The sequence below is a fragment of the Marivita sp. S6314 genome (assembly GCF_023015985.1).
In the GTDB taxonomy this organism is placed as follows: Bacteria; Pseudomonadota; Alphaproteobacteria; order Rhodobacterales; family Rhodobacteraceae; genus Marivita.
The window spans coordinates 282615-737388 of record NZ_JALKAO010000003.1; the positions used below are offsets into that span (position 1 = coordinate 282615).

At 59.8% G+C, this 454774-nt stretch carries 443 protein-coding genes, 3 tRNA genes, 2 pseudogenes and 4 riboswitches (2 of these 452 only partly in view); of the genes and pseudogenes, 231 read left to right on the forward strand and 217 right to left on the reverse strand.

Annotation, left to right across the window (positions count from 1 at the left end):
* On the forward strand, positions 1 to 668 hold the 3' portion of the coding sequence (locus MWU54_RS09955; RefSeq protein WP_247082723.1) for an alpha/beta fold hydrolase. 175 nt of this gene lie to the left of the window's left edge; 668 of the gene's 843 nt are visible here — the last part of the coding sequence; its start codon lies beyond the left edge, outside the window; it ends in the stop codon at positions 666 to 668.
* Positions 669 to 703: 35 nt separating this feature from the next.
* On the opposite strand, the gene mdoH is transcribed toward MWU54_RS09955, so the two are convergent.
* The 15 genes from mdoH to rplS form a co-directional block, all read right to left on the reverse strand.
* Positions 704 to 2617, reverse strand: coding sequence for a glucans biosynthesis glucosyltransferase MdoH (gene mdoH / locus MWU54_RS09960; RefSeq protein WP_247082725.1), 1914 nt, complete (start codon positions 2615 to 2617; stop codon positions 704 to 706).
* Positions 2593 to 4113 carry a glucan biosynthesis protein G gene (locus tag MWU54_RS09965; RefSeq protein ID WP_247082727.1) on the reverse strand — a complete coding sequence of 507 codons (1521 nt, stop codon included), beginning with the start codon at positions 4111 to 4113 and terminating at the stop codon, positions 2593 to 2595. The genes mdoH and MWU54_RS09965 overlap by 25 nt, the downstream gene beginning before the upstream one ends.
* A gap of 3 nt (positions 4114 to 4116) precedes the next feature.
* Positions 4117 to 5319, reverse strand: a complete 1203-nt coding sequence (locus MWU54_RS09970; RefSeq protein ID WP_247082729.1) for an OpgC domain-containing protein — start codon at positions 5317 to 5319, stop codon at positions 4117 to 4119.
* Between the two features lie 16 nt (positions 5320 to 5335).
* On the reverse strand, positions 5336 to 6697 hold the full coding sequence (locus MWU54_RS09975) for a tetratricopeptide repeat protein (RefSeq protein WP_247082731.1): 1362 nt from the start codon (positions 6695 to 6697) through the stop codon (positions 5336 to 5338).
* A gap of 113 nt (positions 6698 to 6810) precedes the next feature.
* Complete coding sequence (locus tag MWU54_RS09980; RefSeq protein WP_247082733.1) at positions 6811 to 8043, reverse strand: CoA transferase; 1233 nt, start codon at positions 8041 to 8043, stop codon at positions 6811 to 6813.
* Positions 8027 to 9628 carry a thiamine pyrophosphate-binding protein gene (locus MWU54_RS09985; protein ID WP_247082735.1) on the reverse strand — a complete coding sequence of 534 codons (1602 nt, stop codon included), beginning with the start codon at positions 9626 to 9628 and terminating at the stop codon, positions 8027 to 8029. Before MWU54_RS09985 ends, MWU54_RS09980 begins: the two co-directional genes overlap by 17 nt.
* A gap of 109 nt (positions 9629 to 9737) precedes the next feature.
* Positions 9738 to 10094, reverse strand: coding sequence for a hypothetical protein (locus tag MWU54_RS09990; RefSeq protein ID WP_247082737.1), 357 nt, complete (start codon positions 10092 to 10094; stop codon positions 9738 to 9740).
* Positions 10095 to 10135: 41 nt separating this feature from the next.
* The gene (gene smc / locus MWU54_RS09995; RefSeq protein ID WP_247082739.1) at positions 10136 to 13591 is read right to left on the reverse strand and encodes a chromosome segregation protein SMC; all 3456 of its coding nucleotides are present in this window, start codon (positions 13589 to 13591) and stop codon (positions 10136 to 10138) included.
* A 76-nt stretch (positions 13592 to 13667) separates the two neighbouring features.
* Positions 13668 to 14471 (reverse strand): HpcH/HpaI aldolase/citrate lyase family protein, encoded by an 804-nt coding sequence (locus MWU54_RS10000; RefSeq protein ID WP_247082741.1) that lies wholly within the window; start codon positions 14469 to 14471, stop codon positions 13668 to 13670.
* Between the two features lie 51 nt (positions 14472 to 14522).
* Entirely contained in the window at positions 14523 to 14720 is a 198-nt protein-coding gene (locus MWU54_RS10005) for a hypothetical protein (RefSeq protein ID WP_247082743.1), read from the reverse strand.
* A gap of 55 nt (positions 14721 to 14775) precedes the next feature.
* Entirely contained in the window at positions 14776 to 15585 is an 810-nt protein-coding gene (locus MWU54_RS10010) for a division plane positioning ATPase MipZ (RefSeq protein WP_247082745.1), read from the reverse strand.
* Between the two features lie 114 nt (positions 15586 to 15699).
* Positions 15700 to 16449 (reverse strand): hypothetical protein, encoded by a 750-nt coding sequence (locus MWU54_RS10015; RefSeq protein WP_247082747.1) that lies wholly within the window; start codon positions 16447 to 16449, stop codon positions 15700 to 15702.
* A gap of 296 nt (positions 16450 to 16745) precedes the next feature.
* On the reverse strand, positions 16746 to 17051 hold the full coding sequence (locus MWU54_RS10020; protein WP_247082756.1) for a hypothetical protein: 306 nt from the start codon (positions 17049 to 17051) through the stop codon (positions 16746 to 16748).
* Between the two features lie 133 nt (positions 17052 to 17184).
* Positions 17185 to 17406 (reverse strand): 50S ribosomal protein L31, encoded by a 222-nt coding sequence (gene rpmE / locus MWU54_RS10025; protein WP_247082766.1) that lies wholly within the window; start codon positions 17404 to 17406, stop codon positions 17185 to 17187.
* An 11-nt stretch (positions 17407 to 17417) separates the two neighbouring features.
* Positions 17418 to 17801 (reverse strand): 50S ribosomal protein L19, encoded by a 384-nt coding sequence (gene rplS / locus MWU54_RS10030; RefSeq protein ID WP_247082768.1) that lies wholly within the window; start codon positions 17799 to 17801, stop codon positions 17418 to 17420.
* Between the two features lie 578 nt (positions 17802 to 18379).
* On the opposite strand from rplS, the gene MWU54_RS10035 reads away from it, so the two are divergent.
* On the forward strand, positions 18380 to 19171 hold the full coding sequence (locus MWU54_RS10035) for a prephenate dehydrogenase (RefSeq protein WP_247082770.1): 792 nt from the start codon (positions 18380 to 18382) through the stop codon (positions 19169 to 19171).
* Between the two features lie 77 nt (positions 19172 to 19248).
* On the opposite strand, the gene MWU54_RS10040 is transcribed toward MWU54_RS10035, so the two are convergent.
* Positions 19249 to 20754 carry a hypothetical protein gene (locus tag MWU54_RS10040; protein WP_247082772.1) on the reverse strand — a complete coding sequence of 502 codons (1506 nt, stop codon included), beginning with the start codon at positions 20752 to 20754 and terminating at the stop codon, positions 19249 to 19251.
* A 167-nt stretch (positions 20755 to 20921) separates the two neighbouring features.
* Positions 20922 to 22148: a winged helix-turn-helix domain-containing protein gene (locus MWU54_RS10045; protein WP_247082780.1), complete on the reverse strand. Its 1227-nt coding sequence runs from the start codon at positions 22146 to 22148 to the stop codon at positions 20922 to 20924.
* 118 nt (positions 22149 to 22266) lie between these two features.
* On the opposite strand from MWU54_RS10045, the gene MWU54_RS10050 reads away from it, so the two are divergent.
* The 3 genes and pseudogenes from MWU54_RS10050 (at position 22267) to MWU54_RS10060 (ending at position 24698) form a co-directional block, all read left to right on the forward strand.
* Positions 22267 to 22920: a hypothetical protein gene (locus tag MWU54_RS10050; RefSeq protein WP_247082782.1), complete on the forward strand. Its 654-nt coding sequence runs from the start codon at positions 22267 to 22269 to the stop codon at positions 22918 to 22920.
* Between the two features lie 584 nt (positions 22921 to 23504).
* Positions 23505 to 24284, forward strand: a pseudogene (locus MWU54_RS10055) (methyltransferase domain-containing protein); the annotation flags it as partial.
* Positions 24285 to 24314: 30 nt separating this feature from the next.
* A complete protein-coding gene (locus MWU54_RS10060) occupies positions 24315 to 24698 on the forward strand; it encodes a GFA family protein (RefSeq protein WP_247082786.1) in 384 nt (127 codons plus the stop codon).
* A 238-nt stretch (positions 24699 to 24936) separates the two neighbouring features.
* Here MWU54_RS10060 and MWU54_RS10065 read toward each other — a convergent pair whose 3' ends face one another.
* From MWU54_RS10065 to MWU54_RS10145, 17 genes are all read right to left on the reverse strand, one after another.
* The gene (locus MWU54_RS10065; protein WP_247082788.1) at positions 24937 to 25518 is read right to left on the reverse strand and encodes an ATP-dependent Clp protease proteolytic subunit; all 582 of its coding nucleotides are present in this window, start codon (positions 25516 to 25518) and stop codon (positions 24937 to 24939) included.
* Positions 25519 to 25589: 71 nt separating this feature from the next.
* The gene (locus MWU54_RS10070) at positions 25590 to 25898 is read right to left on the reverse strand and encodes an EthD family reductase (RefSeq protein ID WP_247082790.1); all 309 of its coding nucleotides are present in this window, start codon (positions 25896 to 25898) and stop codon (positions 25590 to 25592) included.
* Between the two features lie 60 nt (positions 25899 to 25958).
* Positions 25959 to 26786 carry a tRNA (guanosine(37)-N1)-methyltransferase TrmD gene (trmD, locus tag MWU54_RS10075; protein ID WP_247082792.1) on the reverse strand — a complete coding sequence of 276 codons (828 nt, stop codon included), beginning with the start codon at positions 26784 to 26786 and terminating at the stop codon, positions 25959 to 25961.
* A 57-nt stretch (positions 26787 to 26843) separates the two neighbouring features.
* Positions 26844 to 27302, reverse strand: coding sequence for a hypothetical protein (locus MWU54_RS10080; protein WP_247082794.1), 459 nt, complete (start codon positions 27300 to 27302; stop codon positions 26844 to 26846).
* Positions 27303 to 27502: 200 nt separating this feature from the next.
* On the reverse strand, positions 27503 to 28303 hold the full coding sequence (locus MWU54_RS10085; protein WP_247082796.1) for a hypothetical protein: 801 nt from the start codon (positions 28301 to 28303) through the stop codon (positions 27503 to 27505).
* Complete coding sequence (gene rimM / locus MWU54_RS10090; RefSeq protein ID WP_247082798.1) at positions 28300 to 28806, reverse strand: ribosome maturation factor RimM; 507 nt, start codon at positions 28804 to 28806, stop codon at positions 28300 to 28302. The genes MWU54_RS10085 and rimM overlap by 4 nt, the downstream gene beginning before the upstream one ends.
* A 74-nt stretch (positions 28807 to 28880) precedes the next feature.
* On the reverse strand, positions 28881 to 29702 hold the full coding sequence (locus tag MWU54_RS10095; RefSeq protein ID WP_247082800.1) for a MipA/OmpV family protein: 822 nt from the start codon (positions 29700 to 29702) through the stop codon (positions 28881 to 28883).
* 222 nt (positions 29703 to 29924) lie between these two features.
* Positions 29925 to 30314 carry a 30S ribosomal protein S16 gene (rpsP, locus tag MWU54_RS10100; RefSeq protein WP_247082802.1) on the reverse strand — a complete coding sequence of 130 codons (390 nt, stop codon included), beginning with the start codon at positions 30312 to 30314 and terminating at the stop codon, positions 29925 to 29927.
* A 40-nt stretch (positions 30315 to 30354) separates the two neighbouring features.
* Positions 30355 to 30651: a chorismate mutase gene (locus MWU54_RS10105; protein ID WP_247082804.1), complete on the reverse strand. Its 297-nt coding sequence runs from the start codon at positions 30649 to 30651 to the stop codon at positions 30355 to 30357.
* A gap of 1 nt (position 30652) precedes the next feature.
* Positions 30653 to 31255, reverse strand: coding sequence for a GNAT family N-acetyltransferase (locus MWU54_RS10110; protein WP_247082806.1), 603 nt, complete (start codon positions 31253 to 31255; stop codon positions 30653 to 30655).
* Positions 31255 to 31770: a GNAT family N-acetyltransferase gene (locus MWU54_RS10115; protein WP_247082808.1), complete on the reverse strand. Its 516-nt coding sequence runs from the start codon at positions 31768 to 31770 to the stop codon at positions 31255 to 31257. Before MWU54_RS10115 ends, MWU54_RS10110 begins: the two co-directional genes overlap by 1 nt.
* Complete coding sequence (locus MWU54_RS10120; protein ID WP_247082810.1) at positions 31767 to 32294, reverse strand: GNAT family N-acetyltransferase; 528 nt, start codon at positions 32292 to 32294, stop codon at positions 31767 to 31769. The genes MWU54_RS10115 and MWU54_RS10120 overlap by 4 nt, the downstream gene beginning before the upstream one ends.
* Positions 32295 to 32385: 91 nt before the next feature.
* Entirely contained in the window at positions 32386 to 32919 is a 534-nt protein-coding gene (locus MWU54_RS10125) for a GNAT family N-acetyltransferase (RefSeq protein WP_247082812.1), read from the reverse strand.
* Positions 32916 to 33422: a GNAT family N-acetyltransferase gene (locus MWU54_RS10130; protein WP_247082821.1), complete on the reverse strand. Its 507-nt coding sequence runs from the start codon at positions 33420 to 33422 to the stop codon at positions 32916 to 32918. Before MWU54_RS10130 ends, MWU54_RS10125 begins: the two co-directional genes overlap by 4 nt.
* A 62-nt stretch (positions 33423 to 33484) precedes the next feature.
* The gene (gene ffh / locus MWU54_RS10135; RefSeq protein WP_247082823.1) at positions 33485 to 34984 is read right to left on the reverse strand and encodes a signal recognition particle protein; all 1500 of its coding nucleotides are present in this window, start codon (positions 34982 to 34984) and stop codon (positions 33485 to 33487) included.
* Positions 34985 to 35202: 218 nt separating this feature from the next.
* Positions 35203 to 35694, reverse strand: coding sequence for a hypothetical protein (locus MWU54_RS10140; RefSeq protein ID WP_247082825.1), 492 nt, complete (start codon positions 35692 to 35694; stop codon positions 35203 to 35205).
* Positions 35695 to 35745: 51 nt separating this feature from the next.
* Positions 35746 to 36327 carry an NAD(P)H-dependent oxidoreductase gene (locus MWU54_RS10145; RefSeq protein WP_247082827.1) on the reverse strand — a complete coding sequence of 194 codons (582 nt, stop codon included), beginning with the start codon at positions 36325 to 36327 and terminating at the stop codon, positions 35746 to 35748.
* 117 nt (positions 36328 to 36444) lie between these two features.
* Here MWU54_RS10145 and MWU54_RS10150 point away from each other — a divergent pair, with 117 nt between their 5' ends.
* The gene (locus tag MWU54_RS10150) at positions 36445 to 37338 is read left to right on the forward strand and encodes a LysR family transcriptional regulator (RefSeq protein WP_247082829.1); all 894 of its coding nucleotides are present in this window, start codon (positions 36445 to 36447) and stop codon (positions 37336 to 37338) included.
* Complete coding sequence (locus MWU54_RS10155) at positions 37335 to 38246, forward strand: DMT family transporter (protein WP_247082831.1); 912 nt, start codon at positions 37335 to 37337, stop codon at positions 38244 to 38246. The genes MWU54_RS10150 and MWU54_RS10155 overlap by 4 nt, the downstream gene beginning before the upstream one ends.
* Here the strand turns inward: MWU54_RS10155 and MWU54_RS10160 are convergent.
* The gene (locus MWU54_RS10160) at positions 38235 to 39224 is read right to left on the reverse strand and encodes a TraB/GumN family protein (RefSeq protein WP_247082839.1); all 990 of its coding nucleotides are present in this window, start codon (positions 39222 to 39224) and stop codon (positions 38235 to 38237) included. The two genes, MWU54_RS10155 and MWU54_RS10160, sit on opposite strands and share 12 nt — an antisense overlap.
* 81 nt (positions 39225 to 39305) lie before the next feature.
* On the opposite strand from MWU54_RS10160, the gene MWU54_RS10165 reads away from it, so the two are divergent.
* Entirely contained in the window at positions 39306 to 39971 is a 666-nt protein-coding gene (locus tag MWU54_RS10165) for a DUF2161 family putative PD-(D/E)XK-type phosphodiesterase (protein WP_247082850.1), read from the forward strand.
* 28 nt (positions 39972 to 39999) lie between these two features.
* On the opposite strand, the gene MWU54_RS10170 is transcribed toward MWU54_RS10165, so the two are convergent.
* Positions 40000 to 42765, reverse strand: a complete 2766-nt coding sequence (locus MWU54_RS10170) for a VWA domain-containing protein (RefSeq protein ID WP_247082852.1) — start codon at positions 42763 to 42765, stop codon at positions 40000 to 40002.
* Between the two features lie 357 nt (positions 42766 to 43122).
* On the opposite strand from MWU54_RS10170, the gene MWU54_RS10175 reads away from it, so the two are divergent.
* The 7 genes from MWU54_RS10175 (at position 43123) to MWU54_RS10205 (ending at position 50067) form a co-directional block, all read left to right on the forward strand.
* Entirely contained in the window at positions 43123 to 43434 is a 312-nt protein-coding gene (locus MWU54_RS10175) for a co-chaperone GroES (protein ID WP_247082854.1), read from the forward strand.
* A gap of 55 nt (positions 43435 to 43489) precedes the next feature.
* Positions 43490 to 45133 carry a chaperonin GroEL gene (gene groL / locus MWU54_RS10180; protein WP_247082856.1) on the forward strand — a complete coding sequence of 548 codons (1644 nt, stop codon included), beginning with the start codon at positions 43490 to 43492 and terminating at the stop codon, positions 45131 to 45133.
* 79 nt (positions 45134 to 45212) lie between these two features.
* Positions 45213 to 46280 carry an ATP-binding protein gene (locus tag MWU54_RS10185; RefSeq protein WP_247082858.1) on the forward strand — a complete coding sequence of 356 codons (1068 nt, stop codon included), beginning with the start codon at positions 45213 to 45215 and terminating at the stop codon, positions 46278 to 46280.
* Positions 46281 to 46395: 115 nt separating this feature from the next.
* A complete protein-coding gene (locus MWU54_RS10190) occupies positions 46396 to 47241 on the forward strand; it encodes an alpha/beta hydrolase (protein WP_247082860.1) in 846 nt (281 codons plus the stop codon).
* A 14-nt stretch (positions 47242 to 47255) separates the two neighbouring features.
* Complete coding sequence (locus MWU54_RS10195; protein ID WP_247082868.1) at positions 47256 to 48110, forward strand: DMT family transporter; 855 nt, start codon at positions 47256 to 47258, stop codon at positions 48108 to 48110.
* A 39-nt stretch (positions 48111 to 48149) separates the two neighbouring features.
* Positions 48150 to 48929, forward strand: a complete 780-nt coding sequence (locus MWU54_RS10200) for an alpha/beta fold hydrolase (protein ID WP_247082870.1) — start codon at positions 48150 to 48152, stop codon at positions 48927 to 48929.
* Positions 48919 to 50067 (forward strand): alpha-D-ribose 1-methylphosphonate 5-triphosphate diphosphatase, encoded by a 1149-nt coding sequence (locus MWU54_RS10205; RefSeq protein WP_247082872.1) that lies wholly within the window; start codon positions 48919 to 48921, stop codon positions 50065 to 50067. Before MWU54_RS10200 ends, MWU54_RS10205 begins: the two co-directional genes overlap by 11 nt.
* 47 nt (positions 50068 to 50114) lie before the next feature.
* Here the strand turns inward: MWU54_RS10205 and MWU54_RS10210 are convergent, their stop codons facing one another.
* From MWU54_RS10210 to MWU54_RS10220, 3 genes are all read right to left on the reverse strand, one after another.
* Positions 50115 to 51185: a 5-(carboxyamino)imidazole ribonucleotide synthase gene (locus MWU54_RS10210; protein ID WP_247082874.1), complete on the reverse strand. Its 1071-nt coding sequence runs from the start codon at positions 51183 to 51185 to the stop codon at positions 50115 to 50117.
* A gap of 4 nt (positions 51186 to 51189) precedes the next feature.
* On the reverse strand, positions 51190 to 51684 hold the full coding sequence (gene purE / locus MWU54_RS10215) for a 5-(carboxyamino)imidazole ribonucleotide mutase (RefSeq protein ID WP_247082876.1): 495 nt from the start codon (positions 51682 to 51684) through the stop codon (positions 51190 to 51192).
* Between the two features lie 63 nt (positions 51685 to 51747).
* Positions 51748 to 51972 (reverse strand): DUF465 domain-containing protein, encoded by a 225-nt coding sequence (locus tag MWU54_RS10220; RefSeq protein ID WP_247082878.1) that lies wholly within the window; start codon positions 51970 to 51972, stop codon positions 51748 to 51750.
* Between the two features lie 161 nt (positions 51973 to 52133).
* Between MWU54_RS10220 and MWU54_RS10225 the strand changes: the two genes are divergently transcribed.
* Positions 52134 to 52547, forward strand: a complete 414-nt coding sequence (locus MWU54_RS10225; RefSeq protein WP_247082880.1) for an Hsp20 family protein — start codon at positions 52134 to 52136, stop codon at positions 52545 to 52547.
* Between the two features lie 3 nt (positions 52548 to 52550).
* Positions 52551 to 52778, forward strand: a complete 228-nt coding sequence (locus tag MWU54_RS10230) for a DUF1150 family protein (RefSeq protein WP_247082882.1) — start codon at positions 52551 to 52553, stop codon at positions 52776 to 52778.
* Between the two features lie 30 nt (positions 52779 to 52808).
* On the opposite strand, the gene MWU54_RS10235 is transcribed toward MWU54_RS10230, so the two are convergent.
* The 4 genes from MWU54_RS10235 to trxB all read right to left on the reverse strand — a co-directional run bounded on the left by MWU54_RS10235 (position 52809) and on the right by trxB (position 57688).
* Complete coding sequence (locus MWU54_RS10235; RefSeq protein WP_247082884.1) at positions 52809 to 53651, reverse strand: M23 family metallopeptidase; 843 nt, start codon at positions 53649 to 53651, stop codon at positions 52809 to 52811.
* Positions 53652 to 53699: 48 nt separating this feature from the next.
* On the reverse strand, positions 53700 to 54239 hold the full coding sequence (locus tag MWU54_RS10240) for a hypothetical protein (RefSeq protein WP_247082886.1): 540 nt from the start codon (positions 54237 to 54239) through the stop codon (positions 53700 to 53702).
* Positions 54240 to 54491: 252 nt separating this feature from the next.
* Positions 54492 to 56570 (reverse strand): bifunctional sulfate adenylyltransferase/adenylylsulfate kinase, encoded by a 2079-nt coding sequence (locus tag MWU54_RS10245; protein WP_348647639.1) that lies wholly within the window; start codon positions 56568 to 56570, stop codon positions 54492 to 54494.
* Positions 56571 to 56719: 149 nt separating this feature from the next.
* A complete protein-coding gene (gene trxB / locus MWU54_RS10250; RefSeq protein ID WP_247082890.1) occupies positions 56720 to 57688 on the reverse strand; it encodes a thioredoxin-disulfide reductase in 969 nt (322 codons plus the stop codon).
* 206 nt (positions 57689 to 57894) lie between these two features.
* Between trxB and MWU54_RS10255 the strand changes: the two genes are divergently transcribed.
* Positions 57895 to 58395: an Lrp/AsnC family transcriptional regulator gene (locus MWU54_RS10255; RefSeq protein ID WP_247082892.1), complete on the forward strand. Its 501-nt coding sequence runs from the start codon at positions 57895 to 57897 to the stop codon at positions 58393 to 58395.
* A gap of 3 nt (positions 58396 to 58398) precedes the next feature.
* On the opposite strand, the gene MWU54_RS10260 is transcribed toward MWU54_RS10255, so the two are convergent.
* From MWU54_RS10260 to lgt, 5 genes are all read right to left on the reverse strand, one after another.
* Entirely contained in the window at positions 58399 to 59178 is a 780-nt protein-coding gene (locus tag MWU54_RS10260; RefSeq protein WP_247082894.1) for a Hint domain-containing protein, read from the reverse strand.
* 237 nt (positions 59179 to 59415) lie between these two features.
* Positions 59416 to 59568 carry a hypothetical protein gene (locus tag MWU54_RS10265; RefSeq protein WP_247082896.1) on the reverse strand — a complete coding sequence of 51 codons (153 nt, stop codon included), beginning with the start codon at positions 59566 to 59568 and terminating at the stop codon, positions 59416 to 59418.
* A 144-nt stretch (positions 59569 to 59712) separates the two neighbouring features.
* On the reverse strand, positions 59713 to 60468 hold the full coding sequence (gene pgeF, locus MWU54_RS10270; RefSeq protein ID WP_247082898.1) for a peptidoglycan editing factor PgeF: 756 nt from the start codon (positions 60466 to 60468) through the stop codon (positions 59713 to 59715).
* Entirely contained in the window at positions 60458 to 61540 is a 1083-nt protein-coding gene (locus MWU54_RS10275) for an SAM-dependent methyltransferase (RefSeq protein WP_247082900.1), read from the reverse strand. Before MWU54_RS10275 ends, pgeF begins: the two co-directional genes overlap by 11 nt.
* The gene (gene lgt / locus MWU54_RS10280) at positions 61537 to 62421 is read right to left on the reverse strand and encodes a prolipoprotein diacylglyceryl transferase (RefSeq protein WP_247082902.1); all 885 of its coding nucleotides are present in this window, start codon (positions 62419 to 62421) and stop codon (positions 61537 to 61539) included. Before lgt ends, MWU54_RS10275 begins: the two co-directional genes overlap by 4 nt.
* 93 nt (positions 62422 to 62514) lie before the next feature.
* Here lgt and MWU54_RS10285 point away from each other — a divergent pair, with 93 nt between their 5' ends.
* Positions 62515 to 62760 carry an accessory factor UbiK family protein gene (locus MWU54_RS10285; RefSeq protein ID WP_247082904.1) on the forward strand — a complete coding sequence of 82 codons (246 nt, stop codon included), beginning with the start codon at positions 62515 to 62517 and terminating at the stop codon, positions 62758 to 62760.
* A 5-nt stretch (positions 62761 to 62765) separates the two neighbouring features.
* Here MWU54_RS10285 and MWU54_RS10290 read toward each other — a convergent pair whose 3' ends face one another.
* A complete protein-coding gene (locus tag MWU54_RS10290; protein WP_247082906.1) occupies positions 62766 to 64217 on the reverse strand; it encodes an aldo/keto reductase in 1452 nt (483 codons plus the stop codon).
* A 123-nt stretch (positions 64218 to 64340) separates the two neighbouring features.
* Here MWU54_RS10290 and MWU54_RS10295 point away from each other — a divergent pair, with 123 nt between their 5' ends.
* Genes MWU54_RS10295 through MWU54_RS10325 form a run of 7 tightly spaced genes read left to right on the forward strand, consistent with a single transcriptional unit; the run spans position 64341 to position 70413 of the window.
* Positions 64341 to 64715, forward strand: a complete 375-nt coding sequence (locus MWU54_RS10295) for a TIGR04076 family protein (protein ID WP_247082908.1) — start codon at positions 64341 to 64343, stop codon at positions 64713 to 64715.
* Positions 64712 to 65791 (forward strand): aldo/keto reductase, encoded by a 1080-nt coding sequence (locus MWU54_RS10300; RefSeq protein WP_247082910.1) that lies wholly within the window; start codon positions 64712 to 64714, stop codon positions 65789 to 65791. Before MWU54_RS10295 ends, MWU54_RS10300 begins: the two co-directional genes overlap by 4 nt.
* Positions 65784 to 66554, forward strand: a complete 771-nt coding sequence (locus MWU54_RS10305; protein WP_247082912.1) for an ABC transporter ATP-binding protein — start codon at positions 65784 to 65786, stop codon at positions 66552 to 66554. The genes MWU54_RS10300 and MWU54_RS10305 overlap by 8 nt, the downstream gene beginning before the upstream one ends.
* Positions 66551 to 67276, forward strand: coding sequence for an ABC transporter ATP-binding protein (locus tag MWU54_RS10310; RefSeq protein ID WP_247082914.1), 726 nt, complete (start codon positions 66551 to 66553; stop codon positions 67274 to 67276). Before MWU54_RS10305 ends, MWU54_RS10310 begins: the two co-directional genes overlap by 4 nt.
* Positions 67273 to 68187 carry a branched-chain amino acid ABC transporter permease gene (locus MWU54_RS10315; RefSeq protein ID WP_247082916.1) on the forward strand — a complete coding sequence of 305 codons (915 nt, stop codon included), beginning with the start codon at positions 67273 to 67275 and terminating at the stop codon, positions 68185 to 68187. Before MWU54_RS10310 ends, MWU54_RS10315 begins: the two co-directional genes overlap by 4 nt.
* Entirely contained in the window at positions 68184 to 69134 is a 951-nt protein-coding gene (locus MWU54_RS10320; RefSeq protein ID WP_247082918.1) for a branched-chain amino acid ABC transporter permease, read from the forward strand. Before MWU54_RS10315 ends, MWU54_RS10320 begins: the two co-directional genes overlap by 4 nt.
* Positions 69135 to 69150: 16 nt before the next feature.
* Complete coding sequence (locus MWU54_RS10325) at positions 69151 to 70413, forward strand: ABC transporter substrate-binding protein (RefSeq protein ID WP_247082919.1); 1263 nt, start codon at positions 69151 to 69153, stop codon at positions 70411 to 70413.
* A gap of 370 nt (positions 70414 to 70783) precedes the next feature.
* On the opposite strand, the gene MWU54_RS10330 is transcribed toward MWU54_RS10325, so the two are convergent.
* The 9 genes from MWU54_RS10330 to MWU54_RS10370 form a co-directional block, all read right to left on the reverse strand.
* Positions 70784 to 71176, reverse strand: coding sequence for a hypothetical protein (locus MWU54_RS10330; protein WP_247082921.1), 393 nt, complete (start codon positions 71174 to 71176; stop codon positions 70784 to 70786).
* Complete coding sequence (locus MWU54_RS10335; protein WP_247082923.1) at positions 71173 to 71571, reverse strand: helix-turn-helix domain-containing protein; 399 nt, start codon at positions 71569 to 71571, stop codon at positions 71173 to 71175. Before MWU54_RS10335 ends, MWU54_RS10330 begins: the two co-directional genes overlap by 4 nt.
* Positions 71572 to 71716: 145 nt before the next feature.
* The gene (locus tag MWU54_RS10340) at positions 71717 to 72643 is read right to left on the reverse strand and encodes a phage protease (RefSeq protein WP_247082925.1); all 927 of its coding nucleotides are present in this window, start codon (positions 72641 to 72643) and stop codon (positions 71717 to 71719) included.
* Position 72644: 1 nt separating this feature from the next.
* On the reverse strand, positions 72645 to 73076 hold the full coding sequence (locus MWU54_RS10345; protein WP_247082927.1) for an autotransporter adhesin family protein: 432 nt from the start codon (positions 73074 to 73076) through the stop codon (positions 72645 to 72647).
* Between the two features lie 22 nt (positions 73077 to 73098).
* On the reverse strand, positions 73099 to 73995 hold the full coding sequence (locus tag MWU54_RS10350; protein ID WP_247082929.1) for a Mu-like prophage major head subunit gpT family protein: 897 nt from the start codon (positions 73993 to 73995) through the stop codon (positions 73099 to 73101).
* Between the two features lie 320 nt (positions 73996 to 74315).
* The gene (locus tag MWU54_RS10355; RefSeq protein ID WP_247082937.1) at positions 74316 to 74726 is read right to left on the reverse strand and encodes a regulatory protein GemA; all 411 of its coding nucleotides are present in this window, start codon (positions 74724 to 74726) and stop codon (positions 74316 to 74318) included.
* Positions 74723 to 75031: a hypothetical protein gene (locus MWU54_RS10360; protein WP_247082939.1), complete on the reverse strand. Its 309-nt coding sequence runs from the start codon at positions 75029 to 75031 to the stop codon at positions 74723 to 74725. Before MWU54_RS10360 ends, MWU54_RS10355 begins: the two co-directional genes overlap by 4 nt.
* Positions 75031 to 75789, reverse strand: a complete 759-nt coding sequence (locus MWU54_RS10365) for an AAA family ATPase (protein ID WP_247082941.1) — start codon at positions 75787 to 75789, stop codon at positions 75031 to 75033. Before MWU54_RS10365 ends, MWU54_RS10360 begins: the two co-directional genes overlap by 1 nt.
* 41 nt (positions 75790 to 75830) lie before the next feature.
* Complete coding sequence (locus MWU54_RS10370; protein WP_247082942.1) at positions 75831 to 77903, reverse strand: transposase family protein; 2073 nt, start codon at positions 77901 to 77903, stop codon at positions 75831 to 75833.
* A gap of 266 nt (positions 77904 to 78169) precedes the next feature.
* Here MWU54_RS10370 and MWU54_RS10375 point away from each other — a divergent pair, with 266 nt between their 5' ends.
* From MWU54_RS10375 to MWU54_RS10395, 5 genes are all read left to right on the forward strand, one after another.
* On the forward strand, positions 78170 to 78685 hold the full coding sequence (locus MWU54_RS10375; RefSeq protein ID WP_247082944.1) for a helix-turn-helix domain-containing protein: 516 nt from the start codon (positions 78170 to 78172) through the stop codon (positions 78683 to 78685).
* Between the two features lie 445 nt (positions 78686 to 79130).
* A complete protein-coding gene (locus MWU54_RS10380) occupies positions 79131 to 79631 on the forward strand; it encodes a YbjN domain-containing protein (protein ID WP_247082946.1) in 501 nt (166 codons plus the stop codon).
* A 33-nt stretch (positions 79632 to 79664) separates the two neighbouring features.
* On the forward strand, positions 79665 to 80480 hold the full coding sequence (gene proC / locus MWU54_RS10385) for a pyrroline-5-carboxylate reductase (protein ID WP_247082954.1): 816 nt from the start codon (positions 79665 to 79667) through the stop codon (positions 80478 to 80480).
* On the forward strand, positions 80473 to 80811 hold the full coding sequence (locus MWU54_RS10390) for a tRNA-binding protein (RefSeq protein WP_247082956.1): 339 nt from the start codon (positions 80473 to 80475) through the stop codon (positions 80809 to 80811). The genes proC and MWU54_RS10390 overlap by 8 nt, the downstream gene beginning before the upstream one ends.
* Positions 80805 to 81758, forward strand: a complete 954-nt coding sequence (locus MWU54_RS10395; RefSeq protein ID WP_247082958.1) for a D-glycerate dehydrogenase — start codon at positions 80805 to 80807, stop codon at positions 81756 to 81758. Before MWU54_RS10390 ends, MWU54_RS10395 begins: the two co-directional genes overlap by 7 nt.
* Here MWU54_RS10395 and MWU54_RS10400 read toward each other — a convergent pair.
* A complete protein-coding gene (locus tag MWU54_RS10400) occupies positions 81755 to 82009 on the reverse strand; it encodes a hypothetical protein (protein ID WP_247082960.1) in 255 nt (84 codons plus the stop codon). The genes MWU54_RS10395 and MWU54_RS10400 overlap by 4 nt on opposite strands.
* A gap of 123 nt (positions 82010 to 82132) precedes the next feature.
* Between MWU54_RS10400 and MWU54_RS10405 the strand changes: the two genes are divergently transcribed.
* Complete coding sequence (locus MWU54_RS10405) at positions 82133 to 83251, forward strand: beta-ketoacyl-ACP synthase III (protein ID WP_247082962.1); 1119 nt, start codon at positions 82133 to 82135, stop codon at positions 83249 to 83251.
* Positions 83252 to 83312: 61 nt separating this feature from the next.
* Here MWU54_RS10405 and MWU54_RS10410 read toward each other — a convergent pair whose 3' ends face one another.
* The 3 genes from MWU54_RS10410 to MWU54_RS10420 form a co-directional block, all read right to left on the reverse strand.
* Positions 83313 to 83768, reverse strand: coding sequence for a PRC-barrel domain-containing protein (locus MWU54_RS10410; RefSeq protein ID WP_247082964.1), 456 nt, complete (start codon positions 83766 to 83768; stop codon positions 83313 to 83315).
* 130 nt (positions 83769 to 83898) lie between these two features.
* The gene (locus MWU54_RS10415; protein WP_247082966.1) at positions 83899 to 84567 is read right to left on the reverse strand and encodes a hypothetical protein; all 669 of its coding nucleotides are present in this window, start codon (positions 84565 to 84567) and stop codon (positions 83899 to 83901) included.
* Positions 84568 to 84569: 2 nt separating this feature from the next.
* Entirely contained in the window at positions 84570 to 85148 is a 579-nt protein-coding gene (locus MWU54_RS10420; RefSeq protein WP_247082967.1) for a thymidine kinase, read from the reverse strand.
* Between the two features lie 323 nt (positions 85149 to 85471).
* Here MWU54_RS10420 and MWU54_RS10425 point away from each other — a divergent pair, with 323 nt between their 5' ends.
* The 3 genes from MWU54_RS10425 to MWU54_RS10435 are packed head-to-tail and all read left to right on the forward strand — an operon-like array spanning position 85472 to position 86623.
* Positions 85472 to 85930 carry a hypothetical protein gene (locus MWU54_RS10425; RefSeq protein WP_247082969.1) on the forward strand — a complete coding sequence of 153 codons (459 nt, stop codon included), beginning with the start codon at positions 85472 to 85474 and terminating at the stop codon, positions 85928 to 85930.
* Positions 85917 to 86276 (forward strand): YigZ family protein, encoded by a 360-nt coding sequence (locus MWU54_RS10430; protein ID WP_247082971.1) that lies wholly within the window; start codon positions 85917 to 85919, stop codon positions 86274 to 86276. Before MWU54_RS10425 ends, MWU54_RS10430 begins: the two co-directional genes overlap by 14 nt.
* Positions 86276 to 86623, forward strand: a complete 348-nt coding sequence (locus tag MWU54_RS10435; protein WP_247082973.1) for a diacylglycerol kinase — start codon at positions 86276 to 86278, stop codon at positions 86621 to 86623. Before MWU54_RS10430 ends, MWU54_RS10435 begins: the two co-directional genes overlap by 1 nt.
* On the opposite strand, the gene MWU54_RS10440 is transcribed toward MWU54_RS10435, so the two are convergent.
* Both MWU54_RS10440 and rimO read right to left on the reverse strand, forming a co-directional pair.
* The gene (locus tag MWU54_RS10440; RefSeq protein WP_247082975.1) at positions 86607 to 86996 is read right to left on the reverse strand and encodes a DUF393 domain-containing protein; all 390 of its coding nucleotides are present in this window, start codon (positions 86994 to 86996) and stop codon (positions 86607 to 86609) included. The two genes, MWU54_RS10435 and MWU54_RS10440, sit on opposite strands and share 17 nt — an antisense overlap.
* A 139-nt stretch (positions 86997 to 87135) precedes the next feature.
* Positions 87136 to 88497, reverse strand: coding sequence for a 30S ribosomal protein S12 methylthiotransferase RimO (gene rimO, locus MWU54_RS10445; protein ID WP_247082989.1), 1362 nt, complete (start codon positions 88495 to 88497; stop codon positions 87136 to 87138).
* 187 nt (positions 88498 to 88684) lie between these two features.
* On the opposite strand from rimO, the gene MWU54_RS10450 reads away from it, so the two are divergent.
* Complete coding sequence (locus MWU54_RS10450; RefSeq protein WP_247082991.1) at positions 88685 to 90655, forward strand: alpha/beta fold hydrolase; 1971 nt, start codon at positions 88685 to 88687, stop codon at positions 90653 to 90655.
* A gap of 72 nt (positions 90656 to 90727) precedes the next feature.
* Here the strand turns inward: MWU54_RS10450 and MWU54_RS10455 are convergent, their stop codons facing one another.
* Positions 90728 to 91300: a GcrA family cell cycle regulator gene (locus MWU54_RS10455; protein ID WP_247082993.1), complete on the reverse strand. Its 573-nt coding sequence runs from the start codon at positions 91298 to 91300 to the stop codon at positions 90728 to 90730.
* 120 nt (positions 91301 to 91420) lie between these two features.
* Between MWU54_RS10455 and MWU54_RS10460 the strand changes: the two genes are divergently transcribed.
* A complete protein-coding gene (locus MWU54_RS10460; protein ID WP_247082995.1) occupies positions 91421 to 92230 on the forward strand; it encodes an ABC transporter permease in 810 nt (269 codons plus the stop codon).
* Here the strand turns inward: MWU54_RS10460 and MWU54_RS10465 are convergent.
* From MWU54_RS10465 to dapF, 5 genes are read right to left on the reverse strand one after another with little or no spacing between them, the layout of a single operon-like run.
* Positions 92178 to 93101, reverse strand: coding sequence for a DMT family transporter (locus MWU54_RS10465; RefSeq protein ID WP_247082997.1), 924 nt, complete (start codon positions 93099 to 93101; stop codon positions 92178 to 92180). The genes MWU54_RS10460 and MWU54_RS10465 overlap by 53 nt on opposite strands.
* A gap of 35 nt (positions 93102 to 93136) precedes the next feature.
* Entirely contained in the window at positions 93137 to 93832 is a 696-nt protein-coding gene (locus MWU54_RS10470) for a CDP-alcohol phosphatidyltransferase family protein (protein ID WP_247082999.1), read from the reverse strand.
* Between the two features lie 39 nt (positions 93833 to 93871).
* Positions 93872 to 94414: an AAA family ATPase gene (locus MWU54_RS10475; protein ID WP_247083001.1), complete on the reverse strand. Its 543-nt coding sequence runs from the start codon at positions 94412 to 94414 to the stop codon at positions 93872 to 93874.
* Positions 94411 to 95664, reverse strand: a complete 1254-nt coding sequence (mtaB, locus tag MWU54_RS10480; protein ID WP_247083010.1) for a tRNA (N(6)-L-threonylcarbamoyladenosine(37)-C(2))-methylthiotransferase MtaB — start codon at positions 95662 to 95664, stop codon at positions 94411 to 94413. The genes MWU54_RS10475 and mtaB overlap by 4 nt, the downstream gene beginning before the upstream one ends.
* Positions 95661 to 96500, reverse strand: coding sequence for a diaminopimelate epimerase (dapF, locus tag MWU54_RS10485; RefSeq protein ID WP_247083017.1), 840 nt, complete (start codon positions 96498 to 96500; stop codon positions 95661 to 95663). The genes mtaB and dapF overlap by 4 nt, the downstream gene beginning before the upstream one ends.
* 138 nt (positions 96501 to 96638) lie before the next feature.
* Here dapF and MWU54_RS10490 point away from each other — a divergent pair.
* From MWU54_RS10490 to MWU54_RS10530, 9 genes are all read left to right on the forward strand, one after another.
* Positions 96639 to 96714 (forward strand) — tRNA-Lys (locus MWU54_RS10490).
* Between the two features lie 156 nt (positions 96715 to 96870).
* Entirely contained in the window at positions 96871 to 98082 is a 1212-nt protein-coding gene (locus MWU54_RS10495) for an NnrS family protein (protein ID WP_247083019.1), read from the forward strand.
* A gap of 184 nt (positions 98083 to 98266) precedes the next feature.
* A complete protein-coding gene (locus tag MWU54_RS10500; RefSeq protein WP_247084007.1) occupies positions 98267 to 100399 on the forward strand; it encodes a NosR/NirI family protein in 2133 nt (710 codons plus the stop codon).
* A gap of 13 nt (positions 100400 to 100412) precedes the next feature.
* Positions 100413 to 102329: a TAT-dependent nitrous-oxide reductase gene (nosZ, locus tag MWU54_RS10505; RefSeq protein WP_247083021.1), complete on the forward strand. Its 1917-nt coding sequence runs from the start codon at positions 100413 to 100415 to the stop codon at positions 102327 to 102329.
* 3 nt (positions 102330 to 102332) lie between these two features.
* Positions 102333 to 103577, forward strand: coding sequence for a nitrous oxide reductase family maturation protein NosD (locus MWU54_RS10510; protein WP_247083023.1), 1245 nt, complete (start codon positions 102333 to 102335; stop codon positions 103575 to 103577).
* Positions 103567 to 104469 carry an ABC transporter ATP-binding protein gene (locus MWU54_RS10515; RefSeq protein WP_247083031.1) on the forward strand — a complete coding sequence of 301 codons (903 nt, stop codon included), beginning with the start codon at positions 103567 to 103569 and terminating at the stop codon, positions 104467 to 104469. The genes MWU54_RS10510 and MWU54_RS10515 overlap by 11 nt, the downstream gene beginning before the upstream one ends.
* Positions 104466 to 105293, forward strand: a complete 828-nt coding sequence (locus tag MWU54_RS10520) for an ABC transporter permease subunit (RefSeq protein ID WP_247083033.1) — start codon at positions 104466 to 104468, stop codon at positions 105291 to 105293. The genes MWU54_RS10515 and MWU54_RS10520 overlap by 4 nt, the downstream gene beginning before the upstream one ends.
* Complete coding sequence (locus MWU54_RS10525) at positions 105290 to 105808, forward strand: nitrous oxide reductase accessory protein NosL (RefSeq protein ID WP_247083035.1); 519 nt, start codon at positions 105290 to 105292, stop codon at positions 105806 to 105808. Before MWU54_RS10520 ends, MWU54_RS10525 begins: the two co-directional genes overlap by 4 nt.
* Positions 105805 to 106707, forward strand: coding sequence for an FAD:protein FMN transferase (locus MWU54_RS10530; protein WP_247083044.1), 903 nt, complete (start codon positions 105805 to 105807; stop codon positions 106705 to 106707). The genes MWU54_RS10525 and MWU54_RS10530 overlap by 4 nt, the downstream gene beginning before the upstream one ends.
* Here MWU54_RS10530 and MWU54_RS10535 read toward each other — a convergent pair.
* Positions 106704 to 107402, reverse strand: a complete 699-nt coding sequence (locus MWU54_RS10535; protein WP_247083046.1) for a Crp/Fnr family transcriptional regulator — start codon at positions 107400 to 107402, stop codon at positions 106704 to 106706. The genes MWU54_RS10530 and MWU54_RS10535 overlap by 4 nt on opposite strands.
* A 237-nt stretch (positions 107403 to 107639) precedes the next feature.
* Between MWU54_RS10535 and MWU54_RS10540 the strand changes: the two genes are divergently transcribed.
* Both MWU54_RS10540 and MWU54_RS10545 read left to right on the forward strand, forming a co-directional pair.
* Positions 107640 to 108341 (forward strand): Crp/Fnr family transcriptional regulator, encoded by a 702-nt coding sequence (locus MWU54_RS10540; protein WP_247083048.1) that lies wholly within the window; start codon positions 107640 to 107642, stop codon positions 108339 to 108341.
* Complete coding sequence (locus MWU54_RS10545; protein ID WP_247083049.1) at positions 108338 to 108925, forward strand: DUF4202 domain-containing protein; 588 nt, start codon at positions 108338 to 108340, stop codon at positions 108923 to 108925. Before MWU54_RS10540 ends, MWU54_RS10545 begins: the two co-directional genes overlap by 4 nt.
* Here the strand turns inward: MWU54_RS10545 and MWU54_RS10550 are convergent.
* From MWU54_RS10550 to MWU54_RS10585, 8 genes are all read right to left on the reverse strand, one after another.
* Complete coding sequence (locus tag MWU54_RS10550) at positions 108922 to 109173, reverse strand: cytochrome C oxidase subunit IV family protein (protein WP_247083051.1); 252 nt, start codon at positions 109171 to 109173, stop codon at positions 108922 to 108924. The two genes, MWU54_RS10545 and MWU54_RS10550, sit on opposite strands and share 4 nt — an antisense overlap.
* Complete coding sequence (locus tag MWU54_RS10555; protein ID WP_247083054.1) at positions 109170 to 109700, reverse strand: cytochrome c oxidase subunit 3; 531 nt, start codon at positions 109698 to 109700, stop codon at positions 109170 to 109172. The genes MWU54_RS10550 and MWU54_RS10555 overlap by 4 nt, the downstream gene beginning before the upstream one ends.
* Positions 109697 to 111601: a VWA domain-containing protein gene (locus MWU54_RS10560; protein WP_247083056.1), complete on the reverse strand. Its 1905-nt coding sequence runs from the start codon at positions 111599 to 111601 to the stop codon at positions 109697 to 109699. Before MWU54_RS10560 ends, MWU54_RS10555 begins: the two co-directional genes overlap by 4 nt.
* A 6-nt stretch (positions 111602 to 111607) precedes the next feature.
* The gene (locus MWU54_RS10565; protein WP_247083058.1) at positions 111608 to 112420 is read right to left on the reverse strand and encodes a CbbQ/NirQ/NorQ/GpvN family protein; all 813 of its coding nucleotides are present in this window, start codon (positions 112418 to 112420) and stop codon (positions 111608 to 111610) included.
* A complete protein-coding gene (locus tag MWU54_RS10570) occupies positions 112417 to 113787 on the reverse strand; it encodes a cbb3-type cytochrome c oxidase subunit I (protein ID WP_247083066.1) in 1371 nt (456 codons plus the stop codon). The genes MWU54_RS10565 and MWU54_RS10570 overlap by 4 nt, the downstream gene beginning before the upstream one ends.
* Positions 113788 to 113800: 13 nt before the next feature.
* A complete protein-coding gene (locus MWU54_RS10575; RefSeq protein WP_247083068.1) occupies positions 113801 to 114253 on the reverse strand; it encodes a cytochrome c in 453 nt (150 codons plus the stop codon).
* 80 nt (positions 114254 to 114333) lie between these two features.
* A complete protein-coding gene (locus tag MWU54_RS10580; RefSeq protein ID WP_247083070.1) occupies positions 114334 to 114711 on the reverse strand; it encodes a cytochrome c family protein in 378 nt (125 codons plus the stop codon).
* Between the two features lie 22 nt (positions 114712 to 114733).
* The gene (locus MWU54_RS10585; RefSeq protein ID WP_247083073.1) at positions 114734 to 116716 is read right to left on the reverse strand and encodes a NosR/NirI family protein; all 1983 of its coding nucleotides are present in this window, start codon (positions 116714 to 116716) and stop codon (positions 114734 to 114736) included.
* A gap of 116 nt (positions 116717 to 116832) precedes the next feature.
* Between MWU54_RS10585 and MWU54_RS10590 the strand changes: the two genes are divergently transcribed.
* From MWU54_RS10590 to hemA, 11 genes are all read left to right on the forward strand, one after another.
* Entirely contained in the window at positions 116833 to 118575 is a 1743-nt protein-coding gene (locus MWU54_RS10590) for a nitrite reductase (protein WP_247083075.1), read from the forward strand.
* A 94-nt stretch (positions 118576 to 118669) separates the two neighbouring features.
* Entirely contained in the window at positions 118670 to 119473 is an 804-nt protein-coding gene (gene cobA / locus MWU54_RS10595) for a uroporphyrinogen-III C-methyltransferase (RefSeq protein ID WP_247083077.1), read from the forward strand.
* Positions 119466 to 119780 (forward strand): cytochrome c, encoded by a 315-nt coding sequence (locus tag MWU54_RS10600; protein WP_247083079.1) that lies wholly within the window; start codon positions 119466 to 119468, stop codon positions 119778 to 119780. Before cobA ends, MWU54_RS10600 begins: the two co-directional genes overlap by 8 nt.
* Complete coding sequence (locus MWU54_RS10605; RefSeq protein ID WP_247083081.1) at positions 119777 to 120931, forward strand: cytochrome D1 domain-containing protein; 1155 nt, start codon at positions 119777 to 119779, stop codon at positions 120929 to 120931. The genes MWU54_RS10600 and MWU54_RS10605 overlap by 4 nt, the downstream gene beginning before the upstream one ends.
* Positions 120932 to 120941: 10 nt before the next feature.
* Positions 120942 to 121934 carry an Lrp/AsnC family transcriptional regulator gene (locus MWU54_RS10610; RefSeq protein WP_247084009.1) on the forward strand — a complete coding sequence of 331 codons (993 nt, stop codon included), beginning with the start codon at positions 120942 to 120944 and terminating at the stop codon, positions 121932 to 121934.
* Positions 121924 to 122373, forward strand: coding sequence for an AsnC family transcriptional regulator (locus MWU54_RS10615; RefSeq protein WP_247083082.1), 450 nt, complete (start codon positions 121924 to 121926; stop codon positions 122371 to 122373). The genes MWU54_RS10610 and MWU54_RS10615 overlap by 11 nt, the downstream gene beginning before the upstream one ends.
* Positions 122370 to 122861: an Lrp/AsnC family transcriptional regulator gene (locus MWU54_RS10620; RefSeq protein ID WP_247083084.1), complete on the forward strand. Its 492-nt coding sequence runs from the start codon at positions 122370 to 122372 to the stop codon at positions 122859 to 122861. The genes MWU54_RS10615 and MWU54_RS10620 overlap by 4 nt, the downstream gene beginning before the upstream one ends.
* Positions 122861 to 124072, forward strand: coding sequence for a heme d1 biosynthesis radical SAM protein NirJ (nirJ, locus tag MWU54_RS10625; RefSeq protein WP_247083086.1), 1212 nt, complete (start codon positions 122861 to 122863; stop codon positions 124070 to 124072). Before MWU54_RS10620 ends, nirJ begins: the two co-directional genes overlap by 1 nt.
* Positions 124047 to 125594 carry a nitrite reductase gene (locus MWU54_RS10630; RefSeq protein ID WP_281496055.1) on the forward strand — a complete coding sequence of 516 codons (1548 nt, stop codon included), beginning with the start codon at positions 124047 to 124049 and terminating at the stop codon, positions 125592 to 125594. The genes nirJ and MWU54_RS10630 overlap by 26 nt, the downstream gene beginning before the upstream one ends.
* 11 nt (positions 125595 to 125605) lie before the next feature.
* On the forward strand, positions 125606 to 125842 hold the full coding sequence (locus MWU54_RS10635) for a hypothetical protein (protein ID WP_247083088.1): 237 nt from the start codon (positions 125606 to 125608) through the stop codon (positions 125840 to 125842).
* A gap of 62 nt (positions 125843 to 125904) precedes the next feature.
* On the forward strand, positions 125905 to 127119 hold the full coding sequence (hemA, locus tag MWU54_RS10640) for a 5-aminolevulinate synthase (RefSeq protein ID WP_247083091.1): 1215 nt from the start codon (positions 125905 to 125907) through the stop codon (positions 127117 to 127119).
* 77 nt (positions 127120 to 127196) lie between these two features.
* On the opposite strand, the gene MWU54_RS10645 is transcribed toward hemA, so the two are convergent.
* From MWU54_RS10645 to MWU54_RS10660, 4 genes are all read right to left on the reverse strand, one after another.
* Positions 127197 to 130106 (reverse strand): DUF4214 domain-containing protein, encoded by a 2910-nt coding sequence (locus MWU54_RS10645; RefSeq protein WP_247083093.1) that lies wholly within the window; start codon positions 130104 to 130106, stop codon positions 127197 to 127199.
* A 178-nt stretch (positions 130107 to 130284) separates the two neighbouring features.
* Positions 130285 to 130707, reverse strand: a complete 423-nt coding sequence (locus MWU54_RS10650) for a universal stress protein (protein ID WP_247083095.1) — start codon at positions 130705 to 130707, stop codon at positions 130285 to 130287.
* Between the two features lie 8 nt (positions 130708 to 130715).
* Positions 130716 to 133334, reverse strand: coding sequence for a TRAP transporter permease (locus MWU54_RS10655; protein ID WP_247083097.1), 2619 nt, complete (start codon positions 133332 to 133334; stop codon positions 130716 to 130718).
* Positions 133335 to 133442: 108 nt separating this feature from the next.
* A complete protein-coding gene (locus MWU54_RS10660; protein WP_247083099.1) occupies positions 133443 to 134414 on the reverse strand; it encodes a TAXI family TRAP transporter solute-binding subunit in 972 nt (323 codons plus the stop codon).
* 305 nt (positions 134415 to 134719) lie between these two features.
* Between MWU54_RS10660 and MWU54_RS10665 the strand changes: the two genes are divergently transcribed.
* Together MWU54_RS10665 and MWU54_RS10670 are read left to right on the forward strand one after the other, a co-directional pair.
* Complete coding sequence (locus MWU54_RS10665; RefSeq protein ID WP_247083100.1) at positions 134720 to 136042, forward strand: aspartate aminotransferase family protein; 1323 nt, start codon at positions 134720 to 134722, stop codon at positions 136040 to 136042.
* A 168-nt stretch (positions 136043 to 136210) separates the two neighbouring features.
* The gene (locus MWU54_RS10670) at positions 136211 to 136681 is read left to right on the forward strand and encodes a DNA starvation/stationary phase protection protein (RefSeq protein WP_247083102.1); all 471 of its coding nucleotides are present in this window, start codon (positions 136211 to 136213) and stop codon (positions 136679 to 136681) included.
* 57 nt (positions 136682 to 136738) lie between these two features.
* On the opposite strand, the gene MWU54_RS10675 is transcribed toward MWU54_RS10670, so the two are convergent.
* The 4 genes from MWU54_RS10675 to MWU54_RS10690 are packed head-to-tail and all read right to left on the reverse strand — an operon-like array spanning position 136739 to position 137837.
* A complete protein-coding gene (locus MWU54_RS10675; protein ID WP_247083104.1) occupies positions 136739 to 136996 on the reverse strand; it encodes a DUF1289 domain-containing protein in 258 nt (85 codons plus the stop codon).
* A 45-nt stretch (positions 136997 to 137041) separates the two neighbouring features.
* Positions 137042 to 137515: a hypothetical protein gene (locus tag MWU54_RS10680; RefSeq protein WP_247083106.1), complete on the reverse strand. Its 474-nt coding sequence runs from the start codon at positions 137513 to 137515 to the stop codon at positions 137042 to 137044.
* 2 nt (positions 137516 to 137517) lie between these two features.
* Positions 137518 to 137694: a hemin uptake protein HemP gene (locus tag MWU54_RS10685; RefSeq protein ID WP_247083108.1), complete on the reverse strand. Its 177-nt coding sequence runs from the start codon at positions 137692 to 137694 to the stop codon at positions 137518 to 137520.
* On the reverse strand, positions 137691 to 137837 hold the full coding sequence (locus MWU54_RS10690; protein WP_247083110.1) for a hypothetical protein: 147 nt from the start codon (positions 137835 to 137837) through the stop codon (positions 137691 to 137693). The genes MWU54_RS10685 and MWU54_RS10690 overlap by 4 nt, the downstream gene beginning before the upstream one ends.
* 300 nt (positions 137838 to 138137) lie before the next feature.
* On the opposite strand from MWU54_RS10690, the gene cbiB reads away from it, so the two are divergent.
* The 5 genes from cbiB to cobU all read left to right on the forward strand — a co-directional run bounded on the left by cbiB (position 138138) and on the right by cobU (position 143345).
* Positions 138138 to 139082: an adenosylcobinamide-phosphate synthase CbiB gene (cbiB, locus tag MWU54_RS10695; protein ID WP_247083121.1), complete on the forward strand. Its 945-nt coding sequence runs from the start codon at positions 138138 to 138140 to the stop codon at positions 139080 to 139082.
* A 132-nt stretch (positions 139083 to 139214) separates the two neighbouring features.
* Positions 139215 to 139422, forward strand: a riboswitch (cobalamin riboswitch).
* Between the two features lie 129 nt (positions 139423 to 139551).
* Positions 139552 to 141384 carry a TonB-dependent receptor gene (locus tag MWU54_RS10700; protein ID WP_247083123.1) on the forward strand — a complete coding sequence of 611 codons (1833 nt, stop codon included), beginning with the start codon at positions 139552 to 139554 and terminating at the stop codon, positions 141382 to 141384.
* Positions 141385 to 141387: 3 nt separating this feature from the next.
* A complete protein-coding gene (locus MWU54_RS10705) occupies positions 141388 to 142212 on the forward strand; it encodes an ABC transporter substrate-binding protein (RefSeq protein WP_247083125.1) in 825 nt (274 codons plus the stop codon).
* On the forward strand, positions 142209 to 142832 hold the full coding sequence (gene cobO, locus MWU54_RS10710; RefSeq protein WP_247083127.1) for a cob(I)yrinic acid a,c-diamide adenosyltransferase: 624 nt from the start codon (positions 142209 to 142211) through the stop codon (positions 142830 to 142832). The genes MWU54_RS10705 and cobO overlap by 4 nt, the downstream gene beginning before the upstream one ends.
* Entirely contained in the window at positions 142833 to 143345 is a 513-nt protein-coding gene (gene cobU, locus MWU54_RS10715) for a bifunctional adenosylcobinamide kinase/adenosylcobinamide-phosphate guanylyltransferase (protein WP_247083129.1), read from the forward strand.
* 6 nt (positions 143346 to 143351) lie between these two features.
* Here cobU and MWU54_RS10720 read toward each other — a convergent pair whose 3' ends face one another.
* The gene (locus MWU54_RS10720) at positions 143352 to 144236 is read right to left on the reverse strand and encodes a LysR family transcriptional regulator (RefSeq protein WP_247083131.1); all 885 of its coding nucleotides are present in this window, start codon (positions 144234 to 144236) and stop codon (positions 143352 to 143354) included.
* A 209-nt stretch (positions 144237 to 144445) separates the two neighbouring features.
* Between MWU54_RS10720 and MWU54_RS10725 the strand changes: the two genes are divergently transcribed.
* The 4 genes from MWU54_RS10725 (at position 144446) to MWU54_RS10740 (ending at position 148876) form a co-directional block, all read left to right on the forward strand.
* Positions 144446 to 145411, forward strand: coding sequence for a glycine betaine ABC transporter substrate-binding protein (locus MWU54_RS10725; RefSeq protein ID WP_247083133.1), 966 nt, complete (start codon positions 144446 to 144448; stop codon positions 145409 to 145411).
* Positions 145412 to 145479: 68 nt separating this feature from the next.
* Positions 145480 to 146535, forward strand: coding sequence for a betaine/proline/choline family ABC transporter ATP-binding protein (locus MWU54_RS10730; protein ID WP_247083135.1), 1056 nt, complete (start codon positions 145480 to 145482; stop codon positions 146533 to 146535).
* Entirely contained in the window at positions 146532 to 148073 is a 1542-nt protein-coding gene (locus MWU54_RS10735; protein WP_247083137.1) for an ABC transporter permease subunit, read from the forward strand. Before MWU54_RS10730 ends, MWU54_RS10735 begins: the two co-directional genes overlap by 4 nt.
* The gene (locus MWU54_RS10740; RefSeq protein ID WP_247083139.1) at positions 148070 to 148876 is read left to right on the forward strand and encodes an alpha/beta hydrolase; all 807 of its coding nucleotides are present in this window, start codon (positions 148070 to 148072) and stop codon (positions 148874 to 148876) included. The genes MWU54_RS10735 and MWU54_RS10740 overlap by 4 nt, the downstream gene beginning before the upstream one ends.
* Before the next feature lie 10 nt (positions 148877 to 148886).
* Here MWU54_RS10740 and MWU54_RS10745 read toward each other — a convergent pair whose 3' ends face one another.
* Genes MWU54_RS10745 through hydA form a run of 4 tightly spaced genes read right to left on the reverse strand, consistent with a single transcriptional unit; the run spans position 148887 to position 152290 of the window.
* The gene (locus MWU54_RS10745; protein WP_247083141.1) at positions 148887 to 149804 is read right to left on the reverse strand and encodes a dihydrodipicolinate synthase family protein; all 918 of its coding nucleotides are present in this window, start codon (positions 149802 to 149804) and stop codon (positions 148887 to 148889) included.
* Positions 149797 to 150477, reverse strand: coding sequence for an aspartate/glutamate racemase family protein (locus tag MWU54_RS10750; protein ID WP_247083143.1), 681 nt, complete (start codon positions 150475 to 150477; stop codon positions 149797 to 149799). Before MWU54_RS10750 ends, MWU54_RS10745 begins: the two co-directional genes overlap by 8 nt.
* Positions 150474 to 150863 carry a VOC family protein gene (locus MWU54_RS10755; protein ID WP_247083145.1) on the reverse strand — a complete coding sequence of 130 codons (390 nt, stop codon included), beginning with the start codon at positions 150861 to 150863 and terminating at the stop codon, positions 150474 to 150476. Before MWU54_RS10755 ends, MWU54_RS10750 begins: the two co-directional genes overlap by 4 nt.
* A complete protein-coding gene (gene hydA, locus MWU54_RS10760) occupies positions 150860 to 152290 on the reverse strand; it encodes a dihydropyrimidinase (protein ID WP_247083147.1) in 1431 nt (476 codons plus the stop codon). Before hydA ends, MWU54_RS10755 begins: the two co-directional genes overlap by 4 nt.
* Before the next feature lie 193 nt (positions 152291 to 152483).
* Here hydA and iolB point away from each other — a divergent pair, with 193 nt between their 5' ends.
* Positions 152484 to 153290 (forward strand): 5-deoxy-glucuronate isomerase, encoded by an 807-nt coding sequence (iolB, locus tag MWU54_RS10765; RefSeq protein WP_247083149.1) that lies wholly within the window; start codon positions 152484 to 152486, stop codon positions 153288 to 153290.
* A gap of 89 nt (positions 153291 to 153379) precedes the next feature.
* Here iolB and katG read toward each other — a convergent pair whose 3' ends face one another.
* On the reverse strand, positions 153380 to 155557 hold the full coding sequence (gene katG / locus MWU54_RS10770; RefSeq protein ID WP_247083151.1) for a catalase/peroxidase HPI: 2178 nt from the start codon (positions 155555 to 155557) through the stop codon (positions 153380 to 153382).
* Between the two features lie 104 nt (positions 155558 to 155661).
* Between katG and MWU54_RS10775 the strand changes: the two genes are divergently transcribed.
* From MWU54_RS10775 to MWU54_RS10785, 3 genes are all read left to right on the forward strand, one after another.
* The gene (locus MWU54_RS10775; RefSeq protein WP_247083153.1) at positions 155662 to 156567 is read left to right on the forward strand and encodes a hydrogen peroxide-inducible genes activator; all 906 of its coding nucleotides are present in this window, start codon (positions 155662 to 155664) and stop codon (positions 156565 to 156567) included.
* 264 nt (positions 156568 to 156831) lie between these two features.
* Complete coding sequence (locus MWU54_RS10780; protein WP_247083154.1) at positions 156832 to 157203, forward strand: hypothetical protein; 372 nt, start codon at positions 156832 to 156834, stop codon at positions 157201 to 157203.
* 150 nt (positions 157204 to 157353) lie between these two features.
* Positions 157354 to 158982 carry an iron ABC transporter permease gene (locus MWU54_RS10785; RefSeq protein WP_247083156.1) on the forward strand — a complete coding sequence of 543 codons (1629 nt, stop codon included), beginning with the start codon at positions 157354 to 157356 and terminating at the stop codon, positions 158980 to 158982.
* 49 nt (positions 158983 to 159031) lie between these two features.
* Here MWU54_RS10785 and MWU54_RS10790 read toward each other — a convergent pair whose 3' ends face one another.
* From MWU54_RS10790 to MWU54_RS10810, 5 genes are all read right to left on the reverse strand, one after another.
* Complete coding sequence (locus MWU54_RS10790) at positions 159032 to 160057, reverse strand: extracellular solute-binding protein (protein WP_247083158.1); 1026 nt, start codon at positions 160055 to 160057, stop codon at positions 159032 to 159034.
* 160 nt (positions 160058 to 160217) lie between these two features.
* A complete protein-coding gene (locus tag MWU54_RS10795; RefSeq protein WP_247083160.1) occupies positions 160218 to 160595 on the reverse strand; it encodes a DUF3307 domain-containing protein in 378 nt (125 codons plus the stop codon).
* Positions 160592 to 161308: a cyclic nucleotide-binding domain-containing protein gene (locus tag MWU54_RS18840; RefSeq protein WP_247083162.1), complete on the reverse strand. Its 717-nt coding sequence runs from the start codon at positions 161306 to 161308 to the stop codon at positions 160592 to 160594. The genes MWU54_RS10795 and MWU54_RS18840 overlap by 4 nt, the downstream gene beginning before the upstream one ends.
* Before the next feature lie 109 nt (positions 161309 to 161417).
* Complete coding sequence (locus MWU54_RS10805; RefSeq protein ID WP_247083164.1) at positions 161418 to 164792, reverse strand: adenylate/guanylate cyclase domain-containing protein; 3375 nt, start codon at positions 164790 to 164792, stop codon at positions 161418 to 161420.
* Positions 164729 to 165817, reverse strand: a complete 1089-nt coding sequence (locus tag MWU54_RS10810) for an NAD(P)/FAD-dependent oxidoreductase (RefSeq protein WP_247083166.1) — start codon at positions 165815 to 165817, stop codon at positions 164729 to 164731. The genes MWU54_RS10805 and MWU54_RS10810 overlap by 64 nt, the downstream gene beginning before the upstream one ends.
* Before the next feature lie 109 nt (positions 165818 to 165926).
* Between MWU54_RS10810 and MWU54_RS10815 the strand changes: the two genes are divergently transcribed.
* Genes MWU54_RS10815 through MWU54_RS10825 form a run of 3 tightly spaced genes read left to right on the forward strand, consistent with a single transcriptional unit; the run spans position 165927 to position 172914 of the window.
* The gene (locus MWU54_RS10815; RefSeq protein WP_247083168.1) at positions 165927 to 169514 is read left to right on the forward strand and encodes a LodA/GoxA family CTQ-dependent oxidase; all 3588 of its coding nucleotides are present in this window, start codon (positions 165927 to 165929) and stop codon (positions 169512 to 169514) included.
* A 12-nt stretch (positions 169515 to 169526) separates the two neighbouring features.
* Positions 169527 to 171149, forward strand: coding sequence for an FAD-dependent oxidoreductase (locus MWU54_RS10820; RefSeq protein ID WP_247083170.1), 1623 nt, complete (start codon positions 169527 to 169529; stop codon positions 171147 to 171149).
* 25 nt (positions 171150 to 171174) lie between these two features.
* Positions 171175 to 172914, forward strand: a complete 1740-nt coding sequence (locus MWU54_RS10825) for a thiamine pyrophosphate-binding protein (protein WP_247083172.1) — start codon at positions 171175 to 171177, stop codon at positions 172912 to 172914.
* Here the strand turns inward: MWU54_RS10825 and MWU54_RS10830 are convergent, their stop codons facing one another.
* A complete protein-coding gene (locus tag MWU54_RS10830) occupies positions 172915 to 173367 on the reverse strand; it encodes a hypothetical protein (RefSeq protein WP_247083174.1) in 453 nt (150 codons plus the stop codon). It abuts the gene before it with no gap.
* A 253-nt stretch (positions 173368 to 173620) separates the two neighbouring features.
* Here MWU54_RS10830 and MWU54_RS10835 point away from each other — a divergent pair, with 253 nt between their 5' ends.
* Positions 173621 to 175765 carry a cyclic nucleotide-binding domain-containing protein gene (locus tag MWU54_RS10835; protein WP_247083176.1) on the forward strand — a complete coding sequence of 715 codons (2145 nt, stop codon included), beginning with the start codon at positions 173621 to 173623 and terminating at the stop codon, positions 175763 to 175765.
* 49 nt (positions 175766 to 175814) lie between these two features.
* Here the strand turns inward: MWU54_RS10835 and pepT are convergent, their stop codons facing one another.
* Complete coding sequence (gene pepT, locus MWU54_RS10840; protein ID WP_247084013.1) at positions 175815 to 177059, reverse strand: peptidase T; 1245 nt, start codon at positions 177057 to 177059, stop codon at positions 175815 to 175817.
* A 240-nt stretch (positions 177060 to 177299) separates the two neighbouring features.
* On the opposite strand from pepT, the gene MWU54_RS10845 reads away from it, so the two are divergent.
* The 5 genes from MWU54_RS10845 (at position 177300) to MWU54_RS10865 (ending at position 181774) form a co-directional block, all read left to right on the forward strand.
* Positions 177300 to 177947 (forward strand): cyclic nucleotide-binding domain-containing protein, encoded by a 648-nt coding sequence (locus tag MWU54_RS10845; protein WP_247083178.1) that lies wholly within the window; start codon positions 177300 to 177302, stop codon positions 177945 to 177947.
* 186 nt (positions 177948 to 178133) lie between these two features.
* Positions 178134 to 179033, forward strand: coding sequence for a metal ABC transporter substrate-binding protein (locus MWU54_RS10850; protein ID WP_247083180.1), 900 nt, complete (start codon positions 178134 to 178136; stop codon positions 179031 to 179033).
* 94 nt (positions 179034 to 179127) lie between these two features.
* A complete protein-coding gene (locus tag MWU54_RS10855; RefSeq protein ID WP_247083182.1) occupies positions 179128 to 180027 on the forward strand; it encodes a manganese/iron ABC transporter ATP-binding protein in 900 nt (299 codons plus the stop codon).
* Positions 180024 to 180926, forward strand: coding sequence for a metal ABC transporter permease (locus MWU54_RS10860; RefSeq protein ID WP_247083183.1), 903 nt, complete (start codon positions 180024 to 180026; stop codon positions 180924 to 180926). The genes MWU54_RS10855 and MWU54_RS10860 overlap by 4 nt, the downstream gene beginning before the upstream one ends.
* On the forward strand, positions 180926 to 181774 hold the full coding sequence (locus tag MWU54_RS10865; RefSeq protein WP_247084015.1) for a metal ABC transporter permease: 849 nt from the start codon (positions 180926 to 180928) through the stop codon (positions 181772 to 181774). Before MWU54_RS10860 ends, MWU54_RS10865 begins: the two co-directional genes overlap by 1 nt.
* A 39-nt stretch (positions 181775 to 181813) precedes the next feature.
* Here the strand turns inward: MWU54_RS10865 and MWU54_RS10870 are convergent, their stop codons facing one another.
* The 10 genes from MWU54_RS10870 to MWU54_RS10915 form a co-directional block, all read right to left on the reverse strand.
* Entirely contained in the window at positions 181814 to 183445 is a 1632-nt protein-coding gene (locus MWU54_RS10870) for an alpha-D-glucose phosphate-specific phosphoglucomutase (protein ID WP_247083185.1), read from the reverse strand.
* Positions 183442 to 185427, reverse strand: a complete 1986-nt coding sequence (gene malQ, locus MWU54_RS10875) for a 4-alpha-glucanotransferase (protein ID WP_247083187.1) — start codon at positions 185425 to 185427, stop codon at positions 183442 to 183444. The genes MWU54_RS10870 and malQ overlap by 4 nt, the downstream gene beginning before the upstream one ends.
* Complete coding sequence (glgX, locus tag MWU54_RS10880; RefSeq protein WP_247083189.1) at positions 185424 to 187532, reverse strand: glycogen debranching protein GlgX; 2109 nt, start codon at positions 187530 to 187532, stop codon at positions 185424 to 185426. Before glgX ends, malQ begins: the two co-directional genes overlap by 4 nt.
* Positions 187529 to 188965 (reverse strand): glycogen synthase GlgA, encoded by a 1437-nt coding sequence (glgA, locus tag MWU54_RS10885; RefSeq protein ID WP_247083191.1) that lies wholly within the window; start codon positions 188963 to 188965, stop codon positions 187529 to 187531. The genes glgX and glgA overlap by 4 nt, the downstream gene beginning before the upstream one ends.
* A 1-nt stretch (position 188966) precedes the next feature.
* Positions 188967 to 190226 carry a glucose-1-phosphate adenylyltransferase gene (glgC, locus tag MWU54_RS10890; protein WP_247083193.1) on the reverse strand — a complete coding sequence of 420 codons (1260 nt, stop codon included), beginning with the start codon at positions 190224 to 190226 and terminating at the stop codon, positions 188967 to 188969.
* A gap of 27 nt (positions 190227 to 190253) precedes the next feature.
* Entirely contained in the window at positions 190254 to 192458 is a 2205-nt protein-coding gene (gene glgB / locus MWU54_RS10895) for a 1,4-alpha-glucan branching protein GlgB (RefSeq protein ID WP_247083195.1), read from the reverse strand.
* Positions 192458 to 194836 carry a glycogen/starch/alpha-glucan phosphorylase gene (locus MWU54_RS10900; protein WP_247083197.1) on the reverse strand — a complete coding sequence of 793 codons (2379 nt, stop codon included), beginning with the start codon at positions 194834 to 194836 and terminating at the stop codon, positions 192458 to 192460. The genes glgB and MWU54_RS10900 overlap by 1 nt, the downstream gene beginning before the upstream one ends.
* A 167-nt stretch (positions 194837 to 195003) precedes the next feature.
* Positions 195004 to 195699, reverse strand: a complete 696-nt coding sequence (locus tag MWU54_RS10905) for a GNAT family protein (RefSeq protein WP_247084024.1) — start codon at positions 195697 to 195699, stop codon at positions 195004 to 195006.
* Between the two features lie 11 nt (positions 195700 to 195710).
* Positions 195711 to 197099, reverse strand: coding sequence for an aminotransferase class III-fold pyridoxal phosphate-dependent enzyme (locus tag MWU54_RS10910; protein WP_247083199.1), 1389 nt, complete (start codon positions 197097 to 197099; stop codon positions 195711 to 195713).
* 200 nt (positions 197100 to 197299) lie between these two features.
* On the reverse strand, positions 197300 to 198160 hold the full coding sequence (locus MWU54_RS10915; protein ID WP_247083201.1) for a zinc-ribbon domain-containing protein: 861 nt from the start codon (positions 198158 to 198160) through the stop codon (positions 197300 to 197302).
* 182 nt (positions 198161 to 198342) lie between these two features.
* On the opposite strand from MWU54_RS10915, the gene MWU54_RS10920 reads away from it, so the two are divergent.
* The 4 genes from MWU54_RS10920 to MWU54_RS10935 are packed head-to-tail and all read left to right on the forward strand — an operon-like array spanning position 198343 to position 201248.
* The gene (locus tag MWU54_RS10920; RefSeq protein WP_247083210.1) at positions 198343 to 199020 is read left to right on the forward strand and encodes an ATP-binding cassette domain-containing protein; all 678 of its coding nucleotides are present in this window, start codon (positions 198343 to 198345) and stop codon (positions 199018 to 199020) included.
* A gap of 26 nt (positions 199021 to 199046) precedes the next feature.
* Entirely contained in the window at positions 199047 to 199922 is an 876-nt protein-coding gene (locus MWU54_RS10925; RefSeq protein ID WP_247084026.1) for an FtsX-like permease family protein, read from the forward strand.
* Positions 199922 to 200656 carry a lysophospholipid acyltransferase family protein gene (locus tag MWU54_RS10930; protein ID WP_247083212.1) on the forward strand — a complete coding sequence of 245 codons (735 nt, stop codon included), beginning with the start codon at positions 199922 to 199924 and terminating at the stop codon, positions 200654 to 200656. Before MWU54_RS10925 ends, MWU54_RS10930 begins: the two co-directional genes overlap by 1 nt.
* The gene (locus MWU54_RS10935; protein WP_247083214.1) at positions 200643 to 201248 is read left to right on the forward strand and encodes a pyridoxamine 5'-phosphate oxidase family protein; all 606 of its coding nucleotides are present in this window, start codon (positions 200643 to 200645) and stop codon (positions 201246 to 201248) included. Before MWU54_RS10930 ends, MWU54_RS10935 begins: the two co-directional genes overlap by 14 nt.
* Here MWU54_RS10935 and MWU54_RS10940 read toward each other — a convergent pair whose 3' ends face one another.
* The 12 genes from MWU54_RS10940 to mdh form a co-directional block, all read right to left on the reverse strand.
* On the reverse strand, positions 201249 to 201620 hold the full coding sequence (locus MWU54_RS10940) for a VOC family protein (protein ID WP_247083216.1): 372 nt from the start codon (positions 201618 to 201620) through the stop codon (positions 201249 to 201251).
* 373 nt (positions 201621 to 201993) lie between these two features.
* Positions 201994 to 203388 (reverse strand): dihydrolipoyl dehydrogenase, encoded by a 1395-nt coding sequence (lpdA, locus tag MWU54_RS10945; protein WP_247083218.1) that lies wholly within the window; start codon positions 203386 to 203388, stop codon positions 201994 to 201996.
* Positions 203389 to 203476: 88 nt separating this feature from the next.
* Positions 203477 to 203866, reverse strand: a complete 390-nt coding sequence (locus tag MWU54_RS10950) for an MAPEG family protein (protein ID WP_247083220.1) — start codon at positions 203864 to 203866, stop codon at positions 203477 to 203479.
* Between the two features lie 26 nt (positions 203867 to 203892).
* A complete protein-coding gene (locus MWU54_RS10955; RefSeq protein WP_247083221.1) occupies positions 203893 to 204399 on the reverse strand; it encodes a hypothetical protein in 507 nt (168 codons plus the stop codon).
* A gap of 75 nt (positions 204400 to 204474) precedes the next feature.
* Positions 204475 to 205986, reverse strand: coding sequence for a 2-oxoglutarate dehydrogenase complex dihydrolipoyllysine-residue succinyltransferase (odhB, locus tag MWU54_RS10960; RefSeq protein WP_247083223.1), 1512 nt, complete (start codon positions 205984 to 205986; stop codon positions 204475 to 204477).
* Positions 205987 to 208956, reverse strand: coding sequence for a 2-oxoglutarate dehydrogenase E1 component (locus MWU54_RS10965; protein ID WP_247083225.1), 2970 nt, complete (start codon positions 208954 to 208956; stop codon positions 205987 to 205989).
* Positions 208953 to 209507, reverse strand: a complete 555-nt coding sequence (locus tag MWU54_RS10970; protein ID WP_247083227.1) for a DUF805 domain-containing protein — start codon at positions 209505 to 209507, stop codon at positions 208953 to 208955. Before MWU54_RS10970 ends, MWU54_RS10965 begins: the two co-directional genes overlap by 4 nt.
* Before the next feature lie 155 nt (positions 209508 to 209662).
* Positions 209663 to 210544, reverse strand: coding sequence for a succinate--CoA ligase subunit alpha (gene sucD / locus MWU54_RS10975; protein WP_247083229.1), 882 nt, complete (start codon positions 210542 to 210544; stop codon positions 209663 to 209665).
* A 12-nt stretch (positions 210545 to 210556) separates the two neighbouring features.
* Positions 210557 to 211042, reverse strand: a complete 486-nt coding sequence (locus MWU54_RS10980; RefSeq protein ID WP_247083231.1) for a hypothetical protein — start codon at positions 211040 to 211042, stop codon at positions 210557 to 210559.
* Positions 211043 to 211048: 6 nt separating this feature from the next.
* Positions 211049 to 212242, reverse strand: coding sequence for an ADP-forming succinate--CoA ligase subunit beta (gene sucC / locus MWU54_RS10985; RefSeq protein ID WP_247083233.1), 1194 nt, complete (start codon positions 212240 to 212242; stop codon positions 211049 to 211051).
* 273 nt (positions 212243 to 212515) lie between these two features.
* Positions 212516 to 214639, reverse strand: coding sequence for a hypothetical protein (locus MWU54_RS10990; RefSeq protein WP_247083234.1), 2124 nt, complete (start codon positions 214637 to 214639; stop codon positions 212516 to 212518).
* Between the two features lie 283 nt (positions 214640 to 214922).
* Positions 214923 to 215885: a malate dehydrogenase gene (gene mdh / locus MWU54_RS10995; protein ID WP_247083236.1), complete on the reverse strand. Its 963-nt coding sequence runs from the start codon at positions 215883 to 215885 to the stop codon at positions 214923 to 214925.
* Positions 215886 to 216032: 147 nt separating this feature from the next.
* Between mdh and MWU54_RS11000 the strand changes: the two genes are divergently transcribed.
* The gene (locus MWU54_RS11000) at positions 216033 to 216788 is read left to right on the forward strand and encodes a sulfite exporter TauE/SafE family protein (RefSeq protein ID WP_247083238.1); all 756 of its coding nucleotides are present in this window, start codon (positions 216033 to 216035) and stop codon (positions 216786 to 216788) included.
* Here MWU54_RS11000 and MWU54_RS11005 read toward each other — a convergent pair.
* Complete coding sequence (locus MWU54_RS11005) at positions 216785 to 217099, reverse strand: hypothetical protein (RefSeq protein WP_247083240.1); 315 nt, start codon at positions 217097 to 217099, stop codon at positions 216785 to 216787. The genes MWU54_RS11000 and MWU54_RS11005 overlap by 4 nt on opposite strands.
* A 190-nt stretch (positions 217100 to 217289) precedes the next feature.
* Between MWU54_RS11005 and MWU54_RS11010 the strand changes: the two genes are divergently transcribed.
* The 15 genes from MWU54_RS11010 (at position 217290) to MWU54_RS11080 (ending at position 228431) form a co-directional block, all read left to right on the forward strand.
* Positions 217290 to 218147, forward strand: a complete 858-nt coding sequence (locus tag MWU54_RS11010) for a CoA ester lyase (RefSeq protein WP_247083242.1) — start codon at positions 217290 to 217292, stop codon at positions 218145 to 218147.
* 3 nt (positions 218148 to 218150) lie between these two features.
* Positions 218151 to 218702, forward strand: coding sequence for an NnrU family protein (locus MWU54_RS11015; RefSeq protein ID WP_247083244.1), 552 nt, complete (start codon positions 218151 to 218153; stop codon positions 218700 to 218702).
* 4 nt (positions 218703 to 218706) lie between these two features.
* Complete coding sequence (locus tag MWU54_RS11020; RefSeq protein ID WP_247083246.1) at positions 218707 to 218910, forward strand: DUF1737 domain-containing protein; 204 nt, start codon at positions 218707 to 218709, stop codon at positions 218908 to 218910.
* A 39-nt stretch (positions 218911 to 218949) separates the two neighbouring features.
* Positions 218950 to 219981 carry a MaoC family dehydratase gene (locus MWU54_RS11025; RefSeq protein WP_247083248.1) on the forward strand — a complete coding sequence of 344 codons (1032 nt, stop codon included), beginning with the start codon at positions 218950 to 218952 and terminating at the stop codon, positions 219979 to 219981.
* Positions 219982 to 220007: 26 nt separating this feature from the next.
* Positions 220008 to 220697, forward strand: a complete 690-nt coding sequence (locus MWU54_RS11030; protein ID WP_247083250.1) for a DUF4344 domain-containing metallopeptidase — start codon at positions 220008 to 220010, stop codon at positions 220695 to 220697.
* A gap of 282 nt (positions 220698 to 220979) precedes the next feature.
* The gene (gene sdhC / locus MWU54_RS11035; protein WP_247083252.1) at positions 220980 to 221366 is read left to right on the forward strand and encodes a succinate dehydrogenase, cytochrome b556 subunit; all 387 of its coding nucleotides are present in this window, start codon (positions 220980 to 220982) and stop codon (positions 221364 to 221366) included.
* 10 nt (positions 221367 to 221376) lie between these two features.
* The gene (gene sdhD / locus MWU54_RS11040) at positions 221377 to 221748 is read left to right on the forward strand and encodes a succinate dehydrogenase, hydrophobic membrane anchor protein (protein WP_247083254.1); all 372 of its coding nucleotides are present in this window, start codon (positions 221377 to 221379) and stop codon (positions 221746 to 221748) included.
* Positions 221749 to 221769: 21 nt separating this feature from the next.
* Positions 221770 to 223575: a succinate dehydrogenase flavoprotein subunit gene (sdhA, locus tag MWU54_RS11045; RefSeq protein WP_247083256.1), complete on the forward strand. Its 1806-nt coding sequence runs from the start codon at positions 221770 to 221772 to the stop codon at positions 223573 to 223575.
* Positions 223575 to 223883, forward strand: coding sequence for a hypothetical protein (locus MWU54_RS11050; RefSeq protein WP_247083258.1), 309 nt, complete (start codon positions 223575 to 223577; stop codon positions 223881 to 223883). The genes sdhA and MWU54_RS11050 overlap by 1 nt, the downstream gene beginning before the upstream one ends.
* A 10-nt stretch (positions 223884 to 223893) precedes the next feature.
* Positions 223894 to 224673 carry a succinate dehydrogenase iron-sulfur subunit gene (locus MWU54_RS11055; protein ID WP_247083260.1) on the forward strand — a complete coding sequence of 260 codons (780 nt, stop codon included), beginning with the start codon at positions 223894 to 223896 and terminating at the stop codon, positions 224671 to 224673.
* Positions 224674 to 224706: 33 nt separating this feature from the next.
* Positions 224707 to 225390 (forward strand): divalent cation transporter, encoded by a 684-nt coding sequence (locus MWU54_RS11060; RefSeq protein ID WP_247083262.1) that lies wholly within the window; start codon positions 224707 to 224709, stop codon positions 225388 to 225390.
* A gap of 102 nt (positions 225391 to 225492) precedes the next feature.
* Positions 225493 to 225924, forward strand: coding sequence for a BLUF domain-containing protein (locus tag MWU54_RS11065; protein WP_247083264.1), 432 nt, complete (start codon positions 225493 to 225495; stop codon positions 225922 to 225924).
* Positions 225925 to 225943: 19 nt separating this feature from the next.
* Positions 225944 to 226141 (forward strand): hypothetical protein, encoded by a 198-nt coding sequence (locus MWU54_RS11070; protein ID WP_247083265.1) that lies wholly within the window; start codon positions 225944 to 225946, stop codon positions 226139 to 226141.
* Positions 226142 to 226320: 179 nt separating this feature from the next.
* The gene (locus tag MWU54_RS11075; RefSeq protein ID WP_247083267.1) at positions 226321 to 227490 is read left to right on the forward strand and encodes a type III PLP-dependent enzyme; all 1170 of its coding nucleotides are present in this window, start codon (positions 226321 to 226323) and stop codon (positions 227488 to 227490) included.
* A gap of 95 nt (positions 227491 to 227585) precedes the next feature.
* Positions 227586 to 228431, forward strand: coding sequence for a DUF1989 domain-containing protein (locus MWU54_RS11080; RefSeq protein WP_247083269.1), 846 nt, complete (start codon positions 227586 to 227588; stop codon positions 228429 to 228431).
* 3 nt (positions 228432 to 228434) lie between these two features.
* On the opposite strand, the gene MWU54_RS11085 is transcribed toward MWU54_RS11080, so the two are convergent.
* From MWU54_RS11085 to MWU54_RS11100, 4 genes are all read right to left on the reverse strand, one after another.
* Entirely contained in the window at positions 228435 to 229067 is a 633-nt protein-coding gene (locus MWU54_RS11085) for a hypothetical protein (RefSeq protein WP_247083277.1), read from the reverse strand.
* Positions 229068 to 229121: 54 nt separating this feature from the next.
* On the reverse strand, positions 229122 to 229826 hold the full coding sequence (gene deoD / locus MWU54_RS11090; RefSeq protein ID WP_247083299.1) for a purine-nucleoside phosphorylase: 705 nt from the start codon (positions 229824 to 229826) through the stop codon (positions 229122 to 229124).
* A gap of 1 nt (position 229827) precedes the next feature.
* Positions 229828 to 230142, reverse strand: a complete 315-nt coding sequence (locus MWU54_RS11095) for an H-NS histone family protein (RefSeq protein WP_247083301.1) — start codon at positions 230140 to 230142, stop codon at positions 229828 to 229830.
* 224 nt (positions 230143 to 230366) lie between these two features.
* Positions 230367 to 232343, reverse strand: coding sequence for a protein meaA (locus MWU54_RS11100; protein ID WP_247083303.1), 1977 nt, complete (start codon positions 232341 to 232343; stop codon positions 230367 to 230369).
* A 238-nt stretch (positions 232344 to 232581) separates the two neighbouring features.
* Between MWU54_RS11100 and MWU54_RS11105 the strand changes: the two genes are divergently transcribed.
* The 5 genes from MWU54_RS11105 to MWU54_RS11125 all read left to right on the forward strand — a co-directional run bounded on the left by MWU54_RS11105 (position 232582) and on the right by MWU54_RS11125 (position 238778).
* Positions 232582 to 233949, forward strand: coding sequence for a 1-acyl-sn-glycerol-3-phosphate acyltransferase (locus tag MWU54_RS11105; RefSeq protein ID WP_247083312.1), 1368 nt, complete (start codon positions 232582 to 232584; stop codon positions 233947 to 233949).
* A gap of 137 nt (positions 233950 to 234086) precedes the next feature.
* Positions 234087 to 235373 carry a crotonyl-CoA carboxylase/reductase gene (gene ccrA / locus MWU54_RS11110; RefSeq protein ID WP_247083320.1) on the forward strand — a complete coding sequence of 429 codons (1287 nt, stop codon included), beginning with the start codon at positions 234087 to 234089 and terminating at the stop codon, positions 235371 to 235373.
* Between the two features lie 373 nt (positions 235374 to 235746).
* On the forward strand, positions 235747 to 236457 hold the full coding sequence (locus tag MWU54_RS11115) for a LuxR family transcriptional regulator (RefSeq protein WP_247083322.1): 711 nt from the start codon (positions 235747 to 235749) through the stop codon (positions 236455 to 236457).
* Positions 236458 to 236568: 111 nt separating this feature from the next.
* Complete coding sequence (locus MWU54_RS11120; protein ID WP_247083324.1) at positions 236569 to 237207, forward strand: acyl-homoserine-lactone synthase; 639 nt, start codon at positions 236569 to 236571, stop codon at positions 237205 to 237207.
* Between the two features lie 38 nt (positions 237208 to 237245).
* The gene (locus tag MWU54_RS11125; RefSeq protein ID WP_247083327.1) at positions 237246 to 238778 is read left to right on the forward strand and encodes an AAA family ATPase; all 1533 of its coding nucleotides are present in this window, start codon (positions 237246 to 237248) and stop codon (positions 238776 to 238778) included.
* On the opposite strand, the gene MWU54_RS11130 is transcribed toward MWU54_RS11125, so the two are convergent.
* Positions 238775 to 239794, reverse strand: a complete 1020-nt coding sequence (locus MWU54_RS11130; protein WP_247083329.1) for an NADP-dependent oxidoreductase — start codon at positions 239792 to 239794, stop codon at positions 238775 to 238777. The genes MWU54_RS11125 and MWU54_RS11130 overlap by 4 nt on opposite strands.
* A gap of 96 nt (positions 239795 to 239890) precedes the next feature.
* On the opposite strand from MWU54_RS11130, the gene MWU54_RS11135 reads away from it, so the two are divergent.
* Both MWU54_RS11135 and MWU54_RS11140 read left to right on the forward strand, forming a co-directional pair.
* On the forward strand, positions 239891 to 241522 hold the full coding sequence (locus tag MWU54_RS11135) for a long-chain-fatty-acid--CoA ligase (RefSeq protein ID WP_247083331.1): 1632 nt from the start codon (positions 239891 to 239893) through the stop codon (positions 241520 to 241522).
* Between the two features lie 13 nt (positions 241523 to 241535).
* Positions 241536 to 241946 (forward strand): MaoC family dehydratase, encoded by a 411-nt coding sequence (locus MWU54_RS11140; protein WP_247083333.1) that lies wholly within the window; start codon positions 241536 to 241538, stop codon positions 241944 to 241946.
* Between the two features lie 169 nt (positions 241947 to 242115).
* On the opposite strand, the gene rpe is transcribed toward MWU54_RS11140, so the two are convergent.
* From rpe to MWU54_RS11175, 7 genes are read right to left on the reverse strand one after another with little or no spacing between them, the layout of a single operon-like run.
* Entirely contained in the window at positions 242116 to 242796 is a 681-nt protein-coding gene (gene rpe / locus MWU54_RS11145) for a ribulose-phosphate 3-epimerase (RefSeq protein ID WP_247083335.1), read from the reverse strand.
* A 24-nt stretch (positions 242797 to 242820) separates the two neighbouring features.
* Positions 242821 to 243756 (reverse strand): glyoxylate/hydroxypyruvate reductase A, encoded by a 936-nt coding sequence (locus MWU54_RS11150; RefSeq protein ID WP_247083337.1) that lies wholly within the window; start codon positions 243754 to 243756, stop codon positions 242821 to 242823.
* Positions 243757 to 243759: 3 nt separating this feature from the next.
* Positions 243760 to 244899: a rod shape-determining protein RodA gene (gene rodA / locus MWU54_RS11155; RefSeq protein ID WP_247083339.1), complete on the reverse strand. Its 1140-nt coding sequence runs from the start codon at positions 244897 to 244899 to the stop codon at positions 243760 to 243762.
* Positions 244896 to 246839, reverse strand: a complete 1944-nt coding sequence (gene mrdA / locus MWU54_RS11160) for a penicillin-binding protein 2 (protein WP_247083341.1) — start codon at positions 246837 to 246839, stop codon at positions 244896 to 244898. The genes rodA and mrdA overlap by 4 nt, the downstream gene beginning before the upstream one ends.
* Positions 246836 to 247372, reverse strand: a complete 537-nt coding sequence (locus MWU54_RS11165; RefSeq protein ID WP_247083343.1) for a rod shape-determining protein MreD — start codon at positions 247370 to 247372, stop codon at positions 246836 to 246838. Before MWU54_RS11165 ends, mrdA begins: the two co-directional genes overlap by 4 nt.
* Positions 247372 to 248283 carry a rod shape-determining protein MreC gene (gene mreC, locus MWU54_RS11170; RefSeq protein ID WP_247083345.1) on the reverse strand — a complete coding sequence of 304 codons (912 nt, stop codon included), beginning with the start codon at positions 248281 to 248283 and terminating at the stop codon, positions 247372 to 247374. The genes MWU54_RS11165 and mreC overlap by 1 nt, the downstream gene beginning before the upstream one ends.
* 29 nt (positions 248284 to 248312) lie before the next feature.
* Positions 248313 to 249359 (reverse strand): rod shape-determining protein, encoded by a 1047-nt coding sequence (locus MWU54_RS11175; protein ID WP_085634663.1) that lies wholly within the window; start codon positions 249357 to 249359, stop codon positions 248313 to 248315.
* Between the two features lie 381 nt (positions 249360 to 249740).
* Here MWU54_RS11175 and MWU54_RS11180 point away from each other — a divergent pair, with 381 nt between their 5' ends.
* Together MWU54_RS11180 and MWU54_RS11185 are read left to right on the forward strand one after the other, a co-directional pair.
* Positions 249741 to 250103, forward strand: coding sequence for a hypothetical protein (locus tag MWU54_RS11180; protein WP_247083347.1), 363 nt, complete (start codon positions 249741 to 249743; stop codon positions 250101 to 250103).
* A 111-nt stretch (positions 250104 to 250214) separates the two neighbouring features.
* Positions 250215 to 252713, forward strand: a complete 2499-nt coding sequence (locus tag MWU54_RS11185) for an FAD-dependent oxidoreductase (protein WP_247083349.1) — start codon at positions 250215 to 250217, stop codon at positions 252711 to 252713.
* A 113-nt stretch (positions 252714 to 252826) separates the two neighbouring features.
* Here MWU54_RS11185 and MWU54_RS11190 read toward each other — a convergent pair whose 3' ends face one another.
* From MWU54_RS11190 to MWU54_RS11200, 3 genes are all read right to left on the reverse strand, one after another.
* On the reverse strand, positions 252827 to 253162 hold the full coding sequence (locus tag MWU54_RS11190; protein WP_247083351.1) for a carboxymuconolactone decarboxylase family protein: 336 nt from the start codon (positions 253160 to 253162) through the stop codon (positions 252827 to 252829).
* Between the two features lie 161 nt (positions 253163 to 253323).
* Positions 253324 to 255012 (reverse strand): acyl-CoA dehydrogenase family protein, encoded by a 1689-nt coding sequence (locus tag MWU54_RS11195; RefSeq protein ID WP_247083353.1) that lies wholly within the window; start codon positions 255010 to 255012, stop codon positions 253324 to 253326.
* Between the two features lie 207 nt (positions 255013 to 255219).
* Positions 255220 to 256818 carry a phosphoenolpyruvate carboxykinase gene (locus MWU54_RS11200; protein ID WP_247083355.1) on the reverse strand — a complete coding sequence of 533 codons (1599 nt, stop codon included), beginning with the start codon at positions 256816 to 256818 and terminating at the stop codon, positions 255220 to 255222.
* Positions 256819 to 257158: 340 nt separating this feature from the next.
* On the opposite strand from MWU54_RS11200, the gene MWU54_RS11205 reads away from it, so the two are divergent.
* Genes MWU54_RS11205 through MWU54_RS11235 form a run of 7 tightly spaced genes read left to right on the forward strand, consistent with a single transcriptional unit; the run spans position 257159 to position 262599 of the window.
* Positions 257159 to 257863 (forward strand): response regulator transcription factor, encoded by a 705-nt coding sequence (locus MWU54_RS11205; RefSeq protein ID WP_247083363.1) that lies wholly within the window; start codon positions 257159 to 257161, stop codon positions 257861 to 257863.
* Between the two features lie 2 nt (positions 257864 to 257865).
* A complete protein-coding gene (locus tag MWU54_RS11210) occupies positions 257866 to 259581 on the forward strand; it encodes a sensor histidine kinase (RefSeq protein WP_247083365.1) in 1716 nt (571 codons plus the stop codon).
* A gap of 27 nt (positions 259582 to 259608) precedes the next feature.
* On the forward strand, positions 259609 to 260028 hold the full coding sequence (locus MWU54_RS11215) for an HPr kinase/phosphatase C-terminal domain-containing protein (protein ID WP_247083367.1): 420 nt from the start codon (positions 259609 to 259611) through the stop codon (positions 260026 to 260028).
* 17 nt (positions 260029 to 260045) lie between these two features.
* The gene (gene rapZ / locus MWU54_RS11220; RefSeq protein ID WP_247083369.1) at positions 260046 to 260972 is read left to right on the forward strand and encodes an RNase adapter RapZ; all 927 of its coding nucleotides are present in this window, start codon (positions 260046 to 260048) and stop codon (positions 260970 to 260972) included.
* Positions 260969 to 261370, forward strand: coding sequence for a PTS fructose transporter subunit IIA (locus MWU54_RS11225; protein ID WP_247083371.1), 402 nt, complete (start codon positions 260969 to 260971; stop codon positions 261368 to 261370). Before rapZ ends, MWU54_RS11225 begins: the two co-directional genes overlap by 4 nt.
* 26 nt (positions 261371 to 261396) lie before the next feature.
* The gene (locus MWU54_RS11230) at positions 261397 to 261675 is read left to right on the forward strand and encodes an HPr family phosphocarrier protein (protein ID WP_247083374.1); all 279 of its coding nucleotides are present in this window, start codon (positions 261397 to 261399) and stop codon (positions 261673 to 261675) included.
* Between the two features lie 48 nt (positions 261676 to 261723).
* Positions 261724 to 262599, forward strand: coding sequence for a lysophospholipid acyltransferase family protein (locus MWU54_RS11235; RefSeq protein WP_247083376.1), 876 nt, complete (start codon positions 261724 to 261726; stop codon positions 262597 to 262599).
* On the opposite strand, the gene MWU54_RS11240 is transcribed toward MWU54_RS11235, so the two are convergent.
* Entirely contained in the window at positions 262596 to 263471 is an 876-nt protein-coding gene (locus MWU54_RS11240; protein ID WP_247083378.1) for a 3-hydroxybutyryl-CoA dehydrogenase, read from the reverse strand. The two genes, MWU54_RS11235 and MWU54_RS11240, sit on opposite strands and share 4 nt — an antisense overlap.
* Before the next feature lie 149 nt (positions 263472 to 263620).
* On the opposite strand from MWU54_RS11240, the gene MWU54_RS11245 reads away from it, so the two are divergent.
* Entirely contained in the window at positions 263621 to 264436 is an 816-nt protein-coding gene (locus tag MWU54_RS11245) for a DUF6473 family protein (protein WP_247083380.1), read from the forward strand.
* Between the two features lie 52 nt (positions 264437 to 264488).
* Here MWU54_RS11245 and MWU54_RS11250 read toward each other — a convergent pair whose 3' ends face one another.
* The 6 genes from MWU54_RS11250 to MWU54_RS11275 form a co-directional block, all read right to left on the reverse strand.
* The gene (locus MWU54_RS11250; RefSeq protein WP_247083401.1) at positions 264489 to 265418 is read right to left on the reverse strand and encodes an FAD-binding protein; all 930 of its coding nucleotides are present in this window, start codon (positions 265416 to 265418) and stop codon (positions 264489 to 264491) included.
* Positions 265419 to 266177, reverse strand: coding sequence for an electron transfer flavoprotein subunit beta/FixA family protein (locus tag MWU54_RS11255; RefSeq protein WP_247083403.1), 759 nt, complete (start codon positions 266175 to 266177; stop codon positions 265419 to 265421). It lies immediately after the preceding gene.
* A 170-nt stretch (positions 266178 to 266347) separates the two neighbouring features.
* Positions 266348 to 266929 (reverse strand): M48 family metallopeptidase, encoded by a 582-nt coding sequence (locus MWU54_RS11260; protein ID WP_247083405.1) that lies wholly within the window; start codon positions 266927 to 266929, stop codon positions 266348 to 266350.
* A gap of 50 nt (positions 266930 to 266979) precedes the next feature.
* Complete coding sequence (locus MWU54_RS11265; RefSeq protein WP_247083415.1) at positions 266980 to 267462, reverse strand: hypothetical protein; 483 nt, start codon at positions 267460 to 267462, stop codon at positions 266980 to 266982.
* Positions 267459 to 268619 carry a DUF898 family protein gene (locus MWU54_RS11270; RefSeq protein WP_247083418.1) on the reverse strand — a complete coding sequence of 387 codons (1161 nt, stop codon included), beginning with the start codon at positions 268617 to 268619 and terminating at the stop codon, positions 267459 to 267461. Before MWU54_RS11270 ends, MWU54_RS11265 begins: the two co-directional genes overlap by 4 nt.
* A gap of 28 nt (positions 268620 to 268647) precedes the next feature.
* Positions 268648 to 270957, reverse strand: a complete 2310-nt coding sequence (locus MWU54_RS11275; RefSeq protein WP_247083420.1) for a DNA topoisomerase IV subunit A — start codon at positions 270955 to 270957, stop codon at positions 268648 to 268650.
* Positions 270958 to 271091: 134 nt separating this feature from the next.
* Between MWU54_RS11275 and MWU54_RS11280 the strand changes: the two genes are divergently transcribed.
* The 4 genes from MWU54_RS11280 to MWU54_RS11295 all read left to right on the forward strand — a co-directional run bounded on the left by MWU54_RS11280 (position 271092) and on the right by MWU54_RS11295 (position 273329).
* Positions 271092 to 271652, forward strand: coding sequence for an SH3 domain-containing protein (locus tag MWU54_RS11280; protein ID WP_247083429.1), 561 nt, complete (start codon positions 271092 to 271094; stop codon positions 271650 to 271652).
* 1 nt (position 271653) lies between these two features.
* Complete coding sequence (locus MWU54_RS11285; RefSeq protein ID WP_247083438.1) at positions 271654 to 272481, forward strand: SDR family NAD(P)-dependent oxidoreductase; 828 nt, start codon at positions 271654 to 271656, stop codon at positions 272479 to 272481.
* Positions 272482 to 272552: 71 nt separating this feature from the next.
* Positions 272553 to 272753, forward strand: coding sequence for a twin transmembrane helix small protein (locus MWU54_RS11290; RefSeq protein WP_247083440.1), 201 nt, complete (start codon positions 272553 to 272555; stop codon positions 272751 to 272753).
* A gap of 3 nt (positions 272754 to 272756) precedes the next feature.
* Complete coding sequence (locus MWU54_RS11295; protein WP_247083443.1) at positions 272757 to 273329, forward strand: cob(I)yrinic acid a,c-diamide adenosyltransferase; 573 nt, start codon at positions 272757 to 272759, stop codon at positions 273327 to 273329.
* A 97-nt stretch (positions 273330 to 273426) separates the two neighbouring features.
* Here MWU54_RS11295 and MWU54_RS11300 read toward each other — a convergent pair whose 3' ends face one another.
* A complete protein-coding gene (locus MWU54_RS11300) occupies positions 273427 to 273744 on the reverse strand; it encodes a DUF1244 domain-containing protein (RefSeq protein ID WP_247083445.1) in 318 nt (105 codons plus the stop codon).
* Positions 273745 to 273759: 15 nt separating this feature from the next.
* Positions 273760 to 274497: an N-formylglutamate amidohydrolase gene (locus MWU54_RS11305; RefSeq protein ID WP_247083447.1), complete on the reverse strand. Its 738-nt coding sequence runs from the start codon at positions 274495 to 274497 to the stop codon at positions 273760 to 273762.
* A 196-nt stretch (positions 274498 to 274693) separates the two neighbouring features.
* Here MWU54_RS11305 and pyk point away from each other — a divergent pair, with 196 nt between their 5' ends.
* The 4 genes from pyk to rplT all read left to right on the forward strand — a co-directional run bounded on the left by pyk (position 274694) and on the right by rplT (position 277098).
* Positions 274694 to 276139 carry a pyruvate kinase gene (gene pyk, locus MWU54_RS11310; RefSeq protein ID WP_247083449.1) on the forward strand — a complete coding sequence of 482 codons (1446 nt, stop codon included), beginning with the start codon at positions 274694 to 274696 and terminating at the stop codon, positions 276137 to 276139.
* A 36-nt stretch (positions 276140 to 276175) separates the two neighbouring features.
* On the forward strand, positions 276176 to 276397 hold the full coding sequence (locus MWU54_RS11315; protein WP_247083451.1) for a hypothetical protein: 222 nt from the start codon (positions 276176 to 276178) through the stop codon (positions 276395 to 276397).
* A 122-nt stretch (positions 276398 to 276519) separates the two neighbouring features.
* Positions 276520 to 276720 carry a 50S ribosomal protein L35 gene (rpmI, locus tag MWU54_RS11320; protein ID WP_247083454.1) on the forward strand — a complete coding sequence of 67 codons (201 nt, stop codon included), beginning with the start codon at positions 276520 to 276522 and terminating at the stop codon, positions 276718 to 276720.
* Between the two features lie 12 nt (positions 276721 to 276732).
* On the forward strand, positions 276733 to 277098 hold the full coding sequence (gene rplT / locus MWU54_RS11325) for a 50S ribosomal protein L20 (RefSeq protein ID WP_247083456.1): 366 nt from the start codon (positions 276733 to 276735) through the stop codon (positions 277096 to 277098).
* 129 nt (positions 277099 to 277227) lie between these two features.
* On the opposite strand, the gene MWU54_RS11330 is transcribed toward rplT, so the two are convergent.
* Positions 277228 to 278268: an OmpA family protein gene (locus MWU54_RS11330; protein WP_247083457.1), complete on the reverse strand. Its 1041-nt coding sequence runs from the start codon at positions 278266 to 278268 to the stop codon at positions 277228 to 277230.
* Positions 278269 to 278677: 409 nt separating this feature from the next.
* On the opposite strand from MWU54_RS11330, the gene pheS reads away from it, so the two are divergent.
* Positions 278678 to 279751, forward strand: a complete 1074-nt coding sequence (gene pheS / locus MWU54_RS11335; RefSeq protein WP_247083472.1) for a phenylalanine--tRNA ligase subunit alpha — start codon at positions 278678 to 278680, stop codon at positions 279749 to 279751.
* A 75-nt stretch (positions 279752 to 279826) separates the two neighbouring features.
* A complete protein-coding gene (gene pheT, locus MWU54_RS11340) occupies positions 279827 to 282223 on the forward strand; it encodes a phenylalanine--tRNA ligase subunit beta (protein ID WP_247083474.1) in 2397 nt (798 codons plus the stop codon).
* Positions 282224 to 282252: 29 nt separating this feature from the next.
* Here the strand turns inward: pheT and MWU54_RS11345 are convergent, their stop codons facing one another.
* Positions 282253 to 283146: a LysR family transcriptional regulator gene (locus tag MWU54_RS11345; protein ID WP_247083476.1), complete on the reverse strand. Its 894-nt coding sequence runs from the start codon at positions 283144 to 283146 to the stop codon at positions 282253 to 282255.
* A gap of 87 nt (positions 283147 to 283233) precedes the next feature.
* On the opposite strand from MWU54_RS11345, the gene MWU54_RS11350 reads away from it, so the two are divergent.
* The 4 genes from MWU54_RS11350 to MWU54_RS11365 all read left to right on the forward strand — a co-directional run bounded on the left by MWU54_RS11350 (position 283234) and on the right by MWU54_RS11365 (position 285711).
* Positions 283234 to 283866 carry a class I SAM-dependent methyltransferase gene (locus MWU54_RS11350; protein WP_247083478.1) on the forward strand — a complete coding sequence of 211 codons (633 nt, stop codon included), beginning with the start codon at positions 283234 to 283236 and terminating at the stop codon, positions 283864 to 283866.
* Positions 283867 to 283919: 53 nt separating this feature from the next.
* Positions 283920 to 284369 (forward strand): YtoQ family protein, encoded by a 450-nt coding sequence (locus tag MWU54_RS11355; RefSeq protein ID WP_247084028.1) that lies wholly within the window; start codon positions 283920 to 283922, stop codon positions 284367 to 284369.
* A gap of 161 nt (positions 284370 to 284530) precedes the next feature.
* Entirely contained in the window at positions 284531 to 284956 is a 426-nt protein-coding gene (mscL, locus tag MWU54_RS11360) for a large conductance mechanosensitive channel protein MscL (protein WP_247083481.1), read from the forward strand.
* A gap of 116 nt (positions 284957 to 285072) precedes the next feature.
* Positions 285073 to 285711: a glutathione S-transferase gene (locus tag MWU54_RS11365; RefSeq protein WP_247083490.1), complete on the forward strand. Its 639-nt coding sequence runs from the start codon at positions 285073 to 285075 to the stop codon at positions 285709 to 285711.
* A gap of 12 nt (positions 285712 to 285723) precedes the next feature.
* Here MWU54_RS11365 and ald read toward each other — a convergent pair whose 3' ends face one another.
* Positions 285724 to 286845 carry an alanine dehydrogenase gene (gene ald, locus MWU54_RS11370; protein WP_247083492.1) on the reverse strand — a complete coding sequence of 374 codons (1122 nt, stop codon included), beginning with the start codon at positions 286843 to 286845 and terminating at the stop codon, positions 285724 to 285726.
* 136 nt (positions 286846 to 286981) lie between these two features.
* On the opposite strand from ald, the gene MWU54_RS11375 reads away from it, so the two are divergent.
* From MWU54_RS11375 to MWU54_RS11385, 3 genes are all read left to right on the forward strand, one after another.
* Positions 286982 to 287440, forward strand: coding sequence for an Lrp/AsnC family transcriptional regulator (locus MWU54_RS11375; protein ID WP_247083494.1), 459 nt, complete (start codon positions 286982 to 286984; stop codon positions 287438 to 287440).
* Positions 287441 to 287477: 37 nt separating this feature from the next.
* Positions 287478 to 287870, forward strand: coding sequence for a VOC family protein (locus MWU54_RS11380; protein ID WP_247083496.1), 393 nt, complete (start codon positions 287478 to 287480; stop codon positions 287868 to 287870).
* A gap of 101 nt (positions 287871 to 287971) precedes the next feature.
* Positions 287972 to 288406: a peptidylprolyl isomerase gene (locus MWU54_RS11385; RefSeq protein ID WP_247083498.1), complete on the forward strand. Its 435-nt coding sequence runs from the start codon at positions 287972 to 287974 to the stop codon at positions 288404 to 288406.
* A gap of 60 nt (positions 288407 to 288466) precedes the next feature.
* Here the strand turns inward: MWU54_RS11385 and metG are convergent, their stop codons facing one another.
* The 3 genes from metG to MWU54_RS11400 form a co-directional block, all read right to left on the reverse strand.
* A complete protein-coding gene (gene metG / locus MWU54_RS11390; protein WP_247083500.1) occupies positions 288467 to 290185 on the reverse strand; it encodes a methionine--tRNA ligase in 1719 nt (572 codons plus the stop codon).
* A 70-nt stretch (positions 290186 to 290255) separates the two neighbouring features.
* Positions 290256 to 291476, reverse strand: a complete 1221-nt coding sequence (locus MWU54_RS11395) for an MFS transporter (RefSeq protein ID WP_247083502.1) — start codon at positions 291474 to 291476, stop codon at positions 290256 to 290258.
* A gap of 15 nt (positions 291477 to 291491) precedes the next feature.
* A complete protein-coding gene (locus MWU54_RS11400; RefSeq protein ID WP_247083505.1) occupies positions 291492 to 292163 on the reverse strand; it encodes a hypothetical protein in 672 nt (223 codons plus the stop codon).
* A 149-nt stretch (positions 292164 to 292312) separates the two neighbouring features.
* Between MWU54_RS11400 and modA the strand changes: the two genes are divergently transcribed.
* Genes modA through MWU54_RS11425 form a run of 5 tightly spaced genes read left to right on the forward strand, consistent with a single transcriptional unit; the run spans position 292313 to position 297089 of the window.
* On the forward strand, positions 292313 to 293074 hold the full coding sequence (gene modA / locus MWU54_RS11405) for a molybdate ABC transporter substrate-binding protein (RefSeq protein WP_247083508.1): 762 nt from the start codon (positions 292313 to 292315) through the stop codon (positions 293072 to 293074).
* Positions 293074 to 293769, forward strand: a complete 696-nt coding sequence (modB, locus tag MWU54_RS11410; protein ID WP_247084037.1) for a molybdate ABC transporter permease subunit — start codon at positions 293074 to 293076, stop codon at positions 293767 to 293769. Before modA ends, modB begins: the two co-directional genes overlap by 1 nt.
* The gene (gene modC / locus MWU54_RS11415; protein ID WP_247083510.1) at positions 293766 to 294863 is read left to right on the forward strand and encodes a molybdenum ABC transporter ATP-binding protein; all 1098 of its coding nucleotides are present in this window, start codon (positions 293766 to 293768) and stop codon (positions 294861 to 294863) included. The genes modB and modC overlap by 4 nt, the downstream gene beginning before the upstream one ends.
* Before the next feature lie 38 nt (positions 294864 to 294901).
* Positions 294902 to 295945, forward strand: coding sequence for an aldo/keto reductase (locus tag MWU54_RS11420; protein ID WP_247083513.1), 1044 nt, complete (start codon positions 294902 to 294904; stop codon positions 295943 to 295945).
* Positions 295946 to 295949: 4 nt separating this feature from the next.
* Complete coding sequence (locus MWU54_RS11425) at positions 295950 to 297089, forward strand: CaiB/BaiF CoA-transferase family protein (protein WP_247084039.1); 1140 nt, start codon at positions 295950 to 295952, stop codon at positions 297087 to 297089.
* Positions 297090 to 297096: 7 nt separating this feature from the next.
* Here the strand turns inward: MWU54_RS11425 and MWU54_RS11430 are convergent, their stop codons facing one another.
* Complete coding sequence (locus MWU54_RS11430; protein WP_247083515.1) at positions 297097 to 297960, reverse strand: helix-turn-helix transcriptional regulator; 864 nt, start codon at positions 297958 to 297960, stop codon at positions 297097 to 297099.
* A gap of 105 nt (positions 297961 to 298065) precedes the next feature.
* Here MWU54_RS11430 and MWU54_RS11435 point away from each other — a divergent pair, with 105 nt between their 5' ends.
* Together MWU54_RS11435 and MWU54_RS11440 are read left to right on the forward strand one after the other, a co-directional pair.
* A complete protein-coding gene (locus tag MWU54_RS11435) occupies positions 298066 to 298998 on the forward strand; it encodes a fatty acid desaturase (protein WP_247083518.1) in 933 nt (310 codons plus the stop codon).
* A 19-nt stretch (positions 298999 to 299017) separates the two neighbouring features.
* Positions 299018 to 299920, forward strand: a complete 903-nt coding sequence (locus MWU54_RS11440) for a DMT family transporter (RefSeq protein ID WP_247083537.1) — start codon at positions 299018 to 299020, stop codon at positions 299918 to 299920.
* On the opposite strand, the gene MWU54_RS11445 is transcribed toward MWU54_RS11440, so the two are convergent.
* Together MWU54_RS11445 and MWU54_RS11450 are read right to left on the reverse strand one after the other, a co-directional pair.
* On the reverse strand, positions 299917 to 300621 hold the full coding sequence (locus tag MWU54_RS11445) for an NUDIX hydrolase (protein ID WP_247083539.1): 705 nt from the start codon (positions 300619 to 300621) through the stop codon (positions 299917 to 299919). The two genes, MWU54_RS11440 and MWU54_RS11445, sit on opposite strands and share 4 nt — an antisense overlap.
* 27 nt (positions 300622 to 300648) lie before the next feature.
* Entirely contained in the window at positions 300649 to 301041 is a 393-nt protein-coding gene (locus MWU54_RS11450) for a DUF983 domain-containing protein (protein ID WP_247083541.1), read from the reverse strand.
* A gap of 235 nt (positions 301042 to 301276) precedes the next feature.
* Between MWU54_RS11450 and MWU54_RS11455 the strand changes: the two genes are divergently transcribed.
* From MWU54_RS11455 to MWU54_RS11470, 4 genes are all read left to right on the forward strand, one after another.
* A complete protein-coding gene (locus tag MWU54_RS11455) occupies positions 301277 to 301735 on the forward strand; it encodes an EF-hand domain-containing protein (RefSeq protein WP_247083543.1) in 459 nt (152 codons plus the stop codon).
* Positions 301736 to 301816: 81 nt separating this feature from the next.
* Positions 301817 to 302413, forward strand: coding sequence for a sigma-70 family RNA polymerase sigma factor (locus MWU54_RS11460; protein ID WP_247083545.1), 597 nt, complete (start codon positions 301817 to 301819; stop codon positions 302411 to 302413).
* Entirely contained in the window at positions 302391 to 302732 is a 342-nt protein-coding gene (locus MWU54_RS11465) for a hypothetical protein (RefSeq protein ID WP_247083547.1), read from the forward strand. The genes MWU54_RS11460 and MWU54_RS11465 overlap by 23 nt, the downstream gene beginning before the upstream one ends.
* 1 nt (position 302733) lies before the next feature.
* Entirely contained in the window at positions 302734 to 303225 is a 492-nt protein-coding gene (locus tag MWU54_RS11470) for a periplasmic heavy metal sensor (RefSeq protein WP_247083550.1), read from the forward strand.
* On the opposite strand, the gene MWU54_RS11475 is transcribed toward MWU54_RS11470, so the two are convergent.
* The gene (locus MWU54_RS11475) at positions 303226 to 304629 is read right to left on the reverse strand and encodes a diguanylate cyclase (protein ID WP_247083560.1); all 1404 of its coding nucleotides are present in this window, start codon (positions 304627 to 304629) and stop codon (positions 303226 to 303228) included.
* Positions 304630 to 304718: 89 nt separating this feature from the next.
* Here MWU54_RS11475 and MWU54_RS11480 point away from each other — a divergent pair, with 89 nt between their 5' ends.
* The 8 genes and pseudogenes from MWU54_RS11480 to MWU54_RS11515 all read left to right on the forward strand — a co-directional run bounded on the left by MWU54_RS11480 (position 304719) and on the right by MWU54_RS11515 (position 312411).
* On the forward strand, positions 304719 to 305003 hold the full coding sequence (locus MWU54_RS11480) for a DUF3572 domain-containing protein (RefSeq protein WP_247083562.1): 285 nt from the start codon (positions 304719 to 304721) through the stop codon (positions 305001 to 305003).
* Positions 305000 to 305710, forward strand: coding sequence for an HAD family hydrolase (locus tag MWU54_RS11485; RefSeq protein WP_247083564.1), 711 nt, complete (start codon positions 305000 to 305002; stop codon positions 305708 to 305710). The genes MWU54_RS11480 and MWU54_RS11485 overlap by 4 nt, the downstream gene beginning before the upstream one ends.
* Before the next feature lie 100 nt (positions 305711 to 305810).
* A complete protein-coding gene (locus MWU54_RS11490) occupies positions 305811 to 307370 on the forward strand; it encodes a trimethylamine methyltransferase family protein (RefSeq protein WP_247083567.1) in 1560 nt (519 codons plus the stop codon).
* Between the two features lie 68 nt (positions 307371 to 307438).
* On the forward strand, positions 307439 to 308038 hold the full coding sequence (locus MWU54_RS11495) for a heme NO-binding domain-containing protein (protein ID WP_247083571.1): 600 nt from the start codon (positions 307439 to 307441) through the stop codon (positions 308036 to 308038).
* A complete protein-coding gene (locus MWU54_RS11500) occupies positions 308035 to 309045 on the forward strand; it encodes a GGDEF domain-containing protein (protein ID WP_247083573.1) in 1011 nt (336 codons plus the stop codon). Before MWU54_RS11495 ends, MWU54_RS11500 begins: the two co-directional genes overlap by 4 nt.
* Before the next feature lie 20 nt (positions 309046 to 309065).
* Complete coding sequence (locus MWU54_RS11505) at positions 309066 to 310463, forward strand: mechanosensitive ion channel family protein (RefSeq protein ID WP_247083576.1); 1398 nt, start codon at positions 309066 to 309068, stop codon at positions 310461 to 310463.
* Positions 310464 to 310527: 64 nt separating this feature from the next.
* Positions 310528 to 310602: transfer RNA gene (locus MWU54_RS11510), tRNA-Gln, on the forward strand.
* A 632-nt stretch (positions 310603 to 311234) separates the two neighbouring features.
* A pseudogene (locus MWU54_RS11515) lies at positions 311235 to 312411 on the forward strand (IS3 family transposase).
* Between the two features lie 46 nt (positions 312412 to 312457).
* Here the strand turns inward: MWU54_RS11515 and MWU54_RS11520 are convergent.
* The 7 genes from MWU54_RS11520 to MWU54_RS11550 all read right to left on the reverse strand — a co-directional run bounded on the left by MWU54_RS11520 (position 312458) and on the right by MWU54_RS11550 (position 319794).
* The gene (locus MWU54_RS11520; protein WP_247083578.1) at positions 312458 to 313330 is read right to left on the reverse strand and encodes a ribokinase; all 873 of its coding nucleotides are present in this window, start codon (positions 313328 to 313330) and stop codon (positions 312458 to 312460) included.
* Positions 313327 to 314283 (reverse strand): nucleoside hydrolase, encoded by a 957-nt coding sequence (locus MWU54_RS11525; protein WP_247083580.1) that lies wholly within the window; start codon positions 314281 to 314283, stop codon positions 313327 to 313329. Before MWU54_RS11525 ends, MWU54_RS11520 begins: the two co-directional genes overlap by 4 nt.
* Positions 314276 to 315328 carry an ABC transporter ATP-binding protein gene (locus MWU54_RS11530; RefSeq protein WP_247083583.1) on the reverse strand — a complete coding sequence of 351 codons (1053 nt, stop codon included), beginning with the start codon at positions 315326 to 315328 and terminating at the stop codon, positions 314276 to 314278. Before MWU54_RS11530 ends, MWU54_RS11525 begins: the two co-directional genes overlap by 8 nt.
* A 52-nt stretch (positions 315329 to 315380) precedes the next feature.
* Positions 315381 to 317111, reverse strand: coding sequence for an ABC transporter permease subunit (locus tag MWU54_RS11535; RefSeq protein WP_247083585.1), 1731 nt, complete (start codon positions 317109 to 317111; stop codon positions 315381 to 315383).
* Positions 317112 to 317177: 66 nt separating this feature from the next.
* Positions 317178 to 318002: an extracellular solute-binding protein gene (locus MWU54_RS11540; RefSeq protein WP_247083587.1), complete on the reverse strand. Its 825-nt coding sequence runs from the start codon at positions 318000 to 318002 to the stop codon at positions 317178 to 317180.
* Entirely contained in the window at positions 317960 to 318244 is a 285-nt protein-coding gene (locus MWU54_RS11545) for a hypothetical protein (RefSeq protein ID WP_247083591.1), read from the reverse strand. The genes MWU54_RS11540 and MWU54_RS11545 overlap by 43 nt, the downstream gene beginning before the upstream one ends.
* Positions 318245 to 318498: 254 nt before the next feature.
* Complete coding sequence (locus MWU54_RS11550) at positions 318499 to 319794, reverse strand: NAD(P)/FAD-dependent oxidoreductase (RefSeq protein ID WP_247083593.1); 1296 nt, start codon at positions 319792 to 319794, stop codon at positions 318499 to 318501.
* Between the two features lie 248 nt (positions 319795 to 320042).
* Here MWU54_RS11550 and MWU54_RS11555 point away from each other — a divergent pair, with 248 nt between their 5' ends.
* The 10 genes from MWU54_RS11555 to MWU54_RS11600 all read left to right on the forward strand — a co-directional run bounded on the left by MWU54_RS11555 (position 320043) and on the right by MWU54_RS11600 (position 328078).
* Positions 320043 to 320459 carry a RidA family protein gene (locus MWU54_RS11555; RefSeq protein ID WP_247083595.1) on the forward strand — a complete coding sequence of 139 codons (417 nt, stop codon included), beginning with the start codon at positions 320043 to 320045 and terminating at the stop codon, positions 320457 to 320459.
* A complete protein-coding gene (locus MWU54_RS11560; RefSeq protein WP_247083596.1) occupies positions 320456 to 321130 on the forward strand; it encodes a DUF1028 domain-containing protein in 675 nt (224 codons plus the stop codon). Before MWU54_RS11555 ends, MWU54_RS11560 begins: the two co-directional genes overlap by 4 nt.
* Before the next feature lie 92 nt (positions 321131 to 321222).
* On the forward strand, positions 321223 to 322149 hold the full coding sequence (locus MWU54_RS11565; protein WP_247083599.1) for a LysR family transcriptional regulator: 927 nt from the start codon (positions 321223 to 321225) through the stop codon (positions 322147 to 322149).
* Positions 322150 to 322199: 50 nt separating this feature from the next.
* Entirely contained in the window at positions 322200 to 323351 is a 1152-nt protein-coding gene (argE, locus tag MWU54_RS11570) for an acetylornithine deacetylase (RefSeq protein ID WP_247083602.1), read from the forward strand.
* A 552-nt stretch (positions 323352 to 323903) separates the two neighbouring features.
* Positions 323904 to 324254, forward strand: coding sequence for a hypothetical protein (locus MWU54_RS11575; protein WP_247083604.1), 351 nt, complete (start codon positions 323904 to 323906; stop codon positions 324252 to 324254).
* A gap of 67 nt (positions 324255 to 324321) precedes the next feature.
* Positions 324322 to 325074, forward strand: coding sequence for a hypothetical protein (locus MWU54_RS11580; RefSeq protein WP_247083606.1), 753 nt, complete (start codon positions 324322 to 324324; stop codon positions 325072 to 325074).
* Between the two features lie 70 nt (positions 325075 to 325144).
* A complete protein-coding gene (locus tag MWU54_RS11585; protein ID WP_247083608.1) occupies positions 325145 to 326335 on the forward strand; it encodes a DUF1611 domain-containing protein in 1191 nt (396 codons plus the stop codon).
* A gap of 11 nt (positions 326336 to 326346) precedes the next feature.
* Positions 326347 to 327453: an alanine racemase gene (locus MWU54_RS11590; RefSeq protein WP_247083610.1), complete on the forward strand. Its 1107-nt coding sequence runs from the start codon at positions 326347 to 326349 to the stop codon at positions 327451 to 327453.
* A gap of 48 nt (positions 327454 to 327501) precedes the next feature.
* Positions 327502 to 327693 carry a hypothetical protein gene (locus tag MWU54_RS11595; protein WP_247083612.1) on the forward strand — a complete coding sequence of 64 codons (192 nt, stop codon included), beginning with the start codon at positions 327502 to 327504 and terminating at the stop codon, positions 327691 to 327693.
* Between the two features lie 103 nt (positions 327694 to 327796).
* On the forward strand, positions 327797 to 328078 hold the full coding sequence (locus tag MWU54_RS11600; protein ID WP_247083614.1) for a hypothetical protein: 282 nt from the start codon (positions 327797 to 327799) through the stop codon (positions 328076 to 328078).
* 154 nt (positions 328079 to 328232) lie between these two features.
* Here the strand turns inward: MWU54_RS11600 and MWU54_RS11605 are convergent, their stop codons facing one another.
* From MWU54_RS11605 to MWU54_RS11625, 5 genes are all read right to left on the reverse strand, one after another.
* Positions 328233 to 330665: an FAD-dependent oxidoreductase gene (locus MWU54_RS11605; protein ID WP_247083616.1), complete on the reverse strand. Its 2433-nt coding sequence runs from the start codon at positions 330663 to 330665 to the stop codon at positions 328233 to 328235.
* 9 nt (positions 330666 to 330674) lie between these two features.
* On the reverse strand, positions 330675 to 331550 hold the full coding sequence (locus MWU54_RS11610; RefSeq protein WP_247083618.1) for a choline kinase family protein: 876 nt from the start codon (positions 331548 to 331550) through the stop codon (positions 330675 to 330677).
* Entirely contained in the window at positions 331547 to 333538 is a 1992-nt protein-coding gene (locus MWU54_RS11615) for an ABC transporter permease subunit (protein ID WP_247083627.1), read from the reverse strand. The genes MWU54_RS11610 and MWU54_RS11615 overlap by 4 nt, the downstream gene beginning before the upstream one ends.
* Positions 333538 to 334551 (reverse strand): betaine/proline/choline family ABC transporter ATP-binding protein, encoded by a 1014-nt coding sequence (locus MWU54_RS11620; RefSeq protein ID WP_247083629.1) that lies wholly within the window; start codon positions 334549 to 334551, stop codon positions 333538 to 333540. Before MWU54_RS11620 ends, MWU54_RS11615 begins: the two co-directional genes overlap by 1 nt.
* A gap of 118 nt (positions 334552 to 334669) precedes the next feature.
* The gene (locus tag MWU54_RS11625) at positions 334670 to 335602 is read right to left on the reverse strand and encodes an ABC transporter substrate-binding protein (protein ID WP_247083631.1); all 933 of its coding nucleotides are present in this window, start codon (positions 335600 to 335602) and stop codon (positions 334670 to 334672) included.
* A gap of 199 nt (positions 335603 to 335801) precedes the next feature.
* On the opposite strand from MWU54_RS11625, the gene MWU54_RS11630 reads away from it, so the two are divergent.
* A complete protein-coding gene (locus tag MWU54_RS11630; RefSeq protein ID WP_247083634.1) occupies positions 335802 to 336572 on the forward strand; it encodes an inositol monophosphatase family protein in 771 nt (256 codons plus the stop codon).
* The gene (locus tag MWU54_RS11635; RefSeq protein ID WP_247083636.1) at positions 336569 to 337339 is read left to right on the forward strand and encodes a DeoR/GlpR family DNA-binding transcription regulator; all 771 of its coding nucleotides are present in this window, start codon (positions 336569 to 336571) and stop codon (positions 337337 to 337339) included. The genes MWU54_RS11630 and MWU54_RS11635 overlap by 4 nt, the downstream gene beginning before the upstream one ends.
* 55 nt (positions 337340 to 337394) lie before the next feature.
* On the opposite strand, the gene MWU54_RS11640 is transcribed toward MWU54_RS11635, so the two are convergent.
* Positions 337395 to 338396 carry an AraC family transcriptional regulator gene (locus MWU54_RS11640; protein ID WP_247083638.1) on the reverse strand — a complete coding sequence of 334 codons (1002 nt, stop codon included), beginning with the start codon at positions 338394 to 338396 and terminating at the stop codon, positions 337395 to 337397.
* A gap of 221 nt (positions 338397 to 338617) precedes the next feature.
* On the opposite strand from MWU54_RS11640, the gene MWU54_RS11645 reads away from it, so the two are divergent.
* The 4 genes from MWU54_RS11645 to MWU54_RS11660 all read left to right on the forward strand — a co-directional run bounded on the left by MWU54_RS11645 (position 338618) and on the right by MWU54_RS11660 (position 340692).
* Positions 338618 to 339118: a hypothetical protein gene (locus tag MWU54_RS11645; RefSeq protein WP_247083641.1), complete on the forward strand. Its 501-nt coding sequence runs from the start codon at positions 338618 to 338620 to the stop codon at positions 339116 to 339118.
* Positions 339119 to 339230: 112 nt separating this feature from the next.
* Positions 339231 to 339734 (forward strand): hypothetical protein, encoded by a 504-nt coding sequence (locus MWU54_RS11650; RefSeq protein ID WP_247083651.1) that lies wholly within the window; start codon positions 339231 to 339233, stop codon positions 339732 to 339734.
* Between the two features lie 5 nt (positions 339735 to 339739).
* Positions 339740 to 340267 carry a hypothetical protein gene (locus tag MWU54_RS11655; protein WP_247083653.1) on the forward strand — a complete coding sequence of 176 codons (528 nt, stop codon included), beginning with the start codon at positions 339740 to 339742 and terminating at the stop codon, positions 340265 to 340267.
* An 8-nt stretch (positions 340268 to 340275) separates the two neighbouring features.
* On the forward strand, positions 340276 to 340692 hold the full coding sequence (locus tag MWU54_RS11660) for a hypothetical protein (protein WP_247083655.1): 417 nt from the start codon (positions 340276 to 340278) through the stop codon (positions 340690 to 340692).
* A gap of 38 nt (positions 340693 to 340730) precedes the next feature.
* Here MWU54_RS11660 and MWU54_RS11665 read toward each other — a convergent pair whose 3' ends face one another.
* Both MWU54_RS11665 and MWU54_RS11670 read right to left on the reverse strand, forming a co-directional pair.
* Complete coding sequence (locus MWU54_RS11665; protein WP_247083657.1) at positions 340731 to 341378, reverse strand: hypothetical protein; 648 nt, start codon at positions 341376 to 341378, stop codon at positions 340731 to 340733.
* 24 nt (positions 341379 to 341402) lie between these two features.
* The gene (locus MWU54_RS11670; protein ID WP_247083661.1) at positions 341403 to 341717 is read right to left on the reverse strand and encodes a hypothetical protein; all 315 of its coding nucleotides are present in this window, start codon (positions 341715 to 341717) and stop codon (positions 341403 to 341405) included.
* Positions 341718 to 341984: 267 nt separating this feature from the next.
* Here MWU54_RS11670 and MWU54_RS11675 point away from each other — a divergent pair, with 267 nt between their 5' ends.
* The 4 genes from MWU54_RS11675 to MWU54_RS11690 all read left to right on the forward strand — a co-directional run bounded on the left by MWU54_RS11675 (position 341985) and on the right by MWU54_RS11690 (position 344082).
* Positions 341985 to 342245 (forward strand): hypothetical protein, encoded by a 261-nt coding sequence (locus MWU54_RS11675; protein ID WP_247083664.1) that lies wholly within the window; start codon positions 341985 to 341987, stop codon positions 342243 to 342245.
* 58 nt (positions 342246 to 342303) lie between these two features.
* A complete protein-coding gene (locus MWU54_RS11680; protein WP_247083667.1) occupies positions 342304 to 342978 on the forward strand; it encodes a hypothetical protein in 675 nt (224 codons plus the stop codon).
* Between the two features lie 85 nt (positions 342979 to 343063).
* Entirely contained in the window at positions 343064 to 343714 is a 651-nt protein-coding gene (locus MWU54_RS11685) for a hypothetical protein (protein WP_247083669.1), read from the forward strand.
* A gap of 89 nt (positions 343715 to 343803) precedes the next feature.
* Positions 343804 to 344082, forward strand: a complete 279-nt coding sequence (locus tag MWU54_RS11690) for a hypothetical protein (protein WP_247083672.1) — start codon at positions 343804 to 343806, stop codon at positions 344080 to 344082.
* 51 nt (positions 344083 to 344133) lie between these two features.
* Here the strand turns inward: MWU54_RS11690 and MWU54_RS11695 are convergent, their stop codons facing one another.
* The 4 genes from MWU54_RS11695 to MWU54_RS11710 all read right to left on the reverse strand — a co-directional run bounded on the left by MWU54_RS11695 (position 344134) and on the right by MWU54_RS11710 (position 349827).
* Positions 344134 to 344802, reverse strand: a complete 669-nt coding sequence (locus tag MWU54_RS11695; protein ID WP_247083684.1) for a L,D-transpeptidase — start codon at positions 344800 to 344802, stop codon at positions 344134 to 344136.
* Between the two features lie 221 nt (positions 344803 to 345023).
* Positions 345024 to 346913 carry an SLC13 family permease gene (locus MWU54_RS11700; protein WP_247083686.1) on the reverse strand — a complete coding sequence of 630 codons (1890 nt, stop codon included), beginning with the start codon at positions 346911 to 346913 and terminating at the stop codon, positions 345024 to 345026.
* Positions 346914 to 347127: 214 nt separating this feature from the next.
* Positions 347128 to 349362, reverse strand: a complete 2235-nt coding sequence (locus MWU54_RS11705; protein WP_247083693.1) for a molybdopterin cofactor-binding domain-containing protein — start codon at positions 349360 to 349362, stop codon at positions 347128 to 347130.
* A gap of 3 nt (positions 349363 to 349365) precedes the next feature.
* On the reverse strand, positions 349366 to 349827 hold the full coding sequence (locus tag MWU54_RS11710) for a (2Fe-2S)-binding protein (RefSeq protein ID WP_247083695.1): 462 nt from the start codon (positions 349825 to 349827) through the stop codon (positions 349366 to 349368).
* 652 nt (positions 349828 to 350479) lie between these two features.
* On the opposite strand from MWU54_RS11710, the gene MWU54_RS11715 reads away from it, so the two are divergent.
* The 4 genes from MWU54_RS11715 (at position 350480) to MWU54_RS11730 (ending at position 354057) form a co-directional block, all read left to right on the forward strand.
* A tRNA-Gly gene (locus MWU54_RS11715) sits at positions 350480 to 350553 on the forward strand.
* 135 nt (positions 350554 to 350688) lie between these two features.
* Positions 350689 to 352488, forward strand: coding sequence for an ABC transporter transmembrane domain-containing protein (locus tag MWU54_RS11720; RefSeq protein ID WP_247083697.1), 1800 nt, complete (start codon positions 350689 to 350691; stop codon positions 352486 to 352488).
* Positions 352489 to 352587: 99 nt separating this feature from the next.
* Positions 352588 to 353538 (forward strand): NAD(P)-dependent oxidoreductase, encoded by a 951-nt coding sequence (locus tag MWU54_RS11725; RefSeq protein WP_247083699.1) that lies wholly within the window; start codon positions 352588 to 352590, stop codon positions 353536 to 353538.
* 45 nt (positions 353539 to 353583) lie between these two features.
* Positions 353584 to 354057 carry a hypothetical protein gene (locus MWU54_RS11730; RefSeq protein ID WP_247083700.1) on the forward strand — a complete coding sequence of 158 codons (474 nt, stop codon included), beginning with the start codon at positions 353584 to 353586 and terminating at the stop codon, positions 354055 to 354057.
* Here the strand turns inward: MWU54_RS11730 and MWU54_RS11735 are convergent.
* From MWU54_RS11735 to MWU54_RS11745, 3 genes are read right to left on the reverse strand one after another with little or no spacing between them, the layout of a single operon-like run.
* Positions 354054 to 354674, reverse strand: coding sequence for a hypothetical protein (locus MWU54_RS11735; RefSeq protein WP_247083708.1), 621 nt, complete (start codon positions 354672 to 354674; stop codon positions 354054 to 354056). The genes MWU54_RS11730 and MWU54_RS11735 overlap by 4 nt on opposite strands.
* Entirely contained in the window at positions 354671 to 355201 is a 531-nt protein-coding gene (locus tag MWU54_RS11740; protein WP_247083717.1) for a TadE/TadG family type IV pilus assembly protein, read from the reverse strand. Before MWU54_RS11740 ends, MWU54_RS11735 begins: the two co-directional genes overlap by 4 nt.
* Positions 355202 to 355209: 8 nt before the next feature.
* The gene (locus tag MWU54_RS11745) at positions 355210 to 356874 is read right to left on the reverse strand and encodes a Tad domain-containing protein (RefSeq protein WP_247083719.1); all 1665 of its coding nucleotides are present in this window, start codon (positions 356872 to 356874) and stop codon (positions 355210 to 355212) included.
* A 298-nt stretch (positions 356875 to 357172) separates the two neighbouring features.
* Here MWU54_RS11745 and MWU54_RS11750 point away from each other — a divergent pair, with 298 nt between their 5' ends.
* The 9 genes from MWU54_RS11750 to ribD all read left to right on the forward strand — a co-directional run bounded on the left by MWU54_RS11750 (position 357173) and on the right by ribD (position 365958).
* Positions 357173 to 358609, forward strand: a complete 1437-nt coding sequence (locus MWU54_RS11750) for a Glu/Leu/Phe/Val dehydrogenase (RefSeq protein WP_247083721.1) — start codon at positions 357173 to 357175, stop codon at positions 358607 to 358609.
* Positions 358610 to 358680: 71 nt separating this feature from the next.
* Entirely contained in the window at positions 358681 to 358989 is a 309-nt protein-coding gene (locus MWU54_RS11755) for a hypothetical protein (RefSeq protein ID WP_247083723.1), read from the forward strand.
* 75 nt (positions 358990 to 359064) lie between these two features.
* Positions 359065 to 361011 carry a DNA primase gene (gene dnaG / locus MWU54_RS11760; protein ID WP_247083725.1) on the forward strand — a complete coding sequence of 649 codons (1947 nt, stop codon included), beginning with the start codon at positions 359065 to 359067 and terminating at the stop codon, positions 361009 to 361011.
* A 112-nt stretch (positions 361012 to 361123) separates the two neighbouring features.
* Complete coding sequence (rpoD, locus tag MWU54_RS11765) at positions 361124 to 363109, forward strand: RNA polymerase sigma factor RpoD (protein ID WP_247083727.1); 1986 nt, start codon at positions 361124 to 361126, stop codon at positions 363107 to 363109.
* Positions 363109 to 363384, forward strand: coding sequence for an HlyU family transcriptional regulator (locus tag MWU54_RS11770; RefSeq protein ID WP_247083729.1), 276 nt, complete (start codon positions 363109 to 363111; stop codon positions 363382 to 363384). The genes rpoD and MWU54_RS11770 overlap by 1 nt, the downstream gene beginning before the upstream one ends.
* 121 nt (positions 363385 to 363505) lie before the next feature.
* On the forward strand, positions 363506 to 363685 hold the full coding sequence (locus tag MWU54_RS11775) for a hypothetical protein (protein WP_247083731.1): 180 nt from the start codon (positions 363506 to 363508) through the stop codon (positions 363683 to 363685).
* 141 nt (positions 363686 to 363826) lie between these two features.
* Positions 363827 to 364231: a secondary thiamine-phosphate synthase enzyme YjbQ gene (locus MWU54_RS11780; RefSeq protein ID WP_247083733.1), complete on the forward strand. Its 405-nt coding sequence runs from the start codon at positions 363827 to 363829 to the stop codon at positions 364229 to 364231.
* A gap of 126 nt (positions 364232 to 364357) precedes the next feature.
* Positions 364358 to 364837, forward strand: a complete 480-nt coding sequence (gene nrdR, locus MWU54_RS11785; protein WP_247084049.1) for a transcriptional regulator NrdR — start codon at positions 364358 to 364360, stop codon at positions 364835 to 364837.
* Positions 364838 to 364845: 8 nt separating this feature from the next.
* The gene (ribD, locus tag MWU54_RS11790; protein ID WP_247084051.1) at positions 364846 to 365958 is read left to right on the forward strand and encodes a bifunctional diaminohydroxyphosphoribosylaminopyrimidine deaminase/5-amino-6-(5-phosphoribosylamino)uracil reductase RibD; all 1113 of its coding nucleotides are present in this window, start codon (positions 364846 to 364848) and stop codon (positions 365956 to 365958) included.
* On the opposite strand, the gene MWU54_RS11795 is transcribed toward ribD, so the two are convergent.
* The 3 genes from MWU54_RS11795 to MWU54_RS11805 form a co-directional block, all read right to left on the reverse strand.
* A complete protein-coding gene (locus MWU54_RS11795; protein WP_247083735.1) occupies positions 365934 to 367898 on the reverse strand; it encodes a capsular polysaccharide biosynthesis protein in 1965 nt (654 codons plus the stop codon). The genes ribD and MWU54_RS11795 overlap by 25 nt on opposite strands.
* A 68-nt stretch (positions 367899 to 367966) precedes the next feature.
* Positions 367967 to 369031, reverse strand: a complete 1065-nt coding sequence (locus tag MWU54_RS11800) for a polysaccharide biosynthesis/export family protein (RefSeq protein WP_247083737.1) — start codon at positions 369029 to 369031, stop codon at positions 367967 to 367969.
* 184 nt (positions 369032 to 369215) lie between these two features.
* The gene (locus MWU54_RS11805) at positions 369216 to 370514 is read right to left on the reverse strand and encodes a capsule biosynthesis protein CapA (protein ID WP_247083739.1); all 1299 of its coding nucleotides are present in this window, start codon (positions 370512 to 370514) and stop codon (positions 369216 to 369218) included.
* A 106-nt stretch (positions 370515 to 370620) separates the two neighbouring features.
* On the opposite strand from MWU54_RS11805, the gene MWU54_RS11810 reads away from it, so the two are divergent.
* A complete protein-coding gene (locus MWU54_RS11810) occupies positions 370621 to 371211 on the forward strand; it encodes a riboflavin synthase (RefSeq protein WP_247083741.1) in 591 nt (196 codons plus the stop codon).
* Between the two features lie 27 nt (positions 371212 to 371238).
* Here the strand turns inward: MWU54_RS11810 and MWU54_RS11815 are convergent, their stop codons facing one another.
* A complete protein-coding gene (locus MWU54_RS11815; RefSeq protein ID WP_247083743.1) occupies positions 371239 to 372393 on the reverse strand; it encodes an MFS transporter in 1155 nt (384 codons plus the stop codon).
* A 101-nt stretch (positions 372394 to 372494) separates the two neighbouring features.
* Here MWU54_RS11815 and MWU54_RS11820 point away from each other — a divergent pair, with 101 nt between their 5' ends.
* The gene (locus tag MWU54_RS11820) at positions 372495 to 374942 is read left to right on the forward strand and encodes a ligase-associated DNA damage response DEXH box helicase (RefSeq protein ID WP_247083745.1); all 2448 of its coding nucleotides are present in this window, start codon (positions 372495 to 372497) and stop codon (positions 374940 to 374942) included.
* Positions 374943 to 375014: 72 nt separating this feature from the next.
* On the opposite strand, the gene MWU54_RS11825 is transcribed toward MWU54_RS11820, so the two are convergent.
* From MWU54_RS11825 to glyA, 3 genes are all read right to left on the reverse strand, one after another.
* Positions 375015 to 376571, reverse strand: a complete 1557-nt coding sequence (locus tag MWU54_RS11825; protein WP_247083747.1) for a 2-isopropylmalate synthase — start codon at positions 376569 to 376571, stop codon at positions 375015 to 375017.
* Positions 376572 to 376582: 11 nt separating this feature from the next.
* The gene (locus MWU54_RS11830; RefSeq protein ID WP_247083749.1) at positions 376583 to 376939 is read right to left on the reverse strand and encodes a cupin domain-containing protein; all 357 of its coding nucleotides are present in this window, start codon (positions 376937 to 376939) and stop codon (positions 376583 to 376585) included.
* Between the two features lie 312 nt (positions 376940 to 377251).
* Entirely contained in the window at positions 377252 to 378547 is a 1296-nt protein-coding gene (glyA, locus tag MWU54_RS11835) for a serine hydroxymethyltransferase (protein ID WP_247083751.1), read from the reverse strand.
* A gap of 172 nt (positions 378548 to 378719) precedes the next feature.
* Here glyA and MWU54_RS11840 point away from each other — a divergent pair, with 172 nt between their 5' ends.
* Positions 378720 to 379481: an NAD kinase gene (locus MWU54_RS11840; protein WP_247083753.1), complete on the forward strand. Its 762-nt coding sequence runs from the start codon at positions 378720 to 378722 to the stop codon at positions 379479 to 379481.
* A 217-nt stretch (positions 379482 to 379698) separates the two neighbouring features.
* Complete coding sequence (locus MWU54_RS11845; protein WP_247083755.1) at positions 379699 to 380505, forward strand: trypsin-like peptidase domain-containing protein; 807 nt, start codon at positions 379699 to 379701, stop codon at positions 380503 to 380505.
* A gap of 12 nt (positions 380506 to 380517) precedes the next feature.
* On the opposite strand, the gene MWU54_RS11850 is transcribed toward MWU54_RS11845, so the two are convergent.
* Complete coding sequence (locus tag MWU54_RS11850; RefSeq protein WP_247083757.1) at positions 380518 to 381027, reverse strand: Lrp/AsnC family transcriptional regulator; 510 nt, start codon at positions 381025 to 381027, stop codon at positions 380518 to 380520.
* Positions 381028 to 381111: 84 nt separating this feature from the next.
* On the opposite strand from MWU54_RS11850, the gene hppD reads away from it, so the two are divergent.
* Positions 381112 to 382206 (forward strand): 4-hydroxyphenylpyruvate dioxygenase, encoded by a 1095-nt coding sequence (gene hppD, locus MWU54_RS11855; RefSeq protein WP_247083759.1) that lies wholly within the window; start codon positions 381112 to 381114, stop codon positions 382204 to 382206.
* Between the two features lie 140 nt (positions 382207 to 382346).
* Entirely contained in the window at positions 382347 to 383087 is a 741-nt protein-coding gene (locus tag MWU54_RS11860) for a hypothetical protein (RefSeq protein ID WP_247083761.1), read from the forward strand.
* A 20-nt stretch (positions 383088 to 383107) separates the two neighbouring features.
* On the opposite strand, the gene MWU54_RS11865 is transcribed toward MWU54_RS11860, so the two are convergent.
* Positions 383108 to 384505 carry a 2-isopropylmalate synthase gene (locus MWU54_RS11865; RefSeq protein ID WP_247083763.1) on the reverse strand — a complete coding sequence of 466 codons (1398 nt, stop codon included), beginning with the start codon at positions 384503 to 384505 and terminating at the stop codon, positions 383108 to 383110.
* 154 nt (positions 384506 to 384659) lie between these two features.
* Between MWU54_RS11865 and MWU54_RS11870 the strand changes: the two genes are divergently transcribed.
* Entirely contained in the window at positions 384660 to 386321 is a 1662-nt protein-coding gene (locus MWU54_RS11870) for an NAD+ synthase (protein ID WP_247083765.1), read from the forward strand.
* Between the two features lie 132 nt (positions 386322 to 386453).
* A complete protein-coding gene (locus tag MWU54_RS11875; RefSeq protein ID WP_247083767.1) occupies positions 386454 to 386849 on the forward strand; it encodes a DUF805 domain-containing protein in 396 nt (131 codons plus the stop codon).
* Between the two features lie 20 nt (positions 386850 to 386869).
* Here MWU54_RS11875 and MWU54_RS11880 read toward each other — a convergent pair whose 3' ends face one another.
* Complete coding sequence (locus tag MWU54_RS11880; protein ID WP_247083769.1) at positions 386870 to 387262, reverse strand: metallopeptidase family protein; 393 nt, start codon at positions 387260 to 387262, stop codon at positions 386870 to 386872.
* Between the two features lie 42 nt (positions 387263 to 387304).
* Positions 387305 to 388228: an MBL fold metallo-hydrolase gene (locus MWU54_RS11885; protein WP_247083771.1), complete on the reverse strand. Its 924-nt coding sequence runs from the start codon at positions 388226 to 388228 to the stop codon at positions 387305 to 387307.
* A 167-nt stretch (positions 388229 to 388395) separates the two neighbouring features.
* On the opposite strand from MWU54_RS11885, the gene gltX reads away from it, so the two are divergent.
* Positions 388396 to 389733: a glutamate--tRNA ligase gene (gene gltX, locus MWU54_RS11890; protein WP_247083773.1), complete on the forward strand. Its 1338-nt coding sequence runs from the start codon at positions 388396 to 388398 to the stop codon at positions 389731 to 389733.
* Here the strand turns inward: gltX and MWU54_RS11895 are convergent.
* Both MWU54_RS11895 and MWU54_RS11900 read right to left on the reverse strand, forming a co-directional pair.
* Entirely contained in the window at positions 389730 to 390977 is a 1248-nt protein-coding gene (locus tag MWU54_RS11895) for a DUF2254 domain-containing protein (RefSeq protein ID WP_247083775.1), read from the reverse strand. The two genes, gltX and MWU54_RS11895, sit on opposite strands and share 4 nt — an antisense overlap.
* A complete protein-coding gene (locus tag MWU54_RS11900; protein WP_247083777.1) occupies positions 390977 to 391552 on the reverse strand; it encodes a gamma-glutamylcyclotransferase family protein in 576 nt (191 codons plus the stop codon). The genes MWU54_RS11895 and MWU54_RS11900 overlap by 1 nt, the downstream gene beginning before the upstream one ends.
* 81 nt (positions 391553 to 391633) lie before the next feature.
* Between MWU54_RS11900 and MWU54_RS11905 the strand changes: the two genes are divergently transcribed.
* The 6 genes from MWU54_RS11905 to MWU54_RS11930 all read left to right on the forward strand — a co-directional run bounded on the left by MWU54_RS11905 (position 391634) and on the right by MWU54_RS11930 (position 399046).
* Positions 391634 to 392104 carry an Rrf2 family transcriptional regulator gene (locus tag MWU54_RS11905; protein WP_247084052.1) on the forward strand — a complete coding sequence of 157 codons (471 nt, stop codon included), beginning with the start codon at positions 391634 to 391636 and terminating at the stop codon, positions 392102 to 392104.
* A 38-nt stretch (positions 392105 to 392142) separates the two neighbouring features.
* Positions 392143 to 392229, forward strand: a riboswitch (glycine riboswitch).
* Between the two features lie 3 nt (positions 392230 to 392232).
* Positions 392233 to 392298: riboswitch (glycine riboswitch) on the forward strand.
* A gap of 87 nt (positions 392299 to 392385) precedes the next feature.
* Positions 392386 to 393510: a glycine cleavage system aminomethyltransferase GcvT gene (gene gcvT / locus MWU54_RS11910; RefSeq protein WP_247083779.1), complete on the forward strand. Its 1125-nt coding sequence runs from the start codon at positions 392386 to 392388 to the stop codon at positions 393508 to 393510.
* A gap of 18 nt (positions 393511 to 393528) precedes the next feature.
* On the forward strand, positions 393529 to 393888 hold the full coding sequence (gcvH, locus tag MWU54_RS11915) for a glycine cleavage system protein GcvH (protein ID WP_247083781.1): 360 nt from the start codon (positions 393529 to 393531) through the stop codon (positions 393886 to 393888).
* 104 nt (positions 393889 to 393992) lie between these two features.
* A complete protein-coding gene (gcvP, locus tag MWU54_RS11920) occupies positions 393993 to 396836 on the forward strand; it encodes an aminomethyl-transferring glycine dehydrogenase (RefSeq protein ID WP_247083783.1) in 2844 nt (947 codons plus the stop codon).
* 171 nt (positions 396837 to 397007) lie between these two features.
* Positions 397008 to 398237, forward strand: coding sequence for a beta-ketoacyl synthase N-terminal-like domain-containing protein (locus tag MWU54_RS11925; protein ID WP_247083785.1), 1230 nt, complete (start codon positions 397008 to 397010; stop codon positions 398235 to 398237).
* 17 nt (positions 398238 to 398254) lie between these two features.
* Positions 398255 to 399046, forward strand: coding sequence for an enoyl-ACP reductase (locus MWU54_RS11930; RefSeq protein WP_247083786.1), 792 nt, complete (start codon positions 398255 to 398257; stop codon positions 399044 to 399046).
* A gap of 79 nt (positions 399047 to 399125) precedes the next feature.
* On the opposite strand, the gene MWU54_RS11935 is transcribed toward MWU54_RS11930, so the two are convergent.
* Entirely contained in the window at positions 399126 to 399992 is an 867-nt protein-coding gene (locus tag MWU54_RS11935) for a glycosyltransferase family 2 protein (RefSeq protein ID WP_247083788.1), read from the reverse strand.
* Between the two features lie 113 nt (positions 399993 to 400105).
* Between MWU54_RS11935 and miaB the strand changes: the two genes are divergently transcribed.
* The 14 genes from miaB (at position 400106) to MWU54_RS12005 (ending at position 413994) form a co-directional block, all read left to right on the forward strand.
* Positions 400106 to 401428, forward strand: a complete 1323-nt coding sequence (gene miaB / locus MWU54_RS11940; protein ID WP_247083802.1) for a tRNA (N6-isopentenyl adenosine(37)-C2)-methylthiotransferase MiaB — start codon at positions 400106 to 400108, stop codon at positions 401426 to 401428.
* A 163-nt stretch (positions 401429 to 401591) separates the two neighbouring features.
* Positions 401592 to 402089 carry an OmpA family protein gene (locus tag MWU54_RS11945; protein WP_247083811.1) on the forward strand — a complete coding sequence of 166 codons (498 nt, stop codon included), beginning with the start codon at positions 401592 to 401594 and terminating at the stop codon, positions 402087 to 402089.
* Between the two features lie 14 nt (positions 402090 to 402103).
* A complete protein-coding gene (locus MWU54_RS11950; RefSeq protein ID WP_247083813.1) occupies positions 402104 to 402409 on the forward strand; it encodes a hypothetical protein in 306 nt (101 codons plus the stop codon).
* Positions 402410 to 402484: 75 nt separating this feature from the next.
* Complete coding sequence (locus MWU54_RS11955) at positions 402485 to 403462, forward strand: PhoH family protein (protein WP_247083815.1); 978 nt, start codon at positions 402485 to 402487, stop codon at positions 403460 to 403462.
* 63 nt (positions 403463 to 403525) lie between these two features.
* Positions 403526 to 404029: an rRNA maturation RNase YbeY gene (ybeY, locus tag MWU54_RS11960; protein ID WP_247083825.1), complete on the forward strand. Its 504-nt coding sequence runs from the start codon at positions 403526 to 403528 to the stop codon at positions 404027 to 404029.
* A 35-nt stretch (positions 404030 to 404064) separates the two neighbouring features.
* Entirely contained in the window at positions 404065 to 405003 is a 939-nt protein-coding gene (locus MWU54_RS11965) for a hemolysin family protein (protein ID WP_247083827.1), read from the forward strand.
* Between the two features lie 4 nt (positions 405004 to 405007).
* The gene (gene lnt / locus MWU54_RS11970; RefSeq protein WP_247083829.1) at positions 405008 to 406468 is read left to right on the forward strand and encodes an apolipoprotein N-acyltransferase; all 1461 of its coding nucleotides are present in this window, start codon (positions 405008 to 405010) and stop codon (positions 406466 to 406468) included.
* 33 nt (positions 406469 to 406501) lie between these two features.
* Positions 406502 to 406549: riboswitch (SAM-SAH riboswitch) on the forward strand.
* A gap of 3 nt (positions 406550 to 406552) precedes the next feature.
* A complete protein-coding gene (metK, locus tag MWU54_RS11975; protein ID WP_247083831.1) occupies positions 406553 to 407734 on the forward strand; it encodes a methionine adenosyltransferase in 1182 nt (393 codons plus the stop codon).
* Between the two features lie 72 nt (positions 407735 to 407806).
* Entirely contained in the window at positions 407807 to 408523 is a 717-nt protein-coding gene (locus MWU54_RS11980) for a tRNA (guanine(46)-N(7))-methyltransferase TrmB (protein WP_247083839.1), read from the forward strand.
* Positions 408520 to 409131: a (d)CMP kinase gene (gene cmk / locus MWU54_RS11985; protein WP_247083841.1), complete on the forward strand. Its 612-nt coding sequence runs from the start codon at positions 408520 to 408522 to the stop codon at positions 409129 to 409131. Before MWU54_RS11980 ends, cmk begins: the two co-directional genes overlap by 4 nt.
* Positions 409132 to 409171: 40 nt before the next feature.
* On the forward strand, positions 409172 to 410158 hold the full coding sequence (locus MWU54_RS11990) for an aldo/keto reductase (protein ID WP_247083844.1): 987 nt from the start codon (positions 409172 to 409174) through the stop codon (positions 410156 to 410158).
* Between the two features lie 232 nt (positions 410159 to 410390).
* Positions 410391 to 412100 (forward strand): 30S ribosomal protein S1, encoded by a 1710-nt coding sequence (rpsA, locus tag MWU54_RS11995; RefSeq protein WP_348647643.1) that lies wholly within the window; start codon positions 410391 to 410393, stop codon positions 412098 to 412100.
* A gap of 90 nt (positions 412101 to 412190) precedes the next feature.
* Complete coding sequence (locus tag MWU54_RS12000; RefSeq protein ID WP_348647644.1) at positions 412191 to 412766, forward strand: GNAT family N-acetyltransferase; 576 nt, start codon at positions 412191 to 412193, stop codon at positions 412764 to 412766.
* A gap of 163 nt (positions 412767 to 412929) precedes the next feature.
* Positions 412930 to 413994 carry a 3-carboxy-cis,cis-muconate cycloisomerase gene (locus MWU54_RS12005; protein WP_247083849.1) on the forward strand — a complete coding sequence of 355 codons (1065 nt, stop codon included), beginning with the start codon at positions 412930 to 412932 and terminating at the stop codon, positions 413992 to 413994.
* Positions 413995 to 414084: 90 nt separating this feature from the next.
* On the opposite strand, the gene MWU54_RS12010 is transcribed toward MWU54_RS12005, so the two are convergent.
* The 7 genes from MWU54_RS12010 to MWU54_RS12040 all read right to left on the reverse strand — a co-directional run bounded on the left by MWU54_RS12010 (position 414085) and on the right by MWU54_RS12040 (position 419732).
* Positions 414085 to 414921, reverse strand: coding sequence for a 3-keto-5-aminohexanoate cleavage protein (locus MWU54_RS12010; RefSeq protein WP_247083851.1), 837 nt, complete (start codon positions 414919 to 414921; stop codon positions 414085 to 414087).
* A gap of 6 nt (positions 414922 to 414927) precedes the next feature.
* Positions 414928 to 415545 (reverse strand): protocatechuate 3,4-dioxygenase subunit alpha, encoded by a 618-nt coding sequence (gene pcaG, locus MWU54_RS12015; protein WP_247083853.1) that lies wholly within the window; start codon positions 415543 to 415545, stop codon positions 414928 to 414930.
* The gene (gene pcaH, locus MWU54_RS12020) at positions 415545 to 416270 is read right to left on the reverse strand and encodes a protocatechuate 3,4-dioxygenase subunit beta (protein WP_247083855.1); all 726 of its coding nucleotides are present in this window, start codon (positions 416268 to 416270) and stop codon (positions 415545 to 415547) included. The genes pcaG and pcaH overlap by 1 nt, the downstream gene beginning before the upstream one ends.
* Positions 416267 to 416656, reverse strand: coding sequence for a 4-carboxymuconolactone decarboxylase (gene pcaC, locus MWU54_RS12025; RefSeq protein ID WP_247083856.1), 390 nt, complete (start codon positions 416654 to 416656; stop codon positions 416267 to 416269). Before pcaC ends, pcaH begins: the two co-directional genes overlap by 4 nt.
* A gap of 4 nt (positions 416657 to 416660) precedes the next feature.
* Positions 416661 to 417830 carry a 4-hydroxybenzoate 3-monooxygenase gene (gene pobA / locus MWU54_RS12030; RefSeq protein WP_247083858.1) on the reverse strand — a complete coding sequence of 390 codons (1170 nt, stop codon included), beginning with the start codon at positions 417828 to 417830 and terminating at the stop codon, positions 416661 to 416663.
* A gap of 67 nt (positions 417831 to 417897) precedes the next feature.
* Positions 417898 to 418740 (reverse strand): sugar phosphate isomerase/epimerase, encoded by an 843-nt coding sequence (locus MWU54_RS12035; RefSeq protein WP_247083860.1) that lies wholly within the window; start codon positions 418738 to 418740, stop codon positions 417898 to 417900.
* Complete coding sequence (locus MWU54_RS12040; RefSeq protein WP_247083862.1) at positions 418737 to 419732, reverse strand: fatty acid desaturase; 996 nt, start codon at positions 419730 to 419732, stop codon at positions 418737 to 418739. Before MWU54_RS12040 ends, MWU54_RS12035 begins: the two co-directional genes overlap by 4 nt.
* A gap of 193 nt (positions 419733 to 419925) precedes the next feature.
* Here MWU54_RS12040 and MWU54_RS12045 point away from each other — a divergent pair, with 193 nt between their 5' ends.
* On the forward strand, positions 419926 to 421056 hold the full coding sequence (locus MWU54_RS12045) for a lytic murein transglycosylase (protein ID WP_247084054.1): 1131 nt from the start codon (positions 419926 to 419928) through the stop codon (positions 421054 to 421056).
* Positions 421057 to 421059: 3 nt separating this feature from the next.
* Here MWU54_RS12045 and MWU54_RS12050 read toward each other — a convergent pair whose 3' ends face one another.
* From MWU54_RS12050 to xylB, 8 genes are all read right to left on the reverse strand, one after another.
* A complete protein-coding gene (locus tag MWU54_RS12050) occupies positions 421060 to 422565 on the reverse strand; it encodes a mannitol dehydrogenase family protein (RefSeq protein WP_247083864.1) in 1506 nt (501 codons plus the stop codon).
* A complete protein-coding gene (locus MWU54_RS12055; protein ID WP_247083866.1) occupies positions 422553 to 423326 on the reverse strand; it encodes an L-iditol 2-dehydrogenase in 774 nt (257 codons plus the stop codon). Before MWU54_RS12055 ends, MWU54_RS12050 begins: the two co-directional genes overlap by 13 nt.
* Entirely contained in the window at positions 423323 to 424327 is a 1005-nt protein-coding gene (locus MWU54_RS12060; RefSeq protein ID WP_247083868.1) for an ABC transporter ATP-binding protein, read from the reverse strand. The genes MWU54_RS12055 and MWU54_RS12060 overlap by 4 nt, the downstream gene beginning before the upstream one ends.
* Before the next feature lie 12 nt (positions 424328 to 424339).
* On the reverse strand, positions 424340 to 425170 hold the full coding sequence (locus tag MWU54_RS12065; protein WP_247083870.1) for a carbohydrate ABC transporter permease: 831 nt from the start codon (positions 425168 to 425170) through the stop codon (positions 424340 to 424342).
* Between the two features lie 2 nt (positions 425171 to 425172).
* Positions 425173 to 426039 carry a sugar ABC transporter permease gene (locus MWU54_RS12070; protein WP_247083872.1) on the reverse strand — a complete coding sequence of 289 codons (867 nt, stop codon included), beginning with the start codon at positions 426037 to 426039 and terminating at the stop codon, positions 425173 to 425175.
* A gap of 129 nt (positions 426040 to 426168) precedes the next feature.
* Positions 426169 to 427470 carry a sugar ABC transporter substrate-binding protein gene (locus MWU54_RS12075; protein WP_247083874.1) on the reverse strand — a complete coding sequence of 434 codons (1302 nt, stop codon included), beginning with the start codon at positions 427468 to 427470 and terminating at the stop codon, positions 426169 to 426171.
* Between the two features lie 94 nt (positions 427471 to 427564).
* Entirely contained in the window at positions 427565 to 428596 is a 1032-nt protein-coding gene (locus MWU54_RS12080) for a LacI family DNA-binding transcriptional regulator (RefSeq protein WP_247083885.1), read from the reverse strand.
* Between the two features lie 60 nt (positions 428597 to 428656).
* Positions 428657 to 430102, reverse strand: coding sequence for a xylulokinase (gene xylB / locus MWU54_RS12085; RefSeq protein ID WP_247083893.1), 1446 nt, complete (start codon positions 430100 to 430102; stop codon positions 428657 to 428659).
* A 263-nt stretch (positions 430103 to 430365) separates the two neighbouring features.
* Here xylB and MWU54_RS12090 point away from each other — a divergent pair, with 263 nt between their 5' ends.
* The 3 genes from MWU54_RS12090 to MWU54_RS12100 all read left to right on the forward strand — a co-directional run bounded on the left by MWU54_RS12090 (position 430366) and on the right by MWU54_RS12100 (position 432211).
* Positions 430366 to 430824, forward strand: a complete 459-nt coding sequence (locus MWU54_RS12090; RefSeq protein ID WP_247083895.1) for a hypothetical protein — start codon at positions 430366 to 430368, stop codon at positions 430822 to 430824.
* A gap of 83 nt (positions 430825 to 430907) precedes the next feature.
* Complete coding sequence (locus MWU54_RS12095; RefSeq protein ID WP_247083897.1) at positions 430908 to 431576, forward strand: NnrU family protein; 669 nt, start codon at positions 430908 to 430910, stop codon at positions 431574 to 431576.
* A 212-nt stretch (positions 431577 to 431788) separates the two neighbouring features.
* The gene (locus MWU54_RS12100; RefSeq protein ID WP_247083899.1) at positions 431789 to 432211 is read left to right on the forward strand and encodes an NUDIX domain-containing protein; all 423 of its coding nucleotides are present in this window, start codon (positions 431789 to 431791) and stop codon (positions 432209 to 432211) included.
* Between the two features lie 14 nt (positions 432212 to 432225).
* Here MWU54_RS12100 and MWU54_RS12105 read toward each other — a convergent pair whose 3' ends face one another.
* Positions 432226 to 433479, reverse strand: a complete 1254-nt coding sequence (locus MWU54_RS12105; RefSeq protein ID WP_247083900.1) for a cytochrome c peroxidase — start codon at positions 433477 to 433479, stop codon at positions 432226 to 432228.
* A 36-nt stretch (positions 433480 to 433515) separates the two neighbouring features.
* On the opposite strand from MWU54_RS12105, the gene MWU54_RS12110 reads away from it, so the two are divergent.
* Both MWU54_RS12110 and MWU54_RS12115 read left to right on the forward strand, forming a co-directional pair.
* Positions 433516 to 433992 (forward strand): tetratricopeptide repeat protein, encoded by a 477-nt coding sequence (locus tag MWU54_RS12110; RefSeq protein ID WP_247083902.1) that lies wholly within the window; start codon positions 433516 to 433518, stop codon positions 433990 to 433992.
* A gap of 175 nt (positions 433993 to 434167) precedes the next feature.
* Entirely contained in the window at positions 434168 to 435826 is a 1659-nt protein-coding gene (locus MWU54_RS12115; RefSeq protein WP_247083904.1) for an AIPR family protein, read from the forward strand.
* 739 nt (positions 435827 to 436565) lie between these two features.
* On the opposite strand, the gene dctP is transcribed toward MWU54_RS12115, so the two are convergent.
* The 6 genes from dctP to MWU54_RS12145 form a co-directional block, all read right to left on the reverse strand.
* Positions 436566 to 437624 (reverse strand): TRAP transporter substrate-binding protein DctP, encoded by a 1059-nt coding sequence (gene dctP / locus MWU54_RS12120; protein WP_247083906.1) that lies wholly within the window; start codon positions 437622 to 437624, stop codon positions 436566 to 436568.
* A gap of 59 nt (positions 437625 to 437683) precedes the next feature.
* Positions 437684 to 438973 carry a TRAP transporter large permease gene (locus tag MWU54_RS12125; RefSeq protein ID WP_247083908.1) on the reverse strand — a complete coding sequence of 430 codons (1290 nt, stop codon included), beginning with the start codon at positions 438971 to 438973 and terminating at the stop codon, positions 437684 to 437686.
* A 4-nt stretch (positions 438974 to 438977) separates the two neighbouring features.
* Complete coding sequence (locus tag MWU54_RS12130) at positions 438978 to 439556, reverse strand: TRAP transporter small permease (RefSeq protein ID WP_247083910.1); 579 nt, start codon at positions 439554 to 439556, stop codon at positions 438978 to 438980.
* Positions 439557 to 439634: 78 nt separating this feature from the next.
* Complete coding sequence (locus MWU54_RS12135) at positions 439635 to 440132, reverse strand: flavin reductase family protein (RefSeq protein ID WP_247084056.1); 498 nt, start codon at positions 440130 to 440132, stop codon at positions 439635 to 439637.
* Positions 440133 to 440148: 16 nt separating this feature from the next.
* Positions 440149 to 441036 carry an aldo/keto reductase gene (locus MWU54_RS12140; RefSeq protein ID WP_247083912.1) on the reverse strand — a complete coding sequence of 296 codons (888 nt, stop codon included), beginning with the start codon at positions 441034 to 441036 and terminating at the stop codon, positions 440149 to 440151.
* Between the two features lie 109 nt (positions 441037 to 441145).
* Positions 441146 to 442300 (reverse strand): LLM class flavin-dependent oxidoreductase, encoded by a 1155-nt coding sequence (locus MWU54_RS12145; RefSeq protein ID WP_247083914.1) that lies wholly within the window; start codon positions 442298 to 442300, stop codon positions 441146 to 441148.
* Positions 442301 to 442362: 62 nt separating this feature from the next.
* On the opposite strand from MWU54_RS12145, the gene MWU54_RS12150 reads away from it, so the two are divergent.
* The 6 genes from MWU54_RS12150 to MWU54_RS12175 all read left to right on the forward strand — a co-directional run bounded on the left by MWU54_RS12150 (position 442363) and on the right by MWU54_RS12175 (position 452386).
* Positions 442363 to 443088 (forward strand): GntR family transcriptional regulator, encoded by a 726-nt coding sequence (locus MWU54_RS12150; protein ID WP_348647647.1) that lies wholly within the window; start codon positions 442363 to 442365, stop codon positions 443086 to 443088.
* A 9-nt stretch (positions 443089 to 443097) separates the two neighbouring features.
* A complete protein-coding gene (locus tag MWU54_RS12155; RefSeq protein WP_247083916.1) occupies positions 443098 to 444189 on the forward strand; it encodes a Gfo/Idh/MocA family oxidoreductase in 1092 nt (363 codons plus the stop codon).
* 303 nt (positions 444190 to 444492) lie between these two features.
* The gene (locus MWU54_RS12160; protein ID WP_247083918.1) at positions 444493 to 447570 is read left to right on the forward strand and encodes an Ig-like domain-containing protein; all 3078 of its coding nucleotides are present in this window, start codon (positions 444493 to 444495) and stop codon (positions 447568 to 447570) included.
* Positions 447571 to 447654: 84 nt separating this feature from the next.
* Positions 447655 to 448986 (forward strand): TolC family protein, encoded by a 1332-nt coding sequence (locus tag MWU54_RS12165; RefSeq protein ID WP_247083920.1) that lies wholly within the window; start codon positions 447655 to 447657, stop codon positions 448984 to 448986.
* 56 nt (positions 448987 to 449042) lie between these two features.
* Positions 449043 to 451202: a type I secretion system permease/ATPase gene (locus MWU54_RS12170; RefSeq protein ID WP_247084060.1), complete on the forward strand. Its 2160-nt coding sequence runs from the start codon at positions 449043 to 449045 to the stop codon at positions 451200 to 451202.
* A gap of 2 nt (positions 451203 to 451204) precedes the next feature.
* Positions 451205 to 452386, forward strand: coding sequence for an HlyD family efflux transporter periplasmic adaptor subunit (locus tag MWU54_RS12175; RefSeq protein ID WP_247083922.1), 1182 nt, complete (start codon positions 451205 to 451207; stop codon positions 452384 to 452386).
* A 353-nt stretch (positions 452387 to 452739) separates the two neighbouring features.
* Here the strand turns inward: MWU54_RS12175 and dtd are convergent, their stop codons facing one another.
* Positions 452740 to 453183, reverse strand: coding sequence for a D-aminoacyl-tRNA deacylase (dtd, locus tag MWU54_RS12180; protein ID WP_247083924.1), 444 nt, complete (start codon positions 453181 to 453183; stop codon positions 452740 to 452742).
* 2 nt (positions 453184 to 453185) lie between these two features.
* The gene (locus tag MWU54_RS12185; protein WP_247083926.1) at positions 453186 to 454148 is read right to left on the reverse strand and encodes an acetyl-CoA carboxylase carboxyltransferase subunit alpha; all 963 of its coding nucleotides are present in this window, start codon (positions 454146 to 454148) and stop codon (positions 453186 to 453188) included.
* Between the two features lie 131 nt (positions 454149 to 454279).
* On the opposite strand from MWU54_RS12185, the gene MWU54_RS12190 reads away from it, so the two are divergent.
* Positions 454280 to 454774, forward strand: partial view of an AraC family transcriptional regulator gene (locus MWU54_RS12190; protein WP_247083928.1) — the 5' portion only. Its footprint extends 351 nt past the window's final position; the window shows 495 of its 846 coding nt (coding positions 1-495); its start codon is at positions 454280 to 454282; its stop codon lies beyond the right edge, outside the window.

Sequence of the window (454774 nt, forward strand, 5' to 3'; positions counted from 1 at the left end):
GGGGCAGCGGCAGTGGCGTGATGCGCAATCACGGTATGATCAACGCGATGCTGATCCGAGGCTATGCCGTTGTTGCACCAACCGGGATGCAAATGCAGGGCCGATCCGGTGGGTCATGGTCCTTTCACCCGGACCGCCCGCAGCGGCGCGATGAAGTGGCGTTCCTGACGGCGGTGCGCGACGATATCGTCGCGCGTCACAACGTGGATGCGGACCGGATCCTCCTGTCGGGGTTTTCCATCGGGGGATCCATGACCGCCTACCTTGCCTGCGCGGCCCCTGAAACGTTTCGGGCATATGCACCGCTGGGCGGGAACTTCTGGCGGCCACATCCCGAACGGTGTGCCGGTCCGGTGCGCATGTTGCACACGCATGGCTGGATGGATGGGACCGTCCCACTGGAAGGCCGGGTGCTGCGTGGTGCAGATAGCCGGGATCCGAACGCGTTGATACAGGGCGATGTGTTTCAGGCCCTGTCGATCTGGCGGGAAACCAACAGGTGTTTTCAGCTCAAGGCGGATCGGTTTGAAACCACCGGGATCTTCATGCGCCGCGCCTGGGATCGCTGCGCGCCCGGCTCTGCCTTGGAATTTGCCCTGTTTCCCGGTGGTCACATCATTCCCACCGGGTGGGCCGACATGGTTCTGGATTGGTTTGAAGGCTTGTAGGCCAATCGCACCACGCATGTCCCGATGACGCTGGTCTACTCCGCCGCAATCGCGGCGCTGTCGTCTGCGCGCCGGGTCACCACGTCCTTCATCCAAGCGCGCTCGGCACGGGCGCTGCGCACAACGCGCGGTTCTCGCAAAGACTGCGGCGTATCGAGCCGGAAGGGCTGCGGAACGCGCGCGCCAATCCGCACCGCGCTGAGCTTGGAAAGCGGAACGGCCAAGATCAGACTGACGGCAATCGGTACAAGCCAGAGGGAGACCGCGCCCATGGCAATCCCGGCCGTCATCGTGATCCCGCAGAGTGTTTCGAGCCAGTGAAACCGCAGCGTCTGCAACCAGCTATAGCCACCGGAATTGCGATTTTGCGGCACCCAGGTGCCGGAACGTCCAAGAAACGCAAAGATCACCGCCATCGTTTGCTGAACCATCATCACCGGCGCATAGAGGATCGAACACAGGATTTCGAATACCGCGCTTCCGATAAAGGGCATCCAGCCGCCGTAGTCTTCACGGGTTCTGCGCCGCATCCCCAATGCAAGTGTCGCGGTGATCTTGGGCAGCAACAGCATTGAGTAAATGACGGCAAGGTACACCAATCCATTGATCCGGTCGGTTGTTGGCCAGATCGGATGGAGTGGATTGGACGCGCTGAAATAGTTCGCGGAGTCTTCCGGCATGGTGCCCAGCAAGGCCCAGATCACGATCAATGCAAACCATGCCGGCGACAGCAGGAAGCCGACAGCACCCTGAAGCAAGTGGAACCGCGAGACCGGGTGAAAGCCGCGGGCTGCCAGAATGCGCAGATGCTGCATGTTGCCCTGACACCACCGACGGTCGCGCATGGCGTAGTCGATAACCGTCTGCGGCGCTTCTTCATAGCTACCGCCCGAACGCGGCAGGAAACGCACGCCCCAACCAGCGCGCCGCAGCATGCCGGCCTCAACGAAATCATGGCTGAGGATCAGGTTCTTCTGACCACGCAGCCCGCGCAAATAGGGAAGACGCGCGCTATCTGCGAAAGCGCGGGTACGGATGATGGCGTTGTGACCCCAGTAATTGCTTTCGCGCTGCGACCATACCGCCAACCCTTCGGCAAGCAGCCAGCCATAAACCGAATTGGAAAACTGCTGCATCCGGCCAAAAAGCGTTTCCGATCCGATGAGGGATGGAAAGCTCTGGATCAGCCCCGCGCCGGGATCGGCGGCAAGCTCATGGGCCAATTGCCGGATGGCTGCGCCGCTCATCAGGCTGTCGGCATCCAGCACGATCATCGCGTCAAAACCGGCCCCCCAGTTTTCAATCCAATCCGTCAGGTTGCCAACCTTTTTGTCGGTGTTGGCGGCGCGCCGCCGGTAGTGAACAGAGATCCCGGACGGGGCATCGGCGCGCAGCGCAAAGAAGGCGCGCAGTTCTTGCTCTGCAATCTCCGGGTCGCGTGTGTCGCTTAGGATAAAAAGGGAAAACCTGTCCTTCTGCGGCCCTTGGCTAAGTTCTTTGAGCATCGCAGAAGCGTTGCCGAACACATCCCACGGTATTTCGTTGTAAATCGGGACAAGCAGGGCAACCGTCTGCGCGCCGCCCCGTGTTGGACTAAGCTTTGTGCGGCAGGGGTTCGTCAGACGGCGGATCAGACCAAGAGACACGGTTGTGACCGGCAACGACACCCAAAGAAAGGTCACGGCAACCAGCCCGACAACAACGGCCTCAAGCGCGGACACGCCGCCGTCGGCAAACCATTGCGCGATGGCTGTACTCAGAAAAAGCGTGATCAGAACAGCCGGTGCAAACGCTGCAACGCGCCAGATGACATCAGCGCGTGTGGCTTTGGCCAAATCGGCTTGATGGCAGGGTGATTTGGAAAAATCCTGCGGGGCCATCGGCAGTCTGGCCAATGGCGGCATGTGCGACGCTGGATGTGGAATCACGCGGTCCATCGATACAGCCATATCTCACTCAGCGGGTCACCGTTCAATCGAAGCTGCGCGCGGAACTCGATCAGCGATTCCTTGCCGGGATGGAACTTGAAGGCCAGCCGAGGCCCCCCTGTTTCAGGGTTGCGTTGAAGCACACCTTCGGACACCTCACCGGTGCTGGCGCGGACCAGCTTTTCGATCTGTGACAGGTCTTCGGGCACATCATCGCCGTCAGAGAAATCAATGGCAACGATGATGCCATCTTCGAACGCATTGCCAATCCGGGTGTTGAGCACTCTCAAACCCGTGCCAAACCGACTGTCATCCCCCCAATGCATCCGATAGGTCATGCGGTGCTCTGACCCGGCGGTCAACCCGCCATCGGGACGCCAGTAGCACACAATGTTGTCATAGATTTCGCGGTCTGTCGGGATTTCAACCAGCGTCACCGCGCCCCGTCCCCAGCCTTCGCCCGGTTCGATCCAGGCCCCCGGTCGACGGTGGTAGAGCGCGCTGAGATCGGCAAAATCGCTGAAATTGCGGGCGCGTTGCATCAATCCGAACCCTTGGGGATTGTCGTCCCGGAACGCGCTGATCTGCAGTGTCTTCGGGTTGGCCAAAGGACGCCAGATCGTTTCACCCGCGCCGTTGTGGATCAACAGCCCATCATTGTCGTGGACGGCGGGCCGGAAATCCGAGAACCGATCGCGGTTGGTTTCATCAAACTGGAACATGGACGTCAGAGGGGCAATGCCGACCTGCGTCATGTCGCGGCGGGCAAAGAGCGTGACTGACACCTGCATCGTCAGCGGCTGGCCCGGCGTGATGTCAAAGCGATACGCGCCGGTGCAGCTTGGACTGTCGAGCAACGCATGCACGACAAAAGTGGCCTGCGCTGCGGCTGGCTTTTCGATCCAGAAGGCCCGGAAGTCGGGAAACTCTTCGCCGCGCGGCTCTGCTGTGTCGATCGCCAGCCCACGGGCTGACAACCCGTAGATGTCGCCGGTTCCGATGGCGCGGAAATAGGACGCCCCCTGAAACACCGCAAATTCCTGATGGATGCCGGGGGTTTCAAGCTCTGCCCGAAGGCGAAGCCCAGAATAGCCCAGACTGTCAACAATCGGCAAATCGGGAAACTTGTCCGTCTTGTCGAACACAGCCATGTCAAACAGCACCGGCCGCGCCATCCCGTCGTCGAGGACGGATACCTGGATCGGATGCGGATAGAACAATCCGGGCGCGAAAACGTCGACCTTTAAGGGAGCATCCGGTTCGCGTGCCCAAAGCGCGTTTCTGCCATCAAACCAGATCGACACGTAATCGTCATAGGTGATGTCAGTCCATTGCGTGGGGATCGCACGTGGCGGTTGGTAGTCCCGCGTGGCCAGAGTGCGGGCCAGCGCGATGACGTCCTCTGGCGAGAACGACACCGGATTGCCAAGCTGCAAGCCAGGCTCCGTCGCTTCGGTCGCCAGAGAGGGCGACGCGGCAAGCGCAAGCAAACCTGTCAGGACATCACGACGCAGCATTCTTCAGGCTTTCTTTTTCCAGGGCTGCGACTTGAACCAGCCCGCCCCATAGGCAACAGCAACGATCAAAGCAAAACCTAGTGCGTTTACCCAAAGCATCGACAAGGCCGTGCGGCCAACCTGATCCAGCAGCGCGCCCATCAGCCGGGCAAGAAACATGGACCCAATGAAAACGGCCAGCGATTGTTGTCCAACCTTCATGATGACCGCGAGTAACTTCTGCCAAATGCGCGCCAGAACCTCGGTGCGTCCGCTGGGCCGGATGTTTGCGCCTTTCGGTCCGGCCAGCACCCACGCGACATAGGCCGTTGCAAGAAAATGCACGTAGCGCAGGATGCCAAAATCGGTCTTTTGGAACAGGAACGACCAGTCCCTGCGCCATTCAAGAAATACAGGAAACGTGTTGTAGAGCCGGAAATAGGCGAAGGGCAGGGTGATCACGATAATCGTCACCGCGCCCCAGAATAGGCGGCGGTCTACCGGTGGTGCCGGGATCCAGCCCGACATGAAAGCAAAGCCGGTAAAGAAGATCAGTTGCCATCCCAAAGGATTGAAGAACCACCCCCTTTCCGACCACGGTTCGGCAGGAAAGTTCCAACCCAGAATGTTGGCGCTGAGCCACAGGGTGATGGATGCCAGTGCTGCCAGGCCAAGATGGATGCGGGCAAGCGCAATCATCAGCGGCATCATGGCCAGGATGACAAGATACATCGGCAGAATGTCGAAGTAATTCGGCACGTAGGTAAGGGTCATCAGCCCCAGCAGGTTCGTTTGGGGATCCTTGAAGAACGGGTAGAGGTTCAATTGCCCCACATAGTCGCGCCCGTCCGGGAACAGCGCATTCAGGGACACCATGGCGCAGGCAATGGCAAAGAACAGGCCGATATGGGCCCAGTAGACTTGCCATATTCGGAAACTGACGCGGGTTGTGCCCATCGCCAGCCCCTGATCCCGAAATGCGCGGCCAAAGGCGATGGCCGAGGCCATCCCCGAACAGAACACAAACGTTTCCGTCGCGTCCGAAAAGCCGAACCGCGCCGGGATCCACAGGGTCAGCCAATTGCCCGGAACATGGGCGATCAGGATGATGAACATCGCGATCCCCCGAAAGAAATCGAGCCGCGGATCACGGGTGCCCACCAAAGGCTTGGCCTCTGTTGGCGCGGTGGCACGGGGCATCGTCAGGGACGGGTCAGCAAGGGTCATAGTGGCGTACTGGTCATCATTCTGCGGCAAAGTTCGCCTGTATGCCCCGAGCGTCCGCGATCATCTGCAGGCGCTTCTCGGCAAAGGTGTCGACGGCCCCTGCACGCTGCGAGATGCGCGCGCGCAACAAGGCTTCGGTTGCATTCAGGTTTCCGGCCCGCAGGCCGGCTTCGATTGTCACACGCTCAAAGACATCGCGCTGGGCATGGCTGCCGCCCATCATCTGGAACCGCGGCTGTGCCGACCGAAGTTTGGCGAAAGCCGTGCCATAGTTTGCCGTGCCGAACGCAGCCAGCCCTTCCGCCGCCGCGACCCCGGGATTGTCCATGATCAACGCCATCTCGTCATGGCCTTTCGCGTCATATGCAACCCGCGCCATCATCCGCGTTGCGGCATCGGTGCGACTGTCCCCGGCAAGGGCCAGCATGTAGTGCAGATCGGCAAAGACGAGGCATCCATCCGCGCTCCGGGTCTCGGCAACGTCAGCCAATTCGGTCCAGCGGTTGCCGACATCTATGCCTTCCAGTTCAAGCCGGGTGAGAAGCGAACTGGCGTTGGAAAAATCGCGGTAATCATCCGTCTTTTCGTAACGGATCTGGCTGTCATAGAGATCAAGCACGCGTGCCACGTCCCCCTGATCAAGATGCAGCAAGGCCTTATGCCACCAGACATGAAACCGGAAATTGTTACAGTGATCCCAAGCGGACACATTGCTGTTGATCAATGCGATCCCGGCGTCGGTGCGATGTGTCATGTCGTAGACATGGGTCACCGCATGCAGACCCCACGCATCATCTGGCGCGTATTGCAGACCTAGCAAGCCAGTGCGCTCGGCGTCTGCATATTGCCCGGTTTCTTCCATGCCGAACGCCAGACAACCAAGCGCATAACCGCGCAATGGGTGGCCTTCGCCATGGGCGTGCATCACGCGTTCGACCGACCGTCGCATCCCATGGTTGTCACCAATGATAAACCGGATGCCGTGGGACAGTTTCATACTGATCGTGTCAGCGGGGTTCAGCAGCAGGGCGTCTTCCATTCGGGCAATCGCGACAGACGGATGGCCACGCAACCACGCATCAAGCGCCGCACACCACAGCCGTTCGCGGGGCGTTGCGCCACCCGCTTGCAAGCAGGTCTGCGCCTGCCGGTTGGCCTCTGACGCGACCTCAACCAGTTCACGTCGGCCCAGCATCAGCGACGCGAGGCCCTTCACCGCGTAGGCCAGCGCGTAGTCTGGTGCGCGTTCAAGGAGCTTGCCTAAATGCACAGGAGCACTTTGCCCGTGCGAAAGAATGCCCAAGATAACCCCGTTCCATTCCATGATGGCATCGGGATCGGTCAGGCTGACCTCGCAGGTACAGATGTCGTTCAGCATTCGGTCGTCCCTCTCGTTACGATGCACATGTGCGGTGGTGTCTTTGTTGGTAGACACATCCGGCAACACGCTCACATCACGTGCCCGCTAGCGCGCGGGAACGTGAACATCTTTCACGAACCGGTGACTGGTTTGTGCGGTGACGCCCGCTTTTTCAGCGTTGAGAGAACCTCTGGCAGGGCGTCCGTATCCTGACCAAACCGCGGCGGTGGGCGGCGATAGGTGGCAGGTGTTTTTGACAGTTTCAGTGGGTTTCCAAGCAGTTCCACATGGCCTTCGGTTGTTTCGGGATGATCCATGCGCACAACCGCCCCGCGCGCCTGCGCCTGCGGTGTCGCGAGCGCCTGACCCACCGAATGAATGGGGCCACAGGGCACCCCGGCATTTTGCAACACATCCTGAATAGCGCTTACACGCATCTGGCCAAGTGTTTCAGAAATTTCAGAGGTCAGGCCGTCCCGGTGGGCGATCCGGTCGGGATTTGTGGAATACCGCGAATCTGCGGCAAGGTCCGGGCGATTGATCGCGAGACAAAACCGCTGAAACTGTGAGTCGTTGCCAACGGCGATGATCACGTGCCCGTCCGATCCTGCAAAGACATCATAAGGCACGATATTCGGGTGAGCGTTTCCACGTCGAACCGGGTCTTGTCCAGACGCCAGATGGTTGGTGCCTTCGTTGATCAGCCACGCCATTTGCGCATCAACCAGAGAAAGATCGATATGCTGACCGTCCCCGGTCGCATCGCGGTGACGCAGGGCGGTCAGGATGCCAATCGTCGCGTACATCCCGCACATCACATCCGCGATGCCGACGCCCACCTTCATCGGCGGGCCGTCCGGCGCACCGGTCAAGGACATGATCCCGCCATAGCCTTGCGCCATCAGATCATACCCGGCGATGTTCCGATTGGGGCCTGTCTGACCGAAGCCCGAGATCGAACAGTACACAAGATGCGGAAACGCGGCGCAGAGCGTTGCGTTGTCTAGACCGTATTTCTCCAGCCCGCCGGGTTTGTAATTCTCGACCACCACGTCGGCCTGCGCGGCGATGGCCTTGACCAAGGTTTGGCCTTCGGCGGTGGAGAGGTCTGCGGCCACCGAGTACTTGTTGCGATTGGCGGCCATGAAATAGGCGCTCAGATCGCTGGCATTGTCTGGCGTTTCTGCGAAAGGGGGCCCCCAGCTGCGCGTGTCATCCCCGCCGGTTTTGGGGTTCTCGATCTTGATGATTGTCGCGCCGAAATCGCCCAGTAGCTGGGTCGCGGTTGGCCCGGCCAGAATGCGGGACAAGTCCAGCACCAAAAGCCCGTCCAGCGCACCCGTGGATTCAGAAAGCTCCGTCATAGGACCCCCGATCAATTTCGGCGGCGATGAGTGTGAACCGATCTGCCGTCACAGCGTCGTGCAGGGCCTGTTCCAACGCCTCTTTCGACGCGACGCTGACGCCGTTGCCGCCAAACGCTTTGGCGATTGCCGCGAAATCAGTGTGCTGAAAATCGACACCCCGGTTTGTCATCTGGCGTTGGCGTTGCTTGAGTTCAATCAGGGCAAGCGACGCGTCAACAAACACGACGAAGATGGTCTTCAGCCCCAGTTCTGCGGCTGTTGCCAGTTCGCCCGCCACCATCAGGAACCCGGCATCGCCGGAAAAGGACACAACCGTTCTGTCCGGTTCGACGATCTGCGCGCCCATCGCCAGGGGCACGGCACAGCCCATCGTGCAAAGGCCGGACGATTGTGTCAGCGCGCGCGGAAACCCGCAGCGCCACATCTGGGACAGCAAAATGCGATGGGCACCGCTGTCGGCTGTGGCAAGCGTCGTGTCGGGCAACACGGCCTGACAGGTCGCAATCACCTGGGCTGGCCCCCAGTCAGTGGGCTGCAGCGGAAACGCTGTGGCAAGCGCGGATTTGGTGCGCTCTACCGCCCCGTCCTGCCAAACGGTGCTAGTCTTGTCCGGCAGGATCGCGGCGACGCTCTCGGCGCAATGCCCTATGACATTGAGCGTTGCGTGATGCATGTAGTGATGGTTGGGCCCTGCCGTGATGTCGATCACGGTCTGGGTCGCCGGGTCCCACGGGTTTTGCCAGCCGGTGCGCATCTCGATCGGGTCGTAGCCAATGGCAAGAATGACATCGGCCTGTGCAACAAGCGGCAACAGGATCTTGTCAGCCTTGGGCGACAATCCCGCGCCGCCCAGCGACAGAGGATGGGTTTCCGGCAGCAATCCCTTGGCTTTGTAGGTTGTGATGACCGGCGCGTTCAAACGCTCCGCCGCGTGAACAAGCGCGTCTTCCGCGCCCTCGGTCATGGCATCCACACCGGCAATGATCAGCGGGCGTTTTGCGTTGGCGAGCGCTTGCCGTGCGATATCGCGTTGCGGGCCTGCGGGGGCCACAGGGACGGCGGGTGTTCGCAGAATGCCAGTTCCCGAGGCTTCGGCATCTGCGACGGAAATCGGCACGTCAATATGCACGGGTCCCGGTCGGCCCTCTTGCGCGATGGTGACTGCCTTGTCGGCAATCACATGCGCGGCCCCGGCATTGACGGTAAAGGTGGCCTTGGTGATCGGGCGAAAGACCTGAGGCTGGTCAAGCACCTGATGGGTATAGACAGCGGCCATTTCCGGATCGACGCACCCGGTAAGCACAATCAGCGGCACGCGGTCTTCGCGGGCGTTTTCGACAACGTTGATCCCGTTCAGCGCGCCGGGACCAACGGTGGCGACCATAATCCCCGGTGCCCCTGTGCGGTGATAGGTCCCTTCGGCCATGAACCCTGCGGCGTTTTCATGTTTGCACAGAACAAAGGTGATCCCGGCGTCTTCCAACGCCTCCATCACGGTCAGGACTTCCCCGCCAGGCATGCCAAACGCCCACCTGCACCCAGCCTCGTAAAGCCGTTTTGCCAGTACATCCGCTGCCCGCATGCGATCCCCTTTCACGTGCACAATCCCGCCAAGGCATGCGTCATCGCGGGAAAACGCGCAAAACACTTCCCTGTGTGGCCTCTGAAATGATCCGGTGTGCGGTGCGCGATCAGGGGCGTATCGGGAACCGGTCCCCTGCCTCGGTGATCAGGATCAACCGGCCCTGTGCATCGGTCACGTACAGATCGCAGCGCGAAAACCCGGTCACGAATTCCACGCAGATCGTGCTGTTCTCCGTCACTTCGAAATACCCGTACCCGGTGCCACCGTCATTTGCGTATGTGTAGGTGTAGCGCCCATCGTCAAAAAACCGCGACTGCCCGTCATCGAAAAAGATAAGCGTTTCGCCACGCACGCGGTTGTCGAGGGCGGTTTGGTCGAACAGGACATCACCACTGCGCGGCGCGAAATCCTGCGCATTGGCCTGTGATGCGATGAGTAAAACGAAGAGAACGGACCTGAACATGGGTCCACCCTAAAGGCTAAACCCAACGCGGGCAGACACGATTACGCGACCATGCGTTCCGCTTTTTTCAGATCAACGGAAACCAACTGGCTGACACCCTGTTCCGCCATCGTCACACCAAACAGCCGGTCCATGCGGGACATGGTGACGGCGTGGTGCGTGATGATCAGGAACCGGGTTTCCGTGCGGCGGCACATTTCGTCCAACAGGTCACAGAACCGGGTGACGTTGGCGTCGTCCAAAGGCGCATCGACCTCGTCCAGCACACAGATCGGGGCAGGGTTGGCCAGGAAGACCGCAAAGATCAATGCCAGCGCCGTCAACGTCTGTTCCCCGCCCGACAAAAGGGACAGTGTCGACAGTTTCTTGCCCGGCGGCTGGCACATGATTTCAAGCCCGGCTTCCAACGGGTCGTCGCTTTCGACCATGACCAGATTGGCTTCGCCGCCGCCAAAAAGATGCGTGAAGAGCAAGCTGAAATTGCTGTTCACCTGTTCAAACGCGGTCAGCAACCGTTCGCGCCCTTCGCGGTTCAGGCTTGCAATGCCCGAGCGCAGCGTTTTGACGGCTTCCTCCAGATCCTGCTTTTCGTTCAGCAGGGTGTCGTGTTCTTCCTGTACCTCGCGCGCGTCCTCTTCGGCGCGCAGGTTCACCGCCCCCAGCGCATCCCGCTGGCGTTTGAGGCGGTTGACGTCGTTGTCGATGGCCTCGGCCTTGGGCAGGTTATCGGGATCCGCATCCAGCTTTTGAAGCAGGGCGGTTGGGCTTGTGTCCTGCTCTTCCGCAATCCGCTCTGCTGCGGCGTTGACGGCCTCGCGCGCGGCTTCGGCGCGCGCCTCGGATCGGGCGCGGGCTTCGCGGGCTTCTGACGCGTGGCGTTCTGCGTCCCGTTCCTGTTGGTCTGCGCTGCGTAGCGCGCCTTCGGCAGCGGACAACGTGTCGTTCGCCGCTGCATTCCGCGCCTCGGCCTCTGAAATCGCCTTGCCCAGTTCATCCCGCTGCGCGGCAAGTTCCGCAGGTGTGTTCGAGGCGGCATCCAGTTCGGCTTGTGCGGCCTCCCGTCGTTCGGCCAGTTCCGCGCTGCGCTTTTCGGCGGTTTCCAAACGGTGCCGCCAGCCGCTTAGCTCTTTGCTGACCTTCTGCGCCCGCGCTTTGCGGGCGTCACCTTCGCGGCGCAATTCGTCATGTTCGGATCGCCGCGCCATCATCGTCATGCGGGCCGCTTCGACCGTCATCTTGAGGTCTTCAACCTCGGCCCGGGCGGTGTCGAGATCTTCGAGATCCGCAACAGCGCGTTGCGCTTCGACAAGCTGCGCGCGGGCGGTTGTGGCTTCATCTTCGAAACGGGACACCGACAATGACAGGCTTTCCAGCTTGCCTTCGGCCATGTCGCTGTCTGCTTCTGCGCGGCTGAGTTTGCGGGCGGCATCGGTGACCGATGTGTCCGCATCGCGCCGCGCCTGGCGGGCGGCTTTTTCAGCTTGTGTCAGATCGGCAAGCCGTTTTGTCAGGCTTTCATGCGCATCCCGCGCCCCATCAACACGCGCCGACGCCCGCGCCGTTTCCTGTTTCAGCGCTTCGAGGCGATTGAGCTGTTCTAGCCGCAATGCAGCGGCAGACGGCGCATCCTCGGCCCAGGCGCGATACCCGTCCCAGCGCCACAAGTCGCCATCAAGGCTGACCAGCCTCTGGCCGGGTTTCAGAAGCGGTTGAAGGCGGGGCGCATCATCGGCGTCGACGAGACCAATCTGCGCCATGCGCCGCTCAAGCACGTCTGGCACCGACACATGCCGGGTCAGGGCGGTCACACCGGCTGGCAGAGGCTGCGTGTCATCATAGGCGGGCAAGGCGGTCCACCCGGTAGGCCCGTCGCCTTCGACTTCCGGCGCGCGAAGATCGTCGGCCAATGCCGCACCCAACGCCTTTTCGAACCCCTGTTCGACTTGCAATCGGTCAAGGATTTGTCCGACTTCGGCGGTGTCACGATCCAATAGGCGCGCCAGAGCTGTCGTTTCCGCACTCAGCGCGTTCATTTCGCCTTCGGCTTCCGAGCGTTCGGCCCGCGCATCGGCCTCGCGGGCCTGCGTCTCGGCCCGGGCTGTTTCCGCTTCGGCCAGCACCTGTTCGGCTCGGTCAGCAAGGTCTCGTGCGGCAACCTGTTCGGTCTGTGCCTGCGCGGCGGCCTCGGCGGCGGCGCGCAATGTGGTCTTTGCCGCCTTAACTGCTTCGCGTGCGCGGGCGGCATCCGCTTCGTTGCGGTCGAGTGTCTTTTGGCTGTCCGACAAGAACCGATGCGCCGACTGATGGCGGGCGGCCAGCCGCGCGACGTCTTCGGTTTTCTGGCTGAGATCGGCCTCGCGGGATTGCAGCACGGCCCCCGCGTCGCGCGCGGCCTCGGCGGCATTGGCCAGTTTGTCGTCATGGCCTTCGGCGGCTTTTTCAAGCTCGCGCGCTTCCCATTCCAATTGCTGGATGGTTTCCCCGGCATCACGATTAAGGCCGCTTTCGCGCTCCATGTCTTTGGCCATCTGTTCGATGCGCCGGGTCAGGGTTTGGATCGTGTCCTCTGCGCGGCGTTCTTGTTCCGACAGGGTGTCGCGTTGTAGCGTCAGACGTTGGACAATGGCCGCAGCAATGGCCGCTTCTTCACGCAATGGCGGCAGTGCGGCGTCGGCCTGTTCGCGGGCTTTGGTGGCCTCGCGCGCGGCGGTCTCGGCACGGGCGGCATCCGTGGTGCGCTCGCGCAACTGTGCGTCCGCTTCCGCGCGGGCGACATCTGCGTCTTTCCAGCGACGGTAGAGCAGCAATCCTTCGGCATGACGCAGCTCATCGCCAATCGCGCGGTAGCGGGCGGCTTGTCGGGCTTGGCGGGCCAATTGCGCAAGCTGTGCGGCGAGTTGTTCGATCACATCATCGACGCGCAGCAGGTTCGCTTCGGTGTTCTTGAGTTTCAGTTCGGCCTCATGCCGACGCTGGTAGAGGCCTGAGATACCGGCGGCTTCTTCCAGAATGCGGCGGCGGTTCTTGGGTTTTGCGTTGATCAATTCGCTGATCTGGCCCTGCCGCACCAGCGCGGGCGAATGCGCGCCGGTCGAGGCGTCGGCGAACAGCATCTGCACATCGCGTGCGCGGGTGTCCTTGCCGTTGGCCTTATAGGCGCTGCCCACGTCGCGGGTGATGCGACGGACAACCTCAAGCTGGTCCTGATCATTGAACCCGGCAGGGGCAAGGCGGTCTGAGTTGTCGATATGGATCGACACTTCGGCAAAATTGCGCGCGGGGCGGGTGGCGGCCCCGGCAAAGATCACGTCTTCCATCCCGCCGCCGCGCATCGCGGTCGGGCGGTTTTCGCCCATCACCCATCGCAGCGCTTCCAGCAGGTTGGATTTGCCACAACCATTCGGCCCCACAACACCCGTCAGACCATCGGCGATGATCAGATCGGTGGGGTCTACGAAGCTTTTAAAGCCTGTCAGTCGTAGCTTGGAAAAGCGCACTCTGCCTGCCTGCTTGATTCCTTGTTCGACGCCAAGTGTGTCGCGAGTGCCAGCGTTGAGTCAATGGAAGCGTGGCTTATGTGGTCTTGGAGGTCGAATTATCCACAAGATATTGGGTTTTCCAGGAATGAGAGAGGGATCGCATGGCATCCGCCAACAAAAGGACGTCCGCCCCCAACGCCACAAAATTGGCCCCTGCATCCAGGTCTTCCCGGATCAGGTCCGGGTCACCGTCAATGATGCCAGCGGCCTTTCCCGCCTTTCGAATGCGTGCCAAGCCGTCTCGGACGGTTATGCGCACGTCCGGGTGGGTGATGTCAGGCAATAGGCCCATATCGGCGCACAGATCGGCAGGGCCGATGAACACCCCGTTCACCCCGTCCACAGCGCAAATCTCTTCCAGCGCGTCAATCGCGGCGACGCTTTCAGCCTGAACGATCAGACAGAGTTGATCTTCGGCCGTTTGAAGATAATCCGGAACGCCATTGAAGCCAGACGCTCGACCCAGCATATGCCCGACACCCCGTATGCCGCGGGGCGGATACCGCATGGCCTCGACGATGGCCTGCGCTTCACGGGCCGAATTGACCATCGGACACAGCAGGGTTTGCGCACCCATATCAAGGACTTGCTTGATCAGTGCCGGATCATTGTGCGGAATGCGGACGACGGGCGAAACATCGTGCCCGGACAGCGCCATCAGTTGTGTATTGAGCGTGTCCAGATCGTTCGGTGCGTGCTCGCCATCCAGCAACAGCCAGTCGAAACCCGAAGTTGCCGCGATTTCTGCTGTGTATCCGTTTGCAAGCGCCAGCCAGAGGCCAAACTGCGGTGTATCCGAAGCAAGGGCCGTTTTAAATTGATTGATCGGTGCCGGCATTGTGTTTCCTTATCGCGCGCGGTCAGACTGAAGCCAAGCCGCAGAGACAAGTCAATCGCTTTGCCGCCGGAGTTTGACCGCTGTCCAGATCGCTGTGCCGCCAAAAAACGCGCCAGCGATGCCCACGACTTCGACAAGCGCCGCCGCGTTTGCGATTCCGCGAACCGCAACGGCAACCGCAAGCAGCACCAGCCCAAACAGGCTGAAGATCAGGCGGAACCAAAGTTCTTTACGTGTCGGGCCGTGCATGGTCCCTCCCTTGCATGGCGCAAAGATAGGGCACGCGAGCCGTGCATCCAGCGGATCAGAAGGTGACGGTGACGTTCGGCAGGTTCAGCGCCTTGATCAGGTCACGCAGTTCCTGACGCGCCGCGATGTTGGAAATGTTCAGCTGCTTTACACCAACATCCTTGAGGTCCAGCAATGTCAGGCCACGTGGGAACAATTCACGGAAGATCACCCGTTCGTTGAAACCGGGTGCAACCCGAAACCCGATGCGTTTGGACAGACGTTCCAGCGCCTTTTCCATCTTGGCCTTGTTGACCATCTGTTGCGCACCCAGACGGTTGCGCAAGACCACCCAGTCGATTGGCGGAAGACCCGCCTGCGCGCGCAACTGGCGGGCGTTCCAGACCATCTCGGAATAAACCGAAGGCCCTTCGATCTTTTCCCCGGCGGCATCGGTATGGGCAAGAAGGTCGAAATCCACAAAGCTGTCATTCAGTGGCGTGATCAATGTGTCGGCCAGGGAATGCGCCACCTGGCTAAGCCGGGTGTGTGATCCGGGGCAGTCGATCAGGATAAAATCGCTGCCGGGTTCAAGCTCTGCCACCGCTGCAGACAGGCGATGATCATAGATGTTCTCACCCGGTTGCAGACTGTCCGGCGAAATCTCGGGCAATTCCATGTAGCGCGGGGTTGGAAGCTCCAGCCCGTCGCTCTCCAGCATCTTGAGGCGATTGGTGACGTAGCGCCCCATCGTTTTCTGCCGCAGGTCCAGGTCCAGCGTCCCGACACGATGCCCCATCCGCGACAAGGCCGTGGCGACATGCATCGACACCGTCGATTTCCCGGCGCCGCCCTTTTCGTTCCCGACAACAATGATATGTGCCATGCGTCTGCTCTCACGTGCTTTGGATCAGCTATGCGCATAGACGCCGCCGGTTGCAACGTGAGATACGGTGTTTGCGGAAAATCCGTCGGGAAACGGTGCAGCGGCGACTCACATTTAAAGCACCCCGGTGGCCCCCCAAAGCAGCCCGATCGCCATCGTCAGAGCGGTCAAAACGGCGGAGCAGCCCGCCAGTTTCCATGGCGAGAAGGGACGTTCACCAAAGGTGCGACCATCAATGCCCGAGACCACGACCTTTTTCGGCGTGCCACGATACGTGTAGTGCAAGATCCAGACAGGCAGCAGGATGCGTCGATAGTGAATCCCGGTGGTATCTGTTCGGTAGCGCTCGACACGTGGATTGGGCTTGTCGATCTCGCCTTCGATCAGGTTGCGGATCAGAAGATCTTTGTCGGCTTCATTTGCCTGAAGCCCTTCCTGCACGGTCATATGATGCCGTTCTGCCGCAAATCCAGCAAGGTAGCCGGATCTGTAAGGCCGCAAGTATTGCGCTTTGAAATCGTGCAATATGCCATCGCGGATCAAGGGCGTGACATGTTCTGACGCCGGAACCAGCATGTCATTAAAATCAATATTGATCCGCCCTGTCCGGCGACGACGACGGCGGGTCTTGCCCGATCCTTCTTCGTAGGTGGCCCAGTATTCGATGACCTCTTTGCTGTCGAACGTCCAGAAGGGTGCGTAGATGCTGGCGATCTGGCCTTCCGCAGCAAGACTTGTGAGGTCGGACGGAGCCGCAATGCGCCGGTTGATCCAGTCTGTGATACAGCGGGCGGCATAGTCGCGGTCAATCCTGAACGGGACCAGTGCCATGGTTTCATAGGCTTTTTCTTCGACTGCACGCACGACCGAACCATTGCAATATGGGCAATGCTCCGAAAGCGCTGCCCCGGTGAAAACCACCTCGCCACCGCAGGTTTCACATTGGTGGATTTGGTCTCCTTGCAGGAAGGGTGGTTCGGCCGCGGGTGCGTCTGGATCAAACGGGAATTCATCTGCTGCCTTGTGATCGTCGTCGGTCGCCAACGGCCAAAGGGAGCCGCAGCTTTGGCACAAAAGTTCTTGTTGTGCTGGGTCAAAGGCGCACTGGCCGCCGCAGCTTTGGCACTGGAGTTCGGATTGCTGGACCGTTGCCTGTCCCATCAGTCTGATCCGAGGGCTGCCATGATTTCCAACATGATCTGAAGTCGCATCCAAGAGCGGTCAATCGCCTGTTCAAGATCACCACTCGCAGCCCAATCGCCGATGATTGTCGCCAGAAACCATGTGATCAGCAGCCAGAACACCACCAAGGTCCAACCAGAGATGGTCTTTATCCATCCCGCAGACCCCTGTTTTAGTTCATGATTTGCTTCGTAGACGTTGATGATCTTGACGACTTGGGCCATCCCGATAGCTGTCGAAGCGCCAAATAGGAATAGTCCAGCGATGATGGGGGCAATGTCCAAGGCGAGGACCTTTCAAAGGCAGCGGCATTCCTGGGTAAAAAGAACGTCTCCGTCGCGAAAGGAAAGTGTTTTGGCAAAAGAAAAAGCCGCACTGATCCAGAGCGGCTTTTCCGAAACTCGAAAGACGGCGGGTTTAGAAGCCCAGACCTTCGTACTTTTTCTTGAACTTGGACACGCGGCCGCCGGTGTCGAGCAGGCGCGAGTTGCCGCCTGTCCATGCCGGGTGCACGGTTGGGTCGATGTCGAGCGACAGCGTGTCGCCTTCTTTGCCCCATGTGGTGCGCATTTCAAGCATTGTGCCGTCTGTCATCTTGACGTTGACGACGTGGTATTCGGGGTGAATGTCTTTTTTCATCTCTCGGGTCCTTACGCGTCTGCGCCCTTGAGCGGCTTGTATGTTGTATCTTCCGCGATACGGGCAGATTTGCCGCGACGCGAGCGGAGGTAGTACAGCTTGGCGCGGCGAACGCGGCCACGGCGGACAACCTCGATGCTGTCGATGTTGGTCGAGTAAAGCGGGAACACACGTTCCACACCTTCCCCAAACGAAATCTTGCGAACAGTGAACGAACCGGCAATGCCAGAACCCTGACGACGGCTGATGCAGACGCCTTCGTAGTTCTGCACACGGGTGCGGGTGCCTTCGGTCACTTTATAGCCGACACGGATGGTGTCACCGGCTTTGAAATCGGGAATATCTTTCCCGAGGGCGGCGATCTGTTCCGCCTCCAACTGAGCGATAATGTCCATCGCTTCTCTCCTAAAACTGCTTGCGGTTGGTCCGCAAAGATGTGCGCGTCCTCAGAGCTCTTGGTCTTCGTCCGGGTCCGCGTCCGAGTTGAACCGGTGCGCCCGCCAGAGATCAGGTCGACTTTGTCTTTTGCCGTCCGGGATGGATGCAGCTTGGCCTTGTGCGAAGAACACACGGAATCACCGCACCGGGCTGACACCCGGAACATGCGCCGTAAACCAGAACCCGCAGCACAATTCAAGCAGTTCAGTGCACAGTGGTGGCAGATTGTCGGATGACGCTGGTCATGGCGTCACCACGCGACCTTGTGTGAGCCGTGATGCGACAAAACCTCGGCGGGGAGCGTAAAGCTCCAGACTCGCCTGCCGCAGCCGATGGCCGCTATCCTGCTGTCGTTGACACGGCTCTCTTGGGTGCTGTAGGTGCCGTCACATGATGAATTCGTGCTTCCAATCGCGGGACTATTATCCTCGGCTTCCATAGCTGCGGGTCATTCATCGTTGGTTTTCCGCTGCCCCTGACAGCGGTCAACATTCAATCGACCTTGTGCCGGGTGGCATCTTCAAAGGTCGAAAAAATGAACAACAACGACAAAAGCCAACCTACCACACTGGGCATCGTCGGGTTTGGTGCGTTCGGGCAACTGGCCGCCCGTCATCTTGGTGCGCATTTCGAAATATCAGCGTATGATCCATCACCCGGCCTTGCCGAGGTCGCACATCAGCTTGGGGTCACTCTTACTTCGTTGCGCTCGGTATCGCAGGCAGATGTGATCCTAATTGCGGCACCTGTGTCTGCCTTTGAGCAGGTCGTCAGTGACATCGCGGTCACATGTAAACCGGGCGCGCTCATCGTCGATGTCGGTTCAGTCAAAGTTATACCGGCGGAAATCATGCGACGGTTGCTTCCGAACCATGTAGATATCGTGGCAACTCATCCATTGTTTGGCCCGCAAAGCGCCGGACAGGGAATTGAGGGTCTGAAAGTTGCGGTCTGCCCCGTTCAGGGGCAACGGCATACGCAGGTGGCTGCGTTCCTGCGCAAGTGTCTTGGTCTGACCGTCATTCTCACGACACCAGAGGATCACGACAATGAAGTTGCGGTTGTCCAAGGGCTCACGCACTTGATCGCCAAAGTGCTGCTGAAAATGGGACCGTTGCCGACGCGCATGACAACGAAGAGCTTTGACTTGTTGTCCGAGGCGATTTCCATGGTGCAGTTCGATGCGCCAGAGGTCTTTGAAGCGATTGAGAAGGCCAATCCCTACGCCGAGACCGTGCGACGACAGTTTTTCGATCTGGCTGCTAGTTTAAGCACAGAGCTCGAAGCAGCCGCAACGACAAAACCTCACAGCGGAAACGGAAACTGATGGAGCCGAATCCAAGCGCAGCTTGGCCTGAACCCCAACCGAATGACCAGATCGGTTGGGGTCAACTTTGGGACGCTTCAGTTGGCGGTCGCCCGCTGCAGACCCTGCAAACTGCGACGGCGATTTGGCGACGTTCCAAGCGCCGCGAGATAGGCGTCTTCTGCGGCAGCCTTGTCGCCAACTTCCAGCAGCAAATCGCCATACAACTCCCGGGCTGGCAGGACATGCCCGGGCGTGACGGGGGCCTTGCCTACCTTGTCTTCGATATCGGCGGCGTCACGCATCAACGCAATGGCTGTCTCGGCATCGCCATTGGCCAACGCGAGCCAAGCTTCGATCGCGCCGGTCTGCGCGCTCAGCAGCATCAGCCAATAATTGGCCTTGCGCTCCTCCATCACCTGCCGAAGTTCAGACAGTTCCGACAATGCGGCCTGTGCTGTTGCGGTATCGCCAGACCGGGCGGCCCCGAGCCCAATGGCGAACCACCGGATGGCAACCGCTTGAGGATACCGCTCCCAGCTAACGGCCGGATGCATCTGCGTCGGCAGCGCCGCCGCAGCTTGCCAGTCATCCTGTTCGAGCGGCAGCCGTGACGGCGCCGCAGCTGCAGCATAGGCGGTGCCAAAGACATTTTCGTGATTGGCGTGCCCTTCCAGCGCGGCCAGGAGATCTTCGGCCTCGTCCACGTTACCTTTCTGCAGTTCGGCGTAGATCGCGTAGTCCAGCGCATGGATGTAGTGCCCGCTCAGGACGTCCGGCCCCGATTGTGCAATCACCGCAGCAGCGCTTTGACGGTTCAGTTCAGATGACTCCGCCGCGAGGCCCAGCCGTGTGAAGATATGTGTCGGCATGTGCAGCGCATGTGGGTTCTGGGGCGCGATATCGAGATAGGATCGCGCCGGTTCCAGGCCACGTTCGGCCAGCGCTGGATGGTCATAGGCATGGATCGCATAGTGATAGCCTGCCGGATGAAGCGGCGATCTCGCGCGCAGCCGATCCATGCGGGCACCTGCATCTGACAGCTCCGGCACAGCTTCGGGGCCACGCGGTGCCAGGGTCAACTGTGCCAGCGCTCCAAATGCGACGGCCTCGTCATGATCGGGAAAGCTCTCTTCAACCGCGCGTTGGGCCGTGGCCCAGGCAGTCAGCCGCGCGCGATAGGGAACATCATCACCTGCATAAAAGGCCATCACAGCCTGGGTGAACTCTGCTTCCAGCGCTGAGCCTGTGTTCATGTCACCGAGCGCAATCGCTGCCGCATGACCGGCTTCGGTTTCCTCTGGCGTCGGACCGCCCGGCCATAGTGGGTGGAACTTTGACATTGCGATCCCCCATTGCGCCATGGCGCATTGAGGGTCCGCGTGCGCCGCCTCTTCAAATGCAGCAGCGGCTTCGCGATACATCATGTGGTGCAGCAGCAAGAGGCCGGTCTCAAAGGAAGGCCGCGCGTCATCTTTGCAACTGATGTCCAGGGAGACATCACCAAGTCGGGACGTGTCGGCGGTTGCCGGAACCGGGAATGCAAGTGCCGACGCCGCGACGCACCCGGCTGCAAATTGTCGGACTGAACCAAGAGTTTTCATCAAAAATCCTCCTCAATGAATTCATGCGGACCGGACGATCCGCACGCACAACAGTGCGGCTTCAGTGGAGGGGACAGCTTGGCACTTCACCAACTGAAGGATTATGAAATCTTGCGAAACGCAGTCCCTTACGAGGGTTGCATACCAATCTGTTCCGGGGCTGGGGTTTAGCCCGGAACGCCGGCCAGCCGCAAAGCCGTTTCCAGTCTCGCACGGTCCTTGGGGCGGTAATGGGCGAGTGTGCTGGCTATGTCGTCAACCGTCAGTTTGAAGCCCAACGCCTCATAGGTTCGCATGGCGGCTGCGGCTTCTGCGGGGGTGCCGATTTCCCCATTGACGGCGATCAGATATCGCAGGCAGTAGGGTGAACCTTCGGACAACGACAGACACGTATTCAAAGCTGCCTTGGCGGATGCGTATTGACCTGTATTGAACAGCGCATGCCCAAGACCGAAGTAATACCAGAACGGCGGATTGGGGTGCGTTGCAATCGCTTGGCGAAGGATTGTCGTCGCGGCTTCGGCATCGCCCTGCAAATTGAGAACAACGCCCAGATAGGCCCGCGCATCTTCATTCTCGGGCTTCAGCGACAATGCAGTGCGCAGATGGGCTTCGGCCATGTCCGGGTTCCGAAACACACTGTGCAAGCGTCCAAGGGCGTAATGCCCCAGCCACAAATCAGGCTCAAGATTGACCGCCCGTTGCGCATAGTAGAGCGCCTTTTGCTTGTCGGCCTCATAAAGCACGGTCCAGTCATTCTCGAACCGCACCGCAAGCAATGTGCCCAATTCCGCGTGAGCCCGCGCGTACTCGGGATCAAGCGCAATCGCGCTGCGAAAATGGCGCTCTGCCGTCAGACTGTCGTCAAGACTGAAATGATTGGCAGACAATCGGCCTTGCAGCACTTCGAGATAGGCGGCCTCACTCTGCGTACCCGGTGGCGTTGAAGCGGATGCGATCTGGCCTGCAGGTGCGACCGGAGGAGCACCGTCTGGCCCCACTGGCCATACCCACCAAGCCAAAGCCAAGGACGCGCTCAGTGCGGCAATCCAGCCTGCCACTGGCATCCGCAATGATGTGTCTTCTGCCGTTTCGACATTCAGCCGATATCCTTCACGCGGCACCGTCTCAACAATCCTGCGCGCGTCAGCACCAAGCGTCCGGCGTATGTCAGCAATACACTGCACCAGGCTTTCGTCAGACGCGATGACATCCGTCCAGATCTCCTCAAGAATGTCAGATTTTGCGACCGTTCTGTTGGGCCTTTGCGCGAGGAATGACAGCACCGCTTTCGACTTGTTGCGCAGCTGCAAAGCCTGCCCGTCTTTTCGGTAAAGCGTCCGAGAAGTTGGGTCAAACCTCACATCACCCAGTCGAAGTGCGTTGGATTTCACAAAATTTCATCCAGATTTGCGCGACAGAATAGACGCAATATCGCATATTCTACCGAGTTACATTGACGTTTCAAGGACCCGCCGCGCGCGGTTCTCACAACCAGAATTGGAGGCTGTCATGAAGCCAAGGGAGTTTTTCAAGCGCCTGTTTCAACCGGTCGTGATCGCATTCTCACTATTGGTTTTCGTGCCCAGCGACGCAGTCGCCGACGCCATCACAAAACCTATGAGTTGGACACCCGACAGTGGCATGATGCCCGGGCCTGTTGATGGAACCAGTGCAATCCTCGAAAAAGGGCCATTCGGCGCAGCCATGGCCATCAAGTCGTCAGGTTTGACGCCCGGTGACGGTGTGACGGTGTGGTGGGTTGCAATTCAGAACCCGGGCGTATGTGCGGCCAACCCCTGTACACCGGTTGAAACCATGGTGAATGGCATGGAAAGCGACTCCGTCGTCTCCCTCGCGGCCAGCGGCGTGGTCGGCGAGGACGGCACGATATCGCTGGCTGGTTTTCTGCCTGTCGGAGACGTTGAGGGAAACTTCTTTGACACGACATTCCACAGCCCCGAACAGGCGGAATATCATCTTCCGATCCACAATCATGGTCCCTTGGATCCATCAATTGCGGATGAGATGCTCTCGAGCTTCAGGGCCGGGTGCACAGACGAAAGCATTCCCGCATATTACCCGCAAACTGCGCTTGCCGATGGATCGAAAGGCAATTTTGCGTGCAAGACCGTGCAGGTCGTGTCGTTCCCGGACGAGGATTGAACCCTTGTCACTTGGCTCTGGTTCTCATCTCGTTTTTTGGCAATCGGAGCGGTTTGCAACACGCTGAAGCCTATACCTCTGAAGCTCAGTTTTTTTTGCCAGCCGCGTCGAGCAGTTACTGACCTTCAGGCAAGATCAAGAAGTCCTTACGGAAGGCGGCACTTTCACCTGCTTGCGCTTAGCGGAGAACACGTCATGTCGCTGCACGAGCATACGGGTGCAAAGCGCCGACGAAGCGGTACGTGGCTTTGCATCAGAGGCGAGTGGGCGCGTATAGGATGAAGGCCGGGACTACACGTGTTTGACGTATCTTGATTAGCCTCAAAGCGTCGGCATTCCGAATTCTTTACAATACATTGTAGTGTTTTTCGGAGTGATCCAATGACGCGCCGTGGCATGTATCTGGATCTGGTCAGAGCCGTGACAATTGCGTGTTGGGTGATCGGTCTTGCGTTGCTTGGCAAGGGCGGCTGTTGCGTTGCCGCATGCCATCTTAGAGACGTCACTGAACGATGCTGTGCTCCGCACGAATGCCGTCTTTAACCACCGCGATTTCCTAGTTCGCTTGCACTTGCTACAGTTGCAGAATGCTGAGGTTCGATGAAGAAACGACAAAGCTGCTTGAAATTGCGTACCAGGGGGGCGACGTGACGCGACGCCGTCGTAAGGCATTTGATGCGCTTCACCTTACAGAGGGTGACACAGTCATTGATATCGGATGCGGCAACGGGCTTTTGACCGAAGAGATCGCGCGGGCAATCGGCCCGACCGGTCGGGTCATCGGTGTTGATCCAAGTGAAGATATGCGCGCTCCGGCTTCGGCGCGATGTACTGCGTTTCCGACTGTAGAAATCGAAAAGGGTTTCGCCGACGCGCTTCCGTTGGAAGATGGAAAGGCTGACAAAGCTGTAGCGGTGCAAGTTCTTGAGTATCTCTCGGATATACCATCGGCCATTCGTGAAGCGCATCGCGTGTTGCGCACAGGTGGCCGATTTGTTGCGGTGGATACGGGATGCAAGACACTTGACTGGTTCTCCGAGGATGAAGACCGCATGTGCCGTGTTCAGAAGGCATGGGATCACCATTACATTGAGCCACGTGTTGCGGCGCTTTGGCCTCGCCTCGTGCGGGATGCCGGGTTTGTCGCCGTTGAAGTTGAACCCTTCACCTATTGCGATACGACCCTGCGCCCGGACGGCATTGCTTTCATGCTTTTGCATCTGATGTCGCGATATGCTGCCGAGAATGGGCACATGAGCTTTGCGGAGACCAAAAATTGGTTTGATGAGCAGATTGATCTCGCCCAGCGAGGACGGTTCTTTTTCTCGCTGACATATTACCGGATGAGCGCCATCAAGGCGTAGGACAAAACGGAACACGGGCGAGGGGTCGATATGGCAGAGACGATTTCAGGCGGGTGCAAATGTGGCGCAGCACGGTATCGTGGGACGCTCGCGGATGTTCCAATGTTCCGCTGCTACTGCCGCGATTGCCAGCAACTCACCGGAGGCGGGCATTCCGAAATGGTCCCGCTGATCGCCGAGACATTTCAGGTCGATGGCCCAAGAGCAGAATATCAGATGACTGGCGGATCGGGCCGACCGACTTGGAGCAGCTTTTGTCCAACCTGTGGCTCTCCGCTGACCCGTCGCAGTGAGCGCATGGCGCATTGCGTGTATGTCCACGCGTCATCCCTTGATGAACCGGGCAGGTACACGCCAAGCCGGACACTCCATGCCGATGCAGCGCAACCTTGGGACACGCCGTTTTCTGAGTAGGAGACAAATTCGTGATGTGAGACCTCACAGGGTTCGCAAACAGGTGGGAACGACCGTTCCTACCGCGTAGCTCTGACCCGACCTTTGGTACATTTGCCACGCAAGACTGAAGAGCTTCGCACGGCAGACCTGTTGTCAAAGCGCTTGAGGATCAGCATCGGATAGGAACTTTAGAACCTGACGCGCCAAACGCCCTTTCTTCAGACATCTGGCCCATCAGTGTGTTGGAGTGTGACGATCAGGTCAGATCGTCCACAGAAGTTATCACCCGATCCAGAATGCCGTACGCCTTGGCCTCGTCCGTGTTCATCCAATGGTCGCGGTCGATATCCTGCATGACCTTGTCAAAGGGCTGGCCCGTCGCGTCCGAGATGATCTGTGCAAGACGTTTGCGCATGATCTCGATCTGTTCGGCCTGAATGGCGATGTCGGTGACCTTGCCACCAACGCCGCCTGAGGGCTGGTGTATCAGGAAGCGCGTGTTGGGCAGGCAGACGCGGTCTTCTTTCGGGGCGGCCAGATAGATATGTGTACCGGCACTTGCGACCCAGCCGGTGCCGACGATCTTCACCCGCGGTTTGATGAACTTGATCATGTCGTGGATCGAGTCGCCCGCCTCGACATGGCCCCCCTGAGAGTTGAGGAACAACGTGATGTCATCGTCGCTGTCCTGCGCAAGCGCCAAAAGGTGGTTGATCACCCGCGCTGCCATTTTTTGGTCAATCGCCTCGCAGATCAGGATCTGCCGCGCTTTCAGCAGGCGATCGGTCATTGCGTCCGAACCGGATGTCTTGTCGTCTTTGGATTCGTCTTCGCTCATGATGTGCCTCTCTCATCGCATTGGGAAAGACTAACCATCGCCGGGACGGAACCACAATGGGTCGATTGCGGTCAGGCGATGACCTCACCCACCAGCATTTGGGGCGTCGTATTGGTGAAGTTCTTGATGTCTGCCACCACCGGCCCTGCAGCGGCCATCGCTGCATCCAGGGCACTTTTGTCGGCAAACACCATGCTTGCAATCGCATAGGTCTGGGGCGGGGCATCGGGACCTCCGGCAAGACCCTTGGTCACCAGCGTGCTGTCGATATGCGCGCCCATGTGTTCGCCCACCAGGGGCATATGCGTGCCAAGATAATAATCGTAGTCGAAATGGGTGTCATCGCTGATCGGGTAGATCACTTGTAGTGTAAGCGCCATTTGGTCCTCCTGAGTTTCGGGCCGATTGGGGCACGCTATCACAGAAACACCTGTTGAGTTTTATTTCCCTGACCGGTCTTTCGTGGCCTGACTTGCGCACCACGTGTCCCACAGATCGGGGCGTCGCGCTTTTGTCAGGGCCTCTGCCTGCGCCCGCCGCCATTTCGCGATGTCACCGTGGTGTCCAGACATCAGGACAGGCGGGATCGGCAGACCACGCCATTCGGCCGGACGGGTGTACTGCGGATGCTCCAGCAACCCATCTGAAAAGCTTTCCTCTTCGGTCGAGGCTTCGTTGCCCAGAACGCCGGGAAGCAGGCGGACAATGGCATCAATCATCGCCTGCGCCGCGATCTCACCGCCGGTCAGCACGAAATCCCCCAAACTGACCTCTAAAATCGGGTAATGATCAATCACGCGCTGATCGAGGCCCTCGAACCGACCGCAAATCAGGGACACGCCCGGCCCCGACGCCAGGTCTTGCGCCATCGCCTGGGTGAACGGTTTGCCGCGCGGGCTCAGGTAGATCATTGGTGCGGTCGGGGCGATGCGCGTGCGGGCCTGATCAATGGCCGCGGCCATAACGTCGGCGCGCAATACCATGCCAGCGCCGCCACCGGCGGGTGTGTCATCAACATTGCGGTGCTTGCCCTCTCCGAACCGACGCAGATCAACGGGTTCAAGTTGCCACAGCCCGTCCTTGAGCGCCCGCCCCGTCAACGACTGTCCCAATATGCCCGGAAAGGCATCGGGAAGCAGGGTGATGACCTGCGCTTTCCAGACATGGGCCAGGTCGGGGGTGGGGTCCATCAGCTCGCGTGGTTTGAGCGTGGGTCGCAAGGTTTTGCGACCATGGGACCGTGCGGGGGGTGTCTTGGGATCGGTCATCGGGTCTGCCCTGTTCAACGGTGACGGCAGTACCTGCTCTGACGTGAAAAGGCCAGTTCAGGCGGATGCGTCTGCGGCGACACGGTCTTTCATCGCCAGCACCACATCGGGCGAGGCAAAACACTCGGCCATGGCACCTGCTTCGGCGGGTGAGGCGCGCAGCAGGCGTTCCAGAAACCACAATTCCCGCGCTTGATCGTCATTGAGCTGAAACGCGTCCAGCACCTCCCAACGTGCCATGATCTGGGCAAGCACCATCGCGATTTGATGATCTTCGCTGACAAAACCCGGAGAGGTATCTGCGGGGGAGATGATATCGTGCAGATGCGCGCGAACCAGCGTCACATCCGGACAGGTGTCTCGCAGGTTTTCCAATGCCGCATGCGTGAGAAGGGAAAAGTACCCGGGACGTCCCGAACCTGCGGACTGCATGGTTTCGTTGACTTTTGGTGATACGGCCACAGCCGCTGCGGCGACGCTGACCGCACCGGCGATCCCCATCAATGTCAGTGCCATGGAAATCGCAATTTCCTGAACCGACACAGCCACCACGCCTGGGGAAAGCGCAGCAAAACTCAATAAAATTCGACGTATCAGACCATTCACCACACTACGCTCCCCCGAGCAGTAACCAACGTGTAACGAAGCGGAATGGCGATTTCCCGCCGCGAAACGGGCGGCGAAATGGTCTTAATTTGGCGAAGCTGTGTCTAAAACTAAGGCGAAATTCGACGTGCCATTTTACGGATCGACCGTTTGGCCTCCTGAATGTCCTTCTCCGGAAGACCACTGCGGTTAAGCGCAAGAAACACCGCGTCAATGCCAATGTCGGGTTGCACGTTTTCGGGCGGCAGAACGGTCAATTCCGACATGTCAAAATCAGGCAGATCAAACAGGTCGATCAGGGGGTGCAGTGGGCCAAGTGACCGTTCGGCTGACACGTCCAGCGATGTGGAAACCACCTTGGCCGGGGCCACGTCGTCGGCCACTTCGCCCAAAATATCCTGAAAGCCCCGCGCGTCGTCAAACTGGGCGCGATAGGCCTCGAAATCAAGCGTCAACCGTGTGCTGCGCAGGTTTTGCCACCACGTACTGCGCATCCAAGCGTCGGCGTCGCGCGTCGAGAAATAGAAGGTCAGGTCGGTGTCGGTGCCGAAATGGGCCAAAGCCGCTTCGGAGAGACATTTCATCACAAGACCGGCGCTGTCGTAGCACTCAAGACCATGCCGACCCGGCATGTGCCCGGACAGGTCTTCGGACGATATCAAAACCGGGCGGGAGTCCTGCGGATCAATCGTTTCGAAAAAACTCAGCGCTGCACGCACGACGCGCCGCAGGGTCTTTTCGTTCGGATCAATAGAAAACGTCCGGGCCTTGGTCGTCAGATCCTCGAAATGTTCCTTCAGGAACACCCTGAGATGCGGCGTCAAGAGATCGGCATTCTCGCGGAGCATGGCCTGAACGCTGGTGGTTCCCGTTTTGTGAAAGCCCGCGTGAATGACGATTTGGGTTGTCACGAAAACAGGCCTTCGGGCGGATCCGCCACGATGCGCCCTTGCGTCAGGTCCACGGTCGGAACCACGGCTTTGGTAAAGGGCAGCAGGACGGTTTGTTTTTGACCGGGTGCTGACAGTTCCAAAAGATCGTCCGAGCCATTGTTGATGATCGACAAAACCTTACCCAAGGATGTGCCGCCCGTGTCGGTGACGGTCAGGCCGATCAAATCGGCATGGTAAAATTCGTCATCCGGCAAGGACGGCAAACGCTCGCGCGGCACAAAAAGCTGTACGCCGCGCATCGCATCGGCGGCTTCCTTGTTGGTGATCCCCGACAGACGCGCGGCCAACCCGTTCTTGATCTGCCGCGTGATCTTGATGGTAAAGCTTTGCGTGCCGTCCTCGGTCTCAAGCGGTGCGTACTCCGCGATATCGCTGGGGGTCGCGGTAAAGCTCTTCAGGCGCACTTCACCACGCACGCCGAAGGCCCCGGCAATCGCTCCGACACAGACTTTTTCACTCACGGCAAACGCTCCAGATCACTGCATGCGATTGGATAAACCAGACACGCGCCCGGTGGCAATTGCACAGACAGTGATCACCCGCCGATGCTGAACACGCGGGTCACGCCAAACCGAATGCCCCATTGCTCGTCATCACCATGTTCGACAATCGGACTGTCGGCGGCGTCGCCGGTGAATTTCTCCCACGTGACCGCACCTTCCAGCCCCCAGACATCATTGATCTGGTAACGCGCGCCGAACTCCACACCGGTCGAGATAAGCCCGCCATCGGGGTCGTAGGCAGGCAATGCAGCACTGGCTTCGCTGGGCGTAATGCCAAAGTAGGTCGCGGAATAATCCTCATCGCCGAAAAACAGCCGTGGTCCCAGCGACAGCCTCAGCCGGTCGGTCGGACGCAGAATCGCGTCGGCTCCAACTTCACCGACCCAGCCTTCATGTCCACCAAACCCGCGGCGCACCTCGCCGAAGGCGGCAAAGTGTTCGGTGCCATAGCGAACCGATCCGCCCAGTTCGAGCGCCGCATCGATATCGTCCAACCCGGCCAGTTCGCTGAAGTCATCTGCGCTGCGTTCTTTGACAAACCGGAACGACCCGCCAAAGGTCAGACCCATGTTATCCGCCCAAGGGTCCGGATTGCCCAATCTGCGTCCATTGCGCAGCGCCAGGTAGTTGAACTGAAAGCCAAGGTCAGGGCCGACTTCCAACTCGTCCGAGCCGAAATATTCTGGCGTCGCGCTGACGCCGCCGCGCAGCGTGAACACAAACCGGGGCGACGCGGCGGCTGGCGCGGGTGCGATCACGGCGGTGCTGTCGGCCGACGTGTCGAGCCCCGCTGCAAACGCAGGTGTTGCAAGGGCGGCGACAAGGCTTGTCAGAAGGGCGGGGCGCGCAAACATGGCTGAAGAATCCTTCAGGTTAAGGGGTTCAATTGTGAAATGGTGTGACGCCCGTCGCGCGTCAAGCGTTGCCATCGGCAATCGCAAAAATGGCGGCCCTGCGGTGAATGCAAGCCGCAATGCTGTGACAAAAATCAGACAGGCAGGCGGGCCCAATCGTCATAGAGCAGAGCCTTGGTGCGGATGGCCGGGTGGGCCGGCCATCCGCGATGCTGCGGCAGATTACTCTGCTGCTGCGTCTTCTGTCGCAGGTGCCGCATCGGCCTCTGCTGCTTCAGCGGCTTTCGCAGCTTTTGCTTCGGCACGTTCCTGAGCGGCTTTGCCTGGAACGGCTTTCTTCGGATTGTTGCGCTCTTTCTTCTCAACCACGCCAGCGGCTTCAAGGAAGCGCGACACGCGGTCCGTGACCTGTGCGCCTTCGCCCAGCCAGTACTGGATGCGCTCGACGTCCATCTTCACGCGCTCTTCGCTGTCTTTCGGCAGCAGCGGGTTATACGTGCCCAGCTTTTCGATGAAGCGACCATCGCGCGGCATACGGCTGTCGGCGGCAACGATACGGTAGAAGGGGCGCTTTTTGGAACCGCCACGGGCGAGACGAATTTTGATAGCCATTTGGTATTCTCCTAGGTTTTCGAGATGACGGGATGACCCGTCACGATTGCTTTTGTTTGTGGTGTTGGATGACTTCCTGAATGATGAAGTTCAGGAATTTCTTGGCGAACTCAGGGTCTAGATCAGCCTGAGCCGCAAGCTCTTCGAGCCGCGCGATCTGCTTTTCTTCGCGCGCGGGGTCTGAGGGCGGGAGGTCGTGTTGAGCTTTAAGCTCTCCCACGGCCTGTGTGTGTTTGAACCGTTCGGCCAGCGTGAACACGAGGATCGCATCCAGCCGGTCGATGCTTTCGCGATGGCCTTTGAGAAGCTCTGCGGCGCGGGTCACGGTGTCGGTCATGTCAGTCAATGGCCCAGCCTTTCGGTTTGAACAGAGGGTCCTGGTAATGCGCGATTTCCATGTCGATCCCGTGCGCCAACTGCGTGCCGCGCAGGGCGTCGGGACTCGGGTGGCGGTAGACCACATCGCTGCCATCCACGGTGGGCGCGTCATGGTCCTTGGTGCAGCCAAGCCGCTCGGCCAGGCGGATGGAGTCGAGGTTCTTGGGGTCAAGATAGCTGACAGCGGTCTCCCACCCCTGATCGTAGTAGAATTGGCGCACGCGATGGGTGGCCTCAAGCGCATAGCCCTGACCGGCCTGTTCCGGCCAGATGATCCACGCGATCTCGCGCTCGGGCCATTTCGCCGGAGACCAGCCGCCCGCCATGCCGACGGTTTCGTCTGTTTCGCGCAGATGCACCATCCACATGCCAAAGCCCCGGATTTCCCAGTGCCCGATCTCGGCAGCATACAGCATCCACGCCTCATAGGCATTGAGCGGCCCCCCCATGAAGCGAGAGCGATAAGATGCAAAGGTTGCCTTGAAATCGGGGTAATCTTCGGGTTCCGGCCCACGCAAAATGAGGCGCTTGGTCTCCAAGACCGGAATGTCGCGATGTCCCATTACGCGGCCTCCTGCTTTGGGTGGCGATAAAGATGCGCGATATTCCCGCGCAGCGTGATCTCGGTCTCGAACTTCGCGCCAACGCGCTTTGCCAGTGCGGCCGATCTGGCGTTGTCGGGCGCGATATAGCTTGGCAGATGATCAAATCCGAAATGCGTTGCCGCCGCGTGCCGCGCGGCGATCACGGCCTCGCTCGCAAGGCCCTTGCCCTCAAACTCCGCCATGATCCCGTAGCCGAGTTCCGGCTCTGGCCAGTCCCGTGGATGGAAGATGCCCGCAAAGCCGATATAGCGGTCCTTACCGGGTTCGGTGATATGCCACAGACCATGCCCAAGAAGATGCCATTGGCCCATATTCTTGAGCAGGACGCCCCAAACATCGTTGTGTTCCAGCGGTCCGCCGTTGAACGCACTGCGCGGGTCCTGGAAGTAGGCGCGCAGCGGCTCGAAATCCTCGACCTTGGGCGCACGCAGGACAAGCCGGTCTGTGGTGATGGTCGGAATGGTGACACTCATGCCAACGCCTCCGGTCCCGGATGACGATACAGCATGTCTTCGCCCATATTCGGGTTGTCGTAGGTCCGCTCGTACGTGGCCCCCATCCGTTCGGCGAGGCGAATGGAGCGGGTGTTGCCCGGAACGATGTTTGACGTCAGCGTGGTGAAGCCAAGGTCCTCATAGGCCCATTGGCGCACGCGGAGCGCCGCTTCGTAAGCGATGCCCTTGCCTTCGAACCCGTCGAATACCACCCAACCGACTTCCGGTTCGGGCCAGCCTTCGGGATTCCAGATGCCTGCGATCCCGGCCGGTTTGCCCGAGGCTTTGTCTTCGATGATGAAGTAGCCGTAGCCATGCCAGTGCCAATGCCCGACATTCAACGCAAACCAGCGCCACGCATCGGGACGATTGTCAAAACCGCCAAACCCGTCCGAACGCACTTCGTCCATGAGGAAGGCAATCACCGCGTCCGCGTCCGCCTTCACGGGCGAGCGCAGGATCAGGCGGTTCGTTTCTAACCGGGGGGCAAGCGTAAGGGTCATGGGCAGGACGCCTTTTCGAAAAGGCGTACCACGTGGTTTGCAAACCACGTCCCAAGCGTCTTCCAAGACGCTTTCTGCGCAAGCGGAGTTGTCATGCATAAGCCTCCGGGCTGCCATCGGTGTCGGGGCTGTGTCGATAGACAACGGTGTCGTCCGCCGTCTCGCCTTCGGGCAGCGCGGCCGCAGGATCGTGCCTTGCGCCAAGCCGTGTCGCAAGCGCGATCGACCGCATGTTATCGGGCGCAATGTAGCTGACCAGCGTTGAATACCCCTGCTCCCAGCCCCAGGCCAGAACCGCCAACGCGGCCTCGGTGGCAAACCCCTGACCTTCGGCTGTTTCCAGCAACGTCCAGCCAATCTCACGCTCCGGGAAATGCGGGGGGCGCAGGATACCGATCTGGCCAAGGAAGGTGCCGTCCCGCGTTTCGATACCCCAGGCGCCGTGCCCCATAAGGTCCCACATCGCAATCTCTGACGCCATCCAGCGCCATGCATGCACGCGCGGGATCGGACCGCCCATATGCCGGGCGCGATCCGTCTCGAAAAGATCGCACAGCGCGTCAAGGTCGCTGGCAATGTGATGGCGCAGCCGCAGGCGTGGGGTTTCGATGAGAGGGGCGGTCATGAAAAACCCTCTGCCGTCAGCGCATATGTCAACGCGCCTTTGTACCAGTCCGGCGCGGGACGGTCGGTCAATTTCGCACCAAGCCGTTCGGCAAGCGCCCGTGACGCGGTGTTTGCTTTCTGGATCAGGATGCGCAGGTTGGCCCAACCGCAGTCGATAAGAAGGTGACGCGCGGCAGCATAGGCCGCTTCAAACGCGTAGCCTTGCCCCTCGACCGATTTGTCCCACAACGCCCATGAAAACGAGTTGTCGCCGCTTACCTCGGTCAGAAGCCCGGTGTGCCCGATTGCAACGCCGCTGCGTTCGATCACGTAGCGCCCGTGACCGCGCAGTTCCCAATGGCCGACGAGCATCGCAAAGCGATCAAACGCTTCCTCAGCATCCACCGCACCGCCTTGAAAATGCGCGCGGTCGCTGGCGCAATAGCGCGCGAAGCTATCCAGATCGGACAGCTTTGGCCGACGGAGAATCAGCCGCCGGGTGATGAGGGTGTCAGTCACCATGGTTTAACGGACGCCTTTGCGCCGACGGTCAGTGTTTGCATATTTTTGAAAAAGAGATGTCATCATTTCTTTTTCCCAAAGCCGGACAGACCCGGAGGCAAGCCCATACCGCCGCCCATGCCGGGCAGGCCGCCTTTGCCGCCCATCGCCTTGGCGGCTTGTTCCAGTGCCTTGGGGTCCATGTTGCCCATCATTTCTTCCGGGGAACCGCCTTTGCCCAACATGCCCTTCATGGCCTGTTTCAGCATGCCGCCTTTGCCCATTTTGCCCATCTTCTTCATCATGTCCGACATCTGGCGCTGCATTTTCAGCAGTTTGTTCAGGTCGGACACCTCCATTCCTGCGCCCTTGGCGATCCGCTTTTTGCGGCTGGCCTGAAGCAGCGCGGGATTGGCGCGTTCTTTCTTGGTCATGGATTGAATCAGCGCGATCTGCTGGCGCAGCATGCGGTCGTCGATCCCTGCGCCGTCCATCTGCTTTTGCATTTTGGCGGCCCCCGGCATCATCGCCAGCATGCCTTCCATGCCGCCCATCTTCATCATCTGTTCCAGCTGCATCTTCAGGTCGTTCATGTTGAACTGACCCTTCTGGAAACGCTTCATCATGCGCTCGGCCTGTTCGACCTCGAGCGTCTGCTGCGCCTTTTCCACAAGCGCCACGATGTCGCCCATGCCCAAGATGCGGCCCGCGATGCGGTCGGGTTCGAACGTCTCAAGCGCGTCCATTTTTTCGCCAAGGCCGACGAAGCGGATTGGCTTGCCAGTGACCGCGCGCATCGACAGGGCGGCACCGCCGCGCCCGTCGCCGTCCATACGGGTGAGGACGACGCCTGAGATCCCGATACGTTCGTCAAAATTTTCCGCTGTGTGCACCGCGTCCTGACCTGTCAGGCCATCGACCACCAACAGCGTTTCGCGCGGGTTGGCGACATCGCGCACCGCTTCGACCTGCGCCATCAGTTCTTCGTCGATGGACAGGCGACCGGCTGTGTCAAGCATGTAGACGTCATAACCGCCCAAAGACGCCTGCGTCTTGGCGCGCTTGGCGATGGCGACCGGGTCTTCGCCCTTGACGATGGGCAGGGTGTCGACCCCGATTTGCACACCCAAGATCTGCAACTGCTCCATCGCGGCAGGGCGGTTGACGTCCAAAGACGCCATCAGAACCTTCTTGCCGTCGCGCTCTTTCAGCCGTTTTGCGATCTTGGCCGTCGTCGTTGTCTTACCGCCCCCCTGCAGACCAACCATCAGGATCGGGGCAGGCGGGTTGTCGATCTTGAGCTTGCCGGGGTCTTCATCGCCGGTCAGGACGTGCTTCAATTCGTCATGGACGATCTTGACGACCTGCTGGCCCGGTGTGACCGACTTGGTGACGGCCTGACCGGTGGCCTTGCCTTGCACCGCTTTCACAAAGTCGCGGGCAACGGGCAGGGATACGTCGGCTTCAAGCAGGGCGACACGGACTTCCCGCAGGGCGGTTTTAACGTCATCCTCGGACAACGCGCCCTGTTTGGTGAGCCGATCAAAGACGCCGCCAAGGCGTTCGGACAGATTTTCAAACATGGGCTTTCGCCTCCCTAACCGCTGGATCTATCCCCGATGTAAGGGCCAGCAGCGCATAAACCAAACGTCACGCCACAGGCGTGCAGCAAAACAGTTGCGCCCCCACGGGCGTAACACGCTGGTGGAGGGCGATCCCGGGCATAGCCCAAGGGACCGGAAAGCTGAACTTCCCGGAGTTGCAGGCCGTTTAGTCGGTCTGCCCTGCGAGAGTCAAGCTATCATGGCGTATCGGGTGTTCTGTGCCGTTCCATCCAGCGGTTGATGGCATCCACGGCGCGCACCGGTCCCTTGGTGTTGGTGTAGACAATGGTGATGGGATGCGTGCCCTTGTCCGGCCCTTTGTGAAACATCAACGCCGCGCGCCGCGTTCCACTGTTGTTTTTGCTGCGGGAGTCCTGCGTCACCGCGTGGGACAGATCGTCCAGATCAAAGGTCTTTTCCGAATAACCAAGCAGGCTGCGTCGACGCAACGTGACAAGACCTGAATGTCGATCAAGAATAAGTTGTGTTCGCCGCACAAATGCCAGCAGGAACACCGCACCGCCGATGGATCCGGCAATCAGCATGACCATGCCACCCAACAGGGTGTCTGACATGCGCAGCACTCCAGCACCGACGAAAACCAACATGAACAACACCAATCCCAAGGACAGCAGCCAAGGTGTATTGGCGAGGATCAATTGGGTGTCGGTGTCGCGGGTAACCTTCATAAGGCGCGAGTGTACCCGCGCCTTATGTGTGTGGTCCAGACAGTCAGGCGGTTACGCCGCCAGTTTTTCGAGCGCAGCGTCTGCTTTTGCGTGGGAGGCGTCAGCATCCACCATCAGCTGATCGGCTGCCACAAACTGGACATCTGTGATGCCAACAAAGCCGAGGACGTGGCGCAGATAGCCGCTGGCAAAGTCGATGTCGGAACCCACTTCGGTACCACCGGAGGCGATGGCGATGATTGCGCGCTTTCCGTCCAGCAATCCCTTGGGGCCGGTTTCGGTGTAGTTGAACGTGACACCCGCGCGGGCGATCTGATCGACCCACGCCTTGAGCGCGGCCGGGATGCCGAAATTGTAGATCGGGGTGCTGATGACAATCGTATCCGCGGCTTTGAGTTCGGACACAAGCTGGTCGGACAACGCCAGCGTGTCACGCTGCGCATCAGAACGATCGGCGTCCGGTGTCCAGTTGGCGGCAAGCCAGGCTTCGTCGATCGCGGGCACTGCGGTGGCCAGATCGCGGGTCAGCGTTGTGGCAGGGGCCAAACGGTCAATGATGCGGTCCGCCAGTTTGCGGCTTTCGGAACCGGTGCGGCGGGCGGATGCGTCGATGCGCAATACTGTGTGTGTCATGGGTGTGTTTCCTTTTCTGGGGCGTTGACGTTTCTGATCACATAGATATCACTTGCGTCTGCGCACGAAATAGGAAGGAATGCGCATCATATGTGATAATTTGCACAGAGGCGCAGAATGGAACATTGGGATGAAGTCCGCACGGCCTATCAGGTGGCGCGGCAAGGAACGGTAAGTGGTGCAGCGGATGTCCTTGGGGTTCATCACGCAACGGTCATCCGGCATATCGACGCCCTAGAGCAACGATTGGGCGTCAAGCTGTTCCAGCGGCATGCACGGGGATACACACCAACGGAATCCGGCGAAGATCTGGCCCGCGTCGCGCAGACAACAGAAGATCAACTTCAACAGCTTGTCGGTCGCATTCGCGGTCGGGGATCGGATGTCAGCGGTGAGCTGATGGTGACATCCATTGTGGAACTGTCGGATTTCCTTGTCCCGGTTCTGACCAGCTTCAAGGAAGAATATCCAGACGTGGTGGTGCGCTACCTGACCGATGCACGGGTGTTCCGGTTGGAATACGGCGAAGCCCATGTGGCGGTTCGCGCTGGCACCGCCCCGGAAGAGCCGGACAATGTTGTACAACCACTGATGAAATTGGACATCGGTCTGTATGCGTCGAAACGTTACGCGAAAAAACATGGCTTGCCGGAAACCGAAGACGCGCTGGCCGGGCATACGTTTGTCGGCAGTGACAACCCGGATGGACGCGCGCCGTTCCAGAAATGGCTGCGATCCAAAGTGCCTTACGACCGCGTCGTGTTTCGTACCACGGACACCGCAAGCATGATGCGCGCGGTCCGGGGTGGGGCAGGGATCGGGTTTATGACCCGCGATCAGGGGGAGGCCGATCCGGACCTGATCGAGGTTCTGCCTGCGAAAGATGACTGGTCGCCCCAGCTTTGGCTGGTGACCCATGTCGATCTGCATCGCACGGCCAAGGTTCAGGCGCTGGTGAGCCATCTCAAGGCGGCGGCCAAAGCCAAATCCGGCGCTGCGCCGCAACCATGACCGAGGCGCGGCGCGGCCATCTGGCGATGTTGACGTTTTCGGCGCTGGTGGCGGGGTCGTTTTCGCTGGGCGCGATGGCGGCACCACATATCGCTCCGGAGGCATTGAATGCCGTACGGTTCACCTTTGCAGCCGTACTGATGTCTGTTGTGGTCAAGGCGACCGGTGGTATCCCGCCCGGTTCGTTCCGCGCGCCGTGGCGCTATTTCGTTCTGGCACTGTTTTTTGGCACGTATTTCGTTCTGATGTTCGAGGGGCTGAAGACCGGCGCACCCGTGTCGATGGCGGCGGTGTTCACCTTGACGCCGGTGATGGCGGCCGGGTTTGGATGGATCCTGCTCCGGCAAGTTCTCACACCGCGCATGGTGCTTGCGTTGGCGATTGGCGCGACCGGCGCGCTTTGGGTGATTTTCCGGGCTGACCTGAGTGCTTTGCTTGCCTTCAATCTTGGCCGTGGAGAGGTGATCTTCTTCTTTGGCTGTATCGGGCATGCCATTTACACGCCGATGGTCGCCAAGCTGAACCGCGGGGAATCGGCGGCAGTGTTCACTTTTGGCACCCTAGTTGCCGGGGCGCTGTTGCTGACGCTTGTGGGGCTGCCGGCGCTGACCAAAATCAACTGGTCGGACTTGCCGAACATCGTATGGATCGCGATCGCCTATACCTCTGTGTTTGCGAGCGCGGCGACATTCCTGCTGTTGCAATATGCAAGCCTGCGCATCCCGTCGGCAAAGGTGATGGCCTACACCTATCTCACGCCCAGTTGGGTGATCCTGTGGGAGGTGGCGCTGGGCCGTCCCCTGCCACCCGGGTTGATCCTGATCGGGGTGGCGCTGACGGTTCTGGCGTTGGGGCTGTTGCTAAAGGATGATAGTCAGGTGCGTGGCGGCGTGGCGTCAAAACGGTAAACGGTCAAGCGTGAAGCCTTCCGCTTGAAGCAGGTTCAAAACACCATCCCGGCCCGGCAAATGCGCGGCACCAAATGCCGCCACAACCACAGTGTGCTGCTCTGACGCGTCCAGCAGAACCGGAATCCACGCGCGATTGCGCTTGATCAGCAGTTGATGTTCCAGCGTCGCGAAAATCGCCGCTGCTTTGTCGGCGGGGATCGGGCTGAACCGTTCCGCGAGGAGGGTCGACATTGCCCACCCTTCGGCAGGCGCTTCGTCAAAGTAGCTTGCCAGAAGCGTGGCAAACAGGTCTTCGCTGACCTCTGGCTCAACAAGAGCCGACAGCATCATATCGATTTGAACATCGCGGGGCTGATCCGCAAAGGCCGCAAAAATCGTTTCGACGTCTTCAAGCGCCGCACGGGGCACGTCGGCCTGCTTTGCGATGTCTTCAAGGCGCGCATCCAGTCCGCCAGCCGTCAGGTCGGTCAGGCTCGCACAGGGTGGCATGGCCAGAAGCATGGACACGTACCACGGCTGGAACCGGGCCGCCATAAACGGCGGCATGCCGCGGGCCTGCAAGGCATCCGACATGGCGGACCACTGATCCTCGGACAGCAATTCGGGCAATGTCGTATCCGGCAACATCAACAGCGCGGGATCAGAGACAAGGCGGCTTTGAAGCGCGGCTTCGTCTTCATCGGTCATTTCCAGCAGCAGGATGTCGGCGCTTTCGATCAGGCCCTGCAACCGGTTGACCGGGGCATCCAGCCTTGGGTCCGGCAGATGCATTGTCCCAATCAGGTGAATGGTTCGCCCGTCCCTTGTCGCGCGCCAATGGTTGCCTTCGGCAAACGGGGCGTCGGTAAGGATCGTGTCCAGTCGGGATTGCTCTGCGGAGGTCAGCGTTGCCCGGAGATCTGTGCCGGCACATGCGGCAAACGCGGGTTGGGACAGCCCGACGAGGCATAGAAACGAGATCAGACGGATAAGCATCGACGCTGTCCTTTCAGGGTGGCCTTTACAAAGCTAGGCGCTGGGCTTGCCAGCGGCAAGGCGGTCGCGCATTGATACCGAATGGAGCGAGAAGCCGATCTATACCCGCATGTGAAAGCCTATCTGCAAGCGCAGGGCTATACGGTGAAAGGTGAGGTTGGCGCGGCGGACATGGTCGCCCTTCGGGGCGACGAAGACCCCGTGATTGTCGAACTGAAGCTGCGCGTGAACCTGACCCTGTATCATCAGGCGGTTGCACGGCTTGCGGTGTCCGACACTGTTTATATCGCCATCGTCAAACCGACCGGACGAAACGCGCGGCGCGCCCTGCGCGAGAACACGTCGCTGTGTCGCCGTCTGGGGCTTGGGTTTCTGACGGTGCGCAAGGATGGCGTTGTGGAAGCCCAGTGCGATCCCGGGCCGTATGCGCCGCGCAAGAACAAGAACAAACGCGCCAAACTGCTGCGCGAGTTTGCGCGGCTCGAAGGCGATCCCAATGCAGGAGGCGCGACACGTCACGGGATCGTCACCGCCTATCGCCAGGACGCCCTGCGCTGCGCCATGTACCTGGCCGAAACCGGAGCCGAGAAAGGCGCATTGGTGGCAAAGGCCACCGGCGTCAAGAACGCGACGACGGTCATGCGCGACAATCATTATGGCTGGTTTGAGCGGATAGAAACCGGCGTTTATGCCCTCACGCCGCAAGGGCGCAAGGGATTGGTGGATTGGGGCGACAGCTTATCGTAGGTCCAAAGCCTGCCGAACGCATTGGACGTTATTCGACGATCAGTGTCTCTTCGGTCAGGATCGTGCGGTCCAATCGCATGAAATAGCGGACACGATATTCGCCGGGTGTGTCTGGCAACGTGATCTCGACCGGGTTGCCGTCCCGGACATAGCGCCACGCCTCCCATTGTTTGCTGCCCGACGCGCTGGCCAGTCCGATACCGATGTAATCATCTTTATAATTCGGGCCGACCCAGCCGATTTCGATGGCCGACCCTTTTTGCGCACGTTCCGGCACGATCAAACGAGCCTCCGGTGTGACAACGTTCAGAGGTGTATCGACAAGTTTGGTGCGGTCTTGCCGCATGAAATAGGTGATCACATACGCGCCCGGCGTTGACGGCACCGTCACTTGGGCGGGGTTCCCGTCACGGGTGTAGCGATAGGTTTGCCATTGATTGCTGCCTGTCGCATCGACGCGCCCGATGCCAACGTAGTCGTCTTTGTAATCCGGACCGACCCACGCAACGTCTATCGTCGATCCCGCCACCGCCTCTGCCGGGGCGGCCAGGCTGGCCTCGGGCGCTTGCAATGCAATCATCGTACTGGCCAAAGGCGTCCGGTCCTGGCGCTGGAAGTAAGTTATCAGGTAGTCGCCGGGTTTGGAGGGCATGGTGAGCTTGAGTGGGCTGCCTTCGGAAGTGCGCGCCCAGTTTTCCCATTGATTGCCACCGGTCGCGTCGACCGCTCCGATGCCGATATAGTCTTCCTTGTAATCGGGACCTGTCCATTCAACCTCGATCACCTCGCCAGCGATTGCCGTGGCTGGGGCGGTGACGGTCACCTCCAGCGGCGTAAGGGTAATCGGCACCGACACCAACGGCGTTCGATCCTGCCGCTGGAAATAGGTGATGAGATAGTCGCCGGGTGTTGCGGGCATCACCAGTTTCGTCGGGCTGCCATCTGCGGTGTAGACCCAGTTTTCCCATTGGCTGCCACCGGTCGCATCAACCTTTCCGATGCCGATGTAGTCCTCCTTGTAGTCTGGCCCGGTCCAGCCGATCTCGATGGTGGAACCCGCAGCGGCTTCAGCCGGGGCCGTGATGCTGGCTGACAGGGCGGTCAGCGTGATGGGAACCGAAACCAACGGCGTTCGGTCTTGCCTCTGGAAATAGGTGATCAGGTAGTCACCGGGTTCTGCAGGCATCACCAGTTTCGTCGGACTGCCGTCTGCGGTGTAGACCCAGTTTTCCCACTGGCTGCCACCGGTTGCATCAACCTTTCCGATGCCGATGTAGTCTTCCTTGTAGTCCGGCCCTGTCCAGTCGATTTCAATGGTTGATCCGGCCTCAGCCTCGGTTGGCGCAACGATGGTTGCGGTGACTTCCGTGGCCGTAAACGCGATGGTTCTGACCGGTGTACGCCCCTGCCGCATGAAATAGGTGATCTCGTACTGTCCGGGCGTCTCTGGAACGGTGATCTTGGCCGGTGATCCCGACGCCGTGTAGGCCCAGTTTTCCCACTGGTTGGCCCCGTCTGCGTCCACGCGCCCGATGCCGATATAGTCTTCTTTGTAATCCGGGCCGGTCCATTCGACCACGATGTCTGACCCTGCAGGCGCGCTGTCAGGTGCGGTCAGCGTCACGTCAACCGGAGTCACGCTGATCTCGGCCCTCCCAAGGCTCTCGCGTCCTTCGCGCTTGAAGTACTGGATCACGTAGGGGCCTTCGACCGGTGGCACCAGCAACTTCACTGGGTTGCCCGACTTGGTATAGGCCCAGTTTTGCCACATGCTGGCACCTTCGGCCCCCAGAGCGCCGATGCCGATATAGTCATCTTCGTAATTCGGTCCGTCCCAGCCAACCTCGATCGTGCTGCCTGCCACTGCCGTCGTTGGAGCCAGAAGCCGCGCGGTTTCCTTGGGTTCGGGAAACGCGATCTCAACGCGGGCCGCGTCACCGATTGCCACAAACTGGCGGCTCAACTCGGCTTCGAGCGTCACGCTGTAGGCAAGGGCGGTGTATGAGCCTTCTTCAAGATCAACCATGAGAGGGTTGCCCTCGGTGTCGTCCAGAACAACGCCGGAATTGCCCGTCAATTCCCAAAGCACAGGGCCGGGAACCGGCGTGTCGCTGCCTTCGATCACCGCCGACAATGTTGTGGGCACAAGTGCGGGCTCTGGCTCTGGTTCCGGCGTTGCCACGGCCACCTGCGTCAGGGCCGCGGTCAGTTGATCCGCAGTGTCGGCTGTAAGGAACTTGCCGCCGGTTTCATCCGCGATGCACTGCATCTGGGCCAGCGCCTCCGCGTCTGAGCCAACATCGAACCCGATGACATGGGCGGTGAAATCAATGCCCGCCTCTTCAAGCAGTCGGGCGGCGGCGCAGGGGTCAGGGTTACAGGTCTCGACGCCGTCACTCACCAGAATGACGGTGGCCTTGTCTTCCGTATATCGCAGCGCTTCGGCGGCGGCGATCACCGCGTCCGTCATCGGGGTTTTGCCCAGCGGTTTGATCCCGTTCACGGCCTCCGCAATCTGCGCGGCCGTGCCCGGTGCCGGGGCAACCACCGTTTCAATGTCCGTACATTCGCCGCGTTCCCGATGGCCATAAACGGTCAATCCCAGCCCCTGTTCCGCAGGGAAATCGGACAGCAATGTGCCGACAACGTCTTGGGCGATGGTAATCTTGGCCACGCCATCAACCTGGCCCCACATGGATCCTGACCCGTCCATGACAAGAACGGTATTCGGCTGGTCCTGGGCTGCGGCGAACGTGGCAAAAGCAGATAAGGTCAATGCGAGCGGCAATCTCATGGATACATCCTCAAAAGCGTCGATTTGAATAAAGACAGGAAACCACGAACCTGCCTGTCTGCACAGCCCTTAGCGCGCCCAGAGGCGGGATTTCGCACGGAATCGATAGCAAGGCGCGTTCACGCCAGCATACTGGCGGGTGCGATCTGCGGGGTAGGGAAGACGGCGACGCCCGCTTTATACCGGGGCGGAAATCGGATCTTCCCGGTCACAGCAAAAAATGTCGCAGTCGCATGTTGACTCATTTAGGTCTCGTGCCTAGCTATGCGCCGTTAGCACTCGTCGATAGAGAGTGATAACGATCTCTCGGAGAGCGAGGGACTTGATAGTGAAACCTTTGAGCAAGGAGACTCGAAGATGGCATTCAAACCGCTTCATGACCGCGTGCTGGTCCGTCGGATCGAAAGTGAAGACAAAACTGCTGGTGGCCTGATCATTCCAGATAGCGCCAAAGAAAAGCCTGCAGAAGGCGTGGTTGTTGCGTGTGGCGATGGTGCACGCAAAGACAGTGGCGAGCTGATCGAGATGGCTGTCTCGGAAGGCGATACCATTCTGTTCGGCAAATGGTCCGGTACAGAAGTGACAGTCGACGGCGAAGAACTCCTCATCATGAAGGAGTCGGACATCCTCGGCATCATCACGGACGCGAAAGCTGCAAAAGCTGCCTGAACGCCTGTTGTGATCGCAAACGAAAACCTCTGACTATATTAGTGGAGACCTACTGATGTCTGCAAAAGACGTAAAATTTGATACAGACGCGCGCACGCGCATGCTGAAAGGTGTCAACATTCTTGCTGACGCCGTGAAAGTGACCCTCGGCCCGAAAGGCCGCAACGTGGTCCTCGACAAATCCTTCGGCGCACCGCGCATCACGAAGGACGGTGTATCCGTCGCCAAAGAGATCGAACTGGAAGACAAGTTCGAGAACATGGGCGCGCAGATGGTGAAGGAAGTTGCTTCCCGCACCAATGACGAAGCCGGTGACGGTACAACAACTGCGACGGTTCTGGCACAGGCCATCGTCAAAGAAGGCATGAAGTCGGTCGCAGCGGGCATGAACCCGATGGACCTCAAGCGCGGTATCGACCTTGCCACAGCGCGCGTGGTGGAATCGATCAAAGCCGCCGCACGTGACGTGTCCGACAGCGCCGAAGTTGCGCAGGTTGGCACCATCTCTGCGAACGGCGAAGCCGAAATCGGCCGCCAGATCGCAGACGCGATGCAGAAGGTTGGCAACGAAGGCGTTATCACCGTCGAAGAAAACAAGGGTCTGGAAACAGAAACCGATGTTGTCGAAGGTATGCAGTTCGACCGTGGCTACCTGAGCCCCTACTTTGTCACAAACGCTGACAAGATGACGGCAGAGCTCGAAGACTGCATGATCCTTCTCCACGAGAAGAAGCTGTCCTCGCTCCAGCCCATGGTTCCGCTGCTCGAATCCGTGATCCAGTCGCAAAAGCCGCTCCTGATCATCGCGGAAGACGTCGAAGGCGAAGCGCTCGCGACACTCGTCGTGAACAAGCTGCGCGGCGGTCTGAAGATCGCTGCTGTGAAGGCACCGGGCTTTGGTGATCGTCGTAAGGCCATGCTGCAGGACATTGCGATCCTGACAGGCGGCCAGGTCATCTCCGAAGACCTCGGCATGAAGCTTGAGAACGTGACAATGGACATGCTTGGTAACGCCAAGAAAATCCAGATCACCAAAGACGAGACCACCATTGTTGACGGTTCCGGCGAAAAGGCCGAGATCGAAGCACGCGTCACACAGATCCGTGCCCAGATCGAAGAAACCACATCCGACTACGACCGTGAAAAGCTGCAGGAACGCGTTGCGAAGCTTGCAGGCGGTGTTGCTGTCATCCGCGTTGGCGGCATGACAGAAGTCGAAGTGAAAGAGCGTAAGGACCGCGTCGATGACGCGCTGAACGCCACACGCGCTGCGGTACAAGAAGGTATCGTTGTGGGCGGCGGTGTTGCTCTGGTTCAGGCGGGCAAAAAGCTCGACGGCCTCACAGGTGACAACAACGACCAGAACGTCGGTATCACCATCGTGCGCAAGGCGCTTGAAGCACCGCTGCGCCAGATCGCCGAGAACGCGGGCGTTGACGGCTCTGTTGTGGCAGGCAAGATCCGCGAAAGCGACGATCTCAAGTTCGGCTTCAACGCGCAGACCGAAGAATATGGCGACATGTTCAAGTTCGGCGTGATCGACCCGGCCAAAGTTGTGCGCACAGCACTTCAGGACGCCGCATCCATCGCGGGCCTGCTGATCACAACCGAAGCCATGGTTGCCGACAAGCCTTCGAAAGAAGGCGCAGGTGCCGGTGGCGGCATGCCCGACATGGGCGGCATGGGCGGCATGATGTAAGCCCTCTAAAACGCTAGTTAGTAACAGTTACCTATGGCCGTTCCCTTGTCGGGGTGCGGCCTTTTTCGTATCAAACCGCATGTCAGACACTCCTTACGATGTGATAGAACTCATCACGCGCTCAACTGAGACCGCTTGGTTTGATCTCAAAGGTGATTATTACTCTCCTGACAAGAAATCAGACATGCTTCATGATATTCTTTCAATGGCGAATACAATCACGCCTAACCCGCGTTTAATCGTGTGTGGGGTCACAGATGATCGGAACATTTGTGGTATCTCGAAACCGTTTTATGAGAATAATTTTTGGACGGACATCCGATCTTTTCCAACCAATCATCCGCTTCCAGTAGAGGTGGAGACGTTTGAGACGTGTGATGATGGTGACGCTAAACTCTTGGTCATAATAAAGATATTGGACAGTCAACAGAAGCCTTTTTTCCTGACGCGTGATTTCGAGAAGAATGGCAAGATAATACGCGCTGGCGTGGTTTACGGACGCAGTCAGAGTAACAATACTCCCCGAACCGGTACACTGGCTGATGCTGAGGTTATGGAGCTTTGGAAGGTCAGATTTGGATTGCACTTAAGTCCTGCAAACCGCGTCTTGAAATTAGTTCAGGATGTCGACCGTTGGATCAACACAACCGATCCGACATCGTCTGAGAGAAGCCTTAGTTACCATGCCGATTTTCCCGAGTTTACCCTAGAGATGTCGCTAAATGACCGATCCCGGTACGGTGAGTTCTGGGAGCCATGGATGGAGAGAATAACAGACGCTGAGTATAAGCGTCGGGCGGCAGAAACATCCTTATGGGACTATCATCTTCGTTATCATGGTACCCGACTACGATCTGGAAAGTTGATGCACGTTCGACACACGATTATGCCAATGCCAAAGGTAATGACACCTTCCGAATATGAAAAACCTGCCAAGGAAATGAACTACAGCATTGAACTTGACACTTTAGACTACTTTGTCTCTGCAATCTGTGTTTCGGACTGTTGGCAGCCAGATGCTCCACCAAAAAACCGCCTTTCAGAGTTTGATTATAGAATATTGGAAGATACGAGTGTCATGTTTCCGTCAGGCGTATTCCATGTAGCGAGACGGAGACCCAATAATGGTGGCTGCTTTACTGAGTAAGGGTTCTTTGATGAAGGTCTAACAGACTTTTCTCAGTAACATGCTAGCGAGTGTTACTGATCCTCGAATGGGGACTTTATTTGACGCCGGGACGCAAAGTTGAAACTGTCCCGACATGTATATTGACCTGCCCACCGCCCGCATCTTCTTTGACACCGCGGGCCCCGCCCTCGACGACCGTGGCAACGAACGCCCTACGCTGCTTATGCTGCACGGCGGACCGGGATATGACCACACCACCCTGCGCCCACATTTTGACCGCTTTGCCGACATCGCGCAGGTGGTCTATTTCGACCATCGCGGCTGTGGCCGGTCCGGCGGTACGCCCGACACCTGGACGCTGGATCAATGGGCGGATGATGTCGCCGATTTGTGCCGCATCCTCGGCATCGAAAAACCGATTGTCTTTGGCCAGTCCTTCGGCGGCATGGTCGCCATGCGCGTCGCTGCGCGGCATCCCGATTTGGCTTCAAAACTCATCCTGTCGTCCACTGCGGCACATTTCGAAACGGAGGCCACGGTTGAGATGGCCCGCACCTTGGGGGGTGACGCCGCCGCCAACGCCGCGCGGGCGTTGTTCACGGATCCAAGTCTGGAAACCTACGCGACATACGGCAAGGTATGCCTGCCGCTCTATACCCGCACCGCAGCACCCAAAGGGGCATCGTTTCGGGATCGCGCGATCGAAAAGCCAGAGGTGACGGTGCATTTTTTCAAACATGAAATGATGGACATGGACATGCGCCCGGCACTGGCGGCGGTCAGCTGTCCCACGCTAGTTCTTGCCGGAGCGCTTGATCCCGTAACTCCGGTTATTTGTTCGCAAGACATCGCAAACGCCATTGGCACACATGCCCGGCTTGAGGTCTTTGACGATTGCGGACATGGCGTGCACCGCGATGATCCGGATCGAAGCGAGGCCGTGATGCGGGAATTCATCTTGTCCGCGCCACGCGATTAAGGCCGCGCCCCCGTATGCGCCTTGTTGCCCTGTCTTGCCTGACAATGATCGCCTTTGCGTCGAACTCGATCCTCAATCGGGTGGGCGTCGCCAGCGGCGGTATGGACGCCGTCAGTTTTGGCATCGTGCGTCTGGTGGCCGGAGCGGTCATGCTTGCCCTTCTAGTGCTGCTGCGCAATGGCGGTTTGCGCTTGGGTGGTCCGACTCGGTGGCTGGGGGTGGGCGCGCTCCTTGTCTATACATTTGGATTTTCGCTTGCCTATGACAGCCTTGATGCGGGGCTGGGGGCGCTGATCCTCTTTGGTATGGTGCAGATCACCATGTTCGCCGGCGCGCTGGTTGGCGGAGAGCGGCCAGGGCTTCAGCGGTGGATCGGCGCGAGTTTGGCCTTTGGCGGGCTGGTCTGGCTGCTTTGGCCCGGTCAATCAGCCGCGCCCAGCCTGTCGCACGCGCTGTCGATGGCAGCGGCAGGGGTGGCATGGGGGGTCTATTCGCTGAACGGACGCGGGGGCAGCGATCCGTTGGGCGATACTGCCGCCAATTTTATCCTCGCAGCCGCAGGTGCAGGCCTGTTCGCAGCCATATCGGTGCTGCTTCCGACCTCATCGGGAATACCCGAGGCCACGGTCTCTGGCCTGTTGATCGCGATCCTGTGCGGAGCGGTCACATCGGGGCTGGGATACGCGCTTTGGTATACGGTTCTGCCCGATCTGCGCAGCACGACGGCTGCGGTGTTGCAATTGACGGTGCCAGTGATCGCCATGGTTGGCGGCGTGCTTTTGTTGTCGGAAACCGTGGGTGTGCGTTTGATGATCGCGGCCTGTTTCGTGCTTGGCGGTGTGCTTCTGGCCGTTACGTCGCGGCGCTGACCCCTTTTCACAGCGGCATTCACGCCGTATCTGCCTTTCATGCTTCGATTGTTCGGTCTCTTGCTTTTTACGGCCCTGACCGTGTTCACCGCGCCACCCGCGCGTGCGGACTGCGTCGTGCTGCTGCATGGGCTTGCCCGAACCGAGACGTCCTTTGTGCTGATGCAGAATGTGCTTGAGGCAAAGGGCTACCGCGTCAAGGCACCGGGATATCCGTCAACGACCGCGCGTGTGCAGTCCCTGGTCGAGGAAACCCTGCCCGATGCCATGGCGCGCTGCGGGGAGGACACCGTGCATTTCGTGACCCATTCCATGGGCGGCATCCTGTTGCGGGTCTGGTTGCAGGACAATCGCCCCGACAATCTTGGCCGTGTGGTGATGCTCGCCCCGCCCAATCAGGGTAGTGAACTGGTGGATGAACTGGGCGGGCTGGAGTTTTTCGAATGGCTCAACGGACCGGCGGGATTGCAGCTTGGCACCGATCCGAAGGATCTGCCGAAATCCCTGCCACCCGTGGATTTCGAGCTTGGCGTTATCGCCGGGAACCGGTCGCTGAACCCGTTTTTTTCCAGCCTGATTCCGGGGGATGACGACGGCAAGGTGTCTGTCGAATCCACCAAGGTTGACGGCATGCGCGCGCATCTTACGATGCCGGTGACGCATACGTTTATCATGCAATCGCCTTCGGTGATTGCGCAGGTTGATCTGTTTCTGCGCACCGGACGGTTCGATCCGGAACTGGATTGGACCGAGACGATCAACACAAACGAACTGGCCTGCATCATTGGGATATGCCCGGAGCCTTTGAATGACGATTGAATGCACGCTGACCGGCGCGCAGGTTCTGGGACCGGACGGATGGACCGAAGCGCCGCTGACCCTTGCCGACGGTCTTGTTCAGGATAGCGAGGTCAAACGACATGTTGACCTGAGCGGGTATACCGTACTGCCGGGCATCATTGATGTGCACGGTGACGGGTTCGAACGCCACATGGCGCCGCGGCGCGGTGCCCTGCGCGAGGCTGAAAACGGCGTGATCGCCTGCGCCTCGGAACTGGCCGCCAATGGCATCACCACAGCCGTGATGGCGCAGTTCTTTAGTTGGGAAGGCGGCATTCGCAGCCCGGATTTTGCTGAACATGTGTTCGACAGCGTGGCCAAGGCACAACCGCGCGTCGAGATTGATTTGCGCGCGCAATTGCGGTTCGAAACACATCTGCTGGATGACATCGCGCGCGCCGAGGCGATGATTGACCGCTTCGGTATCGACTATGTCGTCTTCAACGATCACCTGCCGCACACGCGTCTGGCCGAAGGACGCAAACCACCGCGCCTGGTGGGGCAGGCGCTGAAGGCAGGTCGCAACCCGGACGCGCATTTTGCTTTCCTTCTGGATTTACATGCCCGATCGCCGGACGTGCCCGAGGCGATGGACGCCCTGACCCGGCGTCTTGCGCAGAAGGGAGTGGTGTTTGGAAGCCACGATGATCACACGCCCGATGATCGCGCGATTTGGTCCGCGCGTGGCGCCACTGTCAGCGAATTTCCCGAGACGCGTGAGGCGGCTCAGGCGGCACGGGCGGATGGCGCGCATATCGTTCTGGGTGCGCCCAACGTGGTGCGCGGGGCCAGCCATGCGGGCAACATTGCCGCCGCGGATCTGATCGCGGACGGGTTGTGCGATGCTTTGGCGTCTGACTACCACTACCCGTCCCCCTTGCGCGCGGCCCTGCGCCTTGACGAGCTTGGGATTTGTGATCTGGCACAGGCGTGGCGGTTGGTGTCGCAAGGTCCGGCACGGCTGTTGCGGCTGTCGGATCGCGGTGACCTGATGCCCGGGCAACGTGCCGATGTGATTGTCCTTGACCGGTCGTCCCGCCGGGTCATGGCGACCATCGCGGCCGGCCGCGTCGCCTATATGACGGGGGACGTGGCCCGGCGTTTCCTGTCGATTTGAGGGGCCAGCCCCTCAAACTCCCCGAGGTATTTTGAAAACAGAGAAGATCAGGCGCGTTTGATGTGGTTGACGTGACCCATCTTGCGCCCCGGCTTGGTTTCGGCCTTGCCGTACAGGTGCAGCGCAGCGTCCGAAGACCTGGCAAGTTCGGGCACGTGATCCATATCGTCGCCGATCAGGTTTTCCATGACGATGTCAGTGTGGCGTGACCCGTCTCCCAACGGCCAGCCGGTGATGGCGCGGATGTGCTGTTCGAATTGATCCACCGCGCAGCCGTTCTGTGTCCAGTGCCCGGAATTGTGGACGCGCGGCGCGATTTCGTTGACGATCAACCCGCTTGGCGTGACGAACAATTCGACGCCCAGAACGCCGACATAGTCGAGCGCGTTCAAAACTTGCGCCGCGATCAGAACAGCATCTGAGCGCTGGCCGGGCGAGAGCCGCGCAGGCACCGTGGTTGTGCGCAGGATGCCATCGGAATGGACGTTTTCGCCCGGATCAAACGCCGCAACCGCGCCATCAAGTCCGCGCGCCGCGATCACGGACACCTCATGTGAGAAATTGACAAAGCCTTCGAGGATCGCCGGCGCACCTTGCATGTCGGCCAAAGCTTGCGCCGCGTCGTCAGCCGTTTTCAGGCGGGCCTGGCCTTTGCCATCATAGCCAAAGCGACGGGTTTTCAGGATCGACGGTGTGCCGATACTGGCCAGCGCCGCGTCAAGGCTTGTGGTATCCGTGATATCGGCGAAGGGTGCCGTGTTCAGGCCCAACCCTTGCAGAAACGTCTTTTCGGTCAGCCGATCCTGCGACACACGCAGCGCTTCGCGTCCGGGATGGATCGGGGCAAGATCCTGCAACAGGTCCAGCGCTTCGGTTGGGATGTTTTCAAACTCATAGGTGATCACATCCACCGATTTTCCAAAGGCACGCAGGGCATCTTCGTCGTCATAGGCTGCGGTTGTGACCTTTTGTGCAACCTGACCCGCAGGAGGCTGCGCGCCGGGTTCAAAGATGTGGCACTGAAATCCCAGTCGGCTGGCGGCAACCGACAACATCCGACCCAGTTGGCCGCCGCCAATGATGCCGATGGTTGACCCAAGCGGTAGCATGTCTGACATGGTCTTACCCTTCGTCCGATGGTGCGTCAGGGATCGACGCTGACAAATCGCTGCGCCACTGGTCCAGACGGTCGGCAAGCGCCGCGTCCTGCAACGCAAGAATACCAGCCGCCATCAACCCGGCATTGGCCGCCCCGGCCGCGCCGATGGCCATGGTGGCAACCGGGAACCCGCGAGGCATTTGCAATATCGAATACAGGCTGTCGACGCCGGACAAAGCCCGTGTCTGGACCGGAACGCCGATCACCGGGATCCGGGTTTTCGAGGCCATCATTCCCGGCAGATGTGCCGCGCCTCCGGCACCGGCGATGATCACCTGCAAACCGCGATCCACAGCCGATTTTCCGTAGTCCCACAACCGGTCCGGCGTCCGATGGGCCGAAACGATCTTCGCCTCGAAGGGCACCTTCAGCGCGTCCAGCATGTCGGCGGCTTCTTTCATCGTGGACCAGTCTGACTGACTGCCCATGATAATGCCTGTTTTGATGGTGTCGGACATGCGGTGTGCGCCCTCTTCTGTCGTCGAAGCGCGCACTATAGCCAGTTCGAATCGAGGAGCAACTCAGGCGATGATATCGGGCAGCAAACGGTCTTCGATCATGGCAATCTTGTCCTTGAGCCGCAGCTTTTTCTTTTTCAGACGCTGCAGCGTCAGCTGATCCGCAGTTCCGATTGCCTGAAGCGCGCGGATCGATTCATCAAGATCGCGATGCTCGCGCCGAAAGACCTCCAGTTCAACCTTTAGGACATCATCGGTTTTCATCGACAGATCTGTTGGCGCATTCATGGATCGTGTTGTCCCGGTTGGTTCATTGCCCTCAAAGATAGCCGTAAACTGCGATTCCGCAAAGCCCTTGCGTCATGTGATCTGCATCCCCATATTCTCCTCTGACGGTCGCCGGAACGGGGCCGACATAGCACAGTCGCTTTATGCAAAAGGACGTGTCGATGACGAAATTGACGTTGGGATCCTATCCCCATCTGCTCGGCTTCGAGCAACTTGAACGCCTGCTGGAACGCACCGCGAAATCCGGCAACGAAGGTTACCCGCCCTTTAACATCGAACAGACATCGGATGCGTCCTACCGCATCACGCTGGCTGTTGCAGGTTTTCGGGAACAAGATCTGAGCATCACCGTTGAGGATAGACAGCTTGTCATCCGTGGACGTCAGCGAGACGACAGCGGCGATCGCGTTTTTCTGCATCGTGGCATCGCCGCGCGCCAGTTTCAGCGCAGTTTTGTCCTGGCGGATGGCGTCGAGGTGGGAGAGGCGATCATGGAAAACGGGCTGTTACACGTGGATTTGACGCTGTCACGTCCCGAAACCGTGGTGCAAACAATCCAGATCAGGAAGGGTTAGGACATGAATACGCCGTTTAATTTCAACGACTCGGATCGCTCGAATCTGGTGTATGTCAGACCGGTCGAGGTTGCTGACTTGCCTGCGGAAGTGCAGGGCGAATTGGGCAACCAGAAAACCATTTATGCCGTGCACCGCGCGGACGGAGAGAGACTGGCCTTGGTCAAAGACCGCAAGCTGGCCTTTATCCTCGCGCGTCAGAACGATCTGGCACCTGTTACGGTTCATTAGGCGCGACCGCGCGTCGATGGCGCAGCTTTCTTAATGCGTGGCGGTCAATCGTGCCCCTTGCCGTGGGCACGAGATCTCACCTGATGGCGTGGCGAATGTCACCGGAACCGTTTGACTCTCGATACCGGTTGAACCGGTGACCACATCAAAATGCAGGTGAGGCCCAGTCGAACGCCCGGTATTTCCCGAATACCCCAGTAGGTCCCCCCGTTTTACGGATTGGCCCAAGCGCACGCTGGCGCCGTTCTTTTGCAGGTGAAAGTACTGTGCAAGGGTGCGGTCGTCATGCTGCACGATCACGTAATTTCCGTCCGCTTCGTAGTAACGGTCAGGACCGCCCCGGTTCGAATCTTCCTTGATGTCCACCACGCGCCCGTCGCGGGCGGCGAGGATCGGTGTTCCGATTTGCATCATGAAATCGACGGCATACCGCTGTGCGCCCAAATGGGAGAACCGGCCGTTGCATCCCTGTCCGACCACGACAGCAGAGCTTGTCTCGAACGGCAACCGGTATCGGTACGTGTCGGTGTGACGTGCCGTGATGTCACCACGGCTCCAGCTGAATTCATAGTTGTAGCGCCAGGGGCCCGATCGGATTGATTGCAGGACAAAAAGGGGAATGCGCTCTTGGCCCGATAGAACGAAGGCGCCGTCTTTGCCCGTTTTCCGCTCCAGGTTTGTCAGGTTCATGTCCAAAGACAACGTGACCGGCAAAAGGCTATGCCTGTTTTCGGCGTAGAACGTGACGGTATCGGACGTGGCGACGGTTTCGATACACACCATTCCGTATTGCGTATCACAAGTTACTTCGGCCTGCAGGGCGGTGCCCAGACAGCAGTTCAATCCAAAGACGACAAGATGAAACAGACGCATATGGTCCTCATTTCAGGAAGGTGATGCGAGATATATACCCAAGGATGTTCAGAGTGCAGAGACGTTCCGTGGCCAGATGCCAAACCGGCGTGAAACCGCGTCGGCACATGCACTGTTGGCGGCCTTTCGGTTCAGACCGCTGATGCAACTGTCCTGTAGCTGATCCCCTGCCGTTATAGCCGGTGTGCATAGCTCGCGCGCCTTGGAGGCTTGCCAGATCGGTATGTTCCGCGCCGCAAGATAGCCCGACAGCCAGATATCGTCGGCTGCATAGGCGGCATCCGGCAAGTCAAAGACATCCGGGCCAAACATGTCTTTTCGCACAAGAACGCCGCCGAATCCTTGCGCAACCTGGTCCCGGCCCGATGCCGCATGGCGTTTTAGCCGCGATATGGGAAAGGATGTGGCAGCAAAAACGCCATTTCGCTTGCCACGCGCGGCGCACAGGGTTTCGGCCCAGATATGGTCGTAATGCCAATCGTCGTCGCAATACAGAATGTCGGAGGCGTCAGGGTCGTCCAGACACCCAAGAAGCTTCGTCGCCGGGCCATAGTCTGGGCAATGCCGGACAATTGCGCCGTCTGGCACGTCTGGTGGGCGGGTGGAGGCAGGGAAACGTCGGAAATCGATTGGTAGGCACACGACAACCCGGGCTGGGATCGACTGCTTCAGCAACGCGCTCACAACAGACCCAAGCGTCGGAAACCGTGGCGGGATGGATGTGAGTGAAATGGTCTACATCGTGTACGCATAATACCGCAGGTGACCCCGACGTCGCGCATAAAAAAAGGCGCGCGACAGTTTATTGCCCCGCGCCTGTTGGTGTCATGTTCGGTCGGCTTACTGCGCCGCGATCAGTCCAAGGCTTTCCAGCTTCAGGATCACCTGATGCGCGCAGTTGTCGACTTCGACATTTTCGGTTTCAACGCGCAGTTCTGGATTTTCGGGAACGTCATACGGATCGGAAATCCCCGTGAATTCCTTGATCTTGCCTTCCCGCGCCAGCTTGTAGAGCCCTTTGCGGTCGCGGCGTTCGCATTCTTCGATGCTGGTCGCAACGTGGACTTCGATGAACGCGCCGAACTCTTCGACGTCTTCCCGTACAGCCCGACGTGTCGTGGCGTACGGTGCGATTGGGGCACAGATCGCGATACCGCCGTTCTTCGTGATCTCGGATGCCACATACCCGATCCGGCGAATGTTGAGATCGCGGTGCTCTTTCGAGAAGCCAAGTTCAGAGCTGAGGTTCTTTCGGACGATATCGCCGTCCAGAAGCGTGACAGGCCGTCCGCCCATTTCCATCAGCTTGACCATAAGTGCATTGGCGATGGTGGATTTGCCGGAACCCGAGAAGCCGGTGAAGAAGACGGTAAAGCCCTGCTGCGACCGTGGTGGACGGGTTTTGCGCAGTTCCTTGACAACTTCGGGGAACGAGAACCATTCCGGGATTTCCAGACCTTCGGCCAGACGGCGGCGCAGTTCGGTGCCCGAGATGTTCAGAATGGTCACGTCATCCTTGTCTTCGATCTCGTCCATCGGTTCGTACTGGGCGCGTTCCTGCACATAGACCATGTGTTTGAAATCGACCATTTCGATGCCGATTTCTTCCTCATGCTCGCGGAACAGGTCCTGCGCGTCATAGGGTCCGTAGAAATCTTCTCCGGCGCTGTTCTTGCCGGGTCCAGCGTGATCGCGCCCAACGATGAAATGCGTGCAGCCGTGGTTCTTGCGGATCAATCCGTGCCACACCGCTTCGCGCGGGCCGGCCATGCGCATGGCGAGGTTCAGTAGGGACATGGTTGTGGTGGATTGGGGATATTTGTCCAGCACCGCCTCGTAGCAGCGCACGCGGGTGAAGTGATCCACATCGCCGGGTTTCGTCATGCCGACGATGGGGTGGATCAGCAGGTTTGCCTGTGATTCCTTGGCCGCGCGGAAAGTCAGTTCCTGGTGCGCGCGGTGCAGCGGGTTGCGGGTCTGGAACGCGACGACCTTGCGCCAGCCCAGTTTGCGGAAATAGGCGCGCAATTCGTTCGGCGTGTCGCGGCGACCGCGGAAATCGTAATGCACCGGTTGTTGGATGCCGGTGACCGGACCGCCCAGATAGACCTTGCCTGCGGTGTTGTGCAGGTAGTTGACGGCCGGGTGGGCATCGTCATCCGCGCCGAACACCTTTTCGGCCTCGTGGGCTTTGTTTGGCGTCCAACGGTCGGTCACGGTCATCGTGCCAAGGATCACGCCTTCCTGATCGCGCAGCGCGATGTCCTGACCGATTTCAAGGCTTGCGGCGAACTCTTCGGACACATCCAGAGTGATCGGCATGGGCCACAAGGTGCCATCGGCCAGACGCATGTTGTCGACGACGCTGTTGTAGTCATCTTCGCTCAGAAATCCCTTAAGCGGGTTGAAGCCGCCATTCATCAGAAGTTCGAGATCACAAACCTGACGCGGTGTCAAATCGTGGCTGGTCAGGTCGGCGGCCTCTGCCTTCATCTTCTGTGCGCTGTCATACGACACGTAAAGTTCCGGGATCGGGGCGAGGTTGTTTTGCATCACTTGCATCCTGTGGTTGGCAGGCACGAGCCTGCTGGATGTACCGGTTAATTCGGCGTGGAGCGCGTTGTATTCTGCCAATCGACGCGCGAGAAAAGTGTCTGTCAGGCGCGCTTTTTCAGACGCGCCCTTGAGGGTGAGTTCGTAGGAATACCGTTGGCGTTTGTCGGAACTGTTGCTGTTGCCGACCTTAATGAACCCTTGGGCCGTCGCGTCCTTGAGTTGCGCATTCAAGCGGCCCAGGGACACGTTGAGGGCTTCTGCAATGACCCGCTGCGTTGCTCCCGATGCCATGTCGATCTGACGGAGCAGGCGGAAGAGGGCCTCCTCTTCGTCAGTGATTGGGTGGCGACTGGATACGGACACAGAAAACGGCTCAATTTATGTTCACGCGTGAACAAATTGCATAGAATGTTTGTTCACGAAAGAACAAACATCTTCATGCCGCTGACTTCGCTAGGTTTTGTGTCTTTTTTGCCCGTGCACGGATGCGCACAGGCAGCGTGGCCGCTTTTCTATTCGGCAGCAACCGCTTCGGCGTTGTCTTCCTGTTCTGCAAGAAAACGCTCTGCTTCAAGCGCTGCCATACAGCCCATACCGGCGCTGGTCACGGCCTGACGGTATTTGTGATCGGTCAGATCTCCTGCCGCAAAGACACCCGGAATAGAGGTTTCGGTGCTGTCGGGCTTGGTCACCACATAGCCGCCCATATGGGTTTCCAGCGTGTCCTTTACCAGTTCATTGGCAGGCGCGTGACCAATGGCAATAAACACGCCTTTGCACCGGATATCGGTGATCTCTCCGGTCTTGGTGTGCTTGACGCGCACGCCCTCGACGCCTTTGGGCATGTCGGTCCCGTACACTTCTTCCAGTTCGTGGAACCACAGCGTTTCGATCTTGGGGTTCTTGAACAACCGGTCCTGCAGGATTTTCTCGGACCGCAATTCATCGCGGCGATGGATCAGGGTCACCTTGGAGGCGAAGTTGGTCAGGAATAGCGCTTCCTCAACGGCGGTGTTGCCGCCGCCGACAACCACGATTTCCTGCCCGCGATAAAAGAAGCCGTCACATGTGGCGCAAGCCGACACGCCAAACCCTTTGAACGCCTCTTCCGATGGCAGGCCTAACCATTTCGCCCGTGCGCCGGTGGCCAGGATGATCGCGTCCGCCGTGTAAACGGTTCCACTGTCTGAGTGTGCGGTGAACGGGCGCTTGTCGAAATCGACCGACGTGATCAGGTCGCCCACGATTTCACAGCCCATCGCGCGGGCGTGGGCTTCCATCCGGACCATCAGGTCGGGGCCCTGCACCTCGGTATCGCCGGGCCAGTTTTCAACTTCGGTGGTTGTCGTCAACTGGCCGCCCGGTTCCATGCCTTGTACAAGGATTGGCTCAAGCATCGCGCGGCTGGCATAGACGCCCGCAGTATAACCGGCCGGACCGGAGCCGATGATAAGGACCTTGGTGTGGCGTGTGTTGGACATGGGGCAGCCTCGCGTCGCGCAGTTTCTGTCGGGTTGGGTTTTGCATATAAGCGTGCGTGGAGCACTTCGCAAATGGTTGCGACAGGTCCGCGCGTCACCCTGCCGCAGCTATGATTGCGTTAATATTGTTGCGCGATGTTGAAATAATATTGCGCGCGCCTGCGTAGAAGATATAAAAATGATGAAAAATGCAGGGGTGCCCGTGGATGCCATCACATCGTTTGGATCCAATTGATCGCAAAATACTGGCAGAGCTTCAGGCGGATGGTCGGATGACCAACGTCGAATTGGCCCGTCGGGTCGGAATCTCGGCCCCGCCGTGCTTGCGCCGCGTGCGCACGCTTGAAGAACAGGGGTTCATTCGCGGCTACCACGCCGAAGTCGACCCGCGTGAGCTTGGGTTTGAAGTCCAGGTCTTTGCGATGGTCGGCCTGCAAAGCCAGGCCGAAGCCGATCTGCGTGCCTTTGAGGAACTGTGCCGGGGCTGGCCCCTGGTTCGGGAGTGTCACATGCTGAACGGCGAGGTGGATTTCATTCTAAAATGCGTGGCGCCCGATCTGAGTACCTTTCAGACCTTCCTGACGAGTGACCTGCTGACGTCCCCCAATGTCGGAAGCGTGAAAACATCGCTTGTCATTCGCGGCGCGAAAGACGAACCGGGTGTGCCGTTTGACGTATTGGAAGCCCGGTTGAGCGAGCCGGAGTAACCGTTAGGCGACGCGCAGGGTTTCGATCACGTCCCGTGTCGTGCGCGGGAAGGCAAGGTCGCCAAAGCCCTCAAGATCCTTGAGATGCTTGAACATCGACAACATCATTGACCGGACCGATGATCCGATTTCGGACGCCGACACGCGACCGGGGTGGTAGCTTTCCAGTTCATGTCCGTTTGCGCGAATGATCCCGTGGCGCCGCAGTGCAAAGTGATAGAGTTGCACAGCACCGGGAGGTGTAATCTGCAAAATGCGATCGCCATCCACATAATCAGAGGCGGGCGCAAGAACGGCTTCGCAATTCAGCAGGTCGGCAAAACGATCCTGACGCACAACAAGGCGGGCGGCAGGGCCGAGCAAGAGATCGCTCTGGTCGATGCCATCGCCCGGTAAACGGAGCAAGTACGAGAGAGAGGTGGTGTCGCTGGCGAAATTGGGCAGGTAGCTGGTGCTGCCTTTCCAGACGACCGGTTCAGGGCCGCGATGGGTTTCGACCAGATCGCCGGGGATCAGGTCTTCGACCGCGATGGGTCCCATGACCGTGGAGATAAGCGTCCCCCGCGCGAAGGCCGAAGCACAGGCTTCGAAAGTGGGGGTGGCTGGAACTGTGAACGTGGACTCGTGGATAGAGTGGTCAGAGAGAAAAGCTGCAGCCTCGATGGTGCGGGTGAGAGGAGTGTCGCGTCGAGGCTGCCCGTCAAACGTGGCAACTTGGTCTTTGGAAACGGCATAGGCGTTGAAATCGGTCCCTTGGGTCTCGATGGGAAGCGTCTGAGCCATGTGATCACCTTTCGGTTAAGTCACATCCGCGTTGGCCCCCACCAACAACACCAGAAGGACGGTGCGATTTCGTTGACCTCAAAATGGCCCGATTCGACGGGGTTCGTCAAAATTCAACAAAAATTGGCCGCGAGATCGCGGCCAATGGAAATCAAGATATTCAATTGTACCTGGGGCGTGAACATTGCCGCCATAATTGGCAGCGAATGTGGCAACTGCTGACCCAATTTGGGCGCATTACGCCTGTTTGCGCACCGGCATGTTTGTGGATTCTGCCTTGATGCGGGCAAACATCGCTTTGCGCGCCGCGCCACGCTGGAACGGAAGTGCCGGCATGTCCTCTTTCGAAGAGGCGAGGACGGAAGCGATGAATTTTGAACTGCGCGACATGTGACTGCTCCGGGATGTAGGCGTTGTTGTTTTGTTTAGCCTAATCAACCCGCAGAATCGGGCGCGTTTGTGACGGAACGTGGACAATCCCGGTGTATTCCTGTGATTGATTTGGGCAATTCCCCAATCAGGATGCCGGATGGCCTAAAGCCGGATGACCGAAATCAAACGCCCGTAATCCGCTTCGCGGGCATGGGTTGCGCGACGGTAGGAATAAAAGCGATCCGCGTCAGAATAGGTGCAATGCCGCGTCCATTCCGCAGCGATGCCCGCCGTTCTGAGCCGATGCAATCCAAAGGCAGGCAGGTCAAAATGAAACCGATCATCGGACCCGTTTGCAAAGAAGCGGGCGTTTTGCGGATCTTCGTCCAGGAACGCGTCAAGAAATTCGGGGCCAACCTCGTAGGCGCGCTGGCTGATGCTGGGTCCGATCACGGCCACGATCCCGTCGCGCGTCGCCCCAAGCGTCATCATCGCATCGACGGTGGCTTCCAACACGCCATCTAACGCCCCTTTCCACCCGGCATGGGCGGCACCGATCACACCCGCCTCTGCGTCGGCAAACAGCACCGGCTGGCAATCTGCGGTTAAAATGCCCAGCGCCACACCGGGCGTGTTTGACACCATGGCGTCAGCCCTGGGTTTTGGCGTGTCCACCGGCCCGCTGACAACGTGAACATCTGCGGAATGCGTCTGGTGCACAGTTGCCAGATGATCTTCAGGCACCTCCATCGCTTCGGCCACGCGGGCGCGATTGATGGCCACGATTTCGGACTGGTCTGAAGACCCGGTTCCGCAATTCAATCCGGCAAACACCCCGGACGAGGCCCCACCCCGCCGCGTAAAGAACCCGTGGCGAAACGGGACAAGGGTGTCGGATGTAATGATCTCAAGCGTCATGGACCAATCCGGGTGGTGGTGGTGAAGCGGGTGAATGAATCCCAAGCACTTTGAACAGGGAACCCATTTCCTCTGGGTGGGTCAACCGCCGATGTGCAGCGACATGCGACTCCAGTGCGGTCCCGCCCAATGACTTGGCCAGACCCTGCGCACGGGCGGTGATCCCAAGTCGTTCTAGAAACACACCCTGGGATGTCAGCGGCGTCACGGCGCATCCAATGGCTTGCGCCGTGTCTGCAAGAGGTTCGAAATCCACATGCGCGGTCAGATCCGCATGGCCCGGTGCTGTAAACGGGTCTGTGGGCTGATGCGCCTGCACCGCCTGGAACGTGTCGCCGACCGAACGCCAGCCGCCATAGTCAATGATCAACGCAGCACCGCCGCCATCAAGGATACGACGGGCCAGTGTGTCCATAACTGCTGTTGCATGGGCGCCAGTTTCAACCAACACACCGACATCCGTGTCGTCCAGCCGGTGATCCAATGCTTCGATCGGGGCCGCGTCGCTAAGGCCCCGGTGCAGGCTGTCGTCCTCTGTCAGTCCGACCATCACTTCGCGCCAACCATTCGGGTCGCGTTGGAATTGCCGAATAGGAAGCGCGTCGAAGAATTCGTTAGCGATGCAGAACACCGGGCCATCATCTGGCAGGCCGTCGACGGATTCGTGCCAGACCGGATCATAGCCACGCAGTGCGGTGGCCTGAAGCGCCCGCAGACGCGGGGACGCCTCGATCAGATGCAGGCGGACCGCGTCGTGAAATCCCGGCACGCCCTTGGTTGCGCGCATAACATCCGCCATCAGCGTGCCGCGCCCGGGGCCAAGTTCAGCCAGCACGCAGTTCGCGGGTTGGCCCTGATCCATCCAGCATTGCGCAAGACACAGCCCGATCATCTCTCCGAACATCTGGCTGATTTCGGGCGACGTGGTGAAATCACCTGCCGCACCAAATGCCTCTTGCGTGGTGTAGTAGCCGTGTGTGGGGTGCAGCAGGCAGGTTGCCATATATTGCGCGATTGTCAGGGGACCGGTGGTTTTGATCTGCTTGCGCAGAATGTCGGATAGTTCGGTCATGAGCGTCGCGCCGTCATCCACAAGTACGCGCCGATCAGGATCATCGGGAGCGACAAAAGCTGCCCCATCGTCAAACCGTATCCCCCGATCTGCAACGCCAGACCCAGCGGATTGCCGTCTGTCACAAACTGCGCGTCCGGTTGGCGGACAAATTCGACCAGAAACCGCGCCAAACCGTAGCCGCCGACAAACAGACCGACAATTCTGCCGGGGGCTTTCAGGGCATGACGCCGAAACGCCAGCCAGAGCAAAACAGCCCCCAGCAGCAGCCCTTCAAGAAGGGCCTCATAGATCTGGGATGGATGACGGGCGCACAGCTCTCCCAAGGCCTGGCCGCACTCCTGCGCAGCAGTGCCGGGAAAGATCACACCCCAGGGCAGGTCCGTCGGTCGCCCCCACAGTTCCGCGTTGATGAAATTCGACAAGCGCCCCAGAAACAGCCCAACCGGCGTCGCCAGTGCCATCATGTCTGCGGCGGGTCGCAAGGGAATGTTGTGGCGCAGGCAATAGATCAGCGCGGCAATCACAACGCCCAGAAACCCGCCATGAAAGGACATGCCTCCCTGCCAGATCGCAAGGATTTCGCCGGGATGGGCAAGGTAATAGGCGGGCTGGTAAAACAGGACAAAGCCAAGCCGTCCGCCAAGGATGACGCCCATGATCACCCAGGTCAAAAGCTCTTCGACCTGTTCAGGGCGCATCGGTGGGGTGTCCGCTGGCCAGAGCGCAGGACGTTTCACCGCCGCGACGGCAATGCGCCAGCCGATCAGAATGCCTGCGATATAGGCCAGCGCATACCAGCGCAGGGCGAAGTCCATCCCGAAAATCGTGATCGAAAACAGCTCGGGTGAGACATTGGGAAAGGGCAGGCCTGTCGACATGTGCGCAGATGGTCAAAGCTCTGCGGCGAAGTCAACCTTGTGCCGTGCCGGTTGGACGCCCATATAGACGTCAAGAGATGACCGGAGAACGCTATGCAAACCCGTAACAAGGTATTCGAAGATATTTCGCAGCTGATGACCAACGCCATGGGCGTGGCGCAGGGCGCGAAAGAAGAAGCCGAAACCGCCATGAAGTCCATGATGGACCGTTGGCTGGCCGACCGTGATTTCGTCACCCGCGAAGAATTCGACGCGGTGCGCGCGATGGCGCAGAAAGCCCGCGAAGAAAATGAAGCGCTCAAAGCGCGTCTGGATGCGATGGAAGCGTCCGCGAAGTAAGCGACTCAAGGTCGAATAAGGGCCTCGGCCTCGATCTCGACCTTGTAGTCCCCGATCAGCTGACCGATCTGAAACAGCGTGTTGGCCGGTTTGATCTCGCCGAACACACGGCCATGGGCCTTGGACACGGCAAGCACATCCTCGGCATCGCTCAGATACACCCGTGTGCGCACCACATCCTCCATGCCTGACCCAAGCGCGGTCAACGCGGCGCTGATCTTGTCCAGAATATAGGTCGTCTGCGCTCCCGCATCATCCGGTGCCACCGCACGGTTCAGGCCATGTGTTGCTGTGGTTCCAGATACAAACACCCGGTCCCCGATCCTGTGCGCGCGGCAATAGCCTGCAATATCTTCCCATTCACTGCCCGAAAGCACACGCCGTTCGCCGGGGCGACCCGGAACGTCCTCAACCGTCACAGCGCTGGGCATCGTATCAAGGTGGTGACTCAGGTCGCCGCTGGCGGTCAGGAAGGGGGGCTTGCGGTACTCGTCGCCACAATCGCCGGGCAGAGGTGTGGTGGCCTCGAACGCCGCGCTGAGGCGGGCGTGATCCTCTGCATCCAATTCAAACCGGAACAGTTTGAGGTTGTCTTCCGAATGCTGCGCTTCCCCCAGCCGTGCGCCAATGATGACACCCGCGACCGCCTTGTTCTCCAGAACCCAGCGTGTGGCCACGTTGGCGATGGACACGCCATGTTTCGCGGCCACGTCCGCGGCCGCATTCAAGACAGTTTGATATGCCTGCCAACCACCGGCCGTGTCGATGAAGCGCTTGTATTTCATCTTGGACCAGTCAGCGATCTGGGTCGGTTCCGGCTGGTCCAGCCACTTCTCGGACAGGAACCCGCCTTGCAAGGTGCCATAGCACAGCAGCTTGACGCCCCATTGCGCACAAACCTCTGACAGCGGTCCGGTCGCACGGCGGTCGAGCAAGGAACACGGCACCTGATTGCTGACAATCGGCACGCCATCGGCCAAAGCCAGATGCAGATGCGCGGCGTCGAAATTGGTCAGGCCGATCTCCTTGATCAGCCCGTCGTCGCGCAGCTTCGCCATCTCGTGCAGCGCATCGAGCCAGGCGGGGTGCTCAAAGCTCCACCAGTGGAATTGCAGCAGATCGACCTGATCGACACCCAGCCGATCCAACCGCTCTTGGACGCCCGCGCGCACCACATCCGCTGTCATCGGTCCCGGCACGGGGCACCATTTGGTGCAGACGGTGGCCTTGGCCCCCCGCGAAAGCAGCGCCCCGGTGATGATTTCGGAGGTGCCGTAGTGATCCGCCATATCAAACGTATCGAACCCGGCATCGGCATAGGCCGCAAGGTGATCAGCGCCAATCTCAGGATCGATCAGATCGCCGTCCTTTTCGATATCCGCCACTTGCCACAGACCCACCAACGCGCGGCGGATCGTCAGTCGGTCGCTCAGGGCGATGGTCTCGGGCTGGGTCACGGGGCGTCCTTTCTCTTGTTCTGCAATGAGTTGCCGCGATGATCCCGTTTGACAACCCTGAAAGAACCCCGCAACCATTGCGCCAACAGGGAACAACCGCGCGATCTGCGCATAAGGGGATGCATGAGCGCTGCGCAAAACGCGGATGACTTCTGGCTGTACGATTTGCTGGTCGAAACCATCGTCGGTGACCGCACGGCGGTGTGCCGCCATGTTGAAGGCGAAAGTTTCCGCGTTGAAGGCGAATTGCTGATCTTTGACCAGCAGCAGAAAGTGTCGATGTACGCTCTGGCCGCTGTGCTGCCACTTTTGCCAGCCAAACAGCGCCCCACCTCTGAACATGACTGGATGTCGACCGATGCCGAGATCGCCTGTCCTGACCCGCATTGCGGCGGGCGCTTTCGTGTGACGCGCACGGGGAAGCGGGTGTTTTCCAATGCGCAAACCACGGGTCTGCCCGACGCGCGCGACACACCCTATTGGAAGGACGCGGAATGAGCGTTGAAACCATCGACCTGCGCCCCGGCCACACGATCAGCCGTGTCATCCGCGGTGGCTGGCAACTCGCTGGCGATCATGGCCCGGTGGACCGTGCGCAAGCGATCCGGGATATGGAGGCGTTTGTCGACGCAGGGCTATTCACCTTCGACTGTGCCGATATCTATACCGGCGTCGAGGAAATGATCGGGGAGTTCATCGCCGACCTGCGCGCCCGGCGGGGGGCGTCCGTGGCCGATCGGGTCTGTGTGCATACCAAGCTGGTGCCAGACCTCACACGCCTCCACGATCTGCGCCCGGATGAGGTGACGGTCATTGTGGACCGGTCGCTCAAGAGGTTGCAGGTCGAGCAACTCGACCTTGTGCAGTTCTTCTGGTGGGACCTGTCGCTGGGCAACGCTGTGGAGAGCCTCGCGGTGCTCAAGGACCTGCAGGCGCAAGGCAAGATCAGAACGCTTGGTACCACCAATTGGGACCGTCAGAAAATGCAGCCCTTTGTGGACGCCGGGTTCGATCTCGCGTCGGCGCAGGTGCAGTACTCGGTGCTGGATCGTCGGCCCGCCAATGGGCTGACCAACTGGGCCGCGCAGACCAACATGCAGCTTATCTGCTACGGCACGCTTGCGGGTGGGTTCCTGACAGAGAAATGGCTGGGCCAGCCTGATCCGGGGTTTGCGTTTGAGAACCGCAGCCTTGTCAAATACCGCCTGATCATCGACGAGTTCGGCGACTGGGACCATTTCCAGACCCTGCTGCGCGCGCTGAACGCGGTGGGTGACAAACACGGCGTCTCGATGTCTGCCGTGGCAACCCGCTGGGTGCTGGACCAGCCGCAAGTCGCCGCCGCCATCGTTGGCGCACGCTATGCGCGGCATCTGCCGCAGACGCTGCAGACCTTTGCGTTTGCCTTGGATACAGAGGATCACGCGGCGCTGAACGCCGTTCTGGACAAAGCCAATGGTCCGAACGGTGATGTCTATTCGCTCGAAGGTGACCGGACAAGCCGCCATGGGCGGATCATGAAATACAACCTCAACACCAACCCCGACGATGCGGTGCATGGCACCCATGGCTGAGCCGATCCTGCGCATCCGTGGCCTGACACGCGACTTCGGCGATTTTCGTGCGGTCGATGATGTATCGTTGGACATCGAGGTAGGCACGATCACAGGGCTCATCGGCCCCAACGGCGCGGGCAAGACGACGCTGTTCAATGTGCTGACAGGCATGCTGCCACCAACTGCGGGGCAGGTGTTTCTGAACGGGCAGGATGTGACCGGCAAAGCGCCCGATGCTCTCTTTGCGATGGGTCTGGGCCGTACGTTTCAAATCCCGCGCCCCTTTGCCAGGATGAGCGTGTTGGAAAACGTCATGCTGGCCCCTCTCGCACAGGCAGGTGAACGCCTTTGGGGGCCATTCGTGGGTGCCGGGAAGATGCGGGATCAGGAGGCGGCCATTCGCAAGAAAGCGATGGAGGTGCTCGACTTTGTCACCCTCGCGCCCTTGGCGGATCAGGCGGCGGGGCAGATATCCGGTGGGCAGATGAAGCTCTTGGAGCTGGCCCGTATCCTGATGGGTGATCCGAAATTGATCCTGCTTGATGAACCTGCCGCCGGAGTGAACCCCACCCTGACCAACACGCTGATCGAAAAGATCGAAGAGCTGAACCGTGGCGGCAAGACCTTTGTCATCATCGAACACGACATGGATTTCGTGATGCAGCACTGTAATCCGGTCATTGCACTGGCCGAAGGACGCAAGGTGTTCGAAGGCACGGCGGAAGAGGCGCAGAACAACACGGTTTTGCTTGATGCATATCTTGGGGCGCAGGTGGCATGACGTCCTTGGTCGCCAAAGACATCGTGGCCGGGTACGTCCCGGATTTGCCGATTCTGAAGGGTGTGTCGCTGACCGCCGAAACCGCCAAGGTCACTGTTATCATCGGCCCGAACGGTGCGGGCAAATCCACACTCATCAAAGCGGTTGCCGGGCTGGTGCCTGTGTCGTCTGGCACCGTCACGCTGAACGGGACCGACATCACCAACCCCGCACCCGACAAGATGGGCGCGAAAGGCGTCGCTTACGTTCCGCAATCCGACAACATCTTCCGGTCGCTAACCATCCGCCAGAACCTCGATCTGGTGCTGCGCAACGCGGGATCTGAAGCGGCGGCGCGACGGGACGCGTTGTTTACGCAATTCCCGGCTTTGGCCGACAAACAAACCGAACGCGCGGGCGCGTTGTCCGGCGGGCAACGCCAATTCCTTGCCGTGGCGATGGCGCTGGCGATCAACCCGTCGGTGATCCTGATGGACGAGCCCTCGGCGGGATTGTCACCTAAGGCCGCGCAAGAGGTTCTGGAGTATACCCGCGCACTGACCGAGCAAGGCGTGACGATCCTTCTGGTTGAGCAAAACGTGAAACAGGCGCTGAGGATGGCGGATCATTGCTACATCCTGGCAGATGGTCAGAACCAGGTCGATGGCGCGGCACAGGCTTTGCTGGACGACCCGGTGGTGGGCCAGATCTACCTTGGCGGTAAACGGGTGGCACCAGCATGATCCAGAACATCGTTGACGGATTTCTGGTTGGCTCGATCCTGTCGCTGGGCGCGATTGGGTTGACAATGGCAATGCACATGCTGCGCTTTGCCAACTTCTCGCACGCTGAACTTCTGTCGGTCGGGGCTTATGCCGCGTTGGTGTTCGACGGTTTGTTTTCGGCGCTATTCCCGGTCATCTCGACCGCGATTGGACCGCTGAGCCTGACCTGGGCACTGACGCTGGCGACGATCCTGTCGATGGGCATCACAGGGTTGACGGCGATTGCGATCGACAAGCTGGTCTTCAAACGCGTGCGCGCCAAAGGGGGCGAGTTGTCGATGGTGTTCGCGTCATTCGGGGTCGCGATGATCATCCGCAATATTCTCGGGCTGATCTTTGGGCTGGATCCGGTGCTCTACAGCCAGGATATCGTGTTTGCCATATTGGTCAGCGCCGATCCCCTGCTTTTGGTCAAACCCGACCAAGTGTTCACGCTGATCGCCGCGGTGATCATCATGTTCATCCTGCACCTCGTGCTATCGCGCACGACCTTCGGCTATTCCTTACGCGCGGTGGCCGAGAACCCGACGCTGGCGCAGGTTTCGGGCATCAACCTGAACCGGATGATCGTCCTGATCTGGCTCATCGGCGGGGGGCTCGCGGCGGCGGCGGGTGTGTTTTACGGACTGACAAACCAGATCAACCCGGTGCTGGGGCGGGACTTGGTTTTGCCAATCTTTGCCGCGACCATCGTCGGCGGGATCGGCAGCATCTACGGCGCGGTTCTGGGCGGGTTCCTTGTCGGACTGGCGGCGAATCTGGCGCTGGTGATCCTGCCCTCGGGGTACAGCCCGGCGGTGCCGTTCCTAATCATCCTCGCAGTGCTGCTGATCCGCCCGCACGGGCTTTTCGGGGAAGAGCGCGCATGATCGGGATCATTTCCTACCTGGTCTTCTTCGCCACTGTCGCGTCGATCCTGTCGATTGCGGTGCTGGGACTGAACCTACAATGGGGGAATACGGGCCTGTTCAATGGCGGTGTGGTCGCCTTCTTCGGGGCGGGGGCTTACGGCACGCTGATCCTTGGCTCTGCACCGCAAGACGGGTTGCTGGGGGGCTTTGGCTTGCCCTATTTGCTGGCCCTTTTTGGCGGCATGGTGATTGCCGGGATTGTTGCGTGGATTGTCGGACTACTGACCCTGCGGCTCAGGCATGATTACCTCGCCATTGCGACCTTCGGCGTGGCCGTCGCATTCGAGAACCTCGTGCGCAATGCCGCGATCTTCGGGGGGGCGCAAGGCATACGCGGGTTCGAACGCCCGCTGCGCGACGTGTTTGGCAGCGGCCTTGCCTATAACGCGCTGTTCTTTGTCTTTGTGCTGATCCTTCTGATTGCCACCTACCTGTTCCTCGAACGGCTGATCGCGTCGCCCTTCGGACGCCTGCTTCGCGCGATCCGGGAGGATGAGACCGCGGCGCAGTCCCTGGGCAAATCGCCCTCGCGCGTGCGCCTGACCGCGTTCATCGCCGGATCGGTGATCATGGGCCTTGCCGGTGGACTCTACGCTACCTTCTATGCCTTCATCAGCCCGCAAGACGTGCTGCCGATCCTGACGTTCCAGATCTGGGCGATGCTGATCGTGGGTGGCGCGGGCAACAACAAGGGCGCGGTGATGGGCACGTTCCTGATCTGGGCCGCGTGGACCGCAAGCGGTTGGGCGTTGTCGCGCTTTGCCCCGCTTGACGTTCAACTTTACACCGGGTCGATCCAGTTTGTGCTGATCGGCTTCGTCATCGTGGGAATGCTGATGTGGAGACCACAGGGCCTCTTTCCGGAAAAACTGGTCGTGTCGCAATCGGCAAAGACCGGGAGATAAAACAGGGAGAAGTGACATGAACGGATTGAAGACATCGGTGCTGGCGATTGGCGCAGCACTAGGCTTTGCCAGCTTCGGGACCGAGGCGGCAGCGCAGGATTGCACCACCCGGATCGGGGCAGTGCTGCCGACATCTGTGGACTGGGGCAAGCCTATCGCGGCAACGGCGCAATACGCGGTGGATATCGCGAACGAGACCGGTGGTGTGGCGGGATGCCAGATCGAAATGGTGCTGCGCGATACGCAAGTGGACCCAAAAGTGGGCGTGGATGCGGCGAAAGCTCTGGTCGATCTCGATGGTGTTCAGTTGCTTTTGGGCGCGGTATCCTCGGGCGTGTCGATGCCCATCCTGACCTCGGTCACGGTGCCGGCAGGGGTGATGCAGATGTCCTGTTGTTCCTCCTCGACCGCGTTCACGGCGCTGTCTGAAGACGGCAAGACCAACGGTCTTTTCTACCGCACCTTCGCCACCTCGGGCGTGCAGGCGGCGGTTGGCGCGATGGTGGCGCAGGAGAAGGGCTACGAATCCGTTGCAGTCTTCTACAAGAACGACGACTGGGGTCAGGACATTGGCGGTTTGGTCGCCAGGGATCTGGAAGCGCTGGGCATCAACGTAACCGCGCAGATTGCCATCAACGACGCACAGGCGTCCTACCGTGCCGAAGTGACTGAAGCGCTGCAAACCCAGCCGCAGGCGATCTACATGGCGCTGTACCCTGACGAAGGCACGCAGGTCGTGCGCGAATGGATTTCGCTTGGCGGCACCCAAAACATGATCGCGGCGAACGCGCTGAAGTCCGAAGAGTTCAAAGAGAATGTCGGCGCCCAGTTCCTTGGCAGTTTCATCGGCACCGACACCGCGTCGCCCCGCACCGAAAGCGCTGATGCGTTTGTGGCCGCTTACACAGAACGCTTCGACGGCCCGCCCAGTGGCCCGGGGCTGGCCAACAGCTATGACGCGACGATGATCGCCCTGATGGCGATGCACGCCGCGGGTGAAGGGGCCACTGGTGCGGATATCGCCGCCAAGATTGGCGCTGTGACCGACCCGAACGGGACACCCGTGACAGCGGACGCGGCGGGCTTTGCGCAGGCGAAAGAGGTGCTCGATGGGGGTGAGACCGTGTCTTATCAGGGCGCGACCGGGAATGTGCAGTTCGACGCCAACGGTGACGTGTCCGCACCTGCCGTGATGTGGACCTTCGGCGAGAGCGGCATTGACGAGATGAAGTATATCTCGCTGACCGAGGTGAATGATTTCATGGCGTCGATGAAGTGATTTGATATCGAATTGGCTTCGCCAATCCGACGGGGGGCGCGTCTCTGACGAGACGCGCCGCTTTTTTGAGGGGCGCTGCCCCTCGGCGCTATGCGCCTCACCCCGAGATATTTTTCAAACAGTGTAGTGCAACCAATTACTCTGCAATGTAACCTTTTAATCTGCAATCGTTTCCGGAAGAGATGGGAAGTCCGGGGGCTATCCGGGATGGGTTGGCGTCGTTCGGATTGCTTGCTGGCCTTGATCGGGCCGTCGCTGCCGTATATTCCAACGCGTGTGGCGACCACGGAAACCGGGGTCCGTGACACCTCGGGCATTGCCGCCCCTGCTAGTGAATGAGGGAACTCCCGACCCTCCGCCACAACTTGCGTCACGATGACTGAGACGCTTTCCACCAATCATAAATCGCGCTTTTTCCGACACGTCTATCTGGTGGGAATGCACTTGCGACTTCGGACGCAAGCTCAAGGAAGGTCATGCGGTCGATCCGCGCTTCGATAAAGGCGCGCAGTTCCGGGTCGCTGTCGATCTTGCGCGGCCTGCCGGGGCGGTGAGTTCGGCGGTGCATTGACGTTGGTGGCGTGGACGTGAAAGGGTCTTTAATCACGTCTTTAACACCCCGTTTAAGGGTCTGTTGAACGGCCGCTTTCGCAGCGGTTACTCTATCCAAAGCGAGTTGGTAGGGGTGCACGGCAGAGCGCAAGAGGCTTTCGGCCTCGCATAGCTCGGTATAGAGCGCGTCCAGATCGTCGGCACGTGTCACAACTTTTCACCGTAGTCGCCACGGTCTTCTTTGAGGTAACCTCGAATGGTGATTTCGGACCGCCTTAGACGCCGTGCAATAACAGTCTGCGACATTCCGCGTGCGCGGAAGCACCGCGCAAGCCAAGCGGATGCCAAAGGCACTCGGCGCTGCTGTAGGTGACGAGTTTCTGCGAGACGTTCTACACCAGACGGACCTATGACCTTCACCAGTTCGGACCCGGCGCGCGGTTTGTCTGGCACGTAGAGATCGGCCCCGCCAAAAGCCAACAGGAATTCGATGCACAGTTCATAGCCAAGCGAATTGACGTAGACTTCGACATGGGCCGGGGGCTTCGGATACCGGATTGAAGGTAATTGTGCCTTGTCTGAGCCTTCGACGTTCTGGTGGATCATGGAGCTTGCCTCAGAGCGATTGTTTCTTCTCAGAACCGGGATACCCGGTGTGGATGAAGCGCCACCCGACCAAGCTCAGGAGCGGCTCAGTCGGGTGGCAGGTTGACCGTCGCAATGCTGGTAACGTCGGTCAGCCAACTGGTGATCACCATGACTTGTCCCGAAGTTGTTCAGGCGTAATTCCAAGCTGCTCAGCGACCCGCGTCACGGTGCTGTCAATGTCGATATCGAAGTCAGAGTTGTGCGGCGGTTGTCCGTCACAAAGCTCGGTCATGAGATAGCCATAGGCCGGGGCAGATTTCGAGATGAATGTATCGAACTGCGCTTCGTCCAACGTGCAAAGCTCGGTGGCCCAATCGCGCATCGCGGGCGTGATATAGCCCTTCTGGCAGGCGGTTTCGACCTTCTGTTTGATGCGGTCTCGTTTCACGGTTTCGTTTTCGTTCGAACGGGTCTTCATGAGGTCTTCGACGGCTTCGATTGGCACGTACTTCGACGGGTCGGGTTTCGCGCCCTCTTTCAAGCGCTTCTCGAAGGCATCCAGAATGGCCTCTTCGCCGTCTTCAATGGACATGCCCAGCAAAGCGGCAAGCCGTTCAAGAAGTGTCGTATCGTCTGCCATTGTGTCCTCCTGACTGGCAAGCGCGGTCAGATGCAAAGCCGGTCGATGTACCAAGCCCGCACCTTTGATTTTGAGAACCCGCCCGGTGTGCTCTTCGCACAGCATCGACGGGCTGAGATACCGATACTCGCGATGGCCGATCAACTCGCGCGCGCGTGCTGTCCAGTCCACGCGCCCCCAGATGCCGTCTGCGCGGGACGCCAGTTCCCGTATCCAACCGGCTGCGGGAACCGGACCAGACGCGCGGGCTTCGGGACGATCGTTCTGGTGTTCATAGTCAATCGCCAGATCGAGCTTTTCCTGCTCGAACAGTTTAACCAGGCGAAGCGGATCATCGACGGTGAAGTCCCGACCGTCTCTGGCCTTAGTGTGACCCGCAGGAAGCAGGTGAACCCATTTCGGCGCGCCGTCCAATTCGCGGTCACATGTGACGCTGACTGTTTTCGACATATTACGCGATCCCGGTGATGGCTTCGTCAAACCGGACCCAGACTTGGCTTCCGTCAACTTCGTCAACGAAGCCAGCCGGAGAACGCGCGCCTGTGTCATCAGTCGCTGCCACGGTTTGGTCATCCACGATGTAGCAGAGCTTACCAACGTGGCTTGTGCCGATCAGATCGGCACCGGCTGAATTGTCGAATGCAAAAATGCCGGGACGGTAGTTCACAGTCAGGTCACCGGCTTGCCCGCCAGTATTGTTGGCGCTGCTTTCGGCGCGCCCCAACCCGACAGAACCGGTTTCCGAAGCGCCCGGTTTGATGTCACCGTTCGCATCGCGCATCAGAAGCGAGCCGTTGTGAATATTCACGTTCGCGGCAACGGTGCCGGAGCGATACCAGCCCATGCGTTCCGGTGTGTTCCGGTCTTTAGTAAGTGCGGTCATGTCGATGCTCTCCGGTTGCCGATCAGGCGTCGATGTACGGTGTGACGATCAGTTCGGCGGTTTCCTTCCACGGGTTGGAACCGCCGCCGTCATTGGTTTCGGTGTTGAGGATGTGCAGCGCGTCTTCTTCCAGCGCAGGCGGAACAACCAAAACTGTGGGCGTGATACCCAGTACCCGGCCACTGTCATTGCGGTAGCTCATCATCGCCGCCCGCGCGGCGGCGTAGTTTGCGGCTGTCAGTTCGGCCTTGGACCCAAACCCAAGCTGCCAAAGGCCGTAGCCCGCGTTCACACGCGCCCGGACGCCATAGAGATAGTCGTCGTTGATAAAGACGTTGTGATCTTCCGGCTTGGTCTTGGCGGTGAACTCGTAGCTTTCGCGTTCCTGCCAGATGATCGGGCGAATACCGCGCGACGTGTCCAGCAAATACCAGCCCGGCTCAGAGCCTTCTTGCATGTTGCTCACGGTCACAACGTTGCCGTCTTTGTCTTTAGACGGGTGATCGGTGTCAAAGAAGTTCTGCCCGTCGAAGCACTCTGTTGTGAAGCCTGCCGACAGCAAGCCCATGATCAGTTCTTCCGGGTGCGTCTTTGCGAGACGGCCCATTTCGGAAAAGACCGGTTTGAAGACGCCCAGCTTGTCGTCGCTGATGTGGTCGCGCGAGACTTTGACAGTGCTTTCGAATTTGCGGTTCTGGATTTTGAACGAATGCGCCGTCAGGTTGTGAACATGACGCGGCCCGATCCATTCCCGCAGGTTCGGAAACTGGCCCAGCCAGCCATAGGTTTCTTCGCTGCCGGCACTGGATACCGACATGGCAATCTTGTCCCAGTGAACCGGTGCGGTGCTGAACGCATCGTTGTAGACGGTCTGGAAGCCTTTGAAGACCAGATCAAGGTTTTGTTCGTTGACGATCATGATGGATCACTCTCCTGAAAATCTCGGATGCCACAAAGGCGGCGGTTTCAGGACGAAAGTAGACGAAGCCGGATGGGCTAAATATCCACTAACGTTTGCGGGGTAAGTGTCATTCGAGCGGTTGCCGGACACCGCAAACTGGGAGTGCGAGGGCGCAACGCCGTCTGAGAGCGCCGTTGAATACCCATTTAATACCCGCCTCGGTCCTCCGTGACATGAGGGTGCCAAAGTGGACAACGCCACTCTACGGGCAATTCTGATGCCTCCACGCAAAAAGGCGGCGCAAAATGCGCCGCCTCTTGTTGTCGTGTCTCGCATGATCAAGCTGCCCGCGACTTCATTGCCTTGAGCGCCGTGATTACTTTGGGCGCGTTTTGAGAGCGAAGGAACCTTAGGCTGGACACTTTCCAGCACCGTTCGAGCCATTTGTTCAGCTCGTCCTCCCCGGCTTTGCCGTGCGTATACTCATGCCAGAGGACGCGGATCAGTTCGATCTGGGCGAAGCTTGCCATACCGGGTCGGTCGCCATAGTTGGCCCCCCGCGCGGTCAACGGCGTGAAGCCGCAGTATTCCATGAAGCCCATTATCGCCTCGAACCCGTCTTTATCGAGTTCCTTGGTGCTGGTGACACCGGCGATCTGGACAAGCGCCGACCGGAAGGTCTCTTCCGTCATTTCCACCTTGCCCTTGGCCGTGAAGAGGAGTTTGATTTGGTTGTTGGTAATGCTCATGTCGATGGCCCCCGATTGTGATGTAGGATCGGGTCAGTTTGTCCCGATACGGATTTGAGGTCTGTTGCAAGGTTGAAAAGGGCTTCGCTTTCGTGGTCGAGCCGTTCCATCGCGTACTCGCCCAGTTCGCACAGATCGGCGGCTTCCGTCTCTTCGAGCGTCCCGTTGCTCAGACCTTCGCGAATGACCTTGAACAGAGCCTTGGACCCACGCTGCGCGTAGTACGACCGGATCAAACGATCCCCTATGTCGTCAAACGCCTCGCGCTCCATCGCAAGGGTCAGTGATACCTTGTCAGTCGCCATTACCGGCCTCCCATCATCTTGACCGCGTGGCGCAGATGCGCGACGGCAACCGGATCACTGCCGGCCATTTGCTCAGCGCGCCGTGCTGCGATTGCCATGCTCCGCAACGTGCCTTTCGACACGCCGAATTCCGCCAGTTCGGCAACAAGCGCCTCGTCTTGCAACAGAGATTTGGCGAAGTCGGTGCATTCCGCGCGGTTCGGCCCCGGCAAGCGCACATTGTGCGTCAACCGGCTCACAAGCGGTTCGAAAGATGCCAAACGTTGCGCGCCGCCTTTGCTCATGAAGGTAGGGTTGCCCACCATCACACATCCGAACGCCGGTGCATTTTTGTTGCCAAGCCGTGCCGCGTCACCGCGATCATAGAGGCCACGGATTGTCTCAAGGACCCGCCCGCCAAGCTTCTGCGCTTCGTCAACGATCAGCACAACCTTGTCGCCGGTCGGTGTGAACGGACGCCCGGACAACAGTGTCCAGACGGCCTCTTCGGCTTCCGCACTGGACGCCGTGTCTGTGTAGTATTGCGTCAGGATCACGCGAAGGAAGGCGTTGATCTGCCCCGCCACGGTTTCGGTCGCGGTCAGAAAGACCACGCGAACGCCGTCCTCTTCAAGTTCTGCCACGATGCGTTCGAGCGCGAAGCTTTTGCCAATGCCGACGGAGCCGCGAAGAATGGCCAGACCCGCACAGTCCGCGACCTCCCGGCAAACTGCCGAGAGCATTGCTCCGACACCTGTTTCGATGTTACTGCTTTCCATGTGTGACGCCCCTTTCATGGTCACGTTGCATTATGAGAGGTTCAGCGGTTGCCGCCGCTGGCCTCTCGTTCATTGGCCTTTTTGAAGGCCAGGTATTCATCCGCTATGTCACGCGCCTCCGCTTCCTGTTGTTCGCGCCATTCTTCTTCCGAGATGGGCGCGGTCAGGAAGCCGCCCTTGTCCAAACCCCCAATCGTCCAGTTGTCCGGAGCGTTGTGTTGGACAGGCGACATATCAGCCATATCAGACAGGGTTTGTTGCACGTCGACATCGGTGTCGGCCGTCGCCTTGCGGCGCTCAATCTCAGCCCGTTGGAGACCCACCATTGCCGACTTGCGCTTTGCGCCGTTCGGATCGGTGATGCCGTATACGTCGCTCGTCAGCCAATAGGTGTTTTCGCCACGACGTAGGATCACCGGCCCGTCCGGGTCGCGATGCGGCACAAGGATCGAGACCTGCTTTTCGCCGATCATTTCCGCCAATATATCCGCCGCATACATACGGTTACCGATTTTGACGCCGCCTTGATGCACGTCGCGGCGAACTTCGCGGCTGAATACCAAATCAAACATCTTGTCGTCTTCTGGGTCGATCCGCTGCGCCTGCCAACTGGTGACCGCCGCTTTCGCTTCGAGCATGGCTTTGGGTGACAGGCCCTTGAGGTCACTGTCGCGACCCTGAGCCGTGCCATTGTATTGTGCGACGGCAGTGTGCAGGTCTTCGATCAGGCGTTCCGGACCACGGTCGTAAGGAGCTACCAATTTGCCACGCGATTGCAGGCGGGGGTTGAGAAAGCTGCCGCCATTGTAACCCGGCAAAGCGTTGACGAATTGCTTTTCTATCCTGCCGAACGCGCCTTCCAATCGCGCCTTGCCTTCGGGATGATAGGGGCGACATTTGACTAAAGACGGTCCGGCCATGTCTGCCATCGCCGCAAAGCGTGTAACTGCTTCGATCAGGAATTCATACTCGGACCCATGGTCGAGAACGAAGGTTTCCGGCATTCCGCCATATGGGCATGTCAGCACGTCATAGAGTGACAGGGCCACGTCCTGTTGTGTGATACCTTGACCGGGGCCGGTGATCACAGGCGTGGCCCAGATATAGCCGCTGGAACAGTCCATCCATGCGATCAACCACGCCTTAACCTTGACCTTGCCCTCAAGAGCGGCCTTCAAAGCGAGTTCACGATACCCGATATGCTTGGACGAAAGCGCCTCCGATATCGTTAGATCAACCGTGTGAACGTCGCCCATCAGTACTTCCATGGGGCGTTCGGTCAGACCACGTTTGACGTGGAATTCGTGCTTGTCGGTATAGGTCTTGTTGTCCGCTTCGAACGCATGAACGGCCTTCATTTCCCGGAAGCGGTTCACATACTTCGCGCTGATTTTGCAAAGCTTTTCGAGGTCTGCGCGTGGAAGCGACACGCCCGCGTCTTCGGTCAGTTCGCGCAGAATATGAGAGCAAATCTTTTCGACATTGCGGACACTGCGACCCTTGCTCAGATAGCCCCGCGCCTTTCGTTCAAGCGCGTCAGCAATCCGGATCATCTCGCCTTCCGGCAACCCGCAGTCACGATCCCAAGCACGGCTGATCAGAACCCGACGCTGGCCCTTGTCACTTCGCGCTTTTGGAATGAGCTTCGCGACGTTGGTCTCTGCCGCCGCGATCCAATCATAAAGCGTTCGCTTGGCGACCGGGGCATATTCGGCACCGACCTTGTGGAAAGGCATGGCCGCAAGCTCTTCGATCACACGTGCCCGCTCTGATGATCTGGGCGGATGCGCCAGCGCCGGGGCGATGATCCACTGCTTGTCACGCGCAATGGCTATATGCTCGGCTTCAACCGGGTGTCTAACAGGGGCTTTAAGGGCCGTTTCTGGGGTGGTTTCTGACAACCCCAAAAGGTCGCGAAGCTCGGGCGAACAGAGGTCAGGTAAGATAACCAGCGACTTGCCACCGGCACCGCCGCGTTGTCCTTCCAATTGTTGGACCGGCAACCGATGGCCGCGCCAGGGCTTGCCACCATGAGCTTTTGCAAACGCATGACGCGCGGCGCGGTCGCTGATACCTAATGCCGACGCGAATTGATCGGGCCTTACGAAGCTCACCGCGTCGCCTCAAGCTTTTCGAGAAAGGCTTTGACTAAGACACGGGCTTTGGGGCCGTCGCGTTTGCCTGCGAGAACCTGACCGACATGTTGCCGAACAAATCCGTGCTCCTCACAAAAGGCTTTCATTGATGAGCCTCGCCCAACCAGTTCCGCTCTAGCATCTTTCAATAGATCGGGTGATGGTGTACGCATGGGACGCGACGTGCTCCAAAGTGAATACGTTGTTCACAATGAACATATATGTTCACAATGGGACGGTCAACGATGAATGATGCTGACGAAGTAATTCAACTCCTCAAATCGCGTTTTGGTGTGGAAACAGACAGCGCGTTAGCGTTGCGTTTGAAGGTCAGCCGCAGCACGATAGCGAATTGGCGCAATCGGAAGAGTGTCCCTTCTCTTTACCGGCGGATTGCAGATGGTGAAGACGACACGTTCATGTTCGGCGGTGAAATGACTGATATTGAACGGGCTGCGATGCGGCTTGCGGTGCTGCGGCTTGTTCGAGACTTCGGCGACATAGCCGACGATTACAGAGCGTTTCTCACGAAGTCCCGCCAAGCTTCCGCAAGCGTTCATTTCTACTACACAAAAGCTGTGCAAGACTTGATGAATGAGATGTCTGCGCGCGGTTCAGAAAGCCCCACGGAGTGTGTCGCGCTTCTGGCCTACAACGAAGTTTTTTCCGGTGACAGCGAGAAGCCGCTACTTCCGCAAAAGGTTCCGCAATCGGTTGCCGATCTAATAAAAACAATGGGTTACAAACAAGACGACGTGTAACCAATTATTCCGCAACGCAAGTTGCCATCTCACTGAAAAACATTGATAAATCAGCCGCGTGAGGTTCCGCAATCACCCCGCGCCCATTGCGGTACAATTGGTTGCGCTTCAACAGAGACAGGGCCTGTCAGAAGGTGTGGTAGGGTTGGCGCGGTGTCGGGCGCGCGGCGGTTGGTGCGCTATCGCTGCATGTTTTTAAGATCCGGTAACGCCCCGGCCAAAAACGCGTGACTTATCCACAGTTTGTGGCACTATGCGCGCGGACCACATCAGGTGGACTTCTCCACAACTTATTGAGGTTATCCCCGAATTAGCGCTTTACCCAAAGCGTGCGGCCATGCAGCATATGTGGTAGGGGATGAGGAGTAAACCGCAGCCCCTTGAGCAGGCACCGAAGGAATGTGGTCAAAAGGCCCCCCTTCGACAGGCATAAGGAGACGGCGGTATGGCCCTGTCCGAGCAGTATCTTGAAGACGACATTCACCCCATCGATCTGGTTGAGCACATCGCCGAACACCATGATTGGGATTTTGACCGCATTGCAGAAGATCAGATCGCCATGGCCGTGGAAGGCCAGTGGCGGACCTATTCCATCACGCTGGCCTGGTCGCCCTATGACGAGACGCTTCGGCTAATTTGTACGTTTGATATGGATCCCCCGGCCGACCGGATGCCCGCGTTGTTCGAGACGCTGAACGAGGTCAATGACCAATGTTGGGCGGGCGCCTTCACCTACTGGGCCGAAGCCAAGCTGATGGTCTATCGCTATGGGTTGGTGCTTGCCGGAGGCAATGTGGCCAGCGCAGAGCAGATCGATACCATGATCAATTGTGCAGTGATGAGCGCGGAGCGGTATTATCCGGCGCTGCAGCTGGTGGTCTGGGGCAATCGCACACCGAAGGACGCGCTTCAGGTCGCCATTGCAGAGGCTTACGGCCGCGCGTAACACTGGCCCCCAACGGTTCACGTGGGGGGCATTATGCAGAATTCCGAAATCGCCAAACGCGGTCTGGTCTTGCTGGGCTGCGGAAAGATGGGGTCGGCCATGCTTGAGGGCTGGCTGGCCGGAGGGTTGCCCGCGACATCGGTTTGGATAAGCGATCCCAACCCGTCGGATTGGGTTCAGGCGCAGGGCGTTCATCTGAACGTTGCGTTGCCGGAAAACCCGGCGATTGTCCTGGTGGCGGTCAAGCCCCAGATCATGCGCGACGCCCTGCCGACCCTGGCACCTTTGGGCAACGCCGACACGCTGTTCCTGTCAGTGGCGGCCGGGATCACCATAGCAACGTTTGAGGATATGCTGGGGTCCGACACCCCAGTGATCCGGTCGATCCCGAACACACCGGCGGCCGTGAAACAGGGGATCACCGCGATCATCGGCAATGCGCGTGCCTCTGAATCGCAGATGCAGATGGCGGAAACCTTGTTGTCGGCGATCGGGCAAACCGTGCGGCTGGAGACCGAAGACCAGATGGATGCGGTCACGGGGCTGTCCGGGTCCGGTCCGGCCTATGTGTTTCACATGATCGAATGTCTGGCGGCGGCTGGCGAAGCGCAGGGATTGGCCCCTGACCTTGCCATGACACTGGCAAAAGCCACCGTTGCCGGATCAGGCGCGTTGGCGATGCAGGCCGACGAACCGCCAAGCCAATTGCGGGTCAATGTGACCAGTCCCAACGGCACGACGCAAGCCGGGCTAGAGGTGCTTATGGACAAGGATACAGGCCTTCCGCCCCTGATGGTGCAAACAATTGATGCCGCCACAAAGCGATCCAGGGAGCTGGCCAATGGCTGAGATCACGTTCGACGACTTCATGAAGGTCGATATCCGCGTCGGTACCGTGATCAAGGCCGAACCCTTTCCCGAGGCGCGCAAGCCTGCGCTCAAGCTGTGGGTCGACTATGGCGATGAGATCGGCGTCAAGAAATCTTCGGCCCAGATCACGGTGCATTATGATGCCGAAACGCTGGTGGGCAAAAAAGTGATGGGCGTTGTGAATTTCCCGCCCCGCCAGATCGGACCGTTCATGTCCGAAGCACTGGTGCTTGGCTTTGCCGATACCGATGACGCCATTGTGTTGGCTGTCCCTGACAAAGACACCCCGAACGGAGCGCGCCTGTGCTGAAGCTGCTGATCACCCGCAATCTGCCCGACACGGTCATCGCCCGGGCGCAAGACCAATTTGATGTCACCTACCGGGACAGCCCGGATGTGATGACGTTTGACGAAATGGTGCAAAGCCTGCAGGCGTTCGATCTGGTACTGCCCACGCTCGGCGATCTCTATTCTGCAGATGTGTTTAAGGCCGCAGGCGCGCCGCGGTGCAAGATGCTTGCCAATTTCGGGGTTGGGTACAATCACATCGATGTGGCCGCGGCTAATCAAGCAGGCGTGAAAGTCACCAACACTCCGGGGGCTGTCACGGACGCCACGGCGGATACAGCGTTGACGTTGATGTTGATGACCTGTCGGCGCGCCGGCGAAGGCGAACGCATGCTGCGCGCGGGACAGTGGCATGGGTGGCATCCGGTGCAGATGCTGGGCTTGCATATGACGGGCAAGACCTTGGGTGTTGTCGGCATGGGGCGCATCGGACAGGCGATTGCACAGCGCGCGCATTACGGGTTCGACATGCGGATCAAGTACGTGAACCGGTCTGCCAAAGACGTCCCGTTCCCGGCAGAGCGGGTGGACAGCCTTACTGATCTTGCCGGACAGGTGGACGTGCTGGTGGTTGCCGTGCCCGGTGGCGGGGCGACGCATCATTTGATCAACGCATCGATGTTTGACGCCATGCAATCGCATGCACATTTCATCAACATCGCGCGGGGCGATGTTGTGGACGAAGCCGCGCTGATTGATGCGCTGCAGGCGGGAAAGATCGCCGGTGCGGGGCTCGACGTCTACGAATTCGAACCGAAGGTCCCGCAAGCCCTGATCGACATGGAGAACGTCACGCTGCTTCCCCATCTGGGCACGGCTGCGCTCGAGGTGCGCGAGGATATGGGGAGGATGGCGGTCGATAACCTTGTCGCGTTTGCGCAGGGCGATCCGGTGCCAAACCCGGTTTAAACCTCTTTCGCCCCGGGTTTCGGCATCGGTGCGGCGTCTGATGCGCTGCGGTCCGGGGACCATTCGGGGTCACGCCGCTTGATGCGCTGCGACACGATGAATGCGCTGGGCCAGGCCAGAAGAAATCCGATGATTGCAGAGCCACCGATCACCCACCAGTTATAGTAGCCAAGCGTGAACGCGGTGGTGATGAGGGCACCAGTGATCAACGCGCCGCTCATGAGTGTCAGAATAATGGATAGACGGTCCATAATAAGCCTCCTTCCACCAACCAACGCGCGCTTGCGGGGCAGGGTTCCGAAAGTCGCGTAGCGTCGCGCTTGACCCCGCGTTCCAGATCAAGTGTGGTCACGTGCACCAAAGCGGAGCGCAGCATGATCCAGCCAGCCATCACCGGAAGCGGTGTTTTCACGCCAGAGAGCATCATCACCAATGATGAATTGGTGGTCGCCTTTAATGCCTATGCAGATCGTGTGAACGCCGAAAACGCCGATGCGATTGCCGCGGGCGACATGGACGCCGTGCCGCAGTCCAGTGCCGAGTTTATCGTCAACGCGTCAGGGATCGAGCAGCGCTATGTGATGGACAAAGAGGGTGTTCTGGACCCGACCCGCATGTTCCCGCGCCTTGATGCGCGCCCCGATGATGCGCCGTCGATCATGGCGGAGATGGCCGTCGATGCGATCACCAAAGCGCTGAAGCAGGCCGGGCGCGACGCGTCCGAGATTGATCTGGTGATCTGTGCGGCGTCCAATCACGAACGGGCCTATCCGGCGGTGGCGGTCGAAATTCAGAAGCTGATCGGGGCAGGGGGCTTTGCCTTTGACATGAATGTCGCATGTTCGTCTGCCACGTTCGGCATTCAGGCGGCGGCAGACATGGTGCGGTCCGGGTCAGTTAAGTGCGCGATTGTCGTGAACCCCGAGATCTGTTCGGCGCATCTGGAATGGCGCGACCGGGATTGTCATTTCATCTTTGGCGATGTGGCCACGGCTGTGGTGATCGAACCCGATGCCAACGCCCAAGGCGCGCATTTCACCATCCACGGCACCCGCTGCGCGACCGAGTATTCCAACAACATCCGCAACAACAATGGTTTCCTGCGCCGCACCCGTGACCAGATGGAAGATCGCCGCGATATGCAGTTCATGCAGAACGGGCGCAAAGTGTTCAAAGAGGTGCTGCCGATGGTGTCGGCGCATATCCTTGGGCATCTGGAGGAGATCGATTGGACCGCAGACAGCCTCAAGCGGCTTTGGCTGCATCAGGCCAACAAAACGATGAACGACTTCATCGGCAAAAAAGTTTTGGGTCGCACGCCCGAGCCGGGCGAACAGCCGAACATCCTGCAGGACTATGCCAACACGTCATCCGCCGGGTCGATCATCGCGTTTTCGAAGTATTCAGAAGATCTGAAACCGGGTGACCGGGGCGTGATCTGTTCCTTCGGGGCGGGATATTCGGTGGGATCGGTCTTGATCGAACGCGCCTGAGCGGTTTCGAAACCGAAAAAAGGGGCCGATTGGCCCCTTTTTGGAAAGACTGACGCGTGGATCAGTTCCACCAGCCTTCATCGACTTCGCGCAGCTCTTCCAGCTGTTCTTCGCTCATCCGTGTCACAAATGCGTATGTCTCATCGTCAACAGCGACGAGGTTCACATCTTCGACGGACAGCACGACATGCTTGTCGCCGATATCAAGAAACCCGCCGATTTCGGCAACGATGCCGACCATCTGGCCACTCTTGTTCAGTACAATATCTTCGATCTCGCCGATATCGTTCCAGTTATCACCAAGGCCGTTGTGAACAAAATCCATGTTCCAGCCTTCATCATTGGCTTCGTTCATCGTGTAGATGGTGCCACCGGTGATATCGCGGGTGCGGATCAGGTCCGCCTGGCTTTCCGCCATCGCGTTGGTCGAGTAGTCCATCATCTTCGTGGTCTCTTGTGCCCATGCGCCGGTTGTGGCGAGTGTCAGGGCGAGCGCGCTTGCAAACATCTTGGTCATGATGTCCTCCTTGTTTGTATTTCCGATGGTTAAACAACCCGTCGCGCGCAGGGACGTTCCAACAAATATTTTTCGATCTCGACGGAACTTTTTCGATATTTTCGGCAAGACCGAACGGGCGTGGCAGCCGTCAGACAGCCGTGTCGAAACCGGACTTCACGTGCTCAAGAAACCGGGTCTGCGTCATCCCGTCGGGCAACCCGGTATGGGCCGCGAGATTGATCTGTCGATCCTGTTCCAAAGCGCTCAGGAACCGGTTCAAGGCATCTATCGCGGCCTGCGATGGTGGAGCGATCAGCATCAATGCGTGGGCCAGCACTGCATACCGCGTCTTGTCGGCCTGGCAGGGACGGAACCGCATCGCGGTGCCCGCAAATTTCAGACCGTTCCATTGGACATTATGCGCACCATCGCAAAAGGCCCCCGGTTGCCACCCACGGGTTGCGCCATTGCCCAAGGCCGTCTCAATCGGGGTGCACAGACGATCATATTCGCGGTCCAGATCGAACTTCTCTTTGGACGGACGCGCATAGACATGGGTGACGTTCACGATACCAGTGCCCTGTGGCGTGACATCGCCCCCGGTGCTGCGCAGCGCAACAGGCCATCCCTGATCCAGCAGATCTGCGGTCACCGTGTCATAACCCGGCAACCGCGACAGCTTGCGCGGTGCGATCAGGCATTGCGGCGATTGCCAGAACCAGATGTGACGCTTGGACGGGTTTTCCGATACGTCGGCCAACAGCGCCGCCTCGCGTGTCATCGCAGCGTCGGCATCCAGCGTTTCAACGGTCACCATGTCTAGGCTCCGACCGCTGCGCGCCAGTGTTTCCGACACAGGCTGACATAGGTTTCATTGCCGCCGATCTGAACCTGTGCCCCTTCGGTGAGCACGTTGCCATTTTCGTCCTGACGCACGACCATCGTGGCCTTGCGGCCGCAATGGCAAATCGTCCTGGCTTCACGCAGCGAATCCGCCAGCGCCAACAGCGTTGCCGATCCGGGAAAAAGCTCCCCCCGAAAATCGACCCGCAACCCGTAGGCCATGACAGGGACCCCAAGATCATCCGCGACTCGTGCCAGTTGCCAGACCTGATCCGGGGTCAGAAATTGCGCCTCATCAATAAACACGCAGGCCAGATCGCCCTTGGCCAATAAGCCTTCGATCCGCGCATAAAGATCGTCATCGGGGCTGAACGTGTCCGCCTCGCGGGCAAATCCGATCCGCGACCCGATCTTTCCCTTGCCCGCCCGATCATCAAAAGCGGCGGTCAGGCGGTACACGGACATGCCGCGCTCTTCGTAGTTATGCGCAGCTTGCAACAGCAGGGTCGATTTCCCCGCGTTCATGGTGGAGTAGTTAAAGTAAAGCTTGGCCATGGCCGTTCCTGTGCCGCAAGCCGCCGCGCATCGCAAGACTTTGGGCAAGGGAAAGTGGATGCACATCCCGATGAGGGTGGATCAGAACCGGGGTCTCTTTACGAGGTCGCTCCGTGAGTGGGTCGACCAAGACCAACCGCTTATACGTTACCCCGGTTCCAACACGCGCGATGCGCATCCCAGTGCCCGGATCGTTGCTCGGACGCTTGGCTGACCCGCTATTTTCGGGTCTGGTGTGTGTGTGCCATTGCGCTAAGGTTCAAGACAGGGGAAAGAGGCGGCGACGTTCCCATCCGGCTGTGGGGCATTTAGGGGGTGACAGGATGCAATCATTTGGTCCGTATTTGAAGAAGCATACGGAATTGCTGGTAAAAGACGTCGGCATCGAGAAGGCCTGCAAGCTGACCGGCAAGTCGAAGGCGACCTTGGGTCGGTACTATGCCGATCACGATGAACACGCCGATCGCTTCATGCCGGTGGACGCCGTTGCGGCCTTGGAGCAGGAATCAAGTTACCCGCATGTGACATCCGCATTGGCCGAGCTTGGCGGGATCACCCTGTCATTTGACGAACGTCGATCCAACGAGGACAAGAAAGGTGGCGTCAATTCTGACGTTGTTGCGCTCAGCCAGCGATTTGCCATGCTGATGGCCGAATACCACCAATCCATCGAAGACGGCATTATCACCGCCAATGAGGCCCGCCGTCTGCTCCGCGAAACGCTCGCGTTGCAGCAAGTGCTTGTGGATATGAAGCTGCACCTGGAAGATGAATCAGTTTGAGAGCGTCATTTCGGACCGCGGCTCGAAATACGCGGTGAGCGGCGGACCGGTCCGTGATCGCGACGCGGTGAACGCATTTCTCAAAACGCTCAAACGCACCAAGAAATATGCCAAGGCCACGCACAACACCTGGGCGGTGGTCTTCTCGGATGGTGGGCCGCTCAAGAATGACGATGGCGAAGGCGGCGCAGGCCAGATCATTCTGCAGATGCTGGAACGCGAAGGGCTCCGGGATCACATGATCGTCGTAACGCGCTGGTATGGCGGCAAACATCTTGGCGGGGACCGGTTTCGCCACGTACAGGACTGCGTCCGCCACTATCTCGACAACACGCAGGTCGCCTGATGGAGTTTTTTATCCGCCTCAAGTACCGCATCATCTGGTCCTGGGCCGGGTGCGTGGACGCGTGGAAGACCGAATACAGTTTCCGGTCCTGGGTGTGGGCCAACCTCGTCTCTGCGGCGCTGGCATTCTGGTTGCCGCTGGAGCCTGCGGAACGCGCGGTGATCCTGGCTTTGGGTGTGCTGGTCTTGGCGGCAGAGTTGTTCAATACAGCGATTGAAGCCGCAATCGATCACATCTCGACCGACATCCACCCCCTTGCCAAGCGCGCCAAAGACGCCGGCAGCGCGGGCGTTGCCGCTTCTGCCATCGCGGCTGGCGTGGCCTGGGTCGTCATCCTGATTGGATAGCGCGCCTGGCCTTACGGCGCAGGTGCCAGCGGTAGATCAGTGGGGCAAGGGCATAATCGTAAACCAGTGACGCGATCTGTTTGATCCCCGGCAGCCCAACGATCCTGCCCAACCACCGATAGCGCGGCATCTCGAGCCACAGCACCAGAAAGGCAGGGATCCCGCTGGTCAGTTCCCCGTTCTGCAACACGTAAAGCCGCCGCGCTGCCGTATCCTCATCAATCCCCCACGCCGCACGCTCTGCCCCGTTCAGATCATCGAACTGGATCGGCAGCCCTTCACGCCGCGCGTAGGCCGCGTAATGGTTGATCTCGAACGAACAGACCGGGCAGTCGTTGTTGAACAGCACTTTGGTTTGGGATGTCTCTGTCATGGCCAACAGGTATGTCAAACACTCCGCCGGACAAGGCACAGCCTGACGCAGTCCCGGCTTTCCTTTTGCTGAAAACACCTCGGGGGGTTTGGGGGGCAGGCCCCCCAATCTGTCGGATTGGCGCAGCCGATCCGAGACCTTAGATGCGCCCCCAAAGGTCATACTCCCCGGCCTCATCGACCTCGACCGACACGATCTCGCCCACGGACAGGCCCTCTGTGCCCTCATCAATGAAGAGGTTGCCATCAATCTCGGGCGCGTCCGATTTGGTGCGGCAAGTGGCGATGCCGTCCGCGTCGATGTCGTCGATGATCACATCCATCCGGGTGCCGACCTTGGCCGCCAGCTTGGCTTCTGAAATCGCCTGAGCCTTCTGCATGAACCGATCCCAGCGGTCCTGCTTGACCTCGTCCGGCACGTGATCCGGCAACGCATTCGACCGCGCGCCGTCAACGTTTTCGTACTGGAAACAGCCCACCCGATCCAGTTGCGCCTCGTCCAGCCAGTCAAGCAGCGTCTGGAACTCGTCCTCCGTCTCGCCGGGGTAGCCGACGATAAAGGTCGACCGCAGCGTGATGTCCGGGCAGACATCGCGCCAGGCGGCAATCTCGTCCAACGTCCGCGCCGCCGCCGCCGGCCGCGCCATACGTTTCAAGGTATCGGGATGCGCGTGCTGGAACGGGATGTCGAGATAGGGCAGCACCAGACCGTCCGCCATCAGCGGCACCAAGTCGCGCACATGCGGGTAGGGGTAGACGTAATGCATCCGCACCCACGCGCCCAAGGATCCCAGATCCCGCGCCAGCGACAGGATCGGGAATTTCTCGTCCCGGTCTTTCCAGTCCGTCCCATAGGCCGACGTGTCCTGCGAAATCACCAGGAGTTCGCGCACGCCGTTCTCGACCAGCTTCTCTGCCTCCCGCAGCACTGCCTTTGCAGGCCGGGACGTCAGCAATCCGCGCATGTCGGGGATGATGCAGAACTTGCACTTGTGATTGCAGCCTTCCGAGATTTTCAGATAGCTGTAATGCCTCGGCGTCAGGCTCACACCTGTTGCGGGCAAAAGGTCAATGAATGGATCGGGCGCGGGCGGCACAGCGGCATGCACCGCGTCCAGCACCTGTTCGTATTGATGCGGGCCGGTGACGGCCAACACGCGTGGATGCGCCCCGGTGATGTACTCGGGTTCCGCCCCAAGACAGCCCGTCACGATCACGCGGCCGTTTTCGGTCAGCGCCTCCCCAATCGCATCAAGGCTTTCGGCCTTGGCAGAATCCAGAAACCCGCAGGTGTTCACAATCACCGCATCCGCGCCGGAATAATCCGGGCTGATCCCGTACCCTTCGGCCCGAAGCCGCGTCAGGATGCGCTCACTGTCCACCAGCGCCTTGGGGCAGCCAAGAGACACCATCCCAATGGTGGGCTGACCGGCACGTGGCGTGTCGGAAATGCGCGCGGTGGGCGCGAGATCGGGGCGAAGCGAAGGAGGGTTCTGCGACATGAGCGGCACATAGCGTTTTGCGAGCATTTGCGAAAGGGGGAACGGCCAGGGGCGGCATGCGCGGGATGCCGCGAGTGACCGCGACGCCCATTGTCGGTTTCAAATCCCTCCCCTAAATCTAGCGCATTGGCCCGCTGACGGATGGTCTGCGGCCTGCTGTTCTTCGGTACATCAACGGGGTTGAAATATGCGTTTTCTGAAGTGGATATTCGGCAGTCTGGTTGTTCTGGGTGTTCTGGCCGCCGGTGCCCTTGCTGTATGGTCGCGCGACACTGCGCCGACACATCCGGTCCTTGCACAGGCGGACCTGCCGCCGATTATTCCGGTCCGCGATTTCTGGGCGGATCAGCGCGGTGAATGGGACTTCAAACCAAGCGTCGATGGCACCTGGCTTGCATGGCGCGCCGTGGATTTGGCGACGGATGTGGTGCGCGTCGGGTCTGCGTCTGACAAGACCATTGTGACAACGCTCAAGGACGTCGATTACTACTACTGGGATGATATCAAACCCGAATTGCTGGCGATTATCGAAGGCCGGTTGTGGCGCATCGATCCCACCGCGCCCGAGCGGGACAACTGGCGGGACGTCACCCCGCGTGGGTTCAGCAACTGGTTCATCTCGAACCGGGTCGCGGATGGTGCTGATCCATGGCTTGTGGCCTCGCGCGACCGCAACCCGGCTTTTGCCGATCTCTACACCACCAATCAGGATGGCGGGGACAAGCGGCTTCTGGTGGAAAACGAAGGACAAACGGTTGGCTGGATGATGTCCGCTGATCTTGAACCCGTGATGCGCATTGATCGGGCAGAGGACGGGGTTCTGTCTTATCTTGTGCGCGACGACACCGATTGGCGGGTTTTGACCACGCTGTCGGTGAACACGGTGTTCCAGATCCACGAAATCTCACCCGAGGCAGATTTTGCGTTGGTGGTGTCCGCACGCAACCGGGACAAGGCCGCGCTGGTGCGTGTTGATCTTCAGACCGGGGCGGAAACGGTTGTCTTTGCCGAAGACGACGAAGACATCTACGATCTGGTCAACCTTGACCCGCATGACGGCGTGATTGACGCGGTGCTGACCCATGTCGGGACATCTGATGTACACGCGCTGACAGACCGGGGGGCCGCGTTGCGGGATCTGATCCATGCCAAGGCAGACCGTGTCGAGGTCAATGACCTGAGCTGGGCCGGAACCGGCCGCTTTGTCACGGCAACCCTGTCGCCGGATGCGCTCAACTACACCTACCACTTGTTCGATCTTGAAACCGGACAAGAGCAGCTTCTGGGCACGTTCTCGTTTCGGGAACGGTATCTTGACCGTCTTGCTCCAACCGAAGAGGTCATGATCGAAGCGCGGGACGGGACGGAACTGCATGCGCTGCTGGTGCGGCCAAAGGGGGTCGACGGGCCTTTACCGCTTGTCATAGAAGTGCATGGCGGTCCTGCGTTGCATCTGAACTGGGAATACCATCACTTCCGTAAGTTTCTGGCCAATCGCGGATATGCGGTTCTGGCTGTGAATTATCGCGGATCGACCGGGTTTGGTCTCGCGTTTCAGTCCAAAGGGTTCGGCCAGTTTGGCCGCGCGATGCAGGATGATCTGGTTGATGCCGCGAATTGGGCGGTGTCCCAGGGCATCGCCGATCCCGCAGCCATCGCGGTCCAGGGCGGCAGCTATGGAGGATATGCGGCTGCAATGGCGATGGTGCGGGACGCAGACGTGTTTGCGGCAGGCATTGCGGAACACGCGGTGCTGGATGTGCTTTATCAGATGCGGAACAACCCGTTCGCCTGGGGGCTGACGCCCGAATACACGACGCGCTATTTCGGCGATCCGGACACGCCAGAGGATGCCGAGATCATGACAACCCACTCCCCTGTCACGCGGGTCAGTTCGCTGGAAGACCCGATGATGGTGGTGGCGGGGAAACGGGACAACGTGGTTGGGTTCGAACAATCCGAGGCGTTTCTGTCCGCAGCGCGCGCGGCGGGCAAAGACGTGGAGGACCTGATCTTTGAAGACGAAGGTCACGGCATTCACCGCTGGCAGAACAGCATCCGACACGCGCGCCGGGTCGAGGATTTCCTTGCACAGCATCTGGGCGGACGATCCGGTGGTCGCGATTGGATCGAAATCGCGGCAGATTTGTTGGACTGAAACAAGAAAAGCCGCGTCATCCTGTGACGCGGCTGGCTCGTCTCACCTGTCTATGTTCAGGCCCGGGCGGGATTACCGCCGCCGGTCGCGGCGCGAGGACATGGGCTGGAACGCGACGCCCACATGCGCTTCGCAATAGGGTTTGCCTTGCTGCACGGGCAGGCCGCAGAACCAGAAGTTCTCGGTTGCTGGATCGCCCACAGGCCACTTGCAGGTGCGTTCTGTCAGTTCCATCAGCGACAGTTTCTTCGCCTTCTTCTCAACCGCGTTCACCTTGGCGAGCGCCTCGGGGCTGATTTCGTTGGCCGACGGCTGCGGTGGCAGCGGCTGACCGGCGGGAATGATCTGCTTGCGCGGGCTGGGCGGCGGTGTGGCGGATTTGGTTTCCATCACCACTTCCGGCTTGGCGGGTTTCGCGGGCGCTGGTTTGGGTGCTGGTTTGGGTTTTGCCTCAACCTTGGCTGGTTTCGCCTCTGCCTTCGCGGCCCCGGCCGCACCGGCGCGGTTCGACAGCCCCAGACGATGCACCTTGCCGATCACCGCATTGCGGGTGACGCCGCCGAGTTCCTTGGCGATCTGGCTTGCAGACTGGCCTTCGCCCCACATCTTCTTGAGAAGCTCAACACGTTCATCGGTCCAGGACATCATCGCCCTCCATCAAAAAGAGCGGCCGTTTGCGTTGGCCGCCCATTATCTCTAAGTCGCTCTCTATTCTAATCATGCGCCGCAGAGTTACAACCCGCGCAGACAACGGAGATGTCGCTGATGCCAACGAAAAGTCAGATGATCGCACAGGAACGACGCTTTGGTCGGGTCAATTGGCTTGGCCTTTACACGCTGGCACAGCGCGAGATCCTGCGCTTTGCCAATGTCTGGACCCAGACCCTGCTTGCACCCTTGGTGACCGCAGGCCTGTTTCTGGTGATCTTTACCATCGCCATCGGCCCGCGCCGGGGCGATGTCATGGGTGTGGATTTCACGACCTTTCTGGCCCCCGGCATCCTGATGATGACGGTGATCCAGAACGCGTTTGCCAACACATCGTCCTCGATTGTGATCTCGAAGGTACAGGGCAATATCGTCGACACGCTCATGCCGCCGCTTTCTGCGTCCGAACTGGTGCTGGGCTATCTTGCCGGTGGCATTGCGCGCGGGCTGGTTGTGGCCGTCGCCATCGCGCTTGCGCTGTGGCTGTTTCTTGGCATCGTGCCGGAAAACCCACTGACCGCGCTGTTCTTTGTGCTGATTGGCGGGGCGCTGATGTCCGGGGTTGGCATGGTGGCCGGTGTGTTTGCCGAAAAGTTCGATCAGATGGCCGCAATCACCAACTTTATCGTCACGCCCTTGGCTTTCCTGTCTGGCACGTTCTACTCGGTGCAATCTTTGCCGCCGGTGCTGAACGACATCACGCATCTGAACCCGATTTTCTACCTGATTGACGGTGTCCGCTGGGGCATGCTGGGTGTGTCGGACAGCAGCCCATGGCTGGGTGCTGCCGTGGTTGTCGGAGCGACCGTCGCGGTCAACGTGCTTGCCTGGTCGTTTTTCCGCTCGGGCTATCGGTTGAAGGCCTGAGACGCCCCTCGCGCCACATCAGCAATCCGGCACCGCACAGGATGATCAGCGTTCCGATCACCGACACGGTGTCGGGACGTACGCCAAAGACGATGAAATCGTACAGCGCCGCAAACACCAACGTGGCATAGAAGAACGGCCCGACAAAGCTCGCATCGGCGCGGGCGATTGCATTGATGAAACAGGTCTGCGCGCCTGCCATCAGAAACCCGATCCCGGCAAGCGCCAGCCATTGCTCGAACGTGGGGACAATCCAGACCCAGACGGCAGCCAGGCTGGCGATCCCAACGCCGATCAGGTTGTTGATCAGCAGGATTTGCAACGGCCCTTCGCGCCCGGTCAGACGCTTGATCACGATCACTTCGAACCCCAGCGCCACGGCTGCCCCCAAGGCAAGCAAGGCCGCAGGTTGAAACGCGTCAGGCGTCGGGCGCAGCAGGATCATCGCGCCGACAAGCGCAATGGCAGCCGCACTCAGGCGGACCGGGCCAACCCGTTCCTTCAACAGCGGAATCGCCAGAAGCATCCCGATCACCGGATTGAGAAAACTTATCGCCGTGGCATCGGACAGCGGAATATACGCGGCGGCGGCAAACATCAGGGTGACGCCCCCCCAGCCGCACACCACACGCAAGCTATGGGTTTTCCACGCGATGTCGGTAAAGCGCAGCCGCAGGACCAGCGCTGCACTGCCGATCGCGACAAAGGCAAACACAAAACGCCCGTGGCTGATCTGCAATGGGTTGAGCGCGGGCCCCAGAACATCCGTGCCCAGCATCTTGGCCAGCAGGGTTGTGCCGGCCACAAAGGCCGACGCCAGCAACGTCAGCAGGGCGGCAAGAACCGGGTTCTGATCACGGGGCACAAACATGCGCCTGTCCTGCGCCTGTTAGCCGCGAAGTGCAATCACTGGTTTTTCTGCGGGATCACTTGTTGAACGATGCCAACGCCGATCAGGTAAACGGACGTTGCGATCAGCCCCCAATGCGCCCAGCTTTCCGGGTGAAAATCGACCCAGGCGGCCCAACCGGCAAAAAAGGTCCAGGCCAGCGCAATCGGCAGCGAAACATTGCGCCACCGTTCGGTCCGCACCGGGTGGATGAACTTCAACGGCAGGAACATCGCAACCGCCAGGATCGCGACAAGCGAGAGCGAGACCCAGAAATTCGGCTCAATGGCGAACAGAACAAGAATCAGCATGTTCCAGCAGCCGGGAAAGCCCTGAAACGAATTGTCCGATGTCTTCATGCGGTTGTCGGCAAAATACATCGCGCTTGCGAAGGTGATGATGATGATCGCGAACCATCCTGTCCATCCGGGCAACAACCCCGACTGAAACAGCGCAAAGGCCGGAATGAAGACGTAGGTCAGATAGTCAATGATCAGATCAAGAAGCACGCCGTCAAACCGGGGGGCATTGGTTTTGACATTGTATTTGCGCGCAAGCGGACCATCGATACCATCAACCGCGAAGGCGACCACCAACCACAGGAACATGATCGACCATTCCCCCTTGGCCGCAGCCAAAAGAGCCAGCATCGCAAACACCGCTCCGGTTGCGGTAAACAAATGCACGCACAAAGCGCGGGTTTGATCAGTCATTTCGACGTTTTGACGGAAATTGCGGGTGGTTGCAAATGTCTAGCCGACCTGTTCCCGAGATTGGAAAAACGCGGACCGTGGACGTTCTGGCGTGGCTAAATGGCGGAGGATACGCTCCGCAGTGGTCGCAACCGAAGCGGTGCCATCCAGTTCAAGATCGTAGGTCAGGCCAGAATGGATATGCCCGGCATCAGCGACAGCGCTACCCGGCTTCCGATCCCCACGCGCTGTTTCTCTCTGGCGCAGTACTACGTCCGGCGTGTGAAGCCCGACAAACACCACATCATGCGCCGCCAGCATTGTCTGCAAAGCGTCGTGCCAGCCCTCTGTATCAAGGATGTGTTCGATGATCAGGTCGCAACCGGCGTCGGCAAAGGCCGCGAAACTGCGATGCAGGGCTTCAAAGATCTGCGGGCGGACATGGGGCCAATCGGGATAGGTTTCCGGGCGAATCGCCCCGCTGTCACGGAAATGATCCAGCGACAGATGCACAAACGGCGTGATGGCCTGTCTGCGGATCTCGGATGCCAATGTCGATTTGCCGCTGCTGGACGCGCCATGCAGGAAGATGATCCGGCTCATGCAACCAGACGGGTTCCGTCATCGCCCGTGATCGTTGCAGGCACGATCTGCCCCACCGGCTGCGGCGTATCGAACTGCACTTCGGTGAATTGCTCGGTCCGGCCCATATCGGGCGCTTCCATCAAAACGCTGTGACGGCACCCGTGCTGTGCGGCCAGATGCCGTTCCACGGCCAGTTGCCCGGCGGCCCGCAAACGCGCCGCCCGGTCCTTGATCGCGCGGCCATCGACCTGCGGCATCCGTGCGGCGGGCGTGCCTTGGCGTGGGGAATAGGGGAAGACATGCAGCCAAGTCAGATGGCAGTCCTCAACCAGCTTGAGCGAGTTCTCAAAATGTGCCTCGGTCTCGGTCGGAAAGCCCGCGATGATATCCGCGCCGAAGGTCATATCCGGGCGGAGCTTGCGGGCCTCTTCGGCAAAGGCGATGGCATCGTCGCGCAGATGGCGGCGCTTCATGCGCTTGAGAATCAGGTCATCGCCATGTTGCAGGCTCAGGTGCAGATGCGGCATCAGGCGCGGCTCGGTGGCGATGGCCTGCATCAGGTTCTCGTCCACCTCGATGCTGTCGATGGAACTGATCCGCAGGCGCGGCAGGTCCGGCACCAGTTTGAGGATGCGCATCACCAGATCGCCCAGCTTTGGCTCTGCCGGCAGATCGGCCCCCCAAGACGTGAGGTCCACACCTGTGAGGACAACTTCATTGAATCCCTTGTCCACCAGTCGCTTGATCTGATCCACGATCACACCCGCAGGCACGGACCGCGAATTGCCGCGACCGTAGGGGATGATGCAGAAGGTGCAGCGATGGTCGCAACCGTTCTGGACCTGCACATAGGCCCGGCTGCGTGTGCCGAACCCATCAATCAGGTGCTGCGCAGTTTCCGTCACCGACATGATGTCGTTGACCTGAACCGCCTCGGTCTCGCCGATAAAATCAGCGGCCAGTCCCTGCCACGTGTCGGGCGTCATCTTCTCGGTGTTGCCAATGACCGCATCGACCTCGTCCATCTGGGCAAATGTCTCGGGCTCGGTCTGGGCGGCGCATCCGGTGACAATCACTTTGGCATCCGGATTGTCCCGCCGCAGCTTGCGAATCTCCTGACGGGCTTTGCGCACCGCTTCGGCGGTGACGGCACAGGTATTGACCACAACCGCGTTTGACAGCCCGGCCTGCGCTGCAAGATCCTTCATCGCCTCGGTTTCATAGGCGTTCAGGCGGCATCCCAGCGTGGTGAATTTCGGCGCGCTCATGTCACGGCCTCCAGCCACTTGGGCGCAAACGTGCCGGAAAAGACATGCGCGGTCGGACCCGTCATCCAGACACCGTCCTCGCGCCAGTCGATTCTGATCTGCCCGCCATCCAGGTCCAGCGTCACCGCGCGCCCGGTCAAACCCCGCCGCGCCGCCGCAACCGCCGTGGCGCAAGACGATGATCCAGAGGCAAGGGTCACGCCCACGCCGCGTTCCCAGACCCGCATTCGCAGGTGATTCTCTCCGATGAGGCTGGCGAATTGAACATTTGTGCGTTCGGGGTAAAGCGGATGATGTTCCATCGCGGCCCCGCGCGCTTCAAGATCGACCGCTTCGGCATCGTCCACGAAAAAGGTGCAATGCGGATTGCCCATACCCGTCGCTGTTGGTGCGCCGTCGATTGGCAGGGCCAGCGTATCCACCTCATGCGACAGCGGGATATCCCGCCAATCAAGCTGTGGCGGCCCCATATTCACCGATGTCAGGCCGTCCCCGGCATCACAGGCCGTCAGCGCACCACGTTCCGTCACCAGAACAACGTCTGGCGCGCCGCTTTCGTCCATAAGGTGACGCGCAATGCAGCGCGTGGCATTCCCACACGCCCCGGCCGTCGATCCGTCCGCGTTGTAAAAGGTCAACCGCGCATCCGCGCCGTCCGGGGACGGTTCGATCACGGCCAGTTGATCGAATCCGACACCCCGGTGCCGATCGCCGATCGCCTGCGCCAGTTCGGGTGTCATCGCAATCGGCCGCGCACGCGCATCCAGCACGACAAAATCATTGCCGAGTCCGTGCATCTTCATAAATGCAATGGTGTCTGTCACTTGCGCGGTCATGGCGGCGCATATACGCCTCTTGCGGCCCTGTTTCCAGTCCGGCACCGCCGCTGCGCTGCGTCATTGTGAAATTGGACAGAGGAATGTGCCTTTTGGGGGTTGACCCATGCCCGCCCTCTTTCTAGACAGCGCGCCAGTGGGCCGTTAGCTCAGTTGGTAGAGCAACTGACTTTTAATCAGTGGGTCGCAGGTTCGAACCCTGCACGGCTCACCACTGATCTCCTGAACAGATCATCAAGGTTTGGAAAACCGGGGCAATGCTCTCGGGCCTTGATAAGAGTCAAGGTTCTCTCCTTTTTGTGTCTCCACCATGAGGGCAACACGCCCGGCATTTCTGACGGGTTCGCCTTCTGCAAAGAGAGACAGTCAGATGAGTACCACAGCCGAACAGATGCGATCCTGGGATGGACCCACGCTGTTAACCTACGGATTTCGCCCGTTCTTTCTGGGCGGTGGCCTCTGGGCCGTTTGTGCGATGCTGATCTGGATCGCAGAGCTGTCCGGCGGGATGTCTCTTCCGACGGCGTTTGACCCGGTGTCATGGCACGCGCATGCGTTCTTGTTTGGCTACCTGACTGCCGTGATTGCGGGTTTTTTGCTGACGGCTGTGCCCAACTGGACGGGGCGATTGCCGGTGGTTGGCTGGCCTCTTGGCGGATTGGTGGCGCTTTGGATCATTGGGCGACTTGCGGTCAGTTTTTCCGCGAACCTTCCCGCCGTGTTTGTGGCGGTGGCGGATCTTGCCATGCCGGTCGCGCTGGCCGGTGTCATCGCCCGGGAAATCATCGTGGGACAGAATTGGCGCAACCTGATTGTGTTGGCGATGCTGGCTGTCTTCACAGTGGCCAATGCGCTGTTTCACTGGGATGCGGCCCGGGGTGTGTATGCCGCGCAGGGTGTCGGGATGCGTCTTGGCCTAGGGGCGGCCGTCATGATGATCGCGGTGATCGGCGGGCGAATCGTCCCATCCTTCACGCGTAACTGGTTGGCCAAACAGGGCGCGGGGCGGCTGCCGACATCACCTATGCAGCGATTTGACAAGGCGGCCTTGCTGGTCTTGCTGGCCGCCCTGTTGTGCTGGGTCATCGCGCCGGGTTCGGTAGTCACCGGGGGCGCCTTGCTGCTCGCCGGTGGGATGCATCTGGTTCGGCTGACACGCTGGGCGGGCGATCGCACATTGTCGGAACCGCTGGTTGCGGTGTTGCACCTTGCTTACGCGTTTGTGCCGCTCGGCGCTGTGGCGCTTGGCGTGGAAACGCTCGCGCCCGGTGTCTTTGGGATGGCAGGCGCGCAGCACCTCTGGATGGCAGGGGCGGTTGGGCTGATGACGCTTGCGGTGATGACACGCGCCACGCTGGGGCACACAGGTCAGACGTTGCATGCCACTCCGGGAACAACTGCGCTTTACGCCGCCATTGTGATTGCGGTTCTGGCACGGCTCGCCGCCGGGCTTTGGCCGTCGCAGGCGTCGTGGTTGCACATGCTGGCCGGTGCCGGGTGGCTGGCGGCGTTTGGCGGGTTTGCCCTGCTTTATGGCCCGCTGTTGCTGCTGAAACCGCCGCAAAAGAAATCCGCGTCCTAAATCCGTCGAACCATCAATCACGAAGCTGATGTGCGCGCCGCCTCTGACCATGCGTGACACTATGCGCGTCTGTTTTTCGCGGCAGTTGGCGGCGTCTTGACTTTGGTTAAGGCGACGGAAGGCCGGCTCCTGAAGTTTGCAGCAAAGGAGACTTCCCATCGTGTCTGCACGTACCTTTATCGCTGTGTTTTGTCTGGCCGTGACAGCCCTTCTGTTTGGGGGGCGCGTCGTGCATGCCGATACGCTGGCGCATTTTCTGCCGGACCTGGCCGCCACGGATTTCGTTGCGGATGCCGATGGCTTTGGCGCGATTGATCCCGAAACCAAGCTGGCTCCTGTGTTGCGCGGCGGGGAAACCGTCGCCCATGTGTTCCTGACCTCTGATTTCGTTGGCACCACGGGGTATTCCGGCAAACCCATACACGTGGTTGCCGGTATTGACGCGGACGCGCGCATCGTGGCGGCGCACCTGGTCGAACACTCTGAACCCATTGTTCTGATTGGCATTCCCAACAGCAAGATTACCGCGTTGACCGAAGGATATCGCGGGCTGGACCTGAAGAACGAAGTCGAACAGGGCGGCGCGGGACACGAGCTTGACATCATCTCGGGTGCGACGGTCACCATCATGGTGATTGACGACAGCATCGTGCGCGCCGGGATCAAGGTCGCGCGGATGTTGTCACTGGGCGGTCTTGCCCCCGAAGTGGTCCAGCCCCGGCGCGAGATTGATCGCAGCAGCGATGCGACTGCGGATTGGATGACCCTGACCGGCGACGGATCGGTGCGGCAGTTGTCGCTGGATGTGGGGCAGGTCAACCGCGCCTTCGAACAGTCTGGCGATGCAGAGGCGATCGCGCGCCCCGAACCCGGCGCGCCTGAAGAGACGTTTATCGAAATGACAGCCGCCTTGGTCAGCATCCCCGAGATCGGGCGCACCCTTCTGGGCGAGGCAGAATATGCCAATCTGGTCGAGTGGCTGGACGAGGGCGAAGAAGCGATCCTGGTGACCGGGCGCGGGCCGTATTCGTTCAAAGGGTCCGGCTATGTGCGGGGCGGGATTTTCGACCGCATCCAGTTGATCCAAGGCGACCGCGCGTTGCGCTTTTTTGACCGTGGACACAAACGGCTGGGCCGTCTGGCCCCTGCGGATGCGCCTGCTTTCACCGAACTTGATCTGTTCAAAATTCCGGCCGATGCCGAATTTGACCCTGCCGCCCCGTGGCGTCTGCAACTGCTCGTGCAGCGCGCGACCGGTGCCGTAAGTAAGGCGTTCATCACGTCTGATCTGGGCTACCAATTGCCCGAACGCTTCATCAAACCGGCAACAGTGGTGCACCCCGAGGTGGCCGATGAAGCGGCTGCCAAAACAGCGCTGTGGCAGCGCGTGTGGCGCGACAAGACAGTCGAGATCGGCGTGCTGATTGCCATGCTCACGACCCTGACCGGCATCTTCTTTTTCCAAAAGCAGGCCACCCGGAATGCCCGCGTATTCTATTGGCTGCGCATCGGGTTCCTGTCGGTTTCGCTGGTGTTCCTTGGCTGGATGACAAATGCGCAGCTGTCTGTTGTGAACCTCCTGGCGTTGGGCGGGGCCTTGCGCTCGGGCTTCAGCTGGGACGCGTTTCTGCTGGACCCGCTGGTGTTTATCCAGTGGTTCGCCATCGCCGCTGCGCTCTTGTTCTGGGGGCGCGGGGCCTATTGCGGCTGGTTGTGCCCGTTTGGCGCGTTGCAGGAACTGGCAAACAAGGTGGCGCGCGCGTTCAAGGTCCCGCAGGTCGAATTGCCCTGGGGTCTGCATGAACGCCTTTGGCCTCTGAAATACATGATCTTTCTAGGCCTGCTTGGCGTTTCTTTTGCGTCCCTTCCCCGGGCTGAAGCGCTGGCCGAGGTCGAGCCGTTCAAGACCGCGATTATCCTCAAGTTCGCCCGCGACTGGCCGTTTGTCATCTTTGCCTTGGGGATCCTTGCCGTCGGTCTGTTCATCGAGCGGTTCTACTGCCGCTATATTTGCCCGCTGGGCGCGGCACTCGCGATCCCCGCGCGGATGCGGATGTTTGATTGGCTCAAACGCTATCGCGCCTGCGGCAACCCCTGTCACACCTGTGCCAATGAATGCCCGGTGCAGGCCATTCACCCGACGGGTGAGATCAACCCAAACGAATGTGTGAACTGCCTGCATTGTCAGGTTCTGTACCAGTCCGAAACGAAATGCCCGGAAGTCATCAGGCAACTGAAACGCCGGGCCAAGGCAAATGCGAGCGCAGATGCGTTGGACGCGTTTGCCAAGAAACCACCTGTTTTTGAAACATCATAAGAAGGAGACCACCATGTCAGAAGAGGACCGCAAAGCACAAATGCGTCTGAACAGACGTCAGCTTATGGGAGCCACAGCCGGAGGCGCCGCACTTGCCGCTGCCGGTGGTGCCGGATTGCTGGGAAGCGCCGGAAGCGCGCAAGCCGCCGAGGGGCATTTCAATCTCGCTCCTGGAGAACTGGATGAGTATTATGGCTTCTGGTCGTCCGGCCAGACCGGTGAAGTGCGCATCCTGGGGTTCCCGTCCATGCGCGAACTCATGCGTATTCCGGTGTTCAACCGCTGTTCCGCAACCGGTTGGGGCCAGACCAACGAAAGCCTTCAGGTTCTCACCGAAGGTCTGCTGCCGGAAACCAAGGAAATGCTCGCCAAGCGGGGCATGAAAACCTACGACAACGGCGATTTGCACCACCCGCATATGTCGTTCACCGATGGCACCTATGACGGGCGCTACATCTTTGCGAATGACAAGGCCAACACCCGTGTCGCGCGCATTCGCTGTGACGTGATGAAATGCGACAAGATCATCGAGATCCCGAATGCGCAGGACATCCACGGCATGCGGCCGCAAAAGTACCCGCGCACGGGCTATGTCTTTGCCAATGGCGAACACGAGGCACCGCTGGTCAATGACGGGTCAATCCTCGACAATCCAGAAGAATACGTGAACATCTTCACCGCCATTGACGGCGATGAAATGAAAGTCGCGTGGCAGGTGATCGTGTCGGGCAACCTCGACAATTGCGACGCCGATTATCAGGGCAAGTACGCGTTCGCCACGTCCTACAACTCGGAAATGGGCATGAACCTGGCCGAGATGACCGAGAACGAAATGGACCACTGCGTTGTCTTCAACATCAAGGCCATCGAAGCGGCGGTCGAGGCGGGTGAAGGCCAGGTCCTCAAAGGCGTACGTGTGCTGGATGGGCGCAAGAGCGCGAACAGCCAGTTCACCCGCTACATCCCGATCCCGAACAGCCCGCATGGCTGTAACGCGGCTCCGGACAAGAAGCACATCGTCATCAACGGTAAGCTGTCACCCACCGTGTCGGTGATCGACGTGACCAAGGTGGATGCGCTGTTTGACAGCGATGCAGACCCCCGCAGCGCGATTGTGGCTGAACCCGAACTGGGCCTTGGCCCGCTTCACACGGCGTTCGATGGCAAGGGCAACTGCTTCACCACGCTCTTCCTCGACAGCCAGGTGGCCAAGTGGAACATGGACAAGGCGATCGAGGCCTATGCCGGTGCGGATGTGGATCCGATCATCTCCAAGGTCGATGTGCATTACCAGCCGGGCCACAACTCGACCTCGATGGGTGAAACTGCCGAAGCCGATGGCAAATGGCTGATTTCGATGAACAAGTTCTCGAAAGACAGGTTCCTGAACACCGGACCGTTGAAGCCCGAGAACGAACAGCTCATCGATATCTCAAGCGACGAGATGAAGGTGGTCCATGACGGTCCGACCTTTGCCGAACCGCATGACAGTATCATCGTGCATGCATCCAAGGTGAACCCGGTCAACGTCTGGAGCCGTGACGACCCAAGCTGGGAAGCGGCGCGCCAACAGGCGGCTGCGGATGGTGTCAGCCTTGAGGATGGCCACCCCGAACCGATCCGGGACGGCAACAAGGTGCGGGTCTACATGTATTCGATCGCACCCGAATTCAGCCTTGAGAAGTTCACCGTGAAGCAGGGGGACGAGGTTACGATCTATGTCACCAACCTGGACGATATCGACGACGTGACCCACGGGTTCTGCCTGTCGAACCACGGTGTCGCGATGGAGGTTGGGCCTCAGCAAACCGCGTCGATCACCTTCACGGCCGACCGTCCGGGCGTGCACTGGTACTATTGCCAGTGGTTCTGTCACGCGCTCCACATGGAGATGCGCGGCCGTATGTTCGTCGAACCACGGGCGACCTGATCCATGAAGCTGTTGAGGGCGTTTCTCTTGTTCCTGACCGTCGCCGGCACATCGCTGGCGGAGGGCACGCCCTTGCAGCCATTGGTCGACGCCGCAGAACCGGGCGCGGTCCTGCGGCTGTCACCGGGCCTTTACGACGGCCCGGTGGTGATTTCGCACCCGCTCACTCTGCTGGGTGGCAAAGACGTACAGGTTGTCGGACCGGGCGTTGGGTCGGTCGTGACAATTGATGCGCTTGAGGTGCGTGTTGAAGGCCTTCAAATCAGCGGATCGGGCGACGATCACGAAAACAAGGACGCCGGTATCCGGCTCTTGAAAGGGGCCAAGGGCGCGGTTGTGCGGGGGAACACCCTGCAGGGCAACCTTTACGGCATCGACGTGCATGGCGCGAAAGACGCGCAGATTATCGGCAATGTCATCGAAGGCCGTCAGGGCCACCGCATGAACCAGCGCGGAAACGGTGTCTACCTGTGGAACGCGGCTGGCACGGTTGTTGAAGGCAATGACATGCGCTGGGGGCGTGACGGGATCTTCGTGAACACGTCCAAGCGCAACGTGTTCAAAGGCAACCGCTTTCGTGACCTGCGCTTTGCGGTGCATTACATGTACGCCAATGACAGCGAAGTGTCGGGCAACCTGTCGATTGGCAATCACCTTGGCTTTGCGGTGATGTATTCGCGAAATGTTAAGGTGCTCGACAACATCTCTATCGGCGACCGCGATCATGGCGTGATGCTGAATTTTACCAACCGGTCAAAAGTGCAGGGCAACTACGTGCAGGACGGGGCCAAGAAATGCCTGTTTGTCTACAACGCGCATCAAAACGAAATCAGTGGCAACCGGTTTGAACGGTGCGGGATCGGCATCCATTTCACCGCCGGGTCCGAACGTAATGACGTGATCGGCAACGCCTTTATCGGCAACCGCACACAGGTCAAATATGTCTCGACCAAATGGCTGGACTGGGCGGTGGACGGGCAGGGCAATTACTGGTCCGATTTCGTGGCCACCGATCTTGATGGCAATGGCATTGCCGATGGCACCTACCGGCCCAATGACACGATTGATCAGGTGCTCTGGCAACAACCCGCCGCACGGCTCTTGCTCGGATCACCGGCGGTGCAGCTTGTGCAATGGGCGCAGTCGGCGTTTCCGGCGCTGACACCGGGCGGGGTGATGGACACCGCGCCACTGATGCAACCGGTTGAGATTTCGGTGCCGGATTGGGGGACTGACTATGACGGATAACGCTGTTCTGAACGTATCGGGGCTGACCCGCCGGTTCAATGGCACCGGTGGTATCTCGGACGTGACCCTGCGTGTTGCAGCAGGCGAACGCGTAGCGCTTCTGGGTCACAACGGTGCGGGCAAGTCCACCCTGATGAAAGCGGTCCTAGGGCTGTTGCCCGTCGACAGGGGGTCGACCTCTATCGCGGGGCACGCCCTGGGCTCTGCCGAGGCACGGGCCGCTGTGGCGTACCTGCCCGAGGCGGTTGCCTTTCACCCCGCGTTGACCGGGCGCGAGCAATTGCGGCTTTTTGCGAAGCTGGCACAGGTGCCGCGCAAAGAGGCGGATGATCTTCTGGATCGTGTCGGCCTTGCCGATGCGGCGGACCGGCGGATCGGAACCTATTCCAAGGGTATGCGCCAGCGGCTTGGCATGGCGCAGGTCTTTCTGGGCAAACCCGCCCTTGCCTTGCTCGACGAGCCGACAAGCGGGCTTGACCCAATTGCGCGGCACGACCTTTACGCCTTGATCGACGCGCTGGCCGCCGAAGGCACCGGTGTGATGATCGCATCGCACGCCCTGACCGAGATTGAGGCCCGCACCGACCGCATCGCGATCCTGCGTCAAGGGCAGGTGGTTGCGGATGCCCCGCTGTCAGAACTGTTTGCCCGCGCGCAACTGCCGATCCGCATCCGGCTCGAAGCGCCGGGCGACGCAAGCGCATTGTTCGAACGGTTCGGTGGTCATCGTATCAACGGGGCGCGTGTCGAGTTTTCGGTCACGGCCGACAACAAGATGGCCCGCTTGGCCGAAGTGACGGCGCTGGGCACTGCGGTGCGGGATCTCGAAATCATCCCGCCATCGCTTGAAACGCTCTATCGCCACTATTCGCAACAGGGAGAGCCGTCATGAGTCCCGGTCGCGTCCTTGCCATCGCTGAAACCGAATTCCGCATCCTGCGCCGCAACCGGTGGCTCTTCATCGCAACCGCGCTGCTGTCTGTCTTTGCACTGGCGCTCACGATCTCCGGCGCGTCCACATCCGGTGCGCTGGGTGTTGACCTGCTGACCATCTCGGTTGCGTCAATGACCACGCTTGCGGTGTACCTTGTGCCATTGGTTGCGCTTCTGATGTCGTTCGAGGCCATTGCAGGAGACGCGGAACGCGGGTCATTGGCGCTTCTCTTGACCTACCCGGTGTCGCGCGGAACGCTTTTGCTGGGCAAGTTCGTGGCCCATGTCGCAGGTCTTGCGATCGCGGTGGTGATCGGTTTTGGCCTGACCGGAGTTGTCGCGTTTGCAATGGGTGGCGCGGGACCAGAGAGTGGTCTGGCGTTGCTGCGGTTGATGGCGGGATCAATCCTGCTGGGGGCCGCCTTTCTGGCCTTCGGATATGTTGTTTCGGGGTTCAGCCGGTCCGTGGCCGCCGCAGCTGGCGGGGCGGGATTTGTCTGGCTGATCCTTGTGGTGCTCTACGATCTGGTGCTGCTGGCCATGGTGATCTGGGACAATGGCGGCGCGTTCAGCCGTCAGGTGTTCCCGTGGGTGCTGGCCGCAAACCCGGCGGATGCGTTGCGCCTGTTCAGCGTCACCGCCTCAACAGAGCAGGCCTTGGCCACCGGCATGGGCGCTGCCGCCAACGCATTGCCACAAGGTGTCGCGTTGCTGTCGTTGCTGCTGTGGCCCGTCGCGGGCCTGATGCTGGCGCGGCTTGTTTTTGGACGGAGGGTTCCATGAAACCTGTGCTTTACGTGCTGATCCCACTGCTTGCCCTGACCGCGTGCAAGGAAGACCTGGCCGAGGCGCCGGATCCGATGCCGCTCACGGCAGAGAACGTTGCGCATTACTGCATGATGAACATCTCGGAACATCCCGGCCCAAAGGCGCAGATTTTCCTGAGCGGTATGCCCGACCCGATCTTCTTTGCGCAGGTCCGGGATGCGTTCACCTACATCGCCAGCGCTGAACAGGATGGATATATCGCCGCGATCTACGTCAACGACATGTCCACGGTCGCCTGGGAAGCGCCCGGTGCGGACAATTGGATCAAGGCTGACACCGCGCATTACGTGATTGGGTCCGGCAAGGTCGGTGGCATGGGCGCGCCAGAGCTGGTGCCATTTTCCGACGCCGACAGTGCGGCGGAGTTTATGCAGACCTATGGGGGCACGATGTACCGAATGGATGCTGTTCCCGAACAGGCGTTTCTTGCACCGGTAGAGCTGGTGTTCCGGCAGGAGGATAACGGATGACACATGCTGTTTTCACGCGCCGCCGCGTGCTGCAGATCGCGGCGGCGGTTCCGTTGGCAGGGCTCGGCGCAACCGCTCGCGCGGCAGCACCAGTGGCGCAATGGCACGGCGTCGCATTGGGAGCGCAATCGCAGATCCTGATCGCGGGTCTGGATGCGCAAGAGGCCGCACCTGTTTTTGCAACGGTTCAGGACGAAATCGCACGGCTTGAGGCGGTGTTCAGCCTGTATCAAAGCCGGTCCGAACTGTCGCGACTGAACGCAACCGGCGGTCTTGCGGACCCGTCGCCGGATCTTCTGACCGTGCTCAGCCTGTCCCGCGCCGTCTGGACCGCGTCGCTTGGGGCGTTTGATCCCAGCATTCAACCACTCTGGCAGGCCCGCGCGGCAGGTGTCGAACCTCCCTTGCTCGGCCATGATCTGGGCAGTCTGCGCCTATCGGCAAACCGGGTTTCGCTTGCCCCCGGAATGGCATTGACGCTGAACGGGATTGCGCAGGGCTATATCACCGACAAGGTGGCAAAGCTGCTGCGCGATCAGGGGCTGACCGATGTCATCGTCAATGCAGGCGAACAATATGCGATGGGCGCGCGCCCTGATGGCACGCCGTGGCAGGTGGGTATTTCCGACCCTGCCGACGGGCTTGTCTCGCAGGTGTCGCTTACGGATCGTGCCCTTGCGACGTCGTCCATCCAGGGCACGCTTTTGAACGAAGACCAAGGGCATATCATAGATGCGCGCACCGGACTGTCCGCCACGCAATGGTCCACGATCAGTATGCTGCATGACAGCGCCGCGGTTGCAGACGCGCTGTCGACTGCGGCCTGCTGCCTGACTACAGAAGAAACAGCGGACATGCTGACGCATTTCGCGGACGCGCAGATCGCTTATCGCGCCTAGGCGCAGGGTCTGGCGGCGACGTCCCGCAGACGCGCGATGTCGTCGATCTGAATCCGCTGCCCCTTGTTGATCACGCCGTGTTTTTTCAACTCGTTGAAAATCCGCGACAATTGTTGTGGGCTGGTCCCAAGCTTGGCGGCGATCATGGACTTGCTGTAGGGCAGGGTGATTTCGGTGCTGCCCTCCTTGACTGTTACCAGGTCAAGCAGGAACACAGCCAGCCGTTCGCGGATGGTCGTCGTTTTCAGAACCTCCACCTCGTCCACAAGGACGTGCAGCTTGTAGTGCAAGGCAGCAAGCGTCCGGGCGAGCGTGTTGCGATTGCTTTGCATCACATCAAGCACAAGCGCGGCGCGAATGCACAGCACGCGCAGTTTCGTCATGGCCTGCGCCGAGGCCGGATACGGCTTGCCCACCAAGGCCGCCACCTCGGCAAGGCTGTCGCCCTTTTCGAATACGGCAATCAACGTGTGTGATCCGTCTTTGCCATCGCGTGCGATCTGCGCGCTGCCCTCCAGGATCAGGTACAGATCGACGGCTGGGTCGCCTTGCAGAAACAGGTAGTCCAACCGATCCAGTGTCTTGACCACACCCGAGGCAAGCAGGCCGCTCAGCTCTTCTTCGGACATGGCACCGCACAAGACAGATTGTCGCAGAACGTCGCGATCTTGCTCCGACAGAAACGTCGCGTCCATGGGTTTTGTCCTTTGTATAACGGTGGGTTCAGTATCCACATGCGCAGCAAAAAGCGCCTTAACGCAAATCAATCGGAAGTAGGAGGATAGACGATTATTTCGCGTTGTTTTGAGAAAACTCAAAGACAGCGCGTGAAGAAAATTATCGTATGGTTCCAAGGTCTTTTTCCTGGGAGCGGGGAGAATCACTGCTCAGCGATCCAGCCAGATCGTTGTGGGAACAAAGGATACTGAAACATGGTGAGCATGTTTGAAACGGCGTGTAACGCCGCCATTTTTCGACGTGTACCGCCGGACAACCTGAAGAACCTGATCAAGCAATCTTCGCTGCGACGCATGGATCGCGGGGCTTCGGTCTATCTTCAGGGGGAAGCGGCGCACAGCCTTTTCGTGGTTGTCGAAGGATGGATCAAAACCTACCGCATGACCCCATGCGGCAACGAAGCCGTCGTGGGTGTCTTCACCAAAAGCGACACCTTCGGGGAAGAGGCCGCACTGGGGGAAGGGCGGTTCTTGTCGGGTGCCGAGGCCGTGTCCAGCGCGAAGGTTGTGCAGATTGATGCACGCCTGCTGACCAATGCGATGTCCGATAACCTTGAACTGTGTCAGTCCATGCTGTCCGGCGCATTGGAGAACAATCGGTGCCTGGTGCAGCATGTGGAACAGTTGAAATCGCACACCGGCGGTCAGCGCATCGCCGATTTCCTGTTGTCATTGTGCGATGGCAGGTCCGGCAATTGCACGGTGGTGCTGCCTTATGACAAGGTCCTTATCGCGGCATGGTTGGGCATGAAACCTGAATCCCTGTCTCGTGCGTTCCGGCGGCTTAAGGATTATGGCGTGACCATCAAGAAAGATCGCGCCGTGATCGAATCGGTTGAACGCTTGCTGAACTATGCGGATGAAGATCCCGCCCAAGCATGGAGTGCGCGCCAATGACCGGTGACCTGACGCAGGTTTTGAACGCGATTGACGACGCCAATCGCAAGGACCCCAATCACGACACAGATGAGACCGGCACACATCACCCAGAGGCGTATCTGTACGGGCTGCGTATGACGTCCGAACTTGACCGCCTGTTCGGTGCATCGGCCAGTGATGTCCTGCGGATCGCGGCGCGCGGGCAGCATATTGAGCGCTGGCTTTTGAAGCGCGCGGATTATCCCGAAGGCCGCGCCGGATACCTGACCTGGCGGCGCGATCAGGGGCGGGCGCATGGTGACCGGCTGGCCGGTTTGATGGCGGATGCGGGGTATTCGGCTGAGGAATGTGACCGGGTTGGTGTGCTCTTACGCAAAGAAGGCATCAAACGGGATGACGAGGTTCAGCAACTTGAGGACGTGATCTGTTTCACATTCCTCAAATGGTATTTCGGCCCGTTTGCCGCCAAGCATCCCGATGACAAGGTTCTGGACATCGTTGCCAAAACGGCCCGCAAGATGTCGGCTGAAGGCCGCGCGCGGGTGTTGGCAGAGTTCGATTTGCCCGACCCGCTGGCGGGTGCGGTCAAGTCCGCGGCTTAGGCGGCGGCAAACAGAACCGCGATCAGCGCCAAGAGCGCGAAAAGCACGGCTTGTATGCCGTTTGACCAGCCCGGAACACCGCGCAGTTCAAGGTAGTCCAGCAGCACAATCCGCGCCTTCACCCCTGCGATGGCAAGGATCAGAAGACCTGCAATCACGGGCGACAGCGGGCTGAAATGCAGGGCTGTGCCAATGGCGGTCAGCACGGCCAGGATGATCCAGGCACGATATAGGCTTGCGCGGGTCATAGTAGGTAAATCACCGGAAACAGCAGCACCCAGACCAAATCAACCATATGCCAGAACGCAGCTCCGGTCTGGATCGTGCGCGGCTGCGCCGACCAGCCAACCAGCCCCAAAATGACAATCCCGGCGATGACATGGGCTGCGTGAAAACCTGTCAGCAGGTAGTAGAAGGTGTAGAAGCTATGGGTTTCAAACGTGATCCCATCGGCCGCTTTAGCCGAATACTCGATGCCCTTGATCCAAAGGAAGGCCACGCCCAACAGGCTGGCTGCGCCCAGCCACATGCGTGCGGCGCGCTTTGTATCCGCGATGCAGGCAAGGGCCGCAAACAGGCCAGAGGTCACAAGGATAATGGTGTTGAGCCCCGCCAGTTCGACCATAAGCGCGTCTTGCGCGTTGGCAAACCCTGCGGGGTCTGTCAGACGCACTCCGACGAAGGCAACAAGCCCGGCACCAAAGACGGCGAGTTCCGAAAAGATCAGAACCCACATCATCAATTCACCGGGCAGACCTTTGGCCGGTGTGGTCATCCGCCGTCGCCGATCAGTTGGCGGTAGAGCGCGGGCAGGGTGGTTGTCAGGTGTTCGGGCTGCGCAATCACCGCATACCCGCCCGGACCAAACAGGCGCGGAAACCAGCTTTGGCCCTTGGGATCGACCGTGATGCCAAACACCGACTGTCCCTGCCTTCGTGCCTCGCGCACCGCCATGCGGGTGTCTTCGATGCCGTGACGGCCTTCGTAATGGTCAATGTCGTTGGGTTTGCCGTCGGTCAGCACGATCAGCAGTTTTGACGCCTGCGGTGTGGTTTGCAGATCCGCCGACACATGCCGGATTGCGGCGCCGACCCGGGTGTAAAAACCGGGTTTCAGATTGGCGAGCTTGCATTCAACATGTTCGCTCATCGGTTCGTCAAAATCCTTGCACCGTTCCACATAGACCCGGTCGCGGCGCAGGGAGGAAAAGGCATGAATGGCCAGCGGATCGCCGCAGGCGTTCAGGCCCCAAGCCAAGGCAGTCAATGCTTCGCGTTCGATGTCGATCACGGCGCGCCCCGTCACGGCGCTTTCTGTACTGCGCGACGTGTCGATCAGGATCGACACCGCCAAATCCCGCGCGGTTGGTCGGGTCTGACACCACAAGCGATCCTGCGCCGACCCGGTTGCGGCCAGATCCGCGCGGGCGCGGATGACCGAGGACAGATCAAGCGTATCGCCATCGGGTTGCGCCTTGAGCGTGACGGGACGCGGGCGAAACGCCTCGAACTGGCGGCGGACATTGCGGATGCGCCGTGCTGCACGGGCATCCTGTGGCGCAGGGGCATCGGCGGCTTCGGTGTCGGAGGCAAATACACAGCAATGGTTGGGCAGGTAGCTTTTGGTCTTCACATCCCATTCGTCATAGGTGTGCTGCCCGCTGATCGCTTCTCGGTTGACGTCGGCGGGTGACAGATCGAGGTTCAGTTTGAATTTCGTGGCAGGCGCTTTGGAGATGTCCGTCAGAGACAGTTCGTCCAGATCATCCATCGCCTTTTTCGCGGCGTCCAGATCATCGTCGTCGGTGCGGCGGTTGAGGTTCAGGAAATCGGCAAAACTCAGGATCGCTTCGAACTTGTGCAGGATCAGGCTGTCGTTGCGTTCGGTTTGATCGGACACCTTGCGCGTGCCCTTCTTGGTGGTTTCCAACGTTTCTTCGTCCAGATTGGCCTCTGCCTCGGGCGGCGTTTCGGTCGCCTGAAGCGGATTGCCCACATGCGGGATCAATCGGGGCCAAAGCGGCACAGGGCGCATGGGAAGGTATCGGCGTGACGCGGGCCCGGAGGGCAGCTTTGGCGCGTCCCCTTCGCCCAACACAAAGCGCGCCATCGCCTCGACACCGGCTTCTGCGCGGGGCAAGGCATTGCGCGGTCGGGTTGCCAGATGCGCGTCGCGCAAGGTGGCGTAGATGTCGGCAAAACCGGGACAGTTTGTCAGCGTTTGCAGTATCATCTCCTGCCCCGAATGCAGGTCCGTCAGGTCCGCCGCCATGGGGTCTGCAGTTGCACGCGGGATCACCGGTACATGTGCGGCGCAGGCCGTCAGCCACGTATACAGCGCGCGGTTCAGGGCCGCGTCAGGAAACAGATCAAGGGTGATAGGCAGGCGCAGGATGGCCCCGTCAAAGCTGGCACGCGGCACCTGTTCGGCCCATGTGCCCAGCTTGCGGCGAAAGCTCAGCCTGTGATGGCTGGTCTCGGCCGCGACAGGGCGCAGTTCGACGGACGCATCGCCGCCAAGGCCGCGAAAGAGAACGGCCAGACGTGCGATCTCATCCTCCAGATGCACACCCGCATCTGGGTGATGCACATCCGGCGCGTCGAAATGGCTGGCCCAGCGGTGCCAAAGCTTGCCAACCGTCTCTTCCGGTTCCCATGGTTCGATGGCGTCCGACATCCGCGGTTATCCGAACACGGCCGCGACGATGTCGGTCAAACCCTGCTGCACGTCTTCATCATCGCTCAGCGGTTCGATCATCGCAGCATGGATCGCCTGCGGCAAAGGCATGCCGTTTTGTACCAACGTGGCCGTGTAGATCACGAGACGGGTCGAGACGCCTTCCTCAAGATCCTGCCCTTTCAAGGCTCGGAACTTGCCCGCAAGGCGCACGAGGTTCTTGCACCGCGCCGCGTCCAGCCCGCTTTCCTGTGCCACAATCGACGTCTCCTGGTCGGGTGGCGGGAAGTCGAACGTGGCAGACAGAAAGCGCTGCCGTGTGGAGGGTTTGAGCGTTTTCAGGATATTCTGATAGCCGGGGTTGTAAGACGCCACGAGCATAAAGCCGGGAGCGGCCTCAAGCGTTTCGCCGGTGCGGTCGATCGGCAGAATGCGCCGGTCATCCGTCAGCGGGTGCAACACCACGGTCACGTCCTTGCGCGCCTCAACCACTTCGTCGAGGTAACAAATCGCGCCTTCGCGCACCGCGCGTGTGAGCGGGCCATCGGCCCAAACGGTATCGCCACCTTTGAGCAGGTAGCGCCCGATCAGGTCAGATGCGGAGAGATCGTCGTGGCAGGCCACGGTATAAAGTGGACGCCCCATGCGGGCGGCCATGTGGGTGACAAAGCGGGTTTTGCCGCACCCTGTCGGTCCCTTGAGCAGAAGCGGCATGTTGCTGTGAAACGCCGCTTCAAAGAGGTCACATTCGGACCCTTGAGGCATATAGAAGGGGGCGTCAGCCGCCCCCCCCGTGAGTGGTGTTGCGTGCGCGTTCATTCTGCGGCCACCGGTTGTTTTTCAGCCGGGGTGATGATCTCTTTCTTCGGGATCGCCACTGCGTAGATGAACAAGAGCGCACCAATGACAACCGCGACACCAGAGCCAAAGCGCATCCAATAGAACACGGCAATCGCATCCTGCACGTCCATGAAGTATTCGCCCTGCACGCGCTGTGCGTGGGTTTGTACGGTGCCTGCAAAGGTCAGGACGAAGGTCATGAAGGTCATACCACCGGCCATCAGCCAGAACGAGGCCATGTTCAGCACCTGGTTGTATGGATCACGCTGACGCAGGATCGGGATGGCGTAGGACATGATCGCAAGGTTCAGCGACACATAAGCGCCAAAGAACGCGAGGTGTCCGTGTGCTGCGGTGATCTGCGTGCCGTGGGTGTAGTAGTTGATCCCATGCAGCGTGTGCAGAAAGCCCCAGACGCCTGCACCAAAGAAGGCCAGTGTCGCGCAGCCCAGGGACCACAGCAAAGCCGCTTTGTTCGGATGGTCGCGGCGGCCCTTCCAGACCATGACAAAGGCAAAGGCCATCATGCCAAAGAACGGGATCACTTCGAGGCTTGAGAAGATCGAGCCGATCCACTGCCAGTAGCCCGGGGTGCCGATCCAGTAGTAGTGGTGACCAGTACCAAGGATGCCGGAAAAGAGCGCGGTGGCGACGATCAGATAAAGCCACTTTTCAACGATCTCACGGTCCACACCCGTCAGCTTGAGCATCAGGAAAGCAAGGATAGAGGCCATCACCAGTTCCCATGTACCTTCGACCCACAGGTGAACGACGTACCACCAGTACTGTTTGTCCAGCGCGAGGTTCGATGGGTTGTAGAAGGCAAACAGGAACAGCAGCACCAGACCCCAGAGGCCCAGCAAAAGCACGTTGGAAATCGCGGTTTTGCGTCCCTTGAGCGCGGTCATGGTGACGTTGAACAGGAAGATCAGACCGGCGACGACAATGCCCATCTTGACCCACATCGGTTGTTCAAGGAATTCGCGGCCTTCCTTGCCCAGCAGCCAGTTGCCTTCGAACAGGTTGAACACATAGGTGACAACCACACCAAGCGTGCCAAGCACAAGGATGGCAAGCTGCAGATAGGCCAGCATGGGCGAATGGATTTCGTTCTCGGCCTCTTCGGGCAGGATGTAGTAGGTTGCTCCCATAAAGCCCAGCAGCAGCCAGACGATCAGCGAATTCGTGTGCAACATGCGCACGATGTTGAACGGCAACAATTCGGACAGGAAGTTCGGGCTGACATAGATCCAGCCTGCCAAGAGCCCACCCAGAACCTGAATGGCGAACAGCCCAAGTGCAGCTGCAAAATAGGCCATTGCGACGGATTGCGTTTGATATTTCATTTGAGCGTCTCCCTTATCCTGCCTCATTCGGCGGCCAGTCCTGAGTTCTGATCCGGTTGGTCCAGAGCAGGAATTCGCTGAGCGCGCGGTATTCTTCGTCGGTCAGGTTGAAATTCGGCATCTGACGGCGGCCTTCGATGCCCGAGGGCATCGCATCCATCCAGGCCTTGAGCGTCTCGAACGCCGCTTCGGAGTCGTCTGCGACGCCCCAGCGTTCCATCACATTGCCGACCTCTGGGGCAAAGTACGCACCTTCCCCTAGGATCGAGTGGCAATTGACGCAGGCATGACGTTCCCAAAGGTGTTTGCCATGAACGACCTCGTCGGTCAGTCCGGCGGTGTCCGTCGATGTGGTCACAATGTACCGATGGGAATGGATCGATAGTCCAACGAAGATGACTATGAAAAATAACGACCCGCCATAGAAAATATTGCGGGCCATGGAAGTCGTGAGAACGTCACGCATCCCTTTCTCCTTTTTCTAGGGGCCAGTGCCCGAAGCATGCGCAAGGCCGCGCGTGGCGGCCTTAACGAAAGTCAAGAAACTCAGTTGAAGGTCGCCAAATATGCAATCACGTTGGTGATGTCGTCGTCTTTGCGAAGACCGGCAAAGCTCATTTTTGTGCCCTCGATGAAATCTCCGGGCTTGGTCATATAGGCGGTTAATGCGGCTTCATCCCAGACAAGGCCCTCAGCGGCTTTGGCCAGTAGCCCGTCTGAATATTTGAAATCCGGATTGGCACCTGCGGCCGCGCCGACAATGCCGTTGAGCGCGGGGCCAACCTTGTTCTTGGCACCATCGCCAACCGCATGGCAGGCTTTACATTTGCGAAAGACCTTTTCGCCCTTGGCCGCGTCGCCTTCGGCAAACACAGGTGCTGCGATGGTCAGCGCCAGCAGGCCCAATGAGAGTTTCTTCAACATGAGGTTTCCTTTTTCAGAGGTGTTAAGCCGTGCGATTACGGCGCTTTAAAACGGTGCATGTGTTTGGCTCGTGAAAGATCATCTGGCAGCGCAGACACAGGATGCATTCGTTTGGATTGATCTTGCCCAACGGGTCGATGGCCCCGACGGTGCAGTGCTGTTCGCACAGCCGGCATTCACGACCGCATTGCGGACGCCTGCGCAGCCAATCAAAGATTTTGAGCTTGGCGGGAATCGCAAGTGCCGCACCAAGCGGGCAAAGATAACGGCAGTAGAATCGCTCGATGAACAGCCCGGCAAACAGGAGCGCAGCCACAAACAGAAGAAACGGCCATGCACGCATGAACCGCATCGAAATGGCGGTTTTGAATGGTTCGGCTTCGGCCAGAACCAGCGCGGATGTCATCGAGTAAAAGGACAGGGCAAGGATGGAGAGGAAGAGCGTGTACTTGATCACCCAAAGCCGCTCATGCACCGCATTGGGAACGGCGATTTGCTTGATGCCCAGGCGCTGTGCGGCCTGATTCAAAAGCTCCTGCAGCGCGCCAAACGGGCAAAGCCAACCGCAAAACACGCCCCGGCCCCAGAACAAAAGCCCAAGCGCGGTGAACCCCCACAGAACAAAGATCAGCGGTTCCATGAGGAAAACTTCCCACCGGAACCCGGTTAGCAGGGAATGAAGAAAGGCCACCACCTGAACGACCGACAGTTGCGCGCCAAGCACCATTCCCAACCAGATGAATGTGGTCAGCAAAAACGCCGTGCGACCCCAACGCCACAGCTTGGGGCGTTTCACGAAGGCGTCCTGGAAGAACAGAATCACAGACAAAACGCCCAGCATGATGCCAAGCGTGATCAGGGGAAAAATCTTGGTTTCCCACGCGTCGCGCCATGCGGGCGGCGGTGTGGGCAAAGGTTCTGCGGGACGCAGGAACGTGTCTCCCAAAGTCAGGGTGACCGGTATATCGAACGTGGCAGCATCGCGCGTTGCGGTCACGGTGACGGTGAACGGGCGCGACAGATCAATCTGATCGCGCGGAATTGCAAACAGGCTGGCCTCTTTGACCTCGGGTGCGCCCGCGGCTTCGAACTGGCCCAAGCGTTGATACCCGTCCGAGACCGGCATGACATCGACTCCGTCTTGCGAGACCGTGACGCGGTCAAACACTCCGGATCGTCGCCAGGCCGTGCCCCGATGGGAATGTAGCCCGCGCGAGGCCACCAAGAGCGCATCGTGATCTGCGGGAAGTGCCGCCATCGCACGGCGGAACGCCGGTGGGCCCAACAGGTTCTGACCAATCGTCGCCGGATCCAGAACACTGACCCAAAGCTCAAGGAACCTGCCATCCTTATCGGGAATTGGTGGGTTTGCATCGGGCAGTGCGGCCGCTGCTTCTCGCAGGGTGACGCTGCGCGTCGCAAAAGCCCCCATGAGCTCAAGCGCGTCCCATGTTGCCGGTTCAAAGGCCACACGCTCCAACCCGCCGCTTCCCGATTGTGCCAGCACGCGGGCAGTGTGCAGAATCGAATCGCGAATCACGCCGGTTGACACGGTGGCCCGGCTGATGGTGTCCGGCACGTCATCGTTCAAGCCTTCGCTGCCCATGCGCAGTCCGGCGAATCCGTCGACATAATCGGCGATGTCCTGATCCGATATGCCAAGCGTCAGAATCGGTTCGGCATGCTCTACCAATTCCGCGCCGACAATGGTGCCGCTGGGGCCAACCGCGACCAGAATATCAAGCGGTTTCCCCGAATATCCCGTTGACCGCAAAACCTCCCAGGTCGATGCGATCTGACCCAGCTCACGCCTGTCATCGGCTGCAATAACGTGCCAGCTGGGCACCGGGTCGGCGTCTTTGCGGATCAGCACATCGGTGCTGTCCAGATCAAGAAGCCGCGCCGCATGCACGGTGTCCATGCCGCTTTGCGCCCATGCCAAATGGCCGCCCATCAAGGACAGCCAAAGCAGCGCAGCGGCGATGATTTTACCAAGCGTTTTCATTTCTGGCACGACATTGCCGTGCGACGCGTTGGTCTGTCTTGACCAAAGTCAAGGCTCGGAAAGGGCAGGGCCGCAAGGTTTGGGCCAATCGGATTTACGCAGCTGGAGCAACGCATATGTCACTTTCAACCCTAACCCGATCAGTCGCAGTGGGCGCAGTTCTATCGCTGTCATCGTCGCTGGTCTTTGCGCAGGAAAAGCCTGCGGATCACATGGATGGCCCGGCGGCCGCGTACGAGCCGTCGATGACCACATTGGGCCAGATCCAGGTCGAAATTCCGGGTCGCAAACCCGGTGACCCGGTGATGACGCCAAGCGAATATAATTCGTCCAACCAGATTTACTTCCAGCGCTGCGCAGGCTGTCACGGCGTGCTGCGGGCCGGTGCAACGGGCAAGGCCCTGACAACCGACATCACGCGCGAGAACGGGTTCGAGTACCTGCGCGACTACATTGATTTCGGCTCTCCGGCCGGCATGCCCAACTGGGGCACATCGGGCGAAATGACAGCCGAGCAGATCGACGCAATGGCGCGTTATCTTCTGCTGGAACCCGCCGCACCGCCAGAGTTCGGCATGGCCGAAATGCGCGAAAGCTGGAAAGTGATCGTCGCACCTGAAGATCGCCCAACCGAAAAGATGAACGATATCGATATCGACAATCTTTTCTCGGTCACCCTGCGTGACGCGGGCCAGATCGCGCTGATTGATGGTGCAAGCTACGAAATCAAGACAATCATCGACACAGGCTACGCGGTCCATATCAGCCGGATCTCCGCCTCCGGGCGCTATCTCTTCGTGATCGGACGCGACGCCAAGGTTGTGATGATCGACCTTTGGATGGAAACCCCCGGACCCGTGGCCGAAATCAAGGTCGGATCAGAGGCGCGCTCTGTCGAGACGTCCAAGTTTAAAGGCTTCGAAGACAAATACGCCATCGCCGGTGCCTACTGGCCGCCGCAGTTTGTCATCATGGACGGCGACACGCTGGAACCGCTGCGGATCAAGTCGACACGCGGCATGACCTATGACGAACAGGACTTCCACCCTGAACCCCGCGTCGCGGCGATCCTTGGGTCTCACTACAAGCCGGAATTCCTGGTGAACGTGAAAGAGACCGGCAAGATCCTGATGGTCGATTATTCCGACATCGACGCGCTCAAAGTGACCGAGATCAACGCCGAACGCTTCCTGCACGATGGCGGACTGGACAGCACACAGCGCTACTTCCTGACGGCGGCGAACGCCCGTGGCAAGATCGTTGTGATCGACACCAAGGAAAGCAAGAAGGTCGCGGTGATCGAAACCGAAGGCCAGACGCCGCACCCCGGACGTGGTGCCAACATCAACCACCCGACATACGGGCCGGTTTGGGCAACGTCGCACCTTGGGGATGAAACGGTCGCGCTGATCGGCACAGACCCCGAAGGCAACCCGGATCACGCCTGGAAAATGGTGCAGCAGCTTTATGCACTTGGCGGTGGATCGCTTTTTGTCAAATCGCACCCGACATCGAACAATCTCTATGTCGATGCGACGCTCAACCCCGATGCCGAAGTGTCCGGTTCCGTGGCGGTCTTCAAGATCGACGAGCTTGGTCAGGAAGAACCCGACTACTCGGTTCTGCCAATCGTCGAATGGGCAGGCATTGCCGAAGGTCAGCCTCGGGTTGTGCAGGGCGAATTCAACAAGGAAGGCAACGAGATCTGGTTCTCGGTCTGGAACGCCGCCAGCCTGGAAAGTGCGATCGTGGTCGTCGACGACAGGACGCTCGAACTCAAGCACGTGATCAAAGACGAACGACTGGTCACACCGACCGGCAAGTTCAACGTCTTCAACACACGCAGCGACGTTTACTAAGTCGCTGCGCTCCGGGTGCGGCAGGGGTCTCCCTTCTCTCTGTCGCACCTGTTTTTCCCTGTTCCATGCCGGAACACGCATTCAAGGACGCAACATGCTGAATGGTTCGAACCAAGGTGAAGTGTTTCTGATCGGGGCAGGCCCCGGTGACCCGGAACTGCTCACACTCAAAGCCCTGCGCATGATACAAGAAGCAGACGTGGTTGTGCATGACCGCTTGGTGTCAAAAGCCATCCTCGACCTGATCCCGGACGGTGTTGAACGAATTGACGTTGGCAAAAAGCCCAACCATCACCCCGTCCCACAACATAAAATCAATACCTTGCTGAAAGACCTGGCTGAACGCGGTCGTCGCGTCGCGCGGCTCAAAGGGGGTGATCCGATGGTCTTTGGCCGCGGGTCCGAAGAAGCGGCTGTTCTGCGCGATGCGGGCATCCCCGTCAGCTTTGCGCCCGGCATCACCGCCGCGCAGGGGGTTTCCGCCTCGACCGGTGTTCCGCTGACGCATCGCGGATTGGCGACCAGTGTGCGCTTCGTGACGGGGCATTGTCGCGCCGACATGCCACTCGATCTGGATTGGGACGGTCTTGCCCATGTCGACACCACGCTGGTGGTCTATATGGGCCACGCAAACATGCAGCATATTGCCGGTGAGCTGATGCAGCATGGCTTGCCTTCCGATCACCCGGTGCTTGTTGTCGTGAACGGCACACGCCCGAACGAAAGCCGCCTTGTCACGCACCTTGGTGCCTTGCAGACCAAGCGCGCCGTGATTGCCGTGCCGGGGCCTGTTTTGTTCATCATCGGGCGTGTCGTCAGCCTTTTGGATGGAGAAGGTCGCGCCGAGACAAACGCGATCCTGCAAGCCCCCGAATTGCGGCAGGTGCTGCATGGTTAAAGCGGCAGCTTTGTTGGCGCTGATACTTCCCTCTGCCGCTTTGGCAGAGGCCCCTTTATCGGCAGAGCATCAGGAACAACTGACGCATCTTGTCGTGCAGGATTGTGGGTCATGCCACGGTCTGAAACTGACCGGCGGCCTTGGCCGCGCGATCACTCCCGAAGCCCTGCAAGGGCATACGGTGGATGGCCTGCAAACCATCATTCTTGACGGGATCCCCGGCACGGCCATGCCCCCGTGGCGGCCGCTTCTGACCGAAGCCGAAGCCGCCTGGATCGCCGCATATCTTCTAGAGGTTCGCGAATGAGACAGTTACTCACCAGCCTGATCCTGTCCTTCACCCTTGGCACAGCCGTTTGCGCCGAAGTGCAGGTTCACGCCACGGGGGACATGGGCGTTGTGATCGAGCGCACCACCGGGTCTGTTCTGATCATCGACCAGTCGGACATGGACGTGATCGCCCGTGTCGAAGGCTTTGGTGATCTGTCCCACGCAAGTGCCGTATTTTCCCCCGATGAACGCTACGCCTATATCTTCGGACGTGATGGCGGGCTGACCAAGCTGGATCTTGTGACCCAATCCATCGCGGGGCGCGTCATGCAGGGGGGCAACTCCATCGGCGGTGCGATTTCGGACGACGGGCAGCTTGTCGCCGTATCCAATTATGAACCCGGCGGCGTGCGGGTGTTTGATGCTGATACGCTCGACATGGTGGCGGATTTTCCCACCGGATCGAAAACCATCGGTTTGGTCGACGCCCCCGGCGACCGCTTTGTGTTTTCGCTTTGGGATGACGGTGAAACCTGGATTGCCGATATGTCTGGGGATGTGCCCGCGTTGACCAAGATCCCCGATATGGGCGTGAACCCTTACGACGCGCTGATCACCGGCGATGGGCGCCGCTATATCGTGGGGCTGTTTGGCGAAGACGGCCTGACCACGCTGGACCTGTGGGCAGACACGCCCGAAGCCAAACGGATTTTGCCCAACTACGGGCGCGGGGAAGACCCGCTGCCGGTCTATAAGATGCCCCATCTTGAGGGATGGGCGCTTGCCGGGGATCGTTTCGCACTGCCTGCCGTTGGACGGCACGAGGTGCTGTGGCTGGACGCGCAAAACCTGACCGAACTCGGCCGGACGCAAACCCACGGCCAGCCCGTGTTTGCAGTGGCACGTCCCGATGGCCGGCATGTCTGGGTGAACTACGCACATCCGAACAACGATACGGTCGAGGTGATCGACACCCGCTCTGGCGAAGTGCTGCACACGCTGAACCCCGGTCCAGCGGTTCTGCACATGGAGTTTACCGCGCGCGGCCATCAGGTCTGGGTGTCGGTGCGCGACGCGAACCGGATCGACATCTACGACACGGACACGTTCGAAAAGCTGGGTGAGATCCCCGCTGAAACGCCTTCGGGCATCTTCTTCACGGCAAGGGCGCATCGCATTGGGCTTTGAGAATACAGATCTGTCGCTTGATGCGTTGGACTGGCGTTTGATGAACGACTGGCAACGCGCGTTGCCGCTTGTCCCGCGCCCGTTTCAGGTGATTGCGGACCATCATCACACGACCGAGGATCAGATCCTCGACCGTTTGCAGACTTTACTGGACACCGGGGCCATCAGCCGGGTTGGGGCAACCTGTCGGCCCAATACACTGGCAGCCAGTACCCTCGCGGCTGTGGCCGCACCCGAAGATCAAATCGACGAAATCGCCAAGATCATCAATGCCCAAGAAGGGGTGAACCACTCTTACGAACGCGAAAACAAATGGAACATCTGGTTTGTGGCCACCGGACCGACGCGCGCGTTCGTCAACGATATCCTGGCGCGGATCACGGCGGAAACCGGGCTGCGAGTGCTGGACCTGCGGCTGCGTCGCCCGTTCAATGTCGATCTTGGTTTCGCGCTTGACGGTTCAAACGCGTTGCCCGCGCCGCGTGTTTTCACCGACGATATCGAGATTGAGGAGGGCGACCGCGCGCTGATGCAGGCTTTGTCCGATGGTCTGCCTCTGACCCCGACACCCTTTGCCACCTTGGCAGAGCGGTTGGGCCAGACCGAAACAGCCATCATCGAGCGCGTGCGCACGCTGGCCGAAGCGGGCATCCTGTCCCGTATCGGTCTGATCGTTCGTCACCGTGCCCTGGGCTGGCGCGCCAATGCGATGTGCGTTTTTGTTGTCCCGCCCGACAGGATCGAGGCCTGCGGCACCGCCCTGACAAAGGTGCAGGGCGTGACTTTATGTTATGAACGCAGGGCCGAACCGGATGTCTGGCCCTACACGCTGTATTGCATGATCCATGGGCGCAGCCGGTCTGAAACGCTGGATGTGCTGACCCAGGCACGCGTTGCCGCCGGGATGGTCAATTTTGAGTACCGCATTTTATTCAGCACCCGCTGTTTTCGCCAGCGCGGGGCCCTGATCGACGTTGCATCGGAGACACCAAATGGAAATTGACGACACCGACCGCCGGATCATCAACTCGCTGCAGTCGGGCTTCCCGGTCGCCAAGCGCCCGTTTGCCGAGGCGGCAGAACAGTTGGGTTTGACCGAAGCCGATTTGATCGCGCGACTTGCCGCGATGAAATCGGCAGGCGTGATCACCCGCTTTGGCCCGTTCCTTGATGCGGCTGCGATGGGCGGTGCCTTCTGCCTGTGCGCGATGGAAATCCCGCAAGACCAGTTCGAAGAGATGACCAAGATCGTGAACGCCTTTGACGAGGTCGCGCATAACTACGCCCGCGACCACCGCCTGAACATGTGGTTTGTGCTGGCAACAGAAACGCCCGAAGGGATTGGGGCAACGGCATCGCGGATCGAAGAGGCGACCGGGTTGCCGGTCTACCAATTCCCGAAACTCAAAGAGTTTTTCATCGGGTTCCGGGTGGCGGCATGAGCATATCTGTCGAAGACCGCGCCATCGTCAAAGCCTGCCAGGCGGGTCTGCCCTTTGTGCCAGAACCTTACGCGGTGATCGCGGATCAGCTTGGCATGGACGAAGACCACATGATGTCCCGCCTCGATGCGCTGATGGGGCAGGGGATCATCCGCCGCATCGGCATTGCGCCCAACCATTACAAGCTGGGTATGGTCGCCAACGGTATGACGGTCTGGGACATTGACGATGCCCAAGCCGAGGAACTGGGCGCTTTGGTCGGCGCGATGGAGGATGTCACCCATTGCTACCTGCGCCCCCGTCACCTGCCGCTGTGGCCCTACAACCTGTTTGCGATGCTGCATGGGGCAGACCGTGACGAGGTCGAGGCCAAACGCCAACATCTGCGCGGGTTTCTTGGCGACGCCGTGCGCAGCTGTGACGTGCTCTATTCCACCCAAATTCTCAAGAAAACCGGATTGCGTCTAACCGCAAAGAAGGGAACCTGATGTTTCGTTTGACCCAATATATGGAGCAACTGATCACGCCTACACCACCGCGCCAAAGACGCGGTGACGTGCGACCCGTGGTGATCTGGAACCTGACGCGGCGCTGTAACCTGAAATGTCGGCACTGCTACACCACCTCGTCCGACAACGACTTTCCCGGCGAATTGTCGACCGAACAGGCGCTCGGCGTGATTGACGATCTGGCCGATTTCAAGATCCCCGCGCTGATCCTGTCAGGCGGGGAACCGCTGTCGCGGCCAGACCTGTTCGAACTGGCACGCCATGCCCGCAAAAAGGTGCTTTATCTGGCGCTGTCCACCAACGGCACGCGGATTGATCAAGCGGCGGTGAAAGAGATCGCCGAGATCGGGTTTAACTACGTTGGCATCAGCATTGATGGCGTGGGGGCCACCAATGACTGGTTCCGTGGCCAGGAAGGCGCGTTTGACGAAGCACTGGCAGGCGCGCGGCTGTGCAAAGAGCACGGGATCAAGGTCGGCCTGCGCTTTACCCCGACCGAGGACAACGCGGATCAACTGGGCGATATCCTTGATCTGTGCGAGGCCGAGGGCATCGACAAATTCTACGTCTCGCATCTGGTCTATGCAGGTCGTGGCAACAAGAACCGGGGCGAAGACGCAGGCCATGCGCGCGCCCGCAAATGCGTTGATCTGTTGCTCGACCGCGCCTGGACAGCGTTGCAAAACGGCAAGCACTTTGAGGTTGTCACCGGCAACAACGATGCCGACGCTGTGCGTTTTCTCAACTGGGCGACCGAACGGTTCCCGGAGGAAAAGATCGCCCATCTGACCCGGCATCTAGAGGCATGGGGCGGCAATTCATCGGGCGTTGGCGTGGCCAATATCGACCCCACTGGCAAGGTACATCCCGACACCTATTGGTCCGACTACACTGTCGGCAATGTCAAACAGACCAAGTTCTCCGAGCTATGGACAGGCGATGATGCCATGCTGGCACTTCTGCGCACCCGTCCGCGTCCGCTCAAGGGGCGCTGTGGGGCATGCGCACATCAGGCGGTTTGTGGTGGCAACACGCGCATTCGCGCGCTGCAGCTGACCGGCGATCCGTGGGAGGAAGATCCCGCCTGCTATCTGAGCGACGCAGAGATCGGCGTCGATGACGCGACCCCGCGCGTTGAACTTCGCAAATTTACAGGGAAACGACATGATCCGGCGCATCTTTTTAGCTAGCATTCTGGGCGCGCTGCCCATCATGGCGCAGGCCGATCCGGCGGTGACCTACGCCACCCATTGCGCGGTGTGTCACGGCGATGACCGTCTGGGCGGCCTTGGGCCTGCCTTGATCCCGGAAAGCCTGCGCGGTCTCAAAGGGGACAAGCTGGAAGCGGTGATTGGCCTTGGCCGGATCAGCACCCAGATGCCCGGTTTCGCAGATCAGATCAGCCCAGCGGATATGACCGAACTGGCCGCGTTCCTGCACACACCGCTTCCGGAAATCCCAGTTTGGGATGCTGAACGGATTGCCGATACGCTTGAGATCAATCCCGACTACATCGCGCCGGACGCGCCGCAACATAATGCCGACCCGCTGAACCTTTTCATTGTGGTCGAGACGGGGGATCATCACTTCAGCATCGTCGATGGCGACCGGTTCGAAGTGCTTGCCCGCCTTCCCACGCCGCTGGCCGTGCATGGCGGGCCAAAGTTCACCCCGGACGGGCGATTTGTCTTTGTCATGTCGCGCGACGGGTGGGTGCAAAAGGTAGACCTGTGGTCGATGCAAGAGGTCGCGCGCTTGCGCGCAGGCGTCAACAGCCGCAACATCGCCATGTCGAAAGACGGGAAATATCTGGCCGTCGCCAACTACCTGCCGCACAGCCTGACGATCCTGTCCACCCAAGACCTGTCGGTGCAAAAGATCTTTGACGTGGTCGGCAAGCATGGCGACACCTCGCGCGTGTCAGCCGTGTACCAAGCGCCGCAACGCGACAGCTTTATCCTTGCGCTCAAGGACATTCCCGAGATCTGGGAGGTTGCGACCGATCCCAACGCCGACCCGGTGTATGAAGGGTTCGTCCACAGCCACCAAAAAGGCATGGTCGAAGGCATCCCGTCGTCGCAAGGCCTGTTCGCGCGCAAACGGATCGAGTTGGAAGAACCGCTGGACGACTTCTTTTTCACACCCGATTACCGGTTCCTGATCGGCGCCGCGCGGGAAAGCGAAAACGGGGTTGTTGTGAACCTGAATGTGGGTCGCCCGACCCATACCTTGCCACTGTCGGGCCTGCCGCATCTGGGCTCTGGCATATCGTGGATCTACCAGGGCCGCCGCGTGATGGCGACGCCGCACCTGCGCGAAGCGAAGCTGTCGGTGATTGATGTCGAAACATGGAAGATCGTGACCCAGATCGACACAGATGGCCCCGGGTTCTTCCTGCGCAGCCACGAAAATTCGCAATACCTGTGGGCAGATGTGTTCTTTGGCCCGAACCGCGACGTGATGCATGTGATCGACAAGGATACGCTTGAGATCGTGAAAACCCTGCGCCCCAACCCCGGGAAAACCGCCGCGCATGTTGAGTTTGACCGCACCGGTGAACACGCCTTGGTCAGCCTCTGGGAAGACGACGGCGCAGTGATCGTCTACGATGCCAAAACGCTGGAAGAGGTCAAACGGCTTCCGATGAGCAAACCATCTGGCAAATACAACGTGTTCAACAAGATCACGTTCTCGGACGGCACCAGCCACTAGAGGACAGACCCATGACGGAACCCGCCCCCTGGCCGATCTGGAAACTGGCCCTGCTGCTTTACCCGTTTGCAGCAGGGGCGGTGGCGATCAACTTGTTCATGGCGTGTCTTGTGTTGCCTGTCATCGGCCTGGATCCCATGCGCCCGGTGACGGCGCTGATCTGGTCTATTCCGCTGGGCATCCCCGCGACCTGGGCCTTTGCACGATGGACGCGCAAGCTCATAGATGAGGCGGACGGACGCACTTAACCAAGGTCAAGGCAAACAGCCGCTGCGCAATCTTTGATGGACTTAATCCAAGGAGATGCCGCATGGACTATGACGCCTTTTTCGCCGCCCAACTCGACACACTTCGCGGGGAAGGCAACTACCGCATCTTTGCCGAACTCGAACGCGACGCACATACCGCACCGTCTGCCGTGCTTCACTCCGAAGCCGGCCAGCGGGAGGTCACGGTCTGGTGCTCGAACGACTACCTTGGCATGGGCAAATCCGACCTCGTGCGCAACGCCGTCGCCGAAGCTGCGTTGCAAGACGGGGCCGGGGCCGGCGGCACGCGCAACATCTCGGGGACGGCGGTGCAACACGTCGCGTTGGAACGCGAGCTGGCTGATCTGCACGGCAAGGAAGCCGCTCTCCTTTTCACCTCGGGCTACGTGTCCAACTGGGCCAGTCTGAGCACATTGGGATCACGCCTGCCCAACTGCACCATCCTGTCGGACGCGATGAACCACGCCAGCATGATCGAAGGCATCCGCCATTCCCGGGCCAAGACGCTGATCTGGAAACACAATGACCCCGAAGACCTGAACCGCAAACTGTCGGACGTGCCGGATGATGGGGCGAAACTTGTGGCCTTTGAATCGGTCTATTCGATGGATGGTGACATCGCGCCCATGGCCGAAATTCTGGACGTGGCCGAAGCACATGGCGCGATGACCTATCTGGACGAAGTGCATGCGGTTGGTCTCTACGGTCCACAAGGCGGCGGGATTGCCGAACGGGAAGGTCTGGCGCAGCGTGTGTCGCTGATCGAAGGCACCTTGGGCAAAGCATTCGGCGTGATGGGCGGCTACGTCGCCGGGTCTTCCGTGATGTGCGATTTCATCCGGTCCTTTGCCAGCGGGTTCATCTTTACCACAGCGCTGCCGCCTGCACTGGCCGCCGGGGCGCTGGCATCGGTGCAATACCTGCGCCAAAGCGAACTGGAGCGCCGCCGCCAGCAGGCCAATGTCGCCAAGCTGCGCGCAAGGCTGGACGCGCTGCGTATTCCGCATCTCGACAACCCAAGCCATATCGTGCCGGTGCTTGTCGGTGACCCGTTCAAGGCCAAGTTCCTGAGCGATACGCTGCTTGAGAATTACGGGATTTACGTGCAGCCGATCAACTATCCGACCGTCCCCAAGGGCACCGAGCGGTTGCGATTGACACCATCCCCGCAACACTCCGCGCAGGATATCGAGCACCTGGTGGGTGCATTGTCCCACCTCTGGTCGCAATGCGCCCTAAGCCGGGCCGTGGCCTGAACCGGGTCGCTGTCAAAAACGACTATGGGACCAACCCGCTGATTGGCGGGTTGGTCCTCGTGTTCATAGGCGGTCGATTACACCGCAAACGGATTGTCCAGAACGCCCACCATCGGCATCAGGAACTCACCATCTTCTGACGCAAGCGCTTCGGCATGGGCCTCGTTGATCGCTGCAATGGCGGATTGCAGGCTTTGCTGACTGCCATCGAACATCGCCATGAAGGTCGCGGCGTCGTTCAGGTCTGACATACCGCAATGCACCGCGTAATAGGCGCCCAGATCGGTCTTCATCTCCAGATACGCCTGATCCGCCTGTTGCTTGGTAATGAACGAGGCACTCGCATCCGACCCGGGTTGCGCATCCACGCCCCGCAGGATTTCCAGGATGAACTCGTCCCGGCTGACCGTTCCGGAATCCAAAGCCTTTTTCCAGAACATCAAACCATCAAGATCCGGCGCGCGTCCAAGAACGTTGGCATAGACCTCAGAGGCAAATTTGACGTTGCTCGTCCCGTCCGGATAGGCGTCGCGGGTTTCGTCCTGATCCACAAACAGTTGTGCAATCTCTTCAAGCGATGTCCCGTTGGCATAGGCCGTACTCCAGAACGCCAGCCCAAGCGCATCCGGTGCACGATCAAAATAAGCGATATACATTTCGATAAAGTTTTCGAAATCGCCTTGCTCCAGACTGGTTTGTCCGGCGAATTGGCGAAGGTCCATCGGACCATCGAAGTTCGGCATATTCTCCTCGAACCCGATGCGTTCGATGTTCTCCAGATGCACGGTTCCCAACCCGTCTTCGCGCCTGTCGATCACGATGATGCCACCGGGGCCGATGTTCAGGGTGTAATTGCTCTGTTCGCCGGTAAAGACCGCCGTGTCCGTCCCGTCGCCGCCATCCACGGTGTCCATTCCAAGCCGGACGGCAAAGACATCGTCAAACGGCGTGGCGATGACATCGGTGTCGTTGACACCGTCTGTCTCATTGTCCTCCTCGGGAGGTTCAGGCGTTTCTTCGTCACCGCCGTCGCCACCGTCACCGCCGTCACCGCTGTCGCCACCGTCACCACCATCACCGCCGTCACCACCGTCCGGTGCGTCGGATCCAAGGGGTGGGACAGTCGGTTTCGGATCAGTGACGATCACCTCAACGCTGCCGCCAAAATCGGTGTAGGAATACTGCAGGCTGATGTCAGCTCCGATGTCGTCCTCTGTTACCGTGTAGGTCTGTTCCGTTTCTCCCGGAATGACTTCCCCGTTGCGCAGCCACTGGAACCCGGCAGTGTCATAATCAATGCCATCCGGATCACTGACGCCGTTTGGACGGGCGGTTAGAACCTCTCCGACAAGCGCATCGCCAAGGACCGCCAAGACACCTTCAGGCGCATTGTTTCCCGGCACCGACGACCCATTATCCTCTGTACCGGACGTGTCCTCCGCATTGTCTTCGCCGGAGTCTTCGGTTGTGTCGTCGTCTTCGCTGGCTGTCGGATCTGTTTGCGGTGGATCCTCGGCAGGTGGTGTCTGTACCGGTGCCGCCAGAATATCCGTCGTGCCTTGGCTGGTAAGCGTTTCCTGACGTCCACCCCCGTCGACAAAGGTGATCCGCACTTGGATTTGCGCGCCCAGATCAGAGTCGGTCAGGGCATATGTGGACGACGACGCGCCGGTTATGACATTTCCGTCACGTAACCAAGTATAGGTGAACGGACCCAGCCCGTTTGCATCCTGAACTGTTCCGGTCTCTGCGGTCAGCGTTGATCCAACCTGAAGACTACCGGATATCGTGACGTTCCCGGTTGGTAAGCTGTTTGACGGCGCAGGCAATGTGGGTGGTGCCGTTGACGTGGTCGCCAAAGTGAAATGGGCGGCGGTCAAAGGTGTTCCGGTTTGTGAGTCGTGGAAAACGTCGACGGTTGTCCCGTCGGCAAACGTCACCCGCGAGACATTGCTTGCCACTTTGGACACGGCTCCGGCGGCTTCACTGGCGCTGCCGAAACCGCTGTCGATCAAACGGATGGTTTCCGTGCTCAGGTCGAAATCCGAAATGGTGTTCTGACCGTCTCCGGCGCCGATCACAAAAGTGTCGACACCCCCTTCGCCGAACAACACATCGTTGCCCGCACCGCCGCGCAGTTCGTCATTTCCATCGTTTCCTTGCAGCGTGTCGTCACCGCCAAGCCCGTTGATCGTATCGTCAACATTGCGCCCGAAGATGCGTTCGTCTCCCGAAGTGGCGATGGCCGGGGTCGATCCTTGCTTGCTGAAGCCCGCAATTTCATAGCCGATATCCGCGAGGATCGCCTTGTCGAAGTCACTGATCGGGATCTCCGCCCCTTGCGTCAGGGTTGGGTCCAGCAAAACCTGATCGCCAGCAAAACCATCTTCAACATGGCCGCCATCGGACTCCACCGGGACGCCCTGTCCGCCGTTCAACGACGACGCATTTGGCCCGGTAAAGACATCGTTGACGATCCAGCTGTCGAATGTCGCAGAGGTTCCCACCCCAAGGATATGCCCAAGCTCGTGAACCGCGACGGACACGAAATCGCTTTCGGCAAAATCCGGGGTTCCCGGGCCAAAATGCCAGTTCGTATCCGTGTCAAAGGTGATCCCACCGGCCCACGGTTCGAAATCGGACACCGGACCCGTGCCGCGAAAATCCGACGTGATACGCGCGGCGTACACATCGCCTGCCGCGTCAAACCCGTCAGGCCCCGCAACCGCGAGGGTTGAACCGGGAAGATCCCTGGCCCCGACAAAAATGATCATGTCGTCGACCGCGGTGTTTAACGTAATCGTTTCGATCGCGTAGGTCGTTGGGTTGCGCACTTCGAAGGACGTGCCAATGGGCAAGTCATCGAATTCGTCCTGAATGATGCTTTCCCACTGCCCTGCGGCCTCTTCCAGCGCCGCACGCCGTTCCGGATCGTCAAAGAACCCGCTGCTGTCAAAGCGGTAGTCGATGGTAATCGTAAAAGCCACGCCACATATCCTTTGCGCACATGCTCAGACCGCAAGGGCAAAGCCCCATCGTCATGCGCATACTTGCGCCCCCAAGATCCGATGTAGCGACAGAGTTGGGCGGTATGTTGATCGGATTGGGGCCGTTTCGGCACCAAATAAGTTGATTTTTAGACGATTGTTATCGAATGCGGGTTGGTCAGTCCCGCAGAACAAGCACCGACTTGTGGGAATGGCGAACCAACCGGGCCGCGTTCGATCCCAGAAGATAATCCTTCAATTCCGGCTGATGCGCGCCGATCATGATCAGATCCACGTCCAGCGAATTCGCAAGCGCAATCACCCGGTCATAGACCGTGCCGTTCAGCACATAGCTTTTGGCCTCGATCCCGACATCGGCAATCTGGCGCTTCAGTGCGGCTTCGGTTTCGGATTGCGCGGTTTGCTCGAACCCTTTGTCCATATACGACCCGACAATGGGCATCCCGACATTCGGGATGACGGACACAACATGCAGTGTACTGCCCCACGGCTGTGAAAATGCCTTGGCGTGTGACAACAGCTTTTGCGTTTCTCCGGGTAAGGACACGTCGACCGGAACCAGAATAGTGCTGAACATCATGCGTCTCCTTAGAACGGGGCCTGTGTCATGCGACGGCTTTGCAGGCCGACAATCATCAACAACAAAAGAAGCCCGGGGATGAAGAAGATCTCTTTTGGCATCCGATCATTCTCAATCTGGACCAATTCGATCTGCGCGGGGGCATCGCCGTAGAAATCATACTCGTTTGCGAGCGACTCGAAAAACGGCGTTCCGGGGAACGGCTCTTCCAAAAGCAGCATGTCGCCTTCTTCAAGAACACCCAATCCCACGGCGGCCAGTCGTTCTATGCCCGACCCGTCTGCTTCCGGCGTCACGACAATGGTCTTGGTGCCAACGATACCGGTGTCGAAATCCGGGGCGGATACGGTGATCCTTGCATCCGTTCCGACCGGAATGTCGCCGATGGCGCTGATGGCGGCGGGTCCGGAGTAATCCGTGTACTTGTCCTGCCATTGATCCAGAAAGAAATCGGGTCGGAACAACATGAAGACCGTCACCATCATCACAACCGCTTCCCATTTGCGCGTTTTCGCAATGAAGTACCCTTGCGTGACCGCCGCGAAGGTCAGCATCGCGATCAGCGAAATAAAGAACACGAACACCGCTTTCAGCGGGCCGACATCAATCAGCAAAAGGTCGGTGTTGAAAATGAACATGAACGGCAACAACGCGGTCCGGATGTCATAGGCAAACCCCTGCACACCGGTCTTGATCGGATCGCCGCGTGAAATGGCCGCCGCCGCATAGGCGGCAAGGCCCACCGGCGGCGTGTCATCCGCAAGGATGCCGAAATAGAACACGAACATATGCACCGCGATCAACGGCACGATCAGGCCCGATTGCGCGCCAACCGACACGATCACCGGGGCCATCAGCGATGACACCACGATGTAGTTCGCTGTTGTCGGCAGACCCATCCCAAGGATCAGCGACAGGATCGCCACCAGAACAAGCAGGATGATCAGGTTCCCGCCCGAGATCACTTCGATCACCTGACCGATGATCTGGTGCGCCCCGGTCAGGGAAATCGTCCCAACGATGATGCCGGCGGCACCGGTTGCGACACCGATCCCGATCATGTTGCGCGCGCCACTTTCCAGGCCGGCAACAAAGTCCACGAACCCGGCTTTCATCTGGTTCGCAAATTCGGATTCCCCGCGGAACATGGCTTTCAAGGGCCGGTGCGTCAGGGCCACGATGATCATCGCGATGGTCGCCCAGAAGGCAGACAGCGCAGGGGACAGGCGGTCCAGATACTCGGTCCGCACCATCAGGTTCCAGACAAGCACAAAGATCGGCAGCGCGAAATAAGCGCCTCCGAGGAAGGTCGGTGTCAACCGCGGTGCCGAAACGGCCTTGGCGTTTGGATCATCGACCTTCAAATCCGGGTATTTCGACGCCATGTAGACCAGCGCCAGATACGCAATCGCCAACAGCACAAGCGTTGGATACACCGTGGCACCCGGCATCATTGGCTCCAGCATCGCGCGGAAGGCCACGACGATAAACGTGATCGCCGCCATCCCCAGGAACCCGGTCAGGAACAAGATCAGGATCAGCAGGATGCCGATATGGCGACCCGGCTTTTTCAGCCCCTCAAGCTTAAGCTTCAGGCTTTCAAGATGCACGATATACAGCAGCGCGATGTAGGAAATCACCGCAGGCAGGAAGGCGTGTTTGACGACTTCGATATAGGGAATGTTGACGTATTCCACCATGAGGAACGCCGCCGCCCCCATGACCGGGGGCGTCAGCTGCCCATTGGTGGACGACGCCACCTCAACCGCGCCCGCTTTTTCCGGTGAAAACCCGATCCGCTTCATCAGCGGAATGGTGAACGTGCCTGTGGTGACCGTATTGGCAATCGACGAGCCTGAAATCATGCCCGTCATCATCGACGACAACACCGCCGCCTTGGCCGGACCGCCGCGCAAGGTGCCAAGAAGCGCAATCGCAACCTTGATGAACCAGTTGCCGCCCCCCGCCTTTTCAAGCAGCGCGCCAAACAGCACGAACAGGAAGATCATGGAGGTGGACACCCCCAGCGCAACCCCGAAGACACCTTCGGTTTGCATCCAGTAATGCCCCATCGCCTTGGAGAACGACGATCCCCCATAGTTTGTGATGCTGCCGATCCACTCGGAATACCCCCCAAAAAACGCCAGCGCGAGGAACAGCGACGCGATGATCACAAGCGGCAGACCCAAAGACCTGTACACCGCAACCATCAGCACCGTCATGCCGATGGCGGACATGACAATGTCAGAGGTGCTCCAAAGGCCGGGACGGTCTGCGATCTGGAAGCGGAACACCACAAGGTAGAGACAAGATGCGACGCCAAGAATGACCAACGCCCAGTCATAGGCGGGAATGCGGTTGCGGTGGCCAAGGATCGGAAAGGCCAGCGTTGCCAGTGCAATCGCAAAGGCCAGGTGCACGAACCGCGCCTGCGCCACGATATTGGCGAACATGCTCACACCCGTGGCCTGGGCCAGAACACCGGGCAGTTTCGACGCGATATAAAGCTGGAACAATGACCATGCGATACACAGCGCAAAGATCAATGTGCTTGCAAAAGCCCCGGCCTGTCGCGCACCGGTGTCAGCTTCTGCCACCATGTCTTCGGCGGTTTTTGTCTCGGTCATAGGTCATGTCCCCCTGTTGCGCGGTTCCCGCGTCTTGTTCAGGCAAAAACGCCGGCACAGCGGTCTGGCTGCGCCGGCGTCGATCGTGTGGTTCTCACATGACGAACATCAGTCCATCAGGCCCAGTTCTTTGTAGGCCCGCTCTGCGCCGGGATGCAGTGGCGCGGACAGACCGTCCTTGACCATCTGTGCGGCATCAAGATTGGCGAACGCAGGGTGCAGACCTCGGAAATCGTCAAGGTTCGACATCACGGCCTTGGCCACGATATACGCGGTTTCTTCCGGGATGCTGGCTGCGGTCACAAAGGTTGCACCCACGCCGAATGTCGTCGTGTCGGTGTCTGTGCCCGCATACATGCCGGCCGGAATGACCGCGACGCGGTAGTATGGGTTATCCGCAACCAGCTTTTCAATCGGTGCGCCGGTGACGGACACCAGTTTCACGTCGCAGGTTGTGGACGCTTCCTTGATCGCCGCTGCCGGGTGACCAATGGTGTAGATCATTGCGTCGATGTTATCGTCGCAGATCTGCTTGGCCATTTCCGACCCTTTGTATTCGGTCGCAAGGGCGAAATCGTCCATCGTCATGCCAAACGCGTCCATGACAACTTCCATGGTCGCGCGCTGGCCCGACCCGGGGTTGCCCACGTTGACGCGCTTGCCCTTGAGTTCCTCAAAGGACGTAATGCCGCTGTCGCCGCGCACCACCATCGTGAACGGCTCCGGATGGACCGAGAACATCGCACGGATTTCCGGGAACGGGTTGTCCGCAAAACGGGACGTGCCGTTATATGCATGGTGCTGCCAGTCGGACTGCGCGACACCAAACTCAAGCTCACCGGCCTTGATGGTGTTGATGTTGTAGACCGACCCACCGGTCGACTCGACGGCACAGCGGATGCCGTGCTCTTTGCGGTCACGGTTCACCAGACGGCAGATCGCGCCACCGGTCGGATAGTAAACACCGGTTACACCGCCGGTGCCGATGGAGATGAATTGCTGGTCCTGCGCAATCGCAGCGCCGCCGAAGGTGATGGACGCCGCGGCGACAAGGCCTGCAGCAAATTTTTGGATTGTCATAATCTTCTCCCAATTGGATCGTGAGCCAGGGCTCAACACGTTGAAACGCTGGCGATGCGGTTCCATCGCCCCACACACGCGCACACCGGTGCGGTTTTTTCTTACGTTCCCAACGACATAAAACGTGATTCGTCCCGTTTGAGCCAGCCCAGTGATCCAGAACCGCCGGAAAGCTGTCTTTTCCGTTGCGTAAACCGCTGTTCCGTATCACAGATTTAAATATGCCTTTGGGCCATCCCACAGGCCCATGTCGGCCCCGGTTGGCATCGCACCCCGGACACGCGGCCAAAACACAGGTGATCTTGATGAGCCATGTCTTCCCCCGCCACAATCTCGCGCCACCGGTCAAAGCCGTGCGCGGCGAAGGCTGTTACCTGTATGACGAGACGGGAAAACAGTATTTCGACGGATCCGGAGGCGCGGCAGTGTCCTGTCTCGGGCATGGCGATCCCGAGATCATTCAGGCCATTCAGGATCAGGCCGCCCGCCTTGCCTATGCCCACACAGGCTTTTTCACCAGCGACCCTGCAGAAGCGCTTGCGGATCTGTTGGTCGAACATGCGCCGGGTGATCTGGACCGGGTGTATTTTGTGTCGGGCGGATCAGAAGCGGTTGAATCCGCGCTCAAGCTGGCGCGCCAGTACTTTCTTGAAATTGGACAGGATCAGCGACGGCACGTGATTGCGCGCCGACAAAGTTATCACGGCAACACGCTGGGCGCGTTGGCCACCGGGGGGAACGCGTGGCGGCGGGCACAGTTTGAACCGATCCTGATGAACGTGTCCCACATTGCACCCTGTTACGAATACTTGGATCGCGCACCGGACGAGAGCGCCTTTGACTACGGTCAACGCGCGGCGCAGGACCTGGAAGACGAAATCCTGCGGCTTGGGCCGGACAGCGTGATCGCTTTCGTGGCTGAACCCGTGGTCGGGGCCACGATGGGGGCGGTCCCGGCGGTCGAGGGCTATTTCAAACGCATCCGGGACATCTGCGACACATATGGCGTCCTGCTCATTCTTGACGAAGTCATGTGTGGCATGGGGCGTGTCGGGCATCTGTTTGCCTGCACGGCCGACGGTGTGACGCCAGACATCCTGTGCATCGCCAAAGGGCTGGGGGCAGGGTACCAACCCATCGGCGCGATGATGTGCACCAACACCATCTATGACGCGATTTCCGCAGGGTCCGGGTTCTTTCAGCACGGGCACACCTATCTGGGTCACCCCGTTGCCTGCGCCACATCGCTGGCCGTTCTGAACGCGCTTCTGGACCGGAACCTGATTCCGCAGGTCCGCACGCAGGGCGATGCGCTTGCCAAAGCCTTGACCGACCAATTCGGTCAGCATCCGCATATCGGCGATATCCGGGGGCGGGGGTTGTTTCGTGGTCTGGAATTTGTGCAGGACCGGGAAACCAAAACGCCTTTCGACCCGTCACAGAATATTGCAGGCCGGTTCAAGAAAGCCGCGTTCGACGCAGGTCTGATCTGTTATCCCATGCGCGGCACCCGCGATGGCAATCTGGGCGATCATGTCCTGCTTGCTCCGCCCTTTATCGTGTCGGATGACCAGATCGGCGAAATCGTCGGGAAACTGCAAACCGCCGCTGACAGCGTATTGCCATAGCGAACAGGTGCATCACCGGCACGGCGAATTGCGGTTTTCGCAACTTCCGGAATATCTTTTAGAATAATTCTAAAAAGTACTTGGATTTCCCCCAACACGGGTTATCTATGGATCAAGCAAGCCAGCCTTATGCCAGCCAGCAAAATCTTGAACAGTATGGAGGGTGACATGACACAAACAGCAACGTCGATGTCCACGGATGCGCAGACGCAAATCGCAGACGCCTTGAATCAATGTGTGGCGGAAACCGCTGTCACCACGATGATGGCGCAGAACTTTCATTGGAACGTGACGGGAATGGCATTCGGCCCTCTGCACGATCTGTTCCAGAAGATCTACGAAGACCACTTCGTGGCACAGGATGATCTGGCCGAGCGTGTAAAGGCGCTTGATGCCCATGCCGAAGGGACTTTGGCGGGCATGCTCAAGCGCTCGAAAGTGACCGAAAAAGACGGTCACATGTCGGCGGAAGAGATGATCAAAGCGCTGAAAGAGGCGCAGGAAACACTGGCGGCCACTCTGGCGGGCGCGGGCGAACTCGCGGCAGAGCATGGTGACACGCTCACAGAGGACCTCTGCATCGCACGTGGTCAGGAACATGAAAAATTCGCATGGTTCCTGCGCGCGCATCTGCGCTGAGGGCCATCACGGTTTTATTTTATAAGGCGGCGCTCCCAAGCGCCGCCTTAAGTGTGTCTACGCGACTTTGTCGCTGTCCCACACCAGTTTAATTTTCTTCTTTTTCAGCTTTTTCTGATAGGCCACCGTCCAGTGGCTGTACTTGCCCATCGCCGCCTGTTGCCCCCGCAACATATCCAGAAACGCCAGCCTGTGCTTGTCCTTCTTCAGTTCCTTGAACAAGGACTTCTGCGCTTTCGTCATCGAACATCCGATGCAATGCCCGGCGCGTTTGAATTTGCAGACGTCAATACAAGGGCTCGGTACTTTTGCCATCATGTCCTCGCTTTGGGGCAGGTGCCGCCAGGCTGGGTGTTGCTTTCAATGCATTGTAAACGGGGCGTTCTTCAATCCATCCCGGGCGGCGTTATGTCCGCGCGCCAGTTCCCGGGTGGCCGTGCCAACCTCTCCGGCAAGCAACGCCACATGCTCCGCATGCGCCGGCCGCACCATGAGTGTCGCAATCAAGGACGCTTCGTGTAATTCGCCGTCACTGGCAAAACGCACCATGTTGGCAAAAACCGCTTCGTCCGACCCGATGCACCGGCACGCGACCCCGTGCCGGACCAGAGGGCGGATCATGTTGGCTTCGATCACCCACAAAAGCTGTTCGAACACGTCCAGTTGCGCACGGCCTTCTTGCGGTCCGAACACCCGCGCATAGCTGTTCCAAACGTGGTCCTGACCGCGCACACCATCCTGCCAAAGCCGCAGGTTCAGGATCAACTCGGCTTCCCAGGGGGACACCTCGGTCAACTGACCCACCATGGCGGCACCGCGTATATCGCGCTCCATCTTCATTTTGTCAGGATCAACTTGCCAGCGCGGGTGATCCGCAGGGTGTAGACCTGTTCATCCAGAACAATCGTCGCCTTGACCCCGTCAGGGATCAGCGCGCGCGCATCATGGACGACGCTGTCCTCTTCAGATGCTGCGGGCGTCGTGCTGTAGCGGTGATCTGTCATCGCGTTCATGTCCGATCCCCCAACATATCGGCCAGCGGTTCCAGACCCGGCTCGCAGGTGCCGCCCTGCGACAGGCAGCCATACATGGCGTCGCGCCAACAAAGCGATCCCGTCTCATGTTTCGGGAAAAGCAAACTGAACAACCAAACCATCTCAAGCATCCTCGATTGTGTCCGGGCTGCGCTGCACAAGCAGGTGGCTGGGAATCTCTGATCGTATTTGTCGACTATTTTTATCAGAAATGCAATCCCGACAAAAACACTCAATTGGCGTGAACCAGCAGTGGAGTGCCAAACCGTACCGTTCCGCTGTACGAACCGGACGCTTGACGCTCTGCCGTCGGTTCTTCAAAGCCCAAGGTCAAACCACCTGGACCTGCCAAAAACGGGATGCCGAAATATGAAACCGCGCCATAAAATTCACGCGCCCACGCAGACCGGGGTCAGCGGCAGATGATGTTCGCCGGCGCAATGATCCTTGCCCTGATACTGGACGGGGCCATCGGCTGGCCGGACCGCCTGTATCAAAAGATCGGGCACCCGGTGACGTGGATCGGGCGGGTGATCGCCGGTTTCGACCGCAGGCTCAACGCGCCGCGCTTCTCGGACACCGAAAGACTACTGTTTGGTGCTGTGACCGTCACATGTGTTGTCTTCATTGTCGGGGCTGTGACGTCAGTCATTCTGTACCTCCTACCGGATGGATCGGGCGGCATGGTGCTTATGGGCGTTCTGATGTGGCCCTTGATCGCCATGCGGTCGCTGCACGAACATGTCGCGGCGGTTGCCGACGCGTTGTCCGCAGGCACTTTGGCAGAGGCCCGGGCAGCCGTGTCAAAGATCGTTGGCCGTGATCCCGACCAGTTGGGCGCGGCAGGCATTTCACGCGCCGCCTTGGAAACGCTGGCGGAAAACACCTCGGACGGCGTTGTGGCGCCCGTGTTCTGGGGCGTCTGTTTCGGGTTGCCGGGGCTTGCGATCTACAAGGCGATCAACACGCTGGATTCGATGATCGGTCATCGCAACGCGCGCTACGAGCAATTTGGCAAAGTGGCCGCGCGCCTTGACGATTTTGTTAACCTGATCCCGGCGCGTCTGACCGGGCTTCTGTTTGCCTGTATGACGTTGCACGCTGCGGGATCGCTCAAGATCATGTGGCGGGATGCGGGCCAACATCGGTCCCCCAACGCAGGTTGGCCCGAAGCAGCGATGGCCGGGGCGTTGGGCGTGCGTCTGTCCGGACCCCGGGTCTATGGCGACCGGCGCGTTGAGGAGCCCTGGGTCAACACCGGCGCACCTGACCCAAGTGCAACAGACATCCGGCGCGGACTGGAGCTGTATCGCAGGACGATGCTGTTCTGTCTGGTACTCTTGATCGTTCTGGCCGCAGTCGGCTGACCTGCTTTGACGTCACCGGCGCCATAAGCGTGCAAACGCGCGCGTCCGGTTTATGGCGTCAGAATGTCCCGATCCCCGCCAAGCCGCACATCACATGTGTAAACCGGGCTTGACGCAGCCCCGCCTGCGGGTGCAGATGACCCTGTTTACGGTCCGGACGTTGAAAGACGTTTGGTGAAAAGGGAACGCGGTGCTTATTACGAAAAATCCGCGACTGCCCCCGCAACTGTGAGCGGCGAGCGACGCTGAAACTGCCACTGGTCCCGACTGTCGGGGCTGGGAAGGCCAGCAGAGCATAGACCCGCAAGTCAGGAGACCTGCCGTAAGCCAACACCCAGTCCGAACGCGGGGTGCGTTGGGGCGGCGGCACGTCCGCAGTGGTGTCTATCACCGTCTGCGGATGCTCATGCATTCCAGATATCGTCATCTAACCGGTGCCAAGCGCCGGACAAAAACTGGGAGACATGTCATGTCACGCCTCACACCCAAACTGCTTTTGTGCACAACATTGGTTGCCCCATCGCTGGTCGCTGCTCAGGACATCGGCGGCACGGTTGTCGACCTTGAAGAAATCGTCGTCTTCGGCGGCCTACTTCCGACAACGCTCGACACCACCGGCGCAACCATTGACGTCGCCGAACGCGAAGACCTGACGACAGGCGGGCTGGGTGCAGCATCCGCGCTGGACGCGCTGCCCGGCGTTTCGGTGTCGGCCAATGGCGGTCTGGGCACTCGGTCGACCGTCCGCATTCGTGGTCTGGGCGGATCGTATCTCGGCGTCCGCGTTGACGGCATCGACGTGACCGACCCGTCAAGCACGCAAACCGCGTTCAACTTTGGAACATTGCTGACCGGATCGCTGGATCGGGTCGCCGTCATCAAGGGCACGCAATCGGCGATCTACGGCTCGGACGCCATCGGTGGCGTGATCGATGTCCAAAGCTGGCGGCCAACGCAGGACGGTGTCTCTGGCAATGCCAAGCTGGAGTTCGGCAGCTTTGAAACGGGCGCGGCCAATGTCAGCGTCGGCTACCTTGATGATCGTGCCGAACTGGCCCTGAGCCTTGGCCGTGTGACCTCCGAAGGCTTTTCCGCGCGCGACACAGACGATGAAAACGACGGCTTTGAACAAAGTTCGGTCAACCTCTTTGCCGCCTATCAGGTCAGCGATGCAATCCGCGTCGGGCTTTCGGGCATCTGGTCCGACAGCACCTCCGAATTTGACCGCTCAACCACCGACAGTTCCGGTGAATTCGACGAAACCCGCAAAGGGCTGCGCGTGTTCGGCGAATACCAGATCGGATCGTGGACACATGAGTTGTCGTTCAGCTCCTACGAGGTGGATCGCTTCGATGAAGGTGGGTTCACAAAAGAATTCAACGGCCAACGCGACACCGCGGCCTACCTCGCCACTGGCGAAATCTCTCCGACCATCGCGCTGGCCTTCGGGGCCGACTGGACCGAAGAGCGCGCCACGCTGGACGGGGCCGACTATGACGCGTCCAACACGGCGGTGTTCGGTGAAGTGAAGGCCACACCCAACGACCAGTTGGAACTGTCGCTGACCCTGCGCTACGACGACTATTCCGATTTCGACGGCCAGTTGTCCGGCCGCGCCGCCCTGTCCTATGCGTTCAATGACGCCACAACGATCCGCGCGTCGCTGGGCACCGGCTACCGCGCGCCATCGCTGTACGAACGGTTTGGCCCCTTTGCCGGATCGGGTGTGGTTGACCCCGAAGAAAGCCGGAGCTTCGATCTTGGCATCGAACACAGCTACGGCGATCGCGGATCGGTGCGGGCCACGCTGTTCTGGTCCGAAATTGACAACCTGATCGGTTTTGGGTCATCGCCGGATTGCCTGCCGTCGCAAAGTTTTGGCTGCTACACCCAAACCGACGGAACGGTTGAAACCAAAGGTCTGGAACTCAGCGGGTCTTACGCGCTGTCCGACCGGGTGCGGCTCTCGGGCACCTATACGCTGACCAACGCCGAAGAAGACGGCAACCGCCTGATCCGCGTGCCGCGTCACGACCTGTCGCTGGCGCTGCAAGCGGATGTCACGGATCAATTGCAGGTCGGCGTGAACATGACCCGCGTTGCCGACATTCTGGACGGCTTCGGCACCCCGACGGCACTTGATGACTACACGGTCTGGAACCTGTCAGCGCGCTACGACATCACCGACACCGCCTATGTTTACGGCGCAATCGACAACGTGGCCGACGTGTCCTACCAGACCGTTCGCGGCTTCAACGCACCCGAGCGGACCATCCGCTTTGGTGTCGAAACGTCGTTCTAAATCATGCGGCGTCTTCTGACGCTTGGCATATTCGCGTTGGCCCCCTGCTGGGCCAGCGCCTCTGACCTGCCAAAGGTGGTGTCGGTCAATCTGTGTACCGATCAGCTTGTGATGCTGGTGGCCGATCCGGATCAGATCGTATCGCTCAGCGCCTTGTCAGACGACCCCCGGTCCTCCTCGATGGCACAGGATGCAGCCCCCTATGCCAAGAACAACGGACGCGCCGAGGCCATTGCCATCACGCAACCCGATATCGTGGTCGCAGGCAGCTTCACGGATCCGGCCTTGCTTGGCATGCTGCGCGAGATCGACATCGACATTGCGCAATTTCCCCTGACGCGCAGGCTGGATGAGATCCCGGACCAGCTGCGCGACATGGGCAAGGTGTTGCAGCAACAGGACCGGGCAGAGCGTTTGGCGAAAGAGGTCGAAGCAGAGCTTGCGCAGCGACGGCCCGTGTCCGACACCGCCCCCTTGGCGGCGTTTTTCTATCCCAACGGCTTCGCCTTGGGCGAAGGCACCCTCAGCCATGATATCCTGACGGCGGGCGGCGCCCGCAACCTGTCGGTGGAACTGGGGTTCAGCGGCAACGGGCGGCTGTCGCTGGAACAAGTGGTACTGAACCAGCCAGACCTGCTTGTCGGATCACCCCGATATGGCGGGTTTTCACGCTCCGAGGAAATGACAACCCATCCCGCGCTTGCGGCGTACCCCGTGCTGCACAGCACGTCTGACTGGACCTGCGGCACCCCCAACGCATTGCGCGCTGTGGCTCAAGTGGCCGAACAGGTGGCGGCGCTGCGACATTCAGAAAAGGACACGAAATGACCGACACAGACGCCGAGATCAACGCCCGCCACGCCGAGCGCATGAAGCGCATGCAGGCCGCGCGCAAAAAGATGATGGCCAAGAAGACCAACAAGAAAGGTCTGATCATCATCCATACCGGCAACGGCAAAGGCAAAAGCAGTTCCGGTTTCGGCATGATCCTGCGCTGCATCGGGCACGGGTTTCCCTGTGCCGTGGTGCAATTCATCAAGGGCTCGATGCATTCTGCTGAACGCGAACTTCTGAAAGATCGGTTCTCGGATATCTGCCAGGTGCATGTCATGGGCGAAGGTTTCACTTGGGACACGCAGGACCGCGAACGCGATATCGCCGCCGCGACAAAGGCGTGGGAAAAGGCCAAGGACCTGATCCGGAACCCTGACATCAAGATGGTTCTGCTGGACGAAATCAATATCGCGCTGCGCTATGACTATCTGGATGCCGAGGAGGTCGCCGATTTCCTGCTAAATGAAAAACCCGAGATGACCCATGTGGTGCTCACCGGGCGCAATGCGCCGGACGTTTTGATCGACATCGCGGACCTCGTGTCCGAAATGAAAGAGATCAAACATCCCTTCCGCAAACAGGGCATCGCTGCGCAGCCGGGCGTGGAATACTAGGTGGCGTTTCTCGGGCTGGTCACGGGCGGTGCCAAATCCGGCAAAAGCCGCCACGCCGAAACGCAGGTTTTGGCGCTGGGCGGTCCGCCGGTCTATATCGCCACAGCCGAAGCGCTGGATGCCGAAATGTCGGACCGCATCACCCAGCATCGCGTTGACCGGGGTGAGGGCTGGATCACCGTCGAGGAACCGCACAATCTGGCAGAGGCCTTGCACCGGACCGATGGCAATGGCCCGCGCTTGGTTGATTGCCTGACACTCTGGTTGTCCAACCGCGTGCTGGCCGAAGCCGACGTCTCAAAAGAACTAGCAACACTTTGCGACACGCTTCAATCACAGGCCTCTCCGGTCTGGCTGGTGACCAATGAGGTCGGGTCAGGGATTGTCCCGACCTCAAGCCTTGGCCGATCCTACCGGGATCTGTGTGGCGTGATGAACCAACGCATCGGCGCTGTGGTCGACCGGGTTGACCTTGTGGTGTGCGGTCAGGCCCTGACGATCAAAGGCGGGTGACCTGACCTACAACAAGTCCCAGACCTGGCGCGCGGTGTCGTCAAAACCGTCCGTATTCGCAAAGGCCGAAATCGTCAGATCCGCGATCCAGCTTTCGTCTCCGATCGGCGTCACCAATCCCGCCTCCAGTTCCGCCGCGATGGCGGTTTTCGGCATCCAGGCAAATCCACGTCCGGCCAGCAGCCGTCGTTTGATCGCCTCCACCAGAGCATCGACATAGATAACCTCGGTGTTCATGGATTTGCCGTCGATGGTCTGATCGACCACCATGCCCAGAAACGATGACGGCTCATAGGCCAGGTACGGGATCGTCGGTCCGGTGCTCGACGTCAGCGTCCATCCGTTGGCCCCGGCGTGTCGGGTCGATGCGACGGGGATCAGGCGGTCCACAATCAAATCCTTGCGTTCAAATGCGCGTTCATCAATCAGCGGACTGACGGTTGGGTGCGCGTAACACACCAGAATATCCACAGCGCCTTCGACCAGCAGATCGCAACAGGTAGACAGTGAATCCGACACCACCCGCGTGCGCAGATCGGGGATCACATCTTGCACCTCTTCAATCCGCGAGGCCAGATAATTGACCGAGATCGTGTGCAAGACCGAGAACCGGATAAAACGCCGGTCCCCCCTGTCTACATCGCGCAGGTTCTGCCGCGCTTCGGCCAGTTGCGTGCTGGCCGCCTGCGCAACCGGCAGAAACTGCATCCCCGACGCGGTCAGTTCAACCGGATAGGTCGCCCGATTGACCAGCGGCATGCCCACCCAGCTTTCAAGCGCCTTGATGCGTCGGCTAAACGCGGACTGAGTGATGTTTCTTTCATCAGCCGCCCGCGTAAAGTTTTTTGTGCGCGCGAGACACTCAAAGTCCCTGAGCCAGTTCAGATCCATTTTTGCCCCGAAAAACAAAGAGATGTTTTGACCCTAGGTTAATCTATGCAAATTCGGAATAGTTTAATGAATTGTTCGAATTGGCGTTTCACAAAATTCGTGCCCTACGCTTGGTGCATGACGCTGCTGCCAACCACGTCACGTCTCACCCCGCTTGCGCGACAGCGCAGTCAGCGGGCGTGCACAGACACTCCAACAGAGGAAACACAATGAAAAACACATTAAAAAAACTGGGCCTTGCAGCCGTGGCAAGCACCTTCGCGCTGCCCGCTCTTGCAAGTGAAGAAGTCAAAATCGGTGTGCCGTCCTGGACCGGCGCACAGGCCATCGCGCATGTGCTGGGCCATGTCGTGGAAACCCGCATCGGCGGGAAGGTCGAATATGTCCCCGGCAACAATGCCACGATCTTTCAGGCGATGGATCAGGGCAAAGGTGACATCGACGTACATCCGGATGTCTGGCTGCCCAATCAGGAAAGCTTTACCAAGCAATATGTCGATGACGCCGGCACCGTCACCCTGTCGTCGAACCCCTACCAGGGCAACCAGGGCTTCTGCGTGACCAAGGATTTCGGCGAAGCCAACAACATCACCGACATTGCAGACCTTGGCCGCCCGGACATCGCGGCGCTGATGGACAGCGATGGCAACGGTCTGGGTGAGATGTGGATCGGCGCCCCCGGTTGGGCGTCGGCCAATGTGAACGAAGTCAAAGTCCGCGATTACGGTCTGATGGATTTCATCGAACCCATCCGCGCCGAAGAGGCGGTCAAGACCGCGCGCATCAAGGACAGCATCGCCAAGGGTGAAGGCTATGCGTTCTATTGCTATGAACCGCACGCGGTCTGGTTCATGTTCGACGTTCAGATGCTGACCGAGCCAGCGTTCGATCCCGAAAAATACGTGATGGTGCAGCCCTCGGATGACCCGGATTGGTTCAACAAATCCATGGTCGCCACCAAAGACGCGCTGAAAGACGTGCAGATCGCGTGGTCCAACTCTCTGCCAGAGCGGTCCCCGGCGATTGCAGAGTTTTTCCAGAACTTCCAGTTGAACGCCGAAGATGTCAGCCAGCTCGCGTTTGAGATCAGCGCAAATGGCCGCGATCCGGCTGAAGTGGCCGCCGAATGGGTCAACGCCAACAGTGACCGCGTTGACGGTTGGCTGGGCCTCTGATCCGCTCATCCCGTGGCGTCGGCCCTCGTGGTCGGCGCCCGCACTTTCTCTGAACAAGGCGTGGCCTGATGAATGACGACACGGTCATAGAGATTTCGAACGTCTGGAAGATATTTGGGGCCAAACCCGAATTGGCGCTCAAGGCGATCCATGAACGCGGTTTGTCGAAGGCCGAGGTACTGGCCGAATTCAACGCCGTTGTGGGTGTGGCCGATGTCAGCCTTGATGTGAAACGTGGTGAGATTTTCTGCATCATGGGCCTGTCCGGAAGCGGCAAATCCACCCTTGTGCGCCACTTCAACCGCTTGCTGGAACCCACCGCTGGCAAGATCGAAATCGAAGGCACCGATGTGATGGCGCTTGGTCCGCAAGAATTGCAGACCTTCCGCAACCGCAAGATCGGCATGGTGTTCCAGAACTTCGCGCTGATGCCGCATCGGTCGGTGCTCGACAACGTGGCGATGCCGCTGGAAATCCGGCAGGTCGCCAAGAACGAACGCATGCGGCAGGCGGCGGCGATCCTTGATATTGTCGAACTGGGCGCATGGGGCGCGAAATTTGCGCATGAACTGTCGGGCGGGATGCAACAGCGCGTCGGCCTTGCCCGCGCGCTTGCCGCGAACCCAGACGTCCTGTTGATGGACGAACCGTTTTCTGCCCTTGATCCGCTGATCCGGCGGCAATTGCAGGACGAATTCATCCGCCTCAGCAAGATCCTCAAGAAATCGACCGTCTTCATCACCCATGATCTGGACGAGGCCGTCCGCATCGGCGACCGCATCGCGATCATGCGCGACGGCAAGATGGTGCAGATGGGCACCGCCGAAGACATCGTGATGCACCCGGCGGACGACTACGTGGCCGATTTCGTCGCTGGTATATCGCGCCTCAAGGTCGTGCATGCCCATGCGGTGATGCAGCCCTTGGACGCCTATATCGCGGCACACGGCCCGATCCCCGCAAACGCGCCGCGCGTGAACGAGGGCGAAAACCTCAGCAACCTCATCAACCTCGCCATCGAAGACGACAATGCGATTCTTGTCGAGGATGGCGGTGTGGATGTGGGCATCATCACCCGCGCAGACCTGTTGCGCACCGTGGTTGAAGGGACGGAAATGTCATGAACAAACAAGACATCAACCCGCTCGAAGACACCGAAAGCGACGCGGCGCTGGCCTATGCCGAGGAACGCCGCCAGAATATCCGCACCTTCGTGCGCACCAGCCCGGATTACTACATCCAGAACTTCGACAAGATCGGCGCATCCTCCCGGTTCACGCCAACCTTCAACCTGATGGCGGGCCTGTTCGGTCCGATCTGGTTTGGCGCACGCGGTCTGTGGTCCTGGGCCTTGCCGTTCCTGATCCTCGAAGCGCTGGCTTTTGTGCAAATCGCGCGTGGATTGTTTGGCGATCTGGCGGCGGACGCAATGGCACGGATCGCGTCGATTGAAGGCACGCTGGAGCTGCGCCGTCAGCAATTGGCGGCGGCCATTGAAAACGGGTCTGACAGGGTCGATGCCTTTCAACGCACCGTCGACTCGCTTGAGGCCAATATCGGCGGCATCCGGGAAGAGGCCGAGGCGTTGGCCGCCGAAGGCCCGACCATCGTTTTGACGGGCGTTGTCCTGTTGGTCGTGGTCAAAGCCATTCAAGCCGTCACCGCCAACTGGGCGCTTGAGGGGCGGTTTTCCGAATGGTTGTCGGACCGCACCGTCCGCTCGGGCCTGCCGCCGCAGCACATCGCGCTGAGCGCCATCTTCATGGTGCTGATCGTGTCCACCGCGATGGTGCATTACAGTTTTCCGGGGCGCTTTTCGCTGCTCAGCACCTTCCCGACCGACCCGGATATCCGCCTGACCGGGATCACATGGGTCGAAAACTTCATCGCCTGGTGCGTTCGCAATTCCGAGGCCTTCTTCGATGGTCTGACCTTCGCCATCCGGTCCCTGCTGGATGCGCTTGAGGTGATCCTTGTGCAGACCCCGTGGATCGTGATCGCCAGCCTGATCGTGTTACTGACATGGCTGACAGCGGGCCTGCGCACCGCGATCTATTCGGGCGCGTTCCTGGCCTATATGGGCCTGCTCGGGTTCTGGGAGGCCGCGATGACCACGCTTGCCTTGCTGGGTACAGCGGCGCTTTTGTCCATCGTAATCGGTATCCCGCTGGGCATGTTCGCCGCCCGTCGCCCCCGGTTTTATGCGTTTATCCAGCCGATCATGGACTTCATGCAAACCATGCCCGCCTTCGTCTTCATGGTCCCGGTCATCGCGTTTTTCGGTGTCGGCAAACCGGCGGCGGTGATTGTCACGATGATCTTTGGCGGCACACCCGTCGTGCGCCTGACCGTTCTGGGCCTGCGCGGTGTGCCCGAAAGCGTGCGCGAAGCCGCGATCAGTTTCGGCGCGAACAAATGGTATCTGCTGACAAAGGTGGACCTGCCGCTGGCCAGCCCGTCGATCCGCGCAGGCATCAACCAGACGATCATGCTGTCGCTGGCGATGGTTGTGGTCGCGTCCCTCATCGGGGCCAAGGGGTTGGGCGAAGACGTGCTTGAAGCGCTGCAATACGCCAATGTGGGGCAGGGGATCCTGGCGGGCTTTGCCATCCTCTTCTGCGCCATGATCCTTGACCGTATCGTACAAGGCGCACGCAAATGACGCCGTTGGTCCTTGTTCACGGGTTTATGGGTGGTAGCCAGCAATGGCAGGTGCAGCGCAAAGAATTGGAGCAGGAGTTCCGGATCATTGCCCCCGATTTGCCGGGCTTCGGGGCCAATGCGCACCTGCCGCCGCTCGACACAATCGGGGCCTATGCCGATTGGGTGCTGGACCAGTTATCCGCCGATGGCATCGACCGCTTTCATCTGCTGGGCCATTCGATGGGCGGCATGGTGGTGCAAGAGATGATCCACCGCGCCCCGGATCGCGTCGATGCGCTTGTGCTGTACGGAACCGGCGCAAACGGTGTCTTGCCGGGGCGGTTTGAAACCATCGAAGCCTCCAAAAGCCGCGCGGTTGCAGATGGAGCACCCAGGACCGCCCGCCGGATCGCCGCGACGTGGTTTCTCGCGCAAGATCGGGCCGAGGCCTATGAAGCCTGTGCCGATATCGCGCAGCAGTCCCGACTTCCGGCGGTGCATGCCGGTCTTGATGCAATGTATGCGTGGAGCGGGTCCGACAACCTTGCCAATATCCGGTCCCGGTCACTGGTGATCTGGGGCGATCAGGATCGGACCTATCCCTGGAGCCAGGTGGAACAGCTGTGGTCCTCGATTGACGGATGTCATCTTTCGGTCATCCCCGGATGCGCGCATGCGGTTCACATGGAAAAGCCCGCAATCTTCAATGCCATCCTTCTGGATTTCCTGCGACAGCCAAGCACGGGTCCAACCCGGCCCGCGTCCCGTACGGTTGAAGCGGACAAACCGTACAACAAGATGTCGATGGGATCGGTGTCCTAGCCGCGCAGATCTATAGTCCCAACTCTGACAAGCGCTGTTTCTGACGTTCGGCCAAAGCATCGACCTCTGCGATAGCGGCTGCCGATAATCCCGCACCTGGTTTGCGCAATGTCGGATGGGCGATGACGCCCTGTTGTGCCAGCGTGTGTTTGCGGATCGCCAGCCCCATGCCGGGCTGGGCCTCGTAGCGGATCATCGGCATATACGCATCGAAGATGTCGCGCGCCCGGTCCAGATCGCCACCGACAAAAGTGTCGTACACCTGACGCATCATTTCGGGATAGCCGAACCCCGTCATCGCCCCATCGGCCCCGCGCAGCAATTCCTCAAGCAGGTACATCCCGCCGTTGCCGCACAGGATCGAAATCCGCCGAGCGCCCCCGTCTGACGCGGCGCGCAGGGCGCTGATCTTTTCAAGCCCCGGCCAGTCCTCGTGTTTGAGCATCACGCAATTGGGACAATCCTCGACAATCCTGAGGATCACCGAGGTCGAGATCTGCACTCCCGTGGCCAGCGGGAAGTCCTGAAGCACAAACGGGATGCCTTCAAGCGTCTCTGCGGCGGTCTGAAAGTAGCTTTCGATCTGCGCATCGGTCCGCAACCCCATAGGTGGCGCGACCATGACACCGGCGGCTCCGGCCTCCATCGCCTCATGGCTCAACGCACGGATCGCCGCAAAGCCCGAGGCTGAGACGCCCACCACAACCGGCACGTCGCAGCGCGCGATCACGCGGCGGGTGACGGCAACGGATTCCTCTGAGGACAGTTTGCCGGCTTCGCCCATCATCCCAAGGATGGTCAGGCCGTTGGCGCCTTTTGCGATATAGGCGTCGACCATGCGGTCGATGCTGTCGAAATCCAGCGCACCATCCGGCAGGAACGGTGTGGCGGCGATGGTGAAAACGCCTTTGGTGGTTTCATCAAGCATGTGTTGCTCTTTTTTGTGTGTGAGACAGGTTCAGTTGGATGTGACCCAGCGCCATGCTGACGGCGGCTTGCGTCGGTTCGACCACGGGCAATCCCGTCGCATCCACAAGCGATTGACGATACTGCGCCATCCCGGCACACCCCATGATCAGAACGTTGGCCCCATCCTCGTCACGCAGGCGCAGGCCGGTTGCGATCATCGCGTCCCGGCTTTTGGCTGGATCAGCCAGATCGGTGACCCCCAGACCCAACGCACGGTCCCCCGCCAGCCGGTCCAAAACGCCCATCGCGCCGAACGCCCGCAGATGGCGCGGGATCGAGGCTGGCAATATGGCGATCACCCCAAATCTCTGGGCCAGTGTCAGCGCCGTCATGACAGCGGCTTCCTGAATGCCAACCACCGGGCGCGATGTCTGGTCGCGCAGCGCGTGCAGCCCCGGATCGCCAAAACACGCGATCACATAGCCCGCTGCATCGGTTTGTGCAGCGGCCAGTTTCAACATCGGTGCAATCGTCAGGTCCGCCTGCATCTGGCTTTCGATCCCCGGTGGACCCTCGGCCAATGTCAGGCACCGGATCGGAACACCAAAGGCGCGCAACGGATCAACCGCCGCATCAATGCCATCGGTGACCGTTTGCGAAGAATTCGGATTGATGACGATCAGCGCGCTCATGCACCGGCCCGCGTCGCTGACTGGATTTCGATCTGGTAGCCTTCGGGATCGTTGAACACGAACGCACGGATGCCGATCTCGTCATTGACGAACAACGAAGACAGCCCGTCCACATTCAACTCCTGAGCGTAAGTGTACCACGCATCCACATCCGGCACCCGGATACAAAGCTGCACAGGCTTGTCGGCTGTCCATTTGTTCATGCCCTTGGATTCATCCACCAGCCCAACATGCGCGCCCGGACAGATGCGGTAGATCTTGCACCAGCCCTGATCAATGGCCAGCGGCAGCCCCAGAACATCCTCGTAGAACCGCATCGCCTGCGGCAGGTCGCGATAGTAGAAAAACGTGATCGCAAGCTCGTTGTCGGTGTCGGGTCTGGTCATTGCGCAGGCTCCTGTGTTGAGCGCCCGGTCGGTTGGGTTGCCAGAACCCGTCGGTTGATCCAGCGTCCCTGTCCCGGCGACCCAAAGAACGTGCCATCCTTTACCAGCGTCTGACCGCGCAACAGGACATGCTTGGGACAGCCAGTGATCACGCGCCCTTCCCACGGGTTGTAGCCGACATTGTCGTGCAGATCATTTGCCCCGTAGGTGACTTGCTTTTCTGGATCCCAGATCACGATGTCCGCGTCGCGTCCCACCGTGATCTCGCCCTTGGTCTGAAGTCCGTACAGACGGGCAGGGGCGGTAGAGGTCAGCTCGACAAAGGCCTCTGCTCCACCCTTGCCCCCGGACACCATCGCATCGAACATCAACGGCAGCCGCGTTTCCAGCCCCGGCAATCCGTTGGCAATCTGGTGAAACCCGGCATCCGGACCAGCCGACAGTTTGCCCGTTTCGTCAAACCGATAGGGCGCGTGGTCGGATGACACCAAGGCCAGTGTGTCGGCGTCCAAGGCCTCCCACAGGGCAGCCTGATCTGTCGCGGTTCGCTGTGGCGGAGAGCACATCCACTTCGCACCTTCGATCCCCGGCTTGTCCAGAACCTCCTCCGTCATGAACAGGTAATGCGGACAGGTTTCCGCCCAAACCGGTGCCCCGCGCTCCTGCGCGGTGCGAATGGCGGCGGCCCCTTCCGCTGTCGAGATATGAAACAGCATGACAGGCTGATCGAGGTATTCGGCAAACCGGCATATCCGCTCAACCGCCTCGATCTCGGCCATGGGAGGCCGGGACCGGGCGTGATCGCGGGGCGTCGTCTGACCGGCGGCGATCAACGCCTCTTTTGCCTGCGAAATGATCGCGTCGTTCTCGGCATGAACGCACACCAGCGCGCCATACGCCCGCGCCTGTTTGAATATGCGCAAGAGGTCGGCATCCGCCAGTTGGATATTGTAGGTCGTGAACACCTTGAGCGACCGATGCCCCGCGCCAATCAACGCCGCGAGGTCGGCTTCAAACGCATCGACGGTCGGATCGGTCAGCGTCATGTGAAACGCGTAGTCGATCATCGCCCCGCGCGTGGCGCGGGCTGCGTAATCTGCCACAGTTTTGGCCAAAGACTGTCCACTGGCCTGCGCGGCGAAAGAGATCACGCTTGTGGTGCCGCCCATGGCTGCCGACCGCGTCGCGGATTCAAACGTATCGGCGTTCCACTGTCCCATACCGGACATTTGTTCGATATGTGCATGGGGGTCGACACCGCCGGGCATGACCCATTTGCCTTTTGCCGACACCTCGTTGTCCGCCGCCTCGATGCGTCCGCCAACCGCCGTGATGGTGCCATCCGTGATTGCGACATCACCGGTGACGATCCCCTCCGGCGTCACAACTTGTCCGTCGCGTATGACCAGATCCGCTTTTCGAGACATCCCCATCCGCCTTCCTGTAACCCTGATCGCAACATGCCCGCTAATTCCGGACCTGCAAAGGGAAAGCGCATCTCGCGGTGCCGGACGGGTGGCGACGGAACTGGACGCATGACGCACAGCTTCGCAGCGACCTTGCGACGGTACTAATCTGCAAAAGATCGGATATGATCCCCAAAAGCGTTTGGAGGCGTTGATGGTGCAGTTGCTTAGAAAACCCTTTGGCACACGGGGAAAGGTTCATCAGATCACACCCGAAAGCGCGGGATGGCGCTATGTCGGGTTCTCGCTGTACCACCTGAAGCCCGGCGACACGGCCTCGGAAGCCACCGGCGACCGGGAAGTCATTCTGGTGATGATCGAAGGCAAGGCCCGGATCACCGGGGCGGGTCAGGATTGGGGCGTTCTGGGCGACCGTCTGAACGTGTTTGAAAAAACACCACCGCATTGCCTTTACCTGCCCAATGGGACGGACTGGACGGCGGTCGCCGACACCGATTGCATCATCGCGGTGTGCTCCGCGCCCGGACGGGGCGGTCATGACGCGCGCCGCATCGGGCCGGACGGCATTGTTCTGACAAACCGGGGCACCGGGACAAACACCCGCTACATCAACAATATCGCGATGGAGAACGAAGACTACGCCGACAGCCTGCTGGTGACCGAAGTGTTCACGCCAGCCGGGCATTGGTCATCCTTCCCAAGCCATCGGCATGACGAGGATGACTTCCCCCGGATCACCTATCTTGAGGAAACCTACTACCACCGGCTCAACCCGGCATCGGGGTTCGGGATCCAACGGGTCTATACCGATGACCGACAGTTGGATGAGACGATGGCCGTGTCAGATGGTGACGTGGTGCTTGTTCCGCGCGGTCATCACCCGTGCGGTGCGCCCTACGGATTCGAGATGTATTACCTCAACGTCATGGCGGGACCGCTGCGGAAATGGCGGTTCGTGCCAGCGCCCGAGGTGGAATGGATCATGGAGCGCGACGGGTAACGTCTCAGCTACTGCCAAGGGTAAGTTGGACAGGCACGCCGGGAAGGTGGAAAGGTCCGGGCCACCAAAAGCGGCCCGGACTGTTTGGTTTACGCGGCCAGATCGAAGCGATCGGCGTTCATCACCTTGGTCCAGGCAGCGACGAAATCGCGCGCGAACTTCTCGGCGTTGTCGTCCTGCGCGTAGACCTCGGCATAGGACCGCAGGATCGAGTTTGAGCCGAAGACAAGGTCGGCGCTTGTGGCCGTCCACTTGACGTCGCCGCTCTTGCGATCACGGATTTCGAACAGGCCGTCCTCAACCGGATGCCAGCTGTTGGCCATGTCGGTCAGGTTGACAAAGAAGTCATTGGTCAACTGACCTTCGCGATCCGTGAACACGCCATGCTTTGTGCCACCATGGTTGGTGCCCAGCACCCGCATGCCGCCCAGCAGAACGGTCATTTCAGCCGCTGTCACACCCAAAAGCTGCGCCTTGTCGAGCATCAGCTCTTCCATCGAAACCGCGTACTGGTCCTTCTGGAAGTTGCGGAAGCCATCGACCAGCGGTTCGAGCACGTCAAAGCTGTCGTGGTCGGTCTGTTCGTCGGTCGCGTCCCCACGGCCCGGCGCAAACGGCACGTCGATGTTGTGACCCGCGGCCTTCAGCGACTGCTCCAGACCCACATTGCCCGCCAGAACGATCACGTCCGCCACGGACGCACCTGTTTCGGCTGCGATGGGTTCAAGAATGCCAAGCACCTTCGCCAGACGCTCGGGTTCGTTTGCAACCCAGTCCTTCTGCGGGGCCAGACGGATGCGGGCCCCATTGGCACCGCCGCGCTTGTCAGAGCCGCGGAACGTGCGGGCGCTGTCCCAGGCGGTGGCGATCATGTCAGCCGCGCTCAGTCCGCTGTCTGCGATCTTGGCTTTGACCGCCGCCACGTCGTAGCCGGTCGAGCCTGCCGGGATCGGATCCTGCCAGATCAGGTCTTCGGCTGGTACGTCTGGCCCAAGGTAGTTGACCTTCGGACCCATGTCGCGGTGGGTCAGCTTGAACCACGCGCGGGCAAAGGTTTCTGCAAAGTATTCGGGATCGGCACGGAACTTCTGGCAGATCTCGTTGTAGATCGGGTCTACCTTCATCGCCATGTCGGCATCGGTCATCAATGGCAGACCGCGCTTGGACGGATCTGTTGCGTCCAAAGGCTTCTTGTCCTCTGGCATGTCGACCGGTTCCCACTGGTTTGCACCTGCCGGGGATTTGGTCAGCTTCCATTCGTAATCGAACAGGTAGTCAAAGTAGCCCATGTCCCACTGTGTCGGATGCTGTGTCCACGCGCCCTCGATCCCCGAAGTGAACGCGTTGGCGGCCTTGCCGTCGAGGCCCGGGTTGTCCCAGCCAAAACCCTGTGCGTGCACCGGGCAGGCTTCCGGCTCTGCGCCGATCTTGTCCACGGCACCGCGGCCGTGCGCCTTGCCGACGGTGTGACCGCCACATGTCAGCGCGGCTGTTTCTTCGTCGTTCATCGCCATGCGGGCAAAGGTTTCACGCACGTGCAGCGCGGTGCGGGCCGGGTCGGGCTGGCCGTTCACACCTTCGGGGTTCACGTAGATCAGACCCATGTGGACCGCTGCCAGCGGGTTATACATGGTGCCCGGCTCATCCAGATCGCCGTAACGGTTTTCGCTTGGGGCCAGCCATTCATCTTCGGCCCCCCAGTTGACGTCCGTTTCCGGGCCCCAGATGTCTTCGCGGCCAAAGCCGAAACCAAACATTTTCAGCCCCATGGATTCATACGCCATGTTGCCCGCCAGAATGATCAGGTCAGCCCAAGACAGCGCGTTGCCGTACTTCTTCTTCACCGGCCACAGCAGGCGGCGCGCTTTGTCGAGGCTCGCGTTGTCGGGCCAGGAGTTCAGCGGCGCAAAGCGGATGTTGCCGGACCCGGCACCACCACGGCCATCACCCATGCGGTAAGATCCGGCAGAGTGCCACGCCAGACGGATCATCAGGCCACCATAGTGTCCCCAATCCGCAGGCCACCAATCCTGGCCATCTGTCATCAGCGCTTTGACGTCTTCTTTCACCGCGTCAAAATCCAGCGCCTTGGCCGCCTCGCGGTGGCTATAGTCAGGGTCCATCGGGTTGGTCCGTGCGCCGTGCTGGTGAAGAATGTCCAGATTCAGCGATTTCGGCCACCATTTCGTGACGCTGTTATCGGTGCCGGTGTTGCCACCGTGCATGACAGGGCAGGCGCCCGATTTATCAAGATTGTTGCCGTCCATGATCGTGTCCCCTCAGACTGATTCAGTAAACTCTAGAATTGTTCTAAACCGGTGCTGCGATAAACTCCAATTGGATATTCTTACAGTCATGATAAAGTGTACTTATGAGAAGTCTGACCCTGAAACACCTGCGATATTTCGATGCGCTGGCCCGTCACCAGCATTTTGGCCGCGCCGCCGACGCCTGTGCCATCTCGCAACCGGCCCTGTCGTTGCAGATCAAGGAACTGGAAACGATGTTCGACACGCTTCTCGTTGAAAGGGGCGCGCGCAAGGTTGTGCTGACGGCGGCGGGAGAGGATTTTCTGCTCAAGGCACGCGACGTTCTGTTGTCTGTCGAAGAGCTTGAAGACCGGATGCGCGCCGCGCGGGGGCCTTTTGCGGGTCGCTTCCGGCTTGGCGTGATCCCAACCGTCGCGCCGTATCTTTTGCCAAACACCATCGCCGCCTTGTCGCACCGCTTCCCTGAAATCGACCTTGAACTGCGCGAATCCGTGACGCAATCGCTGGTGCGTGACCTGCTGGAGTCCCGGTTGGATGCGGCCATCGTTGCCTTGCCGATCTCGGAACCCGGCCTGCAGGAATTCGCGGTGTTCCGGGAAGACTTCGTGCTTGTGCGCCCGACGCAAGATGCGGACAAACCTGTGCCGGGGCCGGAAACGCTCAAGACGATGCGCCTGCTGCTTTTGGAAGAAGGCCATTGTTTTCGCGATCAGGCGCTGTCGTTTTGCGACATGACCAAAACCCAGCCGCGCCAGTTGATGGAAGGCAGTTCCTTGTCGACCCTTGTGCAGATGGTCGGTGCGGGCATGGGGGTGACGTTGATCCCCGAGATGGCGCTGAACCTCGAACTGCGTGCGGCCAACGTATCGGTGGCGCGCTTTCCCAAGCCAAGCCCGTCGCGGACGATTGGCATGGTGTGGCGCAAATCGAACCCGTTGGCCGACCAGTTGATGCAGATTGCTGCCGTCGTGCGCGGGGTCGGTCGCCCGGAGAAGGCCGTGTCCTAGGGGTACGTTGACCGCACCGATTTGTACGGAGTGCTGGACGTGCACGCGGCACGGACAAAACGGTCAGCGATTGATCTGCATCAGCTTGCGCAGGGCAAAACCGGCGTAAACAATTGTCGGGAGGCTTGTCATCCTGACAATAACTTATAAATATGGTCAGGAATTTGCAGCGGCGGCATCCCGTCCGTTCACGCTATCGGAGACATCCGTAATATGAGGCCATTGCGATTAGAAAACCGCATTGCACCACCGTCGGTCCCGACGGTGCCGCCGCCTGCTATGGCGTACCTGAACCACCTGCGGTTCACGGCGATGCAGTGCCGTGCGATGCCGCGCACCGGATTGTTCGAAGCCTGTGCGCTATTGAAGACCACCCAGGCTGAAACCAAACAGGCCTATGCCACCGCCTTGATGCGCTGTCTGAACGAAGCGTTGGGTCAACGCGCCCGATTGCACGCGCCGGGGGTGGCAGAACTGACATTCGACGAACTTTGGCTGCTGCAACTTGGCAGCGCCAGCGCGACCGGCGATACCCTCAGCCTGCAATTTCTGCTGAAATCCCGCGTGGCGCATGAACATCGACGCTTGGTGTCCTTCCTGATCCACCAGATTGTGCGCTGCTTCCCCTTGGATTAGGCGCGCGGGTTTGGCGCGACACGGGCGCAGGACTTGCGCGCCAACCTCTCCGATACCGACAATCCCGATAAAAACGATCAGGCCTACACTCTGCTTTCGTTCCGCGATAGACACGCCTCACTGACGACGCTTCGCATACAGGCAGGTTGAATGGACAAGAAAATCATTTCGGGCCTCGCACTGTGCGTTGTCGCCATCTGTGTTTTGCCCATTCTTGGCGTGATCTTTGCCGCGGTGTTCGGCAGTCTCGACACGCTTGGCCAACTCGCCGAAACCGTCTTGTGGCGCTATACGTGGACCACGTTGGTTCTGGTCGTCCTCGTGGCGACGGGCAGTATCGTGATCGGAGCGTCAACAGCATGGCTGGTTGTGGCGTGTGATTTTCCCGGGCGACGCTGGCTCGAAGTGGCGCTTGTCGTGCCGCTGGCCTTTCCGGCCTATGTTCTGGCCTATGCCTACACGGATGTTCTGGATCATCCCGGCATCGTGCAATCGACGCTGCGCGACCTGATGGGATGGGGGCCGCGCGACTATTGGTTCCCCGAGATCCGATCGCTGGGAGGGGCCGCCTTGATGCTGACCCTGGTGCTCTATCCGTATGTCTATCTTCTGGCGCGCGCGGCGTTCCGGATGCAGGCGGCGGCGCCGTTTTACGCCGCGCGGTCCCTTGGCGCGTCGCCATTCAGCGCGTTCATGCGGGTGTCGTTGCCCATGGCGCGCCCGGCGATTGCGGCGGGATCGTTGCTGGTTGTGATGGAAACCATCGCCGATTTCGGCACTGTCGCGCATTTCAGCGTACAGACCTTTGCGACCGGCATCTACACAAGCTGGTTCGGGCTTGCCGATCGCGGCGCTGCGGCGCAACTGGCGCTGGGGCTTTTGGCGTTTGCCTTGCTGGTTGCCGCGCTGGAACACATCAACCGGGGGGCGGCGGCGTTTGGGCAGAAGGGCCGGCGCGAAACATTCGTGCGCTTCGATCTGAATGGCGGACGGGCGCTTGCCGCGCAGGCCGCGTGCCTGCTGCCGGTGGTGTTCGGGGTGCTGATCCCGACGGTGACGCTTGTGATCATGGGCCTGCGATCCGAACAGAACATCTTCAGCCCGCGCTATCTCGGGTTTTTGCAAACCTCCGTCATGCTGGCCGCGATTGCTGCCGTGGTGACCGTGTCTGCGGCGGTGTTCCTGGGCACGTTCCACCGCATGTCCCCGCGCCGCGCATCGCTTGCATCGCTGTTTGTGGCGCGCCTGGGATACGCCGTGCCGGGCGGCGTGATCGCGGTGGGCTTGCTGGTGCCGTTTGCACAGTTGGACAACTGGATTGATGCGCGCATGGAGGCATGGTTCGACATCTCGACCGGTTTGTTGATCACCGGTTCGATCTGGCTGATGATCGCGGCGTATATGATCCGCTTTCTGGCGGCGGCCATCGGGGCCTATGACAGCGGGCTTGCGACAGTCACCCCCAATATCGACGCGGCATCCCGCGTTCTGGGCCGCACCGCATGGGGCACTGTGAAGGACATTCACCTTGCGGTGCTGCGCCCAAGCATTCTGACCGCGCTGCTGATCGTGTTTGTGGACACGGTCAAAGAACTTCCCGCAACGCTGATCCTGCGCCCGTTCAACTATGACACGCTTGCGGTGCATGCCTTCCGGCTGGCATCGGATGAACGGCTGGATGGTGCGGCGGTGCCAAGTCTGATGATCGCGGGGCTGGGGTTGATCCCGGTGATCCTGCTATGTGCGCAGATCGGTGACTGGCGCCGGACACCGACATAAAAAAACGCGCCCACGCGGGGACGCGTTTTCTGATCCAGTTGGGACCGTGTTACTGCCAGCCAGCCTCGTTGAGGATCTTCTGAGCAGCGCCGATGTTTTCAGCCACATCCGCCAGATCAATCGCATCGGGGCGGAAGATGCCCAAAGCCGCAACCGAAGGCGCAAGGCCAACGCCGGGCACGGCGGGATATTCGTCATTGCCAGCCGAGAAGTAATCCTGCGCTTGGTCAGAGGCGAGATATTCAAGGAACTTGATCGCGTTCTCCTTGTTCGGCGCATTCACCGCAACGCCACCGCCCGAGATGTTCATATGCGCGCCGATGTCGTTCTGGTTCGGGAACACCCAGCCGATATTGGCAAGGTCTTCGTCAGACATGGACTTATCGCCTTTGCGCAGCGCGCGGGCATAGTAATAGGTGTTCGACATGGCGATATCGCATTCGCCTGACGCGATGCCGCGCAGCTGGTCGGTGTCGCCGCCCTGTGGGTCACGGGCAAAGTTGCCAACAACGGCCTTGGCCCAATCGCCAACCGCCTCTTCACCCAGATGCGCGACAAGCGCGGCTGTGATGTTCTGGGTGTACACGTTCGAGGACGACCGGATGCAGACCATGCCTTCGTATTCCGGCTTGGCAAGGTCCTGATAGGTCAGCGGCGGGTTCTCAACATCCGTCTTGTCATAGAACAGAATGCGCGCGCGCTGCGAGAAGGCGAACCACTGGTTGTCATCATCCTGAAGGTAGCTTGGAATACGCGTTTCCAGCACGTCGCTGTCGATGGATTGCAACAAGCCAAGCTCTTTGGCGCGGGTGATCCGCACGGTGTCGACAGTCAGGAACACATCCACCGGGGAATTCGCGCCTTCGGCTTCCATCCGCGCGATCAGTTCATCGGCGTTGCCTTCGATCCGGTTGACCGTGATGCCGGTCGCTTCGGTGAAATCCGAATACAGGCGTTCGTCGGTGTCGTAATGGCGCGACGAATACAGGTTCAGTTCACCTTCGGCAAAAGCCGGAACCGATGTGGCGCATACTGCAAACGCTGCGGATGCAAGCAGTGAGGTCTTGAATGTCATGACTGTCTCCTGAGTTTTAAACCTTATTAAAAACGTCAGGTACCACAGTCGTAGGCAATTGCAAGATATCTTGACAGAAATACTCTGAAAATTACCGAGCGATTTTTCGCACGCCGTTTTTGCTGAAATAACAAGCGGTGGGGGAGCGGTGACACGCAGGTCAGGCGACGAAATACCAAATCATGCCAAGATAGGTCAGGTGATGCAGAAGCTGGTCAAACCCGAAAAGGTACCAGTAGCGAGGATCCTGAAAGGACAGGTTCCACCGGGTCGCCACCTGCTCTTTGCACCAGTCGATATGGTAGTGAAGCAGCCCTTCGATCAGAAGAATCACGAGGATCAAAGGCAGGCTGGCCGTCAGAACCAGAAGCGCGGGGACCGACCCGATCATGTGCCCCAGCGCATGCAGAATCCCGCCGGGGTGCCCATAGGTGCCCTTGTTGCGCCAGATATAGGCTGGCTGAAGAAGAAAATCGAAAGCGAAATGTTTGATCTGAAACAGGATGAGCGCGGTGAGTAGGTCCGGAGGGTCTGTCATGTCGCCAGCGCCGTTCGCGTCAGTTGCACATTGGCGGCGATCAGTTTGTCGCGCGTATCTGCGCCAAAGGAATTTTCCAGGATCATCTTCAGGTCGGCGTCCTTGTTGCACAATGCGTTCAGCGCGTCCGAACTGATCCTGAAAAGCCGGGCAGACCGCGTCACCGTTACAGTCGCGGTGGCGGGTCCCCCATCAAAGCAGGTCAATTCCCCGTAAAACGTTCCCGGTGTGCTGGTGGCTATTTGTGTCCCGTCAATCGTCACCACGGCTTCGCCATTCAGAAGGTAGAACAAAGCGCGCACCGGCTGGTTTTCAAAGGCAATAACCGTGCCTGCCTCGGCATCAATCCACTCCCCGGCCTTGAAGAACTTGCGCGCCTTCGGTTTCGTCATCGTCGGGAACTTGGTGTTCACCAACGTCGCCTCTTCTGCATTGAGCCGCGTCACCGCATTCAAATATGTCAGCCGTGTCAGACCAACGAGACTGATGATGATCCAGGTGACCTGAATGATGGCAGAGGACAGGTTGAAATCAACAACCAGCGACATCAGAACTAGCGTCGCCGCCGCAAGGTTCATAAGCGTATAGGTGTAACTACTTCCCCGTAAAATCCCGATCTGTAATCCAGCGTAGGCTCCAAGATAAAACGCAACGCCGGTCAACCCTGCAAATCCGAGAACTGTCGACAGCTCGAACCCAAAGAATGATTCCACGATATACCCGATCTGATATTAACGAACCGTTTAATGAAACCCACCTGAGCATCCATAAGGCCGATCCGTCAACCAGAGCCTGCAGACCCAAGACCAACAGGTGCCCTGTTCAGCACTGATCCAGAAGCGCTTTTGATTCCACGTAATCGGCGGTTTGGTGGCCTTCCGTGATTCTGCCCAGCACGGGTGACAGCAGGTCAGCCGCTTCCTGATGCGCGCCTGCGTCCAGTAAATGACGCGCCAGATCACGGGAAATCCGCAATTCCCAACCGACGGCATTCTGGTCCCGCGCAATGTCCAGCGCGGTGCGAAGATGGGTCCGTGTCTCGGCCAACGACGCGCCGTTTTGCGCGCGGATGGCCGCGTCGATCCTGAGGCACTCTGCCAGGTAACACCGTTCGCCGAACTCCTCGATCCGGTCCAGCGCTTTGCGGATTACGCGTTCGGCGTCTCCGCGCCGGTTCTCGCGCAACCGGTTTTCCGCCAGCATCGCGTAGAACTTGGGAAGCGACGATCCCGTTCCGCTTGCGATATAGCGTTCAAGCGCGCCTTCGATCAGCTTCCCGCCAGCCACCGGATCGCCCTGTTCGCTGGTCGCCCAGCCGATCCAGAAATCGCCATGATCCACCCAGACATCCTTGCCCTTGTTGCGCGCAAATTCGGTCCCGGCGCGCGCCCGGTCAAGCATCAGATCCGGTTCGCGCCGCAAGACATAGATGGACGCCCCAGATGTCAGGGCTTGCGCATAGCTGTAGGGATGGGGGTGCTTGGACACATGCGCAAACAGTTTGCGTTCCATGTCCGCCGCCGCGTCAGCCTTGCCAAGCAACCACAACAGCCAGCTTCCGTGCTGATATCCCACAACCAGCCGGTCGACCGCGTATTTATGCGCAAGCTCGGGATCGGTGGACGCGTCGTACTGCGCTTCCATGATGCGCAGATGCGCCAACGCTTCTTCAAAGCGGCCCGCGTAATACAGCGCCAGACAGCGGGATGTGTGTGCCACGACAATGTGTTCGTGCTTGGCGTCCTGCGTCGCATACTCCACCAGCCGTTCCGAGGCATGCACATTCGCAGCCACGTTGCCACGGATCATGTGATACGCGTTCAACCCCCACACGATGGGAAACACCTCGGCACTGGAATGCACCTCTTCGGTCAATTGCGCGGCGTGGTTCAACGCGGCCAGCACATTGGCCGATCCGTGCCCCTCGACCGAAATCAACGTGCGCCCCTTGGCTGAATAAAGCTTCAGTTCCGTTGCCTTGCGCTCTTGTCCCTGTTCGGTTTTGCCGATCTCGGCCAATCCGTTGGCGAAGTGTGTCAGGGCCTCGGAATGCGCCGAATTGCGCAACGCGATCTGGCCCGCGCTGTACCAGGCATCTGCGGCCTTGGCGTGATCATTGGCCTTGCTGTGATGATAGGCCAGTCGTTCGGGTTCACGCTGATGCAGATCCGGATGCAGGCGGGCGTAGAGGGCGACCACCGCCTTGTGCAATTGCACCCGTTGCCGCTTGAGAAGGCACTCATAGGCCGCTTCCTGCAGCAAGGCATGGGTGAATCGCCACGCGCCCTGACCGGACGGCCCCGTCGGCTCAAGGATTTTTTGCGCCACCAGCCGGTCAAGCGCCGCGTGAAGCGCATGATCGGACAACCCCGTCAGCTCCGGCAGCAAATCAAACTCGAAATCCCGTCCCAAAACCGACAGAACCAGCGCCAGTTCGCGGTCCTCCTCAAGCGGATCAAAACGCGCGGTCAATGCGCCGCGAATGGTGGCGGGTATCGTGGCCGCCCCGTCCGCACCGGGTTGGTAGTCCGACGCAACCAACCGCGTGAGTTCGACAAGATACAGCGGAACACCTTCGCTGCGCCGGACAATTGCGGAAACGGCGGCGTCGGGCAGTGTCAGATCTCCGGCTGTCTGCCGCACCAGTGCCGCAGCAGCGGCATCGTCCAGATGCTCCAGCGCGATGGGCGCACCCAGACTGTCCGCGATCTGACCGGGTGCCTGGCGTGTGCTGCTGACGATCATGATCGGGTGATCGGCAAGTTCCTCGCGTATCCGCGCGATCAGCTCCTGCGTCGTGGGGTCAATCCAGTGCAGGTCTTCAACAAGGATCAGCAGAGGGGATCGGCGCGACCGCTCCTTGATATGAGCAACACACAAGGCCAAAAGAGTCCTGCGCCGATCTGCCGTGTCCAGATCGATCTCGGGCAGCCCGTCGATATTGCCGATCAGATGACCCAGCACATTCTGCACCACCGAGGCGTCAAACCCGTCACCGCGATAAAACTGCAAAAGCTGCGATGCGTCCGCACCAGAGGCCGCGTGAAGGCCCAGGTGGTCACTAATCCAGTTCGACACCGCGTAAAGAGACGTGCTGGCAAACACCTCGTTGCCTTCCCAGACAATGATCTGATCAGGCGCGACATCAATCGAGTTGCGAAGCGCACGCATCAGCCGGGTCTTGCCCGCCCCCGCTTGTCCGCTCAGAACAACAGATCTGAGCGTGCCTTGCCCCGCTGCGTGCCATTCGGATTTGATATGATCCAGGATCTCGGTCGACCCGGCCAGCGGTCCGTCGATCAGGCTCAGCATGTTGGCGCTGCGCGCTGCCGGCGTCACATGCCAGGCTTGAACCGTGTCGCCGAACCCCTTCGCCGCGATCTCCTTGGCAGGCTCAAGGGCGAAGGCGTCACCAACGATGGAGTTGGTCACCGGACAGATAATAACGCCATTGATCCGGGCACTTGATTGAATGCGCGCCGCGAGGTTGATGGCCTCACCGGTGATTCCGTCTTGTTCGGAAATGCCGTCCGAATTGATGTCACCGATGATGCAGGTGCCGGACGCGATGCCGATCCTGAGAGACAGGCTGTGATCCGTGCCCTGCAGACGAAGATCCGTCACCTGATCCGCGATGTTCAGCGCCGCGCGCACGGCTCTTTCAGCGTCGGCATCATGCGCGCGGGGATATCCAAACACCGCAATCACGCCATCGCCCGCGAAATGGATGATCTTGCCGCCGTGCTGGTTCAATTCCTGATTGAGCACCCCGCGATACGCGCGCAAAAGTTCGCGATAGTCTTCGGGGTCCAGCCGCCTCAGCAGTTTCGTCGACTCGACAATGTCGAAAAACACCGCTGTCAGCTGACGACGCTGCGCATCAATGTTGATCAACCCACCGGTGCTGTCATCGGGGGCCGACAATGCGGCCAGCGCCTGTGTCAGCCGGTGGCGGTCGCCGATTGGCAGGTTGAGTTCTTTCAGATCTGTATCGGTCAACTGCGCGGCAATGGTCAGATCAATCCGCTGGTCCAGAAAGCTTGGAATGTGATGGTCAAGGCCCGCCTGCGTCAGCAGGTCCACAATGCCGGCATCGTACCAGCCGTCAGTGCCATCGGTCTTGCCCACGCCCGTTATCTTTCCTGCGCCACGGACGCGTCGCCAGACCGCCGCGCCCAGAACGGGCTCCAGGTCCATCGCGTTTCCGTCATGTACATTGCGCGGCGTTCGCGTTCATGGGTGTCCCAAACCGATTGCATATGGGCCTCGAACGACGCGAACTCTGCATCGCCGGTGCGTTGTGCCCATTTAAGCGCTGCAGCGGCGGTTCGTCCATCCTCCAATCCCTGCGCAATCCCTCCGCCGGACAGCGGATCGCGTCCGATGGCGGCGTCTCCGATCGCCAACCAGTGCGCGCCGCGAAAGGCATCCAGCCGCCGGCTCGTCGCGGCATAGGCCTTTGGCGTCAGCGGTTCGTGCGATGCGTCGAACCCGGCCACGATGCGGGTTTTCTCCAGCAAGGCGCGAAACCCATCTGCCTGTGCCGCGTGATGCGCGGCGGGTAGATCGCTGTCGGTCAGAAAGGCAAACACGCGTTTGCCGCCGGGAACGGGCGTCGTGTACCACCAGCCGTTTTCGACCGCTTCGATAAACATCGGCTGCGCCGCGCGGCTTTCGCCATTTGGAACAACGGCGTGAAAAGCGACAAGGCGATCCTGAACCTGGCCTTTGATGCCAAGCTGGCTTGCCACCACAGCCCGGCGCCCGCTTGCGTCAACAAGAAAGGTGGCCGCCCGCTCTGTGCCGTTATCCAGATCAAGCCGCCACCCATCGGTGGTTTGCCGAAGGTTTCGCAGTGCAGTGCCGGTGACAACGTCAACACCCACAGACCGGCACAGATCCTGCAATGCGGCATCAAACGCCGTGCGATCCAGATGCCACCCATGTGTCAACTGGGTCGCGTAGTCGACGCGTGCCACATCAGCCCCGCCCCAAACCCGGTCGATCCCGGTGCAGACAAGGTGCGTTTCCGAAAGGTGATCCGCAGACACGCCCAATGCCTCCAGATCGCCCTGTGCCGAGGGTGCCAGCACCTCTCCGGGTTTTGGCCCGGTCTGACCGGCATCGATAAGGCAGACGGGCATGCCGGAACGGCCCAGTTCAATGGCGCAGGCGCAGCCCGCAGGCCCGCCTCCAATGACCGCAATCTGCATGCGAAACATGTATCCCTTTGAAATCTTACCTTGCGTCAAGCACAGATTCGCTCAAAGCTAGGCCCATTGTGTTGATTTTTGTAGCTTCTTTCACTTTGAAAATGTTTTGGGGGATTTCATGGATCTGTCTGCGATCAAGCGATGTGTCATTGCGCCATCCATCGGAATAGCCCGTGTGGGCAACGCGCCCGCGCAATATTTCATCGGCCCGGAATACCCCGGTCAGAAGGTCAGACCCGAAGGGGGGTTCAAGGATCATTCTGGTCGGATCAAGCGACAGGCCGCCCGGTTTCGGATCTACGCGCTCGACAAGAATGACAAGGTTCTGGGCGAGGTCGCCCCGGATGTTGCCGAGATCACGTGGCATGCGCATCTGGCCAACCGCAAGGGTGCGTTTCTGAAATTCGAAGACCGCTATGTCATGGGTGAAACATTCATCGCCGATGCGCCGCCGATCACGCCGGAAAACAAGACACATATCCGGAATGCGGATTATTCGGGTGACCGGTCGGACCTGATCATTGATCCCGGCCCACGCGAGATCACCGGCTGTGATGCGGGTCCGGTGCGGTTCGATGGTGGTACCTTCATCAAGCAAGAGGTCCCGCTGGGAGAGTTGCGCACCGATGCGGACGGGCGTCTTCTGGTGCTGGGCGGCTTTGGCAAATCAGCGTCGGTCAAGCCGAACAACCCGACAGAGTCCTATGCCAATTCCGACTGGTGGCATGACGATGTATCCGACGGCCCCGTGCGGGCAGAGGTTCATTTGCCCGATGGCACGGAAATCGACGTGCGCCCGGCGCATGTCATCGTTGCACCGCCGAACTATGCGCCTGACATTGAAAACCTGCGCACGTTGTATGACGTCTGCCGCGATGTCGGGCACGAAATGGGTCTGCCACGGGACAAGGGCCCGGTATCGTTCAAGTCCGACGTCTTTCCCTTGCTGGCGCGCATGGCGCGCACACAGTGGGTCAACGAACAAGCGCGGCGCGGGCATGGCCCCGGGGAAGGCGGGGATTTCCTGAACCCTGCGATGCTTGATACGCTGAGCCTGAACGCGAAATCGGCACGCGGGAAATCGGCCTCCAAGACAGAGCTGGATGCAGCAGCGCTGGCGCGGAAAAAGATCTTTGAACGCTTGCGGAACCCAAACCTTGATCCGGACTCGCCCGAGGCCAAGGACCAGGCCAACTATCGCTTCATGCCGATGCTCGCGGGCGACGCCGGGGATTGCGAGGAAGGCAGCCCGAAACACTGGATGTGCCTTCTGAAATCGCAATATGCGGTCCTGGAGGCCTGGGCCAAGGGTGATTTCGCCGATGATTGGGATGGGCGGCCGCCGATTTGGCCCAAGTTCGAAGAGATTGATCTGCAAGACAGACCACACGCCCTGACCCAAGGGGCGTTGCAGCCCTGCGTGGGTGGGCCGTTTTTCCCCGGGATTGAAATTACCTTCATCAGCCAGTTGAAGGAGCTGTATTCAGAACCCTTCGTCATCAATCCCAAGATCGAGGCCGGGCAACTTACGCAATACATGGCCGTGCCGTGGCAGTCTGATTTCTACCAGTGCCACACCCATTGGTGGCCCGCGCAGCGCCCCGATGATGTGGTGTCTGAAAAGACCTACAAAGCCGTGATCCGCGATGTCCAAAGCGAGATCACAAATGACGGAACAGAATACCGCGCCGAACAGTTGCCGGGCCTTCTGCCGCCGGGAAGTGATGCGCAACGGGTGACATGGGCCCGCGAACGCTTTGCCCACCGCGAAGAATGGGCGCGCGGCGTGGAAACCAGCTTTGATGGACACCTGCCCAAGAAATGGGACAGCCCCGACGCCCGTGGGTCAAATGCGCTTGTCGAGCTTTGGGACGAATTGGGCTTTGTCGTCGGACGCCCGTCACCTGTTCCCAAGTCGCTGCGCCAGTTGCGCCAAACCGGCGGCAAGGACAGTGCGGCTGACGCTTCGGCGCTCTGGACGCCGGAAGACCAGACCGTACAGGTCGAAACCGAACGCACGCCGTTTGCCGGGATCAATCTGCGCGAATTTTACTATTACCTGTCCAACATCGACAGCTACCCTGAATTTTTGCCCAAGGCGCGCTGGCTCACGGATTACCTGCTTAAACGGTCATGGGATCATCAGTTCGAACAGGGATATCCCGAAAGCTGGCGGTTCTTTGAATACTCGGAAGAACTCTACGACACCCGGATGCAGCGCATCTATGACGAGATGGTGCAGTCCGGATTGAACTATGATCCGGCCGACCCCAAGGACAATCCGAACTTCCGCACCCGCGAGGAATTCCTCGTCCGGATCACGAACTTTGCGCCCCTGAACCAGAACGACGGCGCGTGGCTGCACAAGGCCACACCCGCCGGACCGCTGGATGAAGTGCAGTCGCTGTTGTTCTCGATCTGGATGGACGAGGCCGGCGACGGCGAGGTTCATCAGAACCATTGCAACATCTACACAGGCCTTCTGAAGAGCCTCGGGATCTACCTGCACGACCCGCGCAGCCGAGCCTATGCGATGGACGACCGCTTCCTTGACAGCGCTTTTGCGGTCCCGGTTCTGGAATTGGCGATTGCCCAGTTTTCGCAGGAATACATCCCCGAACTGATCGGCTTTACGCTCCAGCTGGAATGGACGGTTCCGGGGCTCTATCCGGTGGAAAAGATGTGCGAATACTTCGGTGTTGATCCGCATTTCTACCGGCTGCACATCGGGATCGACAATGCCGCCGATGGGCATGGCGCCAAGGCCAAGGAGGCGGTGAAGCTGTATCTGGATCAGGTCCGCGCCCGTGGCGGCGAACAGGCGATGCGCGACCATTGGCGACGGATCTGGAACGGGTTCCTTGCCTTTGGCGATACCGGCACGTTGGGCCAGGATCTTGTCGACAAGATCCACCAGATGCGCTCTGAAACGCCCGAGGCCGAGGTGCTTCGGATTATCGAGGAAAAGGCCAAGTACGGGGCGCTGAACCACCGGGACAAAACCATAGGTCCCAACCTGATCAACGACTGGTTCCTGGATCCGGAAAAGTTCGCCGAAGCGCTGGTAGATGCGGGCTACATCGTTCCCGGTCGTCCGGACAAGTCGCGTTTCTTTGAACTGACAAGTTTTAACGGCCCGATGTTCAAGGTGTTCAACGATGAAGAACTGGCGGCCTGGCGCCGCTGGACGCTGTGGCTGGAAGACCGGGATAGGGCAGGGACCAAGCCGATTGTCGATCCGGGCGTTGCGATGGCCGAACTGGTCGAACGCCTGCAGATGCAGGCGCAGGGCGAAAAGGCGCATGATGCCAAGCTGCTAAAAGGCATTGATCCCGAAACCGGCAAAGCCGTCAGCGAAAACGTGTCATGGTGGCTGGCGCAGGTCCGCAACGGCACAGAGGAAAACACCTTTGCGTTCATGCGGGCCTTAGCGGACCCCGAAAACGGCATGATCACACCGGGAAGTGTCAGCGACAGCGTCATTGTGCAGGATTACCTGGGGGCCGACAGCCGCATGGGACAGGCGTTTGAACGGTCTGACCATCTGGGCCGGACGTTCCGCAATGTGATCGTTGCATGGATCAACGCGGGATGCCCGATACCCGCAACCCCACCATCGCGGTCTGCGCCAAGTGCGCTGGAGAACATGCCACCGCCCGACGTGCATCCGCGTCCTCGGGTTCGTGGCATGGGTGGCATTCACTAGGAGGGCGACGTCATGGACTTGAAATACGCAGTGATCGGTGGCGGCGTCGCGGGGACCTATGTGGCGTGGCGGCTGGTCACCAGCGGCGCAGGGGCGGGGAAAACACAGTTGTTCGAATACAGCGACCGTATCGGCGGGCGTCTCTATTCCAAGAAACTGCCCGGCATGCCCAACATTCCAGCCGAACTCGGCGGCATGCGGTTTTTGCCGACCAGCCATCTTTTGGTGAAGTCCATTGTCGATAAACTGGGCCTGCCAACACAGCCCTTCCTGATGGGCAATCCCGCCCCGGTCGATCCAAACGATCCCGATGGACCCAAAATCGGCCAGAGCCGGAATATGCTATTCCTGCGCGGGACGCATCTGACCAATGCCGATTTGAAAGACGCCGCGAAGGTGCCCTACAAACTTGCCGCGGATGAGCGAGGCCTGTCGCCGACCGACCTGCAGATAAAGGTGATGAAACAGCTTGCCGGAGACCGCTACAATTCGCTGACCACCGAAGAATGGTGCGATGTGATGGCGATGGGTGAGCCACTTTACAAGATCGGCTACTGGAACCTGCTGGCCCAGTATCTGTCCTCCGAAGCGTATCACTTCATGCAGGATGGCGGCGGGTATGATGCCAATACGGCCAACACAAATTCAGTCTATCAATTGCCCGCCACGGAATACGGCGATGTTCCGGTGCATTACAAATGCCTGGCGGACGGGTACCAGTCTCTGCCCCTGACGCTTGAGAAACAGCTCAAGGACCACAACGGTCTGCCGACGCAAATGCAATCGGCGTTGTCCCATATCGAACGGATCAAGGGGGGCTACCGGCTCACCTTCAAGCGCACGCAGGATATCGACGGGCACTACCAGATCCCGCCGGATTGCGAGACCTTTCAGGTCGAGGCAGAGCACGTCATTCTGGCGATGCCGCGCCGGTCGCTGGAACTGGTGGATTGGGCAGATTTTGAAGCGGATGATTGGCTGCGAAGCAATCTCAAAAGCGTCGCGATCCAAAAGGCGTTCAAGCTGCTTCTGGGCTTCGAGGAGCCATGGTGGCGCAAGCTTGGCCTTGTTGCCGGACGGTCCACGACGGACCTGCCGCTGCGGCAGACATATTACTTCCCGTCGGAAGAAGATTTCAGCCCGGACGACGGCAACAAGAGCGCGATGCTTCTGGCCACCTATAGCGATATGGCAACCGTCCCGTTCTGGCGCGGTCTGGAACATGCGGCGCCGTTCACAGGGCACGACACGCCCTTCACCAAAGGCCAATCGCCTGTCCCGGCAACCGAGACACCGGTCACCGGTCAGATGGTGAATGCCGCTGTCAAACAATTGGGCGAATTGCACGGCCTGTCGGATGTGCCAAAGCCCTACACCGCGCTGTACCACGACTGGAGCGCCGATCCCTATGGCGGCGGCTGGCACGAATGGAAGGCGGGCTACCGGTTCCCGGACGTGATCCCGAAGATGCTGCAACCGGTGGATGACGAACAGGTCTACATCTGCGGCGAGGCCTATTCGACCGATCAGGGCTGGGCTGAAGGGTCTCTCGCCACGGCTGAAACCATGCTGCAAAAGCACCTGAACCTCGACCGGCCTTCATGGATTGATGCCGACTGGAAGCTGGGCGGCTGACCGACACCCCGCAGGAGAACACCCCATGACCACGCAACAGATCACCGTGTCTGATTACCTCATCAGACGTCTGCGCGAACACGACGTTCGTCACATCTTTGCGGTGCCGGGGGATTACATCGGCGACTTTCTGGATGTGGTCGACGAAGCGGATGGCGTGGAACGGATCGCCACGGTCAATGAATTGGAGGCCGGGTTTGCGGCGGATGGCTATGCCCGGTCCTGCGGTCTGTCCTGTGTCGCGCTGCAATACGGTGTCGGCACCTATAGCGCGCTGAATGCCATTGCGGGTGCGATGCGCGAACGGGTGCCGATCGTGCTGGTCACCGGGGCACCCAGTGCGACCGCGCGCGAGCACCTGGAATCCTACGGCATCGTGTTTCACCATTCGACCTCCGAAGACATGGATGTCGATGCCAGGGTCTTTGCCAATGTCACCGTCGCCACCGAGGTGATAAAATCCGCCGAAGGCGCGGCAGAGGCCATCGACCGCGCCTTGGCTGAAGCACTGGCGCAACAGGCCCCGGTCTATATCCAGATCTGGAAAGACGTGCAGCGCGCCAAGATCGACCCACCCACAGGGCCAATGCCGGTCAAGAAACCCCCGGCATCATGGCCCGATGCGATCAATGCCGCGCTCGATGCCACGGTTGCGCGACTGAAGGCGGCCAAACACCCGGTGTTCTGGGTCGGGCTAGAGATGCAGCGCCTTGGCATGAACGAAGAGCTGTCCAGACTGATCCACGTGTCCGGCATCCCGTTTACCACGACCATTCAGGCCAAGGGCATCGTCAAGGAAACCGATCCCATGCATTTCGGCACCTTCGCCGGGGCCGCGTCGAGCAAGGATGTCATCGACATCATGCACAACGCCGATCTGATCCTTGAACTGGGGGCGATCCCCATCGACTACTACAAGAACTTCGTGATCGAAAAATTCGACCAGACGGTGTCGGTCCAACGCGATCTGGTGCGTATCGGGTCCGCAAAATATGACGGTGTCCATTTCCGCGATTTCGTGACGGCCCTGATCCAGCGCTTCGAAGACGACCCCAGCCTGCGCGGCGGTACGACGGGCATGATGCGGCCGCTGACGCGCCCCGACCCCGATACGGCACCTTTGACCTATGAAAACACCTTCCACGAACTCAACAGACGGTTGCAGGACGAAACCGGTGTGTTCTGCGACCTCGGCATCAGCATGTTCATGGGAGCAAGGCTTGAAATCAAACGCGCCAACGGGTTCACCTGCCAGTCGGACTGGATGTCGCTGGGATACGCAGTTCCGGGCGCGTTGGGTTTTGCCTTGCACGACGGGCGACCGCTGTTTGCAATCGCAGGCGACGGCAGTTTCCAGATGACCGCGCAGGCGCTGTCCACCTATGCGCGGCTGACCAGGGAATGGAAACGCGATCCGTCGTTCCACATCACCATCCTTGTCATCGACAATGGCACCTATGGTTTGGAACAGTGCTTCACTGGGTTGGGGGCCTTCATCGAGAAGAAAGACGGGACCGGCTACGAAGAGAACTTTGACGATTACAACCTTCTGGCGCGTTGGGACTACGCCAATATGGCAGAGTCCCTTGGCCTTGTGGGCGTTCGGGCCGACACTGTTGGGGATTTGAAAACCGCCCTAGACGACGCGCGCAAGAACACGGTACCGACCCTGATCCAGACCAAGGTGGACAAGCACGATCTGCCCCCCGAGCTGTTTGCGCTGGTGGCCAGTTTCAAGCCGAAACAGCCACCACCCGAGGCGTGATCATTCGGGAAGTTCGTACCAGCCCTCAAAGTCGGAAAAGCCAATGATGCCGTCTTCGTTGCGTTTCGGGTTGGGCATGACCTGGTAGACCATCTTCCATTTGAATTCGCCCTGCACCCCTTTGAACTTGCCGGTGCTGTCGCCGGTAAAGAACGACTTGCCCTGCAACTGTCCCGGCTCGTCTGCCGGATCGGCGATCCAGCGCAGGTAGCAATAATCGCCGTCTTCATCGGTGATGATGCAATACCCCTTGGCCTCGACGGTTTTCCCGTCGACCATTTCGTTCATGCCGGGGCAGCGCCACGCGGTGCCATCAAGGAACGACCCTTTGCCTTTGTGGTTCACAAACGGACCGTTGAATTCGCCCAGCCACAGCATGTGGTTTGGACCGTCGATTTCGTGGACCTTACCGCTTGTCAAATAGCAATGATGCCCCGTGATGGACTCGCGCATGAATTCCCCCTTCGTGAATTGTCTGAAGCTATGTGACGACAGGGAAAGGACTTTTCCCAACCGAGTCAAACGAAAACCGCCGCACGCCAGTGGTTGGCGCGGGGGGGCGAAGGGCGCGAAAGGTCTCGTGGCGATGTCGCACGGGTCCCAAACAAGTTATCGTTGACACACCCGCCCTTGCCGTCAAAATCCGCGCACCGGTCGACGTTTGCGTCTGATCAACACTCTTGCAGGAGCGCAGACTATTCGACTTTTGGTAACACTGTTTGGCGGATTGTTGGTTGCCGCCATGTCCTGTGTGCTGGCGATTTCATTTACGGCGATTGTGTATTCCGGTCCGCTGGAGGTGTTTCTTGATCGTGGGATCGGGATGACACTGATTGCCTGCGGAGTGATGGCGGGTATCGGGTCTTTCCTGTTTTCCTATCGCGCGACCGTCATGCATCCGCAGGACATCACCGCGGTTCTTTTGGCCGCCGGAGCATCAGCCATCGCTGTACAGGGAAGCGGTTTGTCCCCGGATGCCCTGTTTGCCAGTATCGTGGTGATGATGATCACGGCGTCTGTCACGACGGGTGTCGTCTTGATCCTGATCGGGAAACTCAAGCTCAGCTACGTGGTCAAGTTCATCCCCTATCCCGTGTTGGGCGGCTTTCTCGCTTCAACGGGATATCTGCTTTTGATCGGGAGCATCGGGTTGGTGCTGCGTGCGAATGTCTCGGTGGGGGATATCCCGTCGTTGTTTCGTCCCGACACGGTCATGGTCTGGCTTCCGTGGTTTCTCGTGTCCATCGGGATCTGTGCCGTAACGAGATACGTCAAAAACGGCCTGGTGCTGCCGGGATGTATCGCGCTGGTGTGCTTTGGGTATTACGCTTGGTTGCTGATCTCGGGCACCAGCATTGCCGCTGCGCGCGCTTCAGGCGAATTGCTTGGACCTTTCAGCAGCGGGGGATTCCTGACTGACATCCGCCCCCAAGACATCTTTCTGGCCGATGTGTCGCTGGTGGCTGGGCAGGCTTTGACAATTCTTGCGGTCACGTCAATGGCGATCCTTGGCGGCGCGTTGAACCTGACCGGCGTGGAACTGATCACGAAACGACGGCTGAACCTCAATCAGGACACCACCGCGATGGGGGTGTCGACGCTTGTGGCCGCACCTGCCGGTGGCTTGCTGGGGTTTCCCGCGCTGTCGAACAATATCCTGGCCTATAAACTGGGCCTGCGCGGGGCGACGACGGGCCTCATGGTTGCGGTGGTGTCCTTTGGCGTTGCCTTTTTCGGGGCGTCGGCGCTGGAATATCTTCCCCGTGGCCTGTTTGCTGCGGTGATCGGGTTTCTGGGGATCGACCTGCTCTACACATGGCTCTGGTCGGAACGCCGCCGTCTCAATCTGCGCGATTACCTGATCATTCTGCTGACCGTTATCGTGTCGGCCACGCTTGGCTTCCTGTCCGCTCTGGCGCTGGGCCTCATTGCGTCGGTGGTGCTGTTTATCGTGTCCTACGCCAAGCAGGGCATCGTCCGGATCCAATCCAACCTGTCGCTGCGCCGGTCCGTTGTCGAACGCGGGTTGGCGGCGCTTGATCATCTGACGGTCGAGGGCACATCGACGGAAATCATCGAATTGACCGGCTACATCTTCTTCGGAACGGCCAGCAAACTTCTGGGTGCCGTGCAGTCCGCCGTCGAAGGCTCACAGGGCGCGATGGCAAACCTGCTGCTCGACTTTTCGAAGGTCCAGGGCATCGACCCGTCTGCGGTTCACAGCCTGCAGCAGATTGACGAATACTGCACGCGTCAGGGGGTTGACCTGTACGTCTCGGGCCTGTCGGCGCAAGACCGTGTTCAGGTGGACCGGTTTCTGAACGGCGCCACCTTGGGCAAGGCGGTGTTTGCAACACTGGATGATGCGTTGCTGTTTCTGGAGGAACGCGTTCTTGCCGAAGCCGAAGGCGGCGCAACCGGGGCGGAAAGCTTTGAAGAAGCGCTGCTGCGTGACAACCCGCACATCAACCTTGAGGACTGGTTTCCGGTCGTACATGTCAAACAGGGCGACACCTTCCTGTTTTCCGGTGCACCGTCGAACGAACTGCTGATCCTGCAATCGGGCAGCGCGAAAGTGTTTGTCGAAATGGATGACGGCACCCGGACCTGCGTCGCGCAGTTGCTGTCCGGGGCGCTTGTCGGAGAGATCGGATTTTTCACCAACACACGCCGCACGGCCGATGTGGAAGCGGCAGCGGAATCGGTGGTTGTCAGGATCAGCCGTGATGCGCTTCAGGCGTTGCTTGACAGCGATCCGGCCTTCGTGGCGAGCTTTCACGCCCTCGCGGCCGAATTCCTGTCGCGGCGTCTGGACCGCACCACCAAACTGCTCAGCGCTGCGATGCGGTGACCGACACGGGGCCGTCAGAGCCTAAGCGGTTCACCGCGATCAGCACGCGTTACCCTTGTGCCCCTGTCGCCCGTTCCGCGATCCGCAGGCACAGGGCGGTGGCCTGGGCCATGTCCTGAACCGACACCCACTCCAGCGGCCCGTGCACATTCTGCATGCCGGTGAAAAGGTTCGGGCAGGGCACACCCAGTTCGGTAAGGCGCGATCCGTCTGTCCCGCCCCGGATCGGCACCGAGAGTTCCTCGATACCCAGATCCGCAAGCGCGGTTCGGGCCAGCTCTACCGGCGTCATGTCCTTTTCCAGCCAGTATCGCATGTTGCGATATTGCGGCGTGATCGTGCAGGAAATCTCGGCGCGGGGTTCGGTTGCGGCGATCGTTTCGCAGACCTGCTTCAGCAAAGCGTCCTTTGCGGCCAATCCGTCCAGTTCGAAATCGCGGAGGATAAAGCGCACCACGGTCTCTGCCGCGCTGCCCTGAATGTCGACCACGTGAATAAACCCCTCGTGGTTGTCGGTCGTTTCGGGGGTCATCGTCACATGCGGCAGGGTATCGACAATCTTGGACGCCAGGTGGATTGCATTCACCAGTTTGTCCTTGGCGGTGCCGGGGTGAATGGACACGCCCTTGACGGTCACAACGGCAAAATCCGCCGAAAAGGTCTCGTACACAATCTCGCCCACCTCGCCGCCATCAAAGGTATAGGCGAAATCCACACCCAGATCGGCAGGCAGCCGTGCATCCACACCGCGACCGATCTCTTCGTCCGGCGTAAAGGCCAGACGGATCGTTGGGCGTTTGAATTCGGGGTTTTCGATCAGGTGCCGCGCGGCTGTCATGATGATCGCCATCCCGGCCTTGTCGTCGGCTCCAAGCAGCGTCAGGCCAGAGGCGGTGACGATGTCATGGCCCACCTTTTCCGACAGATAAGGAAATGCTGCGGGGCTCAAAACAAGCTCCGGATCGTCCGGGAAGGTGATGTCCCCCCCGTTATAGCCCTCAACGACGCGGGGCTTCACACCGGTCGCGTTGAACTGCGGGGCGGTGTCGACATGGGCCAGAAAGCCAATCGTTGGCCCGTCACTATTGCCCGGCACGGTGGCGATGACCGTGCCGTAATCGGTCTTGGTCACGTCCGTCGCGCCGATCTTGGTCAGTTCGTCAAACACCAGATCAAGAACGGCATGTTGACACGCGGTCGACGGTGTCGCGGCGCTGTCCATGTCTGACTGACTGTCCATCTCGCAATACCGGACAAGCCGCGTTTTCAATTCGGTGTCAAACTGGTCCATGATGCCTCCCTGTGTCGTTTGGGGGCAGGGGGCACGACAGCCCGTATGGTGTCAAGCAATGGTCGCCCGCCGGGTGCCGGTTTCGTCCTTCTCTGAGACCTCCTGCAGTACGCCCCACATGCGCGCCACGCCGGGGAGCAAACCGAAAGATGTCTTTTCTCATGTCCGGAACATAGTCATAGATATCGTAGGGATAGACCAAGACGGCATTTGGTGTCGCGCCCGCGCTCGGGGAGGAGCCACATGGACCTGTTGACCAATCTTCATTGGATCGAAGTTGTGGGCTGGCTGGCCTCTGCGCTGACGGTTGCCTCCTACTCGGTCAGTACAATGCTGCCCCTGCGCTTTCTGGCGATTACCTCGTCGCTGTGTTTTGCAACCTACGCCTTCACGCTCCAGCTCTGGCCGCTTCTGGCGATGGAACTGATCTTGCTCCCCATCAATCTCTATCGCTTCTGGCAGGTGCTGTCTTTGCGCGGCAAGCTGACCAAGGACAGCAGCCGGACAGAGACCGATTTCTCGGTGATCCGGCGCTATGGCAAACAACAGCGCTACGCCGCCGGGGCCACGGTCTTTGGGCAGGGCGATACGGTGGATCAGCTGTATTACGTGGCCGAAGGGCGCGTTCAGATCGAAGAACCGAATATTGAATTGAACCAAGGCGACATCTTTGGCGAAATCGGTTTTTTCACCGATGCAGCCATACGAACCGCCACCGTCCGCTGTCTTGATGATACCGTGGTTTACGGCATTGATGAAAAGACGTTCATGCGACTGCAGTTCGAAGACCCGAGCTTTGGTCTTGCCATCATGCGGACGATCACACGCCGCCTGATCGAGAACGTGAACCGGGATGCCGGGTCCGCAGCGGGCACCCCCGCGCCTGCGTAACGCCACCTGCGTCACGTTCGTCACACAAAACGCGGATCACACGCTGCATGAAGGGCTGTGATACCGACTTTTTGCACCGGGAAACCGGACAAACCACTTGAGACTCATTCTCATCTACCTACCTTCTTGCGAGTGATTTGCATTTACAGGCGGCTTGCCTGTATATCTCATTTGGAGGGTCCAACGATGAAAACGCTATTCCTTGCCATTTCGGCGACTGCGCTGACGGTTGCGCTGACCGGTCAGGCGATGGCAGGTGACAAGATGAAGGTTGTCACCACCTTCACGGTGCTTGCCGACATGGCGTCCAACGTCGCCGGAGACGCGGCAGAGGTGGTGTCGGTGACCAAACCGGGGGCCGAAATCCACGGATACGAACCGACCCCCCAGGACATTGTGCGTGCCTACGATGCGGATTTGATCCTGTGGAACGGAATGAACCTGGAATTGTGGTTCGAACAGTTCCTGACTAATCTGGGGGACATTCCGTCGGTGACCTTGTCGGACGGCATTGACCCGATCTCGATCTCGTCGGGCAGCTACGAAGGCAAACCCAACCCGCACGCGTGGATGGGCTTGGACAATGCCCTGATCTATATCGACAATATCGCACGTGCCTTTTCCGAACATGATCCTGAAAACGCAGATCTCTACCAAGCCAATGCGGAAGCCTACAAAGCCAATCTGCGCGAAACGCTCGAACCGCTGCGCGCCGACGTTGCCGCCATCCCCGAAGACCAGCGGTGGCTGGTCACCTGTGAAGGGGCATTCAGCTATCTGGCGCGCGATTTCGGGATGAAGGAACTGTATCTCTGGCCCATGAACGCCGATCAGAACGGCACGCCGCAACAGGTGCGCGCGGTGATTGACGGTGTGCGGGACAACAACATCCCGGTGGTGTTTTGCGAAAGCACCGTGAACACCGCACCGGCCAAACAGGTCGCGCGGGAAACCGGAGCCACCTATGGCGGTGAACTCTATGTCGACTCGCTCAGCGAAGCGGACGGCGCTGTGCCCACCTATCTTGATCTTCTGACCGTCACGTCGCGCACCGTGGCAAACGGGCTGACCGCCGCCACCAACTGACCGGTGGTCACATACGTATTGCGACCCTGCGGGGCTTGATCCGCAGGGCCGCACAGTCCGGGGCCAATCGGCCCCCAACACCAAGGAACACGCCATGCTCGATGAGCAGAGCCAACCCCATCCGATCCCGGCAGAGGTCATCTCTGATCCCGGTCTGTCGGCCCAGAACGTAACGGTCAGCTACCGCAACGGACACACCGCGCTGTGGAACGCGAGCTTCGAAATCCCACGCGGCACCGTGACCGGCCTCGTCGGGATCAACGGCGCGGGCAAGTCGACGCTGTTCAAGGCGATCATGGGGTTTGTTCCGGCGGCGCAAGGGGACATCCGCATCCTTGGCATGGGCGTCAAAGAAGCGCTTGCAAAGAACCTCGTGGCCTATGTCCCGCAATCCGAGGACGTGGACTGGGCCTTTCCCGTGCTGGTCGAAGACGTGGTGATGATGGGCCGCTACGGCCATATGGGGTTCCTGCGTCGGCCCAAACCGGCAGACCACGATGCGGTCGATCAGGCGCTGCGCCGTGTGAACATGCAGGACTACCGCCATCGCCAGATCGGAGAACTGTCCGGCGGCCAGCGCAAACGCGTCTTCCTTGCGCGTGCACTGGCGCAGGATGGGCAGGTGATCCTGCTGGATGAACCGTTCACCGGGGTCGATGTCAAAACCGAGGATCAGATTGTCGCCCTGCTGCGCGAATTGCGCGACGAAGGCCGGGTGATGCTGGTCTCGACCCACAACCTCGGATCGGTTCCCGAATTCTGTGATCGCACCGTGCTCGTGAAAGGCACGGTGCTCAGCTACGGGCCGACCGAAACGACATTCACCCGCGAAAACCTTGAAGCCGCCTTTGGCGGTGTGCTCCGCCACTTCACACTGGGCGGGGACACGCTGCACGACGATGAAGACGCGCGTGAAGTCACGATCTTTACCGACGATGAACGTCCCTTCGTGCAATACGGCGAAAAAACCCAGGTGACGGATCCAAAGCCATGATCGCCTATCTTTGGGAGCCGTTTACCTACAACTACATGACCAACGCGATGTGGGTGTCGGCCCTTGTCGGCGCTGTCTGTGCGTTTCTGTCCTCTTATCTCATGCTCAAGGGCTGGTCACTGATCGGCGACGCGCTGTCCCACTCGGTCGTGCCCGGAGTGGCGGGGGCGTATATCCTTGGATTGCCCTTCGCGCTGGGCGCGTTTATCGCGGGGGGGCTGGCCGCAGGGGCCATGCTGTTCCTGTCCGAACGGTCGGGGTTAAAGGCGGATGTGATCATCGGGTTGATCTTCACGTCCTTCTTCGGTCTGGGTCTGTTCATCGTGTCGATCAATCCAATGTCGGTGTCGATCCAGACCATCACCATGGGTAATATTCTGGCCATCACCCCCGAAGACACCCTTCAACTGGCGATCATCGGCTTCGTGTCGCTGGCGGTCCTGCTGGCCAAGTGGAAAGACCTGATGGTCACCTTTTTCGACGAAAGCCATGCCCGCACCATCGGGCTGCGGCCGGAGCTGTTGAAAGCGGTCTTCTTCATCCTGTTGTCAGCCTCGGTTGTGGCCGCGATGCAAACGGTTGGCGCGTTTCTGGTCATCGCGATGGTCGTCACACCGGGGGCGACGGCGTATCTCTTGTGTGACAGGTTCCCCCGGCTGATTGCGACCTCGGTGGCAATCGGTGCATCCACCAGTTTCTTCGGGGCCTATATCAGTTACTTTCTCGACGGGGCGACCGGCGGGATCATTGTGACCCTGCAAACGCTGATCTTCCTCATCGCCTTTGTCTTTGCCCCCCGGCACGGCATACTGGCCGCGCGTCGCAAAGCTCGCCAGGTTCTCAAAACCGGGCCGCAGGACAGCCTTGTGTCACCCCACCCTGCGCAGAAGGGCACATGATGGACCTTGAAACGCTGCTTCTGCCGTTCCGGTTTGCGTTCATGCAAAACGCCTTTCTCATCTCGATCATGGTCGCTGTGCCCACCGCGCTCCTGTCGTGTTTTCTGGTGCTCAAGGGCTGGGCGCTGATGGGCGACGCGGTCAGCCACGCTGTGCTGCCCGGCATCGTGCTGGCCTACATCCTTGGCATCCCGCTGATCATCGGGGCGTTTGCCGCGGGGATGACCTGCGCGGTCGCCACCGGGTATCTGGCGTCCAACAGCCGGGTCAAGCAGGACACCGTCATGGGGGTGGTGTTCTCGGGCATGTTTGGCGTGGGGATCGTGCTCTATGTTTCGGTCGAGACCAACGCGCACCTCGATCATATCCTGTTCGGCAATATGCTGGGTGTGGAAACCCACGAGCTTTGGACCGCCGGATTGATTTCCGCCGGGGTGGGGGCGCTTCTGGTGCTGAAATGGAAAGACTGGCTGTTGCACAGCTTTGATCCCGCTCAGGCCAAGGCGTCGGGTCTTTGGGTCAATGCGTTGCACTATGGCATGCTGGCCGCGCTGTCGCTGACGATTGTGGCCACCTTGTCGGCGGCAGGCCTGATCCTTGCCATCGGGTTGCTGATCGCGCCGGGGGCGATTGCCTTCCTGTTGGTGCGTCAGTTTTCGACCATGTTGTGGGTGTCGGTGCTGATCAACATGGCGGCGATGCTGGCAGGCGTTTACCTAAGCTTCTTTCTGGACAGCGCGCCGGCTCCGACGATTGTGCTGATCCTGACAGCGGTGTTCATCGTGGCGTTCGTGCGCAGACAGGTGCTGACCCGCCGGGCCTCGCGGCTGCGGGTCGGCGCGGCGTAACGGCGTTGCAAAGCCGTTACGCGGTTTACAAACCGCGTGTCACGTCATGACATCCGGCGCGGTCCGTCCGGTGCGTGCCGCCAGATCGGTGATCTGGGCCACCGCGCCTGCGATCTCGGCCAGCGCGGCCTGCGTTTCGATGGTCAGGTCCCCGTCCGGTGCCTCGTACCGTTCCAGATACACCCGCAATGTCGCCCCCTCGGTGCCGGTCCCGGACAACCGCAACACGGCACGTCCGCCGCCTTTGAACGAAAGGCACAGTCCCTGATTGTGGCTCACCGATCCATCAACCGGATCGTGATAGGAAAACTGGTCCGCCGATGTCACCTCGCACCCGCGAAAGCTCTGTCCGGGCAAGGACTCCAGCCGTGCCGTCACATCGGCCATCAAGCCATGTGCCGCGTCACTGTCGACGGCCTCGTAGTCGTGCCGGGAATAGTAATTCCGGCCATAAGTCTGCCAATGGTCCATCAGGATGTCCCGCACCGACATCTTGCGCACCGCCAGAATGTTCAGCCACAGCAGTACTGCCCAAAGGCCGTCTTTTTCCCGGACGTGATCACTTCCCGTGCCGGCACTTTCCTCACCACACAGGGTGACCCGACCGGCATCCAGCAGGTTGCCAAAAAACTTCCACCCCGTGGGAGTTTCAAAACACTCTACACCCATCGCCTTGGCGACCCGGTCACAGGCCCCGCTTGTCGGCATGGACCGCGCCACACCCGCGATCCCGCGCGCATAGCCGGGGGCCAGATGGGCGTTGGCGGCCAAAACGGCAAGGCTGTCGGACGGGGTCACATACACGCCTTTGCCAAGGATCATGTTGCGGTCCCCATCCCCGTCTGACGCGGCTGCGAAATCAGGACCATCCTCGGACATGACCATATCGACCAGCGGTTTTGCCCAGATCGGATTCGGATCGGGATGCCCCTTGCCAAAATCAACCGACGGCACCCCGTTCAAGACCGTGCCTTTCGGCGCACCCAACTGGTCTTCAAGAATGGCCGTCGCATACGGTCCCGTGACCGCGTGCATGGCATCAAACCGCAGCGTCAGACCATCGGCAAACATCGCCCGGATGGCATCGAAATCAAACAGGCTCTGCATCAGCGCGGCATAGTCGGTCACGGGATCGACAATCTCGACCGCCATGTCCCCAAGCGCCACCGTTCCAAGCGTGTCCAGATCAAGATCCGGCGTCTCCAGCGTGGCATAGCTGGACAAAGAGGTGGTCTCGGCAAAGATGCGGTCGGTGATGGCTTCGGGCGCGGGGCCGCCATTGGCGATATTGTATTTCAGCCCGAAATCCGCATCGATCCCGCCGGGATTGTGGCTGGCCGACAGGATCAGCCCCCCATCGGCCTTGCGTTGCCGGATCAGGTTCGACGCGGCTGGTGTCGACAGCAACCCGCCTTGCCCGACAATGACCCGCGCCGCGCCATTGGCCGACGCCATGCGCAGGATGGTCTGGATCGCCTCGGCGTTAAAAAACCGCCCATCACCCCCGACCACAAGCGTTTTGCCCGACACGCCCTCAATCGCATTGAAAACCGATTGCACGAAGCATTCGAGGTAATCCGGCTGCATGAAGGCGCGGGTCTTTTTGCGAAGCCCGGATGTCCCGGGTTTCTGGCCCTCAAACGGAGTGCAGGTCTTGGTCAGGATGGTCATGCGGAAATCTCCTCGGGGCAGTCGGTGGGGTCCGTGATCTGGGGTGCCGGGCGGTGCGCGGACATGGTATTCGCAATCTGCCGCAACCGCGCGTCATGCGCCATGTCTTCGACCGGGATTGGAAGGCGTCGTCGCCAATTGGGATGCGCGTCGATGGTGCCCGGCAGGTTCTGGGCGTCGACCTGTTCAAAAACGTCGTCCAGTTGTACCGACACCAGCGCGGCAGGGGAGTGCGCCAGCGATCCGTGGATGTGATCCGCGATTGCCCCGGGGGCCGTGTTGGGGTGCAGCCCGCAAACGCGGCGCAAACTGGCACGTTGCCGGGCCCGATGCGCATGGCGGTTCAGACGGTCGGTGCTGTTCAGCCAGCCCACCTGATGCCACCAGTCGATATCGGTGCCGTGCCAGAACCCCTGCACGGTTGGCGTGTCATGGGTGCCAAAACACGCCAGCGCATGCCGCGGCAACGCCGATGCTGGCAGGATGTTGTCCTGGTCATCGGCTTCGAATTGCCAAACGGCATAGCTGTAAAGCCCCGCATCGCGCATCGCGGCCCGGAACCCATTGGGCACCAGCCCCAGATCTTCGCCAACGACAACACACCCGGTTTGATGCGCCTCGATCAGGATGACCGCCAGCAGTGAGTCAAGCGGTTGTGTGACATAGCCTCCCGGACTGCCATCATCGGGCAGCCAGTAGCTGCGCAGCAGGCCCAACGCATGATCAATCCGCAACAACCCACAGGTCTGCATCAATCGACGCAACATGGACCGCAACGGCGCGTAACCGGATCGCGCCAGTGGCCCCGGCGCATGGGCGGCTAAGGTCCAGCTTTGCCCTTCCGGGCTTAGATGGTCAGGCGGCGCGCCGATGGTGACACCTTTGGCGATGGTGGCGTCATTCATCCAGACTTCGGCCCCGTCCGGACGCGGCCCCACGGCAAGGTCAAGATAAAGCCCAAGCGCCATGCCAGCGCCCTGCGCACGGTCCTGCGCTGCCCCTATCTGTTGCGTCGCGCGCCATTGCAGCCAAAGGTGAAATTCGGTGCGCTCAGCGGCCTTTTCTTCGACCATTGGTCCGGGCGTCTGCAATGCGGCGGGCCATGTCCGGAAATCAAACCCGTATCGTTCGCTCAGCGCTTCGAATTGCGCGAACTGCACAACGTCGGTTGCGACCGAGGCCTTCCAGCGGTCAAACACCGCGCGCGCGCCGCTTTTTCGGAATTGCGCGAAGTCTTTTTCAAGCTGTGGACGATGGATCGCCCGGAACGATGCATAGTCGATCAGGTCGTCACCCGGGGTCGGCCCCAGCGATGTCACTGGCGCGACGTGGTCGATGTTGAACATCCCGCGATGCGACGGCGAATAGGGGCTGATGATGTCTTCCATCGCCCACCCCAGCGCATGAACCGGATTGATCCCGAAAAACTGCGCGCCCTGCTGACCAAAGGTCTGTGCCGCAGCCGCAAGATCGTCGTAGGACCCCAACCCCCCATTGCGCGATGAGCGCAAACCGTAAAGCGCCCCTGTCGTGCCCCAGCAGGCCCGCCCCTGCAAATCGGGTGCGCGAGCCGGGCGTGACAGGACAAAGGTCTGGGCCACGTTCCCCGCCGAAGTGGTGTTCAGACGAAAATACCCAACCTGTAACGGTGGCAGCGCGATAGCCCGCTCCGCATGCCCCTCGCTCAACACCTGATCTGCCTCGTCCAGCAGGACCCATGTGCAAGGCGTCGGGGTGTGGAGCTCCGAAGGATGCCCCGCAAGAACGATATGCTCTGACGCGATCCGCGCCGTCGCCGCGTCCACCTCTGCAAGCGCGTCCCGCATGTCGGCATCCGTGTCGACGCGAACCCCAAGCGCACGCAACAAGGCGCGCAGCGTGTCGGGGGATGCGGCATGCTGGTGCCCGTGCAGATCATGGAAATCAAGATAGACACCATGCGCCTGTGCCAGACACCGAAGCATGTCGTCCGACCCGGTCATGAGGCGGGTCCATCGGTCAGGACAAACGCACTCACCGACGCCGCCGGAACAACGATCCGTCCGTCTGCCACCTCAACTGGCGTCTGAGCCGGTGTTGCGCTGTCGATCATCCGGCGCCACTGGTGCGGGTGCCGGTCCGGCAGGGCAAGCGGGCAATCCGCGTCCGAGCGGTTGAAAGCCAACAGCACTTCGTCGGTCAGCGTCTTGCCGATCACATCCTCTGAATTGCCGCGCACCAGCAGGCAGAGTTTTGACAGATCAGGATCGCTCCAATCCAGATCGGCAGCCTTGAAATCCAGCCACTCAACGTCGGTCTGCCCGTCACAGTCGCGCTGCGCGCCATGCAGGAAGGTCCGCTGGCGAAGAACCGGATGCGCGTGGCGAAAGGCCGAGACCGCCGCCGTATAGGCGATCATGTCATCGTCCAGCGCGTCCCAGTTGATCCAGCTGGTGTCGTTGTCCTGACAGTAATTGTTGTTGTTGCCGTTCTGCGAATTGCCGCCTTCGTCGCCTGCCAGCAGCATCGGGGTGCCTTGGGACAAGAACACCGTCGCCAGCATGGCGCGCTGCCGCCGGGTGCGGGCCGCGAGGATCTCTGGATCGTCGGAAGGGCCTTCGACGCCAAAATTATCGCTGAAATTGGCGTGATGGCCGTCGCGGTTGTCTTCGCCGTTGGCCAGGTTGTGACGTTCGACGAACTGCGTAGTGTCCGCCAGCGTGAACCCGTCATGCGACGCGGCATAGTTGACCGAAGACCATGCACGCCGCCCGCCCGCATCAAACACGCGGGCCGTCCCCAAAAGCGCCGACCCAAGGCCCTGCGCGCCGTGATCATCGCCACGCCAGAACTGCCGCACGGTGTCCCGAAACGTGTCGTTCCATTCCGCGAACGTCGCCGGGAAATTTCCAAGCTGATACCCGTCCGGCCCAATGTCCCACGGCTCTGCGATCAGCTTGGTCTCGGCAAGGATCGGGTCCTGCCGAAGCGCATTGAGGAATCCGCCATGTTGGTCGAACCCGTCTTCGGTTCGGCCCAGCGTGGTGGCCAGATCAAACCGGAACCCGTCAACACCCATCGCCTGAACCCAGAACCGCAAACTATCAAGGATCATGCGGGTCACAAACGGATGGCTGACATTCAGCGTGTTTCCACAGCCCGTGTCGTTCACATAGTAGCGCGCATTGTCGGCCTGAAGCCGGTAGTAGGCGGCATTGTCCAGCCCCCGGAACGACAGCGTCGGCCCAAGGTGATCGCCTTCGGCCGAATGGTTGTAGACCACGTCCAGAATGACCTCGATGCCCGCCGCGTGGAACCGGTCCACCATCTGCCGAAACCCGCGTATCCCGGCCGGGCCGAAATACCGCGGTTCGGGCGCGAAAAACCCGATGGTGTTGTAGCCCCAGTAATTGACCAGTCCCCGCGCGTCCAATACGCCTTCGGACTTGATGGCCTGCACAGGCAACAGCTCGATCGCGGTGATGCCCAGCTTGGTCAGATGCTCCAGCACCGCGTCCGATGCCAGCCCGTCGAAGGTGCCTTGCAGCTGCTCGGCGACACCGGGGTGCAAACGGGTCAGGCCTTTGGCATGGGCCTCATAGATAACGGTCTCGTCCCAGGCCCGGCGCAACGGCGCGCCGTCCAGCGCAAACAGGTCCGGGTCCGACACGACCGACTTGGCCACAAACGGCGCGCTGTCAGACCTGTCAAACGACAGGTCCTGAGCGGTGTCGCCGCTCTGATAGCCAAAGGTTGCGGCATGATCGGTGAAAGCGCCGTGAAACGCGTGGGTGTAGGGGTCGATCAACAGCTTGTGGATGTTGAACCTGTGCCCGTCCTCCGGCGCATAAGGCCCCGCCACGCGGTAGCCATAGATCGCACCGGGCGTCAGGCCGGGCAGGTAGCCATGCCAGATCGATCCGGTCCGGTCCGGCAGCGGCAACCGAAGGGTCTCCTGTGACCCGTCCGACGAAAACAAACACAGATAGACCTGTTCGGCATTCTCCGAAAACACCGCAAAATTGGTGCCCGCTCCGTCAAAATGCGGGCCAAGCCGGTGCGCATGGCCGGATTCAAGTTTCGCCGAAACAGAGGATTGGTACGTCATTCCACGAGGTCTGCGTAAAGGTCGCAATACCCCTGCGCAGAGCGCGCCCAGCTTACGGGATGGCGCATCGCGGCGCGTTGCATGGACTGCCAGAGTTTCGGATCCGCATAGGCGGCGGCAGCCCGGTCGATGACCTGCGCAATCCCGGTGCCGGACACATCGTCAAACACAAATCCGGTGGCCGCCTTGGCCAGAACCGCCGCCATGTTGGCGTCGATAACCGTATCGGCCAGCCCACCTGTGCGCGCAACAACCGGCAGGGTGCCATAGCGCAACCCGTAAAGCTGGGTCAGACCGCAGGGTTCGAAGCGCGACGGGATCAGGATCGCGTCACTGCCGCCCTGCAACAGATGCGACAGCGGTTCGTCATACCCGACATAGGTGGCCACACGCCCCGGATTCCCCTCGGCCGCGCGGCGGAACCCCTCTTCCAGGTCCGGCTCACCGCTTCCCAGAACGGCAAGCTGTGCCCCACGCGCGACCAGATGCGGAACGGCCTCCAGCAACGCGTCGAGCCCCTTTTGGCTGGTCAACCGGCTGATCACGCAAAACAGCGGCCCGGTCTGATCCGCGTCCAAACCCAGTCGGGCGCAAATCTCGGCCCGGTTCTGCGCTTTGCGTTTCAGGCTCTTGGCGTCATAGGTCTGCACCAGTGCGGTATCGTCCGCAGGGTTCCAGACCTCCGTGTCGATCCCGTTCAGCAATCCGCTCAGCACATCCGCCCGCGCGCGCAGCACACCGTCCAGCCCCATCCCGAACGCGGGCGTCAGAATTTCGCGCGCGTAGGTCGGGCTGACGGTTGTGATCCGATCCGCATACATCAGCGCGCCTTTCAGCATGCTCAGATCGCCGTGAAACTCCAGTCCCTCGGGGTGGAACCAGTCGGTCTTGAGATGCAACTGATCCAGCAGGTGTGATCCGTAGCGTCCCTGAAACGCGATGTTGTGGATCGTGAGGACCGACCGGGGCGATGAATGCCCCGCCATCTTCAGGTACACCGGCGCAAGGGCCGCCTGCCAGTCATGCGCGTGCAGCACATCCGGCGCATACCCGTCAATTGCGCCTTGGCACACCCGCGCCACCGCCATCGACAAGGCGGCAAAACGAAGATGGTTGTCGCTCCAATCCGCGCCGGTCTCGTCCAGATAGGGGCCTCCGGGCCGGTCGAACAATTGCGGTGCATCCAGCAGCAACAATGTCACGCCCTGCGCCGTCACCCGGACCAGCCGCCCCCCGCCGCCGGGCAGATCGTCAAACCGGGCCACCTCCTGCCCCTTGGGCAGCAACGGAAACAGCGCGGGATAGGCCGGAAGCATCACCTGCGCATCAACGCCCAGTGGCGCAAGCGCCGACGGCAAGGCCCCAACCACATCGGCCAACCCCCCCGTTTTTACGAAAGGCGCGCATTCCGAAGCCACCATCAAGACTTGCATATCAGCCGTCCAGTTTATCAATCATATCTTGCGTGATCAGACAGACCCCGTTTTCAGACCGCCGAAAGCGCTTGGCATCCGATTTCGGATCTTCGCCCACGACCAACCCGTCCGGGATCTTGACCCCCCGGTCCAGCACCACGTTCTTGAGATACGCACGGCGTCCCACCTCGGCATAGGGCAGGGCGACAACGCCCTCAAGCTGGGAATAGGAATGGGTTTTCACGCCGGTAAACAGCAAACACCGATAGAGCGAGGAACCCGAGATGATACATCCTCCCGACACCATCGACGACACCGCCTGCCCGCGACGGCCTTCTTCATTGTGGATAAACTTGGCGGGCGGCACCAGTTCCGAATAGGTCCAGATCGGCCAGTCGGTTGCATAGATATCCAGATCGGGTTTGAAATCCGTCAGGTCGATATTCGCCTGCCAATAGGCGTCAATCGTCCCCACATCGCGCCAATAGGGCTCGGTCTCCAGACCCGACATGACACAGGACCGGCTGAACGGATGCGCCCGCGCGCCACCGGTCGCAACGATGTCGGGGATGATGTCCTTGCCAAAGTCATTGTCAGAGTTGGGGTTCCCCGCGTCTTTTTGCAGAACCTCGTAAAGGTACTCTGCCTCGAACACGTAAATCCCCATGCTGGCCAGTGATTTCGTATCGTCACCGGGCATGGTGGGCGGCTCGGCTGGCTTTTCCACGAACTCAAGGATCTTGTCATTATCATCCACATGCATGACGCCAAAGCCCTTGGCCTCTTCGCGCGGCACGGCGATGCAGCCCACGGTGACCTTGGCACCCGACCGGACATGTTCCTCGATCATGAAGGAATAGTCCTGCTTGTAGATGTGATCACCCGCCAGGATCAGCACGTATTTCGGGCCGTAGCCGCGAATGATCTCGATATTCTGGGTCACCGCATCGGCGGTGCCCTTGTACCAGTTGTCTTCATTAAGCTGCTGCGACGCAGGCAGGATATCCAGCGACTCGTTGCGTTCGGCCCGGAAAAAGCTCCAGCCGCGCTGGATGTGCCGGATCAGGCTATGCGCCTTGTATTGCGTCGCCACGCCAATGCGCCGGATGCCGGAATTCACGGCGTTGGACAAAGCAAAGTCGATGATCCGCGTCTTGCCGCCGAAATACACCGCCGGTTTCGCGCGAATGTCCGTCATCTCTTTCAGACGACTGCCGCGCCCCCCGGCCAGAATGAAGGCCATGGATTGCTGCGCGAGGCTAAATCTGTCTTCTTTCATGTCGTCCTCCCCCTAAGTCTTTGTGTCTCAGTCGCGGCGCAACTGAAAGAACACGGTCGCCAGCGGTGGCACCGTGATTTCGATGGATTGTGAACAGCCGTGCATCGCGACGGGTTTCGCCTCGGCTCCACCCGGCGTTCCGGTATCCGTGCCACCATAGATCGCGGCATCGCTGTTGAGTTTTTCGTCCCAATGCCCGACCTCCGGCACGCCGATGCAGTAATTCGTGCGCGGCACGGGTGTGAAATTCGACACCACCAGAACCGGCGCGCTGCCGTCTTTGCCATAGCGCACCCAAGAAAACACCGAATCCGCCGCATTGCCGCCATCGATCCAGCGGAACCCGTCTTCCTTGCAGTCTTTTTCATAAAGCGCAGGCGTGGCGCGGTAGAGCGTGTTCAGATCGCGCACGAGGTTCTGCATCCCCTGATGCGGCGCATGATCCAGCAGGTGCCAGTCCAGGCTGGTCTCGTTATTCCATTCCTGCCCTTGGGCAAATTCGCAGCCCATGAACAGCAGCTTCTTGCCCGGATGCCCCCACATGAACCCGTAATAGGCCCGCAGGTTGGCAAAACGCTGCCAGTCATCCCCCGGCATCTTGCCCAGCATCGACCCTTTGCCATGCACCACTTCGTCATGGGAAATCGGCAGGATGAAGTTTTCGGAAAACGCGTAGTGCAACCCGAATGTCATCTTGTCGTGATGGTATTTCCGGTTGATCGGGTCTTCGGCCATGTAACGCAGGGTGTCGTTCATCCACCCCATGTTCCACTTGAACCCAAAGCCCAGACCACCCGCGTCGGTGGGTGCACTGACGCCCGGAAAGGCTGTGCTTTCTTCAGCGGCGGTCAGGATGCTGTCGTCGGCTCCGTAAACCGCCTCGTTCATGCGCTGCATAAACGCGATGGCCTCAAGGTTCTCGCGCCCGCCGTCCTTGTTGGGCACCCATTCCCCCTCTTTCCGCGAATAATCGCGGTAGAGCATGGAGGCCACGGCATCCACGCGCAGCCCGTCGATGTGGTATTCCTCGAACCAGAACAGCGCGTTGGCGATCAGGAAGTTCTGCACCTCTGTCCGCCCATAGTTGTAGACCAGCGTGTTCCAGTCGGGATGAAACCCCTCCTTCGGGTCGGCATGTTCATAAAGCGGCGAGCCATCAAAACGGCCAAGCCCGTGCTGGTCGGTCGGGAAGTGTCCGGGCACCCAGTCGATGATCAGGCCCAGACCGGCGGCATGGCAGGCATCGACAAACGCACGGAAATCCTCCGGCGTGCCAAAGCGCGACGTGGGCGCAAACAGACCCACGGGCTGATACCCCCACGACCCGCCGAACGGGTATTCGGACACAGGCGTGAGTTCGATATGGGTGAAGCCCATGTCCTTGGCATAGCTGACAAGCTGGTCGGCATGCTCGCGGTAGGTCAGGGACCGGTTGCCGTCCTCTGGCACGCGTCGCCAGCTTTCCAAATGCACCTCGTAGATCGAGATCGGCTGGTCGATTTTGTGCTTTGCGTCGCGCTTGGACAACCAGCCTGTGTCGGACCACTCGTAACCGTTCAGATCCCGCACCACAGATGCCGTTTTGGGTGGAAGCTCTGCGCCAAAGCCAACGGGGTCAGCTTTCAACGGTAGCAAATTACCCGCGCCATCCAGAATTTCGTACTTGTAGACGGTGCCGTCCTGCAGCCCCGGCATGAAGATCTCGTGCACACCGGTCGCACCACGGCGGCGCATGATATGGCGGCGGCCATCCCAGTCGTTGAAATCCCCAACCACAGACACCCGCGACGCATTCGGTGCCCAAACGGCGAAATGCGTGCCCTCCACACCTTCATGGGTGCAGACATGCGCGCCCAAGGCGTTCCACAGCTGCGAATGGGTGCCTTCGCCCAGCAGGTATTCGTCCAACTCGCCCATCTTGGGGCCAAAGGCATAGGCGTCCTGCTCTTCCCAGTTCTCTGCCCCGCGTGTCATGCGCAGACGATAGGCAAAGCGCTTCTTGCGGCGCGGGATAAATCCGGCAAAGACCCCGTCAGCCACCGGATCAAGACCCGCGACCTTGCGACCTGTCTTGGCATCCAGAACCTCAACACCGTCCACACCGGGGCGCATCACACGGACCACGAGTTTGCCCTCCACCTCGTGCAAGCCAAGCACCGAAAACGGATCACCGTGCTGGCCTGTCGCAATGGCCTGCGCGGCTGCGGGGTCGATGAGGACAGGTCCAGCCATTACGCGGACTTCTCAAGTTTGGGGTTCATCACGCTGTGTGCGTTCCAGATGTCGCGCGCATAACCCTGAATGGTGCGGTCGGACGAGAACCAGCCCATGCTGGCGGTGTTGGCAATCGCCATCGCCGACCAGTTCCGGGCGTTTTGATACGCGGTATCCGCGCGGCGCTGCGTGTCGAAATAGCTGTCGAAATCGCAGGTCACGAGGAAATAGTCATGGTCATAGAGCATCCCCACAAGCCCATGATAGCGGCTTGGGTCATGTGGCGCAAAACGGCCCTCGGCAATCTGGCCCAAGACGCGCTGCAACCGCGGGCAGGCCTCAATCGCGGCGCGGGCAAACCCATGATGCGTGCGGCGCTCCATCACCTCGGCGGCGGTCAAACCAAACAGGAAGAAGTTCTCTGACCCGACATGTTCGCGGATCTCCACATTGGCACCGTCCAGCGTGCCGATGGTCAGCGCGCCGTTCAAAGCGAACTTCATGTTCCCGGTACCGGACGCTTCCTTGCCAGCGGTCGAGATCTGTTCCGACAAGTCCGCAGCAGGGATCAGGCGTTCGGCCATCGTGACATTGTAGTTCGGCGGGTAGACGATCTTGAGCTTGTCGCCCGTCACCGGGTCAGTGTTGATCACACCGGCTACGTCATTGATCAGGCGGATGATGTCCTTGGCCACGAAATATCCAGGGGCAGCCTTGCCGCCAAAGATTTTGACCCGAGGGGTCCAGTCTGCGTTCGGATTGTCGCGCATGTCATTCCACAACGCGACAGTTTCCAAAAGGTTCATCAACTGGCGTTTGTATTCGTGAATACGCTTGATCTGCACATCGAACATCGCGTCGGGGTCAAGGCTGACGCCCATCGTCTCGCTGATCCAGTTAGACAGCGTCACCTTGTTCGCACGTTTGGCGGCGCTGAACGCATCGACAAACCCGGCATCGCCGCGTTTCGTTTTGAGCGCGGACAGCTGTTCAAGGTCTGTCACCCACCCGTCGCCGATCTGGTCATTGATCACATTGCGCAAGGCGGGGTTGCAGCCATGCAACCACCGACGCGGGGTGATGCCGTTGGTCTGGTTGATTATGCGTGTGGGGTGGATGCGGTGCAGGTCGGCAAACACCGTTTCCTTGACCAACTCAGTGTGCAGCGCGGACACGCCGTTGACCTTGTGCGCCATCACAAACGCCAATTCACCCATGCGCACATCGCCATGTTCAAGAATGCGCGGGCTGCCGGGGAATTCTGTCTGATGCGCATGTTCAATCGCGCGGATGATCTCCATGTGACGCGGCAGGATGCTCCCCATCAGATGTTCGCTCCACCGTTCCAGCGCTTCGGGCAGAAGCGTGTGGTTGGTGTAGGACAGGCAGCGGCGGGCCAGGTCGATTGCCTCGTCCATCGCCAGACCGTGGTCATCGACCAACAACCGCACCAACTCGGGCCCCGCAATGGCCGGGTGCGTGTCGTTCAACTGGATCGCAACAAAGTCGGGCAAGGCACGGATGTCGTCATGGTCGCGAAGGTAACGACGGACCAAATCCATCAGCGATGCGGCGGTAAAGAAATATTCCTGCTTCAGCCGCAATTCCTTGCCGCTTTCGGTGGTGTCATCGGGGTACAAAACCCGGCTGATTGTGCGCGCCAAGGCCTCGGACCGACCGGCGGCAAGGTAATCGCCCCGGTTAAAGCTTTCGAGGTCAAACTCATTCGACGGCTCTGCCGCCCACAGGCGCAACGTGTTGCCCCACATGCCCTTCCAGCCAACAACCGGCGTGTCATACGCGGTGGCCATCACAACGTCGCTTGGGTGCCAGAACGCCTTGCCGTCATGATGCTCCACATGCCCGCCAAACCCGATCTTGTACTGCGCTTCGGGGCGTTCAAATTCCCACGCATGGCGCTGGGTCAGCCATGTTTCGGGTTTTTCGACCTGCTGGCCCTGCGCGAAGCTTTGTTCAAAAAGTCCGTGCTCGTACCGGATGCCATAGCCAAAGGCCGGAATACCAAGCGTTGCGAGCGAATCCATGAAGCACGCGGCGAGGCGGCCCAACCCGCCATTGCCCAAAGCGGCATCGGGTTCGTCATGTACGATTGCATCGTAATCCTGCCCCAGCTCTTCCATCGCCGTCCGCGCGGCGTCTTCCAGACCCAGGTTGGAAATCATGTCCTCGATCAAACGCCCGATCAGGAATTCCATCGACAGGTAATACACCCGCTTGGGCGAGGCCGCGTAGGTTTCCTTGGTTGAGCGAAACCACGTTTCGACCATCTCGTCCCGCAGCACCAAAGACAGCGCGATGCGCCAGTCATAGACAGACGCGTTCTCGGCGTCCTTGCCTTGCGAGTATTTCAGGCGGTTCAGAATGTCGGTTTTCATGGGGTTCCACAGATTTCGATAGCGCTAACATGAGTGCATATACGCGAAGGAGTTCGATTTGCCACTCTTAGCGAAAAACTTTACGCGCGTAAAGTTTTTCCGCAGCAGGGCGGTTTTGGCGTGTCCAGGACGCTTTCCTGAACACACTCAAGACATTGCGTCTTTGCTCAGGCGGATTGCAAGGACCGGATTTGTGTTCCGCGTGCATCAAAATTGTCCGGCGACAGCCAGTTTTCAAAGCGTGTTTTCAACTTTGGCCACTCCGTATCAAGAATCGAGTACCACGCAGTGTCCCGATTGCGACCCTTGTAATGCGTCGCCTGCCGGAACGTGCCTTCATAGGTAAAGCCCAAACGCGCTGCTGCACGCCGGGACGGCGCATTCAACGCATCGCATTTCCATTCATACCGGCGATACCCCAGTTCATCGAACGCGCGCGCCATCATAAGGTACTGAAATTCGGTTGCGGCAACGGTCCGCTGCAAACGCGGCGACAGGTTGATGAACCCAATTTCGATTGTCGCACTGGCAGGGGTGATCCGCAGGTAACTTGCGTGACCCACGGCCTGGCCATCCACCACAATAGCATGCATCAGCGGATCATTCCTCGTCCGGGCCTCGGACACCCAGTCGCGGAACGCCGCGCGGTCGTGGTAGGGGCCGTTCGGCAGGTAGGTCCAGATCCGGTCTTCGGTGTCGTCCCGAAAGGCGTCATACAGCGCATCGGCATGCGTGTCCGCCAAAGGCTCAACTGTACAACTGCGCCCCGTCATCGGCGTGCGCGGCGGCACGGGACGCGGGGTGCAATCGGCAAGTTCCAGACCGATGGGTTGGCCCAGCGCATTGCTGCGCTGGCCCGTGATCAAGGGGTCATTCACCCAAATTCGCGCCCAAGCGCCTCGTCCACAGACGAGATGATCTGGTTGATGTCGTCTTTGGTCGCGATCAGCGCCGGGCTGAAGCACAGCGTGTTGTTAAAGCCGGGCACCGACCGGTTGGTCGCCCCGATCACAACGCCTTGCTGCATGCAGTCGCCAACAACCTTCTGCACCCGCGCTTCCGCCATCGGCGCCCGTGTTTCACGGTCCGCCACCAGTTCGGCCCCAAGGAAAAGCCCCTTGCCGCGCACATCGCCAATCACCGCGTGTTTGTCGGCCAAGGCGTGCAACTGGTCGAGCATATAGGCGCCCATGTTGGTGGTGTTTTCCAGCAGGTCCTCATCTTCGATGATGCGCATGTTCTCAAGCGCCGCGGCTGGACCGGCGGTGCAGCCGCCAAAGGTCGAGATATCGCGGAAATAGTTCATTGGATCGCTGGCGTCGTCCTTGAACATCGAGAACACGTCTTCGGTGGTCACAAGGCAGGCAATCGCGGCATAGCCAGAAGCAACACCCTTGGCCATCGTCACCATATCCGGCTGCACGCCGTATTGCTGGTAGCCAAACCACGTGCCGGTGCGGCCCACGCCACAGACCACTTCGTCGATATGCAGCAAGATGTCGTACTTGCGGCAAATCTCTTGCACGCGGTCCCAGTAGCCTTTTGGCGGGGTGATGACACCACCACCGGCGGTCACCGGCTCAAGGCACAGCGCGCCGATCGTATCCGCGCCTTCGCGCAGGATGACCTGTTCAATCTGGTCCGCCGCCCATTCACCGTAGTTTTCGGTCGGCGCACCCTGATCGCCTGCGCGGTACTCAAGGCAGTGCGGCACTTTCACGAAGCCCGGCGTGTAGGGGCCGTACTGTGCGTTGCGCTCTTCCTGGCCACCGGCAGACAGGCAGGAAATCGTGGTGCCGTGGTAATCGCGGTCACGGTACAGGATCTTGTGCTTCTTGCCGCCATAGCGCTTATGAGCGATCTGGCGGACCATCTTGAACGCCTTCTCATTCGCCTCGGACCCGGAATTGGTGTAATACACCCGCGTCATGCCCGGCATTTTCGAGATCAGCTTTTCCGAAAACAGCGCCCCCGGAATCGACCCGGCAGAACCCGCGAAATAGTTCAATTTCAAAAGCTGGTCATACACCGCCTTGGCAATGCTTTCGCGGCCATAGCCCACATTCACCGTCCAGACACCACCGGACACGGCATCAAGATGCTCTTTGCCCTTCTGGTCCCAGACGCGCATGCCTTTGCCTTCGACGATGATCCGGGGATCGTTCGTTTCAAACGGCTTGTGCTGGGTCAGGTGGTGCCACACGTGTGCGCGGTCGGCTTCGACCACGTGGCTGAGATCGTTTTGGGACAGAGTGCCGTCCATGGCTATCGCCTCCATATGAGAATCACTGCAGACCTGGTGCGGACCCCGCCCCGGTTGGACTCATCTTGATGAGATCACGAAGTACACGTTAGGGCCAGACGCGCCTTACGCGTATAGCCAAAATTTCGGGAAATTGCACGTGGAACGCAGTCGTCCGCAATCCGGGGATCGCGACGCCAGCACAGACGTCAGTAGAAGCGTCAGGATTGATCCGCTACCGGCGCGTCCGTCGCGCCGCCATTGATCATCTCAAGAACCGACGCAACCTGTGTATCAAGCCACAGCCGGGCCTGATCGACAAAGGCCACATAGCCGTCCATGGCCCCCTTCAATTGCGGAACCGACTCTCCGACCTGCGGCGCAAAGACATAGAGCGATGTCGCCACCGCAAAGAGCAGGATCACAAGGATAAAGCCCCGGCCAAACCCGCCGCTGTCGTCGTCCTCGTCCTCAAGGTCGGCCTGCACAGACTGCAACTCGCGACGCTCGGTCGAGGCGCGCAGCGTCTGATTGATCTCGTCAATATCGGGAAGCATCTCGCCGCGCGATTGCGGGCGGTCTGCCACCGCGCTTGCTGCGGCCACAGCCGCAGCCGCCTCCGGGTCTTCGCCCCGCAGCTTGCGCATGCGGTCCTGCGCCTGTCGCGCGCGCTTCGCGGCCTCGTCTTCGGGTTCCTGCAGGCCCAGGTCGGGCTGGTCTTCCAGCACATCCGCCTCGGCTTCACGCGCCCGCGCCTCAAGCTCGGCCTCCTGACGCAGGATGTCGGCAACCGCCGGGTCCAGTTCCCGGCGCTTCGGTGGGGCAGGCGGCGGGGTTGCGCCGGGCGCGGCCCCGGCATTGACCGATGGGCCATCCGTGGCGGCGCTGTCCACCTCGGGATGCCAGACCGCGTCTTTCGGCGCGGCGGCGGCGGCGGCGATGGCTTCGGGTGTGTCGTCGGGATCCTTGGCCTGAAACCACGTGTTCCCGCAGTTCGAACATTGCACATCCCGACCATCATCAGGAATGACATCATCGGGAACCTCGTATTGTGCCCCGCAGCTTGGACATGTCAGCCGCATATTGCCTGTAGCCCCCGTTCGGCTGTCTTTGATCGTGCAGACAGCGCGCATTCCTCACCAATGTGATCAGCATAGGCGCGCCAATCGGCATGTAAAACCCCATTGTATGACGTTGCCTGCATTGAAACCGGCACGATGCTCAGGCACAACAGCGCCGAACCAGAGGCAGAGGCACCACCGCCGTGATCGAGCTTGAGAACGTGGCCTATTCATATGGCGGGGGCGAATTGCTCACCGACATCAACCTGACCGTGCCGCCGGGGTCGTTTCATTTCCTCACCGGACCGTCCGGATCCGGCAAGACGACCTTTCTGAAACTGTGCTACGGCGCGCTTCAGGCCACGGCAGGGCACGTGCGCCTGTTCGACCGCGATGTCCGTAGCTTGGAACGCGATGACGTGGCCATCCTGCGCCGGAAAATGGGCGTGGTGCATCAGGATTGCCAGTTCCTTGACCACCTGCCGGTGACGGAAAACGTGGCGCTGCCGCTTGCGGTATCCGGGCAGGATGCTGGCGGCACGGATGCCAACCTCAAGGAATTGCTGGCATGGGTTGGCCTGACCGCGCGCGCCGATGCCTACCCGCCGGAACTGTCCGGCGGCGAACGCCAACGCGCCGCACTCGCCCGCGCTGTGATCATGTCGCCGGACGTGGTGCTGGCGGATGAACCGACGGGCAACATCGACTGGGAGATGTCGAAAAAGCTGCTGACCCTGTTGGTCGAGCTGAACCGCATGGGCAAGACGATCCTTGTGGCCACCCACGATCTGGGGCTGATCCGCGCCGCCAAGGCACAGGTCCAGACCCGCGTGCTGCGGATTTCCAATCGACGCTTGCAAACAGCGGGGGTGGATCTGTGAAGTTCGATCCCCGCGCGACGGCGCAGATGCTGCGGTTCGACGAAAAAGCCGACCGCGTTGTCCCGCCCACCGGGTTTACCGCGCGCCTGACCCTGTTCAGCGCCTTTGCAATGGCGTTTCTTGCGGTCTTTGCGCTTGCCTTGTCGATGGCAGCGGGGCGCATTGCGGATCGCTGGGGCGACGAACTGGCCCAATCCTCCACCGTGCGTATCTCGGCCCCGGCGGGCGAAGTCGCCACCCAGACCGAAGCCGCGCTGCGGGTGCTTCGCACCACACCCGGCATCATCGATGCCCGCGCGCTGACGCTTGAGGAACAACGGGCGTTGCTGCTTCCGTGGTTCGGCCCGGACCTGCCCATCGAAGACCTGCCACTGCCGCAACTGATCGACATTCAGGAAACCGATGACGGCTACGATCCGTCCGGCCTGCGCCTGCGACTGGCGGCAGAAGCCCCGGCGGCGGTGCTGGATGATCACGCCCGCTGGCGGCGTCCCCTGATCGAAGCGGCAACGCGGCTGAGGCTTCTGGGCTGGGCGTCGATCCTGCTGATCGCCACCGCCACCGCCGCAATGGTGACGCTGGCTGCCAACGCAGCCTTGGCCGCCAACGCACAGGTGATCGCGGTGCTGCGTCTTGTCGGGGCCAAGGACACCTATATCGCCAGCGCCTTTGTCCGGCGCTTTGCCCTGCGCGCCCTGACAGGGGCGGCCTGTGGCACATTGGTCGGCATCATTGCGCTGTTTCTCATTCCCAGCGGCGGTGAAGCCTCGGGCTTTCTGACCGGGCTGACGATTCAGGGTGTGGGATGGCTCTGGGTGATGTTGATCCCGCCGCTGTCCGGGCTGGTGGCGCTTCTGGCCACCCGGTTCGCCGCGATACGCGTGTTAGAGGAGTTGGCCTGATGGCATATGCAATCCAATGGGTCCGGTCGCTGATCTATGTGATCTCGGTCTATGTGGCGATTGCCGTCGTTGGCCTCGTTTTGTTCCCCTGGGCGCTGTTTTCCCGCAAAGGCGCGCGCACCGGATGTATGGCAGTCTGCCGCTACGTGCGCTGGGCTGCGCCGTGGATGATCGGGCTGAAAACCGAAATCCGGGGCACACCACCGAAGTATGAATGCGTGGTTGCGTCCAAGCACCAGAGCTTTCTCGACGTGTTTCTCGTGTTCTCGGCCCTGCCAGCGGGCAAATTCATTATGAAACGCATCCTGATGTACGCGCCCATCGTCGGCCAATACGGGCTGCGCATCGGTTGCATCCCGGTTGATCGCGGCAAGCGTGGTGCCGCGATCAAGCAGATGGTGGAGTCTGTTGAGAAAGGCACAAGCACACCCGGTCAACTGATTATCTACCCGCAAGGCACCCGCATCGCGCCGGGGGTCAAGGCACCCTACAAGGTCGGCACCGCGGTGCTCTATGAACAGCTGAACCAACCCTGCGTGCCGGTTGCCGCCAATGTCGGGCTGTTCTGGCCCAAACGGGGGATCTACCGCAAACAGGGCACGGCGGTTGTCGAATTTCTCGATCCGATCCCCCCCGGCCTGCCGCGGCATGACTTTCTGCCCCTGCTGGAAAAAACCATCGAAGACGCCTCTGATCGTCTCAACGCCGAGGCCGGGTTCCATGCGCCGCATTAGCAGCAGCACGGAGCTTGATGCGCTCTATGGTCCGCCGGTGGCGTCGTCGCTGAGCAAGGTCGCAGATCACATGACGCCGCTATACCGCCGTTGGGTGGAGGCCGCGCGTTTCTGCGTCGTCTGCACAGCCGGGCCCAACGGCACGCATGGCACACCGCGCGGGGACATAGACCCTGTGGTCCGCGTGGCGGATCCCAAGACGTTGCACCTGCCGGACTGGAAGGGCAACAACCGCCTCGATGCGCTGCGCGACCTGATCGAAGACCCGCGCATCGCGTTCATCTTTATGATCCCCGGCACCAAGACCACCGTGCGGGTGAACGGCACAGCCTTCATCACCGACGACGCAGACCTGCGCGCGTCGTTTGAAAAGAAAGGCAAACAGCCCGCAACCGTGATCGTGACCGAGATCTGCGAGGTCTACACCCAATGCGCCAAGGCCCTGATGCGGTCGGGACTGTGGGACGGCGCGCCTGTGCCGGACGGCCTGCCCACGGTTGGCGACATCCTCGCGGACATGACCAATGGAGAGGTCGGCGGCTCTGACTACGACACACATTACGAAGAGCGCGCGCAGCCCCGCATGTGGTGATCAGCGGTGCTGGTCGATCAGCACCGGGTTCCCGTCCGGGTCCGTCAGCACAATCTGCGCCGGGCCGTCGCTTTCCGGGTCTGCCTCCACATCCAGCGACAGTCCCGCCGCCTTTAACCGGGCCTGAATGCGGCGCACATCCTCGAACGGGTCGGTGTCCTGCGCGTTCTGATCCCAGCCAGGATTGAAGGTGAGCATGTTCTTCTCGAACATCCCTTGAAAGAGCCCGATGATCGTGTCGCCGCTTTTGAGGATCAGCCAGCCCTGGTCCGCCTGTCCTCCGAATTTGGAAAATCCAAGCGCTTCGTAAAACGCGCGGGACGCGGCAAGGTCTTTGACCGCAAGGCTGATGGAAAACGCACCAAGTTGCATGGGATGTCCTTTCCGTTGCGCAGGCCCAGCCTAGGCCCGAACGGTGCATTTCCAAAGTGCTAAGATCTGATGCGCATAACCGCGCCCACGTTGCGCAACGAGCGGACAGGGTCACTCCCACACCGCGATCCCTTTGACACTTCTCTCGGACGCCGGAAGGTCGGCCATGAGAGACCGGTCTCCGAACAGGCCTGGGTTTCCCCCAGGTACAGGCCCCGCGTTGAATCGTGGATCGCCGAGAGAAACGTCACGCCAACGAGGCGGCGCCGCTTCTACATAACGACAAAAGGGCTCTATCAAGAGTCCTTCCACGCGGTTTCGAAACCGCGTCAGGAAGCCTGTTCGAACAGGCTTCCCCCTTGGCATATGTCACTCACATATGAATCGGCCCATCGCCACAGGCGAGCGCTGCTTCGCGCACCGCTTCGGAATAGGTCGGGTGCGCGTGGCATGTGAGTGCAAGGTCTTCGGCCGACGCGCCGAACTCCATCGCGACGCAGATCTCGTGGATCAAATCGCCTGCCATCGGCCCGATGATATGCGCGCCCAGGATGCGGTCGGTGGTTTTATCGGCAAGGATTTTCACAAACCCATCGGCGGCAAAATTCGCCTTCGCGCGGCCATTGCCCATAAAGCTGAATTTGCCCGCTTTGTAGGCTGTGCCCTCTTCCTTGAGCTGTTCTTCGGTCTTGCCGACATTGGCGACCTCGGGATGCGTGTAGATCACCCCCGGAATGACGCCATAGTTTACATGCCCATGTTTGCCCGCGATGACCTCGGCGCAGGCCATGCCTTCGTCTTCGGCCTTGTGCGCCAGCATCGGGCCGTCGATGCAGTCGCCGATGGCAAAGATGCCGGGCACGTTGGTTTTCCACTGGCTGTCGGTCTTGATCTGCCCGCGCTCGGACATCTCGACCCCAAGCGCGTCAAGGCCAAGCCCGTCGGTGTAGGGGCGGCGGCCCGTTGCGACCAGAACCACATCCGCATCCGCGGTATGTTCGCTGTCATCCTTGCGCAGTTTGTAGGTGACCTTGGCCTTGCTCTTGGTCGCCTCGACCTTTTGCACGGCGGCCCCCATCGTAAAGCTGAGGCCTTGTTTCTTGAGAATGCGCTGGAAGGTCTTTTGCACCTCGGCGTCCATGCCCGGCGTGATCGCGTCGAGGAATTCGATCACCTGCACCTTGGTGCCCAGCCGGGAGTACACAGACCCCAGTTCCAGCCCGATCACCCCTGCGCCGATCACGATCATCGTCTTGGGGATCTTCGGCAGTTCCAGCGCGCCGGTCGAGCTGACCACGACTTTCTCGTCCACCGTCACATCCGCCCCCGGAACGGGCGACACTTCGGAGCCGGACGCGATGATGATGTTCTTCGCCTCGTGGACCTCGTCACCCACCTTGACCTTGCCTGCCTCGGGGATCGACCCCCAGCCCTTGAGCCAGTCGATCTTGTTCTTCTTGAACAGGAACTCGATTCCCTTGGTGTTGGCCTCGATCGTCTCGTTTTTGTATGTCAGCATCTGCTTCCAATCGACCGACGGCGATTTGCCCTTGAGCCCCATCTTGGCAAAGTTGTGCTCGGCCTCGTGCAACATGTGACTGGAATGCAAAAGCGCCTTTGACGGGATGCAACCGACGTTCAGGCAGGTGCCGCCCAGCGTCTCGCGCCCTTCGACGCAGGCGGTTTTCAGACCCAGCTGCGCGCAGCGGATCGCGGCCACGTAGCCGCCGGGGCCGGAGCCGATGACGATGACGTCGTATTGTGCCATTTCGAGTGTCCTTTGTGTTTGGCGGGGATTGGGGGCGCTGCCCCCGCGCCTGACGGCGCTCCCCCGAGATATTTTTGAACCAGAGAAGTTACATGAGCGCGGCGATCAGCAGCGTGAGGGTCGCAAGAAAGCCGACGAACCAGATCACCGACCGCCACGGCGCAAGACCGAAGACATAGGCGGGCACGTAGAGCACACGCGCGATCAGGTAGATGGCGCAGGCCAGCGCGGTGATGTCGGTGTTTTGGCCGGAATAGGTGATGACCATCACGCCGATGCCAAAGAGGATCAGCCCTTCGAAATGGTTGTTCATCGCGCGCTGCAGGCGGCCTGCGGTGCCGGTGAGGTGGACGGGTTTGTCCCGTGGAGACATCGCCGTTTTCGGGCCGACCTGCAGGTTTGCCGCAACCGAGTAGGCCACGAATTGCAGCACTTGCAGCAGCGCGGCGAGAGTGAGGGCGGTGAGTTCGGGGGTCATTTGTTGTTCATCGTCACGGACCTGCATTACTCGGATTTGAGAATCGTACCGTCTTCGAAAACAACTGCGGTAACTTCGGTTGTGATCGAGCCTGTGGAAGAACCCTCAAATATTTTCAGTTTGTCGTAAGGCTGGTTGGGAATGAATTGGTTGTCGTCAAAAAAGTAGAAGGTGTTCGCTGTCGAAAGCGCGCCAGAAGGAACGCGTTCACTGGATTCACCTGCGAACTCGAACACCACATCCCCAAATGCCGATTTGAATACAGTATTAAAGCGGAAGCCTACGATTGTATTGCCCGTATTGTTTTTGAAGATTGGCATGAAACGCATGCTATTCTGATTATATTCTCCAGCATGATGCTCAAAAAACGGCTCAGCTTCCTCCATTTCGATTTTTGAGGCGGTAGCTTCCCCCAGCACTACATACGTGCCGTCAGCTCGCAGTTCGATGCGCCGACCATCAGTTGTCTCTACGATTTCCGCAGCCAACGAAGAAGCCAAGGTTGCGAACGCTAGAATCAGACTGGTTTTCATTTTGCCTCCGAATAACGTAGTCCGGCAAGCAGGCACCCTAGGGTTTGCTAGGTTCCCTGCTTGCACGCAACGTCTTTACAAATCCATCAACAACCGGCGTGGGTCTTCCAGCGCCTCTTTGACACGGACCAAGAACGTCACCGCGCCTTTGCCGTCGACGATGCGGTGGTCGTAGCTGAGGGCGAGGTACATCATCGGGCGGATCTTGATCTCGCCGCCGATCACCATCGGGCGGTCCTGGATCTTGTGCATGCCGAGGATGCCCGACTGCGGTGGGTTGAGGATCGGCGAGGACATGAGCGAGCCGTAGACGCCACCGTTCGAGATGGTGAACGTGCCGCCCTGCATTTCGGCCATCGACAGCTTGCCGTCCCGCGCGCGGCGGCCTTTTTCGGCGATGGCCTTCTCAATCTCGGCGAAGGACATGGCGTCGGCATCGCGGATCACCGGAACCACAAGACCCTGCGGCGTGCCAGCCGCGACGCCCATGTGGACGAAGTTCTTGTAGACGATGTCGGTGCCGTCGATCTCGGCATTCACTTCCGGCACTTCTTTCAGCGCATGGCAGCAGGCCTTGGTGAAGAAGGACATGAAGCCCAAGCGGACGCCGTGCTTCTTCTCGAACTGGTCCTTGTACTGGCTGCGCAGCGCCATCACCTCGGTCATGTCGACCTCGTTATAGGTGGTCAGGATCGCGGCGGTGTTCTGCGCGTCCTTGAGGCGGCGGGCGATGGTCTGGCGCAGGCGGGTCATCTTCACCCGTTCCTCGCGCGCGGCATCGTCGGCGCTGACCGGGCCGCGTGGTGCTGCAGGCGCGGCGGCCGGGGCCGGGGCGCTTGAGGCGGCGGCGACGGCATTGGCGACATCGTCTTTCATGATGCGCCCGTCGCGGCCAGAGCCCTGGACCTGATCCGGTGACAGGCCCGCTTCGGCCATGGCTTTTTGAGCGGACGGTGCGTTTTCGATATCTTTACCACTTGTCGGAGCGCTGGCTGCCGGGGCAGGGGCTGCGGCGGCCGGAGCGGAGGCGGCTGCACCGACGCTGCCGCCGATCACACCCAGCTTGCCGCCAGCTTCGACGGTCGACCCTTCGGCGGCGGTGATTTCCGACAGGACACCGGCGGCAGGGGCCGGGACCTCGACGGACACTTTGTCGGTTTCCAACTCGCAGAGCATTTCGTCCTGCGCGACCGTGTCGCCCACGGCTTTGAACCAGGTCGAGACGGTGGCTTCGGATACGGATTCACCCAGCGTCGGGACCATCACGTCCACGCTTTCGCCGCCGCTTTCCTCGGCAGGGGCGGCCGCAGGGGCGGCCTCGGCCTTGGCGGGCGCGGCTGTGGCTTCGCCACCTTCGGAAAGGGTGGCCAGCAAGGCATCGACCCCGACGGTTTCGCCTTCGCCTGCGACGATCTCGGCCAAGGTGCCGGCGGCGGGCGAGGGCACTTCGACCGTCACCTTGTCGGTTTCAAGCTCGCACAGCATTTCATCGACAGCGACGCTGTCGCCCGGTTTCTTGAACCACGTGGCGACCGTGGCTTCGGTCACGGATTCGCCCAAGGTGGGGACTCGTACTTCGGTGGTCATTTATGCGTTCCCTTCGATCGTCAGCGCGTCGTTCACGAGCGCCTCTTGCTGTGCTTTGTGTTGGCTTGCGAGACCCGTTGCGGGCGACGCGGATGTGGCGCGGCCCACGTAGCGCGGGCGCGGGTGCTTGGCCTTGATGCGGCCCAGAACCCATTCGAGGTTCGGTTCCATGAAGGTCCAGCCCCCCTGGTTCTTGGGTTCTTCCTGACACCAGATCATTTCGGCATTCGGGAAGCGTTCGAGCTCCTTCACGGCAGAGATCGCCGGGAACGGGTAGAACTGCTCAAAACGCAGGATGTAGACATCGTCGATGCCGCGCGCGTCGCGTTCCTCAAGCAGGTCGTAGTAGACCTTGCCCGAACACATGACGACACGTTTGATCTTGTCGTCCGCCTTCAGCGTGGTGTCCGAATTGCCGTGCTGTGCGTCGTCCCAGAGGACGCGGTGGAAGCTCGATCCGGTGGTGAACTCTTCGGTTTTCGACACCGCCAGCTTGTGCCGCAGCAGCGACTTGGGCGTCATCAGGATCAGCGGCTTGCGGAACGACCGGTGCAGCTGGCGGCGCAGGATGTGGAAGTAGTTGGCCGGTGTCGTGCAATTGGCAACGATCCAGTTGTCCTGACCACACATCTGCAGGAACCGTTCGAGCCGGGCAGACGAGTGCTCTGGCCCTTGGCCTTCGAAGCCGTGGGGCAGAAGGCAGACAAGGCCCGACATGCGCAGCCACTTGGACTCGCCGGACGACACGAACTGGTCGAACATGATCTGCGCGCCGTTGGCGAAATCGCCGAACTGGGCTTCCCACAGCGTCAGGGCGTTGGGTTCGGCCAAAGAGTAGCCATATTCAAACCCAAGCACCGCGTATTCCGACAGGGCGGAGTCGATCACTTCGTAGCGCGCTTGCCCTTCGCGGATGTTGTTGAGCGGGTAATACCGTTCTTCGGTTTCCTGGTTCACAAGGCCGGAATGCCGCTGGCTGAACGTGCCGCGCGTGCTGTCCTGACCGGCCAGACGCACCGGGTAGCCTTCGGTCAGAAGCGACCCGAACGCCAGCGCTTCGGCTGTGGCCCAGTCAAAGCCTTCGCCCTTGTCGAACATGGCTTTGCGGGTTTCCAACAGGCGCGCCACGGTCTTGTGCAGCGGGAACGCGTCTGGCGCACGGGTGAGCGCGGTGCCGACCTGTTCCAGCGTTTCGGGTTTGATCGCCGTCTGGCCGCGCTGGTAGTCTTCCTGATCCTTGCGATCCAGATGGCTCCACCGTCCGTCCAGCCAGTCGGCCTTGTTGGGTTTATAGGTTTTGCCGCTCTCGAACTCTTCGTTCAGATGCGCCTGGAACGCGGCCTTCATATCTTCGATCTCGCCTTCGGGGATCAGACCGTCTTTGACAAGGCGTTCGGTATACAGCGACAGGGTTGTTTTGTGGCCTTTGATCTTCTTGTACATGACGGGGTTGGTGAACATCGGTTCATCCCCCTCGTTATGGCCAAAGCGGCGATAGCAGAAGATGTCGATCACAACGTCCTTGCCAAATTTCTGGCGGTACTCGGTTGCGACCTTGGCCGCGTGCACCACCGCTTCGGGGTCGTCGCCGTTGACGTGGAAAATCGGTGCTTCGACCACCAGCGCGTTGTCGGTGGGGTAGGGTGACGAACGCGAGAAGTGCGGCGCGGTGGTAAAGCCGATCTGGTTGTTGACCACGATATGCATCGTGCCGCCCGCCTTGTGGCCGCGTAGGCCGGACAGGGCGAAACATTCGGCAACCACACCCTGACCCGCAAACGCGGCATCGCCGTGCAGTAGGATCGGCATCACCTGTTTGCGCTCGGTGTCGCCGATCTGGTCCTGTTTGGCGCGCACCTTGCCAAGGACCACAGGATTCACCGCTTCAAGGTGGCTTGGGTTGGCGGTCAGCGACAGGTGGACAGAGTTGCCGTCAAATTCGCGGTCAGAGGACGCGCCAAGGTGGTATTTGACGTCACCAGAGCCATCCACATCTTCGGGTTTGAAGCTGCCGCCCTGGAATTCGTTGAAGATCGCGCGGTAGGGCTTTTGCATTACGTTGGCCAGCACCGACAAACGGCCCCGGTGGGGCATGCCGATGACAATCTCTTTCAGGCCAAGGTTGCCGCCGCGCTTGATGATCTGCTCCATCGCGGGGATCAGGCTTTCGCCGCCGTCCAGACCAAAGCGTTTGGTGCCCATGTATTTGACGTGGAGGAACTTTTCAAAGCCCTCGGCCTCGACCATCTTGTTCAGAATGGCTTTGCGGCCTTCGCGGGTGAAGGCGATTTCCTTGCCGTAGCCTTCGATCCGTTCCTTGAGCCAGGCGGATTGTTCAGGATCGGAGATGTGCATGTATTGCAGCGCAAACGTGCCGCAATAGGTGCGTTTGACGATCTCCACGATCTCGCGCATGGAGGCGATCTGCAGGCCCAGAACGTTGTCGATAAAGATCGGGCGGTCCATGTCGGCCTCGGTGAAGCCATAGGATTTCGGGTCAAGCTCCGGGTGGGCCGTCTGTTCACGCATGCCCAGCGGATCGAGGTCTGCGGCAAGGTGGCCCCTGATCCGGTAGGCGCGGATCAGCATCAGCGCGCGGATGCTGTCGAGCACGGCGCGCTGGATGGCGTCGTCTGTGATCTCGACACCTTTTTCCTGCGCCTTGGCCTTGATCTTGTCTCCGGCGGCTTTCGCCTCGACCGGTGCGACAGGCCACTGGCCGTCCAGTGCGGCGGTCAGATCATCGTTCGGCACAGGCGGCCAGTCGGCGCGCGCCCAGCTTGGGCCCTGCGCCTCTTGTTTGACGCTGATCTCATCATCGCCCAACTGCCGGAAGAACGCCTGCCACGCCTGATCGACCGCGTTGGGGTCATTGGCATAGCGCGCGTACATCTGTTCGAGGTACTCCGCATTGTGCCCCTGCATGAAGCTGGAGGCGTGGAATTGATCGTTGGGGGATTGGTCGGTCATTGGGGCACCTCATTAGGGTTGGGACCGTATTCGTTGGGACCGGGTTGGGAGGGGAGCAAAAGCTGACCGGTTGTCACGGAAAACTGCATCAGAAACCGGATGAAAAGAACGAGTGCTAAGGCGACAAGGCAAAGTGACGCCAGACCAAACAGTAGATCACCCACCAAGTTCCCATATGGCAGTGGCGAGCGTTCCAAACCAAATACGCTGTAGGCGTTGTAAAAAAGCTGGTAGGCGCAGAAAAACGTGCATGCGCTCATGGCGAAGTATCCCCATGGCATGAGCGCTTCGTTGCCATTTTCTCCTGTGTCTTGGAGCCGTCTGAAATTGGCCGATAACAATGGTATCGCGAAAAGAACCGCCGCAAGAACACGAGCCAAGTATGTTGCATCGACAACAAAAGCGACAAAAAATGCAGCTATTGGAAGGGCAATGCCGAAAGGAAAAAAACGCCAATAGGCTTTGCGCGACATACGACCACGAAATGCAATTGAGTTTAGATTTATAAGCATGCTGTCAATTGCCCGAAACACCGCGTTGCTTTCGGCCATGCCAGAAGTGTTCATGCATATTCCACTCACCATCTCGTGCTTCCCGCGCGGCGGTAACGCCGGGCAGCGCCCGACCCTCCCCATGGGAGGGCGCTTTCAGCACCCACCCAGGGTCGGGCGCTGCCCTCACTCCTGAAGAACGCCCTTCTGGTCATTTACCCAATCGCCTCAAGCACGGCCTCACCCAGTGACGCGGGGCTTTCCGCCACAACGATGCCAGCGGATTTCATCGCTTCGATCTTGTCCTCGGCACCGCCTTTGCCACCGGCGACGATCGCGCCAGCGTGGCCCATGCGGCGGCCCGGAGGGGCGGTGCGGCCCGCGATAAAGCCTGCGATGGGCTTCCAGCGGCCTTTCTTTTTCTCAGAAGCGAGGAATTCGGCGGCTTCTTCTTCCGCAGAACCACCAATCTCACCGATCATGATGATGCTCTCGGTCTCGTCATCGGCCAGGAACCATTCCAGCACGTCGATATGCTCGGTCCCCTTGATCGGGTCACCGCCGATGCCGACGCAGGTGGACTGGCCGAGGCCCACATCCGTGGTCTGCTTCACCGCTTCGTAGGTCAGCGTGCCGGAGCGCGAGACAACGCCAACGGTGCCGCGCTTGTGGATGTGGCCGGGCATGATGCCGATCTTGCAGGCGTCCGGCGTGATCACACCGGGGCAGTTGGGGCCGATCAGGCGGCTTTTGCTGTCCTGCAGCGCGCGCTTGACCTTCATCATGTCCATCACCGGGATGCCTTCGGTGATGCAGCAGATCACTTCCATTTCGGCGTCAATCGCTTCAAGGATCGAGTCCGCAGCGAAGGGCGGCGGCACGTAGATGACGGACGCGTTCGCGCCCGTGACGTGCTTGGCCTCGTGAACCGAGTTGAAGACCGGCAGGTCCAGATGCGTCTGCCCGCCTTTGCCCGGTGTCACACCGCCGACCATCTTGGTGCCATAGGCGATGGCCTGTTCGGTGTGGAATGTGCCCTGCGACCCGGTGAGGCCCTGGCAGATGACTTTGGTGTTTTCGTCGATGAGGACGGCCATGTTGGTGGCTCCTTACAATTCGTGTTCTTTGATAAGCTGTGCATGACTGCCCCGCATCTTTTGCAAGGCGTGCGCTAACTCTTTGTTTGCTTCATTTCGAAGCGAGTTGATTTTCTCGGTTGGTACATTGAGACTGACACTCCGGTTCTCGTCGACGGATTTCGCAGCAATGCCGACCCATTCTTCGACCTCTGACCTGATCTGTTGCAGCTTCTCCGACGCTTCGCGATCTATCCAGGGTTCAACCTTATTGGATGACCAAACCGTAAGCTCGATAATCGACTTCAACATTTCGGACGGTTCGGTTGAGAACCGAGGACAAGTGTTCAAGGCTTCGTAAACCGCGTCCCATCTTTGTCTGCGAAGCTGCCATGCAAACTCCATTCGCATCTTCGCTCTATCTCGACGCAAACCGAAGAAGTCTGCGGCAATAACTGTCACTATTGAGGCCGCAATTGATGCCCCGACAGTTAACAAATGAGTGCCGCCAACTTCCATTTTAGATCACCCCTTAACCGCTTTCACGATCTTCTCGGCACCGTCCTTGAGGTCATCCGCTGCAATCACGTCAACGTCGGAGTTGTTGATGATCGCTTTGCCCTCTTCGACGTTTGTGCCTTCGAGGCGCACAACCAGTGGCACCTTGAGGCCAACCTCTTTCACAGCAGCGACCACGCCCTCCGCGATCACATCGCAGCGCATGATGCCGCCGAAGATGTTGACGAGGATGCCTTTTACGTTGGGGTCAGAGGTGATGATCTTGAACGCTTCGGTCACCTTTTCCTTGGTCGCGCCGCCGCCCACGTCGAGGAAGTTGGCGGGCTCAGCCCCGTAGAGTTTGATGATGTCCATCGTCGCCATGGCAAGGCCCGCGCCGTTGACCATGCAGCCGATCTCGCCGTCGAGCGCGATGTAGTTGAGGTCATACTTGGAGGCTTCGAGTTCCTTGGGGTCTTCCTCGGTCTCGTCGCGCAGTTCGGCGATGTCGGGGTGGCGGTAGATGGCGTTGCCGTCAAAACCCATCTTGGCGTCGAGGCATTTGAGATCGCCGCTGTCGGTGACGATGAGCGGGTTGATTTCGAGCATCTCCATGTCTTTTTCGATGAACATTTTGTAGAGCGTGCCCATGAGTGCGACGCATTGCTTCACCTGCTTGCCGGTCAGGCCAAGGTTGAACGCGATGCGGCGGCCGTGGAAGGCCTGGTAGCCGGTGGCGGGATCGACCGAGAAGCTGAGGATTTTCTCTGGCGTGCTTTCCGCGACTTCCTCGATGTCCATGCCGCCTTCGGTGGAGGCCACAAAGGACACGCGGGAGGTTTGGCGATCCACCAGAAGGGCGAGGTACATCTCGGTCTCGATGCCGGAGCCGTCTTCGATATAGATGCGGTTGACCTGCTTGCCCGCGTCGCCGGTTTGCTTGGTGACAAGCGTGCGGCCCAGCATCTTCTTGGCCTCTTCAGCGGCTTCAGATGCGGATTTCGCAAGACGCACACCACCGGCATCGCCAGCGGACTCTTCCTTGAACGATCCCTTGCCGCGACCACCTGCGTGGATCTGCGCCTTGACCACCCAGAGCGGGCCGTCCATTTCGCCTGCTTTGGTCTTGGCCTCTTCGGCCTTGAGAACCACGCGGCCATCCGACACCGGGGCGCCGTAGCTGCGTAGCAGGGCTTTCGCCTGATACTCGTGGATGTTCATCGGTCAACTGTCCCGTCTATTGCTGCGATTTTTCCCGATATAAGTGCGGGGGGATGTCGGATTTAAAGGCTTTTTTGCCGCACCGGGGCCTGAGACGGGAAAAAGCGACATTTGTGATCACACGTGAAAATCGTGTGATCACATAATTGTTTGCAACGTGCTGGCGTAGCCTTCAGCGTCGAAGACAAGTGATTCCTTCGACGCTCCGGTGCAGGCCGTCAACGCGTGGATATTTTGATGTTCCATCGACGTCAGACGTCGCAGATGTGTGGGCTAAATCGCCAATTCGTTGATCAACCGTCGCATCTGACGGGCAAACGTACTTTTCGGGTCAATGAATTTCGAACCAAATTTTGCGAGGTCCGGGTCTGCGTCAATAGCATCGACGGCCCATTCTTGGTCGTCGGGGGGCATTTGAGGGTCTTCCATCTCGATGTCGATCGACAAGAGCCTCGCGCTTGGAAGGGCGCGCATGCAGGTTGATGCGATCGTTTGCCAAGCAGGATGGAGGCGAAGCGGGCCTTCTTCGGTGTTTTGATATGCGGCCAAAAGGCGATTGTCGAACACCAGCAACGCGACCTGACTGCAGGTTTTCGTCGGAGAGACGATGACCGTTTTCGTGTTTTTGTTGGCGTGCGTCTTCAGGACGGCTTCTGCTTCAGCTGCCGTGGACACGGTTTGCTCTACTTGGGGGCGCGTGCGCGCCATCAGGGTGATTATGCAATTCTGGCCGAAGCGGGCCACTGCGCGTTTGATACCACGACCATCGCCGGGATCGAACATCAACTTCCGAGTTACCGGTAGGCCCGCCATGGCAAGCGTATGCCGAAGCCTCTGGTGTCCGGAATGGTTTGCATGAACGCACGAAAACCATCCATTCACTTGCGGGGACGTAAAGGTCAGCCGAGATGTGCTGTTCAGTTGAACCACATCATCGAGTTCCGTGACGAGCGGAGCCTTTGCCTCTTTGGCGCAGAGCGTTTTGATGACGTCGCTTGCGCGCAGTGGTTTGGTTTGTCCCTTAGACATATTGAACGCTGTTTTGCGCGTTCCAGCAGCGTCTTTCGGCAGGATCACATATGCGCTGTCAACGTATTTTGGTTTGTGTCGCGTATCGAGAAGTTTGCTGACCAGCGTCGATATTTCTTCTTTCGTCGCGGTGCCCGAGATGGTGCACTCGTCATCGCATTGAATGCCCATGATATTCGCGTTGTTTGCTGCGACGGCTTCGGCAAATGCCTGTAATTCGTTTATCCGGGCACCTTGGCAAGATATGCGAAACGGCTCAGCTTTAGGTTTTTGGGTCGCTTTTCCGAAGTAGTGTTGGACGATCAGTTTTGGACAATCGACGGATCGACCCACGGGCGGATACAAAGCCCCGAAGAGCGCAGGTTGAGGATTGGTTTCGCAGATCAATGCGGTGCCGTTCGGTTCTTCGAAATCCCGGCAAAGGACATCCATTCCAAGCGGGCCGGTATAATCAAGCGCCTCGGCGACCGAACGGGCGACCTTGTCAACCGGGGCAGACAACCGCCCGTTGATCGGCAACAGGTCGCCGCCAGAGCTTACGCTTTGCGTGAGACCCAGAAGAACAGCTTCGCCCTTGTTCAGGACGGTGGACATATCCACGCCCTGAAGGCGCACCAATTCCTGCGCTCGTTTATCGGTGGGGATCATCGCGACACGCAACGCCGGGCTGACCGCGCGCCGTGTATTTTTGGCATCTACCAGCTCCTGTACTGTCGAGCGCCCGTCACCGATCACATTCGGCGGGATTTTGAGGTATGCACACACAACCTTTTTGTCCAAAATGACGGCGCGCAAGTCGCAACCGACAAACGTCTCTTCCATCATGATTGGCGATTGACGGCGGCTGCTTCGTGCGTAGGACCAGGCTTCTTTCAGGGCCACATCGTCGTAAATCCCGACTGTCACGCCCAAGCCCTGGCGACCGCGCGACGGTTTCAGGACAACAGATGGCCCAATGGACGGGCGAATCTCGCGGGCATGTTCGAGGCTTGTGACCTGCTGTCCTCGCGCATGCGGAATGTGGTTCTTGGCGTAAAACACCTTCTGCACGAGCTTGTCGGCGCAGAATGTGTCGATGATGGGTTTCATCGCACTCGGTTGAGCGGCGGCAAAGCCGACTTTTTGTGTTCCGTTGTCGATAGTTAAACGGCGGGCTGGCAGGCTTGGAAACGCCGATACTGTCAATCCCTGTTCATGTGCGGCCCGTACGATTTCGGTCGCGTCTGTTGAGGCCGTGATATCATACGCATTGTCAGTTAAAGCAGCGTATTCTTCGAAATAGGGACGAAAGATCCTGTGATAAAATTCGAGGGTAGCTTCCGTGCCATGTGGTTCGGTAAATGGTTTAATGGCCGTGATTTTCATCATGCACGCCTTATGGTTCCTGCTCCAATCGGGCGGATCAAAACGTAATGTCATCGGCTAGAACGACTGTTTATTACTGCTCGCCCATTTTTTTAATCAGCGTAGCGGTTTGGGGCGAAAAACCTCAGCATTGTTGAGGCTCAAACATGAATGCTGTGCCGGTTGTGGCTTCTCGCGCACAGTTGATCACGGGTTATTGATGCGTGTTTTTTTGCATATGCCCACGAAAAAAGGCCCGGCGATTGTGCGCTGGGCCTTTCGTCAAAGCTAAAAAGCGGCCGCCTTTTTACTTCAGGCTGTCGTCGATGCCCTTGCAGGCCTCAACGAGGCCCTTCACCGCGTTGACGGAGTTGTCGAACATGGCTTGTTCGTCTTTTGCCAGTTCGATGTTCACGATCTTCTCGATCCCGCCAGCGCCGATGATGGTCGGGACGCCGACGTAGAAGCCGTCGAGGCCAAACTCGCCATCACACCATGCTGCGCAGGGCAGGAGGCGTTTTTGGTCCTTGAGGTAGGCTTCGGCCATTTCGATGGCGGAGGTTGCCGGGGCGTAGAAGGCGGAGCCGGTTTTCAGCAGGCCGACGATTTCTGCGCCGCCGTCGCGGGTGCGCTGGACGATGGCGTCGAGCTTTTCCTGCGTGGTCCAGCCCATTTTCACCAGATCGGGCAGCGGGATACCGGCAACGGTGGAATAGCGTGTGAGCGGCACCATCGTGTCGCCGTGACCGCCGAGAACGAAGGCTGTGACGTCTTTCATCGACACATCGAATTCGAGGCTGAGGAAGTGACGGAAGCGCGCGGAGTCGAGAACACCCGCCATGCCGCAGACCTTGTTCGCGGGCAGGCCGGAGAATTGCTGCAACGCCCACACCATCGCGTCGAGCGGGTTGGTGATGCAGATAACAAACGCGTCGGGGGCGTTGGCGGCGATGCCTTCGCCGACGGATTTCATGACCTTGAGGTTGATGCCCAGCAGGTCGTCGCGGCTCATGCCGGGCTTGCGCGGCACACCGGCGGTGACGATGCAGACGTCTGCGCCTGCGATATCGGCGTAGTCCTGGGTGCCTTTCAGTTTGGCATCGAAGCCTTCGGACGGGCCGGATTCTGCGATGTCGAGCGCTTTGCCCTCTGGGGTGCCTTCTGCGATGTCAAAGAGAACAACGTCGCCGAGTTCTTTGAGCGCAACAAGGTGGGCGAGTGTGCCACCGATTTGTCCTGCGCCGATAAGGGCAATCTTGGGTCTGGCCATGGAAACTATCTCCGGTCCGTTTGAAATTTGCGTTCTGCTAGTCCGACTGAGGGCGTTTCGCAAGTGCGGTGCTGACGCACCTCTTGGGTGGTGCGGGGCGGATCGGGGGGATATGTCTTGGAAATCCATTGAATTATCGAGGCGAAAATGGACGCATTGAGTTGGGCAGTTTTCGCTTTGGGCATTCCTGCGGCCGTGTTCGCGGGGGTGTCAAAGGGGGGCTTTGGGTCAGGCGCGGCCTTTGCCAGCGCGTCGATTCTTGCGCTTGCCTTTGAACCCGCGATGGCGCTTGGGATCATGTTGCCGCTCTTGATGCTGATCGATGTGAGCAGCCTTCCGACCTATTGGAAAAAGTGGAGCTGGCCCGAGGTGCGGCTTTTGCTGCTGGGCGGCGTGCCGGGGACGTTTCTGGGGGCGGTGTTCTTTGGCATGGTCGAGGCGAATGCGATCCGGTTGATCATCGGAGGCATCTCGATCGCGTTTGTCCTGTGGCAATTGGCACGGGCGTCGGGCGTTTTGAAACTGGGCACGCGCGAGACATCGCCAGCGGTTGGCATCGCGGCAGGGGTCGGGCTGGGTTTTACCAGTTTCATCAGCCATGCCGGTGGTCCGGTGGCGGCGGTCTACCTGTTGGGACGGCGGTTGAGCAAAACGGCCTATCAGGCGTCGACCGTGATCGTGTTCTGGGCGATGAATGTGCTCAAGGCCGCGATCTATGCTGTGATGGGGTTCTTCACCGTTGAAACGCTGACCATCAACCTGGTGCTGGCGCCGTTTGCGGTGCTGGGGACGTGGATTGGCATCCGGGCGCATCATGTTGTGCCAGAACGCCTGTTTTTTGGACTGACCTATGTGTTGCTGACAGTCACGGGATCAAAACTGATCTGGGATGCGCTGAGCTAGGCATCCTCGTTCGGCACGGGCAGCGCTTCGGCCAGGGTTTCAAAGGCCTGACCGCTGGCCACGAGGCAGGTTGTGCCGGCGGTGTTAGTGACCGTGATGGTCCATGTCCCGGTGTCCTTTGAGGCAAACACTTCGATAACCACGTTGTTTTGCCCGATGCCGATGGATTGTCGCGTCTCGCCGTAGGCGCTGGCCAGACGTTCAACAACCAGGTCGCGCGGCGCGCAGTTTTGTTGCGCCTGTGTCAGTGTTGCGGATGCGAAAAGCGCGCCAAGGCCGAGAATGGCATATTTCATGAAGTCCTGAGTCATAACGTTCCCCGTCTGTGTGCGTGTCGGGAAATCGTCCTTAAAGGGGGCTTACAATTGGTTAACGCTGCGTCCGCAAAGCTGCTTTCGGGGCTTTTTTCTGCGGTGCGGCAAATCTGATCTTGCAGTTTTTGCAAAAGAATGTAGCTCTCGGACGCAACTTTATTTCGCAGGTTTCGGCCAGGAGATTCTTATGGACATGCGCAGCCGCCCGTATCGTTCGGTTCTTTACATCCCCGGATCGAAAGATCGCGCGCTGGACAAGGCGCGGAGTTTGCCTGTCGACGCGGTGATTTTCGATCTGGAAGACGCGGTTGCGGCGGATGAAAAACCGGCTGCGCGGGCCACATTGACGGCCGCGCTGGCGCAGGGCGGGTATGGCGCGCGGGTGCGGATCGTGCGGATCAACGGGTTGGACACCGCGTGGGGGCAGGCGGATGCCGAAGCCGTGTGCGATATGGACTGCGATGCGGTGCTGTTGCCAAAGGTTGAAAGCGCGGCCCAGCTGGACCAGTTGGCCGCGATCACCGGCGATCTGCCGATCTGGGCGATGATGGAAACACCGCGCGGCATGTTGAACGCGCCGGAGATTGCCGCGCATCCCAAACTCGCAGGGATGGTCATGGGGACCAATGACCTTGCCAAGGAATTGCAGTCGCGGTTCCGTCCGGACCGGTTGCCGATGATGACGTCGCTGTCGCTGTGCCTTCTGGCGGCCAAGGCCGAAGGGCGCGTTATCGTGGATGGCGTGTATAATGCGTTCAAGGATGACGACGGGCTAAAGGCGGAATGCGCGCAGGGCCGGGATATGGGGTTTGACGGCAAGACCCTGATCCATCCGGCGCAGGTGGACATCGCCAACAGCGCCTTTGCCCCGGCACCGGAAGAGATCGACCTTGCGCAGCGCCAGATCGCCGCGTTTGAACAGGCGGAGGCCGAAGGACAGGGCGTTGCGGTGGTCGACGGCAAGATCGTTGAAAACCTTCACGTTGCCACGGCCCGTGAAATACTGGCAAAAGCAGAGGCAATTGAAGCGATCAACGCGGGGTAAGCCATGATCGGTATTCTTGTACTCGGACTTCTTATCTGGATGGGCGCGCATTTCTTCAAGCGCGTCGCACCGGAACAGCGCGCAGCGATGGGCGACAAAGGCAAAGGACTGGTCACGGTTCTGTTGGTTGTCAGCCTTGGGTTGATGATCTGGGGCTATCGTGCGTCAGAGTTTATCAACGTCTGGTATCCGCCAGCGTTCATGACGCATATCAACAACCTGCTGATGCTGGTGGCGATTTTCGTCTTCGGGATGAGCGCCACGACAGGCCGGTTGCGGGGCAAGATGCGCCATCCGCAGCTGACGGCGGTCAAGATCTGGGCGGTGGCGCACTTGCTGGTGAACGGCGATCTGGCGTCGATCATCCTGTTTGGCGGGATGCTGGCCTGGGCCGTGGCCGAGGTGATCCTGATCAACAAGGCGGTGCCGGTCTGGGATCGGCCTCAACCGGGTGAGGCGAAGAAAGACATCCTGCTCGTTGTGATCACGATTGTGGTCTACGTGGTGGTGTCGCTTGTCCACCTGTGGCTTGGCGTGTCGCCATTCGGGGGCTGACGGGATGAAAATCTACCGATTGCTGACCGAAGACGACACCTCTGCGTTCTGTCACAAGGTCTCCGAAGCGCTGAGCAAGGGATGGGAGCTTTATGGCGATCCCACTTACGCGTTTGATCACGCCAATGGCGTGATGCGCTGCGGTCAGGCGGTGACAAAAGAGATCGATACGCCCTATTCGCCGGACATGAAGCTGGGGCAGCAATAACGGGTGCCGGGCAGAAGCCCGGCCTACGAAGGACGTTCCATGACGAAGACAAATGCAGGCCGGTTCTTTGAGGACTATTCCATCGGTCAGGTGATCCGACACGCCGTGCCGCGCACGGTCAAGATGGGGGAACGGGCGCTGTATCATGCGCTCTATCCGGCACGGCATGCGCTGTATTCGTCGGACCAGTTTGCGCAGGACTGCGGCCTTCCGTTCAGCCCGCTGGACGACATGATCGCGTTTCACGTGGTGTTCGGAAAAACCGTGCCAGATGTGTCTTTGAACGCAGTGGCCAATCTTGGCTATGCCGAGGGACGGTGGATCAAACCTGTCTGGCCCGGCGATACGTTGCGGTCTGAATCCGAGGTGATCGGGGTCAAACAGAACTCGAACGGCAAAACCGGGGTTGTCTGGGTGCGCACACGGGGGCTGAACCAGCATGATGAGCTGGTTCTGGAATATGTGCGCTGGGTCATGGTGCGCAAACGCGATGTGGATGCGCCTGCCCCCGAGACGGTTGTGCCCGAGTTGAACAAAGTTGTGCCGGTGGGCGATCTGGTGATCCCCAAGGGCCTTGATTTCACCAAGTATGATTTTGACTTGGCGGGCGAGGCGCATCGCTGGGGCGATTATGAGGTTGGTGAAAAGATCGACCATGTGGACGGCGTGACGATCGAGGAAGCCGAACACATGATGGCGACGCGGCTTTGGCAGAACACGGCCAAGGTGCATTTCGATGCGTCCGCGCGTCCCGATGGCCGCCGGCTGATCTATGGCGGGCATGTCATCAGCATGGCGCGGGCGTTGTCGTTCAACGGCTTGGCCAATGCGCAGATGATCGTGGGGCTGAATGGTGGTGCGCATGCGAACCCCTGCTTTAGCGGCGATACGGTGCGGGCGTGGTCCGAGGTGCTGGACAAGGCGGAGACGGATGGGCCGGGGGTTGGCGCTGTTCGGTTGCGGCTGGTGGCCGTGAAAGAGGGCGGATCGTTTGACCTGAAAGGCGATGACGGGAAATACCTGCCGCATGTCTTGCTTGATCTGGATTACTGGGCTTTGATGCCCGTGTGAGACACGCGCTTGTCATATTGGCATTGATGGCGACGCCGGTTGCGGCGGACGAGGCCGAAGACGCGTTTGTCGAGGCCAATATCATTGGCATTTTCTATCACGAACTGGGTCATGCGCTGATCGACGTGATGCAGATGCCGGTGTTCGGGCAAGAGGAAGACGCGGCGGATGTGGCGTCGATCCTGTTGATTGACCAGCTGTACGAGCCGGAATTTGCTTTGCAGATGGCGTATGATGTGTCCGACGGATTCTGGGCCGAGGCGCAGATGAACCGGGACACCCCGTTGCCCTATTGGGATGTGCATGGCCCGGACGAGCAGCGCTTTTACAACACCGTGTGCCTGTTCTATGGCGGGGATCCCGACGCGCGGGACGATTTTGCCGAGGATATGGGATTGCCGGAGGAACGGGCGGAGTATTGCCCCGAGGAATATGACCTGGCGTCCGATAGCTGGGGGACGGTGTTCGAAGGTCTTGGCGGCGACGGTGTGCCGATGGCGTTCCGCGCGGATGATCCCGCGACCTTTACGGCACAGTTGATTGCGGCCGAAGTTGAGGCGATGAACGCGGATTTTTTGTTGCCGACCGAAGTTGTTGTGCGAGCCGAAGCCTGTGGCGAAGCGAATGCGTTTTATGACCCGTCGGACCAGTCGATCACCATGTGCGAAGAGTTCGAAGGACATCTGCGGGAGCTTTACGCCCTTCTAAATGAATGAAACGCATGGGACGGGCGCGCGCGGTGGAGTGCCCTGATTTGTGGTCACGATCACTCTGCGGTCCCAAGTGGATTCGCCTGGAATCGCGGGTTGGGGCGGGTCGGTAAACAGCCCAGCTTGCCTATTGGTCGTAAATGTGATCACAGCAAAGAAAAGTGTGATCACGAAACCTTCAGTTTGGTCGAATTTTGGCAAAAAACCCGCAAACTGCGCGGTCCTGTCTCGTGACACCTTACAAAAATGCAATAAAAAGACGGTCAGGAACCGAAAAGGACTCAGACCATGGCTGACGTCAATCGGGGCAACCGGCCCCTTTCTCCGCATTTGCAGGTGTACCGCCCGCAATTAACGTCCATCACCTCCATCCTGACACGGATCACCGGGAACGCTTTGATCGTCGCCGCGTTGTTGATTGTCTGGTGGCTTCTGGCGGCATCGACCGGATCAGAATATTTCGCCGTCGCGAACGGGTTTGTCACAAGCTGGTTCGGCGATATCGTGATGTTCCTGTCCGTCTGGGCGCTTTGGTATCATTCCCTGGCGGGTGTGCGGCACCTGATCTGGGACAATGCCAAGATGCTGGAACTGGACAAGGCCGAGATGCTTGGCTGGATGGTGATCATCGGGTCCGGCGTTCTGACAATCTTTACTGCAATCGTACTTTGGTGAGGCGCGACACATGGCTTTTTTGACTGACCGCAAACGCGCCGTTGGCTGGGGCGCTGCCAAATCCGGGACCGAACATGCCTGGTCGATGAAGAAATCATCGGTTGCTTTGCTGTTCCTGATCCCCCTTTTCGTCTTCACCTTTGGTGCTGTGTTGGGCGACTCCTTTGAGGAGGTTCAGGCCTATTACGCCCGACCATTCCCGGCCATCATCGCCGCGTTGACGTTGCTTGTTGGGTTCAAGCATTTCAACGACGGTTTCCAAGTCCTGATCGAAGACTACGTGCATGGATTGTGGGGCAAGGTCCTGATCCTGGGCATGACCTGCATCAGCTACGGCGCGGCCGCCGTTGGCATTTTCGCAATCGCCAAAATGGCCCTTTGAATTATCGGAGTTTCCAAGACTATGGCTGCATACGAATACGAGACGCATGATTATGACGTCGTGGTCGTGGGTGCGGGCGGCGCAGGGTTGCGCGCCACACTGGGCATGGCAGAGCAAGGGTTGCGCACCGCGTGTGTGACCAAGGTGTTCCCGACCCGGTCGCACACGGTTGCGGCGCAGGGCGGCATCGCGGCGTCGCTGTCGAACATGGGGCCGGATCACTGGCAGTGGCACATGTACGACACTGTGAAAGGGTCGGACTGGCTGGGTGATACGGACGCGATGGAATACCTTGCCCGCGAAGCGCCCAAGGCGGTTTACGAACTTGAGCACTACGGCGTGCCGTTCTCGCGCACCGAGGAAGGCAAGATTTACCAGCGTCCCTTTGGCGGACACACCACCGAGTTCGGGGAAGGCCCACCCGTGCAGCGCACCTGTGCCGCCGCCGACCGGACCGGACACGCGATCTTGCACACGCTTTATGGCCAGTCGCTGAAGAACAACGCGGAATTCTACATCGAGTATTTCGCCATTGATCTGATCATGTCTGACGATGGTGCCTGCACAGGCGTTGTCTGCTGGAAGCTGGACGATGGCACCATGCATGTGTTCAACGCCAAGATGGTGGTGTTGGCGACCGGTGGTTATGGCCGGGCTTATTTCAGCGCGACGTCTGCGCATACCTGCACCGGCGACGGTGGCGGTATGGTGGCCCGTGCCGGGTTGCCGCTTCAGGATATGGAGTTTGTGCAGTTTCACCCGACGGGCATCTACGGTTCTGGCTGTCTGATCACCGAGGGCGCGCGTGGCGAAGGTGGGTATCTCACCAACTCTGAAGGTGAGCGCTTCATGGAGCGCTATGCGCCGAATTACAAAGACCTTGCGCCACGCGATTATGTGTCCCGCTCGATGACGATGGAAATCCGCGAAGGGCGCGGTGTGGGGGACGAGGGGGATCACATCCACCTGAACCTGTCGCACCTGCCTGCGGAAGCCTTGGCCGAACGTCTGCCGGGGATTTCGGAGTCTGCGAAGATCTTTGCGGGTGTGGATGTCACGAAAGAGCCGATCCCGGTTCTGCCGACGGTGCATTACAACATGGGCGGCATTCCGACGAACTATTGGGGTGAGGTGGTCAACCCGACCGCCGAAGACCCGAACGCGATTGTTCCCGGCTTGATGGCCGTGGGCGAAGCGGGCTGTGCGTCTGTGCATGGGGCGAACCGCCTTGGGTCGAACTCTCTGATCGACCTTGTGGTCTTTGGCCGGGCTGCGGCGATCCGCGCCGGTAAGGTTGTTGATCCTGAAAGCGCGGTGCCAGCGACCAATACCGCGTCTGTCGATAAGGCGTTCGACCGGTTCGACGGCTTGCGCAATGCAACCGGTGCGATCCCGACCGCCGATCTGCGGCTTGAGATGCAGAAAACGATGCAGGCGGATGCGGCTGTGTTCCGGACGGCGAAGACGATGAAAGAAGGTCTGGACAAGATGACCGCGATTGCGGGCAAGCTGGATGATCTGCAGGTCACCGACCGGTCCCTGGTCTGGAACAGTGACCTGATGGAAACGCTGGAACTGACCAACCTGATGCCGAACGCTTTGGCGACGATTGCCGGGGCCGAGGCGCGCAAGGAAAGCCGTGGCGCGCATGCGCATGAGGATTACACGACGCGGGATGACGAGAACTGGCGCGTCCATACCATTGCGCGGGTTGAGGGCAACAAGACCGATCTGAGCTATCGCCCGGTGGTGGTTGATCCGCTGTCAACCGAAGAGCAAGGGGGCATTTCGCTCAAGAAGATCGCACCGAAAGAGCGGACGTTCTGATGCGCGCGATCCTCGCGTTTGGTCTTTTTCTCGCGGCCTGCTCTCCGCAGGCGCAGGACGAGATCGCACGCGAGGCGGCGCGGTCTGCGATCACGCCGGTTCTTGTGGACCGGTTTCCCGGCGTGCCGTTGGAACCGACGCTGGATTGTGTGATCGACAATGCAAGCGCGGTGCAAATTCGGGCGCTGGCGCTGGATAGCGTGACTGGCCCTACTGAAAATACGGTGCAAATCGTGAGTGATATCGTCTCGAAACCCGAGACACTGACTTGTCTGGCGGCCGAAGGCCTGCCAGCCCTGCTTCGATAAGGAGAGAGACATGGTACAACTGACGCTCCCCAAGAATTCGACCATGCGCACGGGCAAAACCTGGCCCAAGCCCGAGGGTGCCACCAATGTGCGGAAATTCAGCATCTATCGCTGGTCGCCTGATGATGGCGAAAACCCGCGGGTGGATACGTATTTCGTTGATATGGACAAATGCGGCCCGATGGTTCTGGACGCGCTGATCAAGATCAAGAACGAGATCGACCCGACGCTGACGTTCCGCCGGTCCTGCCGCGAGGGGATCTGTGGGTCCTGCGCGATGAATATCGACGGGATCAACACGTTGGCCTGTATCTACGGGTTGGACGAGATCACGGGCGACGTGAAAATCTATCCGCTGCCGCACATGCCGGTGGTGCGCGACCTGATCCCGGACCTCACGCATTTTTACGCGCAGCACGCGTCGATCATGCCATGGCTTGAGACCAAGACGAACCGTCCCGCGAAAGAGTGGAAGCAGTCTATCGAGGACCGAAAAAAGCTGGATGGCCTGTATGAATGCGTGATGTGCGCGTCCTGTTCGACATCGTGCCCGTCCTATTGGTGGAATGGCGACCGGTATCTTGGACCCGCCGCGCTTTTGCATGCGTATCGCTGGATCATCGATTCGCGCGATGAGGCGACAGGGGAGCGGTTGGACGAGTTGGAAGATCCGTTCAAGCTTTACCGATGCCACACGATCATGAACTGTACCAAGACCTGCCCGAAAGGCCTGAACCCGGCAAAAGCGATTGCCGAGATCAAGAAGATGATGGTCGAACGCCACGTTTGATCCGTTTTGGACAGTGTTCTCCTACAAGCTGTTTTGTTATCGACACTGGCCGGAATTTCGATTCCGGCCGGTGCTTTTCTGGCGCGTTTTGACGGGGTTCTGCCCGGTTGGCTGCGCGAAGAGTTCCGTCATTCCGTGATCGCCTTTGGGGGTGGTGCGTTGTTTTCCGCGATTGCCCTGGTGCTTGTTCCGGAAGGGACCGACCGGGTCGGCGCGCTGCCTGCGTTGATCCTGTTCGGGGCGGGCGGATTGGTTTTTGGCCTGCTGGACTATCGTTTGTCGCAGGGCAAAAGCCGCGTGTCGCAGTTCATGGCAATGATGCTGGACTATATCCCCGAGGCGATGGCCTTAGGCGCGATGCTGGTAGGACAGGTTGATGTGGCGTTGCTTTTGGCGTGTCTGATCGCGCTGCAAAACCTGCCTGAAGGGTTCAATGCCTGGCGCGAAATGGCCGGGACGGGTCACCGGCCACGGTTGATCTGGGTGTTTCTGGCGATGGTGCCTGTTGGACCGGCTGCTGCGTTGATTGGTCTTTATGTGCTTGGGGACATGCCCGAGGTGCTTGGGGGGATCATGCTGTTTTCGGCGGGGGGCATTCTGTACCTGATCTTCGAAGATGTTGCGCCGCAGGTGCCGTTGCAACAGGCCTGGGGCCCACCAATGGGGGCTGTTCTGGGCTTTATGCTGGGATTGGCGGGGCATTTAGCGCTTGGGTAATGCGCGTCAGGACCCGTTGTTTTCATCACGGACTTTTTGCAGTGATTGCGATACACTTGTCCCAGCCCGCTGCAGGCCATGCCGATCGTCGGTGTCGCGTGCATGGCGTTCACAGGAGCAGCCATCATTTCTGACCTTATCCAGATCATCTATTCGTCGCGTCCCTTTGGGTATGACGACGCGATGCTGAACGGCGTTCTGATGGACGCGCGGCGGTGCAATATGCGGGACGGGGTGAGCGGGGCGCTGATTTGCCGACAGGATGTGTACCTGCAATTGCTGGAAGGGCCAGCGCAAGCTGTTGAGGCGACGTGTGACCGCATCCGGCGGGATGACCGGCATCTTGAAATGGCCATTCGTGTGAACCAGCAGGTGGCAGCGCGCATGTTCGGCGACTGGGCGATGTTCCATGATCCGGCGAAATCTTGGCTTTGGAGCGCGCAAGACATATCCGACGGTGCGTTGGAGCGGGCCAGCGGAGCGCATTTCAAACAGGTTTTCGAACGTCTTGCAGCAGATGCAAAGACGGGCTGAGACACGCAAGGCCGACTGAATGCCCGTTCTGCTGATCCTCTTGCTGCTTGGTGTGCTGGGTTATCTTTACTGGAAACGCGCCTCCACCACGTTGACCCGTGACTGCCGATGGCGGCGTATTGGGCCGGGGCAATGGCGGTGTGCGTTTTGCGGCGCTGAAACAGCATCTCAGGACAGTCCCTTGATGTGTTTGCGCTTGCCGGATGAAAAATCGTAACGGTGGATGATTTTCTCTCTTGCGCCGACTCACTTTTGGGATCAAAGGCGCGTTTACAGACGCCAACGCACGCACCTCTGGCGAGGTGGGGTTCAAGGCCCACGCGGTTTACGTAGCGACGGTAACGTCTCCCTTGGAAGTGAGCGGTCATACTTTGGCCGGGTCTATTGGAGATGACCATGAACGCATACGTCACCGGGCTTGCCGCCCGTCGGACAGATTCTTTGTCGCGTGCCGAAACCTACATCCTGCAAAACCAATTCGCGCGGCCAACACTGGTGATTGATACCGAAGCTGTTGCACGGCAGTACTCTGCCCTAGCGCAAGGGTTGGGCAAGGCGCGTATTCACTATGCGGTCAAGGCCAACCCGGCCCCCGAAGTGCTGCGCACGCTTGCAGCGCTTGGCAGTGGGTTCGATGCCGCGTCGCGCGTCGAGATTGAAATGTGCCTGACGGCCGGGGGGGATGTGTCCCGGATTTCATTCGGCAACACGGTCAAGCGGGCCTCGGACATCGCATGGGCGCATGGCGTCGGGATCGACCTGTTTGCGGCGGATTCCGAAGAAGAGCTTGGCAAGATCGCAGCGCATGCGCCGGGCGCGCGTGTGTACATCCGGTTGATCGTCGGTTCGTTGCAGGCGGACTGGCCGCTGTCGCGGAAGTTTGGTTGTGCGCCTGAAAAAGCGGGGGCGCTGTTTGCCTTGGCCGTACAGCTGGGTCTGCGTCCTGTCGGGTTGTCGTTTCACGTCGGGTCGCAGACACGCAAGGCCGAGATGTGGGTCGAGACGCTGGATCAGGTCGCGGCTGTGTGGGCCGATCTCAAAGCGACCGGGTTTGATCTGTCGCTGCTCAATATCGGTGGCGGGTTTCCGGCGTTCTACGGCCAAGAGATGGATGTGCCCGAGATTTACGCGTCATCGGTCATGCGGATGGTGACAGAGCGGTTCGGCGAAGTTGAGACTGTGATGGCAGAGCCGGGACGCGGTTTGGTGGCCGAGGCCGGCGCGATTTCGGCGGAAGTGCTGCTTGTGTCGCGGAAATCCGAGAGCGATCTTCACCGCTGGGTTTATCTTGATATCGGCAAGTTCTCGGGTCTGGCCGAGACCATGGACGAGGCTATCCGCTACCAGTTCCTGACCAACCGGGACCATGAGCCAACCGGCGCCTGTGTTCTTGCCGGTCCGTCCTGCGACAGTGCGGATGTGCTTTACGAACAGCAGCCTGTGCTTCTACCGCTGGGGCTGCAATCGGGGGATCGGATCGTGATCCGCAACTGCGGGGCCTATACGTCGACCTATGCATCGGTCGGCTTTAACGGGTTTCCACCGCTTGACGTGATTGCGATCTGATACCCCCGGTTTACCTGGCGCGCGTGGGGAGGCGCGCGCCAGGGCTTGCCAATTCCGATCCGGCGAGGTCTTTTTGGCCGGGTGAGGAGTGACCCATGACGCAAGCCCCCCCTGACGCCGATGCCCGCCGCGCCATTGCGCCGGTGATCTGCTATCCGAACGACACCTTGCCAAAGCCCGACTTGGCGCTTTACGCACGGGCGCTTGAAACGGCGACCCCGGTGGAAACGGTCGAGGCACCGCCGCGGGATGCGTGTGCGTTTCGCGTGCCGGCAGGTGGGTTTTTCCGGATCACCAGTGTTAAGGGGCCACAGGTCGGCGATCTGAACCTCTGGAGTGCACATGATTTGTCAGAACGGTTTTATTCCGGAAAGACACGGGCCTTGCATGGCACGCATGTGACCACGGGCGAACGGTTGTGGTCGTCCTTTCCCACGCTGCGTCCCATGGCGACGGTGGTTGAGGACAGTCTGGGCTGGTACGGGATTGATGCCTATGGCGGGTCTGTGCATGACGTAATTGGCACGCGCTGTGATCCCTACACGGGCAACCTGTTGGCGGGGTCGCAGTACCACCATTGCTGTCATTCAAACCTGACGCGGGCGTTGGCGGATGCGACCGGGTTGTCTCTGGCGGATGCAGAACCGCATGTCCACGATGTGCTGAATGTCTTTATGTGCACCGGGTTCACGCGCGACACCGGGCAGTATTTCATGAAAGCCAGCCCTGTCCGCCCCGGGGATCACCTGACGTTCTTTGCCGAAATTGACCTGCTAGGCGCGCTGTCGGCCTGCCCGGGTGGCGACTGTTCAAGCGAACATTCCAGCGATGTCGCGGCGTGTTTCCCGCTGCGGGTCGAGGTGCTGGCACCGCAGCCGGGCGCGTTGGAGGGGTGGCAGCCGCCTTCGGTGAATGGCTATGACCGGCGCCACGGACGATAGGGATCAGTCGCCCGTATCGTTGCCGCTCATGTTTTCGTAAGGGTGCGTGGCGATGATGGTCCAATACATCAGGTAATGCAGCGCGATGGGGCCAAGGCACATCGCAATGACCCACGTTGTCGGAGAGCCATTGCTGGCGGCCAGTTCGTTGCCAAGGATCAACGCAACCAAGCGGGCGACGTGCCAATTGGCGGCGTTGCGTTTGGCTTCGTCCCAGCGGCCGCCGAACACGTGGCTTTTGGCGTTTGCGGAGCCGGCAATGGTGAGGCAGGCAAAGACCAAGGCTGTCGCGCCCAGCAAAAGGCTGATGGCATGTTGCGCCCAGTTCAGGGACGGGGCGAAGATCGCGATGGCGCAGAGCACGAAAGGGGCCGCAAAGGCGCGCGGGCCGACGACATTGCCGTTTTCCCGTGCGATGCGATCCACCGTTGCGGGCACGTTCAGGCCCACAACCGTGACATACCCGAACACGGCGCACAGGACCGGCAGGATCAAACCGACATCGGCAAAGGCATCTGCATGTGGTGCCAGAAGCGTGTAGGCGGAGAGTGTTGCCACACCGAACAGCATTGTGTTCACCGGCAGAGGGACGCGGGATGTCACAAGGACATAGAGGCCAAGAATATAACTGTACATGACCCGCAGTCCTGTCGCCGGAATACGGCAGGAATGCGGGTCAGAATTGGGCCTTTATTGGAACGCCGCGGTCAGCGCGATGTCGACCATGTCGCCAAAGCTGCGTTCGCGGTCTTCTGCCGGAAGGGCTTCGCCGGTTTGCAGGTGGTCTGATACGGTGAGTACGGCAAGGGCACGGACCGAATGGCGCGCCGCCAGATTGTAGAGTTCCGCCGCTTCCATTTCGACACCCAGAATGCCGTGTCGGGTCATCTGTTCGTTCAGGTCGGGGCGTTCGTCGTAGAACACGTCAGACGAATAAATCCCGCCAACATGCGTTTTCACATCTTTTGCCGCTGCGGCATCTGCTGCTGCCCGCAAGAGCCCGTAATCGGCACAGGGCGCGAAGTTGAGTTCCTTGAAGATGCCGCGGGACGGGGTGGAGAGCGTGCTGGCCGTCATGGCGATAATCACATCGCGTATGCCGACATGCGGCTGCATTCCGCCGCAGGATCCGATCCGGATCAGCGTTTTTGCGCCGTAATCGCGGATCAGTTCATTGGCGTAGATGGACAGCGACGGCATGCCCATGCCGGAACCTTGAATCGTCACACGATGCCCGTTCCACATGCCGGTAAATCCCAGCATACCGCGCACTTCGTTGACCAATTGGGCATCTTCAAGAAACGTTTCGGCCGCCCATTTGGCGCGATACGGATCGCCGGGCATCAGGACCGTTTCAGCAATGTCGCCGGGTTTTGCTCCGATATGGACCGTCATATTAAATCTTCAGATCGTCGAGCGATTTTCCAGCGTCCAAAGCCGCATTCACCCAATTCGGCTTGCGGCCTTTGCCCGTCCAGGTTTGGGAAGCGTCATCGGGATTGCGATACTTGGGTGCGCCCTTTGATCCGGTTTTCTTACCCGTACCGCCCAGCAATTCATCCAGCGAAAACCCATATTCCTTGGCCGCGGATTCAGCGGCTTTCTTGGCTTCGGCTTTGCGGCGCTCGTCAATGGTCTTCAGCGCCTTTTCGGCACCCTTTACGATCTTCTTCAGCTCTTCTTTCGAGAGGTCGTTAAAATCGATATCCATGGGTATTCTCCTATTCTGCCAATTGCTTGTTTTCATTTTTGAGGGAATGCAAGCATCACTTTGTGTAAACCGTGGGGTTTTCGGCAAGATATCGCGCTTGTTTCGTGTATAGGGTGTGCGTCAATAGCGGGTTTCGCAATTTTGGAGAGGTTGGCTGCACGTTTGCAAAAGAAAACCCCGGCCTTTTGCAAAGCCGGGGCATCCCTTTTTCGAGCGGTTTGAACCTATTCGGCAGCAACCGCCTTTGGATCTGCCAGCGTGACGATATCCATCATGATGGCATTCAATTCGAAATCCTTGGGGGTATAGACCTTGGCCACTCCCATGGCTTTCAATCGGGCGGAATCTTCGTCCGGGATAATGCCGCCGACGATCACCGGAATATGGCCCAACCCTGCGTCACGCATTTTGGCCATCATATCTTCGACCAGCGGGATGTGGCTGCCGGACAGAATGGAGAGACCAACGACATGGACGTCGTTGTCCTGTGCGGCGCTGACGATCTGGTCGGGTGTGAGGCGGATGCCTTCGTAGTCGATATCCATACCGCAATCGCGGGCGCGGAAGGCGATTTGTTCGGCGCCGTTGGAATGGCCGTCGAGGCCGGGCTTGCCGACAAGGAATTTCAGACGGCGGCCCAGTTTGTCGCTGACGGCGTCCACGGCGGCACGCAGGTCGTCGAGGCCTTCGGTCTTGTTGGAGACGGATTTGGATACACCAGTGGGGCCACGGTATTCGCCATAGACGGCGCGCATTTCGCCGGCCCATTCGCCGGTGGTGACACCGGCTTTGGCACACGCGATGGAGGCGGGCATGACGTTTTTTCCGTCCTTGGCGGCAGCGCGCAGATCGGCAAGGGCCTTGGTGACCGCTTCGGAGTCGCGTTCGTCGCGCCACGCGTTGAGGCGGTCGATCTGTTCCTGTTCAACCGCTGGATCCACAACCATGATGCCGCCGTCTTCGGTTTGCAGCGGGCTGGGTTCACCTTCGACCCATTTGTTGACGCCAACGACGATGGTTTCGTTGCGTTCGATCTTGTTCAGGCGGTCGGCGTTGGAGTCGACCAGACGGCCTTTCATGTATTCGATGGACCCGATCGCGCCACCCATGCTGTCGAGGTTGGCAAGTTCCGCGCGGGCACCCTCTTTGAGCTGTTCGACCTTGCGGTCGATGGCGGGGTTGCCGTCAAACAGGTCTTCGTATTCGAGAAGGTCGGTTTCGTAGGCCAGGATCTGCTGCATCCGCATCGACCATTGCTGGTCCCACGGGCGGGGAAGGCCAAGGGCTTCGTTCCAGGCAGGCAATTGCACGGCGCGGGCGCGGGCTTTCTTGGAGAGCGTCACCGCGAGCATCTCGATCAGGATGCGGTAGACGTTGTTTTCTGGTTGCTGTTCGGTCAGGCCAAGGGAGTTGACCTGCACGCCATAGCGGAAGCGGCGGAATTTGGGGTTTTCGACGCCATAGCGGGTTTCGAGGATTTCGTCCCAGAGGTCCACGAACGCACGCATCTTGCACATCTCGGTGACGAAGCGGATGCCTGCGTTCACAAAGAAGGAGATGCGACCGCAGAGGGCCGGGAAGTCTTCGGCGGGAACACGGGGTTTTAACTCGTCCAAAACCGCGATGGCGGTGGCAAGCGCAAAGGACAGTTCCTGTTCCGGCGTCGCGCCTGCCTCTTGCAGGTGGTAGGAACACACGTTCATCGGGTTCCATTTCGGGATGTTGGTGTAGCAGTATTCGGCCACGTCCCCGATCATCTTGAGCGACGGTTTCGGCGGGCAGATATACGTGCCGCGCGACAGGTATTCCTTGATGAGGTCGTTCTGGACGGTGCCTTGCAGTTTGGAGACATCCGCGCCCTGTTCTTCGGCCACGGCGATATAGAGCGACAGGAGCCACGGTGCGGTGGCGTTGATCGTCATCGACGTGTTCATCTGTTCAAGCGGGATCTGATCGAACAGGGTACGCATGTCGCCCAGATGGGACACCGGGACGCCCACCTTGCCCACCTCGCCACGCGCAAGTACGTGGTCGCTGTCATAACCGGTTTGTGTAGGCAGATCGAATGCCACCGAAAGACCAGTCTGACCTTTTGCCAGATTGCCGCGATAGAGCGCGTTTGATGCCTTTGCGGTCGAATGGCCTGCATAGGTGCGGATCAGCCAAGGGCGGTCACGGGTCGGGGTCTGTGTCTCGGTCATGTCGTCCTCGTGCGGGCAGATTCGCCCAGGTAATCTTGTTGCGTTAATTGGTGCATACGCGAAACTTTATGTCGCTGTCAATTCGCTGCGCTGCGGCGCATCCGAAAATGCTGCGATGCCGAAGAATAACGGAAAAGCGCAGGGAAGGGCAGGGACAATCGTGCACAGGAGAGGGACGATTTGCGCCTGATGGAGGATGATGCTTGAAGTTGTGTGAATGGCTCGGCACGGTGCGGTCATGACACAAGACGTCACGCTGCCGCTGTGGGCTTTCTTGCTGGTCCTGTTGTTCGCAGGTGTGACGTTCGCGTCGCATTTCCTGTTTCCGTCTGTCCGCTGGTTTTTTCGCAGGCGCATGGAACGCGCGGTGGCGCGGTTGAACGAGCGGTTGGACCGACCGATCCAGCCGTTCAAGCTGTTGCGGCGGCAGGATATGATCCAGCGGTTGATCTATGATCCCGAGGTCACGCAGGCCATTGTCGAACATGCCGAAGAGTTTGGGGTGCGCGAGGATGTGGCCTTTGAACGGGCCCGCCGCTATGCGCGGGAGATCGTGCCATCGTTTTCGGCCTGGGCGTATTTCACCTTTGCGATCCGGGCGGCCAAGTTTCTGAGCACCTCGCTTTACCGGGTTCGAATGGTGCACCACGATTCAAAACTGGCGGATATTGATCCCGATGCCACGGTTGTGTTCGTCATGAACCATCGGTCCAACATGGATTACGTGTTGGTCACCTATCTGGCGGCGGACCGGTCTGCCCTGTCCTACGCAGTGGGGGAATGGGCGCGCGTTTGGCCATTGTCGCGCCTGATCCGGGCGATGGGGGCGTATTTCATCCGACGCAAATCGCGCGATCAATTGTATCGCAAGGTTCTGGCCCGCTTTGTGCAGCAATCCACCGGCGCGGGGGTGACGCAGGCGGTGTTTCCAGAGGGCGGGCTAAGCCTTGATGGGGCGTTGGCGCATCCGAAGGTTGGGATCCTCAAATACATCCTCGAAGGGGCGGTGGCCGCAAACCGGGACGTGATTTTTGTTCCGATTGCGCTGAACTATGACCGGGTGCTGGAGGATACCATCCTGATCCGGGCGCAGGAATCGGGCAACAGACGGTTTCGGGCGCGGATTTCCGTGGTGTTCAAGGCCATCCTGCGGCAGCTTTGGTTGCGTCTCACCCGGCGGTTTCATCGATTCGGGTATGCCGCGGTAAGTTTTGGCCAGCCTGTGTTATTAAGTGACGTGCCGGGCGGGGCGGGACGGCCGGAAAACGTGTCTGGCGAGATCATGGAGCGCATCGCGCAGGCCGTTCCGGTTCTGCCGGTGCCGCTGGTGGCGTTCCTGCTGTTGCGGGATGGGCCGATGGACCGGCCCGCGCTTGCGGTCGCATTCGAGGCGGCGTTGGACAGCCTGCACGACGCACAGGTGCATCTTCCGCGAAACAGCCGGGACTATGCGTTGGACTTTGGATTGCGGACATTGATCGAGCGCGGAATCGTCGTCGAGGAGGACGCGCAGCTGATCGTCACAGAGCACAAACGGCCGCTGGCCAGGTTCTATGGCAACTCGATCGCGCATCTGATGCAGGATCGTTCTGCGGACGCAAAGTGATTTCTGCGACTGCTCGGTCATAAAATTACAAAATCTGCGTTAATCTTGTTGCATAATTTCAAAACGGGTCATATTCCAGTGTCAGACGCCGCGATTCTGCGTTGCGGCACAAACTGTTTGACCCAAAGGAGGCTTCGATGGCTCTTGATCAGCAAACCGGTATCGCGGCATATGACGCGCCCGAGAAAGACTTGTACGAAATCGGTGAAATGCCGCCTTTGGGCTATGTTCCCAAGCAGATGTACGCGTGGGCGATCCGCCGCGAGCGTCATGGCGAGCCGGAACAGGCGTTTGAAATGGAAGTTGTCGATACATGGGAGATCGACAGCCATGAAGTGCTGGTTCTCGTTATGGCGGCAGGCGTTAACTACAACGGCGTCTGGGCCGGTCTTGGTCAGCCGATCAGCCCGTTCGACGGCCACAAGCAGCCGTATCATATTGCCGGGTCCGATGCGTCGGGCATCGTTTGGAAAGTGGGCGATAAGGTCAAGCGCTGGAAAGTTGGCGACGAGGTTGTGATCCACTGCAACCAGGATGACGGCGACGACGAGCACTGCAACGGCGGCGATCCGATGTATTCGCCGACCCAGCGGATCTGGGGTTATGAAACCCATGACGGGTCGTTCTCGCAGTTCACACGGGTGCAAGCCCAGCAGTTGATGCCGCGCCCGAAGCACCTGACCTGGGAAGAGGCGGCGTGTTACACGCTGACGCTTGCCACCGCGTACCGGATGCTGTTCGGGCATGAGCCGCATGACCTGAAGCCGGGCCAGAACGTTCTGGTTTGGGGCGCGTCGGGGGGCCTTGGGTCTTACGCGATCCAGTTGGCGAATACGGCGGGTGCCAATGCGATTGGCGTGATCTCGGACGAGAGCAAGCGTGATTTTGTCATGTCGATGGGCGCGAAAGGCGTGATCAACCGCAAGGATTTCAAATGCTGGGGGCAATTGCCCACAGTGAACACGCCCGAATACAAGGAATGGTTCACAGAGGCGCGCAAGTTCGGCAAGGCGATCTGGGATATCACCGGCAAGGGTGTGAATGTCGACATGGTGTTCGAACACCCGGGTGAAGCGACATTCCCGGTGTCGACCTTGGTCTGCAAAAAGGGCGGCATGGTTGTGATCTGTGCGGGCACCACCGGGTTTAACTGTACCTTTGACGTGCGGTATATGTGGATGCACCAGAAGCGCTTGCAGGGCTCGCACTTTGCGCACCTGAAACAGGCGGCGTCTGCCAACCAGTTGATGGTTGAGCGTCGTCTGGACCCGTGCATGTCGGAAGTGTTCCCGTGGAATGAGATTCCGCAGGCGCATACGAAGATGCTGCGCAACGAACACCTGCCGGGCAACATGGCGGTGCTGGTGCAATCGCCGAAAGCCGGATTGCGCACATTTGAAGATGCATTGGCGGCGCGGTCGTAACGAAGCAGTTACTTCTGCCTGTTAGACACACCCCGCGGTCCGAATTGGGCCGCGGGTTTTTTCTTGCGTGAAGGTCGGTCAACCAAATCAATGTCGTAAAATTCGCCGCCTCCCCATTTCTGGGGAGGGGGAATCAGGGAATAGGCCTGATTTTTTACACATGCTAAGGTTGTGTTAACGATCTATTAACCATCTGGAGGTGACGCTGACATGGGACATGATTGGATCATAGATGTGTTGACCGACCTCAGGACGTTTGCGGTTGCAAACGATCTCAAGGCGCTGGCTGCTAAGTTGGATGATACCCAGCTGGTCGCGCTTGATGAGCTTGTGTCGCACGGTAAGGGGATAGACCGTGGGCTTCTTGGAGAAAGTGCCTCAGTTGGACGATGTGATTGCGCGGTTGGAACGCGCAGAGCGTCTTGAGGAAATACAAAGCGCAATTGAATGGCTGCGTGATCTCTATGGCGTGGACGACATGGTGTATCACTGGGTGTCGAGCAATGGGGAACAATACGGCTGTGGCACCTATGACCCGAAATGGGTCGAGCGGTATCTTGACATGGGATATCTGCGGATAGATCCGGTTGTTCTGGGCTGTTACCAGCGGTTCCATCCGGTGGATTGGAAACGGCTGGACTGGTCGACCAAATCGGCGCGGGCGTTCTTAAAGGACGCGGCGGCACATGGCATCGGAAACCAGGGCTATTCCATTCCAATTCGCGGTCCAAACGGTCAGTTTGCGTTGTTCACGGTGAGCCACACCTGTGATGACGATGCCTGGTCCAGCTTTACCGATCTGAACCGCCGCGATCTGATCCTTTTTGCGCATTATTTTAATCAAGCTGCGCTGAAGCTGGAGCCGGGGCGCACCCCCGAAGCGACGCAACCCTTATCCCCGCGAGAGGTGGAGACCATGACGTTGCTGGCGGTTGGGTACAGCCGCGCGCAGGTGGCTGACACCCTGTCGATCTCTGAACATACCCTGCGGGTTTATATCGAAAGCGCCCGTTTCAAGCTAGGGGCGCTGAATACGACCCATGCGGTGGCGCGCGCGATGTCGCGGGGGCAGATTGTGGTGTAGATTTTGTTTCCAATGCAGAAACAATAAGCCGCGCAACACCCAACGAACGGTGGTGCAAGAAACAATTCATATTTGAAGCGCAGCTTTCCTTCCCAAATGGAGGGACTGCTCATGATTCGATATCTTTACGCCGACCAACTGTCTGACCACCCGGTTCTTGCCCGCACCATGTTCGAGGACCGCGCGGATCAATTCAAAACGCGGCTTGGCTGGGACGTGGTTGTCGACGCCAACGGTCAGGAGCGCGACGCCTATGACGATCTGAACCCGCTTTACGTGATCTGGGAAAAGGCTGATGGCACCCATGGTGGGTCGATGCGGTTTTTGCCGACAACCGGGCGCACCATGATCAACGAACACTTTCTGGACCTTGTGGACGGCGTCCCGCTGCAAAGCCCGTTCATCTGGGAATGCACGCGCTTCTGCCTGTCGCGCAACACCGATCCGGGCACGGCTGCGGCGCTGATGCTGGCCGGGGGCGAAATCATGCAGGGGTTCGGGGTCAAGCATTTCGTCGGCGCGTTCGATGCGCTTATGGTGCGGATCTACAATCGCATTGGTGCCGCGCCTGAGGTTCTGGGATCATCGGGGACCGGTCGGTCGGTGATCAGCGTGGGCCTTTGGGAGTTTACGCAGGCGTCCCAGAAACAGGTGTCGCGCGTTGCCGGGATCCCGCTGGACGCGTCGCGCGGATGGTTTGCCGACGCGTTCGGTGATCGCGTCAAACATCCGCTGCAGAGCGCGGCCTGACGCTGGTGCCTGCCCGTCCGGACCTGTAGGGTCCGGGCATGACATTGCCCGCCCTGACATACTCGGAAGACCAGGCCGCGGCCCATGACCATGTCGCAGATATGCTGCGCGAGGCCGGGGTTGATCTGGACACCGGATTGCTGATGCCGCCTCGCGACGGCAAGACCAAGATCATGGCCGTTACCGGCAAGGCCGGATCCGGCAAAACGTTGTTGCTGGCCGAGCTTTACAAGGCGTTGCAGGCAGCGGGTGTTGATGTCGTATCAGGCGATTATGAAGGCCGTCGTCGCAAGGACCGGCGAACCCTTGCGATCCTTGCGCCGACGAACAAAGCGGCAAGCGTGCTGCGGATGCGCGGTGTGCCTGCTACCACGATCCACCGCATTTTGTACACGCCGGTCTATGATCCGGAATACGAACGCATCGCTGAGTGGCTGATGGGCAATGGCGACAAGCCCGAGATCGAGGGCCTGACCGAAGAAGCGCTGGCCCGGGCAAAAGCGTCGTTCGAGACGCACAAGTCGATCCCGGCGTCTTTGGCGGCGGCAGGATTGCGCGGATCGGATTTTATCACCGGCTGGAAGCGGCGCGAGGATCCGTTGGATATCGGGTTTGTCGACGAGGCGTCCATGCTGGATGAACGTCAGGTGGAAGACCTGCGTGAAATTTTCCCGAACCTGTTGTTGTTTGGCGATCCGGCGCAGCTTGCCCCGGTCAACCAGTCGGGCAAGATGGTGTTTGAAACACTCGCCCCGTCGCAGGTGTTGAACCTTAACCGGATACATCGCCAGGATGCGGATAACCCGATCCTTGATCTGGCCCATGCGCTGGCGGACCCCGCGTTGGAGTTCGAGAGCTTTGAACGCATGGTCGAAGATGTGGCCCGCACGGATGACCGGGTTGTCTGGGGCCAACGGGTCGAGGTCGATCTGATGGCACGGTCGCCGGTGCTGGTGTGGCGTAATGCGACGCGTATCCGGCTGATCCATGCGTTTCGCAACGTGCATGGCGCGCCCGAGACGGAACTGTTGGAAGGTGAGCCGTTGATTTGCGACGGGATCGAACTGCCCATGAAACATCGCAAAAAGCGGCTTGATCTGGAAGCGCGCGGGCTGATCAAGGGGGCGCAGGTTGTCTATCTGGGGCCGGGGCGCAAACCCGGCTTTTCGCGCTTGCATGTGATGGGGGCGGAAGACCCGCAAGTGTCGGCCGCGTCGATTGTGAAGATCGAAAAGCCGGACGAGGAAGAGCCGTTTATTCCCTTTGCAGCCCGCATGGGCGCCACGTTTCTGCATGGCGCGGCCGTGACCATTCACAAGGCGCAAGGGTCGCAATGGGATGAGGTTCAGGTGTTCGCGCCCGATCTTTATGCTGCGGCGCGCATGGGACGGGTCGAAGCCGGTCAGCCGCTGTGGAAACGGCTGGCTTATGTGGCGATCACCCGTGCATCGACGCGATTGCATTGGGTGGTGCGGAACCGGTTGTCGAAACCCTCCGGACCGCTGCAGGTGGATGACCTGCGCGCAGCCCCAGTGGCACCGCTTGCGCTTGAAACGCAGGCCGAGTTTTAGAGCTTTACGATCTGCTTTCCGACATTGCCGCCCTTGAGCATGGCGATGAACGCATCCGGCATGTTCTCCAGCCCGTCCGCGACGTCTTCGATATATGCGATGTCCCCGGCGGCGACTTTGGGGGCCACGTCTTTGAGGAAGGCCGGGTATTCATCCCAGTGGTCAAAGATGATGAAGCCGGACACGTGAAGCCGTTTGACCAACACGCTGCGCCACAGGCCGGGCAGTTGATTGGTGTCTTCGATATTCGCACCGCCGTACCACGCGATCATGCCACAGACCGGGATGCGGCCATGTGTGTTCATCAGGGGCAGGACGGCCTCCAGCACCTTGCCGCCCACATTTTCCCAATAGATATCAACGCCATCCGGCGCGGCCTCTGCCAAAGCGGCGCGCAAGGATCTGGCGTCATCATGCGCGCGGTGATCAATGGCGGCGTCAAAGCCAAAGGTCTCGGTGGCCAGTTTGCACTTTTCGGCCCCCCCTGCGATTGCGACCGTGCGCAGGCCAAGGCTTTTGGCAAGCTGACCGACCATGGATCCGACAGGGCCGGTGGCCGCGCCAACGACAAGGGTTTCCCCGGCCTTGGGGCGTCCGAACTTGTGCAGACCGACCCAACCCGTCAGGCCGGGCATGCCAAGAACCCCAAGTGCGGTCGACGGTGGCATGGCGGGATCAAGTTTGCGGAGTTCCTGCCCCGGCAGGCACGCATGGCTGGCCCAGCCTGTCATCCCGGTGACCATGTCGCCCGGTGCAAATCCGCTGGCTTTGCTCGCCAAAACACGCCCGACGCCTTGTCCGGTCATGGTCCCGTCAATGTCGACCGAAGGGGCGTAGCTTTTGACGTCATCCATCCGGCCCCGCATGTAGGGATCGAGCGACAAATGGGTGACCTCGATCACCACCTCACCCTCCGCTGGTGTGGGGATATCGTCAGTGACGAACTTGAAATCCTCGGGCACAGGTGATCCGGACGGGCGGCGGGCCAGGGCAATGCGGGACATTTGTGCGGACATGATGCGGACCTCTTGGGACAGGATTTCAGTTGCGTGGGGTGCGATAGGCCCTCAGTGTATCCGGAACGGCAAGACAATGTGCAAGGGAGGAATAGGATGCAGGGGCTGATGATGAATCGACCGCTGTCGGTGATCGAGATCCTGAGGTTCGCCTCTGAGATCCACAGCGACGGTGAAATTGTCTCTGTCCGTACCGAAGGAGATCTGCATCGCCAGACCTATCGCGAGACCTATGCGCGCGCAGGTCAAGTGGCGCATGCGTTGGGTGCGCTTGGTATCCAGCATGGCGACCGGGTCGCGACGCTTGCCTGGAACGGGTATCGCCATTTTGAGCTGTATTACGCAATTTCGGGCTATGGCGCAGTGTGCCACACGATCAACCCGCGCCTGTCGGCAGAGCAGATGATCTATATTCTGAACCACGCCGACGACGGGGTGCTGTTTGTCGATACAACATTTGTCCCGATTATCGAGGCGCTGAAGGATCAGCTGCCCAAGGGGCTCAGACTTGTTGTGATGACGGATGCGGCACACATGCCGGACAGCCCGCTTGACCTGTTGTGCTACGAAGACCTGCTTGCGCCGCATGACACGACCTACGACTGGCCGGACCTGCCGGAAGAGACGGCGGCGGGGCTGTGTTACACCTCCGGGACGACCGGCAACCCCAAAGGATCGCTGTATTCGCACCGTTCGACCGTGTTGCACGCGCTTTTCGTGGCGGTCACCGTGCCGTTGTCCTTGCGAGAAGGCGCGCGGTTGTTGCCCGTGGTGCCAATGTTTCACGTCAATTCCTGGGGCATGCCCTATGCCGCGCCGATTGTGGGCGCGTCGATGATCATGCCCGGTGGCCGATTGGACGGGCCGTCGCTTTATGACCTGATGGAGACTGAGAAGGTCACGGCAAGCTGGGGGGTGCCCACCGTCTGGTTAGGTTTGCGGGCCGAGATCGAGGCGCGCGGTAAACCGCCATCGGCCTTGGAGCAGGTGGTCATCGGCGGGTCCGCCGCGCCACGCAGCATGATCGAGTTCTTTGAGACCGCAGGGATCGACGTCTGCCACGCATGGGGCATGACCGAAATGAGCCCGGTTGGCACATCGGCGCAGGTGCCGGTCGCCAAGGCTGACGCGCCCTTTGAAGAGCGGATGGACCTCAAGTCGCTGCAGGGGCGACGGATGTTCGGGGTTGATCTGAAGATCGTCGGCGAGGATGGAACGCGCTTGCCGCAGGACGGTAAGGCCGTGGGCGAATTATACGTGCGCGGCAACGCGGTGATCTCGGGTTATTTCAACAATGACGACGCGACCAAGGCGGCGGTCGATGCCGAAGGCTGGTTCGGGACAGGCGACGTGGCCAGCATCTCGCCCGATGGGTATCTGAGCATTCAGGACCGTTCGAAGGATCTGATCAAATCGGGTGGCGAGTGGATCAGTTCGATTGATCTTGAGAACATCGCGATGGCGCATCCGGATGTTGCCAACTGTGCGGTGATCGCGATTGCGCATCCAAAGTGGGACGAACGGCCTGTCCTGGTGGTTGTGCCGAAGGAGGGATGTCAGCCGAGTTTGGACGAGTTCCATGACATGATGTCCGATCATTTTGCCAAGTGGCAGTTGCCGGATGACGTGCTTTATGTCGATGCCTTGCCGCTGACGGCGACGGGTAAGGTATCGAAGCTGACGCTGCGCAAGCAATTCGCGGATTACGTGCTGCCCGATGTCGGCTGATGTTTTGCGGACGATGCCCGTGTCCTATTCGCGCTGGTACGAGATCGGTCAGGGCCGGATCAATGCCTTTGCCGACTTGACCGAGGATTGGCAGCACATCCATCTGGACGAGGCGGCAATGGCCCCGCATGGCGGGACGATGGCGCATGGGTTCCTGACGCTGTCGATGCTGTCGGCCATGTCATACGACGTGCAACCCGAAGTGCCGGGGCTGGTGCAAAGCCTGAATTACGGGTTCGACCGGATCAGGTTTGTGTCTCCCGTGCGCGCCGGGCAGCGGATACGCGGGCGGTTTTCCGTGGCGGATGTGACGGAAAAGCCCGGACGCTATGACGTCGTTTGGGATGTGGCGGTTGAGATCGACGGGGTCGAAAAGCCCGCGATTGTGGCCACATGGATCAACGTGTTTGAGGTTGGCGCGTAGGGCGCGAGGCGCGGAACAAGGCCGAAGGCCGCCGCGCCATCACCAGACCGCCCCCCGGGCTGGTGATTTGTTGACGCAGGCGTGCCGTTCTTTCTGTGCGCGGATTTGGCTGCGATAAAGTGCTCAGATCCACGGTCGGTCACCACCCCGCGGTCTGGTGACGGCGCGACTATCCAGCCGCCGCACGGATCGCCTTGATGTTCTCACCATAAGGCGCGGGGTTTGACACCGACCCGCCCTTGAACGCGGCGGAGCCTGCGACAAGCACGTCAGCACCAGCCGCGCGCACCAGAGGGGCCGTCGTCGGATCAACGCCGCCATCAATCTCGATATGGACCTCGCGGTCACCGATCATCTCGCGCAGTTCGGTCACTTTCTGCACGCAGGAATGGATGAATTTCTGACCGCCAAAACCGGGGTTCACGGTCATCACGCAGATCAGGTCAACAAGGTCGAGAACCGGCGCTGCTGCCTCGGCAGGTGTCCCGGGGTTCAGCGCCAGACCCGCCTTGGCCCCTGTCGCGCGGATCGCTTGCAACGTGCGGTGAATGTGCGGCCCGGCCTCGACATGGGCGGTGATCACATCGGCACCGGCATCGGCGAAGGCTTCGATATAGGGATCGACCGGCGCGATCATGAGATGCACGTCCATCACCGTCTTGATATGCGGACGGATCGCAGCACACATGGCGGGGCCGAAGGTGATGTTGGGCACGAAATGCCCGTCCATGACATCGACGTGAATCCAGTCCGCCCCTTGCGCTTCGACGGCCTCGATCTCGGCCCCGAAATTGGCAAAATCTGCGGCAAGGATGGAGGGGGCAATTTTTACCGAACGGTCAAACGTCATGATGAGGCTCCTTTGGTGGGAGGCTTAGTAGCCCGCATCGCGATCCACAAGGTACAAGAACGGCTCACCCGCCTCTCCGCGTCGGATGTTTTCGACAATGGCCCGGCTGGCGCTGGGCGCGCGGGTTTCCGAGGCGATATGCGGTGTGACGGTCACCCTTGGATGAGACCAGTAGGGGTGGTCTTTAGGCAAAGGTTCGGTGCGGAACACGTCCAGCGTGGCATGGGCGATGTGCCCGCTGTCCAGTGCCGCCAGCAAAGCGTCATCGTCAATCAAGGGGCCTCGGCCCGGGTTCACGACAAACGCGCCTTTTGGCATCAGGGCCAGCGTTTCGGCGTTGAGCGTGTTTTCGGTGGACGGTGTGCTGGGCAACAGCAGGACAACGATCTGGGACTGGCGCAAGACCTCGCGCAGCCCGTCCGGCCCGGTCAGGCACGGAATGCCCTCCACCGTTTTGGGCGACCGCGCCCAGCCTGTGACCGGGAAGCCAAGCTGCTGCAAGGCTTGCCCGCAGGCCGAGCCCAGCTCGCCCAGCCCCAGAATGCCAACGGGACGATCCGCGGCGACCGGCGGCGCATCGGCGATCCAGTCATGGTTCGGGTTCACGATATGCGCGTCCATGCCAAGGTGATGGCGCAGGACATGCCCCGTCACCCATTCGACCATGCCTTGTGTTAGGCCTGCGTCATCGACCATGCGCGCAAACGGCACCTTGAGCGTCGGGTTGTTCACCGCATCCTCGACCCCGGCCCACAGGTTCAGCACAGCCTTGAGGCGGGTGTAGGGCGTGAAGTCCTGCACCTTGGAGTTTGGGGCATAGACGATGTAATCCACCGTCTCGGGGGGCAGATCCACATCGAGAACATAGTCCAGTCCCACCGCGTCAAGTGCGGCGCGCAGCGGGGCTTCGTACTCGACCCAACGCACGGTGCGCGCGGCGAAAAGAATGTTGACGGGCATGGCTTACCTTGGGCGATGGATATGGGCGCTTTGTACCAAGCCAAACGCAATCATCAACACAAGCATTGCCGAACCGCCGTAACTCACCAGGGGCAAAGGCACGCCGACAACCGGCGCAAGGCCCATGACCATCGACATGTTCACAGCGAAGAACAAAAAGAATGTCACCCCGATGCCAAGGATCAGAAGCGAGGAGTAGCGGTCGCGGTTTTGCAGGGCCGAGACGACGCAGAAGATCAGGATCAGCACATAAAGAAACAGCAGGGATATCCCGCCGATAAAGCCGAACTCTTCGGCCAGTGTGTTGAAGATGAAGTCGGTGTGCTTTTCCGGCAGGAAGTTCAGGCGCGATTGTGTGCCCTGCATGAAGCCGCGCCCGGTCCAGCCGCCTGACCCCATCGCAATCTTGGCCTGCGTAATGTGATAGCCCGCGCCAAGCGGGTCAGAGCTTGGGTCCAGAAACGTGTCGATGCGCCGGAACTGGTAGTCCTTGAGCAATTGCCAATCGGTGCCGCGGCTGAGGAAGACGGTGTAGATCCCGCCAATCCCGGCGGCGATCACGGTGGCGAAATAGGCCCAATGCACACCGGCCAGGAACATCATCAAACCGCCACCGGCGACCAAAAGGATCGCAGTGCCCAGATCGGGCTGGGTCAGCACCAGAAACGTGGGCAACAGGATGATGAACACCGGAATTAGCACCCAGAACGGGTGCGATGTTTTTTTCATCGGCAGCCAGTCGTAATAGGCGGCCAACACCATGACCATGGCGATCTTCATCAATTCGGACGGTTGCAACCGCATGAATCCAAGGTCGATCCAGCGCTGCGCGCCCATGCCGACGGCGCCAAAGAACTCGACCGCCACCAGCAAGGCCAGCGCGACAAGATAGGCAACCACGGACATGTTGCGCCAGAACCAGATCGGCACCATGGCGACGATGAACATCAGTGCAAGACCAAGCGCAAAGCGCTTCAGCTGCGGTTCGGCCCAGGGCATCATGGACCCACCGGCGACTGAATAGAGCATCAGGATGCCGACGCCGGTGATCGCGGTCAGCAAAAGCACCAGCGGCCAGTTGATGAACAGCATCTTGCGCCATCCCGCCGGGACGGTTTTGACGGTGTACTCAAGATAACTCATGCGCGGCTGCTCGCGTCGATATCGTTGGCCTGCAGCACCTGCCGCAAGCGTTCCTGCTGGTCCTTGATACGTCCGCGATCCTTGGTGGGGTACGCCTCAAGCGGCGGGTCTTCCCCGTAGAGCGCTTGCAAGGTGACATCCCGGCCAATCGGGGCCGCCGCGCGAGACCCGCCACCGCCATGTTCGACAATGACGGACACGGCAATCCTGGGGTTTTCGAAAGGCGCGTAATTTACGAACAACGCGTGGTCGCGCCGGTTCCAGGGCAGGTCCTCGTTGCGGGTCACTCCGCGCGCGCGTTCGGCAGCGGTGATGTTGCGCACCTGACTTGTGCCGGTCTTTCCGGCGATGCGATACGCGTCTTCGATGACACGCGACCCGTAGGCTGTGCCGCGCCGGTTGTTCGACACCGCGTACATCGCGCGGCGGATCTGGCGCAGGTGGTTTTCGTTGAACCCCATGCTGTCGGTTCCGATCACCGGGCGATCCACCCCGGCCACGCTGCGCACAAGGCGCGGTTCTATGGCAGTTCCGGTGGCCAGTCGGGCCGTCATCACCGCAAGTTGCAGCGGCGAGGACAGAACGTAGCCCTGACCAATGGAGGCGTTGACGGTGTCCCCGATGCGCCAGTCAGCGTCGCGTTCGGTGCGTTTCCATTCTTTGTTCGGCACCAACCCGCTGGTAACAGCCGACATGCCGATGCCAAAGGCCTGCCCCAGTCCAAACCGGCGCGCGGTTTCTGCGATGCGGTCGATTCCGACCTTCAGGGCAAGGTCGTAATAGTAGACATCACAGCTTTCGCGCAGGGACTGTTCGAGGTTCATATGACCGTGGCCCGCGCGCTTCCAGCAGTGGAACCGGCGACCGCCCACCTCCATGTGGCCGGGGCACCAGACGGTTTCATCCGGGGCAACCACGCCCGCGTCCATCGCCGCCAGCGCGGTGATCATCTTGAAGGTGGATCCGGGAGGATAGGCATCCTGCACGGTTTTGGATGCCAGTGGTCGGTGATCATTGTCCCGCAGGTCCCCGAAATCAGCGACGGAAATCCCGCGCACAAACTTGTTCGGATCGTATGAGGGCGACGACGCAATGCCGAGCAGATCACCGTTTGTGACATCCATCACCACCACGGAGGCGCTTTCTTCGCCCAAGCGGGCCTGAATGTAGCTTTGCAGTTTGGCATCAACGGTCAACTGCATATCCGCACCCGGGGTGCCTTCGCGCCGGTCCAGTTCGCGCATGACGCGACCGACGGCGTTCACCTCGACGCGCTTGGCCCCGGCGCGTCCGCGCAGGTCTTCCTCGAAACGGGATTCAATGCCGACCTTGCCGATTTGGAACCGCGGAATGCGCAACACCGGATCCGGCGTTTCATAGCGCGCCAGATCGCGTTCGCTGACCGGGCCAACATAGCCCACCGCGTGGGCGAAATCGCCGCGACGGGGGTAGATGCGGGACAGTCCGACCTCGGGTGTGACCCCGGGCAGGGCGGGTGCGTTTACGGCGACGCGGCTGATGTCATCCCATGTGACCCGTTCGGCCACGGTGACCGGCAAGAACGGCGCGCTGCGCTCCATTTCGGCCAGCGCGCGGTTCAATTCATCTTCATCAAGTTCCACCAGCGTCGACAGACGGGCGATCACATCGTCCACATTTCCCGCATCCTCGCGCACCATTGTGATGCGGTAGGACGGTTCATTTGCAGCGAGCGTCACGCCGTTGCGGTCAAAAATCTGGCCGCGGGTTGGCGGGATCAGCCGGATGTTGATCCGGTTTTCTTCGGCAAGAAGGCGGAATTCGTCTGCCTGATCGACCTGCAAGTGCTGCATGCGCAGCCCAAGCGCGCCAGCAAAGGCAAGTTGCACCCCGCCCAGAATGATCCCGCGGCGCGAGATTTTGCGAATGCTTTCCGCCGTATCCTTTGGCGCACGTCTCATATCGTACGTCCCAGCCGATCTACGTCACCGGGGGCAGCCTTGCGCACCCCGAACACAAAATAGGACACCCCAACCACCAGCGGATAAGCCGCAATGGTCATCACCACCTGAACCAGACTCAGGGTCAGCGTACCCGGCGCCAGGATAAGGATCATCAGCACCGCGCGGTAGAGGATCGTGATCACAATCAGGGTACTGGCGAAGGTGAGCCATTCAAGAACAAAGGTGGTTTCACGCTGCCGGCGTTCCCGCGATTTCAGCCATTCTGCAGCGCATACCACCAGCACCGACCACAGGCCGGGCGGACGCTGGAGCATCATGTCTGCCAGCAGCATAACAGCCGCCACAAGCAGAATGGGCACGTAGTCGGGGCGGCGGACGGCCCAGGCAAACACCAATGCCACAAGAATATCCGGCCCGGCCCATTGGCTGGGAGCCGGATCAAGCGGCAGAAGGTGGAAGAACAGGATCACCAGCGTCAGGATCACGAACAATCCGCGCATGGCCCAGATATGCAGCAGGTTCTGGTCCATTACTGGCCCACCTCTGCGTTGTCGGTGGGTTGGTCGGACAGGCCCGGTGGGGTCTCGGGCAAGATGAGTGCCGCCGGGTTGGACACCCGCCGTGCGCCGTGGTCCCGCAGCACGCGCAGGAATTCCAGCCGTTCATAATCGGCAGCCAGGCGCGTGCGCAGCCGACCTCCGGGATCCTGCGCCACCTGACCGATCAACAGACCCGGCGGGAACACGTCGCCATCGCCGGATGTGACGATCCGGTCGCCCGGGCGCACCTGATCGGGGTCTTCAAGAAAATCAATTGGCGGGGCCGAGGTGTTGTCCCCGACGATCAGCGCGCGTTGACCCGAGGGCTGGATGGTCGCGGGAATGCGGCTGGTTGCGTCTGTCAGCATGATCACCCGGCTGGTGTTCGCACCCACACCCGAGATGCGCCCGACCAGCCCGGTGCCATCGACTGTTGCCCAGCCGTCAACAATCCCGTCGCGGGACCCGACATTGATCAGAACGGACTGACGGAACGGCGATCCTGAATCCGCCAAAACAACGCCCGTGATATACGTGAGGCGTGGGTCGATGCGGACATTGTTCAAATCGCGCAGCTTGGCGTTTTCCTGTTCCAGTTGAAGCGCGGCCTCTTTCCACGCGGTCATCTGGCGCAACTCGCGGCGCAGTTCCTGGTTTTGTTCGTAGATGCGCTGGTAGCTGCGGAAGTCACGCGCGATGTTGACGGTGGCTGTCACAGGGGCCATCGCCCAGTCAAAACTGGGCAGGACGGTGTCGATCACAGCCGCGCGAAACCGTTCGACGCGTGGGCTGTCGATGCGCCAGACGAAAAACAGCCCCAGCAAGAACAGGACCACGACGGCCAGAAGCAACCGCTTGAGCGGGGTTGTATAGTCGTCACTATGTGTGCCGTTCTTTGCCAAAAATCCCCCTTTCCGAAAGGGTGATGGGTTCAGCTGTCGTAGTCAATCGCGTGGCGCAGTTGCTTTTCGTATTCCAGCGCCTTGCCGGTGCCCAACGCAACGCAGTTCAGGCTTTCATCCGCGATCGATACAGCAAGCCCGGTTTGTTCGCGCAACGCAAGGTCCAGATCGCCAAGCAGCGCGCCGCCGCCCGTGAGCATGACGCCCCGGTCAACGATATCTGCGGCGAGGTCCGGAGGCGTGGCTTCAAGCGCGGTCATCACCGCTTCGCAGATGGCCTGCACGGGTTCAGAGAGCGCTTCGGCGACTTGCGCCTGAGAGATTTCGGTTTCCTTTGGCACGCCGTTCAGCAGGTCGCGTCCACGAATTTGCATGGAGCTTCCGCGCCCGTCGTCCGGCATCCGCGCGGTCCCGATAGAGGTCTTGATCCGCTCTGCCGTGCTTTCACCGACCAGAAGGTTTTGCTGGCGACGCAGGTAGTTGATGATCGCTTCATCCATACGGTCACCACCGACGCGGACCGACCGCGCGTAGACGATGTCGCCCAAAGACAGAACCGCCACTTCGGTTGTGCCGCCGCCGATATCGACAACCATGTTGCCTGTTGGATCGGTGATTGGCATGCCCGCGCCGATGGCAGCGGCGATGGGTTCAGCAATCAGTCCGGCCTTGCGTGCGCCTGCCGACAGAACTGACTGCCGGATCGCGCGCTTTTCAACAGGTGTTGCACCGTGGGGCACACAGACGATGATCTTGGGTTTGGAAAAGGTCGAGCGTTTGTGAACTTTGCGGATGAAGTGCTTGATCATCTCTTCGGCGACGTCAAAATCCGCGATCACACCTTCGCGCATCGGGCGGATCGCCTCGATGCTTCCGGGGGTGCGGCCCAGCATCAGCTTGGCGTCTTCGCCAACCGCGAGCACTTTCTTCTGACCGTCCTTGATGTGGTAGGCAACGACCGAGGGTTCGGACAGCACGACGCCACGGCCCTTGACGTAGACCAGCGTATTTGCCGTTCCGAGGTCGATGGCCATGTCCGACGAAAACATGCCCAGCATTTTGTCCAGTCCAAACATCAGTGTCTTGCCTCAAGCCAATAAGTATTAGGCCAGCGACTCTTTGGGGTCGGAAGCCGTCGCTCTTATATGTGCGGTTTCTGTGGGGCGAAAGGGCCTGAAAGCGCATAGCAAGCATGAATTTGCCGCATCCCGCACCGTCTGTCGGTTGCGGCTTGGCCAATGTGCCGGATTGCACGGATTGTTGTCAAATTTGATGCAATTTGGCGGGATCGGCCGATCTGGTGCGGGATTGGACCGAATATGTGGCGACCCGTCGCGGCATCGCCACCATTCCGGCACACCTACGCCGCGATTGGGGCAAAGAATTGTCTCAAAGTGTTGGAGGATCACATGATGGGTAAATTTGTAAAAGGTATCGGCAAGCTTGGACTGTACGCCATGGGGCTCGCCGCAATCCTCGGTGCTTGGGATTTCTTTGCGCAGGCGAAAGCGGCGGAAGGTCAATACACGCTGCAGAAATACGCAACTTCGGTGTCAGAACGGTACGGCGACGATGCCGCCAGCATTGCGGACTCCGCAGGCACATTGGCGAAGGCCGGTTACCGGGCGGGTGTTGCCTGGACAGCAGAAACCGGATGGCTAGAAGCGCTCGGGATTGAGGCGATTGCGCCGCAGCCGGACGAGGCGGTCGTTGTGATGCAGGACGCAGACTCCGAGGTGGAGACCATCGTGGTGGCGTCGGCCGGTGCGTTTGTGGCCCCTGAAACATCGCTCTTTCCACGCGCGCGGGCCGAGAACTAGGTCGCACAGACAGACGCAGGTCGTTTTCCTGCCGCAACCGGTCGGACTGGTTCGGCGCGTAATGTGGGCGCAGAGTATTCACTTCAGGCAAACGCCTTGGAGTGAAGACCCATGAAAACGCATGTCAAAGCCTTGGTTGTCGGTGGCGGAGCCGTCGGCACCTCAATCGCCTATCATCTTGCCCGCGCAGGTTGGGAGGATGTGATGCTCTTGGAGCGGGACGAATTGACGTCCGGATCCACCTGGCATGCAGCGGGTTTGCTTCCCTATTTCAACATGAGCTATGCGACGACGCATATTCATGACTATTCGATCAAGTTTTACAAAACGCTTGAGGAAGAGACCGGACTGAACGCAGGCTTTTCGGTCGTTGGCAACCTGCGCATGGCGCAGACGCAGGCGCGGATGGACGAATACATGGTTTACGCCACGACGGCGGAAACCTGTGGCGTGCCATATGAATGGCTGTCGCCTGCGCAGATCAAGGAGCGGTATCCGCTGGTGCGGACCGAGGATTTGGTGGGCGCGATTTACCATCCCACGGATGGCTACATTAACCCCGCGGATGTCACGATGGCGATGGCCAAGGGCGCGCGTCAACGCGGGGTCGAGATTGTGCGCAAGTGGCAGGCGGACGCCTATCACTGGACCGGCGATCATTGGGATGTGACCTGCACCAAGATGGTGGAAAAGGGTGGAAACCTTGTGCCGTCTGATGAGCAGATCGTCATTCATGCCGAGCATGTCGTCACGGCGACGGGCAACCACCCGCAGCGGACGGCGAAACTGTTGGGGCTGAAGATTCCGGCGATCCCGGTGGAGCATCAATTCATTGTCACAGAGCCTGATCCGGCGCTCGTGGAATGGCGCAAGGAAAATGGCGAACACCCGGTCCTGCGCGATGCGGATGCCAAGTGGTATGTGCGCGAGGAACGCGGCGGGTGGATTCTTGGGCCATATGAGCGCAATGCGCCTGCGCGGTTCGAATACGGCGTGCCGGACAGCTTCCGTGCGGACCTGTTCCCTCTCGATCTGGAGCGGATCGAAGAGGAATACATGAGCATGATCCACCGCATTCCGTCTTCGGAAACGGTGGGTCTCAAGGACGATTTCAACGGTCCGATTTGCTACACGCCCGATGGGAACCCTCTGGTCGGTCCTGCGCCGGGTCTACGCAATATGTGGCTGGCGGAAGGGTTTTCCTTCGGGATCACGGCGGCGGGTGGCACAGGCTATTACATGGCGCAGATGATGGTCGAGGGAGAGGCTGAGATCGACATGGCCTCGCTTGATCCCAAGCGCTACGGGTCCTGGATGACGACCGAATACGCCGCGCGTAAGAACGAAGAGGCGTATGAGCACGTCTATATCCTTCACCACCCGGACGAAGAGCGGCCTGCCTGCCGTCCGCTTCGTACGGCGCCAGCGTACGACCGGCAAAAAGCCCTTGGTGCGCAGTTTGGCTGTGTGAACGGGTGGGAACGTCCGAACTATTACGGGCCTTTGGATGCGGGTCCGGATATTGACCATGACGCGCGGTCGTTCAAGCGGGGCGGGTGGTGGCAATACGCCGTGGATGAGGCGAAAGCGATCCGCGAGGGTGTGGGCCTGATCGATGCGACGGCGTTTACCAAGCATGTCGTCAAAGGGCCCGGAGCGACGCAATTCCTGGACTGGTTCACTTGCAACACCCTGCCGAAGGTCGGGCGGATCAACCTGACCTATGCTTTGACTGAACATGGGACGACGCGCACGGAATATACGATCGTGCGGTTAGGAGAGGACGAATACTACCTCGTGTCAGCCGGTGCCTGGACGGCCTATGACGCGGATTATCTGCGCAAGGCGGCCGAGGATAAGGCGGGTGAATTCGGCTACATCGAAATTCAGGATGTTACGACACAGTGGGGTGTGTTTGCCATTGCCGGGCCGAAATCGCGGGATGTGTTGAACGAGCTTGTCAAGGATGCCGATCCAGCGACGGCCCTGTCGAACAAGCGGTTCCCGTGGCTGTCGATGCGAGACATCGAATTGGGCATGTGCCCGGTGCGCGCGATCCGTGTGGCGTATACGGGTGAATTGGGCTGGGAATTGCACCATCCGATCGAGATGCAGGCCTATCTTTGGGATCAGTTGATGGCGGCGGGAGCCAAGCATGACATGAAGCTGGTCGGCGCGCGGGCGCAAAACTGGTTGCGGCAGGAAAAGTCGTATCGGGCGTTTGGCACTGAGTTGGGCCGCGATGCGACGCCTTTGGAGGCGGATTTGGCCCGGTTCGTCGATCTGTCGAAGGACTTTCACGGCAAGGCGGCGATGGAAAAGATCGGTGTGCGGTCGAAGTGCTGCACGTTGCTGATCGACGGGCCTGCGGATGCCGACCCGTGGGGGCGCGAGGCTCTGTATGACGGAGAGACGCGCGTTGGGCGGTTGACCTCGGGCGGCTATTCGGTGGCGTTCGGGAAATCAATCGGGATGGGGTATGTGACGCCCGATCTGGCCGTGCCGGGGACCAAGCTGAAAGTGAAGATGTTCGATCAGCTTTGGGACGCGGAGGTTGTCGAGGACAGCCCGTATGATCCGAAGAACGAGGTGATACGCAAGGATGGGTAATGCCTGTCGAATTGGCTTCGCCAATCCGACCGGGGCCCGCACGTGCCGCGCGGGCGTGAGGGCTCTGCCCTCACACTCCCGAGGTATTTTCGAAACGAAGAACGGGGCTTTGGTCATGCCGCCAGTTCGTCGTAAACATCCAGCGCTTTGCCGGCATACATCAGGCCGGGACCACCGCCCATCTGGATGCAGGTGGCCAAGACCTCTGCGACCTCTTCGCGTGTTGCGCCTAGGCGGACAAGCGCTTCGGTGTGAAAGAGGATGCAAGGCTCGCAGCGGGTTGCGACAGCAATGCCAAGGGCGACGTATTCCTTCTCCTTGAAGGTCAGGGCGGCGTCTTTCTTGACCGACTTCCCAAGTGCACCGAAGGCGGCGGTGGTTTCGGGAATGGCGTTGTTGAGGGATTTCAATTGGTTCTTTGTGTCGGCGAATTTGGCTTTCCAGCTCATATCGTGCTCCTGAGATGTGTTTGTCTCTCAAGAGCAGTCTGAGACCTAGAAATCCTTGATGCAGATCAGGAAAAAGCCCCGGTGATGTGATCACTGGAGCTATCTTGATTGGGCGGGCGGCAACCTCCGCGAAACGGCCCGCTGGATCGTTAGCCTTGGTGCTATCCGAGCAACCGGCGGGCGATCACTTGCGCCTGAATTTCGGCGGCACCTTCAAAGATGTTCAGGATGCGGGCGTCGCAGAGGATGCGGCTGATCTTGTATTCCAGCGCAAAGCCGTTGCCACCATGGATTTGCAGGGCGTTGTCTGCAGCCGCCCAGGCGACGCGGGCACCGAGCAGTTTCGCCATACCTGCTTCCAGATCGCAGCGACGACCTTCGTCCTTTTCGCGGGCGGAGAAATACGTGAGCTGACGCGCGACCATGATCTCGACTGCCATTATCGCGAGTTTCGACGCGACGCGGGGGAAATGGATCAGGGACTTGCCGAACTGCTTGCGGTCCTGCGCGTAGGACATGCCTTCGTCGAGCGCGGATTGGGCCACACCGATTGCGCGGGCCGCGGTTTGGATACGGGCGGATTCGAAGGTTTCCATGAGCTGTTTGAAGCCTTTGCCCTCTTCCATCCCGAGCAGGTTCTCACCTTTCACTTTGAAATCGTCAAAGTTAACAGTGTATTCTTTCATCCCGCGATAGCCGAGGACTTCGATCTCACCGCCCGAGATGCCGGGGTCTTGCCACGGCGCTTCGTCGGTGCCGGGTGTCTTCTCGGCCATGAACATCGACAGACCTTTGTAGTTGTCGGTGTCCGGCACGGTACGGGCCAGAACCGTCATCACATGGGTGCGCGCGGCGTGGGTGATCCAGGTTTTGTTGCCGTTGATGATCCAGTCGCCGTTGTCGTCTTTCACGGCCTTGGTGCGGAGCGATCCCAGGTCAGAGCCGGTGTTTGGTTCGGTAAAGACGGCGGTTGGCAGGATTTCACCGGACGCGAGACCGGGCAGCCACTTTTCTTTCTGTTCGTCTGTGCCACCCGCGATCACCAGTTCGGCGGCAATCTCGGACCGGGTGCCAAGGGAGCCGACGCCGATATAGCCGCGTGAGAGTTCTTCGGAGACGACGCACATGGAGTTTTTAGTCAGGCCAAATCCACCGTGCTCTTCCGGGATGGTCAGGCCGAAGACGCCCATTTCGGCCAATTCGTCGATTATCTCCATCGGGATGAGTTCATCCTTGAGGTGCCATTCGTGCGCATAAGGTTCGACCTTGTCGACCGAGAAGCGCCGGAACTGTTCGCGGATCATTTCGAGTTCGTCGTCGAGACCGCAGGCCCCAACCGTCAATTCGGCGCTGCGTTCCTGCATCAGCTCGACCAGACGCAGGCGGACCGCTTGGGTGTTGCCCTCTTGGGTGAGCTGCATCACCTCTGGCGTCATCATCCGGCGCATGTCGTCTTGGGACAGGCCGATATCCTGAAGGCGCACGATCTCGCCCTGGTTCATCTGGATGCCGCCGTAGATCTGCCAGAGATATTCGCCAAATGCGATCTGGTGGATCAACTGCTCGACCTCGCCAAAATTGCCATCCGCTTCTAGACGTTCAGCCCAGCCCTGCATCTGGCGCAGCGATTCAACATAGGTGGCGAGCCACGCAAGCCCGTGCGCGGCGGTTTGATTTTCTTCGATCAGGGCGCCGGAGACACGACCGTCGGTCGAAACCATGTCCTGAACCCGGGTGCGGGCGAGGTCGAGCACCGTGCCGACGGGGTCGATGGCGGCTTTGGTGAGGGCCAGTAGATCCGGCAGGATCGTTTCGGTGGTCAGGGTCAGGTCTTGTCCGTCATGGGCCATGAATCACGTCCTTCTTAGCTTTGGGTTTTGGATAGGCACTTTGCAGGTGCAGCGCAACAAAAATACCAAACTAGCCTCAAGATTGTTCAATTGTTGCGCTTTGAAATGCCGCATTGCGGCGCTAAGCCATGCCAGCAAACGAAAACCGGGCCCGTCTGTTATGACGCACCCGGCTTGAAACTTGGACTGGGCGTGCTGACGCACCGGTTATCCGATGGCTGCTGCTTTCACGTCATCGTCGATAAACGGGACGTATTGCGCGAAATTGTCGGCAAACATCTGCACCAGTTTTTCCGCCTGCGCATCATAGGCATCCTTGTCGTTCCACGTCCGGCGTGGATCGAGCAGCATGTCAGGCACACCTTCTACCGCAACCGGCACGTCAAACCCGAAGTTCGGGTCTTTGCGGAACTCGGCTTCGGCAAGGCTGCCATCCAACGCCGCTGTCAGAAGCGCGCGGGTGGCTTTGATCGGCATGCGCTGGCCCGCGCCATAGGCACCGCCTGTCCAGCCGGTGTTCACAAGCCAGCAGGTCGCACCGTGCGACGCGATCTTTTCGCGCAGCAGATTGCCATAGATTTCGGGGCGGCGCGGCATGAAGGGAGCACCAAAACAGGTCGAGAACGTAGGCTCTGGTTCCGTGACACCGCGTTCGGTGCCCGCAACCTTGGAGGTGAAGCCCGAAAGGAAATGGTACATCGCCTGCGCAGGGGTCAGCCGGGAGATCGGAGGCAACACGCCGAACGCGTCACATGTGAGCATGATGATGTTTTTCGGATGCCCGCCAAGCGCCGTTTCCGACGCGTTCGAGATGTAGTCAAGCGGGTAGGCCGCGCGCATGTTGGCGGTCAGGCTGTCATCTTCGAAATCCAGCGCAAAGGTTTCGGGATCGAACACCATGTTTTCGATAACCGTGCCGAATTTATGCGTTGTGGCATAGATTTCGGGTTCGGCTTCTGGTGACAGGTTGATGGTCTTGGCGTAGCAGCCGCCTTCGAAATTGAACGTGCCGCGATCAGACCAGCCGTGTTCGTCGTCACCGATCAGAACGCGGTTCGGATCTGCAGACAGCGTGGTTTTGCCCGTGCCGCTCAGGCCAAAGAAAATGGCGGTGTCGACCGGGTTGCCCACGGCATGATTGGCCGAGCAGTGCATCGGCATGATGCCTTTTTCCGGCAGCAGGTAGTTCAGCAGCGAGAAGATGGATTTCTTGTTCTCGCCGGCATACTCCGTGCCACCGATCAGGATCAGTTTGCGATCGAAATTCATGGCGATCACGGTTTCGGACCGGCAGTTGTGGCGTTCCGGATTGGCCTGGAACGAGGGGCAGTTGATGACCGTGAAATCGGCTGTGAACGAATCAAGATCTTCGCGTTCGGGGCGGCGCATCATGTGGCGGATGAAAAGATTGTGCCACGCCAGTTCCTGGACGAAGCGCACGTCGATCGAATGCTTCGGATCGGCACCGCCGGTGAGGTCCTGAACGAAGTATTCCCGGCCTTTCATGTGCTCGAGCATGTCTTCATACAAGGCGTCAAACCCTTCGGGCGACATCGCGGCGTTGTTGTCCCACCAGATTGTGTCTGCCACGCTCTCCGTCTTTACGACGTGCTTGTCCTTGGGCGATCGACCGGTGAATTTTCCGGTTGTCACAAGGAACGCACCGCCATTGCCCAAAGTGCCTTCGCCGCGTTTCAGGGCGGCTTCGATCAGCGCCGGTTCTGTCAGGTTATAATAGACATTTCCAAGCCCGTTGATCTGTTGATCCTCAAGCCGGAATTCCGGGTTTACCCGTCCAAATGTCATTTGCCTAACTCCTGTAGCCGCGCGTCTTGCGGCGCATTTTCTTGGGGCGCGGAACCGCGTCCGCCCTCGACAGCGTGCCGGGGGTAGCCGCGTCTTAACATGAGGGTTCCAAAGCTGAACAGGACGCAATCGCGCAGTTAGCGCAACCAAGACGGGTTTAGCGCAACCACACGGGTCATGCGTGCAAAGATGTGATGCAAATTAGCCATCCGTAAGGGTTTTTCCGTCTCAATATCCCTGTGGCAGCAGAGTGATTCGCAGAATTGGATTGGCGCAATGCGAAAAAAGACGCATAATGGCGGAAAAAACATAATTGAGAGCAGTACAAGGAACACAATCCATGTCGAAAATCGCCCTTGTGGACGATGACAGGAATATCCTGACATCGGTCGCGATCACCCTTGAGGCTGAGGGATTTGAGGTCGAAACATACAATGACGGACAGGCCGCATTGGACGCATTCAACAAGAAGATGCCTGATATGGCGGTCTTTGATATCAAGATGCCAAGAATGGATGGCATGGACCTGCTTCAGCGGGTGCGCCAGAAATCCAAGATGCCGGTGATCTTTCTGACATCCAAGGATGACGAGATTGACGAGGTTCTTGGCCTGCGCATGGGCGCGGATGATTACGTCAAGAAGCCGTTTTCCCAGCGTTTGCTGGTCGAGCGCATCCGTGCGCTGTTGCGTCGGCAGGACGCGGTAGCTGGCGATGCCGCCGGAGGCGAAGTTGAAGAAGCCAAGCTCATGGTGCGGGGTGAACTCACCATGGACCCGTTGCGCCATTCGGTGTCGTGGAAGGGGATGGATGTCTCGCTGACCGTCACGGAATTCCTGCTTTTGCAGGCGCTGGCCCAGCGGCCCGGTTTCGTGAAGTCGCGCGACCAACTGATGGACGTCGCCTATGACGATCAGGTCTATGTAGATGACCGCACAATCGACAGTCACATCAAGCGGTTGCGCAAGAAGATGCGCACGGTCGATAACGACTTTTCGGCCATCGAGACGCTTTATGGAATTGGCTATCGTTACAACGAAGAGTGACCATGGCATTGGTTGAAGGTGTCAACACCGGATCATCCGGCGGACGCAAAGATGCAGATGTGGTTTTGGGGGACGACTGGGTCGCCCCCGACCGCACGGTTGAGTCCGAAGTCCGCGACAGCCAAGAGCGTCGCGGACTGTTTTCGCTCAACAAATCGCCGCTGACGCGCAAGATCATCACCTTCAACCTCGTCGCCTTGAACTTTCTCGTTGCCGGGATCCTGTTTCTGAACTCGTCGCGCGACACGTTGGCTGACCAAAAGGCCGACGCTGTGCGGATCGAGGCCGAACTGATCGCCGACGTGTTCGAGGCCGAGGCCGTTGAGGGTGTTGCGATCAACCTCGGGTCCGGTGAAGGCATTGACGTTCGCGAAACACTGGCCGGGATCGACGCGCGGCCGGGATTGCGGATATTTGTCTTTGACGCGGCGCGGTTCCTTGTCGGCGATATGGACGGTGGGGCTGGCACTGCTCAACCGGTTGATACGGCTGAAAAGCCAACTGTTATTTCGGATTTTCTGCTCACCGTCTGGAGCAGCGTATCCTCTGTTTTCCAGCCCGCCTCTGACCTTGAGGCACTGACGCTGGAAGATATCCTTCGCCGCCAGATCGAGGAAACGGCCCCGTCCGAAACCCGTGTGGATCGCAGCGAAGGGCCAAATGGCGAGACGATCTTTACCGCGTTGAGCCCGATTGAAGTGGACAACGGGGTCGCGGGCACGGTGGCATTGATCAGCTTTGCGCCCGAAATCGATGCGGCGGTGCGCGTTGAGCGCGAAAACGTGTTGCAGATGTTTGTGATCGCAACCCTCGTGTCCATCGGTCTGAGCCTTGTGCTCGCCTCGACGATTTCCAATCCCATCTCCAATCTGGCGGATGCCGCCGAAGTTGGGCGCGATCGCAACCGTAGAAACGTGGCGTCGGGCCGCATTCGCATACCGGATCTGACCGCACGACCTGACGAGATTGGGCGCTTGTCCGGCGCGCTGCGCGGCATGGTGGCGGCACTGTATGACCGGATTGATGCGAATGAACAGTTCGCCGCCGATGTCGCACATGAGATCAAGAACCCGCTTGCATCGCTTCGGTCGGCGGTTGGCACGTTGCGCGTGGCGCGGCGCCCCGATCAGGTGGACCGCTTGCTGGATGTGATCGACCATGACGTGCGCCGCCTTGACCGGTTAGTCAGCGACATCTCGAACGCGTCCCGGCTGGATAGCGAACTGGTGAAAGAAGAAGAATCCGAATTTAACCTGCTGGAAATGCTTGGAAACCTCGCCCAGTTCCTGGGTGAAGATGCCCGGCGGCAGGGGATTGAGTTTATCTCGGACCTGCCGGACCGTGCCATTCGGGTCCACGGGCTGGAAGCGCGGTTGGCGCAGGTGTTTGTGAACCTGATCACCAACGCCATCAGCTTCTGTGAGGATGGCGATGCGATCCGGCTATGGGCGCGGCAGCGGGAAAACCGCGTGTTGATCGTCGTTGAAGATACCGGCCCCGGCATTCCGGACGAAGCGCTGACAAAGATCTTCAAACGCTTTTATTCGCAGCGACCGGAAAACGACTTTGGCAACAATTCCGGACTTGGCCTGGCGATTTCAAAACAGATCGTCGAAGCGCATGGCGGTGTGATCTGGGCCGAGAATATCCGCCCCACAGAAGCCGACGCAACCTCTGAACCGCTCGGCGCGCGGTTTGTCGTTGGTCTTCCGCTGTAATCCACGATGCCCGAGACACCGCCTCTCATGCTCCATGCCACAGCGGTGGCCGTGGGTGGCAAGGCGGTATTGATCACCGGGGCCAGTGGTGCGGGAAAATCGTCGCTTGCGCTTGAGATGATGGCGCGGGGTGCAACCTTGGTCGCCGATGATCAGGTGCGCCTGACACCGGTTGGCGATAGCGTCGTGCTGACCTGTCCGCAGCCGCTTCAAGGTCTGATCGAGGCACGCGGGATCGGCCTTTTGCATGCCGAACACGCGTCTGACGCTGTATTGGCTTTGGTTGTCGATATGGATCAGACGGAAACCGACCGCATGCCGCCGCATCGAAAGATCACATATTTCACGAAATCGTTTCCGCGACTTCACAATGTTGCGTCGCAGCATTTTCCTGCCGCACTTATACAATATCTCAGATGCACAGAGTGCAATGCCGCGCAACCTTGACACTTAACCGGGACACTATGCCTGACAGCACACCCCATAATCCTATCGTTGTTGTCACCGGGCCTTCGGGCGCGGGGCGCGCAACGGCGATCAATGTGCTGGAGGATCTTGGCTTTGAGGCGATCGACAACATGCCTCTGCGCATGGTGCCACGCCTGTTTGACGGCGGCCCGCTGGACCGTCCGCTGGCCATCGGGATTGACGTCCGCAACCGCGATTTTTCGCTTTCGGCGCTGTTGGGGTTGCATACGGATCTGGTGACGTTGCAGGAGGGGCAGGTTTCATTGCTTTACCTTGAGTGTCGCCCCGATGTGTTGCTGCGCCGGTTTTCGGAAACCCGCCGTCGCCATCCGCTTGCGCCCGACGACACGCCCGAAGAGGGGATTGCGCAAGAGATCGAGCTTTTGAAGCCGATCGAGGATCGGGCAGATATCGTGATCGACACGTCGGACCTGTCGCCTCATGACTTGAAGACCGAAGTGCATCACTGGTTTGCCGACCAAACCGCGCAGAAATTATCCGTTTCATTGCAGTCGTTCTCTTACAAAAGGGGCATCCAACACGGGGTCGACATGGTGTTTGACTGTCGGTTCCTTGCCAATCCGCATTGGGATGAGACGTTGCGCGCGAAAACGGGTCTTGATGCCGATGTAGAGGATTATGTGGCGCGTGATCCTCGACTTGCGCCGTTTTTGACCCAGATTAACGGCATGCTTGGTTTTTTGCTTCCCGAAATCGAAGCAGAGGGAAAAACCCATTTTGCGGTTGGACTCGGGTGTACCGGGGGGCAACATCGGTCGGTTGTCGTTACGGAAAGGGTGGCTGCGGCTCTTGCGGAAACGGGGTGGCGGGTGTCAATAAGTCATAAGGAATTGTCGCGTCGGGGACTCGCGACATCCGCCTCGCGACCTGCGGGGCCGGACGGTGGAAAGGTTGCAGAGTGATCGGGATCGTGATCGTCGCCCATGGTGGACTGGCACAGGAATACCTGTCGGCGGTCGAGCATGTGGTTGGATGCCAACCAGGCATGGCGGCTGTTGCCATCGCCGAAGATCACAACCGTGACGCAAAACAATCCGAGATTTGTTCGGTCGCCGATGACGTCGACAAGGGGCATGGCGTGGTCATCGTGACCGATATGTTTGGCGGATCCCCATCGAACCTCAGCCTTCGGGCGTGCCAGCCGGAAAACCGCCGGATCATCTATGGCGCGAATTTGCCGATGTTGATCAAACTGGCCAAAAGCCGCGACAAATCCGTGCCGGATGCTGTGCGGGCTGCGCTTGAAGCCGGGAGGAAATATATTGACAGTCAGAACATATCCTTGGATCAGAGCGCCTGATCGCACGGTTTGGGAGGCTTGTCCGTATGTCTGCATCTGCGCAGCGAGTGCTGACGATCATTAACGAAAAGGGTTTGCACGCCCGTGCGTCGGCCAAATTGGTCGAAGTCGTTGAAGGGTTCGATGCCTCTGCCGAGGTGCGCAAGGACGGGCTGAGCGCGTCCGGAGACAGTATTATGGGGCTTTTGATGTTGGCAGCCTCCAAAGGAACCTCTATTGAGGTACAGACTTCCGGGCCGGATGCAGATGCGCTTGCCGCCGCTATCGAGACATTGGTGGCCGACCGTTTCGGAGAAGGGTGCTGATCACCGCGACCGGCACAGCCGCCCGAACACAGGACGATACACGGCCCAATGGTTGACAGTTATCAGCACACGGACACAGACGCGCAATCAGCGGCCCCCGAACCGTATGACAAGCGCAAGCTGAGCTACGCCAACACCTTTACCAACCCTTGGAAAGCCAACACCATCCGCGCGATGGAATGGGTGAGTGGCAAAATCCCCCTGATCTACCTTGTCCGGAAATTCGAACGGATGGGACCGGCGGAAGGACAGGCCTTTTGGGGGCAGGCGCTGGGTCTTATGAAAATCGCGCTGGACACGCCCGAGGAACAGATCGCCCGGATCCCCAAAGAGGGGCCGGTGATTATCGTGGCCAACCATCCGCACGGGTTGGTGGACGGGATGATCCTGGCTGAGCTGATCGGCAAGGTCCGCACGGATTACAAGATCCTGACGCGGTCGCTTCTGACAGGTGTCACCGAGATCGAGGAATTCATGATCCCGGTGCCGTTCCCGCATGAAGAGGATGCCCGCGAACAAAGCCTTGAGATGCGCAAGCGTGCGATGGCGCATCTGAAAAACGGTGGGGTGATCGCATTGTTCCCATCGGGCGTCGTTGCATCAAGCGACAGCCTGTTTGGCCCGGCCGTGGAACGGACGTGGAATCCGTTTACCGCAAATCTGATCCAACGCTCTGGCGCGACGGTTGTGCCCATTCACTTTCCGGGACAGAACTCGCGCGCGTATCAGATGGCAAACCGGATTTCGGCGACGATGCGGCAGGGGTTGTTGATCCACGAAGTGATCAACGCCTGCGGCAAGCCACAAAAACCAATCGTCGGCGAACCGATTCCGGCTGAGTTGATCAGTGACTATGCCGGGAAAGGCCGTGAATTCATGGCCAAGCTGCGCGAGATTACGATGTCTTTGGGCGGCAAACCCTAGCGGGTCGGAACCGGCGTGTCGCCACGGTAATCATAGAACCCGCGTTGTGTCTTGCGACCCAGCCAACCGGCTTCGACATATTTCGTCAGCAATGGGCAGGGGCGGTACTTGGTGTCTGCCAAACCGTCGTGCAGGACGTTCATGATGGCAAGACACGTGTCCAACCCGATGAAATCGGCCAGTTCAAGCGGGCCCATCGGATGGTTCGCCCCCAGCTTCATGGATTGGTCGATGGAGTTCACATTCCCGACGCCTTCGTACAGCGTATAGACCGCTTCGTTGATCATCGGCATGAGAATGCGGTTCACGATAAAGGCGGGGAAATCTTCGGCGGACGCGGCTGTTTTGCCAAGCTTTTCCACCACGCCCAGACATGTCTGGTAGGTTTCCTTGTCGGTGGCGATGCCCCGGATCAGTTCGACAAGCTGCATCACCGGAACCGGGTTCATGAAGTGGAACCCCATGAATTTTTCCGGCCGGTCCGTGCGGCTGGCCAGCCGGGTGATCGAAATCGACGAGGTGTTTGACGTCAGAATAGTGTTGTCAGCCAGATGCGGCAGCAGCGCGTCAAAGATCTTTTGCTTGACCGTCTCTTCCTCGGTTGCGGCTTCGATGACCAGATCGGTCTTGGCCACCTCTGGCAAATCCTTGGACGTGACGATGCGGGCCATGGCCTGGTCCCTGTCATCCTGCGTGATCTTTTCGCGGCTGACCTGGCGGTCCAGATTGCGTTCAATCAGGTCAATCGCGCGCTTGAGCGCGTCTTCACTGATGTCATTGAGCACAACGTTGTACCCGGCCAGTGCCATGACATGCGCGATGCCATTGCCCATCTGGCCAGCGCCAACAACACCTACCGAATTGATCGTCATGAACGTGCTCCGTTTAATCCGCGGCAACAATGGCGTGGCGGGCCGGGGGCTGCAAGGCGGATCGGAGCTCTGCGTCGAATTTTAGCTTTAGCTCTTTGAAAACCGAATCAGTGCAAACCTTCCTGCGGGTGAAAAAGGAAGGTGGGGATATGACTGTTTCCTCTATGGGTGATCGGTCGATCGACTATGTGCCGTGCCGTTACAATGGCTCGCGCCTGTATTTTCGGGGGCCAAGCAAAGCCTTGCGCGGCTCTTACATTGCGTGTCTTGGCGGGTGTGATGTGTATGGGCGATATGTTGACCAACCGTTATCGGACATTCTGAACGGGCTGGTTGCGCCAAGCGTGATCAACCTTGGTGTCGAAAACGCCGGGGTCGATGCCTATCTGAACGATGCGGGGGCGCTCAGCACGGCGGCAGGGGCATCTGTTGCGATCATTCAGATGTCAGGGTGCCATAATACGTCTAACCGGTTCTATACGGTCCATCCGCGGCGCAATGACCGGTTTTTGAAGGCGTCCTCAAGGCTTCGGGCATTGTACCCGGAAATGGACTTCACCGAGGTGCATTTCACGCGTCATCTGCTTGGCCGATTGGAGGAGATTTGCGCGGAGCGGTTTTTGGAAATCGTGGATGAAGCACAGCGCGCCTGGCGGTCGCGCATGGTGCAGTTGATGCGGCATTTGAGCGGCAAAACAGTTTTGCTGTGGTTTGCGCCACGTCCGCTTGCTGAGGACAGTTGCGGCATGGAGGAGGTTGATCCTTTCCTGACCAGTTCGCTGGTCGGAACGTTACAGCCCCATGCGGACCGGATGGTGTCCGTCGTTCCCGAAACATGGGGTGTGTGTGAGGCGGGGACATCCCCCGCGGACCTGCAATCCGCGCGGCTTGCACAATTGCCGGGGACGGGTGCGCATCAGCGTGTTGCCGAAGTTTTGGCGAAAGAGATCGCTGCATTGGTCTGAAACGAAAAACGGCGCGCCGATTGGCGCGCCGTTTCGAATGTTTTCGACGGCTTTAGCCCAGCTTTTCGGTCAGCTCTGGCACAGCGTCAAAAAGATCGGCAACAAGCCCAAAATCGGCAACCTGGAAGATCGGTGCCTCTTCATCCTTGTTGATCGCGACGATGATCTTGCTGTCTTTCATACCCGCAAGGTGCTGGATCGCGCCCGAGATACCAACGGCAATGTAAAGGTCGGGTGCAACCACCTTACCGGTCTGGCCAACCTGCCAGTCATTCGGCGCAAAGCCGGAATCAACGGCAGCGCGGGACGCGCCAACAGCCGCATTCAGCGTGTCAGCCAGTTTTTCGATCATGGCGAAGTCATCTTCGGACCCGACACCGCGCCCGCCTGAAACAACGACGCTTGCCGATGTCAGTTCGGGGCGGTCACTTTCGGCAACCTTGTCTTCAACCCATTCCGACAGACCCGGATTGTCGCCGGTTGCCACCGCCTCGACCGAGGCCGAGCCACCGGTTGGTGCAGCGTCGAACGTGGATGTCCGGAACGAAATCACCTTGGTGGCGTCTGACGATTTCACCGTCTGGATCGCGTTGCCCGCATAGATCGGGCGTTCGAACGTGTCCGCGTCCACGACGGCGGTCACATCGGTCAGCACCATCACATCCAACAGTGCCGCTACGCGGGGCAGGATGTTCTTGGCGTCTGTGGTCGCTGGCGCCACGATATGCGTGTAGTCGCCCGCCATCGACGCGATCAGCGCGGACACAGGCTCGGCCAGACGGTGACCGTAAAGATCGTCTTCGGCCAGCAGAACCTTGGACACGCCGTCGATGGTCGCGGCTTCGTCAGCGGCGGCCTTGGCTGTTGCGCCTGCGGCCAGCACCACAACGTCGCCCAGTGCCTTCGACGCGGTCACGGTTTTTGCAGTGGCGTCCATCGCCAGTGCGCCATCGGTAATCTCGGCAATCAGAAGTACAGCCATTTACACAGCCCCCGCTTCTTTGAGTTTTTCTACCAGTTCGTCGACCGACCCGACCTTGATGCCCGCAGCGCGCTCTTCCGGCTCGGAGGTTTTCACGATCTCAAGGCGCGGCGTGACGTCGACGCCGTAATCGGCGGCTGTCTTTTCATCCAAAGGCTTTTTCTTGGCCTTCATGATGTTGGGCAGCGACGCGTAACGCGGCTCATTGAGGCGCAGGTCAGTGGAGATGATGGTGGGCATCTTGACCTTTACGGTTTGCAAACCGCCATCCACTTCGCGGGTCACAACGGCGTGGTCGCCGTCGATATCCACGTTGTTGGCATACATCGCCTGCGACCAGCCGAGCAGAGCGGACAGCATCTGACCTGTCGCGTTCATGTCGTTGTCGATGGCCTGCTTGCCACACAGGACAAGCCCGGGCTCTTCTTCCTTGACGATAGCGGCAAGGATTTTGGCAACAGCCAAGGGCTCGATATCAGTGTGAACATCGTCTGCGGCAACCACGAGGATGGCGCGGTCGGCACCCATGGCGAGTGCTGTGCGCAGGGTTTCCTGGCTTTGCTTGACGCCAATGCTGACCGCAACGATTTCGTCAGCCTTGCCCGCTTCTTTCAGACGGATCGCTTCTTCGACCGCGATTTCATCGAACGGGTTCATCGACATTTTGACATTGGCGAGATCGACACCGCTTCCGTCCGCTTTGACGCGAACTTTGACGTTGTAGTCGATCACGCGTTTGACAGGTACCAAGACCTTCATGGGCGTGTTCCTCTCCTGAATGCGCCGCTGAAAAAACGACTCAAATTTTCATACACATCGCAAGGGTGATACCGAACCACAGCAGCGCGAAACAGGGCAAAATCGTCACGTTAGCGCCAACGGACGTCGCGTTTTTCGGAATTTCCGCGCCTTTTGGAAACCTTGTCTGATCAGTCACAGATCGTCTGCAAAGCCTGCCATTCGTCTGCTGTCAAAACCGGCGTGGCCACAAAACCCGGCGGTGTCGCATCGCGCGCGGCCTGAATCCTGTCGCCAAGGTCGGGATGGCTTAGGAAGTGTGACATGAACGGGTTGGTATCCCCGCCAAGTTCCCGAAATCGTTCGAACATAGATGCCAAGGCGGAGGGCGCGATCTTTGCATCAATCAGCACGCCATGCGCAAATACATCCGCGCCGGATTCCGCCTCTTGGCTGTAATTGGCCTCAATCAGCCTTTCGGCCAAAAGCAAAACCGCCGCGCCGCCTGCGAAATCGCCAAAAAGCAGCCCCAAGACACCCAGTGATCCAGCAGAGCGCAAGGCGTGCCGTGTCGGATCCCGGCTGACGACATGGCCGATTTCATGGGCAAACACCGCTGCGATTTCGTCTGGCGTTTGCGCGTTGTCGATCAAACCGCGGAAGAACACCACGTAATTGCCGGGTAGGGCAAAGGCGTTGATCATATCGTGGTCGAGCACGGACACCGTCAGCGTCTGTTCTTCGGGCAGGGCGGCTTGCAGGCGCGCTTCCATCTTGTGCAAGGCGGCCAATCCGTCACGGTTGTCGCAGACGGGCACGGGGTTCAGCCCGGTCTGGTCCAGTGCAGAGCGGATCTGATCAAAGGTGACTTCGCCAAGGGCGCGTTCGCCTTCGGGGGGATGAACCGTGCCAGTTGGTTCGCCATCGCCGGAACAAGCACAAAGATGATCAGGGCGACAGAGGCAAGCGCCGCAACGGACCATCCAAACAGCGCTTTGCGCTTTGCGATTCTGGGGGATCTTGTTCGGTTTGGCAGGCGCGGTGCCAAGTCGCGGTTGGGCAGAATGACCCGCTGCACCGGGTCCCCGACACGCTGGATGACCATCTGGTCGCCCCCGGCCTGATCCAGCACTTCACGGATGTCGGCAAGGGGCCAGCGGAAGTCAGCCCCGGCATGCGCGACCAATGATCGACTGTCTTCATCGACAGTGACCGAGACGTGTCGTGGCACGGCGCTTGTCCCATCGAAATAGACGGCTTCGGCGGAATACACTTCCGGCCGATGCCCAACTTTGAGAACGGTCATAGCGACGCCCCGACATCAAGCGCGTCGGCAAAGCCTTCGGCTTCGGCGAATTCGTCTCTGGGGCGCTGCCGGATGCTAATGACCCCGTCCGGAGGCGCAAGCGTCAGCGACGCGAAATAGTGGCGGATGATGGGAAAGGTGATAAAGGCGTTGGTGATGGCCGACCAAAGCAGGAAAACCGTGAAATAAAGCAGGGCACTTGCCGCGATGATCGCGTACCGGCCCGTCCCCGCGATGGGGGCGATCACATCTTCCAGATCCATCTCTGCCAGCAGGTCGGCGGATTGGATCAGCAAGAGCAACACTCCGAGCAGCATCAATGGAACAAACACCACCGCGCAGGCGAGAAGTGTGCCCAATACGTAGATCAACAACACACGAAAGGGGCTTGGCGTGATAGTCAAGCCGACGCCGTTGATCGTCTTGTGGTTGGTCAAAAGTTGCAACGTGCGCACGCGGTAGAACGCTAATCCGTAGATTGCGACGAACCCGGCGATGATGCAGATGCCCGTGCCCAAGGGGATGTTGCCCAGATAGATCCCGGCCACGCCTGCCGCGCCAAGCGCCGCTGCGCCGAAAAACGGCATCATGGCGGGGTAGAGCATTGTCCACTTGCCGTTCTGGTGCATCCGTGCGCAGCCATAGAACGTCCGGTCTGTTTTGTATTTTTCCAACCAGAAGGTCATGCGGGGCCACAGCAAGCCCAGTGTGAGCAGCGTGATCACCCAGTGCATGAGCGCGCGTCCGGCATAGCCCCATGCGCCGGGTTCCAGACCGAAGCGCAACCCGCGCCAGCGGGTGCGGGCCAGCACGTATCGCCGCGCGCGATATTGCGCGTAAAACCAGATCGGGATGACGCCAATCAGGCTTATTGCGTAGGCGGCAAAGTTTCCCTGAAACAGCGCGAAGCTGGCAAACATCAGGAGCAGATTCACGATCCCGATGTAGAAGGCAAGGATGACCACGGCAAAGAGAAAGCCAAGCAGCTTTTCAATCGGGTCGCCGACATATTCCAAGGGGTGTCCACCGGGGCGGATCGCCGACCAGTACCATCGGCGCAGCCGGGTTTTCATCCAGAACCGGTAAATGCCAAGTGTCAGAACGGTCAGGACACCGGTTTTCAGCGCCAGCCAGAACAGCGCGCGCCGCGTGCCCACCACCTGTGTTGTCAGGTGATCAGGTAAGTCAGGTGAAGGTGTTGTCTCTGGGGAAGCCGCGCGGGGCCATACGTCCTGCGCTGGCGCGCTTTCCGGTCCATTCGGCAAGGTCGGTTTCGGTTCTGGTGCGTCCGGCCGGATCGCGCCAGGAGAGGCCTTCTCCCAGGGTGAAGGTGGTTGCATCCGACAGGCCCCCGTCCTTGTACTTTTGCAGCCTTACGCCTTTGCCGCGTCCCATTTCTGGCAGTTCGTCCAGACCGAAGACAAGAACTTTACGGTTTTCACCGACAACGGCAACGGCATCCCCTGTTACAGGTTTGCACACCTTCGCGCGCACGTCGCCTTTCACGTTCAGCACCTGCTTACCGGCCCGGGTTTGCGCCACAACGTCACCTTCGGGCACCACGAACCCGTCGCCAGCGCTGGAGGCGACCAGCAGTTTGCGGTCGGGCTGGTGAATGAACAGGTCCACGATGGCGGCTTCGTTTGGAAGATCGACCATCAGGCGCACCGGTTCGCCCATGCCGCGCCCGCCGGGCAGGTTGGAGGCGGACAGCGTATAAAACCGCCCGTTCGACCCGAACACCAACAGCCGGTCGGTTGTTTCGGCGTGGAAAATGAACCTTGGCCCGTCACCATCCTTGAATTTCAGTTCGCGGGTCAGGTCGATATGGCCGGTCATCGCGCGGATCCAGCCCATCTGGGAACAGACCACCGTGATCGGTTCGCGTTCGATCATCGCCTCAATCGGCACGTCCTCAACCTCGGTCGCTTCGGCAAATTGCGTCCGGCGTGCGCCGCCTTCGTAGTTTTTGCCAAAGGCCTTTTTGACCTCTTTCAGCTGGTCCGAGATCGCGTCCCACTGAAGCTCCCCGCTTTCAATCAGGTCTTCAAGGCCCGCGCGTTCTTCCATCAGGCGGTCACGTTCGGCGACCAGTTCCATCTCTTCGAGCTTGCGCAAACTGCGCAGGCGCATGTTCAGGATGGCTTCGGTCTGAACCTCGGTCAGGCCCAGGTCGCCGTCGGACACCGGGGGCGAGACATAGTCCGCCTCGTCCATCGCGCGCACATGGTCCTTGCCCCAGTCTTCGCGCATCAGTGCGGACTTGGGGTCCTCGTCATAGCGGATGATGTCGATCACACGGTCAAGGTTCAGGAACGCAACGATCAGGCCTTCCAACACCTCGAGCCGGTGGTCAATCTTGTCCATCCGGTGCTGGCTGCGGCGGATCAGAACCTCGCGGCGGAAATCAAGGAACGCGCGCAGCACTTCCTTCATGCTGCACACTTTGGGTGTCAGCCCGTCGATCAGCACGTTCATGTTCAGGCTGAACCGCGTTTCCAGATCGGAATTGCGGAACAGCATGTTCATCAGGACATCCGGGTCCACGTTCTTGGATTTGGGTTCCAGAACCATCCGGATGTCGTCGGCAGATTCGTCGCGGATATCCGCGAGGATCGGCACCTTCTTGGTCTGGATCAGCTCGGCCAGCCGTTCCACCAGCTTGGATTTCTGGACCTGATAGGGGATCTCGGTCACGATCACCTGCCATTGGCCGCGTCCCAGATCCTCGATCTGCCACTTGCAGCGCAACCGCATGGAGCCGCGCCCGGTGCGATAGGCCTGCGCCAGCGTCTCGCGGTCTTCGACAATCACGCCACCGGTTGGAAAATCCGGGCCGGGCACAAAGTTCAGCAACGTATCGTCGCGCGCATCGGGAACCTTGATCAGGTGCAGGCAGGCGTCAATCAGCTCGGCGATGTTATGCGGCGGGATATTGGTCGCCATGCCCACCGCAATGCCGGATGATCCATTGGCCAGCAGGTTCGGGAACTGTGCCGGCAGAACAACGGGCTCTTCCAGCGTGCCGTCGTAATTGTCCCGGTAGTCAACCGCATTTTCGTTCAGGCCGTCCAGCAAGGCTTCGGCAACGGAAGTCAGTCGCGCCTCGGTATATCGCGCCGCCGCTGGGTTGTCGCCGTCGATATTGCCAAAGTTGCCCTGACCATCGACCAGCGGATAGCGCACGGCGAAATCCTGTGCGAGGCGCGCCATCGCGTCGTAGATCGCGGCGTCGCCATGCGGGTGATAGTTGCCCATCACGTCGCCACTGATTTTCGCCGACTTTCTGAAGCCTCCGGTGGAACTTAACCGCAGTTCGCGCATTGCATACAGGATACGACGGTGCACGGGCTTGAGCCCATCGCGCGCATCTGGAAGAGCGCGGTGCATGATCGTTGACAACGCATAGGTCAAATACCGCTCGCCAATCGCGCGGCGCAGCGGTTCAGCCACATCCCGAGGGGCCATCTTGGGTGTTTCGACGTCATCAGCCATAGATGATGTGATAGACACCCCCTCTGAGGCCGTAAAGCAATTGCGGGAAAAATTTTCCTGTTTCCCCTTCGGCATGGGTCAAGAATCGCACTAGTATGGAACCTCGGCGCGAGAGGTCCGCCCCGGGGGGTACGATGAACAAGTATATTTTGGTCGCATTTGCCGTGATGGGCGTTGGGTTCTACGAACTGTCCGGCGGGTCTGATTTTGAACCTGGGTCCAATTCGCTTGTTGTCTTTGCCGATCCGAAACCGGTACCCCCGCGCCGCGAACCGCAACCTGTGGCCGTGACGCGCGCCAATATCCAACCCGCCGAACTGACCGAGATCGCGCCGGTGCGTGCGCCAGTGGAATCCGGGAACGCAACCGTTCTTGCAGGTCTCCCGCTGGCCGCCGTTGATCCGGACCCCGTTGCGCAAGACACTCCTGGGACGGCCGACGAAAGCGCTGCCGCACCAGAGATCGCCCTGCCGGAGCCAGAGCCGGAACCCGTGCGGGACCTGCGGTTTGTGGACGGGGATCGCGTGAACATGCGTGGCGGGCCGGGCACCAATTTTGCCGTGGTCGGAAAGCTGTTTCGCGATGATATGGTCGAAGTGCTGAAAGACGAGGGCAATGGCTGGCTTCACCTGCGCGTGTCGGCGACAGGCGACGAAGGCTGGATGGCTGATTGGCTTGTGACAGCTGCAAACTGACGTGACGCAAAAGACAATTCTGATCACCGGCTGTTCGTCTGGCATCGGTCTGGACACGGCGCGCAAGCTCCGGTCTGACGGATGGCGTGTGTTTGCATCTTGCCGGGCGGTTGAGGATTGCGACCGCCTGACCGCTGAGGGCTTCACCGCGCCACACCTTGATTACGAAGACCCCGACAGCATTGCGCGCTGTGCCAAAACGGTGCTGGATGCGGTGCAAGGCAGGCTGGACGCTGTCTTTCACAACGGAGCCTACGCGCTTCCCGGACCGCTTGAAGACATCCCGGCAGAGGGCATGCGCGCGCAGTTCGAAGCCAATTTTTTGGGGTGGCATGACCTGAACCGACATCTCATCCCCGCCATGCGGGCACAGGGGCAGGGGCGCATCCTGTTCAATTCGTCGGTGCTGGGTCTTGTGGGTATGAAATACCGGGGCCCCTATGTCGCCACCAAGTTCGCGCTTGAAGGCTATGCCGATGTTCTGCGCATGGAGATGGCCGAAACCGGTATTCAAATCGTCCTGATCGAACCCGGCCCTATTGAGACGGAGTTTCGCAAGAACGCCATCAAACAGTTTGAACGCTGGGTCGACTGGCGGTCATCGCCGCGCCGCGCGCAATATGAGGCGTCGCTGCTGGACTTGCTGCGCAAGGGCGGAAGTTCAAGCAAGCAATGGCCCGCATCTGCGGTGACGGATGTGGTTGTCAAAGCGCTGACGGCACCCCGCCCGAAAGCCCGCTACGGCGTGACCACCCCGACCCACGCCATGGCCGTTGCGCGCCGTCTTCTGCCGACGCGGGCGCTGGACTGGATTTTGTCGCAAGCCTGACTTTTCATTCGCTTTTGGCCGGGATACGGCTACATGCCGGTCAACACCTAGTCGAAAAGGGCTGCCACGCCATGATGAACGACCCTCTCTTTATCGTTGCCGCAATCGCCTGTCTGGCGGTGGTTGGCGTGCTTTTGTTCGGCATTGGCAGTTTCGCCAAGGGTGGTGACTTCAACAAGAAACACGCCAACAAAGCGATGCGCTGGCGGATCATTGCACAGTTTGTCGCTGTGGTTCTGATCCTGCTCTATGTCTGGCTGCGCGGAGAATAAACAATGGTTGTCCTTAACAAGATCTACACCAAAACCGGCGATGCTGGCGAAACCGCGCTGGGCAATGGCGCGCGCGTGGCCAAACACGCGATGCGGGTCACCGCCTACGGCACGACCGATGAACTGAACTCCATCGTGGGTCTGGCCCGGTTGCACGCCGACGGCGAAATGGACACGCTTTTGTCGCTGATCCAGAATGATTTGTTCGATCTGGGCGCCGATCTGTGCCGCCCTGACATGGAGAAAGACGCCGACGCCGAATACCCGCCTTTGCGCATGGTCACGGCACAGGTCGATCGCCTTGAAACCGAAATCGACGGCATGAATGCGCGCCTTGCACCCCTGCGCAGCTTTATCCTGCCCGGCGGGTCAGCGCTGTCTGCGTATTTGCACCAGTGCCGCACAGTCGCCCGCCGCGCCGAACGTCTGACGGTTGAACTGGCCACCATGGAAAGCGTGAACCCGGCGGCGGTGAAATATCTCAACCGTCTCAGCGATTGGTTCTTCGTCGCTGCGCGTATTGCCAATGATGATGGCAAAGCGGACGTGCTTTGGGTGCCCGGCGCAAATCGCTGACCCGTATTTCTTCGTTTTGAAAATACCGCGGGAGTGTGAGAGTGGAACCCTCACGCCCGCCGAAAGGCGGGCCGAACGCCCGCACCGACTGTGACGCTCAGCTGTCCTTGTCGGTCACGTTTTCCTTGAACGCGACCTCGAACGCCGCCTGTTTCTCGGCGCTGGCCTCGGTCTGGTGCTTGGCTTTCCATTCGTCAAACGGCATGCCGTAAAACGCTTCACGCGCCTGCGCCTTGTCCATGTCGATGCCACGCTCATTAGCGGCTTCCTGATACCAGCGGCTCAGACAATTGCGGCAAAACCCGGCAAGGTTCATCATGTCGATGTTCTGCGCGTCCGGGCGGTCCACGAGCAAATGGTGCCGCAGACGACGAAAGGCGGCGGCTTCGATTTCAAGTTGCGTCTGTTCGTCCATGAGAGGCTCCTGTGATTAGTCTGCTGTTTGCTCCAGCGCGGTGACCAGCAGTGGGGCCAGTCTTTGCCCCCAAGCCGTCTGCGCCGCTTCGGTTTCGATCAAGTCGTTCCGCAATTCGATAAGTGTGTTCAGTCGACCGTGATGCAAGGCATGCCGGTCAATTGCATCGCCGGGCAGATGGCCGGGATAGGGCTGATTGCGTCCGACCACCAGGTCCGGTTCGGCCTCCAAAGCGGCAATAAACGGGTCCGACAGGCGCGCATCATAGGCATGCAGCACGCCGATATGCCAGGGCCGGCTTGGGCGCGATTTAAGCTGTCTTGTGTAGGAGTGCACCGCAACAATCACCGTATCGTCGCGCCGCGCGGCCATGGCTTCCAAAGCCGTGTGGTACGGGCGGTAATAGGCATTCAAGCGACGCTGCATTTCCGCCTCGTCCGCATCGCGGTTTCCCGGAATCACCGATCCGTCATAAAGACGCATCAGGAGCGTGGGATCATCTTCCCCCCGATTTGGGTCGATCACGAGGCGGGAAAAATTCGACAGGATGGCCGGGGCGTTCAACGCATCTGCCAATGCGCGCGTCACACCTGCGGCGCCGGGATCGAACGCGATATGCCGTGCCATGTCTTCGTCGGGCAGGCCAAGGGTGCCGCCAAGATCGGGCGGAACGGTGTTGGTTGCATGATCACAGGTGATCAGCCAGCGCGAGTTGCGGGTTTCGCCGTGAAGGGTGTAGGGCTGGTACGTCATCGGTTTGTCATCTCCCGGGCGCATCAGATAGTTGAGTTGCGCGGGAAAGGGAATTGCGCAATAAGCGCGCGTGACCGTTAGCGGTAACATGAATAATCTGCGTGTCAACGGACGCCCGGTATGGAAAGAGGTCTTGCATGCAGAGCATGGGAACGACCCGCCCATCGCGCGGAACAGAATGAAGGACGGACCCGGAATGAGACGTTTGCGAAGTGTAAAAATCGTAGCCACCCTTGGGCCGGCATCCAGCACCTATGAGATGATCCGTGCGCTGCACGAAGCGGGTGCGGATGTGTTTCGTCTGAACATGAGCCATGGCAGCCATGAGGAGATTGCGGAACGTCACGCGATTATCCGCAAGGTCGAAAAGGATCTGGACAGCACAATCGGCATTCTGGCCGACCTGCAAGGCCCAAAATTGCGGGTTGGTGTGTTCGCCAACGGTGAAGAGGAATTGGTCGAAGGGGCCGCGTTCCGTCTTGATCTGGCCGAGGAAGAGGGCAGCCTTGAGCGCGTAACCCTGCCGCATCCCGAAATTTTTGCCGCGCTCGAAGAGGGCGCGCATCTTCTGGTCAATGACGGCAAGATCCGACTGAAGGTCGAACGCTGCGGCGCGGATTTCGCGGATTGCACCGTCATCACAGGCGGAACGATTTCGAATCGCAAAGGCGTCAACGTGCCGGACGTGGTTCTGCCTTTGGCGGCGCTGTCGGAAAAAGACCGTGATGATTTACAGTTTGTTTGCAAGCTGGGTGTCGATTGGGTCGCGCTGAGCTTTGTGCAGCGAGCCAAAGACGTCTGGGAAGCACGGGATCTGATTGACGGGCGCGCCGCCGTGTTGTCAAAGATTGAAAAGCCCGCAGCGGTCAAGGATTTCAATGAAATCCTGGATGCGTCCGACGGGATCATGGTGGCGCGTGGCGATCTGGGCGTTGAATTGCCGGTTCAGAACGTGCCACCGATCCAGAAACGCCTCGTCCGTCGCTGTCGCGCGGCGGCAAAGCCAGTGATTGTTGCGACCCAGATGCTGGAATCGATGATCGAAAGCCCGATGCCCACACGCGCCGAAGTGTCTGACGTGGCGACCGCGATTTACGAAGGGTCGGATGCGATCATGTTGTCGGCAGAATCCGCGGCAGGGGACTATCCGGTCGAAGCCGTCACAACGATGAACAACGTGGCGATCGAGGTCGAAAACGACCCCACCTATACCGAGATTATCGAAGCATCGCGCACCGCCAAGCGCCAGACCGTGGCTGACGGCATCGTTGCAGCGGCCCGCGAGATTGCAGAAACCACCGACATCAAGGCGATCTGCTGTTTCACATCGTCCGGCACAACCGCATATCTGACCGCGCGCGAACGTCCTCGGGTTCCGATCATTGCGATGACCAGCTCTGTCACCACCGCGCGTCAGCTGGCGCTGACCTGGGGCACCGAATGCGTGCTGACCGGTGAATTGGAGCGCTTTAAACAGGCTGTGGTGAACGCCGCCCGCGCGGCGCGGGCCGGCGGGTATGCGGATGAAGGAGATCAGATCCTGGTGACGGCAGGCGTGCCGTTCAATACACCGGGCACAACCAACATTTTGCGCGTGGCCCCATGCGACGAACGTTTGATCTACAACACCGATCCAGAGTAGCGTTTCCAAAGATGTAATTGGTTTGGAGTGTCTTGCATGGAGATGGACACACTTTTTGTGATTGGTCTGGTTCTGGGTGTTCTGAGTGTTCCTGCCATCGTCTCGGCCATTTCGAATGGCCAGCGTCCGCGCATTGCGACGATCACGCTGATGATCGCAGGCGGGCTGGTGGTGTACGCGATGTCCAAAAAGCCCGGGGGCTACTCGTTTGACGAGATCCCGGGCATCGTGGCGCGTGTTCTGAGCTCTTTCACCTGACCGCACGCTGCAAAGCGCTTGCATCACAGCCAAAGCCCGCCTATACGGCGCGCTCTACCCGCACGGCCGGTCGAAATGGCATACCGAGTCGCGCGTTCACCGTAAGACCATAGGAGACGGAAATGCCGAAGATGAAGACAAAATCGAGCTGCAAAAAGCGGTTCAAGGTGACGGCCACGGGTCGCATCCTCGCTGGTCAGGCAGGCAAACGCCACGGCATGATCAAGCGGTCCAAGAAATTCATCCGCGATGCGCGCGGAACCACCACGCTGTCGAAGGCTGATGAGCAAATCATCAAGCCAATGATGCCCTACGCGCGCTAAGGAGAATTTGACATGTCCCGAGTAAAAGGCGGAACCACGACCCACGCCCGTCACAAGAAGGTCATCAAGGCGGCAAAAGGCTATTACGGCCGTCGCAAGAACACCTTCAAAGTCGCCCGTCAGGCGGTTGATAAAGCCAACCAGTACGCCACACGCGACCGCAAGAACCGCAAGCGCAATTTCCGCGCGCTGTGGATTCAGCGGATCAACGCGGCTGTGCGCGCACATGACGAAGCATTGACATATTCCCGCTTCATCAACGGCCTCACATTGGCTGGCATCGAAGTAGACCGGAAAGTTCTGGCTGATCTGGCCGTGCACGAGCCCGACGCGTTCAACGCGATTGTCGATCAGGCCAAAGGCGCGCTGGCTGCTTAAGTCGCGTCACAAAGGAATAGAAAAAGCCCCGCTGTCCGCAGCGGGGCTTTTTTTTGTGCGCGGGGTCCTATTGCGAAAAAAAGCAGCCCTGACGGGCCGCTCATTATTCACGCGCGATATGGCGCTGTTTCAGTCGAGGATAACGTCGAAGTCAACGCGGCGCTCGCTCAGGCCGGGCTGACCTGCAAGTACGGTCGGTTTCGAATGCGCGGCGATAATGATCTGCTCCGCTTCAAATCCGGCACCGACCAGCGAACTCATCAAGGCAACCGCGCGCAAACGTGCGGTTGCGGGTGTCTCGCCGGACCCAAGATCATCGGAATACTGCCCTATCACACGAAGCCGCGCGTCGGGGCAGGCGCTGGCCTTGGAGGCAAGCTCGACTACCGCGGGCAGGCCGTCGGAGGGTGCTGTGATCGAGCGGGGCGAATAGAACAGCTTTGTTTGCGCAACTGCAGCCTGCAGCTGAACAACGCATGTTGGCAGAAGGCCGGAATAGGTTTGGTTTGTCTGAGTAAACCCGGCGGTCAGCGCAATTTCCCGCACTTCGAATTCGACGCGGCGGTCGTAGTAGGCGTTGGATTGCGCACCCGACAGACCCGACGGCTCTTTGCTCCCCATGCCAACGGCCCGGAAGCGGGTGATGTCAATGCCCGCAGCGCCCACACGTTGCAGGACAGCTTCGGCCCGTTGCTGGCTCAGGCGCAGATTTGCGTCGGGGTCACCGGATGGGTCCGAATGGCCTTCCACAATGATTTCCACATTGGTGCAGTCCTGCGCGACCAGACCGATCAGCCGGGCCTGCGCCAGTCCGGCATCCTCGCCGGTCAAGCCACCGCTGGGGAAATAGATACGGGCGTCTTGTGCCAGAACCCGAAGGTCTTCGATGCAGGACCGATCCTGCGCCAGTTTCGCTTGTGCGGCCCCAAAGAACGCACCCGGATCAGATGTCGGGCTGATCTCGGTGTTGGGGTTGACGGACACTTTTTGCGGCGCAAGCGGCTGAACCGGGTCAGGTTGCGGCGTGACCACTGCGGGCTGCACAATTGATGGTTCGGTTTGCTGCAGTAACTGTGGCACAGGATCAGCCTGAGGCTGAACCACCGCCGCGCTGTCCAGTGGTGTAATCCCGGCGGATTGCTGGCCAACCGCCACCGGGTTCTGCGTCACGGTTCGTGTGACTTCAGGAGCCACGACCGCAGTTGACACGGGTGCGGCAGCTTCTGTTGTATCTCGTGGTGAAAAATCAATGACCCCGGTTGCGGCCAAAACAATTGCTGTCGATGGCGCGAACCACGGCAAATGCTCTTTGATAAGACGTAATGACATGCTCTTCCCCCAGAACTGTGCTGCTTCGTGAGCGTTTACTCGCTCAACATCTTGACGTTATTCTGCCCATTGCTGCTGAATTTTGGGGTGCGGTCAACATCTATGTGGCAAAGAATGGCCGATCCCAACAAAAAACTTGCGCGCTGTTGTCAAACGACAAGGCGCGGAAAGAATCGCGCCTGATTTTTGGGCTGTCTTGCGTCCAAGCCATGCCCGGTCTAGGGAAGCACAAACCTGTCCGGAGGGTGATATGGACGATCTGCGCGACAAATATATTGGCCTGATTGCAGGCGCGGGGGACGAAGCGACCCTTGAGGAATTGCGCGTGCAAGCGGTCGGCAAAAAGGGCGAGATCAGCCTGAAGATGCGCGAACTTGGAAAGATGACCCCCGAAGAGCGCCAGGTCGCGGGACCGGCCCTGAACGCATTGAAGGACGAAATCAATTCGGCACTGTCGGCCAAGAAAGCTGCCTTGGAAGATGCCGCGCTGGACGAACGGCTGCGGGGCGAGTGGCTCGACGTGACTCTGCCGGGCCGCACGGGCCGTCATGGCTCCATTCATCCGATCAGCCAGGTGACAGAAGAGGTCACGGCGATCTTTGCCGATATGGGCTTTTCGGTTGCCGAAGGCCCGCAGATCGACAGCGACTGGTACAACTTCGATGCGCTGAACATCCCCGGCCATCACCCGGCGCGGGCGGAAATGGACACGTTCTATATGCATCGCGCCGAGGGCGACAATCGCCCGCCGCACGTGCTGCGCACGCACACGTCGCCGGTTCAGATCCGGTCAATGGAAAAGCACGGCGCGCCGATCCGCATTATCGCACCCGGTCGCGTGTACCGCGCGGATTATGACCAGACGCACACGCCCATGTTCCATCAGGTCGAAGGCTTGGCCATCGACACGGATATTTCGATGGCGAACCTGAAATGGGTCCTGGAAGAGTTCGTCAAAGCCTATTTCGAAGTGGATGACGTGGAACTGCGATTCCGCGCGTCGCACTTCCCGTTCACCGAACCGTCGGCCGAGGTTGATATCCGCTGTTCCTGGGAAGGCGGCACGCTAAAGGTCGGCGAAGGCGATGACTGGCTGGAAATCCTGGGCTCTGGCATGGTGCATCCGAAGGTGTTGCAGAATGCGGGTGTTGATCCCGAGATCTATCAGGGCTTTGCCTTTGGCGTCGGCATCGACCGGATTGCGATGCTGAAATATGGCATCCCCGACCTGCGTGCATTCTTTGATTCAGACCTCCGCTGGCTGCGCCACTATGGCTTCAGCGCGCTGGATGTCCCGACATTGCACGGCGGGCTTAGCACTTGATCGCGTGAACCGGATTCATATCCGGCACGGTACTGGATTGCCGGGCAGGTGCCCGGCCTACAGGAAGACGACACAATGAAATTCACCCTCTCCTGGCTAAAAAAACACCTCGACACAGACGCTTCGGTTGATGAGATCGCCTATGCGCTCACCGATCTTGGGCTTGAGGTGGAAGGCATCACCAACCCCGCTGAGCGGCTCAAGACCTTTACGCTGGCCAAGGTGACCCATGCCGAACAGCACCCCGATGCGGACCGTCTGCGCGTCTGTACGGTGGCGACGGATGAAGGCGACAAGCAGATCGTCTGCGGCGCACCAAATGCGCGCGAGGGCATCACGGTCGTTCTGGCCAAGCCGGGTGACTACGTGCCGGGAATTGATGTGACGCTCAGCGTTGGCAAAATTCGCGGCGTTGAGAGCCATGGGATGATGGCATCTGAGCGTGAGCTGGAATTGAGCGACGAGCATGACGGCATCATCGAACTGCCCTCGGGCGAGATCGGCGAGCGATTTGTCGATTGGCTGGCGCAGAACGATCCGGCCAAGGTTGACCCGGTGATCGAGATTGCCATTACGCCGAACCGCCCGGATGCCTTGGGTGTGCAGGGGATTGCGCGCGATCTTGCGGCGCGGGGGCTGGGCACGCTTAAAACCAGTTCCGTTGACCCGGTCCCGGCACAGGCCGAGGCGGGGATTTCTGTGTCGATTGATGAAGACACGCTGGATGGATGCCCGCTGTTCTGTGGGCGTGTGATCCGGGGCGTCAAGAACGGCCCAAGCCCGGCCTGGCTGCAGGACCTGTTGCGGGCCATCGGGTTGCGCCCGATCAACTTTCTTGTCGATGTGACCAACTATTTTACCTATGATCGCAACCGCCCTTTGCACGTGTTCGACATGGCCAAAGTGCATGGCAACCTGCGCGTCCACCGTGCGGCAGGCGGTGAAGAATTGCTTGCGCTAGATGGAAAAACCTACACCTTCCAGCCCGGTCAGATGGTCATTTCCGATGACAAGGGCCCCGAGAGCATTGCCGGTGTCATGGGCGGTGAAGAGACCGGGTGTACCGATGAAACCACAGATGTGTTTGTCGAAAGCGCATATTGGGATCCGATCCAGACCGCCTATACGGGCCGCGCGTTGAAGATCAATTCCGACGCGCGTTACCGGTTCGAACGCGGTGTCGATCCGGCATTCACACCCGAAGGACTGGACCTGGCAGTGCGCATGATCCTTGATCACGCTGGTGGAGAGGCCTCCGAGATGATCGTGGCAGGCGCTGTTCCGGATGTGAGCCGTGCCTACAAACTGGATCCGGCGCGGGTGATTTCGCTGGTCGGAATGGACATTCCCGAGGCCGAGCAACGCCAGACCCTGACGGCATTGGGTTTCCGGCTTGAAGGCAACATGGCGCATGTGCCGTCCTGGCGTCCGGATGTGATGGGCGAGGCTGATCTGGTGGAAGAGGTCGCGCGTGTGGCGTCTTTGACGAAGCTGGAAGGCAAGCCTTTGCCACGCACCCATCCCGGTGTGCCCAAGCCGATCCTGTCACCCATGCAGCGCCGCGAACGCGCCGCGCGGCGGACCGCGGCGGCTTTGGGCTACAATGAATGCGTGACCTACAGCTTCATCGACAAAGACGCGGCAACGCTGTTTGGCGGTGGCGATGATGCGTCGATGCTGGCCAATCCGATCAGTTCGGAAATGAGCCATATGCGCCCGGCTTTGTTGCCCGGTCTGCTGCAGGCCGCGGCCCGCAATCAGGCGCGTGGATTCATGGATGTCGCGTTGTTCGAACTTGGTCACGCCTTCCACGGGGGCGAGCCCGGAGAGCAGCATCTGCTGATCTCGGGTCTGCTGGTGGGACGGTCCGGCCCTAAAGATGTGCACGGGACATCGCGTCCTGTCGATGTGTTTGATGCCAAGGCAGACGCCGAAGCGGTTCTTGCCGCCATGGGCGCGCCGGCCAAATCGCAGATCCGCCGGGGGGCCCGCGAATGGTGGCATCCGGGGCGTCACGGCATGATTTGTCTTGGCCCGAAGAAAGTCCTGGGTATCTTCGGTGAACTTCACCCCAAAGTGCTCAAGGCGATGGATATCAAAGGCCCGGCCGTGGCCTTCACGCTGTGGCCAGAGGAAATTCCGATGCCGCGCAAGTCCGGCGCGACGCGTCCCGCGCTTGTCCTGAATGATCTGCAGGCGGTTGAACGCGACTTTGCGTTTGTGGTCAACAGCGATGTGGCCGCGCTTGATCTGGTGAATGCGGCAGCCGGTGCAGACAAGGCGTTGATCGCGGATGTGCGGGTGTTTGACGAATTCATCGGCGGCAGTCTTGGTGAGGGCAAGAAATCGCTTGCGATCACCGTGCGGCTGCAACCCACCACGTCGACACTGAAAGAAGCGGATATCGAGGCGGTCGGTCAGAAGATTGTCGAGAAGGTCGAAAAAGCAACCGGTGGTACGCTGCGGGGGTGACATGCGGGTTGGGGCAAGCGCTGTCCGACCTACCGCTTGGGGTTCGTTAAAAACTCCGCCAGCAGATCATAGACCACGCGAATGCGCCGGCTTGTGTGCAGTTCCCGGTGTGTGACCAGCCAGATCGGGAACTCGACCGGTGTGGCGTCTGGCACAACCATTTCCATCCCCGGTGTCGCCGCGCCGACCTCGTCGAACATGACGGACAATCCAAACCCATCTTTCGCCAGACCCCAGGCCACAAGCCCGTTTGCAGACCCGATCCGAAAATTCTCGGGCCGCAGAGCGAGACCGCGCTCTTTGAGGAATGCGATCATCTGGGCCGGATCGCCAAAGCTGATGAAGTCATGCTGCTCCATGTCCGACAGCGTTTTGGGACGCCCGCGGCGGTTCAGGTAATCAGTCGAGCCGTAGAAGCGCGCCCGTGCGTTTTGGACAAGCCGCGCGATCAGGTCAGGCTGATCCGGGCGCACATGGCGCACGGCAATGTCGGCTTCGCGGCGCAGGATATCGCGAATGTCGTTCGTGGCGACAAGATCAATGTGCAGTTTGGGTGCCACCTCGCGCAGCCGGTGTAGCGCAGGCGGCAGCACATAGGCGGTCATCACATCGCTGGCAGTGATCCTGACCTGACCTTCGATATCCTGTGCCTGTCCGCTGGCTGCGATGGCAATGCGATCCGCCGCATCGCCCATGCGCCGCGCGTGTTCAAGCAGTTGCGCCCCGGCCTCCGTCAACCTGAGCGACCGGCCAACCCGTTCGAACAGCATCACCGACAGGTCGTCCTCCAATGCGGCAACCTGACGGCTGAGGGTCGGTTGGGTAAGGCCCAGCTTGCGCGCCGCCGCCGACAGCGACCCCGTCTCTGCCGTGGCAAGGAAGGAGGCAATGTGGGACCAGTCGAAGCGGCGCAAGCTATTCATACGAATATGTATAACGGTACTGCGAATTTCGGCAATTTATAGATTAATCGCGTATGTGTATCTGGGTGTCATTCAAGGAGACACATCATGTATCAAACTGCTTCATTTTGGGATGGCATTGCAGAGAAATATGCAAAGACGCCGATTAAAGACAATCAATCCTACGCGTATACGCTCGACAGAACGCGGTCGTACCTGCGTCCCGAGGACCGGATGCTTGAAATCGGGTGCGGCACCGGGTCGACCGCCTTGGAACTGGCCCCCCAGGTCGCGCATATCGTGGCAACCGATATTTCCGACGCGATGTTGTCCAAAGGCCGGACCAAAGCGGCGGAGCAAGGCATCGGCAATGTCGAGTTCGCCCAAGCCGATGCGGAACACGCACCCAGTGGCCCGTTTGACGTTGTCACGGCGTTTAACCTTTTGCATCTGGTCGAGGATATCGACGCGACATTGGCCGAGATCCACCAACGCGTGCAGCCCGGTGGCCTGTTCATCTCCAAGACGTTCTGCATGCCGGACCGATTTGGATTGCTGACGCTGATGATGCATATTGGCGTGCCCGTGATGCAGTTTTTTGGCAAGGCACCCTATGTGGCGCATCTCAAAGCATCTGATCTGGACGCGGCCCTTGTCCGCGCCGGTTTCACAATTATCGAAGTCGGTCAGGGACCCACCAAAGATCCCCGCCGCTATCTGGTTGCCCGGCGGGAACAATGATTGGACTCGGTGGAAATCTGGGCTACCCCTGCCTGAAAGAAGGGGAAGAACTCATGGGTCTCAAAGTCTATTTGTCCGGCGAAATTCACACCGACTGGCGTGAACAGATCATTGATGCGTGTGACGGGTTGGAGGTGTCGTTCGACAGCCCGGTGACCGATCACGACGCAAGCGATGATTGCGGTGTGGCGATCCTCGGAGCGGAGGACAACAAGTACTGGCACGACCACAAAGGCGCGATGGTCAATGCGATCCGGACCCGCAAGGGCATTGCGGATGCGGATGTCGTGGTGGTGCGGTTCGGCGAAAAGTACAAACAGTGGAACGCAGCCTTTGACGCAGGCTATGCCAGCGCGTTGGGCAAGTCGCTGATCATTCTGCAGCAACCCGAGCATGACCACCCGTTAAAGGAAGTGGACGCAGCCGCATTGGCCGTGGCGCGCACACCGCAGCAAGTGGCCCAGATCCTGCGCTACGTGCTGACGGGGTCCCTGCCGGGGTGATCCGGGTCTGCAAAAGCGGGTTCTGAAAGTCGCATTTTGCGGCAACGATCCGCAATTTCCCCGTGTCTGAAATGCGGTGACGTGACAATCGGATGTGGATCGGTAACCTGCAATCACGTTGGCGAAACGGCCGGCGGCGTACCAACACGAGGGAACAAGTAATGATTCAAGAATTCAAGGATTTCATCGCCAAAGGCAATGTCATGGACATGGCGGTTGGCATCATCATCGGTGCCGCATTTACGGCCATCGTCACATCGCTGGTGGGCGATCTGATCAACCCGATTATCGCGCTCTTTACCGGCGGGATTGATTTCTCGGGGTGGTTCTACACGCTGGATGGCAGTGAGCATGCGTCCTTGGCTGCCGCACAAGAGGCCGGTGCCGCCGTCTTTGCGATTGGCAATTTCATCATGGCCGTGATCAATTTCCTGATCATCGCGTTTGTCGTGTTCCTTCTGGTCAAGATGGTGAACCGGATCAAGGAAGCGGCAGAAAAGCCCGATGATGTGGCACCAGAAGTGGACACAGGCCCAAGCGAACTGGATGTTCTGCTGGAAATCCGCGACGCCCTGAAAAAAGGCTGAACCACAGCCCGAGGTGTCCCGCCGGGGCACCTTTATTCGTGTTCGGGACCGGCTCCTGTTGATACGTCAGTTCGTTGCGATAGATGCTGAGGCATCAGAATTGCAAGGCGCACGACATGTCCCAAACCCCCATCTTATGGTCTTTCAGACGCTGCCCCTACGCCATGCGCGCGCGGATGGCTGTTCTGAGTGCCGGGGTACCGGTGACCCTGCACGAGATCGTCTTGCGCGACAAACCCGCCGCTTTTCTTGACACATCACCGTCGGCAACAGTGCCGTGCCTTGCGGTTGCGGATACCGTCTTGGACGAAAGTCTGGATATCATGGTCTGGGCGTTGAAGCAGAACGACCCAGAGCACCTGTTGGACATGCCGCAAGACGGGTGGGACCTGATCCAGGACAACGATGGCCCGTTCAAACAGGCTTTGGATCACACCAAATACGCCACCCGGTATGCGGACCTTGATCCGGATGCCGAACGCGCCAAGGCGGTGCGGTTTCTGATGCAACTGGATATGCGATTGACGGACCACGCGTACCTTGTGGCGGATCACGCGACGCTGGCGGACCTCGCGATCTTTCCGTTTGTCCGTCAATTCGCACATATTGATCGCGCGTGGTTTGATGCGCAGCCTTGGCCGCATTTGGCGGCGTGGCTGACGCGGTACACCGACAGCGCGCGCTTTACACAGGCGATGACAAAGTACCCGCCCTGGAAGGACGGGGACGCGCCGGTCCTGTTCGGCGCGCCCTAGCTGCGCGCGGTGTCAGGCGGCCCTGAGCACCAGCTGCGGCGACGTCACGTCGATCCCGAGTGCTTTACCAACAGCATAGTAGGTCAGTTTCCCGGCATGCACGTTCAGCCCGTTCAACAGGTGCGGATCATCCGCGCAGGCCTGCCGCCAGCCCTTATCGGCCAAGGCCAGCATGTAGGGCATCGTCGCGTTGCCCAACGCGATAGTAGAGGTGCGTGCCACGGCACCGGGCATATTGGCGACGCAATAGTGAATGATGCCATCCACATCGTAGATCGGGTCCTGATGCGTGGTGGCCCGGGAGGTTTCAAAACACCCGCCCTGATCAATGGCCACATCCACCAGAACCGACCCGGGTTTGAGAAGTGACAGTTGGTCCCGGCTGACCAGCTTGGGCGCGGCAGCGCCCGGGATCAGAACCGCGCCGATGATCATGTCCATGCGGGGCAGCAGCTCTTCCACCGCGGCCTTGTCGGAATATTGCGTGGTCAGACGTCCCATGAAGACATCGTCCAGATAAGACAGGCGCGGGACCGACCGGTCCAGAACGGTGACATTGGCCCCCATGCCAACGGCCACGCGCGCGGCGGCCGCACCGACAACGCCGCCACCGATGATCGCCACGTTGGCGGGGCGCACGCCGGGCACGCCGCCCATCAGAACACCGCTGCCGCCATTGGCCTTCTGAAGCGCCCACGCACCGCTTTGGGGTGCAAGACGCCCTGCAACTTCCGACATCGGCGCCAGCAAGGGCAGGCCACCGGCATCGTCTGTCACGGTCTCATAAGCGATCGCCGTACAGCCTGATTCCAGAAGGTCATTGGTTTGTTCGGGGTCAGGGGCAAGATGGAGGTACGTGAACAAAAGCTGCCCTTCGCGCAGCATCTTGCGTTCGACCGGTTGTGGTTCTTTGACCTTTACGATCATGTCGGCGCTGGCGAACACGTCTTCGGCTGTATCTGCGATAGCCGCGCCAGCCGCCCGATACGTGTCATCATCAAAGCCCGCACCAATGCCGGCACCGCTTTCCACAAGGACGTCATGTCCATGTGCAATGGCTTCCTGAGCCGCGCTTGGGGTCAATCCGACGCGGAACTCTTGCGGTTTGATTTCACGCGGGCATCCGATTTTCATGGGTCTCTCCTCCTGATCTCCACTTCTTAGCATGATCCTGTTGCGGTGAAATTTGGTCTGGAATTGTGGCGCAATGCGCTCCATCATTCGAAGAATCTTCGACCAATCACTCGTTTATTGAAAGAGATCGCGGCTAATGGCGCTGGATGACATGGATCGGCGGATTTTGCGGGTGCTTCAAACCAAGGGCCGCATATCCAACGCGGAACTGGCGGATGTGGTGCATTTGTCGGCGTCTGCGTGTCACCGCAGGGTCCAAAGGCTAGAGGCGGATGGATATATTCGGGACTATGTCGCGTTGTTGAATGCCCGAAAGCTGGGGATGCCGACAACGGTGTTTGTCGAGATAACGCTCAACGGTCAGGCGGATGAAATCCTTGACGCATTTGAAAAGGCGGTATCGCGGGTGCCCGACGTTCTGGAATGCCATCTGATGGCCGGATCGGCGGATTACATTCTAAAGGTCGTTGCGGAAGACACCGAAGATTTTGCCCGCATTCACCGCCAGTATCTGACCCGATTGCCCGGCGTCGCGCAGATGCAAAGCTCCTTCGCGCTGCGCACCGTGTTCAAGACAACCGCGCTTCCGGTCTGAAAATGTGATAGACTGACCCCGCAAAGGGAGATGGATCATGGGTGAGAGAACCGGATACGTCGCGTGGTCAGAACTGATGACGCGCGATACGAAAGCGGCGTGTGACTACTACGCGGAAACCTGCGGCTGGACATTTGACACGATGAAAATGGATGGCGGTCAGGACTATTTCATCGCAATGCAGGACGGCAAGGGCGTTGCCGGGATCATGGATATCGCGGGCATCCCGAATTACGAAGACACGCCCGCGCATTGGTTTACGTATCTTGGGGTGTCGGACGTCGATGCGCAGGTGGCAAAAACGTCCCAAATGGGCGGAACCGTGTTGCGACCTCCCTTTGACGTGCCGGGCATCGGTCGGATTGCGATTGTCATGGATCCGGGCGGCGCAGCCTTTGGATTTATCACCGAAGCGGACGGGCCATCGTAGACTGTTTGTCTCTGGTCCGAGTTGCCGATAAGGTAGGGAACACACCCGGAGCACCTGCGCGTGTCGTAGCCTCCAGCATTCACCCAAACTCTGGAGCAACCATGACCCAAGTCAAAGCGGGCGATACCGTCTCGATTCATTACACCGGAACGCTGGCGGACGGGGAAACCTTCGACAGCTCTGCCGGGCGCGAGCCCTTGGAATTTGCCGTCGGCGCAGGCCAGATCATTCCCGGCCTCGATCAGGCCATTCCCGGCATGGCGGTGGGCGACAAAAAGGTGGTCGTTGTGCCGGCCGATCAGGCCTATGGCCAGATGGACCCGAATGCACGCCAAGCTGTCCCGCGGTCAGAGATTCCGGCGGAAATTCCGTTGGAGCCCGGGACGCAACTTCAGATGCAGACACCAACAGGGCAGGTTGTGCCCGTGATGGTCGCCGAAGTGACAGACACCGAAGTGACGCTTGACGCCAACCATCCGCTGGCTGGCAAAGACCTGACCTTTGCGATCGAGCTGGTCGAGATCAAAGCGGCGTGATCCCAAAAGTGGCCTGAACCAACAGCTCGGCTTTGACCGTCTTAGGATTTTCCGGCAGCGTCAGGTGCGAATGCCGGAAAACCGCTCTTGCCAGTCGGCGCGCTCATCATCGCTGATCTTGCGGAACGTCACTTCGGGAACCGAAAACGCGTGACCCACCGGCATGGCCGCCAATGCGCTTGTGGCGTCCGTGGGCCAGTCTGTGTCGTCGCTTTGCATCGCCGTTTGCAACTGTGCCGACGCGTCCGGGATGAACGGGCTTGAGATCACGGCGTAGAACCGGATCAGGTTCAACGCCAAGCGGATTTGCATTGCGGCCGTGTCAGGGTCTTCCTTGAACGTCGTCCAAGGCGCGACATCCTGCAGGTATTCGTTGCCCATCGCCCAGAGTGCGCGCAAAGCGGCGGCGGCTTTGCGGACCTCAATGGCGTCCATGTGGGACTGATACTCGGCCAGACCCTTGTCGATGTCCTCGATCAACTGTGCTTCCCGGTCGCCGGGTGTGCCGCCTTCGGGGACCGTCTCGCCAAACTTCGAACGGCAGAATTTCGTCACGCGGCTGGCAAAGTTGCCCAGCACGTCCGCAAGGTCCTTATTGACCGAAGTCTGGAAATTTTCCCACGTGAATTCGCTGTCCGAGCTTTCGGGCGCATGGCTAAGTAGCCACCAGCGCCAATAGTCAGCGGGCAGGATTTCCAGCGCCTGATCCATGAACACGCCGCGCCCTTGAGAGGTGCTGAACTGGCCACCGTCATAGTTCAGGTAATTGAACGACTTGATGTAATCGACCAGCTTCCAATCTTCGCCCGATCCAAGGATCGTGGCCGGGAAGGACAGTGTGTGGAACGGGACGTTGTCTTTGCCCATGAACTGCGTGTAGCGGACATCATCCGCGCCCTTGTCGGTGCGCCACCAGCGTTCCCAATCGGCATCGGTCTTGCCATGCGCCTCGGCCCATTCGCCGGCACAGGCGATGTATTCGATCGGGGCGTCGAACCAGACATAGAACACCTTGCCTTCCATGCCGGGCCAGTCCTCGGTGCCCTTTTTGACGGGGATACCCCAGTCAAGGTCCCGCGTGATGCCCCGGTCCTGAAGACCGTCGCCATCGTTCAGCCATTTCTTCGCAATCGACGTGGTCAGTACAGGCCAATCCGTCTTGCTGTCGATCCAGTCCTGCAACTTGCCGCGCATGTCGGACTGGCGCAGGTACAGGTGCTTGGTCTCGCGCACCTCAAGGTCGGTCGATCCCGAAATCGCCGAACGCGGGTCGATCAGGTCGGTCGGGTCTAGCTGTTTGGTGCAGTTTTCGCACTGATCCCCGCGAGCTTGGTCATAGCCGCAATTGGGGCAGGTGCCTTCGATATAGCGGTCAGGAAGAAAGCGCTTGTCGGTGTGGGAATAGACCTGCTTTTCGCTGACTTCCTTGATCAATCCGGCATCCGCCAGACGCCCTGCAAAATGCTGGGTCAGCTTGTGGTTCTGTGGGCTGGAAGACCGGCCGAAATGATCAAAGCTCAAGCGAAACCCCGTGGCGATCTCGGCCTGCACCGCCCACATCTCGGCGCAGTAATCTGCTACTGGCTTGCCTGCTTTCGCTGCCGCCAGTTCCGCCGGAGTGCCGTGTTCGTCAGTGGCACACAGGAACATGACCTCGTTGCCGCGCGCGCGCAGGTAGCGGGCGTACAGGTCCGCGGGCAACTGGCTGCCCACAAGGTTTCCAAGGTGTTTGATCCCGTTGATGTAAGGGATCGCCGACGTGATCAGATGCCGTGCCATAGTCTGTGCGCCTGCGTTTGGTCTGGAGTTGACGTCGCTTTAGCGGATCACAGACGCAAGGACCAGTGGGTCAGTCCTTTTCGCGGCTCGACTTTATCAGGCGACCCACAAGGAACGAGGTGCGCGGGGCGTAGACATAGTTGGTTTTGGCCTTGGCCGGGCGGGCGCGCATGCGGATCACGCCAAAAAGGATCAGCCCGGCATGACCGACCGCGATCATCATGAAAAGCGCCGGTGGTCCGTAGGCTTCCATCAGAACCGAGGCAAGGTAAGGCGCGGCGATGGCACCGCATGCAAACCAGAACATCATCGCGGCGGACAGCTCCACCCGTTCGTCGCTGTTGGCGAAATCATGCGCGTGGGCCGACGCAACCGAGAATATCGGAAAGGTTGTGAGACCGAACAGTCCGGCCATCAGCATCACACCGGTGGTCGACAGGTCGGTGAGCGTTGCTGTGGCGATACAAGAGGCGATGGCCGCGACGGACAACCAGATCAGGATGTGCCGTCTGTCGAATTTGTCGGCCAGCCATCCCACCGGATATTGCGCAAGCGCGCCTCCGGCGACAAAGGCGGCAAGGAAAAGCGCAATCTGGTCAAGCGCAAGGCCCACATCCTGGCCGTAAACCGGACCAACCATGCGGAATGAGGCCGAGGACAAGGCTGCCACAACGGCTCCTGCGGCGGCCAGCGGGGAACGCTGCACCGCAAGCATGGGGCGCAGACGCGGCGTGCTGGGCGTGGTGGGTTGCCGACGTGTGGTCAGCGCCATCGGCAGCAGCGCGGCGCAACACAACAGCGCCAGCAGGTTGTAGCTGACATAGGCCGCCGGGGTCAGCACGCCGATCAGAAGCTGGGCGGCCAGAGAGGCCCCCATGTCCGCAATGCGGTAGAGCCCCATCGTCCGCCCGCGTGTTTCGTTTGTGACCTCGGAGTTAAGCCAGGCCTCGATCACGGTGTAACAGCCGGCGATACAAACACCGGTGGCCACGCGCATCACGGCCCAGGCGATCGGGTCGGTGATAAGCATGTGTGACAGCAGCCCAATTGCGCCAAGGGCCGTAAACGCCGAAAAGGCGCGGGCGTGTCCAACCGACCCCATGAGGCGCGGAGCCCACCAGCAGCCAATAAAGAACCCGACGAAATGCGCGGAACCCAGCATCCCGATCTCGGCTGTCGAGAATCCCAGCGTGATGCCAGAGATCGCATCCAGCGGCCCCACACCACCTGACGACAGTTGCAGCAGAATGACGGACAAAAAGAGGGCGGCAAAGGACAATGGCAGGCGCATGCGCCTCTGGTGGGCCTAATGCGAGGCGAGGTCCACTTTGAATTCGACCTGCTTGGTCGCTTTCGGCTGTTTTCGCGGGTTCGCGTCGGTAACGGGGGCCAGGTGACCTGTGCGTTTGTCGAGCGTCCATGTCCGGGGCGGGGCCATGCGGGCGCGCAGACGTTCCAGAACCCACTGATCCCCTTTTGCATCATGTGCGGCGCGCAGCGACCAGCGCGTTTCGATTCCCGGTGCGCCACCGCTGTCCGGCGTCAGCAACAGTGCCAGCGGTCGGCAGTGGCCCATGCCGCAGCCGGTCTCGGCCGCCAGATGCAGACGCCGCACGGGGGTCATGGCCGGGGGCGCGTGCAGATCGCCGATCACAATCGGGGCGCAGCCCGCGCGCAAGGCCTCTTCCATCGCCCAGAGCAAAGACGTGTCGCGGTCGGCACGCACGAACACCACATCCCTTGGAGGAATGAATTGTGCCAGACCATCGGGGTTAAGCCTGTCAGACGCCTTGGGGGTGGTGATCCAGATCACGGGCGCGCCGATCTGTGCGGTCAGCGCCAAGGCCAATGTCCGCCGCGCCGGGCCGCACAATTCATGGACACGCCCCAAGGCAAGCGTGATATCGTCATCGCCCAAAGATACCGAAGGGACCGGTTTGTGCGGACGCCGGGACAGGAGAGCGGAAGCGGACTGCATGGAAACAGAGTATAGATGTTCGCATTTTGTTCTCAAGAGTTTCGTTGCATGACCTGTGTGACCTCTTGCCTGTTTCCAAAGCAATTGATCTGGTGCATCCAACCGGATGTGTTTCAAGACAAGGATTTGGTCCTTAGGTGATCTCTCTTTTGCGCACAGTTCTGCTGGCCACGTGCCTTGCTGCGCCGGTTCAGGCGAAAGAGATCACCGTATTCGCGGCGGCCTCTTTGGGTGATGCATTGGAACAGGCGGCCCAGGGGTGGGAGGAACACACAGGTCATGCCGTGACGCTTGTTCTGGCCGGGACATCCACGCTTGCCCGGCAGATCGATGCAGGCGCGCCTGCCGACGTTTTCGTGTCGGCGAATGTGGACTGGATGGACTGGCTGTCAACGCACGAACGCATAGACGCGCAGAGCCGACGCGACATCGCGTCGAACCGCCTTGTCCTGATTGCCCATGACCGCAGCGCGCAGTCTGACACGGTCCTGACCGAAGCAACCGATCTGACGGAGTGGTTGGGTACGGATGGCAGGCTTGCCATCGCTTTGCCAGAAGCGGTGCCCGCAGGGGTATACGGCAAGGCGGCCTTGACCCAGCTTGGGCTTTGGGACGCGGTTGCGTCGCGGCTTGCGCCAACCGACAACGTGCGCGCCGCGCTGGCGCTGGTTGCCTTGGGCGAAGCGCCGTTGGGCATTGTCTATGAAACCGATGCTTTGGCCGAAAAAGGCGTGACCGTTGCCGCGACCTTTCCGGACACAAGCCATCCGCCCATCCGGTACGCTGCCGCCGTGGTTGCCGACTCGGCCAATCCTGAACTTGCTGCCGGGTTTCTCTCATGGCTCGTTTCCGGAACGGGTCAGGCTGCACTTGCGGCGCATGGATTTCTGCCGCCGAAAGCGATGCCCTGATGGACTGGTTGGGGCCGGAAGAATGGCAAGCGGTTGCGCTGTCGCTGAAGGTGTCGTTCTGGGCGACGTTGCTCAGCGTGCCGTTTGGCCTGCTTTGTGCCCTGGCGCTGGCGCGGGGGCGGTTTTTCGGGCGTGATATGCTGAACTGGCTGGTGCATCTGCCCCTGGTCTTGCCGCCGGTGGTCACCGGCTATCTGCTGTTGCTCAGCTTCGGACGACGCGGACCTGTCGGGGCATTTCTGGACGACACGTTCGGGATCACGCTGGCCTTTCAGTGGACGGGGGCGGCCCTGGCGGCGGCGATCATGGCGTTTCCGCTGATGGTGCGGGCCATGCGACTGGCCATCGAGGCGGTTGATCCAAAACTGGAGGAAGCGGCGGCAACGCTGGGGGCCAGTCGTTTCAAGGTGTTCACCACGGTGACCTTGCCATTGATCCTGCCGGGGGTGATCGCTGGCGCGGTGCTGGCCTTTGCCAAGGCGATGGGGGAATTTGGCGCGACAATCACATTCGTGTCCAATATCCCCGGCGAAACACGCACCGTGCCGTCGGCCATCTATGCCTTTCTGCAGGTGCCCGGCGGCGAAACCGCGGCGTTGCGATTGGTGGCAGTTGCGGTGGCCATCGCCATCGGCGCGCTGATCCTGTCGGAATGGCTGTCGCGCCGGGTGGCAAAACGGATCTCGGGGGCATGACGCTTTCTGTCGATATCGCGCGGGATCTGGGCGGCTTTCGCCTTGAGACACAGTTTGACGCGCCGGACGGGGTGACGGTTTTGTTCGGCAGGTCGGGCAGCGGCAAGTCGTCGGTGGTCAAATCCGTTGCCGGGCTGTTGACCCCGGATCGCGGGCGCGTGCGCCTTGGCGACAGGACGCTGTTTGACACGCGCACCCGGACCAACGTACCGGTGCACAAGCGCCGTTTGGGCTATGTGTTTCAGGACAGCCGCCTGTTCCCGCATCTGAATGTGCGCGACAACCTGTGTTATACGGCGCGTGTCACGGGGCGCGGCAGCCGCCGCCCCGAGGATGTCGGCGATCTCTTGGGTATCTCGCATTTGCTGGACCGCAAGACCCATGCGCTTTCTGGAGGCGAGGCGCAGCGCGTGGCGATCGGGCGGGCGTTGTTGTCCCAGCCGGACATGCTATTGATGGACGAACCCCTGGCGTCGCTGGACGGACCACGCAAAGCGGAAATCCTGCCGTATCTGGAGACCCTGCGGCGCGAAACCGGTTTGTCGATCCTTTATGTCACCCATAACATGGCAGAGGTTGCCCGACTGGCCACGCATATCGTGTTGCTGGAAAACGGCTGCGTCGTGCGATCCGGTGCCCCGTCAGAGCTATTGACCGATCCGGATATGGTGCGCGTTCTGGGGGTTCGGGATGCCGGGGCGGTGTTGTCTGCAAAGGTGGTCGCCCAACCCGAAGACGGGATCAGCGAATTGTTGGTGTCCGCAGGGCGTCTGTTCCTGCCTGCCATAGATGCCCCGGTCGGTGCTGAATTGCGCGTGCGTATTCTGGCGCAGGACGTGATGTTGTCCGCAACCAGACCCGCAGGATTGTCGGCCTTGAACATCCTGCCGGTTCAGGTGCTTGCGTTGCGACGCGGCGACGGCCCCGGTGTGATCGTTCAGCTGCAGGCGGGTCAGGATCGCCTTTTGGCGCGGGTCACACGGCGCAGCGCTGACGCGATGGGACTGGCCCCGGGAACGGCGTGTTATGCGGTGATGAAATCGGTGGCGGTGTCTCCCACCGATATTGCTGTCGGCTTGCAGAGCGGGCTTTAGCCGCTAGTTTGCGCGGGACAGAATAAAAGGACCGTGCAATGAAACAGAACCGATTGGGCAAGACCGACCTCATGGTGTCCGAGCTTTGCCTAGGCACCATGACCTTTGGCACGCAGACCTCGGAAGCCGACGCGCATCATCAGATGGAGACCGCGCTTGACGGGGGGATCAACGTCCTTGATGCCGCTGAAATGTACCCGGTGAACCCGATCTCGAAGGAAACGATGGGGCGGACCGAGGAAATTCTGGGCAATTGGTTCGCCAAAACCGGGCGCCGCAATGACTGGATCGTTGCCACCAAGCATTCGGGTGCGGGTATGAAGCACGCCCGCGACGGTGCGCCGATTTCCTCCGACACCATTCCAAGCGCGGTCGAAGGATCGCTGAAGCGCCTGAAAACCGATCACATTGATCTTTACCAACTGCACTGGCCCAATCGTGGGTCCTACATGTTCCGCCAGAACTGGACATTTGATCCGTCTTCCCAAGACCGCGCCGCGACGCTTCAGAACATGGCAGACGTGCTGGGGGCGCTGGGTCGCGAGATCGAAAAGGGCCGGATCCGGCATATCGGCCTGTCGAACGAAAGCGCGTGGGGCACGACGATGTGGCTTAGGGTGGCCGAGGCGATGGCGGGTCCGCGCATGGAAAGCATCCAGAACGAGTATTCGCTGATGTGTCGCATGGCAGATACCGATCTGGCGGAAATGATGGTGAACGAACAGGTGTCGCTGTTGCCCTTCTCTCCGCTGGCGACCGGTTTTCTGACAGGCAAGTATCGCGACGGTGCGATCCCGGAAGGGTCCCGCATGGCGATCAATACCGATCTGGGTGGGCGCAAGACGGACCGTGCGTTTGACGCGGTCGAAGCGTACGCCAGCGTGGCCAAGGAGGCAGGGCTTGATCTGCCCCTGATGGCACTGGCATGGTCGGCGCGCCGCCCGTTTGTGGCCTCTTCCATTTTCGGCGCAACCACCACAGAACAATTGCGCTATCTGCTCAAGGCGGCGGATGTTGCGCTGAATGACGACGTCATATCCGCCTTGGATGAGACGCACAAACAGCATCCGATGCCGTTCTGATCCGATGACCCCCGATCCGACACCCGTCCCAAACGGTCCGCTTGCCGGCATCCGAATTCTAGAGGTCGAGGGCATCGGGCCGGGACCGTTTGCGGCAATGATGCTGGCTGATCTTGGGGCGGACGTGATCGTTGTCCATCGTCCGCGCTCTGGTCCGGTAGACGGCGTCCGGGACCAGCCGGTGACAGATCGCGGCAAGCGGTCGATTGTCCTCGATCTGAAGTCTTCGGATGATCGGGAGGTGTTTCTAGCCCTTGTTCGGGACGCCGATGGTCTGATCGAAGGGTTCCGCCCCGGCGTGATGGAACGTTTGGGTGTTGGGCCGGACGACTGTCATAGGATCAATCCGCGCCTTGTTTATGGGCGGATGACCGGTTGGGGGCAGGACGGACCTTTGGCGCAACAGGCGGGGCACGACCTGAACTACCTTGCCCTGTCGGGGGCGCTATGGTCGTCCGGATTGGAGGGCGAACGCCCTGTTGTGCCGCCAACCCTTGTTGGAGACATCGGCGGAGGGGCGCTTTACCTTGTGGCCGGGCTGTTGTCGGGGTTTCTGGCGGTCGCGCGCACCGGGCAAGGAACGGTTGTGGACGCGGCAATCTATGATGGATCGGCGCATCTGCAGAACCTGCTTCAATCGATTGACGGGCATGTCGAGCAGGGGGTTTCGGCGCAAGCCAATCCGTTGGTGGGGGCCCATTGGTCGCGGACCTATGCGTGCGCCGATAGCGGGTATCTCAGCGTTCAGTGTCTGGAGCCAAAGTTCTACCAGCTCTTCCTGGAAAAGCTGGATCTGGGGCAGGATCCGGATTTCGTGAACAACCAGTTTGATCGAACGGCGTGGCCCCGGCTGTCCGGGCGGCTTGCGACGGTGTTTGCCGGACAGACACTGGCCCATTGGGTGCAGCTTTTTGACGGGAGCGATGCCTGTGTGGCTCCTGTCCTGTCGCCGCGTGAGGCCTTTGCCCATCCGCATAATGCTGAACGCCAGACATGGCGCGACACAGATCAGGGATTGCAAGCAGCGGCGGCTCCGCGATTTTCCAATTGGCCGGCACCGGATCCGCGTCCCAGCCCGCACCGGGGGGCGCATTCTGACGTCATCCGTCACAGGCTTTCCAACGGGTCGGGTTGGCGCGATTAGGCCGGGATCACGCAAGACTGCGGCGTAAGCTGGCCAGATGGTTCGGGACGTCGCGCGCGCTGATACGCGCCTCGCGGACGAGATGGTCAAAATGGTCAGAAAACGCGCGAACGCGCTGGGTGTCACGGAACGCCAGATAGTTGCGGCCCACGTAGATCACCGCGAGCAGCGGACCGAACACGGTGATCGGGGCGGAATACAGACGGCGCGCATCGAACAGGTAAAGGCGCAGCCGGGGGTACAGCGCGCTGGAAAGATCAAGCCAGTGATCCATTTGCTGCGCCCGGACACTGACGGGCAATCCCGCGTAATAGCCGGTGCCTTCGACAAAGCTGTCGATTTCGTAAAGCGGCATCGCGATTTCGTAGTCAGACCCGGATTGCCGCATCCAGGCCAATCTGTTGGCGGAAGCCGTGATCGCTTGTGACGCCGTGCGTCCCAGATGCGGACCGTATTCCCATTCTAGCACGTCATTGGTCTTGAGCATGTCTGGCAAGGCCGCCGGGACATGCCGGATTTTGTAGCCGTTGGCCTCTTGGTGCCAATCGAAGATCTGTTGATCAATCAGCGCCCGGGGGGCATCGGTCAGGGTAAGCGCACTGGCCATCAGTTCCGCAGCTGTTTCCGGGTGCTCGGCAAGGCCCAGCAACCAATCGGCAGAGACACCCAGCACCTCGGCGCAGGATCCGACGACCTGCGCATTGGGCAGGCGGGCCGCATCATCGCGCAGGATCTGCGAGATGGTTGATCTGTCCACGTTCGATCTGCGCGCCAGGTCGCTTTGGTTCGATCCGGCACGGTCAATCGCAATTTTCAATCGACTGCGAAACAGCGCAGCGCGGTGGCGTTTGTCCATGGGGATTTCTAACATACGGTGACAAAAATCACCAAGCATGATGTTTGTGCACTGTTCACAGGCTGCTCAGCGTGCGCGATCGCGCGTAGTCTGAGGGCGGGAACGCAACATGGTGAACATATGAACGACACACAGACGCTCCGCGCGTCTGAACTGGTGCGCTTGGCGGAATGGCCGACCCTCGTGGTTCTGGGACTGACGTATCTGGTATGGGGCGTTGCGACGGTCTGGGTCGCGGATTGGTCGATACCTGCGGCAATTGTTCTGTGTGCCCTGGCAGGCGCGCAGCATTCGTCGCTCAGTCACGAGGCGCTGCATGGGCATCCGTTCAGAAACGACACTCTGAACGCGGCGCTGGTTTTCCCGGCTTTGACGGTTTTTGTCCCCTACCTGCGATTTCGGGACACCCATCTTGCGCATCACAATGACGAGGTGTTGACCGATCCCTACGACGATCCGGAAACGAACTACCTTGATCCGGCTGTTTGGATGCACCTGCCCAGATGGAAACAAATCTTGTTTCGGGCGAACAATACGTTGGCCGGGCGTCTGCTGATTGGTCCCGCCCTCGGGCAAATCGCGTTCATGCGGGCGGATTGGGCGCTGATCCGGGCCGGGGATCGGCGCGTTCTGGCCGGATGGTTGTGGCACATCCCTGCGGTGGCAGTGGTGGTTGCCTGGATCGCGGCCGTCTCGGCGATGCCGGTTTGGGCATGGTTGCTGTCTGTCTACGCCGCGCTGTCGCTGCTCAAGCTCAGGACGTTTCTGGAGCATCGGGCGCATGACCGGACGCTGGCGCGCACCGCGATTGTCGAGGACGGTGGGTTTTTCGCGCTCTTGTTTCTGAACAACAACCTGCATGTCGTGCATCACCTCTATCCGGGTGTGCCGTGGTACGCGTTGCCGCAGGTCTATCGCGACGGCAAATCGGATTATCTGCGTCAGAACGACGGATACCGGTATCGCGCCTATTCCGAGGTCTTCCGGAAATACCTGTTCCGGGCCAAAGATCCGGTTCCGCACCCGCTTTATCCAGATGGACATCGACACTGACCTGACGCCATAGAGACGTATGGAACTTTGGATTGTCGCAAGTGTCGCCGCCGCGCTGTTTCAAACGGTGCGGTTCATGCTGCAAAAAGTGCTGAGCATTGATGTGCTGAGCACCGCAGGCGCGACCTTTGCACGGTTTGCCTATGCGGCCCCGGCATCGCTTGTAGTGACCCTTGTGTGGCTGAATGCAACAGGTGCCGCCTTTCCAGACTTGCACCTGGCGTTCTGGGGATATGCGCTTCAGGGCGCGCTGTCGCAGATTTTTGCAACGGTCTGTGTTGTGGCACTGTTTCGGCAGCGCAACTTTGCGGTGGGGATCACCTTCAAGAAGACAGAAGTCATTCAGGCGGCGATCCTTGGCGTCGCATTCTTTGGGGACGCTGTATCGCTGGCAGGATGGGGGGCGATCCTCATCGGGTTGATCGGGCTGTTGCTGCTGTCGCGCTCGCCAACCACGAACGAAGGATTTCTGAAAGGCCTGACCAGCCGCGCCACCATTCTTGGGCTGTCGTCGGGTTTCCTGTTCGCTTTGTCGGGCACCAGCTATCGCGCCGCCTCGCTTGAACTGGCCAGCGACGACGCCATGTTGCGCGCCTCGGTGACCCTGACCTGTGTGACCATGTCACAACTCGCGGGGATGGCGCTTTGGTTGCGGTGGCGGGAGCCGGGGCAGGTCACGGCCGTCTGGCGTGCACGATCTGTCGCGGTCTGGGTCGGGCTGACGTCGATGGCGGGGTCTTTGGGCTGGTTTCTGGCGTTCACTTTGCAAACCGCCGCTTATGTCAAAGCTGTGGGCCAGATCGAACTGATCTTTTCGATGATGGCCTCGGTGCTGTTTTTCAAAGAAAAGATCACGGCGCGCGAATATGCGGGCATTGGCTTTCTGGCGTTGTCGATCCTGACGTTTGTGCTGGTGCTTTAGTCGGCGATGGGCCGGCCATAAAGCCGCAGGAACAGGCTTTCTTCGTCATCATTGCGAAAGAACGGCACCGACACTGGGGGGCGCGGATCGGCGGCGCGCGCCGCGACTTCTGCCAGAACAACTTCGGTGATGAAGGGCAGATCAAATCCCCGCACGTCTTCCAGTGCAATCCATTGCAGATGCGCAAGCTCATCCGACGCGGCCGAAAAATCATCGGGATCGGTGGCCAGGTCTTCGGCGTCGAGCAGGAAAAACCGGGCGTCGAACCGGCGGGGCCGACCGGGAGGGGTGATCGCTCGGAACACGAATTGCATCGGGGCAGCATTTGGCAAATGGCCCATATCGGCAAAGCCGCGCCAGTTTTCCGGTGGATCGGTCCATGATCCGGACTGGCCCAGAACCTGTCCGGTTTCTTCCCAAAGCTCGCGGATGGCGGCGGCTGCGAGTGCGGGCGCGCAATCGGGCGGGGCGTCATCGGCCAGTCGGTTCGCACAAAGCGGCGTCAACGGTTGGGAGAACGGAACAACCGCGTCTTCGGGATCAACGGCACCGCCGGGAAACACGAACTTGTTCGGCATGAAAGCCGCTTTGGCCCCGCGTTGTCCCATCAGGACGTGGGGTCGCGTCGCGCGATCGCGAAGAACGATGACGGTCGAGGCATCGCGGATGGCGGTTTTGTCAATCGCAGGTGCGTCGCTCATGTCTGGCCCTTTGTCTGCCGGGCAGTGTCAGGATGTCGGGTCAGCGAACCCGTGCATCTGGCGTGACCATTGGAAGGCCACGATTGCCCCTTTTAACCTGGGCAACAGATAAAGCGTTAATCCGACACAGCCAACGGCAAAGACAGTAAACAACACCAGCGGATCAGGGCGGAAGTTCACAAACACGATGTGCAACAGCGGCGCCATCAGGTGTCCGACAATCAGAATCGTCAGGTAAGCTGGGCCATCATCCGCGCGGTGATGGTGCAGTTCTTCACGGCACACCGGACAAGTGTCGCGTACCTTCAGGTACCCGCGCAGCAATGGGCCGCTGCCGCAATTCGGGCATTTCCGTCGCCAGCCACGGCGCAAGGCGGGCCAGGTCGGCCGCTCTTCGTCTGTTGTCACGTCGTTAATCATTGTCTCGCTCTCCGGGCGCAAACATGGCCTTTCGCGTCAATGAACAACAGTCACCAAACTGTCCTTGCGTCTGGATGTCGCAAATCACGCCCCTGTGATCAGAAATCTTTCCAATCGTGCGACGGAAGTTCGGCGGGGGACCGTGAAACGCAGTGGATGGCAAGACAAAACAGATCGTCTTGCGCCGCTATGACGACAAATCCGACCGCAGTGTCGGACATGGAAAGGAAACGATATGACATCGACCAAGCAGGTTTCGGCACTTTTGAGTGCAGCGCTTTTGACAACAGGCGTCGGGACAGCGGTATCCGCGCAAGAGGCGGGCGGACGCGAAGATCGCCGGGCAGAGATGTTCGCGCGTCTTGATACGGACAAGAACGGTTCCGTCAGTGCGGAAGAGTTCGCTGCAGGGGCAAATCGGTTTGCCCGGTTGGACACGGATGGCGACGGTTTGCTGACGGCAGAAGAACTTGCCGCCGGTGGGCAGGACCGCGCTACGCGCAAGGCCGCCCGCATGATCGAGCGGCTTGACAGCAATGATGATGGCATGCTGTCCGAAGCCGAAATCGAAGCGCGGCGCGACCCGTCGCGCATGTTCGACCGGCTCGACGCCAATGACGATGGCGTGGTCAGCGAAGAAGAGTTCGCCGAAGCGCGGATGGGGCGTGGCGGCAAACGCCACCGCAACAAGTAACCGTCCACGGGTGTGAGCGATGCGCGTGCATCGCTCACCAGTGGTGATAGAGTTCCGGGTACAGGCAAGCCGCAAGGTGACATGATCCAAGGTCCAACTGATCCAGCCGAAGAAGCACAATTACTTCAGGCCTACGCCGACGGGGATCGCGCCGCGGCGCAGGCCTTGGCGCGGCGCTATACACCGTTGGTCTATGCCCATGCGTGCCGCATGTTGAACGACGCAGGCGAAGCCGAGGATGTGGCACAGGAGGCCATGCTGCGTCTGTGGCGGCAGGCCCCGGGATGGGACGTTCATGGCGGGGCTTCGATCCGCACCTGGCTTTACAGGGTGACGGCCAACCTGTGCATTGATCGGCTGCGCAAGACCCGTCCGGACGGACTACCGCCGGAACTGGAGATTGCAGATGGCGGGCCGGGGGCCGAAACACGGATGCAGGACACCGCCCGGCGGCTCGCGCTGGAAGAGGCTCTGATGCAGCTTCCGGATCGGCAACGGCAAGCAGTGGTGCTGCGCCATATCGACGGATTGGGCAATACAGAGATTGCCCAGATCATGGACATTGGTCCACGCGCGGTCGAAAGTTTGACCGCGCGCGGCAAACGCGCGTTGACGGCTTTGCTAAGCGGTCAGCGGGCAGAGTTGGGGTATACAGATGACACAGTCCAGACCTCCTGAGGAGACGACGCTTGATGCGATGCTCGCGCGCGCCCGCGACACGGAAACCCGCGTGCCGGACGGGCTGATGACCCGCGTTCTTGAGGACGCCATCCGCGAGATGCCAAAGCCAGAGAAAGCGTCAGTTTGGCGGTATCTCCTTGGTGCGCTTGGCGGATGGCCTGCGGTGGCAGGGTTGGCAATGACGGCCTGTGTGGGCGTCTGGGCCGGTGGGGTCTTGTCGGATGACCTTGTCTGGACGCTGGGTTTGACCGAGGACGCATCGCTTGGTTTTGGCGCTGACCTTGGGGCGTTCGATATGCTTTTGGTGGATGGATAAAATGGACAAGAAGGCAAGTCTGGCCAAAACCCCGCTATGGATGCGGATCGTCCTGTTCTCATCGCTGGCGCTGAACCTTTTGGTTGTTGGGCTGGTTGTCGGTGCGATCGCGACAGGCGGGCCTGAACGGCGCGCAGGTGGGAAGCCACGTGACGTCGGATCGGTGTTTACGCGCGCGCTGGATGCAGATGACCGTGCCGCGCTCCGCCGGGACTTTGTTGCGCAGTTCCAGCGGCCGGACCGGGATCGCAGGCCGGTCCTGACTGATCTCGAAACAGCACTGGAGACGTTGCGCGCCACACCGTTTGATGAAGCCGCGTTTCTATCTGCGATGGCCGAGCAATCCGACCGCCGCGCGGCACGTGACGCGTTTGGCCGGCAAGCCCTTGCGGCGAGTATCGCCGCGATGAGCGATGCTGACCGGGCAGCCTATGCGGACCGGGTTGCGCAAGGGGTGGCTGACATTGCAAAGCGGATGCGCCGAGATCGCTGATCAGGCTGTGTGCGACCTGGGAACCGCAGCAGGCAGCGCCCTTGCGGGATGGAAGTCATCTGTTGTCGCTGTGCAGAGTTTGTTCCGGCCCAGCCGTTTTGCGCGATACAGCGCGGTATCGGCGGCTTTGATCAGATCACCCGAGGATTTCTGATCAATCGGGTCGGCCTGCGCAAGCCCGATGCTGATCGTGGGACGCAAATGCGGCCCGTGAGGAAGGCCAAGCGGGGTTTCCGCGACAGCTTTGCGCAAGCGCTCTGCAATGCGCCTGGCTTGTGGCTGTTTGACATTGGGCAGGGCGACGACGAATTCGTCGCCTCCAAACCTGGCCAGCATGTCGCCCTTGCGAATGTGCTTTGAAAGCACGTCCGCGATATGCGCAAGGATGGTGTCCCCAACGAGATGGCCATGTGTGTCGTTGAAGGTTTTGAACGTGTCGACATCTAAAAGCAGAACGGCAAGCGATTTGCGGTGAAGAGACGCGTTGCGATCCGTGGTCTTGAAATAGCTATCGGCAAATCGGCGGTTGTTCACTTTGGTCAGCGCATCGGTATGCACCAGTCCGTCCAGTTCACTGACCGTCTTACGACGCATGTCGGCCTCGCGTTTCCTTGCGGCCAACCGCTTCAGGCGCAGCGCGATTTCGGGGGCGGTCACCGTTCCGACCACATGGTCATCGGCACCCAGATCAAGCGGGGAAGGGCCATGGGCGTCGTGATCGCTGACGAACAGGATCGTGCTATGTCGGCTGCACGGATGAGACCGCAACGCAAGCAATGTGTCGCGCGCGTCATCTGCATTGCGGTCTTCGAACAGAATGAAGATGTCGGTCTCCGGCTCCGGTGCCCGCCGCGCCTCTGGATCCGAAGACGTGCGAAGGGACAATCCGGGCACTTGGCGCAGTTGCGTTGCCACCGCAGACTGGCCGGGAGAGACCAACGTGACGTTAATCATGTCGTCAAAGGCCACTTTTGGTTCGGAAAACCCTTGTGCGGCAAACGCATCCTTGATCGGGGGCGGCATGTCCGATCCAAACCGGTCCCGCATGATACTGCGCATGCGGGCACGCAGATCGGCCCGGTCGGCCCCGAATTCAATCAGGTCATGCGCCCCGGCCGTCAGGGCGCTGACCCGCTCGGAATGGTTTTCTTTTGAGACCGCGACAACCACCGTCGTCAGCTGCGTGCGCGGGTTGGATCTGAGCAATTTGCAGACCCGGGGTAATTTCAGACCCGGCAGATCATGGGCGAGGATGACAACGTCTGGCGGGTCTTCCTTGATCTGCGTGAGGCCGTCCAGCAGGGAATCCGCCAGATTGACGACATAGCTCGACGTATCAAGTTGCGCGCGCAGATGAATGCGGCGGTTGGACAATGCGTCAACGATCAGAACATGTCCCGCCACATTTCCTCCGATACTGCGATGGCGTTAAGACTTTGATCACCAATTCTTTGGAGCTATTGGTTAAAAAAGAGTGTGGGAAATAAATAAAAATGGCGCTTTCTCAAGATGCGGTCGATCAGGTGGCGTTGAAGGCCATCGTCTGGCTGGCAGGAAATGACGAGCTTTTGCCGGTGTTCATGGGGTCGACAGGCGCGGACGAAGCCGCGTTCCGCGAAGGTGTCGCCAATCCTGAATTCCAGGCATCCGTGTTGGATTTCATCATGATGGATGATGCGTGGGTGGTGGCCTTCTGTGACACCGAAGGCTTGCCTTATGACCGGCTGATGCAGGCTCGCGGCGCGTTGCCGGGTGGCGCGCAGGTGCATTGGACATGAGCGCCGGAGGCCCAACCGACATTGCCGCGCTCCTGTTCGACAAAGACGGCACATTGTTCGATTTCGAGGCCACGTGGAGCGCCTGGGCGGCACGGCTTGTTCTGCAATTGGCAGAGGGCGATGTCACGCGTGCAACACGGCTGGCCGCCGTCATCGGATTTGATCTGCCCACAACAACATTTGCGCGCGACAGCGTTGCGATTGCCGGGACGCCGGATGATCTTGCCAAAGCACTTGCGGCAGAAATGCCGGGTATGTCGCAGGCCGAGGTTTTGCATTCGATCAATCATCAGGCCGCGCAAGCGCCGATGGCCGAAGCCGTACCGCTCAAACCGTTGCTGGACCGTTTTGCATCGAACGCATTGCGCTTGGGGGTGGCAACAAATGACGCCGAACATCCCGCTTTTGCGCATCTTGATACCGCCGGGATACGTGACTTCTTTGATTTCGTCGTGGGGTCCGATAGCGGATTCGGCGCAAAGCCGGGAACCGGGCAATTGCTTGCGTTTTGTGAACGGGTCAGCGTTGCGCCGGAACAGACGGTGATGGTCGGCGACAGTACCCATGACCTTGTCGCGGGGCGGAATGCGGGCATGTGGACAGCGGCGGTTCTGACCGGGATCGCCAACCACGAGGAACTGTGCGACCACGCAGATGTGGTGCTGCCCGATATCGGGCATCTGCCAGCGTGGTTGGGTCTGGCCTGACGTTTCTGGTGAAGGTCAAAAGCGACCGGATTCGTCGCGTTCCGACAGGATAGACACGACCTGCGGTGCCTTTCTGAAGGGAACACCGCAGGAGGACATCATGGCCGATACCACATCCCGCAAACGCAGAAGCGGCGGCCGGTCCGGTCATGCGGACAGACGCGGATCTGCCGTTATCGAACAACTTCCCTGGACCTTGCCGGTCAATATTGATCGCCCAACCGAACCGCTTTCGGAAGAGGGCGTGGAGCGGATTCACGGGGCCGCCATGACGATCCTTGAAGAGATCGGCATTCAGTTTCTCAACCCGGAGGCGGTTGCTCTTCTGAAAAAGGCGGGTTGCCGGGTTGACGACGACATCGTGTTCATGGACCGCGATTTCGTGATGGAATGGATCGCCAAGGCCCCGTCCACCTTTACGTTGACGCCCCGAAATCCAGAGAGACGGTTGACGATCGGGGGGTGCAACATCGTGTTTGGCAATGTGTCGTCGCCGCCGAACTACTGGGATCTTGAGCTTGGACGCAAAGTGCCGGGCACGCGCGATATGTGCGCCAATCTACTGAAACTGTCACAGTATTTTAACTGTATCCACTTTGTCGGGGGGTACCCGGTTGAACCCGTGGACGTGCATGCGAGTGTCCGCCATCTGGACGTGCTTTATGACAAGCTCACGCTGACCGACAAGGTGGCGCATGCCTATTCCCTGGGCAAGGAACGCGTCGAAGACGTGATGGAAATGGTGCGCATCGCGGGCGGTTTGAGCCATGAAGAATTTGACGCCAGCCCGCGCATGTACACGAACATCAATTCGACCTCACCGCTCAAACACGATTACCCGATGATGGACGGCTGGATGCGCTGCGCGGCGCGCGGACAGGGCTGTGTGGTGACGCCCTTCACGCTTGCAGGTGCGATGGCCCCGGTCACGATGGCGGGTGCGGTGGCGCAGTCGATTGCCGAAGGGCTCAGCGCCATCGTATTGGCACAGATCGTCAATCCCGGCGCGCCCTGTGCCATTGGGACCTTCACGTCAAATGTCGATATGAAATCCGGCGCGCCGGCCTTTGGGACACCGGAATACATGCGCGCAACGCAGATGACGGGGCAGATGGCGCGGTTTTACAATCTGCCGATGCGGTCATCCGGTGTCTGCGCGGCCAATGTGCCGGACGGGCAGGCCATGTGGGAGACCGAGCACAGCCTGTGGGCGGCAATCCAGTCCGGGACCAACATGGTCTATCATTCCGCCGGGTGGCTTGAGGGTGGTCTGATCGCAAGCCCCGAGAAATTCGTGATGGATTGCGAAGTCTTGCAGCACATGATCCGCTATCTGGAGCCGGAAATCTGCGATACCAGTGACGATGGTCTGGGTTTGGACGCAATCCGCGAGGTCGGCCATAACGGGCACTTTTTTGGCACGCAACACACCCAAGACCGCTACACAACCGCATTTTATCAGCCGTTTCTGTCTGACTGGAAAAACTACGAAGCGTGGGAGGCCGCTGGCGGTATCTGGACTGCTGAACGGGCGCATCGCACCTACAAGGCCATTCTGGACGAATTCGAGGCCCCCCCAATGGATGTGGCTGTCCGCGATCAGCTGGCCGATTTTGTCGCGCGCCGCAAAGCAGAAGGGGGCGCGCCGACAGATTTCTAAAACTGTATCTGTTTGCAGCTTGTTAAGGCCTGCGTGGCAATCTTGGGCGTCTTCTTGGGGCACGCCATATGCACGGTCTGATATTTCGTACAATCGAAGCCTACGTGACAGAGGGTTTTGGCGCAGACCGCTGGCAGGCGGGGCTGGCGCGGGCCGATGTCGACGTGCTCACGTTTGAAGCAATGTTTGATTATGATGATGCCTACCTTCCAAAAGTTCTTGAAGGCTGTGCCGCCGTTCTGGACCGGTCGGTGTCCAGCCTGCTTGAAGATGTCGGCACCTATCTGATCACCCAGCAAAACCACGCATCGGTGCGACGGCTGATGCGCTTCGGCGGCGACAGCTTTGTCGAATTGCTGCATGCGCTGGATGATTTGCCCGGACGCACGCGGCTAGCCGTGTCCGGGCTAAACCTTCCGCAGATGACGGTCCGCGAACACACGCCGCTCTCTTTTGTCATCTATTGTGACGGACCGCCCATCGGGTTTGGGCATGTGCTGGTCGGTCTGTTGCGGGCCATGGCGGATGATTATGGCGCGCTTGCCTTGGTGGATCACCGGGGCTTCAGGGATGGGGCGGAGGTGATCGAAGCAAGCGTCATCGACACCAGCTTTGCCGCGGATCGCGGGTTTTCTCTGGCGACGTCGGGAACGGGTGAGGGCACATGATTTCCGTCTCAGAGCTTTTGTCGGTCTTGCGCCCGCTTCACCTTTGCATCGGCAAAACAGGCCATATCACGCAGGTCGGGCGCGGTTTTGACAAACTGGGTCAACGTGATCTGACGGGGCGTCGGTTCCTCGAAATGTTTGAAATCCTGCGGCCGTCTCAACCCAGGAATATGGCGGAAACGCTGGATCTGGCGGGGCAGGTGCTGCGTCTGCGCCTCAGATCGGAACCGGATATTCTGTTGCGTGGCCTCGTGATTGCTGACCAACAGGGCGGTGCGATTGTCGATCTGTCCTTCGGCATTGCCGTTGTCGACGCCGTGCAGCGCTTTGGCCTGACCGCCAAGGATTTCGCGGCAAGCGATTTGGCGGTCGAGCTGCTGTTCCTGCAGGAGGCCAAATCAAGCGCGATGTCGGCGTCCTTCAGTTTGAATGCGCGATTGAACGGGGCGCGTCTGGCGGCAGAGGCCGAGGCCCTGACCGATGGTCTCACAGGCTTGCACAACCGGCGGGCGCTTGACGGGGCTTTGTCTCAATTGAGCAAAACCAGAACCGATTTTGCCGTTCTGCATATCGATCTCGATAAGTTCAAACAGGTCAATGACACGCTGGGACATGCCGTGGGCGATGCATTGCTGAAGCAAGCAGCAAGCGTGATGCGGCGTTGCACCCGGCAAGACGATCTTCTTGTGCGCGCAGGCGGCGATGAATTTGTGATTATTTGCCCGGGGTTGGTGGACGAACTGCGATTGTCCGAATTGTCGCAAACCCTGATCAAGGGCTTGTCCGCTCCGATCACCGTAGATGCAACCGAGGTTGCCATTGGCGCAAGTGTCGGCGTCGCAACAAGCACACCTTCCACACAACACGACGCGGCGCACATCATCGAACGCGCCGATATTGCGCTATATGCCGCCAAACGATCGGGACGCGGGCGGCACGTCATCTGGACGCCGGCCCTCGGGACACGCTTGAACGACCTGGATATCCCACATGTTTCAAGCAGGTAGAAACGCCGCACGCGCCCCTTGTGTCTGACGCAGCGGTCGCGCAATCTATGTCGATGATCCATGCGAAACGACGTTTTTTTGCGCTGATCCTGTGCGTGCTGGCCAGCGTCCCGGCGCTGCTTCCGGCTCAATCAGTCGATCAGCCCAGCGGCACGATTGCCGTCGAAGACAGTGCGCAACAGGACGCCGCCATCGCCACGCGCATACGCGAAATCCTTGCCGAACTGGATGGCTACGAAGACGTCACGGTCACCGTCAGCTCGGGCATCGTCACCTTGCGCGGAACCACGATCGACAGCGCCGCAGTTGCGCGACTGAACGAAATCGTCGGCCGCGTCGAAAGCGTCGTTGCAATCGAAAACGAGGTTCAGGAAACGACAGATGTGGTCCGGCGCTTGGATCCGGCCATCGAACGGTTTCGCGCCCGCGCCGAACAGTTCGTCAATTACCTGCCCTTGGCCGGCATCGCGATGGCCGCGTTTGCCCTCGTCGTGCTTGGGGGCTTTGCACTCGCGCGCCTGAAACGACCGTGGGACCGTCTTGCGCCAAACGCCTTTATTGCCGACATCTACCGCCAAGTGATCCGCATCGCCTTTATCGTGGCAGGCCTGGTCATCGCGCTGGACATACTTGGGGCAACCGCCTTGTTGTCGACCATTTTGGGGGCCGCGGGGATCATCGGTCTGGCCATCGGTTTTGCGGTCCGCGATACGGTTGAAAACTTCATCGCGTCAATCATGTTGTCGATCCGTCAACCGTTTCGGCCAAATGATACGGTCGAAATCGAAGGCGATGTCGGAATGGTGATCCGACTGACCAGCCGCGCCACGATCCTTCTCAGCTTTGACGGCAATCACATCCGCATCCCGAACGCCACGGTGTTCAAGAGCCGGATCGTGAATTTCAGCCGGAACGACGAACGCCGTTTTGTGATTGATCTTGGCGTGGCTTACGACACTGATCTTGCACGCGCCCAGGATCTTGCGCTGCAAACCGTTGCCGCCTTGCCGTTCGTGATCGACGAACCAGCGCCTGCAGTCTGGATCGAAGCACTGGGCGACAGCGCGGTGATCATCAAGGTGGCGGGATGGATCCGTCAACATGACAGCAGTTACATCAAGGCCCGCAGCGAAGCCTGGCGTTTGTGTATGGATGCTTTTGACAGGGCCGGAATCGTAATGCCCGAAACCACCATGAGAATCGTTGGAATCGGCACTGATACCGACACTGACGTTGCGTGTTCACGTGTGGAGTCCGAACCCAAGTCCGCCAGCGCCTCCGTAAATGCGGCAGACACAACGGCCGCCGTCGTCGAAGTTGATGCGGCCATGGACAAAGAATTATCGCGGATTGTGGACAGCGAACGTGCAGAAAAACAAGCCGATGATTTGCTGCAACGCGACGCACCTGAAGAGTAGTGCATTTTTTCGTTTTCCGGGTCTTGATCCCGCGTTGGGAGCGGCGTAAAGAGCGCAGCACGGTTGGGGTGTAGCCAAGTGGTAAGGCAACTGTTTTTGGTACAGTGTACCGTAGGTTCGAATCCTACCACCCCAGCCAGTTCTTTCTGATCCAATTTCTTTACACCCGAGATGCCCCCGCTAAGCGGGAATGCCCCAGTAGAAACTCTATCTAAGGGTGTGAAGGGTCTCCTTGTTTGGAGCCGTGAAAGGCATAGCCACAGCCTAAATCAGCTCGTAGTCAACACCGTTCGCCCTTCGATCACGCTCGTCCAGCACGTTCTCCTGCTGCGAGCCAACCACTAGATGCTCCGGGTTCACGCAGCGCCGGTTATGACAGCGATGGCGGACCACCTCGTTGCGAGTGAGTGCGGTGCGGTTTGTGATGCAGTAGACGAAACGATACAGTCTGTCATGTCCTCCAAACGCCCTGACCTTCGCAGGTTGTTCGGTCGACGTAACAAAGCGCCCGTTATTGTCCCATTCGGCATTTTTGAGTCGATCAGCGACCAGCTTCTGTGCATCTTCGAGTCGATCAGATAGAACTGCCTCGTACCATCTCTCCGACTTGTCCAAGATCCTGAAGTATCGTCGCCCAGCCATCAGATGATCTCCAATTTGTCCGCGACTGGATTAATGGCATGATCATATCCGTTCGGGCCAGATATGTGGACCTGACGCAGTTTGACGCCGATCCTTTGATAGCATTTATTGCAGCAAGGGAGACGAAGTATGGGAACGAAACGGACGGACGAATCTCGGGCGGATGCGGTGCGTATCGCGCTGACCAGTGGGCTGACACGCAAGCAGGTTGCTTCAGATTTGGGTGTCAGATTGTCGACGCTGGACCATTGGGTGACGGGACATCGTGACACTGAGCTAGTGCCTGACAAGGACCTCGACCTTGCCCAAGAGAACGAACGGCTTCGACGTGAGAACCGTATTCTCAAGGAGGAAAGGGAGATCCTAAATTGAAGCCGGAAAAGAAAAGGCCCCGGTGGGGCGTTTTCCCGGCGAAACACCACGCAGTTCTTCGCGGGCCAAAAGCAATGAGGTTTAAGTTTATTCAAGAACACCGCGATGCATTCTGCACCAAGCGAATGTGCGACCTGTTGACTGTCAGCCCGCGTGGTTTACGTGCATACCGCACCCGTCCAGCCAGTCAAAGGCAGCGAACTGACATGATCGTTCTGGCGCACATCAAGGAACAATCACGTCTCAGCTTGGGCAGCTATGGTAGGCTGAGAATGACAGAGGAACTGAAAGAGCTCGATTTGAACACTGGCCATCGTCGCGTCGGTCGTTTGATGCGTGAGAATGGTATCCGCGTCGAACGATCAAAGAAATGCAAGGTGTCCACCGAAAGTAATCACGTCTTCAACATCGCGCCCAATCTGCTGAAATGGGGACTTCCACGCAGAGTTGTCAAACCAAAAATGGGCGGGTGACATACGCTATATTTGGGCGCGCGAAGGATGGCTGTACCTTGCCGTCATCCTCGACCTGTATTCCCGGCGCGTCATTGGATGAGCGGTGAGCAATCGCATGAAGCGGGACCTGGCGAGACCAGGGCATTGAAGATGGCAATCGTGCTCAGGCAACCGCCCAAAGGCTGCACTCATCACACCGATTGCCGGTCGCAATACTGCTCAAACGAATATCAGAAGCTCTTGCGGCAGCATGGGTTTGAGCCGTCGATGAGCGGCAAAGGTAACTGCTGTGACAACTCGGCAGTCGAGACCTTCTTCAAGACCATCAAGGCAGAGCTGATCTGGCGCAGGTCGTGGCACACGCGACGAGGCGCGGAATTGGCAATCTTCCAGTACATCAATGGCTTCCACAATCCGCGGCGAAGGCACTCAGCATTGGGCTGGAAAGCCCTGTCGCATTCGAAAGGAAAGTGGCTTAAACGAGCACTTGGGGCGGCACAAAAACGGGACAGGTCCATTCCGGACTTAAGCGTTGATGTCCTTGTGCGTTGGCAGAGCGGATTGGCTACCAGCTTTTGTGCACGCAAGTGCAGATGCGGCAATTGCCCGTGGCAACGCGTCATGGAGCGTCAGCTTTCGGTCAAGCCCAGCGGCGAGGACGCCTATGAAGCAATCACCCGCTGCGGTCGTGTCAACGACATCGACACGATGGCCTTTGTAGGTCACCAGATTACCCTCGCTGAAGGCTTCCGCGCCCGACGCGCCCAAAGTGCGCACAACCTGATTGCCTAATGCTGTTCCGATTGAGGCCGCGTCTGCGCTGGTCCCGAGCATCGCGGCGAGCATCATCGCTTCGCTTTCGTTCACGACCAACACCGTAACCTTCTCAAGGATCACGCGCGGCAGCCGGGCTGCCGGTGCGAGGTTCAGGATGGTCTTCACGCCAAGCCGAGACGCCGTTTCGATGGCCGCGACAGTTTCCGCAACCGGAACTTCCAGTTGCAGCACAATGCAGCTGGCCTGCTCCAAGGCCGGAAAGTCCAACTGTGTGGAACTCACCGTACCATTTGCACCTGCATCGAGCACAATCCGGTTTTCGCCACTGTCTTCGACAAGGATCGCGGCGCAGCCGGTTTGGGATGCGCTTCGCTTTACGCCGGTCACGTCGACGCCAGCAGTCTCAAGATTTGCAAGGGCGGTTGCGGCGAGTGCATCCTCTCCCACCGCGCCGATCATCATGACCTCTGCGCCGTCAAGGGCAGCGGCGACAGCCTGGTTCGCGCCCTTTCCCCCAGCACCAAGTGAAAAGTGCTTGGACGCCAGCGTCTCACCCGGGTCGGGGCAGCGCTCAAGCTCAAAGCACAGATCGGCATTGATGGAACCGAAGACGACGATCATGACGTCTGCAATGCCGACTCTGAGGCAAGAGTGGTCAGACTGTCCTTCAACAACGCTTCCAGCCGGGGGACATCAACCTCGGTCATAACTTCGCAATTTGGCTCGCGGTTGTTGAGGTGGCGCGCCTGCGTTCTTGCAACGGATTGCCCTGCCGCATCACCTTCGCTCAGCGTGATTTCCACATGTGCCGGCACTGATTTGAACAGCCCTGGATCGACCAACCAGGCAATCACGCAGGGATCATGCAGACATGGGTCACGGCTTTCATAAGCTCCGAGCATTTGGCCGGCTGCTTGAAAGAGCGGTTCTTCGGCGGCGGCGAGATCCTTGCTGAACGATTTGCTGAGGATCGCCTGTCGGGTTACGTCCAGACCGAACAGCATGATCGGAATGACTGCTGTCATCACGATCTGCGCGGCATGTGGATCGACGTGGAAATTGAACTCCGCAAGGGGTGTGATGTTTCCGGGCCCAAAACATGCACCGCCCATTAGAACGATCTGGCGGATGTGGTCCCTTAGGTCGGGATAGCGCAGCAACGCCAATGCCACATTGGTCATCGGGCCAATAGGGCAGAGAACAATACCACCGGGAGTTTCGCGGGCGATGCGGTTGATGGCATCTATGGCATGGTCATCCTGCAACGGCGTCACAGGATCCCGCAGGTTCACACCGCCCAACCCATCGGTGCCATGTGCAGACGATGTCCGTCCCTTTTGTTTCATGATCGGATGGGCGCAGCCATTGTAGACCGGCACTTCTGAACAGCCCGCCAGATCAAGCACGCGGCGCGCGTTGGCGCTGGTGCTGGACAAAGGCACGTTTCCCGCAACACAAGTGATCGCGCGCAGGTCAATGGCGTCTTTGTTGCCTAGCGCCATCAGGATGGCGATCGCGTCGTCAACGCCCGGGTCGCAATCAATGATAATGGGCAGCGGTTTGGCGTCAGTCATTTGGGACATACCGTGCATCCCGCGTGTTCCAGCCGAACTTGACCTCTTCCCCGACGGTGAACGCGTTGCCGCGTGCAGGGGCTGTGGCGGTCACGTCAATACCGCCTGCTGAGAGCATCACACGCTGTTCTGCGCCGTTGAACACGGTCTCCACAATCATACCGCAATAGGCGCCTTGTCCAAGTTTGATGTCTTCGGGTCGCACAACGATGCAGCCCTTTGATCCTTCAGCTGGGTGGGCATCGTCGGGCAACGTGAGCGCCCCAAGCGCGGTTTCAACCGCGCCGTTGTGAACCTGCCCGTCAAAAATTGTAGAGCGGCCAATAAAATCCGCCGTAAACCGGTTTTGGGGCCGGTCATACATCTCTTGCGGTGTTCCGATCTGGGCGATGCGTCCGGCCTCCATCAGGCAGATTCTGTCCGACAGGGCCAAGGCCTCTTCCTGATCGTGGGTCACGAAGATCATGAAGGTGCCGCTTTCGCGGTGGATGCGCTTGATTTCAACCTGCATCGTTTCCCGCAGTTTGGCGTCAAGCGCGCCGAAAGGTTCATCCATCAGGATAATCGCGGGCTTGTAGACAAGGCACCGCGCCAATGCGACGCGCTGCTGCTGACCACCGGACAATTGCTGCGGAAAGCGCGCATCGGCATGGGACAGGCCGACCATCTCCAAAACTTCGGACACCCGCTTTGCAATGTCCTGCGCCGGGATTTTGCGCATCAGAAGGGGAAAGCCCACATTTTCGGCCACGGTCATATGCGGGAACAGTGCATAGTTCTGAAACACCACGCCGATATCGCGCGAATTGATCGGCGTTGTCGTGCAGTCCTCGCCATCAATAATGACCGATCCGACACTGACATCGACCAGACCCGCAATCAGCTGCAGGAGCGTGGTTTTGCCGGACCCGGACGGGCCAAGCAGGGTCATCAGCTCGCCTTCCCGAACCTCAAGAGTGACGTGATCAAGGGCCACGACATCGCCATAGAACTTGGCAAGGTTCTGGACGACCAACTTGTGCGCACCAGCCGATCTATTGCTCATGTTTGGTTCCATCATGATTGTACTTTCTAACGAATTTCAGGTGCGGTTCGGATCATTTCGGCCGCGCACGTTCTGCAATAACAAAGAGAAGTGTCACGAGGAGAATGATGACCACAGAGGCGGCCGCCAGTGTCGGGCTGACGCTCAGCAGGATGTCATCCCACATTTTTGTCGGCAGGGTGCGTTTGACCCCAGCGCCGACAAACAGCGCGATGGTCAGTTCGTCAAAGGAATGCAGCAACCCGAACAGGAAGGCAGAGATGGCACCCCCGCGGATCAAGGGCAACATGACAAAGCGGATCTGCTGCATCTTTGACGCGCCAAGCGTCGCGGCCGCATCGCCCAGCCGCCAGTCATATCCCTTGAACGTGGTCAGCATGATCACAAAGACAATCGGAAGCGCCGTCAGGGCATGACCCAGGGCAATCCCCATATTGGTGGCCACCAGTCCGACTTCGGCGAAGATGTAGAACAAGGCCACGGCGATCACGATATTTGGGATGATCATCGGCAGCAGAAACAGCATGAACGTTACGCTTCCCAGCCGTGTTTTGGTGCGCGCAATGCCATAGGCGGCAAGTCCGGCCAGTAACGTCGCCAGAATGCCGGTGGCGAAGGCAATGGCGAAAGACCGCAAGGTGGACCCCGTCCATTGCGGGGTTGTCAGGTAGCGTTCAAACCATTGGGTCGAAAAGGACTTGGGCGGAAACTCAAGAAAGCTTGATCCCGAAAAGGCCATTGGCGGGAAGGCAATGACCGGGATGATGAGAAGCGTCACCACGGTCATCGCGGTAATCGACAGGGCGCGCGGGCCAAGGTTGCCCAGCCCGAAGCGACCCAGCAATTCGGTCACCGCGGCACCCGCACCCAGCACCATGTTCCCGATCCCACGGCTGCGTGCGGCGCTGCGTTTTTGCGTCGCTTCGCCGGACACCGCAGACAGGCCGAAAATCCGGTCGTATACAAACACAACCGCGAGCGTCACAACCAACAGCAAGGTCGCCAGCGCACCGGCAAGGCGCATGTTGAAGAATTGCTGTACCTGCCTGATCATCAACTGTCCGATCATCGTTTCGCGGGGTGAGCCAAGCAAGGCAGGCGTGATAAAGAACCCGATTGCAATGATGAACACCAAAAGGCCCGCTGCGGTCACACCCGGCATCGACAGCGGCAGGAAGACGCGCCAGAAGGCCTGGCTTTTGGTGGCACCCAGAGTCTGGGAGGCACTCATCAGGCGGCGATCAATGCCCAGCATGGTCGGCAACATCGTCAGGATCGCAATCGGCAACAGCGCATGCGCCATACCAAAGATCACCGCACCGCGCCCAAACAGCAGGTTGATCTCGCCCTCGTAACCCATGCCCGTCAAAATCTGTGCCACGATCCCCTTGCGCGCCAGCAAGACGATCCATGCAAAATTCTTGAGGAGCGGGCTGATCCAGATCGGTAATAGCACCAGCCAGATCGCAAGCCTACGCCGTTTTTCCGGCATCACCGTCAGCCAGGCGGCAACCACATACCCCACCAGCAAACACACGATTGTCACCTGAATCGCGATGACAAATGTATTGGCCAGAGTCTGAACATAAATGCCCGCCGAGAACATTTTGCGATAGATCGTGAGTTCGAACACCCCGGTTGACGGATCGCGGAAAGACAGCAGGATCAGTGCAAGTGCTGGCACAATCAAAAGGGCGGCGACAAATGCCATACCGGGCCCGGCCAGCCAGATCGCATCCGGTTTCGCGCGCTTTTGTGTGTTCGGTTGGGGGGCGTTTTTCATATATTCCAGACGTCAAATCCCGGGCGCTTTGCTCTGCGCCCGAGATTTTCCGTTTCCACTAAGTGATTAGGAAAGAATCCACCGCTCGAAACGCTCGGTCAGGGCATCCTGATTGTCCGCCCAATACTGGGCATCCAGAAGCTTCAGGCGTTCAAAGTTGCCCGGTGCTGTCGGGAAGCGTTGTGCGGTATCCGGATCAATGAAGTCATAGGCTTTGGTGTTGGTCGGACCCATGGCAAGCTTGGTTGTGTATTTCGCCTGTCGCTCGGCATCCATGCTGTACTTGATGAACTCGCGTGCGGCCTCAAGCTTGGGCGTACCCTTGGGAATGGTCCAGCCATTCATGTTGTAGACGCCTTCCCAGACAAGACCGACATCCGCACCGCTGGACATTGCGGTGTATGCGCGTGTTGACCACGCCGCCATCAGATCCAGTTCACCGTTCTGCAATAGCTGCGTCGCTTGCGCGCCGCCGGTCCACCAGATGTCGATGTCACCGCGAATGCGGTCCAGCGCAGCAAAGGCGCGATCCACATCCAACGGATACAGGTCGTCCATCGGGACACCATCCGTGATCAACGCGGTCTCAAGTGTGATCACCGGGCTGCGCCACAGGCCGCGACGGCCCTTGAACGCTTCGGTATCCCAGAAATCTGCCCAGCTTTTGGGGGCGTTGTCGCCCAGCGAGGAATTCTGGTAGCCCATGATCATCGCGTAGATCCCAACACCCGCGAAATAATCGCTAAAGGCGTTGTCAACAAAGTCATCCGCGTTGTCTATCGTCAGGTTCAGCGGCTCAAAATACTCGCCCTCAAGGTTTTGCACACGCAGCATGTGTTCGGGGGTCATCAGGCCGACGTCAAACAGGTTTGTTTCGGTATCAACGGCCATTTTGTACTGGGTAGAGGATCGGGCTGCATGGTTGTGGCCGAAATCGAAATACCAAAATCCTTTTCGAAATCGTCATAGAGGCCGTATTTGAAGCCCTCATTGAAAGAGCCCCCCATGTCGCCGACAATCAATGTCTCGCTGGCGCGTGCTCGGCCCCCCGTGAAGACAAATGGCGCGGATAGCGCAACCGCCGTGGCCGTTGTCGTGCTCAAAAAGCTGCGTCGTGAGAGTTTGTTTGTCATGTCTTTCTTCGTGTTGGAATTCGTCCAAATCGCACCACCAAAGTGCGAGAGTTGGCTGCAACGCCCCGACCGCCCAATCACGTCCAAGACTGGTTCACCGGCACATTGACGCAAGGGTACAGAGCGGTTGGCCGTGGCGACATTACAGTTCTACAAAGCTGGGATTAGGCAGAGCCTAAGCTGTATTTTGCTTCGGACTGGTCCGAGGGCAACAATGGGCAGGAGTGGAAAATTGCCTTCAAAAAAACAGGTATTTATGCCTTCTTCATCCGCGCAGCTGGCGGTTCTGAGACGCGGGCTTCTGATGGCCGATAGGACTGGTAGGTGTGTTGAATCGCGATTTGATCCGCAATGAATTTGGCATCATGCCACACGCCCCAGATGAACGACGACCCACGCCGCGATTGCCAGGGCAATCCAAGGAAATAGACGCCCGGTTCTTTGGACACACCGCGTGAATGAACCGGTTTTCCATGCTCATCAAAGGTGTCCACGTCCAACCAGCCGTAATCGACAGAGAACCCGGTCGCCCAGATGATGGTTGTGATGCCAGCGTCCGCCAGATCAAGCGTCTTGATCGGGGTTTTCATACAGTCCGGCTCGGGCCACCGCGCGCGTTCTTCGGGATCAAGGGGCAAGTCCAATCCATGGCGCTTGATATAGGCATCCGCCTCATCCAGCAGCGCCCGATGATTGGCATCCCCATTTTCAACATTCCGGACCAGATCATCTGCGAAATGCAACTTACCGCCGTCATACCGCTCGGTACGCCCGACAAGCTGCATACCGCCTGCGGCAAACCGTCGGAAATCAACAGTCCGACCGCCCTTGGCACCGCTGACCGCAATGGTCACATGCTCGGTTCCCGGACCGGGGGTTTGCATGTCCCATTTACCAAGCACGCCAAGCCACCAGCAAAAATCACGACCACGATAACTGCGTGGCGGGCGGTCATGCGGACCGACGGACAAATAGACCTGCCGTCCTGCATCCATCAATTCCTCGGCGATCTGCGCACCGGACGATCCTGCACCCACCACCATCACCGCCCCGTTCGGCAATTGATCCGGATTGCGGTAGTCGTTGGAATGAAGCTGGGTCATGCCTTCGGTATCAGGCACGAGATCCGGCATCACCGGAACCTGAAATGCGCCCGTCGCGGCAATGATGTGGCGTGTTTCAAAATCGCCGGCGGTGGTTTCGACATAGAATCCGCCACCGTTTTTGATGCGAGTCGCTTTCGTCACTTCTACGCCACACCGCAGGGGGGCTTTGATCTGCTTAACGTAATCGACAAAGTAATCAGCGACGGCGTCTTTCGCGATAAAGGCATCATGATCCGGATCATCGAACTCCCGGTTTGGAAACCGGTCATGCCAGGCAGGACCATTGGCCACGAGCGAATCCCACCGCGCCGAACGCCACTTCTCGGCGATACGGTCGCGTTCAAGCACCACATGCGAAATGCCGTGCGTGCATAGATGCTCGCTTGCCGCGATACCGGCTTGACCTCCACCTACGACAAGCGTGTCTACTTTTTCGATGGCCATGCACATTCCCTTCGGATCTCAGTTGGGCCAACCGTAGGGGGCGCAGGCGGAAGGCGAAAACAGTAATTCATTCAGCAATGCTTAGGCTGAACCTAAAGCGCGCCTCCGCGACGCCTTAGGGTATTCCTAATCAACAATGAGGGACTCCGTGCTTTTTGATCGCGCAGATTGCAATATCCCTGTCACAAATGAACGGACCCCGCGTGCCCGCGTGTGCGTGGCTTGTCGTCTGGTCTTAAGGAGCACACATGGCCCATACCCGTATTCGCAAGTTTAATACCTCTGACACCTATCCAGAGCAGAACCTCGACAATGATCTGTGCCAAGCGGTTGTCACGCATGGTGGAAAAACCGTTTGGTTGCGGGGCCAGTGTCCGCAGAACCTGGACGATGCAGTCAACCTCGACAGTCACGATCCGGTCGCGCAGACCCATAAGGTGATGCAGAACATCAAGCAGTTGATCGAAGAAGCCGGCGGCGAGATGAAGCATCTGGTTAAGGTCGTGGTATACATCACCGACGTCCGCCACCGTGAGGCCGTGTACCGCACGATGGGCGAATACATCAAAGGCGTGCATCCGGTGTCGACCGGATTGGTGGTGCAAGCCCTCGCGCGTCCCGAATGGCTGGTTGAGATTGACGGCACGGCGGTGATCCCGGAATGACCTTTTCGCTTGTTGCCCGATGCCCGGACACCGGCATGTTCGGTGTTGCCATTTCGTCTTCCTCTCCGGCGGTCGCCGCGCGCTGTTCATACACGTGCGCGGGTGTGGGTGCGGTTGCGTCACAGAACGTGACCGACCCGACACTGGGGCCTTTTGCGCTGGATCTGATGCAGGGCGGAATGACTGCTGCTGAGGCCATTGCAGGCGTCCGGGATCAAGGCCGGTTCATCGAGTACCGGCAAGTTCTGGCGGTAGACGGGCAGGGCCGCACGGCTATCCATTCCGGGCCCAATTCGCTGGGGATCTGGACGCAGGTACAGGCCGAAAACGTAGCCTCCGGTGGAAACCTGCTGGCCAATGATCGCGTGCCACAGGCTATCGTCGACGGATACCTTGGCGCGTCCGGGCATATCGGGGATCGACTGATCGCCGCGCTGCGCGCAGGACTGGCCGCAGGGGGCGAAGCCGGTCCCGTGCATTCGGCCGGGATGCAGATCGCTGACACGGTCAGCTGGCCGGTGGCGGACCTGCGCTGCGACTGGAGCGAAGACTGCCCCATTGAGGCCGTGGCGACGGCGTGGGAGGTCTACAAACCGCAACTCGATGCGTATATCCAGCGCGCTCTCGACCCGCGAGACGCACCATCCTACGGCGTGCCGGGGGACGATTGAACAGGGCGATCTGTCGTTCCAATCATTTGACCCGTATGCTGCGATCAAGCCGACCGTGAGCCATCCCACCCGCGAAACCAAGGACTGCCCTAATGTTGCGTTTCACATTACGCCAATTGGAATATTTCGTCGCAGTCGGCGAATTGGGCAGCATTGCGCAAGCAGCAGAGAAGGTCAGCGTATCGTCGCCATCGATTTCAGCGGCGATCAATCAACTTGAACAGGAATTCGGCCTGCCTTTGTTTGTCCGACAACACGCACAAGGTCTTTCGCTGACGATTGCAGGGCGCGAGATGCTCAAACAGGCGAAACTTGTCCTGCAGAATGCGGAACAGCTTGTCGATCTTGCAGGCGATATTTCAGGAAAGGTACAGGGGCCCTTGTCAATTGGCGGATTGTTGACCTTTGCACAGGTCGTTGTTCCGGCGCTCAGGGCCGGTTTTGAACGCCTTTACCCCGAGGTCCGAGTGACACAGCATGAACTTGATCAGGCGCAGATTTTCAGCAAACTGCGTCAGTGCGAGATTGATGTTGCCATCACCTATGACCTCGATCTGCCAGGCGATCTGACCTTCGTCCCCATCACGTCACTGCCGCCTTACGCGCTCCTGTGCGAAACGCATCCACTTGCCGGACGCAGCAGCGTCACAGTTGCGGACCTTCTGCCGCATCCGATGGTGTTGCTGGACCTGCCGTTCAGTTCCGAATACTTCCTGTCGTTCTTCCTAAAGTCGGGGAAAAAGCCGATCATCGCCGAGCGCACCCGCGACATGGCCGTCATGCGCAGTCTTGTGGCCAATGGGTTTGGCTTTTCCCTCGCGAATGTCCGACCGTTCAATGACCTGTCTCCGGACGGCAAAAAGCTGATTTTCGTTCCTTTGGACGGCGACGCACGGCCGATGCAGCTGGGTTTGCTGTCGTCTCGCGACGCGGGCAACGTCAACGTGATCCGCACCTTCATAGACCATTGCAAGACCGAGTATCAAAGCGGCTTTATTCCCGGGGTGAATGCGGACTGACCGCCGCCCTGCCTATTCGCCGCCGTCCTTAACCGAAACGGAATTCCCACATGTCTCTGACGCTTGAAACCTTGGAAACCCTTGTCGGTTTCGACACGGTCAGCGCCAAACCCAACGTCGACATCATCCGCTTCATCGAGGATTTTCTGCGCACGCGTGGTGCGCGATGTGTGCCACTGCCGTCAAAACAGGCGGGCAAGCTGGGCCTCTATGCCGAAATCGGGCCACGCGGGCCGCATGGCATCCTTCTTTCGGCGCATACCGACGTCGTGCCTGTGACCGGCCAGACCTGGACCCGCGCTCCGTTTTCGCTCAGCCGCGAGGGCGATCGGGTGTTCGGGCGCGGCACCACTGATATGAAAGGCTATGTCGCCTGCATGTTGCACGCGGCCGATAGGGCGGCGCGGGCGGACCTTAACGAACCGCTCAAACTGCTTTTTTCCTATGACGAGGAAATCGGCTGTGTTGGCATTCAGGAAATGATCGGCAAAGTGCCTAGCTTGGTCGGCACGCCGCGCGCCTGTTTCGTCGGTGAACCAACCGAAATGCAGGTCGCGATTGGCCACAAAGGCAAGGCTGCGCTTGAGGCGGTGTGCACGGGACAGGCCGGGCATTCATCGCTGGCCCCACATTTTGTGAACGCCCTGCACATGGCTGCGGACATGGTGATTGGCTTACGTGACCTCCAGGACTGGTTCGCTCAGAACGGTGAGCGTGATGATGGCTATGATGTGCCTTACAGCACGATCCATGTTGGTAAACTGTCGGGCGGTGTGGCGTTAAACATCGTCCCGGACCAAGCAAAGCTCACATTCGAATATCGCCACCTTGCAGCCGATGCACCCACGATGATCATGGCGCGTATCAAGGAATTGGCGGACCGGCTTACCGCACAGTACCAGCGCATGTTCGATGGCGCTGACATCTGTATCAAACAGATCAATGCCTATCCGGGACTTGATACGCCCGAGACGTCACATGCCGCACAACTCGCCTTACGGACGCTGCGAACGAGCAAACCGACCAAAGTTGCTTTCGGCACCGAAGCCGGCTTTTTTGATGCCCTCGGCATCCCTACTGTCGTGTGCGGCCCCGGCAATATGGCTGGTCAGGGGCACAAAGCCGACGAATTCATCGAACTCGGCCAGCTCGCCGCATGTGATGCATTGTTGGCAGGCATTATCGAAGAGTTGGGCGCCTAAGTGTTGGCCGGGACAGCCAGAATTCGCTGGCTTCGCTGACAGAGGCTTCACAAATTCACAAGGCGACGCGGCATCGGTCGCAAAGCTGGCCTCCGTACGGCTTGAAAATCGGCTTTCGGGTGGCTGAAACGCCTCGTTCTTTGCACATACGCCGCTCCACATATTCCACGACCAAGGGCGGCGTGCGCAACAAGATCCGTTCGGCTTACATTGTAATTCATGCGCTGAGACATTACCTAAGACATATCAAAGTTTGGTCTTCTTCAGCGGTTGCGCATCACTGGCCGGAGCGGACCAAGACGTTCTACCATCAGAATTCAACAGTCACAGGCCCGCGCACGGACCTGATGCTTGCGTAGGTTGACGACGTCGTGGCGCGCGACTGCGTTTTTGCGTCAGGCCCATCCGCTTAGATGGCCCAAAGAGCCAACGAGATGTGACCGGATATGGGCTGCGCCATGTGGGTAGAGACCACTCAAAGACGGCCCTGACAAAATGTCTTGTCAGAGCAAAACCAGCGCGGCGGCGCTTTCTCCGTCAAAGGATCAATAAATGACTTTCCCTGAATGGACGAAACCCGGCATCTACGGTGCGGTGGGTGGCGCGATTGCGATTTCTATCCTTGGCTTCACTTGGGGTGGCTGGACAACGAACGACACGGCTCAAACCATGGCACGGGACCTGGCAACAGACGAAGTGACTTTGGCCATGGTGCCTGTGTGCCTTGACTTATCGGCGGCTGATCCGGAACGGGCAGAGAAACTCGCAAATCTTCAGGATCTCACCGGCTTTGGCCGTCGCAATGCGATGATGGAAACCGGATGGGCAACCCGCCCCGGCTCAGACGCGCCAGACCGTGATCTCGCAGACGCATGTCTCGCGGGGCTTGAATTGGATGGGTGATACCTCAATAGCCCCGCTGCACACAACGCACGCAATTTGCAGGGTACCTATGGTGGTGAACGCCCGAATGCTTTGGGTCGGTTTCATGGGGTCCATCTTTGCTCTGCTTCTTCTGACCCTGCCTGCGCATGCCCAAACCATGCCCGAAAACGCCAGCGCCAAGAGCTTTGGCGACGGGTGGGATTGCAATATCGGGTATCGGCTGAGTGGCGATACGTGTGCCGCCATCGTGGTGCCGGAAAACGCGTATGGGACAAACCGGACCTATGGTCTCGGATGGGAATGTCACCACGGGTTTCGCAGGGTCGATGAAACGGCCTGCGTTGCCGTGGTTGTCCCCGATGGCGGGTTCCTCGACCCGTCGGGCGAACGCTGGCGCTGCCTGCGTGGATTTCTCAAAGTCGATGATGCGTGCCAGGAAGTTGTCGTGCCCGAGAACGGTTACCTGGTGGAAGCGTCCTTTGGGTCCGGTTGGGAATGTGACCGCGGGTTTGAAAAGGTGGATGACCTTTGCAAGGCGATTGCGGTTCCGGCCAACGGGTTTCTGAACGGATCGGGCTATGGCCAGAAGTGGACCTGCGAACGTGGGTTTTTCGAAAAGGACGGTTTGTGCCAAGCCGTCGTTATCCCGGAATTTGCCTATTTCGATGATGCAACCTACGGCGAAGGCTGGAAGTGTCAGAGGGGATATGCGGCCTCAGACTCGGGCTGCGAAGCAATCAACATCCCCGCGAATGCCCATCTCGATAGATCTGGAAACCGCTGGACGTGCAACCGGAATTTCCAAGAGTCCAAAGGTCTGTGCGTTCTCAAGAATTGAGCCCGTCGTACCAAGCGGTGCACGTCACTCTCCCGTCGAACACCAGCGCCTCCATCAAAAGGAACCTCCGATGAAAACCGACAACCACACGGTCGATACCATGCGCCGTCCCATCAGGGGCGCTCAGGCCCCTCCCATGACCGGTGACACGCCGACACCATCAGCTTTGCTCACCCAGATCCCGACGGCCATTGTCTATTGCGAGGGAAACTTTGCAAAGATTGATGGCAAGACGGCCAACGGCCTTGTGCGCCATTCAGAGGCCTACCGGATCGTTTCGGTGATCGACAGCACCCGCAGTGGCGAAAACGCCGGGGTGGTTCTGGATAACGTGCCGGACAGCATACCCATACTCGAAGATCTGGATGCCGCTGTCGCCCACGCACCGTCGATGCCGGATACCTTTATCTATGGAATGGCCCCCTCGACCGGGCGTCTTTCAACGGTGGATCGTGCTGTCGTGCTGGATGCGATCGGGCACGGCATGAACATCGTGAGTGGCCTGCATGAATATCTGAGCGATGATACCGAAATTGCGCAGGCGGCAGCGGAAAAACAAGTCACCCTCCGGGACATCCGCAAACCCAAGCTGAGCAAGGATATGCGTTTGTTCGATGGCAGCGTCGCGAAAGTCGATGCGCTGCGGATCGCCATTCTTGGGACCGATTGCGCCATCGGAAAGCGAACGACGTCCACGGTGCTGGCCCATGCCCTGAACGCGAAAGGTATCAAGACTGTTCTGGTGGGGACGGGCCAGACGGGTCTGATGCAGGGCGCAAGATACGGTGTGGCCATGGACGCTGTCCCGCCGCAATTTTGCTGTGGCGAACTTGAAGGCGCGATTGTTGCGGCCTCAGAGGCCGAACACCCCGATGTCATTCTGATCGAGGGTCAAGGCGCTCTGAGCCACCCTGCGTTTTGTACATCGGCCTTTATCCTGCGCGGCAGCCAACCGGACGCGGTGATCCTTCAGCACGCGCCAAAACGCGCCCATCGCTGTGACTTTCCCAACATGCCAATGCCCACCCCGGCCAGCGAGATTGCTTTGATCGAGGCGTTTTCGGATACCAAGGTCATTGGCATCACGCTCAATCACGAGGGTATGTCGGACGCCGAGATCACACACATGATCGTGGCGCAATCCGACAGACTTGGTCTGCCTGTGACCGACGCGCTCAGCAGACCGGCGTCGCATCTGTTGGCGATGGTTCTGGACGCTTATCCCGGCCTCCTGCAAGGGCCACCCAAGGTCGCGGTTTGAGCTGTCCGCGCATGGATGTCGATCTGGAAAAGATACGCCACAACACACGGACGCTTGTCGACCGGTTGAAGGCACGCGGCATTCAGGTGACCGCAGTGACCAAGGCCGTGTGTGGTCATCCAGCCATCGCCCAAGCCATGCGGGACGGTGGCGCGATGGGTCTGGCCGAGGCGCGTTTGAGCAATGTGAAACGGTTGCGCCGGGCCGGAATTCTATGTCCGATCACTTTGATCCGCACACCAATGCTGAGCCAGGTCGACGACGTCGTGCAAGCGTGTGAGGCAAGCTACAACACGGAGGCATCCGTGATCGCAGCATTGGCCGCTGCGTCTCGCCGGCGCAACACGGTTCACGGTATTTTTCTGATGGTCGAAATGGGCGATCAGCGTGAAGGGATCAGGGCACAAGACGTGGGCAACATGGCCCGGCGAGTGGAGGCCATGCCCGGTGTGGCGCTCAAAGGCATCGGGGCGAATTTCGCCTGTCTGGGGGGCATTGCCCCGAAAGCAGCAAAGATGCAGGCTTTGTCTCGTCTTGCCTCTGAGGTCGAGCAGCAAAGTGGCACCGTCCTTCAGACGGTCTCTGGCGGCAACTCTGCAAACCTGCCATGGGCCTTAGGTGCGCAGGCGACGCACCGGATCAACGATCTGCGCCTTGGCGAAGCACTAATGCTTGGTGTCGATCCGATCACGGGGGCGCAGATTGATGGTCTGTATCAGGACGCTTTCACGCTTGTCGCCGAAGTGATCGAAACAGACGTCAAGCCCGTGCGCCTATGCGCAGGCAGGGCCGATCACCCCTTGGCACGGCTTCGGCCTGCCCGTGACCCTTCGGAGACCACGCGGTTGCTTCTTGCCATCGGGCATCAGGACACGAACGCGGCAGGCCTAAAAATGCCTGCGGGACAGACGCTTATCGGTGCAACTAGCGATCACCTTGTCATTGGTACGCATGATCCGACGCTCGGTGTCGGATCCGAAATGCGGTTTAACATCACCTATGGCGCCTTGATGCGCGCCATGGCCGCGCCGGATATTCAGATAAATCCGCACAAGACGCGATTGGGGCTAACCGCAAGCGATGCCCATGATAGAGGCAAACATCCGGCATTGGTTTGAAAGGTCACTTTCCAATGCGTGCCGACACACTCAAAAGGAAAATACCAATTGGCTAAGCTGACAAAGACAAGCGTGTTCAAGGCGCAAGGCCCCAAGGTGGAGACACCGATGGACAAGACAACCCGCATCGTTCGAAAGATGGTCGAAGAAGAGGCCGAGCAGCGACAAGCCAAGAACGACCGCCTCCGCAACGCGCGCCTCGAACGAGAAGCCAAGACCCCCACAAAGCCGTCGCGGTAGTGCATGTGACAGGTACACTTAGGACAGCGGCAAAGCGATAGCTTTCAAAGGCCCGCACGTTCCAGGCTTCAATGGCACCACGCCAAACGCGGAGACTTCATCGATGACGCACGCAGACGAGAGCACGACAAAAGCCCATTACATCTGTCAGACATATGTCGAACAGAAGACCAAGCGCGGCGGGCAGGCGGGCCTGAAGATTGACAAGCAATTTCAATACTCAACAGCCGCAGAAGCGCAGAACAGAGCCGAACGGGAAGCCCGGTCCGACGATTGCGCCGGCGCTGATGCCTATGTGATCAGCGAAGACCCCGACAGTGGCGAAGTCGGTTCACCAACCTTCCTGGTCCGGCTCGGGACCGTTCCGGACATTGATGACTTTTAGGATTCTGGGTCCGAGGCATAATCCCGCCAGGTTCCTTTGATACGACAAGCCTACCCCTGCAATGCCGATTGGATCGCTTATGATCAAGCGGGCGCCAGACCGTTTCGACCCGGCCCGTACCGAGACGCGTGCGCCCGCGTACACAGGCGTGCGATTAATACCGCACCCTGTCCATTCCGGGATCGTAAAGTGGACTCAGCGAGACATCGGCAGGCACGCGTGTTGTGGCGACCTCCAATTCATATGTTCCGCTTAGAACATAGTCCCGGTCGATTGCCGTATCGGCGCGCACGTAGCCCATGCCAATCGACCGTTCTAGAGCATGCCCGTACCCACCGGACGACAGCCAGCCGCACCTTTTACCGTTGCGGTAAATGGTTTCGCGGCCGGACAGGATGGTTGCGCCGTCCGTTGTAAAGGCCGCAAGCATCTTTTTGACGCCGCTGTCGCGCTGTGCGGCCACGGCATCGCGGCCCTTGAAGGGGATGTTTGACGTCAGTTTGACGGCCCAGCCCAAACCGGCTTCGTCTGGTGTGTGGTCCGGGCCGATGTCAGACGACCACGCGCGGTAGCCCTTTTCCAGTCGCAAGGTCTCGATCGCGCGGTATCCGGCATTGCGCAGCCCATGCTTGGCCCCGGCCTTGTGCACGGCGTCAAACACCGTCACCGCATATTCGGATGGCAGGTGCAGCTCCCAGCCCAATTCGCCGACATAGGTGATGCGCAACGCCTGAACCGGACATCCGGCGATGCCGATCTGGCGTGCCGTGGCGAAAGGATGCGTATCGTTTGACATATCCGCGCGCGTGACCGCTGACAGGATGTCCCGGGCCTTGGGACCGAACAGCGAAAGCACGGCATTGGAGGATGTCACATCGACAAGCTGTGCATTCATGCCGTCCGGTATGTTGCGTCGGATCCAATCGAAATCATGGGTGGCAAAGCCGGTTCCGGTGACAATGTAGTAGGCGTCATACGCGGTGCGCACGCAGGTCACGTCACATTCGATGCCGCCCTTGTCGTTCAGCATCTGGGTATAGATGATTGACCCCACTGGTTTGTCGACGCGGTTGGCTGCGATCCACTGCAACGCGGCTTCGGCGTCCGGGCCTTGCAGGACAAACTTGGCAAACGAGCTTTGGTCAAACAGCACGGCGGCCTCGCGCGCGGCCATGTGTTCGCGACCAACGGCAACGTGCCAGTTGGGGCGCTCAAACGTGTAGATATCGCGCGCCACTTCGCCATCTTCCGCGAACCAGTTGGGGCGTTCCCAGCCCAGTTTCTCACCAAACACAGCCCCGTGGGATGCGAGCCTGTCATAAAGCGGTGAGCGCCGACATGGGCGGCCACTTTCATGTTCCTCGGACGGCCACGCCATCGTGTAGTGTTTGCCGTAGGCCTCAAGCGTGCGGGTGCGCACCCAGTCAGTGTCGGTATGTGGCCTGCCAAAGCGGCGGATATCGACCGGCCACATGTCATAGGGGGGTGCCCCGTGTGTCACCCATTCGGCCAGCGCCATTCCGGCCCCACCACCGGCGGCAATGCCAAACGCGTTGAAACCCGCGCCCACAAAGACGTTTGCCATTTCGGGAGCCTCGCCAAGAATGAAGTTGCCATCCGGGGTGAAGCTTTCGGGGCCATTGATCAGCTGTTTGACACCCACGGTTTCCAGCTTGGGCACCCGGGGCAGGGCAAGGTCGATCAACTGTTCGAAATGGTCGAAGTTGGAGTCGAGAAGCTGGAAATCGAACGGATCGGGGATGCCATCCTTGGCCCAGGGAATGCCGTTGGGTTCATAGCCCCCCATGACCAGTCCTCCGACCTCTTCCTTGTAATAGGTCAACCTGTCGGGATCGCGCAGCGTCGGCAGGTCGGATGGCAGGCCAAACGCTTCGGTCAGCATGTATTGGTGTTCCACCGACACCAGTGGAACGGTCACGCCGATGGTTTTGGCCAGATCGCGGGTCCATTGCCCGCAGCACAGAACCAGTTTTTCACAGGCGATATCGCCATGTTCGGTCCGCACGCCGACCAGTTTTCCGCGCTCTGTCAGGATTTCCGTCACCGGGGTGTTTTCCCGGATCACAGCACCCTTGGCGCGGGCCCCTTTCGCCAGGGCCTGCGTGATATCCGACGGGCTGGCCTGACCGTCTGTTGGCAGGAATGCCGCGCCGACGATGTCGGAAATGTCCATGAGCGGCCATAATTCCTGCGCTTCCTGTGGTGTCAGCAGGTGCATATCAAGCCCGAAGGAATGTGCGGTTGTGGCCTGTCGTTTGACCTCGGTCCAGCGTTCCTGCGTGCAGGCCAGCCGCAAGCCTCCGTTCATCTTCCATCCGGTGGCAAGACCCGTCTCGTCCTCCAGCGTGTTATATAGTTCGATCGAATACCCCAACAGCTGCGTGATGTTGGCGTTTGAACGCAACTGCCCGACCAGCCCTGCCGCATGCCATGTCGACCCGGATGTCAGGGCGGCCTTTTCCAGAAGCAGAACCTCCTGACCCATCCGCGCGAGGTGATATGCGGTCGAGCAACCAACGATGCCGCCACCGATGATGAGCGTCTGAGCAGAAGAAGGCAGCGTCATGGCGGATCCTTACGTGTTTTGGAAGTCTTGCAGGGCGGCATCGAACCGCGCCAGGTTTTCGGCGGTGTAGGCGGCGTAATCAAAGTCCAGTTCGGAATGGATCTCCGAGGTCATGGACCAAAGGGCTTCGCGCATCAGGGATGTGCATTTCATCGCCTGATAGGCGCGCCAATGGGTCGATGCGGGGGCGTCGAAATACTGCTCCAGCATCGCGGCCTCCTGCGCTTCGGAAAACCCGTTATTCCCCGCCAGCCCGGCCAGATCGAACAGTGGCGTGTTGAACCCGCCATATTCCCAGTCGATCAGCCAAAGCTGCGTCCCATCGTCGAGGATATTCGCCGCCAACAGATCATTGTGCCCGATCACCAGCGTGACGGCGCCGGTTGCCGCTTCCAGACTGTCCAGTTGCCGCATCAACGCGGGCAGCTTGGCACTGTGGCCCGAGCCATCCGACCGCAAGCGCGTTGCGTAGGTGCGGTTCACCTGAAAGGGCCAGAAGGTCAGGACCGGGGTCGTCAGATGGCTTCCCAGCGCGTGATGCGTGGTTTTCAGAAGATCGACGATGCGCGGCACGTTGCACGGGTCGCGGGCCATCTCCTCGTCAAAGGTCTGCGCCTCGATGAACTCCAGTACCAGAACACCGGGTTCGTGGTGATGCACCGCGGGCGATACGCCCGCCGCCTCAGCCGCGCGGCTGAGGGCCAGTTCATTCCAGCGCAGCACGCCATGTTCGGGAATATCCTCGCCCAACCGTACAACAAAGCGGCGGTCACCGTCCGTCACCCGGAGGTTTACATTGGTGATCCCGCCACTGAGCGGTTCAATCTGGGTCGGGTTGTCAAAACATGACAGCTTGGCCCCGCGGGTGATGGCATCTTGTGTCATAGACCCAACCTTTTCTTCTGAGTGTCTGACAAGGCATGAACGATCCGGTCCGCAATGATCGCGATGAAAGCCACGGACAGGCCCGCAACGATCCCTTGCCCGGCATTGGCCTTGGTCAGCGCGATATAGACTTCCTGACCCAGATCACGCGTGCCGACCAGCGCGGTGATGACCAGCATCGACAGGGCCAGCATGATGGTCTGGTTCACCCCCAACAAAAGCTGCGGCGTCGCCAAAGGCAGTTTCACCCGCCACAAAAGCTGTCGCGGTGTGCATCCCGCCATTTTCCCGGCTTCGAGCAGTTGCGGCGGCACTTCCCGGATCCCGTGTGCGGCATAGCGCACGGCAGGGGCCAGCGCGTACAATACCACCGCGATCATGGCGCTGAAATCGCCCACCCGGAACAGCATCACGACCGGGATCAGGTACACGAAAGACGGCAGGGTTTGCAGCGTGTCCATGAGCCCCAAGATCACCCGACCGGCGCCCGGTTTCTGCGCGGCCCAGATGCCCAATGGTGTCCCGATCAGCACCGCGATGAACACCGACACACCGCAAAGATACAGCGTGACCATCGCCTTGCCCCAAAGGCCCGAGGCGGCAATGAACCCCATCATCAGCGCAGCGGCGACACCCAGCTTCCATCCCGCGACACGCCAGGCGATCAGGCCGGTTGCGATAATCCCCCAGGCCCAGGGGATGCCGGAAAAGAACTTCTTGACCGGCAGCAGTAGCGTTGTCAGCAGCACCGTCTTGATGGCTTCAAGCGTGTCAAAGAAATTGACGTTGATCCACTCCATCCCATCCGACCAGAACCGCCCGGTGCTGATCTTCCAGTCATCGGGATAGCTTTGCACTGCGGGCAGGACCTGACCCAGAAGGAACGTGCCCAGCACGATCACCACAACGGTTGTTGTCCAGGGGTGGCGCTGCATCAAGGTGCCGGTGCGTGGATGCTGCATCCGGCGTTCGGAAAACGCCTGGCTGGCCCGGTCCAGCGCGATGGCCATCACGACGATAGCCAAACCCGCCTCAATCCCGCCCCCGATATCAAGCTTGCGCAGGCTTGCCAGAACATCGAACCCAAGCCCACCGGCACCGATCATCGACGCGATGATCACCATGTTCAGGGTCAGCATGATCACCTGATTGACCCCGACCATCAGGGTTGGTGTCGCCGCAGGGACCAGCACTTTCCATGTCATCTGGCGCTGCGTCGCCCCCATCATGCGACCGGCCTCAAGCAGTTCTTCGGGCACGCCGCGCAATGCCACGATGGTCACCCGGATCATGGGCGGCATGGCATAGATGACCGTTGCAACAAGAGCCGCCACCGGGCCAAATCCGAAGAGGATGAGGATGGGCACCAGATAGGCAAAGACCGGCACGGTTTGCATCAGGTCCAATACTGGCCGCAGCATCCTGTCGACCCACGCAGACCGATAGGCCAGGATGCCAAGCCCCAAACCACCCACCGCACCGATGGGAACGGCCACAAGAACCGATGCCAGCGTGATCATTGCGCTGTCCCACTGGCCGAACACGGCCAGATACAGGAAACATGCGCCGACCAGGGCGGCCAGAGCCCAATCGCGTGCGTAATGCCCGATGGCGACAGCGATGGCGATCACCGCGATCCAGCTGAGCGACGGAGCCACTTGTACGGCTGTATCGCCTATTCCGGATTGAAAGCCTTCGATCAACAGGTTTCGCAGGAACTGATAGGGCTGTTCGATCACCCACGCGATGGCGCGGGTCAGGTCCCGGAACGTGAACAGCCCAAAGTTCGCGGCGTTGACCAGCCAGTCAAGAAAACCGCTGATCACCGTGTCGGTGTTGAGCTGGTACTGGCTTGGGAAGCGGATGATCCAGCGCGCGTCCAGAGCCTTGTATATCTGAAACGAATACTGTGACAGCGCCCACGTAACCGCGAACAGACCTACCCAGAAAAGCCGCGCGCGGGTGATATGACGCGATAGCGCTTGCATCAGCCCCGCCCGACCAGAACGTCGATCACGGCACGTGCCGTGATCTGGCCGATGACCTTGCCGTCCTGCATCACCTTGAACGGTGCATCCGCGCGCTCGACCTGATCGGCGATCGACTCGATGGTTGCGTTATGGGCCACTTCACCGGCAAAGCTGTCACTTGTCGCGGGTTCCATCCGGCTTTTGGCGCGGATCACCTTGGCGCGGGCCACGTGTTTGGTGAAGTCGGCGACATAGTCGGTCGCGGGGTTCTGAACCAGATCTTCCGGCGTGGCAATTTGTTCGATCACGCCGTCTTTCATCACCGCGATCCTGTCAGCAAGGCGAATGGCCTCGTCAAAGTCATGTGTTATGAAGACGATTGTTTTTTTGAGCATGTTTTGCAGCCGCAGGAATTCATCCTGCATTTCGCGGCGGATCAGCGGATCAAGGGCGGAAAACGGTTCGTCCAAAAACCATAGATCGGGTTCGACGATCAGGCTGCGTGCGATGCCCACACGCTGCTGCTGGCCGCCGGACAATTCGCGCGGGTAACAGCCTTCGCGCCCTTCCAGTCCGACAAGGTCAATCACGGTCTTCGCGCGTGCAAGACGGGCTGCGCGTTCCACCCCTTGGATTTCAAGCGGAAAGGCGACGTTCTCCAGAACGGTCAGATGCGGCATCAGCGCGAATTGCTGAAACACCATACCCATTTTCTTGCGCCGGATTTCGATCAGTTCGGCATCGGACGCGCGCAGGAGGTCGCGGCCATCAAACTCGATTTCGCCCGAGGTGGGTTCAACCAAGCGGGACAGGCAGCGAACCAAGGTGGATTTGCCCGAGCCGGACAAACCCATGATGACAAAGATCTCTCCTTGTAGGATCTGCACGTTTGCATCGCGCACGGCGCCAATCACATTGGCCTGTGCCAAGGCCGCCGCATCTGGCACGCGACCTTGCGCCAACAAGGCGTCGGCTCCTGTCCCGTAAAGCTTCCACACGTGGCGGCAATCGAGAATGACGGATTTATCCATGCGGACCTCGGGCGCAGCTGTCACAAGCCGGGTCAGACCGGCGCGAAAGCTGGGGTGGAACGGTGATCAGGTGGGACCGGACGCAGCTACACGCAGCGCCCGGTGCGGATCAGCGGGTTTATTGCGCGATCCAGCCTTTCCAGGCGGATTCATTGTCAGCCATCCAAGCCGCAACAACCTCTTCCACGGATTTGCCGTTCAGATCGACATCCGCCACCATGGCGCCCATGTCTTCATTCGAGATATTGAAGTTCTCGATCACCTTCGCCGCGCCGGGCCACTGATCGGGCAAACCCGCCCAGGCGGCTTTCCAGATCGGGCCGGTTGGTTTGCCGCAATCATACGCGGCGTTGGGGTTAATGCCGACCGACGGGTCGTTGTAGCATTCGGCCGAATATTTCGGGAATTCAACAAAGCTGCCGTCGTATTTCGCCGGTGCCCAGTGTGGGGCATAAACCCAAAGGACAATCGGATCCTGACGCTGATACGCCGCTTCAAGTTCGGCAAACAGCGCCGCATCCGTGCCGGCATGGACCACTTCGAAATCCAGGCCCAACGCCTCGACCCGTTCTTCGTCAAACCCGCCCCATGTGACGGGACCACCCAGATACCGCCCCAGGGGGGCTGTTTCGGCTGTGGCAAATTCCTGCGCGCAATCGTTCAGAGCTTCCCAGTTCGGCAGCCCCGGGCATCGCTCTTCCATGTAGGCGGGGTACCACCATTCCTCGATGGCCAGCATGCCGGTTTCGCCCATGTTCACCACATTGCCCGATGCAACCGCTTCGTCGAGCGCTTCGCGTCCGGTGGTTTCCCAGATTTCCATCGCCAGATGCAGATCACCGGTTTTGAGCCCCGCAAACTGCGCAATGTAGTCGGCCTGCACATATTCGATGTTGTTGCCCGCTTCTTTCAGGACTTCTCCCATCAGGGTCGTTGTAATCAACTGACCCGACCAATCATGCAGCGTGAGCTTGATGGGGTCGCTGGAATCCTGCGCCAGCACAGGGGTCGCGGCAAGGCAAGCAGCAGTCAGGACGGACAGGTGTTTCATGTGATGTCTCCCTTTGGGTGCCGGCGCTTTGGTTAAAAAAACTTGGGGTGACGCGTCGGCTTGGTGGGAATACTCACCGACAACAGTTGTTCAAATCAACAAAAATCAACAAATGATATTAGAAATTGTCGTTTTCAATTGCGAGATGCTCAAGATATGGTCACATCAAGGAGACCTTTCGACAGGTGCGAATTTGCCTATGACCGACCTGCAAACCCGACTCGAGGCCGCCCAGAGAATCGCACGGGACGCGGCATCCGTGGCGATGGCGCATTTCCGACAGCCGCTGGATGTGACCGCGAAATCCGATGACAGCCCGGTCACAATCGCTGATCAGGCCACCGAACGCGCAATCCGCAGCGCGCTGGGCACCGCCTTTCCCGGTGAGACGATATTCGGCGAAGAGTTCGGCCAGAGCGGGTCGCACGAGGATATGTGGATCGTTGATCCCATCGACGGCACGCGGTCCTTCATCACCGGATTGCCGCTTTTCGGGATGCTGCTGGGCTATGTGTCGGGCGATGGTCCTCAGGTTGGTGTGATCAACATGCCTGCGCTGAACGAACTCTATGCCGGTGCGCGCGGTCTTGGGGCAACGCTCAATGGACAGCGCGTGTCGGTGTCCGGATGCACGTCATTGTCGGAAGCGCGGTTGTTCCTGAACGAGGCTGACAAGATGGCCGTTGAGACGCCTGACATATTCGCGCGTCTGGTCACGGCAGGAGGCCTGCGCAGGCTTGGCGCGGATTGTTATCCGCATGCGCTGGTGGCCAGTGGTCATGCGGATGCGGTGGTTGACTACGGGCTTCAGCCATATGATTACCTGCCCGTCGCGGCGGTGGTCGAAGCCGCCGGCGGGGTGATGACGGATTGGCAGGGCAATACATTGACGCTGCAGTCCGATGGCCGAACCCTGACCGCCGCAACACCGGATTTGCACGCAGAGCTACTGGAACTGGTTCACACATGACCACGCCAACGTCGAAATACAGCGAGGAAATCCTGCGTCGTGTCGACATGATGGGCACGGTGACGGTGCAGGAACTGTCGCAACTCATGGGGGTGTCGGACCAGACCATTCGCCGCGTGACCCGGCCCTTGGCCGAACGCGGTGCCTTGAACAAGGTGCATGGCGCTTTGGTGTCCACCAAGTCCGCGCTTGATCCGCCGTTTCTGTCGCGGATGACGCTCAACCGCGAGGCCAAGATCGCCATAGCCAACACGGTTGCATCCATGATCAAGGACGGTGACAGCCTGATTATCGACACCGGGTCGACCTCGGCCTTTATCGCGCAAATGCTGCGTGATCGCCGCGAATTGACGGTTGTGACAAATTCCGCCTTTGTCGCCAGCACGCTTGCGATGATCCCGGGCAACAACGTGTCGATGGCGGGCACGCAACTGCGTGATCACGACGGGGCGTCGTTTGATCGGTCGGCCTTTCAGGTGGTTGAGCGTGCCAAGGTCGAGTACTGCGTCCTTTCGGCCTCAATGGCGCATCCCGAAAACGGATTTCTGGTGCATGAACAATGCGAAGTGGACATGGCCTTTGCCATGATGGACAGCGCGGCGCGGTCGATCATGGCGGTGGATGCGTCCAAGTTTCAGCCGCAATCGCGCAAACCCGCCCTTCGCCAACCGGATCTGAAAAAGGGCGATATCCTTGTCACGGACCTGGATCCGCCCGAAACCTTCCGCGCGGCATTGGCGCATCTTGATATCCGGGTTGCCCGGTAATCCTCTGGCAGCAGGCGTTGTTACGATGTGCATTCAGCCGGTGCGGGTCCTGTGATTACTGGAGGAACTCCGTTTTCGACAGGCGGGCGCGACATTCGGTTGGTGTCATCTCGAATGTCTTGTGGAAGACGCGGTTGAAGTAGGAAATGTCATTGAACCCGCAATCCAGCGCGATCCATCCGATTTGATGATCCCGAAGGCGCGGGTCGGTTAACCTTTCCCACGCGGTTTCCAGCCGAACGTCGCGCAGCAAGGTGGAAAAGGTGGTCCCGCTTTCCGCCAGAATCTTGCGAATGTAGCTTTCCGAGACATGCATCGACCGGACGAGATCGGCCATCCGGTAATCCGGGTTGCAGGCGTTGCGCCGGATTTCGGCGCGCGCATGTTCAAGGCGGGCCGCCCGGATGCCGTGTTCCTGCGCATGGTGCCAGGCATCGCGATGCGCGCCGATGGCAAGGGCGGCGAGGTCAAGAAGATGATCCTGCACGACCGGTCCCAGATCCGCACTGAGCGGTGTCGCGGTGTTCATGATGGACTGGCAATACCCCAGCAGAAGCCGGAGCGTCTGATCCGCGTGCGGCACAACGCTGATGGACAGCCGGTCGACGTCTGCGAGGCGGCTGGACAATCGATCCACCGGCAAAGCCAATGTCACGAAGTGACCCGGCTTCATCCGGGTCTGACCGATTTCGTTCGAGCGCCGCACAAGACACGCGCCCGGCTGTACGGTTTCATCGAACGATCCCAGTTCGGCGCGGATGACGCGGGTGCGGGGGATCAGCAGCACAATATTGTCATTGCCATCCTGAAGCAGAGTTTTTGTCCGGGCAAAGGCCATCGAACTGATGTCGCCAACGCCGATGGACGCGTCACCAAGCATCTGGAACGTGGCGTCGTAGTGCAGGGGATCGTCGTCGAGCGGTTCCATGTCCAGTCGGACAAACTTCTGTCCGAACTCTTCCCGCCAAAGCGCAATGCGATCGGGCGCAGGAATGGTGTCCGTTGAAAAACGAAAACGGGGCGTTGGGAAAACGCGGATTTCGGCATGTGAATTCATTGCAATACAAGTGTCCAAAAAGCTTTGGCCCACCAAGGATGCGCGAATAAACCCATACTTGGCAGGCTCTATTCAATGCCGAACGATACCATCTTTGTCCTGACTCGTCCAAGCTGGAATATCGCGCCGTCCAAGCGGATACGGAGCATCCTGATAGGATGCACCCCATACGCGTTCCGAAACGCGCAAAACGCACCGCATTTTTTGAGATGGAGAGAAACATGCCGAATAATGTCTCACGACGTTTTGTGGGTCTGTCACTTGTGGTTGCAGCAACCATTCTTTGGACCGCGCCAGTACATGCTGCGGACCCGAAAAAGACGGGTGAGCAGATCTACCAGATCTATGTCGACACGATGTCCCGGTCCAACGCGGTCCTTGCCGACACACCAGCTCCGTCGCCCGAAATCGCGGCTCAGCTTGATGCCATCAAGGAGGACGCCATTACCGAACTCGTCGCCCTTGGGCGGGACGTTGCTGACATGAGCGATGCTGATCGTGCAACGGTCGAAGCTGTGGTCAGCAGTTCGGTGTCATCCATTCACCGCAATTCGGATACCAAGCAGGTCTATGCCGACTATCAGGCGGTGTGGGGCGCATATGTTGGCGGCGACCGGGATTTCTTTGACAGGATCAAATCGCTCAATATCCTGACACAATATGCGTTTTTTGATCTGCTGCGGAAACAGGCCCCGAAAGAGGCGGATCGGCTTGGCGTTTGATGCAGGAGACGTGACAAACGTGCGCACGGGGGGAGGAGGTGACCTCTTGTGGAATAGGGCGCTGCCTAAGGGTGTGCTGACAGTGTGGCGGCGTGCTTGCGTCGCGGCCCTGATGGGCGTTTGTGCCATCCCGGTCCAAGCCTTGGGTCTGGATGATCTGGTGCCGTCCGCGCCGAGTGATGGCGCGTGTTGGGACCACAGTTATTCGGATGCACACCTGTCGCGCCATCCCAAGCAAAAGGTCACTGAAATTCGGTTCCATTTGCAGCAGTGGCAGGGCGATTACGGCTTTACCATTGATGTTGCGACACGAGAACGCGCGGGAACCGTGATTGGCATCTGCGATGCAGATCATGACGGCGCGATTGTTTGTGACGTTGCTTGCGATGTTGGCACCGTGCTGTTGCGACCGTCCGGAGACAGCGGCGCGCTCCTGCTGGAAATCGGCCCGTCCGGCCGCCTGCATGTCAACGCGCGATGTGACGGGGATGGCGGCGCGGCACCGTTTCTGCTGGATTCTCAGCCCGACGATCAACTGTTCCTGCTACACCCGCGACCTGCGCGCGCTTGTACGGTCGCGCCGTTCAAGCCATTCTTGGATCACCGGGGAGACTGAGCGAGATGGCCAAGACCCAACACCTTTGTGCGCTGAGTGCATTGCTGATTGGCATAAGCAGCGCACTGGTGGCTCAGCCACTGGAAACCCTGCTCGCGCCAATTCCCGGCAGCTTTGCCTGCTGGCAACGCAGCTATTCCGACACGCATCTGGCCGCGCATCCCCGTCAGAAAGTCACTCGGATGCATTTCGGCATGAGCTATTACGAAATGGATCATCACAAAGCCGGCAAAGGCGAGCATGCGTTTTCCGTCGATGTTGAAACGCGGGAACGACGCGGGTCGGCCGGGGGGCTGTGTCACACGAATGCGCAGGGCAGGGTGATCTGCGCGGTCGAGTGTGATGGTGGTATTCTGAGCGTGCGAAACTCAGGATCAGAAGGATCCGTTCTTGTAGGGCTGGACTGGGGTCGGCTCAGCCTGTCGGAATGCGGCAGCGAGACACCGTTCGAATTGTCCGCAGAACCGGATGACAAGCTGTTCCTGCTCCATCCCGTTGCCTGCCCGGATGACGACGCCACCGACGGCGAATAGGGGCAGGTATGGGGCGTCTTTGGCAGGTGTTCTCGGGGCCGGACGCTTTGGAGAACCAACCTGATGACAGGTATACATCGCCCTGGACCTATCCGGCGCAGGTGCGCATTCCAATGGAGCATTGGCAAGCCATCATCGCCTTCGCCCGAGCGCGTGAAGATACCGATGCGGATTTTCTGGAACGCATGTCCGTTTTGGATGGCGCGTCCTTTGATCCGGGTACACTGACCCGGTTTGTCAGACTACTTGAGACATTGGCAAACGCCGTTACAGACGCGCCTCGCTTGACGCCAGACACCGCTGATCCGGGGATCATTCCCGAACCCATGCCGAACACCTCTCATGCGCAGATGTTGCGTGATGTCGCGCGGCTCATCGCGCGGACGAAGAGGATCGGGGCTGCATTCGACAGTTGGGTGGAATGATCCGCACGTGCTTGTGACGGCAGAATTGCGTTGGACCATCATGATTTGTCGATTGTGATCTGAACATTCCGGGCCGTGCCATCCGGCGCTCTGAGCAACAGAAAAAAGTCACCGGCAAGCGGGATCAGGTTCGCGGTGAACGGATGCGCCGCGCCTGCCGGAATGTCTGTTACGGTGTAGCCTTTCAGGATCAGACCGTCTTCGGGCGGTGGCGCGTTGCGAACCGGGTCATCAACCAGCACAGCGGCCAGTTTCCACAGGTCCACATCGACATAGCTGTAGACCTCAACCCGGCCCTCGCCGGACAGTATGTTGCCTGAGACCTGAATTTTCCGACCGTAGTAAAGCGAATTGTCGGTGCTCGCGAGCTTCAGTCGAAACCGCCCGTCCAGTTGGTCCAGTGTCATCGATCCGCTGACGCTTGCTGCGCCGGAATTCGAAAAGCGGGTCGCCAACCGTCCCTTGACGCCGCGCGCGGCGCCGTCGCTGCCGGGAGGCGCTTCGACAAAGCCGCTTTTCAAATAATTGGCCTTGAAGGCCAGCGCCTGACACCACTGGCGATCATGCGAGGACAGGCGGGTGTTGTCGTTGAAATCCGTGCAGTCAGGGGCGGCAAAGGCAGATGTGCCAATCGACAAAACGCCCGCAAGGCAAACCCGTTTGAGCAAAGGCACTGCTGTCATCATTCTGCCGCCCCCCGATCACGTGGTCTACAGCTTACCACATAGAAACCGATCCGATCCTTCTTCTTCGGCGAAGATCACGGTGATCATCCGGCAGTTTCCGGGCTTGTCGGGGAACATGGCTGACGGTTTCATGTAGCTCCAGGCGATGCAGCCTTCGCTGGCCTTGTCCATACAGGCCGCTTCGCAGTCCGCCGCTGTTTGTGTTTCAAACATTGGCCCAATGGCGTCCGCCGGGGTGAGCGAACAGTTCTTGTATTTCGAGTCGTCGGCCAAAGCGGCCGAACCGGCCATGGCAAGCATTGCGGCGGCAAGCGGTGTCAGAAGGCATTTCAGCGTCATGGTCTGTGTCCTGTTATGGTTGTACTTCCCTCAGATTATCGCCTGTTTCGGCGTCAGGCTTGGACTGGACGCTCCCATCGCTTGTCCAAAAGAGGACTGGCGGGTTCGCGGCACGACAAAAGCGTCCGCATGCCGCCACTTCCCGGGGCGCGAATTGTCCAACCACTTTGATCGTGGAGTCCAAGACCCGGCAATGTGCCAGCCCTAAACTGCTCGCTGACTATTGGCGCGCGCGCCAAAACATCAGTGCAAAGAAAGGGATGTACAATGACATCACACGCGAACGGGATGTTCGTCTGCATCACGGTGCTGCTGGCCGCTGGACCGGTGGCGGCGCAAGACAATGACGTCGTGGCGGCGATGATTGCCGAAGGTGCGCCTGCGGCGATGGCGAACTGCATGGTGGAACAGCTTGGCGATGACGCCGAACGACTGTTCACGGCAAGCGACGATGAACTGACCGAGGCAGACACGGAAACCCTGATGGCCGCGCTTGAGGCCTGCAGTGACGTGGATGCGGGTGAGTAGCCTCAGGGCCTGCAAATTGGCTAATAATCGGATGATGGCCGTTTTGGCGATCTGCAGTATGACCCCTGTGGCCATGGCCGAGGAGGCGCGCTTCACACCATCTGAACTGCTTGTCGCCTACAGCCAATGGCACAATCAACAGGTCACCATCGAAGCATATCCTGCGCTTTTCATGTCACCGGCGCGGTGGCAGGCAAAGCACATGGAGTTTGGCGCAACGCCACAGCCACAAACCCCGACCCTTGCCGTGTGCGATACACTGAATCCTCCCGGGAATGACCGCATCCGCAGCACGGATGTGGTGATCCTGCGGGCCACCGTCCTGCGCCGACAGGTTGCGCCGTCGCAGGACACACCGCATCGGATTCGCCTGTCAGAGTGCGAGGTTCTGAGCGTCGAAGCGCAGCCGTCACAGCACCCGGATGCGATCCCGCTCGACACTTTGCACAGGGCCATGTTCGACCTGATTGGGCAGACGGTTCGTGTGAGCGGGTTTTACTGGGGCAAAACCTGGTCTGAAGCAAGCGACCTGACGCGGCATGACCTTCAGGATACCGCTGAATTCCTTGGCCCCAAACCGGTCGCCTGTTTTCAGCAGGGCAATGTGGAGGCCCCTCAATTTGTTCTCGACAACCGCGCTGATGCGCAGAACGAAGGCCGGGTCGACCTGACTGCGTTCAGCCGCGCTGACCGCGTGGACCTTACCGATTGCCGGTTTGTCCGCGCCGAGTGATCCAAGGGTTGCCTTGCCGATGCACGACCCGTTTCATCTGAACGCAACAGCCATGGTAAGGACAAGCAAAGGACAGGAAATGACGATGCAAATCCCGACAGTCGCGCAACTATTCCCCATCATCCGGCTTGTTTTGTGCCTCATGGCCATTGCGGTTGTGCCGCAATCCGGCATCGCGCGCGGGGATCACACAAGCGCCAGTTTTGGTAAATGGCGTACGTTCTGCGACGCAGACCTGCAGTGCAGCGCGTACACATACACCGGCGTAGAGGGGAACCCGAATGGCGGCCACGTCTTTTCACTGGATCGCGCGCCAAAAGACGTAGGCTACACGATGTATCTGAGCCTGGATGGTGTTGAACCAAAGCTGTCTCTGGGCATGCATGCGAGTGTCATTCGCTACGGATACGATGAGGATCTGCTCCCGCATTTTGCGGCGGGTGATCTCATGCTGGACCGTGGGCCAACCTATCAGGGGGATTTGGGGCGCTACGATCTATACATGTCCGGCCCAACGGCCGAGGCGATCATGCAGCGATTGCGCCCGTCAGACATTCTGGATTTCGAATTCGGTGACTGCCAAAACGGCTTTCTGTTCGCCAATTTTCTGCTGGATGGGGTCACAGCGGCGCTAGCGTGGGTCGATACGCAACAAGGGCGCGCCCGTGGTAGCGTTGCTGTGGCAGACGTGAATCCAGATCGCCTGTCAGGTGATGCAAAGAACTGCGATCGTTAAACGTACGCAATCCCGACCGCCGCGGGTGGCTGGAACAGAAATCCAAAGCGTGTATAGTCGGTGCGGAATTGGTCATCAGGCACGGGTATATGAACACTATCAGACTATTAGCGGTAGGTGCTGTTGTGGCACTGGCCGGATGCGAGGCTCAGCCGATTTCAACCGGATCGTCTGGTGGCGCGACATACGCTCCATTGCCCGAACAGGTTCTGGCGATTGCGGCACCGAACCAGAATTTGAGCGCAGCGCGGCTTGATCCATCGGATGGCTGCTATTGGTACCGCTATGCCGGACCGGTCGAAACAACGTGGCTGCCGTTACGGACGGTGCAGGGCAACCCGATCTGCACGCGCCAGCCGGACATTTGATACGTCAAGTTTTGGGATAAATGGGCCCGTCCGCGACAGGCCCGCTATGGCTTATGTCCGGGCAAGCGCGTCTTCGGCCGGGTACAGGATTGCGGTCGATCCGGTCTGAACCGACTCGTAAAGATCAATGATGTGCGCCATCACCATGCGCACGCAGCCGGAACTGGCGCGTCCGCCAATCGACCCGGGTTCGGGTGTGCCGTGAATGCGCAGATAAGTGTCACGGTTACCGACATAGAGGTAGAGCGCGCGTGACCCCAAAGGATTGCTTGGCCCGCCATCCACGCCATCGGCATACCGCTCATACCGTTCAGGTTCGCGCTTCACCATGGCAGCCGTGGGTGTCCAGATCGGCCATTTGGCCTTGCGTCTGACCGTGTAGGTTCCGGCCTCGTAAAGATTGCCCCGTGCGATTGCCACGCCGTATCGCATCGCGGTTCCGCCTTCTTCGATATGATACAGGTATCGGGCCACCGCATCGACATGGATGTCGCCGGGCGTCAGGCCATCATTGGCCTGCACGCGAACCGGAAGAAAGCGGGGGTGGAACCCCCAGGGGTTTGACGTTGCCGGATCGTAATTGGCCGGCGTCACCTGGGAATCCCAGGTGGACCACATATCGCTGCGAGACACCGGTGCGGCCTGCGCCATTTGCGCAATCGGTCCGGAAAACAGCAGTGTTGAAGCGGCGATAAAGTGACGTCTTGTCAATTTGGTCATGCCTGGAATCCTTCGCGCATGTCGAAAATCAAAACCATTCTCGGGTTTTAATATCGAATTCCAAGCGCCGCGTCACGACCTTGTGGTGTCCTTATCGCGCGACACGAGCTGCGTTCACCAAGGTTTTACCGGCCTGCGTCGGCAAACCCGTCTGACATACGCCTGTCAGCGACCGGTTTATGGGCATGTGTCGTGGCCGCGAAAGGCAGGTTGTGGCTTGACTAGAAAAACAACGTCAGCCCTGTCATCGAAACGATCAGGAACAGGATCGTCATGATTCCGCCTGACCGGATGAAATCGATCACGCGGTACCCGGCAGGCCCCATGATCAGGGCGTTCACCTGATGGGTTGGGATCAGAAATGAATTCGAGGTCGAGATCGCAACGGTCAATGCAAACACCGCTGGATCGCCTCCGGCCGAGATGGCGATTGAAATCGCCAGTGGCACAAGAAGCACCGTAGCGCCGACATTGGACATCACCAGCGTGAACGCGGTTGCCAGGATGGCCAGCCCGGCTTGCAAGGCCCACAACGGCCAGCCGTCCAGCAAGTCCAGAATATGCGCGGCGATCCAATCCGCGGTGCCGGTGTGTTGCACCGCCTGACCCAGCGGGATCAGTGAAGCAAGAAGGAAAACCGTGCTCCAGCTGACGGCCTCGTAGGCTTCGTCAATAGAGAGAACACGGCTGAGGACCATGCCGACCGCCCCGGTCAGGAGACACAGCGACAGTCGCGTGTCGGTCAGAAGGATCAGACCAAGCGACAGCGCAAAAAACGCAACCGCCCAAGCAACCTTGTGCGGGCGCAATTCTTCCTGCGGAAAATCCGACGTCACGACGACAAAATCGCGGTTTGACTTCAGCCGCGTCAGCCGGTCCCATTGAACGTGAACAACGGCGGTATCACCCGCCTGAAGGGGCACCTGTCCGATATGCGTGGCCGCGTGATCCTCGGTCTCGACATGGCTGAGCGTTTCTTCCCCGCGGTGGATGGCCAGCAGGGACAACCCATGTGTTTGACGCAACCGCAGCTCAATCGGGGTTTGCCCAATCACCGCCGATCCGGGCGGAATGACAACCTCGGCCACGCCGGATTGGGTTGCGGCGAAATCGTCGGAAAACACGTCCAGCTGTGGCAGGATTTCCAATCCGTACGGGTCCGCGAACTCTTCCTGAACCACACGCCGAAGACCAAGGACCGCCAGCCGTGCAGGTGCTTGAATGGTTGTGTCGGCCATCGGCGCGATAACCTTGTGGCCACGGTAGGACGTGCCAAGGATATACATGTGATGGGCCACCATCAGGTCGGCGAGGGTCTGGCCGATGATGATTGATCCTTCGGGAACCCTGACTTCAAAGATATCGGCACGCAGCCCATAGGTGTCTTCGATAAAAGACTGCATGGAGCGCGCCGAACTGGCGTCTTCGCCGCGTTCGCGCTGTGATGGCAGAACCCAGCGTCCAAACAGCACGAAATAGAGGATACCGGTCAGGACCAGCATCAACCCGACCGGAGTGACCGAAAACAATCCAAACGGGGCCATCTGCTGATCTGCAGGCAAGGTGTCATTGGTTGTCAGGATCAGGTCGTTCAGCAGGATAAGCGGCGATGATCCGACCATCGTGATCGTGCCGCCCAGAATGGCGCAGAAGCCCATTGGCATCAGCAATCGGCTCATCGCGATATTGGTGCGGGCCGAAATGCGGCTGATCACCGGCAGAAACAATGCCGCGGCGCCAACATTCTGCATGAACGAACTGATGATGCCGACGACACCCGACACGATGGGAATGATGCGGGCCTCGGTCGTGCCACCGCGTTTCAGGATCAGGCCTGCCACCTTCGACATGAGCCCGGTTTTGTCCAAGCCCGCGCCGATGATCATCACCGCGATGATCGACATCACGGCGTTCGAGGAAAAGCCGGTAAACAGGTTGGGTACATCGGCAAGATTGCCAAGACCCGGCAGGTAGCTCAGCCCGCCCAGCAGGACGAGGATGATCATGGCGGCCAGATCAATCCGGACGATTTCGGACACGAACAGGAAAATCGTAAACGACAGCACCGCCAAAACGGCCATCATTTCGAACGTAAGTGCCGGTAGCTCCATGCTTTCCTCCCAAACCCAGTCTAGTCAGGAGAAGCCGCAACCACCTAGCCGTTTTCCGGGTCTGGGGCTGGATCCGGTCAAGGTGTGTCCTCGCGTCCGATGCGATCGGTCAGAATGCGTTCCGCAATTGCACGGATTTTCATAGCAAGCGCCGTCGCCCCCCGCTTTGAAAGCGGGGGCAAGGTGAGACAATTTCGGAAATGCGCGCCTTGGCCTACACAAAGTCCACGAACTTGTTGAAGGGCATCTGGCGTATCCGTTTGCCGGTCGCTGCAAAGATCGCATTGGCCAGCGCCGGGGCCGCCGGAGGGACAGGAGGTTCACCAATACCGCGCACTTTGGTGCCGTTTTCCAGACCCTTCACAAAAATCCTGGGAGTCTGCCAGATGCGCATGGCTTCGTGATCATAGTAATTGGCTTGTTCCGCCATGCCATCCGCATAGGTGATTTCGCAATTCATTGCGTGCCCAAGGCCAAAAATGACGCCCCCCTCAACTTGGTTTTCAAAGTTGACGGGATCAATCACCGTGCCCACGTCACACGCGACCCAAACCGCGTCGATCCGGATGCCGGCGTCTGTATCGGTGACCAGCACAACCTCCGCCGTTGGGACGCCAAAGCTTTCCACAAACGCCACGCCTTTGCCTTGCCCGGGGGCAAGTGGTGCGCCCCAATCCGACATCTCGGCAACTGTTTCAAGAACGGTTCTGCTGACTTCGTGCGTCATCAGGCGAATGCGTTCGGCCATTGGGTCCGCCCCGGCTGCGTGGATGGTTTCGTCCAGCAAGCTGTCAAAAAAGAACCCCGCGCCCGGTGCGCCCACGGCGCGCCAGGACGAGGTCGGCGCCAGTTCCGACGCGCGGTATGCGCGCAGACGGAAGTTGTCGATGCTGTAGGGGTTGTTCCACGCCCCAGCCGCGATCTGGATGTCCGGACCGGGTACGGACAATCCCAACCGACCCATCTGCGATGTGATCACTGACGGTGCGGCGATCTGCAGGTCCAGCGCGATCACTTTGCCATCCGCAACCGTCCCACGCCCCTTGGCCATCGAGATGTGCCGTGGAAAGTCCTGCGCAAAATCCGTTTCGCGGGAGTAGGTCATCTTGATCGGGGTGCCGCGCATCCGGTTGGCCACTTCTGCGGCTTGTTTGACAAAGTCGAGCTCCAGCCTGTGGCCAAAGCTGCCACCGATGAAGTGGTTGTGAAAAATCACGGCTTCCGCATCGTGGCCTGTGACCTTTGCGACCTGCTGTTGCAGGAAAACGGGCATCTGGTGGCCGGTCCAGACCTCGACCTGATCGTCGGTGACCAGAACGGTTGCGTTTAGCGGCTCCAACGGTTGATGAGCCACGTACGGTGACCTGTAGGTCGCCTCGATCACGTTTCCCGCTGCGCTGTCAACCGCGCCGTCATTGCGCCATGTGCGATCCAGGTGGTCGTCGGTGAAGGATGCGTCAAGCGTGTCCCAATGGTCGGCCTGATCCGCAGGGTAGGGGGCAGGGCCCCAGTCGATGCCGATCGCCTCGGCCGCCTTGAAAGCGCGCCATGTGTTGTCGGCGACAATCGCGACACCATTGGTGATCTCAAAAATGTCCCGAACGCCGCGCATGGTTTTCGCTGCACTGGCATCATACCCGTTCAGAACGCCCCCTTTGCGCGGGTTCAAACGTACCGTTGCGTGCAGCATGCCGTCGCGGTCTACGTCGATCCCGTAGCGCGTGCTGCCGGTCGTTTTGCCCTCGATATCCAGCCGTTCCATTGGCTGGCCAACAAGACGCCACTCGGATGGCGCGCGCAGGACAACGTCTGACACGGGCTCCAGTTCAGCCGCCAAGGGGGCCAGGGCGGTATATGCGATCCGTGACCCGTCTGGCAGGTGCACAGCGCCCTCCTTGGTGGTCAGTTGATCCACGGGCACCCCGCTTTGCTGTGATGCCGCAAGCTTCAGCGTTTCGCGCGCAATGGCAGCCGCGTATCGCAGTTTGTCGAAACTGTCGGGCATCGAGGTTGATCCACCGGTGCCCTGAACACCCAGAATCTTGAACGCGCTGCCCATGACGGCGCGGGTTGCTTCGGCGACCACACTGGTATCGGTGGACATGAATGGCACGCCTTCTTCGGCCATCGCGGTGTTGTAATACGCTTGGTCGGGCTGGCCGAAATCAATCTCGAATTGCCCGAATTCAATATCGAGTTCCTCGGCAATCAGGGCGGCTTGCGCGGAGGCCACGCCTTGTCCCTTGTCGGCATGCGGTGTGATCAGGGTGACCTTTTCGGGTGAGATCAGAACCCAGGGATTGAAACTGGCTTCATCCGGCGCAAGCGTCGCTGCAACGGGGTTGGGCAGGTTGCGCATCGCCAGATAGGTCCCAAAGGCCACCCCGCCACCGATGGCCACAGAGCCGACCAGGAAACTGCGTCGTGTGATCGTTTTCAAACGTCCCATGGGTCAGGTCCCCTGCAATTTCTGCGCGGCGGTATGAATGGCCGCCCGGATCCGGGGATACGTGCCACAACGGCACAGGTTGCCGCCCATCGCGTTGTCAATGTCGTCATCGGACGGGTCTTGGCGTTCGGCCAGCAAGGACGCCGCCTGCATGATCTGGCCGGACTGGCAATAGCCGCATTGCGCAACCTGATGTTCGATCCACGCTTCTTGCACGGCCTGCATCGCATCTTGCTGTGCCAAGCCTTCGATGGTCGTGATCCGGGCGCCGGACGCGTCAATCGCTGCAACCTGACAACTGCGGACGGCCTGACCGTCCAGATGGACCGTGCACGCACCGCATTGCGCGACACCACATCCGTACTTGGTGCCTTTGAGGTTCAGCTCATCCCGAAGCACCCACAGCAGGGGCATATCGTCTTCGACATCCACGTCGTGCTCGGTTCCGTTGACGGTAAGTTTCATCTGCGTTCCATGCCTGTTTCGAGGGGCAATTGACGACAAGGCCAAGTGGTGACCACTGTGAGCAACCTTGACACACCAAGGCCAGCCCCGACCAGTCCAAGACATAGTCTAGATTCGAAGACGGCCGTGTATAGACTGACGTGACGATAAACACCCATCTCTGTGTGATCCGAATGGAATAGGCCCTGCGCCAAGGCGCGGACACGATCCTGATCACCGGTGTGGTGCAATCGAACTTTGCACGCTTGGCCGCGTCCGTCGCGCGGTCACGGGGGATGCGCGCAATCGTCTAGTTGGAAGGGCGGGTTCCGGGTAAATCCGACAGCTATTACGCATCCGGCGATGTCTTTTTGTCCCGCATCATGGGGGCAGAGATCGTGTCTTATCCGAAACATGGTTTGACAAACCCGGGTCATCTGCGCGTCGTCAGTCACATAGATCAGACCGGTTCACCGCGCGTGTTCGAACCCTGAACCATGCCCCGATGCAGAAATCAGTGGGTCCTGACCGAAATGCAACACGCTTTCCTCTCTAACCACAAGGCGTAGCGGTGCGATGTGCCGACGGGATGATGGCTGTTCCAATATCTCAAAATCCGCCGCAGCAGATGCTTGACCTCGGATGAGCCATGTCATAGGTCGTATCTCGCTGAGCGGGCGTTGTGTAGTGGTAAGACCTTAGCCTTCCAAGCTAATGACGCGGGTTCGATTCCCGCCGCCCGCTCCAAGCCAAATTTCCTTTTTCTTGCACATCACATGATGCCCCCGCACGGCGCGGCAAATCGGCCTTTGCGCTGGGTTCGACTTGACCCTCGGGGTCGGGCCACGGTTTAACGAGTGCCAATCAATTTACGGGTATGAAATGGCCGACACGCAAGTCGCTCCGACGAAGAATGAAGAACGGGCGAAATCCAAAAAAATCGGATCGCTCGCCGCGCTCTGGCCCTTTGTGCAGCCCTATCGCTTGCTCATGGTCGCGGCGCTTCTGGCGCTGTCGTTGACAGCTGCGGTATCGCTGATTCTGCCGATGGCGGTTCGGCGGGTTGTTGACAACTTCGACACGCAAGATGGCGCGCTTCTTGACCTCTATTTCTCGGCTGCTTTGGGGATTGCCGCGTTGCTGGCGGTGGGAACGGCGCTGCGCTATGCGCTGGTGACCCGGCTGGGTGAACGGGTGGTCGCAGATATCCGCAAAGCGGTGTTTGCACGTGTGATCGGGCTGAGCCCGACCTTCTATGAAAATGTGATGACAGGCGAGGTTCTCAGCCGCATTACGACCGATACCACCCTGATCCTGAGTGTCATTGGATCGTCCATCTCGATCGCGTTGCGCAACGTTTTGATTTTCTTTGGCGGTTTGGTCCTGATGCTGATTACATCAGCCAAGCTGACCGCGATGGTGTTGCTGATCGTGCCGGGGGTTGTGGTGCCGATCCTGTTCCTGGGGCGCAAGATGCGCAAGCTGAGCCGGGAAAATCAGGACTGGATCGCGGCGTCATCGGGCAATGCGTCCGAAGCCTTGCTGTCGGTTCAGACAGTGCAGGCCTTTACCCACGAAGATATCTCGCGGGCAGCGTTCGCAGACGTAACGGAGAAAAGCTTTGATGCCGCGCGGCGTCGGATCTGGACGCGGGCGCAGATGACGGCAATCGTGATCTTCCTCGTGTTCACGGGCATTGTTGGCGTTCTCTGGATCGGCGCAACTGACGTTCGAAACGGCGATATGAGCGTTGGCGCTCTGGTGCAGTTTGTCATCTACGCGGTCATGGTCGCGGGCGGGGTTGCTGCACTTTCAGAGATCTTCGGAGAATTGCAGCGTGCCGCAGGCGCGACCGAGCGGCTGGTTGAACTGCTGCACGCCGAAGACACGGTCACTGATCCCGAGCTGGCGGTGGTTCTGCAAGAACCGGTGCGCGGTGAGATAACCTTTGACGATGTGCATTTTACCTATCCAAGTCGTCCGGACGTGGCGGCTTTGGACGGGGTGTCGCTGACCATTTCACCGGGCGAAACCGTTGCCGTGGTCGGGCCAAGCGGCGCGGGCAAGACAACGATCATCCAGTTGATCCAGCGGTTTTATGACCCGTCCTCAGGTGCTGTCTGCATCGACGGAACCCGCATTGACAGTCTCAACCGGGATTCCTTCCGTAAGCATATCGCGCTCGTGCCGCAGGATCCCGTGATCTTCGCAGCCTCGGCCCGCGAGAACATTCGGTTTGGCCGACCCGACGCAACCGATGCCGAGATCGAAGCCGCGGCCAAGGCGGCGGCTGCGCATCAGTTCATCTCGGACCTGCCGGACGGGTATGACAGCTATCTGGGCGAACGGGGCGTCATGTTGTCGGGCGGGCAAAAGCAGCGCATCGCGATTGCGCGCGCCATCCTGCGGGATGCGCCGATCCTCTTGCTGGACGAGGCGACCAGTGCCTTGGATGCGGAAAGCGAACGCGCGGTGCAACGCGCCGTCGATGAACTGTCCGAGGGACGGACAACCGTGATCGTCGCGCACCGCCTTGCGACCGTGAAGAAAGCGGACCGCATTGTTGTCATGGATCAGGGCCGCATCGTTGCGACCGGTGCCCATGATGCGTTGGTGTCCGAAGACGGCCTTTACGCACGCCTCGCGCGGCTGCAATTCACCGATGGCATGGCGGCCGAATAGAAACCGGATCAAACCGCCCGTCCAAGTGTCGGTTTTGGCCCTGACAGGCCAATCGTCCTTGCTGCACCTTGACCCTGTGTCAAATAGCAGGAGACGGCGATGAAGGTGGGTTTTATTGGTCTGGGTGCGGTGGGGGCCAAGCTGGCAGGTACGCTGGCCCGAAACGGCGTCGATCTGACGGTCTATGATCTTGATCCCGCGCGGCTGTCACTGTTGACGGACCAAGGCGCAACGGCGGGGCAGGGACCGTCACAGATCATGCGCGCCTGCGACGTTGTCATCACAAGTCTGCCCAGTCCCGCAGCATCCCAGAGTGTTCTTGATCTGCTGCTGCCCGAAATCAGACCCGGCAAAATCTGGATCGAAATGTCCACGACCGACCCCGAAGCCATCAAAGCCCAGGCACAGGCGGTGGTTGCCAAGGGAGGACGCGCTGCGGATTGTCCCGTCTCCGGGGGATGCCACCGCGCCGCAACCGGGAACATCTCGATCTTTGCCGGTTGTGACCGGGACACCTTTGAAACCGTATTGCCACTGCTGACCGTGATGGGGCGGCGTGTGCTGCATACCGGTGACGTGGGCTCTGCGAGCGTTCTGAAAGTGATGACCAACTACCTTGCCACGGTCCATCTGGCGTCGCTCTGCGAAGCGATGACGACGATGGCTGCGCACGGGATCGATCTTGCCACCACCTATGAGGCAATCAAGGCGTCTTCGGGGACGTCTTTTGTACACGAAACGGAAAGCCAATTGATCTTGTCCGGATCGCGTGACGTTGATTTCACACTGGACCTTGTTCTCAAGGACATTGGCCTGTTTCAAGATCTGGCAGATGCCAAAGGCGTCCCGCTGGAGATCTCGCCAAAGCTGATTGACATCGTCAAGGACGGGCAGACTCGGTATGGCGACCGGGCCCAATCGGACCGGTTGATTGAACGGTTGGAAGACGCCACCGGCCTGACGATCCGCGCGCCGGGATTTCCGCAGGAACTGGTGGATGACGAGCCCGAGGAACGGGGTCACGAGATCGTGCGACACGTCTCGCCATGAGATAACGAATAGGCTATGCGCGGGCCGACACGGTGGGAGTGGGCCATGAGCGACGATATCATTGCAGTTGTAGATCCAACCGGGCCGCGCCGTTGGCTGGGGATTGGCATGTTGTCGGTCTTGGGCGGGCTGCTGATCTATGTCGCGATTGCGCAACCGCCCCAGATTCTGGCCTGGCAGGTCTTTCTGATTGTTCTGGGCGTGCTGTCGCTGTGGTTCGCGCAGCGTCTTCAGGCGGCGACGACGCGAAAGCTGTATCTGACCGAAACCCAATTGGTCGACAGCGATGGCACCGTACTGACCGAGGTTTCCGAAATCGTGTCGGTCAACCGTGGCATGCTGGCGGTCAAGCCGTCGAATGGGTTCATGCTCAAATTGAAAAGCCCGGCGCCACGGGCGTGGCAGCCGGGTTTGTGGTGGCGATTTGGTCGCCGTGTTGCGGTGGGCGGGGTCACGCCGGGTGGTCAGACCCGCCCAATGGCCGATATCATCGCGGTGATGATTGCCAAAGACACTTAGGACGGTGCCTCGGGCGTTTCTTCAGGGCCTTGGACGCCGTTGAAGTTCGACCCGTCGTTGACACCTTCAAAGATCACCTGCGATGCAAAGCGGGGGCGGGTGAAGGAATAGGTCTCGATATCGAAGGGGCCGATTCCGGCAACGTCGAAGGTTGGCGCATAGGCATCCCGAGTTTCCACAAGGATAAGCTGGTCAGCATCCGCCATCGCCGGCATGCGATCCGCATACAGGTTCAGGTTCGCATTCGTCAGAGCAGACCAGTCTCCACGGCTTTCCGACCAAATGACGTTATGCACGCTGCTGGTATCGTCATACTGGATCACCGTCACGCGCAGGTCGACATCCGCACCGTTGGACTTTGTCAGATAGAACAAAAGGTTGCGGGCGTTCGAAATATACGCGTCGTCCAGCATCTCGGTTTCCCGAGAGATGATGTCGCCGATTGTATAGTTCGCTTTGATGCTGATGCTTTGTTGGCGCATCACGTCAAAGTAAACCCACGATGCCGCGAAAATGACTGCCAGGGCAGGGAAGACAATGACCGCTTCAACGCTGGTGCTGCCTTCCGTGTTGCGCGCAAACCGGCGCAACGAGGTTTTCATCAGACGGGTAATCATGTCGATGGCTCCTGTACAAAGGCCGAGAAGGAAACGATCTTCGTGAGACCTTCATCGTCGGTGTAGAACGATCCGGCGAGCATGCCCGTTGGCGCAATCGGGCGGTACTTGTAGCATGCACGCAGGTACATCAGCTCATTGTCCTGACCAGCTTCGAACTGGCGCAGCGGGTTCACGGCACGCGCGGTGTCCACGCAATCCGCGTTCGCGGGAGGACTGGACCATGCACGAAGATCGAGCGGGACCATTTCCAGTTGCAGGGTCTGTTCACAGTCCGCAAGAAGTGGCGCGCCTTCGCAGATGGCCGTCTTCAGAGCGCCGTGCGTCAGTTCTTCGCCAGTGCCCAGACGAACGGCCCGCACGGTTGAGTCGAGCGAACGCTCCAACTGTGTGTGTCGCATGGTCATGGCACCCATCTCGATGGTCGCAATGATCAGGATGAGGAAGAGAGGGACCCAGAGGACAAACTCGATGGTGTGCACCGCGCCCTTCTCATCGCGCAGGAAGGCGCGCAATTTGGATTTCATAAAACGGGTCATTGGGTCAGCCTCAACTGGTTAATGGTACGCGCAATCTGTTGGAACGCATCGCTGATCTCGAGACCATCCACCGCAAAGTAGTGGGCGGGAGACGACGCACAGTCACGCATGGCATCTTGTCCACGGGTTGGCGCTTCGAAGCCAATGGCAAAGATCGTAATGTCCTGGTCACGGGCGGCTTGGCAGATTGTAGACAGCCGTGCGTCAGCAGAGTTGCCACCAACCGTCGCTTCGTAAGCATAGTAGACGTTGCGGTAGGTGTTGTAGCTGAACCAGTTGTCCTCGTACGGCTTGCGGTAGAATTTCCGCGCATATCCGCGTGTACCCCAGCGTGCGAACACTTCGGCATTGGTCATCTGACGGGCGTTGCCGCCGCCATCCGGATTGCCACGATAGCGGGAACTCCAACCATCGTTGCGATAGCGCTCCCAGTACCAGACATCGTTGCTGCTGCCGCTCCAGTCGCGGACCTGCAGCGAGAAACGGTCGTTGCCGGGATTGTTGTCACCACGGTCGTCAATCCAGAGATCAGACATGCCGTATTTGAATTGATTTTTCAGGTCATACTGCGTGGTGTTCATGCCATCTGTCATGACCACGGCGATCTTGATCGCGTCTTCTGCAGTATAGGCTGCCGGACGCCCGGATGCTTCGCCGACGATCAAGCCGTCAGAAATCATGCTGCTGACGACTGGCCGTGCAGATGGATCAAGAAGCGCAACACCCCATTTCATGCCCAGATCGATCGCGGTGTTGCCACCAGCGCCAAGCGAGGCGATGTGTGTTGTCAGTGCTGTCTCGTCGGAACTGTGCACCATGATCGCACCATAATCGTCATCCGCACACCAGGACCGGTGGTTCGGTGTGTTGCTGGTGCTGGTCGACCATGGGTCAAAATGTGCGAGGCGTCCGATTTCCTGTGTCGGGTCCAACGTCGTGGTGTTGAATGCACCGCTCGGGAAAACGCCACAGTTCGAATAATCATGCGAATCTTCGAGGTCGTAGTAGCTCGCCACGGTTGAGCCGAGGTTCACAGTCGCGTTGTACGGTACGACGTTGATCGTGGTCAGACCGGAATCATCTTCCTTGATCACGGTTTCAACAAAGTCGGTCGCCGCGTTCCGCAGGTTTCCGATCTTGTTATTGCTGCCCATCGAACCCGAGATGTCGAGAACCATGGAGATTTCGACATTCGCGATCCGCTCTTCCGCCGTCGCTTCGCCTTCGGTGTGAAGCACATCGACGCCGAGCATCTGCAGGAAGTTCGCACCAACGTCGCGTTCCGCCTGGGCGTTCACGATGCGGTGGCTGAGCCCCTGATCCACGGTGACGCTTGATAGCGCGTCTTCCATGTTCATGGCGGCAAAATACTCGTGGACGACCAGCTCGGGATCCAGTTCCTGATCCAGGTTGGCCGCAGCAAGCACCGCGCGATCCAGGGTGTTTTGAAGCTTGGTACGTTGCACCTCGGAATAGATCATGTCGATCCCGACGCCGCCAAATACCAGCATTACCATCGACCCGCTTAATGCGAGGATCGACATATTGCCATCGGTTTCCCGGGTGAAGCGGCTCAAAGTTCCGGCCACTGACGACCGCAACGCAGATTTCTTCCGTTTCCCGACCGGCAGCCTTGGCAGAAGGTTGCTTAATCCGATCATTAGTTACCTCTTTCCCGCCCCTTCAGGACGGACTTACACCCCACTTAACTATTGGGAGAAGTGAAGGCAGAAGGCGGCAAGATTGCGGCGTCAAATGTGGAATAAATGTGGAGTGTATTGAAATCGCAGAATAATTCCGGTGTTCTGACCTGTATTGAAGCCTGTTTCGCAACAATACGCTTTAAAACTGGGAAATACGGGTCGTCGGGGCGCAATCAAAAAGCATGCAAAGTTAACCAAGCTGTCATAGGCTGCACGATAATGACAGGCGAACGCTTGCACGATCCGGGAGGGACCTATGAACGGCATACCAGCGAACGAACCCACATTTCGAGAATCCGTCGACCTCATGTTCAATCGCGCCGTTGCGCTGATGGACCTGCCGCCCGGCCTTGAAGAAAAAATTCGCGTCTGCAACGCAACCTATACTGTCCGCTTCGGTGTGCGGCTGCGCGGGCAGATCAAAACCTTCACCGGATACCGGTCTGTGCATTCCGAACATATGGAGCCGGTCAAGGGCGGCATCCGGTTTGCGCCATCCGTACACCAGGACGAGGTTGAGGCGCTTGCCGCCCTGATGACGTATAAATGCGCCTTGGTCGAAGCCCCGTTCGGCGGCTCCAAAGGTGGGCTTTGCATCGACCCTCGTGAATATGATGATCACGAAATGGAACTGATCACCCGCCGCTTTGCCTACGAACTTGCCAAGCGCGACATGATTCATCCCGCGCAGAACGTACCCGCCCCGGACATGGGCACGGGGGAACGTGAAATGGCGTGGATCGCGGATCAATACGCGCGAATGAACACCACGGACATCAACGCACGGGCCTGTGTAACAGGCAAACCGCTGAACAATGGCGGCATCTCGGGGCGGGTCGAAGCAACCGGGCGCGGGGTTCAATACGCCTTGCGCGAATTTTTCCGCAATCCCGAAGACATCAAGGCGGCTGGCCTGTCGGGCAAGCTCGACGGCAAGCGCGTAGTGGTGCAGGGCCTTGGCAACGTGGGCTATCACGCCGCGAAATTCCTGCGGGACGAGGATGGCTGCAAGATCATCGGCATCATCGAACATGACGGCGCCCTGTTCAACGAGAGTGGGCTGAGTGTTGATGCCGTGCGTGAATGGATCGTCAAACACGGCGGTGTCAGCGGGTTCCCGGATGCAGCACACACCGCCGAAGGTGCGACCGTGCTGGAATGCGACTGCGATATCCTGATCCCGGCCGCGCTGGAGGGCGTGATCAATCTTGGCAATGCCAAGCGGATTCAAGCCCCCCTGATCATCGAGGCCGCAAATGGCCCGATCACGGCCGGGGCGGACGATGTTCTGCGCGCAAAGGGTACGGTGATCATCCCCGACATGTACGCCAATGCGGGGGGTGTGACGGTGTCCTATTTCGAATGGGTCAAGAATCTCAGCCATATCCGCTTTGGCCGCATGCAGCGCCGCCAGGAAGAGGCGCGGCACGAATTGATTGTCAGTGAACTGGAACGGTTAAGCGACCATCTGGGTGATAAATGGTCGATGACGCCGGATTTCAAATCCAAGTATCTGCGCGGTGCCGACGAATTGGAACTGGTGCGCTCTGGTCTCGATGACACAATGCGGATTGCCTACCAGGCCATGCGCGAAGTGTGGCACGGCCGCGAGGACGTGACTGATCTGCGGACCGCCGCTTATCTTGTCTCGATTGAAAAAGTCGCGGCAAGCTACCGCGCCAAGGGTCTCTGATTGGTGACAACCGGTTTGGGCTGCGGTAAAACGGGACGACCTATCGCAGCCAACCGGACCGAGACCCTGCCATGATCCGCCTTACGTTTGCCGCTGCCGCGGTCACACTGTCGCTCTCCTTACCGTCCTTCGCCCAGGACCCTGGCAAAGTGGCCGAATGCCGCAAGCAGGGGCAGATCGCGACGAATATCATGTCCGAACGCAAGAACGGCGCGAACTCGCGTCGGGCAGAGCGACGGGTCGTCCGCGCCTTGCCCGATGACGCCAAGAACTACGAAGTTGCCGTACCGGCGTTGGTCGAGTGGATTTACAGCCTGCCCGAAGACCAAATGACACCAGAGGTCAGCAACGCGCTCTATCAGGCCTGCCTCGCTCAATAGTCGATCTGCCGTTTCGCAAGCACACAGAGCCGACGCGCACTGGACTCTCGACCTCGCAAACCCGATATTCTTGGGATGAGCCTTCCACCCGGATTTCTAGATGAATTGCGCACGCGCACCAGCCTGACACAGGTGGTTGGTCGCAAAGTCCTGTGGGACACGCGCAAATCAAATCAGGCCAAGGGTGATATGTGGGCTCCGTGCCCGTTCCATCAGGAAAAGACGGCCAGTTTTCACGTCGACGACCGCAAAGGCTATTACTATTGTTTTGGCTGTCACGCCAAAGGCGACGCGATCTCCTTTGTTCGGGAAACGGAAAATGTCGCCTTCATGGAAGCGATTGAAATTCTGGCGGGTGAGGCTGGCATGCCCATGCCAGCAAAGGACCCGCGCGCGCAGGAAAAAACCGATCACCGCGCCAAGCTGATCGAGGTGATGGAACACGCGGTCCGTTATTTCCGCATGCAACTGCGCAGCGGTGCCGGGTCTGCCGCACGCGATTACCTGCAACGTCGGGGGCTGGACGAGGCCACCCAAGACAGGTTTGGCATCGGCTTCGCGCCTGCAGGCTGGCAAAACCTTTGGGATCACCTGACAGGGCAGGGCGTTTCCGCCGACCACATCATCGAGGCCGGGCTGGCCAAGCCGTCGCAGAAGGGCGGCAAGCCCTATGACACGTTCCGCAATCGCATCATGTTCCCGATCAACGATGCGCGGGGGCGTCCAATTGCCCTTGGCGGACGGGCGATGGATCCGGATGACAACGCCAAGTACCTGAACAGTCCCGAGACACCGCTTTTTGACAAAAGCCGCACACTTTATAATCAGGGCCCCGCGCGCGAGGCAGCAGGCAAGGGCCAGCCGCTGATCGTGGCCGAGGGGTATATGGACGTGATCGCGCTTGCCACTGGCGGGTTCGATGCGTCTGTCGCGCCACTTGGCACGGCGGTCACGGACACCCAATTGCAGATGCTCTGGCGGATCACCGATGAACCGATCATGGCGCTGGATGGCGACAAGGCCGGGTTGCAGGCGGCGTACCGGGTGATTGATACGGCACTTCCACTGCTTGAGGCGGGCAAGTCCCTGCGTTTTGTTCTTTTGCCCGAAGGCAAAGATCCGGATGATCTGATCCGGTCTGACGGGCGCGAGGCCATGAAGACGTTGATCGAGGCGGCCCAGCCGATGGTGCAGCTTCTTTGGCGGCGCGAAACCGAAGGCCGCGTGTTTGACAGCCCGGAACGCAAAGCGGCGTTGGACAAGACGCTGCGCGAACGGATCCGCACCATTCAGGATCCTTCCTTGCGAAGCCATTACGGTGAAGAGATCAAACGCCTGCGCTGGGATTTGTTTCGCGGACGTGGCCCGTCAAACGATAGCCCGTATCGTCGTGCCCAGAACCGGTTCCCGCAAGCCCCGGCCGAGGGCACCCGGTCGTCACTTCTCGTGTCCGGAGGAGAGGACGTGGAAAACCGCTTGCGCGAAGCGGTGATCCTTGCGGCCCTGATCACGACGCCGGACCTGATTGGCGAATTTGAGAGCCAGCTTGAGATGATGCCGTGCATTGATCCGGATCACGCGGTTCTCAGATCGTGTCTTTTGCAACACGCCGACCACCCGGCAGATGCGATCCCTGCGGCCGCGAACGCGGCTTTGGGCGGGGATGCCCTTGAAAAACTGTGCCGGTCTCGCCATGTCGCCATAACGCCCTGCGTGCGCAACCCCGGAGACCGCGAGCTTGCGCGCCTGACGATTGCCGAAGAACTTGCCAAACTAGAGGCCCAATCCGGGCTGTACGCAGAAATTGCCGAAGCCTCAGAGGATTTGAACGGTCCGGCAGATGAAACAGTAACGTGGCGGTTAAGCCAGGCCGCCAAAGCCCGCCAATCCGCGCAACGCGCGCAGGCCGAGGACAAGACAGAATACGATACAGGTCCCAACGGGGCCGCAATCAGCCGGGAAGAACGCAGCGCCTTTGCTGCATTGATGGAAACCATTCGTTTCGACAAACCACGAAGCTAGCATCGTTTTGCTAAGGAACGCGTAAACGAATAAAGGTAAACGGGTGTGCGAATCGCTATTTCGCGCTAATGATTCGGGTCAATCGAATCGCCCCGCCTCGACAGGAGCATCCATGGCCGCCAAAGATAACGACGACGCCAAGACCGAAGACCGCGAGGAAGATGTCAGCCTCGACATGAGCCAAGCCGCCGTTAAGAAGATGATCGCCGATGCGCGAGAACGTGGCTACATCACATACGATCAGCTGAACGAGGTGCTGCCTCCGGATCAGGTCAGTTCTGACCAGATCGAAGACGTGATGTCGATGCTCTCGGAAATGGGGATCCAGGTTACCGAGGAAGACGAGGAAGCCGACGAGGACGACAAGGGCACCACCGACCTTGTTCAAACCGCGAAACCCGGCGAAGTCACTCTGGCCTCCGGCACGGCAGAAAAGCTGGATCGGACAGACGATCCGGTGCGGATGTACCTGCGCGAAATGGGCAGCGTGGAACTGCTGTCCCGCGAAGGCGAGATCGCGATTGCGAAACGCATCGAGGCTGGCCGCAACACGATGATCGCCGGGCTGTGCGAAAGCCCGCTGACGTTTCAGGCGATCACCATCTGGCGCGAGGAACTTCTGAGCGAAGACATCCTGCTGCGCGACGTGATTGATCTTGAGACGACGTTCGGCAACCAGATGGGCGAAGATGAAGAGGTCGAAGCGCCGGTTGTCGCCGGTGCCGAAGCGCCCGCGTCAGAGCAGAAGAGCGAAGACAAGCAAGAGTTGGACGCCGATGGCAACCCGATTGCCACAGATGATGACGATGACGATGACGAACAGGCGAACATGTCGCTTGCGGCGATGGAAACCGCGCTGAAACCGCGGGTTCTGGAAACGCTGGACCGCATCGCTCAGGACTACGAAGAACTGTCCAGCATGCAGGACAACCGCATCTCGGCAACGCTGAACGAAGATGGGTCGTTCAGTCAGGGGGATGAGGACCGCTATCAGAAACTGCGCTCGGAAATTGTGGAACTGGTGAACGAACTGCACCTGCACAATAACCGGATCGAGGCGTTGATCGACCAGCTGTACGGCATCAACAAACGCATCATGTCGATTGACAGCGCGATGGTGAAGCTGGCCGATCAGGCCCGCATCAACCGACGTGAGTTTATTGACGCGTATCGTGGGCGCGAACTGGACCCGAACTGGCTGGACGAGATGGGCGAAAAGTCCGGTCGCGGCTGGCAGATGTTCATCGAACGCTCGCTGCCCAAGGCCGAAGAACTGCGCGCCGACATGGCGCAAGTGGGTCAGTATGTAGGCCTCGACATCTCTGAATTCCGTCGCATCGTGGCGCAGGTTCAGAAAGGTGAGAAAGAGGCGAGGCAGGCCAAGAAAGAAATGGTCGAAGCCAACCTGCGTTTGGTCATCTCGATTGCCAAGAAGTACACGAACCGCGGCCTGCAGTTCCTTGACCTTATCCAGGAAGGCAATATCGGCCTGATGAAGGCGGTTGATAAGTTCGAATATCGCCGTGGCTACAAGTTCAGCACCTATGCGACTTGGTGGATCCGTCAGGCGATCACCCGGTCCATCGCGGATCAGGCACGTACCATCCGTATTCCGGTGCACATGATCGAAACGATCAACAAACTGGTCCGCACCGGACGCCAGATGCTGCACGAGATCGGCCGCGAACCGACACCCGAGGAATTGGCAGAAAAGCTGCAAATGCCTTTGGAGAAGGTGCGCAAGGTGATGAAGATCGCCAAGGAGCCGATCAGCCTCGAAACGCCGATTGGCGACGAGGAAGACAGCCAGCTTGGGGATTTCATCGAGGACAAGAATGCTGTGCTGCCTTTGGACAGCGCCATTCAAGAAAACCTCAAGGAAACCACGACGCGGGTTCTGTCATCGCTCACACCACGCGAAGAACGTGTCCTGCGGATGCGCTTTGGCATCGGGATGAACACCGACCACACGCTTGAAGAGGTTGGCCAGCAGTTCAGCGTGACGCGCGAACGTATTCGCCAGATCGAAGCGAAAGCGTTGCGGAAACTGAAACACCCAAGCCGCTCACGCAAGCTGCGCAGCTTCCTGGATCAATAATGTCGTTTCTCAAAAAACTCTTTGGCGGGGGTGGCGGGTCCACCCCCTCGACGCCCGCCGAGGTGCATGACGGGTTCACCATTTTTGCCGAACCGCTGAAAGACGGTGGCACATGGCGGATTGCCGCGCGGATCGAAAAAGAGATCGACGGCGAGGTCAAAACCCATCAGATGACGCGCGCCGATACTCTGCAAAGCCATGAAGAAGCGGTGAAAGCAACTTTGGCGAAGGCTAAGATGCTGATTGATCAGCAGGGCGAGACGATTTTCCGCTAAGCGCACCGCGCTGTCATCTTCACGAAAATCTCACACCACAACACCGCACATCACCCCTGCGCGTTTGCGCCTTTCATCACGCGTGTTCGTCCCCATCTTTTGGGCATGAAAGGACACCGTCATGAAACAGGCTCTCTTAGCTCTTGCTCTCCTGGCCCCAACTCTGGTGGCCGCTTACCCGAACCCCAACGTCACCGCATCCATCAGCGCGGGTGACCTTGTGGATACGATCTGGACGCAACCCATTCCTGCGCCATTGATCCTGGCGGACAGCTCTCTCTTGCCGCCGAAGTCCCAATAAGACCACTCACGAAGCCGCCCTGTGTCACCGATCAACAGGGCGGCGCGTCCTCTTCAGGGCGCATTCCGCTGCTGTTCCGGTTCGTTCCATGGGCTGGTAAGACATGCATGATCCGGTCCCAGTCACAAAGAGCACGGCATCTTGCAAACGACATTCACGATCCCGACCCACGGCGCTGGCCTGTATGAATTCACGCGCGACGTCGCGGGATGGGTTCAGGGTTCCGGGCTTCTGACGTTGTTCATTCAGCATACGTCTGCCAGCCTCCTGATTCAGGAAAATGCGGATCCAGAGGTGCAAACCGATTTGCAGGCCTTTTTCCACCGACTTGTGCCGCCCACCACGGACCCCGCGATGTCATACCTGACGCACACCTACGAAGGCCCCGACGATATGCCCGCCCATATCAAGGCGGCGATGATGCCTGTGTCCTTGTCCATTCCTGTCACACAAGGGCGTCTGGCGCTTGGGACATGGCAGGGGCTTTACGTGTTCGAACATCGATCCGCCCCGCATCACCGCAAGGTTGTTGCGCATTTGGCATGACTTTTTACCACTGATTGCGGTGTGAAATCGCCTCTACCCAAAACTTCGGGGCTGACCTATAGTGGCTGTGGATAAGTGGGAAAAACCCACAGTCTGAGGCAGAGACGAAAAAGAGGGGGACGGCCAATGCGCTGCCCGTTTTGCGGAAATATTGATTCACAGGTAAAAGACAGCCGTCCGGCGGAGGATCACGTCGCCATCCGCCGCAGACGCTTTTGTCCGGCATGTGGTGGCCGGTTCACCACCTACGAACGAGTCCAGTTGCGCGATTTGGTGGTGATCAAATCCAACGGACGGCGCGAGGATTTTGATCGGGACAAATTGGAACGGTCAATCCGCATGGCGATGCAGAAACGCCCGATTGAGCCGGACCGAATTGATCAGATGATTTCCGGGATCGTGCGCCGACTAGAAAGCATGGGCGAAACCGACATCGACTCCAAGCAGATTGGTGAGATCGTGATGGAGACCCTGGCCCGGATCGATACGGTGGCCTATGTCCGTTTTGCCAGCGTGTACAAGAATTTCCAGGAAGCAGACGATTTCGACAAATTCGTCAGCGAACTGCGCCCCAACGAAAAAGACAAGACCAAACCCGAAGAGTGAGCGCCACCATGCGCCCGGATGATGCGTTCTATATGGACCGGGCTTTGGAACTCGGGCGGCGGGGGCTTGGCAACACGTGGCCGAACCCCGCTGTCGGCTGTGTCGTGGTGCGGGATGGGGACATTGTCGGCGAAGGGTGGACGCAACCGGGTGGACGCCCGCATGCGGAAACCGAAGCGCTGGCCATGGCGGACGATCGCGCCAGGGGGGCGACCGCTTATGTCACGCTGGAACCCTGCGCCCATCAGGGGCAGACGCCACCTTGCACCGATACGCTGATCGCCGCCGGGATCGCCCGGGTTGTTGCGCCGTTTTCCGACAAGGATCCCCGCGTGTCAGGCCAGGGCTTTGCGCGGCTCCGGGAGGCGGGGATTGACGTGACCACAGGTGTCGGCGCGGACAGTGCCGCGGTAGATCATGCCGGGTTCTTTTTGCGCACCGAACTTGGGCGTCCACTTGTCACGCTGAAACTCGCAACCAGCCTTGACGGACGCATCGCCACGGCCAGCGGCGACAGCCAGTGGATCACCGGCCCAGAGACGCGCGCCCACGTGCACCATCTACGGGCCTGCCACGATGCCGTGATGGTCGGCGCAGGCACGGCCCGCGCGGATGACCCGCTTTTGACGGTTCGCGGGCCAGACGTCCCGAAACAGCCGGTTCGCATCGTGGTGACCCGTCGGCTGGACATTCCTAGAGACAGCAAACTTGTGTCGACCCTGCCGGAAGCGCCGCTTTGGCTCTGCCATGGGGATGACGCCCCGGCAGAGGCGCGCGCGGCGTGGCAGGCGCTTGGGGCAATCCTGATCCGGGTTCCCTTGGTCGGGCGTCAGCTTGATATCGGGGCGCTGATGCAGGCGTTGGGGACACAGGGCCTGACACGGGTGTTCTGCGAAGGTGGTGGCGAATTGGCGGCCAGCCTCTTTGGGGCGGATGTTGTGGACCGTCTGGATCTGCACATGGGGGGCGTCATCATCGGGGCCGAAGGTCGCCCGGCGCTGGGGGCCCTGGGTCTTGAGAAACTGTCTGATGCACCGCGCTTTCACCTCTTGTCCGTCCGACACATCGGGGAGGACGTGGTCCAAAGCTGGACGCGTCAGCGCCGCCAGAGCCAAGCATAACCTGACAGCAGCCCTTGCGCTTTGGCCAGTATACGCAACCGCTTTGATTGCGCTGTGCGCCCTGACACCAAACGATCCAGAGCCACTTCGACAGGACACGCGGCATTGGTCACCGGATCATGGTAGCGCGGATAGCCAATCAGCGCGGCGTGCGCCAAACCTTCCAGGGTGACAGGCGTATTGCGTCGCTCCGGCATCGCACAAAGATCGGCTGTCAGGCCCCAACCCGCGTAAAACGGGATGCCCAACGTGGTGACAGACGCACCGCGCAGCAACGCCTCGAACCCGGTAAGCGAAGTCAGCGTCCAGACCGCATCCACATGTCCCAAAAGCGAGGCCATCGGGACATCCTCTACCACAAGGTCGGCCCAGGTTTCGGCATGTGCCACCTTGCCGGGTCGCAGGTTCGCCTGCACATCCGGATGCGGTTTGTAGATGATAAATGCGTCGGGATTTGCGCGTCGGACATGCTCTAGCAAGACGGCGTTGGTTTTGATGTCCGGACTACCAAGGCGCACGGATGCGTCGTCTTCCACCTGCCCGGGCACGAGAAGAACGGTCCGCCCCTGAACATCCGGAAGCGTATCGTCCGACAGGCCCGTCGCGTATTTCGTGATGCCGTGTTCCACCAGCGCATCAATCAGTCGGCGCGCCCGACGGATGTCTTGGGCCGAGAGCTTCGCGCTTTTGGAGATCAGCGTTTCAAGATGGGATGGGCGGGTCGGATCGTAGTAGATCCCAAGATCGTCCAGCGCGAGCGACACCGGCGGCACCAGCTCCGCGCCCAGACCGTTTGACCGCAGAAAGCCGTCTTCGACGCTCCAATCCGCCGTATGCGACGACCCCCACGCCATCTTACGGCGGTGTCCATCTGTGTCAGATGATCCAAACCGCATCGGAACATGTGCACCGAACATGGCTTGCATGTGCGGTCGCTTCCACAAACTGATGTTGGATGCGATCCACCCGTGGCGGTCCTCGATCCATGTGCGTTGTGTCGCTTCCAGCGTGTCAACAACGCGTTCAAGTCCGCACAGAACATCGTCAAACGGATCATACCAGACCGGAAACTGGATCATCGCACCTGCAAACAGTTGGGCGCGGGTCAGTTTGCGCTGGCGACGAGGGAAGCTGTGTTCATCCTCGGTCAAACCCCATCCGGCATAACACGGCGTGCCGAACACGCGGGGTTTGTGTCCGGCCAAAATGGCTTCGAACCCCATCTGAGAGGACAGGGTATAGACCGCAATGGCCCCTTCCAGAAGATCGTAGGGCGCATAGTCGCCCTCCACAAAAGCGATCCTGTCAGACAGATGCGCATCGGTATAATGCCCACCGCGCTTGCCGGAAGTGGTTTCCGGATGCGATTTGATCAGGATGCGCGCGGCCGGGTGTTCGGTCTGTGCATAGTACAGCATCTCGGCAAATCGCGCGCGCGCCGTGTCTACGCCGGGGACCGACGCCTGCACCGACGCGTCGCCTTCGGCTTGATCGATCACAAGCACATACCCGGGCTCCAGGAGAGGCAGATCAGGATCATAGGCACAATATTTCGACAGCTTCAGTGTCCGAAGGCGGGCGATCAACCCGCGCGCTTCATCCAGCAACGCGGTGTCATCCAATGGGCTTTCGATCAAGTGGGTCTCGATGCCCGACGGGCGCGACGCGTCGAAATGCAGACCCGTCCGATCCAGCAGCAATCCCAGGGGCGGTTCGCGGCCAACGCGCCCGGGGTGAAGGGACCGCAGAAAAGCATCCTCAACACGCAGCACCGGACTGTCCGTTTTGTCGGCGACGGACACTCCCCGGCTTGCACTGGGCGTTGCCCCCCAAACGCCGATCCAATCGCCCTCGGACGGGCGACCGACGGATACCGACCAGCCGCTGAGCGACAGGATCCGCTTGATGCGCGTCTGGGTCAGAAATCCACTGTTATACACGCACAAACGCCGGGGTGTTGATCCCCCGGCGTTCGCAATGTGATGTCTTGCGTCAGGCACGCTGGCGCTTACGGGCTGGTGGTTCCACCAGTGGCGGCATCGGCCAGCCCCTGGGCCCCGCCCAAAGTGCCCGTGATGGCAGCAATGGTCCGGTTCCACTGAACAATCGGGGCCTCTGTGACATAGATCGTGTCCCCGTCCCGGATCAGGAAATCGCGTGCAACGAACAATCCGTTCGGCTCTGTCAGGTCAAGCACGTAGATCATGCGCTGGGCACCAACAAGATCGGACCGTCCCAGCACGGCGTTCGAGATTTCCGCCGGTTCGTTGCGGAAAATGAACACGCCGGTGGGGTCCGCCGTGGTTGCGATCAGGCCACCCAACTGTGCAAGCGCTTCGACCGCAGACAACGTGCGGCTGTCAAATGTCAGCTGCGTTTGCGATCCTGCCGCACCCAGCGCGGTAAAGGACCGTTGGTCGGCCTCGACCAGAATGCGGTCGCCGTCGCGCAAGGCGACATCCAGCTTGGGATTGGCGTAAAGATCTTCGAACCAGATGGTTTCGCTGTGCCCGTTGCGCGTCAACGTGATCTGAGCGATCTCGGGCGACGTTCCGACGCCCCCTGCGCTGGCCAGCATCGACGCCAGCGTGCGGGTGGGGCGGGTGATCGGGAACACGCCTTGCGTGCCAGCAGACCCGAGGATCGACACTGTCGCCCCGTCACCGGCCAATCGACGGACCTCGACCTGCGGGTCCGGCGTCTGGTCTTCAAGTTTCTTTGTAATGATCCGGCGAATGGCCTCGGGCGTGTTGCCCGCAGCTTTGATGCGACCGGCATAAGGAACAAAGATAAACCCGGATCCGTCAACCTGAACGTTTTCAAGCGACGTGGCATTGGAGGCCTCACCGGCCAGCAACCCGTCATCGACGTTTTCCCAGATCGTCAAACCCAGCGTATCGCCGGGTCGGATGGTATCTGCGCCCTGCAGGCTTGTGTTTTTAAGGCGGTCGGAAAATCCAAGCGCGGGTACAACGGCGGTTGTGCGCGTCACCCGGTCGTTGACGGCCACAATAAACGCATCGCCTTCGCGCTGTACCGAACCGGCAAAGATCTGGTTTTTGCTCGGCCCCATCCCGGGCAACGTGCACGATGCCAGGAAGGATGCGCACAGCACCACAGCGATGGGTCGCGCCCACCGGAAATTTGAACTGAACACTGCTCGGTCTCCTCGACCAGTTATTGTCTGCCTCGGTTTATCTTTTTTCGATAAGCTACCGGAATCGGGGCAGTTTGGCCAGTACTAGGGATGGTGCCGTCTACTGAACAAGCCGCAACTGTTGCGTCACGGACGCTTCACCCGACAGACGCAATTCGTAAGGCCCATGCGGCGCCATCATCCGATCCACGACATGCCGCAGCAGTTGTGCGCGCCCTCGTGCGGAATAATACCCACCGGGAAGCTGGCTCGTTTCCAGCAGGAACTGCCGGTAAATCGCGTGGGCGTCGGGGTCGGGCGGATGAGGGGACCGGAAAAACGCGGGCAGCGGTTGATGCGACACCAGCCCCGGTTTGTCATAAACGCTTGTGCCAAAGCAGCGCACCGGCAATCCGCGCCAGAGCGCCTGATGGGCTGCGGTCGAATTGACCGTGACAGCCGACCGCGCGGCTTGCAGAAGATAAGCCAGCTTGCCGCCCCGCACAAAGCAGACCCTGTCCGCAACACCATGGCGCGCCGCGCTGCGCCGGATGGCCTGTTCCAATGGCGCGCGACCGTCTTCCAGCGGATGCGCTTTGAAAACCAGCCGGTGATGCGCCGGGGCCCCCTTGGCAAAACCGTCGATCACCAGGTCAACGAACTCGGTCTGTGATTTGAACTGTGAAAACGCGCGAAAACTTGCATCGTGTTCCAGTTGCAAAAGACCAACGTGATAGGGCCAGCCTCCTTTGCGAATGCGCCGTGTTGCCAGATGCCGCAGAAGGATATGGCGGGGCCTGCGGATCAATCGCAAAAGCTGAAGCCTGAACTCTTCCGCGACGGATTGATCCCGATGGGGGCGGTAATTCGGAAACGCCTGATTTCTGAACAGAACATGCCAATGATACAGCGCCCCGTGGATCATATGCTGACGCAAATCGCCCCATCGGTCCGGGGGAACCGTTGGCATATCCGCCCGCTGACGCAGCGCGCGCGTCATATCCTCAAGCGAAATGTGCATCAGCCGCGAATTCCCGTTCGAGCCGTTGCGTTCATACGTGGCCCAGTAGGGGCGCAGGTAACCTTCTTCGAAAACGTGAATGGTCATCCCCAAGCGGCGTGCGATCCTGACCGCCTCGGCATGGTGTTGCCGCGTGTCGCCGTAAAGCACAAGATCGGTGGCCCCGGTCGATTGTACCCAGCGTTCAAACTGGGCGTGCCAGCCGTCAAGTGGCGCGCGAAAGGGCAGCAACCGGTCGCGATCCGACCAACGCGACGCGTCACCGGCATTGAATGCAACCCGCCAACAGGTTGCACCGGTTTCTGAAAGGTGCGCCGCCAGTTCCGAAAAGAACGGACCGTGCGGGCCCTGCAAAAACAGGAACGCACGGGTGTCTGTCTTGGCCGTTGTCTTTGTCATGTCTGCGCAGTATCCCTCAGCCGTTGGTAGGCTACCATACGCACCGGCGGTGTGGGAATGCCTGACCGCAAGATTTGGTGGGCTGACGCAAGATAGGGGCAAGATCATGTTTACAGGCATCGTGACGGACATCGGCGAGGTGCGCCAATTGGAACATCGCGGTGATCTGCGCGCCCGCATCGCCACCGCCTATGACACCGACGGGATTGATATCGGCGCGTCGATTGCCTGTAGTGGTGTTTGCCTCACTGTTGTGGTGCTGGGACCGGACTGGTTCGAAGTGGAAATCAGCGCGGAAACCCTCGACAAGACAACGCTCGGGTCTTGGCAAGTGGGCACGAAAATCAATCTCGAACGCGCGCTCAAGGTTGGCGATGAACTGGGCGGGCATATCGTGACGGGCCATGTTGATGGCCTCGCCGAAATCGTGGACATGCGCCCCGAAGGCGACAGCATTCGCTACACGTTTGAAGCGCCCGAAACCCTCGCCCGGTTTATCGCGCCCAAAGGGTCGGTTGCGCTTGATGGCACATCTTTGACCGTGAACGAGGTCGATGGATGCCGCTTTGGGGTCAACCTCATTCCCCACACGCAAGAGGTCACGACCTGGGGGCGTTCCAAGGTGGGCGACAAGGTGAACCTCGAAATTGACACGCTGGCGCGGTACGTGGCGCGGCTTGCCGAGATGCAGGGCTGATCCGCACTCGGGTGCGGACGGTTTTCGCTAGAGACGGGCGACCGCTTTGCGTCCAATGATCCAAGTCAGGATCATACCAGCGCTGTAAGCGACTGCCAGAAACGCGAAAGGCCCGATCAATGGCGCGCCTTGATAGATCGCGATCAACAGCGGTGTTCCGGTCAGATTGCCAAGGTTCCCCATCTGCGCCAACGCCCCATTGGCCAGCGCCCGTGCATTGGGATCAGGGTTAAGCTGAGGGACTACGGCGAAGCCCGATCCCTGAACAAACGCCATCGCGGCAAACAGCAATACGATACTGGCGGCTGAAAACCCGGCGATGAACGCGACAACGGCGGCCCCCAGACAGGCCGCGAACCCGCCGGTGACAACATGCAACGCCCGAACCCGGTTCAACAGGACAATTCCGGCGGTCAGGGCCACGGCAATTGACACCAATGGCGCAAGTGGGGCCAGCCAGGGCGGGGCCGTCCCGTTGGTCAAAAGTGGCAACGCGGTCAGGATCGACACAAAGGTCAGCGTATAACATAACCAGGCAAGCGCCGGGGTTGCGATGCCGGGGGTCGCATAGGCGCGGATGTGGCGCTGCAAGACAGACCCTTCCGGCGTTGTGAAAGACTGCCGTGCATCAGGGCGCGGCAGCACCATCAGGCACAGCAGACAGGCCACCGCCATCCAAATGGCATGCCCGATCATCAACGCGGGAAGTCCGCCCAAGCCAAGGACACCGGGCGCGATCAGGGCGGTCATGGCAAACGCCACCCCGAAAAACGTGCTCCACAGGGTCAACGCCGCAGGGCGCAACCGATCCGGCGTCATCTCGGCGATCAGCGTGGGAGCCGCGACCACGATCAGCAGATGCGACACGCCTTCCAAAACGCGACTTGCCATCAGGAACGGCAGGGACGGCAAGCTGGCTTGCCAGATCGAAATCGCAGCACCCAGCGCCAGCGACCAGACCAAGGCGCGTCGCGTGCCGATCCGGTTCACCACCATCCCCGCAACAAGCCCTAGCAATACGCCCACAAGGCTGATCAGCGACACGGCCAGTCCCAATGTGGCATCGCTGCCGTCATAGGTTTGCGCCAGGGTGACAAAGCTCACCGCGAGTTTGGAAAACTGACCCGCAGCGCCAAGCCCCGCCAGATAGATCACCCCCGTGATGAAAAGCGGATGCGTCATGCCTGTCCTTCCTGATCTGGCCCGACTAGTGGCGGAACCGCAAATCACCTGCAATGGCAACGACCGTTTTTCTTCTGCGGCACGCAGGTTATCTATCCCCCATGACATCTTTGCCAGCTCCGCTTCAATCTTGGTTCGACACCCGTGGGTGGACCATCCACCCGCATCAGCAGCACATGCTTGACCGCGCGCAGGAGCGCTGTTTGCTATTGATCGCGCCCACCGGTGGCGGCAAAACGCTGGCCGGGTTTCTGCCGACGCTGCAAGAGCTGGCAGACACCCCGCGCGATGGGTTGCACACGTTGTATGTCAGCCCTCTCAAGGCGTTGGCAGCCGACATCAAACGCAATCTGCGCACTCCGATTGACGAGGCGGGATTGCCGATCCGGGTGGAAGACCGGACCGGGGACACGTCGGCCCATGTGAAAAAGCGCCAACGCGCCGACCCGCCACATATCTTGCTGACGACGCCGGAATCGCTTGCGCTCTTGACCAGCTATGAAGACGCGCCGCGGATGTTTCGCGGTGTACAGCGGGTGATTGTCGATGAAATCCACGCGCTTGCAGAAAGCAAACGTGGCGATCAACTGATGCTGGCCTTGGCGCGACTGCAAACCCTGTGCCCTGATCTGCGCCGCGTCGGACTGTCTGCAACGGTCGAAGACCCGCAGGCCATCGCGCAGTTCCTGGCACGGCATCCCGACCCGTGCGAGATCGCGATGGCCGATCCGGGACCGGACCCGGATATCCGGATACTGGTCACGGACGAGGCCCCGCCCTGGTCGGGCGGTGGGGCGAAATACGCCATTCCCGCCGTGCTCGAAGAGGTCAAGAAGCACAAGACAACGCTGATTTTCCACAACACGCGCGCGCAGGCGGAAATCTTTTTCCACAATCTCTGGCTGGCCAATGAAGACGCCTTGCCAATCGGCATCCACCACGGATCACTGGACCGCGGTCAGCGCGAAAAAGTCGAGGCGGCGATGGTCCGGGGCGATCTGCGGGCGATTGTCTGTACCGGCTCGCTCGATCTGGGGATCGACTGGGGGGATGTGGATCTGGTGATCCAGATCGGGGCCCCGAAAAACGTCAAACGGCTGGTGCAACGCATCGGGCGCGCCAATCACCGCTACAATGCGCCATCCAAGGCGCTGCTGGTGCCTGCGAACCGGTTCGAGGTTGTGGAATGCGTCGCGGCCCTTGATGCGGTGAAAGCGCATGATCTGGACGGAGAATGGCGCGGGCGTGGACCGCGCGATGTGCTGTGCCAACACATTCTCATCGCGGCCTGCTCCGGGCCGATTGAGGCGGATGCGCTCTATGAAGAGATGACCTCCGCCGGGGCCTACGCCGATCTGACGCGTGCAGAGTTTGACGATTGTTTGGCGTTCTGTGCCACGGGGGGCTACGCGCTGCGGGCTTATGATCAGTGGCAGCGGTTGAAGCAGTTGCCCGACGGGCGCTGGCAGTTGCGCGATCCGCGGTCTGCCGCCCGTATCCGACAGAATATCGGCACCATTCAGGACACCGACACGCTCAAGGTGAAATGGCGCGGGCGCGGTGGAAAGCCTTTGGGCGAGATCGAAGAAGGCTTTGCCGCGACCCTGACGCGCGGCGATACCTTTCTGATCGGCGGCCAGATCGTGCGCTATGAAGGCCTGCGCGAATTGACCGTCGAAGTGACGCGCGATGCTGGTCGCAAACCAAAAATCGCCACCTTCATGGGTACGAAATTCGCCACCTCAACGCAGTTGTCGAACCGCATCGTCGAGATGTTTCAGCAAGACGATTGGCCCGACCTGCCGCGCCATACGCGGGATTGGTTGCACATGCAGCGCCGGGTCAGCCGTCTGCCCGAACCCGGTCGGCTCTTGATCGAAAGCTTCCCGCATGATGGGCGCGAACAATTGGTGGCTTACGGCTTTGCCGGGCGCAACGCGATGCAGACACTGGGGCTCTTGCTGACCAAGCGGATGGAGGAAGAAGGTCTGGCCCCGATGGGCTTTGTCGCTACGGATTACGCCGTGCTGATCTGGGGGCTGGACGCCGTGATCGACCCCGCGCCCTTGTTCGACATTGCGGCGCTGGAGGCGGGGCTGGACGGATGGCTGGCCGGGAATGCCGTGATGAAGCGTACGTTCCGGGCCTCTGCGACCATCGCAGGATTGATCGAACGCAATCTGGGCGGGCAGCGCAAGACCGGGCGGCAGGCGACGATGTCGTCGGATATCCTCTATGACACGTTGTTGAAATACGATCCCGATCACCTGCTGATGCAGATCACCCGCGAAGAAGCGATGCGCGGGTTGGTCGATTTCGCGCGCATTCGAGATATGGCGGAACGTGTGGAAGATCGGATTGATCTGAAGCGACTTGACCGCGTGACACCCTTGGCTGCGCCGCTCTTTCTGGAACCGGGGCGCGTGCCGGTGCGAGGCTTGGCGGATGAGCGTTTGCTGGAAGAAGAGGTCACGCGGCTGATGGAGACCAGTGGTCTGGCGCAGGTCGAAGCCGCGCCCAGCAAGCCGAAATGGCGGGTGCCGTATTGAGTTGGTGTGCCGGGCAAATGCCCGGCCTACCCTTGACGTGTGCGTAGGCCGGGCTTCAGCCCGGCACCCCCGTCAGGTCACATCCCGGTAAGAAATTTCTTTGACGTCCTTGCCGGTTTTGCCACGCCGCACGATCAAACGGTTGAGCGCGTGGATATAGGCTTTGGCGGATGCGACCACAGTATCGGTATCCGCAGACTGACCCGTTGCAATCATTCCGTCCTCTTCGAGCCGCACGGAAACGGTCGCCTGTGCGTCGGTGCCTTCGGTCACGGCGTGCACCTGGTACAGCTGCAACCGCGCCTTGTTGGGGTGCAGCATGCGCACCGCTTTGAAGGTGGCATCCACCGGTCCGTCGCCTTCGCTGGTGGCGCTTTCTTCCTTGCCGTCGATTTCCATCTCCAGCGTGGCTTCGGCCGGGCCGGTGCCACATGTGACGTGCAGATTCACCAGCTGCAATGCGTCGTCGCCGTCGCCAGACGCGCTGACCAGTGCGAGAATGTCGTCGTCAAACACCTCTTTCTTGCGATCGGCGAGGTCTTTGAACCGCACAAAGATGTCCTTGAGCTGGTTGTCCCCGACGTCAACGCCCAGCTCCTTGAGCTTGGCGCGCAACGCGGCACGCCCCGAGTGTTTGCCCAGCGGCAGCGACGTGCCCGAGATCCCCACATCTTCGGGGCGCATGATCTCGAAGGTTTCAGCGTTCTTCAGCATCCCGTCCTGATGAATGCCGGATTCATGCGCAAAGGCGTTCTTGCCAACAATGGCTTTGTTGAACTGTACCGGGAAGCCGGAAACCGTGCTGACCCGACGCGAGATATGCATGATTTTCTTGGTGTCGATGCCGGTGTGATACGGCATGATGTCGTTGCGCACCTTGAGGGCCATCACCACCTCTTCGAGCGCGGTGTTGCCAGCGCGTTCGCCCAAGCCGTTGATCGTGCATTCGATCTGCCGTGCGCCGCCTTCGACAGCCGCGAGGGAGTTGGCCGTCGCCATGCCAAGGTCGTTGTGACAATGCGTGGCAAAGATCACCTCGTCCGCGCCGGGAACGGTCTCGATCAGACGTCGGATCAGGTCAGCGGATTCAATCGGCGCGGTGTAGCCGACCGTGTCGGGGATGTTGATCGTAGTCGCCCCCGATTTGATCGCGATCTCAACCACGCGGCACAGGTAATCCCATTCCGTCCGGGTCGCATCCATGGGGGACCATTGCACGTTGTCACACAGGTTGCGGGCGTGGGTCACGGTCTGTTCGATCCGCTCGGCCATCTCATCCTTGGTCAGGTTTGGAATGGCACGATGCAAGGGCGAGGTGCCGATGAACGTGTGGATGCGCGGTTTGCCTGCGTTCTTCACCGCCTCCCAGCAGCGGTCGATATCCGGCAATTGCGCGCGGGCGAGGCCACAAATCACGGCGTCTTTTGAACGTTCGGCAATTTCGCTCACCGCGCGGAAATCACCTTCGGAGGCGATGGGGAACCCGGCTTCGATAACATCCACGCCCATATCGTCGAGCAGTTCGGCGATTTCGAGCTTTTCGTCATGCGTCATGGTCGCGCCGGGGGATTGTTCGCCGTCGCGCAACGTGGTGTCGAAGATGACCACTCGGTTCTTGTCGTTCATCATGTCTTTGGTCCTCAGATCGCGGGCTTGGCGGCCGGGGGCACGCCACTGTCGCCCGTATTGGGCTCGCCCGTTGGTTCAATCAGCAACACGTGCGCTTCGGTTGTCGCGCGGGGGCGGTGAACGATGCCTTTTGGCACGATCACCATCTCTCCGGGGCCGAACGTGACGGATGGCGCGTTTTCATAGTCCATTGTCACGTCGCCCGAGATCACGAGGAAGAAGTCGTCCGTATCGTCATGTTTGTGGAACGGAAATTCGCCGGCGAACTTGACCACCATCACGTCATTGCCATTGTAGGACGCCACAACGTGTGGGTCCCAATGGCTTGAGAACAGTGACAGTTTCTCTGCGAGATTGATTTTGTTCATGGGAGTTTCCAATCCGGGTGCGTCGGCGCGCTACGCTTGATCCTCTGAGCGGACGCGCCGGTTTGGCACGCTCAGAGGCGGATTAGAAGTAGACGGATGGCGCGCGAAAGCGTCGGGCGGAGGCGCGTGTCAGCTGCGGTATGTGCCATAGATGTCATGGGCGAGACTATACGGCGCAATTTTCGAAAGAAAAGCCGCGAAATGCAAAATACGCGCTCCAATAGTTCGAAGCGCGTATTTCTGTTACGCAATTTTTTACTGTTCGGCGTACAGATTCTTCGTACGAAGAATCTGGGCCGCGCCTAGTAAATTCTACAGGTCAGGATAGATCGGGAAGCGGGCGCACATTTCGGCCACTTCTTTGCGCACCTTTTTCTCGACCGCGCCGTTGCCGTCTTCGCCATTCGCGGCCAGCCCGTCGGTCACTTCGATAATCCAGTCCGCAATCTGGCGGAATTCGGCTTCGCCAAACCCGCGTGTGGTGCCGGCCGGTGTGCCCAGACGAATGCCAGACGTGACCATCGGCTTTTCCGGGTCAAACGGAACGCCGTTCTTGTTGCAGGTAATATGCGCCCGCCCCAAGGCCTTTTCGGTCGCGTTGCCCTTTACACCTTTCGGGCGCAGGTCCACCAGAACCACATGCGTGTCGGTCCCGTGCGTGACCGTGTCCAGACCACCCTTGATCAATTGGTCAGACAAGGCTTGCGCGTTGCGGATGACGTTTTGCTGGTAAACCTTGAAGTCGGGACGCAAGGCTTCGCGAAACGCCACGGCCTTGGCCGCAATCACATGCATCAACGGACCGCCCTGAATGCCGGGGAAGATGGCAGAGTTGAACTTCTTCGCAAGCGCCTCGTCATTGGTCAGGATCATGCCACCACGCGGTCCGCGCAAGGTCTTGTGCGTCGTGGTGGTCGCCACGTGGGCATGTGGGAAAGGCGACGGGTGCTCTCCTGCCGCCACAAGACCGGCGAAATGGGCCATGTCCACATGCAGATAGGCACCCACGCTGTCGGCAATCTCGCGCATGCGGGCGAAATCGATCTGGCGAGGGATCGCGGATCCCCCGGCAATGATCAGTTTCGGCTGATGTTCGGTCGCCAAAGCCTGGACCTGATCGTAGTCCAGCAGGTTGTCCTCTTTGCGGACACCGTATTGCACGGCCTTGAACCACTTGCCGGACTGGTTGGGGGCCGCGCCGTGCGTCAGGTGCCCACCTGCGTCAAGGCTCATTCCAAGGATCGTGTCGCCGGGTTTGAGCAATGCCTGAAACACACCCTGGTTGGCTTGCGACCCCGAGTTTGGCTGTACATTGGCAAACCCACAGCCGAACAGCTCACATGCGCGGTCAATGGCGAGGTTTTCGGCCACGTCCACGAATTGACACCCGCCATAGTAGCGACGGCCCGGGTAGCCTTCGGCGTACTTGTTGGTCATCACCGACCCCTGCGCCTGCATCACCGCGCGGCTGACGATGTTCTCGGACGCGATCAGTTCGATCTCGTCGCGCTGCCGACCAAGTTCATCCGTGATCGAGCGGTAGAGCTCAGGGTCACTCTCGGCGAGCGAAGTCGTGAAAAATCCGGTGTCACGATGTGGCGCGTTCATGGGCTGGGCCTCCTAGAAGCGGGTGGATTGCGTTGAGGGTTAAGTAATTGAGTTGCCCGAAAAGGCAAAGACGTTAATACGACGTTGCGCAATAAAGTTGCGCCACGACTGGCGCGCGCGTGTTGTTTGTGTTTGGGTCAAACCCGGTCTACCCCGATTGGAACTGGTCGTCATGTCATTGCGAATTGCCTTCACAGCCAGCTCTGCGCCGATTGCGCAGGCCGCAAAAGAAGGATTGACCCGGCGCTACGGCGATCATGCCGAAGCCGGTGCAGATGTCATTGTCGCACTGGGGGGCGACGGATTTATGCTCGACACGCTGCACCGCACGCAGGATTTGCTGGCACCCGTGTACGGTATGAACCGGGGCACCGTAGGGTTCCTGATGAACGCATATTCGGACCACGGCCTCGAAGAACGGCTGGAGCAAGCCGAAGAAGAAGTCATCAATCCACTGTCCATGCAGGCCATCACCAGCGATGGCAGCACGCATCGGGAGCTGGCAATCAACGAGGTGTCGTTGTTGCGGGCAGGTCCGCAGGCCGCGCGACTGCGCATCAGCGTCGATGGCAAGGTGCGGATGTCCGAATTGGTTTGTGACGGGGCCTTGGTCGCCACGCCTGCAGGATCGACCGCCTATAACTATTCCGCGCATGGGCCGATCCTGCCCATCGGGTCAGACGTTCTGGCGCTCACGGCAATGGCGGCGTTCCGACCACGCCGTTGGCGCGGTGCCTTGCTGCCCAAGACAGCAGACGTCACCTTTGAAGTCCTGGACCCGGAAAAGCGCCCGGTGATGGCCGAAGCGGATGCGCGCGCGGTCCGTGATGTGGTGCGGGTGGATATTCGCTCCGAGCCGTCGATTGCCCATAGGGTTCTTTTTGATCCCGGACACGGGCTGGAAGAACGGTTGATCCGCGAACAATTCGTCTGACGCACTGACAGATGCGAACGCGTCGATCCGCGCGTGACCGATGGCGTATGGGCTGTGCGCCGACCCAGCCCAGGAACGACGTCGCTCGAACATGCGACCCGCCACCATACGCCTGACATGAACCGGTCCAGCTTCTGCCACGCTTTTTCTCTACGCACCCTATGGTGCCGCAGGACGCGGCGATTGGATGACGAGTGAGGGATCTCCAATGCGCATCATGTCACTTCTGACACTGCTTACGGTGATGTTGGCAACCGGCACGGCTTTGGCGCAAGAGCGTGACCGCCTGGACGACCGGGGCGAATTGCTGGGTTGGGAAGGTGTGGGCCGACTTGATCTGGGTACGGGGTCCTGCACCGGCACGTTGATTGCGCGGAATCTGGTTCTCACCGCCGCACATTGCGTGGTGGACGACGCATCCGGGCGCGTTTTGCCGATCTCGAAAATGCGGTTCCATGCCGGGTACACCCATGGGCAAACCGCCGCCAGCAGGCGGATCAGCAAAGTGGTTGTGGCCGATGGATATCAAACCGCGCAGAAGGCATCGCTGACCCAAAAGGTCCGGACCGATCTTGCGCTTCTGCGACTGGAGCGTGACATCTACAGCACCGAAGCTGAGCCGTTCAAAGTGCACACGCACCCGGTGAACGCAAACAGCGTGACGCTGGTGTCCTATGGTCGTGGCCGCAACGACTCCCTGCAGCGCGAATCCGGGTGTCGCCACAAACAAACCTATCGCGGCGGTGTGATGACCTTTGATTGCGATGTCACGTTCGGCTCCTCCGGTGCGCCGGTTTTCACCCGCGTGGATGGCCGTTTGCGGATTCTGTCGGTGATTTCGATGATGTCGCAGGGGCCAGACGACAAAGAAGCCATCGGCATGACACTGCCCGATGTGGTGGATGCGATGAAACGCGAGATGCGCAACGATGCGGCCCGCGCGCCGGTGACCGCCGGGGCAAAGCGGGTCAAGGTGGGGCAGCGCTCGGGCGGGGGTGCCCGGTTTGTGAAACCCGGCGGCTAGGGCCGTCCTTGCTCACAGTGGCAAGGGCAGGGCGGTGTCGTCTTTGACCTGATCCATCACGATCTGGCTGTGCACGCGGCCAATCGCAGGGTGCGGCAGCAGCACATCCTGAACAAGCCGGTTCAGCGCGGACAAGTTTTCGCAATAGACACGAAAAATGTAATCGGCCTCCCCGGTCAAGGTCCAGGCGGCAATGATCTCGGGCTGGATATCGACCAACCGTTTGATCGACCGATGCGTTTCGCCGTCCTGAGAATCCGTTTGCACCTGAATGAATGCCTGCACAGTCAGGCCCAGCTTAACCGGATCAAGCCGACATGGCGTTCCGACAATCAGACCGTCTGCCTCAAGCCTCTGACGCCGTCTCCCGATCTGCGACGCTGACATGTCCAACACCTCAGACAACTCCAAGGCCGAGGTTTGACCATTCTTCTGAAGAATCGACAGAAGCTGGATATCTTTGGGATCAAGTCGCATAGTGCGGAAATATTGCACCAGAAGGCTTTGGTGTGCAATTCGCATGCGAAAGATGTGGGTGATAGTCATGTATTTGGGCGCAAATCGCGCCGTGCCCCGCGTAGACTGCGCTCAAACATGGAGGACGACATGGGCCCTTTTCCGCACAACGCACCCAAAGCCACGATTTCCAAAGAAAACCCCGCCGGGACAGACGGGTTTGAATTTGTCGAATTTGCGCATCCCAATCCGGAAGAGTTGCGCACGCTGTTTGCCAAGATGGGCTATACCCATACCGCCACGCACAAGACCAAGGACATCCAGCTTTGGCAGCAGGGTGACATCACCTATGTCTTGAACAACGAACCCGACAGCCACGCCAAACGTTTTGTCGACGAACACGGCCCCTGTGCGCCGTCGATGGGGTGGCGCGTCGTTGATGCGCGGCACGCGTTTGATCACGCGGTGTCAAAGGGCGCAACGCCATATGAGGGCACAGGCAAATCATTGGACGTGCCGGCGATTGTCGGCATTGGCGGATCGCTGATTTACTTCATCGACAAGTATTACGAAGAAAACCCGTACAACGAAGAGTTTGACTGGGTGACCGCAGCCCATCCCGAAGGCGTCGGGTTTCACTACCTCGATCACCTGACGCACAACGTCCACAAGGGCAATATGGATGTCTGGTTCAAGTTCTACGGTGATCTGTTCGGATTCAAGGAAATCCGGTTCTTCGACATCGAAGGCAAGTTCACCGGCCTTTTGAGCCGCGCACTGACATCCCCCTGCGGCCGCATCCGTATCCCGATCAACGAAGACCGTGGTGAGACGGGCCAGATTGTCGAATATCTCAAACGTTACAAGGGCGAAGGCATTCAGCACATCGCCGTCGGGGCGAAAGACATCTACGCCTCGGTCGACGAAATTGCAGAGCGCGGCATCACATTTATGCCCGCACCGCCTGATGCCTACTACGAACTGAGCAAGACGCGGGTTGTTGGCCATGAAGAGCCAATCGACCGGATGAAAAAGCATGGCATCCTGATTGATGGCGAAGGCGTTGTCGGCGGTGGCGAGACCCGCATCCTGCTGCAGATCTTCTCGAAAACCGTGATCGGGCCGATCTTCTTTGAGTTCATCGAACGCAAAGGGGATGACGGCTTTGGCGAAGGCAACTTCAAAGCGCTGTTCGAAAGCATCGAAGCCGACCAGATCGAACGGGGCGTTTTGAAGGCGGGGTAACCTATAGCAAGTACCACACGAGCATTTCGGACATCGCGTATCCCAAGCTGTTTCAGCGATGTCCGGATTCGAGTCTAGGTCAAAGCAGCATGGAGGCGTAAGATACCCACATTCGAAAATTGCTATTGAAAGGATGTGGTATGGCAGATGCTGGTACAACGATTTTTAAGCATTCGATTGGAAAGCCCACCAAAACCGGCAAGGTGGCCATGAAGGTCGAGTTCAGGTCTGATGGCGGCACCAAATTCAAAGAGGGTGTTGTTGTAGATATCGACAAAGACGATACTGCAGTGGAGAAGTCCGCCAAGATCGTCGCTGCTCTTAACGCCAAGATTGCAGCGAGGAATGAGGGAAAGGGTGCAGAAGCGACCCAAGGAAAACTGGTTTTCCCAAGCGGAACGGAAATTCAGCTGCCCGAAATCTACGTCACGAACCTTAAAGACTTCAGGGTGACAAAAGTCGTCTACGACTCGAAGAAGACTGGCGAAACCATCAAGAAACGGAAGATTAAGCTTGCGATGGTTGATCCCGGAGAAGGGTCAACCAAACCTGGGGAAGACAGCCAGGAAACAGCCTTGGTCGTCTTCCAAGGTGCGCCAACACAAGGTTCCGTCACTCTAGCTGTGGGAGACAATTCCATTGCCAGGGTGAATACGGCTGATCAGAGCAATCTGAACATTGTCCAGGCGCTTGTTTCGCAAATTGCAGAGGCCGGTGGGTTTGCTTCAGTCGAGGAGTTGAAGCATGACGACTCCTATGGTGAAGACCATTGGGATTTCGGTGTCATGATTTCGGAACTTAAGGGCGATGCAGTCTTTGTTGACGTTGATGACGATGGCATGGGCTATGCCATCAGTCTTTTCGACTCAGCAGAAGGATAGCAAATCGCGGTACTTGGCGCTTACCCGTCTGTCAGCGCGCCGTTGATCCATTCGCCCGTGGCTTCTTCGCCCGTTGCATAGCGCATGGTTCCCGTGCCCTGGCGCTTGCCGTTCAGGAAAGCGCCCTCGTACACGTCGCCATTGGCGTATGTGGCGGTGCCGGTGCCGCTGATTTCACCGTTTGACCAGTCTCCGGTATAGCTGAAACCGTCGGCCATCGTGATCTTGCCCTGCCCGTGGCGTTGGCCGCCCATGAACTCACCGACATAGACCGTGCCGTCGGTATAGGTGGCCGTGCCCTGACCGTGACGCTGTCCGTCCTGCCATTCGCCCTCGTATTTGTAGCCGTCGGGATAGGTCATCACCCCGACGCCATGATTGCGGGCGTTCTTGAATTCCCCTTCGTAGACCAGCCCGTTGGCATAGACCGCCTTGCCCTTGCCATCGATGACCCCGTCCACCCAGTCCCCTTCGTAGGTTGATCCGTCCGGGTAGGTGATTTTGCCCTGACCATTTGCCAGATCGCCACGGAACTGGCCTTCGTAGACAGACCCGTCCGGGTAGGTGACCTTGCCCAGCCCCTCGATCTGACCCGCGACCCACGCGCCTTCGTAGCGATAGCCATCGGTGCCTATGAACGTGCCTTCCCCTTCGCGCAGGTCATCCTTGAACTGGCCTTCATAGACATCGCCATTGGCATAAGTGACCTTGCCTTGCCCATCGCGCCGTCCGGCAACCAACTGCCCCTCATAGATGTCGCCGTTGGCTTGTGTCAGCGTGCCGGTGCCATCGATCTGACCGCCTTTCCACGTACCCTCGTAAATGAGGCCATCCGGCATGGTCAGTTTGCCCTGTCCGTCCCGGTCGCCCGCAGCCACGCGGCCTTCATAGATCGATCCATCAGGATAGGTGATGGTTCCGTTGCCTTCCTTGACGCCGTTGACCCAGTCGCCTTCGTAGACATAGCCCCCCGGGCTTTGCATGGTGCCGCGCCCGTGGTGCAGCGCGTTGCGGAAGCTGCCTTCGTAGCGCACGCCATTGGCATAAAGCGCCACACCCTGACCGGTGATCTTGCCGTCAAGCCAAGACCCTTCGTAGGTTGAGCCATCTGCAAAGACGATCTTGCCGATGCCTTCGGGTTTGCCCTTGGCAAACTGGCCCTCGTAGACTGATCCGTTCGGAAACCGCGCCACGCCATTTCCGCGGATTTCGCCGTCAACCCAGTCGCCCGTGTATTCATATCCATTGGGAAGCCGATATGTGCCGGTGCCGTGCTGCAGCCCGTTTTGGAACGTGCCTTCGTAAACGCCGCCGTCGTCATATTGCTTGGTCTGGACCTCGCCATCCTGCGCCAGACCAGCGCTTGCACCAATCAGCGCGACGCTCGCGCTCAGAAGGACTGTCGTGCCTGATCTCATGTGCTCGCGTTCCCACTCATGTTCGTTGCCATGACCCTGTGCTGAAAACCTATGCGACGGCGCGGTGTCAGACAATGTCTTATCCGACAAGGTGCTTTCCCTCGGGCGGGGTTCTGCTATGTCACCGGCGATGTCGGGTAAGGGAGACGTCCCAATGGTGGATCGGTTTCGGATAACATTGGCCCAGTTGAACCCCACGGTCGGTGACCTGAAGGGCAACGCCGCCAAAGCGCGCGCTGCCTGGGAACAGGGCAAGGCCGCTGGCGCGGACCTTGTGGCACTGCCCGAGATGTTCATCACCGGTTATCAGGCGCAGGACCTGGTCGTGAAACCGGCCTTTGTGGCGGCGGCAAAGGCAGAGATCGACGCACTGGCCAAGGCTTGTGCCGATGGACCGGCGCTGTGTATCGGTGGCCCATGCGTGGGCGAGGACCTCAAGCTGCACAACAGCTATTTCACCTTGCAAGATGGCAAGGTCGCAGCGGTCGTGCACAAGTATTTCCTGCCGAATTTCAACGTGTTTGACGAAGTTCGCCTGTTCTCGCGCGATATGATGCAGGGGCCTGTGGCGGTCAACGGCGTGCGCATCGGCATGCCGATCTGCGAAGATGCCTGGTACCCGGACGTGATCGAAGCGCTTGAGGAAAGCGGGGCAGAGTTCATTCTTGTGCCCAACGGATCGCCCTATTTCCGCGATAAGTTCGAAACCCGGTTGAACCACATGATCTCGCGTCTTGTCGAAGCGCGACTGCCCTTGATCTACCTGAACATGGTGGGGGGGCAGGACGATCAGGTGTTCGATGGCGGGTCATTCGTTTTGACCCCGCCCAGCGAAATGGTGGTGCAGTTGCCGGTCTTCGACGAGGTCGTCAGCCATGTCGATCTGTATCGTAGTGAAACCGGGTGGCGCGCCGCAAAAGGCGATTTTGATCTGCATCCCGACGCGATGGAGCAGGATTACCGCGTCATGGTCACGGCGTTGCGCGATTACCTTGCCAAGACCGGGTTTTCCAAGGTGCTGCTGGGTCTGTCCGGTGGCATCGACAGCGCCATCGTCGCAACGATTGCGGTGGATGCGCTGGGTGCGGAGAATGTGCGCTGCGTGATGCTGCCCTCGGAATATACATCGCAAGAGTCCTTGGAAGATGCAAAAGCCGTCGCTGAAGCGCTTGGTTGTCGCTATGATTTTGTGCCTATCGCAGACACCCGCGCGGCGGTGACGCAAACACTGGCCCCCCTGTTCGAAGGCACTGACGAAGGGCTGACCGAAGAAAACATCCAGTCGCGTATTCGCGGGCTTCTGCTCATGGCCCTGTCGAACAAGTTTGGCGAAATGCTGCTGACCACAGGTAACAAATCCGAAGTTGCGGTCGGATATGCGACGATCTATGGCGACATGGCGGGCGGGTACAATCCGATCAAGGACATGTACAAGACCGCCGTGTTCGAAGCCTGCCGCTGGCGCAACGAGACCCATCGCGATTGGATGATGGGCCCGGCGGGAGAGGTGATCCCGGACCGGATCATCACCAAACCGCCCTCGGCTGAATTGCGCGAGGACCAGAAAGACAGCGACTCACTGCCGGATTACCCGGTGCTCGACGGCATTCTTGAAATTCTGGTCGATGAAGACGGCTCCATCGCGGATTGCGTGGCCGCTGGATATGATCGTGCGGACGCCAAAAAGGTCGAGCACCTGCTTTACATCAGTGAATACAAACGCTTTCAGTCCGCCCCCGGTGCGCGCCTGTCCAAACGCGCCTTCTGGCTGGATCGGCGTTATCCCATCGTGAACCGTTGGCGCGACGAAAGCTGAGAATCAGTCTGCAACGCTGCGCGGCACCGCGTTGTGGCACCCAATCGCCTGCAGCATGCCGTCTCCAGCCTTACGTTGACTCACACCGTGAAACGATCAACCTTGGTCGTGATCAGTTTCGGAGATAGCGTCATGGAGTCCCTACAAACCGCCGCACGTACAGTACTGTCGAAATACGCGACATTCACAGGTCGCGCCTCGCGGTCAGAATTCTGGTGGTGGGTGCTGGCTGTTTTCCTTGTCCTGCTTGTCACGCAACTGATCGACGGCTTGATTATCGGGCCGCTTCTGGGATTGGGCCCGGCCAGCGAAAGCGAGCCATTGTCATTTCTGGTATCTCTTGGCCTGCTGTTGCCGAACATCGCGGTCGGTGTGCGGCGGATGCATGACATCGGTCGAACCGGCTGGTGGCTCTTGATCGCGTTTATCCCGATCATCGGCTTTTTCGTGTTGCTGTATTTCTACGTCCAACCCAGCCAGCCAGACACCAATCAGTACGGTCCACCCGAGCCGTTCAAAGCAGACTAACGGTCTGGCGACGCTCCCGTTTATTCCCACCATCGGTCGATCTGGGCAATCTCGTCGTCGGTCCAGCCAAAGTGATGCGCGATTTCGTGGACGACGATATGCTGAACCAAATCCTCCAGCGTGTCGTTCTTGCGCGTGCGCCACTCGTCTAAAATGGGTTGTGCAAACAACCACACGGTGTCGGGAAACGGCGACGGGTCCACGTTTGATTTCTGCGTCACGGGGATGCCGTCATACAACCCCGTGAGGTCAAGCCGGTCTTCGATGCCCAACTCGCTGAGCATCTCTGGTTCGGGCCAATCCGTGACCTGCAACACGACGTCCGCACATATGTCCCGAAACGGTTGAGGCAGCCCCTTAAGGGCCGCCTCGGCATACCGGGTGATGTCGTCGATATCGGTGGCTCCATCCATGCCCGTATGAGCAGGACGCATGCCACCAACGTCAAGATGCGATCAGAGCAAAAGCTGATAACTGTGTGGAACGTAGTGGAACCCGTCGCCGCGTGTTTCGACATAGCCGACACCGGGGAAGGGCATGTGGTAGCCAATGAACGGGATGTTGTCCGTGGCCAGCATGCCCAACACCCGGCGGCGTGTGGCGGCGGCGGCTTGTTTGTCCATGTCAAAGCGCACTTCCCAGTCGGGATAGGCCAGTGACCAGACATAGTGGTTCGCCAGATCCGCAAAAATCAAAAGCTGCTGCCCGTCGCTTTCAAGCCGATACGCCATGTGGCCCGGCGTGTGGCCAAAGCTGGCCACCGAGGTGATCCCGGGCGCGATGCTTGCCTCATCACCGATAAAGGACATCTTCTCCGCCAGCGGTGCGACATTGCTTGCGAACCGTTCGTTGTCGGTGCCGGACCAGTGGTCGAACTCGACCTGCCCTGTGATGTAGGCGGCGTTGCTGAAGGTTTCGGCCCCGTCTGTCATCAGACCGCCGATGTGGTCGCCATGCATGTGTGTCAGGACGACATGAGTGACGGCGTCAGCGGAATACCCTGCCATTTCGACCGCCTGCGCGATCGAGGCCCCGTTCAACCCGGTATCGAACAGGATCAACTCGGACCCCGTGTTCACAAGCGTCGGGTGGAAAAAGAACTGTGCTTTGCCGATCGGGATATGGGCCGTCGCGGACACAGAGGAAAACTCCTCAGCCGACACGTTCATACCGAAAATCCCCTGCGGCTCTTCGACAGTGCGGCTGCCAACCAGCAGGGTTGTTACTTCGAAATTGCCGACGCCAAAGCGGCTGATGCGTGGAATTTGCGGACCCTGTTGTGCGGCCTGGGCCAGCACAGGCGTGCTGGCAAGGCTGGCCAGCGGCGCGGCGGCCAGGCCGGTCAATGCGGTCCGGCGCGTAATTGTGAATTTTGTCATTAGTCTGTCTCCCCTTGTAGTCCGACTATGACCTAGCCGGACATATGCAGGAAGCACGACCTATTCACTGGTTCGTGATGATGACCTCCGGGGCGGCGTCGCGCTGACGGCATTCTGGACAAACCCTGCGCCATATGGGAAAGGGCGCGCCTACAGGAGGCTCCCCCATGACCACCACCCGTTTTGCACCGTCGCCCACCGGTTACATCCATGTTGGTAACCTGCGCACCGCGTTGTTCAATCACCTGATCGCCCGCAAGTCGGGTGGGACGTTCATCCTGCGGATCGACGACACCGATCCCGAGCGGTCGAAAGAAGAATATGTCGACGCCATCAAGCAGGATCTGGAATGGCTGGGCCTGACATGGGACCGGGTCGAGCGTCAGTCCGAGCGCCTTGACCGCTATGCCGAGGCCGCGGACAAGCTGCGGGGTATGGGGCGTTTTTATGAAGCGTTCGAGACGCCGGTCGAACTGGACCTCAAGCGCAAGAAACAGCTGAACATGGGCAAGCCGCCGGTTTATGACCGCGCCGCTTTGGCGTTGTCGGAGGCCGACAAGGACGCCCTGCGCGCAGAGCGTGGTGATGGCGTCTGGCGTTTCAAGCTGAATCAGGAGCGGATCGAATGGAATGACGGCATTCTGGGCGACATCTCGATTGATGCGGCCAGCGTGTCTGACCCGGTGCTGATCCGGGCGGACGGTCAGGTTCTGTATACCCTGGCGTCGGTTGTCGATGACACCGATATGGGGGTGACCCACGTCGTGCGCGGGTCCGACCACGTGACCAACACCGCAACGCAGATCCAGATGATCCGCGCCCTGGGTGGCACCGTTCCGGCGTTTGCGCACCACTCGCTTCTGACCGGCCCACAGGGCGAGTCGCTGTCCAAACGTCTGGGCACCCTCGCGTTGCGCGACCTGCGTGAACAGGGCGTAGAGCCCGAGGCGCTGCTAAGCCTGATGGCGCGTCTGGGGTCCAGCCAACCGGTGGAACTGCGCGCTTCTCTGGACGAGATCGCCGAGGGCTTCGACCTCGATCAGTTTGGATCGGCCCCAACCAAATTCGACGTACAAGACCTGTTTCCGCTGACCGCGCGCAAGTTGCACGGGCTTGATTATGCGGTGATGAAAGACGAATTGGCCGCGCTGGGCGTTCCGGATGACATCGCCGAAGCCTTCTGGGGTGTGGCACGGGCCAACATCACCACCCGCAAGGACATCGCCCAGTGGTGGACGCTGGTGTCTCAAGGGGCCGAACCGATGGTGGCCGACGAAGACAAAGACTTTGTCGCCGAAGCCATGGCGTTGCTGCCCGAAGGCCCCTTGCCCGCAGATGCGTGGAGCACCTGGACTGCAGCGGTGAAATCCGCAACCGGTCGCAAGGGCAAAGGCCTGTTCATGCCGCTGCGCAAAGCGATCACCGGTCAGGAACGCGGCCCCGAGATGGCGGATTTGCTGCCTTTGATGCAGTCCATTCCAGCCCGGAAACTGGCCAAAAGCTAGGCTTGCTTGGCCTTTTCGCGCAGCGTCTTGACCGCGTCCGGGTCGTCGATCCGACGATCAATGATGCCCAGGGCGCTGTCGCGCGCGGCCTCTGCCGCCTGTGCCAGTTCGGACCAGTCGCTGCGGCTCAGCCGGTTGGTGGCTTTCAGCATCTGCGCCATCACGTCAAACCGGTTGCCGCCGTCCTGCATCAGCGCGGAATACCCGTCCTGTATCAGGTTCTTTGCAGACACACTGCCAATGATGACACGCGGATAGCGCACCTCAGTCTCGCGGTCCTCGTCCGTCATCCTCTGGCCCAGATCCCACAGGATGCGTTCGATGCGGTGGATCACGTCAATCGCGGTGCCGGGATCGTTGACGCCCGGGGACAACGCCCGCGAGGCCACCTCTGACAGGATCACGATGCCAAAGCGCGCGTCCTGTTCAAACGTGCGTTCGTCGCCCAAGGTGAAATTGTCGATCAACGCCTCGGGGTCATCGGACCGGTCCACATAGGCCAAGGGCATGCCCTTGAGCACCCAGCTGCCGGGCGGTGTGGTGACCCACAAATTCGCGTCCGCGTCCTCAAGCTTTTCATTAAGCTCGGAAAGGCTGATGAATTGCACGAACCCGGATTTCGGCGACAACAAGGGGAGCGCCCCATCGGGGAGCCGCGGTGCATTTGATGCAGGCCGCGCACCAAGATTGGGCCGCTTGGCCAGACTGACCAATGGCGGCGTCGCGGTCTTTTCGACAAGCGCCAGCGTGTGATCAAGGCTGCCCAACTGGCTGAGATGAGCAATCCAGCGCAGGATGGCCACGATGATCAGGAAGATGCAGATCAGCGTCATGGCAAACACGATGACCGCAGCGGAGTCGCCATAGTAATGTGCCCGGAACATCACGATGGCCCCAAGCGAAAACAGAAACGCGCCGACAAACACCGACATGACATTTTGCGTGGTCATGTCTTGCATCAGTATACGGTAAACACGCGGGGTGGCCTGACCGGCGGCGGACCGGAAGGCCGACACCATGATACCCAGAGAAAACGTGGTCACGGCCAGCATGGACGACGCAAGGATGTTCAGGATCGGCAGAACCGCGTCGCGGGAAAACCGCTCGACCAGACTTTCGGGAAGCGACCTGTCCAGAAGCGGCGCGATCAGAGCAATTACCAACGCTGCTGCGCCAAAAGCCGAGATCCGGATGCCCGGTTGCCGCCAGAGCCGGTTGATCAAGAGCCACAGTCGCGCGCGCATCAGGCAAGCACCCGCACGCGCAGATCACTGAGAAGATCATCGACACATTCCCGTTCGGTCAGGCTCAGCACCTGGGCACGGGGATAGATCGGCGCGTCGCGATCATTGAGCACGCAAGTGTCCCACCCTTCGGTGCCATGGGCAAAGCGCGTCGCACCGTCTTCGCCAAAATGGTGCAGGTAGCCCTGAATGACGGCATCGACATAACTGAGCAGGATGGGATGGTCCTCGTCCGGCGGTGCGGCATGGTCAGGTGGAATGGCGTAGATCGAGACATCGCGCACCGCCACGGCGGTGTGGCTGACCGTTTCGGTGACCAGAATGCGGTCATAGGCATATTCCCGCGCGTCCAGATCGGCCCAGTTGTCGTCCGGCACCGGTGCGATGACACCGTCAATCGTTGCATCCGCATCGCGCACCACCGACAGAAACGCCGCCGGACGCACCGGCGCGCGATGCCAGACACGCCGCCAGCCGGAAATCTGCGATGGATGGATGGGATCGAACTGGTGTGTCATGCGGTTCACCAGCGAGCCATAGCCAAAGAAATGAGGGTGTTTGACGGAATTAGACACGTATCGCCCGTTTGATGTATATCAAGGACAGCTTTGCACGAAGCGATAGCATTGGCCAACTGAACAAAAAGGATGTTTCCCTTGCGAGTGACCAAACGGACCAATATCGCGATGCGCGTCCTGATGTTTTGTGCGGCAAATGCCGGACGGCTGGTGACGAAAGCAGAAATCGCTGAGTGCTGCAATGCCTCTGAAAACCATCTTGCCCAGGTGATCAATCAACTTGGTCAGCTCGGTTTTCTTCACACACAACGCGGACGCAACGGCGGATTGTCCCTTGGGCGCCCCGCCGAAGACATCAAGATCGGCGACGTGTTCCGCGTTCTTGAAGCGCCCGTGCCTCTGGCCGAATGCTTTGCGGATGTCGACAACACCTGCCCGCTGACAGAGGCATGTCGCCTGCGCACCGCGCTGACCGACGCGGTCGAGGCGTTTTACCGCTCGCTGGACCCCATCACGCTGGATGCCCTGATTTGTCAGAACGAGGCGCTGATGAATATTCTGAACCCGGGCAAGGGCTGCGCGGAACGAGATGCCGCGCTGGCCGTTTGACCACTTGAGCCGGATCGCGATTCGGTCTACCACTGTACACATCCACGATGGGAGAATCGGCACAGCCGGTGCCGAAGGAGCAACCGCCCCCGGAAACTCTCAGGCTGAAGGACCGTCGCGGAAATAAACTCTGGAGAGATCTTGGCATTGCCCAAGGCGCCGAAGGGATAACGATCTCAGGCAAAAGGACAGAGGGGGCATAGGACGAATGCGCATCGCGCATTTTGGAATATGCCGGATGTTTCTTAGAAATCGCCCGGCCCGTTGGGAAGGGATATAGCGTGAGCGATTTACACCGCACGCCGCTTTACGATCTGCACGTTTCGCTGGGTGCGAAAATGGTGCCGTTTGCGGGATATGACATGCCCGTTCAATACAAGCTTGGCGTGATGAAAGAGCACCTGCACTGCCGTGCGGCCGCCGGGCTGTTCGATGTCAGCCATATGGGCCAGGTGATCTTGCGCGCGCCCGATCCCGAGGCGGCAAAGCGGGCACTGGAAACGCTGATCCCGCAGGATGTGCTTGGGTTGGCCGAAGGTCGTCAGCGCTACGGGTTTTTCACCAACGAGGCCGGCGGCATCGAAGACGATCTGATGTTCGCCAACCGGGGGGATCATCTCTACGTCGTGGTGAACGCGGCTTGCAAAGACGCCGATGTGGCCCGGATGCGCGCCGCGCTTGAACCCGATGTTACCGTGAAACTGCTGGAGAACCGCGCGCTTCTGGCGCTGCAGGGCCCAAAGGCCGAAGCCGTTCTGGCTGAACACCATCCAATGGTTGCCGAGATGGCGTTCATGGACGTCGCAACCGTGCCGCTGGCCGGGGCGGAATGCTGGGTGTCGCGGTCAGGATATACCGGCGAAGACGGGTTCGAGATTTCGGTGCCCGTCGCCGCTGCCGAAGATCTGGCCAAGGCGTTGCTGGCCCATGACGCGGTCGAAGCCATCGGTTTGGGGGCGCGCGACTCGCTGCGGCTCGAAGCGGGATTGTGCCTCTATGGCCATGACATTGACGCCCAAATCTCGCCGGTCGAGGCAGGTCTGACCTGGGCCATCCAGAAATCCCGCCGCACCGGCGGTGACCGTCAGGGCGGGTTCCCGGGCGACACGCGCATCCTTGGCGAAATGGCCGATGGCGTGGCGCGCAAACGCGTTGGGCTTCTGCCGGAAGGCCGCGCGCCCATGCGCGAAGGCACAGCCTTGTTTGCAAGCGCCGACGCCACAGCGCCGGTTGGCACGGTCACGTCGGGTGGTTTTGGCCCGACCGTCGGGACACCCGTCGCCATGGGATATGTGGACGCGGAACATGCCGCGGTTGGCACCGCGCTGTTTGGCGAAGTGCGGGGCAAACGCTTGCCTGTTGCGGTCGCAAAAACGCCCTTCGCGGCACCTGGTTTCAAACGATAATCCATCAAAGAGGGACTTATGAAGTACACTGAAGAACATGAATGGCTGCGGGTCGAAGGCGACGAAGTCGTGGTCGGGATCACCGCACACGCGGCCGAACAATTGGGGGATGTCGTGTTCGTCGAACTGCCCGATGCCGGCACGACCGTCAGCAAGGATGACGAGATCGTCGTGATCGAATCCGTGAAAGCGGCATCCGACATTCTGGCCCCGCTGGACGGGGAAATCACCGAAGTGAATGAGGCGCTGGTGGATGAACCCAGCAAGGTCAACGACGATCCCGAGGGCGAGGCGTGGTTCTTCAAGTTGAAGATTGAAGACATGTCGGCGCTGGACGACCTGATGGATGAAGCCGCCTACAAGGCCTTCATCGGCTGATCTACCAACTGCCCCGGCGCGTCATGTGCAAGTGTCGGGGCGGTCTGCTTTTGAAAACTGATCTCAAGAGACGGCGCGCCGTTTCGACTCGCAAGGAGAGTGCCATGGGTTACGATGCCATCGACTATTTACCCTATGATTTCGCCAACCGACGCCATATCGGCCCGTCGCCCGCTGAAATGGCCGACATGCTGGCCGCCCTTGGCGTCTCGACCCTCGATGACCTGATCGACCAGACGGTGCCGGAATCGATCCGTCAGGAAAAACCGCTCGACTTTGGCAAAGCCCTGTCCGAGCGCGAATTGATGTGGCACATGCGCCAGACCGCGTCCAAGAACAAGGTTCTCACGTCGCTGATCGGCATGGGCTACCACGGCACGGTCACCCCGCCGGCAATCCAGCGCAACGTGTTTGAAAACCCGGCCTGGTACACCGCCTATACACCCTACCAGCCCGAGATTTCGCAAGGCCGGCTTGAGGCGCTCTTGAACTACCAGACGATGGTCAGCGATCTGACCGGGCTGGAGATTGCCAACGCCTCCTTGCTTGACGAAGCCACCGCCTGCGCCGAAGCGATGACCATGGCGCAGCGTGTTGCCAAATCCAAAGCCAAGGCGTTTTTCGTTGATGAAAACTGCCACCCGCAGAACATCTCGGTCATGAAAACGCGCGCCGCGCCCTTGGGAATCGAGATCATCGTTGATGATGTCGCCAACATGGACCCCGAGGCGGTCTTCGGGGCCGTCTTCCAGTATCCCGGCACCTATGGCCATTTGAGAGATTTCACAGACGACATCGCAGCCCTGCACGCGGCCAAGGCAATTGCCATCATGTCGGCTGATCCGATGGCGCTCTGCCTGCTGAAAGAGCCGGGTGCGATGGGCGCGGATATCGCGGTGGGGTCTACCCAGCGCTTTGGCGTGCCTTTGGGATATGGGGGTCCACACGCGGCCTACATGGCGACCAAAGACGCCTATAAACGCGCGATGCCGGGACGGATTGTCGGGATCTCCATCGACAGCCACGGCAACAAGGCCTACCGCCTGTCCCTTCAGACCCGCGAACAACATATCCGCCGCGAAAAAGCGACATCGAACGTTTGCACCGCGCAGGCGCTGCTGGCCGTGATGGCCGGGTTCTATGCCGTGTTCCATGGGCCGAAGGGACTGCGCGCGATTGCACAGCGCATTCACCGCAAGACCGTGCGTCTGGCCAAAGGGCTGGAAGCTGCGGGCTTCAAGGTCGAACCAAAGGCGTATTTCGACACGATCACCGTTGATGTCGGCCTGCTCCAGCGCGGTGTGCTGCAGGCCGCCGTGCGCGAAGGTCTGAACCTGCGGGCTGTGGGCGACACCAAGGTCGGCATCACGCTGGACGAACGGTCTCGCCCCGCAACGATCGAAGCGGTGTGGCGCGCGTTTGGATTGCTCAAGGCCGATGACAATCTGACCCCGGAATACCGTTTGCCCGACGCGCTGATCCGTACGTCCGAGTATCTTCAGCACGACGTGTTCCACATGAACCGCGCGGAAACCGAAATGATGCGCTACATGCGCCGACTGGCGGACCGCGATCTGGCGCTGGACCGCGCGATGATCCCGCTGGGGTCCTGCACGATGAAGCTCAATTCAGCGGCGGAAATGATGCCGGTCAGCTGGCGGGAATTTGCAGATATTCACCCCTATGTTCCCGATGATCAGGTCGAGGGCTATCACGAACTGATCAACAGCCTGAACGCCAAACTGTGCGACATCACCGGCTATGATGCGATTTCGATGCAGCCCAACTCGGGGGCGCAGGGCGAATATGCCGGTCTTTTGTCGATTGCCGGGTATCACCGGGCCAACGGGCAGGGGCATCGCAACATCTGCCTTATTCCGGTCAACGCGCACGGCACCAACCCGGCCTCTGCACAGATGGTCGGATGGAAAGTGGTTCCCGTGAAATGCGACGATAACGGGTCCATTGATCTTGAGGATTTCCGCGCCAAGGCCGAACAGCATTCGGACAACCTTGCCGGGACGATGATCACCTACCCGTCAACGCATGGCGTCTTCGAAGGCACGGTGAAGGATGTCTGCAAGATCACCCATGATCACGGCGGTCAGGTCTATATCGACGGGGCCAACATGAACGCGATGGTCGGCTTGTCCCGACCCGGCGATCTGGGCGGCGATGTCAGCCACCTCAACCTGCACAAGACGTTCTGCATCCCGCATGGCGGGGGTGGACCGGGCATGGGCCCGATTGGGGTCAAAGCGCATCTGGTGCCACATCTGCCATCTGATCCGCTCAAGGGCGAAGGCGCGGTCAGTGCGGCACCGTTCGGGTCTCCGTCGCTGTTGCCAATCTCGTGGGCCTACTGCCTGATGATGGGCGGCAACGGTCTCACGCAAGCCACACGCGTGGCGATCCTGAATGCCAACTACATCGCAACACGGCTGCAAGGGGCCTATGACGTGCTCTACCGTGGCGAACAGGGGCGCGTTGCGCACGAGTGTATTCTGGATGTACGCCCGTTCGAAAAGTCAGCCGGCGTGACGGTCGAAGACATCGCCAAGCGCCTGATTGATTGCGGCTTCCACGCCCCCACCATGAGCTGGCCCGTGGCGGGAACCCTGATGGTGGAACCAACCGAATCCGAAACCAAGGCAGAGCTTGACCGCTTCTGCGACGCGATGCTGGCAATCCGCGAGGAAATCCGCGCCATCGAAAAGGACGAGATGGATGCAGAGAACAACCCGTTGAAACTGGCACCGCACACGATGGAGGATCTCGTGAAAGACTGGGATCGCCCATATTCGCGGGAACAGGGATGTTTCCCACCCGGAGCGTTCCGCGTCGACAAATACTGGCCTCCGGTCAACCGTGTCGACAACGCCTATGGCGACCGGCATCTGGTGTGCACATGCCCACCCATGGAAAGCTACCAGGAGGCTGCGGAGTAAGCGCAGTTTCCCGTCAGCCTCGTTGACGTTCAAACAATCCAAATGGCCCGGTCGTCCCCGCGATCGGGCCTTTTGCGTTACAAAACCGAATGTCCGGGGGCGCTGGCAATCTGCTTGCCCCTCCCCCCCACATTCCCCTACACACACTTGCAACAATTGTAAGGAGCCGTGATGCGCCGAGTTGTCGTAACCGGATTGGGGATTGTCTCGTCCATCGGGACCAACAAAGACGCCGTTCTGGCCTCGCTCAAGGCAGGCACGTCGGGAATTACCGCGAATGCGGATATGCAGGAACACGGGTTCCGGTCGCAGGTCGCGGGTGCCATTGATCTGGATTTGGCAGACCATGTCGACAAACGCACGCTGCGGTTCATGGGGCCGGGTGCGGCCTATGCGCATATTGCGATGGGGCAGGCGATTGCCGATGCGGGCCTGACCGAGGCCGAGGTCATCAACCCGATGACCGGTCTGATCGCAGGTTCGGGCGGGCCCTCCACGAGCGCGATGCTGGCGGCGCACCAGACGGTGCTCAAAACCGGGGCGACCAAACGGATCGGTCCCTTTGCGGTGCCCAAGACGATGTCTTCGACCGTCAGTGCGAACCTTGCCACGGCGTACCAGATCAAGGGTATGAACATGTCGATCACCTCGGCCTGTTCCACATCCCTGCATTGCATCGGCATGGCCGCCCAACAGGTCGCGCTGGGTCAGCAGGACGTGATGTTCGCAGGCGGTGGGGAAGAGCTGGACTGGACCTTGTCCTGCCTCTTCGACGCAATGGGCGCGATGTCTTCGAAATTCAACGACACCCCCGAGCGCGCAAGCCGCGCCTTTGACGCGGATCGCGACGGGTTCGTGATTTCGGGTGGCGGGGCCATCGTGGTGCTGGAACCGCTCGAACGGGCCTTGGTCCGGGGGGCCAACATTTATGCCGAAGTCACAGGGTTCTCCGCAACCTCCGACGGCGCCGACATGGTCGCGCCCTCCGGCGAAGGTGGCGAACGCGCGATGCGTGGCGCGCTGAAAACGCTCCCCGAGGGGCGCAAGGTCAGCTACATCAACGCACACGGCACATCGACGCCCGTGGGCGACGTGGGCGAGATTGAAGCGGTCCGCCGCGTGTTTGGCGATGGCCAGACACCGCCCGTCAGCTCGACCAAGTCCATGACCGGCCACAGCCAGGGCGCAACCGGCGCGCAAGAGGCGATATATTGCCTTCTGGCGCTGCAGAACGACTTCATCATCCCGTCAATCAACGTCGAAACGCTTGATCCAGCGTTGAAACCTGCTGAAATCGCCACCGAATTGGTGGAAAACGCAGGCCTTGATACGGTCATGACCAATTCCTTTGGCTTTGGTGGGACCAACGGGTCGATGTTGATGTCGAAATACACCGATTAATCAGGACAGGTTGGACGATGACAGGTCAGTTGCACGGCAAACGCGGTTTGATCATGGGGGTCGCCAATGAGCGCTCCATCGCGTGGGGCATCGCCAAGGCGATGGCAGAGGCCGGGGCAGAGCTGGCCTTCACCTATCAGGGCGACGCGTTCGGCAAACGGCTGGAGCCGCTGGCGGCTTCTGTCGGGTCTGACTTCATGGTGGATGTCGATGTGACGGATGACGCGTCTCTGGACGCGGCGTTTGAACAGCTTGGCGCGCGCTGGCCGACGATTGATTTCGTGGTCCATGCCATCGCGTTTTCGGACAAATCCGAACTGACGGGCCGGATCCTGAACACATCGCGCGACAACTTCAAAACCTCGCTCGATATCTCGGCCTACAGCTTTATCGACGTGGCCCGCCGCGCGCATCCGCTGATGGTGGACAATGGCGGCACGCTGCTGACGCTGACCTATATGGGCTCCACCCGCGTGACGCCGAATTACAACGTCATGGGCATCGCCAAGGCGGCGCTCGAAGCGTCGGTGAAATACCTTGCCAATGATCTTGGCCCCGAAGGCATCCGCGTGAACGCGATCTCTCCCGGTCCGATGAAAACGCTGGCGGGGGCCGCGATTGGCGGGGCGCGCAAGACCTACAAGCACACCGACACCAACGCGCCGTTGCGATCCAATGCGACGCTTGAGGCGGTTGGAGGCACGGCGGTCTATCTGGCGTCAGACGCAGGGGCCTGTACCACTGGCGAAACCATTCGCGTCGACGGTGGCTTCCACGTTCTGGGCATGCCGCAATACGAAAACCTCTGAGAGGTGGCTGGCCGCTGCTTAGGTCGCGCGCAGCAAGAACGCTAAGGTCACCACCCGTCGCGCGCTGAACGTTACACGCCTAGAACCATTGGCCGGTTTCCATCAGTCCAAGATCCAGCAATTGCCGCGAATGCCATTCGAAGGGCACAGAATTGTGCCAGCGAAAGGTTTCAATCTCGAACGCTGATCCCGGGTTGCGCTTGAGCGCCTTGGCGGTGCGAAACGACACAACGCAGGCCGTCAGGTTGTTGTGCCAGGGGCAGGCATAGGTGTTGTATTCCTGATCGTTGAACGTGTGATCCTTTTGCAGCTCAAGCCCCGGCTTTGCGCGGAACAGCGCGATGCGGTCAATCTTGCGCCGCTCGGGCGGCACATGTTCCTCGTATCGCCAGCGCAACCCGCCAAAGAAATCCAATTGCCGTTCGCGGGGATGGGTCGTGACAGGGTCCGGACGTCCCAGCGCGTAGTATCCGGACCGATCGAGATACGCGTCTTCGATATTCACCGCATCCGGGTTCCGTTCCAGATCCCCGGCATAGATATCAACGGCATAACACAACATCGCATCGCGGCGTTCTTCGGTGTGGAAGGCCAGCAATTCGCCGATGGTGCGGGTCTCGCAAAACGGGAAGAACAGGAATTCCGCATTGTAGCACACATACATCCAGATGCCGGGCGCTTTCGCGATCACCGCGTTGACGATTGCCTCGCGATTGTCGTCGCGGGCCACATTGGCATCCACCCGCAGAACACGCTCTTCAACATCCGGTGCAAGTTCGAAGTCAGGCATCATGAAGACGATGACCGCCTTGAAACCAAGCTGCAGATTGTGGCGCAACGTTGTGTCGATCTCGACCGCGTCTTCGGCAAAGACCAGCGCAATGGGCCCTGTGGCCAGCGCCTTGGGGTTTTGGGAAAGTAAGTCGTTTATGCCTGCATAGCGCATGAGGGGACCTCTGCGGGATTTTCGCCCAGACTCAATGAAAAAACCGTGCATTGCAAGACGGGGGCATTCTGCGGTATCGGCACGGCTTGAAACCTGTCCGGAGGATTGGCCCCGTGTCCGAGCCGAAGAAGCTTTTCATCAAGACCTATGGCTGTCAGATGAACGTCTATGACAGCGAACGCATGGCCGAAGCGCTGGGCGGGCAGGGCTATGTGGAAACGTCGGATCCGGCGGATGCCGACATGATCCTGATGAACACCTGCCACATCCGCGAAAAAGCGGCGGAAAAGGTGTATTCGGAACTGGGCCGCTACAAGAAATTCAAAGCGGCGAAACCGGACCTCAAGATTGGCGTGGCGGGCTGTGTCGCGCAGGCCGAAGGCCAGGAAATCATGCGCCGTCAACCGATGGTGGATCTGGTCGTCGGCCCGCAAAGCTACCACCGCCTGCCCGAGATGGAAGCCAAGGTCCAGGACGGGAAAAAGGCGCTCGACACCGATTTCCCCGAAGAAGACAAGTTCGAGGTTCTCAAGAACCGTCCCAAGGCAAAACGCGGCCCAACCGCATTCCTCACCGTTCAGGAAGGCTGCGACAAGTTCTGTGCGTTCTGCGTCGTGCCCTATACCCGTGGCGCCGAAGTCAGCCGCCCCGCCGACCGCATCCTGACAGAGGCGCGCGATCTGGTAGAGCGCGGCGTGCGCGACATCACCCTGCTGGGCCAGAACGTGAATGCCTATCACGGGGCCGGAGAGGGCGGTGACTGGTCGCTGGCACGCCTCATCTGGGCGCTGAATGATGTGGACGGGTTGGAGCGTATCCGGTTCACCACCAGCCACCCCAACGACATGACCGACGAACTGATTGAGGCGCATGGCACCTGTCCAAAACTGATGCCCTATCTTCATCTGCCCGTGCAGTCCGGCAGCGACCGCATCCTCAAAAGGATGAACCGCCAGCACACCGCCGAATGCTACCTGCGGATCATCGAGAAGCTGCGCGCGGCGCGCCCTGATCTATTGCTGTCCGGTGACTTCATCGTCGGGTTCCCGGAAGAAACCGAAGAAGATTTCCAGGCGACGCTGGAGATCATCCGCGCGTCGAACTACGGCTATGCCTACAGCTTCAAATACTCGACCCGCCCCGGCACACCGGCGGCGGAACGGGACCAACTGCCAGAAGACGTCAAGGACGATCGTTTGCAACGCCTGCAAGCCCTGATCACCAAACAGCAAAAGGCGGTGCAGGATGCGATGGTGGGCAAAGAGGTGGGCGTCCTGTTCGAAAAACCCGGACGCGACTCCGGACAAATGGTGGGCAAATCCGATCATCTGCATGCCGTGCATGTGATGGCCGATGGCATCGAGCCGGGGGATCTCAGACGTGTTCGGATCGTTGAAAGCCAACGCAATTCCCTGCGCGGGGAGCTTCTGGACTAGACCGCATATCTTGGTCTCACCGCGATATATTGAGGTTCTCTCTTTCCTGAACCGCAGTCTCTGGTAGTATGTTGCTGAATCGGTCGGCAAAGCCGTTGGCTTATCGACCATCCGAACGGGGGATGCGGGAATGATGCGGCGGATATCCGCAATCGTAGTGAGTGTGGCGCTGGCACTACCGACTGTGTCGGTGGCCAAGCAGAGTGAACAGTATATTCCCGGCGTGTGGATTGATCCGGACGGGTGTGAACATTGGGTCATGGATGACGGTGTCGAGGGCTTTATGAGCCCCCATCTGCGCCGTGACGGAACGCCGGTGTGCCACAAGGTCAGCCGCTGCGCCGTCGTGCCAACGGACACGATGTTTGCGTCTGGCAGTGCGACCTTGGCCGCGGGCGGGGCGCAAAGCCTGCGCAACTTCTTTGCGGCGAACGCGGCAAACGGGTTTGTCATCGAAGGCCATACCGACAGCCGCGCCTCGGACCGCTCCAACATGGCGCTTAGCGAACGGCGCGCACAGGCCGTGGCGCGCGTGGCCCAGCAATCGGGCGCGCGGGTCTACTCGGTGCGCGGGTTCGGCGAACGCCGCCCCATTGCAAGCAACGCGAGCGCATCCGGCATGGCAAAAAACCGCCGGGTGGAAATCCTGTGTTTGCGGTGAAGGAGAGACCCCCGATGCGTCCGATAACCTATCTGTGTGGCCTCGCGCTTATCACTGCAACGGCCTGCGAACGCCCAAGCCCGGACAAGAGCGTGGATCGCGGCTGGGATGACAAACCCCTCAGCGAACTTCAGGCCGGCATCTGGATTGACCCGAACGGCTGCGATCACTGGATCATTGATGACGGTGTCGAAGGGTATCTGTCGCCCCGTCTTGATAAACGGGGTCGTCCGGTCTGCTCTGGCAATCATTCCGAAAGCAGCACCGCCATCGGTAATTTCAAGGCGGGGTCATCCTCGCTGATCGGGGACGCATTGTGATGTCAGAGGTGACAACTTGCACTGGATGACGGAACTTGCGACCCTTCCACTGCACCCCTTGCACCGGAGATCCGTGTGACCACAGACACCTTGTCAGAAGCGCTGGTAGAATTTCCTGATAACCGTTTGCTCATCGACCTTTGCGGCGAATACGACCGCAACCTGACCGAAATTGAAACCCGTCTTGGCGTGCAGATCCTGCGCCGCGGGAATCAGCTTGCCATTCACGGCGAACTCGATGCGCAGGAAGAAGCGCGTGACGTCCTGATGGCGCTTTACCAGCGGCTCGAACAGGGGCGCAGCGTCAATCCCGGCGACATCGACCGCGAATTCCGCATGGCGCCGGAGGAAACGACACCGGACACCCAGATCGAAATGTTCGAAGGTGGCCCGGTCGAAATCAAGACCCGCAAGAAACTGGTCGAGCCGCGCACTGACGCGCAAAAAGCCTATGTGCGGTCCTTGTTCGAAAACGAACTGGCCTTCGGCATCGGGCCCGCAGGCACCGGCAAAACCTACCTTGCGGTGGCTGTGGGCGTGAACATGTTCATCACCGGTCAGGTCGACAAGATCATCCTCAGCCGCCCTGCGGTCGAGGCCGGTGAAAAGCTGGGCTACCTGCCGGGCGACATGAAAGACAAGGTCGACCCCTACATGCAGCCGCTCTACGACGCGCTGAATGATTTCCTGCCCGGCAAACAGCTTGCCCGCATGATCGAGGAAAAAACGGTCGAGATCGCACCGCTCGCCTTCATGCGCGGCCGCACATTGTCGAACGCCTTTGTCGTGCTGGACGAAGCGCAAAACGCTACCTCCATGCAGATGAAGATGTTCCTGACCCGCCTGGGTGAAGGCTCGCGCATGGTGATCACCGGCGACCGCACCCAGATCGACCTGCCGCGCGGCGTGGCCTCTGGCCTGCGCGACGCCGAACGGCTTCTCACCCATATCCCGAAAATCAGCTTCAACTACTTCACATCGAAAGACGTGGTGCGGCATCCGCTCGTCGCGGCCATCATCGAGGCATATGAAAAAGATGCTGAAACGCTCTGATCTTCTTCGGTTTCAAAATACCTCGGGGGTTTGGGGGCTGGCCCCCAATCACGTCATGTGACCATGCTCACTGACATCGTCATCGAAGATCCGCGCTGGCAAGACGCGGGTCTTGCAGAGCTTGCCGAAACCGCGGCCATTGCCGCGCTGACGCATCTGGCCTTGCCTGTCGATGGCTATGAAATCGCCGTTCTGGCCTGTGATGACGCGCAGATCGCGACGTTAAACGCAGAGTTTCGCAAGAAGCCCACCCCGACAAATGTGCTCAGCTGGCCAAGCTACGATCTGGCCGCCCCTGACGAAGGCGGTGCGCCGGAACCGCCCCCCGCCGCTGATCCGCGCATGGGCGAAGGCCTGGGGGATATCGCGATTGCCTATGAAACCTGCCTGCGCGAGGCGTCCGATGCGGCAAAACCGTTTGACCATCATGTCACGCATTTGATCGTGCATGGCGTGCTGCATCTTCTGGGATACGATCACGTCCGTGACGGCGATGCCACGCTGATGGAACGACTTGAAACGGAAATACTTGGCAAAATGGGTCTTCCGGACCCATATAGGAGTTGAGACAGGTCATGTGACCTTTACCGGAACAGGAAACGATGGGCGACAGCGACGATTCGTCTAACGCGGCGCAAAGCGCGCAGCAGATGACAGACACGACTTCCACGGGCGGTGTATTGGCCCGGATCGCAGGATTGTTCGGGACAAAAGACAGTACTCCCGAAGAAGATCCGGCGACACACGTGGCGCGGGTAACAGCGCCAATTCATGGGATGATGAACCTGCGGCGGATGCGCGTCGAAGACGTAGCTGTGCCGCGTGCCGATATCGTGTCCGTTCCCGACACGATCAGCAAATCCGAACTGGTGGATGTGTTCCGCGAAAGCGGTATGACCCGCCTGCCGGTGTTCACCGGGACGCTGGACACGCCCATCGGCATGGCGCATCTCAAGGATTTCGCGCTCAGCCACGGCTTTAACGGCAAGGACAGCAGCGCGTTCGATCTCAAGCAATTGCTGCGCCCCTTGCTGTTCGTACCACCGTCGATGCCGATCGGTGTGTTGCTGACCAAGATGCAGACCGAGCGGCGTCACATGGCGCTGGTGATCGACGAATACGGTGGCGTGGACGGTCTTGTGACCATCGAAGACCTGATCGAACAGGTCATTGGTGAGATCGAAGACGAGCATGATCTGGACGAAGGCCGCAATTTCACCCGCGAAAAGCCGGGTGTGTATATGGCCTTTGCAAGAACGCCGCTGGATGAATTTGAATCCGAAATTGGTGTCAAACTGACCGACCACGACGATATCGACGCCGAAGAGATCGAAACGCTTGGCGGGCTGGTGTTCATGCTGGCGGGCCACGTTCCCGCGCGCGGCGAAGTGGTACCACACCCCGAGGGACCGGAATTCGAAGTCATCGACGCCGACCCGCGCCGGATCAAGCGGATGCGGGTTCACGTGACCTCAACCGCCACGGCCGACCGTGCCCAGCGGCGCGATACCGCGGACGCTGCGGCCGCATCCTCCGCCTGACACCATGACATATCTCCGCCGCACAACGGCCATGGCCCTTGGCGGCGTGTTTGCGCTGGGCCAGCCGCCCTTCGATCTTTTGTGGGCCGCTATATTGGCCTCGGTTGCGGTGCTGGCATTGGTCCGGTTTGACCTCACCGCCAGATCCTCTGCCTGGACCGGATGGCTCTTCGGCATCGGTTATTTTTCCGTGTCACTGCGCTGGATCTTGGAACCGTTTCAGGTCGACGCGGCGGCCACAGGATGGATGGCACCGTTTGCGCTGGTTGGGATGGCCGCCGGTTTGGCGCTGTTCTGGGCGGGGGCATTCTGGTTGGGGCGTCGCCTGAGCGAAACGCCATTTGCCATCGCGGTCGTCTGGGCCTTTGCTGAACTTGCGCGCGCCTATGTGCTGACCGGGTTTCCCTGGGGGTTGCTGGGCTATGTCTGGGCTTCCACACCGGTGGTGCAGTGGCACAGTGTCATTGGCCCCCATGGCGTGACGCTGGCCACGGTGTTGCTTGCAGCGATGACCGCACAGGGCGTGTCAAACCGCATGTGGCTCTTCCCGGCGGGAGCGTTGGCATGTCTGGGCTGGTTCGGCGCGGTCGCCCTGACCCCGGCAGCGCCCGTCCTTGAGGACCGTCCCGTGGTGCGGTTGATCCAGCCAAATGCGCCACAGCATCAAAAATGGGATCCCGACCATATCCCGATCTTTTTCCAAAGGCAGGTCGATTTCACCGCGCAACTGCCGGCACCGGATCTGATCGTGTGGCCGGAAACGGCGGTCCCGAACCTGCTTCACAACGCGGGCCCGGCATTCGAGGTGATTGCAGATGCCGCCGCCGGAACGCCGGTTGTTCTGGGTATTCAGCGCGAGGAGGCGGGCAATTACTACAATTCACTGGTCACGCTGGATGCAGAAGGCCAAACGGACCAGCTTTACGACAAGCATCATCTTGTGCCGTTTGGGGAATACATGCCCGCTGCCGGGCTCTTCGCGCGGTTCAACATTCTGGGTCTCGCGGCGCGGGCCACGTCAGGCTATGCGGCAGGACCGGGGCCCCGGCTGATTGACCTTGGCGGGCTGGGACGTGCGCTGCCGCTGATCTGCTACGAGGCGGTGTTCCCGCAGGATGTGAACGCGGCACCGGACCGCCCGGATGTCCTGTTGCAGATCACCAATGATGCGTGGTTCGGCACCTATGCCGGACCGCAGCAGCACCTGCAGCAGGCGCGACTGCGCGCAATCGAACAGGGCCTCCCCCTGATCCGTGTCGCCAATACCGGCATCTCGACCGTGATTGATCCCGCAGGCCGCATGATCGACCAGCTGCCACTGGGCCGTGCGGGGTTCATTGATGTTCCGGTCCCTGCAGCCCTGGCCCCCACACCCTACAGCATCACCGGCGATTGGGCGGCGCTTGTTGCACTGATCGTGGCTTTTGCGGCAGTGTTCGGCCTCAATCGCCGCGCGCGCCATTGACCTTGCCAAGCCAGACGCGTACCGCGTGAGATACCCCCGCCACAACGGCTTCCTGACGTGGCGGTAGACCCCAATGGAGCACTTATGTCCCGACAGAATTATACGTTTACCTCGGAATCCGTGTCCGAGGGACACCCAGATAAAGTCTGCGACCGAATTTCAGACGCAGTTCTTGACGCGTTTCTGACCGAAGAACCCGAAGCGCGCGTCGCAGCCGAAACCTTTGCAACCACCAACCGCGTGGTGATTGGTGGCGAGGTGGGCCTGTCTGACAAAGACAAGCTGGCCGATTTCATGGACCATATCCCGGATATCGCGCGCGCCTGTATCAAGGATATCGGCTACGAGCAGGACAAGTTCCATCACGCCACCTGCAAGATCACCAACCTGTTGCACCCGCAATCCGCGCATATCGCCCAGGGCGTCGACGCCGGTGAGGGCAAGGACGAAGGGGCAGGCGATCAGGGCATCATGTTCGGATACGCCACCAACGAAACCGACGCGCTCATGCCCGCGCCAATCCAGTACAGCCACGCGATCCTGCGCCGACTGGCCGAAGCGCGCAAATCCGGTGCAGAGCCGCTGCTGCGCCCCGATGCAAAGTCCCAGATCAGTGTGCGCTACGAAAACGGCAAACCTGTCGGCGTGACGTCCATCGTGCTGTCCACCCAACATGCCGATGAAAGCCAAAGCTCTGCCGACATCCGTGCGATTGTCGAACCCTATATCCGCGAAGTGCTTCCCGACGGCTGGATCAGCGCCGACACCGAATGGTGGGTCAACCCGACCGGCACCTTTGTCATTGGTGGCCCGGACGGCGACGCAGGCCTGACCGGGCGCAAGATCATCGTCGACACCTATGGCGGCGCGGCCCCGCACGGCGGCGGCGCGTTCTCGGGCAAAGACCCAACCAAGGTGGACCGCTCCGCCGCCTATGCCGCGCGCTATCTGGCGAAAAACGTGGTTGCTGCCGGGATGGCGGATCGCTGCACCATTCAGCTGTCTTACGCGATCGGCGTGTCGAAACCGCTGTCGATCTATGCCGACACACACGGCACTGGCGATCTCGAAGCGGCGGCCATCGAAGCGGCCATTCCCAAGGTGATGGACCTCACACCACGCGGCATCCGCACCCATCTGGAACTGAACAAACCGATCTATCAGCGCACCGCGGCCTATGGCCATTTCGGGCGCGCGCCGGATGCGGATGGCGGGTTCAGCTGGGAACGCACCGATCTGGTGGATGCGCTGAAATCCTCGGTTTAAGATCACTGGCAGGCCGGACAAAATGTCCGGCCTCCGTTGCCCGATATCCACGCAACCGCTAAACCCCGCGCCATGACTGACACCAAACACCCCTCCGGTGCGCCGTGGCGCAACTTTTATGGCCGGTTCAAAGGCAAGACCCTGCGGTCCAGCCAAAAGGAATATCTCGAAAGCGACCTGGCGGCGCTCAGCCCGGGTGCCGTGTCGTGGGAAGACAACCCCGAGCGCACGCCACTGGAGACCCAAGCGCTGTTTGACGGCAAACCGATCTGGCTTGAGATCGGGTTCGGCGGTGGCGAACATCTGGTTCATCAGGCGCAGCAAAACCCGGATGTCGGGATCATCGGCTGTGAGCCGTTTATCAACGGTGTCGCCATGCTCTTGGGCAAAATCCGCGATGCCGGTGTCACCAACTTGCGCGTATTTCCCGGTGACGCGCGCGACATGTTCGATGTTTTGCCCGCCGGGTCGGTGGAGAAGGCGTTTCTGCTCTATCCCGACCCGTGGCCCAAGAAGCGCCACCACCGCAGACGCTTTGTCACGCCAGAGCATCTCGACCCGCTCTTCACATGCCTGGCACCGGGCGCAGAGTTCCGCGTGGCTACCGATATTCCCGATTACGTCCGCCAAACCATGATCGAAGTGCCCAGGGCAGGGTTCGAATGGCTGGCCGAACGTCCCTCTGACTGGCGCACGCCCTGGGGTGACTGGATCTCGACCCGCTACGAACAAAAGGCGCTGCGTGAAAACCGCGTCCCACATTACATGACATTTCGGAAACCGGCATGACCACCCCCTTTACAGTCGCGATTGACGGGCCAGCTGCCGCCGGGAAAGGCACGATCAGCAAAGCCGTTGCGGCGCATTTCGGCTTTGCCCATCTGGACACCGGACTGTTGTATCGCGCGGTGGGCGCACGAATGCTGACCGGCGAAGACCCCATCGCTGCGGCGCAAAACCTGTCGGCCGAGGATCTCGACAATGCCGATCTGCGAACGGCCGAGATCGCCCAGGCCGCGTCGAAAGTTGCCGTCATTCCCGAAGTGCGGGCCGCGCTTCTTGATTTTCAGCGCGCCTTCGCACGCCGGGCCGGGGGCGCGGTGCTGGACGGGCGCGATATTGGCACGGTGATCTGCCCGCAGGCCGAGGTGAAGCTTTTTGTCACCGCCAGCGCCGATATCCGGGCGCAGCGCCGTTTTGCTGAACTGCAGGAACGCGGGGCCGACACCGATTTCGACACGGTTCTGGCTGATGTCAAAGCCCGCGATACCCGCGATTCAACACGCGCCGACGCGCCCTTGCGCGCTGCAGAAGATGCCGTGCAACTGGACACAACCACCTTGAGCATTGACGCCGCGGTTCAAGCCGCCATCTTGGCGGTGAAAGACCGATTGTAACGTGCTGCGGGGTGTCCCGTGGCACAGCCGGAGACCGCTCATGAATGCGCTACACAGCTTGTCCCGTCGCTTTGGCATCGGTGCGATGTCGTTTGGCAATTTTTACGGCGCCACAACTGAAGCAAAGTCTCACGCGATCCTGGACGCTGCCCTTGATCTGGGGGTGACCCATATCGACACGTCGAATGTCTATGGCATGGGCGGGTCCGAAACGACGATCGGCCGCTTTTTCGAACAACGCGGCGCGTCGATCCGGGACCGCTTTGTCATCGCCACCAAGGCCGGGATCACCCAGGACGCGGATGGAAACCGCCAGTTCCGCAACGATCTGGAGCATCTTGAAAGCGAATTGGACAACAGCCTTGCCCGCATGAAGATCGATGCGGTGGACCTGATGTATATCCACCGCCGACAGGCGGACATGCCGATAGAAGAGGCCACCGGTGCGCTCGCGCGTCTGGTGGAAAAGGGAAAAGCCAAAAGCATCGGCTTTTCCGAAATCGCCCCATCGTCATTGCGGCGCGCAGCAGCCGTGCATCCCATCGCGGCGGTGCAGTCGGAATACTCGTTGTCAACACGCGCGCCGGAAATGGGCCTTGTGCAGACATGCGCGGAACTGGGCACCGCGCTGGTCGCGTTTTCACCTGTCGGTCGGTCTTTGCTCACCGATACACCGCTTGCCGCAGACGTGATCCCGACGCTGCCCTTCCTGAAAAACAACCCCCGGTTCCTTGCCCCGAACTACGCCGCCAATATCGCGGCAACGGAAAAGCTGCGCAAGCTGGCGCAGGACCTGGGCGAACCGACAGCCGCGCTGGCCATCGCCTGGGTGATGCACCAGGGGTCCCACGTTATCCCGATTCCCGGCACCCGCTCGGTTGCGCATTTCAAGGAACTGGTGCGCGGCACAGAGATCGCGTTGAGCGATGAAACCATGGCCCGCATCACAGAGATTCTCCCTCCGGGATGGGCCCACGGCGACCGGTATTCCGACGAACAATGGGTCGGGCCGGAACGGTATTGCTGAACTTCGGACAATCGTTGCCGAAATCCCGGAAACACAGCGCAAACGCTTGCGCTGGACACCCTACTCTGCTAGGCCGCGCGCGTCGCATAAGGCATCAAAGCCATAGACAAAGATCGAGCAGGGGTCGGCAATCACCGACCCTCTTTGTTTTACGGACGCCTTGACCAATCGCCTCACCTCAAGTGCGGGCACCAACCCCAGACCGGCGGAGACAACCGCGCGGCCAGATAAAGTGATACGTAAAGGAAACAGACGCCACATGGCTCAGAACGCATCTATGGAAGAATTCGAAGCGCTTTTGAACGAAAGCCTCGAAATGGACACACCGGACGAAGGGTCCGTTGTCAAAGGCAAGGTCATTGCTGTTGAAGCAGGCCAGGCCATCATCGACGTCGGCTACAAAATGGAAGGCCGCGTTGATCTGAAAGAATTTGCAAACCCCGGCGAAGCGCCCGACATCTCTGTTGGCGACGAAGTTGAGGTTTACCTCCGTGCCGCTGAAAACGCGCGTGGCGAAGCGGTTATCTCCCGCGAAATGGCCCGCCGCGAAGAGGCATGGGACCGTCTTGAAAAAGCCTATGCTGACGACGCCCGCGTCGAAGGCGCGATCTTTGGCCGTGTCAAAGGTGGCTTTACTGTTGATCTGGGTGGCGCGGTTGCGTTCCTTCCGGGGTCGCAGGTCGATGTGCGCCCGGTGCGCGACGCTGGCCCCCTTATGGGTCTCAAGCAGCCCTTCCAGATCCTCAAGATGGACCGCCGCCGGGGCAACATCGTTGTCTCCCGCCGTGCGATCCTCGAAGAAAGCCGCGCCGAACAGCGCGCCGAAGTCATCGGCAACCTCACCGAAGGTCAGGCTGTGGATGGTGTGGTCAAGAACATCACCGAATACGGTGCGTTCGTGGACCTTGGCGGCGTAGACGGTCTGCTGCACGTCACAGACATGGCATGGCGTCGTGTGAACCACCCGTCCGAGATCCTGTCGATCGGCGAAACCGTAAAGGTTCAGGTCATCAAGATCAACAAGGAAACACACCGCATCAGCCTTGGCATGAAGCAGCTGCAGGAAGATCCGTGGGATCTGGTGGCCGCCAAGTACCCGCTGGAATCCACGCACACCGGTCGCGTCACCAACATCACCGATTACGGTGCATTTGTTGAGCTTGAGCCAGGTGTTGAAGGCCTCGTTCACGTCTCGGAAATGTCCTGGACCAAGAAGAACGTGCACCCGGGCAAGATCGTGTCGACCAGCCAGGAAGTCGAAGTCATGGTTCTGGAAATCGACGGTGCCAAGCGCCGCGTGTCCCTGGGCCTCAAGCAGACCATGCGCAACCCATGGGAAGTGTTTGCAGAAACACACCCCGAGGGCACAGAGGTCGAAGGCGAAGTCAAGAACATCACCGAATTCGGTCTGTTCGTTGGCCTCGACGGCGACATCGACGGCATGGTGCACCTCTCCGACCTGTCCTGGGACGAGCGTGGCGAAGATGCGATCCAGAACTACCGCAAGGGCGACATGGTTCAGGCCGTTGTCACCGAAGTGGATGTCGAGAAAGAGCGTATCTCGCTCTCCGTCAAAGCGCTGGGCGGCGACAAGTTCGCCGAAGCGGTTGGCGGCACCAAGCGTGGCTCGATCATCACCGTTCAGGTTACAGCCATCGAAGATGGCGGCATCGAAGTGGAATACGAAGGCATGAAGTCCTTCATCCGCCGCTCCGACCTGTCGCGTGACCGCGCAGAGCAGCGCCCCGAGCGCTTCAATGTCGGCGACAAGGTCGACGTGCGTGTGACCAACGTGGACAGCAAGACCCGCCGTCTGGGTCTGTCGATCAAAGCCCGCGAGATTGCAGAAGAGAAAGAGGCAGTACAGCAGTACGGTTCCTCCGACTCCGGCGCATCGCTGGGTGATATCCTCGGCGCGGCGCTCAAGTCCGGCGACGACTAAATCGCCTTGCAAGATAATTCGAAAAGCCCCGCCATCGCGCGGGGCTTTTTCTTTTGACGGCCTGCTGCGCCATACGGTGCGCAATTCGGTGTGTCACTTGGCAGAGGGTGTCGTAACCTGTCCCTGCAACCGGAAAGCCGTACATTGAAAAACCTGACATCTGCCCCTGTTCTCACAACGCGCCGCTTGATCCTGCGCGGGCCTGGCAAAAGTGATTTGCCGGCCTTCACCCGTTTCATGACCACCGGCTCCACGCTGAAAGCGCAGGACGAGACGGTGTCCGAAGAACAGGCCTGGTTCGGGTTTCTTGCGGGCGTTGGCCACTGGCATTGGCACGGCTTTGGGTTTTTCATGGTTGTCGATGCGAAAAGTGACCAGCCGCTTGGCCGGGTGGGCCTGATCAAACATTCCAATTGGCCGGATATCGAACTGGCATGGCATCTGTTTGAAGGTTCAGAAGGGCACGGCTTTGCAACGGAAGCGGCGAGAGCCGTCAAGGCATGGGCTGTTGACGACTTGGGCGTCGCGCGCCTGTGCAGTTACATTGACTGCACAAATTCGCGGTCGCAGGCCGTCGCCAAACGGCTCGGGGCCAGCACCGATGGCACACGCGCCCCGCATGAATCAGAGGCCGAGATCTGGGTGCACCCGGTGGACACCGATTGAAACCTGACGGTAGGAGCATCGCCTGCCGGTGTCAGTCCGGGCCCGCCCGGTTCCCTTTCCAGTCTCCTCGTAAAGCAGCCCGCCAAGAGGCGCTTTTCGCCGATTTCCGCGCGCCCGCGCTCCCGGTCTTGTTTCGGCTTCGCTTTGTCGCCACGGTGGCGGTATGACAAATGCGTTTACCACATCCGGGCTATTCGGTGACCTGTTCCAGGACCCTGAAATTGCAGCGCAATTTTCGGCAGCGACATTCTTCAAACATGCGCTGGCGTTTGAAACCGCATGGACCGAAACCCTGATGGCGCTCGGCGCGGTCAAGCCCAAGGACGGGCAGGCCGCACTGGAGGCGATGCGCCAATACGTGCCCGACCTTCTGGCAATCCATGCCAGCAGCAATACCGATGGCCTGCCAGTGCCGGGTTTCGTGTCCCAGCTGCGCGAGCGGTTGAAGGATCGGCCTGCCAAGGCCGTCCACACAGGCGCGACCAGCCAGGACGTGATTGACACCGCGATGGTGCTGACCCTGATGGACGTGTTTGCCATCCTGGAAACCCGATTGCAGCGCGTGATTGGCGCATTGGCGCGGCTGGACGCGCACGCCCAGGGCGAGATGATGGGCCGCACCCGGATGCAGGCGGCCTTGCCGATCCCCGTAAGCGCCCGCATCCAAAGCTGGGCAAGCCCGCTGCGCGATCATCTGGAGCGACTGGACGGCGTGCGGGCGCATGTCGGGCAGGTTCAGCTTGGCGGCCCGGTCGGGGTGCGCGATGTGCCTGCGGGGCAGGGCGATGCCGCGGCGTCAGACCTGGCGCGGCGTCTGGGGTTGCGCATCGGGCCGGTCTGGCACAGCAACCGCACGCCGATTGTCGAGGTGGGCCACTGGCTGACGCTGGTGTCCGGGTCATTGGGCAAACTGGGACAGGATGTGGCCCTCATGGCGCAACAGGGGGTGGACGACATCAAGGTCGCGGGCGGCGGCGGGTCTTCGGCGATGCCGCACAAGGACAACCCCGTGCTGGCCGAAACGCTGGTCACGCTGGCGTGTTTCGTGGGCATCCAGAACGGCGGCTTGGCGCAGGCGCTGGTGCATGAACAGGAACGCTCGGGGGTGGCATGGGCGCTGGAATGGATGTTGCTTCCGGCCATGGCCGAGGCCACCGGGGCCGCGCTGCGCCACACTGAACAGCTGCTGGAGCGGATCACGCGCATTGGACCTGAGCACGTGGACTAAAGATCGTATTGGCGATACCAATCCGATCCGGGCGAGGGGGCGTCGCCCCCTCGCGCTCCCCCAGGTATTTTTGAAACAGAGATTGACCGGTTACGCGGCGGCGCGCAGCCCGAGAATGGTCCGGGCCTGTGCCGGTGTGGCCACCGGACGGTTGTGTTTCGCGCAGATTTCAGCCGCGCGGGTGACCAGCGCGGCATTGGACGGTGCAAGCGTGTGCTTGTCCCAGCGCACGTTGTCTTCAAGCCCGGTGCGCAGATGCCCGCCTTCGGCCGCCGCCCATTCGTTCAGCACGATCTGGTTGGCCCCGATCCCCGCGGCACACCACGGCGCGTCGTCGCCAAGCAGGCGTTTGACCGTTGCGCGGTAGAAATCGAACACCGCGCGGTCCACGGGCATCGCGTTTTTGACCCCCATGACAAACTGCACATACGGCGTGTTCTTGATCTCGCCAGCCTCGAACATCGCCGCCGCGCGGAAGATGTGGGACAGGTCGAACGCCTCGATCTCGGGCTTGATGTCGTATGTGATCATTTCCGAGGCCAGCCATTTCACCAGATCCGGCGGGTTTTCATACACCCGGGTGGGAAAGTTGTTGGATCCCACAGACAGCGACGCCATGTCCGGGCGCAGCGGCAGCATCCCGCCGCGTTCGGTGCCCGCCCCGGACCGCCCGCCGGTTGAGAACTGGATGATCATGCCGGGGCAGTGCGTCTCAACCCCCTCTTTCAACCGCGCAAAGCGGTCCGGGTCTGACGATGGCGTTTCGTCTTCGTTGCGCACATGCGCGTGCATGATGCTGGCCCCGGCTTCAAACGCGGCGTGGGTGCTTTCGATCTGTTCTGACACAGAGGTCGGCACCGCCGGGTTGTCGGCCTTTGTGGGCACCGAACCGGTGATGGCGACGCAGATGATGGCGGGATGGGTCATGGGGCCTCAGATATCGAAGAAGACGGTTTCATCATCGCCCTGAATGCGGATGTCAAAGCGATAGACCGGCAGGCCATCGCGCTCGGACCGCGTGGCGATCAGGGTCTGACGGCGACGTTCCCATTCGATCAGCGTGATCACGGGATCGGTGGCATTGGCGCTGGCTTCGTCGTCGAAATAAAGCCGCGTGTGCAGGCCAAGGTTGATCCCCCGCGCCACCAGCCAGAGCGAGATATGCGGCGCCTGAACCGAGCCGTTGCGTCCCGGCGTTGGTCCGGGTTTGACCGTATCGAACCCCCATTCCCCGCTGTCGAAATCGGTGATCACGCGCCCCCAGCCGCGAAAGCCGTCCTCGACCGTGCCGGGGCTTTCGGGATGGGCATACACCCCGTCGGCATTGGCCTGCCAGGCTTCGATCAGCACATCCTTGATCGGGCTGCCGGTGCCGTCGATCACCAGTCCTTCGATGCGGATTCGCTCTCCCTTGGCGTTGGGGCCTGCAATGTCCTGCCCCAGTTCCTGATCGAAGATGTCAAACCCGGCGGCACGCGGTGCCAGCCCGATATGGACATAGGGCCCCGCCGTCTGGGACGGGGTTTCCTTGAGATAGCCAAGATCGTCCATCAATTGCCCTCCAGCCGGTTTTCAAACAACGTCGACCGCCGCCCGCGCAGCACGATGTCAAAGCGGTAGGCGATGGAGTCCAGCGGCACCGTGGCCACCATGTCCAGCCGAGCGGTCAACTGTTCGATGGCATCGGGGTCGGGAATGGACTGGGCAATCGGGCACCGCGGGATCAGCGGATCGCCTTCGAAATAAAGCTGCGTGATCAGCCGCTGACAAAACGCGCTGCCAAAGATCGACAGGTGGATATGCGCGGGACGCCAGCTGTTGATATCATTGCGCCACGGATAGGCGCCGGGTTTCACGGTGCGGAAAAAGTAATACCCGTTTTCGTCCGTCAGCGTCCGGCCACAGCCGCCGAAATTGGGATCAATCGGCGCGAAATAGGTGTCTTTGCGGTGCCGGTAGCGCCCGCCTGCATTGGCCTGCCAAAGCTCGACCAGCGTGTTCGGCACGGGCCGGGCGTTTTCGTCCAGAACCCGGCCATGCAGGATGATCCGCTCGCCGATGGGGTCGCCATCCTGCGCATAGTTCTTGATCAGATCGTGGTCCAACGCGCCCAGATCACCGTGGCCAAAAGTCGGCCCGGTGATTTCGCTGACTCTTTGTTCCAGGCTGATCAGCGCAAAACGCGGCGACCGCGTCACGCTGGTCTTGTAGCGCGGGGACAGGGCCGGGGGGTGGCGGCCCGGATCGCGTTGGTAGTATTCGGCGGGGGTCGTCATGCGCGGGCCTCCTTGGCCATGTCGGCAAAGGTGTCTTTCGCCAGTTTGATGGCATGGTTGGCCTTGGGCACACCGGCATAGATCGCCACATGCATGAAGGCTTGCATGATGTCCTCCGGCGTGGCACCGGTATTGGCGGTGGCGCGCACATGCATCGGGATTTCGTTGAAGTTCCCGGTCGCGGCCAGAAGCGCCAGCGTCAGCATCGACCGTTCGCGGCGGCTGATCGTGTCATCCGACCAGACGGTGCCCCAGGCGCCTTCGGTGATCAGGTCCTGAAACGGCGTGTCAAACGCGGTCTTCGCGGCTTCGGCCCGGTCGACATGGGCATCCCCCAGAACCGCGCGGCGCGTGGCCATCCCTTGGTCTTTGCGTGTCATCGCCATCCTTTCAGTAGGGCAGCCCCACATAGTTTTCCGCCATCGCTTTCTGTGCGGCCGTGTTGCTGCGCAGAAAATCAATCTCGGCCCGCTGCATCTTGAGGTCAAACGCCGATTGATCAGGGTAGCGGTGCATCAGGGACGAGAACCACCAGCTGAACCGCTCCGCTTTCCAGATGCGGCGCAGCGCGGTTTGCGAATAGGCCTCCAGCGCGTCGCTGTTATTGCGTTCGTAAAAGGCCCGCAGCGCGGTGTAGAGATAATGCACATCCGACGCGGCCGTGTTCAACCCCTTGGCCCCGGTGGGCGGCACGATATGCGCCGCATCCCCGCACAGGAACAACCTACCGTATTGCATCGGTTCGGTCACAAAAGACCGGAGCGGCGCGATGGATTTCTCGATACTGGGGCCGGTGACCAGCTTGTCCGCATAGTCCGACGGGATGCGCCGCTTGAGCTCTTGCCAGAACGCGTCATCGGTCCAGTCCTCGGGTTTGTCGCTGAGCGAACACTGGATGTAATAGCGGCTGAGCTGCGCATTGCGCATCGAACACAAGGCAAACCCGCGATCCGAATTGGCATAGATCAGTTCGTGATGCACCGGCGGCGTTTCCGACAGGATGCCAAGCCACCCAAAGGGATAGACCTTTTCGTATTCCGTGCGGACATCCAGCGGGATGGCCTGGCGGCTGACACCGTGGAACCCGTCACATCCGGCGACAAAGTCACAATGGATGCGGTGCTCGGTGCCATTCGAATGATAGCTCACACTCGGGGCATCTGACGTGGCATCGTGGATGCGCACATCTTCCACCGAAAACACGATCTGCCCGCCCGCTGCTTCCCGCGCTGCATACAGATCACGGGTGATTTCGGTTTGCCCATAGACCATCACAGGCGTGCCGGTATGGGCCTTGAAATCAATCCGGTAGCTGTCTTCGCCGTTTGAAAATAGCGTCCCGTCATGGGTAAAGCCTTCGGCATGCATCCGGTCCGCGCAGCCTGCCTCTTCCAGAAGGGTCAACAGGCCTTGTTCCAGCACCCCGGCGCGGATGCGGCTTAGCACATAGTCCTTGGTCTGGCGTTCCAGAACAATGCTGTCGATGCCACGGGTGTGCAGGAGTTGCGACAGCAGAAGCCCGGAAGGCCCGCCACCAATAATGGCCACCTGCGTTTTCATGAAATCCTCCCAAAACCCAGGGGCAGTTTGGCATGGATAATACCGGGGTCAATTGGCATTTCGCGCCTTAACTGTCGCCGCCCAGATCATCCCAGATCTCGTGGATCCAGCCCTTGATCACCTGCGCCTCGTGCCAGCGGTTCGACATTTCGCGCCCGTCCGGGCCGGTCATGGCGTATTCCGGTGGCCCCAGTTCGCAGACAAAGATGCAATTCCCGGACGCATTGCGCGCCCGCCAATCCGCCAGCCCTTCGCGCCACCAGCCCTTGAACAGGTCGACCCATTTCTGGTGCTGCGGGAAATCCAGTTGCAACTGGATTTGCTGGCGGCTGGCCACGCGGCCCTGAAAACTGTCCGACCGTTTCAGAACGCGGCTGATCAGGCCAAGGTCATGGTCGGACATCGGAAACCAGAATTCCCGGTCCACCACGTAATGCGACAGGTCCGCACAAATGCGCATGTCGGGGATCCGGTCCAAAAGCTGCAATGTGACGTACAGGTCATTGGTGATGCAGTTGCGATGCGTCTCGAACTGGATCGGCACACCAATCCGGTCCGACATGCCCATCCATGTTTCGATCACCGGTACCATGTCGTCGATGGCAATCGGCATCACCTGTCCAATCACATCCACAAACGGCGCGCCGAAATCGGCGGCCATGTGCAGCGTGTCCTCAAGGCTTTCCACCGATTTGGGAAAGGCCACGATCAGCGGCGTCAGACCATTGGCCTCCATATGCGGGCGCACCGCATGCGCCACCGCCACATCCGAGGCCCCCAGATCAATCGCCATGCCGTCGAACCCGGCCCCGGCGACCATCTCGCAGACCTGATCATGGGGCAGCTTCACCCCCGTTTCGTCATGCGGCTGCATTGCCCAAAGCGACGTGTAGACCTGAAGCCGCCTCACTCTGCCGGAACCCTGCGGGTGCGGCCACCGGATGCAGGCACGATCCAGACCTCGTTCATCGGGTACTGGCTTTCATCCTTGGCCATCAGTTTCTTGATGACCTCGATCTGAAATTCGATCCAGCCCATGCGATGAACCTCACCGGCTTTGTCCTCGATCTTTTCGTTCAGTTCGCGCAGCTTCCAGAACGGCACAGCCGGGAACGTATGGTGTGCGGTGTGGTACGGCATCTGCCAGCACAGCCAGCGAAAAAACGCGTTTGTGCGGGTGGACCGGGTGTTTTCGAAAATGTCGTTCTCGTGGCTCAGCCCCAGATGTTCGATGGTGTTCTGCAACTGGTGGATTGGCTTGGTCAAAACCATCGGGATCAGCCAGAACGTCAGCGCCGCCCAGCTTCCGGTGATCACAGACACCAGTGCGATCAGCGCGTATCCGGCCAGATGCAGACGGCTTTCGCGGATGACCTTGGCCTCTTCCTCGGGGCGGATAAACGGCTCCACGATGATCCCCCGCGCCCGACGCACAACGCCGAACACGCGGTTGCGCCAATAGGTGATCCCGCTCAGCCACAGCAGATAGGACGTCAACGTGTAGGGTTCGCGCACCAGTTCGCCATCGCGCTCCCAATCCTGTGTGTATTGGTGATGCGCGAAATGCATGATCTGGTCGAAATCGCGCGGGAAGATCTGAACAAAACCCACGATCCGCCCGAACACTTCGTTCAACGCACGTGTCTTGAACACGGTTGCATGGCTCAACTCGTGCTGCGCGGCATATAGAAAGTTCAACAGAACACCCAGCGCAAACCCCGTGACCCAGACCCAACCGGTGCCCATCGCCTGCGCATGCAGGATCGCCACAAGGCCGATGGCCCCCAGATGGCTGGACATCTGCAGCGCACCATGCAGGTCTGAGCGTTCGGACAAGCTGCGCAATTCCGCAGGGGTCAACAGCTTTCGGCGCGAAAAACTGGCTTCCATTGGTTCCTCCATGACTGCGTCGCCAAAGAGTGACGACGTTTTGGCGAAAAGAAAAGACCCCGGGGGCGGCGAAACCCCGAAGCCGAGGGGCAAGACCCGACACCTGCCATCCTCCGCCGAAATCTCTTCGAGGCGTCGAGATGGATTGTGTCCAACCTGACTTCGCCGCACAATGGCAAAAAATCATCCAGAGGTGAGCAGACCGATGCAGATGAACAGACGAGTTTTTGGCCTGGCGCTTGCCAGCCTCGGGGTTGCCGGGTGTTCTGGCGGCGTCTCCGGCACCACGTCCACCGCCCGACCAACGGGGTTGCCCGCCGATCTCAGGCCGGTGCCCAACGCACAATACACAGCATGGGTCGCCGCCTTTCAGGGGCGCGCGGCAGCACAGGGCATTTCGCAAAACACGTTGTCGGCGGCCTTTCGCGGCACCGGGTACCTGCCTGGCGTTGTCAGACGGGATCGCAACCAGACGGAATTCAAGCGCTCGCTGGAAGACTACTTGTCGATTGCCACATCTGACGAACGCGTCCGCAAGGGCCGCGCGGCCTTTGCACGCCATCAGGGCACGTTAACTGCGCTGGAACGGCAATACGGCGTCGATGCCCGCATCATCGCCGCCATCTGGGGCTTGGAAAGCTTTTACGGGGAACGGCGCGGTCAGGTGCCGGTGATCTCGGCCACCTCGACGCTGGCCTTTGACGGGCGGCGCGGCCGGTTCTTTGAACAACAACTGATCGCAGCGCTGCGCATCCTTCAAAACGGCGATATCCCGGCGTCCCGCATGACCGGAAGCTGGGCGGGCGCCATGGGGCACACCCAGTTCATCCCGACCTCCTACCTGCAATTTGCCGTCGATTTTACTGGCGACGGGCGGCGCGACATCTGGTCTGACGATCCCAGCGATGCGCTGGCCTCGGCCGCGGCCTACCTTCAGCGCAATGGCTGGACGCGCGGATTGGGATGGGGGGGCGAATCGCCCACCGGGTCCTTGCAACCCCAGCCGGGCGGGCCGCGCTTTGCCACCACGTCCAATTTCCGGGTGATCAAGCGCTACAACAATTCGGATGCCTACGCGATCGGCGTTGGCCATCTGGCGGATCGCATCGGCGGGGCAGGGCCCTTGCGCGCGCAATTCCCGCCGGATGCCAATGGCCTGACCAAAACGGATCGCATCGCCCTGCAGCAACGGCTCACCGCGCGTGGCTTTGACACGCAAGGCGCGGATGGTGTGATCGGGTCCAACACCGAAACCGCGATCCGGGCGTATCAGGCCAGCCGGGGACTGCCACAAACCGGCACCCCGTCGCAGGCCTTGTTGCAAGCCTTGCGGTAGACGTCACGCGCTCTGGCGGGTGCTTTCGGACGGCGCATTGGCATAGCGGCGCAACGTCTTTTCGCAGCCATCGGTCCACAACATTGTAAGCCACCGCGCAAACGCATCCGCAAAGACCGGTTCCTGCGCAAGCGTGCCATAAAGCCCCGGCTGGTTCAGCCAAGTCTCAGGCGTGCCGCGCGCATCAATTGCGGCGGCGTTCAGCGCGGCCCAATGCGGGTCATTCGGTTCGATCTGCGTTCCGTCCTCGCGGTCGCCCTGACACATCCGCGCCCACAACGCCTCGACCAGCGCCAACCCTTCGACCGATCCGCCTGCCGTCAACGCGTCGCGAATGCTGGGCAGGATAAACCCGATATGCCGGGACGATCCGTCAAAGGCGACGCGGCGCGTGGTGTCGACGATTTTGGGATTGGCAAACCGGCGCGAAATCAGGTCGATATACGAGTCCGGCGTCCGCCCGGGCACCGGCTTTACATACGGCGCGATCTCTTCGCGCTGCACTTTATTGAACAGCGCATGGATCGCCGGGTGGTTCATGGCCTCTGAAATCGACGCGATCCCAAGGATTTCGCCCGCATTGGCCAGCACCTGATGCCCGCCATTCAACATCCGGATCTTCATCGCCTCGTAGTCATGCACATCCGAGGTGAGCGTGGCCCCCACCGTTTCCCACGCGGGACGTCCGGCACAGAAATCATCCTCGATCACCCATTGGCGATAGTTTTCGTGCGTGACAGGCGCTTTGTCGTCGATCCCCATCGCATGCACGATGGCCAGTTCGGTGGGGCCGGTTGCCGGTACAATGCAATCGACCATGGAGTTCGGGAACGTGCAGGTGCTGTCAATCCACTCTGCAAGGTCAGGATCAGACAGGCGCGCCAGCCCGACAACCGTTTGCCGCAGGATACCTCCATTGCCCTGAAGGTTGTCACAGCTCATGCCGGTAAAGGGGCCCGCCCCGCTGTCACGGCGCAGCTTCAATGCGGCAATCATTGCGCCAAAGGCGGTCTTGGGCGTGCCGGGGTTGGCCGCGTCATGCACGATATCCGGGTGTGCTGCGTCAAACCCGCCGGTGGTTCCGTTCAGGTAATACCCACCTTCGGTGACGGTCAGCGCGACGATCCGGATGGCCGGATCGGCCATCTTGGCAATCAGCGCGTCATTCGCAGGCTGGACCGGCAGATAGTCGATCATTGACCCGGTGACCTCGACCGCGGAATGGGACGGGTCCAGTTCGATCAGCGTGGTCAGGCAGTCCTGCGCCAACAGCCGGTCGCGCTGCGCGGCATCTGCCGCGCGCACCCCGGCCCCGATGATGGCCCAGTCCAGCGACAGGCCTTCGTCGAACAAGCGGTGCAGATACCACGCCTGATGCGCCCGATGAAAGTTGCCCAAACCGATATGTACGATTCCGGCGGTCAGCGATGCCCGATCATAGCGCGGCACACGCACTCCGTCGGGTAGCGCCGACAGGGTGTCATTCGACAATGGGGTCAGCTCATCCATTGGCCACCATCCACATTATAGGTTTGCGCGACGACATAGTCGGCGTCGTCACTGGCAAGAAACACGGCCATACCGGTCAGATCATCTGCCGTGCCCATGCGTCCGTAAGGAACACTTGCACCAACTTCTTTTTTCTTCTGACCGGGGGCCTTGTTTTCGTATTTTGCAAAGAACGCGTCGACACCATCCCAGTGTTCGCCATCCACCACGCCGGGCGAAATCGCGTTCACGTTGATGCCGTGTTCGATCAGGTTCAGACCTGCCGATTGGGTCAGACTGATGATCGCCGCCTTGGTCGCGCAATAGACCGCGACCAGAGGTTCCCCGCGACGACCCGCCTGGCTCGCCATGTTGATGATGCGGCCCTTGATGCCAGCGTCGATCATGTGTTTGGCCACGGCCTGAAGCGTGAAGAGCGTGCCCGCGACATTGATGTCAAAGGTGCGGTCAAAATCGGCGCGTGTGATTTCGGTGATCGGGGCAGCGGTAAAGATCGCGGCGTTGTTGATCAGGATGTCGATCTGACCCAGCTGTTCGACGGTGGCGGCAACGCCCGCGTCAATGCTGGCCTGATCGGTCACATCCATCTCGACCGCAATCGCGGCATCGCCGATATCCGCCGCCGTCTGACGCGCGCGGACGATGTCGATATCCGCAATGGCAACCCGCGCACCTTCGTGCACATACCGTTCGGCGAAGGCGCGCCCGATACCACGGGCGGCCCCTGTGATCAGGGCTGTTTTGCCATCCAGACGTCTCATGCGATCCGCAGCCCCTGCGCGTCAAACTTGTGCATCTGCTCAAGCTGTGGCGTCAGGTAAATCGTGTCGCCGTGCCGCACCGAGATATCGCCGGTGATCCGCACGGTGACCATGTCGGCCAAGCCGGTTTCGTGCACGTGGATAAACGTGTCCGACCCAAGATGCTCTGCCACGCCAACCACACCTTTCCAGGTCCCGTCGGTCATCGACACGTCAATATGTTCGGGGCGGATGCCCGCCTTGGTCCCCCCGTATTTCTGCGCCTCAGCCCCGCCGAAGATGTTCATCTTGGGGGAGCCGATGAAGCCCGCCACAAACTCGTTGCGTGGTTTGTGGTAAAGCTCCAGCGGCGATCCAACCTGCTCGATATGGCCCGCCCGCAGAACAACGATCTTGTCGGCCATAGTCATGGCCTCGACCTGATCGTGGGTCACGTAGATCATCGTGGTCTTCAGACGTTCATGCAGTTCGCTGATCTCAAGCCGCATGCCCACACGCAGCGCCGCATCCAGGTTCGACAGCGGTTCGTCGAACAGGAACGCCGCAGGTTCGCGAACGATCGCCCGGCCAATTGCCACACGCTGACGCTGACCACCCGACAACTGGCCCGGACGACGGTCCAGATAATCGGTGAGGTTCAGAACCGACGCGGCGTTTTCGATCCGCTTGTCGATCTCGGCGGGGTCCATACCCGCCATCTTGAGCGGGAAGGCGATGTTCTTGCGCACCGACATATGCGGGTAAAGCGCGTAGGACTGGAACACCATCGCAAGGCCGCGTTTGGCGGGCACCAGATCGGTGGCGTCTTTGCCGTCGATCTCGATATGGCCGGTGGTGATGTCCTCCAGCCCTGCGATCAGACGCAGAAGGGTGGATTTACCGCAGCCCGAGGGGCCGACGAAGACCGTGAATTCACCATCTTCAATGGTCAGGTCCAGCGGTGGGATAACTTGCGTTTCGCCAAAGCTCTTGGTGACCTGTTTGAGTTGAATTTGTCCCATGGATCAGGTTCCTTATTTCACCGCGCCGAATGTCAGGCCGCGGACAAGTTGCTTTTGGCTGAACCAGCCAAGGATGAGGATCGGTGCAATGGCCATTGTTGAGGCCGCGCTGAGTTTCGCAAAAAAGAGACCCTCAGGGCTGGAGTAGCTTGCGATAAACGCGGTCAATGGCGCTGCGTTGACAGCTGTCAAATTGAGCGTCCAGAAGGCTTCGTTCCACGCAAGGATAAAGTTCAGCAGCATGGTGGAAGCAATACCCGGGATCGCCATCGGCGTGAGGATATAGAGCACCTCTTCCTTGAGCGTCGCCCCGTCCATCCGTGCCGCTTCGAGGATCTCGACCGGGATTTCGCGGAAGTAAGTATAGAGCATCCAGACGATGATCGGCAGGTTGATCAGCATCATGACGATAATCAGACCGGCGCGGCTGTCGAGCAACCCAAGCTGAATGAACAGCAGGTAGATCGGGTAAAGCACGCCCACCGCAGGCAGCATCTTGGTCGACAGCATCCAGAGCAGGATGTCCTTGGTCCGGCGTGAGGGCACAAAGGCCATCGACCAGGCCGCAGGAACCGCAACGATCAGGCCAAGGATGGTCGACCCACCCGCGATCAGGATCGAGTTCCAGAGGAAGCGGGCGTAGTTCGACCGCTCCATCACGACGCCGTAGTTTTCAAGTGTCCAGTCAAAGCCGAGAAAGATCGGCGGGCTGGCGATGGCCTGTGCTTCGGTCTTGAAGCTCGTCAGGATCGTCCAGAGGATCGGGAAGAAGATCAGCAATCCAATCGCCCAGGCAAGGCCCGTGTTGATCAGTTTGCGTTGGGATGTAACAGCGCGGGCCATGATCAGTTATCCAGGTTCTTGCCGACGATCCGCATCAGGAAGATCGCGACGATGTTTGCGAGGATGATGGCGTAGACACCACCGGCTGAACCAAGTCCGACGTTCTGACTTTCAAGCACACGCTGGAAGATCAGGTAAGACAGGGTGCGGGTTCCGAATGCACCGCCCGTTGTGACGAAAATCTCGGCAAAGATGGCCAAAAGGAAGATCGTCTGGATCAGGATCACGATGGTGATCGCGCGGCTGAGGTGCGGAAGAATGATGTACCAGAACCGTTTCAGGTGCGGCGCGCCGTCCATTTCGGCGGCTTCCAGCTGTTCGCTGTCCAATGACTGGATCGCGGTCAGCAGGATCAGCGTCGCAAAAGGCAGCCACTGCCAGGACACGATCATGATGATCGACGGCGTTGCAGCGTCCGAAAGCCAGCTGACAGGTTCAGCGCCGAAAAAGCGCCACAGATGGGCAAAGAGGCCGTTCACCGGATCCATGAACATGTTCTTCCACACAAGCGCCGAAACAGTCGGCATCACAAAGAACGGTGCAATCACAAGGATACGGACAACGCCCTGGCCCCACATCGGCTGATCAAGAAGGATCGCCAGAAGAATACCAAGGCAGACAGTGATGATGAGGACACCAAGCACGATGACCAATGTGGTCTGAACCGCAGGCCAGAAGGCGCTTGATGTGACGAAACGAACGTAATTGTCGAACCCGGTCCAACCCTGGTCGCCACCGCGAAGGGGCAGGTAGGTGCGGAAAGAGAACCACAATGTCATGATCAGCGGGACCAGCATCCAGCCCAGAAGCAGTACAACTGCCGGGGCCATCATCAGTCGGGCCGCAGATCGGGAAGCCTTAGTCGCCATTTGGGTCATCTCCTCCGTTGACAGACCGCCGGGTTGGCGCTGTCACGATACGACATCTTGCGGATTTAGGGGTGGTTTTGGTGTCAGAGGGCGGCGGTGTCGCCGCCCTCTGGCCTGCAAGGCAGGGAATTAACGGTAGCCAGCGGCTTCCATTGCTTCGTTTGTGATCGCCTGAGCTTTCTCAAGCGCTTCTTCGACGGTCTGCTGACCAGCGTAAGCGGCAGAGAATTCCTGGCTGACTTCTGTCGCAATACCCGCAAATTCCGGGATCGCTGCGAACTGAATGCCAACGTAAGGCGAAGGCTCTACAGTGGAATTGTTCGGATCAGCCGACAGGATCGAGTCCAGTGTCATCTGAGCAAACGGAACTTTCTGGTACTCTGGGTTTTCGTAGAGCGATGTACGTGCGCCCGGAGGGACGTTTGCCCAACCTTCGTTGGCTGCAACCAGCTCGATGTATTCCTTGGACGTGGCCCACTCGATGAACTGCTTGGCTGCTGCTTCTTTCTGAGTACCTGCCGGGATGGCCAGTGCCCATGCCCAGAGCCAGTTGGACCGCTTGCCGAGACCATTGTCAGGTGCCAGTGCAAAGCCAACCGAGTCAGCAACAGTCGAGCCGTCGCCGGTCACGAAAGATGCCGCAACTGTGGCGTCGATCCACATGCCGCACTTGCCCTGGTTGAACAGGTTCAGGTTCTCGTTAAAGCCGTTGGTCGCGTAGCCGGACGGACCGGATTCGTCCATCATGCCCTTGAAGAAGTTCAGCGTGTTGGCCCATGCTTCTGTGTCGAACTGGGCGTTCCAGTCCATGTCGAACCAGCGTGCACCGAACGAGTTGGACATCGCTGTGATGAACGCGCCGCCTTCACCCCAACCAGCTTTGCCGCGCAGGCAGATGCCGTTGATTTCGTTGTCACGGTCGGTCATTGCCGCTGCCGCTTCACGAATGAAGTCCCATGTCGGGGCGTCCGGCATTTCCAGACCGGCTTTTTCCATCAGGTCTGTGCGATACATGACCATGGAGCTTTCGCCGTAGAAAGGGGCCGCATAGAGCGTGCCGTCGTGGGACAGACCGCCTGCCATCGCGGGCAGAATGTCGTCTACATCGTATTCAGCCGACAGATCGTCCAGCGGAACGAGCCATTCGTTGGCACCCCAGATCGGCGTTTCGTACATGCCGATTGTCATGATGTCGAAGGACCCACCCTTGGTGGTGATGTCGGTTGTCACGCGCTGACGCAGGACGTTTTCTTCGAGTGTCACCCACTCCACTTCGTGGCCGGTCTTGGCTGTGAAGTCGTCGGTGTAACCCTGCATACGGATCATATCGCCGTTGTTGACTGTCGCGATTGTGATCGTTTCGGCATGTGCAGCGGAAGCGGCAATAATTGCGGCGGCGCTCGCCATGCAAAGCGGCGTTCTCAGTGTCATCCAGGTTCCTCCCTTAATTGGACGCTGGAGACATCAAACGATTAAACTTTACGCGAGTCAACAAAATTTTTACGCGCGTAAAGTTTTGTCAGATTCAGGCCGACATGCGCAGGATAAGTCGTGCAGGATAAAGGGTTTCTGCGCGATCCGGTAAATGCCCGCCATTTTCGATCACCGTGAACAATGTCTCGACGCTGTGATTCGAAACCGCGTCGTAATCATGCGCAACGGTGGTCAGGGACGGGCTGGTGTAGCGCGAAAACGGATGTCCGTCATGGCCCGCAACGCGCAGGTCACAGCCCCCGGTTTTGCCGACGCGGACGCCACATTCATAACAGGCCGCCAGAAACCCGATGGCCAGTCGATCGTTGCTGCACAGAACGGTGTCCGTCGGCAAGGCGCGCCGCGTCAGCAGGTCCAGCCCCGCCTGATACCCGATTTCTTCGAACCCCCAACCCTCGCCCGGAACGCTCAGAACCTCCGGCTCAAGATCGAGCGCCTCCATCGAGGCCAGGTAAGCCCGGCGACGCTTGTGCGCGTTCGGGTTGGCCGGATTGGCCATTTCCAGAAAACAGGGCGGCTCGCCGGTAGAATGCAGGTACTGCACACTCTGCGACACGAAGCTGAAATTGTCTGACCCGACAAAAGCTTCGCCCAGCCCTTCCAGATTGCTGTCAAACAGCACCGTCGGCACATCCGCGCAGAACGCTTCGATATAGGACCGGTCCGAATTGCGCCCCAGGGGGGCCATCAGAACACCCGCAGGCTTTTGTGACCGCAGCGTATCCAGGATGTCCTTTTCCTGGTTGCGATCCCCGTGCGAGCTGAACAGCACAGGCGAATACCCGGCATCAATCACCCGTCGTTCAAGGTTGCGCGCGATCTCGGCAAAGAACGGATCGGCCAGATAAGGCACGATCACACCGATATTCTTGGTCATGCGGCGGTTCTGGTTCACCGCATAGATGTTGGGCCGGTAGTCGTGTTTCGACAGCGCTTCCTCGATCCGGTTGCGCGTCGAGGGCCGCACGCTTTCGGGATCGTGGAAATATTTCGACAATGTCGGACGCGAGATGCCGCTCAATGCGGCAAACTCTTCCATATTCCTGACCTTCTGCGCGTCCATGTCGTGTCTTTCTGTCCGTTTCCCTACCATATCGTAAACTGTGCACCCGGTTCCAACCCGTTACCCGGCAACCGCGTCGTAAAGCCTCCGGTAGCGGTTCCATTGCATCAGGTAGTGGTCGCGCACATCATCCCGTGGCGCGATGGTGTCGAAGGGGCCGGGCGCTGCCATGATCTCTTCAACCGGGGCCTTGCCCGACGGAATCATCGCCAGCCGCGCAGCCCCCAGTGCCGCGCCATGATCCGCCCCCGATGGCCGCTGCAATGGCACACCCAGCAAGGTGGCAAGCGTCTCGCACCAGAAGGTCGACTGCGCACCGCCCCCCAGCGCAACCAGCGATGTCAGGTTCGTGCCCGTCCCCTCAAGCGCCGCATGACAATCGGTCAGCGCATAGGCCACCCCTTCCAGAACAGCCTGCGTCATGTCCTGCGCGGTATGGCTGATATCCAGCCCGATAAACCCGCCCCGGACCTTTGCATCGTTGTGCGGTGTCCGGTCGCCGGACAGGTAGGGCAGAAAAATCAGGTCGCTGGGTCCACCGATTCTGTCGGGCAGGGCGGACACCAGCGCTACAGCCTCCGTGCCCAGCGTCCGGGCCAGCCAATTCAGGCTGTCGGTCGCCGCAAGGATAACCCCCATCTGATACCAGCGGTCCGGCAGGGCATGGCAAAACGTGTGCACAGCAGTATCGGGATCAGGCGCATAACAATCCTTCGCCGCCAGCAGCACGCCGGATGTGCCAAGCGACACAAACCCCTGTCCGTCGCTCAAACACCCGGCGGCGCAAGCAGCCACCGCATTGTCACCACCGCCGCCAACCACATCCACCGGCCCGGACAGACCCCATTCGGACAGCAACGCCTCGCGCAATTGACCGGTAACCTGACTGCCTTCGAAAACCTGTGGCATCTGGTCCAGACGCATATGGCTGGCGTCAAGCGCGTCTGCTGACCAGTCCCGGCGCGCCACATCGAACCATGCGGTGCCCGACGCATCGGACGCATCCGTGGCCTTGTCCCCGGTCAGCCAAAACCGCAGGTGATCCTTGGGCAGCAAGACGCTGCGCACCGCCTGAAACACCTCGGGGTCCTGCGATTTGACCCAGACCAGTTTTGGCGCAGTGAATCCCGGAAACACGATATTGCCGGTCACGCGTCGCATCATCGGGTCCGCATCCAGTCGCGCGGCCTCTGCATGCGCGCGCGTGTCGTTCCACAACATGGCGGGCCGCAAGACCTGATCCCGCGCGTCCAGCAACACGGCCCCGTGCATCTGCCCGCTAAGCCCGATGGCGCGCACGGACCGCATCGCGTCGGGATATCTGGACCCAAGGTCGTGCATCACCGAACGGCAGGCCGTGATCCAGTCCGCCGGGTCCTGCTCGGACCAGCCGGGACGCGGATGTGCATTGGGATAGGTCGCAGAGGCCGACGCCACAACGGCCCCGTCCTCGCTCACCAGCACCGCCTTTAAGCCAGACGTCCCAAGATCCAATCCAATAAACATCACATGTGACATCCCGATATGCCGGAGATGACAAGATCGGGATTCTCCTCTCACTGTAAGTTTACGCGCGTAAAGGTTGCTCGGGTCAACCCAAAATATCCATGATGCCGGTTTTCGGGGGACAAAACACCCCGGATAGAGGCCGTGTACCGCCCGATAGACGCGGCTGGTTTGGCGATATGGCCCGATTGCGGTAAACTCGCATCAATCCCAGAAAAGGCGGCTCAGATCGCCAAACTCTCGATACCAGACCGAGGCAGTCCATGTTTGCAGTGTTGCGATTTTTCAGATCGACGATGGTTCTGTTGTGGCTGTGCGGTGCCTTGGCCGCCAGTACAATTGCGCTGGGCGTGCAGGCCATGACCTTGTCAGCGCAGGTGGCGACCCTGACCAGCAGCGCTGCCGCGACAGCGCTCAAACACCGCAAGGAGGTCGCCAAGGCCGTGAGCAAAACCAAGGCTAAGGCCCGCTTGCGCCGGATGATGGTTGCGGTGCCGGTTCTGGGCGGTGGGGCGGCGCTTGCCTTTGAAGCGCAGGATTATCAGGACTGGCAGGCGCAACACCCCGATGGCAGCTTTGCCGACTACACCTGCGAAGCCGCAACCCTGAGCGCCGAAGTGGTCGACGAGACCCTTCAGGAATTGCCGGAAACCCTGCGCCCCTCGCGCGAAACGGTACTCAACTGGCTGGGAGACTGCCCCGAACCCGTGTCCTCACCCTGACGCGCACGGTCCCTTGATCCTGAACAAGGTGCGCAGCAGAAAGATGGGCGATACCCAAGATCGGCTACAAAGGGTGTGCTGTTATGGGATGGTTTGAATTCACACTGGCACTGGCGGTGTTCTTTATCAGCCACGCGGCCTTGGTCCGTCCGCCGGTCAAGGGGCCAATCGTTGCTCAGATCGGCGCGCGCTGGTTTTCCGTGGCCTATTCCGCCGTCTCAATCGGGCTTTTGGTCTGGGTCGTGATCGCCGCCGGGCGCGCGCCCTTTGTCGAGCTTTGGCCGTGGTCGCCCTGGCAATCCTGGGGGGCAATGGCGCTGGTGCTTGCGGCCTGTTGCCTTTTTGCGGTGGCTTTGGGCGCACCGAACCCGTTTTCTTTTGGCGGTGGCGACGCCGCCCGCTTTGATCCCGCGCAGCCGGGCATCGTTCGCCTGACCCGGCATCCTTTTTTGTGGGTGTTATTGCTCTGGGCCTTTGCGCATGTGATCCCCAATGGCAATCTGGCACATGTGATCCTGTTTGGCGGGTTTGCGGGATTTGCCGCGCTTGGCATGCGCATGGTGGATCGCCGCCGGCAGCGCCTGCTTGGCCCCGATTGGGCAAAGCTCGACACCGCACGGCGGCAGACCCCGATCTCGCAGATCTGGCACCCGAAGCGCCGCACCCTCCAGCGCGTCTTGATGGGTGGCACTGTCTTCGCGCTCCTGCTGGTGCTGCATCCCGTTGTGATCGGGATTGATCCCTGGCCGTAAACATGGGGCGAATTTGCACCTTATGCCCCCGCCAATCGCCACATACGCGGCGCGCGGAACGGCAGGGCTCCGCTCTAATGTGCGATACGTCACCACGCTGTCATTTGCAGAATGTAAGGAAATGCCGTATCTAGTGCGTACAGCAGCAATAAAAACAACAATTTGCGTTATTGAGTATGGCGAAGATAGGTAAACAGATTGCGGCTCTTCCAATGCGTTGGACGAAGAGCGGAAAATTCCAGGTTTTGATGGTCACCTCGCGGGACACCGGCCGCTGGATCATGCCCAAGGGCTGGACCATGAATGGCAAAAAACCCTGGGCCGCGGCCGAGATCGAGGCGCTCGAAGAGGCCGGTGCGCTGGGCTATATCGGTCACGAAACGATTGGCCACTACACATACAAAAAGAAACTCGGCAAGGGGCAAAGCATCACCTGCGCCGTGGATGTCTACCCGATGGTGGTGGAACGGCTAAAAGCCAACTGGAAAGAACGCGCGGAGCGCAAACGCAAGTGGTTCAGCGCCAAGGGCGCCGCCAAACGCGTGAGCGAACCGGAACTGGCAGAGCTTCTGAACAGCCTCGCCAAGAAACCCGCGAAACAGCCGGTGATCCGGGAATTCCTGAAAGCCTCCTGACGCGCTGGCCCGCGTCAATCCACCGGCAACCCGCTGGGCACGGTTTCGGGTGTGCCCAAAGGCCGTTCCAGCGCCGTCTTGCCCGTCAGGCTTTCCAGGAACGCGACGATATCTTCCACCTCCGCATCGCTAAGCGCGACGGGGCGGACGTCCAGAAACGCCGCCTGCCGGTCCATCTCCAGCGCATCCGACTGGATCACCAGATCAATTTCGGTCAACCACGGAACATCCGGTAACGCCGCCTGAGCAAGCGTCCAGTCCGCGCGCGCCGTCAGCGGATCGGCCATGTGTCGCACCATGTCGCGCAAATGGGCATAGGCCCCGTTATGCCCGTAAGGGGCTGTCAACGTCACGTTGCGCAAACTGGGTGTGCGGAACCGGTAGGCGTCCTCAAGATCATCTGTCGCCCCCATCCGCCCCACATCGCGCGGGATCGGATCCCATTTGCGGGTGCGCCCCGGGCCAAAGGCGGGCAGGGCAACCGCATGGAAATCCTGATCGGTGAACAGCGGCCCGTTATGACACTGCGCGCAATTGGCCTTGCCAAAGAACAACTGCCGACCGCGCTCCGCCGCGTCTGGCAACGGTGTCCCGTGCAAAAGGAAATCATCATACGGGCTGTCGTAATTTGCCCATTCCGTCCCGATAAACGCCGCCAGCGCGTTGGCGATCTCGACAATCGTCACCTCTTCGGGCCGTTCGATATGGTCAAACGCAGCGACAAACATCTCGCCATATTCCGGGATCGTCCGCACCCGTTTCGCAAGGATCGGCCAGCCCAGATCAATCCGGTCCGCAATCGCGCCGACAACCTCGTTCTCGCCGATATTGCCCGCCATTTCGGCCTGTGACGTCATCGGAAACACCGCCTGCGCCGCCAACAGCGAGTCCAGCCCAACAGGCAGCCACTCCTCGGCAGGGCTGTCAAACCCATTCCCGTAAATCTCCGACGGCTCCAGCCGCCCGTCATGGAACATCACCCGCACGTCGGTGTGCCCAAGGTTCCACAGCGCCGGTGCATTGCGCGGGATGCGCTTGCGGATCGCGTCCGGCCCGTCCCCCGGCAAACGCTCGGGTCCAAGGCCAACGCCCCCCTCACCAATGCCCAAAGACAGACCATCCGTGCCGCCCAGATCATGATGATGACACGTCCCGCACGAGATATTCTTGTTCCCGCTCAAAATCTTGTCGTAAAACAACAGTTGACCAATCCGCGCCTGATCCGCATCGAAGGCAATGAAATCCTCCGCCGTGATCGGCTGCGCCACCGCAGGCGCGCCCAGCAACGCAAAGAGCAGACCGATATGACCTTTCTTCGCCCGCTTGCCCTGTGCCTCTGCCTCGCCACGCCCGCGCTGGCCGACATCGAAGACGCGCGCGACCTGATGGAAGAGGGCCGCTTTGAAGAGGCCCGCGAGGCCCTCTGGCCCGCCGCCCGTTCGGGAAATGCCGAGGCCGAGGAACTCATCGGCGTCATGTACGCGCTGGGCCTCGGGGTCGAGCAAGACTACGTCCGCGCCTTCGACTGGTACCTGCGCGCCGCCATGAAGGGTCACGCGGGCGCGCAATCGGGCATCGGTTGGTACTACGAGACGGGCTTGGGCCTGCCCGCCCCCGATCTGGTCCGCGCGTTCCTCTGGTATCAACTCAGCACCATAGGCGGAGACCCCGACGCCGCGATCTCGGTCGAGGAAGTGGTCAAGAAAATGACGCCGGAACAAATCGAACATGCGCAAACGCTCGTGGATGACTACAGGGTCTGGCTCTACCCGTTTCGATGAGTGTTGCGGATTGCTCTAGCAGGGGCAAGTGGCGGGAATGTGGCGTAGCATTATCGGGTATTGACCCGCAGTAGATTGTAACATGATCTTATTGTAACCGAGCCCTAATGACCATAAGCGAGGTGATGAATTGTCGAGCCTAAAAGTCCGCCAGATTCAATCCAAACTGCGAAACATGTTCGAGGAGCATCTCGACCTAACGGGCATTTCTGAGACTGATGCGCAACGCGACGTGAAGATACTAACTCGTTGTCTGGCCGCTTTCGCAGTTTACTTATCCACAGGATGTACCACCTCAGAGGCTGCGAATTCTGTTTGGGACGGTAGTGATGACAATGGGATCGATGCGGCATATTTCGATCCTGAAGAAAGACAGGTCGTGGTTGTCCAGTCCAAGTGGATACAATCTGGCACCGGTGAACCAGAGGCGAGTTCAGTATCGACTTTTGCAGACGGTGTGAGAGATTTAGTTGAAAACGCGATAGATAGTTTCGCGGAGCGTTTACACGATAAAGTAATGTCCATTTCCGAAGCGCTGATGCAACCCGGAACAACAATTCGCCTAGTTGTTGTATCCACTGGGTCAAGCGAACTCGCGGAACACGGAACGCGAAAACTAGATCGTCTCACTTCCGAACTGAACGATGGTGAAGACGATGGCATAGCCACGAGCACGGTCTATGGTATGGCCGAAGTCTTTGCGGGTCTGGCCTCAGACGCCAATGTCGGCCAAATCACTCTTGCGGCAACTCTTTTGGATTGGTCCAGAGTCACTCATCCTCACCGGGCGTATGTTGGTATTATCGACGGAAGCCAGTTGAAATCTTGGTGGCACAGCCACGGCAAAAGGATCGTAGCAAAGAACATTCGTTATGCATTAGGCGATACTGACGTCAACATTCAGATTAGGGCCACCGCAGAGACCGCGCCGGAAGACTTCTGGTATTTCCACAATGGTATCACGCTTATCGCGGACAAGGCCTCCCGCGCGCCTAGCGCGTCGTCTTCCCATGCGTCAGGGAACTTCGAGTTTCGTGGGGCTTCAATCGTAAACGGCGCACAAACCGTTAGCACCTTGGCAAAGGTAGAGGACGACGAAGCTCTAGGCAGCGTACGTGTTTCAATGCGAGTTATCCTGTTGGATGAGGCACCCGAAGACTTTGGTTCCAGTGTTACAAGAACTAATAACCTTCAGAATCGAGTTGAAGGACGCGATTTTGTATCTCGGGATCCCGAGCAGGATAGAATTCGTGGGGAAATGTCGCTGGAGCAAGTTGACTACCAGATCCATCGCAGCGAGGATTTTGTACCCACCGCTCTTTCTTGTGACCTTATTGAAGTTACAACGGCGTTAGCTTGCGCGTCCTCTGAGCCGTCTCACTCCGTAGCGGCAAAAACCGGTATTGGTCGATTTTACAACGATTTGTCTCGGGCTCCGTACAAATCGATTTTTAATGCGAGAACCTCTGGGGCAAGAGCTTTCAACGCTGTTCGCGTGTTACGTGCTGTCGACGAATGGATTAGTGAACGCAAGTCGCAGGCCGATCGCCGAAGTGGGTATTCATGGGGTTTATTGGTCCACGGCAACCGAGCTATTGCGGCTTCCGTCTTTGAAAGGCTTGGAATGGCTATGCTTGACCAACCCATTTCGGAGTTTCCGGATGACTACGAAACAATAGTTTATCGGGTCTGTGATGAGGTTTACCCGGTCATGCTTAATCATCTTGAAACGGATTTCCCGAACAAGGCTCTAGCAGTGCTTTTCAAAGGGCCAACAAACTGTAAGGCAATATATGAATCGGTTTCCACTCAGCTTGCTGAGGCGCGGGCCTAGAGCGCGAAACAGCGGGCGCAAGCCCGCCGCGCATCGCCGACGCGCCCCAACGCGGCGGCGATTTGGATGGGGCAGGGCACTGGTCCGACCATCTTCGGATTTGGCAGACATAAACCAAGAAGCTCCACCATTCGGATCGCCCCCGCGCGCGTCGGCGATGCGCGGCGCGTCCCAAGCGGGTGTCCGAGCCTTCGAAGGCTCGGGGACGTCTTTTCGAAAAGACGTGCCACCGCGCGGTGTATATCGAAGGTGTTAACCACCCATCCCCCATACCCCAGCCCACAAAGCGCTTTGAGCGGGAAGGGTCACTCCCATGCCGCGACACCAACTGACTCGCGAGGTTTGCGAATAACAAATATCGTGTATTGCCAATGTCCCGAAAGCGCGTAGCGCGGCAGGGTATTGGCGATCCATGATTTCGCAAAACTCGCAACTTTCTCTCTGATGCCGGAAGGTTGGCCATGAGAGACCGGTCTCCGAACAGGCTTGGGTCTCCCCCAAGTACAGGCCCCGCGTTGAATCGCGGATACAGAGGGAAACCGTCAGACCCATAAGGGCGGCGCCGCTTCTTCTCTACCAACACAGGCCGCCGGGCAAATGCCCGGCCTACAAGAAACCCCCAACTGGCAGAGCAGGCTCTGACCGGTCCAAACGCGTAGGCCGGGCTTCAGCCCGGCACCCGCCAACAAAAAAGGCCCCGAGGTGTCCCCCGGGGCCACTCTTTCGCGTGAAAGAACCCTTAGTTCAGGTCCGCCTCATAGGCCGCACCCAGTTCAGCCTCGGCTTCCTCGACCGCCTTGGTCAGCGCCTCGTAAATCTCAGGGCCGCCATCAACATTCTCCTGGAACCAGTCAAACACCGGCGCCGCCGCCTCGCGGAAGGCCGCCTTTTCCTCGGGCGTCGGCACATACAGATCCCCGCCACCGGCGACGAACTCTTCATAGGCCGCAATCGACTTGCGCTTGGGCGAGGCGAATGTCGCCTGCTGCAACGCATAGAACCCGTCCGCCACAACGCGGCGCAGGTCTTCGGGCAGGCCCAGGAACTTTTCGTTGTTCATCACCCAGATCGCCCCCATGTAGGCGTGACCGTCCAGGGTGACGTACTGCAGACCCGCATCCGGGAACTTCATGCCCATGATGTCGGTGATGCCGTTCTTCGATCCGTCAACCACACCCGTCTGGAACGAGGTGAACAGCTCCGGCCAGGAAATCGGCGTCGGGGCAGCACCCAGCGCCTTCACCACTTCCTGCGGCAGGTCGGCGACCACGGTGCGGATCTTGAGACCTTCGAGGTCAGACGGCATCTGCACCCGACGTTGCGTGTTGGCAAAGTTGCGCCAGCCGCCGGTGTTGCCGATGGTCATGATGCGGATCGTGTCGCCCGAGTCCTCCAGCGCCATGTCACGCATCGTGCGGGTGAAATCGCCCGATAGCACGTGCTCGGCCACGCGGTCATCCGACATCAGATACGGCAGGTCCAGAACCTGCACGTAAGGGAAGATGCCAGCCGCACCGCCCGAGGTTGTCACGAACACGTCGATGGACCCGTCCGAGACACCTTGCAGACATTCCGCACCGCCCGAACACAGCTGTGTACCGATGAAGAGCTCCACCGCGATGCGCCCGTTCGAGGCGTTCTCGACATGGTTCTTGAAGACGACGAGACCGTCATAGTCCTCGTCATTCTCGTTCGAGTTGGCTGTGGCCCGGATCGTGAAATCCTGCGCTGCAGCGGTGATGGCGCTTCCCGCCAATAGCGCGGCTGTCAGTGCCGCTGTTGTCAGACCTTTGAGCATTTGGTTCTCCCTGTCGCTTCTATTTTGGTCAGTTACACGGGCCATGTGACCCGCAGGTGTCAGTCCGCAAACCCGGTGAGGCGCGGGATGGTCATGGATATTTCGGGAATGAAGGTGATGAGGAAAATCACCACGATCTCGATGGCAAGGAACGGCAGGATCGCTTTTGAGATCGTCTCCACCCGTTCGCCCGAGACCGAGGAGGCGACGAAGAGCACAAGCCCCATTGGCGGTGTGGCCAGTCCCACGGTCAGGTTCACCGACATGATGATCGCAAAGTGAATCGGATCGACACCCAGATCGACAAAGATCGGCCCGAGGATCGGCCCCAGGATGATGATCGCAGGCCCGGCGTCGAGGAACATGCCGACGACGAACAAAAGCAGGTTGATCAGGAACAGCAGGATCAACGGGTTCTCGCTTAGCCCCAGTACAAACTCGGCCAGAATCTCGGGCGTGTGCGACAGTGACACGACCGTCTTGAACGCCATCGCCGCCCCGACCAACAGCAGCACCGTCGCAGATGTCATCGCGGCGCGCATCAGCACATCGGGCAGGTCGCGCAGTTTCAGGGTGTTCAGCACGAACATCCCCACGATGATCGCATAGGCCACCGCCACCGCCGCTGCCTCGGTTGGCGTGAAGACACCGGCCAGAATGCCACCGAGGATGATCACCGGGGTCATGAGTGGGAAGAACGCCTTGAGCGACGCTTGCCCGCGCTCGCCCCAGCTTGCCTTGCCGCGCGACGCCGGGAAGTCGTACCGATCCGCCTGCCAGCGCACCATCAACATCAGCCCGACACCCACAAGGATCCCCGGCACAATGCCTGCCAGGAACAGCGCGGCGACGCTTTCCCCCATGACATAGGCGTAGATGATCATGATGCCCGAGGGTGGAATGATCGGGCCAATCACCGAAGACGCGGCCGTGATCGCGGCGGCAAATTTACGGGTGTAGCCCTCTTTCTCCATCGCCGGGATCAGCATCGACCCCAGTGCCGAGGTGTCGGCAACAGCAGAGCCTGACAAACCCGCAAACAGCATTGAAGACAACACGTTCACATGCGCCAGACCGCCCCGGAAATGGCCCATCATGGCTTGCGAAAATTCCACCAGCCGCATCGTGATGCCGCCGCGGTTCATTAACTCGCCCGCCAGCATGAAGAACGGGATCGCCATGAGTGGGAACGACGCCATGCCGTTATAGACGTTGCGATAGAGCAGGATCAGGTCACGTTCCTGACCGTTGAGCCAAAGCATGATGCCCGGCGCGGCCAGCATGCCGAAAAACACCGGCAGGCCGATCATCAGGAACAGCAGAAAGAGCGGAAGGAACCAAACCAGCATGTCGTCACTCCGCCTGTAATTCTGAATCGAGAAGGGATCGAAGATGCGCTTCGCCACCCAACAGCGTGATCACCGCGCGCAGGATCAATTCGATATTGACCACCAGCAATAGGCACAGACCGGTCACAAGCGACGCGATCTGCCAGCTGTTTGGCATTTTCTCCCATCCGTCAGTGGTGGGGTAATACAGGGATGCGCTTTTGAACTTGCCCGCAAGGCTGGTCATTTCGCCAAGGCCCATCTGAGCCCCGATAAACAGCACGCCGCCCGAAATCACGAGAAGGATCAGGCTCAGGATCGTTCCCGGCAGCTTTGGAAGCGCGCCCGAGATAATCTCCAACGCCACGAACCCGCCGCGCCGATAGGCCGATGGCGCAATCGCGGCCGTCATCCAGAGCATGAGAAAAATGGCCAGCTCTTCGGGCCAGGGCAGGGCGTTGCCCAGAATATAGCGGAAAAACACCTGCAGAAGGATCGCCACGACCATCAGCCCGATGGCCAGAACGGCAATCCAGCGCCCGATCCTCAGCACGATATCCAGCACAGTTTCCAATGGCCTGAGCAGCCAAAGCAATGCGGCCATGACTGGCCTCCTCCCTATCCCAATCGCCCTGTTTTCCGGCGACGGACCCCGTTTTGTTATTTATGTCATCGGGGCCGGTTATGACGTTTGCGCAAATCCTCCGTAGCATCCTCCGTGAAACAACAGCGGCGCGCCGGGTCGGGTGCTGGCGCGGGTAACCCGGGCGATCACAACCGAATGGTCGCCGCCATCATGTTCCGCGACTTTCGTGCATTCGAACCGGCTCAGACAGCCGTTGAGCAGTGGCACATTGTTCAGCCCGACCTCCCAATCGAACTGATCAAACGGATCGCCCTGCCGTGCGAAGGCGCTGCACATTGCAGCTTGCTCTGCGCCCATGACGTGGATCGCAAAATGATCGGCGGCCATGAAGAACGGGTAGCGGGTCGACGACTTCGCAGGCGACCACAGCACCAGCGGCGGGTCGAGCGACACGCTGGCAAAGCTGTTGGCGGTGATGCCCAAAGGCCCTGTCGACGTGTTGCATGTGATGACCGTGACCCCGGTCGCGAACTGCCCCAACGCGTCGCGAAAGGCGCGGGCATTTTCGAGCGACGGATCGAAGCTGTGGGTCATATCGGTCATATTGTCCTCAGGCGACTTCGCGGCCAAGGGCGTGGGTATAGAGGTCAAACCATGTCTCCCGGTCGATCTGGACCTTTGCAGCATCGCCGATGCGTTTGATGCGGTCCAGATTATTGGTGCCGAGGACAGGTAGAATGCGCGACGGATGTGCCAAGAGCCACGCAATCGCAACAGCCGCTTCATCGACGCCTTTTGCATCGCCGATCTGCGTGAGCGCCGCGCGCAGTTTGGCGTTGTCCGCGTCAAACAGGGCACCGCCGCCCAGCGGGGACCACGCCATCGGCGGTTGGCCGTTCATCTGGTGAAACGCGATGTCGCCATTGGTGAAGGGGGCGTGATGCAGCAGGCTGATCTCGATCTGGTTGGTGACCAGCTTGGTCTTCATGCCCGATTGCAGCAGATCCCAATCATAGGGCCGGAAGTTTGACACGCCAACCGCGCGGACTTTGCCGGATTGGACGATGTCATCCAGCGCCGCACCGGTTTCATGGTGGTCCATCAGAGGATCGGGGCGGTGGATGAGCAGCAGGTCAATGTGGTCGATCTTCATCAACCGCAGGGAATGATCGACCGACGCCAAGATATGCGCGCGGCTTGTATCGTAGTATTTAACCTTTGCGTCGGCATAGCGGCCGGCAGGGGCCACGATATCGCATTTTGTGACAATCTCGATCCGGTTGCGCAGCTCGGGTGTGAGCGCGTTGCCCATGATTTCTTCGGCGGCGTAGCCGCCATAAATATCGGCCTGATCCATCGTGGTGATGCCCTGATCCAGGCAGGCGCTGATCTTGTTCTGGATGTGACCCGCGCTGGTGTCGGCGTCATCGCCAAGGCGCCACATGCCGTAGACAAGGCGGCTCAGGTCAAGGTGGTCGTTGAAAGTTACGCGATCCATGCTGATCCCTTCGGCATTGGATTGGTGTTTGTGTTCATATCGCCGAACAGATTCTTCGGAGAAGAATCTGGGCGCTCAAAATTAAATTCTGGTGACTTTTCGTGGCGCATCAGCGACGCACCCCCGCACCAAGCGGTGTCAGTGGGGTGCTCTCGGGCACCCGACCATAGGCTTCGGGCAATGAGCACGTTTTCATATGCGGCAACACCCGGCTGCCGAAATGGCGGCATTCGTCGATATGCGGATAGCCTGACAGGATAAACGCGCGGATGCCCATTTTCTGGTACGCTTCCAGTTCGGACAGCACCTGATCGGTCGATCCAACCAAAGCCGCCCCACAGCCCGACCGCGCCCGCCCCACACCGGTCCAGAGATGCGGTTCGATGAACCCCTCCATATCCGCCAGATCCCGGTTCCTCGCCTGGTGCGACACACCCAGTGATCCGGCGTCCAACGCGCGTTCGCGGATTGTTTTGCCCTGCTCATCATCCAGCTTTGACACGATATGTTCCGCGTATTCGCGCGCCTCGGCCTCGGTGTCGCGCACGATCACATGCACCCGCAGGCCATAATCCAGCGTCCGGTTGTAGCGTTCGGCCACCGCGTTCACGTCTGTCATGCGCTGGGCCAGCGCCTCTTTTTGCTCGGGCCACATCAGGTAGACGTCGCAATGCTGGCCGCACAGCTCCAGCGCGGCAGGGGAGTACCCGCCGAAATACAAAAGCGGCCCGCCGGTCTGGTAGGGGCGCACGGGATCGGTGGTCAGGCCTTTGAACGTGTAGACCTCGCCTTCGTAATTGATCTCTTCCTGCGTCCACGCCTGTTTGAGGATCTCCACCACCTCGCGGGATCGTTGGTAGCGGAACGCGCTGTCTTCTTTTTCGCCGGGAAAGTCGGACGAGATGATGTTCACCGTCAGCCGCCCTTCCAGCATGTGGTCCAGCGTCGCGATGGTGCGGGCCAGCATGATGGGTTGCACTTCGCCGCAGCGCACGGCGGCGAGCATGTTGATGCGGTCGGTGATCGGTGCGCAGCCCGCGACGAAACTCAATGTGTCCTGACCCACCTGATAGGACGAGGGGCACAGGATATTGCGAAAGCCCTGTGCCTCGGCCTCGCGTACGATGTCTGAACAATGCGCCCAGCTTGAGCGCAGCTTGCCGTCCGGCACACCCAGAAATTCGTAATCGTCCGAACACAATGCCGAAAACCATGACACCTCGGCCGCATCCATATCAGGAGAGGTGATGGGGACGATGGTCATAAAGGTGTCTCCGGCAGACATGATTTCCTCTTGCGTAACACCCGCATTGATGTAGATCAATAGTGTATCAATTTTTGGTGCCCGAAATGCCCGACACCCACGCCCTGCCGAAATTCGTTCAGATCAGCGAGCTTCTGATCCGCGATATTCAGGCCGGGCGATTGGTTGATGGAGAGCGCCTGCCGCCCGAGCGGGACATGGCGGCGCGCCTGGGGATTTCTGTCGGCACGTTGCGCAAATCGCTGGATGAACTGACCGCGCTGGGCCTGCTGGAGCGGGTGCAGGGGTCTGGCAACTATGTGTGCGCACAAGAGGATACGCAATCGGTCTATGCGTTTTTCCGGGTGGAGCTGTTGGACGGCGGCGGGTTGCCTACGGCAGAGCTGTTGTCGGTGGATCGCCTGCCCAAGCCGGATGGCCTGCCGCAATTCGGGCGCAGTGCTGAGGGGCATCGCATCCGGCGCTTGCGGCGGCTCAATGGCGTGCCTGCGGTGCTGGAAGAGATCTGGCTTGATGGGTCGTACACCGAAGCCATTGATGCCGATGCGCTGCGGGAATCGCTGTACCTCTATTACCGCGAGTCGCTGGGGCTTTGGATCACCAAGGCCGAGGACCGGCTGGACCTGTCCACTGTTCCCGACTGGGCACCCCCTGCATTTGGCCGCGACCCGGCGCAGCCGTGTATGCGCGCCACGCGTATCAGCTATGGCCCCGATGGCAGTTCGGCCGAGGCGTCTTGGAACTGGATCAACACAGACGTCGCGACCTATGTCGCGCGCATCACCTGAAGGACGACCATGGACATCATCAATTACGGCATCATCGGATGCGGCATGATGGGGCAGGAGCACCTGCGCAATATCGCGTTGCTGGAGGGCGCGCGGGTGGCGGCGATCTATGAGCCGGACGAGATCATGGCGAACGCGGCCAAGGCGATTGCGCCGAATGCGCAGCTTTGTGCGTCGCTGGACGAGCTGCTGACCCGCGATGATCTGGACTGCCTTCTGGTCGCAAGTCCAAACCATTGCCATGTCGATGCGTTAGAGCAGATCGCGGACACCAATCCACTGCCGCTGCTGATGGAAAAACCGCTCTATACCCATCCGGTGGATATCGCGCGGGTCGAGGCGATCGCGGGCAGTTATGCGTCACCGATCTGGGTTGCGATGGAATACCGCTACATGCCGCCGATCCAGACGCTGATTGACGAGGTGCAGCGCGCGACCGGTGGGGTGAAGATGCTCACCATCCGCGAACACCGCTTTCCGTTCCTGCCCAAGGTTGGCGACTGGAACCGGTTCAACCGCAACACCGGGGGCACGCTGGTTGAGAAATGTTGTCATTTTTTTGACCTGATGCGCCTGATCCTGCGCTCTGATCCGGTGCGGATTTCGGCCAGCGCGGGGCAGGAGGTCAACCATCTGGACGAAACCTATGGTGGCGAGGTGCCGGACATTTGGGACAGCGGATATGTCATGATCGACTTTGCCAATGGCGCGCGAGCGATGCTGGAACTGTGTATGTACGCCGAAGGCGCGCGCTATCAAGAGGAGATCAGCGCCGTCGGTCCGCACGGTAAGATTGAGGCATTTGTGCCGGGGCCGGGTCGGTTCTGGCCCACGCATCTTGGAGTGCCGCCGGTTGCGCAGGTGATTGTCAGCCCGCGCCACCCCAAGGGACCGCAAGCGGTCGAGATCCCCGTTGACCCCACCCTTCTGGATGCCGGTGATCATAACGGGTCGACCTTTTACCAGCACGTCAAGTTCCTTGATTTGGTGCGGAAAGGCGGCGTTCCGGAGGTCACACTCGGGGATGGCGCCTGGGCGGTTCGCATGGGGATGGCGGCGCAAAATTCTGCGCGAACTCAGAGTGTCGTTGCCACGTTTTGAACACAATTCGACCGTAATTTTCACGCAACACTCTGCTAGCGCGGGGAAAAATTCGAATCATTCCCAAAAATCGTGCTTTGCGATGCATGGTTTTTGAGCTACGCAAGTGTCAGAGCAAAAATAAGCCGAACCCAAAATTGGGCGGCGTTGAGGTAGAGCGGTGTTGTTATGAATGCGATTAATTTCGTTGTCCGTACCCCTGTGGGTGCGATCGAGCGTGGTGTAGTTGGTACGACTGATCAGGGCTTCCTGGTTGACGCTTCTGGCGGCCGCGAAATCTCTTTGAACCTTCATCGAACCGATATGCGCGGCTATGATCGCGCCGGGAACGATCTGCAGCTGACGCTGGCCGATGGCCGGGTGATCGTGCTGGAAGACTATTTCGAATCCGGGGGCGCCAGTCGCTTGTTCCTGAGCACCGATGGCGTGCTGAGCGAAGTGACCTTTGCCCAGGGGGATGGCGGGGTTCTTTACGCGCAATACGGGGATGTGTCGGCCTGGGGCAAATGGAGCCCGGACGACGCGCTGATTTTCTTTGACCGCGCCGAAGTGCTGGCAGCGGACATGGTTGTCGCGGATGGCGACGGCGGCGTATCTATGCTGGGTGCCGGGCTGCTGGCGGGGGGTAGCTTGTTGCCGCTTCTGGGTGCCGGCGCTGCGGTGGCAACCGGTGCGGCGGTTCTCGGCGGCGATGGTGACGGCGGCGGTGGCGGCGGGAGCCTTGTTGGTTCCGGCGGCGACGGCGGTGGTCCCAAGACCCCCACGGTGGACGACGCGGAATACGTCATCGGCGGTGACGGCCTGACAGAAGAGGACCGCAGCGTTCTGGTTAGCGGGACCGCGAACGAGGGCGACATGGTTGTCGTCACGATTGGCGACAAGACACAGACAACGACCACAGGGTCGGACGGAAACTGGGACGTCGTCTTTGAAGGCCCGAACTTCCCGGCGGACGGGGAATACGTGGCTGACGTGGTCATCACCGGCGAGGTTGATGTCACGCTCACCGGGCCGACGATTGTTATCGATACAACGCCGCCGCCTGTTGTCATCACCAGCGGCACAACCGCATCCGGCGACATTGTCACGGAAAGCGAATTTGACGCGGGCGTGACCATCACCGGCACCACGGAAATCGGGGCCTCGGTTGTTCTGATCGCGGGTGGCGTCAGCCATGTCTGCGACGTGGATGCGCAGGGCAACTGGAGCGTGACGCTGTCTAGCTCGACCTTCGAGCGGGGCGAATACATTTCCGATATTTCGGTTGTCGCGACAGACAGTTTTGGCAACTCCACCACCATCACCGACGGTGTTGAGATTGACACCGTGTCCGGTGTGACAGTCAACACAACCATCATCGAGACCGACGGCATCATCAATGCCGACGAGCGCACCGATGGCGTTGAAATCACAGGCACAACCGACATTGGATCGTCCGTGGTTGTCGAGATGAACGGCTTTACCCGTCAGGCAACAGTCGATGCGAATGGCAACTGGACGGTGACCTTCAGCGCGACGGAAATTCCGCTGGGTGAACAAGACCTTACCATCAATGCGGCCGCGACGGACGAAGTGGGCAACATCAGCACCACATCGGGCGATGTGCGCCTTGATACGCTGGTGCGCAACTTTGACATCACCAGCCAGGCGGGTGGCGCAGATGGCGTTGTGAACGCCGAAGAAGCGTCGCAGGGCATGACCGTCACCGGCACAACCGAGATTGGCGCAAGCGTGACTGTGACGCTGGGTGGCGTGTCTCGTGAGGCCAGCGTTGACGCGTCGGGCAACTGGACCGTGACTTACCTGTCCGGTGAACTGCCATCCGGTGAGCAATCCGCAATCCTGAGCGCAAGTTCGACCGATATCGCGGGCAACACGGCTGTTGAAACGCGCACGGTGATCTTTGACACCGATGCAGGCCTGCTGACGATCAGCCCCGAACCCATCGAAATGGATGACGTCGTCAACGAGGCGGAAGCGTCCGACGGCGTGATCATCACCGGGACATCGACCCCCAATGCGATTGTGGATGTCACGTTGGACGGTGTGTCCAAGACGGTTCAGACCGATGGCTTTGGCGTCTGGCGCGCGAACTACATGGCGGGCGAAATCCGTCCCGGCGAATACGAAGCGCAGATCACGGCCTACACCGTGGATGCGGCGGGCAATGAACTGACCCGGACCGATACGGTCATGGTCGACACGTTTGTGCGCAACTTCGCCGTCAGCGCGAACCCGGTGACAGCCGACAACATCGTCAACGATGCCGAGCAAAACGGCGGTGTGACCCTCACGGGCACAACCGAACCGGGTGGATCGGTGACCGTGGTTGTCGAAGGCATCACGCGGATTGCGAATGTGGATGCGGCGGGCAACTGGACCGTCAGCTACTCGGGTCTTGAGATCCCGGACGGCACCTACACCACCACGGCCCAGATCAGCACCGAAGATCGTGCGGGCAACACGGCGACCACCTCCAAGACTTTCCAGGTCGACACCGAGGTTGTGCCGCTGACCAGCACCAGCACACCCGGCGGCAGCGACGGTGTTGTTGGCGAGGCCGAAAGCGCGCAAGGCTTTACGTTGACCGGTCAGGTTGAGCAGGGCTCCAGCGTCACCGTCACCATCGGCGGGCAGGCGATGACGGCACAGGTCAGCGCAAGCGGCGCATGGTCGGTGGCGGTTCCATCAAGCGTGATCCCGGTTGTGAATGGCGAAAACGTGTCGATTGCCATTTCGGCGACAGACGCGGCGGGCAACACCAAGTCGATCACCGAAACGATGGTGGTGGACAACGTGGCCCCGGATGCACCGGACATGACGGCGATCACCCGCGAGGGCACGCAGTCGGTGCGCGGTATCTTCCTTGAAAGCTCGGACCACGATATTGCGATTGATAAGGTCAGCGGATCGGGTGGTTTCGGCCAGCCGCAATCCGTGGGCTTCAGCGAATTTGAAAATCCGAACTCGGGTGAAACGCAGTACACGTTCAATCAGGTTGTGCCGGACGGGTCCGACCTTGTGGTCACCGCAACAGACAGCGCGGGTAACATGACCGGGACGTATATCGTGGTCGACAACCCGAACACCAGCCAGTCCAACGTGACATTGGCGGGCAATATCGGCGGTCACGAGATCAAGGCCATTGATCTTAACTTCACCGAGGAAGCCACTCTGACGATCACCGAAGCGCAGATCGTCGCGCTGGCAGGCGAGACGAACGAAGTTCGGATTTCCGGCAACTCGGACGACGCGGTGCGCATCACGGGTGCAACGCGCACAGGCAGCCGTGTTGAGGATGGCGACAACTACAACGTCTATGATCTGGGCGATGCAACCGTTCTGATCGATGACGAAATCACAAACGTAACGACGATTTAACGAGGTAAGACCAGTTCGGGCCACGTGTATTGGTGGCCCGAGCCCCGACAATAAAAAACAGCTTCAAGCGGGGGCTCACACGACATGAGGCACAATAAAGGGGCCATTGCAGGTGCGGTGCTTGCGGTAACGGCTCTTTCGGGATGTATGCAGGATTTGGGGGACGGAACCGTGTCGCGGTTCCTTCAGGCGCAACCAGGTAAAGATGCGCCCACATCGGCCGAGACCAAGGCCGCCGCCCAAAAAGAGGTGTCACCGGACGAGGTGTCCCCCATCATTTCAGACCTGGCCGCGCGCAACAGCGTTCTGGTGGACGGGTCCCCCTATGCCAAGGTGGCCGCTGGTGTGCTGGCCGCAGATGCCCGCGTGGCAGAGGCAGAGCTTCATGTGGCGCAGCTTCGGGCCGAGGCGGCCTCAAAGAACTGGTTTCCAACGCTGTCGCCCCGCATTTCACTGACCTCGCTTGGGGATTTCGTGGCGGATCTGGTGATCCAGCAGGTGCTGTTTGATAACGGCCGCAAGAAAGCCGAGCGTGATCTGGCGAAGGCCGATGTCGAACTGGCCGCCGTTGCCTTGTCGGAAAGCAGCAATACCCGCGTCTATGACGGGTTGGTTCTGTATCTTCAGGCCGAAGAGGGTCGATCCGCGTCGCAGCTTTACGGTCAGGCGCTCAAGGACATGCGCCATTTCGAATGGGTTATGGATGAACGCGTCAAAGGTGGCGTGTCAGATTTCTCGGACCTGAATATCCTGCGGCAGAAGCTGGCGGATTTGCGGGCGCGCCATACGGCGGCGCAGGAAAAGACGAGCCGCGCGATTTCCGAACTGAACGCGATGTCGAGCACGGCGCTGGGTGACCTGCGTGGTCTGCGCGGTATGACGTCCACGCCGTCGGACACGTCGCTTGCGGTGCTTCGGGCGATGGTGGAACGCGACCAGCAGATCGCCGAGGCAAAGATCGCCCGCGCGCAGCATTTGCCGGGGCTTTCGGCAGGCGGGTCGGTGCGCGATGGCGGGCGGGGTATCACCCTGAATGCCGCCGCGGATCAGATGCTGGGGCTGGGCACGGGGGCATCGCTCAAGGCGATCGAGGCCACGAAGGTCACAGCCGACCGCAAGGTCACCGAAGCGCGCGATATCTCGAACCGGGCGGTTGAGGCTGATCGGCGCGCACTTGAGGCGCTGAAGCGGCAGGCGAACGAGGCCGTTGGCCTGCGCAAACAGGCCAAGTCCAACCTTGATCTGTTCCAGCGCCAGTATGAAGCGGGCACGCGGCAGGTGATGGATGTGGTTGGTGTTTACGAAACCTTCCTGCGCGCGCTCGAACGCGAACTGGACCTGACCTATCAGGCTGCCCGCGCAGAGCTGGACGCGGCCAAGCGCCTTGGCGTCCTTGCAGATGGAGCAAAGATTTGAGCAGCGTCAGCAATATCACCCTGTTGTCAGGGAAAGCCAAAGACGCGGTTCTGCGGATCGTACCTCAGGGTGCAAAGCCGGCGAACGAACCCAAGCGCGCGCCGCGCTATTCCGACCGTGTTGTGGCCCGGACGGAATTGATCCGCACTTATGCCGGGCGGCTGGGTCTGACGACCATCGCCGCCGATATCCAGGATGCGATCAACCTGCATCTGGATCCCGATGGGGCTGTCGGAGAGGACTCGCTTTTGGCCGGGGCCAAGGCCGCCGGGATGCTGGCGCAGGGCGTGCATGTGCAACGCCCCGAGCCCAAACACTGGCCCGCGATTGCCTTGATGACCAACGGGCAGGCGGTGCTGGTGCTGTCGCAGGACCGCATGACGCTGTCGATCTGGGACGAGTCCGCCCCGGACAAGACCGAACGCGTGGATGTTGCCGAATTTGCGCCATTCTATAGCGGCGTGCTGATCCGGGGCGAAGCGCCGGTTGAGGCGTTGGCCGACACCCATGCCGCCATGGATCGCAAATCCCATTGGTTTTGGGGCAGTTTCACGAATTACACGCGCCAGTTCGGCGAAGTCGCGGTTGGGTCTTTCGTGGCCAACCTGTTGGCCGTGTCCGTCGCGCTCTTTTCGCTTCAGGTTTATGACCGGGTGATCCCGCATCAATCCTCGGCCACGCTTTGGGTGCTGGCCATCGGGGCGGGCATGGCGCTGATGCTTGAGGCGTTCCTCAAGGTGGCGCGGTCCACCTTGCTGGATGGCGCGGGGCGACAGATCGAAACCGGGGTGCAGCAAACCTTGCTGAACCGGCTTTTGGGAATGCGCTCTGACGCGGCGGGGCGGTCTCCGTCCCAGTTGTTTGCGTCGATGCGCGAGTTTTCATCCGTGCGTGAATTCTTCACGGCGGGCACCGTCGGGGCCTTGGCCGACATTCCGTTTATCCTGCTTTTCCTGCTGATGGTGTGGTCCATCGCAGGCAGCGTAGTCTGGGTGCTGGTGATCGGGGCCGTGTTGATGGTCTTGCCGGGGTTCTTCCTGCAAAAGAAGATGATCCGCATCACGCAGGAAATGCAGGGTGCGTCGACCAAACAGTCACGTCTTTTGAACGAGGCGGTGACCGAACTGGACACGATCAAGACCCAGCGCGCCGAAGACCGGTTTGCGCGGTCCTGGGAAGAACTGACCTCGGTTCAGTCGCTTAAATCCTCAGAGCAGCGCCGACTGGCCGCAGCGCTGACATTCTGGAGCCAGGGGGTTCAGCAGGCGACCTATGTAGGCGCAGTGATTGCAGGGACGTATCTGGTGTTCGCGGGCGAATTTACCGTGGGGTCGATCATCGCGGTGGGCATCCTGACGTCCCGGACCCTTGCGCCGTTGACGCAATTGTCGGGCATCATGGCGCGCTGGGGCAACGTAAAAGCCGCGCTGGATGCGCTGGACGGTGTGGCCCAGCTTCCGCAGGACCGCGCCGAGAACCGCAAGTATCTGCGCCGCGAAAAGCTGGAAGGCCGGTTCGAGCTGCGCGAAGTGGCGTTCCGGTACGATGAAGACAGCCCAGCGGTGCTTGAGATCCCGAGCCTTGTGATCCAGCCGGGTCAGACCTTGGCGATCCTCGGGACCAACGGGTCCGGCAAGTCGACCTTGCTCAAACTGTTGTCCGGGCTTTATGCGCCGACCTCCGGGTCGATCCTGATCGACGGGACCGAGATGAACCAGATCGACATGCGCGACCTGCGCCGGTCGCTGGGCTATCTGGGTCAGGACGTGCGGCTGTTTCATGGCACGCTGCGGGACAACCTGAACCTCAACATGATGGAGCGCGATGACGACCGGCTGTTCGAAGCGCTGGATTTTGCCGGGTTGGGGCAGTTCGTGAAAAGCCATCCGCAGGGGCTTGATCTGGCGATCCGCGACGGGGGCGAAGGCCTGTCTGTCGGTCAGCGCCAGTCGATCGGCTGGGCGCGGCTGTGGCTGCAGGACCCGGATGTGTGTTTGCTGGACGAACCCACGGCGGCACTGGACCAGACGCTGGAGAAGACGCTGATCTCGCGGCTGGAAAGCTGGCTGGCCGACCGCACGGCAATCGTGGCGACGCACCGGGTTCCGATCCTGGCCATTGCCGACCGCACAAGCGTTCTGGCCAACGGGCGTCTTGTCGTGGACGGGCCGCGGGATCAGGTGCTCAATCATCTGCGCGCCGGGCAGGGGGCATAACCATGGCGGTGAGCACAACAGACCTGTCGGCACAGTTGGGCCGACGCCTGCGCGGGCCGTCCATGGTGATCTGGTTGTCCGGGGCAGCGGTGTGGCTGTTTATCATCTGGGCCGCCTATGCGTGGATCGACGAGATCGTGCGCGCGGATGGCGAGTTTATCTCGACATCCCGACCACAGATCATTCAAAACCTCGAAGGGGGTATCCTGGCCGAATTGCTGGTCAAGGAAGGCGACGAGGTGATGCGGGGCGATGTGCTGGCGCGGCTGTATGGCACGCAGTTCCGGTCATCGGTGGACGATCTGGAAGACCAGATCACCGCGCTCGATATTCGCCGTCTGCGGATCGAAGCCGAGATGGCCGGATTGGTGCAATTCGATGTGCCGCCGGACCTGCGGCAGCGCAGCCCGGAAATGGCGGCCTCTGAACAGGCGCTTCTGGCGGCGCGTCAGCTTGATTTCAACGCCCGCCATGACGGCGCACGCCGCGTTCTGGAACAGGCCGCGCGCGAAAACGAGTTGATGGAAGACCTGTTGGCCAAAAAGGTCGTGGCGCTGATCGAAGTGACCCGCACCCGCAAGGCGCTGGCCGATGCGCAGATCAAGATGGACGAGATCATCACCCAGACCGAACTTGCCCGCGCGCAGGAATATTCCGAGACGCTGAAAGAGCTTGCGACCTTGCGGCAGAACCTGCGGTCCTCGCAGGATCAGCTTGACCGTACGGTGCTGGTCAGCCCGATGCACGGCGTGGTCAACAAGCTCGGTGTGACAACGATTGGCGGCGTTGTGCGCCCCGGTGAAGAGATCCTGCAGATCATTCCGCTGGGCGAAGAGTTGTTTGTCGAGGCAAAGATCGCGCCGGAAAACATTGCCAATATCCGTCCGGGCCAGGAGGCGACGATCAAGCTGTCGGCCTATGATTTCACGATCTTCGGATCGCTGAAGGGACGGGTGGATGTGGTGTCGGCAGACACGTTCAAGGACCCGCGCCGCCCCGAGGCACCGGCGCATTACAAAGCCACGGTGCGCGTGGACAAGACATCGCTGACAGACCGTCAGCGCCACCTTGAAATCCGCCCCGGCATGCAAGCCACGGTCGAGTTGCACACCGGCGAAAAGACCGTGCTGCAATACCTGCTCAAGCCGCTTTACAAGTCCCGCGAGGCGTTCCGCGAACCATAAGGACTGGCCGGGCGAGGCCCGTCCAGACAGGATCAGCGCCTGACGGCGCGCGCCTTTGGTGAGGCGACGCCCGTGCCTGATGACCTGCGGTGTGGGACGTGTGGCGGGGCATATTTGGAAAAAGAAGAAAGACCAAACAGGTCCACCCCACCCGTGGCACCTTGTCGAGCGTGGCTCTTGGTCAACCGGTGGGTGGGGCGTCTCCTTTTACGGTCATCGGCATGCCTGCCTGTACCGCATCTTCAAGTCTCGGGCAGTTTGGTTAAGCAGATATGAAGATCGGGCGAGGCCCTTTGCATCTTCTTTTTCCCAATATGCACAAATGACGTGGACACAGTGGGGCCGGTCAAAGGTCAGCTGTCGGTGTCCATCCAGATGGTGACCGGCCCGTCATTGAGCAGCGCCACTTTCATATCCGCGCCGAACTGGCCTTTGGCGACGGGAATGCCTTGCGCCGCCATTTGGGTGGCGAAGTATTCATACAGCCGGTTGCCGTCCTCGGGTGCGGCGGCGGTTGAAAAGCCGGGGCGGTTGCCGCGGGATGTGTCGGCGGCAAGTGTGAACTGGCTCACCACCAAAGCGCGGCCGTCGATGTCCTTGACAGACCTGTTCATGCGGCCGTCGTCGTCTTTGAAAATGCGCAGCTTGGCGATCTTGGCGGCGAGTTTGTCGGCCTGTGCCTCGGTGTCGCCCTGCATGGCACAGATCAGGATCAGAAGGCCGGGGCCGATCTCGCCGATAGTTGTGCCGTCCACGGTTACCGAGGCCTGTGTCACGCGTTGGATCAGGGCCCGCATGGTTACGCCGCCAGGCCCTTGGAGCCGATGTCGAGGAATTTCTGTCGGCGTTGGGCGATCAGCTTTTTCGGTTTGGTGCCGGAGAGGTCTTTCAGCATCGCCCGGATGGCATGACCGACCGACCGGATGGTGTCCTGCCGTGCGCGGTGCGCGCCGCCCAGCGGTTCGGGGATCACCTGATCGGCCACGCCGAGGGTTTGCAGCTCTTGTGCGGTCAGGCGCAGGGCCTCGGCGGCTTCGCGCATCTTTTCGGCGTCTTTCCACAGGATCGACGCGCAGCCTTCGGGCGAGATCACCGAGTAGACCGAATGTTCCAGCATCGCCAGACGGTTCGCCGTGGCAAAGGCCACCGCGCCGCCCGAGCCGCCTTCGCCGATCACGACAGAGATCAGGGGTACGCCGATCTGCAGGCATTTTTCGGTGGAGCGGGCAATCGCCTCGGACTGTCCGCGTTCTTCGGCACCTTTGCCGGGATAGGCGCCGGGCGTGTCGACAAGGGTGATCACCGGCAGGCCGAACTTGTCGGCCATCTCCATCAGGCGCACGGCCTTGCGGTAGCCTTCGGGACGCGCCATGCCGAAATTGCGTTTCAGGCGGCTTTCGGTGTCGTGGCCTTTTTCGTGCCCGATCACCACGACGGGGGTGTCGTCGAAGCGGGCAAGCCCGCCCATGACCGCGTCGTCATCGGCAAAATTCCGGTCCCCGGCCAGCGGCGTGTATTCGGTGAACAGCGCATCGATGTAGTCTTTGCAATGCGGGCGATCCGGGTGGCGGGCGATCTGGCATTTCCGCCAGGGGGTCAGTTTCTTGTAGAGATCCTTGAGCAGCGCGTGGGCCTTGTCGTCGAGCGCCCGGGCTTCGTCCTCGATGTCCATCTCGTCATTGGTGCGGGCCATGGCGCGCAGTTCTTCGGCTTTGCCTTCGATCTCGGCCAGCGGTTTTTCAAAGTCGAGGTAGTTGGTCATCGGGCACCTGCCTGTTGTTCGTCGGTGATATATGGCCGGGGTGGCTGGATTTTGCAATCTGGTGGTCCCGGCAGTTTCGCAAGATTTGTCTCTCGGGTCCGGGGCAGGGTGGTCGCACGAAAGGACGGATGATGGCATTGATCAATTACGAAGCCCGGCTGCGCCGTGTGTTGCACCATATCTATGACAACCCTGCGGGCGATCTGTCATTGGATGCGCTGGCGGATGTCGCGGCGATGTCGCGGTTTCACTGGCACCGGGTGTTTGTTGCGATGACCGGCGAAACCTGCGCCCAGGCGGTGCGGCGCATCCGCGCTCATCGGGCCGCGCATTGGCTGATCCAGACCGATTGGCCCATCGCGCTGATTGCGGCGCGGTCCGGGCATCAAAACGCGCAAAGCTTTGCGCGGTCCTTTCGCACCCAATTCGGTGTCACGCCTGCGGTGTTCCGCGAGAGTGGCGTGCCCGGAGATTTTGAACTTTTGAGGAAAGGACATGTGACCATGGCAGATTTCGAGATCCGCGAGATGACAGAGACCCGGCTGTTTGGCCTGCCGCACCGGGGGGCGTATTCGGAGATCGGACAGGCGTTTCAACACGTGGCGGCCGTTTTTTCGGCGCGGGGT

Coding starts and splice junctions, on each gene's coding strand:
- mdoH (WP_247082725.1), bottom strand. CDS start 2,617: ATGGCTGTATCGATGGACCGCGTGATTCCACATCCAGCGTCGCACATG.
- MWU54_RS09965 (WP_247082727.1), bottom strand. CDS start 4,113: ATGCTGCGTCGTGATGTCCTGACAGGTTTGCTTGCGCTTGCCGCGTCG.
- MWU54_RS09970 (WP_247082729.1), bottom strand. CDS start 5,319: ATGACCCTTGCTGACCCGTCCCTGACGATGCCCCGTGCCACCGCGCCA.
- MWU54_RS09975 (WP_247082731.1), bottom strand. CDS start 6,697: ATGCTGAACGACATCTGTACCTGCGAGGTCAGCCTGACCGATCCCGAT.
- MWU54_RS09980 (WP_247082733.1), bottom strand. CDS start 8,043: ATGACGGAGCTTTCTGAATCCACGGGTGCGCTGGACGGGCTTTTGGTG.
- MWU54_RS09985 (WP_247082735.1), bottom strand. CDS start 9,628: ATGCGGGCAGCGGATGTACTGGCAAAACGGCTTTACGAGGCTGGGTGC.
- MWU54_RS09990 (WP_247082737.1), bottom strand. CDS start 10,094: ATGTTCAGGTCCGTTCTCTTCGTTTTACTCATCGCATCACAGGCCAAT.
- MWU54_RS10000 (WP_247082741.1), bottom strand. CDS start 14,471: ATGCCGGCACCGATCAATCAATTTAAAACGGCCCTTGCTTCGGATACA.
- MWU54_RS10005 (WP_247082743.1), bottom strand. CDS start 14,720: ATGCACGGCCCGACACGTAAAGAACTTTGGTTCCGCCTGATCTTCAGC.
- MWU54_RS10010 (WP_247082745.1), bottom strand. CDS start 15,585: ATGGCACATATCATTGTTGTCGGGAACGAAAAGGGCGGCGCCGGGAAA.
- rpmE (WP_247082766.1), bottom strand. CDS start 17,406: ATGAAAAAAGACATTCACCCCGAATACCACGTCGTCAACGTCAAGATG.
- rplS (WP_247082768.1), bottom strand. CDS start 17,801: ATGGACATTATCGCTCAGTTGGAGGCGGAACAGATCGCCGCCCTCGGG.
- MWU54_RS10035 (WP_247082770.1), top strand. CDS start 18,380: ATGAACAACAACGACAAAAGCCAACCTACCACACTGGGCATCGTCGGG.
- MWU54_RS10040 (WP_247082772.1), bottom strand. CDS start 20,754: ATGAAAACTCTTGGTTCAGTCCGACAATTTGCAGCCGGGTGCGTCGCG.
- MWU54_RS10050 (WP_247082782.1), top strand. CDS start 22,267: ATGAAGCCAAGGGAGTTTTTCAAGCGCCTGTTTCAACCGGTCGTGATC.
- MWU54_RS10060 (WP_247082786.1), top strand. CDS start 24,315: ATGGCAGAGACGATTTCAGGCGGGTGCAAATGTGGCGCAGCACGGTAT.
- MWU54_RS10065 (WP_247082788.1), bottom strand. CDS start 25,518: ATGAGCGAAGACGAATCCAAAGACGACAAGACATCCGGTTCGGACGCA.
- MWU54_RS10070 (WP_247082790.1), bottom strand. CDS start 25,898: ATGGCGCTTACACTACAAGTGATCTACCCGATCAGCGATGACACCCAT.
- trmD (WP_247082792.1), bottom strand. CDS start 26,786: ATGACCGATCCCAAGACACCCCCCGCACGGTCCCATGGTCGCAAAACC.
- MWU54_RS10080 (WP_247082794.1), bottom strand. CDS start 27,302: ATGGCACTGACATTGATGGGGATCGCCGGTGCGGTCAGCGTCGCCGCA.
- MWU54_RS10095 (WP_247082800.1), bottom strand. CDS start 29,702: ATGTTTGCGCGCCCCGCCCTTCTGACAAGCCTTGTCGCCGCCCTTGCA.
- rpsP (WP_247082802.1), bottom strand. CDS start 30,314: ATGGCTATCAAAATTCGTCTCGCCCGTGGCGGTTCCAAAAAGCGCCCC.
- MWU54_RS10105 (WP_247082804.1), bottom strand. CDS start 30,651: ATGACCGACACCGTGACCCGCGCCGCAGAGCTTCTCAAAGGCCATCGC.
- MWU54_RS10110 (WP_247082806.1), bottom strand. CDS start 31,255: ATGGGACATCGCGACATTCCGGTCTTGGAGACCAAGCGCCTCATTTTG.
- MWU54_RS10115 (WP_247082808.1), bottom strand. CDS start 31,770: ATGAGTGTCACCATTCCGACCATCACCACAGACCGGCTTGTCCTGCGT.
- MWU54_RS10120 (WP_247082810.1), bottom strand. CDS start 32,294: ATGACCCTTACGCTTGCCCCCCGGTTAGAAACGAACCGCCTGATCCTG.
- MWU54_RS10125 (WP_247082812.1), bottom strand. CDS start 32,919: ATGACCGCCCCTCTCATCGAAACCCCACGCCTGCGGCTGCGCCATCAC.
- MWU54_RS10130 (WP_247082821.1), bottom strand. CDS start 33,422: ATGGTGACTGACACCCTCATCACCCGGCGGCTGATTCTCCGTCGGCCA.
- ffh (WP_247082823.1), bottom strand. CDS start 34,984: ATGTTTGAAAATCTGTCCGAACGCCTTGGCGGCGTCTTTGATCGGCTC.
- MWU54_RS10140 (WP_247082825.1), bottom strand. CDS start 35,694: ATGAAGGTTACCCGCGACACCGACACCCAATTGATCCTCGCCAATACA.
- MWU54_RS10145 (WP_247082827.1), bottom strand. CDS start 36,327: ATGACACACACAGTATTGCGCATCGACGCATCCGCCCGCCGCACCGGT.
- MWU54_RS10150 (WP_247082829.1), top strand. CDS start 36,445: ATGGAACATTGGGATGAAGTCCGCACGGCCTATCAGGTGGCGCGGCAA.
- MWU54_RS10155 (WP_247082831.1), top strand. CDS start 37,335: ATGACCGAGGCGCGGCGCGGCCATCTGGCGATGTTGACGTTTTCGGCG.
- MWU54_RS10160 (WP_247082839.1), bottom strand. CDS start 39,224: ATGCTTATCCGTCTGATCTCGTTTCTATGCCTCGTCGGGCTGTCCCAA.
- MWU54_RS10165 (WP_247082850.1), top strand. CDS start 39,306: ATGGAGCGAGAAGCCGATCTATACCCGCATGTGAAAGCCTATCTGCAA.
- MWU54_RS10170 (WP_247082852.1), bottom strand. CDS start 42,765: ATGAGATTGCCGCTCGCATTGACCTTATCTGCTTTTGCCACGTTCGCC.
- MWU54_RS10175 (WP_247082854.1), top strand. CDS start 43,123: ATGGCATTCAAACCGCTTCATGACCGCGTGCTGGTCCGTCGGATCGAA.
- groL (WP_247082856.1), top strand. CDS start 43,490: ATGTCTGCAAAAGACGTAAAATTTGATACAGACGCGCGCACGCGCATG.
- MWU54_RS10185 (WP_247082858.1), top strand. CDS start 45,213: ATGTCAGACACTCCTTACGATGTGATAGAACTCATCACGCGCTCAACT.
- MWU54_RS10190 (WP_247082860.1), top strand. CDS start 46,396: ATGTATATTGACCTGCCCACCGCCCGCATCTTCTTTGACACCGCGGGC.
- MWU54_RS10195 (WP_247082868.1), top strand. CDS start 47,256: ATGCGCCTTGTTGCCCTGTCTTGCCTGACAATGATCGCCTTTGCGTCG.
- MWU54_RS10200 (WP_247082870.1), top strand. CDS start 48,150: ATGCTTCGATTGTTCGGTCTCTTGCTTTTTACGGCCCTGACCGTGTTC.
- MWU54_RS10205 (WP_247082872.1), top strand. CDS start 48,919: ATGACGATTGAATGCACGCTGACCGGCGCGCAGGTTCTGGGACCGGAC.
- MWU54_RS10210 (WP_247082874.1), bottom strand. CDS start 51,185: ATGTCAGACATGCTACCGCTTGGGTCAACCATCGGCATCATTGGCGGC.
- purE (WP_247082876.1), bottom strand. CDS start 51,684: ATGTCCGACACCATCAAAACAGGCATTATCATGGGCAGTCAGTCAGAC.
- MWU54_RS10220 (WP_247082878.1), bottom strand. CDS start 51,972: ATGAATGCGCCAACAGATCTGTCGATGAAAACCGATGATGTCCTAAAG.
- MWU54_RS10225 (WP_247082880.1), top strand. CDS start 52,134: ATGACGAAATTGACGTTGGGATCCTATCCCCATCTGCTCGGCTTCGAG.
- MWU54_RS10230 (WP_247082882.1), top strand. CDS start 52,551: ATGAATACGCCGTTTAATTTCAACGACTCGGATCGCTCGAATCTGGTG.
- MWU54_RS10235 (WP_247082884.1), bottom strand. CDS start 53,651: ATGCGTCTGTTTCATCTTGTCGTCTTTGGATTGAACTGCTGTCTGGGC.
- trxB (WP_247082890.1), bottom strand. CDS start 57,688: ATGTCCAACACACGCCACACCAAGGTCCTTATCATCGGCTCCGGTCCG.
- MWU54_RS10255 (WP_247082892.1), top strand. CDS start 57,895: ATGCCATCACATCGTTTGGATCCAATTGATCGCAAAATACTGGCAGAG.
- MWU54_RS10260 (WP_247082894.1), bottom strand. CDS start 59,178: ATGGCTCAGACGCTTCCCATCGAGACCCAAGGGACCGATTTCAACGCC.
- MWU54_RS10265 (WP_247082896.1), bottom strand. CDS start 59,568: ATGTCGCGCAGTTCAAAATTCATCGCTTCCGTCCTCGCCTCTTCGAAA.
- pgeF (WP_247082898.1), bottom strand. CDS start 60,468: ATGACGCTTGAGATCATTACATCCGACACCCTTGTCCCGTTTCGCCAC.
- MWU54_RS10275 (WP_247082900.1), bottom strand. CDS start 61,540: ATGACCGAACTATCCGACATTCTGCGCAAGCAGATCAAAACCACCGGT.
- lgt (WP_247082902.1), bottom strand. CDS start 62,421: ATGTCGACAGGCCTGCCCTTTCCCAATGTCTCACCCGAGCTGTTTTCG.
- MWU54_RS10285 (WP_247082904.1), top strand. CDS start 62,515: ATGCAAACCCGTAACAAGGTATTCGAAGATATTTCGCAGCTGATGACC.
- MWU54_RS10295 (WP_247082908.1), top strand. CDS start 64,341: ATGAGCGCTGCGCAAAACGCGGATGACTTCTGGCTGTACGATTTGCTG.
- MWU54_RS10300 (WP_247082910.1), top strand. CDS start 64,712: ATGAGCGTTGAAACCATCGACCTGCGCCCCGGCCACACGATCAGCCGT.
- MWU54_RS10305 (WP_247082912.1), top strand. CDS start 65,784: ATGGCTGAGCCGATCCTGCGCATCCGTGGCCTGACACGCGACTTCGGC.
- MWU54_RS10310 (WP_247082914.1), top strand. CDS start 66,551: ATGACGTCCTTGGTCGCCAAAGACATCGTGGCCGGGTACGTCCCGGAT.
- MWU54_RS10315 (WP_247082916.1), top strand. CDS start 67,273: ATGATCCAGAACATCGTTGACGGATTTCTGGTTGGCTCGATCCTGTCG.
- MWU54_RS10320 (WP_247082918.1), top strand. CDS start 68,184: ATGATCGGGATCATTTCCTACCTGGTCTTCTTCGCCACTGTCGCGTCG.
- MWU54_RS10325 (WP_247082919.1), top strand. CDS start 69,151: ATGAACGGATTGAAGACATCGGTGCTGGCGATTGGCGCAGCACTAGGC.
- MWU54_RS10335 (WP_247082923.1), bottom strand. CDS start 71,571: ATGATCCACCAGAACGTCGAAGGCTCAGACAAGGCACAATTACCTTCA.
- MWU54_RS10340 (WP_247082925.1), bottom strand. CDS start 72,643: ATGTCGAAAACAGTCAGCGTCACATGTGACCGCGAATTGGACGGCGCG.
- MWU54_RS10345 (WP_247082927.1), bottom strand. CDS start 73,076: ATGACCGCACTTACTAAAGACCGGAACACACCGGAACGCATGGGCTGG.
- MWU54_RS10350 (WP_247082929.1), bottom strand. CDS start 73,995: ATGATCGTCAACGAACAAAACCTTGATCTGGTCTTCAAAGGCTTCCAG.
- MWU54_RS10355 (WP_247082937.1), bottom strand. CDS start 74,726: ATGAGCATTACCAACAACCAAATCAAACTCCTCTTCACGGCCAAGGGC.
- MWU54_RS10360 (WP_247082939.1), bottom strand. CDS start 75,031: ATGGCGACTGACAAGGTATCACTGACCCTTGCGATGGAGCGCGAGGCG.
- MWU54_RS10365 (WP_247082941.1), bottom strand. CDS start 75,789: ATGGAAAGCAGTAACATCGAAACAGGTGTCGGAGCAATGCTCTCGGCA.
- MWU54_RS10375 (WP_247082944.1), top strand. CDS start 78,170: ATGAATGATGCTGACGAAGTAATTCAACTCCTCAAATCGCGTTTTGGT.
- MWU54_RS10380 (WP_247082946.1), top strand. CDS start 79,131: ATGGCCCTGTCCGAGCAGTATCTTGAAGACGACATTCACCCCATCGAT.
- proC (WP_247082954.1), top strand. CDS start 79,665: ATGCAGAATTCCGAAATCGCCAAACGCGGTCTGGTCTTGCTGGGCTGC.
- MWU54_RS10390 (WP_247082956.1), top strand. CDS start 80,473: ATGGCTGAGATCACGTTCGACGACTTCATGAAGGTCGATATCCGCGTC.
- MWU54_RS10400 (WP_247082960.1), bottom strand. CDS start 82,009: ATGGACCGTCTATCCATTATTCTGACACTCATGAGCGGCGCGTTGATC.
- MWU54_RS10405 (WP_247082962.1), top strand. CDS start 82,133: ATGATCCAGCCAGCCATCACCGGAAGCGGTGTTTTCACGCCAGAGAGC.
- MWU54_RS10410 (WP_247082964.1), bottom strand. CDS start 83,768: ATGACCAAGATGTTTGCAAGCGCGCTCGCCCTGACACTCGCCACAACC.
- MWU54_RS10415 (WP_247082966.1), bottom strand. CDS start 84,567: ATGGTGACCGTTGAAACGCTGGATGCCGACGCTGCGATGACACGCGAG.
- MWU54_RS10420 (WP_247082967.1), bottom strand. CDS start 85,148: ATGGCCAAGCTTTACTTTAACTACTCCACCATGAACGCGGGGAAATCG.
- MWU54_RS10425 (WP_247082969.1), top strand. CDS start 85,472: ATGCAATCATTTGGTCCGTATTTGAAGAAGCATACGGAATTGCTGGTA.
- MWU54_RS10430 (WP_247082971.1), top strand. CDS start 85,917: ATGAATCAGTTTGAGAGCGTCATTTCGGACCGCGGCTCGAAATACGCG.
- MWU54_RS10435 (WP_247082973.1), top strand. CDS start 86,276: ATGGAGTTTTTTATCCGCCTCAAGTACCGCATCATCTGGTCCTGGGCC.
- MWU54_RS10440 (WP_247082975.1), bottom strand. CDS start 86,996: ATGACAGAGACATCCCAAACCAAAGTGCTGTTCAACAACGACTGCCCG.
- rimO (WP_247082989.1), bottom strand. CDS start 88,497: ATGTCGCAGAACCCTCCTTCGCTTCGCCCCGATCTCGCGCCCACCGCG.
- MWU54_RS10450 (WP_247082991.1), top strand. CDS start 88,685: ATGCGTTTTCTGAAGTGGATATTCGGCAGTCTGGTTGTTCTGGGTGTT.
- MWU54_RS10455 (WP_247082993.1), bottom strand. CDS start 91,300: ATGTCCTGGACCGATGAACGTGTTGAGCTTCTCAAGAAGATGTGGGGC.
- MWU54_RS10460 (WP_247082995.1), top strand. CDS start 91,421: ATGCCAACGAAAAGTCAGATGATCGCACAGGAACGACGCTTTGGTCGG.
- MWU54_RS10465 (WP_247082997.1), bottom strand. CDS start 93,101: ATGTTTGTGCCCCGTGATCAGAACCCGGTTCTTGCCGCCCTGCTGACG.
- MWU54_RS10470 (WP_247082999.1), bottom strand. CDS start 93,832: ATGACTGATCAAACCCGCGCTTTGTGCGTGCATTTGTTTACCGCAACC.
- MWU54_RS10475 (WP_247083001.1), bottom strand. CDS start 94,414: ATGAGCCGGATCATCTTCCTGCATGGCGCGTCCAGCAGCGGCAAATCG.
- mtaB (WP_247083010.1), bottom strand. CDS start 95,664: ATGAGCGCGCCGAAATTCACCACGCTGGGATGCCGCCTGAACGCCTAT.
- dapF (WP_247083017.1), bottom strand. CDS start 96,500: ATGACCGCGCAAGTGACAGACACCATTGCATTTATGAAGATGCACGGA.
- MWU54_RS10495 (WP_247083019.1), top strand. CDS start 96,871: ATGAGTACCACAGCCGAACAGATGCGATCCTGGGATGGACCCACGCTG.
- nosZ (WP_247083021.1), top strand. CDS start 100,413: ATGTCAGAAGAGGACCGCAAAGCACAAATGCGTCTGAACAGACGTCAG.
- MWU54_RS10510 (WP_247083023.1), top strand. CDS start 102,333: ATGAAGCTGTTGAGGGCGTTTCTCTTGTTCCTGACCGTCGCCGGCACA.
- MWU54_RS10515 (WP_247083031.1), top strand. CDS start 103,567: ATGACGGATAACGCTGTTCTGAACGTATCGGGGCTGACCCGCCGGTTC.
- MWU54_RS10520 (WP_247083033.1), top strand. CDS start 104,466: ATGAGTCCCGGTCGCGTCCTTGCCATCGCTGAAACCGAATTCCGCATC.
- MWU54_RS10525 (WP_247083035.1), top strand. CDS start 105,290: ATGAAACCTGTGCTTTACGTGCTGATCCCACTGCTTGCCCTGACCGCG.
- MWU54_RS10530 (WP_247083044.1), top strand. CDS start 105,805: ATGACACATGCTGTTTTCACGCGCCGCCGCGTGCTGCAGATCGCGGCG.
- MWU54_RS10535 (WP_247083046.1), bottom strand. CDS start 107,402: ATGGACGCGACGTTTCTGTCGGAGCAAGATCGCGACGTTCTGCGACAA.
- MWU54_RS10540 (WP_247083048.1), top strand. CDS start 107,640: ATGGTGAGCATGTTTGAAACGGCGTGTAACGCCGCCATTTTTCGACGT.
- MWU54_RS10545 (WP_247083049.1), top strand. CDS start 108,338: ATGACCGGTGACCTGACGCAGGTTTTGAACGCGATTGACGACGCCAAT.
- MWU54_RS10550 (WP_247083051.1), bottom strand. CDS start 109,173: ATGACCCGCGCAAGCCTATATCGTGCCTGGATCATCCTGGCCGTGCTG.
- MWU54_RS10555 (WP_247083054.1), bottom strand. CDS start 109,700: ATGACCACACCGGCCAAAGGTCTGCCCGGTGAATTGATGATGTGGGTT.
- MWU54_RS10560 (WP_247083056.1), bottom strand. CDS start 111,601: ATGTCGGACGCCATCGAACCATGGGAACCGGAAGAGACGGTTGGCAAG.
- MWU54_RS10565 (WP_247083058.1), bottom strand. CDS start 112,420: ATGAACGCGCACGCAACACCACTCACGGGGGGGGCGGCTGACGCCCCC.
- MWU54_RS10570 (WP_247083066.1), bottom strand. CDS start 113,787: ATGAAATATCAAACGCAATCCGTCGCAATGGCCTATTTTGCAGCTGCA.
- MWU54_RS10575 (WP_247083068.1), bottom strand. CDS start 114,253: ATGCGTGACGTTCTCACGACTTCCATGGCCCGCAATATTTTCTATGGC.
- MWU54_RS10580 (WP_247083070.1), bottom strand. CDS start 114,711: ATGTTGAAGAAACTCTCATTGGGCCTGCTGGCGCTGACCATCGCAGCA.
- MWU54_RS10585 (WP_247083073.1), bottom strand. CDS start 116,716: ATGAAAACGCTTGGTAAAATCATCGCCGCTGCGCTGCTTTGGCTGTCC.
- MWU54_RS10590 (WP_247083075.1), top strand. CDS start 116,833: ATGTCACTTTCAACCCTAACCCGATCAGTCGCAGTGGGCGCAGTTCTA.
- cobA (WP_247083077.1), top strand. CDS start 118,670: ATGCTGAATGGTTCGAACCAAGGTGAAGTGTTTCTGATCGGGGCAGGC.
- MWU54_RS10600 (WP_247083079.1), top strand. CDS start 119,466: ATGGTTAAAGCGGCAGCTTTGTTGGCGCTGATACTTCCCTCTGCCGCT.
- MWU54_RS10605 (WP_247083081.1), top strand. CDS start 119,777: ATGAGACAGTTACTCACCAGCCTGATCCTGTCCTTCACCCTTGGCACA.
- MWU54_RS10615 (WP_247083082.1), top strand. CDS start 121,924: ATGGAAATTGACGACACCGACCGCCGGATCATCAACTCGCTGCAGTCG.
- MWU54_RS10620 (WP_247083084.1), top strand. CDS start 122,370: ATGAGCATATCTGTCGAAGACCGCGCCATCGTCAAAGCCTGCCAGGCG.
- nirJ (WP_247083086.1), top strand. CDS start 122,861: ATGTTTCGTTTGACCCAATATATGGAGCAACTGATCACGCCTACACCA.
- MWU54_RS10630 (WP_281496055.1), top strand. CDS start 124,047: ATGATCCGGCGCATCTTTTTAGCTAGCATTCTGGGCGCGCTGCCCATC.
- MWU54_RS10635 (WP_247083088.1), top strand. CDS start 125,606: ATGACGGAACCCGCCCCCTGGCCGATCTGGAAACTGGCCCTGCTGCTT.
- hemA (WP_247083091.1), top strand. CDS start 125,905: ATGGACTATGACGCCTTTTTCGCCGCCCAACTCGACACACTTCGCGGG.
- MWU54_RS10650 (WP_247083095.1), bottom strand. CDS start 130,707: ATGATGTTCAGCACTATTCTGGTTCCGGTCGACGTGTCCTTACCCGGA.
- MWU54_RS10655 (WP_247083097.1), bottom strand. CDS start 133,334: ATGACCGAGACAAAAACCGCCGAAGACATGGTGGCAGAAGCTGACACC.
- MWU54_RS10660 (WP_247083099.1), bottom strand. CDS start 134,414: ATGACAATCCAAAAATTTGCTGCAGGCCTTGTCGCCGCGGCGTCCATC.
- MWU54_RS10665 (WP_247083100.1), top strand. CDS start 134,720: ATGAGCCATGTCTTCCCCCGCCACAATCTCGCGCCACCGGTCAAAGCC.
- MWU54_RS10670 (WP_247083102.1), top strand. CDS start 136,211: ATGACACAAACAGCAACGTCGATGTCCACGGATGCGCAGACGCAAATC.
- MWU54_RS10675 (WP_247083104.1), bottom strand. CDS start 136,996: ATGGCAAAAGTACCGAGCCCTTGTATTGACGTCTGCAAATTCAAACGC.
- MWU54_RS10680 (WP_247083106.1), bottom strand. CDS start 137,515: ATGGAGCGCGATATACGCGGTGCCGCCATGGTGGGTCAGTTGACCGAG.
- MWU54_RS10685 (WP_247083108.1), bottom strand. CDS start 137,694: ATGAACGCGATGACAGATCACCGCTACAGCACGACGCCCGCAGCATCT.
- MWU54_RS10690 (WP_247083110.1), bottom strand. CDS start 137,837: ATGGTTTGGTTGTTCAGTTTGCTTTTCCCGAAACATGAGACGGGATCG.
- cbiB (WP_247083121.1), top strand. CDS start 138,138: ATGATGTTCGCCGGCGCAATGATCCTTGCCCTGATACTGGACGGGGCC.
- MWU54_RS10700 (WP_247083123.1), top strand. CDS start 139,552: ATGTCACGCCTCACACCCAAACTGCTTTTGTGCACAACATTGGTTGCC.
- MWU54_RS10705 (WP_247083125.1), top strand. CDS start 141,388: ATGCGGCGTCTTCTGACGCTTGGCATATTCGCGTTGGCCCCCTGCTGG.
- cobO (WP_247083127.1), top strand. CDS start 142,209: ATGACCGACACAGACGCCGAGATCAACGCCCGCCACGCCGAGCGCATG.
- MWU54_RS10720 (WP_247083131.1), bottom strand. CDS start 144,236: ATGGATCTGAACTGGCTCAGGGACTTTGAGTGTCTCGCGCGCACAAAA.
- MWU54_RS10725 (WP_247083133.1), top strand. CDS start 144,446: ATGAAAAACACATTAAAAAAACTGGGCCTTGCAGCCGTGGCAAGCACC.
- MWU54_RS10730 (WP_247083135.1), top strand. CDS start 145,480: ATGAATGACGACACGGTCATAGAGATTTCGAACGTCTGGAAGATATTT.
- MWU54_RS10735 (WP_247083137.1), top strand. CDS start 146,532: ATGAACAAACAAGACATCAACCCGCTCGAAGACACCGAAAGCGACGCG.
- MWU54_RS10740 (WP_247083139.1), top strand. CDS start 148,070: ATGACGCCGTTGGTCCTTGTTCACGGGTTTATGGGTGGTAGCCAGCAA.
- MWU54_RS10745 (WP_247083141.1), bottom strand. CDS start 149,804: ATGCTTGATGAAACCACCAAAGGCGTTTTCACCATCGCCGCCACACCG.
- MWU54_RS10750 (WP_247083143.1), bottom strand. CDS start 150,477: ATGAGCGCGCTGATCGTCATCAATCCGAATTCTTCGCAAACGGTCACC.
- MWU54_RS10755 (WP_247083145.1), bottom strand. CDS start 150,863: ATGACCAGACCCGACACCGACAACGAGCTTGCGATCACGTTTTTCTAC.
- hydA (WP_247083147.1), bottom strand. CDS start 152,290: ATGTCTCGAAAAGCGGATCTGGTCATACGCGACGGACAAGTTGTGACG.
- iolB (WP_247083149.1), top strand. CDS start 152,484: ATGGTGCAGTTGCTTAGAAAACCCTTTGGCACACGGGGAAAGGTTCAT.
- katG (WP_247083151.1), bottom strand. CDS start 155,557: ATGGACGGCAACAATCTTGATAAATCGGGCGCCTGCCCTGTCATGCAC.
- MWU54_RS10775 (WP_247083153.1), top strand. CDS start 155,662: ATGAGAAGTCTGACCCTGAAACACCTGCGATATTTCGATGCGCTGGCC.
- MWU54_RS10785 (WP_247083156.1), top strand. CDS start 157,354: ATGGACAAGAAAATCATTTCGGGCCTCGCACTGTGCGTTGTCGCCATC.
- MWU54_RS10790 (WP_247083158.1), bottom strand. CDS start 160,057: ATGACATTCAAGACCTCACTGCTTGCATCCGCAGCGTTTGCAGTATGC.
- MWU54_RS10795 (WP_247083160.1), bottom strand. CDS start 160,595: ATGACAGACCCTCCGGACCTACTCACCGCGCTCATCCTGTTTCAGATC.
- MWU54_RS10805 (WP_247083164.1), bottom strand. CDS start 164,792: ATGGACCTGGAGCCCGTTCTGGGCGCGGCGGTCTGGCGACGCGTCCGT.
- MWU54_RS10810 (WP_247083166.1), bottom strand. CDS start 165,817: ATGTTTCGCATGCAGATTGCGGTCATTGGAGGCGGGCCTGCGGGCTGC.
- MWU54_RS10815 (WP_247083168.1), top strand. CDS start 165,927: ATGGATCTGTCTGCGATCAAGCGATGTGTCATTGCGCCATCCATCGGA.
- MWU54_RS10820 (WP_247083170.1), top strand. CDS start 169,527: ATGGACTTGAAATACGCAGTGATCGGTGGCGGCGTCGCGGGGACCTAT.
- MWU54_RS10825 (WP_247083172.1), top strand. CDS start 171,175: ATGACCACGCAACAGATCACCGTGTCTGATTACCTCATCAGACGTCTG.
- MWU54_RS10830 (WP_247083174.1), bottom strand. CDS start 173,367: ATGCGCGAGTCCATCACGGGGCATCATTGCTATTTGACAAGCGGTAAG.
- MWU54_RS10845 (WP_247083178.1), top strand. CDS start 177,300: ATGGACCTGTTGACCAATCTTCATTGGATCGAAGTTGTGGGCTGGCTG.
- MWU54_RS10850 (WP_247083180.1), top strand. CDS start 178,134: ATGAAAACGCTATTCCTTGCCATTTCGGCGACTGCGCTGACGGTTGCG.
- MWU54_RS10855 (WP_247083182.1), top strand. CDS start 179,128: ATGCTCGATGAGCAGAGCCAACCCCATCCGATCCCGGCAGAGGTCATC.
- MWU54_RS10860 (WP_247083183.1), top strand. CDS start 180,024: ATGATCGCCTATCTTTGGGAGCCGTTTACCTACAACTACATGACCAAC.
- MWU54_RS10865 (WP_247084015.1), top strand. CDS start 180,926: ATGGACCTTGAAACGCTGCTTCTGCCGTTCCGGTTTGCGTTCATGCAA.
- MWU54_RS10870 (WP_247083185.1), bottom strand. CDS start 183,445: ATGACCATCCTGACCAAGACCTGCACTCCGTTTGAGGGCCAGAAACCC.
- malQ (WP_247083187.1), bottom strand. CDS start 185,427: ATGACCGGGTCGGACGACATGCTTCGGTGTCTGGCACAGGCGCATGGT.
- glgX (WP_247083189.1), bottom strand. CDS start 187,532: ATGACGTACCAATCCTCTGTTTCGGCGAAACTTGAATCCGGCCATGCG.
- glgA (WP_247083191.1), bottom strand. CDS start 188,965: ATGCAAGTCTTGATGGTGGCTTCGGAATGCGCGCCTTTCGTAAAAACG.
- glgC (WP_247083193.1), bottom strand. CDS start 190,226: ATGAAAGAAGACAGATTTAGCCTCGCGCAGCAATCCATGGCCTTCATT.
- glgB (WP_247083195.1), bottom strand. CDS start 192,458: ATGGCTGGACCTGTCCTCATCGACCCCGCAGCCGCGCAGGCCATTGCG.
- MWU54_RS10900 (WP_247083197.1), bottom strand. CDS start 194,836: ATGAAAACCGACATTCTGAACCGCCTGAAATACTCGCAAGGCAAGGAC.
- MWU54_RS10910 (WP_247083199.1), bottom strand. CDS start 197,099: ATGGACGGCACTCTGTCCCAAAACGATCTCAGCCACGTGGTCGAAGCC.
- MWU54_RS10915 (WP_247083201.1), bottom strand. CDS start 198,160: ATGCGGCTGACATGTCCAAGCTGCGGGGCACAATACGAGGTTCCCGAT.
- MWU54_RS10925 (WP_247084026.1), top strand. CDS start 199,047: ATGCTGCGGTTCGACGAAAAAGCCGACCGCGTTGTCCCGCCCACCGGG.
- MWU54_RS10930 (WP_247083212.1), top strand. CDS start 199,922: ATGGCATATGCAATCCAATGGGTCCGGTCGCTGATCTATGTGATCTCG.
- MWU54_RS10935 (WP_247083214.1), top strand. CDS start 200,643: ATGCGCCGCATTAGCAGCAGCACGGAGCTTGATGCGCTCTATGGTCCG.
- MWU54_RS10940 (WP_247083216.1), bottom strand. CDS start 201,620: ATGCAACTTGGTGCGTTTTCCATCAGCCTTGCGGTCAAAGACCTTGCC.
- lpdA (WP_247083218.1), bottom strand. CDS start 203,388: ATGGCACAATACGACGTCATCGTCATCGGCTCCGGCCCCGGCGGCTAC.
- MWU54_RS10950 (WP_247083220.1), bottom strand. CDS start 203,866: ATGACCCCCGAACTCACCGCCCTCACTCTCGCCGCGCTGCTGCAAGTG.
- MWU54_RS10955 (WP_247083221.1), bottom strand. CDS start 204,399: ATGAAAACCAGTCTGATTCTAGCGTTCGCAACCTTGGCTTCTTCGTTG.
- odhB (WP_247083223.1), bottom strand. CDS start 205,986: ATGACCACCGAAGTACGAGTCCCCACCTTGGGCGAATCCGTGACCGAA.
- MWU54_RS10965 (WP_247083225.1), bottom strand. CDS start 208,956: ATGACCGACCAATCCCCCAACGATCAATTCCACGCCTCCAGCTTCATG.
- MWU54_RS10970 (WP_247083227.1), bottom strand. CDS start 209,507: ATGGCCGAAAGCAACGCGGTGTTTCGGGCAATTGACAGCATGCTTATA.
- sucD (WP_247083229.1), bottom strand. CDS start 210,544: ATGGCCGTCCTCATCGACGAAAACACCAAAGTCATCTGCCAGGGCCTC.
- MWU54_RS10980 (WP_247083231.1), bottom strand. CDS start 211,042: ATGGAAGTTGGCGGCACTCATTTGTTAACTGTCGGGGCATCAATTGCG.
- sucC (WP_247083233.1), bottom strand. CDS start 212,242: ATGAACATCCACGAGTATCAGGCGAAAGCCCTGCTACGCAGCTACGGC.
- MWU54_RS10990 (WP_247083234.1), bottom strand. CDS start 214,639: ATGATGAAAATCACGGCCATTAAACCATTTACCGAACCACATGGCACG.
- mdh (WP_247083236.1), bottom strand. CDS start 215,885: ATGGCCAGACCCAAGATTGCCCTTATCGGCGCAGGACAAATCGGTGGC.
- MWU54_RS11000 (WP_247083238.1), top strand. CDS start 216,033: ATGGACGCATTGAGTTGGGCAGTTTTCGCTTTGGGCATTCCTGCGGCC.
- MWU54_RS11005 (WP_247083240.1), bottom strand. CDS start 217,099: ATGACTCAGGACTTCATGAAATATGCCATTCTCGGCCTTGGCGCGCTT.
- MWU54_RS11010 (WP_247083242.1), top strand. CDS start 217,290: ATGGACATGCGCAGCCGCCCGTATCGTTCGGTTCTTTACATCCCCGGA.
- MWU54_RS11015 (WP_247083244.1), top strand. CDS start 218,151: ATGATCGGTATTCTTGTACTCGGACTTCTTATCTGGATGGGCGCGCAT.
- MWU54_RS11020 (WP_247083246.1), top strand. CDS start 218,707: ATGAAAATCTACCGATTGCTGACCGAAGACGACACCTCTGCGTTCTGT.
- MWU54_RS11025 (WP_247083248.1), top strand. CDS start 218,950: ATGACGAAGACAAATGCAGGCCGGTTCTTTGAGGACTATTCCATCGGT.
- MWU54_RS11030 (WP_247083250.1), top strand. CDS start 220,008: ATGGCGACGCCGGTTGCGGCGGACGAGGCCGAAGACGCGTTTGTCGAG.
- sdhC (WP_247083252.1), top strand. CDS start 220,980: ATGGCTGACGTCAATCGGGGCAACCGGCCCCTTTCTCCGCATTTGCAG.
- sdhD (WP_247083254.1), top strand. CDS start 221,377: ATGGCTTTTTTGACTGACCGCAAACGCGCCGTTGGCTGGGGCGCTGCC.
- sdhA (WP_247083256.1), top strand. CDS start 221,770: ATGGCTGCATACGAATACGAGACGCATGATTATGACGTCGTGGTCGTG.
- MWU54_RS11050 (WP_247083258.1), top strand. CDS start 223,575: ATGCGCGCGATCCTCGCGTTTGGTCTTTTTCTCGCGGCCTGCTCTCCG.
- MWU54_RS11055 (WP_247083260.1), top strand. CDS start 223,894: ATGGTACAACTGACGCTCCCCAAGAATTCGACCATGCGCACGGGCAAA.
- MWU54_RS11065 (WP_247083264.1), top strand. CDS start 225,493: ATGGCGTTCACAGGAGCAGCCATCATTTCTGACCTTATCCAGATCATC.
- MWU54_RS11070 (WP_247083265.1), top strand. CDS start 225,944: ATGCCCGTTCTGCTGATCCTCTTGCTGCTTGGTGTGCTGGGTTATCTT.
- MWU54_RS11075 (WP_247083267.1), top strand. CDS start 226,321: ATGAACGCATACGTCACCGGGCTTGCCGCCCGTCGGACAGATTCTTTG.
- MWU54_RS11080 (WP_247083269.1), top strand. CDS start 227,586: ATGACGCAAGCCCCCCCTGACGCCGATGCCCGCCGCGCCATTGCGCCG.
- MWU54_RS11085 (WP_247083277.1), bottom strand. CDS start 229,067: ATGTACAGTTATATTCTTGGCCTCTATGTCCTTGTGACATCCCGCGTC.
- deoD (WP_247083299.1), bottom strand. CDS start 229,826: ATGACGGTCCATATCGGAGCAAAACCCGGCGACATTGCTGAAACGGTC.
- MWU54_RS11095 (WP_247083301.1), bottom strand. CDS start 230,142: ATGGATATCGATTTTAACGACCTCTCGAAAGAAGAGCTGAAGAAGATC.
- MWU54_RS11100 (WP_247083303.1), bottom strand. CDS start 232,343: ATGACCGAGACACAGACCCCGACCCGTGACCGCCCTTGGCTGATCCGC.
- MWU54_RS11105 (WP_247083312.1), top strand. CDS start 232,582: ATGACACAAGACGTCACGCTGCCGCTGTGGGCTTTCTTGCTGGTCCTG.
- ccrA (WP_247083320.1), top strand. CDS start 234,087: ATGGCTCTTGATCAGCAAACCGGTATCGCGGCATATGACGCGCCCGAG.
- MWU54_RS11120 (WP_247083324.1), top strand. CDS start 236,569: ATGATTCGATATCTTTACGCCGACCAACTGTCTGACCACCCGGTTCTT.
- MWU54_RS11125 (WP_247083327.1), top strand. CDS start 237,246: ATGACATTGCCCGCCCTGACATACTCGGAAGACCAGGCCGCGGCCCAT.
- MWU54_RS11130 (WP_247083329.1), bottom strand. CDS start 239,794: ATGTCCGCACAAATGTCCCGCATTGCCCTGGCCCGCCGCCCGTCCGGA.
- MWU54_RS11135 (WP_247083331.1), top strand. CDS start 239,891: ATGCAGGGGCTGATGATGAATCGACCGCTGTCGGTGATCGAGATCCTG.
- MWU54_RS11140 (WP_247083333.1), top strand. CDS start 241,536: ATGCCCGTGTCCTATTCGCGCTGGTACGAGATCGGTCAGGGCCGGATC.
- rpe (WP_247083335.1), bottom strand. CDS start 242,796: ATGACGTTTGACCGTTCGGTAAAAATTGCCCCCTCCATCCTTGCCGCA.
- MWU54_RS11150 (WP_247083337.1), bottom strand. CDS start 243,756: ATGCCCGTCAACATTCTTTTCGCCGCGCGCACCGTGCGTTGGGTCGAG.
- rodA (WP_247083339.1), bottom strand. CDS start 244,899: ATGAGTTATCTTGAGTACACCGTCAAAACCGTCCCGGCGGGATGGCGC.
- mrdA (WP_247083341.1), bottom strand. CDS start 246,839: ATGAGACGTGCGCCAAAGGATACGGCGGAAAGCATTCGCAAAATCTCG.
- MWU54_RS11165 (WP_247083343.1), bottom strand. CDS start 247,372: ATGGACCAGAACCTGCTGCATATCTGGGCCATGCGCGGATTGTTCGTG.
- MWU54_RS11175 (WP_085634663.1), bottom strand. CDS start 249,359: ATGTTTGGACTGGACAAAATGCTGGGCATGTTTTCGTCGGACATGGCC.
- MWU54_RS11180 (WP_247083347.1), top strand. CDS start 249,741: ATGGGGCTCGCCGCAATCCTCGGTGCTTGGGATTTCTTTGCGCAGGCG.
- MWU54_RS11185 (WP_247083349.1), top strand. CDS start 250,215: ATGAAAACGCATGTCAAAGCCTTGGTTGTCGGTGGCGGAGCCGTCGGC.
- MWU54_RS11190 (WP_247083351.1), bottom strand. CDS start 253,162: ATGAGCTGGAAAGCCAAATTCGCCGACACAAAGAACCAATTGAAATCC.
- MWU54_RS11195 (WP_247083353.1), bottom strand. CDS start 255,012: ATGGCCCATGACGGACAAGACCTGACCCTGACCACCGAAACGATCCTG.
- MWU54_RS11200 (WP_247083355.1), bottom strand. CDS start 256,818: ATGACATTTGGACGGGTAAACCCGGAATTCCGGCTTGAGGATCAACAG.
- MWU54_RS11205 (WP_247083363.1), top strand. CDS start 257,159: ATGTCGAAAATCGCCCTTGTGGACGATGACAGGAATATCCTGACATCG.
- MWU54_RS11210 (WP_247083365.1), top strand. CDS start 257,866: ATGGCATTGGTTGAAGGTGTCAACACCGGATCATCCGGCGGACGCAAA.
- MWU54_RS11215 (WP_247083367.1), top strand. CDS start 259,609: ATGCTCCATGCCACAGCGGTGGCCGTGGGTGGCAAGGCGGTATTGATC.
- rapZ (WP_247083369.1), top strand. CDS start 260,046: ATGCCTGACAGCACACCCCATAATCCTATCGTTGTTGTCACCGGGCCT.
- MWU54_RS11230 (WP_247083374.1), top strand. CDS start 261,397: ATGTCTGCATCTGCGCAGCGAGTGCTGACGATCATTAACGAAAAGGGT.
- MWU54_RS11235 (WP_247083376.1), top strand. CDS start 261,724: ATGGTTGACAGTTATCAGCACACGGACACAGACGCGCAATCAGCGGCC.
- MWU54_RS11240 (WP_247083378.1), bottom strand. CDS start 263,471: ATGACGATCAATTCGGTAGGTGTTGTTGGCGCTGGCCAGATGGGCAAT.
- MWU54_RS11245 (WP_247083380.1), top strand. CDS start 263,621: ATGACTGTTTCCTCTATGGGTGATCGGTCGATCGACTATGTGCCGTGC.
- MWU54_RS11250 (WP_247083401.1), bottom strand. CDS start 265,418: ATGGCTGTACTTCTGATTGCCGAGATTACCGATGGCGCACTGGCGATG.
- MWU54_RS11255 (WP_247083403.1), bottom strand. CDS start 266,177: ATGAAGGTCTTGGTACCTGTCAAACGCGTGATCGACTACAACGTCAAA.
- MWU54_RS11260 (WP_247083405.1), bottom strand. CDS start 266,929: ATGGAAGCGCGCCTGCAAGCCGCCCTGCCCGAAGAACAGACGCTGACG.
- MWU54_RS11265 (WP_247083415.1), bottom strand. CDS start 267,462: ATGACCGTTCTCAAAGTTGGGCATCGGCCGGAAGTGTATTCCGCCGAA.
- MWU54_RS11275 (WP_247083420.1), bottom strand. CDS start 270,957: ATGGCTGATGACGTCGAAACACCCAAGATGGCCCCTCGGGATGTGGCT.
- MWU54_RS11280 (WP_247083429.1), top strand. CDS start 271,092: ATGAACAAGTATATTTTGGTCGCATTTGCCGTGATGGGCGTTGGGTTC.
- MWU54_RS11290 (WP_247083440.1), top strand. CDS start 272,553: ATGATGAACGACCCTCTCTTTATCGTTGCCGCAATCGCCTGTCTGGCG.
- MWU54_RS11295 (WP_247083443.1), top strand. CDS start 272,757: ATGGTTGTCCTTAACAAGATCTACACCAAAACCGGCGATGCTGGCGAA.
- MWU54_RS11300 (WP_247083445.1), bottom strand. CDS start 273,744: ATGGACGAACAGACGCAACTTGAAATCGAAGCCGCCGCCTTTCGTCGT.
- MWU54_RS11305 (WP_247083447.1), bottom strand. CDS start 274,497: ATGACGTACCAGCCCTACACCCTTCACGGCGAAACCCGCAACTCGCGC.
- pyk (WP_247083449.1), top strand. CDS start 274,694: ATGAGACGTTTGCGAAGTGTAAAAATCGTAGCCACCCTTGGGCCGGCA.
- MWU54_RS11315 (WP_247083451.1), top strand. CDS start 276,176: ATGGAGATGGACACACTTTTTGTGATTGGTCTGGTTCTGGGTGTTCTG.
- rpmI (WP_247083454.1), top strand. CDS start 276,520: ATGCCGAAGATGAAGACAAAATCGAGCTGCAAAAAGCGGTTCAAGGTG.
- rplT (WP_247083456.1), top strand. CDS start 276,733: ATGTCCCGAGTAAAAGGCGGAACCACGACCCACGCCCGTCACAAGAAG.
- pheS (WP_247083472.1), top strand. CDS start 278,678: ATGGACGATCTGCGCGACAAATATATTGGCCTGATTGCAGGCGCGGGG.
- pheT (WP_247083474.1), top strand. CDS start 279,827: ATGAAATTCACCCTCTCCTGGCTAAAAAAACACCTCGACACAGACGCT.
- MWU54_RS11345 (WP_247083476.1), bottom strand. CDS start 283,146: ATGAATAGCTTGCGCCGCTTCGACTGGTCCCACATTGCCTCCTTCCTT.
- MWU54_RS11350 (WP_247083478.1), top strand. CDS start 283,234: ATGTATCAAACTGCTTCATTTTGGGATGGCATTGCAGAGAAATATGCA.
- MWU54_RS11355 (WP_247084028.1), top strand. CDS start 283,920: ATGGGTCTCAAAGTCTATTTGTCCGGCGAAATTCACACCGACTGGCGT.
- mscL (WP_247083481.1), top strand. CDS start 284,531: ATGATTCAAGAATTCAAGGATTTCATCGCCAAAGGCAATGTCATGGAC.
- MWU54_RS11365 (WP_247083490.1), top strand. CDS start 285,073: ATGTCCCAAACCCCCATCTTATGGTCTTTCAGACGCTGCCCCTACGCC.
- ald (WP_247083492.1), bottom strand. CDS start 286,845: ATGAAAATCGGATGCCCGCGTGAAATCAAACCGCAAGAGTTCCGCGTC.
- MWU54_RS11375 (WP_247083494.1), top strand. CDS start 286,982: ATGGCGCTGGATGACATGGATCGGCGGATTTTGCGGGTGCTTCAAACC.
- MWU54_RS11380 (WP_247083496.1), top strand. CDS start 287,478: ATGGGTGAGAGAACCGGATACGTCGCGTGGTCAGAACTGATGACGCGC.
- MWU54_RS11385 (WP_247083498.1), top strand. CDS start 287,972: ATGACCCAAGTCAAAGCGGGCGATACCGTCTCGATTCATTACACCGGA.
- metG (WP_247083500.1), bottom strand. CDS start 290,185: ATGGCACGGCATCTGATCACGTCGGCGATCCCTTACATCAACGGGATC.
- MWU54_RS11395 (WP_247083502.1), bottom strand. CDS start 291,476: ATGCGCCTGCCATTGTCCTTTGCCGCCCTCTTTTTGTCCGTCATTCTG.
- MWU54_RS11400 (WP_247083505.1), bottom strand. CDS start 292,163: ATGCAGTCCGCTTCCGCTCTCCTGTCCCGGCGTCCGCACAAACCGGTC.
- modB (WP_247084037.1), top strand. CDS start 293,074: ATGGACTGGTTGGGGCCGGAAGAATGGCAAGCGGTTGCGCTGTCGCTG.
- modC (WP_247083510.1), top strand. CDS start 293,766: ATGACGCTTTCTGTCGATATCGCGCGGGATCTGGGCGGCTTTCGCCTT.
- MWU54_RS11420 (WP_247083513.1), top strand. CDS start 294,902: ATGAAACAGAACCGATTGGGCAAGACCGACCTCATGGTGTCCGAGCTT.
- MWU54_RS11425 (WP_247084039.1), top strand. CDS start 295,950: ATGACCCCCGATCCGACACCCGTCCCAAACGGTCCGCTTGCCGGCATC.
- MWU54_RS11430 (WP_247083515.1), bottom strand. CDS start 297,960: ATGTTAGAAATCCCCATGGACAAACGCCACCGCGCTGCGCTGTTTCGC.
- MWU54_RS11435 (WP_247083518.1), top strand. CDS start 298,066: ATGAACGACACACAGACGCTCCGCGCGTCTGAACTGGTGCGCTTGGCG.
- MWU54_RS11440 (WP_247083537.1), top strand. CDS start 299,018: ATGGAACTTTGGATTGTCGCAAGTGTCGCCGCCGCGCTGTTTCAAACG.
- MWU54_RS11445 (WP_247083539.1), bottom strand. CDS start 300,621: ATGAGCGACGCACCTGCGATTGACAAAACCGCCATCCGCGATGCCTCG.
- MWU54_RS11450 (WP_247083541.1), bottom strand. CDS start 301,041: ATGATTAACGACGTGACAACAGACGAAGAGCGGCCGACCTGGCCCGCC.
- MWU54_RS11455 (WP_247083543.1), top strand. CDS start 301,277: ATGACATCGACCAAGCAGGTTTCGGCACTTTTGAGTGCAGCGCTTTTG.
- MWU54_RS11460 (WP_247083545.1), top strand. CDS start 301,817: ATGATCCAAGGTCCAACTGATCCAGCCGAAGAAGCACAATTACTTCAG.
- MWU54_RS11465 (WP_247083547.1), top strand. CDS start 302,391: ATGACACAGTCCAGACCTCCTGAGGAGACGACGCTTGATGCGATGCTC.
- MWU54_RS11470 (WP_247083550.1), top strand. CDS start 302,734: ATGGACAAGAAGGCAAGTCTGGCCAAAACCCCGCTATGGATGCGGATC.
- MWU54_RS11480 (WP_247083562.1), top strand. CDS start 304,719: ATGGCGCTTTCTCAAGATGCGGTCGATCAGGTGGCGTTGAAGGCCATC.
- MWU54_RS11485 (WP_247083564.1), top strand. CDS start 305,000: ATGAGCGCCGGAGGCCCAACCGACATTGCCGCGCTCCTGTTCGACAAA.
- MWU54_RS11490 (WP_247083567.1), top strand. CDS start 305,811: ATGGCCGATACCACATCCCGCAAACGCAGAAGCGGCGGCCGGTCCGGT.
- MWU54_RS11495 (WP_247083571.1), top strand. CDS start 307,439: ATGCACGGTCTGATATTTCGTACAATCGAAGCCTACGTGACAGAGGGT.
- MWU54_RS11500 (WP_247083573.1), top strand. CDS start 308,035: ATGATTTCCGTCTCAGAGCTTTTGTCGGTCTTGCGCCCGCTTCACCTT.
- MWU54_RS11520 (WP_247083578.1), bottom strand. CDS start 313,330: ATGATCGTCGTCTTCGGTTCCATCAATGCCGATCTGTGCTTTGAGCTT.
- MWU54_RS11525 (WP_247083580.1), bottom strand. CDS start 314,283: ATGACTGACGCCAAACCGCTGCCCATTATCATTGATTGCGACCCGGGC.
- MWU54_RS11530 (WP_247083583.1), bottom strand. CDS start 315,328: ATGAGCAATAGATCGGCTGGTGCGCACAAGTTGGTCGTCCAGAACCTT.
- MWU54_RS11535 (WP_247083585.1), bottom strand. CDS start 317,111: ATGAAAAACGCCCCCCAACCGAACACACAAAAGCGCGCGAAACCGGAT.
- MWU54_RS11540 (WP_247083587.1), bottom strand. CDS start 318,002: ATGGCCGTTGATACCGAAACAAACCTGTTTGACGTCGGCCTGATGACC.
- MWU54_RS11545 (WP_247083591.1), bottom strand. CDS start 318,244: ATGACAAACAAACTCTCACGACGCAGCTTTTTGAGCACGACAACGGCC.
- MWU54_RS11550 (WP_247083593.1), bottom strand. CDS start 319,794: ATGGCCATCGAAAAAGTAGACACGCTTGTCGTAGGTGGAGGTCAAGCC.
- MWU54_RS11555 (WP_247083595.1), top strand. CDS start 320,043: ATGGCCCATACCCGTATTCGCAAGTTTAATACCTCTGACACCTATCCA.
- MWU54_RS11560 (WP_247083596.1), top strand. CDS start 320,456: ATGACCTTTTCGCTTGTTGCCCGATGCCCGGACACCGGCATGTTCGGT.
- MWU54_RS11565 (WP_247083599.1), top strand. CDS start 321,223: ATGTTGCGTTTCACATTACGCCAATTGGAATATTTCGTCGCAGTCGGC.
- argE (WP_247083602.1), top strand. CDS start 322,200: ATGTCTCTGACGCTTGAAACCTTGGAAACCCTTGTCGGTTTCGACACG.
- MWU54_RS11575 (WP_247083604.1), top strand. CDS start 323,904: ATGACTTTCCCTGAATGGACGAAACCCGGCATCTACGGTGCGGTGGGT.
- MWU54_RS11580 (WP_247083606.1), top strand. CDS start 324,322: ATGCTTTGGGTCGGTTTCATGGGGTCCATCTTTGCTCTGCTTCTTCTG.
- MWU54_RS11585 (WP_247083608.1), top strand. CDS start 325,145: ATGAAAACCGACAACCACACGGTCGATACCATGCGCCGTCCCATCAGG.
- MWU54_RS11590 (WP_247083610.1), top strand. CDS start 326,347: ATGGATGTCGATCTGGAAAAGATACGCCACAACACACGGACGCTTGTC.
- MWU54_RS11600 (WP_247083614.1), top strand. CDS start 327,797: ATGACGCACGCAGACGAGAGCACGACAAAAGCCCATTACATCTGTCAG.
- MWU54_RS11605 (WP_247083616.1), bottom strand. CDS start 330,665: ATGACGCTGCCTTCTTCTGCTCAGACGCTCATCATCGGTGGCGGCATC.
- MWU54_RS11610 (WP_247083618.1), bottom strand. CDS start 331,550: ATGACACAAGATGCCATCACCCGCGGGGCCAAGCTGTCATGTTTTGAC.
- MWU54_RS11615 (WP_247083627.1), bottom strand. CDS start 333,538: ATGCAAGCGCTATCGCGTCATATCACCCGCGCGCGGCTTTTCTGGGTA.
- MWU54_RS11620 (WP_247083629.1), bottom strand. CDS start 334,551: ATGGATAAATCCGTCATTCTCGATTGCCGCCACGTGTGGAAGCTTTAC.
- MWU54_RS11625 (WP_247083631.1), bottom strand. CDS start 335,602: ATGAAACACCTGTCCGTCCTGACTGCTGCTTGCCTTGCCGCGACCCCT.
- MWU54_RS11630 (WP_247083634.1), top strand. CDS start 335,802: ATGACCGACCTGCAAACCCGACTCGAGGCCGCCCAGAGAATCGCACGG.
- MWU54_RS11635 (WP_247083636.1), top strand. CDS start 336,569: ATGACCACGCCAACGTCGAAATACAGCGAGGAAATCCTGCGTCGTGTC.
- MWU54_RS11640 (WP_247083638.1), bottom strand. CDS start 338,396: ATGAATTCACATGCCGAAATCCGCGTTTTCCCAACGCCCCGTTTTCGT.
- MWU54_RS11645 (WP_247083641.1), top strand. CDS start 338,618: ATGCCGAATAATGTCTCACGACGTTTTGTGGGTCTGTCACTTGTGGTT.
- MWU54_RS11650 (WP_247083651.1), top strand. CDS start 339,231: ATGGGCGTTTGTGCCATCCCGGTCCAAGCCTTGGGTCTGGATGATCTG.
- MWU54_RS11655 (WP_247083653.1), top strand. CDS start 339,740: ATGGCCAAGACCCAACACCTTTGTGCGCTGAGTGCATTGCTGATTGGC.
- MWU54_RS11660 (WP_247083655.1), top strand. CDS start 340,276: ATGGGGCGTCTTTGGCAGGTGTTCTCGGGGCCGGACGCTTTGGAGAAC.
- MWU54_RS11665 (WP_247083657.1), bottom strand. CDS start 341,378: ATGATGACAGCAGTGCCTTTGCTCAAACGGGTTTGCCTTGCGGGCGTT.
- MWU54_RS11670 (WP_247083661.1), bottom strand. CDS start 341,717: ATGACGCTGAAATGCCTTCTGACACCGCTTGCCGCCGCAATGCTTGCC.
- MWU54_RS11675 (WP_247083664.1), top strand. CDS start 341,985: ATGACATCACACGCGAACGGGATGTTCGTCTGCATCACGGTGCTGCTG.
- MWU54_RS11680 (WP_247083667.1), top strand. CDS start 342,304: ATGACCCCTGTGGCCATGGCCGAGGAGGCGCGCTTCACACCATCTGAA.
- MWU54_RS11685 (WP_247083669.1), top strand. CDS start 343,064: ATGCAAATCCCGACAGTCGCGCAACTATTCCCCATCATCCGGCTTGTT.
- MWU54_RS11690 (WP_247083672.1), top strand. CDS start 343,804: ATGAACACTATCAGACTATTAGCGGTAGGTGCTGTTGTGGCACTGGCC.
- MWU54_RS11695 (WP_247083684.1), bottom strand. CDS start 344,802: ATGACCAAATTGACAAGACGTCACTTTATCGCCGCTTCAACACTGCTG.
- MWU54_RS11700 (WP_247083686.1), bottom strand. CDS start 346,913: ATGGAGCTACCGGCACTTACGTTCGAAATGATGGCCGTTTTGGCGGTG.
- MWU54_RS11705 (WP_247083693.1), bottom strand. CDS start 349,362: ATGGGACGTTTGAAAACGATCACACGACGCAGTTTCCTGGTCGGCTCT.
- MWU54_RS11710 (WP_247083695.1), bottom strand. CDS start 349,827: ATGAAACTTACCGTCAACGGAACCGAGCACGACGTGGATGTCGAAGAC.
- MWU54_RS11720 (WP_247083697.1), top strand. CDS start 350,689: ATGGCCGACACGCAAGTCGCTCCGACGAAGAATGAAGAACGGGCGAAA.
- MWU54_RS11725 (WP_247083699.1), top strand. CDS start 352,588: ATGAAGGTGGGTTTTATTGGTCTGGGTGCGGTGGGGGCCAAGCTGGCA.
- MWU54_RS11730 (WP_247083700.1), top strand. CDS start 353,584: ATGAGCGACGATATCATTGCAGTTGTAGATCCAACCGGGCCGCGCCGT.
- MWU54_RS11735 (WP_247083708.1), bottom strand. CDS start 354,674: ATGATTACCCGTCTGATGAAAACCTCGTTGCGCCGGTTTGCGCGCAAC.
- MWU54_RS11740 (WP_247083717.1), bottom strand. CDS start 355,201: ATGAAATCCAAATTGCGCGCCTTCCTGCGCGATGAGAAGGGCGCGGTG.
- MWU54_RS11745 (WP_247083719.1), bottom strand. CDS start 356,874: ATGATCGGATTAAGCAACCTTCTGCCAAGGCTGCCGGTCGGGAAACGG.
- MWU54_RS11750 (WP_247083721.1), top strand. CDS start 357,173: ATGAACGGCATACCAGCGAACGAACCCACATTTCGAGAATCCGTCGAC.
- MWU54_RS11755 (WP_247083723.1), top strand. CDS start 358,681: ATGATCCGCCTTACGTTTGCCGCTGCCGCGGTCACACTGTCGCTCTCC.
- dnaG (WP_247083725.1), top strand. CDS start 359,065: ATGAGCCTTCCACCCGGATTTCTAGATGAATTGCGCACGCGCACCAGC.
- rpoD (WP_247083727.1), top strand. CDS start 361,124: ATGGCCGCCAAAGATAACGACGACGCCAAGACCGAAGACCGCGAGGAA.
- MWU54_RS11770 (WP_247083729.1), top strand. CDS start 363,109: ATGTCGTTTCTCAAAAAACTCTTTGGCGGGGGTGGCGGGTCCACCCCC.
- MWU54_RS11775 (WP_247083731.1), top strand. CDS start 363,506: ATGAAACAGGCTCTCTTAGCTCTTGCTCTCCTGGCCCCAACTCTGGTG.
- nrdR (WP_247084049.1), top strand. CDS start 364,358: ATGCGCTGCCCGTTTTGCGGAAATATTGATTCACAGGTAAAAGACAGC.
- ribD (WP_247084051.1), top strand. CDS start 364,846: ATGCGCCCGGATGATGCGTTCTATATGGACCGGGCTTTGGAACTCGGG.
- MWU54_RS11800 (WP_247083737.1), bottom strand. CDS start 369,031: ATGGGGCCGAGCAAAAACCAGATCTTTGCCGGTTCGGTACAGCGCGAA.
- MWU54_RS11805 (WP_247083739.1), bottom strand. CDS start 370,514: ATGACAAAGACAACGGCCAAGACAGACACCCGTGCGTTCCTGTTTTTG.
- MWU54_RS11810 (WP_247083741.1), top strand. CDS start 370,621: ATGTTTACAGGCATCGTGACGGACATCGGCGAGGTGCGCCAATTGGAA.
- MWU54_RS11815 (WP_247083743.1), bottom strand. CDS start 372,393: ATGACGCATCCGCTTTTCATCACGGGGGTGATCTATCTGGCGGGGCTT.
- MWU54_RS11820 (WP_247083745.1), top strand. CDS start 372,495: ATGACATCTTTGCCAGCTCCGCTTCAATCTTGGTTCGACACCCGTGGG.
- MWU54_RS11825 (WP_247083747.1), bottom strand. CDS start 376,571: ATGATGAACGACAAGAACCGAGTGGTCATCTTCGACACCACGTTGCGC.
- MWU54_RS11830 (WP_247083749.1), bottom strand. CDS start 376,939: ATGAACAAAATCAATCTCGCAGAGAAACTGTCACTGTTCTCAAGCCAT.
- glyA (WP_247083751.1), bottom strand. CDS start 378,547: ATGAACGCGCCACATCGTGACACCGGATTTTTCACGACTTCGCTCGCC.
- MWU54_RS11840 (WP_247083753.1), top strand. CDS start 378,720: ATGTCATTGCGAATTGCCTTCACAGCCAGCTCTGCGCCGATTGCGCAG.
- MWU54_RS11845 (WP_247083755.1), top strand. CDS start 379,699: ATGTCACTTCTGACACTGCTTACGGTGATGTTGGCAACCGGCACGGCT.
- MWU54_RS11850 (WP_247083757.1), bottom strand. CDS start 381,027: ATGCGAATTGCACACCAAAGCCTTCTGGTGCAATATTTCCGCACTATG.
- hppD (WP_247083759.1), top strand. CDS start 381,112: ATGGGCCCTTTTCCGCACAACGCACCCAAAGCCACGATTTCCAAAGAA.
- MWU54_RS11860 (WP_247083761.1), top strand. CDS start 382,347: ATGGCAGATGCTGGTACAACGATTTTTAAGCATTCGATTGGAAAGCCC.
- MWU54_RS11865 (WP_247083763.1), bottom strand. CDS start 384,505: ATGAGATCAGGCACGACAGTCCTTCTGAGCGCGAGCGTCGCGCTGATT.
- MWU54_RS11870 (WP_247083765.1), top strand. CDS start 384,660: ATGGTGGATCGGTTTCGGATAACATTGGCCCAGTTGAACCCCACGGTC.
- MWU54_RS11875 (WP_247083767.1), top strand. CDS start 386,454: ATGGAGTCCCTACAAACCGCCGCACGTACAGTACTGTCGAAATACGCG.
- MWU54_RS11880 (WP_247083769.1), bottom strand. CDS start 387,262: ATGGATGGAGCCACCGATATCGACGACATCACCCGGTATGCCGAGGCG.
- MWU54_RS11885 (WP_247083771.1), bottom strand. CDS start 388,228: ATGACAAAATTCACAATTACGCGCCGGACCGCATTGACCGGCCTGGCC.
- gltX (WP_247083773.1), top strand. CDS start 388,396: ATGACCACCACCCGTTTTGCACCGTCGCCCACCGGTTACATCCATGTT.
- MWU54_RS11895 (WP_247083775.1), bottom strand. CDS start 390,977: ATGCGCGCGCGACTGTGGCTCTTGATCAACCGGCTCTGGCGGCAACCG.
- gcvH (WP_247083781.1), top strand. CDS start 393,529: ATGAAGTACACTGAAGAACATGAATGGCTGCGGGTCGAAGGCGACGAA.
- gcvP (WP_247083783.1), top strand. CDS start 393,993: ATGGGTTACGATGCCATCGACTATTTACCCTATGATTTCGCCAACCGA.
- MWU54_RS11925 (WP_247083785.1), top strand. CDS start 397,008: ATGCGCCGAGTTGTCGTAACCGGATTGGGGATTGTCTCGTCCATCGGG.
- MWU54_RS11930 (WP_247083786.1), top strand. CDS start 398,255: ATGACAGGTCAGTTGCACGGCAAACGCGGTTTGATCATGGGGGTCGCC.
- MWU54_RS11935 (WP_247083788.1), bottom strand. CDS start 399,992: ATGCGCTATGCAGGCATAAACGACTTACTTTCCCAAAACCCCAAGGCG.
- MWU54_RS11950 (WP_247083813.1), top strand. CDS start 402,104: ATGCGTCCGATAACCTATCTGTGTGGCCTCGCGCTTATCACTGCAACG.
- ybeY (WP_247083825.1), top strand. CDS start 403,526: ATGCTCACTGACATCGTCATCGAAGATCCGCGCTGGCAAGACGCGGGT.
- MWU54_RS11965 (WP_247083827.1), top strand. CDS start 404,065: ATGGGCGACAGCGACGATTCGTCTAACGCGGCGCAAAGCGCGCAGCAG.
- lnt (WP_247083829.1), top strand. CDS start 405,008: ATGACATATCTCCGCCGCACAACGGCCATGGCCCTTGGCGGCGTGTTT.
- metK (WP_247083831.1), top strand. CDS start 406,553: ATGTCCCGACAGAATTATACGTTTACCTCGGAATCCGTGTCCGAGGGA.
- MWU54_RS11980 (WP_247083839.1), top strand. CDS start 407,807: ATGACTGACACCAAACACCCCTCCGGTGCGCCGTGGCGCAACTTTTAT.
- cmk (WP_247083841.1), top strand. CDS start 408,520: ATGACCACCCCCTTTACAGTCGCGATTGACGGGCCAGCTGCCGCCGGG.
- MWU54_RS11990 (WP_247083844.1), top strand. CDS start 409,172: ATGAATGCGCTACACAGCTTGTCCCGTCGCTTTGGCATCGGTGCGATG.
- MWU54_RS12005 (WP_247083849.1), top strand. CDS start 412,930: ATGACAAATGCGTTTACCACATCCGGGCTATTCGGTGACCTGTTCCAG.
- MWU54_RS12010 (WP_247083851.1), bottom strand. CDS start 414,921: ATGACCCATCCCGCCATCATCTGCGTCGCCATCACCGGTTCGGTGCCC.
- pcaG (WP_247083853.1), bottom strand. CDS start 415,545: ATGGACGATCTTGGCTATCTCAAGGAAACCCCGTCCCAGACGGCGGGG.
- pcaH (WP_247083855.1), bottom strand. CDS start 416,270: ATGACGACCCCCGCCGAATACTACCAACGCGATCCGGGCCGCCACCCC.
- pcaC (WP_247083856.1), bottom strand. CDS start 416,656: ATGGCGATGACACGCAAAGACCAAGGGATGGCCACGCGCCGCGCGGTT.
- pobA (WP_247083858.1), bottom strand. CDS start 417,830: ATGAAAACGCAGGTGGCCATTATTGGTGGCGGGCCTTCCGGGCTTCTG.
- MWU54_RS12040 (WP_247083862.1), bottom strand. CDS start 419,732: ATGGAGGAACCAATGGAAGCCAGTTTTTCGCGCCGAAAGCTGTTGACC.
- MWU54_RS12045 (WP_247084054.1), top strand. CDS start 419,926: ATGCAGATGAACAGACGAGTTTTTGGCCTGGCGCTTGCCAGCCTCGGG.
- MWU54_RS12050 (WP_247083864.1), bottom strand. CDS start 422,565: ATGGATGAGCTGACCCCATTGTCGAATGACACCCTGTCGGCGCTACCC.
- MWU54_RS12055 (WP_247083866.1), bottom strand. CDS start 423,326: ATGAGACGTCTGGATGGCAAAACAGCCCTGATCACAGGGGCCGCCCGT.
- MWU54_RS12060 (WP_247083868.1), bottom strand. CDS start 424,327: ATGGGACAAATTCAACTCAAACAGGTCACCAAGAGCTTTGGCGAAACG.
- MWU54_RS12065 (WP_247083870.1), bottom strand. CDS start 425,170: ATGGCCCGCGCTGTTACATCCCAACGCAAACTGATCAACACGGGCCTT.
- MWU54_RS12070 (WP_247083872.1), bottom strand. CDS start 426,039: ATGGCGACTAAGGCTTCCCGATCTGCGGCCCGACTGATGATGGCCCCG.
- MWU54_RS12075 (WP_247083874.1), bottom strand. CDS start 427,470: ATGACACTGAGAACGCCGCTTTGCATGGCGAGCGCCGCCGCAATTATT.
- MWU54_RS12080 (WP_247083885.1), bottom strand. CDS start 428,596: ATGGACGCGCAGAAGGTCAGGAATATGGAAGAGTTTGCCGCATTGAGC.
- xylB (WP_247083893.1), bottom strand. CDS start 430,102: ATGTTTATTGGATTGGATCTTGGGACGTCTGGCTTAAAGGCGGTGCTG.
- MWU54_RS12090 (WP_247083895.1), top strand. CDS start 430,366: ATGTTTGCAGTGTTGCGATTTTTCAGATCGACGATGGTTCTGTTGTGG.
- MWU54_RS12095 (WP_247083897.1), top strand. CDS start 430,908: ATGGGATGGTTTGAATTCACACTGGCACTGGCGGTGTTCTTTATCAGC.
- MWU54_RS12100 (WP_247083899.1), top strand. CDS start 431,789: ATGCGTTGGACGAAGAGCGGAAAATTCCAGGTTTTGATGGTCACCTCG.
- MWU54_RS12110 (WP_247083902.1), top strand. CDS start 433,516: ATGACCTTTCTTCGCCCGCTTGCCCTGTGCCTCTGCCTCGCCACGCCC.
- MWU54_RS12115 (WP_247083904.1), top strand. CDS start 434,168: ATGTTCGAGGAGCATCTCGACCTAACGGGCATTTCTGAGACTGATGCG.
- dctP (WP_247083906.1), bottom strand. CDS start 437,624: ATGCTCAAAGGTCTGACAACAGCGGCACTGACAGCCGCGCTATTGGCG.
- MWU54_RS12125 (WP_247083908.1), bottom strand. CDS start 438,973: ATGCTGGTTTGGTTCCTTCCGCTCTTTCTGCTGTTCCTGATGATCGGC.
- MWU54_RS12130 (WP_247083910.1), bottom strand. CDS start 439,556: ATGGCCGCATTGCTTTGGCTGCTCAGGCCATTGGAAACTGTGCTGGAT.
- MWU54_RS12135 (WP_247084056.1), bottom strand. CDS start 440,132: ATGACCCACAGCTTCGATCCGTCGCTCGAAAATGCCCGCGCCTTTCGC.
- MWU54_RS12140 (WP_247083912.1), bottom strand. CDS start 441,036: ATGGATCGCGTAACTTTCAACGACCACCTTGACCTGAGCCGCCTTGTC.
- MWU54_RS12145 (WP_247083914.1), bottom strand. CDS start 442,300: ATGACCATCGTCCCCATCACCTCTCCTGATATGGATGCGGCCGAGGTG.
- MWU54_RS12155 (WP_247083916.1), top strand. CDS start 443,098: ATGGACATCATCAATTACGGCATCATCGGATGCGGCATGATGGGGCAG.
- MWU54_RS12160 (WP_247083918.1), top strand. CDS start 444,493: ATGCGCGGCTATGATCGCGCCGGGAACGATCTGCAGCTGACGCTGGCC.
- MWU54_RS12165 (WP_247083920.1), top strand. CDS start 447,655: ATGAGGCACAATAAAGGGGCCATTGCAGGTGCGGTGCTTGCGGTAACG.
- MWU54_RS12175 (WP_247083922.1), top strand. CDS start 451,205: ATGGCGGTGAGCACAACAGACCTGTCGGCACAGTTGGGCCGACGCCTG.
- dtd (WP_247083924.1), bottom strand. CDS start 453,183: ATGCGGGCCCTGATCCAACGCGTGACACAGGCCTCGGTAACCGTGGAC.
- MWU54_RS12185 (WP_247083926.1), bottom strand. CDS start 454,148: ATGACCAACTACCTCGACTTTGAAAAACCGCTGGCCGAGATCGAAGGC.